Here is a 461,373-nt window from a genome sequence, read left to right on the forward strand (position 1 = left end):
CATTGCCCAAAAACAGCCAATCCTCTTTCCCTAAAATGGCTTGCCCTGGTTTGATGCTAGCTCCCAACTGATATACGACATGACTCCAGAATTTACTCAACGAAGTCATGAACAAAGTATGATCAACGAACCAATTCTCAATACCCTTAAAATCAGTACGACCTATTTTTTTTATATTAATGGGTGGGAGTTGATGAGGCTCTCTATTTAACAGGGCTCTTACTTCATCCGCTTGTTTTTCAAAAAACATACCAATCCCTGGTACAAAAATGATTACCAAAAAAGCAAAGATGACCAGTCTGTCAGAAAACTTGGAAAAAATACGCATCATCAAAACCTAAAATAAAGGAAAGGGTTATAGGAATTAGTGCTTAATAACAATATTGAAACAAGTAAAAGCAGTATTCCCAAGACCTTACTCGATTGTTTGTATGCCACAATCCAGTTTTTATTTCTGCTTAAGATGAGACTATCCCTTATTCTGCTGTTAAATCCTAACGCAAGCACAATACCCACAATATAAGCAAAAATAAGAATAATATTAATACATGTTGCTATGGAATCGATATTGAACTCAGCAGGAACACACATCGTTTTAAGGAATGCCAGCGCCGACTGAATATTATCTTCCCTGAAAAATACCCATCCGATTGTCACAACAGATAGTACATAACCATGGCGAATGACTGTAGGTAATTTTTTCATCAAATAGCCAAAATGGGTTCTTTCCAGAATAAGGAAAAACCCATGAAATAAACCCCAAACAATAAAGGTATAATTAGCGCCATGCCATAAGCCACACAAGCCAAATACAATGATCAAGTTCATCTGCGTTCGAAATCTGGACTTGTAGCTCCCTCCGAGTGGTATATATAAATAATCTCGGAACCAGCTTGATAATGAGATATGCCATTTCCGCCAAAATTCCTGTATCGATAAGGCATTATAGGGAAAATTAAAATTTTCCTTGTATTTAAACCCAAACATCAAGCCAAGACCTATGGCCATATCTGAATAGCCGGAAAAATCAAAGTAAATTTGCAAAGCATAGGCTATAGCTCCGAGCCAGGCTACCCAAAAAGTCAACTCATTGGCAGGTAAGTAAAATACATAATCAGCAAGCTTTGCCACTTCATTAGCGATAAGCACCTTTTTTGCCAAGCCAAAACAAAAACGCAGAATTCCATTACGTACCCCTGCACGAGTGATATATCTCTGATAAAAAGAATGTCTTATATCGGCATAGCGAACGATTGGTCCTGCCACCAATTGCGGGAAAAAGGATACGTAACATACGAAAGTAACAAAATTACGCTCTGCTGGTACTTTTTTCCAATACACATCAACCACATAACTTAAGGCATGAAAAGTATAAAAACTTATTCCAAGAGGCAACACAATTTTACTGATTCCCATGACATTTAAGTCAAAGACACTGTTCAGTGAATCAAGAAAAAAATTAAAGTACTTAAAATACATGAGCATGGCCAGTGATGCGCTCACTGAGGTGATCAAATAGATTTTTCGTTGTCCAGGTTTTTTGCTGTCCTCAATAAATAGGCCACATAGGTAATTTATCAAAATACACGCCAGCATAATAAAGATATGATCTTTCTCACCCCAATAATAAAAGGACAGGCTAAAGAGCATTAAAACAAAATTTTGCCACTTGATACTTTTAAAACAGACTAGATAAGTCAGGTTGAGGCACGGAAGAAATAAAAAAAGAAATATTAAAGATGAAAAAACCATTCTATCTCCGTGAAGGCATTTGCGGAATTAATTAAATTTGCATTAACTGCACAAGACGTTAGATTCATCGCGTGAAGCGCATTATAGGGAAGTGTTATCCGTTGTGCAAATAGAATACGATAAAAAGAACCATCTGCAAAATCTGAATTAAAGCTACCATTATGACATGCATTAGCTATACTTAACCTAAGCCAGCATTCAATGATGAATTAATAATGCAAGAGTCCTTTTTCTCATTTTTAGCAAGCCCCATCAATTTACTGTTTCTTTTTGTTGCATTTTTTTTACTTTTCGTAACACCATGGCTCTGGAACATGGTGAACTCGACTCATAACATTCACAAGCTCTTTGACCTTATTGGGATTAAGAAAAAAGAAAATTCACTGTTAGTAACAGGGCTGTTATTTCTCCCGCTGTTCCTGATAACAATTTTCATTGAATGGTTTTGGCCTTTGGAAAATATCACTTTGTTTCCCATACTGGCCTCGCCCTATATTAAATTCAATATCATTGCGGTCATTTCAGTAGTCATTCTTTTGATTTTAATACAATTTGATAAAAAAAAGTCAATAGAACTTTGCTTGCTTGCCTATGCAGCTGTACTTTATTTATTGTATCTGATTATCATTATGGCGACTGTAGTAGTAGGGATGAATGCTTTTCCTGCAAGCCATTATATTTTTGCCTCTGAAAGTAATATGACAATCAATAAGACAATCATTTATGGTTTATTAATAACCCATTTAATTTTTGTCTGGTTAACCGTGTCGCTTAAATTCACATGGCGTTTTTTGTTGATGATACTCTATACTCTGGCCCTGTCTTTTGCTTATTTCACTTTTATAGTCTCCTGAATAACCTGTTTCTTTCATTGTATTGCTGCATTGCAAACGTTTCTGCAGTGCAGAAACTCCGCTCATCAAAACGTTTTCACTTTACCCTAACAGAACTTACGATAAACCCCAAGGTCGAGGCAAGTGGTCTACCATTGCTTTCATGAACAAACCAAGGTATACCTAGTTTACTAGATACGGTTATCGACACAGATCAATAAAAAATTTTTACAGGATGTAGCACTCATGAACCGCATGTTACTTTTCATCATTTTTATTATTCATTGTTATTTTTCTCAATCATTCGCCGAACAGGAAAAACCATACAATGAACTGTACGTCAAGCAAGCAAACCTGAAACAATATCCCAGGGAAATCAATAGTTATCCGCCTGGTGTAGAAATCACTATTGGTGATTTGCATGGAAATGCATTGAAATTGCTCTATTTTTTAATTCGCAATGATGTGATTAAAGTGGATAAAGAGGACTATAAGTTATTTGTGACTATCTACCAAAAAAATCCTGATGAACTGACAACAAAAGATTTATCCTTTTTCCAAATCATAATCAATTCCGCTGAAATCAATACGCAACACAAGATACGTTTTCTGGGAGATGATCTATGTGATCGCGGTATGAATGACTATTACACTTTGGTTATTTATAAAAAGCTCGACCAGGCCAATGTCCCTTTTGATGTGATTCTATCCAACCACGGCAACTTTTTCTTAACAGCCTATGAAAGACCTGAACAATCTTTTAACTATAATCCTTATGGTGAAGGTGAAAACGAATCCACAGTCCAATCCATGCTGAATATGGGAAGACTTATTGATCGGGGATTGATTGATAAACAGGATATTTTGGAAATGATTCAATATCATTACTTAAAACATATAGTATTTCCTGGTTATACGCATAATAAAGATAAAAATGAGCTTACTATTTATACTCATGCGCCCATTGATTTGGGAATAATCTCAACATTAGCCAATGATTTGCAAGTTCCTTTCAATGACTCTAACTTGTATGAATTAACCAAAAGTCTTGACGCAATTAACTCCAAAATAAAACAATGGATACTCTCTAATACGTTCACTAAACATTACAAGGAACTTAACGAAGAACATAATCAGACCAACACAGCAAGTCCAATTAAGCAAATATTGTGGAATCGTGATTATTCTATCCTCGAACGCCACGCTAATCCTAATAACAAACGCTATAGCATTAATTACGTTCATGGCCATGACTCTATGCCCAATGTGTTTGATCTGGATAATTTATTTGGAAAAGGAGGGGACTTTTACCAAGGACCTTATGCTGTTCATATTACACATAGCTAGTGTCAATAAACTGAACCCTGTAGCTAAACAGGGTAATAAATTGAAATTATAGCCCTAACCATCGAATAAAGCGGTTTGTTGTTTTTAAATTGAGGGCTGGTTTTGATTCAAAATCTATTCTATAGCTTTTAGCAGGTTCCTGCGTAACACGAGACGTATCAGAATTGGGTTGAACGTCCTTAATCTTACCCATATTGACGATTTGCATTTGGGTTTCATAATACCCATGCTCCATAATAATGACAGGTATTACAAAATGGATTTCTCCCAAACCTTCCCTATTTCCCTGATGAACCAGTTTGTTAAACTCTTCCTTACTCAAAGCAATGTATTCTGCGTTGTTAATTTGACGTCTTAACATGCGGGATAAAGGAGGTTGAGAATGAAAAATACGCTCATAAGCATCTGCTGACATAGTAATGATAGGTTCATTCTCTTCACGACTATTATTTTTATTAAGATCCACAAACAAAATATCTTCCCGTATTTCATCATCAACAGGAGTTTGGGTCTCAGAAAGCCTGTTAAAAATGACTTGATCAGATTTCTGTTTACCGCAATTTAAAAATTTTGACTTATTAAACCACTCATCGCTGGGATAATAAATAACCAGTAAAGAATTATCTTTTATAGTATCAATAACTTGCTTTTTAATTGGCAAAGGTAATGCAGGGCAACCCCAACTACGGCCAGGCCTCCCATATCTCTTGATGAATTGTTCATCCATATACCATCCGCCATGCATAACAATATAACGATTAAAGGCGTTATCATTAAACTTGGTATCCAAACCCACTAATCGTAAAGACAATCCTTCTCGGCCATAATAGGCTTGTTCTGTTTTATAAACACCAATACTGCTGGCTTTACTATCAAATTTATTTGAAAATTTATCAGTAAAAAGAGTCCCTGATTTTATGCCGTGTGATACATAAGTATGAAATAATAATTCTTTCTTACCCAAATCAAACACCCACAACCGTTTTTGATTCGAAGGCATGGAATAATCAATAATAGTCAATATATTATTTCTATCCACTTGATAAGCATTAGCGCATTGAATGGTCGTTATCACTTTATCAATAACAGCAGGTTGAAGAGAAGTTCCCTGTTTTTGTAGCATTGTTTTTATTTCATTCAAAGGCATCTTGATTGACGGTATTTCACTATATAAAAGATTCCTTTGAGGCTCGGCTTTTGACACTGACATCGTAGACGTTGAAAAATTAAATGATGTTACTGCTAATAACCATAGCAGATAAATAATCATAGTTTTTCCTTGTGATTGAATTGATCTTATATTTTTATTCCCTGTACTAATTAATATAGAACACGATAAAACATCATGTCCAATTTTCAATTAAAAGATATTTTTTAAATACAAGTTGTTCGACGAATTTTTGGTGAGATAACACAAGCAATGCCTGCAAAGTACTTTGTACAGCAGGCATAAACTAAGGAGGCAACTAAATTGACTAGAATCCACTTAAAACAATTTTTCCTCTGGAAGTACCACTTTCCAGTAAAGCATGTGCTCTTCTTAAGTTTTCAGCATTGATTGACCCCAGGCACTCAGCAATTGTTGTCTTGATTTTACCGGCATCCACCAATCTGGCCACTTCTGTTAAAATATCATGTTGCTTGATCATATCCGGGGTTTTAAACATAGATCGGGTATACATCATTTCCCAGTGAATAGAAATACTCTTTAATTTAAATAGCTTAATATCCAAATCCTGAGGATCATCTATCAAAGCAAATTTCCCTTGAGGTTTCAGGATCTCAACCAAAGATTTGGCATGTTGATCGGTATGGGTCAAACTGATCACATAATCCACTTCAGAATAATGTAAATTCTGCAATTGAGCTTTCATGTCTTTAGTGTGATCAATGACATGGTGGGCCCCGTTATCCATGATCCACTGAATTGATTCAGGACGGGCCGCTGTGCCTATGATAGTTAACTGGGTAAGTTGCCTTGCCAGTTGCACCAAAATAGAACCCACGCCCCCCGCCGCTCCTGTAATTAATAGAACCCCTTTATCTTCTGCTGATAATTGCAATCTATCAAATAAAAGCTCCCAAGCAGTTAAACTGGTTAATGGGAGTGCTGCAGCCTCTCGAAAGCCTAATGATTTCGGTTTTTTGGCCGCAATACGTTCGTCAACCAAATGAAACTCACAATTAGACCCTGGTCTGGTTAAGTCACCGGCATACCATACTTCGTCACCTGGTTTAAACATAGTCACTTCCGATCCGATTTCAGTGACTACCCCAGAAGCATCCCAACCTAATATTTTGGGTTGCTGAGACTCCGGCTGAACATTACGGCGCACCTTGGTATCTACCGGATTCACTGCAACGGCTTTGATTTCAACTAAAATATCGTGGCCAGTTGCTTTGGGAACAGAAACATCCAGGTCCATTAATGCGTTATTATCTGTAATGGGTAAAGACTGGTAGTAACCTATTGCTTTCATAGAAATTATTCCTTTAAAAATACTGGGAATTCATTATAGGGTCAGAAAATTTTCTAAACAACAGCACAAGACATTTCTCATATAAACAGGACTTATGAAAAACCCAAGGTCGAGGCAAAAAATATTTTTAATGAGGGAGTCTAGATAAACTAAATGACCGAATTAAAAACTTTTTTTAACAAAGAGATTGGGGGTTTTCGTAAGTCCTGATGAAAAAGAAATCACAAGTGTATCAATCGTAATCTATAATTTAAAGGGGTTTATGAAAAACCGGGGCTCTCAATAATCTTATTGCGAAGTCAATAATAGAAACAGGGAACATGATGGTCATATTAAAAAATCTCATCTTGACATTATTCTGCTCTGCATTACTTGTTACACCGTGTTTTCCTGCAGGATTAACATTGGAAAGCCCGGCATTTGCATCGAATGCTGTCATTCCTCAAAAATTCACATGCAGCGGCTTAAATTATTCTCCCCCATTAATATGGCATGATCCCAATCTGGGAACCCAATCCTATGTGTTAATAGTACATGATCCTGATGCCCCTGCAGGTGATTGGATACATTGGGTATTATTTAATATACCTGCTCAAGTGAAACAGCTCGCTGAAGGAACAGCAACTCCTGCTGGAGCAACCAGTGGGTTAAACAGCTGGAATACGACAGGTTACAGTGGTCCCTGCCCGCCCGCAGGTACACACCGTTACTATTTTACACTCTACGCTTTGGACACTTACCTTAGTTTTGGCCCAGAAGCCACTGCCCAAGATGTGGTGAATGCCATGAAAGGCGATATCATAGATACGGCTGAATTAGTAGGACATTATAGTAAGAATGCATCTCAATAACATCGCAACAATGATTTTCTCACGCGATCCAGCAACAAATACAAGAAATAACATAAAGAATATTACCTGGGTGGTTATAGTCACCTGTCAAAATCAGCTTTTATTAATTTAGAGGCCTCATATGGGATTCATTATAAAGAGCTTATTAGCGATTGAGTTTATTTTGCCTGATTAATCATTGACAATAATTTCTTATCTTCTTCATTGAGCATGCTGTCTGAATAATCAGGATTTGGCACATACCACCATTTCTTGCTAAAGTATTCCTGTAAATCGGGTGATTGAAATGGACGCCCATATTGCGCATAAATAGTATTTCGTAAGAATCGTAATTCTTTATTACTTAATCTGGCTAATTTGCTTAATGCGTCATCTGAATTCAACCAAGGGTAAATCACCTTATAACGAACATAGCTAATCCCCGTAAATAAACAAAGTGACAAATCTGCTTGGGGTTGAAAATGCCGTAAATCCCATATGTATTTTCTATTCGCTCGTGAGCCTGAAATTTTCATTCCTGGCGGGGTAGGATTGAGGTAGTCTGCCTTTGGCTCTATCTCAGAGCATAAACGTGTTGGTGTATTGGGTATCACTTCAAGCCTTGTATGTCCAATGCTGCCATCCTGCCAAAGCGCACCTGTTTTTAAAACGTAACGAACCCAATGATACCCCATCACATCATAAGTAGCTCCTGTCGAATAATCATGATGAATATTCACTGTTCCTAACGGCGGAAATGTGGTTTTCCAGAAATAGGCATCCTCATAATACAAACCTTTATTCTGATCTGGAGCGATATTACCGCGTTGTGCTGGAACTTGCCTGTCATTGACTGTAATTTGAAAATCATAAACCAATGCTTGACCAACATTGGTCTGTTGTCCTGCTGGTAAGGCAATTTCTGAATTGCCGTCGTTTATAGGAAATGGAAAAGCCATTGAAATAGTCACTTCTTTATTTAAGGTATTTTTAAAAGTGAAATTACAATTATAATGCCAGGAACCATTCATCTGAGGTTCATTTAAATTCTTTCCACTGATCCTGATGAACTCACTGACCATTTTTATGTGCGGCTGAGAAACAGGAATTGGTAAAGATCCTTCCCCACCCACTGCAGTATCATTAGCCAACAAAACCTGATTTGGTAAAAATAAACAAGAGGCCACAGCGAACATCTTTTTCTTAGACAAGTAATGATCAGTCATCATGAGGCTGCCCTGGTTCCAAAATAATATAAAGTATAGTTAAAAACAGAAGGATTTTCTTACTTATGAGAGACAGGAAAATACAGGAGATAGCTCACATTGATTCAATCACGAGTATGGCTCAATCTTAGAATCCTAAATCAATTGACTGGCAACAATTGTTCTTGCTCCTGCCTGCTTTCTGAATTCCATTAAATAAATACCTTGCCAAACACCTAATAGCAACTTGTTTTCCTGAAATGGAATGGTTAAAGAAGAGCCACACAAAATAGATTTAATATGAGCAGGCATATCATCTGGTCCCTCTATGTCATGGTGATAATGCTGATGTTCAGGAACAAGTTGAGTAAAGAAATGGTTGAGGTCAATCAGTACATCAGGGGAAGCGTTTTCATTTAAAGCAAGTGCCGCGGAGGTATGCTGAATAAACAAATGTAATAATCCAGTACCTCTCAGAGTAATTTTTTGCATCACTTCATTAGTGATTAGATGAGCGCCATAAGGTTTTGGAGGCAGTTGGATTATGTCATGTTGTACCATAGACCCTCGACTTAATTGGATAATGGAGAAATTGTATGAGTCAGGACTAAATGACACCCTACCCTGATCTCTACTTACATTATAAAGTAGTACCTTCTGTCTTGATAGTCACCAACTTAACAAATCTCTGGATTAAAATCTCCCACTCGCCTATTCTAAAAATAATAAATGAACCCAGTTATTTAGGAATGGATATGGCCAAGGATAAAGGATTTTTTAAGAAAGCAAAAATGGAGAAAAACAAGAGTCCTGTCACTCCATACAGTGAAGAATGTGCTATCCAAATTCCCTCTGAAATAGACAATGAGCAAATGCACCGAATGCCGGCGGGAGGCGAAGAAGATCAATACTTACGTATAAAACATATGTCAGCGCTTATAAAAAAATATGGGGGCTTACCTGTTATTACAACTCAGGAAACCAGGTTACCAGACTACTGGCTAGACTTATTTGCAGCGATAGATGAAGGGGATACACCAAAAGCCCACGCACTTTTTCATCTGCTGCCACAAGACGATATTATTTTACGCGCATTACGAGCCGTTCATTCCGAAGATTATTTATATCAACTCATTAAATATTGTATTCAGGCGAAACATTTTGGCTTTAAACAACTAAATGCGGATCTGGTTGTTACTCCCAAAACCTTTGAAATTTTAATCAGGGATTGCGCAACAACTCTATTCAATCCGGCAAAAGCTCATTTCTCTTTTGGTTTGCCAAGCCATCATGCCTACACCCAAATGGGGAGCGGTTTTTGTCTTATCAATAAAACAGTCATGCTGATGAAACAGGCTGAGTTGAGTTCAGCTCAACCACCCAAATTTGTCATTATAGGAACTGACGTTAATCGCGACAATGGTTTATGTGACATTTTAAGACACTCATTTTCCCATCTATCAATTTGCCACATCGATGTGTTTGATTCCAGAGTATACCCGCAACAAGATTTTGCCTACATTAATAATGAATTCAACTCTGAAGGCGTAGATGTAGGGAAGAATATCCACGTCTGGCATCACAATAATTTAAACTATTATGCCGTGGATCTCAGCTTAACATCCAGAAAATCAGTAGGCGTACATCCTGCGCTTCTTTTTGCTTTAGAACAACTAAAAGAATCGATCAGGGAGGCGAAAGCAAAAGGGCAAAAAATTGCATTATATCTCCCTACCGGGTGGGACTCTCATGAAGATGAAACAGCGTATTGTGGTAAATTTGTTAATGGCCGGATGATGGGAAAAACTGCTGCCCATCAATTCCGCTTTAATGACGGTGATCTAAGCTACTTCTATGAATCCATATTCACTTTGTATAATGAGAATAAAGATTGCATTGACACCATCTATTGGGGCTTGGAAGGTGGATATAACAGAACCATGTATGAAAGAGAACTAAAACTCCTCTTGCAAGCCATTGGGAAACAATTGCTGCCTAAAGATTCTAATTCGCACAGCATGTCCTATTAATTGTTATTATTTTGAATTCTCACTCCATTTAATTCATACAAAGATTGAGAAAAAGGAATTTTTTCATTTAAAAATTGCATAAAAACACCCCTGAGAATAAGGTCAGTTTGTTTTCCGTTTACCCTCCAATCGCAAATTACAACATTATTGTAAATCTTCTAGGCAAATGATACTCTTTGCGCGGAATTAAAAACAACTCAGGAGTAAACAACATGATGTTTCAATCTAAATTAGCGACTTTTTTTGGCGCTTTAATTCTCGCCGGTTCTGCTTTTGCTTCTCAACAAGGTGCTTGCCCGGATATCAATGTAATCAAGGCGGAAGGTTTGCCTATGGTTGAAGAAATTGGCATGAATTACTATCTGGCTTATAATATCAGTGATTACAGCACCTCTTCTGTTTGGGGTTTTTTCATTGCTCCAATTGAAGCAGATTCCGAGGAAGGCGCTTTGGAAGCATCGAATGAAGTGTTAAGCATGATGAATGCTCCTGGTGTTCCTCATCAACAAGACGAAGACATCATTTGCAGTTATGACACAGGCACTCCTAATTTAATTGCCGCTGCTATCAAAGATGGCTCTCAAATTTCTCCAATGAAGTTAAAACAATACTTTAAAAGCGCTCGTTAATTAATACGCTATAAATACCCTGTAAGTTACTGAATACCTGGCAGGGTATTTAAATACCCCTCAGAAACATACAATCTATTAGAAAATGCTGATGCTATGCACCAGAATACTGATGCTTTAATGCCTTTTCAATGCTAGGCCATTTAAACTCAAAACCAGCTTCCAAAAGTCGTTTGGGTTTTACCTTTTGTCCATGATTGATTAAACAATCACCCATTTCACCAAATAAAAGATGAATTACGAAAGCAGGGGTCCACAATAGCAGTGGTCTATGCAGAGATTTGGCAAAAGCTTTAGCAAATTCTCGTTGCATGCAGGGATTGGGTGAGGTCACATTCACAGGCCCGGTAATTTCAGGATGATTTAACAAAAACTGATAGGCATTGACCAAATCCTCACTGTCTATCCAGGAAAGATACTGGCGACCATCTGCAATAGTACTTCCTAATCCGCAAATAAAACTGGGGTAGAGCTTCCCCAAAAAACCCTTTCCTTTTTTTAGAACAACCCCAAAACGCGTAGAAGTCACAGCGAGACCCGCTTCCTCTGCCTTTTTTAAAGTTTGTTGCCAACGAATTCCCACTTCACTCAAGTAATCCTTTGGGTGTTCCCAATTAATTTCTGTGTCTTCGGTCAAATCAGTCGCATCACCATTGTCCTGTAAGCCATAAATGCCAACCGCATTGGCACAATAAAAGTGAGGTTTGGCATTTTGCTGCAAAATCCAATGAAGCAATGTTTCTGTTGTTTGAACTCTTGAACTGATTATTTCTTCTTTTATTTTTGGCGTCCATCGTGAAATGGCAATATTGACACCACATAAATTGATTACAACGTCAAAGCGACTGGCGTCCTGGTTATTTAATTCACCCCAGGACAAAGAGGATGCTTTTGTTGTAAAAATCTTTTGTATTACGCCCTTATCACGCCCCAGTACGGTAAAATGGTGCTTCTCTCCCATTCCACGAACTAACTCTTGCCCTATTAATCCAGAGCCTCCTGCTAATAAGATATTCACAATGAACCAAGCTCCTTTCAGGCCATCTTATTTCATTAATATAAACTTATGAGTACTGTTTGTCATTAGTACTGTGTCTCAATAAAGTTTGGGAGTTTGTAATTTTTCAACCGCATCCGTCACTTTTGGGAGGGCAAAAAATGATTTTTTTACTCCATTCTCTTCCGATCGATGGCAATGTATTCCGCAATCATTCAACAAAATTTCTTTAAGAAAATCAGTGAATTTACAAAGAAAAATACCTAGTATCAGTCTTAAACCGACAAGACGGTGTTCTTTTTGCTCAAAAGCAGCCTTTGACATACCTGAAAATGGAACCCCGTAATTCTGTAACTGACGCAAAATATGCAGATTTGTTTTCTCAACAGCAGAGACACTCATATAGATTGTTTTTAAATGTTCCGGTGGAATATCTTTAATAAAATAAGCAACCATGTAGGATTGATTTTGCTTTATTGACTCCAGCAAATACTCCATCTTTTTTTTATCATCTAAAGATTTCTTACTTTCATTTAATTGGTTAACCAGTAATTTGACACATTGAACACTTCCACTGGCAATCGCAGAAGGAATAGCATCCTCAAGATTAGAAAATCCGGTATGATTTCTTTTAAAATAATTCATTACCTTCGCTAATAGAACAGAATTACCCCCTTTTGCTGCAGCTCGAATGGCTTGAATAGACGAATTAAATGGCAAAGCACCTTTCATTGAAAATAAGGTATCGTATGCCTCGTCTCTCCCGTTCTCCAAAGCCGCATGAAATAGCCTTTGAAAGAGTTCTGTCTCTCTATTTTTTCCCAGTAGAGTTTTTAATGCTTCCATATTGTTATACATAACAGCATTTCCAGAAGCCTGATGATCATTATCCTTTGCTCCTTTCTCAAGCAAATTTTTTATTACCTCAGCATGACTAACCATTGCAGCATGCTCTAAAGTATTAAATGTTCCACCATGAAATGAAACAGCAACGTCATTAATATTATTTTCGGTTAAATAACGATCATAAAACTGAGTCATTTGAGGAAAAGCCCTTGGCTTCTTATTTTCGGGATGGCGAATGACATTAATCATCATCCCCAAAAGACCACCCTTAATATAAAATCCATTATGATAGCCGAACACATTGTAATGCAACTCGGAAATCAACTCGTGTTCATTCGAAAATTCTTTAGTACCAGAAGAGTAATTAGGATCGTATACAATGTATTTATTATTTTTTCTCCTGACGGCTACAGCATGCACGGTACCACAAACACGGAGAATCTCATCCTCTTGCAGAGCAAGATTTTTAAAGATTTCCTCCCAATTTTTATCTTGAGTTGCAATTGCAAAATCAAAAGAAGAAACCAAGGGTTTATTGTTTATTGTCAAGGCACACATGGAATTAGCCTGACTTAGTTTTTTATTAAATTGATGTGGGAATAAAGTGAGAACGACATCATAGACGAATTGATTGACTTCCGACTCTATTGCTGAGTCTGGCTCCATTCTGACTATCTGATCAAGCAATTCAAAAAAGCGCTTTTCTTTACCTTCGAGTACGTATTTTGCATACACGGTAACCAAGCCATTGCAAATTCCTTCTTCATTCAGGCTAACTGGCATGTTATGCCATTTGAGATACCGATTTAATCGATCAATGACTTGACTTTGATCAACGGCTTGGCTCATATCATTATTCTAATCCCTGATTAATTAAACGGTCTGAATGTTACCCCAGATGAGAGCTCTTCATGTTCAGGCAACAGGTTTATAAATAATTTCTGCAGAGTTTCCTTGCTGAGACTTTTCTGTGGTTTCTGCTCCACCCCACCTGCTTTTTTTGTTTCTTCAAACTGATTTTTTAAAAAAATTTTCATTTCTGAGGACAATGAATCATTATCTTCAATTTTTGCTTTTTCACTTTCAATCTCCGTTTGATACTGTCTTTCAAATTCTCCCAGTTTTTGTTGCGCTTTTCTAGCCTTATCAATCATCCGAGCTGTATCTGACTTAAATATTTCGTGGATATTCTCCGCAAGCCAGTTGGATAATTTTACTATCCAGGTGTCGTTTTTCTTAATAAAATCAGATAATTGTCTTCTAGTCATCTGATTTCCTTTAAGCTTTTCTACATTATCCCTAAGCTTAAGCTCAATTTGCTCATATCCATCAATCACTTTGCTTGTTTCCTTTGTTGCTGTTGCAATTTGTTCCAGATTGTCTGAAGTGGCATTCATTATCAGCTTTTCCAATTCGGGACTATCACCGGATATTTGCCTATATCCCTGAACCAATTCATCACCTTTCATACCCAGTTGTTTTTTTAACTCCATTAACTGCTGTCTCGCCAATTCCTTCACAAGAGTTTTTGCTTCACTATCCAGGGTTGCAGGAGCATAAGCTGTAACAGTATCCTGAACCGCTTGAGGAGTTACCTGGCGATAAATGACTGTTCCCAGAGAAGTGGCCCAGCTTGCTCCCCATAAAAGGGTCGAAGAAACGGTTTGATACAAATCCGGGTTCTTGAGCTGTTCTATTTTCCCTGCCAACTGTTTTTTTAATTCCCCACCGTCAGTACTCATGAGAGCATTAAAGTGATCTTTATGGCCGCCTAGCAAATCTAAAAAATATTGTCTTCCTGTTACTTTTCTATCGTTTTCTTCTACTGCTTTCAGTAAGGCTTCAATTTTTTTAATTTTTTCACTAATTTCTACCTTTTCTTTCCTTAAGACCACAATATTTGATAGTCCTGCAGTCACCTCTTTGAGGCTAACCTTTAACTTATCCAGTTTTGTTATTTGCTCTTCATCTTTACTTAAAATTTCCGTGAATCGCTCATTAAAATATTCCTGTATTGTTTTGTCTTCTTTATGAGCATCTGATGATTCACTTGGTTTCTCTGACAGGATTGTATCCAGGCTTTCGACTTTTGCTTCTGTCTTTTCTAATAATTCATCCAGTTTTTGATTGATTTCATCAACATTGATGAACCAGCTCGCAAGTATCGCATTTTTATTCAGTGATCTCTTTGCAATACATAACAGAGCATACAGATCGGCGCATAATTCTTTAGCCAATTGTGGATCAGAATGATTTTCCATATCCAATAAGTGTTCTGTCGTTTCTATTAAAACTTTCACTCTGTTTTTGGCATCCGACTTGGGATTATCGTACACTTTACTTACAGTATTATTTAATTCAACTAATAAATCCTTTTCCTGACTATCAGTATCTGGAATTTTTTCCAGGACTTCATCCAATTTTAATTTGGCGTAGAGTAAAACGCCCAGAGTACGCCTTTTATGTGCGTCCATTTTTTTAATTTTTTCAGAATCAGGATTAGCCACATCATGTCTAAGCTGAGCTAAAGTATCAAATGATTTAATGTATTCCTCCACCAATGGAACAGTTTTAATGTATGCCTGCTCTGCTTTCGCCTTTTCTTGGCGCCATTCATTAAATCGTTCTTCTTTACTCTTCATAATTAACCCTAATTGCCAGTTCGCACTCTTCCAAACAATAAATGGAGCAATATTCGCTAAATCTTAACTACATTATATTCATCTATTATTATCTAAATATTAAGTAAGGAATATCATAGAATTTATCATAGTGAAAATTATATCGCCTAATTCATTCATATACGGTTTGTATTGACAAAAAAACCACATGGATAATTCATCCAATCTATTTTTTTCTTTGTTTATTTCAATTTATAAAAGTTATTTGATTATTTTATGAATTAAAAATAGGGGGAACTCATATAGTTTCACTTATTTATCTATAATTATAAAGAATATCCAACAAAATGTATCTTGAGGTTTATAAACATGGCAATCAAAAATCTAACAAACAACGGAGGCATTGGTGAAATTTTAGCAAATATCCCCCAAGGTGATGTAGTAGTATTGAATATTAATGACATTCTAGTGCGTAACCCAGTGCTGGAGCATGGTGACACTCCACCAGCATTAACTGACAATAATCTTCCGGCAGTACTCAGGTATTTAAAAGAAACTAAACATCCAGTGATACTGCTTACCTCATACGATGAAAAATACAACGAGAGAACCATTGCGCAGTTAAAACATTTGGACTTAAGTTATGATGTTTTAATTCACTCCAAAGACAAAGCAGGGACTCTGATCGAGCACCTAAAGAAAACATCACGATCTAAAAAGTTACATGTTTTTGAGAATGACAAAAGTCAACTTGAGGCAATTGATAAAGCAATTACTGATGCTCAGTTAAATATAAAAACTACTTATTATCATTACAAACCGTGTACACAATTATTAACAGACTCAGACAAACCAGAAGGCTTTCCTGAGAATTTGTCATCTATTGAGCTTGGCGCATCACTTGGCGGTGGAACCTCAAGTACGTATAAAGTTAGAGATACTAGTAACCAAAAAGCTTATGTTCTAAAGTTTGGCTCTAGTGAGGTGCAAATAAAAGTTGAAGTGTTGATGAATGTACTTTATCAGCGTTTGAGAGTACCAGTTGCCCACGTGCAAGCGTATCGTTCTGTAAACCAGGTTTTAGCTAAATCATTAAATTTTGAACATGTTGAAAGAACGGTTCAACTTGCCGAACTGCTTAAACCACATCAAATCCAGGATGAGAAAGCTATTATTGCCCAAGCACGCAGGAATTTTATAGTTCATGCATTCATGGGGAATATTGATGTTGCCAAGTTGGATAACTTTATTCAAACAGAAGGTGGTGAAGCAAGATTAATCGACTCAGGTGCCTGTTTTATATTTAGAGCCCTTGGTGATTTGCGCGAAGAGATGTCAGCAGAAGTTAGTGAAATAGACTCGATGCGTAATCATGAAATCAATCTTTCTGGGGCTCTATGGTTTGGCGATTTAAGTCCCGAAGAAATTAAAAGACAGGTTCATGACTTGATAAATCAGCGTTCTACAATTGAGAAAACTATATGGGAGGTAAGCCAACAGCTTGAAATTCCCTCTTTTGTTCAACGTCAATTACTTTCTGGTTTTTCCAATCGCCTTGATAACTTGGCTCAACGCTATGGATTTGCAACACAGCGTTTTGCCAAACGTGACAAAGCGGCTATAGCAGGAAAAACTGCAGCAGGAGTCATGCATATCCAAAAAGATGAAAATGGTGAATTATTTGTTCTGTTATCAAAACGTGCACGTCATAATTGGTGTGATAATTTTGGTGGCAAGAGTGATATCGAGGATGTATCCCTTGCAAGAACTGCACAAAGAGAGGCAAAGGAAGAGTCCAATGGGGTGCTAGATTATAGCGATAGAGAGCTAGCTGAAGCCCCATTTCACGACATTATCACTCAAACCACAAATGGTGAACAATACTTGTATCGAATGTATTTTATTGAAGGCATTAATCCGGTTGATACTACACAGCTACTTGATAAAGAACACGAGTCATTTCATTGGGTTCCCTTAATAAATTTACAGAATGCATTAAAAGAAAACAGCGCTGTTGTTGAAGAAGAACAGATAACCATTCAAGTTAAAGACATAAACAATCAGGATGTGATTATTTTTCCGCCTCTTTATGCTATGCTGCGTCAGGGGCCGGTCAGTGCCTTGATCGATGACCTATTATTAAATAGTAATTTTCGTACACAGAGCACGCAAGGCTTGGCTGAGGAACCAGATAGTTCTGAGCAAAGCAAGAAAAATACTTATCGACCAATTGCATCTCCTGAACAAGTTGAGACAGAGATAATAGCAACCTCTATCAAAAAAGCAAAAGTGCTCGATGAGATCAAAAAGAAAGGGCATGTTTCTTCAAAAAAACCTAAAACACTCATCAAAAAAGACTATCAACCAGCAAATACTGGCGAACGTATTCTTTCTCAAAGCGAATTACATCTTAAAGTAGTTATGGGAGATGATTTTCGTGTTCAAGAATCAACTGCAGAGAATATAAAAAAGTTTTTAGATAAACATAACAAGGGATTATCAGAAGAAGAAAAGCAGCGGCTAATTAATCAAACTGCCGAGATGATTCAGTATGAAAAAGACCATCCCGAGAGAGTATTCTTCTATCATGGCACGAATAGCGATATTGCTTACGCTTACGCTGTCTACACAGCAATTTATCAAATTCTTGCTGCAAACAGCGGTATCGGTGCTTTACGTATGGATAATCCTCTTTTTCATAAATGCCTTACTATTGAAGAATTCATCAGTCACTTTAAAGACATTTCTGAAAGTGGAAAGGTTAGTAATTATGATAGTGGTTATATGGAATCTGCAATATCCGCTAATCTTTTTTTATTTGGAAGTCATAATGTGGAGGGCTCCAACACAATTGAATATTACACTAACAATGAATCGGCTACCAAAACTAATTTACAGAACATGCTGTCTGCAAGTATTCAATCAATGGGAGTGGGTGTGGGCATAATAAATCAACTAATAGCCTTGGCAAAAGAATTTCCATACCAAGGCCAAGGAGCTTTATATCAAGTGAGCTTACCTTTAGAGTTAGTAGATAAGTACGCCTATTTAGCAGCTCCAGGAGGACGTTTAAATCCTCTATTAACAGAAAGAGGTGAAACAACTAACATTTCGCAATTATTGAATGAAATGACCAGAGGTCGAGTTGATAAACAATATATAGAAACTCTTCAGGCACGTTTGATGACACCACCTGATGCGCCTATTACCATGCGGGATTATCATTGGGGTAAACCCGGCAATCAGGAAATGCAAGATCACTTTAATCATAAAATTCACAAACTGGCTGAAAATATTGTATTTGACATTATGAAGCATCAAAACCAATTGAATAAATTAAACTCAAAATTGCCTTTGATGCGTAATCTGCGTGATGTTTACGGACAAGCAAGATTAAATATTGGCAGCAACAAGATAACAGACGAACTTGTTATTCAATTGCTTGAATCCGGGGATTTAGAAAGTATTATAAGGATTACCGAAACTCACCCTGAATTTAAAGATAAGTTACTAAAATCAAATAAAATTTCTTATAGTGAGAAAACTTCCCATAAAAATGAAAACAAAACACTACTAGAAAGATTGTTGAAAATTCCTAATTGCCAGGAGACAGTGCGAGCTATCTATGGCGAACAATTTTACGAGGGAAGATTAGACAAACTACCCTTTATTTCAGTTTTTTTTGTGATAGAAAAAGATAAGAGAATGCAATTTGCCATTGACCATCAAGATAAAATCAAAGATGCTCAAACATTGGCTCATGTCTTAAAGGAACTGCCTGAAGAAAAAAAACTGGATTTTGCAGGAAAATGTAAAGATTTAATCGGTGACAGCAAAAGCCTTAACGCTGTGTTGGAGAATTTACCTCTTGATCAAAGGTTAGATTTTGCAAACCAGTGTAAAAAGAAAATTAGAGATGCACTTGATCTTGCTAATGTATTAACTAAGCTACCTGAAAACAAAAAGCTTAAGTTTGCAACCACTTGTGAATATAAAATTGGAGACGCTACCGGACTTGCATCGGTTTTATTTCGTTTACCTGAAGGTGAAAGGTTTCAATTTGCAATCGATTGTGAAGATAGAGTAAGAGATGCTTCTGAACTTTATGAAGTATCACTTAATTTACCTGATGAGCAACGGCTCGAATTTATAATGAGATCAGAAGATAAAATCAACGATGCCAACGACATTAGGTCTGCTCTATTGGTGTTACCTTATTATCAAAGACTGAAGTTTGCAAGCAGACATGAGAATAAAATTAAAAATGGCTACGACTTAGGATCTTTTTTATATGGTTTGCTTCAGGATGACAAAATAGATTTTGTACTTAAACATGAAAATAAAATTAAGGATGCTCAAGGGCTTGCTAACATTTTGAATAATTTGCCCCAAGAAAATAAAATAAATTTTGCACACAGACACGAAGATAAAATTAAGGATGTCGCAGGGCTTGTCTCTGTTTTGATTGAACTACCGCAAGATGAAAAAATAAGTTTTGCAATTAAGCATGAAGATAAAATTAACAATGCGGCAGAGCTCGCTTCCGTTGTATATGAATTACCGTTGACTAATAGGCTCGATTTTGCAATCAAACATGAGAATAAAATTAAAAACGCCCAGGAGATAGCAATGGTTAAAGATGTGCTGCCTAAAGACAAAAAACTATACTTTACAGCTAGAAATGAAGATAGAATTAAAGCTAATGAAAAACAATTGTCTTTATCCAATAACGCAAAAATCCATATGAGTATTGTCAAGATACCTGCCGATGAAAGGAAAGAAAACATTTTGGCAGTCTACAGGGTATTAAAAAATGATGATTTTTTGAGAAATCAAGATGGCACAGTATCAACTATTATTAAACAGATAAAAGAGATTGTGAGAGAGATTGACTCGTCAGAAGAAGTAAATATAACCAATGCCATTATGGAAATCAAAAAAATGATAGTTAATAACAGAGATAATAATCACAGCGACAATGCTAATTGCATCATCAACGCATTTGCCAAACCAAGTTGTTGCGATTTTCGAAAAATCCGCGAAGTTTTGTCAACAAACCGTGCAATTTATGAAATAATGAATAGGAAAGAGTTTGTTGCGAAAAATGAATAGACTAATTCAGTCAGACCAAAATGCCGCTTCACCAAATCCAGACAAACCTAGTAGATATAGCACTACCTTTGCAAAATCAAATTCACTATAAAGATTGAGCATATCCATTGACACTTCTCTAAAATTAAGAGCTAAACACAAACCCTTTAATATTTAAACCTCAAACTTCTGCGTTTAACATAGTAATTTAAAATCAAGTTTTTATTTTTTCTTATTGAAAAGAGGTAAGAAATTCTTAATTAATTCCATTACTGAAAATACTTCACAAATTCATAATCATGACTCTGCAAATTATTACCGCTGCATATGGGACTTGCCCATTGGTCAGCACAAGGTTTATCCCGATTGAAAGACCACATAGATAATCCTCCCAACGAGTTTTTCTGTGCAAACTGTTTTAATTGGGCTGCATTAGATAAGGTAAATTGCTCTGTATTCACATCATTCACACCGATCATTGGCGTTACTTCAATCATCTGCCATAAAGCCTCCGGTTTTTTATCCGGATAAATTTCCCGCAAAAACTGATGGAGATTCGTTGCGGCGGATATGGCATAATCCCCCATATCTCCACTATAAGCCGGTCCATAATCCATAGCCATTATGTTTACATTAAAATGAAGGCCTAGAGCAGCTGCTGAAGTGATTATCTCTTTTCCAACAGAAGTTAAACCCTCCGGCATCACAGGAAGAGTGAAACTTAACAAGATATCCGGATTCTCCTGTTGGAATAATTTCAAAGACTGTAACAAGTTAGAAATATTGGCTGTTCCATTTTCTATATCAAAATCGAGGACATTCGCATGATATTGATTAATCACTTGATTAAACGTATTGATTAATTGATTTTTATCACAATGATAGGAAATATCAGTACCACTCGCCCCACCGAATGAAACGGTGAGTTTCACACCCTCTCTTGATAAAGTATCGAACTGTTTCTTACCCCATCCCTTTGCCACACTATAATTTTGCTGGGCTCCCCAAGCAGGTTGGCATTGACCACTGTCTGTAATAAAGGCCAAATGATAGGCTTTGATCCCCAATTTTTTTGCTGGGAAAATCAAATCCATTGGCTCCATATCCTGTGATTGCGAATCCCAATAAGTATTAATCGTTAAATCAACATAAGGACTAAATATAGGGGCAGAGGGTGAACCCGCTGCAACATTACTGGATAATAACATGCCATTTAATAAACATAAAAACCGGCTATATCGCATTCAATAGTTCCTTAAAACCTAAATTGTGTTTATTTTTACATCATCAGGATAATTAATCAATCACTTTGTTAATAAATAAACAAGTTGACAGGGTATAAAGGTTTGCACTACCTTTTATCAGACCTTAACCATCGCTTCATCCAAAGAAATGGTTAAAATTTTTATTCTCTTTTTGCAGGTTTTTCTCTTTACAGTAAGGAAATGTTCATGAAGAATCTCTATATAGATCCTGATATTACAAAAGCATCGACAATCTCTTCTGAATTTTATACATCAACGGAATGGTTCGAAATTACAAAAGAAAAGATATTTAGTAAAACCTGGCAATTTTGTATCAGTACCGAAGAACTAAAAACCCATAGACAATTAACCCCTTTTACCTTGCTGCCTGGATTTCTTGAAGAACCCTTACTGTTTGCAAAAGATGAACTGGGTACTATTCGTTGTTTGAGTAATGTATGTACCCATCGAGGTAAAATTCTGATCGAAGAACCTTGCGTGGCGCATAAAATAAAATGCTCTTATCATGGCCGTCGGTTTAATTTTTGTGGGGAATTACTTCATATGCCTGAATTTGAACTCACAAAAGACTTCCCATCAAGCAATGATAACCTAAGTCAAATTTCAACGGGTATTCTTGAGCCTTTCCTTTTTGCTTCGCTCTCACCAGTTGTCCCATTTCATGAAGTTTTTGCAGAAATTAAAGAAAGGTTATTTTGGCTCCCTATGGAAAAAATGCGCCTGGATAAAGAAAGATGCAAAGATTATGTGGTCAAATCGCATTGGGCTCTATACTGTGAAAATTACCTGGAAGCGTTACATATCCCTTTTGTACACCCCTCACTAAGAAAAGTAATCGATTGCAACACCTATACCACTGAACTTTTCCGCTACTGTAATCTGCAATTGGCTTTGGCAAACCCTGAAGAAATCAGTTTTGATTTACCCAAAGGAGCACAAGATTATGGCAAACAGGTTGCTGCCTATTACTTTTGGATATTCCCCAATACGATGCTTAATTTTTATCCCTGGGGTTGTTCTGTGAATGTGGTCAAACCGCTCAGCCCTGAGTTAACTCGGGTTTCCTTTTTATCTTTTGTTCTTGATGAATCCAAACTTGGAAAAGGCGCTGGCGGGGAACTTGATCAGGTTGAACTAGAGGATGAAAGAGTAGTTGAGTCTGTGCAAAGAGGGATAAAATCTCGCTATTATGATATGGGGCGTTTCTCTCCAACAAAAGAACAGGGCACTCATCATTTTCAAAGACTACTTTGTGAGTTTCTTAATGATTGAGATTAGATCTGACATAAGCCCAGATTCAAAGCAAAAAAAATATTTTTAATAAACGATTTAGATCAATTAAGTAACTGAGTTAGAATTATTTTTGGATAAAGATTAGGGCATTCTACTAAACCCTGAATCATGAATATAACCCCTAGTGGAGAAAGACAGGATGGTTGCTCAAAGACACCTTTATATTTTTACCCTGATTGGATTACTTCTAGGGGTAACAGTGGACATACTGACACGCAATCACAACACGACCGCATTTATATATAGTGTTGTCACCATCTTTGGTATTTTATTTGCCCTTACCTATAACAACGTCAATTTGTCTCGTCTGATTGGCACCAGCTTTCTACTCGCTTTCTTTTTATCGATACCCTTGTTTCCATTGAAAATGGACTACTCTATGAGAGATTATTTCCATTTCTTTACCTTTTTTGTTGGCTTCCCATTTTTTATCTACGTCGCTCATTGCTTCCATTACGCATTCCATCACGACAACACCTGGCGGGTAAGTTACAGCAGTTTATTTGCTGGGGTATGGAATACCATTCCCCTTTTGTTTATTGCCTTCGTGTTTTCCTCATTGGCCAATTTGCTGATTGTACTGGGATCTTTTGTATTTAAAACTGTTGGAAATAATTATTTGTGGGATTTGTATTTTTATAATCATCATTTCAAATTAATCAGCAATACAACCTTATTTTTTATGGGTTTAGGTGTTGGACAACAAAATCTCAACATCATTCATAACATGCGTTTTTTACTACTTAGAATCATGTATTATCTGTTTCCCCTCTTGGCAGCAATAAGCATCCTTTATTTTATATTATACGCATTTCATTCTTTTTCGAGCGGTCAGGAACACATCAATCCCTTAATAGTACTCATTCCACTGACTACAGCTGGTATCATATTCTTCAATGCCTATTTTCAGGATGGAACTATTAAATCAGACTATCCCTCCTGGTTAAAATTATCTTTAAGAGTCTATCGAGTCATTCTGTTCCTCCTGGCTTTAATGATGGCCTATAAAATCCTTTCCGATTTCTCGCTGGATACTAATACGTTCATTTACTTACTAGTTGCCATACTATTCAGTTTGACTTACGCCATCACCGCATTCTTGAATGAAAACCAGGAAAAACAATGGATTTATATGGGAAATATAGGCACTGGAATATTTTTCATTATCACCCTGTTTCTCTGTAACCTACCCTATATTCCGGTTGAATTCACAATTGGTGGAGGAAAAGCTATCAATTTCATCGTTTCAAATCCTTCATAGAAACTAATTCTCTGTACATGAAAAAAACACCAGTCATGTACGGAGAAAATAATACCAGAACTTTTGTCTACTGCTGACTTTCAGGAAAAATCACTCGAAACCCTGGTTCTAAAATTTGGCCTAAAGGATTTTGTGATAGTTCACTAGTAAAGACAGCTTTTCGTAGCTCGATCAAATGTTGAAAATGTTTCCTTAATCCTGATCGGGTTGATATAGACTGGTTAAGAAAATATTCATAAATTTTTATTTTTTTCATTAACTCTTTTGAATCCAATTGCCCATTACTCATATAATCAGCTAATTCACGTGCCCCTCTAAATTGATCCTCATTGTTTCTTAAGTTGACGAAAAATTGTTCCGTCCATTCTTTGCCATTAGTTTGGCTGGATTCCGGTATTAATTTTAATAATTCGCATCGTTTTGATGAAAACAAAGGATTGGTAAAATCGATCATCAGCACAGATTGTGCGAACTTCTTGCTAATTATCTTGTGTTGGATAAGTTGCTTAATCGCGTTGAGATCAGCCTCCCCCTTGACTGGTGTAAGCCAGGTATGATCGGCATCTTGTAAAGAGATTTCTGGGAAACGAATGTTAAACTCTTTCAATAATTGATTATAATCTTCAATTGAAATAGTTAAATCAATATCGCCTAATAATGGATTCAGCCAAAAAGCTGATGGAATGGATACCACTGTTTCTGATGAGTCAGTACTGGACTGGAGATTGATTTCGGTAGTACAAAATAAAGGCCGTAACTGCTCCTGCAATGACAGTTTTCCTTGAAATGCCTGCATTTTTTTACTATTAAGCAAATGCTGCATTCCTGTTGTCACATCATTTGCAAATAAACTGGCATCACTGACTTGTTCCAATAATTGGCTGACATCTCCATCGGGCTTATTGGGAAGCAAAAGAAGCGGGCGGTAGTTAGTCCACCAATCATTATGAGGAAGGGTCTGTTCCTTAAGGATCGGCCCCCCGGAGTTGTGGCAAGCTGAACATCGCATACGACTGCCAAAATGATTTTCACCCGCTGGATTTATTCTATATAACCAGGTGTTATCTTTATAAGCATCCTTCGAGTTTCCTCGATAAAACCAACGCACCCCTCCATTTTCTATCCCTCGCAATTCATAAAAATTATAAAGCGCCTTTCTAGTATCCCAGCTGATTGCTTCAATCAATAATTTACCTTTCCTGGGTTTTTGATCCAAAATGATTAGGCCCTCTTTTAACCGAGTAAAATACCCCAGAAATAACTCCCCCTTTGCAATCAATTGGTCAGTAGCTAATGCACCATACACGGATTCAAAAAAACTGAAACTACCTTCAGTTGGATTATTTCTTCCTCGATTAGCGACCATTCCTATGACTTCTTTTAATCCTCTCACTCTCATAGAATTTCTTAATTCCTGTATGGATTGAGGGCAAATTTCAGCATTGGATAACAGAGAATACAAAGGATCGGATAACTTTTTATTAACAGGTTGTTCGTTAAAATAGATCACACAATTAGCATGAGCGAGTGAAGAAATAAGCAGCAAGACGTAAACGATTTTTTTCATTCTGGAACATCCGTTTAATCAAAGAAATAATCAGCTGGGTTATAAGCCTGATTGCAACAATCTGGATTCATTAAGTGATAACCAGGAAAACAATACACTAAATGCTGATTTTTATTAGTCCAAGCTTGAGATAAAACATCTCATTCTATTCAGGAATAGGCCTAACATTGCCAATTTTTGCATTTTCCTCAATAATCTGGTTAACAAAAGCATTCCCATAACCTATCCAGGCCCCCTTTTTAATTGTTGTTCCTGGGCCAATTTTAGTCGTCATTCCAACAAAAACATTATCTTCTATCACCACAGGCGATAAAAAAAGATAATTTCCTACATCAGAATGACAACTGATAGAAACTTGACTGGCCAGAGTGACATCCTTACCAATTGAAATGAGAGGGCAATCCACAAAATCGATATCAAATGAGTTCATAACGTAAAATGACACCTTAATTCCCAAAGCACGCCAATACAAATATTTAATAACATTAAAGGATTGTAATAAATGAATAAGACCAACGATTTTCGCTGCACGAGAAAGTGCAAAATGACAAAACCAGGCGATCATGGTCTTATTTAATTCCCGTTTATATCGACCTGGCTTAAGTTTTGGGAGGCTTATCCTGATAAGCGCCATGATAAGAATAAAAGAAAAAATTAATACAAACGGTGAACAAATTAAAACAAGCCAGGTTTTTGAAAACCCATAATACAAAAACAAACCGGTTAAGCTAAATGCGGCCACACCTGGCATTAAACTGAGCAAGATAGAAATCAAATCAATAAAAATCAATAAAGAAACAGTCAGCTGACTTTTTTTGACAGGTGCTTTTTTATTCTTGACTGTCGTTTTCTTGTGCTCTGTCATCCCGTGATTTCCTTAAAAATAATAGACAATTCTTTTGCCAATTTTTGAGTCTGTTTTATTTAAACCAGGAGGTATACTAGCAAAAATAAACAAAAGATTGGAAGATAGAATCTTAAATTCAAAGAGGTCTCTCCATTCTGATGAAATTAATTTCATACTTTTCTATTTTTGAGGTTATCGAAGCCAGATGTATGCAAGAGTTCTTTCGCATACACCCGGATAGCTCACAAAAATTTCAGTATCACAAGCTCTTGAAAAACAGGTAACAGTATTTATTTTTTGGCCTTGTAATTATCCGTATATTGTTGTCCCAAAGTTCTAGCCTTACTCAGATCCTCCGGATTCATAGATTTCTCAAGATCACTGGCATTGGCCGCTGCTTTTTCAAAACCATTATTCTTGGCCGCTGTAAACCAGGCATAAGCTTTTACAGGATCAGCTGCAACCCCAATACCATCTCTGTAATAGACACCTAATTGATTTTGAGCCTTCCCATACCCTTGCTCAGCCGCTTTTTGCATCCAGTATACGGATTGCTCAAGGCTTTTTCCGACTCCATCACCATAGAAATACATATCAGCCAAATTAAATTGCGCATTAGCATTTCCCAGGTCTGCGCTTTTTTGATACCAAAACGCCGCCTTTTGCAGATCGGACTTACCTAATTTTCCAGAGTCATATAAATAACCTAACTCCAATTGTGATTTGGCATGACCTTGATTTGCTGCTTTCTCGAAATACTCAGCAGCCTTCTGAAAATCTTTAGGAACACCATCCCCTTGTTCATACATCAAACCAAGATTATATTGTGCGCTGGCATTACCTAAGTCAGCGGCTTTTGCATACCAGTTGAGAGCCTGAGTCTTATCCTTTTTCACCCCTGTACCGGTATCATAATTATACCCAATGGCCAAAGCCGCATTAGAGTTGCCTTGTTCTGCTGCTTTTTTATACCATATCATAGCCGTATCGGAATTCTGAGGTACACCAGTTCCAGTATCATACATATAACCCAAACCATATTGGCCATCTGCATTATTTTGATCAGCTGCTTTCTGGTACCATTCAAAAGCTTTTTTATAGCCCTCAGGTGTATTAAGGTACCAGTAGAACCCTGCTAATAATACCTGGGCGTCAACATTGCCTTGATTGGCTGAAGCAAGTAATAATTGCTCTGTTTTTTCTGGACTATAGGTTACACCTTGGGCATTATAATACATTTTACCCAGCAAATATTGAGCCTTGGCATCCCCTTTATCTGCTTCAGGAGACAGCAAAATAAATGCTTTTTCGTAATACCCTTTGTTATAGGCCTCTTCACCTTCCTGAGTTGTAGCGATAGCTGAAGAGTTAATCACTGTCAGTAGAGAAAGAGATAAAATATATTTTTTCATGTCCATGATATATACCTTATTTTAAGAGCTATCGCTTTAAAGTATATGACATAAATTCAACAATGTATAAAATGCTTTCTCATTTTGTTTTTTTATATCTTTTATCAAAATATTAGGTGTAAACCACATCACATATATCGCCTGTATAAAACTGCAACACAACCTTTTTATTCTTGACATAACCGACATTAAACTTCAAATTATACTGATTCTCCATGCGAGACATAAAAAAAGACGTATTTTTATGAATATTCAGGAAGCGTTAATGTCCCTTGCCCTTCAAAAGCATGGGATGTTGGAATTCAAGCTCTTTATCTGAAGGCACTTTATAACAATAATTCTTTTAGTACGGTGAATATTGGTAGCAGTAGTGGTGTAAGAATTTTCGACGAACTTGATAATGATTTTGAGTGGGGATTTAGACTCGAAGGCTCATACCATTTTAGTACAGGGAATGATCTAAATGTTAACTGGATACACTGGCGTGATGATAATAAATTACGACTGGCTCCTACCCCAGGCAGATTGGCAATACAGCCGAATGCCAGTTTGACTCAAAGATATCATGGTAGCGCTGAATTTGATGCGGTGAATCTTGAATTTGGACAACATGTCGATTTTGGTCAGTACAAAAATATTCGATTCCATGCGGGTGTTCAATACGCGGATATCAATAATGAAACACGCGTGGATGAAACTATAGCAAACGCCATCAATGAGCTTGCATTCCTAAATGGCACTACGTCGTTAACTTCAACGCATTCATTCTCTGGAGCAGGACCGCGTATCGATGCTGATATGTCCTATGACATCGGTAAAGGTTTTGCTATCTATGGCAATGGAGCTGCTGCACTATTAGTTGGTGATAGCAAATATGCTAACAATGCTCCTTTTAACGATGTAACACGCCCTGTCCGCTCTGTTTATACAACGCTTGTGCCAGAATTAGAAGCAAAATTAGGTGGTAAATATACCTATCCTATGACACAAGGTAATTTGACGTTTGATGTGGGTTATATGGTAGTCAATTATTTTGATGCACTTCATCGAAGCGACGTGAATTTAGCCCCTGTGGTTGAATATAGGGACAATATCAATTTCGGATTACATGGCCCTTACGCTGGTGTAAAATGGATTGGTTATATGTAAGTAATGCAGGATGATCAATTAGCCAAATTGAATTACCATAATTTGGCTAATCATCCATGTTTCAATTGAGGTAACAGACTATTCATTGACAAATCATCCGAATAGCCAGGCATTTTTTCCTTATTAGTTCTGACTGAATTTGTAGTTTGAAAAAAATCTGGTTTAAAAGGGCTTAAAGCCTCTATCCCCATGCCTAATAAAGAACCAATGAACCCCATATTGGCAAATCGCTTGATGGTAGCACCTTGTTGGTTTGTTCCAATAAGTATCTTATTGACGTAACTAAAACAATCATTATCACCTGGTTTCATTTTGGTTAATATGAAAGACGCCGTCGGAGCATTGGTTTCCTGAAGTTTTTTATGATAGGCCAGCATTTCCACAATCTTCTTACCACTTACTGTTCTCGTTTCGCTTTGAGCTGGAATTTCTTTGGTATCGGTTGGCTGAGGGGTAAACTCTATTAAATACTCACGATTTTTAATCTTAATTTTTATATACGCATGGTGCCCCACACACCCATGAAGCAAAGATTCGCCAATAAAACTGGCTAGAAAGGAGTTAATTTCATAATCAACCTTATGATTTAGAAATTCCTCATACTCGCTATCATCATTGAAAAGTTGCTTAATTTCACTTTCTACTTCGCCAAGATAAAATGAAAATGGTTCCATTTTATTTCGACTAAACATGCGCAAGGAATATTCCTGATTGACATTGCCCAAACTCGCACTTAAACCATCAAGGCCAAATTTTATTTGTCGTTGTACCTCATTTTTAAATAGCTTTTTAGGTGCCCTGAAACCAAAAAGTCCACCAAGAACTGTACCGGTAAATGTTCCAACAAGAAAACCAATAACCGGTTTGTATTCACATAAACCGTTAATAAAACCCAGTATTCCTCCTAACAATCCACCGACCACGCCTAAAGCTAAAGCCGAAATAATACCGCCAATATGCAGTAAAATAATCATCACTTGAGCAGTGAAATGATGAGTCTTAGCCACTCGTTGCAATTCAGAGAAATGAAGAACCAATTCTTTCAGCAATTGGCTTGATGGGCATTGATTATCTAAAAAATTGGTTTTTTTTAATTCTTTTAGCTTATGCAAGGTATCCAACAATTTTAGCAGTACTGCTAAAAATTCGTGTCTGGACGGGACATTTTGGGATTTTATCGACTCTAACAGAATGTACAGATAATATTTAAATTCTCCTGTAGGTAAATCGATAACACGCTGTCTGGCAAAATCTATCTCCAGGAAATAATTTTTCTCATCTATCATGACATAACAAACCAACAGGGAATCATACTGGAAAACATATGGCTCAAAATAATACTGTGATTATACTATTTGATCAACAATGGGGCAATGACTCTGGAAAGAATGTTCACTACCAATATTGGTAGCGACCCACCACAACCAAATGAAATGCACTTAAATGATTATAGACTAATGCAACCAGCAAGAAGTGAATTTGTCAGCAAGCGCTTCATCTCTCGGCAATAACCTCCTGAGAGATAAATTTCGGTTTGGTTTGCCCATGCATGCCGGCTAATAAATTTTCCTTGGACAATTGCAGCAGGGTCACAGGTAAAACTTCTTCAGTTTCCACACTATGAGCATAAGTAGGACTAATATGAATTAATTGTTCATGCAATTTTTTCAGTGATAGCTCTGAAATCTCTGCCTCATCATCAGTCACCAAAACAATACGATTCCCCACACTATTGCGCGCAAAATACCAATAAGGCTCTATATTGAGCGAAGTTGCCAGCACCGCACTTTGCAATTCACTGCCTGTAATTGAGCAGGTTTCCAATTTCAAGAGTTGAGTTTTATAACAAAACTCAAGCTTTGGTGAACTATTCAAATATCCGGTACATTTCACAATATCTTTGAGTCTGTAGCGAATAAATCCCATAGCTGTTGTCAAAAACACTTCGTATTTTTTCCCTACTTCTAACTCCCAACATTGTAAAAGATTCTCTTTTTCAATTGCCGCCCCCTCTGGAATAAACTCCACAATATGGGCACCTGGATGTAAAATTCCACCCATGCTATTAGTCTCTACAGGAACAGTTAACCACCCCTCGGTTGCCGAATAAGTGCCGTCTACCAGTTTAATCTCAGAACCCAGCAATTTTTGTAATTGCTGAGCGGGATATTCACAAAGACCAGAGGTCCAGCATCCAGCCATTTCCAGAGATGGCCACAGTTGTTTGAATGAGAGATGGTCAACCTTGTTGGCTAAAGCTTGCAAATGTCTTCGTCGTTTCCGGGTCATGTTGAGAGGTGGAAGATGCGATGGCAGAGGTTTATTCCCCAATAGATAAGGAAGATATTCTTTAAAACCCTCAATACAGCGTTGATAAAAAGCATCAATTACCATCGGCGTCACCGCAAATATCGCACTTAAATCAGAAGCCAAACCGTAGATGGGACCCCATTGATTGTAAGCCTCATGGCTAGCAAAAACCTCATCAGGCATGGCATAAAATTTTTTAATAAAGGAAGGCAAATGACGATAATTAAAATTACTAATCCATCCCGTAGGAATACCGGCAGGAGTCGTTTTATGAGTATCTACCGCGACAAGATACAACATTTTTTCCTTAAAAAAGCCGGGGAATCGCTGAGTTAGACTGTAAATATACGGGGCCATTGTACGCTGAAATTGTTTCTTGAATGAATCTGTTATAGGGAAAAACTTTCTAACTCCTGATGTTCCTGAAGTTTCTGACCAAAAAATCAATTCCTCACCATTAAAAGGTTGGATAGTAGAATGCTGGGCTGCCAACAGTCCTTCCTGATAATCTTCATATTCTGTAATTCCAAAATCATTAAGAACTACAGGAGATTGATCTTTTAATAGTTTCTGCCAATAAGATGATTTTTCCAGCAATGGAGCAATTTCTGAATTCCATAATCGTTCTCTCGCCTCTTTAGGATGCTTGGTATCATTCAGAAAAACCTGGTATTTTTTCTTTGTCATGGCAGCAATTAAAAATCTCTTCCAATTCATCCCTCATTACCCCGCAATATGTATTGGCATAATAGAAAACAGCTGTTTTTCCTGATAAAAAGAATACAAACGCTCACTCATAGCTTCTTGTAACAAGCTATCAATCATCGAACCTGAATTCAATCGCTTAAGAATTAACTGCATCGCTAAATCCAGCCAATCTGTATTTTGCAAATCATCAGAAAGTATCTCCTGATTATAGTGCCAGAACTGCAAACAACAACTGGCGGCAAAAATCCAGCAATATTTTTCTGCCAAACGAAAAACGGCTAAACTGCGTGGGTCAAATAATTTCTCATCATGTAAACGGATGATTTCTTGATCCAATTTTTCAATTTCATGACGTATTGTAGTGATCAATGGATTGATTGGAATTGAGTTTAACGACAGGATACCAGCCAATACATCATCTTCTTCATGAGTAAACAAACCGAGTCTATCCTCCTTAAAAGGAGGACAAGACAAACGAACATTAAAAATTTTCTCAATTTTTTCGGAATGCTCTCCCTGATTTTTACCCCGCATGCCTGCCTGGGGCAACAAATTACCAGCAATAAGGGATAAATTAACTTGAGTACTTCCATCAAACAAGCCAACCACTTGAATGTCGCGTCTTATTTTCTGAAAAATAGCCCATTGCGTGGTTCTCAGATAAGCTCTGGCGCCTAGAATAATGGCACACTGTTCTGCTATATCTTCTCCAATATGCGGAATAAGGAATTTAATAATCGCTGACCAAAGACTCATTTTTTCCGGTATTACCGTACAGGCGCGAACCATAACCTGAGCAGTGCAATCCGCGATTAATAAAAGAGTAAACAATTCGCCAAGCCGCTGTTTTACTGCGGGTATTTCAAACACTGATTTGCCATACAGTTGTCTTTGTAAGCTGTAAGACAACGCCAGTCTCAAAGCAGTATCAGCGCCCCCTATCGCCAAACAGGCACATAAGGTTCGCGAAATCTGGAATACCTTATAAGTTATTTCCAAACCACGTTGTTCCTTCCCTATTAATGCATCCTTTGACACTTTCACTTTATCAAAAGAAAAACCACTGATGTCTAACCCTCTGACCCCATGAGTTGGCAGCTTGGGCGTTGGAGAAATGCCCTTTTCAGCTGATTTTTTATCGATATAAAACAAAGAAAAACCTAATAGCCCTCCCTTCTCATTAGTACGACACAACACCACAGCATATTCGCTCAAGGTTGCAAAATTAACACACCATTTTCGTCCCGAAATTTCCCAGCCATCTTCAGTTGGTTTGGCATTCATCTTATTGGAAGTCAAATCGGTTCCATGCTCTTCTTCTGTCAAAGCCAAAGCTCCTATTTTTCCCTGGCGAAGACTTTCACTTAAATATTTCTTTTGCCTGGAACTTCCAGCTATCCATATTGGCAATGCAGCAAAGAAAGCCAATCCAAACATAATAGCCATAGTGATATCACGCCTGGCCAACAACCTGGTTAAAGTATATAACTCATCAAGGGAGTTCAACTTACCCCCTAAATATTGGGGTATAGCATAGTCCAAATAACCCCATTGTTTAATGAATTCTATTGGTGACGAAGCCAATATTTCCTGCTCATCAGCGAGCAAAATTTGTTGAAAATTAACAGGAGAATTGTCATCCAAAGGATTACCCAGGCATGACTCAAAAAATTCAGACAGTTGTATCAAATGTTCATAAGAAGTCATTATTTTCCTTATACAATAGAGTGCTTTGCCAAAGGCATGATTTCCATTCTTCTATATAAAAACTCCAAATGAGACGCAAGGCGACTGCGAATTTGCGCTGGTTGGATAATTTCATCAATCAAGCCCAAAGAATAAGCCTCCATGAGAGAGTCGTCAATTTGAGATTTTTCTGTCAATTGGGGCTGTGATGATTCCTGTGCTGGTTGACCATCCATAGCTTGCACCTTGCTGGTCGTTTCCTTACCCATAACGCCCAGATTTGCTGTTTCCAGAGCCAAAACCAAATCTCCATTCTGTGATTTGGTTTGCATCATGAGAAAAGCAGCCGCTCCATAACATTTACGCACGATGACACTTAGCCTTGGCACTCTGGTTTGCATCGCCACACAAAATCTTGCGCCATGTTGCAATAACCCTTTTTGCTCTTCTCTTTTACCAGGCATAAAACCTGGAACATCGATGAAAGTCAAAATCGGTATAGAATAAGCATCACATATTCTTATAAATTTGGCTGCTTTTTGAGCCGCATCGGAATCGATAGCTCCACTGTAACGAATGCTTTGATTAGCGACAACCCCTACTGCAAAACCGTGCAGGTGTACAAAAGCACAAATCATTGCCTGTCCATAAGTCCTTTTATACTGGATAACGTTTGAATTATCCACGACAGCCTGAATTAAATTGAGCATATTAAATGGTATTCTGGGATTTGCAGGAATATCAGGAATGGAATGATTAGGCTCCATGATAGGATGTACAGGCGGACGTTCATTGGTATGTAGAGGAAAAAAACCAAGCATCGTTTTCACATGGTTTATTTGTGCGGTTACACTATCATCCACGAAATCAGCAATACCCGTTGTCGTTGCATGCAGTGTTGCGCTCCCCAGTTCGCTCATAGTCACTTTTTCACCAATAGCCTGTTGTACTACCGTAGGACTAGTCACCATAAGATAGCTTCTATGCTTGTTAAAAAATAATAAATCCATTAACACAGCGGAATACGCCGGCGCTCCAAGAGTGGGTGCAAGTATCACCGCAAATTGTGGAATAATTCCTGACAGTCTAATATTTCGAGCAATAATTTGCGTGTATTCGTCACCACTTAATAAATTTTCTTCGAGAGAAACTCCAGGAGACGCTAAAAAGGCAACGATGGGAATGCGTAATTTTTCCGCTTTATCCATTAAATGAATAATTTTTCTAGCACCTTGTCGGGTAACATAACCCCTGTTGACTGAAGAATCATGGGCATAAATTGCTATTGGCCTTTGATGCACCTTAGCTAATCCGGTAATCACCTCAGCGCCAGGAAGGGAATGAGTTTTATTATCCGGAATATATTCAGAACCTATTGGTAAAAAGCTTTGTTCATCAATTAAATTATCTATCCATTTAATTAACGTCTTATCGGTATGTTGGGAAGACATGTCTCTTTCCTCTTACAATATTCAAATCTTGAACCTCAGACTATCTAATTTGGAAATTAGTTCAATAGTCATAATAAAGCCTAGCGTTGTGGAACTTGCGCTCTGACGCAAAAAATTTAAAAAAGCCTACCAGGCTATCCTATCAAGTTTAAATTATAGAAAATTCGCGAGTGTTTAACTAACCCATCTTTATTTTTGAAACACATCCGTTGCCTTTAATTTAAACATCAAAGCGAAGGTTTAACTCAACCGCATGGGTTAACAATCCCTTGATGTCATGCTGCCCTGCATAAAATTGTGTTTGCCCAGTCATACCTGGATTGGTGATAATAGTGCTCTGACTTGCTTGAAAATCTGTGGTTTTAAATAAACGGTACTGCAAAATTGTTGTTGCTTTCTCGCTCACCGCGTAATTAATACCTGCTTTAAACTGCCAAGCAAAGGCTGTTCCATATAGAGATGGACTATTTTGCATAGCCGGCGCTGTTTCAACTAGAGGGGTATTGGGATCATTAATATTAATGGAATTATTGGTTTGCGTACTACTTGATCTTAACCAGGCCAGTCCTAAACCAGCACCTAAAAAGGGTTGTAGTTTTCCCACATTAATTAAATCATAGCTTGCATTAGTCATAAAAGAATAAATGTTAGCTCTTGTTGTTATCTTACTAATGGGGTTATTAGCCTGCTGGGCGTAGATTGCTCCAGTTGTACTGTTTTGTTCAAGCCAACTATAAGTACCATAAGTATCTCTTTGTATGTTTTGATACAAAAATTCTAAGTCTCCATGCCAATTGGGACTAAAATATTTCCCGACTGCCAGATTAATTCCATAACCATTTTTAAACTTATTTTGCCAATTGATATCAGGCAGAGTAAATAAACTGGTGCCTATTGCAGTTGGCCCATACAACACCGAGTTGGAATTTGAAATATGACTAGTAGTAGTATTGGAAAAAACGGCTCCTAAACCAGCATTAACATAAAAAGCCATGGATGGTGCTATGCCTAAAGTCCCTGCCGTAGCATTGTATGCTAAACTTAAAAATGCAGATGAAACTAGCGCATATTGATAAAATTTCACGAATAAATCCTTTTAATTCTTACAGCTAACTATGAGCTCACTTTGTATCATGAATCAGTAAAAACATAAACATTTTCGGCTAAAGAAAATAAGTCTAGTGATATGGAGCTTTTTGTAAAAGCTATAATTCCAAGAGTTTATTTAAATTTTAAGAGTACGTTTTATCAGCAGGAATATAAGCAATGATGCGCTGGCAATAAGCATGATCCGGTATTTCATAAGGAACCTATCTCGCATCAACGATGTATCCATTAACACCAGTCATCCAGACAAAAGAGTTATCCTTTATTCTACTGGGTAATGTCCACTTGGGCTTCAACTGCCTGATTTTAAACAGAGCGCTTATGAACTTACTTTTTGTGTTGATAGTACTTTCAGACAGACCAAACTAAGAAAACAAATCCCGTAATAATTTGATCGCTGGTATTTTTTAACTACGATTGCAAAAATTGAGGTTTGTAAAGAGGTCTATATAATCTTTTCATGTCCCTCCTGCATGATCCCATTTTTTAAACAATGCTAGCATTTTCAAAGATCATGGGTATATAACGATGTTATAGGCGAGGTTCCAATCTGATATTTTAAATTTTTGCATCAGGGCGCAAATTCTAGAGCAATTGGTCAATACTTAATTACCAAAATAGGCTACTCTTAATTGTATAAGTTTAGAGCTCTTTATACGAAAAAGATAAAAATTCTTGATCTGGTAGAATAGAAAGAGTGTAATTTCAATGACCATCTCTTTACATGCTCCAGACAAGATAAGGACGCTTTATGAATATTTTACAACCTGGTATACAATTTGAAATTACTGGGGCATCAAGAGTTTTACCTGAATCAGGCCCTATCACAAACCTGGAAATTTTAAAGAATTTTCCAAGAACTGCGGATAAAGCTCAAGGCTTTCTCGAAAAATTCGCAGAAAAAATAGGCGAAGAATTCGGTTTTCATACACGATACTGGTGCCACAAACCATGGGAATCACTTGATAACTCAAGAGAACTGTCTTCTGAATCATTAGCCATTCAAGCAGTAAAAAAGCTTATTGAGCACTATAGGCCAGAAGAGATTGAAGCATTTCTCTTGGGTTCCACAACCAATAAACGCTTTACAGGCTCCCAAGCGGCTGCCGTGCTTGGAAATCTGGGATTAAATGCGCCTGCTTACGATTTAAAAACAGGTTGCTCCACCTCTTTATCAACTTTGCATTTTGCCTATGCATTGATGGCTTTAGGTTATCAAAAAATTTTGGTTTGTTGCTCTGAAACGCTTTCCAAAGTGATTGACCCTGAAAACGAAAAAACCTGGATAGGTTTGGCTGATGGAGCAGCCTCATTACTTTTGGAAAAAAGTAATGAGGGGTCTTTTACCATTGAAAAGAGTTTTTTTTCTACTGATGGTCAATACGTCGACGCATTTACGACTCAAGGGGTATTTCCGCCAACTCATGAGCAAATTGATTCAGTCGGTTATCATCTTGTGGGTGATGAAACCTTAATGAAAGAATTAGCCTATTCCAGATACATGCAAATGCTTGATAACTTATTGGCAACAGAAAAGGAAAAAAATGAGATCACATGGATAATTCCACATCAGGTCAATCGAAAATTAATAGACCAAGTGCTTCATGAAAATCATTTAAACAATAAAATAATAATTTGGGATGCCGATACTATAGGCAATATAGGTGGCGCATCTATTCTCTATACATTAGCAAAGGCAGTGGAGGAAAAATTGTTTGACAGATCAGGAAAAATTCTCCTGATGAGTGTAGGTGGTGGCCTGTCCTATGCGGGGCAAGTGCTAAACTATCAAAAAACCTCATTTAGCAATTAAGGTATTTTATAGTGAAAAAAGAATATTTGCAGTGCCAGTCTCTGGTTGACGTTGTAAGGTTAAGAGCTTTACATAGCCCTAGCAAGAAAAGCTGTACTTTTCTGAACAAAGAGTTAGAAGAGATAATGACTTATGAGCAACTGGATCAACACGCCAAAGCCATTGCCGCAACTTTACAAGAAGAAGGAGCACAACCTGGTGATAGGGTCTTGTTATTGTTTGCACCTGGATTGCCCCTTATCCAGGCCTTTTTAGGCTGTCTTTACGCGGGCTGTATTGCTGTACCAATTTACCCACCCGCTCAAGAAAAATTATTGGATAAAGCACAACGCATTGTTGCCAACTCAAAACCGGTAATAGTACTGATGATTGCGGATCATATCAAAAAATTCACTGCAGACGAATTAAAAACAAATCCCAGATTCCTGAAAATTCCTGCTATTGCGCTTGAGAGCATTGAGTTAAACAAAAGCAGTAGTTGGCAACCAACTTCTATTAAGAGCAATGACATTGCGTTTCTACAATACACTTCAGGCTCAACTATGCATCCTAAGGGAGTGATGGTAAGCCACCATAATTTGCTGGATAATCTGGGTAAAATTTTTACTTCTTTTCATATGAATGATGAAACCATTATTTTCAGCTGGCTGCCCCCCCATCATGATATGGGTTTGATTGGCTGCATTCTGACACCCATCTATGGTGGAATTCAGGCAATCATGATGTCTCCCTTTTCATTTTTACAAAACCCGTTTTCCTGGTTAAAGAATATTACCAAATACAAAGCAACTATAAGTGGCAGCCCCAATTTCGCTTACGATTATTGTGTCAAACGAATCCGGGAAGAAAAAAAAGAAGGGCTGGATTTAAGTTCATGGATAACCGCGTTCAACGGCGCTGAGCCAGTGAGAGCAGAAACCATGGAGCATTTTTATCAGGCATTTAAAGAGTTTGGATTTCGTAAAGAGGCCTTCTATCCATGCTATGGCCTGGCCGAGGCCACTTTGTTAGTGACCGGAGGAACACCAGGAAATCCATACAAAACGCTAACTTTGGCCAAAGAGCAATTTCAGGATCATCGCGTGCATTTTGCAGACGATAACAGTCCGGGCAGTTACAAATTAGTCAGCAGTGGTAATCCTATTCAAACAGTTAAAATTATAGATCCTGACACCTTGACCCCATGTGATTTTGACCAGGTTGGTGAAATTTGGGTACAAAGCAACAGTGTCGCCCATGGCTATTGGAACCAACCCGAAGAAACAAAGCATGCATTCCAAGGGAAAATTAAAGAAAATGAGAATAGCCCAATCTATTTAAGAACTGGGGACTTGGGCTTTCTCCATGACAATGAGTTATACGTTACTGGGCGGATTAAGGATTTAATTATTATTTATGGTAAAAATCATTATCCCCAGGACATAGAGTACAGTCTGATGCATTCTCATCTCCATCACGTATTGGGGAAATGTGCTGCTTTTGTGATTCAGGAGGAACATGAATACAAACTGACTGTGATGTGTGAAGTAAAAAATCGCTTCATGGATGACGCGGCCCAAGACAATTTATTCAATGAGATTTTTGAACTGGTTTACGAAAACCACCAATTGGAAGTGCACACTATAGTCCTGATTCCACTCAAGGCAATGCCACATACTACCAGTGGAAAAATTCGCAGGAATTTTTGTCGAAAACATCTTTTGGATAAAACTCTGCCAATAGTTGCTACCTGGCAACTCAATAAAATTGAGGAATAAAATCATGCATTTTTTGGCGCCAGATGTTCCGAATAAAGTAGCAATTACTCAGGATAATCGAGCAATAACCTTTGATGAATTAACTCATGAAGTTTTAGACTGTTCAAAGCAAATCCTGAAACTTCCAAAAACCGTCATTATCCTTCATGCAACACCCGGGATTGAATTTATTATTCAACTATTAGCCTGTTTGGAAACAAATCGACCCATCGCCCTTTTCCCCAATTCCATTTCAGAGGAAGAAAAACAAATACGACTGTCTCTTTTGGGTAATGCCATAATGATAAATGAAAAAGGGGAATTACTGGAAACATATGAAAATAAAACGATCCAGACTCATCCTCAGATGGCACTTATTCTCTTCACCTCAGGAAGTACAGGAAAAGCTAAAGCAGTTCAACTATCAAGCATCAATATCAAAGCCAACTGCCATGCTGTTATTAAAGCGCTGGAATTTAAAAAAGTTCAAGATCAATTGTTGTTTTTACCTTTATCCTATTCCTTTGGCCTTCTGGGTCAATTGTTACCTGGTTTAATGTTTGGCCTGAGCACCCGACTAATCACTCATTTTACTGACATTAAAATGCTAATGGAACAAGGTACTATCCCTCAAATGTGGAGTGGCGTACCCTCTCACTGGGTAGCAATTAATGCCATAGCAAAACGATACCCTGACAGCGCAGCCAAAATTAACGCGATTGTTTCTGCTGGTGCTCCTTTATCCACGGCTCTCAGGGCGGATTTGAAACAAATATTTCCTAACGCTATCATTTATAACAATTACGGATTAACCGAAGCATCTCCGAGAGTACTGACTTATTCCAGTGATGATCCTTTATTTACAGAAAATTATGCGGGCTACCCTGTTGGCGATTGGAAGGTCAAACTGTCTGCTGAACATGAATTATTAATTAACGGCACTCAGATGATGCTGGGTTATCTTGGTGAAAAAGACAGCACTAAAATACAAAATGGTTGGTTATCTACAGGAGATATTGCAGAAATATTACCCAATGGCTTAGTAGCAATTAAAGGCCGACGAGACAGCCTTGTTAATATTGGGGGAGAAAAAGTTAACCTCTCTGAAATCGAGCAAAAAATTTGCCAAATTGATGTGATAAAAGAGGCCATTGTTATCCCGCGGGAAGATAAGATATATGGAACACGATTAATTATCTGTATCGAAAAAAAATCGCTGCCCTCTCCGATTTCTGAGCAATATTTAATAGAAAAAATACAAACACATTTGCTACCCAGGAAATTGCCCATTCAAGTGCATCTCATGCCATCCCTGCCCAGAAATCAACATGGGAAACTGGACAGGAACGCACTGGTTTTGGATATTGACGACCTTGATAAGAAGGAAAAAAATAATGCTGAGTAATCGAATAGAACAAGTACTGGAACGAATTGGGCTTACCAGTCTTCCTGAAAACAAACAGGCGAAACTTGAGCAAGGTGGTTTGGATAGTTTAATGCTGGCCTTGTTAATCATTGAGTTGGAACGGGAATTTGAAATTAAAATCCCTGTCATTCCACTGGAAAAAGAGCGTTACGAATCGATCAATACTATTGAACAATATCTCATTGAGTTGGGGGCAAAATGAATATCCTGATTACTGGCGGCTCCTCTGATATTGCCCAAGCCATAGCAAAACGACGCAGTGAATCAGGCGATAAAATCATCATTACCTGTTCTAATGACACCAGTCTTAATAAAACTCTTGCAATATACCGCCAACAAAACATTGAAGTAACGGGTTTCATTTATAACTTTTCAGACCCTCAAGCTTGTGAAAACGATTTGGAATTGATTTTAAAAGAACCACTCGATGGGATCATATTAAATGCGTTTACTCGGGTCACCCAGCTGCGTAAACTACACGCATTACCCTATCACGCGGTGCGTGCTTACCTGGATAACAATCTCAATGGCAACATTTGGCTTATTCATCGTTTATTACCTGCCTTACTAAAAAATAAATTCGGGCGACTAGTCCTCATTTCAAGTCTTTCAGCGACAGCTGGCACCAGTCGATACCCCGTTTATTGTGCGGCAAAGGCTGCTCTGGAAGGATTATTCTTAAATTTGGCTGTTGATTATAGTGCTAACAATATCTTGTCTAATATAGTACGCGTAGGCTTAATTAAAACCTCCAGAACAGAGCAATTTTGGAAAAATCCAGCCTATCAGGAAAAAGTAATACAAATTATTCCACAGGGCACTATGGGTGAACCAACTCAAGTCGCGGAAGCCATTGATCCACTTTTGTCAAAAACCTCGTTTATGACGGGATCAGTTGTAACAGTCAGTGGTGGTCTGCCTTTAATGCGTTCAGAAGGATTGTTGTCATGAATTTTTTCCGTTGTGAAAAACCCATCTATATAAAAGGCCCTTTTGTTGCGCTTCCCGAGAGAGTCATGAGCAACCAAGATGTTCTCAATTGGATGAACAGTACCCAAAATCCAGCCGTGATTGGGTTTTCGACTGGAATTAAAAACCGGCATTGGGTGAATGAGGATCAAGCTTGTAGCGATCTGGCTGTACAGGCAGCTGAACGATTGTTTATAGAAAAACCCAAGGAAAAACAAAAAGTGATTCAAGTGATCCTGGCCACTATCTCCGGGGATTATCCCTCCCCGCCAAGCAGCCCTCTCGTACAATACAGACTTGGTCTGCAAAACGCCGGGGCTTTTGATATAGGGGCTGCCTGTGCCGGATTTGTTGTCGGTTTGCATACCAGTGCTGCTTTAGCACAGACCAATGGTGGTTCGGTATTGCTCATAGCCAGCGAAATTCGCTCCAAATTCTTAAATAAAAACAATTTTGCAACCAGTGTTTTATTCGGTGATGGAGCAGCAGCATGTTGTGTTTCTCAAGATAAAGAAGAAGCTGATTTTCGCTTTATAGCGTCTGCGTTGTTTGCCGACGGTGAAGTATACGATGCCGTCTCAACCCCGGCAGGAGGTTCCCGTTTGCCCGCCGCGGTTTGCAATGATCATGAGCAATTTTACATTACCATAAAGGAAAGTACCGCTTTATTTGTAAAAGCGGTACATGGTATGGCAGACAGCGCCAAGGATTTTTTAAAAGAATTAAATCTGACAATCTCTGATATCCAATGGCTTGTCCCTCATCAGGGAAATAAAAATCTGGTTTTGTCGGTAGCAAAACAATTAGGTTTTCCTGAAGAAAAAACGATAAAAACTGTTGAGGAAACAGGAAATACCTCAGGCTCCAGTGTAGGCATCGCTTTGGATCGACTGAGATCGGATGGCAAAATACAATCCGGAGAAAAGGTACTTTTGGTGGCAGCAGGTGGAGGAGGAATTGCAGCCTGTTCTTTATTGGAAGTTGTCTGATTTGGCTTCGTTGTTTGTTGAGGCATTTTACCCATAGCTGTCAAGCTAAAACTATTTACTCTTATAGAGCTACTATCCGTTCAGGCTGAGGAAGCGCTTGAGCGCTGTCTCGAAGCCTTGTTGGTTTTTTGGGTAAAGGCTTCGAGACAGCGTAAACGCCTCCTCAACCCAAACGGATAATTAATCTATAAGAATAAGCAATTTTAGATTGGCGGCCATGGAGCAAAATGCCCAAGCTCACTACAAAAAATGGAATAAACGATAACAATCAGGCTTGCGTAAAATCATACAAATCTTTATAAGTATGAAAATTCATCGCGTCTTCTTCACTGACCTCTAATTGATATTCTTCACTGAGGATAGCCAAAAGCTCAACTATTTTTAAAGAATCCAAATGTAAATCCTCTATTAGTGCTGTATCATCATGAATATCATCGGCTTTGGAGCCGGATAATTTACTAATAATTTTTTTCAACTCTTCATCGGTAATTTTCATTAATACCCCTTAATTTGAAATAGCGTCATCTTGCAATCCAAGATAATACCATGCGACTAAAGAACTTAAACCTAAAATCAGTAATATCATAGCTAAAGAATATTGACCATACCCTTTAATTCCTGCAATAAACCCGCTGGCCAGTGCTGCACTTAAATCCTGCATGCTGGCATATAAAGCTCCAACTGTTCCAGCCATTTGCGGAAAAGGATGAAAAGCCCCGGCAAAAGCATTAATAAATGTAAATCCGGCACCAGCACTGAATAATGTAATTGGAATCATAATAAAATAGATTTGCGACCAACCCAGCATCGTAATAAGTAACAGGCTTAAACCACCGGCAATCATAAAAAAAACACCGGTACAAACCATAAAGGATATTCCTTTACGCATGACCAGCTGACTGTTGACAATCCCGCTAAAACAGATGGCACCCGCAATAAAAAAGGTTAAACGCCCAAATTCCAAAGGACTCAATCCCAAGGTATTTTGAAATAAAAATGGCGCAATCGTAAGATAAGAAACCATTCCAGCAAAAGCGAAGCAAGCACACAGTGTATATCCCAAAAAGACCTTGCTACATAATAAAGCGAAATAATTCTTCGCCATCACTTTGATTTTTGTAGCTTCAGGATTTAAGTGTTTATTCGTTTCAGGAAGAATACTAAATGCCAAAAGCCAAACAAGGATTCCAAAAACAAATAAGAACAAAAAATTGGCTTTCCACCCAGCCCTCTCTTGAATAAATCCACCTAAAGTAGGTGAGGCTGCCATAATAAAAATACTGACAACACCGACATAAGAACCAATTTTAGCCAGCAATCGATCGGTGAACAAATCTCTGACCAAAGATCGCCCCACTGAATTGCAACACCCAATTCCAAATCCCTGCAGAAATCGACCCAAAATTAACACACTGACGCTGGGCGCAAAAAAACAAAATAAACTACCCAATATACTTAGTCCAACACCGAACATTAATGGAGGTTTGCGCCCTATTTTGTCTGATAAGGGGCCATAAAAGATATGAGATATGCTTAAACCCAACATAAATATAGAAATGGTTAACTGAATCGACGCTTCTGTGCTGTTCAATGCTGTGGTAATCGCCGGAAGAGAAGGAATATATTGATCGGTTGTAGTTTGCATCAAAGCCATCAACATTAATATGACAAAAACTAACCAAGGATCTATTTTAGGGGTATCGGTTGGACCTGGATGTTCCTGATGCATCAAATATCCTTTAGAATGATTTCTAACTAGGCTGATAACAATATCATTATTTACAAGCAAAACAAAAGTATTAGAAAATAAGGCATAGGCCACAACGTCTGCAAAATAGAAAATACCCATTGCGAAACGTCTATCACTGTTCAAAGGATATTTATGGATATAAATTTAATGGTTTTTGCCTCACCTCTTTTCCTGATCTTCATAGGAATTGAAACTTGGGTAGCCTATTATAAAAAATCCGGCGTCTATCAACTAAATGATTCGGTCAATAATTTCAGCAGCGGCATTCTTGAAGAAATTGGCGCACTCCCCATCAAGGGTCTGATTATTTATGGCTACTATTATTTATATGAGCATTACGCTATTTTTAACGTTAATCCTCAATCGATTTTTTCCTGGTTGCTTTTATGGATCGGAGTTGATTTTTTCTATTACTGGTACCACAGAGCAAGCCATAGAAACAGTTTCTTCTGGATAGGTCACTCAGTTCATCACCAAAGTGAGCACTTTAACTTATCTGTTGCTTTAAGACAGGGTTATTTCCAAACATTAACTTCCTGGGTGTTTTATTTGCCCTTGGCCCTGATTGGTTTTCCAACCTGGATGTTCGTCATTGTCGCTTCTATCAATACCATCTATCAATTCTGGATTCATACTGAATCCATCCGGAAAATGGGTTGGTTTGAAAAAATATTTAATGCCCCCTCTCATCACAGAGTTCATCATGGCAAAAACCCTCAATACATAGATAAAAATTATGCGGGAAGCCTGATTATTTGGGATAAACTGTTTGGCACTTTTGAACCTGAAGAGGAGCCGGCTGATTATGGAGTCACCGAACCCCTGGATTCATGGAATCCTTTTTATGCCAATGTCAAAGTGGTCAAAGATATTCTGCATTACGGTAAAGGGCTAAAAAGCAAGTGGGATCTATTACGTGCGTTCTTTATGCCTCCAGAATGGATCATTCATCGCTTGCAACAAGAATGCTACCCTGTTTCAAAAAAAATAACAGTTAAAAAAAATGCGCAGTCACCCGCAGTTTATATGCTAACCAATACTGCATTTGCAGTTTTCTTATACACTTATCTATCTCTTGTTTTTGATCCTGCTATTGTCACATCCTGGCTGATTGGAGCATTAATTTTACTGACACTTTATACTCTTGGCCGAGTTGCAGATGGCAATACCAGTATTTTTTATTTAGAAATATTACGCGCAACATTGGTGCTTTTAATACTATTGCTATTAAAAAACACTTTGTTATTGTCACTCGGTTTCAGTGTTTTGTTTTATGTCATCAATTATGCCTTATGCACTACTTTTCCTTATAAAAGAACCGCATCTTCTTTCTGAGAAGCGGGCATTGTTCGATGATGATTAACCCTTAGTATATGGTAGAGGTATAGTTTTCTCAGAATCAGTCTCGCAGGTAATATGAATTGTTTCTTGTAAAGATCCTCTTTATAATCAATGCCTGAGTTGAAACATCCCGCTAAGGATAGCCTGATGCATAATATTGCAAATGAAACACCTGCTCAAATAAATCAGCCATTTGATCCGGTAACCAATGTTTTAAAATGGGTTTTACTAGTTACCGCCATTCTTTGTTTTCTAATCCTCATCTGGGGAACTGTTAAAACCTATCAACTAGTACCTCCTTTACCAGACCGTTTTGTAGCCTCCACAGGCGAAACTGTAATGACATCACAGGACATTGTGGAAGGAAAAGCAGGTTTTCAACGTGCTGACTTAATGGACTATGGCAGCTTATATGGTATGGGCTCCTATTTTGGCGAAGACTATACAGCAAAATATCTAGTGCGTTTAGGAGAATTGATCCAGGAAGAACTGGCAAAAATTCGTTTTAATAAAGCCTATTCCGAATTAACAGAGAGTGAACAATACGTTATTAATAAAGAAATGCAGAATTCACTGCAACACCTTGATCTTAATACAAAAACAAGCATTCTGACACCAGCACTCACCACCTCAATACGACAATTGCAGGCTGAAATCAGCCGATCGTTACTGAATCATAATTTTATAGCGGGTTATACCCAAGCTTATAGTTTAAATCCTGATACTGCGCTTAAAACTGCAAACTTTCTTATTTATTCCTCTTTAACAACGATAGCTCGCCGCCCAAATCAAAACATATCTTACACTAATAATTGGCCATACGAGCCAAGCGTTGGCAATACCCCTTCATCAGGAACATTTTATTGGACCTGGATTTCATTTTGCTTTGTGTTTATGGGATTTGGTGCGGTTCTCTACATTTATCATCGTTATTTAAGTGATGTTGATCATGGCCCCATGGAACCTATTTTTTCAGGTTTCAAACCCCTAACTCAAAGCCAGCGTAAAGTAGGTCAATATTTCCTTGTAGCCGCTTTGTTTCTTTTGCTGCAAATCGCGGTAGGAGCCATCATGGCCCATTATTATGCTGAACGTGAAAGTTTCTATGGTATTAATGTCAATACGTGGCTGCCTTTTAATTTCCTTCGAGACGTCCATATCCAAACTCCCATTATCTGGATCGGGCTTTCATGGATAAGTGCAGGCATATTTATGGCACCCATCATTAGTGGTAAGGAAGCCAAAGGACAAGGATTTTTAGTTGACTTCCTGTTTTATGTCACTTTGCTTGTAGTGGGTGGTGCCATCCTTGGCAATTACCTGGGGATTATGGGTTATATTGATAAAGCCTGGTTTTGGCTAGGTAATCAAGGCTTGTCTTACATACAATTAGGAAGACTATGGCAAATCGGGTTTTGCATTGGGTTGTTTCTTTGGAGCTTTATTGTTTTCCGTGGTATGTGGCCTACATGGAAAGGATTAAAAAAAGCCACCATTGAGTTCTGGACTGGTCGAATCAAGCTTGAAAACCTATTTTGGGCCAGCACTATCAATGTTGCTGTTTTATATTGCTTTGGGATGATCCCCTTAACAGGTATTGAAAAATCGTTCACCATAACGGATTTCTGGCGTTGGTGGGTTGTTCATCTATGGGTTGAACAATCCTTTGAGTTTTTTGCTGCCTGCGCTACAGCTTACTTGCTCATGGGAACTGGTTTGGTTTCCAGAAAAGCAGCAGAGAGAACAGTATATTTTGAATCCATTTTAATTTTCCTGGGTGGAGTAATTGGCACTGGTCATCATTGGTACTGGACTGGGACTCCCGAAATTTGGATTCCGCTAGGATCTATGTTTTCCTTTATCGAAGTCTTGCCACTGGTTCTTCTTATTATTGATGCGATTCAGCATCGACAACTGATTAAAAAGCAGAGAGCGTTTACCTACAATCTCGCTTATCTTTACATATTGGGAGCTGCATTCTGGAATTTTGTTGGTGCCGGTGTATTCGGAGGAGGTACACTTAATGCGCCACTGATTAATTATTATGAACATGGAACATTCTTGACTTTAAATCATGCCCATACTGCCTTATTTGGCGCATTTGGGCTTCTTGCTCTCGGGTTAATCTATTTTTGCCTAAGATATGCTGCCGGTGAAAACAAGACATGGAGTGACCGCTTGGGTGTTTGTGCCTTCTGGCTATATAACGCGGGGCTCTTTTTATGGATTGTCTTGAATTTTTTCCCGATTGGCTGGTCCCAGTTAATGGCAGTATACGAACATGGACTATCCTATGCCAGAAGTCTTGAGTTCTATAACACCACATTATTATGGCAATGGCTTCGTTTTCCGGGAGATGTCGTATTTGCCTTGGGCGCTCTTCTTATGGCTTATGACTTTATTGTTAAAATTGGGCCTTTTTTCCCGAAATTTGCCCGTAATCGCCGTTTTATAACGGGATCGCCAAAAGCAACAGGCTCTGGCACATGAGCAATGACCTAAAAGGCAGAGCCAGTGTATTTTATTTTAATGATTATTTTGATAAACCGAGTTCAGAAATGAATGTCGACATTCAGTTGATTGTATGTCGCGTTGCCATGGAATTCCAGTTAAGAGATCAGTCCCTACCTGGATCGGCCGTATTTGGTTCATCTTGAACGAAAATCGCTGCTTTTAGTTAAATTACACTTGTGCCAAATAAGGTCGATCAAATTCTTTAGATAACTCAGCCTCGTCTTCTTGTTCCACAGGCAAGAAGCCTGAGGTTTGCGCATCCCACATGGATTTGTATAATCCATTGTTTTCTATCAACTCTTGATGTGTGCCGTCTTCTACTATTGTTCCTTTGTCAAAAACCAGGATTCTATCCATATTAAGAAGGGTTGAAAGACGATGCGCCACAACTATGGTTGTTTTTCCCTCACATAACGGCTGCAAGGATTCTTGAATGCATTCTTCAGTCAAGGAATCCAGTTGTGAAGTGGCTTCATCTAAAATCAATATGGGAGTATGATGCAAAAACGCTCTTGCTATAGCGATTCTTTGCCTTTGACCGCCTGATAGCTTGGTCCCTCTCTCCCCTACTATAGTATTAAAACCCTGAGGCAAATTCTGAATAAAATCCATGCAATTTGCTAAAGAAGCTGCTGTGACTACTTCATCCTTGCCTGCATCCTCTTTACCATATTGAATATTTTCTAATAAAGTGCGATGGAATAAATTGGTATCCTGAGGAATCATACTGATTGATTTTCTTAAAGAATATTGCGTGATCTCGCTAATGTCTTGATTATCAATCAATATCCTTCCACTATCTACATCAAAATAACGGAGAATTAAATTAATGAATGTTGTTTTACCGCCCCCGGAATAGCCTACAAGACCAACTTTCTGTTTAGCCGGGATGACCAACGATTTATTGGTAAATAATTCCTGACCATCTCTATGACGAAATGTCACATTTTCAAACCTGATTTCACCGTGCGTGACTTTCAACTCTTTTGCATTGGCTATATCCTGAACTTCTATAGGTTGGGATAATATGGCAAGTGCCTGCTTTACTATCCCTATTTCGACAAACAAATCACAAAGCGAATTACTGAGACTCCACATTTGATTCATAATGGCAAATGAAGTCGCAAATATAAAAACCACGTCACCAGTGCTGATTAAATTCCTCTGCCAGAAGTTGATGACTGAATAAATCATGGCGATTAACATGATACTGACAGGAACATCGACTAAAAGACGAAAAAAATTGATGAAAAGAACCAATTGCTTATTACTTTGAACCTCTTTATTTTGTGTTTTCCAAACGTATTTTTTTTCATACTCATTTTGGACAAATAATTTTACGGTATTAATATTATTCAAAGAATCAACAATCTTCCCTTTTAAAATGCTTTTATCTTCCGCATTCACCCTCGCCAGCTTATTGATCTCTTTGGCTGAATAAAAACTGATAAATAATTGGATTATGATCCAGCTTAGCAAAATGAATGCAAACCAGGGATTAATGGTTAACATTAAAATGATTGAAACTACAATTGCCGCAAAAGTAGTGTTTACATTACACGATACAATTTTACGGATGGCTTCCAGTGATCTAGGTATATCACTTATCTTATTAGCCAAGTTTCCCGCTAATTGATTAGAAAAAAAATGATGGGAATGCTGGATTAAATAACCGAAAAGGGTCATACGGATATTGGCTTGAAATTGAGGAACGAGGTAGGCTTGCCACCAATTATGTAAACGCAACACCAGAATGACGCCAAACCAGGCAACTCCACCCAAATACAAAGCCGGTGCGATGTCTTGAAATATGCTTTCTTTTCCCCCTTTATGGTTTGTTATCCCATCAATAATCATTTTTAAAGCGTAAGGAATCACATTCGTTTCAAGCACCATCACCACTGGTGCTATGAAAAACAAAGCATAAAGCCAGGGACTTTTTTTAATAAAATGCCAGGAAAATCTCAAGATAGTCTTGGGCAATTGTTGTAAGTCAGACATATTCACATCCTTGTAAAAAATCTGGAACTTCTTCTTTAAGATAACAAAGCCGAAGGTAAAGAGTAAGAGGTTGCAAGCAATTAGATGATAAATTGATGAATTTTTACATATTAAATCATCACTTAATGAATATTTTGAACAAACATGTGCCTTACCAAACTTAAGGAATACTAAGCCATAAAATAGAGAGACAGCATATTACACCAATAAACCATACAGTAGAGCGTAGGGAAGACCAGTTCAGCAAGTAGAATAAATGGTAAAAAAAACGAGAAATAATATAGGCAATAGCTAGATATTGTGTCGGTAAAGACACGGAATTAGTTGCCAAAGCAGTTAAAGAAGCTGTTGCAAATATCAGTAAAGATTCAAAAGCATTTTGATGGGCTGCCAGAGCTCTTGCGCCAAATCCTTGCAAGCGAGCTTGCTGCTCTCTGGGATAACGATTATCATAGCCACCCGCCTTATGCATGGCATAAGCTACAGGAACTTTTGCCAGATAAGGTAGCAATATAGCGATAAACAAGCAAACAATTATAGTATACATGGTTATAGAGTATCTCAGGCATATATTAAAAATAACTAAATGACATATTAACCAAGATGTTCTCTCAACTCAATCGGGCAAATTTAATTGTAGTCGACTTTAGTTAGCAGGAAAACTCCTTAAATAGCTTTTAAATTAGTTTATAGTCATTTTTTGGCTAATAATTAATAAAATTGCTACAATTTTATTCTATAGTATCTTTTTGGTATGATAAAATGAACGAGTATATTGAGCTTTATGAGCGCCACAAATATGAGGGAAATAATACAATAGATTCCTTGATTCTGACTTTGAATAGTTTAAAACAGAGCAGGGAAAGCTGGGGACAGGATAACAAGCTTGCCAAGTATTTAGGCTTTGGATTGCGTAATGCTAAACACCCTTTTTTTCAACCCAAAGTGACGCAAAAAAATTTACAAGTAATAGAAACTGTTATCGAAAAATTAAATGCTTTAAAAGAGAGTCCGGATTACCAACAAGAAGGAGAGACATCAACAACTCGCCTGGATATTTTAGGGATATTAGGAGAGCGATTTAACGAATTATCCAAGAATGGTAAAACTCGTGGATTATTTAATTACGTCATGTTTGATGAGGGTTCAATTGATTTCTCAATGAGAGAGAGCACTCTTGTAGAACCATCACCTTTAGAAATTCTTACTGGAAATGAGGAGCCTTACGAAGATGAACAAACGTGGGAACCTCCCTATATTCATCAACTACTCGATTCAAAAGGAATACCACATACAATTTTTGACTCTTTAGAAAACAATGATTTAAATCTTGAAAATGATCTGGGCGATCATGTGAAGTGGGCTTATGACAATATTTATCGTCATTCCTATCCTGACTCACACCAAGAGTCGACTATAGCAAGATTTCATCACGGCATACAACATGTTACCCGAGCTGCAAACTATGCACCTGTATTTGCCAATTTATACAGGAGACATGGTAACGAGGAAGCCCAAAATTTAACAGCAACAGACATCAAACTCATCCAAATCGCTTTGTTATTCCATGATTCGGCCCGAGAAGGAGATGATGAAGATTTATGGGATCATGAAAGTGCTATCTTTTTATACTATTATCTGACACGCGTTTTACATATTGATGCAGAAACAGCAAGATTTGTAGCTGAGGCAACTGCGAACAAAGATCCGAGTCCCGAGAATGGCTATTTTCAGCTCATTGAGGACGAATATGGTCAATTATTCTGGCAGTTTGCTAAGTATGAAGAAGGACATTTTCCTGCAAAAAATATCTATCAAAAAATAATTCATGATTGCGATTGTCTTGATATCATCAGGGCAAGAAATCAATACGATGCCACCTATCTTGATTTTTATAAGGAGATAGCCAGCAAAAACAATCTTGCTTTAGAGGAGATGGCCGAACTTGTCGTAGAAGCCAGAGGCCTTATCTATAGCCAGGGTGATTCCTACATTACTAAAAAAGAAGAAATCAAAACAGGTTATGAAAATGAGGAAGCTCATGCCCGCATAATCAGGGATATGCAGTCAGAAGCTTATCCTATACTCAGCACATTGTATGGCAAACTGTTATCTGTAGAAGAATTGCAGGCTATGACCTTGGTTAATCTTACTCCTTTCGATGAAACAGCAGGAATGGCTGGAGAAAATCTGGCTGCGGCATTGAGAGAGGGGAGAATTCTGGCTCGTGGTATTACTACACCAAGTGCCATGCCTACACTTAGGCCCAATAAACCGACTCTAACAGATGAAACATTGGCCGAAAGAGAAATGCGAAAATCCATGCGATCTGACAATATTAACATCAAAAGCAGAAAAGAAGCACCCAATCTCAAATACAAAAACCCGCTGCGCTCAACCTCCATACTCGGTTATGGAAGTGGAGTCTATCCAGCTGCAGGCATGTTGATCTTCAATCCGGATATAGGCCAAATTAAGAGAATTTCAGCTGAGGATTTTGATAGCGGCCGAGGTCAAAAAAACCATCTGGCCCATTTACAAGAAAAAGAATACAAAGAGTCTCGTGAAATTCTGGAAAGGGAACTTGATGATCTTCATCATAAAATGAAATTGGGCTTATTTGGCAAGAAAACGCAACTTGGCTCAAATTACGTTGAACTTTTATATGACATTAACAAATACGATGCCATTTTCTTTACTAATGACCCAACCATAGGAAATGAAATTGCCTATAATGATTTCAATCCAGCCCATCCCCTGTCCCCTCTCTTGCAAGCCATTTATTTACAGAAGCAGTATGCAAGACAATATGAAGAAACTCGTAAAGCTTATTATGAACGCTATGGACAAGAGAGGGGTGAAACACTATTCCTCGAACGCTTTGGCCCTAACCAATTTTTACCAATTTACGAATATTCCGGCTTAAGGAATAAGTTAACGCCTTGTGATACAGAAAAATTAACAGATGAGAATATTGTTAATATGTGGGTGGAGATGTGTTCTGATTTCATGAGAAATGCGCTGTCCCATATGGGTAGAGATAATAGCTATGATTTTTACGATGAACTTCTTTATAACATGAGTATTGAAGACATAAAAGTTTTAAGCATGTACAAAACAAAAGGAAATATATTGGCAAAAGTGAATCAACCAGCTGATTTAAGCTACAATGTTGAATTAAGGGAGAAAATTACTGATGCCATTGCCAAAGCTAAAGAAAAAATAATAGCAGAATATGAAGAGGCTGTTTTCAAAAGACTTCAAGACAATCAATTATCTCCATTTTCAAAAGAAGCATTTTTAGCACTAGAATATAGCCCTCGTTTGAGAGATTTGTGCTCTGATAAAATAAAGGATGATCTATTACGCTTTATATACTCCCCAGATGGAGTCATTTCTTACAAATTATCAGATATTGCCTCAACCTCATTAAGAGAAAAAACAACGACGCTTGATATTCAACATTGCAGCACTAAGGAAAGGAATTTCTTGTGTAAAAATCAATTTTTACAAGCCTTTATTCTATGTCAGCAATTAGGTTTAGAGGGAGAAATACAATTCTTGCGCAACAAAGTGAATGAATTGGCAATACAAGTTATTAATGATCAAAGTGCTTTCATCACAGGGAGAAACTATGAATTGCAATCAGGCTTACATCAGATGATTAACCTAAACAATATAATGACTTTAATAGATAAGGACAATCACCTAAGGGATAACATTGAATCAATCTTATTGGAAATAGTTTCTAAACTGATAGACACCTACACAAATGAAAGGCTGAATTTATACGACAGCTACATGCTACTTAAGACACTCCAAGATGCAGGCATTCCAGATGTCAAATTAAAACATTACTTTAGGCCTGTATTAAACAAAGCGAATGAGACCCTCCATGAGAGGAAACCCCATGAGTGGAATCATTATTGCGCCATTGCCAAGTTGGTAGGAGATGAAGCGAAACCTTATATTTATAGCTGGTTGAATGATTACAACAAGCCATTCTATTCCGAGATTAATTCCATGCTTGATACATTTAAGAGTGCCGGGATTGTTTTTGATGATGAAAATTTGGATGTATTCAAATCATTATTGGAAAAAATTCATTACAATGATGCGGCCTTCAACTACGTTCGCTTATCATATTGGCTTAGGGTGATGAATAACCTGCAATCCTTAGCTCCTGAAAGCCATTATTCAGAATCCCAACTGGAAATATTAAAAAACCAATTTGATAGAGTCATTGAAAAGCTTATCAAGACTACAAAATCAGAGTATGAACATGCTTCCTACTACTCACAAGAACAAAAATGTTACCGTCAATTAACATCGTTTGCTGAAGAAATTAACACCATTTTGGCCTCTGATTTCTGTTTACCAGTCCCTGACTCGCTGATTACGGAATTCAATCTGACTCTGATTGCCTTTAGTGAAATGGACTTAAGCCAAACTAAAGTGGATAAATCAAAGTTTCATCTTTTAAAACAACTTCATAATAAATTGCCAAATCCGGAAAAAAGAGAGCATGCGATGGAAAAGCTCACTGAATGTATGGATTCAAAAAAACAAGTTGAAAAAGATCAAAAGCAAAACATTTCAGCAGCGGGCCTCTAGCCTGATAATATCAGACTGTGTCGATTCTGATTTGTACTCTTTGCGTATTTAAAAAAGCATATCAATTCATAGTGCGATGTTAACATCTTTTGGTTTGTAAAATTTATACCATATTTTATGCATTATCATGATTTAAGGATTTTTTATTTAAGATTGATGTTCTTGGCATGTACCGTTACTATTAAGCTCATAACACTCTGTAAAAACGGAAATAACGGAGAAGTAAAATGAGTGATATCAGTCGTGGCGATATTCGGGTTAAGGGTTTTACTGATTCAGAAATGGATTTTCAATTAATCCGGCAACTGGGCTCCAGCAGCTATAGTGCTGCATCAGTCGGCGAATGCTTAAATATTGCAAACGCCATGAAAAATGAAGACCCTGAAGAATGGGTCAGGCAGTTTGAACGGTTAGCCGAATGGCAAAAAAAAGACGGTTTGGAGCGCATGGTAAAAAACCACATCATAAGCGGTCGAGAACAATTATTCAAAGCCTCCAATTCTTTTCGTGCCGCTGAATATTACTCCCCTCCTTCTACAGAGCATCACAGAAAATTGGGATTGAATTCAGCAGATTGCTTTTGCACAGCCATCTCAAGCATGGATATCCATTTTGAAAATCATTCCATTCCTTATAAAAACATTAATCTCCCCTGCTATTTTATCTCCCCTGCCAATGATGGAGAAAAACGAGATACCGTCATGATAGTCAGCGGCTTTGATGGGACACTAGAAGAAGAATTCCTCATGCGTGGCTTGGCTGCGGTAGAACGTGGCTACAATGTGATTCATTTCGCTGGCCCTGGCCAAATGGATGTCTTTCGAAAATATCCGGACACTTATTTTGAGCCTGATTTTGAGCAAGTGGTCAAGAGAATCATTAATTATTTTGAGTTCAGGCAAGAAATCAACATGGCCAAATTGACATTGATGGGCATTAGTTTTGGCGGCTATTTCGCAACTCGTGCCGCAAGTCATGAACCAAGAATTAAGGTTTTAATTGCCAACTCCCCTATTCTGGATTTACATGCTTATATGTGTTCCTTTGTAAAAATGGACCCTTGTGAAATGCCTGATTCAGAAGATTTTAGTATCGATGACTTACCCTCTATACCCAATGAAGTGATGTCTGCCCAACTCAAAGCCCAAACAGAACATTTAATCAGAAGATTTGGACAACCTACTTTTAAGGCAACATTCAATTATTTAAGAGCATTTACTGTAGGTGACTCATTAAATCATATTAAAATTCCTTGTCTTGCATTATTAGGCAGTGGTGAAGGAGGAGAGCCTGGAAAACAATTTGAACAGTTTTGCAAAATAACCAATTCTGAACACTATGAATTTAGTGATTTTGAGGGCGCTGGAAGTCATTGTCAGGTAGGCAACGTTTCTTATTCGAATGCTGTAGTTTATGATTGGTTAGATAATTTATAAATAATAGTGTGCCTCTGCTTATAAAGAGATAAGAAATAAAGCAACTGATTTATTCAAGCACTGTTGAACCAAAAGGAATTAAGTATCATGTCACCAGATGATTCAAAGAAAAAATCAAAAGGACACATTGTCTTGTCTTCTCACCCGGCACGTCATACGCAAGCCCCATTAAAAATCAAATGGGGTGAAAAAAATCCTAAAGACAGAGGGCCTGTTATTGCCTCTCTCACCAACATCAAAAATCGAAATGCCGTTGGAACTCACTCAGGGTCTTATTCTGTTTACAGGGCCTTGGCAGTAGCCGCTGGTCTGCTTGATCCCGAACACGTTCCTGACCTGACCGACACCATGCCCCCTGTTGATATAGGGCCTCATAAACAATGGAGTGAAGCAGGTAAAATTGTCTCTCTCGATCCCTGGGGACATCTTGTGGCTTCTGTTTTTTCCGAGGAAATAAAAGCAGGATATGACATCAGACCAACAATTGCAGTCACAAGAGCACATATTAATATTCCGGAATTGCATATTGCCATGCAAAAAGGCAGATTAAAACCTGATGGGAAAATTTTAAGTGAAACTGGGGATGTTGTGGTAACAAAGGCCGCGATTGAACCAGTGTGGTACTTGCCTGGAATTGCAGAGCGCTTCCAGGTTTCAGAAGCATTGCTAAGACGTACTCTTTTTGAACAAACAGCAGGAATGTTCCCTGAATTGGTAACCCGCAGTGATTTGGATGTTTTTTTACCACCGATTGGCGGCTTAACTGCTTATTTCTTTGGTGATGTGACCACAATTCATAATCCGGAAATCGAATTAACTTGCCGTATTCATGATGAATGTAATGGCTCTGATGTCTTTGGCTCCGACATATGCACCTGCAGACCTTATTTGGTTCATGGAATTGAGTTATCCATTGAATCGGCACAAAAAGGAGGAGCCGGTCTTATCGTTTATAATCGCAAAGAAGGAAGAGCGCTGGGGGAAGTCACTAAATTTCTCGTTTATAATGCCAGAAAAAGACAGAAAGGTGGGGACACTGCCGCCAAGTACTTTGAAAGAACCGAATGCGTTGCCGGTGTTCAGGATATGCGTTTCCAGGAATTAATGTCCGATATTCTTCATTGGCTGGGGATCACTAAAATTCATCGCTTCGTTTCAATGTCCAATATGAAATACGATGCCTTGCTCAAATCCGGAATTAATGTCATTGAACGGGTAAAAATACCAGATGAACTGATTCCCCCAGATGCCCGGGTAGAAATAGATGCCAAGCGTGCAGCAGGATATTACTCACCAGAAGGAATTATTGATATCAACGAATTGGCCAAATCCAAAGGACGAGCCCTTCATGAATAATCAAGAGCAACAAATACAAAATGTTCTGAATATGCTTCGTGATCCTCACACCATCCGTGCACAGTCACATCGTATTTTAAATTTGGCGAAACAGAATCAATTAAAACATTTTTCCCTGAATCCAGAAAAAATGACAACGACAGCATCGTATATCGTAGACATTATTACCAGCCGTTACCCTGAACTCGATATTCCATATCACAGCCGCTGGCGTCATTTTGAAATGGATGGTCTTGCTCGAGTTAATAAGCTGCGCAAACAACTTGAGCCAATCTCCCCCTCAACATGGGGAAAAATACTCTATGAACTGGTCATCATCAGTGTTTTTCTGGATGCAGGGGCAGGACCGCTTTGGCGCTATAAAGAAGCCATCACAGAAAAGGAACACAGTCGCTCTGAGGGATTAGCACTGGCCAGTTTATATCTTTATGAAAGCGGAGCATTTAGTGCTGACCCCAACAACCCTTTCCGCGTGGACGCCGAGCGTCTGCTTGACTTTAAAGAAACAGATCTCATAAAAGGTTTTCAGGTCACCCCAACCAATTTGCTTGAAGGAATACCCGGACGAGTATCCTTGCTTAATCGTCTTGGAGAAATTATTCATCGTAAGAGACACTATTTTAATCACCAGGGGCGCCTTGGTGAGTTTTATACTTATGTTGGATCCTTGCAAAACAACAACATACTGTCTGCTACCCAATTATTTCAGGCCGTCTTAGAAGCTTTCAATGATATATGGCCTGTTCGATTGATATATCATGGTGTATCTCTAGGTGATGTTTGGATCCATAACGCATTAAAAACTGAAGAACCAGGCTCTGAATACATACCTTTTCACAAATTATCGCAATGGCTCACTTATTCTTTAGTAGAACCACTGGAACAAACCGGTATTCATGTCACTGATTTGAATGCGCTGACCGGCTTGCCTGAGTATCGAAATGGTGGTTTACTAATTGACACCGAACTATTAAAAGTAAGAAATCATGAAATTCTGGAGCAACCTCAAGACCCCGGCTCAGAACCCATAATTGAATGGCGTGCTTTAACCGTGGCCTTGCTCGATGAGTTAGCTTTATTAATCAGGCAACAGCTCAACATGAACGCGGAATCTCTTCCTTTAGCGAAAATACTGCAAGGAGGCACTTGGGAAGCAGGGCGACAGATTGCTCAAAGAAAAAGAATTAATGGTACACCCCCAATACAAATTATCAGTGATGGCACGGTATTTTAATAAGGAATAATAATGGACTTCAATCAAGTAATGGTTATAAATCATCCCCTCATTCAGCACAAACTCACCATAATGCGGAAAAAAGAAACCAGCACTGTAAAATTTCGAACACTGATGCACGAAGTAAGCATGCTATTAGCTTATGAAGTCACTCGGGATTTGGAAATAGAATATGAAGAAATAGAAACTCCCCTGGCTACTATGCAATCACCTGTTTTGAAAGGAAAAAAACTTGTTTTTGTCTCGATATTACGTGCGGGTAATGGTTTACTGGATGGCATGTTACAACTAGTTCCTACTGCCCGAATTGGTCATATAGGTCTCTACCGAGATCCTAAAACGCTCGAAGCAGTCGAATATTACTTCAAACTACCTGAACATACAGAAGACAGAGATGTGATTGTTGTTGACCCCATGCTGGCAACAGGAAATTCAGCCATTGCCGCGGTTAAAGAGGTCAAAGCCTTACATCCCAAATCAATTAAATTTCTTTGTTTACTGGCCGCTCCTGAAGGCATTTCCAATTTTCATGGAGAACATCCTGATGTCCCAATATTCACAGCAGCCATAGATGAGCAACTGAATGATCATGGATACATTGTTCCTGGTTTAGGAGATGCAGGCGACAGACTATACGGCACAAAATTAGCCCATTAATGTTGAATTATCCTTATTTCAGGGATACCAAATCAGCCATTAGTGAGCTGAAATAGTAATTAAGGTTGTCTTGCCCTTTCAGTAATGACTGCTTTCACCTTTTGACAAGGGCATGCTGAAAAATTACCACTAACTGTTCTGTGGACCCCTCTGAGTGTTTATGTGGGACAACAGATGTGATGTATCAAGATTCTGAAGAATTTTGGCAGGGAAATGCTAAGAAACAAACGCCAGCAAATATAATCTCTTGGCATAGCCCTTATTGCATAAAGTCATATCTACAGGACTTACGATAAACCCCAATTTCTTTGTTAAACAATGTTTTTAATACGGTCATTTAGTGTATCTAAACTCCCTCATTAAAAACATTTTTTGCCTCGACCTTGGAGTTTTTCGTAAGTCCTGATCTAATCACTCTACGAGGGAGCGAAGAATGTTAGAACTGAACGACAAAGAAAACGCAGTCATTAAGGCTATACATCATAATCATAAGAAACGACTTGAAAGCCAAATGATAACGCGTTTTGGGGTATATTTTGAGCAATCGAACCATCCTGAAAAATTATATTCCTGGATAGAAAAAATTGAAGACACACGTCTGCTAGCTAATCACTATCTGGATACTATCGCTCTAAGTCGAGCTCCAAGCACCATATCGTCATTGGAAAAGGAAACGGCTGGCTCTTCCTATTACATTGAAAAGGCAAAACTGCTTATTCCGGAATCTATAAGAAATTTTCTTTCTGAAATCAATTCTTCCAATGACAACACCTTATTCAATTTTGTAGCTGCCGAGGTCTTCTCTCTCGCTTTGGGCAAATCGATTACCGACCTGTTATTTGATTACTTCAATAATGAATTTTTAGGAGCACCAGAGAACGTTCAAAAAGAGTTTAATGAAAATCTGGAAAAACAAACTGAATTATCCAATTTGATAAAGAAAGAATGTGAGCGCATCTCCATAGAAATTATCAAATTATTTCATTTCAGAGAAATGCTGCTACTTGGAAAAATAAGCAAATCACCAATTGAGCCCAATTCCAGAGAGGAATTTATTGCCAAAGCAAAGATTACAAACCAATCTGGTGAATCCATTCATTTGGCTATCGAAATCTATTTTGCACGCGAATTAAGTCGTATTTTTAACTCGGGTTTTAAAGCACTTTATCAAGTCCATGATGTGGAAATTCAAAGCGAACATCAATCACCTCTGGTCAAATGGATCAATCAAATGTCAGAGTCTGAAAAGGTTCGATTGGCCTTTACTCAGGAAATCCAGTTGAAATTCATGCTCCTGGCAAAAGATTTTTTACTTGAAAAAATGAATCAGAAAGGAATACTCGCAAGATACCCTATTATTTTTTCACTCTTTGCGGGAGTCATTATTGCTCCAATAGTCGGTGTGACTATGAGTATTATTAGTGGCGGCACTTTTATATGGGCTATAGCAGCTCTGGCAGTGCTGGTTTTTGCTCTCTCTTGTATAGCAACTCACCTCCTAATCAATAAACTCAGCGTATTAACCTATCAACGCTCTTCGGATAACAGAGCTCATATTCAGCAATCTATCGACATGATCAATGGAGAATTTTTACGTTTGAAAAAAGAAAGTTTATTAAAAAAGGAAACAACCAGTGAAGTTATTGAAAATACAAGAGATTTTGAAAAGATCAACCGGAACTTTCATTTAGTCACGATTGGTAAAAAGGTAGCCAGAGGCTCAGTATCCGGATGGTTAAGAGAATATGCTTCTCGATACAGGCATAGTAAAGCCATCGAAATCGATTTGGGAGATGAATACAAAGAATTAATTACGCAAAGCAGGATACAAACTCAAGAACTCATTCATTCGATTAACAAGAAGAAACCCAAATTATTGATTAAATGGATTCACGATACCATGACTTATTTGCGGGATGAAAAAAATCAATCTGTGATTGAAGAATTTGAATTAATCCCCAAAATCAAAGAGCAAGTCCTTGAGATTGTCTGTCAACTCAACTACATCCCTCCTATGTTATTGCAATTCTATTCTAACTCCAGAGAGAAAGGCGGTCTTGGAGGCAATGAATCCGATTTTTCTCATATAAAACGTTTGAACCCCATCGATGCGCCAGATAAACCCAAGCATAACCCCTATCATTATCTCTGCGATACCGCTCTGAATCTGTTTAAAAAATATGAGCCTTTATATACTTCGACTTGTATTTTTTTAGGAGACCCTGAATACCGACAAATGTTAGGTATTGCCAGAAGAGATGCAGAGGAACCTGTAACAGCGGAAAACATCAATCGTTATCTTGATAACTCCTACACCTTTTTACTATCGCTTTGCCATAAAATCAAACCTGGATTAGGACTGGATCCCTTGCAACAATCAGCGCGCGTCACGGATGAATTCGTTCTCTACAGAATGCTGTTGCTAAAACAGCTTGCGGCAATTTCCGAATCTGACAGCAAAGAAATAAGCAATGAAATCAAATTCAAGATTAGGCTTTTTATTCAAAAATACTTTAATCAGGATACCAAAATTATTTTTGATGATCTTGAAAACCAAATGTTTTTGTTAAATAAGGAAGCTCCAAATTCCCATATCTATAAAAACAGCGATCATTTTGAGGTAATCGATACGGAGTTGGATAACATTTTTCAAGCCATCACGCTTGATATGGCTTATAACTCCAATAATTTCAGATTCATTGATATTCTTGATTATTTCATTAATAAATTTATTAAAGAACAGGACTCTCAGTCCGCAACAGTATTTGCATATGGAAAAGCCGAACAGGAAATCAATCCTCAAGGTACAAAATATTATCTTAAAACTCTTGCTCAATACTGTAACAATACGGCTGAATTTTTAAAAAGCGCTCAAACCAATAAAACACTGACGGCCACAAATCTTCTTGATTGTTATCGATACAATATCAGCTTGCAAGTTTGTAGAACACAAATTCGGATTATCTGTAGCATAAAGGAAATCAATAAGCTAAGAGTGACGAATGAGACTACTGAACAAATAGCCACTCTACTCAAGTCCTTTCAACAACTTACAGAATTTGCAAAAATCCATTGTTACTCATTAAAACCCGATTCCTCCTGTTATCGATTATTTAAACTGATTGAAAACAAAGCCATCGAATCCAATTTATCCAGAGACTGGATAAAACGACTTGATGCAAAGGACGCTCTCATTTACATGATGGATGATCTGCCTAATCAGTTAAGACTTTCTAGAGATTACAACGTTTCGAATTTATTTTTTAGTTCGACAAGGCAAAATAAAAGAGAAAAAATGGAACCCTCGGAAGAACTTATAGTGAGACCAACCTAAATTAATTCAGAGGTATTATTGGTAAATAAAAACTCGGTACCTTGGAACCTGGATGGCCAACACAAGGACATCCAGGTTTTTCTATGGCACTGTTAACAAAGTAGATTAAGTACTTTAAGGCATCTTAAGGCAAAAAAGAAAAGAACGTTGTATCACGTTTATCAAATCGTAATGTGAGGCGCTTATTTTCTTTAATTTTTCCAAAAAAGCGCTCAATAGCCGAACGGGTTTTATAACGTTCTTTATCTCGAACCCCAGGGCAAATAGCCCCTTTCTTGCGAGGAATAACTGCCGTTTTTCCAGTACTATTAATTTGACTTCTCACCTTGCCACAATCATAACCTTTATCAGCAATAATATATTGAATTCCTCGCCAGTCACTTTATTGCCAAAGAGAGTTAAATTCATTCATATCCACCTGATTACTTGCAGATAAGCACGCTCCATGTATTTTTCAGGAGAAAGGGCCACATGAATTTTAGTACCTACATCTTTACGACCACGACCTATAGATTGAGGTCTTTTTTTAGAAGCTCCAGAACCATGGCGATGAATGCCAATGTTAGTACTATCAACCCAGCTTTAGGGTACATTTAATTTATTGCAAAAAGTTTCCTTTTTATCACAATATCTACTTTGTTAACAGTGCCATAGGTGAACCAATCTTTGCGCAATATTGCCATTGTAATAAGTGTCGAGAACTTGCTTTATTGTCTGAAAATCATCAGGATAAAATAGATTATTCCTTTACCGCAGCTTATTTGACTCATAATTTCAGCATTGTATCTGGCGAAAATAATCTTGAGAGTCTCATTAGAGAAAATGCAAAATTATTGCTTTGTGCAACCTGCAAAAGCCTTATTTATGGGATTTTCCTTGATCCCACAAAGCAAGGCGGCATTGGTGTCAATGTTAACAATTTTAACTTCAACAAAAACACACCAGACTCATTTAAATCAGTAAGGCATATTTGATACGCCAATCGTATTATTTCAACGATACTCTGCCTAAATTTAAAGATGCTCCTAAAGACCAATTTGGTTCTGGAGAACTATTTGAGTGAGATCCCTTAAGAATTCACAAGTTCTTTCAACTCTTCAGGAACATTCTTATTATTAATTTCCATACGCTGCTCTTTGAAGAAACGACCACATTGATGTAACAAAGAAGGCACCTCCGTTTTTAGCCCAAGCTCTCTAATGTAATTACTCAATTCCATGGACTCTGAGATGTCTACTTCTTTGTTATTATCATCCACTAATATGATTTTTTGGATATTGGGAAATGCTGCCCTTAACATTTGACGTTGCTCTTTTGACATGTTCCTGATTTCACTAACATCCAGGCATATGGTTTGAATATGAGATAAAGAATTCTTGAACAAAGCCAAATCAGCAAGAGATAAACGATATAAGCAGGTTGAGCGTAAATCAAGGGATGTCACACCAGCAGGGATAGCAGCAAAAAGTTGTGCTAATTCAGCACCATTTCTGATGATACCGAAACCATTACTAGTTAAATTAAGACAAACAATGGTATTAGGAATGGCAGCAAATGCTTGAGTTAATACAGCACTTGAGATACCTAAGACATTCCCAGTCAAATTCAGTGAAGTCACACCTGGAGGAATAGCAGCAAAGACTCGTGCTAATTCAGCACCACTCATGATGTCACCTAAGTTATTCTGGCTTAAATTAAGGCCGGTAACACCTTTCGGAATAGCAGCTAAAGCTTGCGCTAATTCAGCGCCACTCATGAGGCCTAAGTGATTCCGGCTTAAATCAAGGTCAGTAACGCCTTTCGGAATAGCAGCTAAAGCTTGTGCTAATTCAGCCCCACTCATGCCATCAAAATTGTTCCAACTCAAATCAAGAGAAGTGATGTTTTTATGGATTGCAGCAAAAACTTGGGCCAAATCGATACCACTTTTGAGTCCTAGACAACTCCAGCTCAGATCGAGCGAGGTTACATCAGTAGGAATAGCTTCAACAGCTTGAACCAAACTACTATTTATGATTAAGTTTAACTTGTAATGCATATTAAAATCTCCACTTTATGGCTAACAATTAACCTGAATGGACATAATAATACCCAATTAACTGCAACAAAAATTGATTGTTTGTATGTTGTGTATACAAATTTCTTATAGGTTAGTATTAAACATACCCCCAGCTATTGATAAGAGATCACCAGTGTATTTATTTCTGCTAGGTTGACCATAGGGCCGAGCCATTAGTATTCGAAAAATGAACGTTACATATTTGAGCTCAACCTAAAAAGCAAGGTTAAGTGTTAGTTAAAATCAATTTGCCGACTGCAATAGAATTTTTCAAGATGCCTAAATGTCAATTTATAAAAAATTTGTATACACAACATACAAACAATCAATTTTTATTCCCGATAATTAGAAATTATTATACCACATTGTTTTAAATTAAATCACACCATGAGGTTTAAGATGTATTACCGATTAAAATTAACTGAATACAACAATAATTTAACACAAGCTCTTGCTGCAATTCCTAATGATATCACATCGCTTTATTTGAGCGAGATTGACTTGGGTAAGATGAGTGAGGAGCAATTAATAGAAATGTTTGCGACTATCCCCACCAGTGTGACATCGCTTACTTTGGGGAGAAATAGTTTATGCCACATAAGCAGTACCAGATTAGCACAAATCCTTGCCAAAATTCCCTGTAGCATCACCTCGCTTCATTTAGAAAATAATAATCTGGATAATCTGAGTGGCGCTGAATTAGCACAAGCCTTTGCTGCTATCCCTGCCAGCGTGACTTCACTGAATTTGGCTGGTAATAGATTAGGTAACAGAGGTGCTGAACTTGCACAAGCCTTCGCCGCTATCCCTAACAGCATCACTGCACTGAATTTGCAATATAATTATTTAGGCGATTTGAGCGGTGACGAATTGGCTCAAGTCTTTGCAGCTATCCCTAATAGCATTTCCTCTCTTGATTTGAGTTCGAATGACTTTGACGACCTAAGTGATGATGAGTTAGCGCAAGCCTTTGCTGCTATCCCTAAAAGCGTGACTGATCTTAATTTGAGTAATAATGTTCCTCTAGTCAAGAAACTACCTCAAGCTCTTGAGGCCATCCAAAGCGACATTACTTATCTTGATTTGAGCTCGAACCATTTGGAAGTCAGAAGCGGTGCCGAATTAAAACAAATCTTCACATCTATCCCTCATGGCGTGACTTTTCTTAATTTAAGTGGAAATGGGTTAGGGTCATTCAGTAAAAAAAGTAGAAGAAATAGTACTGAACTAAAGCAAGCTTTTGAAGCTATTCCTGAAAACGTAACTTCTCTTGATTTGCGTTTCAATGTTCTAGAGCAATTAACCCGTAAAGATTTATCTCTGCTTAAAGATTCTTTACCACATGTGCGAACCGTTTATCTGGAGGCCAGCACAGTAGCCCGTATGTCAAAAGAACAACGTCGAGCATTAAGAGAGGTATTCCCCAACATTCAAAAAATCAGGTTAAAAGGTCCTGGTGATAAAAAAGACTCCACACCAATACAAATGGGTAATTATATCAGAGAACTTGGGGGAGAATCAGAGGTACCCTCTTTAGTGCACCAGTGCTTCCATTTCTTTAGACAACAGCACATGAGCATCAGTAACATGAATGTCTCCAGAGATATAAAAGAACTTAATGACAGCTACAGGCAATCCATGTGATCAGAATATGGGTTATAGCGAAGTTTTATATGGCACTGCTAACAAAGTAGATTAAGTACTTTAAGGCATCCTAAGGCAAAAAATGTTTTTAATAAGGGAGTTTAGATAAACTAAATGACCGAATTAAAAACATTTTTTAACGATGAGATTGGTTTTTTTCGTGAGTCCTGTAGAAATCTTACATCTCACTGGCATAAACACTTTTGGTTTCTGCTTGTCCTTTTTCTTGCAATTCAAATCGAGTTTTCTGGTAATCCAAAGATTGTTGCCACCTGGAAATAATAATCGTGGCGATTGCATTAGCCATCATATTAATAATTGACCTGGCTTCATTCATGAATTTATCGATACCCAAAACAAGAACGACACCTGCAGCAGGAATGTGTCCTATCGTTGCTAATGAGCTCGCCAACACAATAAATCCGCTTCCGGACACCCCAGCGGCACCCTTGGAACTAATGATCATAACTCCCAGAAGCGATAACTCCTGCCAAACTGTTAGATCAGTATTGGTAGCCTGTGCAATAAACATGGCAGCCATTGTTAAATAGATTGCAGTTCCTGCCAAATTAAAAGAATATCCTAATGGCAGGATCAAACCGACTACAGATTGCTCACATCCCAATCGTTCCAACTTCTGCATCAAACTTGGCAGTACGGTTTCGGAGGAAGCGGTGCTCCACACGATTAAAAGCTCATCCTTTAAATACCGTAACAAATGCCAAATATTAATTTTGCAATACCATTGCAAAAGACTTCCCAAGATAATCAAGATAAAGAAAATGGAAGTTAGATAATAACAAGCCAATAATCCAATTAAATTAAACAAAGGACCAACTCCAAATTTCCCGACACTGAATGCCATGGCGGCAAAGGCAGCTACAGGCGCCATATACATTACAAAATGAATGATTTTAAAAAAGACATTAGACAGGGTCTGCATTCCAGTAACCAATGATTTACCTGCATTGCCTGTAAGAATCAGGCCGATCGCAAACAATATTGAAATAAAAATAACTTGCAGCAGTTCACCATCTACAAAAGCGCTAATAAAAGTTCTCGGGATAATATTAATTAGCAAATCAGTCACATTGGTTACCTTATGTGCCCCCTCAAGGTAAGAACTCGCTTCCTTGGCATCCAGAGAATTGGGATTCACATTTAAACCAACACCAGGCTTAAAATAATCTGTCGCCAGAAGACCTATCAGCAATGCCAGAGTTGTGATGAACGTAAAAAAAAGCAATGCCCCACCTGCCAAGCGCCCAACTTGCCTCATATCATTCATTGCTGCGATTCCGGAGACCAGGGTGAGAAATATAATAGGAGAAATTAGCATCTTAATGATTTTGATAAAAACATCGGCTATAGCTTTTAATTGAACCCCTACATCAGGCAAAAAATATCCAAGCAAAATACCAATGAAAACACCCAGAAGAACTTGTACATATAATTTTTTAAGAAAATTCATTTTTATTCTCCAGGTCGTTTACTATAAACAACTATTCAAAAGCAAAGCATGAAGCACTAAAAATTCTTTCCCTAGACAAATCATTATTACATGAATAGTTTAAATTATTCTAGATATGATCAATATTGATATATTTTTTCAATTTTAACTATTATTACAACAATTTGAAGATATTTTGAAAAATAAAATTGCAGAATTGATTGCTTAAGAATCGTTTGATACATGTTTACTAAGATAAATCTTAAGAAGACTAGGTGAATATGAACAATCATTAAGAAGCTAGCAAAATGAAAGGGTTAAATTTTATACCTTCAGGCCTTAAGGACCATTGTATAAAAACAAACCATTTTCATCATTGCCATTACTGATATCACAAAGCCAATCGATAATTAACACACTTGTACCTAAAGCCGGATTATAGAAATTAACATGCAAAGTAGCGGTATTATCTTCGAAAACATTCAAACGCCCGGAAACAGATAAAAAGACACCCGGCGAATATTCAAATATCTTGCTTGAGACAGTAGTTACCGTATCTCGTAATTGATCATTAATTCTGGTTCGAAAATGCAAATACTCTGTAAAATTGAATCTTGTTGAAGCACCATCCAAATTCTGTACTAATTGAGTTTGCAGTGCGGGATCTGTAATTTGGCATCGATCCAATCGTATAATAGCCCTGACATCATCACCTTGTTCAACTGCTTTAACTAATTGCGCAAAATTAGTCAACAAGGAAGTGTTAGTTGACAAAGAAGTAATTGCATGGGCATGGCCTATAAATAAAGACAAATAAATTAACAAAAGAAAGCTATTCCATTTCTTCATAACGTCCCCTCTTATTGATTCATTATTTGCTTAATCTATAAGAACAAATATTACATAAAGTGTATAATCAATAATCTGTATTTGCCAGAAAATTTCATTTTCTTTTAAGAAAATTGGGGATTTTATGTAAGTCGTGTAGAATTTAGTAAGCTTTTTTAAAAGGTAATAAAAACAATAATGTTTTGAGCTGATGAGAAAGTAAGCATTAACGGGTATAAATTTCGAGGTCAAGTTAAAAAGATCAAAATTTTTTATAAACTCTATATTTTCAAAATGGGTATCCTTTTGTTTCTCTAGAGTAACGTGAGTGATGAATAAAGATTATATAAGAACCAATCGATACCCAGGGAGCCGTTCAGGCTGAGGAGATGCATAAGCATCGTCTTGAAGCCTTGGTATAAAATATTAAATCTCGTACAAGGCTTCGAGACGGCATATAAATGCCCTCTCAGCCGAGCGGTTTGAGATAACAACTGATTTTATCCATAACTCAAGTTAGTATAGACACATGGAATTACGTCATACATTTAATCCAAAGAGACACTATGCAAAACATACAGCACCTGATTGACTACATTCTTCATATCGATGTTTATTTAAATGCCTTTGTATCAACATATGGGTTTTGGACTTATCTTGCGTTATTTACTGTTATCTTTTGTGAGACAGGCCTTATCGTCACTCCTTTCTTACCAGGAGACTCCCTGTTATTTGCTGCAGGAAGTATAGCAGCTCAACCAGGAAACCCTATGAATATCATGCTGTTGTTTGTTTTGCTTTTCATGGCTTCGATATTAGGGAATCAAGTGAATTTCCTTGTTGGACGCGCAATAGGCCCTCGTGTCTTTAGCGCCAAACGCTCCTGGTTACTGAATCCCAAGCATCTGCATGATACCCATGCTTTTTATGAGAAGCATGGCGGCAAAACAATAATACTGGCGCGTTTTATTCCCATAATACGCACCTTTGCTCCATTTATTGCAGGTATTGGCAGGATGCGATCATTGCATTTCACGCTTTTCAATCTGATCAGCGCCATACTTTGGATTGGAAGTCTTCTTAGCCTGGGATATTATTTAGGCTCAATCCCATTAATAAAAGAGAATTTCTCATTAGTTATCTATGGGATCATAGCGATTTCAATTTTACCGCCCATCATCGCTTTAATTAGTAAAAAATCGACGTCATCAATTAAAAAATAATAAACTATCAGGACTTACGAAAAATCCCAAGGCAACAATGTTTTTAATGAGGGAGTTTAGATAAGCTAAGTGACTGAATTAAAAAATTTTTTAATGAAGAGATTGGGAGAACTTTATGAGGATGTAAAAGGTTAAGCACGCCTTTTACATCCCGCTCTTACTAGGGAACGTATCTGTTGGCAAACAATTGCACTTCTAAAACAGAAGCTAATTTATTTAAAGAAGAAGTAAAATGCCTGGACAAATATTGCAAATCCCTTTTATTGTCATGATTCCCTTGTAATTCATGCAGTAGCATTGTTCTATAGGAATGTGGATGGGTATTTCCATTCCTGCTGTCATTTAAATAATGAACCAATGCTTCTTTGGCTTGATTGTAATCTGTTATTTTAATAAATGTTTTACAGAAATTATTAGCCCGATCCCGGCCTGTTTGACCATGGTAATGAAAGAAGCAAAACCAGATGCTTTCACTGTAAGTTGTGTAAGCAAGGGTCGCATTGGCAACGATTCTTTTTAATTGTTCCAATTTTCTCTGATCGTCACTAACTACCGTTCTATCATGGAAAATCCCTTTACTGATTGGTTTATTGGTTTCATTTACTTTCCTGCGGTGAGGATTAGTTAGTGTATCAAAAGGGGGCACTATAAAATCTTGAACGGATTCTTTTCCAAAAGGCCCCTTGTTAACTGGTAATTGCTCCCCAGTTTTTTTAGCTCCATCCAGATGGTAGTTTCGTGCCAGAAGCATTCCTGTAGTGGCTCTCGCCGTCGTAATTTGGGTAGTCCAATGTGTATTATTACTATTAGTTAAGGTAAGAGTATGTCGCTCTCGAATATCGACAAATTCTTGAATTGGACTATCATTCCTTAGCACATGAAGATTCACCTCAAACGCCTCGGCTAAATAATTTAAATCCAAATGGGTGCCCCAGAAAAAATCCTGAGTGATGTTATTCATGGCTGTAATGATAGGTGAATCACTCTTTGGTTCTGTTTCCAGGGTGATATCAACTGGACTCGTAGTTTCACCATACAATAAATTTAAAAAGAGAGGAACCAACACATCGTTTTCCTGTCCTGGATGAACACCATCTCGATCAATGTTTGCCATTTTAATCAGTATAGGAACTGAATCCGCAAAAGGATTGAAACGAGAATCCGTATCCAGAGGATCGCCATAATATAAGGCAGCAAAATTAACAAAATTGCTGTTTCCAGTTAATCGATTATAATTTCCATTCCTGAATGCACAGACATTTCTTAATTCTCGTATTTGATATTGATAGGTCACTATTCTTAAGGAGCTTTGCAACCTGTCCAGTAATTCTTTATCGGGATCTTCAAAATTGAGTTGCAAAATCTCGTCGTATAGCCCTGAAATTGATCTATCGAGACCTACCCATCGATGAAACATGGTTCTTCTATTATATTTTGCCTCTTCCTGAATTATATTCACCAAACCTATCGCAAAAGCATAAAAAGCACAATTGCCAAGACCAGGATTATCAATGATTCTTTCTCTTAAGAACAGGCCAGGTTCTTCAATCAAATCCAATTGCTCAGATGTTGGTGCACTAACTGGTTTATTACCTCGATAAGCCTCCAAGGAAGTCATTTTCAAACGTGGCGGCGTTGAATCCAGAAAGCGTTCGCTATCTTCTTCATTACACAGTACATTCCAATGCTCTTCCTTGTTCTCTAATCTGATTTTGACTCGGCTGTCCGTAATGTCCTCTTCTCTATTCTCAACCAGACTGATCGATAAGGCATCTGTCATACCCTTTAATTCATCGCAGCTATAACCCCTTTGAAACGCATGAGGATCCGAACTGATTTTTTTCTTTAAAGCAGAGAGTAATTCTTTAGCCTGTTCGGTCAGAAATTGTTTTACATTTTCACGGGTCAGATCAAGTTTGTAGTTTTTAAGAATTTCTCGTAATTTATCCAATAAGGGAGTTCTGTCTTTTTTCAAATCCAGATTTTCCAGTTTGGGAAAAAGAGCCTCGCCTAAATCCCCTGTGTTCTGCAATCGAAACCAGGCTTGTCCATTTTCAATATTGGCCTTATTTTTCCATACAAGATTGGTTAGTTCATTAAGAATTTCTTCATCCAGATGATGTTGATATTGCTGATTCAAATTAAATAAAACAGGTGCCAAAATCAGCTCTATGTCTCTACTATCGTTGTAATAGGCTAGCCACTCTTTTAAAGTTTTCCAATTTTTGGGATTAAATTGCGGGTGATGCTTAGCAAATTCATCCAGTAAGGCCTGATAACCGGGTGTAGCCAGCTGCGAATCCAGTCTTCCGCTCAAGATCTCGATACTCAGCCCAATTGCCACTGCATTAAATAGACAAGCACCATCTCCAGTAGCCTTAATTGTCTTCGCCATACATACTCCCGATAGTTCTGGTCAGTGAATAAAATTAATGTTCATATATTGTACTCTAAGGGGGTATAATAATCAATTAAAAACAGCTCATCAGGCTTTTAAAAAATTAATTATCCACTGGGCAATAATCGTGTCATCCTCATGTAATTCAAGGGATTTCATCCCTTTTGCAAATTCAATTTCATTGACCGAATCCTCACGAGAGATCATCAAATCACGAGAATAAGATTTAGTAAACTCAGGGTGCCCCTGCACGCTAAAGAAAGAGCCAATTTGCATCATATAATTTGGACAAAAATCGCTTCCTGCCAATATCTCGGCACCAGTTGGTAACTCAATCACTTGATCTTGATGGCTAACTAACAAATTGAAGCAATTTAGAGATGGTTTCATCCATTCTTTAAATTGATAAATTTGATTTTGTGACATACCTACCCCCCAACCCTTGGGAGATTTAATCACTTTTCCACCTAAAGCTTTCGCTATTAATTGATGCCCAAAGCAAATACCGATTAATTTTTTTTGGGAAGCATGCAAAATACGAACAAACTCCTCAAGCTTTCTTATCCAGGGATAATCATCATTCACTCCATGTCGACTTCCTGATATCAGATAAGCGTCTACGGCATGGACATCTGTTGGCAGCTCCCCATGCTCTGCATCAAATACAGTAAATTTAAGAGTAGAATCTGCCGGGCGTAATAGATTCGCAAACATCTCAGGGTATTGACCATGATCTGCGACAAATACTTCACTTACCTTATCACAAAGCAAAATACCAAGATTCATTTAATTCACCTAATTAATTATCTCAAAATTCTGATCACCTGGGTTAGGATTAATTCAATCGAGAATTGTCTATCAGGACTGACGAAAACTCCCCATTTCTTTGTTAAAAAATGTTTTTGCCTTGGGATTTTTCGTAAGCCCTTCGCATCTGACTAAACTGCCCGTTTATGCACTTTTTCCTTTACAACGATTACTCACCAATGGCTTTGCTCAATAAATCTTTGTATTGTTCGAATGCAAAAAGAACAGGATTGGAAGCTGCCGCTGCATCCTCAGTGGCCATTTTTGCTAATCTGTCTATCTGCGAATGATCAATACCTAACTGACTTAATGTGTTTTCGATTCCTAATTCCAATCTCATCTGCTCTATCCAATCCAAAAAACCATCAAATCCATTGGATATTGACAAATAATTTGCCAAACGTTCTATCTTGTTTTCAATTTCACAACGATTAGCTAATAAAACATAAGGCATCAAAATCGCATTAAGCCTCCCGTGATGGACATCATAGATTGCGCCTAATGGATGAGCCAAGGCATGCATTGCTCCAAGACCACGCTGAAAGGCGGTAGCTCCCATTGCTGAAGCAACTAGCATATGGGTTCTTGCCTCCAGGTTACTTCCATCTTTGTAAGCTTGAATTAAATTCTCCTTGATTAATCTTATTCCTTCCAACGCGATACTTTCTGCCATAGGATGATAATAATGTGCACAATATGCTTCAAGACAATGGGAAAGAGCATCCATACCTGTAGCTGCAGTAAGTGATTTCGGAAGCCCAACTGTTAACTCCGGATCCAGAATAACCATGGAGGGCAACATTTTAGGATGAAAAATAATTTTTTTAACCTGCTTTTCAGTATCCGTAATTACAGCAGCACGTCCAACCTCTGAACCAGTTCCTGCTGTTGTTGGAATGGCAAGAACTGGGGCCATGGCTGAAACATTCACTCGAGTCCAGTTATCACCTATGTCTTCAAAATCCCACAAAGATCGACCCTGGCCAACCATTAAAGCAATGGCTTTGGCGGCATCCAAAGCCGAACCACCACCGAAAGCAATCACACCATCATGCTGGCCTGCTTTAAAAGCATAAACCCCATTCATCACATTGTCACCGGTGGGATTTGTTTTAATTTGGCAAAATAATCCTGTTCGCAAACCAGATGCCTGGGCCTGTTCTATGACTTCACTCACCATCGATGACGAAGCCAATCCTGGGTCTGTGACTAACAGAGGAGCATGCATACCCAACTCACGACATGCTCTAGCTAATTCATTGATTCGTCCAGCCCCGACCAGGATTCGTGTCGGGTAATTCCAATTGACAATGAATGATTGGTTTTTCATGTATGATCTTCCTCTGATTCGAAAAGACCATTCTAACTCATAGCGACTATTTTACCGCATGAAAGATTAGGTCTTTTTTATAATTTCATTTTGAGCTTTAAGACACAAGTAATCGCACTTATCAGGCTTTAAGTCTCTATTTTAGTTCTGATATGGAATGATTTGGGGCGCGTTAAATACTCATAGCCTATGGTAGATAAAGTACAACCCCTGCCTGATTTTTTTACCCCAGTCCAAGCCAAACCTGGATCAAGATAGTCGCAACGATTGATAAAAAAAGTACCTGTTTGTAATCGCTCACCAATCCCTGTTCCTTGATGAATATCCTGAGTAAAGACAACGGCTGTCAAACCATAGTCACTATCGTTCATCCTTTCGATTGCCTCTTCATCGCTATCAACTGACATGATCCCTACGACTGGACCAAAAGTTTCTTCTGTCATAATCCGCATGCGATGATTAACATTGGTTAATATTTGCGGTGCAAGATAAGGTGTACCAGGTCTATCCATTGCAAAATCCTGGGTATTTATATGGGCTAATGCCCCTTGGGCTATCGCTTCTTTGATTTGCTCTCTGACAAAATCAGCTGATGCAGCGCGTACCAGAGGGCCTAGAGTGGTTTCAGGATCATCGGGTCGTCCCAATTTATATTGTTTAACCAGATTAACTGCTTTATTAACAAATTTTTCGTATATCTCTTTATGAACATAAATCCTTTCTATACCACAACAGGATTGACCTGAATTAAAAAAAGCACCATCTATGACTGTTTCTACTGCATGGTCCAAATCAGCATCTGCCCTGATATAAGCGGGGTCTTTTCCACCTAACTCCAAATTCACTGGAATAAAACGTCCTGCCACTGTCTGTTCAACTCTTTCACCGCCGGCAACTGAACCTGTGAACGCCACAGAATTAACTACGGGTGATCGCATCAGTTGTTCCGTATCTTCATGCGTCAAATGCAAATATTGAAAAACCCCCATGGGTAAACCTGCTTTTTTGAATGCTTGATCGAAACGTTCAGCCACTAATGGAGTTTGCGCAGAGTGCTTCAAAATAACAACATTACCTGCCATAAGTGCTGGAATAATGGTATTGACCGCTGTGAGGTAGGGGTAGTTCCACGGCGCTATAACCAGGATAACTCCCAGCGGCTCTCGTTTGATGTACCTTATAAATCCTTCTTTTTCAGGTAATTCCACAGAAGCCAGTGATGATTCAGCCTGTGCAATCATATGTCTAGCTCTCTCTTCAAATCCATTGATTTCAGCAGCTGCGTAGCGAATTGGCCTTCCCATTTGCCAACAAATTTCTTCTGCAATTTCTACTTTGCCAGCGACTATTTCATTGACAGCAGCCAAACAATATTCCTGGCGTTCGGCTAGAGAAGACAAAGACCACAGTTTTTTTGCTACTTGTGCTTTGCTTAAAACAATTTTTATCTCTTCTCGATTTGCATATTCTCTTTCAACATAAAGAGAGTTATCGACAGGAGAATAGGTTTTTAAGGTAGCAATCATTATTAATCCATAAGTTATATAAAATCTGTCAGGTTCCTGGACAATTAATATCTAAGTTCCAAAATCTGGGGCATCGATTAAATAATTTCAAAATATCTGTCCAGCTCCCAATCGGTGATGTGTTTTCTAAACTCTCTTTCCTCCCATTCCCTTGAAGCAGAAAAATGCTCAACAAATTCTTTACCAAATAATTCATAAGCAGCAGAAGAGTTTTTTAAACTTTGTGCCGATTCCCATAATGTGCGAGGCAATGCCAATTCTGGACTATGATTTTGTTCGTAGGAATTTCCTTTTACCTCGGCCTCAGGCTCCAACTCATTCTCAATGCCATATAACCCCGATCCTATGGCAGCAGCCAAAGCCAGATAAGGATTGGCATCTGCAGAACCCAAGCGATATTCAATACGCTGTGACTTGTCACTGCCGGGAATTACTCGTAAAGCGGTGGTACGATTCTCGACACCCCAGGTTGCCTCTGTTGGAGCCCAATAGCCAGGAATTAGTCTGGAATAGCTATTCACAGTCGGCGATAACATGGCTAAAAATTCAGGCATCAACTTTTGCTGCCCGGCTAAAAAATGGCGTTGAGTTTTGCTCATATTATATTCTCTGCCTGATTCATAAAAAGCAGATTTGCCACCATCTCTATCTCGCAAAGACAGATGAATGTGACCGCTTTGCCCCGGATAATCACCTGACCATTTAGCCATAAAAGTTGCCATTTTATTATTGCGTTGCGCGAGAATTTTCATAAATGTTTTAAACAAAGCCGCTTTATCTCCTGCGACCTCAGCCTCATCAACAGCTATTGCTGCCTCAAGAACTCCTGGGCCTGTTTCGGTATGTAGACCCTCAATGGGAAAATCCATTTTTTCCGCCATGGTGAGAATTTGATGATAAAATTCAGCATGGACTGTATTACGAATGATCGAGTAACCAAAATTATCAGGAGTAATAGGCTTCAGGTTACGAAATCCTTTCGCACGCACGCTGTCAGGCGTTTCATCAAATACAAAAAATTCATATTCTAATGCGGCATAAACATCATACCCCATGCCCGCAGCTTTATTGATTACACGACGCAAGATCCCGCGAGGACAAATGACTTCTGCTGCTTGTGAAAATTCAGCCATAAACAGCAGCTGATTTTCTTCAAATATTATTTCACGACAAGTTGAAGGAACAATTCTCACTGAGGCATCAGGGTAACCCGTATGCCAACCAGTATATTTCACATTATCATAAAGCTTGTCTTTAGAATCCCATCCCAAAATGACATCACAAAAAGCAAAACCATGTTCCAAAGCTGAAAAAAACTTGTTACGGCTCATGTACTTGCCCAGCATCACTCCATCGATATCAAAAAGACCAACCTTAACATGAGTCAATTGTCTTTCTTCCACGATGCGTTTTGCATCTTCTATGGTTCGGATCTCTCTTGGGTTTAGCATGGCATATCCTTATGTCGTTCTGTCAATATAAGCTTTTTTTACCTCCCAATGTCTAATTACGCGGAATACGACATTGAGACAATAACCCATTTTGAATCCAGTTTTTTAAATAAGACGCTGCTTTCATTCCAACCTCTTCAGCAGGAGTCCACTGGCATAATCCCTCACAAAGTGCCCCAAAAGAGGCTCCCTGAATCAGGGCGTCTAAAGCCCAGGCTTCCTCTTCTGACAAACTGTAATATTGAATGATATAATTTTGACCTCGCCATAACACCCAGCCAGTAGCAGCAGGGCTATCTTCCAAGTCTGGAATCTCAAGGTTATTGACTAGAGCCTGCCACAATGAAAAAACATTCCAACAAAAATTAAGTCTATGGACTGTCGAATGAAGCACAAACCCCATCTCAGCCCAGGATTCAGGCGGCACTGCTGCCATCTCTTCTACACGAAGCACCGCATCATCTGCTGCATCAAAGGCTAAGGTCATTTTCCATTCCAGTTCAGCCAATTCATACAAATAATAGCAAGACTTCGCATAGTACTTTTTAATCAATTCGGGCAATCTATCACCATACCATCGGATTGAACGGTAAGAAGATGGGTAAGAATCAATATAACGAGTACTTAATTTTTCAAATTCCTCGGTACCTAAATACGCATATAAAGCGGGGTAATTTGCCGCCAAACATTCAATCAACCTCAATCGATAACCGTCTTTATAAATATTCAATCGAGTTTCTGTTGAAACCAACTTTGTTGGCACTATGGATTCTTTAATTGAGTCTTGCCCGGAATAAATGAATTCTTGAAATTGGGTTTGTAAGGTCAAGAGGGAATTCATACTGCTACCTTTTCTTTTGCGGCTTGTATGGCAAGGCGTTTTGCATGATTAATTTCACATAAAAGCTCGCTAAAATCTGGCATGTTATCATCGCGCTCAATCATAGTAGATACAGGACCAAGTCTATGTATGGTTGCCTCATAAAGATCCCAGACTGGCTCAATTACAGGAGCATTGTGGGTGTCTATAATGTAATCAACGTGATTGGTGTGCCCCGCCAAATGGATTTGAGCCACTCTTCCAAGCGGCATGGAGTTAATATAATCCATGGGATCGAAATTATGATTGAATGAACTGACATAAACATTGTTAACATCCAGCAATAAATAACAACCCGATTGTTTTACTATTTCCAGAATAAAATCCCATTCTGACATTTCTGACTGTTTGTAGGTAAGATAGCTTGATACATTTTCAATCAAAAAAGGACGTTTTAAGAAATCTTGTATTACTTGAATACGGGATACTATGTGCTGAATAGCTTCACTTGTATAGGGAACCGGTAATAAATCATGCGTATTTAATCCATGAACGCCAGTCCAACATAAATGATCTGAAATCCAGGCTGGTTCAATGCGAGAAGCTAATTCTTGTACCTGCTTTAAATAATCGAAATCCAAAGGATCGCTACTTCCCAGAGAAAGAGAGACACCATGCATGACAATAGGATAGTGTTCGCGAATTTTGTCCAGATAATAGAGAGGCTTGCCTCCAGGAATTAAATAATTTTCAGTTAATATTTCAAACCAATCCAAATCAGGCTTGCTCGTCAGGATTTCTTCATAATAGTTTGGCCGTAATCCTAGACCAAAACCTAAATAGGGTAATTTTTGAGCCAATTTATTGGGGAATACTTCCATATTAAACCATAAAAAAAAATGGGGACCAGGCATGTTTGTTCTACATACCTGGCAAGATGCGACTGAAATAATTGCTATTAATTACTCAGCAACGGTACCACCTTGTTTTTCGCAATCTTCTTTAGACATTTCAAGAATACCTTTGCCTTTGCAAGAGTTTTGACCTTTGCAAGCGTTATCAGCAGTTTTACAGCTGCCTTGACCTTTACAAGCATTAACACCTTTACAGTGAATAGTGGTAGCTGTAGCATCAACAGCAAATGCAGGAGCCAAAGCAAACATAGAAGCAGCACCAACTGCTAAAGCAGCGCCTGTTAATTGTAATTTATTCATAGCAATTCCCTTTTTAATTAAATGAAAATGATTATAAATCCGGCAAAGATCTCTCGTTTTGCCAATAGCATTTTAAGAATCAATAATCAAAAAAGTCAAGATTATCCAAAGCGATAAATAATTATTTTTTCAAATAGTTAAGTAAAGATATTTGAACGGCTGTGAGTCTTGGAAAATACTTTATATCACCAAAACCCAGTCATTAAACCAAACAGGCTCAGCGTCTATGAGCGTCCGGTGGTATCAATTTGAGATTTTGTAGATTCTGGGTCATCAGATTCAATTCATGCCCAACTGTTTCAACTAAAGCTGATTTTTAGAGTACTAACCACTTTTGCTCAGAATATTAAATTAAGTACTATTCTTAGGATTTATCAATCCAAATTTACCTTTTGAAGATAGTCAGGTATCTTACAATTCCACCCCAATTCCGTTTCAATATGTCCCTTTAATCCCAATGCCGCTTGAGGCTCACCATGGGTAATAAAGACTTCCTTTGGAGCCTTCTCAAAATGCCTTAGCCAAATTAGTATTTCCTCATAATCTGCATGAGCAGAGGCATTGGTTAACGTAGCTACCTGGGCCCTGACGGGGTAATCATCACCATGGATTTTAACAGTCGGCTCGTGATTTAGCATTTTTGCACCTCTCGTCCCCGCAGCCTGGAACCCTGTCAAAAGGATAGTGCTTGCAGGATCAGAAGCATATACCTTCAAATGATGCAAAACCCGACCTCCTGTCATCATGCCACTTGCAGAAATAATAATTTTAGATTCATGTCCCCGATCGACTGCCATTGATTCATCAGGAGTATGGACATAAGTTGCTATTTGGCAGACAGCTCGGCACTCCTCAGCACTTAAGCGATGCTCGTTATGATGCTTTAATAATAATTCAGTGGCATCAATAGCCATAGGGCTATCCAGATAGACAGGAACATCAGGAATTAATTTTTTTTGTTTTAAAATATATAAATAATACAACATAGTTTGTGCTCTGCCGACTGCAAAAGCGGGAATTAGCACCGTACCCCCTCTTTTACAAGTCGTATTGACTATGTTGGCTATAAACGCTAAAGGATCGGTTTTATCATGCAAGCGATTCCCATAAGTTGATTCAATCACCAAATAATCGGTAGATTTCATTAACTCGGAAGGCTTCATAACAGGATCATTGAGTCTTCCAATATCACCACTAAATAATAACTTGATTTGTTTTGTTTGAAACTGAATAAATGCAGACCCTAATATATGTCCAGCTCTATGCCAGCTAATTTCGTAATCATCCATTAAAGGATAGGGGGCGTCATATTCGACTGATTCAAAATATTTTAAAGTATTATTTGCATCTTCCTGAGTATATAAAGGTAAAGCTGGATGATGTTTACTATATCCGTATTTATTTGCTCTTCTGGCGTCTTCTTCATGCAAAAAACCACTATCGGGCAGTAAGATAGAACATAAATCGGTTGTTGCAGCAGTTGCATAGATGCGCCCCTTAAATCCTTGTTTGACCAATAATGGCAAATAACCGCTATGATCAATATGTGCGTGGGTCAAAACAACAGCATCTATTGATTTGGGAGACACAGGAAGGGGTGACCAGTTTCTTAGTCTCAATTCTTTTAAACCCTGGAAAAGTCCACAATCCACCAAAATCTTTTTATTATTTGATTCCACCAGGTACTTAGAGCCGGTAACCGTACCAGTCGCACCTAAAAAAGACAATTTCATAATAATACCTTGTTGTATGTCATTCGCAGTACTGTAATGAATAATACGACCTATTGCCAATTTATTTTAAAGTCATTTGAAGTTTCAAATGGTAAATCTTTATCTCGTCCATTCTTTTGCACTTACGGTGTGGATACTTTTATAAAACTGTTTTTTAAGTTTTTTATCCACTTGTCTCTATTTTCTTTAGTCATATCTGATTTTTTAATTGCATAATGAAGTACATAAATTCCATCCTTGCCTTTGGTAATTTTCAAGATTTCGTCTTGTTGCAGATTAGCAGGCTCTTGAACTTTAAATTCAAAAATGAGTAGTTCCGGCTTTTCCTCAATGACATTGACAATATATTTTACCCCTGATTTATTCAGGTTATATAAAAATTCATTGCCAAACCGGGTTGGTGTCATGTGAGTGAAACCTGGCATAAATTGTGTGGTAATCAACTCTTTCCAGTCATTAATGTCATCTCCAACAGGAATATACTCAACGGTAACTACCTGATCCGTTTTCTTTCCCCAAACGATCTTCCATGGTCGGTCATCAAAACGGACTATTTGCTTCTCATAATTGATAACTTGTGAATCAGTTGAAGAATCTGTCAAAGGAACAACGCTGCAATAGAGTTCTCCTTGATAGGTTACAAATTCCACACATTTGGGATTATTGTCTTTATTGACTTTGATTAAGCCTTCTGGAAGAGAAGGGCTATAAGGTTTTGCATAGCAAATAACCGAGCCTAGCAACCCAAGACATAAGCCAATGAAATAGTTCATGCTCCTAATCCAAAAAGTGGATACTATTTAATTGTAGACGTTGGAATCCATAACCTACAATTTTCATTAGATATACTGGTATATAATTACATATAAGAGAGCTAATAAGGAGATTGCCATGAATGGTTGCAAAATCAGCCCTGTTGGTCTAGGTCTTTCATTAGGAATTCTGTGGGGATTATCGTTATTAGCCATGGGATTAATCGCCTATTTTTATACTTATGGCAGGCCCTTTGTTGAAGCAGTTGCCACCTTATACCTTGGCTATGAACCTTCTGTCCTGGGAAGCTTCATTGGAGGTGTCATTGGCTTTATTGATGGGTTCGTCACAGGATTCCTTATCGCCTGGCTTTACAATTGTTTTAGTTGTTGTTCTTGTTGCCGAGGCAAAGAAAATAAAAAAGAATAAGCCTGCTAATAATGAGAAATGATGACGTCAATGACGTTAAAAACAACGCCATTGACAAAAGAAATTAATTTATTTAAAAGTTAAAATCGTTTAGGGGCGGACAATAATGTGGTTCTCTACTGACTGAACCCCTTGGACTTGTCTGGCAATTTGTTCTGCGATATCACTCTGACGAATTTTTTTCACATAACCACTTAATATGACCACATTTTGATTGGATTCAACATGAATTTGATTGATCACAGGATCATTGCTTTCCATTAGCGAATCTTTTACCGACTGAGCCAAAGTCATGCCTGATGGATTAGATGGAATAAACATGTTACTCACAGTATTGGTCTGACAACCTGCTGTAAACAAAATCAAAAACACAATGATTACACTGGATAAACATTTTAGCATCACAATCTCCAAGATAGAGTGGATTTATCTACACTAAATTATAAATAACCGAATAATAGCACAACTCCCCTTATTTCTATAGTCAAGCCACTGCCTATAAATCATCGTTTAGCAAGAAAAACTTAAGTCTTTTCAAACAATAACTCAGATTAAATTGTCATTTATGGAATGCTGCTATACTATTTTTTATAAATCAAACACCTACAGGACGCAAGGTATGAAAAAAACAAACGAAAAACCTATCAATAAAACAAATGAAATGCCTGCATCCTCAAAAAAAGAAATCCTAAGTCCACTAGAACAAACACCTGCGCCTGAACAATCAGACCCCATTTTCAGATTCATTGATAAGCTATATCAAGCTAATCTGGGAAAGTTAACTGCTGGTATAAGCCCTGCCGCATTAGGTACAGCCTATTACTCCTGGTTTGCTCAACTGCTGCAATCACCTGGTTCAATGCTACGACTGGCTTATTATCCGCTGTTGCATGCTAACGATTATCTTTCCAACCTTTTCAAGTATGACAAGCCCAGAGATGGCAAAGACGTACGTTTTCATACAGATAACTGGAGTTACTATCCATGGCGGCTTTGGGCTGAACAATTTCTCCAATTCGAAGATTGGTGTTTACAAGCCTCGAGCAAAGTTCCAGGTATACCACTTCATGTCAAAAGAACAGTAACTTTTTCCACCAGACAGATTCTTGACGCCTTGTCGCCATCCAATTTTGTTTTGACTAATCCTGATTTGCTTCAGGAAACAATTCGCTCGAACGGGCAAAATTTAATTCGTGGGACAGAACTCGCCTTCCAGGATTTTGTAGAAAAAATAACAGGTTCTCCTCCTGCGGGAGTTGAGAATTTTATCCCGGGGAAACAAGTTGCTGTAACAAAGGGGAAAGTTGTTTATAGTAATCATCTAATTGAATTAATTCAGTATACACCCCAAACAGAAAAAGTATATAAAGAACCAATCTTGATTTTACCTGCCTGGATCATGAAATATTATATCCTGGATTTGCTGCCGGAAAATTCTTTAGTGAACTGGCTAGTTAGACAGGGACATACTGTATTTATTGTATCCTGGCGCAATCCAACTAAAGAAGATAGAAATCTTGGACTGGATGATTATTATAAATTGGGTGCTATGGGTGCCATAGATGCAGTGAGCAATGCCATTCCGCATACCAAGATCCATTTAATGGGTTATTGTCTTGGGGGCACGCTGGCTCTGTTAACTGCAGCCGCGATGGCTCATGATCGCGATAACCGTCTAAAAACATTATCCCTGCTCGCTGCTCAAGGCGATTTTATTGATGCCGGAGAACTACTGCTCTTTATAACCAAAAGTGAAGTATCCTTTTTAAAAAGTATGATGTGGGAGCAGGGCTATCTGGACACAAAACAAATGTCTGGGACTTTTCAAATGCTACGTTCGTACGATTTGATTTGGTCAAAAATGGTTCAGGATTACATGCACGGGACTCAAAGAGGGATGATCCCTCTACTGGCATGGAACGCTGACGCAACTCGTATGCCATACAAAATGCACAGTGAATACCTGGAAAAATTATTCCTTAATAATGATTTTGCCGAAGGCCGGTTTATTCTGGACGAGAAACCCGTCGTAGGCGAAAATATTCGGATACCTGCTTTTGTCGTAAGCACAGAAAAAGATCACGTGGCTCCCTGGAAATCAGTATATAAAACCCATTTGTTAATCAATTCTGATATTACCTTTGTCTTGACTAATGGAGGTCATAACGCTGGAATAGTCAGTGAACCCGGGCATGAAGGACGTTATTACCGTATTCGGGAAAGAAAAATGGATTCAACCTATCTTGACCCAACTACCTGGTTAAAAAAAGCTGAATTAAGAGAAGGATCCTGGTGGATTGCCTGGCACGATTGGTTAGTTAATCACTCATCCCAAAAACTGGTGTCTGCACCTAAACTGGACAAAAACTTGCCGAATGCTCCTGGAAAATATGTATTACAAAAATAAAGGAATGAGTCATGAATAATGAATTTCTTGAAAATGTCACCTATGAAGAGCTGACTTTAGGACGCCAGGCCAGCTTAAATCGTACATTAACTCAGGATGATATTAATTTATTTGCCGCTATGTCTGGAGACATCAATCCTTCTCATGTCGATCCTCAATTTGCTAAAAGCGATGTATTTCATGGCGTAGTCGGACATGGCATGTGGTCTGGAGCTCTTATTTCTACCCTGCTGGGCACTGTCCTTCCTGGGCCTGGAACTATCTATCTTGAACAAGATATTCAATTTATAACTCCTGTTCGCATTGGAGATAATCTTACAATTACCATTGTTGTTCGTGACAAACATCCAGGTAAATCGATTGTTCATTTCGACTGCATAGGTGTGAATCAAAAAGGAGAAACAGTAATTAAAGGTCTTGCCAAAGTCATTGCCCCGACTAAAAAAATGAAGGTACCCCGAACTGTTTTGCCTCTGGTGCAAATCCATCACAATGACCACTTTAATAAAATAATTGAAGCCTGTAGCAACTTGCCTCCAATCAAAACGGCAGTCGTTCACCCCGTCAGCACGAATGTTCTGGAAGCAGTTTATGATTCAGTCAAAGCTGGTTTAATCACCCCTGTATTAATAGGCCCTATGGCAAAAATTAAATGTGCTGCAGGTGAGGCTAAAATTGATTTATCCAATTGGGAAATGATTGACACAGAACACAGTGATGCTGCTGCTTTTAAAGCAGTTGAATTAGCCGCCTCAGGGAAAGTGGATTCTATCATGAAAGGTGCCTTGCATACTGATGAGTTGATGTCTGCAGTAGTACCTGCCACTTCTGGACTCAGAACCAAATACCGCATCAGCCATGCTTATGTTATGGATATTCCAACTTACCATAAACCTTTAATCATTACCGACGCAGCCATTAATATAGCTCCAAATGCGGCGGATAAAGCAGACATATGTCAAAATGCAATCAATCTCTGGCGTATTTTATTTGGAGAAGAAACAAAACCCAAGGTCGCTATCCTTGCAGCTGTTGAGATGGTGAATCCCAAAATGCAGGCAACTGTTGATGCCGCTGTCCTATGTAAAATGGCTGACCGAGCTCAGATAATTGATGGCATACTGGATGGCCCCCTCGCTTTTGATAATGCCATCAATAAGCAAGCCAGTAAGGAAAAAAACATTATCTCTCCTGTAGCCGGTGATGCCGACATTTTGCTGGTACCAGACATTGAATCGGGAAATATGCTAGCCAAACAACTCACCTTTCTCGGGCATGCTGATGCAGCAGGAATAGTTCTCGGCGCAAGAGTCCCTATCATTCTGGCCAGCAGAGCTGATTCATTACGAACACGTTTGTTGTCATGTGCCGTAGCAACCAAGATAGCAGCGGCTCGTAAAGCAGGCAAAATAAAATGAGGCATTCCGCACTCTTAATTATCAATTCAGGTTCCTCCAGCGTTAAATTTCAAGTGTTCTCCAATACAGAGAAACTTCATCTTCTCGCCAAAGGCAAGATTATTAATATTGGAGGAAAACCATCTTTTACCGCGGTTAACGAAACGTCGGAGCACCAGAGAACCCCCATCACTTTAGAAAAGGACATGACGCATGAGCAGGCCATTCATATCATGCTTGATTGGATTAGCCAACAGCAGCAAAACTGGGAAATTCATGCTGTCGCCCATCGGGTCGTTCATGGCGGAGAATACTTCACTCAGAGTGTCCTGGTTACCCCGCAAATCATCAGCCAATTGGAAACACTGAATTCTCTCGCACCCCTACATCAACCTCATAATTTGGCTGCCATAAAAATAATTAACCGGATGAAGCCGGAATTACCACAGATTGCATGCTTTGATACCGCTTTTCATGCTCAGCATACTCCATTATTTACTACCTGTGCTTTGCCAGAATATTTAAGACAACAAGGGATAAGGCGATATGGATTTCATGGTCTTTCCTTTGAATGGATTTCTCTCGTTCTCAAAAAAGACTACCCTGATTTGGCTAACAATCGAATTATTATTGCCCATTTAGGCAACGGCGCCAGCTTGTGCGCTATGAATAGGGGAATCAGTATAGACACAACCATGAGTTTGACAGCTCTTGATGGTTTACCGATGGGAACTCGTTGTGGCAGTTTGGATCCGGGAGCTGTTATTTACATGATGAGAAAATTGAATCTTTCACCATGTAAGGTAGAAGAAATACTCTATAACGAATCTGGCTTGCTTGGTTTATCAGGGACAAGCAATGATGTGCAGGAATTACAATCCTGTCCTGATAAAAACGCTCAATTTGCTTTGGAGTACTTTTGCCTGAAAACAGCCCAATTTATTGGAATGATGGCCATTTCGCTTGGTGGAGTAGATGGTATTGTATTCACAGGAGGAATAGGGGAAAATTCAGAACTGATTAGAGCAAATATCCTCAAGAGGATAGAATGCCTGCACCCTTTTTCTGTTATTGTTATTCCCGCGAATGAAGAAAAAATGATGGCTATGCATACCTTGACAGCCCTCAGGACGTAAAAGCGTATTTTTACTGGCATAGGTAATGAGTATAAAAAATGGATAAAGACTACTATAAAATCATGGGAGTCAGTCAGGATGCTTCTGAAAAAGACATCAAAATGGCTTACCGAAAATTAGCACGCAAATATCACCCTGATATTAGCAAAGAACCGAATGCTGAAGAACGATTTAAAGAAATGGCAGAAGCCTATGAAGTACTGAAAGACCCTAAAAAAAGATCCGAATATGATCAATATCGGAAATACAAAGAATTTAATCCCCAAAACCATGAATTTACTGAACGAAGAACTCAAGAACAACCATATCAGGAATTTCATTTTGATAGCGACTTTTTCGAAACCTTGTTTGGACACTCCCGCTATCAACAGCAACCAATGACTGGTCAAAATTATCATGGCAAAATCACTATCAGTCTAGAGGAAGCTTATCATGGGGCTGTTAAAAACTTACAAGTTCCTGTTGAGCAGGGCCCAGAAACTAAAATACAGACCCTGAAAGTTAAAATCCCTGCAGGGGTTAAATCAGGACAACAAATTCGCTTAACAGGACAAGGAGGCAGTGGAAGCGGCGGGGGACCTCGAGGCGACCTTTATTTAACAGTCGAAGTGATGAAGCACCCTGTATTTGATGTCATGGAAAATGATATTTACCTCACTCTACCTATCACGCCGTGGGAAGCTGCTTTAGGAGCTACGGTTGTCGTACCTACCCTGGCAGGAAAAATTGATTTAAAAATCCCTCCTGGCTCACAAGGCGGACAAAAACTCAGAATTAAAAATCGCGGATTACCGGGACCAACGCCTGGTAATCAATATGTTCTATTAAAAATTATTACCCCCCCTGCTCAAACTGAAGAAGCAAAAGCTCTATATAAAAAAATGGCGGAGGTAATGCCTTACAACCCTCGTAAAACTATGGGAGTATAAGAGTGAGCAAAGACAATCTTTTAATAGGCATGCTTATCGAAGAAACAACAACGATTTCTTTTATTGAAGTATGCCAGAAATATCATATTCCTGAAGAATTATTCATTGAAATGATCGAACAAGGCTTGTTTCCAGATCAACCATCCGATCCCCAAAAAATTGCACTGGGCCAAAAAGAATTGCGTCGCCTTGAATCCGCTTTTCGATTACATAGAGATTTGGGCATTAATCTGCCTGGAGTAGCTTTAGCTCTTGACTTGCTGGAAAAAATCGATCACATGCATCATGAGCTTGAAATTTTACGCAAACATTTTTAGGCATCAGAATCTTTAGGATTATAATCAGGTATCTCTTTAGGGCGATAGCCTTTAATTGTTCTAAAAAACTCGATAATGTACTGAAAATCCTTTTTAATATCTCCCGTGGCCCAAAAAGGTTCATGGATCCTGATTTCTTTAGTGGAATAATCAGGGCCCACCATCACTATAGGAATACCTGCTTGCCGGGCAATATGATAAAACCCTTCCTTCCATCTGGTCACCGGACTTCGGGTACCTTCAGGAGCCAGACCCAGTTTTAATTCATCGCGTTGGCGAAACAACTCCACAACTTTCTCAACCTTATTTCCCTTTTTAGAACGATCAACCGGAGTACCTCCAACAACACGCAAAAAATAGCTCAAAGGGAAAAAAAATAACTGATGTTTCGCTAAAAAATTAATTTTAACGCCGACAACAAAACGGGCACACAAGCAAATAACAAAGTCCCAATTGCTGGTATGCGGAGCTACAATCACAATATATTTTTTTTCATTCGGCAATTTACCAACTATCTTCCAACCTATCAGTTTAAAAATAAAACGACATATTTTTTGCATGACAAAAATCCATTTTTGTTTTAACCCAAGTATACTTGATTTTGATATCCATATAGAAGAAATTGTTATTTCACATGATCAAGGTACAATATCCTTTTTTTGAAGCGACTTGCCTTATGCTATATCATGATCCGTTGATTTCAGAACACACGATGAAATGGGTGCGAACTTTCATTATCAATTACACGATTTGCCCTTTTGCAAAAGGGCCTGTCAATAAAGGCACTTTAAGAATAATTACTTCAGATACCCTAAAAAAGCATCAGGCGCTTAAGGATGTAATCACTGAAATTCAGTTCCTGGAAGAAAACCCTGCTGTTGAAACGACTCTGCTCATTTTTGCTCGAGCATTTAAAGACTTTTTTTCTTATCTGGATTTCATAAGCCTTGCTGAACAATTAATTCAAAACTTAAATTATGAAGGGATTTACCAACTTGCTACTTTCCACCCGGATTATTATTTTGCTGATACACCTCCAGATGATGTCTCCAACTATACTAATCGTTCTCCTTATCCCATGATCCATTTATTAAGAGAAGATAGCCTGGACAAAGCAATCGCTGCCTATGGGGATACCCACACCATACCAGAAAACAATATAGTGACAATGAATGAACTTGGCTTAGAAAAAATTAAACTGTTATTGGCTTCCATTTCTATGTCCTAGTACGGAACAGGACTTACGAAAAACGCCAAGGTCAAGGCAAAAAATGTTTTTAATGAGCGAGGAGATAGCTGTTGCAGGTAAGTCCTGTGGACATTAAGCTATTGTAATGCCATCGTACTTTATAATTCATTCTTATAAATGACACCATCTTTCATAATCAATTTAAGGTTTTCATCTGGGTGGAGCAGAACATTTAAATTGACGAAGGGATTACCGTCTACTACTAACAGATCAGCATAAGCTCCTTCGCTTACGACACCAAGTTTTCCCTTTTGCATTAACAATTCAGCATTGACTATAGTAGCTGAGCGAATGATATTGGCCGCTGAATCAAGTGCATTGCGCATTTCAAATTCTCTTAATTGTTCTCTCTGTGCCTCAGGACCCCATAAATCCGTACCAAAAGCAATAGGAAGTTTATATTTTAAGGCATATTCATAAACCTTTTTGCCTTTTTCAATAGTATTTTTCAAATTGGCTACAATAACATCAGACAGCCGGTTTTGTTCAGCACTTTCAATTCTTTGCGCCAATGAAATAAATGTAGGATCGTAAATCACTCCATTTTCCGACATTAACTCTACAGTTGGTTCACTTACAAAATTAGCATGCTCAATGGAACGCACACCTGATTTAATGCACTTTCTTACTGATTCATCAGTATAAGCATGAGCCATGACATAAGTATTTCTTGCATGTGCTTCTTCAACAATTGTCGATAATTCTTCCTCAGAATATTCATACAGTGTTGGATTACTAAGGGAAGGAAAAACAACCCCGCCTGAAGCGAATACTTTTAATTGTGATGCTCCCTTCCTTAACTCTTCTCGGGCAGCCCTTCTCACTTCATCCACCCCATCTGCAATAACGGACATCGTCGAGAAAGAACTAATGTGCCCGCAAGGATCACTCTGTTCATTCGGCTTTCTAAAATCAGCGCCTCCGCCTGTTTGCGTTAATGCCTTCCCGGAATAAAATAATCGAGGCCCAGGAATTCTATTATTATCCAGTAATTGCGCTATTCTATAATCAGCGCCCCCAGCTTCTCGTAAAGTCGTAAAGCCATAGGACAAGCTATTTTTCAGATAATTAGCGGCAGCCAAAAATATCTCTGCTTCGGAGTAGAGGATATTTTTTGGGCTTAAGGTCAATCCGGTAATATGAGCATGAGCATCGATTAAACCAGGCATTAATGTCTTCCCTTTGACATCGATAATGCGCGTTCCTTCGAAAGGTTGAAGCGGTATTTGCGACACTTGAGAGATCAAATTATTCTGAACCAGAACATCAAAATTTTTTTGAATCTTTGTAGATTCTACCAAAATAACGTTAGCATTTTTAAAAAGAATAGAGTTCATTTTAATCTCGAAGTCATTAATCTAACTTACTCTATTTATAGTCTATTTTGATAAATCCAGTCGATATACAGGATTCATTTGGGCTGAGGAGATGCATAAGCATCGTCTTGAAGACTTGGCACGAAACATTAAATCACATACAAGTCTTCTAGATAACGACCGCTGTTGTCCATAACTATAGAGAATTAATAATACCCAAGTCCACATTATTGAAATAATGTACTAAAATTTATCATATAGGACTCATTATCAGGTGCATCATGAACACACAAGATCCGGCACTTTCGATCTCAAATCCACGATTATTATCAGCAATCTATTTTGGCTTGTTATCAGTCGTTGGCACGATACTGATCAATGCATTTCTCACTTCGATTGGAATTGAAGAAATTATCCCGGTCTATCAGTCGGTCATTCTGGGAATGGTTGTAGCTTCCTGCACCGGGGCCATTTTTGGGGAAGCCATCGTTCACTGTAAAAAACCTTATAAAAGAAAAACCTTTTGGTTAGGATTCAGTATGGTCATAGCCTCACTACCTGTCTTTGATCTCGGCCTTGTCTTCTTGATGTCAGAAGATCATGCCAAGCTTTTTGAAGTAACCACTCTAACCAGCATGGTTTTGTTCTATCTCATTGTTCTGGCCTATAGCTATGTGCTTTTTGGTATTTTGCTGGCTGTTGCCTCCGGGCTTGCTGCTATGTATTTAAGAGGGCAATTAGTATACGATATCCTGCATACCCAAACTCGACGTCAACAAAAACATAAGCATGCATTGGCAAAAAGTAAATCAGAAGGACATGCCCATAAAGTTCACCGATGAGCTTAAGTCAGATGAGCTTTATAAACTATTGTCTCAGGGAGCAGTTGTTATTACTCCTAATAATAGATTAAGTGGAGCAATTCTTCAGAATTACTTCACTTATTGTTCCAGAAAAACAATCAAAAAGCCAATGTGCTTGCCTTTCAATACATTCCTGGTTAAATCTTTTGAACAACTCAAATTCCAAAAACCAGACCTGGAACACCCAATACTTTTAAACTCGTCACAATGCCAACATTTATGGCGAAAACTGGTTAAATCCCACCCTTCTATCATTTATACAGAAGGCTTGCTTAAAACAATAATGCAAGCATGGGAATACTGTGAGCAATGGCAACTTACACCTGAAGAGCCTGCTTTTCACTACACGCCACAAACACAACAGTTTCAAGAATGGTGGCAATCTTTTAATAAAACACTTAAAGAAATTTCTGCCATCCATCAGCATCAATTAATTCCTTACTTGCTTGATTCCAATTATCAAGGACTCGTAAAAGCTGTTATATGGATGTGCTTTGATGACTTTAATCCACAGCAATTATCCCTGCAGCATTATTTGAACGCACAGGGAGTAATTCAATATCGTTATGATTTAAAAGAAAATCAGGAAACTGCAGCAGTGTTCTCAGCTAAAGATAAAAAAACAGAATACCAGGAGTTGATGGCTTGGCTAGAGAAGAAAATTCAACAAGGAAAAAAGCAAATCGGAGTTGTTGTGCCTGACCTTGAACAAGAGTCATCGGTTTTACAACGAATTTTACGCAACTGCTTTGAACCCAATTTATTTAATATTTCTTTAGGCAAACCATTAAGCGCATTTCACTTGATCTCTCATGCTCTCATTTGGCTGAGTCTTGATCACAATCTCTTAAATAATCATCAAGCGGCTTTGCTACTCCAGTCACCCTACCTTGGCAAGGCAAAAGATGAGTTTCTTCAAAGATCAGAGTACTTACAGGAAAGCAAGTTGTTGCAAGACCACTCTTTCCCCACAAAATTATTTATTGAAGATATTGCCTACCGCACGCCCAAACTGGCTGAATTGTTAAAAAATATGAATTCTTATCCTGAAAAAACAACCATAGATGAGTGGATTGATTTATTTCAGGAGCGGTTAAATAACATTGGTTTTCCTGGAGATTATGTTTTGGACTCCGACAATTATCAATGCTTTAATCGCTTTACAATGATTTTTGACGAATTCAGACAATTAAGTCTGATAAGCAGCTATTTGACTAAAACAGAAGCATTTGTGGCGTTAAAACAACTCATAGACAACACTATTTTTCAACCACAAAAAAGCAATTCACCAATTCAAATTTTGGGATTGTTAGAGGCATCGGGTTGCGAGTTTGACAGCCTTTGGGTCATGGGATTGACTGATCGATGTTTACCTCAACAAACACGTTTATCGCCCTTTATCCCATTTGAATTACAGCGTGAACTAGGCATGCCTCACAGTATCCCGGCAAGAGAGCTCCAATATGCCAAGCAAATTTTGCAAAGACTGCAACGAGGCAGCCTGGAAACCGTTTTTAGTTATCCACAATTTGACGATGACACGCCTAATTTACCCTGCTCATTGATTACTCATTATCCTGCTTACATCAGCCAACCTGCTGACAATAAAACAAATGTTCAAAGTTGTTTGGTTCATCTTGAAGAAAACTATGAAGTACCTGTAAAACCTGATGAATCCATTTCTGGCGGAACGAGCTTACTAAGCAATCAGGCCAAGTGCCCTTTTAAGGCATTGGCACAACACCGACTTAAGGCAAACCCTGTTCTAAAAACTACAGATAGAATGGATGACAAGGAAAAAGGTCAATTAATCCATAAAATACTGGAGTTACTCTGGCAAAGATTAGAAAATCAGGAGCAATTAATTAAATTAAAACCCGATGAACTTGAAGGATTCATTGATCAAGCACTTCAAGGCGCTTTGCATCCGATTAGGCAACAACACACCCAAGCTTTTCCTGACTTGGTTGCCAATGTTGAATACATAAGATTAAAAAGAATTATCCTGTCTTATCTGGAGTGGGAAAAACAACGCCCTCCTTTTAAAATCAAAGGCCTGGAAGAAAATCATTCAATTAATTTGGCTGGACTCGATTTTAAAGTAAGATTGGACAGACTGGATGAAGTAGGTAATAAGCAATGGGTCATCGATTACAAAAGCACTCTACCCGGTGGCAAGCCATGGAATGAAGAAAGGCCAATGGAGCCTCAATTGCTGCTTTATGCGTTGCTTAACGAACAAATTAATACTTTGTTATTAATTCAATTAAAAACCGGAAAAATCAAGCTCAGCGGTTTTAGCGAGGAAAAATGGGAAACCAAAGAGATTCATACTTTAAAAGAGGACGAAAATTGGGAAGACTATCGACAACGTTGGCTAAAACAATTAACTCATTTAGCTGAAGAAATTAAGTCAGGCTATTGTCCGCCACGCCCTCAAAATCTGACCATTTGCCAGCGCTGTGATTTTCAGAACTTATGTCGTTTTCAGGTTAAACAATAAAGCAATTTTAATTTATCGGAACTACTTATGCATCATTTAATTCTTGGTTATGGCTATTGTGGTTATTACCTGGCTCAAGAGCTTCTAGGGCATCATCAACAGGTCACCGTAGTATCACGACAATTAAAAAAGGAATTCGAACTTTCAAAACTACATCATATAACCCATGATCTCGAATACCCATTTGATTGGAACGAACCCGATTCCATTATCTACTATCTAATTCCACCTCCTTCTCAAGGCACCAGAGATACTTTCTTACAACAGTTTTTAAATCAAAGTTCATTAAATGCAAAGAAAATTATTTACTTTGGTTCAAGTGGGATCTACGGAAACCATCAAGGAGCCTGGGTTGACGAATTATCAACTTGTATTATTGACTCTCCACGTCAACAAAGACGATTGGACGCAGAACAACAATGGTTGGCCTATTGTCAGCAACACAATAGAGAACTTTCCTTATTACGTATTGCAGGCATCTACGGACCCAATAGAATTCCAGCAGATGCATCCAAATCAAAAACTCCGATAATAAAAACGACCGAAGCTCCTTTTACCAATCATATTTTTGTCAAGGATTTGGCTTTAATTGCTTATTTACTTGGCCAAAAACAAACACCATCAACTGTATACAACGTTGCCGATGGCAACCCAACACCCATGGGCGAACTTCAACAAACAGTAGCAAGCGTATTAGGAATTGAATCTGCTCCCTATGAGTCCTTTGAACAGGCTTGGGGAAAAGCAAGTCCTATGAAAAGAGAGTTCATGCGTGCTTCTAAACGGCTGAAGATTGACTTGTTAAAAACTATATTGGGTAAAGGTATCCGTTTTACCAGCTTGTATGATGCAATAAAACAAAGCTTATGATTTTCTGTTTTTGTAAAAAACTATTCTTGATAAGTTAAACTTTAATTTTCTTTAAAATATGGTATTATGCTGCCACATTGGTTATATATAATCCAATAATTCGTTATAAATCAATAGGATTTTAAATTTATAATTTAAATTGAGGTAAACTATGCCTTCTTACAACAATGCCCAGCTCTTGGAAAAACGCTTGCAGAATTGTGATACACAATTAAATCAACTTTTTAATGGCCAGCAATTATCAAGAAAATTTCTCCAGCAGTTAAATCAAATCAAGTATTTTTATAATTCAGCTTTCAATAAGACTGATAATGAAGACGATGGTATCGAAGCCATAGAAGAATATGAAAATTTCATCTCGTTGGTCTCACAAGTAAAGTCTGGTCAAATCAACGCTGATAAAGCAGTTGAAACAATAAAAGATACGACAGAATCCAAGCAGGCTGATGTTATTATCGCCAATTTCTTTAAAGTCTGTGAACTGATGTTCTGGGCTACTGCAGCATTCTTCAGTTATTTGGCTTGTGTATCAGTGGGTATCCCCTTAACTTTTTGTGAACCTCTCCTAGGTATTGCGGTCTCCTTGTCTACCTTTTTGATGACAGTCAGTACAGCAAGCAAATTTTTAGACTGTTTTGATGAATTCGAGTCTTTAGATAAGATTAACGAACATGATCAAAATCAAAAGGATACAGTACGGTTTTTCAGTAACACTTCAAATTCCACTTCATCAGTACGCAATAAAGAAGTTGAAGCAGAAGAAAGCTCACAGAGATTATATCCGAATTTACAAACCATCTAAATCCATAAACAATGACACATCAGACCAAAAATTATTTTGGTCTGATGTTTTGATTATTCTCTTCCAACCAAATCAATATTAATCTCTGATGTTTACTTATTCATCCTTAATCACTAAATAAATCATCACAGCTAAAATAGTAATGAAGATATGAAAAGCTGTGGTAAGAGCTGAATTCAGCATGGGAGACATCCACATACCAAACCATTCTCCGCCTATGGACATAAAAAGAACTTGCCAGGTTACAAAGCCCAAAGTCAGGCCTCCGATAGCCCAATTCTTGGCATGATTAAAAACAGGAGCACTTTCATTTCTTGCCTTAAATAATTTCCACGCACCAATTCCGCAAAATATGGAGGTTAATAACTCCAGGATAACAATGATAATAAATGCAATATAATGCAGGGCTGAGCTAGTAATTGCTCGATAAGTGATTGTGGAATTAGGAAACACATCGCTCATGGTTAATACTTTTACTACAGCAGGAAAATTGGCAGAGTAATCAGTAATGTTTCCAAATGCAGTCAGTAAACAAAAAAAAGAAACCGCAACAACAAGCAACACCTTTGAGAATCTAATAATCATCATTTCATCCTTTGAAACAAGTTAAAAAAATATGTATCACCTAATTGATAAGAACCTTCATGGAAGAGATACTCATGCTCTTTTCTCCCCGAATCAATTAATCAAAAATCTTAACCTAAACCCTTGCCGGCTTTATCATCAACTAACCTTTCTCCCTGAGTATTTCTGGCAAAACGTAACAATAAATGATTGGCTCTGATTATTGCCTCATTCAGTGCCTCCTCAGGACTCATCAGATCTGCAAACATTGCCTCTAACACTTCATCATTAATTCCGCGAATTTGATTTTGTGGTCCCATGTGTTTATAAGGTTTCTCAGGCAAATTATCTTCAAGATCTGTTCTGGCTAATAATAAAGTGGGATGTTGACTTGATTGCACAATATTGGCGTAAATTCCTTTTAACCCTAATGGCAAATAACCCGTGTGCTCATGCCAGCGCTTTTGCACTTCAGGTTTTGCAATGAATGCAAAAAATCTCGCAATTCCTCGATATTGCTCTTCTGTCTGTCCTCCTACAGCCCATAGAGCAGCCCCCCCTGCCACATTAGCATGTCTTATCGAACTGGCTTCAGTATCCAAAGGCATTGTTGCAACACCCAAATGAAAAGGAACAAGAGCAGATAAACTATTATAAGCACCCGATGATTGACTAAATAACGGGCAGACACTGCTAGTAAATAAAATGGTAGCATCATCGACACGGCCTCCATAACGAAAATAATGCAAATCATGCCAGCGCTTTAGTCTTTGAAAATGAGCTGTCAATTTGGGGGTATGAAAAGCGGCACGAGCAGGGTTACCTTGGGTTATAGGCAATCCATGGATAGCCAGAAAAGACTCAAATAAAACCCACCCAGGATAAGCCGTGGTGTATGTACAATCATAACCCGCCTTTTTAATTTTTTCTGCCATTATTTCCATTGCTGACCAGGTCTGGGGGAAGTTATGCTTGCCATATCCTACCTTGGCCAAAATATCAGCGTTATAGTACAGAACTGGTGCCGAGAGATTAAATGGCATTGCCATTAATTGTCCATCCCTGCTGTAAAACTCACGCACTGATTGAATAAAATCATTCTTAGGCAAACTGATACCCTGCTCACTCATTAACAAATCAACGGGTTTGATCACGCCTGAAGGAGTCAGCATGATTGAAGTGCCTACTTCAAAAATTTGAACTATTGATGGCGCCTGACGAGCTCTGAATGCAGCAGCAAAATTGGTAAGAGTTTCCGTATAGTTTCCTTTGTAAATCGGTTTGACTTGGTATTCATTTTGACTTTTATTAAAATCATCAGCGAGCAAGCGGACTTCATCACCCAAATGCCCTGCCATCGCATGCCAAAAAACCAGTTCAACCGGTTTGGCCTGGGCAGACATGACACTTAGAGAGATTAACAAAAACAAAAAGAGTATTTTCATTTTAACAGGTCTGGATAATCACTAAAGAGGGCATCAACGCCCCAATCAAATAATTTTTTGGCCAAACGTTTACGGTTTACAGTATAGGCGCATACAACATACCCTTGATCTTTCACAGCTTTCACTCGATCAGCCGTTAGTATCTTTCTATTGAAATGTATTGAATAGCATTCCAATTGTTTTGCCTTCTGTAACCAGTCTTTATCCCACTCATGCAGCAAGAGCCCTAAAGGCATTTCTGGAGCAATACTGCGACATAAGACCAAAGCATCCCATTCAAAACAGGAAATGAGAGGTAATTCCTTATTTTGGGGCCAATGCCGATGGATATGACTTAGCACAGCTACAGTAGTTTGCTCAACAGTTCCGGGATAAGGCTTTATTTCTATGTTCGCCTGGACACCAGAAAAAGACAACCACTTTAGCACATCAGTAAAGTGTGGAATTTTTTCTCCCTTATACTGCTTCGAATACCAAGAGCCAGCATCGAGACTGCGAAGATAATTTGCCTCCATCAGTCCCACATCCCCTTTTCCATTGGTGGTCCGTTTCAAATTGTCATCATGAATGACAAAAGGTTCACCATCAAGGCTACACATCACATCAAACTCAATGAAACGGCAACCTAAAGACAATGCTTTATTAAAAGAAGCCATCGTATTTTCCGGAGCATAGCCTGATGCTCCCCGGTGACCAATAATTTTTTCAACAACCAACAAATTAATCTCCCTGCTTACGATTGGATGCAGCTTCCACCATAGCGGTCAATATCAACTCATTACTCACTGTCAATGGTGCCGGAGCAGCAGCCATAGCTAAAGCATTCATTTCTTTCGCTTGATACGCTCTCGGTTGCTGAGGAATAGTATCACCTTCGAAAAACACCAGGTTACTGACAGAGTAATTTTGCTTGGGATAGGCTTTATTCATACGATCAATTTCTTCATTCACTTGCTGATAAAGCTGTTCACGAATTTTGGCACGTACGACTTGAGTCTCTTCTAAACTTGGTTTGAACTCAACGCCACTGATTTCATATTGAGCTCCTGGCTTACTGACTGATTTGGCATTTTGATAAATATTGGTCAGAACAGATTGATCGACTCTTGCCTGAGCTTGTACATAAAGTTTCTCAAGGCCAGAACTATCCTGAGAGCGATCAAATTGCACAAGATGCCATTCCCCTTTAGCAATTTTGTTTAAGCTATCCATTATGTCTGCCCGTGCTTTCACTAAATCAGCATTACTTAGTGTGGCATTGATACTGACATTTAGTAACGCTGTTTGGGTAGTAACCCATTTTTTGGCAGAAACTTGAAAAAAAATCTTATCAAGTACCAAATCCGGTGTCTCGTTATCAGCCCAAGCAAAAGAAGTTAAAACCATTAACCCCAGCATCCAGGCAATTTTTCTCATAATAGGCTCCATTCAGAATGTTTCTATTGGAATTAGTGTATACCAGCAAACCAGAAGACACCACAGCAGTTTGAACCAGAATTACTTAAATGAATAAACAAACTATCACTCTAATACAAATCCTTTGCAGAATTACTATCAAATAGTCAGATTTGAACGCAGATTGGGAAAATAAACAGGATAAAAAAGCGCAGTGTACATTGAAGTACATGAGCATTTTTTAGAATGTTTTTTTCTCAAGATGCGCCAAATAAGGCCGTTTGCTAAGAATTACATTGATTTAATTGACGAATAGATCTATAACTTCTCCCAAAATTATTGCAAGAGGAGCTTAAAAATGATGTCTGTTGACAATATTAAAAATGATAACCAGGTTTTGGCTGAAGAAGATTTCCTCGAATACGCATTGTCTCATGGATTTGGTGATTTACACTTTAAGGTGGATCCGCAAACGGGTATGAAGGCTATGATTGCGATTCATAGCACCAAGTTGGGACCTGCTTTGGGTGGTTGTCGATTTATTGAATATCCTAGCACTGCTGCTGCTTTGAAGGATGCTATGCGTCTTGCGAGAGGCATGAGCTTTAAGGCTGCTTCAGTCAATTTACCTTTGGGTGGTGGAAAATCGGTTATTATTAAACCTAAGGGTTTTTTTAATCGAACAGAGTACATGCATCGGTTTGGTGAGTTTGTCAATGAATTAAATGGCAGGTACATCACTGCTTTGGATAGCGGTACTGAATTAAGTGACATGGATATTATTGCTGAGCATACTGACTATGTTGCCAGCTTATCCAGATACAATGGAGATCCTTCTCCTTCTACTTCCAAAGGTGTGTTAAGAGGAATTCAGGCTGCTGTTGCCTTTAAATTAGGTAAAGACTCTCTCAAAGGTTTGCATATTGCTATTCAGGGTCTAGGCCACGTCGGTTATGCTCTGGCAAAACAATTACACGAATTAGGAGCAACATTAACCGTTGCTGATATTTCACCTGCTGCTGTGAACATGGCAGTTCAAGAATTGGGAGCCAAAGCGGTCAGCACTGACATTATCCACAAAGTACCATGTGATGTATTTGCTCCTTGTGCTTTAGGTGCGATTATCAATGATCTCACTATTCCCCAGTTACAAACCAGTATTATTGCTGGTGCTGCCAATAATCAGCTTGCACACACTTACCATGGCAAGATTTTACACGAAAAAGGTATTTTGTTTGCTGTTGATTATGTTATTAATGCAGGTGGTTTAATATTCGCCGCCTCTAAATATTTGCAAACGCCTGAAGACAAGGTTAGCGAGCAAATTGATAGCATTTATACTTCCCTGACTGAAATTTTCACTCGTTCTGCTAAAGATAATTTACCCACTAGCGAGATTGCTGATACTCTGGCTAAGGAAAAATTGGCTTAATTGGACGCCCTTTATGAAACATTTATCTCTTACTCCAGAGTTGTATGAATACATGCTTGATGTTTCCTTGCGGGAACATCCTGTTCTTGCGGCATTACGCAAAGAAACATCCACTATGGAACTCGCCAATATGCAGGTAGCTCCTGAGCAAGCTCAATTTATGCAGATGCTGATACGCTTGATTGGTGCAAAGAAGGTATTGGAACTTGGAACATTCACAGGTTATAGTGCCTTGGCTATGTCCCTTGCTTTGCCTGATGATGGGCAAGTTATCACCTGTGATATTAATGAGGGATGGACAAAGCATGCTCATGCTTATTGGCGTGAGGCCAAACAGGAACATAAAATTAAATTACGTCTTGGACCTGCTCTTGACACTTTGCATTCATTACTTAATGAAGGTGGAGAACATCAATTTGATTTCATTTTTATTGATGCTGACAAAACCAATTATCTGAATTACTATGAACTGGCTTTAAAATTGGTTACACCTAAAGGATTAATTGCCATAGATAACATTTTTTGGGATGGAAAAGTAATTGATCCGAATGATACGAGTGGACAAACCAGAGAAATTAAAAAATTAAATCAAGTGATTAAAAACGATTCAAGAGTCTTTGTCAGCTTGTTAGCTATAGCTGATGGGATGTTTCTGGTGCAACCCATTTAGTCTTTAAAATCCCTGGCAAGCAATACACTGCATTGCTATGTAAATAAGTACAAGGAGAATCTGATAATGCAAAATAACAACCCCTGCGGATTAGATGGCTTTGCCTTTTTAGAATTTTCAGGCCCTGATAGAAGTAAACTACATCAACAATTTTCTGAAATGGGGTTTCAGGCCGTTGCCCACCATAAAAATCAGGACATTACTCTTTTCAAACAAGGGGAAATACAATTTATAGTGAATGCAGCCTCCAATTGCCAGGCAGAAGCTCATGCCTCAACCCATGGCCCAGGCGCTTGTGCAATGGGCTTTAAAGTAAAAAATGCCAAAGCCGCTTTTCAATACGCTATTGCGCATGGCGGAACCGCATTTCAGGATGCTCCTCATGCCAATCACGGTTTACCAGCTATCCAGGCTATTGGTGGCAGTGTTATTTATTTTGTGGATGAGGAACACCAACCTTTCTCTAATGAATGGAATATTACCTCATCAGAACCCGTTGCTGGAAATGGCCTGACCGCAATCGACCATCTCACCCATAACGTTTATCGCGGTAATATGGATAAATGGGCCAGTTTTTATGCTTCCATTTTTAACTTCCAGGAAATTCGTTTTTTCAATATCAAAGGAAAAATGACTGGTTTGGTCAGTCGAGCATTAGGTAGCCCTTGTGGCAAAATCAAAATTCCTTTAAACGAATCCAAAGATGATTTATCACAAATTGAAGAGTTTCTTCATGAGTATCATGGAGAAGGCATTCAACACATTGCTCTCAATACCAATGATATTTATAAAACAGTCAATGGCTTAAGAAAACAAGGGGTAAAATTCCTCGATGTGCCAGATACTTACTATGAGATGATTAATGACCGCCTCCCATGGCACAAGGAGCCACTGAATCAACTCCATGCCGAGAAAATTTTAATTGATGGAGAGGTAGACCCCAAAGATGGTTTGTTACTACAAATATTTACTGAAAACATATTTGGACCAGTCTTTTTTGAAATTATTCAACGCAAAGGCAATCAAGGATTTGGTGAAGGAAATTTCCAGGCTTTATTCGAAGCCATTGAAAGAGATCAAGTTCGACGTGGTACTTTAAAAGAATTGACCTAAAAAAACCGTTGAAATGTAATGATGCTATTTTTCAGGCATAAGCCAGGAGATCCAAATGAAACTCGCCAGTTTGAAATCAACTCGTTCTCGCGATGGAGAACTTTGCATTGTTAACAGATTACTGACTACTGCAGTCCGCGTTCCTCATATCGCATCAACACTTCAATATGCTCTGGATCATTGGGATGTTGTTGAACCCAAGTTACAACTGATTTATCAACAGTTAAATGATAATCAAATTGAAGATGCTTTTGCGTTTGATCCCAAGCTATGTGCCTCACCATTACCCCGAGCTTATCAATGGGCCGATGGCAGTGCCTATGTAAACCATGTCGAATTGGTTCGTAAAGCCAGAGGAGCAGAAATGCCCGCTGATTTTTGGACCAATCCACTCATGTATCAAGGTGGATCTGATGCTTTTCTAGGACCTCGTGATCCAATTTTGGTCAGCTCAGAAGCCTATGGGATTGATTTTGAATCCGAGGTAGCCGTTATCACTGATGATGTTCCCATGGGGATTGATCATAGAAACGCTGCCCATCATATCAAACTTTTGATGCTGGTTAATGATGTCTCTCTACGTAATCTTATACCCGATGAACTGGCAAAAGGGTTTGGATTCTTCCAATCAAAACCTGCCAGCAGCTTCTCCCCGGTAGCAATAACCCCAGATGAGTTAGGTTCCTGCTGGGATGGTCAACGCGTGAATTTGCCATTAATTAGCCATTTGAATGAACAGTTATTTGGTCAACCCAACGCTGGCATTGATATGACCTTTTCTTTTCCAGAACTGATACAGCATGCGGCAAAAACAAGGTTTTTAACCGCAGGTACTATTATAGGTTCTGGAACAGTATCCAACCTCGACCGCAGCAAAGGATCTTCTTGTATCGCTGAAAAGCGAATGCTGGAAATGATCGAATTCGGACAGGCAAAAACACCGTTTATGCGATTTGGAGACCGAATTCGCATAGAAATGCTCGATAGTCAAGGAGACTCCCTATTTGGCTCCATTGACCAAATAGTAACGAAATACGATAAGGATTCCTTATGATATTGTATGACTATTTCCGCTCTACCGCATGCTATCGAGTAAGAATCGCTCTTAATTTAAAAAAAATTGCTTACGAAAAAATTGAAGTGCATCTGGTTAATAATGGAGGCGAACAGCATAGCCTGAAGTATCACCAAGTTAACCCTCAAGAACTTGTTCCCAGCCTGGACATTAATGGACACGTGTTGAGCCAATCAATGGCAATCATTGATTATTTGGAAGAAATCTATCCAGAAATGCCATTGCTTCCTAAAGATCCTTTTATGAAAGCCACTCTAAAATCAATGGCTTTAATTGTTGCTTGTGATATGCATCCTCTTAATAATTTAAGAGTGCTGAATCGTTTAAAAGAACAATTTAAAGCGAATGAAGAACAGGTACTGGAATGGTATCATCATTGGCTAAAAACAGGATTTGATGCTTTTGAGGAAAAACTTGGAGCTATGAAGCGCGACAAGCCAGTCTGCTTTGGAAGTGAAGTTAGTCTGGCTGATGTCTGTTTGATCCCCCAGGTTTATAATGCCCATCGATTTCATTTTGATATGGCAAGTTACCCAATAATCAATGAAATCAATGAGTATTGTCTAACTCTACCGGCATTCCATGATGCGGCACCAGACATCAAGTCATCCTAAAACCATGCTCTTCTCAACTCCACCGTGATCACCCCTTTAGGGGTTTTCTCCAACATACTCCAGGCTGTTTTACATCGCTGCAGGTAACCAATTAAAACATTTTGATTGTTGCAACGGTACCTTACAGGCATTGAATCATATTGTTCGTTAGAGTTTATAGCCAAACAATACTCGCCATTAACCAATTCAATAGCCCAGGGAAAAGTGCGAGACATATCTAAGGTCTTATGATGCTCGTTATTCAAAGGTATCTCTACGTTAATTTGTACACTATCACCAACCCATGGAGATTGAGGGCATATAGCCCCCATTTTTTTACTACCTGCTTTTACAAAACATGGATCAAATAATTGACCTTCAGCCTGACAACGCCAAGCATCTTCGCGTATAATTATGTGGGATTGTTCATAACATTGACCAGACATTATTTTTTTAACAACAGGTGGTGCTTGTTCAAAAACTTCACCAAAAGGCCTGTATAATTTTAGGACAGTATCGCTGGCACTGGCTAAAAAAGAAAAAAAACATAGCAATACCAGTAAAACTCTTTGCAGCATGGTGTTCCCCCACGGATTTTATTTAGTGTATCATCACATTTTAATTCAGGGCTTAGGAAATACTGCAAACGGGAGAAAAATCAGTCCCTCGAAGGATTGGAATATTTCCTAAGCCCTGAATCAATCGTTTTCGATTTTGGAGTATATAATGACAGAAGTCTTTACTATAAAACAATGTCTCGACGGCGAAATCAGTATTGATGAAACCGTTACGGTAAGAGGATGGGTGAAAACCCGAAGAGATTCAAAAGCTGGCTTGTCCTTCATCAGCCTTCATGATGGCTCTTGCTTTTCTCCCATACAAATCGTCGCTACCGATCAGTTATCCAACTACAACAAAGAAGTTATAAAATTAACTGCTGGCTGCTCAATGATAGCGACTGGAAAATTGGTAGCATCACAAGGAAAAGGGCAATTTTTTGAAATCCAGGCCGAATCTATTGAAGTGGTGGGATGGGTTGAAAATCCAGACACTTATCCTATTCAAGCCAAACGCCATACTCTTGAGTTTTTAAGAGAGGTAGCTCATTTACGCCCCAGAACCAATACTATAAGCGCAGTCACCAGAGTACGTCACTCATTGGCACAAGCCATTCACCATTTTTATCATGAACAAGGATTTTTTTGGGTTCATACACCTATCATTACTGCCAGCGACTGTGAGGGAGCAGGAGAAATGTTCAGGGTATCTACTCTGGATTTATTAAACATACCTAAAAATGATAAAGGACAAATTGATTTCAGTAAGGATTTTTTTGGCAGAGAAACATTCTTAACTGTTTCTGGTCAATTAAATGTAGAAGCCTATTGTATGGCCATGTCCAAGGTATACACATTTGGACCAACATTTCGAGCTGAAAACTCCAATACAAGCCGACATTTGGCTGAATTCTGGATGATCGAACCAGAAATCGCTTTTGCAAATCTGGAAGACATTTGTAAACTCAGCCAAAATATGCTGCGTTATCTCTGTAAAACTGTTCTTGAAGAGCGTTCAGACGATATGGACTTTTTCAATCAATTTGTCGCTCCAGGGTGTATAGAACGCATGGAACATATTGCGGATTCTGAATTTGAAATTATGACCTATACCGATGCAATCAAAGCACTTGAGGCGAGTGAGCAAAAGTTTGAGTTTCCAGTGAGCTGGGGGCTAGATCTGCAATCAGAGCATGAACGTTACCTGGCTGAAGTGCTTTGCAAAAAGCCTGTTATTGTGACAAATTACCCGCAAGAAATTAAAGGCTTTTACATGCGCCTTAATGACGATGGAAAAACGGTAGCTGCCATGGACGTTTTAGCCCCAGGTATTGGGGAAATTATCGGTGGCAGCCAACGCGAAGAGCGATTGGAAATACTGGATAGACGTATGGACGAGTGCAACCTGAATAAAGAACATTACCAATGGTATAGAGACTTGCGTCGTTATGGTACTGTACCTCATGCCGGATTTGGCTTGGGTTTTGAGCGCTTGATCAGCTATGTTACAGGGGTATCGAATGTGCGAGATGTAATACCATTCCCTCGCACACCAGGCCATGCGGATTATTAAATCGATAATGCGCTTAAAGAATCTTCCTCAACTTCAGCTGTTTGTTGTTGAGGTTGGTTCCCCTCAGACAGCAATCGCCGTCTATTTCTTGGCGAAAATATTTTTTCTAATATCTCATCCTCAGGAGTACTCGCAAGCGGTCGTCCTGCATCCACTGTATCATACTGTTCCCTATTGAAATTAGGACCAGGTAGAAATCCTTTATTACTTGCCTGTTCTGAAGAAGGTACTTTTAAATTTTCGGTTGAGTGAGGATAAAAAATAGAAAACCCTCTTCTATGTGACTTAACAGGGAAACTAGACTCTGATTTTGTTAGTGGTTTGGCTTTTTCTTTGTCCTCAATAGTACTTGTAATTTCTTTCATATGAACTGTTTTATCTTTTTTTTCATCCATTGTTAATACTCCTTATTTTATTTTTATTCTCTCGCATACAAAGTACCTTCATGCAAAACGAGAACTCTTTCCATACGTTCTGCAATCCGCTGATCATGGGTCACTATAACCAGGGCGGTATTCATTTTTTTATTAAGATCCAACATCAAATCAAACACCTTCCGGGCTGTTGCCTCATCCAAATTCCCAGTCGGCTCATCAGCCAGAACACAATGTGGCTGATGCACCAAGGCTCTCGCTATGGCAACCCGTTGCCTTTCTCCTCCAGACAACTGGGCAGGCTTATGCGCTAATCGTGGTTTAAGCCCTACCTGTTCCAGCATATTAATGGCTTTTTCTTCCGCATCTTTCACAGCCATACCCGCCAGCAATAACGGCATCATCACATTTTCAAGTGCCGTAAACTCAGGCAATAAGTGGTGGAATTGATAAACAAATCCTAATTGTTGATTGCGCAATTGACAACGTTGTTTTTCATTTATTTTTTGCCAATTGACATCTCCAAGAGTAATTGCACCACGGGTTGGTTTATCCAGCCCCCCCAACAAGTGCAAAAGAGTGCTTTTCCCAGAACCTGAGGGACCGATAATAGCGATTCGGTCCCCTTTTGTTATGGCCAAGTCCACTCCTTTTAACACCTCAACTGTAGAAGTACCATCATGGTATGACTTATATAGCTTTTGACTGGTTAAAATGATGTCATTCATAATGCAAAGCCTCCGCGATGACTGTCTTTGATGCTCGCCAGGCAGGATAAATGGTTGCAGCAAAACTCATTAATAATGCCATAGCGCAAACTTGCCACAGATCACGAAACATAATTTTAGAAGGCAAGTAATCAACAAAATAAATACTTGAAGACAACACCTTCACCTGGAAAAAGGACTGCAATGCATTAACTATCTCCGTTGCATTATTGGCCAACACTAAACCTCCTAACAACCCGAGAATTGTACCAACCAGACCAACCATCATTCCCTGTACAATAAAAACCCATAAAATGGTAGAAGGAGTAGCGCCAATAGTTCTTAAAATGGCAATTTCAGCTTGTTTGTCATTGACTACCATTACCAGAGAGGACACCAAATTAAAAGCTGCTACAGCAATAATAAGCAATAAAATCATAAACATCATCGTTTTTTCCATTTTAACTGCTTCAAAAAACGCTCCAAATTGCTGGGTCCAATTGCCCACTTGATATCCTTCTCCCAAACGATCAGATAATTCATAAGACAATTCAGGTGCTTTATATACATTATTGATTTTCATCTTTATGCCTGAGACATCATTTTTGTCGAATTGCATTAATTTTTGGGCATCTTCGATATTAATAAATGCTAATTTTGTATCGAAATTAAATCCTGTACCAGCAGAAAAAACACCTACAACGGTAAAGCGCTTGAATCGAGGGATCATACCGGCAGGAGTTACTGTTGCTTGCGGGATCATTATCGTAACCTTATCCCCAATCATCACCCCAAGGCTGTCCGCAAGACCTTTTCCAAGAATAATCCCAAAATGTTTCAGATTATCCATATTACCTGCCAGTAGTTTCTTATTGAGATGAGTTACAGATTGTTCTTTTTCTGGCAGAATACCGGTCAGGACGATAGGCAAAACCTGGCCTTCATGAGTTAATAATCCTTGACTTCCAACATAAGGCGCAATTGCCTTTATTCCAGGAATTGTTTCAACCTTTTTAACCACTTCAGGCCAATCACTTAATCGCTCATCAGGACCTGTTATGGTGATTTCAGGCGCCATCCCAAAAAAACGACGATGAATTTCCTGATCAAAACCATTCATCACTGATAAAACAGTGATTAAAACCATCACTCCCATGCCTATACCCAACATGGAACTTAGGGAAATAAAGGAAACAAAGTGATTTTTCTTACGTGAACGCGTATAACGTAATCCGATAAAAAGAGCCAATGGTTTATACATAATCGTATTCAGCTGGATTAAAGTTAGTATTGTACAGTACTTATAGAAAAGGCCAAGATTGAAGCCTAAAGATTTTAAAGAACTTATTAATAATTCATCATCAGACAACCCACATAGATATCCACAGAATCTGTGGATATCTAATAGCTGGGGTTTCATAATCATGGGATTTTGGGACATCCGTGTTAAATAGTCATCTACTAGACTTTGTTTTCTCAGCAAACGTAGGTCGGGCCAAGGCCCATAGCCGTCAGGCCAAAGAAATAAATAATGATCTAACCTATTGAAATATTTTGAAAAAAAGCTAGAGTCCACTTTAAATTTTTTCCTAGGCGGGACAAAAGAAAAAGGGACTCTATGCAGTTGGCTACCATATCAAATATTCCCCAAAAAATCTTTAAGTTTTTTTACTTTTGAGGCAGAACGCTTGGGCAAAGAAACCCAGTTCAAGCAACGACGTTCAAAGCTTACCCCAGTTCCTATATCGGGGCATTGCTTGCGACCTGTTTGACTGGACACTTTGATTTAGAACTGCTGGGTAGCGTTCTTAAAAAAACAAGGAATTCTTATTACGAAGCAGTCTCTACACGAACGATTCAATGAGCGTACGGTGCTGTTTCTTAAAGCGTTATCCACCACCTTTCCAAGCTATTTTCAATCAGAAAAGTTGCCTCACCTCCCTGGGTTAGAAGCGTTTACTGCTCTTAATATTATTGATAGCAGCAGCGTATCATTGCATAGCACCTTAAGTAAGCTTTTCAAAGGAAGTGGAGGAGCAGCATCCAGCGCAGCTTTAAAAATACAATTAATGTTTGATTACCTAATGGGCCAAATCAAAGAGTTAACACTCACCCCTGGCTGTGATAACGACCAAAGCTTCGACTATTATTTTAACTCCATACAAAAAGGAGCTCTTTATTTAATTGATTTAGGTTATTTCAAACTGGATTCATTTAAGAAAATAACCGATGGGCAGGCTTTTTTTGTCAGCCGCTTACTCACCGGAACCAAACTATTTACAGAAGAGAAACAGTCCTTTGATTTATTAACGGCAATATCCAATGCAGCGCCTTTGTTTTCACAACAACTGTTAATGGGAGCACAGCATCACATTCAAATACGCCTCGTTGCTCAATGGCTTCCCGAGGAACTTGCAAACAGGAGGAGGCAAAAGCTTTTGGAAGCTCATAAACGGCGTAGAACAACACCATCCAAAGAGTCTCTCACCTTACAAAGTTGGTCTATTTACATTACCAACACCACTGAAGCACAAATAAGTAATCAACACATTCATCAAAGTTATGCACTACGTTGGCAGGTGGGGCTTGTTTTTAAATTGAGTAAATCTTTAATGCAAGTAGACTCTATCAAATCTATGAAATCAGCTCGCGTTATCGTGGAAACCTACGGAAAATTTATCAGTATGATGCTCTTATTCTGCTTATGTGAACCCGCACGTTATCAACACGATACAGAGCTCTCATGGTATAAAGCCTGTAAGTTATTAATTATCCAGAGTGCTGAATTGTCACGTGCCTTTATTTCAACTTACCGTTTGAAATTATTTATAAAATCTTTCTTTGAAACACTGATTCTCTTTGCTGGAAAAGATATAAAAAAGAAACATACCTTCGAGACCGCTCTCTCCACCAGAGAGAGCTTTTAATCCTTAGCCTGACGGCTATGGGCCACAGGCCAGACCTACGCTTGCTTTTGCAAGATCAATATCCAGTAAATGATATTTACCCTCTCAGGAAAGTTGGGATATAGACCTTCTGTAATTGACTGCATCTAGTCAAAACTTTGAATTAACATGGCATTTTTTGATCCCTTTAATATCATAATTTATAATGATTAATCCCATAATGCTTCTGGTGGTTTAAGCTGACATGAATTTTTTTGAATTAATAACAAATTTTTTGCAAGAAAACAAAAATCCCTGAAATCTGGAAGAGTCATTAGATTTTAAAATTAAGAGTAGCATGCTGGTTGGATGATGAAGTGCCCCGGGACTTGGGGAAGAGCCGAGTTAAAAACATCAAATTTTGGTGCCCAGGGCCGGAATCGAACCGGCATGGTGTTACCACCGAGGGATTTTAAGTCCCTTGCGTCTACCTGTTTCGCCACCTGGGCATTCACTATTTTTTAATGGAGGCTGAGGCCGGAATCGAACCGGCGTACACGGCTTTGCAGGCCGCTGCATGACCACTCTGCCACACAGCCTCAAATCTATATACTTCGCTATTGCTCTAAAAAAAAAGCGACTTTGATGTCGCTTAAATTTGGAGCGGGAAACGAGACTCGAACTCGCGACCCTAACCTTGGCAAGGTTATGCTCTACCAACTGAGCTATTCCCGCGTCTCTACGGGATGAGATTCTACCGAAAATAAATACCCTGTCAACAGCAAAATTAACTTTTTTTCATTAACTCTGGCCAGGCAATAGCCAAATAAATAACCATAGACCAAATCGTCAAAATAGCAGACACATAAAGAAGAACAAACCCTAAGCTCCCCCACCAGGAAACAAGGGGATTAAATGCCAGCAATAATACCAAAGCGATCATTTGCAAAGAGGTTTTCACTTTTCCTATATATCCAACTGCAACGCTAGCGCGACTTCCAACTTCAGCCATCCACTCGCGCAAGGCTGAAATCACAATTTCTCGTCCAACAATTACGATAGCAGGTATAGTGATGTAATTAATATCCTTTGCTCCAACTAATAATAACAAGCTTGTCGATACCAATAACTTATCAGCGACGGGGTCAAGAAAAGCACCAAAATGAGACATCATTTCAAGTTTACGCGCCAAATAACCATCTAACCAATCGGTAATGCTTGCAATAGCAAAAAGAACAGCGGCAGTAGGATGAGCCCATTTGCAAGGAAAATAAAATACCATAATGAATACAGGAATAATTGAAATCCGCATTAAGGTTAGTATATTAGGCAAACTGGTTAACGTACTCACTGCTAAATATCCCCCTTTTTTATGCTTCCGGCAACATCAGATAAGCTGACAATAGCTTATAATCATCAAATACGGCCAAAGCGCCTGCCGCTTTAAGCGCATCCTCTTGCTGATGGTAAAAATCCATGCCGATAGCATTAACATTGATTCTTTTTGCCATTTCCATATCCGTTGTAGAATCACCTATCATCAAAGTTGATGAAGGATCTCTCCCGAACTCCTCCATGATTTCCTCAAGCATTTGCGGACAAGGTTTTGCCGGTACTTGTCCAGCAGAACGTGTCACTTTAAATAATTGATCAAGCTCAGTTGCCTGAAGAGCACGGATTAGAGAATTGTGGCCTTTATTTGTAGCAATGGCCAAATCAACCTTTGCTTGATGAAGTTGCTTGATAAATTCTAATACTCCAGGGATCAAACGCACTTCTGTTGGCCGTGAAATCATTGCAGACTGAACTGCTTGTAACAGATCTTCCTGTTGCCCGGCAGTTAGATTGGGCAATGTCTTTTTTACAGCTTGAACCAATCCCAAGTCTACATATTTTCTTGCTTGATATGGGTCGATATCACCAAAGCCCAACGTTTTGGCTTCCGTTGCAACAGTATGTAAAATAACTCCCAATGTATCAGCAATCGTGCCTTCCCAATCAAAAATTACTAATTGATATGCACTACTCATAGCTCAATAGGCTCCTTGCACGTAGTTGCTTTAAAGTATTTCCAAATCCATCGTCTACATCAGCTTGAAATACCTGCATTACTCCATTCAGATTGAATTGAATAGACCTTGCATGCAGATAAAGACGATTCTGTTGATAGTCTATACCTTCCACCTCACCCACCTTAGCGCCGTATTTCTCATCACCAACAATGACATGACCAAAGTAAGCGCTATGAACGCGAATTTGATGTGTCCGTCCTGTTTTAGGAGAGGCTTCTACCCAACAGGCCTGATGATAATTTTCCAACAATTTAAAATCTGTTTCTGATGCCTTGCCATCTTTCTGAACGGAAACAACTCTTTCCCCTGATTTCAATGTGTTCTTCTCAAGAGGAGCTGTAATTGTGATTTTCTTTTTACCGTCCCAACGATGCGTTAATAAAGCCCAATAAGTTTTCTGCACTTCTCGGGCTTCCAATAGCGATTGAATGGCTCGTAACGTACTTCTTTTTTTAGCTAATAAAAGACAACCTGAAGTCTCTCTATCTAACCGATGTACTAATTCCAAATAGGATAAGTCGTGCCTTGTCTTTCTTAAGGCTTCAATAACCCCCAGGCTTAAACCACTACCACCATGTACTGCAATACCTGCTGGTTTATTAATTACCAACAAGGAAGAATCTTCAAAAATGATACTATCCTTCAAACGTTTTGCCAAATTATCACTTACAAAAATTTCTTTAGAATCAGTCATTCGAATTGGTGGTATTCTTATGCTGTCCCCGGTTTGTAAACGACTGTTAGCTTGTGCTCGTTTTTTATTAATCCGAACCTCTCCACCACGAATAATCCTATAGATATGGCTTTTAGGAACTCCTTTTAAAATTCGAATCAGATAATTATCCAAACGCTGCCCATTCTCTTCGGAACTAATTTCTTTATAACTTACTTCACTCATTGTCAATAAACCTGTTTTCTGAGCGTGATTTTTTTGATATGATTAGATATCGTACGGGAAAATCCCTTACGACCGAATTATAACGTATAAATAGAAAAATAGTTTAATAATCGATTCATAATCGATAAAAGATTTGTAATTAACTAGTTAAAATACTTGCATTCACAGTTAATTTTTCATCATCAATGAAGAATGAAAAATTAACAGAATAGCATAAATTTAACTAATTTGATAGCAAATCGAACTAAAGAAGCAACTGCTCAAGCGAATATAAAACAGGCTGGAGTCAATAACAACTTGAACCACAAGTTGAAGAATTGCCTCTGTTTTTTCATCTTGATAAGCATGAGCAGATGCCTGGAAGAAAAAACAAAATGCGCTTCCATTTAAGTCGAAGATATAAGGAAGCGACCCAATACCAGAGTAAAATTGATAATTATTTCGACAGATACCTACGCATGCCAGACATGCTTTATACCAATTACGAATTATTGCCGGGCTTTTGCACGCCTGATGAAAGGCCTTTTTTTTCCAACCCACTTAATCTGTAAACGGTACATCATACAGTGTGCACCTTTAACTATTGAGGTAACATGCGTACGGTCTGTCCACAAGGTCATGGGTCAGCTTAAAGTCCCTCACCCTGCCTGCTTAATAAAATTGTTTTTCAAAAACAAAATTGAGCAATTAGGGAATAGGCTGTTATCATTTCACCAGAAATATAGAAACCAGGACATTAATTTTCTGACTCCCTCTCTCAGCACATTTAAGATGCATGCAAGATATGGGGCCAGAAAAATTAACTTCGTGGCAAGCAAACTGTAGAAATGAACATACGGCTATACTGAGCCTTACACTATCTCGATGTAAATGCATGCGCCCTAAATATGGGGTTATACATGGAAAAAATGCTAATCAATGCAATGCAAACAGAAGAAATTCGTGTTGCATTAATAAAAAACAATCAATTATTTGATCTGGATATTGAATGCCCAGGAGAAATAAAGAAAAAAGGTAATATTTATAAAGCCATTGTAACAAGAAGAGAGCCCAGTCTTGATGCTGTTTTCGTTGAATATGGTTCCAAACGCCAAGGTTTTTTACCCCTAAAAGAAATAGCGCCGGAATATTTAAGCAAGAACCCGGAAGAATTTGGAGATGAGAAACCTCCAATTACCAGCCTTATCCGTGAAGGTCAAGAATTACTTATCCAAGTAGATAAAGAAGAAAGAGGGAATAAAGGAGCAGCTCTGACAACTTTTATTACCCTGGCGGGTTGTTACCTGGTTTTAATGCCCAATAACCCTCATTCTGGCGGAATATCAAGACGCATTGAAGGTGATGAGCGTGATGAACTACGCGAAACATTAAATGCTTTAACCCTTCCTGAAGACATGGGTCTTATTATTCGCACTGCAGGTGTTGGGAAAAGCCTGGAAGAGCTGCAGGATGACTTAAACATGCTTTGCAATCAGTGGCAATCCATCAAAGAAGCTTATAATTCAGAACTGGCGCCTTGTCTGATTCATCAAGAGGGTGATGTAATTATTCGTTCCATTCGCGACAATTTGCGAAAATCCATCAGTGAAATTATTATTGATGATCAAATATCCTATATCAAAGCAAAACAATACATTGAACGCGTAAAACCAGAGTTTTTACCTAATCTAAAACTATATAACAGCAGCATCCCTCTTTTTAATTTCTATCAGATTGAAAGCCAAATTGAAACAGCTTACCAGCGCCAAGTCATGCTTCCTTCTGGAGGTGCCTTGGTCATAGATAGAACTGAAGCCTTGGTATCAATTGATATTAACTCTGCCAAAGCTACTGGCGGTGCTGATATTGAAGCGACTGCATTAAATACTAACCTTGAAGCAGCTGATGAAATTGCTCGTCAACTTCGCCTGCGTGATTTAGGTGGCTTGGTAGTTATTGATTTTATTGACATGAGTTCAAGTAAAAATCAAAGAGAAGTAGAAAATCGACTCAAAGAAGCGCTGCAGGCCGATAGGGCCAGAATTCAAGTAGGACGAATTTCGCGCTTTGGCCTTCTTGAAATGTCACGACAACGCCTGCGGTTATCCTTAGGGGAAACTGCACAGGAAATTTGCCCACGTTGCGAAGGTAGAGGAACTGTACGTAGTATACAGTCTCATGGCTTATCAATTACCCGCCTTATCGAAGAAGAAGCGCTCAAGGAAAAAACAGCTGAGATTCAAGTGCAATTGCCACCAGAAATGGCCACGTTCATTATGAATGAAAAACGCAATTTTATCAGAGATATTGAAAAAAGACATAGTGTCAGTGTCGTTGTTATTGCAAATCCTTATTTGCACCCTCCACAATATACGATTACTCGTCTGAAAGAAGACAACGTAGGAAAATCTAAAAAACCAAGCTACTCTTTGATTCAGCAACCTGAAGTACATGTTCCCAGCAGTGATAAAGAGCCGGTATCACATGATGAACCTGCTGTGAAATCATTTGCCGAACACAGAGTCATCAAACACCCTCAAACCAGTTTCATTAAACGATTATGGACCAGTTTATTTGGTGGTCATTCAGCTGCCAATACCGCAACAACTCAAGAACCCGGTAAAAAACATCATCATCGTGCTCAAAGTCAAGGAAAGCACACATCTTCCAAAAGCTCGGGAGGAGACAAACGTCAACAAGGTAGCAACGCAAATCGTAGACGTCGTTCAGGCGGAGGACAGCAACGTTCCTCATCAGGAAATACAAATGCTGGTGTCAGCGCAAACCAACAACGGAAAAAATCAAACGCGAATCAGCAAAGTCATGGTGGCCAACAGGGCAATCGCTCAATCCCTGCAAAAAATGAAGGTAACAAAAAAAGGGAAGCCATACTGGCTAAAGAGCAAGAAGAGAAATAGGGCATATTAATTAATTATTTACCTATTTACTTTTTCAATGAAAATTTATCCGCAAAATCCAGGAACCTCTGGATTTTCGGATAAAACAAAGCTGCATTTTATTGTCAGGATACCGATTTTAAAATTGTAACTATTCAGGGTATACACGTTTTTCTGTTTATGTGCCTATTTATTTGAGTTGTCTTTACTGTATAGGCGGGAATCTATCCATAAAGCTAGCATATAGGTTAATTTTTAGATGGATTCCCGCCTTCGCGGTAAATACAGAGGATTTAATATTCTTTGATTAAATACCCCTTGAACGGTTACTTAAAATTATAACCTTTAAAACAAGCCTGATTCTTGTTCCTTAAATCCTTTTCTTAATTAACTAAAGCAATAGTCTTATTATCCTCTACTATCTCTACTTTAGGTTGGAGGACTTTACCTTTGGGTGGACTATAGATTCCATGGGAAAGCAAACCTGTATGAACGGGGTCATTGCTGGGTTTAACATTTTCTTTATCTACTATCCTTTCCAATTTATGTAAACCCAATTTTTCCAAACGTTCAACCTGTTGTTCCTGACGCTTTAATAATTCACTATAGCGCTCATTACTTTTTCTTAACTCTTCTTTGACTGTTTTCAGTTCTTCTTCTGCCTTGCAAATTCGCTCCGCAACTTGATCAAAGCTGACTTGTTTTTCATTAAGGAATCCATCCAGTTTCTTTTGAAATGTGACACGTTGCTCTTCATCAGCAATAACCGTTCCTGACAAGGTCTGTACTGTTCCTTCCAATGTCCTCGCCACTGTTTTAGCCTTTTCAACTTCGAGGCCCAACGACAGCCTGACCTCATGTAATTCAGCTATTTTTTCAGCGAGCTGCAATTGGCTTTTTTCGTATTCTTTTCTGATTTTTGATAGCTCTTTTTGATTCTTTTCCAATAGCTCAGTTTGTTTTGTTGTAGATTCTTGAAGTTTTTTGACGGTTTGCTCCATTTCGTTTGTATCTTTACGGAGCATTTTCTCAATTTCAATATATAACTCGACCTGAGCACTCAGTGATTCTACTTCATTACCCAGCCTATCGATGTTATCAGTTAATCTGAGATTTTCATTCTTAAATTTTTCAATTTCCTCAGCAAACTTTTTGCGAATTGCATCCAATGCCTCAATTGTAATTTGCAACAGATCTGCCAAACCAAACAGTCCTTCTTTTAATCGTTTGGCAATATTTACATTGCAAGTATGGTGGTCGTCCAAAACAATCGCGCCTGCTGTATAGGTTAGTCCTGTTACTCCCCCTATTACTAATAAAACACCGATATGGGCAAATAATCCTACTGCCAAAGTAGGCGCTGTCAGGACAATACCGCCTGTAACTTTCTGCCACATAGGTAGTTCACCCCAAGCTGACGCAGCTCGAGTAATCAAACTGGGATTTTCCGCTATACTGTCTACTATTGATTCCAGGCTTTCTTTAACTTGGCTCAGTTGTTTTTGAGTATCGATGATTTGGGCAAGACTACCGCTTTCAATTTCAGGAGTGTCAGTACTTGCCTTAGGATCCTTTTCAGTACTGTCCAAGCTAGAAGTAGTGATTGTTGATTTGCTATCATGTTGGATCAATACTTGAAGCTCTGTTTCATTAGTAGCCATATTTACTCCTTACGATTAAAAATCTTCCTTAGATGTCCATTTTTAATCATAAATTATCAATAAGACAAGTAATTCTTGCATTTTTTGCAATTAAATTTTATTTTAATAAACCTACTACAAAAAAGATCTGAAAATTCAAATACTAAGCCAAAATGAAACATGATCCTCTTTTGACTTTTTAATGCGCCTTATGAATTAATATTTTTCATGCAATATTAGATGACAAAATATCTTTTCTTTTATTTAAAAATTCAAATCTGTCTTCTCATGCAAATAAATCAATCAATTTGTCACTAAAATTATTTCTGTAACTTGTATCAAAAATTGATACAATCACGCATTAAAACATACAGTTCATTTTCGATTTTTAATATTGAGGAAGTTTCTCTAAATGACATTTCGCATTGGTCAACGCTGGATAAGTAATACCGAATCGCAACTGGGTTTAGGCATTATTACTGAAGTAGATGGCAGACAAGTTTCTATCAGTTTCCCGGCTGCTGGAGAGGATAGAATTTACGCTATAGATAATGCGCCACTAAGCCGCATAATCTATAAAACAGATGAAGAAATCCTTACCAATGATCAGCAAAGAATAAAAGTCACTTCCATCCAGGAACAAGATGGTGTTTTACTGTATACAGGAAACGATGACTTTGGAAATGTGACTCAAATTAGTGAGCTGGCACTTAATTGTTTTATCAAACTTAACTCCCCTCAACAAAGGCTCTTCAGCGGATTATTAGACAAACTAAATGCTTTTAAGCTTAGAATTAAAACCTTAGAGCATTTAAGCCGATTGCAACAGTCTAAAGCAAGAGGCCTTTTAGGTTCACGAACTAGCCATCTTATCCATCAAATATATATCGCTTATGAAGTTGCTCAAAGATTTGCTCCCAGAGTGATGCTTGCCGATGAGGTTGGGTTGGGAAAAACCATTGAAGCGGGAATGATTTTGCATTATCAACTGCATACTGGCCGTGCTTCACGAGTGCTTATCGTTGTTCCAGATTCATTGATTCACCAGTGGTTTGTCGAAATGTTAAGGAGGTTCAATCTGCATTTCTCTATCATTGGTCAAAATCAATATGATGCCGTACCAACCACGCTTGACGAGTTCGATGATAACAACAATCCAACTGAATCAGAATCGGAGGATAGCAATCTATTTGAAGGGGAACAACTGATATTAAGCAGCCTGGATTTCCTAATGGACAATGAAACAGCACGTCAGCAGGCATTAGCTGTACACTGGGATCTTCTGGTAATAGATGAGGCTCATCATCTCTATTGGTCAGAGGACTCACAAAGTCCTGAATATACGTTCATTGAAGAATTATCCGCTCGAAGCACAGGCCTACTTCTTCTTACTGCCACTCCTGAACAAGTTGGCATGAAGAGTCATTTCGCTCGTCTTCGCCTACTTGATCCAGCACGTTTTTATGATTTTTCAGCTTTTGTAAATGAAGAAAAGCAATACCACGAAATCAATAAAATAGTTCAAGATTTCATGGATTATAAGGAAAAAAATGGCGTAGATAAGTTAAATTCTCAACTCCATTCAGATTTAAAACAACTCTTGGGTAAAAACGCTCCGACTGACATTAATGCAGCGATCAAAGAGTTACTTGACAGATTCGGAACAGGACGAGTACTTTTTCGCAATACTCGCGCAGCCGTTAAAGGATTTCCCGAAAGAAGAGTACACCCTGTCGCATTAACTTGCCCAACGCTTTATTCCGAGATAATTAGGGAATCCAACTTAATCCATCTTTACCCTGAAACTTTGCTTAACAATGACTCCTGGGTAGAGCATGACCCCCGAGTGAAATGGCTTGTTAATAAAATTAATGAATTACGCCCGGAAAAAATTCTGGTAATCTGTGCAAAAGCAAAAACGGCCATTAGTCTGGAACACTATTTAAAATTAAAAACAGGTATTCGCAGTACTTTATTTCATGAAGGACTTACCATTATAGAGCGTGACAGAGCTGCCGCTTATTTTGCAGAACAGGAAAATGGTGCCCAGGTTCTAGTTTGTTCCGAGATAGGAAGTGAGGGAAGAAATTTCCAATTTTCTCATCATTTGGTTTTATTTGATTTGCCATTAAACCCTGATCTGTTGGAACAGCGTATCGGACGTTTGGATCGTATTGGTCAAAATCACCCCATTGAAATTCATGTACCCTATTTAACAGATACAGCGCAGGAAAAACTGTTTCTCTGGTATCACGAAGGAATCAATATTTTCCAACAAAGCTGCTCTGTTGGTTTTTCAATTTTTGAAACTTTTGAAAATCGACTAACACCTGTTTTGTCCAATCCAATGCATGAAACGAGCAAGCACACATTAGAGAAGCTTATTGCAGATACCCAATTACATACCCACCATATCAAAGAAGCCCTTAATACAGGCAGAGATAGATTATTAGAGTTAAACTCTTGTAACTACGCTATAGGAAAAGAACTAATTGAAGCAATAGAAGCAGAAGAAAATTGCCTTGAACTTGAAAATTACATGTCGCAAGTGTATCAGGAATATGGAATTGATCAGGAATATCATTCTGAGAACACTGAGATATTACGTCCTGGTAACCACATGAAGACCGCTCATTTTCCTGGGCTAAAAGAAGACGGTATGACAGTCACTTATTCTCGCTCTAAAGCCCTTGTTCGTGAAGACATGGAGTTTCTGAGTTGGGAACATCCCATGGTTTATGACACCATGGAAATGATTCTGGAGTCAGAGCTGGGCAATGTCACAATGACCACCATTTCAATCAAAAATATAAAACCAGGAGCTCTCTTCTTGGAAACTTTTTATACCATTAACTCCTCGGCCCCTAAATATTTACAACTTGACCGATTTGTTCCTTCATTGCCAATTCGAATTTTAATGGATACTACCGGTAAAAATTTATCAAGCATTTTAAGTTATGAACAGCTTAATAATTTATGTCAACCACTTAAACGTCATCTGGGTTACCCTGTTATTAAACAAGTTCGTGAAGAGATTGAGTCGATTCTGCAACAAACCAACACAATCGCAGAAGCTCAGATGAAATTATTTATCGAAGAAGCAAAATCGATGATGGAGCTAACAACTTCTCAAGAAATTAATCGACTGGAATCCTTGCAAAAAATTAACCCTGCTATTCGTCATGAAGAAATTGAGTTCTTTAAAAAGAAAATTTTAGAGAGTAATTACTTCATGAATAGCTCTACTTTAAAACTTCAAGCTATTCGAGTTGTAATCAATGTCAGTTAGTTAATAATCCCTTGTCAAATTGACAGGGGAATAAGAAAAATTGATTACCTTACAAGTTTGAAGCTGATCTCACCAAATCACCAGCCATTAGATTTTAAAGGAAATTTCTGTTTATAGACCTGTTGCAACAGGATTAACGCCAATATTAGGATTAATTCCACAATCATCCAGAATTTTCAATAAATTATTTCCTTTACGGGTTAATCGTTTAATGCAGTACTCTTCCAGATAACTACTCAAAACATAATAATATTCATCTAATATCAAAATATTAAGAATTTTCTCTGCTCTTTCCAGATGATGTTTCTTGCCATGATCACAAGCCTGAAACAAAATACCTCCCAATATTGCCGCAATACTTGCCTTACGTTCAGGGCTGGCTAAATAAAAGCGTTGTATGCATTCATCAAGAGCCCTGTCTTTATCCCACTCGACCCAGTCATCATACAATGATAAAGCCACGTCAGGATTAAAATTTTCTACGCTGATCAACTCTTGCATAGAATATGCGACTGGGACAACCGCTTGCACATTAGCCCAGGAACAATTTCCACTAATTTGAGAGCTGATTGGCATTTGAGCAAAAGGAAGCAGCCCCAATTGTTGGTTTATCACTTGATGATAAAATCTTCTATTTTGTTTTTTATATAAAAAATCATGGATAAAATTGACTGTCAGTGCTTCTGGCCTGGTTATTCGGTAAATGTTAACGCTTCCTTCTTGCAAGCTGTTTTCACCCCTGTCAATTTTTGCCCACCACTGGTGATAGCGGACAAAACATAAGGCATGACCACGACTTGCCGCAGGAAGAATCAGCATGGGAGCTTTTAACAAAGCGGCGATACGTTTGAAATGTTGTTCTCCAAGTCTGGGATGATGTTGATACTGCAACAATTCTGCTGCGTCAGTAAAAGCATCCATAATATTATGAATATATGGAAAATAATCCCTTAAATGCCGAGTCGAATAACTACTGATAAACCTCCTCAAGGAGTCTTTTACAACAGCGACAGTGAATTCCAAAATAAACCCTTCATAATCGAGCTCGATGAATTCACCTTTCGCATTGACAATATCCACATCGCCTTGCAATTCAAATCGATGACCAATCAATTTTGCATTAATAAAATCGAGGGCAAAATCAAGTTTCGCACCATGATGGTACAACAACTGCTTTATTGAATCTTGACCACGCAAAACCGGGTAAACCAACACACAAAGACCATTACGAGTGTAAGCATTAGGATCAGCACCATAGGTTAATAAGAGTTTGGTCATATCCAAGTCATTATTGTCCACTGCCCAATGTAATGGAGTACGTCCTGTGACATCTGGCTTGTTAATATCAACTTTGCGAGCAATTAACTGCTCGGCAATTTTAACTTGTCGTGTAATAGCACACTCTATGAGGGGAGTAAAACCATATTCATCGATATCATCCAAAGACTCCCCTGCGCGCAGATAAGCATCAAAATCAGGCATTCTATGACTGATAATATCGTTTGCAATACTCATTTAGGGCCCCCGTGGGGTAGGTGCTGTAGTAAATTTTGGCATGTTGCCTAAACGTAATTGTTTTTCTTTATCCTGCTCTCTTTTCTCATTATCAAACTCCCTCCTGGCTTCCGTATTGAGCGGCGGTTCGGGGTTTAAATTAGGATCTATTCCATCGAAACGCTGACTGTTCAATTCAGGGTGTTGCAATATATTGTTTTGTAACTCCCCCTCCGGAGCAACCTTGATTTCTTCTTCCGAATGTTCACGTGCTTTAACAGAAGCAAATCTCCTCTCACCTTGCTGCTCAGCCAAACGCCTCCGTCTTTCCATTGCTTTTGTTTCTGCCACTAAGAAAGTACTTTCACTTCGATTGGAAGGCAGTCGTGTGGGTAACTCGATATTAAATACTGAGCCCAGCAAGACATAAACAGCCGCAGAACCACCATCCTTAGGCTTGGCACTATGAAATGCCAATACTTCATTGATCTGAGGTAACCACCGATTAACCAGATTTTTCATTAAGGGCGGTTTGTCCTGATAATTGTCCGCACCATGAATAATTAGAATGCATTGTTTGTTATTTTTTATTTCAGTTTGGATAAATTGATATAAACTCTTACGCGCAGACTCAACGTTTAAACCGTTTAAATCCAGTTCCGCTTCCCAAGGAATTTTCCCATTTTTTAAATCATTGAAGCGTTTTGATGATAAATTGGATCGAGAGTAAGACAATACAGTACTCGCGAGTACTATCTCTTCGATCTCATCAGATAAATAATATTCTTTCGCCATCTTTTTCAAAATTTAACAGTCATAATAGAAGTATAACTTAGGATATAAAAAGTATGGCATTTTTTCTAACATAACCTGCATGAGCGATGGAGGACATACAGGTTTTTTATCAAGATACTGAATCTCTGTTATTGTGGCAACGGAAGCTTCACAGAAACTCTCTTTGCAGTATTTCAGCGATCTGTACCGCGTTAGTTGCCGCACCTTTTCGGATATTATCAGCGACTATCCATAAATTGAGTCCACAAGGATGAGAAATATCCTGTCTTATACGCCCTACAAAAACATCATCATGTCCGACTGCATCCTGAATTGCAGTGGGATAACTTGCTTTAGCAGGATTATCCACTACAGTAACACCAGGCGCTTTTGCCAAAAGTGCACGAGCATCGTCAGCCGTCAAAGGTTTTTTTAATTCCAGATGAACTGCTTCAGAATGCCCATAAATAACAGGAACCCTGACGGCTGTAGGGTTAACCATAATGCTGTCATCTTCCATAATCTTGCGAGTTTCCCAGACCATCTTCATCTCTTCTCGGGTATAGCCATTGTCTTCAAATTGATCAATATGCGGAAGCGCATTAAAAGCAATTTGCTGAGGATAAACTTGAACATTAGCTGGTCTCCCATTTAAAAGATCGCCTACCTGAGCAACCAGCTCGCTGATGGCTTTTTTGCCAGTCCCGGAAACAGACTGATAAGTTGCTACATTGATACGACTAATGCCAACAGCGTCATAGATTGGCTTTAGAGCAACTACCATCTGAATGGTGGAGCAATTAGGGTTAGCAATAATACCTCTTTTAATATAATCAGCGATTCGATGAGGATTGACTTCAGGGACAACAAGAGGAATATCATCCTCATAACGAAAACAGGATGTATTATCAACCACCACACACCCTGCAGCCACAGCTTTTGGCGCATACTCTTTTGAAACAGCGCCACCGGCAGAGAATAAAGCGAGATCCACTTGGCTAAAATCAAATTCTGCCAAATCCAAAATATCCAATTCCTGATCTCGGAAAGTTACTGTCTTGCCTACTGAGCGAGAACTCGCTAATGGATAAAGGGATTCAATTGGAAAATTTCTTTCTTCCAAAACGGTTAAAAAGGTTTCTCCAACAGCGCCTGTTGCCCCTACAATAGCTACATTCAAATGTCTGCTCATTATCACCTCATCTTACCATCAGTTAACAATGCCTTAGCCAAGTATATCCCCTATCTGCGAAGCGAAGTACTGACTACGACACGGATAAATTTTTAAACATTCTAATTTATTATTTACACTGTGCTTTATGTCGTAAATAATGATCCATTAACACCAAAGCCATCATTGCCTCTGCAATTGGTAGGGCTCTTATTCCCACACAAGGATCGTGACGTCCCTTGGTTACTACAGTAACTTCTTCACCTTCAGTATTAATGGTTTGTCCTGGAGTTGTGATACTTGAAGTTGGTTTTAAGGCTATACTTACTTCGATAGGTTGTCCAGTCGCTATGCCCCCTAAAATACCACCGGCATGATTACTCAAAAATCCCTTGGACGTCATTTGATCTCTATGATTACTTCCTAGCTGCTCCACAGCATTAAAACCAGCTCCTATTTCAACACCTTTAACAGCATTAATCGACATCATGGCATAAGCGAGAGTGGCATCCAGTTTATCAAATACCGGATCTCCCAACCCTGTTGGCACTCCCCGCGCCAATATCTTAACTCGAGCACCAACGGAATCGCCCTGGCGTCTCAAGCGATCTATATAATCAGCCAAGTCCTGAACTTGCTTATTATTAGGGCAAAAAAAAGGATTTTTATCGATTTCATTTTCATTTTCAAATCGCAACTTCAAATCGCCCATTTGTTGCAAGTAACCAATAATATCCAGGTTTAAATAACGCTTTAAATACAATCTGGCAATAGCACCGGCAGCAACTCGTGCCGCTGTTTCACGAGCGGAAGACCGACCCCCGCCCCTATAGTCTCTGTGCCCATATTTATGATGGTAGGTAAAATCAGCATGCCCTGGTCGGAACAAGTTTTTAATGTCTTCATAATCACGGGAACGCTGATCAGTATTCTGTATCAGTAATGCTATGGGAGCGCCCGTCGTTTTCTCTTCAAATACACCAGAAAGAATTTGTACCGTATCGTCCTCTCGCCTCTGGGTGGTGTATTTGGATTGGCCCGGTTTGCGTTTGTCTAAAAAAGGTTGGATGTCTGCTTCATTTAAAGGCATTCCGGGAGGGCAACCATCAACCACACATCCAATAGCGGGACCATGGCTCTCACCAAAGGTTGTTACAGTAAATAACGTTCCAAAGGTATTCCCTGACATGGCTTACTCACTTATTAAAATATTCTTCTAATTGCTGTTTTGTTAATAAAAACACCCCTTGCCCGCCGTTGCTCATTTCCAGCCAGGTAAACGGAACAAAAGGATAAGTTTCGCATAAAGCCTGTTCACTATTACCTACTTCCACGACCAAAATTCCATCTTCACTTAAATAAGCATGGGCATTCTTTAAAATTTTTTCAATAATAGCTAAACCATTATTTCCTGTTTCCAATGCCAAAACCGGTTCATGGCGATATTCGTCCGGCAGGGTCTGCATCTCTTCCTTACCCACGTAAGGAGGATTGCTCACGATCAAATCATATTGTTTCCCTGTCAGTGCTGTAAAACAATCCGATTCAATCAGTGCCAATTGATAGCCGACATCATGACGTTCACAATTCATAGCAGCCACAGCCAATGCTTCATTTGAAATATCCACAGCGTCAACCTGAGCCTCAGGGAATGCATAACAACAGGCAATCGCTATACAACCACTCCCCGTACACAAATCCAAAACATGATGTACTCGTTCCGCATCTATCCACGGGGAAAATTGATTATTGATTAACTCTCCTATTGGTGACCTGGGAATCAGCACTCGTTCGTCAACATAAAAAGGCAAATCACAAAAATAGGCTTCCTTAATTAAATAAGGTACGGGAACCCTTTGATTAATTCGTTTATCCAGTTGATTACAAAGATGTTTACGTTCACTGGTTGTTAGACGTGCATTTAATAAAAAAGGATCAACATCGTATGGTAAAGACAAGCTTCTCAAGATCAGGGATCTCATGTCATCCCAAGCATTGTCCGTTCCGTGACCATAAAATAATTGTGCGTTTTCAGCACAGGACAAACTAAATCGTAAAAAATCCAGAATAGTAACGAGTTCTTCTGTTTCCTTGATAAAATAACTGCTCACGAGCTTATCAACCATAACCATAGAAAAAGTACAAATTGTACACTAAATTAAAACATATGTCGTGCATTCTTTAATGCAAGGGATATGATCAAAAGAGCTCTTTTGCATGGTTCGATTCTCACCTAAAGAATTACTCCAAATTAAGTTATAATTAAATATATTCTTTTGATTCCTGTTAAAAAATGACTGATGATTTCCTGTCTGATGAGGATAAAGCCCTGTTTCGTCATCATATGCGCTCTGTAAAACCATTACACGAAAAAACAAAGCGAGAGAAAACCTCGACTTCGCCTACCTATGAAAAAAAAACCACGGCATGCAAAAGTCACTCAGTACCCAAAGAAGAATATTTTTTATCCGATTTTATTCGCGACACTGTGGAGTCTGATACTGTTTTGTCTTTTTCAAATTCCAGTATACCCAGTCAGAGATTTCGCTCTCTAAGAAATGGAGAAATTCCTTGGGAAGCCAAACTGGATTTACACGGATTAAAAACTGAAACAGCTCGTCAAGCTCTTTATGATTTTATCCAGAATCAATCACGTAATAATAAACGCTGCTTACTCATTATTCATGGCAAAGGAGGTCATCAAGGCGCTCCTCCGGTAATAAAAAATCTAATCAATCGCTGGCTGCCGCAATTTAGTCAAGTCCTGGCATTCCATAGCGCTCTTCCAAAAGATGGAGGCTTGGGAGCTGTGTACGTCTTATTAAAAAGAAATAGAGAAAAGGATGAACAAGGCAATTACTAGTAACACTTTACTTGCGTTAAAGCAGTAATCTTAGGATAATTCACCAAATTAAAAAATCTCTTGAGTACAGCTATGGAAAAATTAGGTCAGTTCATCATGAATCATTGGCAACTCTGGCTTGCCTTTGTTGTGGTTATATTTTTAATTTTCATTAATGAAATACTCTCTCAAAGAAAGAAAGCCAAAGAAGTTTCACCGCAATCTTTAGTTGATTTAATTAACAATGAAAATGCCATCATAATCGACATACGCGATAAAGAATCATTCAAAAATGGCCATATTATTAATTCAATAAACGTAAACCCTGATGATTTTGATCAACAAAAAATGAGCAAGTACAAAGATAAACCCATTATTCTGGTCTGTGCTAAAGGCTTACAATCTCCAACCCTTGCAATGAAAATACGCAACCAAGGCTATCAACCTCTGGTTCTGAGTGGAGGAATTCAAGCCTGGCAAAACGCTGATCTTCCTTTAGTCAAGAGTAAATGAACAGATGAATGAAGTCATACTTTACACTACGGGTTATTGTCCTTATTGTATCAAAGCGAAAGAATTATTAGATAAAAAGAAGATTATCTATACCGAAATCCGCGTCGATTTACAACCTGAATTACGTGAAGAAATGATACAAAAAAGTGGTCGACGTACAGTGCCTCAAATATTCATTAATGGCCAGGCAATTGGTGGCTGCGATGATTTATATGCCCTGGAAGCCCAGGGAACATTAAATGAACTTTTAAAAAAATAGGAATAAAACATGACTGAACAACTGAATACCAATCAGCAAAATGATGAAGCTCAATTCATGATTCAACGAATCTATATCAAAGATTTATCCTATGAAACACCAAATACCCCCGCTGTTTTTCAACAACAATGGGAACCAGAACTTAAACTGGATCTCAATACAACGACTACTCAACTGGATAAAAACGTTTATGAAGTGGTTTTAACTGTGACAACCACTGTGATGAATCAAAAAACCACAGCTTTTTTGGTTGAAGTAAAACAAGCGGGTATCTTTACGATCCAGGGCGCTGCAGCAAGTCAGTTGGATCACTTGCTTCATAGCTTCTGCCCTAGCATCCTGTTCCCCTATGCGCGTGAAGCAATTACTTCTCAAGTTATTCGTGGCAGCTTCCCACAATTAGTACTCGCACCGATTAATTTTGATGCTTTGTATATGCAGCAGCTGGAAGAAAAACAAAAAGCAACCGGAGCTAAAGACGAAACCGTTTCTCACTAAGATGAATAAAAAAACTATTGCCATGTTAGGTGCCGGCTCCTGGGGCACCGCTGTCGCAATTCATTTAGCTAAAATAGGGCATAAAACTCTGTTGTGGAGCCATAATCCACAGCATGTTGCCCTCATGGCTACACAGCATTCAAACCCAGCTTACCTTCCTGATATACCTTTTCCAGAGAATTTGATCCCGTCTGATAATTTAATTGAATGCGTTCAATCAGCAGATTACGTCATCATAGCGGTTCCATCTCATGCCTTTGCGGAATTAATTAATAAAATCCCTAAACCAACCCTAGGATTAGCATGGCTTACGAAGGGTGTTGATCCAGGAAGTCATCAATTACTAAGCCAACTGGTTGCGAGTCGATTTGGGTTTGATTTTCCCATAGCAGTTATTTCAGGCCCATCCTTTGCCAAAGAAGTAGCCCGTTTCCTGCCAACAGCGCTCACTTTGGCCAGCAACAATATGAGCTATCAAAAAAAAATGCATGAACTATTTCATCACGACAACATTCGTGTCTATTTAAGTGACGATTTAATAGGTGTGCAATTATGTGGCGCAGTTAAAAATATCCTGGCGATAGCCTGTGGAATCAGCGATGGCTTAGGGTATGGCGCCAATGCTAAAGCAGCGCTTATTACACGCGGACTTGCTGAAATGACTCGTTTGGGATTAAGCATGGGAGCACGACAAGATACTTTTCTAGGCTTGGCAGGCGTAGGAGACCTGGTATTGACTTGTACTGATGATCAATCACGCAATCGCCGCTTTGGATTACTCTTGGGTCGTGAGGTGCCTATTCCTGAAGCTGAACAACAGATTGGTCAAGTAGTTGAAGGGAAACATAATGCTGCGCAAATTTGCGCTATAGCCAATAAAAATCAGGTGGAAATGCCAATTTGTGAGCAAATTAATGCGCTTTTACATGGTATGGTTCATGCCCAACAGGCCGTTAACAACCTGATGAGTCGTCCTGCCAAGGAAGAATAACCTTTGCCCTTGCAAAGAATCCTATTAAATTAGGCTTATTGCACCTAGACACTAAGGCACGCAGGTGGTAGAGATGAATTGTCGACATTAACCCATGGCATCAATCAATTCAATATCACTCAAACGCAATTGCTCGCCTAAAAATATCTCGCCTACCTTCTGGAACCTATTAATAGAATCGGTTACCAAATAGTTGATTTTAGGAGCCACAACGAAATTGTCATTGTGTAGATTTTGATTTTGCAATAATTCATAAAGAGAAATTGCAGTCGCCTGAGCAGAATCGACAATTGCTACACCTTCGGGTAATAAGCTGGATAACAAGGGTTTAAATACTGGAAAATGAGTACATCCCAGCAACACCGCATCTTCATCTGAAAAATCGTCGAGATAATGTTTCAATGCTTCACGAGCAACGGAATTAGCCACCATACCTTCTTCTGCCAGGGCGACCAAAACACTACAAGCCCGACTGCTGACAACTGCCTCAGGCAAATTCTTTATGATCAAATCATGATAGGCTCTGGAAGCAATGGTTGTTTCTGTAGCCAGAACAGCAATACGATGATTTCTTGTAGCGGACACAGCGGCAGCTGCACCGGGTGCCACCACCCCCAGAACAGGAATATCAGTTAACATGCTCTGCAAATGAGGCAAGGCAGCCGTCGTTGCAGTATTACAGGCAATGACTAAAGCTTTTATGCGGCGTTCAACCAGAATTTTTGCCATTTGCATAGCATATTGTTTGACTGTGTCAGGGCTTTTAGTACCATAAGGTAAACGGGCCGTATCTCCCAAATAAACAAAGGACTCGTGGGGTAATTTATCACGCAGAGCCCTTAAAACCGTAAGCCCCCCCATGCCTGAATCAAATACACCAATGGCCAATTCCTTATTAGAGTTCAATTGATTACTCCTTCTTGTCATTTATTTCTTGGCCCTGTCATTTGGCAAAATAGCTTCGTTCTACCAAAAATGAGAACCAGAGTCATTATTATTTACTTACGCATCCCTGTGCTTGGACTTTCAGGTGCTGGTCCTTCCTGTTCAATGGTTTTTTCGGTTGTTTTATGTACCGGATTCAATTCCTTCTTCATCTTGCTTTGTTTATCAGTGATCTCTTGTACTTTGGAGTCCACTTTTTCTCTTTCTTTTTGAGGACTAAATTTCTCATCAGTCATTTGTTGCATATGTTTTATTTTAGACTGTATTATGTTCTGGGTCTCAGTTAATCCTGTGTTAGTAAATACTTGACTATATAATGAATTGCTACTAAATCCCCACAACCGTCCTTTCACATTATCTGGATGGAATACCGCAGAATTCACCTCAATCGCGTCACGGCTAAACTTGAATTTTGGATTTTTTTCACCAAGTATCACCAGGGCAGTGTACAAATATTCCAGTTCTTCGGGATTAGATCCGCGTAATCGTATCGGTTTATCCTTGGTTGGCGGACTATCCAGACTCGCTAAAATATCAGCCGCCATTGCCATGGAGAAATTAACTTTAGCGTCTACCAGAGGATCTCCACTTGGAGGGTTTGGAGGTGGAACTTGGGTTGGGAATTGTAAAATCTCAAATTTACTTCCGGGAACCTTGCTTATTTCTCCTTTTTTGCTCGTTACTTGATCAGGAACGTTGTTATCCTGAGTATACCGTCCTATCGTTTCCACAGGAGAACCGGATTTCGGTGCCGTTTTATGAGACACATCAACGACAACAATCTGCCCTTCCGGTATTTTTTCACCAACAAGAAATTCTTGTATCTTTCCCGTAGAGCCCGTTGTAACAGTTGTACTCGATCTCAAGGAAGGGTTAGGAACATTAGGTAATGGCGGGATCTGATCTCGTGAAACAGGTGGATGGCGTTTGACACCCTCAGAGTGATAGTAGTAATGCATCTTTCCTTTGGCTGCGACATCCACTTCTTTTACAATAGCCTCTAATTTTCCCTGTATTTTTTTATAAAAATCCAAATCCTCGCGCACCGCATTCAATTCCGCTTCCAAATCAGTACGCAACTTTTTGATTTCCGCTTTTTGTTCCAGGGTCAAGCCAGCAGCCTTAAATTCACCTTCTTTAGGCAAGCTTTTCAAATGGCCTTCGAGAGCGATCACCTGACGTCGTAATTGATCAACAACCAATCCACAATCCCTAGACAAACCTTCGTATCTTTCTTTCATTTGGGCAGCTTTCGCTCTGGCGGTACCCTGAAAGGTTGGATTGTATAAATGAACCGGATCAATATCATTGATAAATTTTAACTTATCCGCATTGGTTCTTATTGGTTCTGTAATTTTTTTAATGGCCTCGAATTCGGTATTCAGATCCTTGATTGCTGTCATCACATTAGCAGGGTTGGTATCTAACAGCTCCTGCCTCCTGATACCATTTTTTATCTCGTTAAATAAAGTTGGAGTGAGTTCTCGCAGCAAATCGTCTTTAAATTTTTTATTTGCCGGATTGGTTGGATTTTTGTCAAATAATCTATCAGCATACTCTTGTGGAGTTTCGCTATCCTTCAGCGGACGTAAAAACCGATTGACTATATCTTTAGAAAAGGTTACGGGTTTCTCTATACTCAATAAGACATCTAATAATTTTTTATTACCTAAGTTTGAGGTACTATTGTATTCAGCATATATATGTTGGTTATGTTGTTGCTGCTTAGCCATCTCATCTTTTCGAGGGGTTGAACTCGAGAAAGCAGTGCCATCATCATTCAAATTAAAAGCATTATAAAAATCTTTTTCATTTACCGGGCCAGATTGAGTTTTAATCGCATCAATCAAGATTTTATAGTCGGCAACCTGAGTATAGGTATTGGGGTTAGAATTGGCGGTGTTTAATGCCCGATTAATAGCAGCGACTTGCTTATCATTTAAAGTGATTTCAGGTTTAAAATTAGCCAAAACTCTGGCTACCTCGGCATTGTGAATGGCTCTAAATCCCTCCAGTCTTTTATTTTCTGTCAAGAGCTCGGTTATCCCAGGTGCATTTTTTCCGAGGTAATGCTCTGCTACATGAGGCTCATAAGCATTCATTAAATGGCGTAATTGCTGGGGCTTAGCCAGAATTTCTCTTTGTTTTTCAACTGGAAGCTGGGTCAATGCGCTCATTAATTTTGAATGAGCCCCGCTGCCTAATGAGGACACCCTGTTTATTTCCAACTCAAACTGACGCGCTCTCGCCCATTGTTTCATATCCTTCAAGTCGCTGTCTTTCACCCAGTCCGCTGGAGTAATACCTAACTTACCCAGTACCTCTTTAAATTTATCCAGATTTTTAGCCCCGTCCAATGCTTTTAAAGCATCCATGGCCTTTAAATTCGTTTCATCCTTGATATTATTGATAAAGCTTCTCATCATGCTTTTTTTGAGCGAACCTAAATTCTCTTCTGTCACTGCTTTATCAATGTAGTCATGGGGTCCCAAAAGGGCAGGTTTTTTTAATTCAGCGATTAGTGCACCGGCATCTTTGGCGTTGAGAGCATCCTTCAGATTTTGAGTTCCTGATGATAAAACCGCTTGAAGATAACGGGCTCCCAATACTCCTTTGGCTCTCCCCCATTCCGATTCCGGTAAGTACGTTTTGTAAGGTTCATCCAAACTGTCTCTAAAGTTTGAAAATTTTATGCCTTCTAATCCGGTTTTTTTGGCTAAAAGCGCATCGTGTGTTAATGATTGGACATAATTATCGAATCCTGCCTTGGCAGCTTCCTGTTCTAACTTTTCAACTCTTTCCTCAAGAACATCCATCACATCACTACTCAAAAACAATATCCCATTTCCTTCAGTAGGAAAACCCAGGGCATTTGCAGCGCGCTCAGCCTCAGGTTTATTCTTAGCATCACGCAAATCTTTCAATAATTGAGTATTTTCAGAACCGTTAATCAATTTAATTAATAACAATTCCCCAGCTTCTTTTTTAATTCTATTAATCGCCTCATCAGGCAAAACATCAGTCGATTTATTAATTGTCACCGGAGGAATCGTAGGAGTATATTCATCCTTTTTCCAGCCGTGAACATTTTCTTCGGTAAAATTACCCAAAGAAGGTTTTTTGGATGCAATATACGCCCTACATTCATCAGGATTATTTTTCAAAATGGCAACTAAAGTATCTACATCGGATTTCATTAAATCAAATTTAACTCGTTGCTCAGCAGCCAATTGATGCAATTTTTGAAAACTGTTTGTTATGTCATTAGAGTCGAGGAAATCGTCTGATTCTAAATATTCTTCTGTGCTGGGCCCAAAAAATAATCCTTCATTAAACTCCATCAAGCTGGGATCATAATCATCCCAAAACTCCTGGTTATCGGCTATTACCTTTCTAAAAGCTTCAGGATCAGAGGGATCGGTTTTCAATATATCATCTAAAACTTTTGTAAGCTCATTCCGAAGAGTTTCATCACTTCTTGCTGATTTTGCAATCTGTTTCAGTGCATCAAAAAATTCTTTATTTTTGGCCATACGGATGTACTCCTCGAGAATCATTATGTGTTCATTTTAAGCCAAAAATCTTAAGTTATCCTTAAATTTTGCCGATATTAATACCACAGTGATTTAATAGATTGAAACTTAAGCCAGCTTTATAAATAGAAGTATAGCAAGGATAAGGTGAATAGAATGAGAATAAAAATAATTCTTTGTGGATTAATTCTAACAAACCTAACGTATGCCCAAGGCTGTATTGTTGGCGGTCAGGCTTCTCAACCCAGGTATGTCTGTTTTGATGGGCGAACTTTGGATCTGACTGAAACAGGCCTTGTATGGAATGCCAAGCGAGGATGTTTTATCAGCTCAGTACCCTGCTGCAACTACAATGCCACGCATTACGCCTATTACCCAAACCCAACCAAAATAGGTGCAGCCTATGCCCGTTGCAGACACGATTATCCGTTTACTCTTGGTCAAATGCAAACGCATTGACGTTTAAACCAACAAAAATCGAAAGTTTTTTTGAATTTCATTTAAGTCAAACTGGTTCAAATACAGAGAGAAACTCATCCACGCACTTAAAGCAGCCAAATCCTGGAAAGGAGGAGGAAGATACACTGGATCCGTTAAAATCTCGCGTTCTTTTAATTCACCTAACAAAGGTAAATCATCCAAAACCAGCTTGCCGGTAAACAATAAGGGTATTGTGTCGACTCTTTTTTGACCTATTGCAAAGCGTATGTAATTGTAAATTAATACAAATCCCTTGGCATAGGATAAGTCCTTGGTAAATGGGCCACCTGTTGGTGTGCTGCCTCTAAAGATGCGTACTGATTGATTATAGCTGTCTTCCTCTGATAATCCGCATTCGAGGAAGTAGCGATAAATATCAATAAAATCAGCTCCCTGAGTCACTTTATCCAGGGCAATTACGCGGTTGGTAATTTTCAGCATCCGACCAGGATAAGAAGAGAATGTCACGACTTCAGTAATGACTGCCAAGCCCTCCTGAATCACGCTGCTGGAAGGAGAGCCTTTAGACAGGAAAAAGCAATTCGGTTGCAAGGCTCCATTGAGAGTCGTTCCCACATGAACCCAGCCCTCATGAACTTCCAAATAGCGCAAATCCCTATCGCTAAACATAGCATTCTGACTTAATTTGATGCTATCAGCACCAGCAGAAGCGTCAGCAATCATATCATCGCTGACCATAACACTGACTCGACCAGGATGCTTGTCAAAAAACTTCCCTAATCGTTCCTGCAAAATTTCCTGAGCCTGTATCGGAGTGTAACGCTTGACATCAGCCTGAGATTGCAATTGAACCTGGAGACTCTTTAATACATCAAACAGCAGGGAACCCATTTCACACATACGCGGTCCACCCACATAAAACACATCGTCCGGGCTACCATACAATTCCATGGCCATTTCACTAAATGAGGGAGTACCTCGCAAGGATAACATCTGGGCAGCTCGACTATACTCTTCACATTGACGCCTGATTAAGCGGGTTACGGTGGAATATTGCCCTAATTGATTTTGCGCATCACGCAAAATGATACGAAATTCTTCCTGCTTGTCTTTTACTTTAAAAGGCAGTGGTTTACCGTCATAATAAGCCTTATCAATAGAAGGAAGTTTTTTTCCCTTAAACTTAAAAAATTCCTGCTTTACTGATTCATCCCATTTGATGCTATCAAGAATCCTGATTTGACGCTGCGCCTCCACGATACGCTGAGACAACTCCTGTATTATTGACAACTCTCCTGATTCTGATGGCGACATAATGAATCCTTATGAAGTTGTGGTATCTTCCACCGGAGGCGCTATGCTCACCCGCGCATCCTGAGTTTGTTGAGGTAAATCATAAAAATTACTAATATTGGTACTAGTCAATGGAGGCGGCACTACCAAAGCTTCACCATTACGGCTCTGTAAATATAAGTTTTCTCCATTACTGGCATAGCGAGAATTACATGCTGTTAGTGCCAGTGCTGCCAAGACTATAAAACTCAATTTTTTCACAACAAAATCCTCAGTTATATCAACTCTAAATTCTTCAACACCTTTTCCAAAGCCTGATGATGCTTTTCAGACAACTCGGTCATAGGTAATCTTAACTCTCCTCCAATCAATCCCATTTTTTTCATGGCCCACTTCACTGGGATTGGATTCGACTCCACGAACAAAAGCTCATGTAAAGGCATTAATTGCTCCTGAATGCGCAAACATCCTGCTTGATCATCATCCATTGCCAAATCACACATTTTTGCCATCAATTTAGCAGCAACATTAGCCGTCACCGAAATAACGCCTTTAGCCCCGGCCAACAACCATTGAGCAGCTGTCAAATCATCACCACTATAAACATCAATACTTCCTTCACACAACCGCAAAATTTGCTGTAAACGAGTCATCTGTCCGGTTGCTTCCTTTATTCCTATTATATTCGAAATTTTAGCCAGTCTTGCTACCGTTTCAGGCAACATATCGCATGCTGTTCTCCCTGGAACATTATATAAAATAATCGGAATAGCTACAGATTGGGCAATATGGCTGTAATGCAAATACAATCCCTCTTGAGTAGGCTTGATATAGGCTGGCGTCATGATTAAAGCAGCATGCGCCCCATATTCCATGGCTTGTTGGGTCAGTTCAATACAATCCTTGGTCGCATTCATAGCAGTACCTGCAATAACAGGCACTCTTTCTTTTGCTTGTTCAACGACTGTTTTGATGACCAGAAGTTTTTCACTATGTGATAAGGTGCCAGCCTCACCAGTTGTACCAGCTGCAACCAAGGCATGAGTTCCCTTGGCTATGTGAAACTCAACCAGTTCTCGCAAATGATGAACATCGACACTATCATTTCGCATGGGGGTTACCAAGGCTACTATACTTCCACTGAACATGTTGCCCTCAAAAATTAATGGTCCATAATCGTATATTACTGGAAAACAGACATCCGAGTAAATTTTTAAATAATACTTTAGTCAACTGGAACGCTCTACCAGCAGACATTATCTCTAACCCCACAGATATATTTGTGTAATTTCTTTACATATTTACCTTATTTTGTACTATTCTTGATATGAAGGCAACAACTTACAAAAGGAAGTTTACTATGAAAAAGATTATACCAACGTTGTTTTTCATAGGGATATCAACCACTATGATGGTAGGTTGCACGAATACTCAAGTTGGAACAGCAGTTGGAGCAGCTGCGGGCGCTGGTATTGGCTATGGAGTTTCTGGAGGATCAGCGTTAGGAACTGCAATTGGCGCAGGAGCTGGTGCATTAGTAGGAGGGTCCATAGGTCAAGAGCAAGACAGACGTGAGTATTATTACTACAGTGGCTACCCCTATTATTACTACTAATCCTGACTAGTCGACTAAATATGTTTCTTAATCATTTCAGCACTCTTAAAAACCTGGCCTTTTCCAGAGAGAAAGGGCCAGAGTAGTTTTTGATTTGGGTAAAATCAAAACTCTTTATGAAATGATATAGAAAAGAAGCGATTGCACATCTTGAAGACAAATCACTAACAATTGAAACAATTCATCAAAAATTTTTGTTAGCAAATAATAAGGCATTATTAAAAATCCATTGCTATAATCAATTCATGGAAAACAATGACAAGGATAGTAAAGATGAAACTGAAGAATAAAGTCGCTATTGTCACAGGAGCTGCAAGTGGAATTGGTAAAGAAATTGCGCTTGTTTATGCTAGAGAAGGGGCAAAGGTAGCAATCGCTGATCTGAATCTTGATCAGGCAAGTCATGTAGCAGAGGAAATCAAATCATCAGGCGGACAAGCAATGGCCGTTGCCATGAATGTAACCGATGAAGCACAAGTCAATCAAGGCGTGGATAAAGTAGCCGACCACTTTGGAGGAGTTGATGTTTTAGTCAGCAATGCCGGTATTCAAATCATCGAGTCAGTAGATAAACTAGCCTTTTCAGACTGGAAAAGAATGCTCGCCATTCATTTGGATGGTGCCTTTTTAACCACTAAAGCTTGCTTAAAATACATGTATGCCTCAGGCAATGGCGGCAGTATCATTTATATGGGCTCTGTCCATTCCAAAGAAGCCTCTGTACTCAAAGCACCTTATGTGACTGCCAAACATGGTCTGTTGGGCTTATGCAAAGTAGTTGCCAAAGAAGGAGGCTCTCACAAAGTAAGAGCCAATGTCATTTGCCCTGGATTTGTACGCACCCCTCTCGTTGACAAACAAATTCCAGAGCAAGCAAAAGAATTAGGCATCAGTGAAGAAGACGTTATCAAGAAAGTGATGCTAAAAGAAACAGTTGACGGGGAATTCACCACCACAGACGATGTAGCACAAACTGCTTTATTTTTTGCATCTTTCGAATCGAATGCGCTTACAGGACAATCATTGGTGGTCAGTCATGGTTGGTTCATGGAGTAAAAAACCATGACTAGAACTAAAAAGTCTGCAAAACAGGTTGCGTATCCCCATATTGCATGCAGCTTTCAGGGAGGAGGCGCTTTGGGCGCTTATCAAGCTGGAGTATTGCATGCTTTAAATGAAGCAGGATACCACCCGCATTGGTACGTGGGAACCTCAATCGGAGCAATTAACGCTGCCATTGCTGCAGGTAACCCTGATAACGAGCGGATAGAAAAAATGGTTCAATTTTGGGAATCGATCGCTACCTCGTCCGCAGTCAATGAATCAGCCCTCCTCGATGATCAGATAAGTCGGAAAATTCAACACTTAATTGCTGCTCATTCGGCTTTACTCTTGGGGCAGCCCGGTTTTTTTGTACCTCGTTTCCCTTCTCCTGACTTTGGTTGGCATAACAGCCCTGATTTATTAAGTTATTATGATACTTCTCCTTTACATAACAGTTTGGAAAAATTTATCGATTTTGATCGGCTGAATAACAATAAGTTAACCCGAATCAGTGTAGGCGCCGTTGAAGTAAGCAGCGGCATGATGACTTATTTTGATTCTTATAAACAAAAAATTGGACCTGAACACATTATGGCAAGCGGCGCGCTTCCTCCAGGCTTCCCGGCAGTTAAAGTCGATGGTAAATATTATTGGGATGGTGGCATATCAAGTAATTCACCAGTCAATTATATCCTAAACCATAACAATCAAAAACAGCTGCTTTGTTTTATGATTCATTTGTTTGATTCTTTTGGTATGGTTCCCACCTCAATGGATGAAGTACTAAAACGCAAAAAGGACATTGAGTTTTCCAGTCGGTTTATAAAATTAATCAACCTGCACAAGGAAATTCATGATTTAAGAAACACAATTCACATTTTATCAAACCATATTCCTCCTGAGGAAAAGTCAAAACCTGAAATAAGGGAGTGTATTAAAAAGGGACACCCTTCCTCTATTTCACTGGTTCGATTTTTATATGAACACGATGAAACGGAATTGTCTTCAAAAGATTACGAATTCTCCAAAAAATCTATTCATGAACGCATTCAAAAAGGTTATGATGATGGTAAAAAAGCGATCAAAAAATCGCCTTGGAATCAATCAGTCCCAATGACTGAGGGTATAGCACTGTATGACATGTCTGCCAAAGACACTATGAAAAAATATCAGGACTAATCGGACACCAGGCACTATAGGATAAGGATATGTTAATTATAGTAGGTTATATTGTAATACTACTCTGTGTATTTGGTGGATTCAGCCTGACAGGCGGACATCTCGCTGCTATCTTTCAACCCGTTGAATTATTGATCATTGGAGGAGCTGCTATAGGTTCCTTTATCGTTGGTAATAATATTACTGTTTTAAAATCTGTTCTAAAAGCCCTGCCTGCTACATTTCGTGGCCAAAAATCGGCAAAACAAGCATCCAGTGATTTGTTAAGTCTTCTATACCATTTACTCAGTAAAGCACGGCAACAAGGGTTAATGTCACTGGAAAATGACATTGACGAGCCGGATAAAAGCCCAATTTTTACCAGTTATCCCAATTTAATGAGTAAACACCATTTAATAGAATTTATTTGTGATTACCTGAGATTGATTATTACTTCCAACATGCAGCCTTTTCAATTGGAAAGCTTGATGGATATGGAAATTGAATCTCACCATGAAGAAGAAATGATCCCGGCCAATGCCATTACCAAGCTGGCTGATGCCATGCCTGCTTTTGGTATCGTTGCAGCAGTATTAGGTGTTGTCCATACCATGGAATCCATCAGTTTACCTCCCTCTGAATTGGGTGTTTTAATCGCCCACGCCTTAGTGGGAACCTTTTTAGGTATTTTAATTGGTTATGGTTTTGTTGGGCCTATCGCTACCGCCATGGAACAAAATGCCAATCAAAATCAATTGATGCTGCAATGTATAAAAGTTACTATCCTGGCAAGTTTGCACAATAATCCGCCTATTATTGCTACTGAATTTGGGCGTAAAGTATTATTTACGTCGCAAAGGCCTTCATTTAATCAGTTAAATGATGAAATAAAAAATGCCAAAACCGCTCAGACAACAACTCAGAGCTCCGAAACAACAGAAGCTACGTCCAGTTAGGTTACAGCCATGAGCGAAATAAACGATATCAGCGAGCCGATCAACGACGATATAGAAAAAAAAGACAAGCGGGAAAAAAAAGACAAAACCACTCACTATGCCCCTATCATCCGAAAAATAAAAAAAAATGATCATAAGCATCATGGTGGTTCATGGAAAATTGCCTTTGCTGACTTTGTAACAGCCATGATGGCCTTCTTTCTGCTCATGTGGTTGGTTGCTTCATTAAACAAAGCCCAAAAAGCGGGCATTGCTGAATATTTTAAACAACCAATGAAAGTGGCATTATTTGGCGGAGAAAGTATGGGGAATAGAAAAGCAACGATCAAAGGAGGAGGCCCGAACATTGAAGACACAGATGGTCAGGTTTCTGCCACCAATAAACCTTTAATCAATGAGAGCATAGCTAAAGATAAAGAAATTGTTGAATCTCAAGCTAATGAAATAAAAAAACTTGAAGAGTTGAAATCAGAGATCAATTTAAGTATGGAAAAAGATCCATCGCTTGCTGGTCTAAAAAAACAACTCCTGATGGATGTTGTTTCCGATGGCTTGCGTATTCAACTGATAGACAATCAGAAAAAACCGATGTTTGATGTGGGTTCCGATAAAATAAATCCTGAAATTGAACCCATACTGGCTAATATCGCAAAACTACTCAATTCCGTGCCTAATAAAATCACCATTCAAGGTCATACCGATGCCAATCCTTATCATAATCCTGAAGAATTGGAATACACCAATTGGGAGTTATCTGCGCAAAGAGCGAATGCAGCAAGACGTGCGTTGATAAAAGCTGGAATGGATGAAAATAAAGTCATGACGGTTACAGGTTATTCTTCCACTGTTCTTCTCGATAAAACAAACCCCTACAATCCTGAAAATCGGCGTATTAGCATCATTGTCATGAAAAAAGGGGCAGAAAACAAAATCAAGGTCAATAAATAAAAATCATTTGGCATCCGACCATGATTAACCTTGTTTTTGGAAGCTTTTCATTAAGATTAATACTATTTTCTTTGCAAATTAACATTCACAACATCAGAACTCATAATGCATTCGCCATCTTGATTAATCATCAGATAAATCCTGCTATCGCCATTTTTATACAAATGAAAAATAATTCGATAAATAGTTACCTCACCCCCTTCAATCTGAACCGTTTTAGGCTGCATATCCGACATAAATGCATAATAATTACTTAAACCGAGCGGATACAGTGTTTCGCTCCACTTGGTTGATTGCAACTGCCTTAAATGAGCTAAGCCCATATTTCGCTCAAAATTATAGTCATAATCAACAATAACCTTTGCATTATTCAGCAAAGCTGGGCATGAATGACTACTCTCTGTATTAGCAAGAGTAAAGAGAATGCTTGCATGAGATGGAAGTGAGTGCGAAGAATAGGCTGAATTCAATAAACACCATGCGAACATTAGCAAAATGATTCGTTTCATAACTACTCCATTAATTAAACCTGGTTCGAGAAATATTCTTATTACAAGACGAATTCATTTACAACAATTTATAAAGAATAAGATCGGAATGAGTCTCATGAATTGTTCAAGATAGCAAATCCATTTTCCTGCTTCCTTACCTTAAATTAATCTCTTGCTTTGTTCATTTCAGTTGGATATGATTTAGGCCGCAACTGTTGAAATATTGTCTTTGTAGTGTTAATATTGTTCAACTTGCAGGGCGCTATTTTACTAGTATTAAAACGAGGATGTTTTTCATGTCATCAAATGAATCTGCAGCTATAGTATCTCCGATAGTCAACGAAAAGCTATCGCAATGGAAAAAACAGGATACAATTTGGATGTTAAGCCTCTATGGCACAGCAATCGGTGCCGGAACCCTTTTTCTTCCTATAGATGCTGGCCTTAATGGCATTTTACCTTTAATCATTATGGCAATTCTCGCCTTCCCCATGACTTATTATTCTCATAGAGCATTATGCCGTTTTGTCCTTTCAGGCTCATCCTCACACAATGACATCACCGATGTTGTAGAAGAGCATTTCGGCTCATTTGCGGGTAAGATGCTGACTATTCTGTACTTTTTTGCGATTTATCCAATTTTGTTAATGTACAGTGTCGCAATAACCAATACCACGGAAAGTTTCCTCATTAATCAAATGGGAATTTCCCCTCCTCCACGAGCTCTTTTGGCGATCATATTAATCCTTGCATTAATGGGTATCGTGCGTTTAGGACAAGAAATTATTGTCAAATCGATGTCAGTGTTGGTATATCCATTTGCCACTATTCTATTTCTGCTTTCCCTTTATTTAATTCCTAATTGGAATAATGCTATTTTTATTCAAAGCAATTCTTTACATGCCAATGGAGGCCATGGATTATTAATGACTTTATGGTTAATTATTCCAGTAATGGTATTCTCCTTTAACCATTCCCCTATTATTTCTTCTTTTGCTGTGAATCAAAAGCAGCAATATGGCAAGCAAGCTGACGAGAAAAGTTCATTAATTATGAAATACAGTCACTTGATGATGGTTTTCTCTGTGATGTTTTTTGTATTTAGCTGTGTGTTGAGCCTGTCACCTCAAGACCTTTTACAAGCAAAGCAGCAAAATATTTCCATTTTGTCTTATCTGGCGAATCATTTTAATACTCCTATTATGGCCTATATCGCGCCTGTTATTGCATTCATAGCAATTTCGAAATCTTTTCTGGGACATTATTTAGGTGCCAAAGAAGGTTTAAGTGGAATTATTGTTAAATCATTAAAATCAACAACAGGAAAAACAATTAATAAAAACTCCCTGCATAGGATCATTGAAATCTTTATGATTCTGACTTGCTGGGCTGTCGCTACAATTAATCCTAATATTTTAAAAATGATTGAAACATTAGGAGGTCCCATCATAGCTGTCTTGTTATTTATCATGCCAATGTATGCTATTGCTAAAGTACCAGCCATGAAAAAATACAGCAATCAAATCAGTAACGTATTTGTTACGGTTATGGGGATTATTTCTATCTCAGCCATCATTTATGGTTTAATTTAACAATCAACCCAGTATCCATATATTTATTAAGGCGTATAATACGCCTTAATAATATCGCTATAAATTGTTATTTTGCCTCAATAGAATGAATTTAGATTTTATTTTTTGATAGTGATATATCCAAAAATACATTATCCAAAGTACTGCTGTCCCTGGAGTCAAATAATGAATGCCTTTTTATATCTTTAGTATCCAAACGCGCCAGCTCCTTATCAATCATATAATCAATCTCGCCTTGTGTTGTAGACCAACCATAAAGTCCTCTGATTTGACGTACAATCCATAGCCGACTTCTCAATTGACGTATATATATTAAAGCCGCATTTTCTGATTTTGTACCCTTACCATCCACTTCCTTTTTTAATTTTATAAGTATACCTCTTAAACTGAGATTATTTTGATTGGCTTTTATAAATTCAGAAATGCATTCAACTGCCAACATTTTTTTGAATTTCAAACAATACTGATGATCTTCACCAATATCCCTCAGTACTTCTTTCAGTTCATTATAAGTTTTAGCCTTAATGGCTTTGTTTAGATAAGGGGTATGAAATTGATAGGATCGGATATTTTCAATTTTTTCGAATTCTTCAAACTGTTTTGTTTGATTAGCTCCATTGGTCAATAAATGTTTCATGATAAAACGATAATCTTTACGCACATCAGCAGGGTGAACTTTAGACTGTCCTGCCATCTGTAAAGCGATATCCAGAGGAGTTCTTCCTGAGTTATTTTTAGTGTTGATGAATTGTCCATACATGCCAATCGTTTCGTCATAACGATAATCACCTAGCTTGATTGCTATATGCAGTGGTGTATCCCCATCCTCAAAAATATCAGAACAACAAAGCTTATGGCTATAATCTAGCGATTGCCTAATTTCATTTTGCAAAGCCCCTCTCACTTTTTCTGGCAAGTTATTCAGGATTTCATGGCATAATAAATCTTTCTCTTTTTCATTTTGGGAAAGAATAAAATCGCGAAAATCTTTTAGAGAAAATAACATCGCCTTTAAACGCGCCTGTCTGGCCAGCATCGCTTGAATTACCAGAGAAATATGCGCTCTGTCTGAAGAATTATTCTCATCAAAGCAGGCCTTTAAGGTAGCCTCCATTTGAGATTGAGAGATTAAAATATGCTTGTAAAAAGACCGCCATTTGGCCTTGTTAAACTCATCCACATAGGCTAAATCTGCAAAAGCTTGAATTTCAGCATAGGTACGATAATCTTTATTATCCCATGGTTTATAAAAAAAACTGGTTTTGGTTGGCCAATAACCATTAGCGGAATATTTTAAATTAGGAAATTTCATCAAGTCTTCTTCTGTGATATCAAAAGCATCACATCCATCAAACAAATGGCAGAATCTTCTTGTTGTAAATGACATGATGCTGTCAACAAACATTAAATCATGATCAATTTTGAAAAAGACAACTCGCGGTTTTCCTTTTTTCTTTACTAAATAAAAACCAAAATTCCCTTTATGCAAATCATCTTCTTCCAAAGTGTACGAAGTAGCCAGTATACTTGCCAAAGAAGCATAATCTATGCTCAATTTATTATTTTTTTCTGCTTCCAGTAATTGATTAAAAAAACCTTGAGGCAACTTATCCAGGAAATAGAAAGGTATCTCATTCGAGCTAGTCACTCGCTTTTCAGTATAATCGCATCCATTCTTTGGAGCATTCAAAGTATAAAACGGCTGCTTCAATCCTTCTTTATTTTCAATCACATAATTTAAATGTTCTACTATCAATCCCTGTACTTTATTAGTATCATTTACCACCATTTTTTGAAAGGAAGTTAATCCATTATCTAAAAATAATCGGGCTAACTGACTAAATGCCACTTCCATGCGAGATAAGTTAGCATTACCAAATTTATTTTTCTTATAAATAACTCTAAAATTTTTTTCAGACGGATCAGAAGGATAATAAACCGCATCAAGATAAACTTCATGCCCTGAAAAAGAAGGGGCACCCAGATAAATATCTTTAAGATTATAAACTCTAGGCATGGATTGGAAGAAAAATTAACAAATTAGGCTATAATTTTATCACAATGTTCCAATCAAAACAATGTACAAATACAGCGCATAATGTGTCAAATTTTATCCAAATCATCGGATTGTATTCGAAGGTTCTCATCTTGAACATTAAAGTTTTTTTCTTCACCCAAGCGAATTTGTAAACCCACATTATTTTTTGAATCGGCATACTTAATCGCATTCTCTTTGGTAATTTTTCCTTCTTTATATAAATTAAACAAAGCCTGATCGAAAGTCTGCATGCCTTGTTCTGTACTTCTTGCCATGACTTCTTTAATATCGTCTATCTTACCTTTTTCAATCAAATCAGAAATATAAGGAGAGTTAATCAAGATCTCAACCGCTGCGACACGCTGATTATCCACTCCAGGTATCAAACGTAATGAAATGATCGCTTTTAAATTAAGAGATAAATCTAATAATATCTGTTGTCTTGCCTCATCGGGAAAAAAATTAATCACTCTATCCAGAGCCTGATTGGCGTTATTGGCATGCAAAGTAGAAATACACAAGTGTCCTGTTTCGGCATAGGCTATTGCATGTTTCATTGAATTAAGATCACGAATTTCACCAATTAATATCACATCAGGCGCCTCTCTCATTGCATTTTTCAATGCATTGTCATAACTCAGAGTGTCAATACCGATCTCTCTTTGATCAACTATTGATTTTTTATGCTGATGTATATATTCAATAGGATCCTCTATTGTTAAAATATGCCCCCTGTGATTTTCATTGCGATGGTTGATCATCGCGGCCAGGGTCGTTGATTTACCTGATCCCGTTGACCCAACAACTAACACTAAACCTCGCAACTCCAAAACCAGAGACTTTAAAATTTGAGGAAGGTTTAAATCTTCTATAGAGGGTATTTCGCCCTTGATGTAACGCACCACCATAGCCACTTCGCCACGTTGCCTGAATAAATTGATTCGAAAACGCCCTACCCCAGCTAATGAAAAAGCCATATTGAGCTCCATTTTGGACTCAAATTCTTTTTGTTGTGCGTCATTCATAATAGATAAAACAATTTCTGCCATTTGATTCGATTTGATAGGAACCTGGCCAACAGGTGATGTGATTCCCTCGATTTTAATATTAGGCGGCGCCCCGACACTGAAAAACAAATCTGAGGCACCTTTATCCACCATGAGCTTAAAAAAAGGAGTAATATCCATAAGTTAACTCAAAATATTATTATATTTTTAAGTTTAGTAGAGACTCCTGAATTTGCTAGGCTCTGTTTTTTGATTATTTTCCTGATTGTTTAACTCAATAGAGGTACAGGAGTCTCCAGTCGACTGTTCCTGTGCTCCAATTCCCCCTTACAAGCCTCTAAAAAACCTTTTTTTGCAGCAAGAGCTTCTTCTGAAGACATGCCCATCCTAGATACCTCGGCATATAATTTACTTAAAAACTCAGCACATTCGAAATCAGAGTGCTCTTCATGCAGCCGCTCTACAAGTTGCTCGTTTTTATTTTTATCAATTAATTGATTGCTTAGTACACTTGGAGATAACATGCCTTGCAAATAAGGGGTATAAAAAGGAGACATGCTCAGACGCTCAGTACCATCGTCCTTTCCAGGAGTGCAATAGAATCTCTCCAGTGCCTGCTTATACTTTGCCACCCTCTCCGCACCCAAAAACTGATCATAATGAACTACGCCTGCGGGGAAATTTTTTCCTAAATGATTTCTGGGAGTAATATTCATCTCTTTTAAAAAGGACATAAATCCCTTTTCAAAATTTGTAATTCCCGGTGCTTCAGGGTGAGTGACTACGTCTATTGCTAAAATACGCTCATCATCTGATGAAGTAAAACTGGTTGATAATCCCCCATTCGTCCCCTTAAGGTAACGAACATAAATCGCATAAGTGACAGGAAACTCCCCTTTACTACCTGCTTCGTTTAACATAGCTTCCATTTTTTGTAAAATAAGTTCCAATTTTTGACCTGCTTCGTCATCTTTAACTGGAATCAAATAACTCACATCCCTCATCTCTTTTGGAAAAGCCACCTGGGGATGGGTAATATGGTTTTCATAATCTACTTTTGGTGCCTTACCACGAGTACCTGTGACTACTGCTGCTGACAGCAACATAAAGGAAGGTAATAAATGCTTTAATCCTGAATCCAGTAAAAAGTCCATCACTGAGGCACCAATACGAACTTGTAACTCTTGAGCAAAAGAGCGAATATCTGGATCATAGGGTGCCTTTTCCTTTTTGCTTGGTTTGTCTGTCGTATAATTCCATTGACGAATTTGCCATTTGGAAACCAGTTTATCCGATTCAGGACATCCATAACTTGGCATTCCCATAATACTGATGTATTGATTATTCTTTAATATATTACTTAACCTGCCTGCCATGTCTTTGGTATTTGGGAATAATTCTATTGTTTCGCATAAATTGAATGCCTTAACAGCCCATAATTTCATGCTAACCACAATACCCAATAACCCGCTATGGCCACCTATCAAATCTTTGAAATCAGGATGATCGGAATTAATTTCACGCAAATTGCCATCCATGTCACAAACTGTAACCGATTCAATTAAGCCACTGAATGCCGGTTCATCACGCCCCGTACCATGTCCAGCTGTTCCAGCCAAACCAACAGGGGTCACCCAGGAAATCATGCTAACAGTTGATAAGGATAATTGATGATTTCGCAAAAAATCAGCAAAATCAGCCACTTGCATCCCTGCACTCACTTCCACCAAAGTCACAGGAAGTCTATGGATGGGATTGTCTGGATTAAAAACAGGAGAATTCTTTAATGAGCCAATCACTTTTGCGTGATGAAATTTTTTTGCAAAACGGATAATTACATCGGTACCTGCCGTATCAGGAGATGCTTTACCACCTACGACTTGAGAAAAAGAAAATCCTTCATTGTACTGACTCTCCTGAGCTTCACTCCAAGGAAAAAAACAACAGCTTTTACCCGGTTTATCAGTCCATCCGGCAGTAGCTCTTACAGTCACCTTATCTTCGGGTTCCCTGTCAGAATTCAATTCCTTAATTGTTTTAATAACTGTCTGAACCTCTTTTTCGTTTTTAACTTCCACAACAACAGCAGATGGATTATTAACACTCTCCATGTAGTTAGACCAACCAACAGAATGAGAGATCTTGTTTTGATTCAGAATTTGAATGAACTTGCTTTTTAACTCCGTAGGTAACGCCATAATTACTCCTTGTAATATTAATCCTCAAACGGTTAAACACGGAAATAAAGGATGATCCATACTTGCTCCTGCTGGTATTTCGTCCGTCAAACCAGGAAAATCAGGCGAAGTAGGCCAGGCCCTGGGGGCATGTGTAATATCATCACCTAAAAAACGTACAGAAAATACTCTTCTTCTATGTCCTCCATCAACTCCCCTTGCCATGTGTAAAGTCAGCATATGAAAACAAACCACATCACCAGGCTCAATTTCCCATCCAATAATCGGATACTTCGCACGCGCTTCTTCTATAGGAGGCAATTCCTGCAAACTTCCTTCAGGAAACCATTTTGCCTGATTGTCTAAAAAGGTTCTTGGCATTAACCAGGGGCCCAGATGAGAGCCGGCTACAAACTCCAGAGTTGAAGAACGGCTGACAGGATCAACCGGGATCCAGAAACTGCAGTTTTGTTTCCCCTCAATATTATAATAGGGCTGATCCTGGTGCCAAGGTGTGACCTGACGTGTCCCTGGCTCCTTTACCAACAAATGATCATGATACAACCTGACTGTTTGGCTTTGCATCATTTGAGCGGCAACAGCTCCTAAATTCGTATCAAATATAATTCGTTGATAAAAAGGATTTTTTTGCCAGGTACAAAAATCCTCAACAAAATAGCCAGGATCATCTGGTCTGCTGGCTATTTTGGCACGGGAACTCAAGGAAGATAAATTAAATTCTATTCCTTCTTTTAGAATTGCAATGTCATCCGCATTTAAAAATTGGCGAAGACACACGGCACCATCACGATTAAAATCGCGGAGAATATCTTCATTCACTTTGTATTCAGGCATGATTACTTTTTGATAACTCACATTTTCTCCAATACATCTCGCAAATGTTTAACCGGCTCTATCACCATAGAATCCAGTTGCTGCTTGGGGGCATTGGCAAAAGGAACTATAGCACGCTTGAATCCATGTTTTATAGCTTCCTTAATGCGTTCCTGACCACTTTGCACAGGTCTGATTTCTCCCGCTAATCCTACTTCACCGAATATGATGGTTTCACTGTCAAATATACGATTACGCAAACTGGAAATCACTGCGGCCAACAATGCCAAATCACTCGCTGTTTCCGTTACCTTAACCCCCCCTACTACATTGATAAAAACATCCTGATCGTAAGTGGCAATGCCTCCATGGCGGTGCAAGACAGCTAACAAAATCGCCAGGCGATTATGCTCAAGCCCGGCAGTAACTCGTTTCGCTTGCTGGCCGTGGGCTTCGTCAACCAATGCCTGTACTTCTACCAGCATAGGTCTTGATCCCTCCCAAGTTACCATCACTGCGCTGCCTGGCGTAGGATCAGGCTGGCGAGATAAAAAAATAGCTGATGGATTAGCTACTTCCTTCAGACCTTTGTCAGTCATGGCAAATACACCTAATTCATTGACAGCGCCAAAACGATTTTTAATCGCGCGAATGACTCTGAAACGACTATCGTTTTGCCCTTCAAAATAGAGAACACTATCCACCATATGTTCTAACACTCGAGGCCCAGCTAATGTTCCTTCCTTGGTGACATGACCTACCAGGAAGACCGCCGTATTGCTCATCTTGGCATAACGCACCAATTGCGCTGCTGATTCCCTGACCTGACTAACTCCTCCCGGAGCAGAACTTATGGCTTCAGTGAATATGGTTTGTACCGAATCGACGACAATAATTCGCGGCTTTTCCTTTTGGGCTTGAGAAATGATGGATTCAACCTGAGTTTCTGCCAATAGCCGCAATCCGGCCAAAGGTAACCCCAATCTTTGAGCACGCATAGCAACTTGTTGTAATGACTCTTCCCCCGTCACATACAATACTGTTTCCTGCATGGACAAATTCGCGAGAGTTTGCAGCAGCAAAGTAGATTTGCCAATTCCTGGATCCCCTCCAATCAGAACGACTGAGCCATAAACCAGACCTCCTCCTAAAACCCTATTGAGCTCGGATATACCACAGTCCATACGCACTATTTTATCCATGACGACGTCTTCAACGGCAGTAATGACGGAGCGCTGATTGGCCCATTGCCCACTTCGTACAGCCCTGTTTTCTGGCACAATCCCTTCTTCAACAATGGAATTCCAGGCGCCACATTGAGTGCATTGTCCTGCCCACTGTTTAAAAACAGCCGCGCATTGATTACAAACAAATTGGGTTTTCACTTTCATAATTTCTGCCTTGATTAAAGCATTTGATTTAATACCATCCATGATAACTCGCGTTGAAAATATTTACCTTAAATAATTTTTTAAACGAACCAAGACTTATCCCATCCTGTATAACTCCTTTTTTTATTGCACTCAATTTACGAAATATTTATTAAAACTTTACTTTTCAAAAACACTATCTTGCTTTATTATTTGCCGAAGTGATTTTTTTATAAAAACCGAGGATAAAATTATGGCAAAATTCACCGTAGGTCAGGACCCAGTTAAAGGTTTAACTGAACTTAAAGCATACATGGAAGAGCAAACATTAAAAATTAAAAAAGCGACTTCAGAACAGGAAATCGATCAACTACTCGTAGAAGTTTTGAATGAATACGATGATAAAATGGGTTCATTATCAAAAATTTACAAAGGTGGAAATGAGCAAGTTGAACAACTGAAAACTGACGTAAGAAAACTATATGAACCTTTACGTGATCAATTTAGTTATAACCACCCAAAAACACTGGTTGGTGAATTTCAAATAAAAATAGAAGAACAACACAAACGGGCTGAAGAAGAAAAGCGTAAGCTGGAAAAACAGCGCGAAGAACAATTGAAACTGGAAAAGCAGCTTGAAGAAGAAAAGCAACTTGAAGAAGAAAAACAAAAACTTGCAAAGCAATCTGATGAAGAAAAGCGTAAACGTGAAAATCAACAGGAAGAAACTATAAATCAAGCGCTTCAGAAAGTTGATGGAATTCTTCAAGAACTCACACTTAAAATAGACAGAGTCGATCAACACCAGTATAAAAAAGCACACGACACAGCAAATACACTACTCAAAAGCCTTATAGCTGCTCGTGATGAGTATGAACGAGACTTAAGAGCCAATGAATTTTCTCAGGAACTTGCCGGAAGAAAGTTTAAATTAGCTTTTCAAGATGCCGTAAAAATAGCTAAACCGGTTTTAGAAAAAGATTTAGGCTGGGGTGACTACCTGAAAAATCTTTTAAAGTGCTTGGCCAATGCTGTGATTACCGTCTTTACATTTGGTTGCCAACAAGGTTTCTTCACTTATGCACGTCCAGATTCAGCTAAAGCGGTAGAAAAAGCCGAAGAAGATTTGGGGCTTCGCCAAACTGCTTCATCACCCAAATAATTAAACGCCAAACAAAAGCCTGACATTCGCTTGGCTTCGCAATATTTAAATGCGAATGTCAGGCTTTTTTATACAATCCAATCTGCTTCTCGACCAGCAAATGCCAGAAAGATCTTGCTCTCCAATTGCGTCTGATTCCCACAGACTTATCTGACAAACAATATGACTTCATTTTAAATTGATTAATTCTATACCAGGCACTATGCATTAATACTTATCTAATGAAAAAGAATCTGAAAATATTTGCTTTTCAATTGGTTATTTTTGATTTAACTTACTTAAAGGATTATTTTAAAATCGGAGGTCAAAATCATGCCTGCTTTCAAAAAAGGACAAAATCCAGTAACAGAACTTACTAGATTAAAGGAGTATATGGAAGACCAAATAGCGAAAGCAAAAGAGTCCTCCTCTTTAACAGCACAACTAAAATTCCTGGAAAACGCCCACACAGAACACTTTGTCAAAATGGGCTCTCTAACTACAATTTACACAGGCGGCAGTGAAGTGGTTGATCGCTTGAAAATTGAAATCCGTGCTTTGTATGAAGAAATGATTGCGTTAAAAGATCAATGCCGTGACCAGATTCAACAACACGATAAATCTATGAAACATAACCCCACCTTCTTCACTATGAAGAATAACCATACAAAGACTGAAGAACTTGATATAGATTTTGACAAGGCATTCGGACTTTAAACGCTGTTCGCTACTCAATGTTGGTCTTTGATATTAAGTAAGCAAAGCCCAACATTAAGCATTGGATTTCCTTTATCAAACCAGAAGCTGCCAGCAAGCTTTCCTCGTTGATTTTCCATTTACTTCCATTCAGAAGTTGAATCCTCATATTAACTCAGTATAATCACAGCTTTTATCGCCTTGGAAAACAGATATGAGCAAAGGCATACATTTCGAACAATCAATCACTGAACTCGAAGAAATTGTCCGGCAACTGGAAAAGGGAGAGCTTACCCTTGAAGAATCGCTGAAGCAATTTGAAAAAGGAATTAGCCTTGCAAGACGTTGTCAAAATGCTTTGAATCAGGCAGAGCAAAAAATTGAAACGTTAACTGGTACTGATTCCAACTTTGAACTCGACTCAGATGAACAAACAAGTGATTGATAAGTATACCCAAAGACATGAGCTATATCTCGAGCAATTGCTCAATGAAACAATAATACCAGCTCCTAAAATTCGCTCCGCACTGCATTACGCTTTATTTTCAGGCGGCAAAAGAATAAGACCCATTTTGGTTTATTTAGCTGGCAATTTAATTGATGTGAACCAGGACGTTCTGGATGTCATTGCAGCAGCGCTTGAGTTAACACATTGCTATTCGCTGATTCATGATGATCTTCCAGCGATGGACAACGACGATATACGCCGAGGTAAGCCAAGTTGTCATAAAGCATTTGATGAGGCAACTGCTATTTTAGTCGGCGATGGCATGCAAGCTTTAGCGATTGAGGTGATATTGACGAGATTATCGCCCCTTCTCCCCGCAGCACAAATCGTAGCCATTACTCAATTATTGGTGAATGCGAGTGGAGTCAGTGGAATGGTTAGTGGCCAAAGTCTTGATTTATCAGAATTAGCCAAGTCGTCAGTAACTGAGGAACAATTAAGAGAAATTCATCTTTTGAAAACTGGGAAATTGATCCTGGCCTGTTTTGAAATGGTTTTAGCAGCACAACATGCTGTATCAGACCAAATCAAATCCGCACTAAGAATTTATGGCAAACACATAGGGCTTGTATTTCAAATGCAAGATGATTACCTGGATCTTTACGCTCCAACGCAAATATTAGGAAAAGGTCGCTCCTCGGATCAGGCAAACCAAAAAACCACTTTTGCTACCTTATTTAACAGACAACAATTGGAAGAAGCAATTGCTGTTCATTATCAAATTGCAATGGATTCTCTGAGGTTATTTGGTAGTAAGGCGGCTGCATTAATTGAATTAACCAAACAATTACAAAACCGCAGCAATTTGTCTTGACAGCATGGATGCACCGGGCAATCCGATTGATATCCGTTTTAAGCTAGGATTTTTTAACAACACGTGAAACAGGAATCCAGGTTTCTATACCTTGCTCCATTTTACGTTGCTCACCCTTCCAGGCTTGCCCATAAACCACTTCATAAGTTAAGGGATATTTCCCGTCAGCAGTTCGCATTGTAGCGTATTGTGCTTCAAACTGTTTCCATGCACTTTTACCTGTGAGTCCATGATTTCGTTTAGGATTAATATTTCTGACCCCTTGAGTTTTTAGAGCCAATAGTAACTGGGGGAGAGTATCGTAATGTATAGAGAGTAATTCCATGTCCATAACCGGATCCATGAAATGCTCTGCCACCAGACAATCTCCAATATCATGCATATCAATAAATTCATTAACATGAGCATATTGATTAGCGGCAGACCAGGCTATTTGCAGCTCTTTGAAGGTATCAGGGCCCAAAGTAGTAAACATTAAGCATCCGTTAACATTCATTACACGATTAAGTTCCCTAAAAGCGGAGCCTAATGAGCTACTCCAGTGAATGACCTGGTTAGCAAAAACCAAATCAAATGCACCTGTTGCAAAGGGCATTTTCTGCATATCAGCACTAACTAAAGGCCATTTACGACGCCAACCCTGCCTTTTCCTGGCTTGTTCTAACATGGCAAACGACAAATCCATTCCAACAATCTGCGCTTTTGGGTATAACAAAGTCAATTCTTTTGAAAAAAAACCCGGCCCACACCCCAAATCAAGAATTCGTCGAGGAGTAATTTTCAAATATTGTAACCGTTCAAACAAACGACTGCCGATTTCTTTTTGTACTTTGGCAACACGCTCATAATCATCGGCATGTTTGCTAAATGCCTTGCTTATTTCATTGTTGACCGTCATTATAAATACCAAGGAAAAGTTAAATGCTGGAAATCCAACTATCGTGCTCCAAAAATTTTTAAGTATAACACAGAACTTACGTTTGCCTTCAATATGCACTCTTTGCAACCAGTTCCAAAAAAGCCAACTTGCAATTTGCGCTTATTGCATGGAGTATATGAAACAACTTGGATCTTGCTGCCAATATTGTGCCTACCCCCTTTCTGATGATACCTATCTGGTTTGTGGCCAATGCGTTAGAAAAAGGCCTTTCTTTGATAGTGCCTATATAGCGTATCGTTTTGAAGAACCTCTACGCGGTTTAATACACCAGTTTAAATATCATAATGGTCTTTATCTGGCCTCGTTTCTAAAACAATTACTTCTTGATGCTTTACCACAAAGCGCATTTAAACCAGACTGTCTAATTCCCGTTCCCATGCATCCCAAACGATTAAAACGTCGGGGATTTAACCAGGCTGCTATATTAACCAAGTTATTAGCTCGTCAATTAAACATCCCTTATGATTTATATTATTGCCAAAAAATAATCAATACCGCCTCACAAGCCAACCTCGATGGAGAGCAACGACGGAAAAATTTACGTCATGCTTTTTATGTATCACCTGTAACTTATGAACACGTCATGATTGTTGATGACTTATTAACCACAGGCAGCACAGCCAATGAAATGGCATATACATTAAAAAATGCCGGGGTTAAGAGAGTAGATATATGTTGTTGTGCGCGGACTGTAACTAAAAATTAAAATATAGCCCCGTACCTATGAATCAACTGTCAATGGTGTAAATATCGATTCAAATCATTCATTAACAAATGCACTAGCAACACACAAAATAGAATAACCATTAAACGATGCAACAAGACTTCCATAGCAACTGAAATGGGTTTCCCGCGAATTTTCTCTATAACCGAGTATAAAATACTTCCTCCATCAAGGCCGGGTATAGGAAATAAATTGACTAAGGCTACTGCCAGACTCAAAGTAGCTATGAACAAGAGAAAAACGATAACACCTTGAGTTAAAGAGGCCACAGAAACAGAAAAAATAGCCAAGGGCCCAAGTAAAATAGAAAAAGGAATAACTCCGAGAAACAATTGTTTCAATATCATGATAAAAAAGTACATTGTATGGATTATCTCATCAAACGCCTCTTGTATTGAAGCCAGTAGAGATGGATAACGCTTCAGACTAGAAACTGCTGACAAATCAGGCTTGATTCCCATACTCTCCAGCAAAGAACCATCTTTTGAAGTAAATTCGATCTGACTTAAATCAAGACTCAATTTTTTTAATTGCTGATTCGCCTGTCTTAAAACAATTTGCACATTCTTTTGCCCCCAATGAATCACCAACTGCATACCTACTCCTTGCCAGGAATCAGTAGGGTAACTCTCTACAGCAACCCATTGGTCGCCTGCTTGAATACCTGTCTTTGCAGCAAGGCTATCCAGTTTTACCGATTGAATTTGGGGTAATTTATAGCTAATGCCAATATAAAAAACCAAGACCAAAGCTATCCATGCAGTAACAAGATTTGCAATCGCTCCCGACAATAAAATCACCACACGAATCCAAACTGGTTTCTTATCAAAACAATAAGCATTTTCTTGCGGCTTTACTGGGCTAATCCGTGAATTCAGTAGTTGAACATATCCTCCCAAAGGCCACATTGCCCAGATCCAGTTACATCCACTTCGGGTTTGCCACTGAATTAATGGTTTTCCAAATCCTATAGAGATTTTACTAATTTTGACCTGAAACAAACGGGCTGCCAATGCATGTCCCAATTCATGTATACCAATCACCAAAATTAACGTGAGTATTATGGCTAGCAATGCCATAATCATAATGGACTCCTTATCCAGAATATGAGGCTTATTTAAAAAGCACCAGAAAGAATAATCTATTTGTGCGTATTATCAACTACCAACTGCAACATTGGAATCCCTTTTCTTCCAGCCAATTCATATCCTTTACGATAAACCTCAAAAATTCGATAAGGTTGATTCGTCTCACTATCAACCAACTCCACCTCATCACCCTGTTCATCAACTAAAGTCACAGTCAAATGTATCTCACGAAATCCATCAACCTGGTAACGCTCTTTAAATAATTTCAGAACCCTCTCCAGGCTCTCAACGGTTTCAATAGCATTATGTTGACCTTGAAGGATAATGTCCATTTAAAGCTCCTATTGAAATGACACATGTTGTGCAATGTGTGGCTATCTATGTTGGCGGCAAAACTCAACAGGACTTTAGAAAGCCACTGTTCTGTAAATTGGATATGAGCCCATGTGATGATAGAGGAAGTGAGTTGAACTCCTTGCCACCGGATTTTTGCAGCAGCACAATCTTGAAGAAGTTGGGTAAAAAATATACTGTAAAATGATTGCAAGAAATAGAAATACAAGGAACCTTACCTTTTTCTCTACAAATTTTACAATGAATCGTTTACAATTCGTTAATTCTCTTAAACAAATAAATCAAGATTCTATGGTATTTGTAGCTTGCGGGCTTAATCATAAAACTGCTCCAATTCATGTGCGTGAAAAAGTCGCACTGCAGCCAGCCATGCAAGATTCTCTACTAAATAGTCTGCTTGATTTGCCTGAAGTCAATGAAGCAGCTATTTTATCTACATGCAACCGTACTGAAATCTACTGCGATACCAATACCCCTGAGGTTCTTGGAAATTGGTTAGCTCATGAACACCAATTATCAGAGGAATTATTATCTCAATTTTTATATATCCATCGGGGTAAAGAAGGAATCAAACATACCTTGCGTGTTGCCAGCGGCCTGGATTCCATGATGATAGGTGAGCCACAAATCCTTGGTCAAATGAAACAGGCCTATCAACATGCTTGTCGCCTTGGTACCGTAAAAACACAATTACGACCTGTATTTGAATATATTTTCAGAGCGTCCAAACGCATCAGAACTCGTAGCGGAATTGGAGCCAATCCTGTATCGATTGCCTATGCTGCTGTGCAACTGATAGGGCAATTTTTTAAAAACTATCATTCCTTAAATGTCTTTTTAATTGGTTCTGGAGAAACAGCCTCCCTGGTTGCCAAATACCTGCATCAGCAAGGTGTCCATCGTTTTTTGATAGCGAGCCGCACTCTGGAAAATGCTCAAAAATTAGCTGAAATTTTTGGTGGAAAAACACTTTCCATTGGTGATATTCCTCAATATTTACCTCTGGCCGATGTTGTTATTTCTGCCACAGCATGCCCGCTTCCTTTCATCAATAAAAGCCTGGTTGAGCATTCCTTAGAGCAAAGAAACCATGCTCCTATGTTTTTATTGGATTTAGCTGTTCCCCGTGATATCGAAGAAAATGTCAATGAATTGGAACAAGTTCATCTCTATAACGTAGATGATTTGCAATCCATGATAGAAAAAGGGATGGATGAAAGGCGAAATGCAGCATTACAAGCAGAACAATTGATCGAAAGTGAACTGGATAACTACATTAGATGGCACCGCTCTCTTAGAGCCAAAGACGTCATTTGCGATTACCGCAATCAAATGCATGCTTTGGCTCAACAGGAATTACAACGTGCTTTGAAAAAAATATCCGCTGGTCAAAATCAACAAGACGTTTTAAATGAATTCAGTATGCGCCTGGTCAATAAGCTAACTCATAATCCCACCATAGGTTTAAGACAAATGGCATGGGATAACAGAGAAGACTTACTTGCCCTCGCACGATATCTCTTTGATACAACAGCCAATCAATCATTATATGAAGAAATCTCTTGAGTTAAAACTACAACAAATGTTGGAACGATATGAGGAAGTAGGCCGCCTACTATCCGAAGCATCCATTATTGCCGATCAAAACCAATTTAAGTCTTTATCAAAAGAATATGCCCAACTTGAGCCAGTTTCGCAATGTTATGAGTCGTATCTAGAGGCAAAAAATAATTTAGATTCTTTAAACGAATTATTGGAAGGTGACGATAAAGACTTAGCGACCATGGCTGAAGAAGAGATAGAAACCGTCAGGAAACAAATTGAGGATCTGGATGAACAATTACAATGGCATCTCATTCCTAAAGATCCTGATGATGAACGCAATATTTATCTTGAAGTCAGAGCTGGCACAGGTGGAGACGAAGCGGCCATATTTGCCGGGGATCTCTTTCGAATGTACAGCCGTTATGCAGAAAGTCAGGGTTGGCAAATTGAATTAATTAGTGCCAGCCATGGTGAACATGGAGGTTACAAGGAAATAATTGCCAAAATCAGTGGGCAAGCGGTTTATTCACAGCTCAAATTTGAATCAGGAGCTCACAGAGTCCAGAGAGTGCCTGAAACTGAATCGCAAGGTCGTGTCCATACTTCCGCATGTACGGTTGCTATCATGCCTGAAGTGGATGAAATTAATGACATTCAGATAAATCCTGATGACTTACGCATCGATACTTACAGATCTTCCGGAGCTGGTGGACAGCATGTTAACAAAACAGATTCAGCCATTCGCATCACACACATCCCTACTGGGGTGGTTGTAGAATGCCAGGATGAACGTTCTCAACACAAAAACCGTGCCAAAGCCATGTCTTTGTTAAAAACAAGATTATTAGACGCTGAAGTAAGTAAACAAAAACAAGAACAAGCTCAAACACGCAAGTCACTGGTTGGCACTGGTGATCGTTCCGAACGCATTCGAACTTATAATTTTCCTCAAGGTCGACTCACTGATCACCGTATCAATCTAACCATCTACCAGCTCAGTGATATCATGGAAGGGAATTTATCACTGGTCATTGACCCGTTAAAACGTGAATACCATGCTGAACTGCTAGCCGATTTAGGTCGACATGATTGATATTCGTTTATTACTGGAACAAGCTCTGCAACAATTAAAAGTTAAAAACCAGGAAACAAAAATAGAGGCAGAACTTTTACTCTGCCACGTGTTAAACAAGAACCGGGCTTATCTTTTTGCCCATCCGGATGCCTTGGTTAGCCCTGAACAGATTGAAACCTACTTGCAGATGATTAAACAACGTGCTGAAGGTGTACCAATCGCCTACATTACTGGACAGCGCGAATTTTGGTCTCTTTCGTTAAAAGTAACACCGAATGTTCTCATTCCAAGACATGAAACTGAGCGTCTGGTGGAACTTACACTGGAGTTAATACCAGGCAAGGAGAATATTTCTGTCCTTGATCTGGGAACAGGAAGTGGTGCTATCGCACTCGCCCTTGCGAAAGAAAGGCCCCAATGGCATATTGACGCGTGTGATTTCAGCAAAGAAGCATTGGAGTTAGCCCGCTATAACGCTAAAACGCTCGGGTTAAACAATATTAATTTCTGTCATTCCTACTGGTTTAATAGTCTCCCCCCAAAACAATACCATGCTATTGTATCTAATCCCCCCTACATTGCCGAAAATGACCCTCATTTAAAACAAGGCGATGTCCGCTTTGAACCCGTAAGTGCATTAGTCAGTAGTCAAGATGGATTAGCTGATCTACAATATATTATCCAGCACAGTTATGAATATCTTTTGCCTGATGGATTGCTCTTGGTTGAACATGGTTTTGAACAAAAAAATGAGATAAGCGCTATACTTAATCAATTAGGATATAAAAACATACACTGTTGGCAAGATCTTCAAGGACATGATAGGGTAAGTGGAGGACAACGTCCAAGTAATCGGAATTACAAACCTTTGTAGAGGTTATTTATTTGTTGATGACGCTGATGTTTTTTGGTATACGTAGCCATTTTGTATAAAACTCAGTTTCAGAAACAGAATGAAATATAGGGTCTGGCATGACAGGACAATTAATTGATAAAACCAAAGAGAGATTATACAACGTGAAAAACGATGCAATAGGAAATATGGGAATAGCGCCCTACCAGGAGACTGAGGGCGAGGAATATATGAATGAAAAACAGCTGGCACATATTGAAAAAATATTGCTTGCGTGGCGCCAGTCTTTAATGGAAGAAGTAGATCGTACAGTCTCGCACATGAAAGATGAAGCAGCCAACTTCCCAGATCCTTCCGACAGAGCAAGCCAAGAAGAAGAGTTTAGCATTGAGCTGAGAACTCGTGACAGAGAACGAAAACTCATTAAAAAAATCGAAGATGCTCTGGAGCGATTAAGAAATGAAGATTTTGGATATTGTGAAGCCTGCGGAATTGAAATTGGTCTGAAACGCCTTGAAGCAAGACCTACCGCGACTTTATGCATAGATTGTAAAACTTTATCTGAAATCAAAGAACGTCAAAATCAGGGGGCTTGATTCTTTATTGCCTCTGAGCATTAAACAATAAATTCCCGCCAGGCGGGAATTTATTGCTACAAACGATCGATGTATTTTATGTATTTTACCAATTACGGCTACAGATTAAATCAAATTAAAAAAGGTTCAGGTAAAGACTGGCTTTTTCTGCCAGGTGGACCCGGGCTTGGTTCTGAATATTTAGCCGGTTTTTGCAGCAACTTGACTTTGCAAGGTACTGTAAGCCTTGTTGACTTTCCAAAAGATGGAAACAATGGTGAAGGCCAACTTGATTTTTTATCTTGGCAGCAGGGCCTTATTTCATTACTGAAGTCTTTGAACAAGCCAATCCTTGTTACGCATAGTTTTTCAGGAATGTTCACGCTGAATTTACCCGAAGTCGAGAATCATTTAAGTGGGCTTGTTTTAATGAATACAACAACAACCAACAGTTTCTTTCAGCATGTTAACGAAATGCGTCAAAAACATAATTTACCGGATTTAGTCCCTGCTGCGAGCCAATATCATTTATATCCATCCAACGAAACCTATAAAAAATTTTGGGACACTTATAAACATTATTGTTTTACTCAAGAAGAACTACCTATTGGAGAGCAAATGATGGAATTATTTGCCTACAACAATGAATCCTATCATTATGCGATCGAGCATTTTTATAATGATTTTCACTATAAGTGGCATCCTCAAATCATTCCAACTATGACCATTGCCAGTGAACTTGATTACATTTGCCCACCTGCAATATTTATTCAGGATAAAAGTTTCCAATGCCAAAATGTGATTAATAAGATAATTGATAAGGCAGGTCATTGTCCCTGGATACTGCACCTTGAGCAAGTTCAAAAATGCTTTGATGAATTTGCTGCTATGATACAAGCAATAAACACTGAGAGAACTTTATAACAAGCTAATATCCCAAAACTGCCTCAATTTTCTGTAAATACCTCACTACAGAACCCCTATTACTTTCAAGAACTGAACTGGCGTTTGTAACCATAGTGTTTTGAGATTCTTTATCCTGATATAACTTGATAATGGCATCAACTAACTCATTGACATGATTCACTAGCAAAATTGCCTGAGCTTCTTTAAGCTCTCTGCAAATTGTTTTAAAGTTATGTACTTGATTCCCACTTAAAACAGGCACATTCATTGCGATTGGCTCCAATACATTATGACCACCAACCGGGACAAGGCTGCCGCCAACAAAAGCAAAATCACTAATTTGATAAAATCCCAAAAGCTCACCCAAACTGTCCAGTATAACTACTTCATTCTCTCTGGAAATCGTATTCAAATTGCTACGACATCCAGTATTAAATCCTGTTTGAACACTCAACTGATAGACCGTTTGAAACCGTTCTGGATGGCGCGGAGCAATTAATAACACTACTCCTGGAATAGCCCCCTGCAACCGAGGTAGCTGAAATAAAATCTGAGACTCCTCATCGTCATGAGTGCTTGCTGCAATGATGGTAAGTCTATCCTCTCCCCAATGACTTTTTAACTCCCTGTATTTACTACTATCAACAGAATTAATTTGCAAATCAAACTTCATATTCCCTAATACATGGACTAAATCGGCATTTGCACCCAAGGCAATGAATCTTTCAGCATCTTCATTGCTTTGAGTCAAAATCCCTGAAAATTGATTCAAAACCGGTTTAAATAAAAATTTGAGCTTTAGGTATCCTTGCAAGGAGCGATCAGATAAGCGTCCATTCGCCAGAAATAATGCCACTCCTGAAGCATGAGCCTGATTAATTAAATTAGGCCACAATTCCGTCTCCATAATAACCCCGACACGAGGTCTCGTCCTTTTAAAAAACCGTTTAAGAACACAAGGTAAATCATAGGGTAAATATTGATGCATTACCTTATGACCAAATCGCGATTTTACTCGTTCTGAGCCTGTAGGAGTCATTGTGGTGACTAGTACTGACCAACGTTTATCGAGCATTGCATCGATCAAAGGCGTTGCCGCAATCACTTCTCCCAGAGAAACAGCATGAACCCATACATCAACTGGTGCATTTTCTTGTAATCCCAGGCAAAAACGCTCTCCTATTCTCTGTCGGTAAGCTGGCAATTTTCTACCTTTCCACCACAGGCGAAAAAGCAAATAAGGAGTCAGTAAGTACATTAAAAAGGAATACACAAAACGCATAAACAAGTACCAAACACAAAAAGGTAAAGTATATACCTAAAACAGTTCCTTGTGCGATATGTTACAATTCAATTAGGGACTATGTTGTCTTCTATCTATATTAAAACTTGAAGTTAAATTTAACACATATCTTTATAGGTAACTTCTGATAATGAACTTACGCGATTTCTTTGTAATAACAACCTGGTGGGGAAAAATTCTTGGTGCCTTCTTTGGCTATTTAACTGCTGGACCAGTAGGCGCTTTGTTTGGCATTCTTGTTGGAAACTTTTTTGATAGGGGCCTTGTCAGTTATTACTCTAATCCCCATTGGCTGTATCATGCAGAAAAACAAAAAATTGTTCAAAAAGCTTTTTTTGAGGCTACCTTTTCGATAATGGGACATGTTGCGAAATCTGATGGTCGTGTTTCTGAACAAGAGATTAAAATGGCTAAATCGCTCATGAATGAAATGAAATTGAGTAAGGGACAAAAAGATTTGGCAAAACGATTATTTAATGAAGGGAAACAACCTGATTTCAATGTTAGTCTTGCTCTTATCCAATTACAACGAATCTGCAAGGATAACCGTGATTTGTTAAAGCTTTTTGTAGATATTCAGTATAGGGCAGCTCAAGTAGATGGGCTAAATAGCCAAAAAATTCATGCTCTTGATAACATTTTTACCCATCTGGGATTTGCACCCTTACATAAACAATATCGTTTTTATGAGGATTTTGGTTCTTATTTCCAGCAAGAACGATCCAAACAACACTATCATAATCAACAGGGGTACAACCATACATCCTCTTCTCAAGGACAACAGGGTTACAAGCCTCAATCACCCCCCAATACTTTAGCACATGCTTTTGCTTTACTTGAGGTAAGTCCGAATGCAAACAAACAGGAAGTTAGAAGAGCCTACAGACGTCTACTGAGCCGTAACCATCCAGATAAATTAATTGCTCAAGGTTTACCCGAAGAAATGATTAAATTGGCTAATGATAAAACTCATCAAATTATGAAAGCCTATGAATTGATCTGTGAAAACAAGGGTTGGTAATCCAATGTATCGGTAGATACGATCAAACTTGCTGAAGAATAAACCGGTTCTAGATAAGAAACCAATATCGGAGGTGGTTGTGGCTCAAATTCTGGAAGCTTTGCCATCCAACCATGGACAAACGCTAATAATAATTGTTGGCTGTATTGATAATCATGAGAGGCACCAGGTATGTCAATGGCTAAATAACTATTCTCTTTAAACTTCTCCTCCCTGCTCTTTCGTTGCTGCCTTACCATGTCATAATCAAACTGCCCCACAATATCAAACAGTGGAAATCGTAACCGAGGTACTTTTTGCAGATTTTTATTTAAATCATAGGCTGACAGCATCACTAACCCATTGATCATCTTGGATTGGGGCTTGCTAAAATATTCTAATGTTAGATTAAGTTGATCGCCATAATGGACTAAAACGATTCTTTTATTATCATTCTGCCTTAAAGTACTGATGACTTCTGGTAATTGGTTAATCCAGGGTATCGAGTTATTTTTAGTACAATTCAACAATACGACTGACCAGCCATTTCGAGATAATCCCTTGGCAAACTGTTCCAATAATAAAGACCATTGCGCAGTCTCTCCACCGCTAACAATGATGACCGCTCCATACGAAACAGGTCTTGATAGCCAATAAGGTAAAACGTCCTTTTGTTGATCAACGGTTATGTCAAGCTTCTCTGCAAAAACATTGGAAACAATAAAACAAAATAGTAGTGCTATCCATTTAATTTGATTCATATTTCCCTATAAAATTGCCTATGATGGACAGAATGTGCAAATTAGTACTAGTTAGAATGAGAGAATACTTACGAATATCAAATAAACCACTCTCTCATTGGGCTCCTCAGTCTAAAAATCCCCTCTCTTAGCATTGCGGCTTAACTTGAATGACGATGCAAGTTGTATTTGCTATCGCCATAAAAATCACTCTTAATTCTCGGCGAATTCCACACCAGCCTCATCCAGCATCAAACGTGCTTTTTCTGCCATTATTTTATGTGCCAACGCTGTGGGATGAACCAAATCAAAAAACAAATAACCATCACATGCGTTTTCCGTCAATTCTGGTTTCACAGATGCAACCATTTTCAAAACAGAGTTTTTAGTAATCTCATCTATTATCGAATAGGAACAGGTACCCGTTATATTCGTAAACCCATACTCCGAAGCATGTTCTATCACATGGTCAAAGTGACTACCTGTATCAAAAAATAACCACTCAACCTCAGGATAAGTTTTTTTAAAATAATCCACTGTATTGGATAATGCATTATTATGCTGTGTTGAGAAATAGGTCATCTCTTCAACAGAGCCAAATTCCAGGGCTGCAGGGGTTCTACCCAAATCAGGTAAATTCAGAACTAAAATATGCTTCGCACCCTTGTCTACCAGACGTTGTATGCTATCCGTAATCCCGCGGTTAACATTTTTAAGTGTTTCTTCCACTTCAACAGGCATACCAAGGTAATTATTTGCCCCTATCCAAATTACAAAAAGGCTGTCAGGGCTTGCTTTATCCTGATGTGCTAACAAATAAGAATTCACTTCTCTTCTTAAGGTAAAAAATACCTCATCATCTTCTTCATCGACAGAGACTCCTGCCCCACCAAAAGCATAATCCAGTAATCGAGAATTGGGATCATTAGGGAAATACGAAGCGGCCAGACGCTCTATCCACACTGGACCATTGGAGAAACGACCTTCAAAATAAGGGGGAGATTGAGGAAGTTGGTGTTTCATGTATTCATATAAGTTACCGTTATCCGACAAGCTATCACCAAATACAACTATGTTATTAAGTGGTGTCGCACTAACAACTCCCGACAATAAAAAAGCACACAAAGATGCTAATAGTTTCATGAAACCCCTTAAATAATAGATTGATTTTATATCATTAGGTTCATTCAATTATATAATGATTTATCAATTTTTCCACGGCATTTAACACATTACTGTATATAAATTTTCTGTTGATCTAAAACTGAAACCTAATTATAGTAAATCCTGTAAACACTTTCCTGACTCGATTTATAATGCGTTGTTTTTTAGTAACAGGATACAGCAACTCAGCATCTTACAATCGATTCAGCAGAAATATCATCAGCCCTATTTCTTTATGAGAACCATAATAATGACTAAATTTGAAAGGAATTTCCTGATTAATAGCTTGATGTTTTTTGAAACCATACTCTCTGTGGACAAGAAACTGGATGATGCAATTCACCATTTTACTCAAGGCCAATGTGAAAACCCCCGCTATCAAATTAATTCACGTATAACAGATGCTGATGACTGGTCAAAGGAAGATAAGCTAAAACTCACTTCTGCAATTGCAGAAGCCATCGCCCTCGTTTCGGAGAAATATGAAAATCCAACCAGTGAGATAACAGAGCAAATACAAAGTGCCCGAAACATACTATTAGATGATTATGTTCCATTACTTACAGCGAACACCAGTCCCGAGAATAGATTAAAATCCGTGAGAGAGAATAGTATCCAGATAAGAAAAGAGTTAATTACCAAACTCAAAGAAGAAGTACCTTACAAAAGCCAGTTTGAAAACCCCTATGTTCTTTTCCCATTTGTTGCTGCCACTGTAGCCGTAGCAGCTACTGCTGTATCGGTGCTGTTTAACAACAAACCATAAAAATAGTATTTAATACTAATGAAGCCTCATGGTGAGGCTTCATTAAACATATAGACAAAAATAATAGCTACCTAAATCGATAGGCAGATTCATTATGAATATAGTCTAATGCTTCTCTGACTTCTTCCTTTATTCGCTGTTCAAACTGGCCTCTTGTTTTTTGACTGAAACCTCGTGACTTGTCAGCTCTCCGAATTGAGCAATCGGGCTCATATCTATTGCTTTCAATCCCTTTAGTATGGATTATTTCTCGATCAAAAAAACCAGATTCATACTTCTTTTTCATAACTCAGCCCCTCCATGTTAAATTTCAGAACGCCAATCCATATTAGGGATATTAAATTAGAAAAACAAGCCAAGAAAGGCAGGCCTTAAAGGCAAAATCATATTTTGATTAAATAATACAGTGTTTGAGTCATTTATTGTGCTTAATAGCATGATCTTGCACCAAATAGACCTTTAACCGTTTTACAAAACGATTAAAGGCCAAATGGTAGTGTTAATAAGCTTTACTGCCGAGTTACTCAGGCACTACCAATTAATGTTAAATTCAGTTGGCGGCCGCAAACCCAAGCCTTGGTTAAGTCTTTCATCACTTCTTTAGGCATCCCTTTTGGCAAACGAACGGTAGAGTGATCTTCATGAATTTTAAGACCAGTAATATATCGGCTTTGCAAGCCAGCCTCATTAGCAATAGCCCCAACTATGTTGCCAGGTTTGACTCCATGAATTTTGCCTACATCAATGCGGAATAAATCCTGAGCTACTGGTTCTTGATTAACAGCCTTTCTGCCATCATTAAATTTTTTTCTTTCATTAGCAAAATCTTTAGCAAAATCTTTCTTGCTTCCTCGCGCCCCTTTCCGATCACCAGAAGAACTTTTTCTATCTTCTTTAAATCGACCACGTAAATCCAATCCTTTTTCTCCGGCCCGAGCTCTCTCTTCTTTGAATGCAGAAGCAGCTTTTGGTAAATTCAATTCTTTTCTCCAAGGCATATCTTTATGCAGCAATAAAGCAAGAGCAGCTGCAACATCCACTGCTGATACTTCATTTTCTTTAATGTATTCTTCTACAATCCTTTTATAGGAATACACATGCTCATGGTTCAGCCGAGTAGTAATGTTAGACATGAATCTTTGTTGACGAGCCATCTGTATCATATGGTCATTAGGAACTTGAACTTTCTCAATTCGTTGCCGGGTATGGCGTTCAATGCTGGAAATTAAACGAGATTCCTTGGGCGTTACAAATAAAACCGTAACACCAGAACGGCCTGCCCTCCCTGTTCTGCCAATTCTATGAACATAGGTTTCATTGTCATGGGGCATATCATAATTAATCACATGGGTAACTCGTTCAACATCCAAACCGCGTGCAGCGACATCCGTCGCCACAAGGATATCAATCGCTCCTTGTTTAAACTGTGCAATAATCCGCTCGCGCAAAGACTGAGTAATATCACCATGAATTGCCATTGCTCTTAATCCATGCTGCTGCAATAGTTCTGCTACTTCCTCAGTACTGCTTTTAGTGCGTACAAAAACGATAACCCCTTGATAATCCTCTACTTCCAGGACCCGGATTAACGCATCCGGTTTTTGATGTACAGAGGCAAATAAAAACCGTTGTTCTATAGATTTGACCGTAGCAGTTTCCATACGGATTTCAATTGAAGCTGGGTCATTCAAATAAGTATTAGCTATTTGACGAATTCGATAAGGCATAGTTGCTGAAAACAATGCCATTTGCTTTTTTTCAGGTAGTTTTTCCAAAATGGTTTCTACATCTTCAATGAAGCCCATACGCAACATTTCATCTGCTTCATCGAGAATAAAGGTCTGTAAATTATTTAAGAGCAAAGTGCCTTTGTCGATATGATCGAGAATACGTCCTGGAGTTCCAACAACCACTTGCGCGCCACTACGCAATTGTTTTAATTGACGACCATACTCTTGTCCACCACAAAGAACGGCGATAGTCACATTACGTTGATACTTACTTAATAATTCAAACTGTTCCGCAACCTGGATTGCCAGTTCACGTGTAGGGGCCAAAATCAAAGCCTGGGTGGTCGGTATGTCAAGAGACAGATTTTGCAAAATTGGTAATGCAAAAGCCGCGGTTTTACCTGTACCGGTCTGTGCAAGAGCAATCGCGTCGCGACCTTGTAACATCAAAGGAATGGTTTGGGCCTGGATAGGCGATGGCGTGATAAACTTCATATCGTCTAACGCTTTATTTAAAGCACTAGAAAAATTAAAAGTAGAGAAGTTTGATATTTCTTGATTCATACTGTTCCTGAATATAATAAAGCGTCTTTCTTAAAAGGCTAACTAATATAAAAAATGTGCATTATAATAACAAAATTAACAAGATGATGCACTATATTTATTAATTTTATCAAGACAACAACCTATCTTGATAAAAAATAATTTTATCAAATCAGCCTTATTTCGACCTTTATTTTTTATTTTTAAACAATAAGAGGAAGAGCTTCCTTAATTAACTCAAACTGCGCTGGTAACCAACCAATGCTTTCACCATCCGCCTCAATTTCTATTTTACTTTCTTCTAATGGCTCTATTTTAATTTTTTTAGCCTGGATATAATGAACATTATTATCCAACAAATGGCTCCCTGAATAAATTTTATATAACTTTAAAAGTGCGTTTAGTTTTGAAAAATCATTAAAAGAAACCACATCAAACAAACCGTCATTCACTTTTGCCATGGGTGCTACATGCATACCTCCTCCGAAATACTGGCCACTACAAACAGCCATTAATAGCATCGAGCTTTCAAAAGGTATGGCATCATCTATCTGAATCCTTACTTTGGTTTCACGATAGGTCATCAGCCCGGTTAAAGAATGTAACAAATAATTCAGAGTGCCGCCCAGCTTTTTTAACCATTTGCTTTTAGATGCGCGCAAAACCACACGTCCTGACAAACCGCAGCTGGCAATGTTAATAAAATACCTCGGAACTTGATTGGAAAGAGTAATTTTCCCAATATCACAATTGATGAATTGGTTATGGCTTAATCTATCCAGGAATTCGGTCATTTTCTGTTTGGGGAATTGTCTTGTAAAATCACCACCACAACCTGCGTTAAAAAAGGCGATTTTTGTTTGCGGATTTTTTAATTTATCTTTCTCAATTAACCCATTTAAAACATGATTTAAAGTACCGTCTCCGCCGATTATTAACAGACTGTCAGGGTTTTCAGCAAGAAGTCCGGCTGTGATTGCTTCGAGATCATTAACCCTGTTAGATATTCTGTAAACAGTTTGTTCGAATAGGGCGTGTAACCCAGGTTTTAGAGCTTTCCAAACTTTTTTCCCGAGACCGCCCCCTGCTATAGGATTTATCACTACAGCAATTTTATTCATACCAACGCAGCCAACCGACAAGCCTGATCAATAGCATGTCGTGCATCAAGCTCTAAAGCTTTATAAGCACCGCCTATTAAATGCACCAATTTACCTGCCATTTTTAGGGGCTCATACAAATTCTTTAGTTCTATTTGACCTGCACAAATCACTATAGAATCAACTTCCAAAACTTGAGGTTTGTCGTCAATAGTCAAGTGCAATCCCTGATCATCAATGCGCTCATAATTTACACCTGAAAGCATTTTGACTTGTTTATGTTTTAAACTGGAACGATGAATCCATCCGGTAGTTTTTCCCAATCGTTTACCCATTTTTTCTTTTTTGCGTTGCAATAAATACACTTCACGAGGGCTCGGTGCAATTTGAGGTGGTTTTAATCCACCTCTATGTTGTCCGCTAATATCAATCCCCCATTCATTATAAAATTCCTCAGACGTCAATTGATGGTCATGGGTTAAAAATTCAGCGACATCAAAACCAATTCCTCCTGCGCCAATAACGGCAACTCGTGAACCAACAGGCTTACTCTGAGTAATCACATCAATATAGCTTACTACCTTTTCATGATCTATGCCTTTAATCTCGGGAACTCTGGGTATAATTCCACTAGCCAACACCACTTCATCATAGTCTTTAAGTAATTCCACAGTGGCTTCAGTATTCAAACGTACATCCACTTTATACTTTTGGAGCTGGTAAGCAAAATAATTCAAGGTATGCTGAAACTCTTCTTTTCCAGGAATTTTTTTCGCTAAATTAAACTGTCCGCCAATCTGATTCGCTTTTTCAAACAGAGTAATTTTATGCCCTCGTTCGGCGGCTGTTACAGCAAAAGCAAGACCAGCCGGTCCGGAACCAACTACAGCAATAGACTTCGGTTGATTTGTTGTTTCATAAATCAAGGTTGTCTCGTTGCATGCACGAGGATTAACCAGACAAGATGCTGTTTTGTTCACAAAAACTTGATCAAGACAGGCTTGATTACAGGCGATACATACATTAACCGCTTTGCTTTCACCTAATTTTGCTTTTTCTGCAAAGCAAGGATCCGCTAGAAATGGTCTAGCCATAGAGATCATGTCTGCGACCCCATCTTCCAATAGTTGATTAGCCAGCTCTGGTGTATTAATCCGGTTAGATGTAATCACTGGTATTTTAACTTCTGGCTTTAAATGCCGAGTCACTTGAGTGAAAGCAGCAAATGGAACCATCGTTCCTATCGTTGGAATTCTTGCTTCATGCCAACCTATACCCGTATTGATTAAACTGGCACCAGCTTGCTCAATGGCTTTAGCGAGGGTAACCACTTCCTGCCAATTACTCCCCTCCGCCACCAAATCAAGCATGGACAGGCGATAAATGATAATAAAGTGCTCCCCTACTGCCTCACGAACACTGCGAACGATTTCAATAGGAAAGCGAATACGATTGGAGAAACTTCCTCCCCATTCATCCCTGCGGTGATTGGTATGAGTTACTATAAACTGGTTTATCAAATACCCTTCGCTTCCCATGATCTCAACTCCATCATAGCCAGCCAATTGGGCCAGTCTGGCGCATCGGGCAAAATGTTTGATGGTTTTGATAATTCGTCTTTTACTCATTTCCCAAGGTTTAAAAGGGCTAATGGGGGATTTAATACCGCTTGGCGCTACAATAAAAGGGTGATAGCCATAACGCCCGGCATGCAAGATTTGCAAAGCAATTTTTCCACCTGCTTCATGAACCGCTTGAGTAATGACTTCATGTCGATGCTGCTCTTTACTATTAGTCAACTTGGCAGCAAAGGGAGCCAGACGACCAGCTCGGTTAGGAGCAAAACCACCCGTTACGATTAATCCAACTCCACCTTGAGCCCTTTCTCTATAAAAACTTGCCAGGCGATTTAAGTTTTCTTTATCTTCCTCAAGTCCAGTATGCATTGAACCCATTAATAAACGATTCTTAATTTGGGTAAAACCCAGATCCAAAGGCTGAAAGATGGCTTTAAAAGGGGTGTTATCAATTCTCAATTCCATGAGGGCTCTCTGTTTAATTGAAGCTTAAAACATAAAGTATAAACCTTGCTTATTATACAGCAATCATTTTTTACTGATTCAATTCATTTAAAATCCTCTCTCTAAACACTGAAACAGAATTTACAAAAATCTCATGGTCGACACAATGACGTTTTACACATGGAAATTCTGATATACTAAATGGCTGAATTAAAAATATTTTTAACCAAAAAAATTGAAGTTTTTTGTAAATCCTGTGGAATAAATGCTTTTCTTGGATAATACTAAAAATATTAACAGGTTTTGAAAAATACCAGGAAATGACATGAATAAATCAGGAATAATATTAGTTGGTACTCTTTTATTCTCAAGCATGGCTATTGCGGATGATCTTACAGCGCCAATTTACACGACTGGACCCAAACCGGTTGCAATAGGCAAGGTAACCTTTACACAAACCCCATATGGTGTTTTGATTACACCTGATTTAACTAACCTTCCTGAAGGTCCGCATGGTTTCCATTTACATAAAAATGCTGACTGTGGTAACCACGGAATGCACGCAGAAGGGCATTATGATCCTCAAAATACCAATAGCCACCAAGGTCCTTATGGTAATGGGCATTTGGGGGATTTGCCTGTTTTATATGTCACAAGCGATGGAAAAGCGATGATACCTACTTTAGCCCCTCGTTTGAAATTAAGTGATATGCATAATTTAGCTGTCATGATTCATGCCGATGGAGATACTTATAGTGATAATCCTCCACAAGGGGGCGGTGGAGACCGTATAGCCTGTGGCGTCATTAAATAATTTTGGACATTTGAAGCAGGTTAACTGCTTCAAATCCATTATTTTATTCAATTCGCACACTGACATGAACCGCATGAATAACCGCAACAATACGCCCAACTCGTGCAAGGCTTATATCGGATAAGCCGTGCTCTTTCAATTGACGTGCGTGAGAGCTAACACAAGCCCCACAACCATTGAGGGCAGAAACAGCAAGGGACAATATCTCAAAAGTTACCCTGTCTACTCCGGGATTCATCATTCCTTGCATTCGCAATCCTGCAGGAATGTGCTCAATTTCCTTAATTTCAGTTAAATGAACAAAACGATAGTAAATATTAGTCATCGCCATAAGACTTGCCGCAAGTTGTGCTGCACGCACAATCTGTTCGTTATGCACCAATTCTTTAAGTTCCTTAATTAAAGCCTCATTACCTAAAGAATAACTCACTGCCAATGCAGAACCTAAAATCTGCTGCTCACTCAATCCATCACTTTGCTCCAGATTAAGAACCTTAATCAAATTCAAGCGTATATCTTTAGCCACTTCCGGTATGCTTTCTTTAACATTCTCTAACATGATTGATGCCTCTTATTTCAATTTATTTAATATGAATTGTTTCTTCACCTTTTTTCCAGTTACAAGGACAAAGTTCATCAGTCTGTAAAGCATCCAGAACACGTAATACTTCAGCTGGATTGCGCCCCACATTTAAATCCGTAACCATTACAAAACGAGTAATTCCCTGAGGGTCTACAATAAATGTCGCGCGTTGAGCAACCCCCTCCTCGTCATCCAATATACCCAAATTTGCTGTCAATTCTCGTTTAACATCAGCAAGCATGGGAAATGGCAGATTTTTCAAGTCTGGATGTTGATTTCTCCAAGCCAAGTGTACAAATTCACTGTCCGTGCTTCCACCCAGAATTTGAGCATCCCGATCGGCAAACTCTGAATTTAGCCTTCCAAACTCCGCGATTTCAGTAGGGCAGACAAAGGTAAAATCTTTAGGCCAAAAAAATACGACTAACCATTTACCCTGATACGTTTCATCAGAAATAACTTGAAATGCATTGTTGACCTCATTAGCCACTGTTGCTTTAAGTTGAAATTTTGGAAATTTGTTGCCTACCGTAATCATAAGTTTTCTCCTCATTAAATTAACACAATTGTCATTATTAAATTTAGGTGAAATCATTTAATAAATAAAATCAATTGTTTTTATTAAAACAATAAATATTATCAATTAAAATAAAAATTATTAATCCATTTTGCAAAATATTTGGCTTTTGTGTTTTTATAAACTACTTTTAAAGAAGGGCCGGTGGAGGAATATTGGTATGGAAGACCCTTTTTCTGTATTGCTAAAATCACTACAATCAGTATTTCATTTAGAAGCAATGAGAAATGGCAAATATACTTTTCCCGCAGTGCAACATCTTAAGGAAGCTACCGAGAACTACGATCCAAAAGCCAGAAATACTTTTATTGAACTGCTTAGAGCAATTAGAGAAGCCCTGCCCTATATTGAAAAATGGCGGATTAATTTTAATATAATCAGAAAATCCATGGATGCACTGGCCAAATTGCACCACATGCCAACCATTGACTGGAATCAAGTCTTATCTCATCCAAAGGTATCTCCACGATTTCAATTCAGTGCACTGAATCATTCTCCTCATGAACATGATTTAATAACCTGGCTTGCAAAAAAGACAGGCAAACCCTTCTCTCAATTGGAGCATACTGAATTAACTCAAACACTGGTTGACAACAGGGATAGGCCTGGATTTAGCCAAAGATTAAGCAATCACTTAAAAAAAGACCCTGATTTTTTATACAATATCATTGTCAAATCGGAAAGAAATTTCATCAAAATCGCTCAAACCCGCTTAATTCTCTATTTAACAGACGAACAACTCGCCAGAGCGATAATTAAGCATACTCCCCTTTTGATTCATAAACGAAAAGAGCCCTTCGAGCAAATAGAACAATTGATTCATACCCTCAACGAAATATTATCCAATGGTCGTTCAGTATCAACTCTTTTACGAAATACAGATGCTAAATCCATCCTGGAGAGTTCACCGTTATTTCAAATGTATTTGAGTGAAGCATATAAAAACAGAAATCAACATCCCAATAAAAGCCCTGATTTACAAACAAAGGAATCATTGAAACCTGGTTTATAAAACAAGGCGTGACAACACCCTGCCCTGAGCAATTCACAAAGCAGGATAACCAGCAAAAACAACAAGATCAAATCTATCAATAATTGACCCGGTCTGATTAATCCAATAAGCCCAAAGACTTGACCGTGTCGCGCTCACTTCGTAACTCGTTTAAAGTGGTATTGAATCTCTCGCGTCCAAAATCGTTGAACTCCAGGTTCTCAACCACTTTTAATTCGCCACGCTCTCTGCGGCATGGGAAAGAGAAGATCAAACCCTCATCCACTCCATACTCTCCCTTTGAGCGACGGCACATTGAAAAGGACTCTCCAGCTGGAGTATCAGTCACTAAATGATTAACCCCAGTAATAATTGCATTGGCGGCAGAAGCAGCAGAAGACGAGCCTCGTGCTTTGATTACTGCAGCTCCCCGTTGTTGGACGGTTGATACAAAGGTTTCTTTTAACCAGGTTTCATCATTTATGACTTGAGCAGCAGAAATCCCATTGATTTTTGCATTATAAAAATCGGGATATTGGGTAGAGGAATGGTTACCCCAAATTGTCATTTGAGTCACTGCAGTAATATCAACACCTGCTTTTTTGGCCAATTGAGTACGAGCTCTTAACTCATCCAGTGTAGTCATTGCATAAAAGCGATCGGAGGGCACGTCTTTTGCATGATTCATGGCAATCAGGCAATTGGTATTACAAGGATTTCCTACAACAAATACGCGTACATCATCACTTGCATAATCATTAATCGCCTGGCCTTGTTTGGTGAATATGCCACCATTGATTTGCAATAAATCAGAACGCTCCATACCTTGTTTTCTCGGAACCGAACCTACTAATAATGCCCAGTTCACTCCATCCATTGCCTTATTCAAATCGGCAGTACAAACAATACGTTTTAATAAGGGAAATGCGCAATCATCAAGCTCCATAGCGACTCCTTCCAGAGAGGGAAGTGCCGGCTCAAGTTCAAGTAAACTCAATTCCACTTCAGTATTTGGCCCAAACATTTGACCGGAAGCAATACGAAACACCAAGGCGTAACCTATTTGCCCAGCGGCACCTGTGACAGCAACTCTTACTCGATTATTTGTCATATTATTTCCTCTTATTCAACCACTCTTTAACTAAAAATAGCGCAGCAATACTGCGCGCCTCGGTAAAATCAGGTTTCTCCAATAGCTCATAAGCAGCGTGTAAAGGCCACTCTACTGTTTCAGGAGGTTCGGGCTCATCACCTGGCAACGGCGAGAGGTACAAGCCCTCCGCAACAATAAGCTCAATGCGTGCTCCAAAATAACCAGGAGCCAATGACATAGAACGAATCCAGTGCAGTTCCCTTGCTGCAAACCCTGTCTCTTCACGTAACTCTCTGTTCGCTGCCTCGATAGGAGTTTCATTTCTGTCTATAACTCCCTTGGGAAAGGATAATTCATAAGAATCAGTACCTGCGGCGTATTCCCGAACTAATAATAATGATTCCCCAGGAGTCAATGCAACTATTAACACCGCCCCATGACCATGACTTTTAATCCGCTCATAGACTCGCTGAGCCCCATTGGAAAATTCCAGATACATTTCTTCAACTGTAAACAACCGGGATTTGGCTATCACGGTTCTTTGCTTACATTTTGGTTTATTCCGCATCAATGGTCATCACTTAATTTTGTAGCAAAATTGCTACCATGATACTATTGCATTCCCCAACAAGCCAGTTTAAAAATTGTAATGCTTCCGTTATCCTTGTATATTCATATTCCCTGGTGCATCAGAAAATGCCCATACTGCGATTTTAACTCACACAAAAGCCCTGATGTTTTACCCGAACACCAGTATATTCAGGCTTTGATTGAAGACCTTAAAACCGATATTTCCTCATACAAAACTCGCGAAATTAACTCCATTTTTATTGGTGGCGGCACACCCAGTTTATTTTCAGCCAAAGCTTATAACAACTTATTTAACGAATTAAAGCGCATACTCCCCTTTGCAAAAAATATTGAAATCACAATGGAGGCTAATCCCGGTACTGTAGAGCAACATCGATTTACTGATTATAGACAATCAGGAATAAATCGTCTTTCTTTGGGAATTCAAAGCTTTAATCCCAATCATTTAAAAATTCTCGGCCGTATTCATGACGAGAAACAAGCTCATTCAGCCATAGATACTGCTCGTAAAGCCGGCTTTGATAACCTGAATCTTGATATCATGCACGGTTTACCCAATCAAAGTGTGGAGCAAGGATTACAAGATCTTAAGACGGCTTTATCCTATCAACCCGAGCATTTATCTTGGTATCAATTAACCATAGAACCGAATACTGTATTTTACAAGCATACTCCTACCCTGCCTTCCGAAGAAGAAGATTGCTTACTGGAGGAGCAAGGATTTGCCCTGTTACATGATTCTGGATATCAGCGCTATGAAATTTCTGCCTTTTCCAAGCCCGAAAAACAAGCCAGACATAATCTCAATTATTGGTTATTTGGTGATTATTTAGGTATAGGTGCCGGAGCTCATGGAAAAATGTCAACCCCAAACGAAGTAATACGAACCCGTAAGCATCGGCAACCCAAAGATTATCTGGATAATGAAAAACCATTTCTGGCTGCCCGGGAATGCATTAAAGGAAAAGAATTGTTATTTGAGTTTATGCTGAATACAACCCGGCTCGAACAACCTATACCTTTTGAATTATTCACAACTGCGACAGGATTGGAGCTTAATCAGCTTTTACCCTTACTTGAATTGGCCAGGAAGAAACAATTAATAAGTTTAACAGAGACTCATTGGCAAGTAACACCATTAGGCAGGCAATATACCAATGATTTGCAATCCTTGTTTCTGCCCTAGCTCACTGTTTGAAAAATTATTAACTCTTGCTTCATTGCAGAGAGAGGATAAGAGAAGGCGGTATATATCCCCCCATTAATTGCTCAACACGTTCTGCAACAGCCAGTGCAGTAGTATCTTTCCAGCGATTAGCAGCTATTAATACATTAATGGGTAACCCATCAGCTGAAGTTCCGCACCTTATGCTGATCGTTGGAAATCCGCTTAAGTTGTGTGCCATCGCATAGGAAAAATCGCGGATTTCTTTAATCCCAATCCCATGAGGTTTTGCCACCTTTGGAAACACTGGACTGATCAATACATCATAATCTTGCATAAATGAGGCTAATTCCAGACGAAACAAATCGATTTCACGCATACGTTGATGCAATTGAGTTACTGAGAATTGAGATTGTTCTGCTTGACGCAAGAATTCTTGTAATTCCCATGACAGATTGTTAATCCCTAACTCCGATAACATGTTTTTAAATCCTACTCCTCGATCACCCCCGAGAAAAAGCTCCCAGTGCAAATCAAAAGCCTTACTGATACAATCAGGTCGTAACTCCCTCACAATGGCCACATCATCCTGCAAAGCCAAGGCAGCCGATTTAATAACTTCTTGTATCTCCGCCTCAACCGGCGTAAAACCATTTTCTGTAAAATAGGCTATGCGCAATTTTTTAAGTGGCGCAGCAGGTATAACTGAAACAGGATTTGTATAAGGATCATATTGATCAGGACCAGCAAGCACAGAAAGTCCCAAGCAGACATCACTGACAGAACGAGCCATGGGCCCGAAAGAAATTAGGCTGCCTATAAGACCATAGGAATCTCCACCCACAGAGCCTGTATGAGGAAGATGGCCATGTGTTGGTTTCAATGCAACAATGCCGCAACAATGAGCAGGCTGCATCAAACTACCTCCACCATCGGAACCCAAAGCAAAAGGAACCCCTCCTGCTGCAATCAAAGCAGCAGAACCACCACTACTCCCTCCACTGGTTCTAGCTAGATCATAAGGATTATTGGTCCGTCCATAGATTAAATTATCCGAATCACCACCGCGACACAATTCAGGAACATTGGTTAAGCCAAGAACAATTGCGCCTTCCTTTTTTAGTCGAGAAACCAATGTCGCATCATGCATCGCTTTTTCTCCCTTATAAAATCCTGAGCAAGCCGAAGAACAAATTAACCCTTTCACATACAAAGCGTCTTTTATGGCAACTGGTAACCCCATTAACCTGTTCAAACTTTTTTTCGAAGCGATACTCTTATCAATTTCTTTTGCCTGCTTTAGGCATTCCTCAGGGGGAACACGTTCCGTGAGCGCGTTGATTACTGGATTGATCTTATCAATATGGTTTAAATGCGCCACCATGACCTCTACAGCCGAGAGTTCTTTCATTTTAATGCGGCGAATGATTTCTGTTGCTGAAAGGAGATGAATGGCATCCATAGCTTTAGTAAAATTCCCTTAAATAATGAAACAGATTGTTAATGAAACATCGAATAAGCCTAAAAAGCAACTTTCAGTATCCGTCTCAAACTATTGCAAATAGTGCAAATTTTATGGAACATCCACTTTTTTAGCAATATGGACTATCCTGTTGGTTCAAATTATACCAACCATGCCTTCAGTTTGCATAAATAAGTCAATTCCCACACTCATTCCGGCATTAATCATGGAATTAAATTGAAATAACATGAAATGAATTCTATTATCTAGTCTTGATAAATTTTCTATCTTGACAATTGCTTGCCAATAGAGATTGTTTGATAATAAAAATTATTCCCGAGTAAGGAGAGATCGGTGGCGCTTTTTATATTTCTAATACTAGTTGGTTATTTAATGGGCTCCATTAATTCAGCTATCATCGTGTGCCGTACGTTTGGGCTTCCCGACCCAAGAGAAGAGGGCTCAAAAAACCCGGGGGCTACTAATGTACTTCGTCTTGGAGGGAAACAGTACGGTATCCTGGTCATGGTATGCGATGCTTTAAAAGGTATACTTCCTGTAATCATCGCCAAATATTTAAGCGGCGAACCTGTAACCATTGCCTTTACTGCCTTAGCAGCTGTTGTTGGTCATATGTACCCTGTTTTCTTTCATTTTAGAGGCGGAAAAGGTGTTGCCACAACAATAGGAGCCTTGTTAGCGTTTCATTTTGTAATTGGTATCATGGTTGCAGCAACCTGGTTACTGGTAGTGAATTTCTGGCGCTATTCCTCTTTAGCATCAATAATTTCTATCACTTTAGCTCCTTTTTACTCATTAATATTGGTGGGTAATCTCAATATATTCCCCCCTTTATTCATGATCACTATTCTGGTTCTCTACAAACACCGAGATAATTTTAATCGTTTAATAGATGGAAAAGAACCTAAAATCAAATTTAAACACAGTGTGATAGAAGAAATAATGGAAGCTTCTCCAGCTACGTCTATAGAACAAGAGTTTCCTGGCAAAGAAGTCATTGATACGAATATTGAAAAAGCAGAAAAGACAGAACAAGCTGAGACTGTAAAAAAGCCAAAAGCCAAAAAAACTACGACAAAAACAAAAAAGACAACCAGCACAGAAGAAACAACTAAAAAACCGAAGTCAACCAAACCCAGAACAAAAACTGTCAAAGAAAAGGAATAAGACACAAATACTCTGCTTAATGCATAAGCCTAGTTAATGATGATAATAAGCATCTGGCAATATGCGCCGAAGACACCCCGTCCTTGAACGCCCGTATTCGAGTGCAGGTTGCCAGATCGTTGCGACTAAAAAAGCGGAGTGTACAGATTGGTACATGAGCATTTTTTAGAGTAATGATCTGGCAAGATGCGCCGAAGACAGGCGTTCAAGCGAGAGGCCAACGAGGTTTGACCACAATACCCCACCCCTCATCACTCTCCCCTCGCAGCATTCGCAAACATCCCGCGTAAGCGACCATTGCGCCATTGTCTGTACAATATTCCAGGGCGGGGAAGTAAACTTCCCCTTGAATGTCTTTAATCCATTTTTGCAAAGCGCTACGTAACGCTTTATTGGCCCCTACCCCCCCTGCTACCACCAGGCGCTTCGATTGAGATTCTTTAATGGCCCTTTTGCATTTGATGATTAATGTTTCGACTACTGCTTGTTGGAATGCTTTTGCAATTTCTGAACGGTCGTTTTCTTTTTTTGTGCTTTGATTCCAGGTATTTAAGGCATGGGTTTTTAGCCCACTGAAACTAAAATCCAAACCTGGCCTGTCAGTCATGGGACGGGGGAATTGGTAGGGTGTTGATGAACATTCATCAGCTAAATTTGCCAACACGGCTCCTCCGGGATAGGGAATCCCCATCAGTTTGGCTGTCTTGTCAAAAGCTTCTCCTACTGCATCGTCGAGAGTGTCTCCTAATAATTGATAGTCACCAATATTGTTAACTTCTATCAGCTGGCAATGACCACCGGAAACCAACAGAGCAATAAAGGGAAAATCCAGAGATGGGGTTTCCATTTTTGCTGCTAACAGATGGGCTTCTAAATGGTGAATTGCCAATGCCGGGATATTTAAGGCATAGGCGAGACTTTTAGCAAAGCAGGAACCAACTAACAAAGCACCAATTAATCCAGGCCCTGCGGTGTAGGCTATTCCGTCCAATTGGTTTTTACGAATTTGCGCTTTGGTTAATACCTCATCGACCAAAGGAATCAAATAATTTACATGATCTCTTGAAGCCAGTTCTGGAACAACACCGCCATGAACACGATGAGTAGCAATTTGTGAATGCAAGGCGTGAGACAATAATCCTGATTCTGAATCATAGACAGCAACACCTGTTTCATCACAGGAAGACTCTATACCCAATACAAGCATGAACTACCTCAATAATCGGAATCAATTTTCCAGCTCTTAATCGTTTTTCAATTATATCACAGACAAAAGATACCATTAAATTAAAGAACAATGTCTTGATAATTTGCTAAAATAGCAAGAAACGTATAGATTAATCTTGACGAGGGGAAAATCTAGCACTAGAATTGCCCACCTATTAAGATTAAATAACCAGAGGACTAGTTAATGCCTACCGTTCGTGTAAAAGAAGGCGAAAACCCAGAATATGCACTACGACGTTTCAAACGCTCTTGTGAAAAAGCCGGTATTTTAACCGAATTACGTCGCCGTGAGTTTTATGAAAAACCAACCGCAGAGCGTAAGCGCAAGCAAGCTGCTGCAGTAAAACGTCATCTTAAAAAAATATCTCGTGATGTTAGCTCAAAACGAGGTGTTGGCCACCGACGTAAAAAAAGCACTACCTGATCTGATTTTTTCAAGATTAACTGCACTAAAAAGCAAGTTTGCATGAGGCACTTAAACAGTGCCCTGTTTTAGAAATCTGCTATTTTTAATTGTTTTTATTTGAAATTGGCCTTCGTGGCAGTTTCGGTAGTAAATCGCAGCTCGTCCTATATTACACCAAGGTCACATTGTATGTGGCCTTTTGTTTTTTAAGGAATTAAAATGACTATAAAAGAACAAATCAATAATGACATTAAAGACGCTATGCGCGCAAAGGACAAAAACTTGCTCAATGCTTTACGCTTAATCAGTGCTGCTGTAAAACAAATTGAAGTCGATGAGCGTATTGAGGTGGATGATGAACGCATGTTAGTCATCCTGGATAAAATGTCCAAGCAACGCAAAGAATCTATTGCTCAATTTGAAAAAGCAAACCGTGACGATCTGGTTGCCCAGGAACAGTTTGAGTTGAATGTCCTTGCAAAATACCTGCCTGAACCTTTAACTAACGATGAAATTGAAGAATTAATCAGCGATGCGATCAAGTCTACTGGTGCTGAAAAAATATCTGATATGGGCAAAGTCATGGCGATCCTTAAGCCAAAATTACAAGGACGTGCGGACATGGCTCAAGTCAGTGCCCGGATAAAGGCAAAATTAAACTGAGCTCCAATATGTCTGGCTTAATCCCACAGCCATTCATTGATGATCTATTACACCGAACAGATTTGGTGGAGTTAATAGATGCATACATTCCTTTGAAAAAAAGAGGCAACAGTCATATTGCGTGTTGCCCTTTTCATAATGAGAAAACACCATCATTCAATGTCGTTGCAAAAAAACAATTTTATCATTGTTTTGGTTGTGGTGCTTCAGGTAATGCCATAAGTTTTATCATGAATTATCTGAATCAAAGCTTTACGGATGCTGTTGAAACCCTTGCGACACGCTTGGGCTTAAGTGTTCCGCGAGATGGTACAGGAGAAAAACATAAATCGTCTCTCAATCTATATAACCTCATGTCAGAAGTCAGCCAATATTATCAAAAAAAATTAAAATACAATGGACTAGTGGCAATTGATTATCTTCGCAGCAGAGGTCTTAGTGGGGAGATAGCCAAACGATATCATTTAGGTTATGCGCCTGAAGGATGGCATAACCTTGAAAAAGCTTTTCCTAACAATCAGCGTGAACTATTGAGCACGGGTATGCTAATCAAAAGCGATGACGGTAAAATTTATGATCGATATCGTAACCGAATTATGTTCCCCATACACGACAGGAATGGGCGTGTGATCGGTTTTGGTGGCCGGGTACTCGATAAAGATCAAAAACCCAAATACCTTAACTCACCGGAAACAGTACTCTTTCAAAAAAGTCGTGAGTTATATGGCTTGCATCAAGTTCTGTCCCAGCAGAAAAATCCCGACAGCATTATTGTTGTTGAAGGTTATTTGGATGTCATTGCCTTGGCACAGCATGGCATTTTTAATGTGGTCGCAACCCTGGGTACTGCTACCAGCACATTCCACATACAATTGTTGGCAAAACATACCAAACATCTCATTTTTTGCTTTGATGGTGATGCTGCAGGTAAACAAGCAGCCTGGCGGGCAATGGAGAGCAGTTTACCGCATTTGAATGCCGGATTAGATGCTGGATTTATTTTCTTGCCTGATGAACATGACCCAGATAGCCTGGTAAGAAATGAAGGAGAAAACGGTTTCCTGGAACTCTTACAGCAAGCGACTCCACTCCACCGCTTTTTCTTTGATACTTTAGCTAAAGATATTAATTTATTAAATCCTGCAGGAAAAACACAGCTGATCAACGCCGTGAAACCCTATTTGCAAAAAATGGTTGAGGGATCATACAAACAGTTGCTTATTGATGACTTGGCACGTTTGACTCATATTGAAAGCCATCGCTTAAATAACTTGATTACTGAAAAAGCTGAAAGCAAACTAGAAGTACAAGCCACTATTTCTCGTTCACCGCTACGTATTGCTATTGCGCTCCTCTTACAAAACCCCGAAATTTATTCTGTAGCAATACAACAAATCAATCCCAAACTGCTCAATGAACAGGAACATCATATTTTATTGAAATTATTTCAACAATTGAAAGACAACCCCAATGCCAATACTGCCACCCTCATTGAATTCTGGCGCAATAGCAGTTATTTTGAATTGATAGTTAAATTAGCGGCCTGGGATCATCAAGTACCTGACCAGGAGCTTACTAAAGAATTTATTGATGTCTTATTATTTTTACAAAAGCAAAATCGTGAGATATTGATACGACAGTACATAGAAAAATCCAGAAAAACTGGCTTAACAGAAGCTGAACGGCTCAGTTTACAAAATTTATTAAAGGAAAGACATGGGCAAGCTGAAATTGAAAAATAAAAATACTGAAATACTGGTATGTTGCAGCTACCCAGTTTATAATTTAAAACTTTTTGTAATTTCCCATTGTTCCAACAGAAGTGCCTATGACCATGAATGACCAAGATCAGCAAAGCTCACAAATTACGAAAGTCATTAGCCTGGGTAAAGAGCAAGGTTATTTGACTTACAGTCAAATTAATGACTTATTACCTAACATTGTGGATACAGAGCATTTTGATGTAATCATTAGCATGCTGGAAGGCATGAACATCAAAGTTTTTGAGCTTCCACCCAGTGAAGATGAACTTGCGCTCTTATTAAATACTGAAGAAGTACCAGATATTGAAGAAGCAGCCATGGTCCTCGCCTCTGTGGATAAAGAAACAGGCAGAACAACTGACCCGGTTCGTATGTATATGCGCGAAATGGGCACAGTAGAACTTCTGACTCGTGAAGGTGAAATCCGTATTGCCAAACGCATTGAAGAAGGAATATACCAGGTTTTAAAATCCCTGGCGCATTATCCGGAAACCGTGCAGCTGGTTCTTGAAGACTATGATCGTTTCCTTGCTGAAGAAATTCGCCTTAATGAAATCATTAGTGGTTTTGCTGATGTTGATGAAGAAATAGCACCTGCCACCAACATTGGTTCTATGCTTGATGAAGAGCAACAGGAAGATATACTTCTTGATGTGGATGAGGAAGATGAAGACGGCGAAGGCGGCATATCTGATGTGGATGATGGCCCCAATCCTGAGCAAGCAAAAGTTTATTTTGATGAATTGCGCGAAACATTCGACAAGGCAATGAAAGCCCTCAAAGAACATGGTCGTACGCATAAAAAAACGGTCGAATTGCTTGACGCCATGTCTGAATCCTTCTTGAAACTCAAATTGACTTCCAGACAAGTGGATAAATTAACTCGTCATTTTCGCCAATTGCGTAATCATATCCGTGAATTTGAGAGAAGCATTATGCGTCTTTGTATCGAAAAAGCACGCATCCCCAGAAAATTGTTTATAGATACCTTCCCAGGACAGGAAACTGATCTGAACTGGTTAGAAACCATTATCAGTAAACATGCCAAAAAACTTGATCTTCAGCGTATAGAAGAAAATCGGGATGAAATATTACGCTTACAATCCAAGCTGGCCTCTTTTGAAATAGAATATGGATTAACCATCAGTGAAATCAAAGACATTAACCGCAAGATGTCTATAGGCGAAGCCAAAGCAAGGCGTGCTAAAAAGGAAATGGTCGAAGCCAACTTACGGCTTGTGATTTCTATCGCAAAAAAATACACCAACCGTGGCTTGCAATTTCTTGATTTGATCCAGGAAGGCAACATTGGCTTGATGAAAGCAGTCGATAAATTTGAATACCGACGTGGCTATAAGTTTTCTACCTATGCGACCTGGTGGATTAGACAAGCGATTACACGATCCATTGCCGATCAGGCACGTACTATTCGTATTCCGGTTCATATGATTGAAACCATCAATAAACTCAATCGCATTTCTCGCCAAATTTTGCAAGAAACTGGCCGGGAAGCGACTCCGGAAGAGTTGGCAGAAAAAATGGAGTTAAGTGAAGATAAAATTCGCAAGGTTCTGAAGATAGCCAAAGAACCTATTTCCATGGAAACCCCTGTCGGTGATGATGACGACTCTCATCTGGGTGATTTTATTGAAGACAACAACATTGAATCGCCCATCGACATGGCTACAGCAGAAGGTTTAAGAGAAGCCACTTTAGAAATACTGGAAACTCTAACCCCACGCGAAGCCAAGGTTCTGCGTATGCGTTTTGGTATCGAAATGAATACAGACCATACCTTGGAAGAAGTCGGTAAACAATTTGACGTAACCCGCGAACGTATTCGCCAAATCGAAGCGAAAGCACTACGCAAATTACGCCATCCTTCACGTTCAGAAAAGCTAAGAAGCTTCCTTGAAGGAGATGAAGGTTAATTTAATGACTGTTTTTATAAACAGTCATTAAAAAAATATAAAAAATAGTAGAACATTAAAGAAATTAAGTTTAAAATGACCCCCTCTTCGGGCCCATAGCTCAGTTGGTCAGAGCAGCGGACTCATAATCCGTTGGTCCTAGGTTCAAGTCCTAGTGGGCCCACCAATAAAATCAAGTAGTTACGTTAGTTTTCAGAAAATCGCAAAAAGTCATGTAGACGCAATGTAGAGGCTCTTCCCCAAATCCGGGGGCAATAATCAAGAACACAAAACTTTAACCCTTAACCTGTAATTTTCAAAATTTCTAAACCCATAAGCACGCCGTTGAATCAGTTTCATCTTACGATGAAACCCCTCAGTAATGCCGTTGTTTTTAGTAAACCGCCACATTCTAACCACTTCTTCCCGCCATTGATATAATGTTTTACCTAACGTTTTGAGTGATTCAAAAGGGCTTTCCTTCAGACTGGCAACCAGTTTAAGAAAGAGAGGTATTAAACGCGTACACTGCTTTGCGGTGCGATGTTTTCGCATGAGAAGCCGATGTAATCGCTGTTTAAAGTAATATATTGCAGCAATGACAGGCTGCTGTTGCAAATAACGTTCTCGTCTATTGAGTCGCTTTACCGTGAGATTATTAGGATTAGTTCTCAATGCGGCCAAGAGGCCTCGCTGATACTTCATTTCGGGATCAATCTGCTGATAAGTCTGCAAACAGAATTGATTCAATAAACGAATCACATGAAAGCGATCGGCAACAATCATGGCATTGGGAAAGTAACGCCTGATCAACTTGCGGTAACTCGAGCTTAAGTCAATACAGACTACCTGTACTTTCTCTTTTCCTTCCAAGGTATTAAGATAGCTCTCTAAGTCCTTTTCTGAGCGCCCCTCAACTACATCAAATATTTTATGTTTGGCCAAGTCACAAAAGGTTGTGGCATAACCCACTTTCCTATTAAAGGAATGCTCATCCAGGCCTAGTATTCTAGGACAAGAACGTGTAGCTATCTTCTTGGAACGAAGCTCATAACCGTAATGATACCAGCGCTCTACCGTCGATTTACCCAGCTTTAAGTCGCGCGCCAAATCTTTTTGACTGACTCCTTTGCTATGATAGTGAAACACCTGTTTACGCAAACTCTCGCTGGCTCTTTGATATTTACCTATCCCAGGAAAACGTTGATTAAAATAGCGACCACAAGCAGAACAATAATACTTATGAGCCTTAATACACAAGTAACTGCGACGCAATCCAATCGACTCATGGCGTATTCGCCTTATGAAACTGTCTTTTTTACGTAACTTCTTATTTCCACAATGAACACAGCGAACAACACAACGATAAGTGACTTCGATAAAAACCGGGTTCTCCCCACTCACCTTTTTAATAGAATATCCCGGTAAATTTAGGATACAATCTTTCTTGGGCATTTTAATCTTCCTTTTGACCGTCAAATCAAAGAGTTAGTCTATACTAACTTGATTAAAATGCCCCCTTTGTTGGGGTAGAGCCAATGTAGACAATTAACAGGCTCTTTACCAATTACGGGGGCACTCCCCAATTAACAACACAGGGCTCTTCCCCAAATCCGGGGGCAATAATCAAGAACACAAAACTTTAACCCTTAACCTGTAATTTTCAAAATTTCTAAACCCATAAGCACGCCGTTGAATCAGTTTCATCTTACGATGAAACCCCTCAGTAATGCCGTTGTTTTTAGTAAACCGCCACATTCTAACCACTTCTTCCCGCCATTGATATAATGTTTTACCTAACGTTTTGAGTGATTCAAAAGGGCTTTCCTTCAGACTGGCAACCAGTTTAAGAAAGAGAGGTATTAAACGCGTACACTGCTTTGCGGTGCGATGTTTTCGCATGAGAAGCCGATGTAATCGCTGTTTAAAGTAATATATTGCAGCAATGACAGGCTGCTGTTGCAAATAACGTTCTCGTCTATTGAGTCGCTTTACCGTGAGATTATTAGGATTAGTTCTCAATGCGGCCAAGAGGCCTCGCTGATACTTCATTTCGGGATCAATCTGCTGATAAGTCTGCAAACAGAATTGATTCAATAAACGAATCACATGAAAGCGATCGGCAACAATCATGGCATTGGGAAAGTAACGCCTGATCAACTTGCGGTAACTCGAGCTTAAGTCAATACAGACTACCTGTACTTTCTCTTTTCCTTCCAAGGTATTAAGATAGCTCTCTAAGTCCTTTTCTGAGCGCCCCTCAACTACATCAAATATTTTATGTTTGGCCAAGTCACAAAAGGTTGTGGCATAACCCACTTTCCTATTAAAGGAATGCTCATCCAGGCCTAGTATTCTAGGACAAGAACGTGTAGCTATCTTCTTGGAACGAAGCTCATAACCGTAATGATACCAGCGCTCTACCGTCGATTTACCCAGCTTTAAGTCGCGCGCCAAATCTTTTTGACTGACTCCTTTGCTATGATAGTGAAACACCTGTTTACGCAAACTCTCGCTGGCTCTTTGATATTTACCTATCCCAGGAAAACGTTGATTAAAATAGCGACCACAAGCAGAACAATAATACTTATGAGCCTTAATACACAAGTAACTGCGACGCAATCCAATCGACTCATGGCGTATTCGCCTTATGAAACTGTCTTTTTTACGTAACTTCTTATTTCCACAATGAACACAGCGAACAACACAACGATAAGTGACTTCGATAAAAACCGGGTTCTCCCCACTCACCTTTTTAATAGAATATCCCGGTAAATTTAGGATACAATCTTTCTTGGGCATTTTAATCTTCCTTTTGACCGTCAAATCAAAGAGTTAGTCTATACTAACTTGATTAAAATGCCCCCTTTGTTGGGGTAGAGCCAATGTCCTTTATATTGGGTGGAGCCTCTTAATTTCCTGATTTAGTTCTATTACATTGCTTGCATAACAACTGGCAATTTTCAGCAATCGTTTTGCCTCCTTCATGCCATGGCTTTATGTGATCTGCTTCCATATCTTTTAGCTCAAATTTTTTACTACATTTGGAACAAATACCTTTTTGTTTTTCGTAAGCCTCTCGTTTCATTTTGTCGGTGAATGATCGTATATTTAAATATTTCTCCTGTCTTGATAAAACATAGTGATAAATACCCGATTTTTTAGTTACATCCTCATCTTGCATCAAAGCACTAATTTCTTCTTCCAACTTATCGGCATTTAATTTTTTATCTTTGAATTCATTGTATAGCTCGCCCCATTGTACATATCTCATCTCCTTACGATAATTGAAAAAGATCTCTCGTACCCAAGCAATTACATTTTGAAAATAGAGCCATAAATCATCTGCGTTGGGGTCATGCTGATGTTGAGCCATATAATCCTCAATTTTACCCCCACTTATCCATGAGAGGGTAGTTTCCAAATATTCTTGTCTAATTGGTGAGCCTTTAATTAGTTGCCCACCATCATTAGACAAAAGATATGCTACACATTGAGTTTTGCTAAATTTCAACTTCGCATTGCTTAACCAAGGTCCAGTATAAACTGCATTGCGTATTTCTTGGTTAGTCAGTTTTTCACCCGCAATGTTAATAACTTTAAACCATTCTAATCTTTCTTTATCTTTGCCTTCACAAAAATAAATCATTAATTCATAATCTAAAATTTCATTCTGTTCATCAATTGTTAGGTTGTGAAAATAGCGATTATCAATTGAAAAATCTCCGTTTACATATTGTCCGATACTAATCGTTCGTTGTTGTCCATCTAACATTTCATAATTACCATTCTCTTTCACCATCCAATACATCACATTGAGCGGAAAATTTTTCTTGATAGTCTCAAGGACCTCATCACGCTGTTTACCACTATAAACAAACTCACGTTGATATTTTGGGCGTATATCAAGCTTGCCTTCATAGGCAACCACTCCTTCTTCAGCATTATCTTTATAACCAACCATCACTTGGCGGATCGGAATTTTATGTAGTTCAATTTTCATGATGTTTAGTTAATTTCCTTTTTTTAATAATAACTCTTGCATAAGGAACTTTAACTACTCCATTGTTAATCATATATAAATCACCATTAACAGCTCCTCTTTTTTGAACTTCTTTTCTATATTTCCTGTGTTCTTCCTTGTATGGCTGAACACCAATTTCAATTCCAGAACTAGATATACCTAAGCCAATGATTTCAAACTGATCCGGATTATGTTTATCGAGGAAGGTAATTGGAACACCCATTAAACCATCATAATCAAAAGGTATATCTTTGTATTTATTTACATTAATAGCATCATAGTTTTCATATTTAGGATATTCTTCACGGTTATATTTTTTGTAGAGAGTTAATTCTTCTCTATGCTTTGATACTTCCAAATTAGTAAACCAGCAAGAAGTTGATACGCGGGCAACCTTGTTTCCTTCTTTATCAATATGATGGAATTTTTCCCAATTATCGGGCACTACAAAATACATGCCCACATTAAAATTGGTGTAACCTGTTCTGATCTTATTTTCCTTAAATAATTTAAAAACTTCCTTATAAGTCATTGAGTTCGTATTACCTATTATTAAAAATTTCTTATTGTATTCAGTTAACTGAGCAAGATATTCACGCAACAACGAAAAAGGAGGGTTTGTCACGACAATTTCAGCTTCTTTAAGTAACTCAATACACTCATCACTACGAAAATCTCCATTACCCTCAAGGGGCTCGGCTACATTAGAATCATGTTTAAGTAGCAACTCAACATCTGATAAACCTATTGCTCCGTCCGAATCAAGATCTTTTACCTCGTTAATTTGAATTTTAAAGGGTTCTTTTCCTTCGGGTTTCAATCCCTCAATTTCAAGCAATGATAACTGTCTACCCGTAATCGGTGACGGAAAAAAACTAGTTGTGATAAGTTTTTTTAGACCTAGGGCATTGAAATTGGTGGCAAAATATTTAAAAAAATTGCTTTCATAGGGATCATCACAATTGCAATATACTGTTTTGCCATAAAACTGGTCCTTATAGTGTTTTAATTCTTTTTCAATATCAGCAAGTTGAGTATAGAACTCATCATTTTTTGCTTTAGCGGCTTTATGCAGGCCTTTATTTAAAAAGTTATTGTTCATAAGTCCATTTATTAGTTGATTTAAATTTATGCCCAAACCATTCCTAATCTCCATAATTTCCATTATTGAAGGTTTTTTTATATCACCTAGCTCCATTGAGACTATAGCCAAATAATGAATATCATCCTTCTTAACTAATGCTGCTTTATTCAATTTTAATCTTCTCGATAAATTATTTTTTGTTCATTTTTGTCAGAAATTAAATAAATAGTTATATTTTTAGAATAGTAAATTATTTATTTTTTTCAATTTTTTAGCTTAGGGTGCATAGGCTCTATGCTAAGGGGGATAACAGAAGAAAATTTTTAAGAAAGCTAAGAGAAAATGACTTTTTTTATCACCTACAATTCACTGATGCATAAAGGGGTCAGATCCTGATGAATCCCGTCAAATTTTCGAAAAAAAGATATATAAAAGAATAGGTTGTAAAATAGGAAGAATAGACATGTATGGTAGTTCGTGATCTAATTCATTTTGCGAAAAACAATTAAGATAGGAAAGACCATGCATGCAGTGAGATTATTGCAAACGAATATAGAAAAGTCATGTCCAAATATTCATAAAAAGCGAACTGGTTGTTTATTTGAAGTGGTCGGTTCGTTAATTGATTGTGGAAAGTTATGGATAAGTGCTTTAGGCAGGGGCCTGAAGAATCACACGACTGCAAAACATAATATAAAGAAAGTAGATACCTTGGTTGGCAATAGAAAATTGCATGACGAATGAGACTGTTTTTATAACTATGTGGCTACTACTTTGATAGGCACTAAAACACAACCAGTAATAATTGTTGATTGGTCTCCAGTATCAGCTGATTGTAAGCATTACTTTCTACGAGCATCAGTTACCGGAATAGGTCGTTCAATGACTATCTATGAGGGGGTTCATCTTCAGAAGCATTATGCAAATAATACTATTCATACCCATTTTTTAAGAAAATTACGCTCCATTCTACCCGAGAACTGTCATCCTATTGTTGTTACAGATGCAGGTTTTAGAAACACATGGTTTAGGCTTATTACTAAATTAGGATGGGATTTTATTGGGAGAGTAAGGTTTCAGACGTTGATAAAAATAGGTGATGAAGATTGGGTCTATGTGAAACGCTTATATCCGAAAGCGACAACGACACCTAAATACCTAAGTCGAGCGACCATTGCCAGAGCAAATCCACTGAATGCAGACCTTTATATCTATAAGGAACGTAGTAAAGGTCGTATAAAAAAGACGATTCAAGGAGTAAAGTGTCAATCAGGCAATAGTAAGAAATATGCTAAAGGAGCTAATGAGCCATGGCTAATTATTACGTCTCTTTCAAAAGGCTTAAATACCGCTAAAAAATAATCAAAATATATAAATTACGCATGCAAATCGAAGGCGCTTTTAAAGATATAAAAAATAAACGTTATGGATTTCGTCTCCCTGAATCTGGTACAAAAAGTATCGAGCGCTTAGAAAATTTAATCCTCATCGCTCTTCTTGCTACAGTAGTTGCGTGGTTAGCTGGTCAAGTTGCAATATCCAATAAATAGCACTATCAAATTCAGGCCAATACCGTTCGTTCTATTCCTGTATTAAGTATCATGTTCATTGGGCTTCATATTCTAAGGCATTTAACTTTTTATAAAATAAGTAAAAAACAACTGATACAAGCTTTTTCTTATATCAGTAATCATGTGTTAGATTGGGGAAATTATGATTGTGTAAAATTATGACGGGATCGTTCAGGATCTGACCCTAGTCCCGTTTATTTATAGATCTGCAAATGCAATATTCAATTACTGAATTTAATTTCATTTAAATAAATCTCCAATTCCATTGTGAGCGATTTATAATCCATATTGACCGAAGATAAAATCCATTTTAGATGATAGTTAGGATGGTCTATTAGGTAGAAAAACATAAATTTCCAATACAAATTAAAAATCGAATGAATACACCACTCAATTATTCAACCTCTTTCATTATTTATTTCATGATTTACACGGCCGCTTTAGGGTCTCAATCGACATTCCCGATCGGTAACATTTTTATTTAATATCTAAAAAACATGATATTATTACCGATCGGGAACATTTTGTGGAATTTTCTTCAAATAGGGTATAAAATTACCGTACGGGAACATTAGAAGAAAAATGATGATTCAATCTCCAGAAAATATAGGACGTTATATTCGCAAAGTTCGTAAAGAACTTAATGTTACCCAAAAAGATTTGGCTTTAACTGCTGGAACTGGATTGCGTTTTATTATTGATTTGGAAAATGGAAAGCCCACTTGCCAAATTGGAAAAATGCTGCAAGTACTACAAGTACTTGGGATTCAACTCAACTTATCTCATACTGATTTCGAAAATGAAAAATCATAAACTTGATGTCTATCTTAACCAAACACTAGCAGGCCAATTAAGTATCGATACGCATGGCGATATGTCTTTTGTGTATGATGAAGGTTACCTGGAAAACAATAAAAATCTCCCGTTGTCACACTCCCTTCCCCTTCAACAAGCCCCTTACTCAACGAAGCAATGCCGTCCGTTTTTTAGCGGACTATTGCCTGAAGCCCATATGCGTACTGCTATTGCCCGTCAATTGGGTATCAGTGAAAAAAATGATTTTGCCTTATTAGCAGCTATTGGTGGTGAGTGTGCCGGAGCTGTGATGATATTACCTCAAAATACATCCATAACTCAGCTAAAGCCAGACTATAAAATTATCAAAAAACAAGATGTATTAGAAATCCTGCAAACCATGCATCAAAGACCCATGATAGTCGGTGAGGATGGAATTCGTTTATCCCTTGCTGGAGCTCAGGATAAACTTCCAGTTGCCATTATTGAAGGAAATCTCGCAATACCAATGAACGGTGCACCGAGTACTCATATTTTAAAACCAATTAATCGAGACTTTCCCTCCTTAATTGAAAATGAATCTTTCTGCCTTAATCTGGCACAAAAAATTGGATTAAATGCTGTGGACGCATCAATCCATTATGCTGATGGTACCCCTTATCTGTTGGTTAAACGTTATGATCGGGTTGAGACAGAGCAAGGAATCCAACGTCTTCATCAAGAAGATTTTTGTCAGGCAATGGGCATTAGCCCTGAAATGAAATATCAGCGAGAAGGCGGCCCCCAAATTAGTGAGTGCTTTGGTTTTATAAGAGAGATATCAAGCCTCCCTGTGCTTGACATAAAAGAATTATTACAAGGGATTCTGTTTAATGTCATTATTGGCAACAATGATGCACATAGCAAAAACTTCTCTTTGCTCTATCATGGTTCAAAAGTTCGTTTAGCACCTTTCTACGATCTGATTTCAACCGTATATTATCCTAATCTTGCCAGTAAAATGGCGATGAAAGTTGGAAGTAAATATGATTTTGATGGCCTATTTCCACGCCACTTTATACAAATGGCAGAGGAGGCTCGTTTATCGGGTGCCTTAGTGCGTAAAGAAGTCTTGAATCTAATTAGCAAAATTCAAAAGAACATAACCCCTAGCCCCTTTACCAGCATCATTTTACAACGTGCTGACAAATTATTTCAAAAGTTCCAGAAGGCTTCAACAGGATAATATTTGTAATAATAGTAAGGCAGAAAAGCAATACCATGATGAAGGCATGACATTTTATGCAAAAAGGGATATAGTATCTATGGATAACGCCTTTGCAAATCGTGATGAGTTCCTGGTTTTGAATGTATTCTACACCAAAGAAAATGCCAAGGAGCTAGAAATTCAAACAAATCCGCATCTGCAAGCACAAATATTTGAGTAATGGAATTTTATCAAAGAGAACATTAAATAATGTCATTATTCAGTCAAATTTATAAAACAACTAATATTTGTAGTGAATTCCTGAGATAAAAATTACAATATAATCAATAGCTTATTTTGTAATTGAGGGCTCATAATCCGTTGCATAGAGTTCAAATCTCAAAAGTAGCATAGCTGCTTTTGATAATAATTCAAATCTATCAAGCAAGCCCCCTTGCTTTTTAGCAGAAGGAACATGAATTTTTTTCATTGTTTTAATATCAGTCCAAACTATCTCATTATTGAATAGTCATGCATTAAATACCTCTATGTTTAATACATAACAGTCATTTAGAAATAAATATTCCCCTAAACAACATGAGGTCAGAAGTATGTAGATAATTTTTTTCTTCACTTCGCATCATCAAACAATTTTCCATAATTCCGCCCTTGATTCCTGGATACAACAATATCAGATCTTTTAATTTGCTTGATGGCTAATTCTAAACCATGCTTAATCGGCAGTGCAGAAAGCTCTTTGAGATATTCCCCTAGCTTGCCTCTTAATTTTTTAAATTTAGGAGTTTTTAACTTGCCTGCAGAGTCATTCATCAATAAATATCTTTTTTGGAGATTACCTGAAAACATAAATCAATTTTTAAATACTACCAGCTTTCTCTATGACAAGTATTCTTGCAGCCCCTTTTGGATAAGCTACATGCTCACATCCTTCTTTCAAATAACATATGTCCCCACTATTTAATTCTTTTTGATTTTCTACACCACCCTCACGGTAGTGCATAATCACTTTTCCAGACAGCACAACAAAAACCTCATCTCCATCATTCTTATGCCAAATATATGGTTGATCTGCCCAATGAAGTCTAATGCTCGCATTAGATATTTGAGCAATATCTAATGCTTGCCATGCAAAATTGCCAGTAAATAATGATGATTTAATTATTTGCATATTACCTTACGCTTATTAAATTTTAGTGGTTTTAGACTCCTGGCTAGCAGCCAGAACGAATAATCCTTTTTGCTCCAATTTCCTAACTAAATTATAATCACTTTCAACTTGTTCTTTCGATTCATGGCTTAGAATTAATAGGCCAGGCATGGAAAAAAGATCGACTGTTTTCTTAAGATACTTACCAGGTCGAACGTTAAGTTTAAGAGTTACAAAACTAATTAATTTTTAATATACTCTAGATTTTGATGTTCATCTAAAATGGGTCTATTCCGAAGACATTGGTTACAAATTATACCGGAGACATAGGTAACACTTTAGGCCCTAAAGGATTACATAAACTTCCAAGAAGCAGTGGACTAAAAAACGCCACTTCCCCATATAAGTTGATCATCTACATCAGCGTTCATCCTCCAGAATTTTAATACTCATTATTAAAATTTCATTAAGAATTTTAAGAATACGCTAATTATTCATCGATAAAATGACACGCATCAACTCAATAAGATTAAAAATTATTCATATTGAGGCGATGAGTTTATTAAATAATTGCAAATTAGGAGTTGTCCAATGCTTAGCAAAAAAGAAACATTACTCAGTAAACGTTCAGTTATCAATCATGATCATTTAATAACTGATGAAACTCGCATGATAGGAATTTATAGAGAAAGTGGTGACTTATCAATTTATGCTGAATCACCTGAAGGAATTGAACATTTCTCTATAAATCGGGGAAACAATCTTGATATGGTGATATTACCACATACTTTAGTTGGAACCTGGAGACATCATCAATTACTTCGTACGGTGGAACAAGCAGCACAAATTCGGGCATTAAGAATAAGATCTCATGATTACATCGAACAATCAGTCACCCGAACGGAACTCGAGCAATTCAAAGAGGTATTTATGCTCGCATGCAAAGAGGAAATAAGCAATCAACCTGAAATTGAAGATTATCTCCAAACCGCTTTGGGTAAGTTACATGGAGAACCAGAGATGACTTACAAACCAAAGTTCACAGAGCAATGCAGCATTCTCTAATTTTTATTAGAATAATCAGAGAAAAAGCTCGAGACTCAAAATCTTCGAGCTTTTTAATATCCTTCATCAGTTCGATTAGTACCAAGCTTATTTGCAAACTGTATCGTTCTCAACTAACCTCAAACAAAAAGCCATTAAAAATAGAGTAATCCTAAGCCTATTAAGGTCGCTATATATGGATGATGTTTTATGGATAAACTTAATCTCAATTTATTACGCGCTCTGTATGCGCTATTAACCTGTCGTCATCTAACTCTTGCTAGCAAAAAAATGGGCATAAGCCAATCCTCAATGAGTATTTATTTGAAGCAACTTCGTGAGCATTTCCATGATGATCTGCTTGTTCGCGGTCAAGGTAATATCATGCAACTGACTCCTTTGGCTAACTCGTTGATAGGAAAAACCCGACAAGCACTCTCACTGATTGAAACACTATTTACTATTTCTGACACCTTTAATCCTTTAACTTCAGAAAGAAGTTTCTCAATTGGTATGACTGATTTGGTGTCGATTTTATTGACTCCAAGCCTGATTCTCCGATTGGAACAAGAGGCTCCGGGGATAAAATTGAATATTAAGCATCCTAGCTATTTAAATTCGGCGGAAGTGTTTGAGTCCGGTGATATTGATTTAATGATTGGTATGTTTGAGAGAGTTCCAGAAAGCTTAAAGCAACAAAAATTGTTTCAAGATGAAGCCGTCATCGTTGGGGGCAGTAACCACCCAGGAATCCAAGAAGGGAAAATTTGCATTCAAGAACTATTAAAGTACCCATTAATTCAATTCTCATTAAGAGAAACCCCTTTTTACAATTATTTCGATCGTTATTTACGTCAACTAGGACATGACAAACGGGTTTCTATTAGCGTAGGACAGGGGATCATGCCTTTACTTGCCCTGACTGATTCTCATTATCTTACATTAAGCATTCGCCAAGTAGCTGAAAAGTTATCTCATTTGATACCATTAAGTATTGCTTCAGTTCCCTTTGAGGTTGACCCTTTTCATTGCTATCAATATTGGCATCAAAAAGATGATGTTGATCCTGGGCATCGTTGGTTCCGGGAAATGGTTCGCAGTATAGCCAAGAAATGTTATTTGAAATAATCCATTTAAACCCGTTTGCCCCTATCTTCATATAAAATAACAGCTATCGAAAGAGTTTCGTTCCTGGCGGTACGTTTTTCTTTACCCTCACATTATATAATAGAAAATCAACCATATTGGTTGATAATATTCATCTCCTGAAATCCTTCTTTCGTACCGACAAAAACAAACACCCTTTGTCCATCAAAGCTTATGTTATTTTACCCGACCACCTTCATATGATATGGCAATTGCCAATCGGTGACACCGATTACTCCTTGCGATGGAAACTAATAAAAGCGCTGTTCTCAAAATCTATCAATAAAACGGGCTTTCAATTATCTAAAACCAAATACAACGAGTATCGTCTGTGGCAGCGGAGATTCTGGGAACATACCATTACAAGCTCGGACGATTATGAAAATTATGTGAATTATATTCACTTCAACCCAATCAAACATGACTTGGTACAAAAGCTATCCGCCTGGCCTCATTCCTCATGTCATCACTATATGCAACAAGGTGTATTCAGGAAAATTGGGTAATCCAGATTGTTCATGTAACACTAACAGGACTTACGATACCCCCCAATCTCTTTGTTAAAAAATGTTTTTTATTCGGTCATTAAAAACATTTTTTGCCTCGACCTTGGGGTTTATCGTAAGTCCTGACTAAATAAACCTTTGGCGAATAATCCTTGATTACGCTGCGCTGCATCAAGGCTACACTTGCTACTGATCTGATAATTAGACAGTGCTTTCATTTCTAAAAATTAATTTAGTTTTGTTTCCTATAATAGTATTTAGATTCTCTTGATAAATTTTCTTCTTTCTTAATTTTTATCTTTAGGAATAACGGAAAAATAAGCAAATGAAAGTAAACTATGACTTAAATGACTTATCAACTTATGACCAGAACCAACTTTTAAAGGAGCTGAATAGTTCATTGGAAGGACTAAGCAATATCCAAGCGCAAAAACTGTTAACTGAATATGGTACAAATGAAATTCTAAGAAAACCTTATCATGTCATTATATTTGAAGCCATTTCGCACTCTATTAATCCTTTAGTTGCCATTTTATTTTTTGCGGCTTTAATTTCAGCATTTACAGGAAATGAAATTAATGCCGCAATAATAATTAGCATCATTATCATTAGCATTGGTCTGGATTATTTTCAAAGTCATCGTGCACTTATTGCAATTAAAATGTTACAAAAGAAAATAGCAACTACAGTAACAGTCTTACGTGAAAATCAATGGTTAGATATACCTGCAAAAGAATTAGTTTCTGGTGATTTATTTCGATTATCTGCTGGTGATATGGTACCTGCAGACTCCATACTTTTAAAATCAAAAGACCTTCATATTCACCAAGCTGCACTAACTGGGGAATCAATGCCAGTTGAAAAGGAAGCTATCCCCCTAAAGATCAAACCCCAAAATCCTCTTGACGCACACAATGTTATATTTTCAGGCTCATCTGTAATCGGGGGTAGCGCAACAGCACTGGCAATTAATACGGGAAGTGATACTTTATTCGGACACATCGCAGAAAGCTTAAAGAAGAAACCACCACATACAGAATTTGAACAAGGCATGATGCGGTTCAGCGCTTTTATCATGAAAATGGTATTTCTGTTGGTAATCTTTGTATTTTCAATCAACATATACATGCACAGACCATTACTTGATTCCTTACTGTTTGCTGTTGCGCTTGCCGTAGGCCTTACACCCGAATTACTTCCAATGATCACTACAGTGACTTTAGCGGCTGGTGCCGTTCGCATGTCAAAAAAAAAGGTAATTATCAAAAATTTATCAGCAATCCAAAACTTCGGAAGCATTGATATTTTATGTAGTGATAAAACAGGCACTCTAACAAGCGGAGAGATGGAGTTAACACAATACCTGGATTTTTCAGGTGAACAATCTGAATTTGTAATGTTATTAGCCTACTTAAACAGCTTATATATAACAGAAATCAAGAGTCCCTTTAATATTGCCGTATTAGAAAAAGCAAAATTAAATCCATTAGATTTAGCGATCCTAAAGCATGATCATCCTGATATTCAACCGTACCATAAGGTAGATGAAATTCCCTTTGATTTTGAGCGCCGGCGTTCAAGTGTCATTGTTAGCAAAAATGAAAATCACCTGTTTATTTGTAAAGGTGCTCCTGAAAACATTATGAGTGTGTGCTCATATTATGATTTTTCAGGTGAAAAACAAATTTTTACCGAAAAAGAACAACAACAATGTGAATTGCTTTTCCAATCCTTAAGCACACAAGGATATCGAGTCTTAGCTATTGCCTATAAACTAATGAATCAACAACTTAAATATACTCGCAGAGATGAAAAAGAAATGATCTTCGCAGGTTTTTTAGCCTTTACTGATCCTCTTCTTGAAGATATTCCAGCAGTAGTTAAAGATTTGCGCCATGAAGGAATAAATATAAAAATCTTATCTGGTGATAATTTAATTGTTACTCAACACATCTGTAAAAAAGTTGGTATGGATACAAACCGTATTTTGACAGGAGAAGAAATTTCAAAAATTACCGACGATGCGCTTACCTCACTAGCAGAACAAATCGATATTTATGCTCGTATAAACCCTATGCAGAAACAGAGGATAATCTCTGCTCTACAAAAAAGAGGTCATGTCGTCGGTTATCTTGGAGATGGGATAAATGATGTACCATCTTTACATCATGCTGATGTGGGAATTTCGGTTGCCTCTGCTGTTGACATTGCTCGTGAAGCAGCAGATATAGTTTTGCTGGAACACCATCTAAAAGTTTTATTAAACGGACTCATGGAAGGTCGTAAGTCGTTTAGAAACGTCATGAAATATCTCATGATGGGTACAAGCTCAAATTTTGGCAATATGATTAGTATGGCAATTGCAGTCCTGTTTTTACCTTTTTTACCGATGCTCCCCAGACAAATATTATTGAATAATTTACTTTATGATATCTCTCAAATAACGATACCCACTGATCGTGTAGATCCCGGATCAATACATAGATATAGGAAATTAGATATTAATATAATTCGTCAATTTATGCTCTATGTTGGGCCTATTAGTTCTATATTTGATTTTTTAACATTTTTTGTCATGTTAAAAATATTTTCTGCCAATGAGTCGCTGTTCCAAACTGGTTGGTTTGTCGAATCTTTAGCAACTCAAACTTTAGTTATTTTTATTATCCGCACGTCTAAAAAACCTTGGCAAAGTATACCAAGCATCCCTTTAACAGCGACGGTTCTGTTAATAGTTATGGTGGGAATATGGTTACCATTCAGCCCACTTTCTGGATTATTTGGATTTGTACCCTTGCCACCATTGTATTTTCTTTTTTTGATTACAGCGACGTTTGCTTACTTATTTCTGGTTGAAGTAATTAAAAAAAAGATCATGTGGAAATTATATTAACCAAACAATATTATCATTCATTTGCAGGATCAAAATGATTAAATAGTAAGTGTAGCCTTAATGCAGCGAAGCGTAATCAAGGCTACACTTGCTGGTATATAGAATTTTGATTCTAAATTGACTATACGTGGATCTAAAATACTGTCCTCTTAAAATGAGCCCTAAACTTCAACAAAGTATTCATTTTTTAAGAGCAAGCTCAGTGTTCTTAAAAATAAATCCATCCTCTATTCCGGTATACAGTTTACCTACTTCAGCAACAGACAACTTCAGGCAATTCCAAGCCTGATGCCTCAATGAAAGGTGTTACCAAAGGATAAAAAAGTACAAGGTCGCAAAGAGCAATTAAAATATTCACCAGGCAGACTCCCAACGGCATGTATAGAATCTGGCAATACGACAATAGCTTCCATGTTGAAAGGATATTTTTCTTTTACATGGCGAAAAGTGTCACTCAACAAATTAATATGGCAGGTAAATAATCTGAATTTCCGATTTCTCAACGCAAGAGTAAAAAACAAGTCCCGCCGGGGGTAGCATCTCGACGATAGTGAACCATTATAATTTATGAGGTTGGTGTTTCCTGGCAGTATTTTATATCAGTTCTTGACTTCGGAAGACATAATGAAACCCCGGGATACGGCCTGTGTCCTCCTCCCAGGCTGCTTACAAATCATAAGATGCAAAATTTTTCTTCTTTTGGAGCTGCCTCTACAGTCAATACTCCAGGATTACATCAAGAAACAACTTGACCTTACTTCAGGGATAAGAGCTTCTACCCTTTTTGTCGTATTTTCTACTTTAACATCAGTCTTTTCTATATACTCATTTAGTCCATCAATTAATTTATTTTGACTGGTCAATTCTTTGTGTATCGCTTCGGCGATCTCATGAGTTCGATTTACAGTTTTTAATAAAATGTTCAACTGTTGATCTTGCTCTTTCATCATCAGCTCTTGTTTTTCCTGTAATTCCGTATTGCTTAAAGAAGATAATATTTTTTTAGTACTGCTATTTTTCTTCATGATTAAAACCTTGTTTTATTTAATTATTGTATTTTACTATCTTTTGATCTAGTTACATAAATGTTTATTATTTAAACAAATAAGCATGATTATACGCTTCCCGATTCGAAATCAACAACAATAAACAGATCTGTCGTAACTCCATGAATGCGCCACTTTTATGGAGTTAGGATATAGCAGGCCTGCACAATAATTGATTCGATATTTTTTATACTATAATTTATTTAAACTTAAACGGAGAATGTCATGCCCTTTCAACTTCCTTTTGAAAAAAAGAAAAACCCATTAAATCCTGTGGGGCTCTGTTCTTCAGATATTTGTTTCGTGAACTTGTCAGTATTTTCTGCTTCGGAATTATTCGCAGGGGCAGACCCGGAAAAGGTCATACAAGAATTAACTATGGTAAGCAAATCATATGGCTCAGCAATAAGCTACCATAGATTGCCCGCTGGCTCTACAAAAGATCTGTCAGAGCATTCAAAATATTACCTTAATCTTATCGATAAGGCTATTGAAGATGTCAATTTAAGTCTGGATGACAATAGCAAGGCAACGTATTCTCTCAGATTTGCTCTATTACAACCATTACTTGTGAACCTGGTAGCGGCTGCGGAAGTATTGAAAAACGAAAAAACTCAAGAACAGGAACAAAAATCAAGTCATTCTGTAAGATTCATGTAATTCCTACTTTTCCATTCAGAGTTGGGGAATCCATAGAAAATTATTGGGAATTTTTCATTGGACGACTAAAATTTTCTTGCGCAATTTGATTAGCTTCTTCTTCATTACATAAATAGGAGTCTCGAGTTAAGCCAGCAATTATTATGCGTAATTCTCTAGGCATGGCCTCGCTAAAAAAGAATTGTCCACTATGAGTGCGTTCCGCTTGAGCAAATAAACGCGCGTTTTTTCTAATTTCCGCACGAGGAGCATTTGCCAAATACAATTGGCGGTTTTTTTCATTTTCATCAATAGGTACATTGTGGGCAAGTATTTTTTCGTACTTGGATTGGACAGCAAGCAATAATATGGACTCATCTGGCATTTAAAAAAAGTATCCAGGCTTCCTTTTGGAATGGTTAGTGATGCATATAGAAATAGACATGATTGAATGATGAAGCTTATCCGAATGAATCTCATAGTCGACATTAAATTGATCTAATTCTGAAGTGATAAATGTTTTTGGTGCACGTAATACAATTTTATTGAAATGATCAAGCACATAACTGAGTAATTTACTTCCATTCGGATTAAAATGCTGCAAACGAAATTCTTCTATCTTTCTGTAACGAGGCCATCCCCATGGCGGGTCGATAAGGACAGCATCAGCTTTTATCTCAGCAGCAACATCGAAAAAATCTCCATGAACAAACGTGATATGATGTTCAACACCATAAACACGAGCATTATTTTTAGCCATTGCTAAACGGACGGAATCCATTTCGATAGCAATGACTTTTTTACCTGTTCTTGCCAGAGCAATAGCCGACCCGCCAATACCACAAAAACCATCTACTACAATCTTCGCATTATTGAATAATTTGGCTTGAGTGAGCGCAGCCTCTTCAGGCATAACGGTATGCAAACCTTCAGAGTCTGTCTGAACCCCCTCATCAAAGCGATGAAAATAATCGTATCGCTTATCCCAATATTGTTGCAATTTAGGGCCAAATGGGCAAATTTCAGATGACTTCATTTTTTACCTGTATCAAAGTGCACCCCATATAGCAAGCCTGCCTGCATAATCGAGGATTGAAAATTTTAGAGTTTCCTTGTTTGTATGGAATAGAGTTGTTTGATTGACGTTCTGCATAGAGGATACCTCAATATTGTTATATTTAAGTATCCCTCGACACATAGCCACTTATTACATCAGCATTAGAATATTGCTCATAGATAACACTACTTTTTTCATTATTATCAACAGCAGTAAAAAAAGGTATTTTACTCGTATTTTTTTGATTAGATTGTTCTAATGACTTTGCCAGTTTAGGGATTGGGTTTTGATCAAAGGGATTTGCCCACGAGTCACACCAGGATTCCACTGCATCAGCATTGTCTAGTGCTTTTTCGAACTCTTCTCGTGTTTGCCCGAGATCTTCTCTGGAATAATAGTTATCGCTAAGAAATGCTGGTCTTAATGTATCACGTACCCAATAGTAAAGATCTTGTGATTTAGACGCACGGCGTAATCTGAAAAGTTGATGCAGTTCCTCTTCGCTAAGCCAATCTTTATAAATTGCATCTTGTCTTCTATTTTCCAGATAAAATTCTTCCTTGTCAGAATAACACCACACCACTCTCAACATCGGATATTTTTTACATTGTTTCTCAAAAATGGCTTTGAATTCTGCCTGGTTTTTGAATGGGATGATATGCGACTGATTAATTTTCACTAATTGTCGTAATTTTTCCAAACCATTTAAACTAACCATCATATTAGTCAGGTTGTGTGAGTTGAAATTAAGAGGAGTTTTTAATAAGTCCAATCCTCCGCAAACCAAAGCTAACATCATTCGGCTTCCAATATTTGATAGACGATTATCAGAAGTGAAACTGACCAGACTCACAATTCTTGCCAGATCGCGATCAGTGAAACCTACTTCTTTAAATTGTTCATAATAGTCCGCCAACATTTCTATATTTTTAGTCAACTCTATAGAAGTGACAGCTCTTTCTTTAAGACGCGTTCAGGTATTCCGGGTTAAAACCAAGCTCTTCTAATTCAGACCAGGGGTCTTGGAGTGGAGAAAACATTTAATTCACCTTAAATTGGTTAAAAGGACAAAAAATATATCGCGTGGTTATTTATTTTACTATTTCCAATTTCGAAACCGTTATTTTCCAAATAAATACATTCTCTAAAAATATCAAACTGATTAAAATAAGCACACTTAGATTTAATTTAGGAATATAATATGGAAAATAAGACAAAGGCATTAAATTTTCTTAGCCGTATTGGGCGATGTATTGTACCCCAATCAAATCCTCAAATAATGAAGCAATTATTATCAGCGCTTGGGCTGGATAATATAAACACTGGTAATGAAGAATATAAATTTTTTATCCAAACAATTAAAAGAAAAGCCATTGATCTGAAGCCGTTAATTGACAAGATCAAATCAGATATTTTAAAAAATGAACCTTTATGTACTTTGCTTGCCTATATTGAAGAAAACGAATTAATTGATGACGCTGAAATTGAAAATGCGTCTTCTACGATACAGCTCCAGATTAATTTATTATGCCTTTTAGAAGCAATAACCATCACTATGGCCAATAGTAATGATTTTGCTCATGATATTTATAACCATATGATGAAGCAAAGAGGAAAAGGCGCCACAGGTAATCCTTTTTACAATTTTTTATTTGGAATACCTTCTCGTGCCACCTTATTTGAAAGATTAAAACTGATTTCCATAGATCCTGGTTTGACAAGCATTATATTCCACCGACTGATGGGAGCAAATCCCGAAACTCAAGCTGATCTCGATGATTTTGTAAGTCAAAATCGTTTATCTGGATGGAATGCTGATATAGAACTGGCTAATTTTGATGTTGCATCAACAAGTACTTTACCCGCTATGGGAGTTAATATTTTAGAAGCGGTGTGGGAAGACGCAACAGGCCACAATAAAAATACCGGTGGTATTTTAAATGCACAAGCTGGCTTGGGATTAATTGGTATCATGGAAGAACAAGAATACACCACTTCTTTTAAATTGGCTGAAACTACTTTACCACAAGGCACTGCACTTCATTCAGATTTAGGTTATTCATTGATACCTGAGCTAAAAGTTGATAACTCACCAAAAAAAGTATCTCAGTTTCATATCGATAAGCGATGGATGAATTTATACAATAGCTGGAATTTATGTTTTGTGATTGCAAATATAGACCCTGTATTCGTACCACTTAAATTGTTAATACCCAGTGTGTTTTCAGCGGAACCATCCAATTATAAAGAAACGAGAGTGCTCACCTTATTTCTTGTTGCCAATCTCTTCTTAAACCAAAAAACTCTTAATCACCCTCTATTTTCCAATAATTTTTCCTTTCGAAATGGAGCTACTATTATGAAAAAATGGGGGGAAATCAATAAAAATCATGCCAGTGAATTATTACAACAATGTTGTCTGAAAGAATACAAAGAACCTGATGCTTTATATAATAGTATACTTGGTGAGCATCCTCACTTAAACTTTGTGTTAAAACTTGTCTCTTATTTTCAGGACTCACATCAGTTTAGACTCACTAAAACAGCAAAACAAAGTACATTGAGCGATTATTCATTTTTCTCAGGTAATGCCGCATCTGTGGATAATTCAGAGCAACTGCATTTAGCCTCTCAACCTTCTTTGAATAAGGTATAAAAATTTTGTGCTTTTATCTCATTGAATAAGTACTTGGAACCGGAGACTTGTTATAGCTAGTCTCCGTTAAAAAATTTCCTTTTGGAATCGCTCATGAGGTAATGTGACTAGAACAGGACTTACGAAAAACTCCAAGGTCAAGGCAAAAAATGTTTTTAATGAGGGAGTTTAGATAAACTAAATGACCGAATTAAAAACATTTTTTAACGATGAGATTGGAGTTTTTCGTAAGTCCTGCAGAATTTTAAGCTGCTGTTTTAAAGATAATATCAGCTTTCTCTGTCAGGAAATCATTGTTGTTGATTTACAAAACCGTCATCCAGGTCTATACCATTTAAAAAGAGTTCAATTAAGAAAATTTCAAGATGAATATTTTATCCTGTTTGAAAGGCTTTATTGCAACTGTTGATTGCAAAAGTTTTTCAAAGGCAGCACAAAAATTATACATATCCCCCTCTAAATTAAGCAAACAAATAACCTGGCTGGAGGAGGAATTAAAAGTTACCTTGTTGATACGCTCTACAACACGATTAATTGTTACTGAATCAGGTCATAGGTTGTATGAAAAGGCATTAGATCTTTTCGAGCAATTAGAGCTAGTCAAGGTCATTGCAACACCCGATCAGTTCGAATTAAACGGCGTAATCAGGCTCTATCTTACTGTTACTCCGGCAATTCCCTACTTAACCTCATTAAGTATTCAATTTATGCGTAAATATCCCGGGATTGAAATAGATTTTATTGTAGGTTCGGATACAAAAGAGCTCTATTCCTCTACCTTTGATCTGGCTATTTCATTTGATGATGTCAAACATGCAAAACTGGTTTGCAAAAGATTATTTTCAATCAAGAGAAATGTTTTTGCTTCGCCTGGTTATATTACTCAATATGGGCTTCCTAAGACAATCGACGAGTTACCAAAGCATAACTGTTTGATTAACACTCTCTATGGCCTGCAAAATAAATGGGTTTTTAACAAAAAAATCATTCATGTCTCAGGAAATTTTAAAAGCAATAATGCGGGAGTTTTAAAACAAGCTGCGCTTGCAGGCCTGGGACTTTTATGGGTCCCTTATTTTTCAGTTTATGAAGAAATAAAAAATGAAGCATTAATTCAGGTACTACCCCATGAATCTTCACCAGATATTAATCTTTATGCAATTTACCCAAAATCTATAATAGATGAACAAAAAATTAATTTACTATTGAACTTTTTTTGTGAAAAAGCCTTGTCAGAAAACATTGCGACATACTTTATTGATGAAAATAATTAAAAAGGGGGCAGTAATTTAATCTATTTTCTATTGCAAATTCAAAGAATTAGATTAATTTATCTAAAATTAAAGTGTCACTTATTGGGAGATAACCTCTCCTTTTGGATAAAGCCAAACTTAACGAGAGAGCCAACTCCATGCCCTCAACAAAAAAGATTGAAAAACATAACGACTCCAATCCTGCATTGCGAGCACTGAGTCTATCAGCCTTAGGCATCGTTTACGGAGATATCGGAACAAGCCCTCTTTATACTTTTAAAACGGTGATATTGCTGACTGGAGGGAGAACTCCAGACGTAAACACCATTATGGGTTCGGTATCATTGATTATATGGACTCTGATAATCATTGCTTCGTTTAAATACATCTGCTTTGCTTTACGGATTGACAACGACGGGGAGGGGGGGGTTCTTGCGCTAATGTCTCTTTTAAGTTTAAAACTAAAGCAAAGGCCTTTCATTATCGCAGTGGGACTTATGGGAGCTGCTCTAATCTATGGAGATGGCACAATTACCCCGGCTATATCCGTGCTCTCCGCTGTAGAGGGACTGAAGATCCTTTCCCCATCACTTAAGTATTATGTTTTGCCTATTGCAATAACGATTCTGATAATTCTTTTTGCGATTCAATCTAAAGGTACCACCACCATTGGAAAGGCATTTGGCCCAGTGATGGCCTTTTGGTTTTTAATCATTGGTATTTTAGGGGCAAGAGGAGTTATCCAACACCCTTCTATATTAGCGGCGATTAATCCCATCTATGGCCTAAGTTTTTTATTTTCAAATGGCGCAACAGGATTTTTTATTTTATGTGGGGTCTTTCTTTGTGTCACTGGTGCAGAAGCCTTATATGCCGACCTGGGACATTTTGGTACCGCTCCAATTCGCTGCGCCTGGTTTGGCTTCGTTTTTCCAAGCCTTATCTTTAACTATCTGGGACAAGCCGCTTTGGTTTTGGAAGGAGCATCCACAGAACATAATATTTTTTACATGCTGTGCCCAAGTGATTTTTTATTACCGTTAATAATTCTGTCCACCGTTGCAACAATTATTGCCAGCCAAGCCATTATTACCGGAGCATTTTCCATGACAAGACAAGCAATGCAACTGGGCTGGCTACCTAGGTTACGAGTCACACAAACGTCTTCAGAGGGTTATGGGCAAATTTATATAGGAGTTGTTAATTGGCTTTTAATGCTGGCTACCCTTGGGCTTACTATTGGATTTGGTAGTTCTGAAAAATTAGCTGCTGCCTACGGTATTGCTGTTTCAGCCACTATGCTTTGCACTACAATTCTTTTGTTTATTGCCCTGCATAAACTATGGAAATGGAGTATCATCAAATCAGGGCTTGTTGCTGGATTATTCCTGGTTGTCGACGCTTCTTTTTTTGCGGCTAACCTCACCAAGTTTGCCAATGGCGGATATATACCAATCACATTAGCAGTCATAATCTATTCCATAATGTATATTTGGCATAAAGGCTATAAAACCGTTGCAATCAAACAAAAAGAAAAAAATATAACTATCGATTCCTTTCTGGAAAGTATTCAAACAGAAGGGATAGTGCGTGTGGCTAAAACAGCCGTTTTTCTTACCTCCAAAGACCAAGACATTCCTCCTATCCTGGTTTGGCATGTAAAGAAAAATCGTGTGTTGCAAGATAAGGTGATTATTTTAAAAGTTAACAATTTGTCCATTCCATGGTGTAAATCCGATGATCAATTACAAATTATGGAAGTAGCAACTGGCATTTGGCGTGCTGTAGCCAATTATGGCTTTATGGAACATCCAAACATTCCCAAATTGTTAAAAAAATTACAAACTCAAGGCTTTGACATCAATGTCAAAGACATTACCTATTATATCGGACACGAGACAATTGTCATCCGAAATAATAGTAATACTCTGTTAAAATACATTAAAACCCTATTCGTTTTTATGCATCGCAATGCGCTTCCCATGAGTAACTATTTTCATCTTCCCCCAGAATCGGTATTTGAAATTGGGCGACAGATAGAAATTTAGTGAAAATAATTGACCCCACACCTCAGAAATCTCAGAGAAACAGTGCAAGTTTATGGCCTTATACTGCACACTTAATGATTGGTACATGTTAACAAAACATGATTAAACATTGGCGCTACTTTGCTTTTGCAGACTATACCCGGGAGCCTGGAAAAGCTCAAAAAGATATAAAAAAATGATCTATAATAGTAAAACAAATACTTTGGATGATAAAATGGTTCAATTTGCCAAACCATCTAATGGCCCTCAAAATGATTGTGGGCGCATTAATCTATTGATTGATTACGAGCTAGGACCATACCAAAATATCATCAAAAAATGGATTGCCAAACTTGAAGAAAATGGTAAAAAAAATCCATCTAATATCTCTCAATTTAAATTTGGAAAAATTTTAGGATATCTTTTACTTCAATGCATAAAAAAAGCCAATTTATCTCCAAAAGATTTCAAGTCTTTTGCTGAAAATCCTTGGGAAGAACCTCATTATCAATCTGCACGAATCGCTGGAAAATATGTAGTAACTCAAGATACGTACCGAATTTACTTTTCTATACCAGGGATTGATCGTTCAGACCAGGAAAAAATAAATGCCAATAAAGAGCAGGCACAAATACATCATTTCACAACTATGACCAATGATGGCCTTATGGTTTTTTCCTTTGAAGATAAAATAGAAAATATCAACTCCCGCTTATTTGTAGAACTGGCAAAAAACATAGAAGTAGACTCAGAAGCATGGAACCAATTAATACAATTTACAGAAAAAAAGCTTCTATTTCCACAAGATGATATTTCATCAAAGTTGCCGCAAGTATTTGGCTTCCTCTTATACGCGAGCATCTTTCCGGAACAAAGGGACGAGGTTTTTAATGACCTTTGTTCATTGCTCTTAAAATCAAAGAACTTTGAATCAGAGCACCTTCCTGAATTTCGTTCAATAACTACAAGACTACTTAAAGACATTATTCCTGATTATGAAACCAAAGTGATGGCATTCCTGCATAAAAACAACAATCCAATGCGTTATAAGGAAAACGACATCAGAGAACAAGGAGCCCTTTTAGGTCTTTCAAGGGAAAAAGTTGACTTAGTGCAAAACGAAATGAGAGAACGCAAATCCCTGGAAGAACAAAACAACAATCGATCACAAACCATTGAACTTAGAAAAACTCTCATTGGCGCAGCGGATGAATACCTTAGATGGCGCAATAATGAAAGCAAAGAAACCGATTATCAAAAAAGCTCAGGCACGCTCACCTGGTTACGTCATTATACTGATTTCGGCAAAAATCGGGCCAATGATTTAAAAAATGAGCTTAATAAAGCACAAGATTTAAAGACCATGCTTGATGTTATTCAAAAACATTTCGCAAACAATTCCCGGTTACATAATCATTCTCTTGATAGCTATCTGTTAAGAGCTGTCAATAAAGATTTTAATAAATTCAAGTCAATATTTAATTTTGAACATCTTGCAATAAAAAATGATACCCACGCTACCCGTGAATGTCTAAGAGAAGAAATGTTGCGAATGGCAACAAAAACAAACATGAATGTTACATTGGAAAATCCGACAGGTAGTATACAAGAAAGCCCCTCTCTGCCTAATAAAACAAAAGTCCATATCAGTATCATAAAGATTCCTGCTAATGAACGAGAGGAAAATATTTTGGCAGTCCACACAGCATTAAGAAATGATGAATTGCTGAAAAATCAAGATGGCTCCGTTCCAACTATCATAAAGGAAATACGAGACATTGTAGGGAAAATCGATCCGTCAGAAGAAGACAATATAGCCACTGCCATTATTGAAATCAAAAGAAAAATAGCTGACAGCAGTGACAATAATTACAACGAGAATGTTCATGACATCATCAAAGCATTTGAGAGTCCTAGTTGTTGTGATTTTAGAAAAATCCGTGCTGCCTTAACAACCAACCCCGCAATGGACAAAATAATGAATCCTGTCAGGGTAGGAATGCAGCCAAACTAATTCAAATTATTTTGTCATAGATTATTTTTTTACCTCGCAGCTATCCTACTACCAAGACGGGATTATTCGTATTTACCAAAAGACTGGTTAATACTGAAACAGCCTTGATTCAAAAAATGTGCAAATAAATTTTAAATACTATACTTTCAGCAACACCAGTTGAGGGTTGGACCGCCGGCAAAAAGAAAAGGGAAAGGGACAATGAAGGAACAACAGAATATTTCAGCTCCCTGTTGGCATGAGCAATCAGTAGAAAAAACATTTGCTACCCTAAACACCACAGAGCGAGGGATAGGTGAGCAGGAATCTAAAAAACGATTAGAGTATTATGGTTTCAATCGCTTAGCTGAACCCGAAAGAAGAAGTGCTTTTACAAGCTTCTTGCTCCAGTTTCATAACATACTCATCTATGTACTATTAGGTGCGGCTGTGGTGACCTCTCTCCTGCAACACTGGGTAGATACCGCTGTTATAGTAGCTGTTGTTATCATCAATGCCCTGATAGGTTTTATCCAGGAAGGAAAAGCGGAAAAAGCTCTGGATTCGATTCGAAAAATGCTGTCTCCTGCTGCCACAGTGTTACGCGATGGGGAGAGACGGCATATTAGCGGTGAACAGATTGTGCCAGGCGATATTATTTTTCTGGAGGCAGGGGATAAAGTTCCTGCTGACGTACGCTTAGTAAGATCTCATGGTTTGAGGGTTCAGGAAGCTATATTAACAGGCGAATCCATTCCTGTTGAAAAACAAATTCATCCTGTCGCAAAAGATACAGAATTAGGCGACAGAACTTGTATGGCCTTTAGTGGAACATTGGTAACCAATGGCCAAGGAAAAGGGATTGTTGTAGCAACAGGATCATCCACCCAAATAGGACATATTAGTGGCTTATTATCCAAAGTAGAATCATTAACCACACCATTAATCCTACAAATTGGGCTGTTTGCAAAATGGCTCACTTTATTCATTCTGCTGATTGCAGCACTACTTCTTGTTTATGGTTATTTTGTCCAACATCATCCGTTTACCGAATTATTTATGGTAGTGGTCAGTTTATCAGTTGCTGCTATCCCTGAGGGTCTTCCCGCCGTACTTTCAATTACTCTGGCTATTGGGGTACAGACGATGGCACGACGACATACCATTGTGCGCCGATTACCTGCTATTGAAACCCTGGGCTCCGTATCAGTCATTTGTACTGATAAAACGGGTACCCTGACTCTTAACGAGATGACCGTCGCTTCTGTCTTAACCAGTAATCATCTGTTTATTTTGGATGGTATCGGTTATCAGCCTCAAGGGAAAATTACTTTAAACAAACAAGTCATTGCTAACAATGAACATCCTTTGCTCAAGAAACTCGCGCGTGCCGCGATGCTTTGTAACGATGCCGCACTTCACAACCAGGAAGGCAACTGGACTGTAGAAGGCGATCCCATGGAGGGCGCCTTACTTGCATTTGCCGGTAAAACAGGACTGGCTATGCAAGAAGAAAACGTCTTGTGGGTACGTACCGATATGATTCCTTTCGATGCCAGACATCGGTTCATGGCGACTTTAAACCATGATCATTTGAAGCACGCGATGATTTTTGTCAAAGGTGCTCCTGAGCAAATTTTGAAGATGTGTCAAAATCAACAAACCGATTCGGGAGAAGTACAGCCTCTAAATGAGTCTTATTGGAAGGAACAAATGGAGCAGGTTGCCGCAAGAGGACAGAGATTACTGGCCTTTGCAGTTAAAAAAACAAAACCAGAACATACCGTTTTGGAGTTTGCCGATATTGAGGCTAGTTTGACATTACTTGGGATGGTTGGGTTAATTGATCCTCCAAGACCCGAGGCCATTGAAGCCGTGGCACAATGCCATACAGCGGGCATTCAGGTCAAAATGATTACAGGAGATCATGCAATCACAGCACTGGCTATTGGCCGCCAAATTGGACTTAAAAACCTTGATAAAGTATTAACTGGTATTGATTTGGATAACATGGATGATGCCATACTCAAAAATATTGTGTTGGAGACCGACATTTTTGCCCGAACCAGTCCAGAGCATAAACTAAGGTTGGTTATGGCATTGCAATCACATGGGATGACTGTCGCCATGACTGGTGATGGTGTGAATGACGCCCCTGCATTAAAACGAGCAGACGCAGGAATTGCCATGGGGAGAAAAGGCAGCGAAGTAGCTAAAGAAGCTGCGGAATTTGTACTGGTGGATGATAATTTCGCCTCTATTGTCGCAGCCGTTCGTGAAGGTCGTACTGTTTATGACAACCTTAAAAAGGTCATCAGTTGGACTTTACCTACTAATGCGGGTGAGGCAATGACTATTATTTTAGCTTTACTTTTGGGGCTCAGTTTGCCAGTGACGCCGATTCAGATTTTATGGATTAATTTAATAACCGCGGTTACTTTAGGGATCGTGCTGGCTTTTGAACCAACGGAAGAAGGTACCATGCATCGTCCACCGCGTCCTCGCAGCGAACCTCTGTTAACTGGCAGTTTGGTATGGCACATTATTCTGGTTTCCATTCTATTCATTTGTGGGGTTTTTGGACTCTATTTCTACGCACTCGATCGTGGCCACTCGATTGAACTGGCTCGCACAATCGCTTTGAATACATTAGTTGTACTTGAAATTTTTCATCTGTTTTATATTCGCAACATTTACAGCACCTCACTCACATGGAAAGCAGTTCAAGGAACAAAAGTGGTTTGGATGGCGGTCATCGTGGTTACTGTGGCACAATTTGCAATCACCTACTTCCCTCTGTTGCAAACAATATTTGTTACCGAAAATGTTCCATTCTGGGATGGGGTATTAATCGTTCTAACTGGATCTGTATTTTTCGCTGTGCTTGAAATTGAAAAGCAACTTCGTTTGAGAATAAATGTTATAAGCCATCTCAGCACACAAAAAAATACGCATCACACCGATAAACTCCTGTGATGGATTGGTTATAAATCCATCGTCTAATTCTGACTCCCAAGTCCTCGATGGTTAGGCAATGACGAAGGAAGTACACATTTCCATGATTTTAAGGTATGGTTATTCACTTACCTGATATGAAAAACATACATTACAAGGGCTATGATCAATGACCATCTATTTTTTGTTTGGCAAAACTGGCTCGGGCAAAAGTTACATTGGAGATCTGCTCAGACAGCTAAACATCGTCCATATCGATGGTGATAACCACATCACCCAAAAAATGCGTGACTGCCTAATTGAAGATGAACAAATGACCCCAGAGATGATTGATGAATTTGTTGATGTCTTGATTGATGTTATCAAGACACAAAAAACAAAAACACCGAACGAGAGTTTTGTTATTTCACAAGCCATGTATCTCGACAAGCACCGTCTCAAGTTATTAAACGCCATACCCGAGCTCAAATTTGTAATGATTGATGTCACTCCCGTACTGAGGGCAAGCCGCATCACCAATCGATTTCGCAACCAGGAAAGCAAAGTAAGCCTGCGCTATGCCAACAAAATGGATACATTTTTTGAGTATCCTTCACATGAAACAATACGGCTTGAAAACAATCAAGGCTCAGATGAAACACTTATAGAGCAAATCCGTGAAAAAATGCCAGCACTTTTTAACATGGATTCAAAAGAAGAATTAAACCCAAGCATAAAGCTTCAGTTTGCATAATATTCAGATCCATATCAAGATATGGTTGAAATAACGAACGCATGCAGCAACTGTCTTGAAGTTAGAACTTAAGACAGTTGCTACTTGCCAGTTGGGATTAGAGGCTTTGACCTTTTAAAAAAGATATTGTAACCCAAGAGCAACGGTATAGTGTTTATTGGATAAACCCGCTGAGTCACCGAAATAACTGCGCTCGCCCGTGTCATTGTCAATGATTTCAGTATCCGCTCTCCCATTAGAATAATGATTGTAAGATGCCTCGACAAAAATTTTCGTGTTAGGCTTCAAAAAATAGCCAGAATGAACCGTTGCCGCATAATATCTGGAGCTATTTCCTCGCTCATTGAATGTTAAGTTGCGGGCATAATGCTCATCATGATCTCGAGCTGAAACCCAGTCGCTAAATTTTAAAAGAGCGCCAAACTCAAAATTATTAACAAAATACTTCCCTGCCAAACCAACGTAAGGAGTTCTAAATTTTTGTTGGTATCCAATTCCAGGTTGATCACTGGGAAAGCAACCGGTATAGAGCCCTCCGTTATATTGATAACAGCCTCCAGTAGCTTTCCAGTCAAAGGAGTTCCATTGATAGCCAGTGGCCAGACCTAACTTGTAATTTTGTTTTTGCATCAACCAGGCCCTTAAGCTCATATCTAACTCATTCGCATAATTGAGATGGGTATCCTCGTGATGAGACCAGTGAGTCCAGGTTTCTTGATAAGGATTGAACCAATCATAATCATCCATAGCAGCCTTATTTTTTACCAAGGTTGTCCAACCTCGACCATTCATGCTAAGCCAATCTAGGACATCGTAATTTAATTCCCCTTTTATTATCGGAGCATTTTTTATGCGCCAATCCAGCTGGCTTAACTTCGTATCTGTCTCTGGATGGTAAACATATTCATGAGCGTCACCTGACAGCATGCCTAGAGAAGCACTTAATGACAAATCATTAAAACGGTAATCCGCAGCATAAATATGGAATGAGAAAAAAAAGGATAAAAAGATTGGAGCCAACAAAACTATTTTATTTTTCATATTTTTTCCTAGTTAAGGCTGGCATTCCTTGCAGCAAAGTGACTTTTAAAAACCAATCGCATTATTGTGATCCATAATGATCTTGTCAAGATCAATATTAAAAAATATTAATCATTAAGGATTCTAATCAAGCAATATCATATCGCTCAGTTGAGAAAGCAGGTACGGCTAGATCGGAGTGAGTATTTTGGGTAACCATTTTTTGAGTGTGGACACTGGGCTTTCTGGACAACAAAGCAAAACCAAATACAAGCAAGCTGAATAATAATAAATACACCAAATCCCAATACTGGGGGAGTATATGCTTACCACCATAATTACCTAGAAATGAGAAAATACCAAGGCCGAAAAGATAGAATATAAACCATAATGCTTGTTTGCTATCAATTTCCCGATGTGTGTTTTTTATAAAGCAATAAAGAAAAGAGCACACTACTCCCAGAATAGTGGCCACCAATAACTTTCGCACACTCTGGAAACCTGTCCAATAAACGCCAACTGTACAAACATAAAATCCGATAAAGCCAATAAGGTTACTCCCTTGCAAACAAAATGGCCGCTTATAGTGGGGTAACTGGTGGCGTAAACAAACAAGCGCTACAGGTCCTATGGAATAGCTAATCATTAATATTGCTACAAGAAAAGCCGACATTTCCTGCCATCCGTGTAACACGAGCGACATGGTGGCAGCGAGTAAGAAATTTACACCTAAACTAACCCAAGGCACTTGATACCTGTTTTGTTTGGTAAGAATTTCAGGTGTAGGAACAACTGAGCCCATACTGCTTAGCATATGAGCTGCTGTGGTTGAATAAACAAGACCAGTGGAATAAGGTGATATAAACGCATCGGCATACAATAAAATACTCAACCAAAGCATCCCAGCCAGTGCAGCCAGAGCGGCAAATGGTCCTGCATCACCGGTAAAAGACAAATTCACCCACCCTTTTTCCAACGCTTGTTCGCTAATACTCCCAATAAAGGACCATTGCAAACCAGTGTAAAGCAGTGTCACGAACACTAATGAACCACCCAAAATCAGCGGTATGTATTGTCCTGGTTTTTCCAGTTCACCCATCATGATAACCACTTGTCTAAACCCTAATAAGGAAAAAAGTACCCCTCCACTTGACATGGCAGCCATAACTCCCTGCCAGCCATAAGGCATGAAACCACCGTGCTGAAAAAAATTACCCGGGTGATAACTCATGGTTACCAAGCTTGCAATAGTGAGCACAGGGATTATTATCTTCCAAACAGTAAATGCGGCATTAATGCGGGCAAACAAACCAATACCGAAATAATTAAACAAAACAAAACTCATTAATACAACCAGCGACAGCATATAACCTATTGGAGTATTTCGATAGTGCAAAGCGTCATGGGTTACCAGACCTGGAAGGTAATTACTGGCGTATTGAATGACACCTTGCGTTTCAATCACTAGCAAAATAGCCAGGGAAAACCAGGTCATGACATTCATGATAATGCCAGTCAAACGTCCATGGGTATATAAAGGCAAGCAAGCCAGGCTGTCGGACTTTGGAAACATCGTACCTAATTCAGCGTAAGATAAAGCAACAAACAGAAGTAAAAAACCTGCCAGTGGCCAAGCGATAATGGCAGCGGGACCAGCAAAATGAGCAGAATATAAAGAACCAAATAACCAGCCTGAGCCCACCATGCTGGTAATTGCAATCCAAAGTAAACTCAAAGCACTTAAATTTTTATTCATCTGACTTTTCACATGTCCTTATGATTTTAATGCGGGCAAACAATTCGTCAATCAACAGAGTGAAAACATTATTTTTGCATTGTAAACAGGAATATCATGACTACCAACTCTATAAGAGTCAAGTTTAACCGGGTATGGTAAGAAGACCTTCCTGTATTAGGAAAAAAGGAAAAACTTGAGCATGCACCAGTGACTTCCTTTGATATGGAACAGGCATTTTTTAGCCCGAAATCTCTCACTTGACAGTGTCTTTGCTTCGTTTGCTTAGCCACCCCCCATTAAGCTATAGTTAGCAATTTAATCGATTATGATCTGATACTGGGAGTGTCTATGGATGGAAAAATCAGGGGTACAACAACCGGGTGTCCGGTGATACATGGCGGTATGACGTCTACAGGACCATCCAACACGGCATGGTGGCCCAATGCCTTGAACCTGGATATATTGCATCAGCATGACACCAAGACAAATCCAATGGGAAAAGATTTCAACTACCGTGAAGAAGTCAAAAAACTAGATTTTGAAGCACTCAAAAAAGATTTGCATGCTTTGATGACTGACAGTCAGGCGTGGTGGCCTGCTGATTGGGGACACTATGGTGGTTTAATGATTCGTATGTCCTGGCATGCCGCTGGTTCCTATCGTGTGGCTGATGGACGTGGCGGTGCTGGTACAGGCAATCAGCGTTTTGCGCCATTGAATTCCTGGCCTGACAATGTGAATCTGGATAAAGCGCGTCGCTTGTTATGGCCGATCAAGAAAAAATATGGCAACAAAATCAGTTGGGCAGACTTAATTGTCTTGGCCGGTACCATCGCTTATGAGTCAATGGGACTTAAAACATTCGGCTTTGGTTTTGGCCGTGAAGACATTTGGCATCCTGAAAAAGACGTTTACTGGGGTTCAGAACAAGAATGGTTGGGTGCCAAGCGTTACGATGGCAAAAGCCGTGAATCTCTGGAAAACCCGCTGGCGGCAGTACAAATGGGATTAATTTATGTGAATCCCGAAGGAGTGAATGGTCAACCTGATCCGCTTCGCACTGCGCAGGATATTCGTGTAACCTTCGGACGCATGGCTATGAACGACGAGGAAACCGTTGCCCTGACTGCCGGAGGACATACTGTTGGCAAATGTCACGGTAATGGTAATGCAAAATTTTTGGGACCGGAGCCTGAGGCAGCTGATATTGAGGACCAAGGGCTTGGCTGGATTAACAAAACCACCAGAGGCATAGGCCGTAATACTGTTTCAAGTGGTATTGAAGGTGCATGGACGACACACCCTACCCAGTGGGACAATGGCTACTTCTATTTATTGCTGAATTACGATTGGGAACTGAAAAAAAGCCCCGCTGGTGCCTGGCAATGGGAACCCCTCCATATTAAGGAAGAAGATAAACCAGTAGATGTTGAAGACCCTACCATCCGGCACAACCCGATCATGACTGATGCTGACATGGCAATGAAAATGGACCCCGTTTATCGTAAAATTGCTGGGCGCTTTTACCAAGACCCCGACTATTTTGCAGAAGTTTTCGCTCGAGCCTGGTTTAAACTGACCCATCGTGATATGGGACCGAAGGCGCGCTACATTGGTCCGGATGTTCCTAAAGAAGACTTGATTTGGCAAGATCCGGTGCCAGCAGGTAACAAAAGTTATGATGTTTCTGCCGTCAAAGCAAAAATTGCGGCCAGCAATCTGACCATCGGTGAAATGGTTTCTACAGCATGGGACAGCGCACGAACTTTCCGCGGATCAGATAAGCGCGGTGGCGCGAATGGAGCACGCATACGATTAAGCCCACAAAAAGACTGGGAAGGCAATGAGCCACAACGCCTGGCTAAAGTCTTACGAGTACTTGAAAACATCGCTGCCGATACAAACGCCAGCGTAGCTGATGTGATTGTGCTTGCCGGAAATATTGGCATTGAGAAAGCTGCCAAGGCAGCTGGTTTTGACATTATCATTCCCTTTGCTCCCGGTCGTGGCGATGCGACCGATGACATGACGGATGCAGAGTCCTTTGATGTGCTGGAACCTCTTCATGATGGTTATCGTAACTGGCTTAAGAAAGAATATGATGTCCGTCCGGAAGAGCTCATGCTGGATCGCACCCAGCTCATGGGATTGACAGCTCATGAGATGACAGTCCTTGTTGGAGGCCTGCGCGTGTTAGGTACTAATCACAATAATAACCAACATGGCGTATTCACCGATCGCATCGGAGCCCTGACCAATGACTTCTTTGTCAATTTAACCGATATGGCCAACGTATGGACACCAACCAAGAATAATTTGTACGAAATTCGTGACCGTAAAACAGGTGATATCAAGTGGACAGCGACTCGAGTAGATCTGGTTTTTGGCTCTAATTCGGTTCTGCGCTCCTATGCTGAAGTCTATGCTCAGGATGATAACAAGGAAAAATTTGTAAAGGACTTTGTTGCTGCATGGACAAAGGTTATGAATGCCGATCGTTTTGATTTGACATAATCTTTTGCAAGTTGTCATGCCACAGATAATCGCAGAAGAAAATGTTCCGCATATGTTTATGCTTTGATTACCTTTTACCGCATCAAAGCTAAACATACAGCATCATCACAAAATGTTATTTTCAAAAGCGAACGTTTAAGATGGTTTGTATTAAACCTTACTTGCCTAAACTGTCTCTTTCGTTTTATTGCTGCGTTGCAAACATTTCTGCAGTATTCATTTACTGCGTGTAAACTCTACTCCTCAAAACGTTTGCACCTTACCCTAAAACAAAATGATCAGATCAAGCAAGAGGTCTAATTACATTATGTCTCAGCACAAACAACCTGCTTCAGCATTTACATCAATAGGAGATGCTTCTTCATTGTCTTTGTTTTGTGCCAAAGTCGAATGCATTTCAGTTGATATTTGAGGTTGTGCCGATTGAAAAAAGCCAAATGCTTCTTTAGCCTTTACATTTAAACTGCGTGAATCACTTAAAATTTCACTGCAAACCAGGCTCTTTTTTTCTACCATCTTTGCATCAAGAGCTCTCACTGCAATAATGGATGCGCGCACTTGTATTTTAAATGCAAGCTCTACTCGCATTAAAGCATCCTCTTCAATACTCACATTACTTGATAAACGCCTTATTTCTGCACGACTCGGAACCTCTTTTCTCTGTGTACTGGAATGACAAATAACCTGAGGATAATTTTCTTCCAGTATTTTTTGCATATTAAGACCCATTGCAATACCACAACCTTCTTGGCTAAATTGTTTCGCTTGACAAAAATTGACTTTATCAATTGCTGGATAGTGACATTTAGCCAATAACTCATTGACCTGTGGAAGGATATGCATTTTATAATCTTCCATGTAATACATATAAGTGTAGTAATCAAATGAAACTAATAAGTTTTCTGATTCAATATAATAAAGTGAAGGAATATTATTTTCATCAATAGATAACAAACACAAATTCCAGTGATGAGCACCACCTTTTGTAGCCACTGGGATTAGTAGTTCCCTAACCATACAACTATTGTTTAATGAACACATTTCCTGAACATATGGCAGAAGAATTTTACTAATATCTCCATTGTTTTTTGATTAAACTCATAATCTTTATCTCCACCAGTTCCAGGCAGATGAATAAAGGGAGTTATTGTTTGCAAATGGGTTGAGTTACTCTTGGAATGAAAATTGTTAAGAACCATATGTATTAATAAATTGACATCACGGATATTAAAAGTTTCATCCATATCCAGAATACTGTTATCTTGAAAAACTACGAGCTTTCCATCAACCTTTACTTTAATAGTTCGGTGTCTGTTTTCACCTTCTTCAACTGTAGGTATTTCTATTTCGATTCTTTTGCAAACTGGATTATTATCCAGATCAACATCGTCTTTATAGTAGGTGATAATTTTTGATTGTTTTTCATAATAATCGAGTGGCCTTTCTAAAGAAGAATCCCAAGGAATAGGATAGTAAGATAGAGTAGTTATTTCTGTATCAATACCAGCTACCTCTTTTTTTCCACATAAATATATTGGCTGGATTGTTGATCTGCATCCTGATTATTTGTTTTATTATTTCTCTTCATTTGTTTCTCTTTGAAAATAGTTATATTTATTAATTCAATACATTAGCTCTCAACCACTCCTTGATAATTGGCAAAAAATTTCGGAATACGTTCATCCCTGTAATGAATTGCCGACGAGAAAGCACTGAAGTACAGTTAGCCTCTTATATCTGGGGGATTTGAAATTTTTAAAAAATGAGTGTTTTTACTATGCTGAAAAACTGTATTTTGTTATGTATTAAATTGAGAATCCTTTTCAGGTTTTGCATGTCTTCCGGATAAATAAAAACTGGCGCAGTATCTGGCAAATTAAATAACTTGCGAATCCACTATTTTGGAAACTATTTTTTTCATAAATAGAAATTTTTGATATGGGTAAGCTTTAAAAAGTGTGACGTAAAACAGTCGGTAAAGAAAAGAAAGTTATAGATTTTAGCTCATAGGGTGGAGGCAACTCTCAGCTGTCTAAAATTGAGATACATTTTAAGCAACCAAGCTGATCACATTTTTGTGTTGGAGCACTGTTTTTCGTATCATAAATTAATTAGTACTCTTTCCTTGAATCAACCACAGGGCAGGAAAAGTCAATAAAGCCATTACCATCAAATAAATAGAAAATGCAAAATGTTTGAACACATAACTTAATAGCAAAATAATGAGTGGTGCTGTGCCTCCAAATAGAGAATTGCCTAAGTTAAAAAATAAAGTAAAGCCGCTGGCTCGCTCTTCTTGTGGTAATTGTTCAAGACTGGCGGTAAACGCGCTTCCAATATAAAAAGAGATAATGATGGCCAACGCACTACAGGCGACGGTAACCTGCAATAATGTGCCAGTATTAATTAAATAATTTATTGCTAAAATACTGCATAGAGTTGCAATTAAACTCACCGCCAAGGGGAAGCGTCTGCCTAAAACATCCGAGGTGAAACCTGATAACAATAGACCCATGCTATAACAAATCATCCCTATGATAATGACGTCCGTCGCTGCAGTTAATGATAATTCCTGCTGTTGCAGATAGGAAGGCATATAAACAAAGAAGGTATAGAAGCTACTGTTACAATAAATTGCCAAAAGAAAAATAGCAGCAATTGCTTTTTTCCGATAGCGCCAGGCATTTAGTATTGGATGAACCTGCTTTTTGGCTACTCTTTTTGCAAAATCGGTTAATTCCCTGGTTTGACTCCGTAAATAAAGTCCGACAAAACCGACAAATATTCCTATTAAAAATGGGAAACGCCAGTAAAAATCGAGATACTGCCTGGAGAAAAATATCAGGGCTATTTTGCTTACTATTATTGCAAGCAAGAGCCCACCAATAGACCCCAAAGTGACAAAGCTGACTGCTAAACCTTTATGGCGCATGCTCACATTTTCATAGATGTAAATACTGGCTAAAGTCATTTCCCCCGCTACAGAAATCCCTTGAGCTAGTCGACAGAGCGTGAGTAATACTGGGGCGAAAATGCCAACCTCTTGATAAGTAGGTAATAAACCAATAAAGCTTGACGAAAAAGTCATGATCATAAGAGTTATAGTCAATGTTTTTCTGCGACCAATTTGGTCACCCAGATTTCCTAACCAATAAGCGGAGAATGGCCGAACAAGGAAACCTGCGGCGAAAACACCAAATGTTGCGATGAGAGCAATGTGTTTATCGGCGGCGGGGAAAAAAAGAGGCGCCAAAATAGGTGCCATAAATCCATAAATGGCATAGTCGTACATTTCAAACAAGGTACCAAAAGAGGCTGCCGCAATAATCCTTTTATCCATATCCAATCTGTTGTTTTTGTTTTACGGGTAAGTGATACTGCCTACTTTAACTCAATTGATTTCTGCTCTTGCTTCTCTGTCTCCACCTCCTCTATGACAGGTGTAGTACGACTAAAGAAACCAGCTATAGTAGGTCTTGATGGTAACACAGACACAATCAATTGTCTTAATGAAACTGTTTCAGACTCAAGAGGTCTGGGTAATTGGTCAAGAGACAGTTTTTGCGGGTGACTTGCAATATAGTCATTACTGTCTTCGAGGTATTTACAAATAAATGATTCATATACCCCCAGACCCGTATCATATTTTAGCAAATATAAATCGGCCAGATGCGTGTCCAATTGACCCTCACTGTTTCTGCCATATTTTGTCTCAAGAAATGTTATTCCTTGTTCACTTAATGAAGCCCAATGCCACTGCTTATAGGTGTCTCTTTTAATACGATAATCTTCAGGACAGGGATCAACGAAATGTTCAAGTTGAGAATTGGATTCAACACTTTCTGCAAGGGTTGCATGCCCTGCCCCCAGGGTAAGATCACCTGTATGATTGATATGAATTTGGTAGGGAGTGTCCTGACCATAGCCCTCTCCTGGGCGAATATCCCAACCGGTATAGCGAAGCAAAGGACGAACTGTATAACGCAAAGTGGAGAACGACCCCAGGTTTCCCTCGACAGCGGCTTGAAAGCTGGAAAAGGTGTTATTCATAATGCATCTTACTGTTACATTGGATTGCTGTTTGAATTGATCACTGACTTTTTTTGCTATCGCTGCACCAAAGGAGTCGCCTTGAAAAAGGATATCATCAATTGATATGCCTTTTTCAAGCAAGGTATTGGCCAATGCTATTCCAGTGTTAACCATATCATTGGCTTCCAATACTTCACCTCCCAGTTTTCTCATGCCCGGGTATTCAAAAGCGTAATAATGTGCTCCCGTTATTTGCACGGCTTTTGCTATATCAAGCAGGCAATCCTGATATTGCGTTCCTATTCCAGTGAAGTAAATCACATGTTTTCCCTTTCCAACCGCTTTGAACTTCTCATTAGGTGTGGAGCTTGATTGATTGGAATTACTCTGAAAACCTATCACCTCTGTCATACATGTTGTTTGGTTGGCCAAGGTTACTTCTACTTCAAAGCGCTCAAATTCAATACCGGATAATTGTTCATGGTAGGGAGAGTCTGTTTGGCGTATTGCTTCTACAAAACAGGCAAAACGTTCTTCTAATGACATCTCTGAGTTACCAAACCCATTTTTGACATACCAGTCTTCTCTATTGGGAGGAAAAGTTCTTGCAGCAATTTGTCTTTGCAACCAGATTTGCACTCTTGAATTCGGCATAGTGAACACCCCTGTTTTTTTGAACAACAATTGTGCATATGATTTCTTAATTAGTCAATAACTTTTTGTCTACTTTCGGAAGTAACTTCTATTTTTTGCACAACAGAGATTTAAATCCGACTTCACCATATCAAACTCGCTTTAATACAGCTTCCATAAGAAATTTGTATATACAACATACAAACAATTGATTTTAATTATATTCAATATATATATATTATACTCATTATGACTAAATAATAATCTATTGATTGGGAGATTTTCATAATGATTTACGAATTAATATTAACCAGAAGCAGCGACCTCATACAAGAGTTTCTCTCTATACCTTATGGCGTCACTTCGCTTGATTTAGGTTTGAATGAATTAGGCAGTATAAACAATGCTGAATTAATACGGGCTTTTGCCAATATACCTCACAGCGTTACTGCGCTGGATTTGGCTAACAATCACTTATGCGATAAAAACGGTACTGAGTTGGCACAACTCCTGGCCGTCATCCCTGCCAATATCACTTCTCTTGATTTAAGCTGTAATCATCTCGACAGAAGAAGTGGTGCTGAGTTAGCAGAAGCCTTTGCTGCTATCCCAAGCAGTGTAACCTCGCTTTATTTGTCTTGTAATAGCATGGGCAATATGCATGGTGCCGAGCTGGCACAGGCCTTTGCAGCTATCCCTGCCAGTGTGACTTCACTGGATTTAAGAATGAATTATTTCGACCTGGAAAGCAGCAATGACTTATCACAAATTTTTACCAGTATTCCTCCTCAGGTGGTGTCACTTAATTTGAGCTTTAACTCCTTGAATGAAGTACCCTTTAAAAAGTTAGTACTCCTTAAGGATTCTTTAAAGCATGTGCAAACTGTTTACTTGAGCTTTTATAGTGTCAAAGAAATGTCCAAAGAACAACGAAAAGCACTGGGTTCTGCATTTCCCAATGTGCAAAAAATCATTTTGCTGGATGATTATGGCGATGAAATTCAATCGTCTATAACAATCGCTAACCTCATTAGGGAAGTTTCTGGAAAGGCAGATGCTCCATCCTTGTTAAATCAATGTGTTCTTTTTGCCCGAAGACATCAAACAGGCTATATGGAAAAGAATATCCCTGAGGAATTAAAAGAAAACATTCGAAATTTCAACTCTCGCTGATTGATAGTCTTGAGCAGCCATTATTCGCTCTTGTCAATAAATAAAAAACACCAAAAACCTGTTTGACTCTTCAGAGTCCAACAAAAAATGGAGTAATCGACAAGGAGAGACAAATCTTGTTAATCTTTGAAAGTTGCGGGGGAATTAAGCATTTTGGATATTTCGCCAAGATGCATTTCTTCTTCTTGAATCATTTGTCTTGCAAATTCTTCAACTAACACCGATTTATTTTCTGCATATTGTAATAATTGATAATACAAATCCAGGCTTTGCCTTTCATGCTCAAGCGACTCTTCTAAAATGTTACTAATATTATGCTCATGGGTCTCTAATAATTTACCAATTTTAAGTGTAGGATGATAAGAAAAATGGGTAATAAGTTCACCGATTAGATGAGCATGGTTCAAACTCTCTTGCGCCTGATCACGCATCCATTTACAGATAGGGATACGATTAAATCCAAACACCATAAAGGAATAATGGGTATAGCGCACTACCCCTGCCAACTCGATCTCTAATAATTTGTTTAGAGTTTTTATGATGGCATCATCAATGTCTTGAGTTTCAGATCGTTTATGTTTCATATGCTAACCTGTTATTTTACTTATGTAAGTATAGAATAATTCCAGGAAAATCTCGAAGCGTTATCAATTATTAAGAATTGTCTCTTATATTCAAGCCGGATACGAAGACTACCTTTGAGGAACTAATGTTCTTTTTATCAACTATTGAAAGATTAATAGAAAATATGGCGCATAACCTGATCTTAATGATCTATATTAGCGATAAAAACATAAAATTTATAAATATTGAAAAAAACATTTGCATTTAACTCAAGATTTGCATTAATCTGAATGGGACTCACAAGGAAAAGGAGATCACCATGAGTAACAAAGCGAAAAACACTCACCTCAAAGATGGAGATAATCAAACCAAGCAAACTTATTCCAATCCGGGATCACCACTTTTTTTTAGTCAAAAGCAAATAAGCCCCTCATCAGGAACACTGGAAACAAAAAAAACACAGGAAGGAAAACAACCCACGCAAGAAATCAGCCTGGAAACAACTACAGACATTTTATTAGCCGCTATTTTGCAAGAGTTAAAAACGCAAAATATGATTGAACTCATGAAACTCAAAGCTCAACAGGAACAGGAGCAAGAGGAGTTAGAAACCATTGAAAAAATGAAAGAGAAAGATGATGCCCGGTTTAATGAAATCCGGCAAACGATGTATGCCTGATTAACAGGACATCCTTCTTAACCAATTAACAGCGAACTGTTAATTGGTTTATCCTCTGACAAGAGTACATGTTACCTCAAAAGAAAAACCCCTAACATCATTAGACTTCTTGTATGATCTGCTTATTTTATTTACGCATCACATAGTAGGTATTCATGATGTCATGTTCCAGATAATGCTTTTCAATTTTTCCAAAGCCCGCTTCAACCAGCATTTTTTCGGCAAGCTCCTCTCCCCAGGCCGCACCAAGACCTAAGCCATTTTGAGACAAAGACACCGTCATGCAATGCATACAGGATATGGTGTAAATAAATGCTCCCAGAGGATGATAGACATTGCCCGCAACGTTACTGGAAGTTTTGATATCCTGCATCAGGAAAATACCCTGAGGCTTCAAGGCTTTGAACACATTACCCAGTACTTGCGTGGGCCTGGCCTGATCGTGAATCACATCAAAGCTGGTAATAAGATCATATTTCTCCTGCTCATTCCAGACCGACAAATCCATTTTTTCAAAATGGATATTGTGCATATTATTTTCCTTGGCTGAGTGTAAAGCATGAGCAATGGTTTCATCACAGAGATCATAGCCGGTAAATTGGCTTTGAGGATACGTTTTAGCCATTAATATCAAGGCACGCCCATAGCCACAACCAATATCAAGCACCTGAATTCCCTGGTTCAGTTTATCAACCAGACCGTCAACCATAGGCAAAATTTTGTCGGTCAAGGATGATAAAATCGTTTGCCCACTCTCTTCTGCCATGACTTCATGAAAACGATGGTAAGCCTCATAAGGAACACCGCCGCCGTGTTTGAAAGCGTCTACTATGCCATTTTCCACATAGGCCAGAACAGGAATAAATTGAGCTATCACTGCCATGTTCTGTGGTGAAGAATTTCTGGTCAGAAAAGAAGCATGTTCTGCTGATAATTGATAAGTCTTTGCGTGCGCATCATAATCTACAATGCCTCCGACCACGAGAGCATTGAGCCATTCCCTGACATAACGCTCATTGCAGCCAGCCGTCTGCGCTATGACTTCACTGCTTGCAAAATCAAGCCCGTCCATGACATCAAACAGACCGGTTCGATGGCCAATGGATATCATCAATGTCAATGCGGCATCATTGAGAACGGATAAAAGACGCTCGGCAAATGCATCTGATCTGGCTTGATCAAAACGTCCTGTTTTCATCTTGCGCTCCCCAAATAGGTAATCTTTAGAACTCCATAGAGACAATAAAGTACCTCATGTGAGTTATGGATTAGGATAGGTCATTATCTTGTATCGTTCGGGCTGAGGAGGCATTTATGCCGTCTCGAAGCCTTATGGAATTAAATGTTTCGTGCCAAGGCTTCGAGACGATGCTGACGCATCGCCTCAGCCCAAACGGACACTGGATATCGACTTCTTCTTAATATAATCCTTATCCATAACTCACGTTACCTAATATTATAGACTATGGGGCATTCCTTTTTTATCGTTTGATATTCGATTATTTTTCTGCAAAATTCATCAAAGCATTTTCATGAACCAGCTCATGATGATGTTCTGTTAATCTCCCCTCATAGACAATAGGGGATTCCCACTCATCGCCGGCAAATCGATATTCTTCTGTAGAAAAATGTTCAAATGCATAGGGTATCCCTTGGCCAATTAAAGGAGATGGTTTATCAATCACATGAAAATGCAAATGCGGTGCGTCGGAATTACCCGAATTACCTAATTTTGCAATCAATTGATTCTTACGAACGAACTCTCCCTTGGTGACCTTAATACTATGAGGAATTAAGTGGGCATATAGAGCATATTGGTGTTTTGCAATTTCAATAATCACATAATTACCAGCCATATTACTCAGTGTAATAGGATAATCACGTCCAGGTGGAGTATTATCAGGAACACCATCGTAAACATCGACCACTTTACCATCTGTAACGGAGTAAATATTCGCGCCATAACTGTAATAATTGTCATTTTTATAAGGGTTTTCTTTATAAATATGACCATCAGACCCGAACTGCATAAAATCGATTGCATACCGTTCGGGGTAATAAACAATCCCATGGGCTGCAACTCTTGCACGGCGATGTAAAGAATGATTTGATGGGCCGTTAATTGCCATCCAATGCTTTCCGTCCAAAGGATTGGCAATCACCAAAGGCTGAGTAGTTTTTACATGAGTGGGAGCAGCCAGGAAAGAATACCTGACTTCTTCTTCGGATAGTTGGGTTTTCGATGAGTAAAGATGAAAACGATGCGTTAATTTTTTAGGTATTTCACCAAGACTATCGAATTTCACCATAAAAAATAACAAACCACGCTCGCCCGGTCTTAAAGTCAGGTCTGATTTTAAATGCTTGGAATGACCACCAAAAGAATAAATCATCTTTCGCAGCTGTTCTTGATTATAGGAAAAAAGTACTTTACGAGGTTTTCTGCCATTTAGTACCTCAACGTTTTCCAAAGAAAAGGGATAGTCACCCACATTGGTAAGAAAAACTTCATACGTGAGATAAGGATTTCCCTCAATAGTCACGGGCTTTGGAGAATAAAATGTTTCGGCCTCCAACTGAAAATAAGCCAGTTTATCCTGATGGGACTCCGATGGAATGGGAAAAGCTCGCAAGTCCCCTGCGAAAATCAAACAACTTACAAGAAATAAAAAAATTGTGAAACGAAATGATTTGATCATTTAAAACCCTTAGTAAATTTCCGGAACAACGATCTATTTTCAATAGGCTCATAATTAATTCCCTTCAGTCAATGACAAGGGTTTTATCATGATAAGATGATTTGGATCCCGGCTGAAACCTGTTCTCTGAAAGCCCGCTTTTTCATAACAACGAATGGCTTGTTGGTTATTAATATCTGGGTCAATAACAATGGCTTTGAAACGAGTCAGAAATTTATTAATAAAGCAATTAATGAGTTCCATTCCTAACCCTTTGCCTCGCCCCTGGCTTTCGGCGATAAACAAATCGATTCCAGCTAAATCCCTGGGATTGTAGTGTTGAAAAAGAAGACTCTCATAACCATCAATACCATCGGGTAAAGAGTCTGTGAGTATGTAAAACTGGACGAACCCGAAAAGCAAGTTGTCTTTATATACAATGAAACTTGGAACATGCTCCGTACCTACAATTCTTGGTTCATATTTTTCTTTGATGTCATTGATTGACCAGTTTTTATCTCGCGCATACCAGTGATTAATAATTGGCTCCTGAAACCATTGATGGAGCTGGTTTAAATCATTGATGCCCAGAGGTTGAAACTTAAAATCACTCATGACCTGGCTCTTTGAATTGTTTATTAATGCCATGAGGAGTCACACCCAATCTATACCCGATTAGCTTCCCGTGTTCAGGTTTTCCAATAATCATGATTCACTATGCAGTGGGCAAAAATTTGAGTGCTTATTCTACCACAGTTTTCATCGCCTGGATTTTCTTGTGATTGAGATAGATTATCATCGCATCAGTGCAGGTTGGGCTGATTGCCCAACCGCAAATCTAATTCAATAACGCTGGATCAAATGGCTGCCCATTCACTGTAAATTTGGTGTTTTCAAGAGTAAAAGAAGCGTGATAATAATCCCCTTCAACCTTTAAAACACCTTGACTCACCAATTTTTGCAAGAGTGCTTCTGTTTGCTTATGGGCATCTGCATCGACATCAACCGGCTGGGTGGAATCAAGCTGTGTGGCCTGAGATTGAGACACATCAGCTGGTGGTGTAGTTGTTTTTGATTTGATTGATTCCAATAATAACTGCTTGACCAGTTTGATAGGCGCTTTAAACTGACCATTGCCTTTCAGATTTTGCCAGAGGTCTTCAGGGTTGCTGAATGAATTCCTGGTTAAAGCCATGTTCAACGAACTGGACAAATGCCCATGTGGTGTATCCAGCTCCTGATTCAGACTGAGTGTCGCACCTTTGGAAAGCAGGTTAAAAATTTCAGCCAGGATCGCGATTTGATTGGAAGGATAGTCATAGTTCAATCGGTTGAGTTTGGCCATTGCCTGGGGATCCAGATTTTTAAGCTCGATTTTTAATTGGCCAGGACCATAGCCGTTATTGTTCATTAGAAATTTATTCAGGGATAATTGCAAATTAAAATCCAGTAAATTGTTGTTGACTCCAGCCCAGGCATCCATACTCAGATCTTGCAAATCAAACACTGGCAGTGAATTGGTGATGGTAGAAACAGAAGACAGCAGGATAGATGAATCACCAAGCCATAAATTATCCATGTAGCGATTCAATGCAAAACTGACTTTGACTTTACCAATCCTGACATCGGTTTCTTGCACTTTCGCACTCATACCGTACATAGTCACATGACCAGAGGCCTTGTTAACCCTGGGATTGACTTTGAGCTTTGCACTTAAGCCTTGCCAGACAAAAACAAAGTTGCCTTGATCGCCGTTGTTTGTGCCTTGCATGTTAATTGCAGGCAAACTATAGCTCACAACGGTTTGATTTAAATAGTTGATCAAAGCTCCATAATGGGTTTCCGGACTTGTTGTGACCCAGGCCAGCCCAAAACGCAAGCCATTATCGGTCATAATGAAAGGGCCATGGTGTATGACCATTGGGAAATCCAGACTCAAATGAAGCGCTGGCTGCACTTTAATATTACCCTGTGCGTCTTTATTTTCCTGCGCTGGCAAATTAACAAGTAAATTCAAAACGGCAGTGGAGCAGAACCATCCACGGTGATTATCTTTTAATTGCCAAGTCAGGAAGGGATTCCTGGGAATATTATCGACGTTTTTTTTTGCCGTGCTTAAGGCCATCATGCCAATAATGGGGTAGGAGCATAAAACAATGGCTACTAACAGCAACACACTGATAATCCATTTTTTCATGGCTGTCCAGTATTAATCCTTGGTAATTAATATTTAGACTAGAAAAAGCTGATTGTAAAATAGACCACTGGCATAACCTGATTTTTCAATAAGGCAACTTACTTTGCCAAAAGGCATCAAACAAACATTGAGGACTTGAATATTCCTGATGAGTTAAAGGAAAGCATTCAAACCTGCAAACCTCTCTGATTGATGGTCTTGAAGCTTCCTTCTATTGCTTTTGTGAATAAGTTAAAAAAGCGATGAAGCAAGGGTTAATTAATCGTCTGCATTATGTTGTAGCAATGCAGAAAAAACCGGGGCATTAACGGGTTTTTACGATATTTTTGCGAAAAAAAAATTTTTGAGTAAATCGAACACGTTAATACCCAAAGTATAATTTATAGCCAAATTATTTTTTTGAGTGAATTTATGTCTTACATGAAAATAGAAGAGCTTCTTCTAAAAGATACTATGAGAAGAGCCCAGATCCCTGGGGTATCCATTGCTTGTATCAATCATCAAGGAGTTATTTCCACACAAGAAATAGGACTTACAGATGGATGTGGCCTTGTCAAAATGTCAAAGGATCCCACCCAGTGCCCATTTCAGGAGTTGGTTCTTGGATCTAAAAATGAATTAGGTATCGGAACCAAAAACACGGTCATTGCATTTAACAAGGATCTTTATTATGTTGACCAGGCAGCAAAAATGGTTCAGAAAATTGCGTTAACAGAAGCAAATAAAATAGCCTATGAAATGTTGCATGCAAAATGCACCGAAACCTATCGATTAGCTGATGGCAAGGAACATGAATTCATTACAACTCTAACAGGTCGCATGCCACCAACCGAAGTAAAGCCTGAAACCGTTTTTGGCGCAGCGTCCCTAAGCAAACCGGTCTTTGCTTATTTAGTACAAAAATTGATACAAACCAATGCAAGTAATACATCTCAAACAGGCTTTGATCAATTTATTCTGCCTGACACTTTAAAGAGCTTTGATTTGGATACTCCCCTTTTCCATATTATCCCCCTGGAAGAATTCAATATTGACGGAATGACATTTGACCTGTCTGATGAATCTGTCATTGCTCATTCTAAAGCACTAACCGCCAGGATGGTGTTATCGCATACGAGCGGACTGGCTCATGGGGAAATGAAATTTCAGTTCCTGCCTAACTCTCAAGAAAAAGAACATGGGTATTCGAATGTTGGAATTATTTATTTACAACAAGTAATTGAAAAACTGACTGGTTCAGATCTTGAAACACTGGCCCAAAAACATGTGTTTCAACCTTGCGGTATGATGTATAGCACTTATGAACCTAAACCATGCGCAGCCAATTCTCTATGGTCTACAGCAGGAGATTATGCCAATTTCGTCAAACACCTAATCCATGACAGTACGATTGAGAATCCCTTTGTTCCCCACACTGACATGACAAAAGATAAGGGGTTGGCAGGAGCAATCGGAATAGCCAAAGGAAACATACCCGATACTATTTTGCAACGTGTTGCATGGGGCTTAGGCTGGGGGCTACAAACGAATGATGAAGGAAAAGCTATCACAGCCTATCATTCAGGAGATATGAATGATTACAGAGCCTGGGTCATAATCGACTTGCAGGATAAGGATAAGAAAAATGCCGTGGTATTTTTCGCTAACTCGCATAATGGGCACATTCTCGCTGAACAAATCATTCCTAAGATCATGCGGATGGAGCAGGCTGCCAACTACTTTTTTGCAAAATGGGGTTTTGCCAGAAACTTTGCTGAATTAGGAGGAAAAACTACTCGACTGGGTATTAAATCATCCTCATGCAGCTCTGATAGCTCTTCTGATACATCCATTCAGGACAAACCGATTGAGGTAAAGAAAGAGACAGAAAAATCAGACACCTCCTCAATCGAGATCTATACTTCAGGAAGGACTTTTAATGCATGAACTTACCAGTTTGGCTAACCAGGCGACACCCTCATCATACTGACTCTTACTATGGGTCACAAGGTAAATGGGTGTTGGCTCCAGATCGAAGGGTAAAGGTTGCATTCCCAGATTAAATTGGCCGGCAAATATATTAATTAAAAAACTTGGGGCCGTGGAAATCACCGCATCGGAATTGGCTACGGCAAAAATAGCGGGCAAGATATTTTTTACAAAGAGCATGTCATTACGTACCAGCTTTCTTTTATACAAATATTCAGCGGAGTGACTGTAGCGTTCTTGATTAAAACTAAATGCAATATGTTTATTGCTTATATAATCTTCCAAAGACAGAGGCTTGTTTATGAGTGGATTATTCTTGCTCGCAAAACAAATAATTTCCTCTTCATACAATTTTTTAACTTTGAGTTGTGCTGATAGAGAGTTTTCATTAATAGCTCCTATGGCCAAGTCTACATTCTCATCGATAAACAGATGTGGATCATCAGCCATTGACTGAATTGTTGTTTCAATCACAATATGAGGCAGTTTTTCAAGAGCCGACATCAGGGAAGGTAACAAAATTAATTCAACGTAATCCGGTAAAGCGATTTTAAATGATCTTTTGGTTTGAAGGGGATCAAATCTTTCACTAGGCTGCAGGATATTTCTTATAAAAAACATCACTTGCTCTAATTGTGGCTGCAACTCTTTAGCTTTTGGAGAGAGAAAATATTCCCCTTTACCAGGAATTAATAGCGGGTCTTTAAATAACTCTCTCAGTTGTTTTAAAGAAGAACTCATTGCCGGTTGACTGACAAACACTTTCTCTGCAGCAGCACTGACGCTTCTCTCACTTAGTAAAGCATCCAGATGTAGTATGAGATTTAAATTAATACGTTTAAAAGGAATCGCCATTCGATCCTCTCGGCAATTGTTCTCTTCTTATATTAGTATAAGAAATTTAAAAATATCCAATATGGATAATTCATTCTCAAGACAGAGCATATTTTGAGAGGGGTTACAATGCCACTTACCAGACCAGGTAACTCTGTCAAATAGACCTCATTACCTGGTATCAATCTGTTGTTCTTTCCCATGTTATTGCATTAGTGCAAAAGATTTATCTCTGGAAGTAATGTGTAATGTTGAATCATCCTCATCTTTTTTAACCAATTGAAGTTGGTAGTCTGAAACAAACTTGGCAATCGTTACTTTAAATAAAGACTCGGTCACTGCAAATGCAGGGCAGTTGCGCAGGCCTACTGAAAAGGGAATAAAGGGGAACAGACCTACGGCATGATTTTTATTGTTACTGTTCATCCCCCCTTCTTCAGCAAATTGTTCTATGTCCTTTTGTAAGAAACGGGTAGGGTCAAACTCTTCAGGATTAGTCCAGTATTGTTCACCTTTAGCTAAAGCATGCAAATCAAATATCATCATTGTATTCGGTGGTATGGTCATTGAATCCGATGAATAGCCATTTTGAGTATATCTTGGCACCGCTACAGGCGCGTCAAACCGCACTGATTCCTTATAAAAGGCATCTAATAGCGGTAAAGATTTAAGAGCTCTTATATCTATTCCTTCTTCTATTACCAAATGCGATCGGTCCATTTCATCACGAAGCATAGCAAATTTATCCGGATCTGATGCGATTTGCTCCAGACACAAAACAATGGCGTCGGTGAGGTTGTCTGCTGCTTTTAATATCATCGGAAGTGATTGAACTATAGGATTTTCAAAATGTTTTCTAATGTCTTCAATGGATAAAGACCTTAGGGCAGAGAGCAGTTCTTCATTGGAAAGAGTGGGGTTTTCATCTTTAAATAAACTAACGACAGAAGCCACAATTAAATTACTGTTTCCAGGATTAGGATCACTATGAAGTATTTCAACCAGTTTTTCAAATTCTTGCTCCAGAATACTTTTTGAAAAAGCTCGATACACATCACGTTTTTGTCTCAAACTCGGCATAAAATTGAGTAATTCAGGAAAAGGAAATGCCCCCCATCTCTTTACATCATTTCTATAAGATGCCATCACATCGTAGGTATTGTCTGGTAATTGCTTGATGCCCAGCATATTTTCCACCATCACCGCACGAACAATTCCACAGATTGTATGTCGAAGTTGGATATCTGTATCACAATCAACACGTTTTTCTACTTCTGTAATAGTGGGATTAACCAGTCTGGAGGGTACAAGAAAACGAGACAGGTTCTTTCGAGAAGAAAGGGCTGCGTGTCCAGTATCTGAAATAATAAAAAAATCATTACCAGAAAAAAATTTAAAAGATGCATGCCCTCTTCGACCAGATTTTTCCTGGTCAAATTGATTCAATAATTCAACCAGTTGAGATTGAGATTTTGGTGTAATGACTGCATAGTTCCCCCCCAAATATCCCAAACTGACAACACTATATCCTGCTTCACTGCTGCGTGCTTTGGAAGTTAATGACTGGATCATCAATTTAGGATCACGAATAAATTCCCTGGTATAGCCAATACCAAATCGTTCTATTTGCCCCAAAAGACCTGTTACAGCCTGATAAGCCTGATCTGAGTAATAACGAATACCTAACACGATTGAACTTGCAAATAACTCACCAAACATAAACCATCCAAAACAAAAGACCAAAAAAAACTGGGTTATAGTAATACATATAGAAAATATTAGATACACTAAGGCGTTTTTTATTTCGCATAGATTGATTATGTGATACTTATCATTCACACCTATAAACAACCAGGAAATGATTCAGATATCGTTACTTGTAAAGAATAAATAGTAGCGATAAAATGTCCTTGCCTATAAAGTTATGGTCTTCAGCAAGTCTCGATTCCTCCGGTGCTGGATACAAAGACATAATTTTGGTCGAGGGATACTTTCGTTTTTAATACGAGGTATCCTATGGCGACGACACGAACTCAAACATCATTTTATACCAAAAATCTGACACTCAACCTTGATGACTACCCGGGAGGGGTTGCAATTTGGGGCGCATTACCCGCTCTTTTTGACACGTCAAACCAAGGGTTTGATCGAGGCGTCCATGTTCATGCACGACTCGCTGATTCATCTAAAAAAGTGATAGACGCAACCTATGACCGGGTCACTGTTATCGCCGCAAATCGTACTTTCACAATCACAGAGGAAGCTGCCGTTCATTTCAGCATGTCTGCCATCTTTGATATCAATATCATCTCATTAGTATGCCAGCGCTGCTCTCAATCCATTACTTCGATTGGCTATGCTGCTGTATGCCCATCACGCCAACATCAATGTAATCATTGTGGTGAAATAACCACGACAACTACAGACTGCATCAGCAATCCAATTATGCTACTTAAAGAATTGATAGGAGATAAGCAGGTCAAAAGACCTGCTGTTATACCCAACCGCACGATTGCAATTGATCCCAAACGCTACAATGGCGGCATTCAAATTTGGGGTTCTAATCCATCGATTATTTGGACTGCTAAAAGACTGGAAGAAAGTGCTATCCATGTTCATGCTTACAATGACAATGGCAAAAGAGTTATAGATAATACTTATGGCAGTGTTTCTTTGGCTGGTTACAAACTGGATATCGAAATGATTCGAGTTCTGCAAATCCAACTGGCATTGCCCAATTTGGCATTACACCTGGCAACCGTGTATTGTCCTCATTGCGGTAAGGAACAGTTTGATCAGGGGATTTGGGCTGTTTGCGCCCATAGGCACAGGGCTTGCTTACTATGTAAACAAACTTTTATATCTCAAGACGTGATCAGCAATCCCGTTTTTGACGTACTAACCCATGTTTCTGGAGTGATCTCTCAATGCGCACATTAAACACAATATTGAAAATCGGTGCACTTATTTTTAATGAAAAAAATCAGTTACTTGCTGTACATAAAAAAGGAAAACCACCCATGGAACTCATTGTTCCAGGTGGCGTTATGGAGGAAAATGAAACCGATGAAGAGACTCTGCGTCGAGAAATCAAAGAAGAACTTGACTCTGATATCATGTCATTTCAGTTTTATAAACAATTTGAAGACAAGGCAATCTATGAGGAAAAATGGTTAGTGATGCGCACTTATATTGTCACTCTGAACAATGAACCTAAACCTGCGAATGAAATTGATCAACTGGTATGGCTTGGGCATGATTATCATGAAAGTGGCTATCGTTTTGGATCCATTTTAGGCAAACAAATTATTCCTGATTTCTTTAAATAAACCATTGCGAGACATTCAGAGGAACTTTTGGTTCGAACCAGGATATGAAGGCCGAACCTTTATAAGATGAGATAAAGCGATGCTATTTGGTTAAACAAGGCACTAATTCGAATTTTTGATCATGAATGTCCTGATCAGCATCTGAAGAATGATGAACCTCAGTAGGTGCCTTTGGAGAAGATTCTTTAAAGAACCCCAACCTTTTTCCAGAAAGACCTTCATAACGGGCTTTATCAGCCATCATTTTACGATTTATCTGATTGGCTAATCTAACTTCCTCAAATAAAAAAACCGCAAAAGCTTTGGTAGGAATTTGAGCTACTCTTTGTATGTCACGCTGAGGGGTATCTTGCTTCAAAAGAACAGAGTCAGCCAATTCCGTTTCAGTTAATGCAATCGCATAAGGCCCCACAAAGAAAGAGTCTCCATGGATTACATTACTGGCAATTTTCATGGTATAGCCAAATGGTATTTCAAAAGCGGCGAAATCAAATGCCCCATCTTTGCGCTCAACTCCCAGAATCAATGCGCCGCGGCACTCAGGAGATAAGGGTGTAAAAACATGAGGAAATGGGTGTGTTTCTACAAACAATCCACCACCACCTCTTACATTCATTACGTAGTCTTGAATATAATCAGCATCCCATTGATACTCAACCAGATACAGGTTTTCTAGCGACGATTTATCAACAGCATCCAGGGTAAATGGTTGCTCCAGAGGGATTAGTTCGGCACCATATTTAGCTAAAAATGATGTAGGTACAGCCAATGCATTCATTTTAGGGATATTCATTACTGTCATATCAGGTGAGATAATCAGTACCCCCAAGCCACCAAAAACACTGGCATCGCTCCCGCTGCCACCTCTTTCCTGATTTTTATTTTTCCAGGTTGCCTTCAGAGTTAATTCTTCCGGGGAAGTTAAGGGAATAGCGCCTTTTGCAGAAGGTAAATCATCCTCACTTATTCCAGTGGCAGTTAACATATCGATTTCTGTGCCCGCTTTAAGAATGGCATGAGCCTTTGCCGCTTTCATTAGTGGTTTACTATCAGGCAGATCAGGATTTCGTCGGTCAACCATCGTGGATTGCAAGCCATGTAAATGCTCTGCTACCACCTCAGATGGTAATTTGCTTTTCATGCATATGGAAGAGGTACATATTTCATTATTTTTGCTGGAAGAAGTTATTCCGGATCCCGAGTTGTTTCGGGCAGTTTTATCGAAGAGTACTTTCATAATTATAACCACACATCTTATAGATTAAAAAAAGTCATTACTGATTTTTTTAAATAAAAATTGTTCTAATTATAATCTAAAAAGATTAAGTGATTATTAAATAAAGAACTATATGTTTAAAAATTATAAATATTTTCAATCGAAAGATGTTTAAAAAGAGAACCGCTGGTGAAATAAATTCAACTACATAGATTTATAAATAAGCAAAAATTAAATTATGGCTGGCAAAATTTAAGAATACTCTACTACCTTTTAGAATCAGGCTGGCTATACTTAAATAATGAATTATAGTTTTTCGGGTATTATGAAAAAGAAAGACGAGCAAACTAACCTTACCAAAGGTAAGGAGAATGAACACAATACAATCAGCACCAATACCAATTTGTTATTTGCAAAACCACCTGGTATCGATGCTGAACCTTCAAATCATATGGCTTCATCTATTGACCGCTTAAAAGATTTTGACAGTTCAAAACAAAGTCTTTGGTTAAAATACAGTGAAGACATCATCAATGAATTCTGTGCTTTATTACCAGAGTTTCCCAAGATAAAACCTAAAGTGCGTGAAGATATTCGCTGCCCGGAAGAGGCGTTATTAACGCAAGTCGGTTGTGCTTATGCTTTTTTAGCCAGTAAAAGACGCGAGGTAGCCAAGCTTTTAAAACATGGTCCTCTAAGACATCAATTTGGTTTATTTAATAAACCGGGGTTTGCCTCAATTGATGATTTCAATCTCAGTAAAGATATCCCTTCTCAAAAGGATAAAATTTATGAGCACCTTTCCTTGCTAATTAGTCAATCTAATCCTTTTGTTGAAGTTAAGAAAAACCATAGAGAAGCTGAAGGTTTTTCTATTTACACCATAACATTCAAGATGAAAGCTGATGAAATAGAACGAGTACACATAAAAAATCTGGATTCAAACAAGCCATTTATTGAAAATGACACGGTGCTGACGATAACTTTCCATGATTATGGAAAAAATGACAACAGAACATCAGTTGTTATTGATCATTGCCCTACCCCTTTTGCTGAAAACTATACAAGCCAATCCAGTTATTTTAAAGTGCAATTTGAATTGATTGAGCCTTATTTTCAAGCATGCCTCGCTTGGGAGCCTTCTGAAGGGATCCATCAATTTTTAGAAAATGCCGGGAAGATTGCTTATATCCTGGCTCGTATGCAACCTGTCGGGCGTGGTAATTCTGCAATTGTTGAATGGATGATTAGAGGTCTTGCCCAAACTAAAAACATCGAATTAGGACCATTTAACCCTGATGAAAAAATTGGGTGGGATTTTAAAGCGTTTCTGATGCCTGAAATGCAGGATTATGCCCATTGGTTTTCTAAGAAAGCCTTTGCGCACAGCCAATTAAAAAATGTTTCTTCCTTGGGATATTAACAGGACTTACGAAAAACTCCAAGGTCAAGGCAAAAAATGTTTTTAGTGAGGAGTTTAGATAAACTAAATGACCAAATTAAAAACTTTTTTTAACAAAGAGATTGGGGAGGGGGTCGTAAGTCTTGAAAAAGAGAAAGCCGGGGTTCAAGTCTTACTTTTGACTATTAGACGTAAGAAAAGTGAAAGACTTGCCCCAGGATAAATGTGTTATTGTTTTAAGTTTGATTTAGACACTTCTTCCTCAAGTATTTGAGCATCCAATAACCTTTGTGTATTGTTAGTGATTGCTCGACCTGTAATCATTGATTGAAATCGGTCAACCATATATACACCACCCCAACCAAAAGTGCTGCTGTTTTTATATTCGAATTCTGAAGCTACCTTGATAGAATTAGCCAGTTGCTCATCAGAAGCGCCTGGTGCTTTATATTTTTTACGAATTTCTTTACTTTTTTCACTGCTTGGTTTCATGTGCTAAACACCTTGATTGTTAAAATTGGTAGCATTATACATGGATAACATTAAGACAACATTAAGCAATAAAAAAACAATTTGTTCTTTATTTTACACAGATCTTTCTTTAGTAAAACACCCGCATTAATAATGATTGAGTGTTAAAAACAATAGATAGATTAAGCTTTAATCTAATATGTTGAATTATGTTTATCTATTGAATAATAACTGTGCGAACAAAAAATCTGACTATTTCTAAGCAGCAAAAAACTCTCCATTACATGACCTTCGCAATTGCTTGATTTTCCCAAAAATAAAATCTCACAATGAAAAAACAAACCCAATGGATCAAAATATTAACATATTGTGTTTTATTTGATATAATAATAATTCTGTTTTACACTCTGAGATTTATTCAATGCTCACAGAAAATCTGAATGAAGCCCTGAACGCGATAAAATATGTAAAATCCAAACTAATTTATGGTTCCAATACCGAGAAAGATTCAAAGAAGACAACCTGGGAACCAGAAAGAATTATTCACTTAAGAAAAGAGGTTCATCAGCAAGCAGTCGCCTATGCTCGTTCACATAATGGTAAAGCAGGATTTGACATCATCTCTAAGCTAACTCATGCGGCACTCTTGAAATACGGATTTGGTAATTGCGGGGAACAAGCACAAACAGCATTCTGTTATCTTCAATCTAGAGGAGTTGCGCCGCTTGATTATTGTCAAACATCAATAGGAGAACACTGCTTGATAGTGATTGGACGTGTTAGTGGCTCTGATCCCAATGATATTTCGACCTGGGGAGAAGAAGCCGTGATTTGTGATCCTTGGGCAGAGAAAGCCTATCCCCTTTCTGAATTTAGAGAAATGCAAAATCCTGATAATGATATTCGATACCCTGAGATGTGCTACACTAATGGTAAAAAACCCAAACCTTATTTAGCAGGAGATTTAATCAGTTTCCACAGGATAGAGCCTGTGTTGAAAAGCACCTCGCTGTCTTTCTTTAAAAAAGCAAATACTGATTATTCGCAATCGAGTTATACGACACTTAAATCACTTGCCTAAAGTACTTAAATAAAAAGACCCTTTTCTACAGAATACTCCAATTTCCAGCCTTTCAGGTAGCCATTCATTGAATGGTCTACAGTATTTTATTCATCTAACTAGCAGACCAAGACCTACAATGCTTCCCTTGAAAAAAATCACCCAGTAAAAAAAATAAAACCATTTATTGTTAACTATTAATATTCTCTTAATAAAAAGAAAGCATTATAGTCATCTTGAAGTCATATTTGCGCATTAAAAAACATGATAGGAAACACAAAACCACAATCAGGAGGTAAAAAATGACAAACAGTACCCATTTAAAGAATCTTGTTAGCAAATCATTAAATGACCTTTGTCAAGATGAGCTGACTGTAATTGGCTCCTACCTTGGTGCCTGGAATGATTTATGGAGCTTGACATTTACATCATCAGAAATGAAAAAACACCTCATTGATGAACAAAATGATAAGTTATGGCAGTTTCTTTTCAAGGAATATTTCCCCTATATTCCTCTGCCAACACAAGATTTTTATAAGAATTTCATGGAAAGCTATAAAAGCTGGTATCAAACATTGTGTCGGGTAAAACATGACCCCTTTTTTCTCATGTATCTGGATAAACTCAAGAAAGATCCTGCGCATCTATTCAGGAACGATAAAGAAATTATTATGGCAGCCATCGAAATACAACCCGTTTTGTATAAAAATTTTTCCAGAGATTATAAAGAGGATGAAGAGGTGATTCTGTGTGCCCTTAAAAGAAATCGATTTATAATCCATGATGTACCAAGATCAGTAAGAGATGTATTTGAAAGAATAGCTGATATTAAAGACGATAAAGCAAGAATTGATGCTTGTGACAAGCTTATTGCTGAACTTTCATCACAACGTGTTTCTAAAATCGAAAGCCTGGATTTGTTTAAAAGCCAATTACAGTTTCTAGCGCAGGATGCAAGGAAATCGACTGGTGAACAAGTTAATAGCCGTCAAATTCAAAGGTCAACGGTGTCGATAATAACACCTGCAGGGATCACTTCTCTTGTTAATTTAAGCCTTTTTAAAGACACACAAACCCAGGATAAGGAAAAAGATGCATCCCCGCACAACCAATATCGAAAATAAGGTACATAAAGTTTGAGGTTACTATAGCGAAAATCATTACAGAAATACCCAGGCATCGCCTTAATAGATTGATTAATGCATGAAAACATGTCAGCTAATTTGTATTGATTACGACAAAATGCCTTAATTTTTATGATGCAACACCGTTTTATTGCGCCCTGAATTTTTAGCTTCATACAGCGCATTATCGGCAGCGGTAATGAGATCTTGCATGTTGTTGCCATGCATGGGGTACATAGCTAATCCTATGGATATTGTGATTTGGGTTAAAGCATTTCCTCCATAACGTAAATGAATACGACTGACCGCATCATGAATTGATTGAGCCCTTTGCAATGCTGTTTCAAGCTCAATCTCTGGTATAATCAGGATAAATTCTTCTCCTCCATAGCGGCAGGCTATGTCCTCTTTTCTGCTAATTTGACGCAAAACATTAGCGAAAGCCTGTATCACCATGTCTCCCGCTTCATGTCCGAATTTATCATTAAATTGTTTAAAATGATCAATATCCAACATTAATACGGCAAGTGATAATGATTTTCTTGCACAACGATTTAATTCACGGTCCAATGCTTCATTCAAATAACGTCGATTATAAAGCCCTGTGAGAGCATCTCGTAAAGATTGGTTACGCAGGGTTTCACGAAGCATAATATTGGAAATACCAAGCGCTATTTGCTCGGCCATCATACTTGCGAGAATTTCCTGATTATTTTCTTTATTTATTTCTTCCTCTGCTTCCTTTTTAAAAGAGTTCCATTCCATACAAACCAAACCAAGAATATCGCTTTGAGCAAATAAAGGAATACAGGTATAAGGCCGTAAACTACTATTGATTTGATGATGGGGGCATATTAAATCTTTTTGAGGATCTTCTACTGTATACATCGAGCCACGTCGTAAACCCAAACAATCATCTGGTTTAATGATCCTTTCTTCTATCACAGAGTCGCCCCATGAGCTCATGGCTTCAAGATAATTACGTGAGGGATGCATGACATAGAATATTCCCGATGTTTCAGGTAATAATTTAGTAGCATACAGAGCAATTAAATGATAGGCCTCCTTAATATATAAACAGGTTTGCAATGTTGAACTTAACTCCTTCAACCATTGCATTTCTTTATTGCGGTGATTTAATTCATATAAGGCACATTCAAGATTTTTATTGACTTCCATTAATTTTCTAGTCATTTCTATTTGAGCAGTTGTTTCTTTCTGCCCTTTCTCCAATTCTGATTGCAGCATCACATTTTCCATTGCAACGGATGTGCTGTCAGCAAGTACCTGCAGCCAATTTAATTGTTCCTCTGTAGGAAGGTAATATTCTGCCCAATAAATTCCAATGGCACCCAAAGGGGCAGCTGTTCTAATAGGGACCATTGCCAGGCTCTTTACAAAAGTCGGTCGATAAGCATCAACTGGAATTCTCGGATCGGAGTAAATATCTTCAATAACGACGGATTGTCGATGTTCCATAACCCAACCACTGATACAAGCCCTCATAGAGAATCGTTTACCTTTCCAAAGAGGAGCAATCGTGTCTTCCTCTGCGTAATAGCATTGATTGCCATCACGCAATACAAATGTCGAACCGTCAGATCCAGTCAATGTACGTGCGGCCTTACGTACAATGAACATGATTGTTTCCAGATCTTTTGCAAGAGAAAGCTTTTGTATGACATCCAATAAAAAATCAACCTGAAAATTGGAGTCATCAGCTCCACAAGATTTTGAGGGCTTGAGATGTGATTTGATTGGGAATTCTTTATTTGTTCCCATATGTATTCTATTCATGTCCGTTTGGCTCGTTGCTATCATCCTTGTCTCTTTGTAATTATAACACTGTGTGAATATTTTTTGAACAAACTTTCCTTTAGTTCACTCCTCTTTATAATTTTTCTATCAACTCAAATTTTCATTTTCAATAATTGTTGAAACAAGTTGACGTCTGCTCAAAGACCATTTATGTTAATTATTGATCCATAAGATCTTAACCTATTCAATTTGACTTAAAATACCCAATGACTAAACATCAAAAATTTAAAAAAGGAGATGACTCTCAAGACAAAAACTTTATGACGGAAGCGTTTTAAATACCCGATTGATTGTGATGGCTGTAGCAAAAGAATCGTAAAAAATAACTTAGAATTTGTTTTATATAAGGGATTATCGGTATGAAAACAAAGCAAGAAGTTTCTCAGCAGGATAAATTAAAAGATTCAAAATCGTCTACACCACTACAGACAAAAGAACCATGGTTCATCTCTGATACCTTAAATATTACTTTTGACTCCTATGATTTTAGTATCTCTGTCACTGAACAAGCCCCCATACCGTATCGTATTGTTTTCAGTGGCGGGGGTTCAAGAATACTGGCACATATAGGCGCCCTGGATGAACTAAACAGGCATGGATTACAGTTTACTGAATTTTCTGGAAGCTCTGCTGGTGCAATGGTCGCTGCGTTTGCTTATCTGGGTTATAATTGTTCTGAAATAAAACAAATTATTTCCTGGTTTAATGAAGATAAGCTCCTTGATAGCCCGCTCATTTTTAATTTCAATAACATAAAACAAATATTTAATAAAGGGGGGCTTAGCTCGGCAAAACTAATGCGTCAAGCAGCAAATTACGTTATTTTAAAAAAAGTAATGGATATTATATCCGATGAAAAATTCAAAGCGCGATTTACAAAACTTCAAAACTTTTTAGAAGAAAATATATACAGCTGCCCCGAGAATATAACATTTCAAACCTTAGCCAGAATAAAAAAAATATGTCCTGAATGTGAATTAGGAGAAAAACTATTTATTACTGGAACAAATTTGAGTACCCAAAAACATGAAGTGTTTTCCATTGATTCAACACCCTCTATGGCACTCGCGGATGCCATTATTATTTCCGCAAATTTACCTATTGCCTTTGAACGCATCTGCTATAAAGGAAATGTATACAGCGATGGAGGAATCAGTAATAATTTACCTGCCCATTGTTTTTCAGAAAAAGAACATAAAACAACTTTTTTGAAACACAAGGATGATGTTGACTTCAGTGTACTTGCTCTACAGTTTGATAATGGGCTTGAGGAGAACGCTCTTTATAGTCAAAACCCAATACCTAAATGGTCATGGCTAAGCAACACATTCTACTCCTTAATTACAGGGCATCCCAATGTTACTGAAAACTGGTATGAAGATCTTCAAATACTGAGGAGGCATGCGCATCAAAGTATTTTAATCAAAACTCCATCCATTGCTTTGACTAATCTAACGCTTAGTCAAGATACAAAAGAAGCCCTGATCGAGTCAGGACGAACAGCGGCCAGAACCTATTTGGACCACCATGAGTTTTATACAGGTACTTATGGAAATATCAGACGTAATGAATGCTTATATGAAAAATTTCAAAAACCCGAAGAGTTATTGGATTACTGTATCCAAGAAGGGCACGTTGAACTTTTAAAAAAAATAAAACAAGCTATTTCCAGTTCTCAATATTTAGAAAAAGGGTACAAACATTATTTATGCGAGTTATGTGAAAACTTCCTCCCACCTCAATTGAAATGCTCCAAAGAAGATCCAGGTATAGAACAACCTGAAAACAAATTAGAAAAAGAAACCATCATTTGCAAAAGGGATAATAATAAAGGGCTGAGGTGCTCAATGGCATTTTTTGGGGCTCAGCCTTCCTTAGTCAAAACATTACATCAGGATAGCCCTGAATTAAAAATTAAATTATTTACAGGTCTATATCCCATATTAATTCAAAACTGGCAAAATTTATGCCCTATTTCCGGCATTAGCGGCGTATTAAATTCTATCCGTATATCATTACTTGAAATCAGTTCCACAGATACCTGTATCAAAGCATTAATCAATAAACTCAACGAAATTGAAATTGGACATTTTTTGATATTTGTTTTTAAAGCAGCTCTAAAAAATTACGATAAAAATGACTTCATATTACTATTGAAAAACCTGAAGCACCTTCACCATTCTATCGAGTTAATTAGAAATAAGCCGTTTCATTCTGATGACCGATTTTATGGGCAGTGGAATTTTGAAGGCCATGATCCTAAAAGAATTCTCGAATTCCTTAAAAGCGATGATATTTCAGGATTAATGACTATTTTAGAAGATAAAAAAGCACTTCCCAATAATAAACCTAATTAACAGGCTTAAATTCAAAGCGTCACTGATTAACAAAATCAATTTGAATTGATGTTTTTACTACTAATCAAGTGACCTTTCTGTCTTGCTTTGGAAAATAAAGAATTAAGTATAAGATGGCCCCTTATTCATTGCTCTTTCATTAAATTCCTCTATCAATAAATCTATTTTTTGCCCCAGTTGACCTTTACCCATTAATTTACCGGAAGCATTATAAAGTGTTTGTGTAAAATAAGAGTACATAGAATTTGCACTACTGTCCTGATTTCTGCGCTTTTGTAAATTATTTTCTTCAGAACGCATGCTAAGTAACAGGATATTCACCATCTCATGACAATCAGAGAACTCTCCTTTTTCATAGCGAGGATAAAGATCGGCCGCCTTCTGGATATATTTAAGAACCAATTGTTTTTTTGCATCAAAAATATCTCTGCTGGCTTTAGTGGTTATAAACTCATATTCCTTATCAAGGATATAATCATAGAATACAAAAGAAAACTGATACACCCAAGGTACATTTCTATTATTACAAAACAATGATTCATCCATGATATGAGTAATAATAGAAGGACTTTTTTGAAACAGGTCAGCTACCACTTCAATAAAATTGACTAAACTGTATGTAAAAAAATTTTCATACAAATCTGTTGTGAAATCAGTATTCTTTTCTTCATTATATTCTTTGACAGCATTTTTGGCTGCTTGTAATGCCGAGTTAATTTCATCAGAGATCCGTTTAAAATAGTTAGCATAATCCTCTTGGGTTTTAACTTCCATTAATGAAATGGTTTTAATCAAACATCTGGCAAGCTCGTTTCGTTGAATTAATAATTCCGCTTCTTTGCCTTTGTATGTTTTTTCATCTGCCTGCAATTGGTAGCTATCCAAAATTTTCTTAAAATAGCGGTCGGTAATATCTTTAAAAATCCACATTATCTACCTCTTTAATTAGTGAGCCAGAAAGTATTTGTAAAAGTTGTTGCTGATTATCGAAAACAATAAAGTCTTCCTTTTCTATTATGGGCGATACTCAATATTGTAATGACAACAAACACTGGATTTTCTTGTCCGAAGTGTTTGTAATCCATTGATAACCGCTAAGAATTAAAAATAAATGTTCAAAAGCAGTAGGAATAGCCATGGTGTCTAATAGTAACTCATTGTAAGTTATAGGAAAAGTATCTGTATTCGGTTTTTTGGAAATAGTTGAAGACAAAAAACACTAGAGAGAAATATACTTACAAGGCTTAAAAACAGTATTGATTTACAAAGCAATTATTTGGCTCTTTTCTAAAAAAGAACGATAATTAATCAAGAGTGGTAAGGTTACCAATTTGCAGAACTCAAATACGGTTTTTGCTCTGGAGCTCTTACATAGCCAGGATAGAATCGCTGCAACATGACCTGATGATGCAAAATAAAGAAAAGATAATTATTATATTTTTCCAAAAAGACATTAATCATGAAATCAAAATACATTAGCTTATGCTTTTTTTCACTCATTTTATGGTTTGGTAGTCCAATTCTTTTGGCACAACCATCCAGGCTGGATAATCTAATTAATCAACTGGTTCAACCATTTATTTATGCACATCAGACTCCCGGGTTAGCCATTGCCATTTATTATAATGGAAAGGATTATTATTATAATTTTGGATTTGCTGACCGGAAAAGTAAGAAACCAGTGACTAAAAATACTATTTTTGAATTGGCATCGATTACCAAAATATTCATTAGCACTCTTATAGCACTGGAAGTTCAGAAAGGAAAATTGAATGTAACAGATTATGCCGTTCAATATACACCTGAACTTTCAAAAACCAATGGACTACCAATTGACAGGGTTCAAATTGTGCATCTGGCGACTCACACAGCAAGCTTTCCTAAACAAATGGAGCAATTTGGTGTTAATAAAGGCAATATACAGGCTTTCTTTGCCCGTCTTAAAACATGGCGTCCTCCAGTAAAAACAGGAACTCATTATAAATATTCCAATATTGGTTTTGGGTATTTGGGATACGTATTGGAAAACGCCTCAAACGAGACTTTACCTAATCTGTTAAAATCGAATATTACCAAGCCATTGGGAATGTCCCATACTTTTTTTAATGTACCAGAAAGCCTCGCTAACTATGAAGCTCAAGGTTATCGACCTAAAAATAAGCCAGCACCTTATTATAGACCTGCCAATTTTCTAGGCGGAGGTGCTTTGCGATCTTCTGCAGCTGACATGCTGGTATTTTTAAAAGCAAATTTAGGAATTCAACCTGGCACCGCATCACCAGAATTGCTTTCTGCGATGCAGTATGCCCAACAACCATTTTTTGAAGTCAACCCAAATTTTGTTATGGGATTAGGTTGGCAAAGAGTGAAAAGAGGGAGGCAGATTGTGATCACTAAAAATGGAGCAAATCAGGGATTTAGCACCTTTATTGGTTTTTCACCTGCAAAAAAACTGGGAGTCGTCGTATTAATCAATCAGGCAAGGGGCAAGGCAACCTTGCTGGGAAACCAAATTCTTAATAGTCTGCTTAGATTATAGCTTAAAGGACTATTTTTAAGCATAGACTCATGGGCATTGACAATCAAAATGTCGTGCAACATGATTATCCTTGACCCTATTCTCTGTACGTCTTGACTTACAATATGGATAGTATGATTTTAATCTAAACTAATGACGAACAGAGCCTCAGGTCAAACCAACAACTTATCAAATAACTGAAAAAGGAAGTTTCAATGAAAAAATCCAGTCCTGTATACTCGTTGTTATTGCTTTCTGCTATTACCTTTTCGCCTGTTATCAAGGCAAGTCCTATCGGTATGATGGTGGATATCTATTGCCCTATTACCCAGGGAGGGCCAAATGTCATCACTAATTTTGGAGATTACATTGGTGGTTATGGCATGGAAAATATTTTGTCTCAAAATAATCCTATTTATTTTAAATCCATTTCGCTAGCCCATGATGTTCCAGCCCAACTTGGAAATTATTACAATGAAACGACCAGCTACAACAGCACAACAGGTCAAGTCACCTGCAGTTACATAAGCAATAACCCAACAGAACCTCGCTTTGCTGTAGCATACACCTTGACCAATGGCCGGGGCGGCGCTGTCCAATGGCAATCAGGGAATTCAATCAATATCATTTTTCCTGTTGGTTTAAAAGGTTAGTCAAAGCTTACTGGATTAAAATGCCTGACTGTCTTCTTCGCCTCCCAGCAACTCTTTCTGGAATTGATTTGCTGGGGAATTTGATAAAAATCTTGCAATCAAAGCAAAAGACGAAACTAAAAAGTAAACAGACCCGATAATTGGCATATTCTGACTGAAACACATGTTTTATTTGATTTCAACTCCGACCACCTTAACTGAGATAGACTACTACCGCTTTACTTTGATGGTTGCGAGACGTTGTCTAGTTGCATACTGACATGCTTGGTAATATCATCGAGCATTTGTTGGCATGATTCAGGTTGCTCTGGAAACTGTTTATAAATAACATTAGTCAAAAATGCAGACAAAGCCTGACAAACTAGCCTGCGATTACGAAACGGTGGCGGTAACTTTTCCACAGATTGGTTTAATGATGACAATAAATTTTGACCTATAAAATTCATTGCCCTGGAATAATCTTCAGCAGTTACAGCTTCGCCTGGTTGAGCGTTTTCACTATTCACATTCATTTTTTATCCTGTCAGTGTGTGAGCAAGCCAGATTATAGAGTCTATCTCAAGCTACTTCAACGACTGTTTCAATTCTTTCCGTAAAAGCAGCTTGATTATCAATTAAAACAACAAAATACATCATTAACAGGACTTATATAGGATGTAGCTATGGCTTTACAATGACAACAGGCTCTGGTGTACCACCCAAAAGACTAAAGACCAAGAGTACAATAAATATTACTATAAAGAGGAAGAACAGAACTTTAGCTATCCCTGTTGCGGCTGATGCTACGCCTCTAAATCCAAATAAACCTGCCACAATTGCAACAATAAGAAAAATTAAGGCCCAATATAACATGATAAACTCCCTGTCTTTCAGAATAATAAGTTCTTCCCGAATTGTTTTTACCAGAGCAAAATCAGCTCCTTCTGTTTGTGCTCGTCTCACTTATAAGAACGAAAGAAATTGAAATACTTATTTATAGTCATCCTACTAAAATTGTAGACTATTTATCCAAAACAAAGAAAAACAAATAACTTTTATGATATTTCATATTGTCCTCTTTTAACCGTAGATTGTCCTTTTTCGACCATTAAGCTTAATTATGATCAATTTATAATTATTTAGTTTGTTTTTTTATCTGTTTGGTTCTATGACTAATCTAACAATTCATAATATAGAAAACCATGAGAACAATCCGCAGATACGATTAATACCATGGGCTCTATGGGAAAATTTATTTCAGCATTTTATCAGTGTGTATGAATTATCTCTTATGACTTTATCTTATAAAGAAGCAATCCATATCTTTTTACCGAGAACAAAGAATATGGAACAGGTGAGGCAATTGTTGTGTCTATATTATGCTCATTTTGACAGGAACTCCAAACAATTCTGGAATGATGTTCACAGTAAAGGAATAAAAAGCGAGGTTATTTGTTTTGTTGCTGCAATAACCGGTTGTTTAACTGCCTTGGATACAATATCTCTTTCTTTAATACCTGATGAGATTGTGAAGATGATTCAGGCAGAAAATTACCATGCTTTTGGCCTGGCTGCAGAAAATGGACATCTGCATGTGCTAAATCGTTTATGTGAATTGGCGCCAACTGAAGTTATAGCGATGATTCAGGCAGAAAATTACCAAGCCTTTCGTCTGGCGGCAGAAAATGGACACCTCCATGTGATAAAACATTTATGTGAATTGGCGCCAACTGAAGTTACAGCAATGATTCAAGCTGAAAATTATTATGCTTTTCGCTGGGCAGCAGTTGGAATAGGTCATCGTGATGTCATTAATTTTTTGCTCAACTCTCCGGTTATGCTCGCGTACGCAGAAATACACGAATTTGAATATGGAGAGAAGTACGTCAATCCGTTTATTACCAGCCATGTGAACAGGTTAAAAGAAATGCGCGATGCCTTTAAGCAAAGTAACCCGGATGGTGTCTTTGATTTAGTCACAAAGTCGGGATGCCTGGAAGGCTTTTATATGTTACGTAATTTAATCCGTCGTAATGATGAAGCATTACTTGATGATATTCGTTTTTTGCTAAGCATCCCCGGTATAAAAGCCTTGGCTCCTGCTGGAACCATTCCAGGAAATGAGAATGAGTTACTTCGCCTGGCTCTAAGGCTAGGTAATCAAGGCGCTTGTGAGTTACTCTTATCTATTCCAGACGTACTGGCATTGACTAAGGCAAACAATTATTACATTGATGAAACAGGGGGACGACTCGACTTGCGTGCAGTAGCTTAAGTCCGTTAAGAACAATCAAAGGAGTTGATGCTTGCGACAATAAAATTGTCATATCACTCAACCGCCATGGCTATGTTTATAAACGTTTACCTATGGATTACTCATCGGATATAGCTGTAAAACTACTGAAAGTGAGTTCAACTTAATACGAGTCCAAAACCATTTTGTTCAAATTTTTATGCTATATTACATTAAAAGATGTTCTTGGAAAAAAATAATGTTGAGCACATCCAATCTCTTGCTTCACGCTGCTATTCTGAATCTTGATGTTGAAAACTGTAAAGCTCTTTTAAAAGACAACAAAATTAGCGATATAAACGAATTTGCAGAATTAATTAGGGATATTCTGATTGCTCCTAAAATTAATGAACATCGTAGTTCCTTCGATAAGGCAGTTCAGATTTTAGATGTTTTTTTGGACCAAGGTTTATTTCTTGATGTTTACAAATTACCTGAGGATATTTTTCATCGTTTGTTGATGGAATATCCTGATACAACTTATAAGGTCATTGATGATTTTCAAAAACAAATCAACGACGACTCACTCCCTAACTATGTTAAGTTTTTGAAAAAAAATCTTCATGCGATGCTATACAGTTATTCTGTAATAGGTTTCCGTGATGAAAATGGCCCCGCTTTTAAAAAATGCTTAGAACTTATTTTCAAGTTTTTAGGACAAAATCAAGTCGATTATACAACAGCACCTGGATTTGAATTTATGGAAGGGTATGATAGCTCTTCTTTTTGGCGTTTAATGCAAACTCTAGTGCAAAATGATTGCGTGATATCTTTTCAATCACTCCGAGAATGGCCTTTTGTCTCTCAATCAATAGAATTGTTGGAAATAGAAGCTTCAGATGAGGACAGTCCTGCAATATTTAGTAAAATTTGGTTAGCAAATGCGAAAAATATGAGTTTGGATGAAACTTTCTCTAAAATTGGTTCACTTTATAATAAACAAGCCCACAAATGTATTGCAGTCATTATGGAAAACTTAGATCTCAATGACGAGGTAATAAAGCGTATTAGGAATGTAAGAACAGTTACTTCAAACGATAAATTTAATGCTTATATCAGTGGAGATCTCAGGAAATTAAAAAATAGAGATAATGGCAAACTGATACTTGCTCTATTTAAAAACCATTATCGTCTTGCAGCAATTGAGGTGTTTGATCCAGATCGATTCAACTCAGCTGATGAAAAAGAGGTAAAGGAAGAAATTAGGTATTTATTTTTAAATTTATTTGCATCCACTCCTTTCGACAAAATTAATAAACTAGTTACTGCTCTTCCCAAAGATCATCCTCATCTACAAACTATTAAAGAAGTTTATTCGAAAGTTAAAACTGAATATTGTGACGCTGCACCTTGTTTTTCACGCTATGTAAAACCGCAACATATAGATAAACTTAAAGAGTTTTATGGAAACAAAGCTGGGAAAATCAATGATGATATACAATTTGGTGCTAAACGAATGGAATTAGTTCATGAGCTCAATAAGTTATTATCTAATTCAACATATCATGTTACCCCAAGCAAACTACCTTTTAACTCCCTTTTACCCTCAAGCAGTAAGACGTATTTAGCTGCTTTCGTTCTTGAAAAAGTATCCGAATTTCTTCTGCAGACTGGACGAAGTGATGCAGTAGGTCGATTACGAAAGTCTGAAGATTATAACACACCTGTTAGAGCTCAGTATGCATTTGCATTACCTCTTATTAGAAATGTGTTTTATTTTTCCGATGACGTAAGACTAAACAAAAAAGGCTACTCTGTGAGTTATGGCCTATTTTATAATGACCTTCAAGTCAATAGTATTGAGGAAACCAGATACACTTGGAGTGGGCCTGTTGACGAGACTAATGTTGCACCTAACTTAATGTGGCAACATGGCCTGGCACCATTAAATGCCACCTGGCCTAATATTGAAAATTTATTTGCAGAAATCTGGTCTATGGATTTATCCTTTGCGGAAAAATATTCTGACTATCGAGACAAGCTTACGGTCTTTTATGAGAAACTAGCTGAGTTATCGTGGTTAATTGGAAATACTCAACCCTTAGAGCGTGGCACAGGGAGCTTTGCTGAAACTGTAGTAGCCTTGATGCATGTTCATCATGGTTTAAATCCGCCCATTCTCAAAAGTGATTTTCCACAACTGGATGTACTAAATATTACATTTCCTCTAGAGACTTATAAAAATATTTTCCCCTATTTTTTTGAACCATCAACTGTTCCCAAACACTTAAGGTCATTTACTAATATCCCTGAGATGGAAAATCTCCCTATCTCGCAACAAATACAACATTTATTCACTCAATTCCAACGACAACAACCAAATAATCCTGGCTATGAACTCGATGAGATCTCAGTTGCTAACATACTAAAAAACCATGCAACAAAAAATAAACCACCCACATTTAGCTTTTTGAATCCAGAAAAAGCCCTCTTAGCCAAAACATCAAACTATTATTTTTCTCTCTTTAATAAAGCGGACAACCCTGAACAAAAAATTCTGCTTCTTTTGACTATATTACAATTTTCTAAAAATAAAAATTTACAATTAGATATAGCAAAACAAATTTGTAGGGATAATTTCATTAGTTGCACTAAAACTATGGATAGGGAACAAATTATTAATAACGCGTTACACTTCATCAAGACTACTGCACTTGAAAATGCCGAGAAGATTGACGAAAAAACGATTACTACTTGGGAGCAAACTGCAAAACAAATTGCTGAAGCGGAACAAGAGAACCCAGAAAAAATAGTACTACCTAAGTTTGAAAATATTTTAATTAAAGAAGATACAGATACCAGACAAGAAATACCTACTTTACCCGATAAAACAAAATTACATATTAGTATCATGAAGATACCTGTCAATGAAAGAGAGGAAAATATTTTGGCAGTCTACACGGTATCAAATAATGATGAATTACTTACAAATCAAGATGGTTCAGTTCCAACCATTATCAAAGAAATACGAGACATGGTAGGGAAAATTGACCCTTCAAAAGAAGAGAATATAGCCAATACCATTATTGAAATCAAAAGAAAAATAGCTGAAAACAAAGACAATAATTACAATGAGAATGCTCATGACTTCATCAATGCATTTGCCAAACCAAGCTGTTGCGATTTCCAAAAAATCCGCGCTGCTTTAAGTGCCAACCCTGCAATTGAGGAAATAATGAATGCTGCCAGAGTAGAAAAGCAGCTAAAAACCTAAAACTTCGAGGGCTTACAAAAACCCCCGGTCTCATCGTTAAAAAATGTTTTTAATTCGGTCATTTGGTTTATCTAAACTCCCTTATTAAAACATTTTTTGCCTTGACATTGGAGTTTTTCGTAAGTCCTAACTTCGTAAGGTCGCGAGGGATTAGCAAAAAGGAAAGACTTGTAACTGGAAAAAAGGCTGTTATGAAAGCTCAGCCCCTTTCAGTTTTATTGCAAAAGTAGTAGTCAGCCTCACCACATTACTTTAGCATTTTAGAAGGTGGTGGGAAATTGTTATCTAAATTCTGTTCTCTCAATTCAAGTGAACTGGCTTTGCATTCAATACATTTTTGACACATACATTTTGTTGCTCGCGATACGATCAAAGGGATTGGGGTTGTTGATATTCCACCTATAAGTGCAGATAAACCCCAATTTACAGGAAAACAGCAAGCGAATAATGAACCACCAACAGTTCCTAATACACAACACACAACCGTAAACGTTTTTTCTTCTTTGGAAATACAACTGCTTCTGTTTGCTGGATTGTCTTCCAGGTCTTTTCTTTGTTGATTTATTGACTCTCTAACTTCTTTGATTGATTGTAATTCCTTTTGACGTTTTTGAGAGGCCACTAGGAATTTTGAGTATTTTTGATGTAAATGACTATAAGTTCCCTCGCAGCCTATATCAACTAAAGTTACATTAAACGCTTTACTTAACTGATGTACTTGATAATTAATATCCTTATTAGTTCTTGCAAAACGACTTAGTGATTGAAGATCAAGGAAATACATAACATGCAAGAGTATTTCATTAGGAACTCTTGTAAAACTGCCAAGATTGATGCTAGAGGGATTACTTACTATATTTGAGTTATTTTTTTTAAAAATGAACATAAATCAACCTTAACTCCAGTGATAGATTTTATTGAGCAAAAAATATTTTTTCCAAATAAATTTTTTTTGGTATGTACATAAACAACGAAAGAACACTAACATATGTTAGCATCCAAATAAAAGATAATATGATATCGAATTAGGGCATAATCAATTGACTTAAGGATCTGAACAAAATAACGATCATCTCAACTTGATTTATTGTGCTTAGTATTGATTAATATCTTATAGGTTTTTCCCTTTTTTAGCATTGTTAAAGTAATATGAAAAATAATACAACGATTTTCAGGAGCATTATCTTCACTCATTTTTGTCATTTTGGTTAAAATAAATTGGGTAGTGGTTTTGAGTATAGTATAATTTTTGATAGATATTTTAGTTTGAGGCAAGCTGATTAACAGGAGCTGCGCTCTGCTCTTATGATAACTTTGCCAAAACAGAACAGTGCTTAATTTAATTTAACCTGACTAACTTCCTCATGGACCAAGTCTTTGGTGACTTTGCGTGCCACAAGGAGTTCTTCCATTGATTTATTGATAATCTTATCCAATTCTCCCATTTCCAGCTTTGAAGTTTTCTTATAATGTTCAATTAAATCTTCGCGAGCTTTACCAAGCTCTCTGGTGATTGCATTCACATCATTACCCATGCCCTTTTCCTTGAGATCAACAAGTCTTTCTTTGAGCTTGTCAGCAATTTGCTCTTTAACCTCCGAATGCAATTTGGGAAGAGGAATATTGAAAAAATTCAAAACTTCCTTGACTGAATTCCAAAACCAATTTCGATTTTTATACCCATCCAATCGCTGAGTAATTTTGTCCGTCATATTGGTTTCACCATAATGAGCTTTCGATAGTTGATTCAATGTTTGGGATAGAGATTCTAAATTCAGGTTTTTTTGTGGATCCCCTGATAGTTCAAAATAGGCTTTTTGGAAATGACTTCTTGTTAATTGATTATCATCTTCCGGTGTGGTAGCTTTGGCATTTAACTCAATCACTTCTCTTCTTATTTCCCTATATTTCTGTTGACTGTCTTTGCTACCATCGTTGACTATACTATCCATTCTATCCATAGCCTTACGAACTTCCTCTTTTTGAGTATCTGATAGTACCTGATTGTGCTCAAGGTGTTCCCGGAGTGCTGCTTTCACTTGTTCACAATATTGTCGAGCATTGGGGGAAATATGATTAATCTGTTGCCAGAGGAAACCTTTTTCATTTTTGGATTCGAGTGTCTGTCTTACCTCGTCCATGGTCTGTTCCAAATGTTTGATTGCTTCGCTATCCGGTTTTGACCTTGACTCTTTGACACGTTCTAACAGCAAATTTTTAACTGACTCATTCGTTGAATTCTTCTCATCACAATGATAGTGATAATAATTCGCAATGGAGGTCAGGGAATGTTGTAAATAAGAAAGTCTGTCCCTGACTGGAGGTTGTCTGAAGCTACTTTTTTCATCCCTGTCAACACCCGAAGGTTCTGGCAAGGTTCCTGCAATATTATTCTCACTAATTTGAAAGTGTTTCGCTAATGATGAAAAAAAATGCTCATACCTTGGATCTTCGGATAGCGATTTTAATTCGGCGATGACTTCTTCTTTTTGGGTTTGACCGCCATGATTTTTTTCAAAAAACCAGTTAAATGACTTGGGATACAATTGTTTAAACAATTCCCGGTGCTCTTGATTGACAAACAATCTGGAGTCTTGTACGTAATCTTCACGCTTGGACACAATACTGCGTTCATGATATTTTTTGGTCAGTTTGGCATATCCCCATTCATTTTCCTTCATACCACATAACAACTCAAAGCGTTTTTCTGGGGATAGTCCTGAAGACGTTCGAACTTCCTCTTTTTTATCTCCTACTCTGGCAATAATTGGTGGGGAAATCCCAACAGAAGGGAGTGAGCCAGTTTCCCTGCAAAAACGATTCATATCATCATGTAATAAAATGGCAGTGTGATTCGTGTTAGGATCTTCGGTAACGCGATTACCAGTATTGTGTTCCCCATAGTAAGGTTTAACAACCACTTTTGTTTTTTCAGGATCTGCAATCACATACCTTCCTGAATGTTGCGGATCAAATCCAGGCCTGTATTCATGTAACATCAGGGTCGACTCAAAATGTGCTACATTAGGAGGGACAGTATAAGAATGTGGATCATCGCGTTTCCCAGGCCCAGGTACCTGATCGATTAAAAATAAATTAACTTTGATGTCTGGATATAATTGATAAAGGAGATTCGCCATTCGCATACAGGTATCCGCTCCTCGGCTAAACCCATGCAAATTAACTGTTTCAGGCAGTTGACCTCCATTTTTTTCAATAATGTCATTAAGGTAAAGTACCGCCTCAAATAATAAATGCTCTATACCTTCTCCTGCCAGATTTCCTGTCAGTTTTTGTATGGCATTGGTAATCGTTTGGGAGATTACAGGGCTAATTAATACCTTGGAATTATCTATTGGGTTATAAATATAAGTCCCAGGAATCGGATCCTTGCTATCGCCTGATTTTGGTTCCGAACCAGGACCATCAAACATCCTCATTGCCACTGTAGGATTGTCTTTATTTACTTCCGAGATTGTATTATGAAAACTGGTGAGAATATGATGAACTTTTTCACGATGTTGTCCTGTACCCAGAAAACTTAATGTGACTGTTTTTACTTTTTGTTCACGAACGTCTTTTTCGGATGTGCTCATAATATGAATATCAACTAATAGGGTTCCCTTGATATAATTTTAATCCATGCGCACAACAAATGCACACACGTCAGTCAAAATGATTACTTTTATTGAAATTTGCATTATTTACAATCAAAATTAAGCTGAAATGGCGATTAAGTCTCGAAGGATAATCAAAACACAAGCCATAACAGTGCTGGGTGCTGACTATGTTTTGCCAATATCTAATTAGCCTTAGTCTTTAAACCTAACGTTTCAATTATCATTAGCAGTTCAATACAAGAGTTGCTATCCTTGAGACATCAATGAGAATAATTACAACAATGATTCATGGAATGAAGATGAAAATAATTCCCAGCATTTTAATTGCTCTGCACGCCACTTCTGCTTATGCAGGCCAGCAAGTTTTGGTACTGTCAGGAGGAGATAACCCAGGCCTTAACCACTACACCCAATACCTGCAAACAAAAACTCTTTATGAGCATTTAATCACCCGATTTAATCCTGAAACAGTGAGTATCTATTTTGGAGGAGGTAACACATCAACCGCACAACCTTCTCCCTTTGATGTGCACAAACTCATTAATACAAAAGATAATCAGCAAAGCAAAGAAGATGTCATGTTTACGGGTATTATCGCAAACAATCAACAAGCCAATAAATACAATGTGGATGCCTTTTTTTTATCTTCCAAAATTCAGCAAATCAATCCTGATGATAATTTGCTTCTTTTTGTCAGTGATCACGGCATGCCTCATGGGTTTTTAGAGGATAAAAATACCAATCCCTACAGTAACAACTGCATTGATCTCTGGCATTACCAAAAACCATTTATTAACAACTTCACTAACGCCAAAAATTTTAGCAAAGCTTGTTTATCCAAAAATGAATTATCGTCACTACTCGCCTTAATACCAAACCAACACGTTATTTTTGCCATGTCTCAGTGTTACTCAGGCGGGTTTCATCAATTATCTGTTACAACACAAGATGGATATCCTATAGCTAATCCTAAAATTTGTGGTTTCACTTCCTCAACGGATGATCACTATGCCAGTGGCTGCACTGCTGATGCCAACGGCGCTACCTATCAAGGATATGAACGTTCTTTTACCGAATGGTACACAGGGCATGGCGTCATTGATGGAAAAAAAATCAGAGAACCGGCTAAAAATATGTTGGTTGCCCATCAAAACGCGATCATCGAAGACATGACAGTAGACATTCCTTTAAGTACTTCGGACTATTATTTACTCCAATGGGCCAAATTATTCGCATCAAAACAGTTTAAGTCCCGCATGAAAAATTACGACAATAATACGATTCGATCCGTTTACCTGAATTATAAAGAAAGATTTCAATCCAACGACAATGATGCTCTTTCCCAATTTATCCGTGTGGCCCGTGCTTCTCAAGATAAAATTATCCAGTTAATGCCTGAAGCCAGTGAATTTGCCTCTTTATCCTTAACCCAACAAAAACAAAAAATCAGTTCGCTGGAAAAGCGATTAGAACAACAAGGCAAGGAATTAGAAGCCGTTTGGGAGGGAATGATGAATCTGACACTGAACGTCATCACGCCAACCTGGGAAAAAACAGTGAATGAATCAAAAAATCAGCCTCTCAATGAGAAGCAACAAACTTTTGAAAAAGAATTTTACCAAACTATTATTAAACTTAATTTATACCAACATCCCTATCAATTTGAAATGTATTATTTGCAATATCTGTCAGAAAAACACAATGATCCTGATTTAGTGAACTATCAAAAAAATCGCAACACCATGATTTACGAATGGGCAAAAACCAATAATAATGAGCCTCTGGCGAATGCCATAAAAAATTGGGAAAAACTGAACCAAAAACAACTTGCCTTATCTGAACACATTGCTGAAGAAGAAAAGAAAAAGCAGTGGTTAAAGCGGATTTTTACCTACAATCAGATCATCGCCGCCTGGGTCACGCTCTTAGCTATCCACGATGAAAAAGCCCTGATTGATCTCGAAGGTTTGTTAAAATGCCAAAATGCCAGTTGAATAAAATCTCACCGGGTAATACAACAAGATATGATGCTAAAGCAACAACATAAAAGGCATCTTATGCCTCTTATGTCGAATTTGACTTTAACCTAAAAACAAAGATGGGCTTTGCTCATCAGTTTTTTGTTCCTCAATTTGCGTCTTGAAGAGATGATGACGATGATGATGTTTTAATTTGGGTTGATTTATTTCAGCACATATATCTTGCAATTCGAACAGCTGTTGTGTTGTTAAACCAACCGCAACATCAATAATAAATTGAGATGATTTGATAGTATTCTCAATACTGTTTATGTATATAGGTCTTGATTCATCTTTCATCTCAACCATCTCATTTCTGAAATCAAAGCTGATTTGTTTTGATGTTTTATCTTGAATTTTTTTGAGAATGCTCATTGCACTCTTATAATCACTGGTAGCTTCCTGATGATAGCTTTGGGTTCTAATATGTAAGTAGGGACGCGACATACTTTTTCCTTCTCTGCCATCAAATACAACCAAATCCTGGATCACTTTATTATGCGGAAATGATTGTTTTAAAATTCCGATAACATTGGAGAGCATTTCTGCGTTTGCATTAGTATTCTTTTCTTTTTTAAGTGAAAACTTATGAAGTTCCTGAGGATTTACCTCCTTGATAATGCATACTTTCTGGCCATCTTCAAGTTCTTTGGTTTCTGTTTTTAGACAATCAAGCAAAACAAGGCTATCTAACGATCTTAGTATTTGCTGAACGCCTGTCTCCTTGGAATCTAAATTTCCTGTGCGCAAATCAATGGGGAATTCTTCACTAGATGAATGAAAATAAACTTCAAACTTCACCCCCAAAAGAGATTTTAAATCGTTCTGTATTTGAATGAGGTTAAGTTCTGACTCACTGTTTAATAAATCCAATAACTCAAGAACAGAAAACCATTGTTGTGTCGGTGTTGTTAGTTCGTTTTCTTTAAACGAACCAAGGTAATTCTCCCCATCGAGTTTTGCAGAATTGAATGAAATCCCTCGTACATACCCCCTGTTCCCTGCAATTGACATACGAATAAACGTCGTAGCAGGAATAGTATTTTGCATTTCTTCTTGATTCAGTGGGATAAATCCTTCCAGTTTCTCAACATCACATGCCGTGATAATAAATTCCACCCCATTATCCTTTAAATTGTGCCCTTCCTCATATTTGACTGCCTTGGCAGCAGACAACATGACGAGTACAGATCTTAATTCCTCTATTCTTTCTTTTGATTTTATAGGGCCTATCCTTAAATCGGTTGTAGCCCCCTCCTCCCAGGATCGACTTGTCGATTGCTCAATTCGCATTACCTCGTTTTCTTTTTCATCCAGATTTAAAATCTCGCACAACTTGGTTTTAACACGATGAATATAAGGGTTTTGCAATTCATCCAAGGTAGCTAACAACTCGATAATTTCTTTCATCTTTTAAATTCCAGGTCAAGTTAAAGGACTAATCCAAAATAGCTGTTTCTATCTAACTTCTTGATTTTATTAATCAAGATATTGAACAATAACATAAAATATAATATATAAAAAGCACAACATTTATAATTTAAAATCAATATGTATCCTACTTAATAAGGAACTCCATGCAGCCATAACCGAGCCTAAAAGTTGTTAAAATAACTGGCGATGTATTAAATGAACCAAATTATCTACAGAAAAAAAGGAAACCGGATCAAAGAGATTTTTTGATATACCTATATCGACTACTGAAACAGGCGGGAGTATCCCCACAATTTATTTATTAAGGATATTAAGGCAGGTTTTTGGTAGTACATTCACAACCGCATTTAATTTGAGCATTTGCCGCGATTTCTGCATCGCAAAGACAATAAATCCCTCCTTCAGCACTAGTGCAAAGATTGGAATCAATCATTCATCAAAAAACGCAAGAAAACCGATTAAAAAATATGGAGTCCTGTGCAGGACTCCTGATAATCACACAGGAGCAACAAGAGATTGTTTTTCTTGACACTCTTCCTTACCTGTCAGTTGACTCAATTGATTTTTGATATGCAACCAACTGTTAAGATCATATTGAGATCCCAAACTGAGTATAAAAGGTTTAAGAGCATACTGAACCAATAATTTATTGAGCTCATCCATTACATAAGGAGCCAATGAATGATTGTTGTATCTGGTGGTGGAATCCGCAAAGAAATGATGAAGCAAGGTCAACAAAGACTCAACCGTACTGGTTCCCCGTGCTTCACTGGCGAGCTCGCCTGCTTTTTCTTCTCCTGCCTTGCCATGACGCAACCAGCTAAACCAACCATAAGCTTCACTGGGAGTAGTTCCTTCTATTCTTTTATGACTATAGTTGTCAACTGCTCTTGATAGAGCAGCAACCAGTTCCGTCCAAATTGATGTAGAAGATTTATCGACTACTTTTTTTTTATCGTTGGAAACAGATAAAGAAAGCTCTTCTTCCTCTAACTTTTCCTCTTTGGCAGAAGTAAACAAAGTACTGTCGGAACTGGTATAACTAAATGAAGAAGGAGGTCTGTGGTTGATTTTTGGACGTTCGCTCGTTGGATGAGTCAATCGGGGTTTGAGTAACTCAGAATTGTCCTCTTTTGCGTGACTCTCTGATTCTCTAATTAAAGATTCCTGTGATTTTAGAGCTTCTTCTAATTTTGCCAAGAGCAATTCTGCTTTTCTTTTTGCAACCAATCCCTTAGGTATATCAGAAGGTTTATTGATAATAGGTTCTGATCGACCGGTATATTTTTCTCTCATATCCACTTCCCTATGTAATGATTTATGAATTAAACAGTCCACTAATGTTAATGCAATATATTGTTTTCTTTCAAGGAATTAATCACTTCGGTTCAATAAGAAAATAGAAATACACTGAAACAAAATATTTTGTATTTTTCAGTAACGGAAAAATATCATAGGCCAACTTACTTTGCACAACCCGCAAGAAAAAAGCAGAAGATAAATGGATTTAATATTTAAGGAGGATAAAATCAATTACTTGCGCCAATATTTACTATACTATTAACATTTCATATCACTATAGTTCTCATCTGGTTACTAAAACAACTATGGACTGGAATAAAAACCTCAAGGATTATGAGAGCAGGCTCATTAACATTAAGCCTTTTTTTAAAAAAGGCAAAATCATTTCTGAGAAAAATATAGTTGCCCTTCTTGAAACAGCAATAAAGCCTCATGACAAAGTTTGCCTGGAAGGAGACAATCAGAAGCAAGCTGATTTTCTGGCACGTAGCCTATGTTCTGTAAATCCCCAAAAAATATACGGCTTACATATGCTGCAATCGGCTGTTACCTTATCGGAACATCTTGACTTATTTGAACGAGGAATTGCTGAAAAAATTGATTTTGCGTTTGCTGGCCCTCAATCAACACGTTTGGCGATCATGATCCAGCGTAATCAGGTTAAGATAGGCAATATTCATACCTACAATGAGCTGTATGCACGTTATGTGATGGATTTGCCCCCCAATGACGAGTTTACACCATTCTTGCCTCGGTTTTCTTAATATTCACATAATATTTCTTTGATAAAATGACAAAATTAAATACTTTTTGTATTATTGGACACTCATATGACGCCTTTGTTTCCAGAAAAAAATACTCCCCTGACTATAAAACAAGGCCCAGTCGATGATTGTTACCTGCTAGTGGCATTGGATTGTATTTTTAACTCTGGAGACGAAGCTCGTCAATTGTTAGCATCAAAGTTTACGCAAACTCCACTTGGGCTAACCGTCCGCATTAAACGAAATAATCAGAGTACCCGACTGGATTCTCAGAAAATGCGTGGCAAATATATCCACGTTTATGATCGAAATACAGATGAAGATATTTTTTTTATAGGCCAGCAAAAGCTGAAAGAAATTGATAATTCAAAAAAAGGGGTACAAACCAATTCACTTGCAATTAAAGTTTTAGAACGAATCAGTTCCTATTATTACACCGGAGATTGGGATCATGCCGGTGAATCTGGAAGTCTAACAGCTCATAGCATAAGACAAAGACACATGGAATCCTCCACCCGTTTTGTCGGTAAGTTATTAGGTATTCATGCTGAAGATACTGAAGAAATGGATGAAATCATCAAGCTCAAATTAATGAATCCAAGGGAAGCCATTTATATTAGCTTCGCCTATGGTGAGCCAGATGCCAATGGAAAAATTCATGAGCGTCATGCATTAAGAATAGATAAAGTGGTCTCTAAAACAAATGGTGGTTATGATTTTATTTTAGTCAATCCATGGGATAATCAAAAGCAGGAAACATTCAGTTTAGGAGAACTTGAAAAACGAGATTGCCGTTTTTGTACTTTCAGTCTCAATCAACAGAGATATGAAGTCACACGTATTTTATTAAAAAATCCGGTAGAGCAAGGGCAGTATATTTTTGCAAATCCGGAATTGTTTACCCTGCTCTTGCAAATGCAAAAGCTAAGTCTGTTATCCGATGCTAAAAACATTCAAGCGTGCATTAATCTTCACAAACAAATGCCTTACTTAATTGCCTTATACAATTCATTAACATCCGATGAACAAAAAAAACTGATTCAAGGACTGGTAGACACAAAAGGTAATAAAGAAAAATTTACAAAACACCTGATATTAAACGTTCCTCGACTGGATTTGGTTAAAACAATTTTTCAAAATGAGCCTCTGAAAGACAAAACCGAGAACACTATAGTTGACCTCGCACTTGAAGTAAAAAAGAAAGATTCACCGGCACGCATTGTTTTTGAAGATCTCGAATTTTTTACTTTAATCATGAATCGAGCAATTCATCATAAAGCAAACATTCGGGGATGCAGTCAGGAACAAGCAAAAAAACTGATTGAATCCAAAATGGTTCATTATTATTTTGATAACTTGAAAACAGATAGTCTGACTAGAAATGCAGGGCTATGTGAATTATTTGCCGCAAAGATTTTCACAAAAACATCCATTGAAGCATGGTTTGCCAACAGACTTTCTTTAGCTCATGCTGATTTGTCTCAGGCATTAAAAACTCTGGGATTTTCTGATCAACGTTCTGAAGTAATGAGCGCACCGGTTCTAAAAAAGCAAACAGGTTTGACGGCTGGCCAGGTTGGATTTTTTCCAATTCATAAATCCTCACCGGCACTGGTAACAAATAAAACTCCTGCTCCAATCCAGGAACTGACTGCAAAAAAATCATCTGTTCCTACCCTACCATCTATAGTAAAAAAACCCTCTACACCAATTCCAGAACCTATTGCAAAAAAATTATCTACACCAACTCCACCACTTCAAGGGAACGGATTATCTATTTATAACCCAACGAAGCAAACATCTGTAAAAACACTCCCTCCGTTAAAAGGCGTGCGCATTACACCACTCCCCTAGAGTTTATGATATACCTATTATGCTCTCAGTATTTTCTGTTCAAGATAAGTCAGGTTTTGGCTTCTCCAAACTCAGTAACAACTTGACAATGTGGAACTCCAGAAAGAAGAGATTCAAGATCACTTACTTTATGCTAATATTGATTCAATATTGCAATAATAAAACTCCAATCGACGATCATGATGAACAGAGATAGCCATCCATTGCTTGCTATAGCAGCAGAAGAAGTCCCCCCCCGTAACAAACCCTCTATTTATCCTGAGCCATTCGCATCCATGATGGCTGGTCGTCAAAAACATCCGTTAGGGGATTTTTTTGGAATAAAAAATTTTGGCGTCAACTTAACAAGATTAGCTCCTGGCGCACAATCCGCTTTGCTGCATAAACATAAACTACAGGAAGAATTCATTTTTATCCTGAAAGGGCAACCAACATTGATAACTGAAACTGCACACATTCAATTAGATCCCGGAATGTGTGCAGGATTTACTCCAAATGGCACAGCACATCAACTGGTCAATCGGACAGCTGATGAAGTGGTTTATCTTGAAATAGGAGATCGAACCCAAGGAGATGAGGTAAATTATCCTGCTGATGATCTTGCGGCAGTGTTTGGTGATGATGGACAATGGCATTTTATGCATAAAAATGGAATGCCGTATTAATAACAAATAATTAGAAAGAAAAAATTATGATAACTAACAACATCAGATTCAATTCGATTATCTTCAGCCTGTTATTTGGTTTATTAAATTTACTCAATATCAACGTACTTCATGCGGATGACACTGGAGAGCAAAATCATCTTAATTTAGAGAATTATTCTCCTCAAACAAAGAAATTATGCCAATCAGTAGCCCCTTTATCAGTACCAAGCCAAAACCAGCTTGATGAGGCCAGCAAGGCCTCTCTAAAAAACTGTGATGCGCTTGATCTTTATTATGGTTTTAATGCAGCCCCCGATTATGACAAAGCCTTTCAATGCGCATTAATGAATAAAGATTATAATATCTTGGTCATGGCTTATGCCAATGGTAGAGGAGTACCATTTAATCCTGATCTTGCCATGCATTTTGCCTGCATGATGGAGGATGCGGCTCCGGCGGAAATGGATGGTCGTATCGCCCATCTTGCACAGATAAAAGAGGGTAATAAGAAAACTTCCTTTGATATTTGTGATGACATTACCAGCGGGTATATGATGGGTTGGTGCTCTTCTATTGATCAGCGTTTGCAAGATGCAAAACGCAATAAAAAAATTAATGCTCTAATCAGCCAATGGACTACTCAAGAACAACTATTATACCAGCAGGTTAGAAAAACTGCAGAGGTGTATATCCATGATCATTCGATGAATGAAATTGATTTATCAGGAACGGCCAGAGGCGCATTTGCCATCAATGCACAATTAGGTCTGAATCAAAGCCTGTTTGAACTGTTACAAAAGGTAGCTCGATGTGAGGCTCCTCTTGTGACAACAAAGCAATATGAGGAACTGGATAGGCAATTGAATAGTATCTATAAAAAGTTGATGGCAGATACTACCTCCTTTCAATACACTACTATTACCAAAGAAGGTATTAAAAAAACCGAGATAGCTTGGATTAAATATAGAGATGCCTGGATTCAACTTGCTCACACGAAATGTCCCAGGATCAGCACAGAAAGCTGGCAAGTGCAATTGATTCAAGACCGCATTAAATTACTCAATGAAATTCTTGAGTTAACTGAATAAATTAAGGATTGCTTAATATTCTAAAACTGAATTTGGTGATTCTAGCCAATCCCAATGCAGTGAAACAAAGTACTGGGATAGCCAAACTCAATGGCCTGGGCATCCACTGCGCTGTCAGAATACCAATTAGGCCCGCAAGGCCAAACTGGCAAGCGCCCAATAGAGCGGTAGCGACACCGGCTTGCTGTTCAAAATCCTTTAAGGCAAGTGCTGTTGCTGTACCCATACTAATACCAATGCCTACAGTCAAGCAAAGCATAGGAAGCATAAAACTTAAAATACTGGATTGATGAAGATTAAGAGAAATCATAAAAAAGCATGACAGAATCATTAACACCAAGCCCCAACGAACTATCCTTTCCAAGGAGTGAGAATAAGTAAGACGTGCAGCCATCATATTGGCGATAAACACTGTCATTGCATTCAAACCAAACCAGAAACCATATTCAGTTGCACTCAAGTGTAGTTGTGTGATCAAAATACCTGGTGATAGAGCACAAAACAAATACAATCCCAGCAAACTGGCTGACGCAATTAATGTGTATTGGCGAAAGTCAGAGTTATCTATTATTTGCCTCATCACTTGGTGTACCCTCAATTGAGGTAGCTCTGTTTTGGGATAATCATAATCAGGGATATAAAGAAAGGCTATGCCACTCATTAACACCCCAAGCAAAGTTAAAAAATAGAATCCACTATGCCAGTCCTGTGTCATATCCAACAATAATCCCCCGATTACTGGGGCAGAACTGGCAACCATCGAATTGGTCCCAGACAGTATACTAAACAGGCGAGCACAGGTGTTCGTTGAAAAATTATCTCGAACTATAATAAAGCAAAGTAAATAGGTACCACAGGCCCCAGCTGCCTGGATTATACGTGCAAAAATCAATGCCGGGACTGACGGGGCCAAGGCGGAGATCAACGATCCTGCAAAAAAAAGAAGTGACATACTCAAGGCCATCTTTCGGCGGCCAAAACGATCGGCCAAAGGGCCAACCAATAACTGTCCCAAGGCTACAGTGAGCATAAACAAGTAAAGAGTAGCCTGCATCGTTGTACTGTCGGTTTTGAAAAAACGACTCATTTCTGGAATTGCAGGTACAAAAACATCCATAGCAAAAGAGATGCTGATAATGAGGGGAAATAATCGGAAAAGACTTTGTCTTTCTGTCCAACCAATAGAATTCAATTAATGCCGTTCCTGTTAAAATATTGCTTATGAAAAAATACAAATAGCGCTGAATTGTAACAGATTTACACTCAATGTTATAAAACTACTGATTTGATGGATATTATTCTATTGATTGATAATGATTAAATGTCCAAGTAATGTACTACCTTAAAAACCTGTAATAGCATGAATTGAATAAGTACAGCACTTTAACCACAATGGACAATATGGAATATAGAAAAATGTGCGCACATTGTTTTGAAGAATCAGTCAGCATTTTTATGTGGATTTATGTTTTTCAATTTCCCTGGCAAAACGATCCAGAAATCCTTGCAGAAAATTTCGGGTAGCCTCTATGGTAATAGAAAAATTGTCATCGATTAACCCATCTTTATAAACCAGGTAGATTTCCGGTTGTCCAAAATATATTCCATCAACTGCAACCATTATGCTTCGCAAATGCGATTGAGCAACCGCAGTGCCAATAGCCCCCGGACTCGCTCCAATAGCTGCCATTAGTTTTCCTGCCCATACGTTTTTCCCGTATGGCCTGGTTCCCCAATCTATAATATTCTTTAATACACCGGGGATCGATCGGTTATATTCCGGGGTCACGAATAAAACAGCATCTGCTTTCGTAATTTCTTTTTTTAACCGCATGACTGATTCAGGTAAATTATTATCAAGATCCTGGTTATAAAGAGGAATATCATCTATTTTAATATGAGATAGCTGAAATGTAGGATGCTGAAGCTTCTCCAGGGCAAGCGCTAATTTACGATTAAAAGACTCTTTACGAAGGCTTCCGACAATCACAGCGACTTTGAACATAAATTTTTCCTTAAATTTATTGATACAAAAGGAATTAATCGATTTATCAATGATTATGCATTAAAAAGCAGTTATTAAACAAGACGTATTCTTGCTATGCCAGTATCTCATTGCATGCAAGAAAAAATATGGATAATCCATTAATACATAAGGAATTTATAATGGGTATATTGATTAATGGTATTTGGCATGATGAAAATAATATAAACACGGACAAAGAAGGTCGTTTTCTTCGAGCTGAATCCGGTTTCCGCCAGCACATTACTGAAAATGGAGAAAGCGGGTTTAAAGCAGAACCTGATCGATATCATTTATACCTATCCTATGCTTGTCCCTGGGCTTGCCGAACATTGATCATGAGAAAACTGAAAGGATTGGAAAAAATTATTTCTGTTTCCTTTTCAGATCCAGTGATGGGGAAAAATGGCTGGAGTTACGGTGAATCAGGTAATGAAACAAAAGATGAAATCAATCATATCCATTATCTCAAGGAATTGTATTTGGCTGCCAGAAAAGATTATACCGGTAGAGTAACAGTTCCCGTTTTATGGGACAAAGAAAAAAAAACCATAGTCAATAATGAATCATCAGAAATCATGCGCATGTTGAATAGCGAATTTAATGCCTTTAGTTCGACAAATTATGACTATTATCCAAAACAATGGCGCCAAAAAATTGATGAGATTAATCAGCTTGTCTATGAAAATATTAACAACGGGGTTTACAAGTGCGGCTTCGCTAAATCTCAAAAAGCTTATGAAGAAGCATTTGACGCTTTATTTAAGACATTAAATCAAATAGAAAACCTATTGGCAACACAACGATATTTGACAGGAGAGCAACTCACAGAAGCCGACTGGCGTTTGTTTACAACCTTAATTCGATTCGATGCGGTGTATCATGGTCACTTCAAATGCAACTTGCAAAGGATTATCGACTATCCACATTTATCCAATTATTTGCGAGAACTCTATCAATTTCCTGGCATAAAGGAAACCGTAAATTTTGATCATATCAAACAACATTATTATCGTAGCCATTTAAGCATTAATCCAACAGGAATTGTTCCCAAGGGTCCAAAATTAAATTTGGATGAACCACATAACCGCTATTAGTTCTGATAAATTTTTCAATAGCTACAAGTAAGGATAAAAACCATGCAAAAAATCATTCCTTGTCTCTGGTTCAATGATAACGCTGAAGAAGCAGTGAAATGTTATATCTCGATTTTCAAAAATGGGAGTATTGAAAAAATTTCTTATTATGGCAAAGAAGGATTTGAAATTCATAAAAAGCCCTCGGGCAGTGTGATGACAATCCTCTTCAATTTGAATGGACAACAATATGTAGCGCTTAATGGCGGCCCTGAATTCCAATTTAACGAATCCATCTCGCTGATGGTCAATTGCGATACGCAAGAAGAATTGGATTACTTCTGGAAAGAGCTATCAGCGGGTGGAGAAGAAGGCCCCTGTGGCTGGCTCAAAGACAAATTTGGATTATCCTGGCAGATAGTCCCCAGTATCATGGCTGAATTACTCAGTGACCGCCAAAAATCAGGAAAAGTAATGAAAATGCTTCTGCAAATGAAAAAACTGGATATCGCAAAGCTCAAAGCTGCAGCAGATTAATATAAGACTTACAAAAAACGCCAAGACCGAGGCAAAAAATGACTTTTAACTAGGAAATCGGGGGCTGAATAAGTCCCTGCAATAATTAATCTATCAAGGAGAACAGATGAAACCGCTAATACCTTACCTGCTTTTCAACGCTACCTGTCGGGAAGCAATGACATTTTATCAGGATTGTTTTGGAGGAGAATTGGAATTAATGACCTATGGTGATTCACCTGAAGGGGCTTGTGATAAAAAGGCCGATAAAAATGAAATCATGCATGCCTGTTTAAGAAAAGACAGTTTCATTTTGATGGCATCTGATTGGCCAAGTGGTGAGGCAAAACAAGGCAACAATGTGCATCTCAACATTGATTGCAGCACGAAATCAGAAATTGAAACCCTGTTTAAAAAACTCAGTGAGGACGGGACAATAGTACAACCACTTGCCGATACCTTTTGGGGTGCGCACTTCGGTATGCTGATTGATAAATATAATATACACTGGATGTTAAATTATTCTTTGAAACAATAGGATTAAAAAAAGTTAGATCGACAACTTTTGCTCAATTGATGCTGTTTCGCTACATTGTAAATCCCCAATGACAAGCAAAACGCTCATCATACAGGGATTTACTCCATGTCATTATTTACGGTCATAAATACATGAGATGGTTTCTTGTTTAATATCATCTAACGTATTTCCTGTTTGAAAATGCTGCCCTTGGACTACCAGTTGCCCTTGCTTCAATGCTATGGAAACCTTACTAAAAAACACATTCAAACTACCGGTTTCATTGATAAACAAATGATTATTAATAAAAATTAATGCTGTGCTATCTTTATCCCATCTCACTGAGGTATTGCCGCTTTCGGATAAAGATAAGCGAGAGGACGACTCTGCTCGGACTTCACCCAGAATATATTTTTCTTCCATGAATCCATATGAAAGAGAAATCTGATCTCGAGTATGCTTGATTGTTAGATCCACAGCAGGATTGCTATCACATTGCCCGCTCCATCTGCCAGAAAAATCTATTTGATTTTTTTTGATTTCATCATGAGCCCTATATCTCAGTTTGGTATTGTTTCTGAAATCATTTTCATGCCCAAACCAGGGAAGAGCTGAAACCTGATTCATAAAACCAACGTAAAAGAATAAAACTATAAAAAAATATCTTATCATTTCTCTGAATTCCTTATCAGTAGGCAGGTTTGTACAGAATACTACTTCTTCTGTCTAACCGAAATCGAATTCATAATATCATTGACTTCGACCTTTTTAAGGAGTATTCAGGGAAAGGGTGCCAAAGGCCCATGGTTTTTGGCTCCACTCTTATAAAATGGCATGGTCTTGTTTTGTTCTTCGAGTAGTCGATTGGCAATGGATATTATTACCCCAAAACTGAATATTTTCGCTTTCACAGACTATTGGTATGGCTTTTATCGGACAATTTGCTGGCAACATAAGTAATAGCTAAAGCAGCGCTTCCAAATAACCCCCACTTTAGTACTTTCGATGCATAAGAACTATTGCTCTTTTCTATCCTGGGATCACTTTCTTTTTTTAAATAACCATGATCCATTTGCTGTGACATATTTTCTATGACTTCTATTAAATAATGGATAATATCTTCAGGTTTGGCAGGATCTTCCGTATTACCCATCTGGATAAAGTTTTTTTGTCTATGAAAATAGGCATCTGGATTCATTGGAGAAAGGGTATTGCCCAGAAAATCTTCTAATAAAATACCTACCGTATCATCACCATTAATTTGTTTGTTCACCAACTCTTCATCCAAACACTCGATAGGTAGTTTTAATAAATAAAATTGCAGATATTGCAATACCATGACATGTTCATTAGGTGTTAAATCACTTTCCTTACGCTCAGTAGGAATTCCAAAAAACAGATTATAGTTGGATTCGAAGTAAGATTTTATGGCCGTTTTTTGCTGAGCTGATAACCCCATACTGAACCTCCTCCAATAGCTGTAAAGTCTAAATAATGCAAAACAAAGATTAACAGAAGACAGTCTGATCTTAAATATTTCATGATGATCTTACAATGAATTTTGTGTCCAAATTATAAATAATCAAATAAAAGCAACATTAAGATTTTGCTGTCATTGTTTGGGGGGATTTGTTAAGTTAATCTTTTCTTTGAGTTTCACGAATCAATATGAATCGCTTCATTCATTCTTTATTGTTTCTCTTGATAACCTGCTCTTCAGGCTCTTTCAATCTTCATGCAGCCAATAAAAATAATGATTTTGTTTTATTTGAAAAAATATTTACTGACTGGACTTTAGCATTTAATCAAAAAAACTGGCACCAACCTGTGCTTTATTTTCAAAATCATTGGCTGCCGATTATCAGGGTGCCCCGCAAAAGAATTACACGTCTCTTTGTGATGGCTTTAAGAAAATATTTCAGCAAACAGGGAAAAATTACCAATATCATTTTAAATTAAAACGGGTCTATCGCTCAGGCCATCTTGCTGTTGCAAGAATTACCTGGTACTTGCAAATATTTGGGCAAGGAAAACTCATTTCCGAGACGCAAGATGAAGGATTAGATGTCTTTCTTAAAGATGCACAAAATCAATGGAAAATTATCAATTTCATAGGATACCCTGCCCCTGACAATCTAAATGAAAAACACCAAAACAAGGTGTAATAATAAATTGTAATATGATCTTGGATTGATCTTGTTGTATTTTATCAATATAATTACGCCCCTATTTATTTGATGAGTATTAGAATGATCACTGAAATTGAAACATTACTAAAAAGGGCCGGGTTTACTTATGTAGGAAATGGCAGAGGCTTGGGGGAATTTGAAAAATATGAAAACCATCTCTACCATAAAACTGTTTATGGCTCAATACAGCAGATCCAACTGGCTATGGACAGAGAGAATGACACGGTCAGACCTGTGTTTTCAAAAAATGTTCCAGTAGAGCTACGTGACAGTATTTATGACATCATGAAAAGCTCATCTGAAAAAAATTCGTTACAATTTAATTGACATTAGATTCTGTTGATAATCCATTTTATAATATAATTTAACAACACCTGCATGCCACGGCTAGTCCGGGGCATCCATAAGCTCTCTGCCTGCTGTGGACTAGCCGCAATATATAGCAGCTATAGGGCCATTGTTAACAGACACTGGATTTTGAGCAATAATTTCATTAAATGGCCATCTACAGATTATTAGGTTTTATCGGATAAATTTTAAAAAATTAAAGCTTAAGGCCTAACCTGCTTTTTTTCAGCATGATATAATTAATGTGTAAATAACTTGTCGAATCCATACAATAAAATTTTGATTGTTTTGCGAAAAAATAATGAAACCCATAACACATATCGCAGATAAAAAAATACTATCTATCCCTATCAAAGAATGCGGCGAAGAACTCATTGATCTTAAAAACCAAAATATTATTGTTTATGGACCACCTCCGGAAACACCCTTAACCGCAAATGACTACACCAAAATACGTAAAACTGTATATCAAAAATTATGTTTGGCACAAAATGACCTGCCCAACGGTTGGCGTTTTAGATTATATGAAGGATTACGCAGTCTGTCTGTTCAGGAAATTCTGTTTAACCAACAATGTGATAACCTGCGTCAAAGCAAACAGTACGATTCCTACGAGGATTTATTTGATTCAACGTGCCGCCTGGTTTCTCCAGTAATTCATTTAGATGGGACAACCAATGTACCGCCACATAGCACTGGGGCTGCAGTCGATCTTGAGCTCATTGATAGTTATGGTAATCTGGTTAATCTTGGAATGGCCGCAAAGGATTGGTTGATCGTCGACCCTGATTTATGCGAAACCGATTCAAAACTCATTTCTGAAGAAGCTATGCAAAATCGTATTCTAATGCTGAAAATACTGACTAAGCATGGTTTTGTTAATTACCCCAGAGAATGGTGGCATTTTTCCTATGGGGATCGCCTATGGGCCTATATGACAGAACATTCTACCGCGATCTACGGTGCAATCATAAATAATTAGCTCAATGGGATAGCGTCTGTTATTCTTGAACTAATCTAATTAGTTGATTATTCTATTAATATTACCTTAAAGAATATCTCTTATGACTCCATCCATTTCGCTCATTACCCTCTATTCTTTATTACCTGCCGTGTTGATGTTAATCGGTGGGGGGATCGCGAGCATTTACCGTCCCGGTAGTGCTATAACCAGCGCCACTCAACATTTTGCCGCGGGTGTTGTTTTTGCTGCTGTAGCAAAAGAACTGCTACCCAAAATCGGAGCATACCATGATCCTGTTGCTCTTATTATTGGTTTTTCAGTAGGCATTCTGGCCATGTTATTTCTAAAATGGTTGACTAACAGGCTCGAAGATCTTGAACAAGAAAAAACAGGTCTATCCTGGGGATTATTAACCGCAGTTGGAATTGATTTATTGATAGACGGTATCTTAATTGGGGTTGCTTTTTTGGCTGGCGAACGAGGAGGAATTCTTATCGCTATTGCTCTTGCCATTGAAATTTTCTTTTTGGGGTTATCAACAACCGCCACTTTAGGGGCAAGACAAGTGAACGTGCCAATTCGTCTGTTAACCAGTGTCATTTTGGCCATATTGATCCCTGTGGGAGCTGCTCTGGGCGCCAGTTTATTAATTCATTTACCACTATCGATTACCAATGGAATTTTATCATTTGGTGTTGCGGCATTACTTTATCTGGTCACTGAGGAATTGTTGCTTGAAGCCCATGAAGTGCGTGAAACCCCTTACATTACTTTATGTTTTTTCATTGGATTTTTGCTGATTTTATTGTTAGAAGGGCTAGCAACATAAATACAAGCAGGTATTGTAATGAAAATATAAGTTATGATGGGCCAAACCTGCCTGGAAAAACAAAGACAAACCACTTTTCTATAATCTAAAAATTAAATTTTCTTCCATTCTTTTTAACTCTGCTTGATCAAGGGGAAAGTCCACAGTCCAAGGTTTTATCGGCTTGGCAAGGTTTGTTGCAGTACAGTAAATTTTCAACTCTTGCGCTGAAATATGATCGATATCAAACTCCTTAACCAGTGTTTGCACTCCCTCCTCAAAACTGGTTAAAGTTTTTTGAATGACTTCATCACCATCATGTTTTGAAAATTTCAATTGATTCGATTGAGCGTCCCAAACCAACGATTTACGTCCATATTCCGTAATAGATCCAACAATCGTTTTATTGTCTCGAATAGAAATTGTATCCGGATAACGTTCCAATTTGAGCAAGTTCATTTCTACCGTTTTAAGATCTATTGGGAGCAAATCAGTCTGCATCAAGCGAAACCACCCTTGGCTGGTTTTTCTCTCCAAAACATGCACACCATCCTGCTTATAAAATTTAAATTCTTCTTTACCTTGTAAAATGGGCTCTTCTTTTTCTGTAATCCATATCGGAAGCCTTGGAGCAGAAGCGCCCAATCCCGGATCCAGAAGAAATTTTTTGTCCCCCAGAGTCACTACTAAAACAAGATGAGTAGCAGGTAACGCAAGTACCTTAGGGGAATTCACTGGTTCTCCAATAAGAACATGTGCCGCACAATATTCCGTCTTAAATCCCAATTGCACTAATGCATCAAACAACAGACCAGCACTTTGATAACAATACCCTCCGTGTTCTGAAGAAAGCAGCTTTTTATAATTAAAAAAAGACAAGGATTGTCTTTGGACAGGATGCTGATTAGCAATTCTGCGTAATTCAAAATTGGAATAAGGAAAAGCTTTGACATGTGCCAAATAGATACTGTTTAGATATTTAATTTGTTCTTCTGGAGGTAAATCAGATAATAATTGAAAACCTAATTTTAATTTTTGGAGATATTCCTTTAAGTCGATGGATTTCATATAAAACTAAATCATATTACTTCTTTGCATCATATCTGGTTTAAGTTTGAAAATAAAGTGTTTAATTAGAACAAAAATCAAGGGTTCCATAGAACCCTTTGTCCACAGCCCAAACAGAATAGAAAGAAACACTTGGTTTCAGCGGTTAAACTATCCAGCTAAGCCAGTTTATTGGATATTTCTGTTTTTAGGGTTTCCAGGTTATTCGCAAATTCACCCATTTTTTCAGAAGAGTCTGTTTTTATATTTTCTTTGCCAGAAAAGAAAACTCCTACATATCCCTTTGCTGATGAAAAGTGTACAACCAATGCAGGAATAACTGCCAAGGTTGCAATAACTCCTATAAATCTTCTGACAAAATCAGGATAGTCATGCCAACCGCGATGAGTGGATAAAACAGGTCTGGCCTCATCAAGAACATTCTTACACTTCCTTGCAAATATCTGAAATGATTGAGGGGTGATTTCACTCATAAAAAAATCATTTCTTACTGTGGATAAATCATTAATTAGTCCTTGCATGACATTGGTTGCTGCATGAAGAGAACCATATTTTTTACTCAGTAATTCTGCTTTTCTTTGTAATTCGTCTAATAATTTATTAAATGAATTCTGATACGGCATAATTTGAGAACGCAACATCTGTTGATTATATTGTTGTTTTGCACGTATTTGATCTTCTTGAGTGAAAATCTTTTCGAGGTGTGGGCAATACTTTAAAAACAATGCGATTAATTTTAAATCCCCATTATTTATCGCCTGGGTTAAATGAGCCTTGTTGAATTGGTCCTTATAAGCCGTATTTGCCTTAAAATTCTCTTCCATGCGCTGATAATAAGTATCAAATAAAGCAATCATCTTTGATGCCTTTACAGGATCATTTTTATCGTAACATCGTGCCCAATCAAGTGCGGTTCTTCCCCCTGTTGGGGCTTCTCCTATTTTATAGCGATGATTCTGTGACACTATTGTTCTGACATGGATATCAGCACCTGCATCCATCAAATATTCCACGATATCCACATGACCATTGGCACAAGCCCAAAGCAAAGGAGTTTGTTGGAAAGAGTCTTTGGATTCCAATAAATCCGGTCTATGTTTTATAATGATTTTAACCAGTTCGAAATCTCCTTTTTTTGCTGCCTGAATTAAATCATTCCCGTCAATATTCACTGCATGACGAGAGTCTGCGTTGAGAAACGCTCGAATCAAATCAATATGAACCGGTCTACTCTTTATCACTGAAATAAACACGGATGGGAAAACAAGATTGGCATAGTTTTCAATTAAAAGTTTTGCATGTTCGTATTTCTTTTTTTGAATCACTTCGCTTAAGATTTGTGACTTTTGATATTTCGTCAGGTAGCGAACTTTTGACGCCACAGCTTCAGCTATCCCTTCGTCATTCACTTCTTTATCTAGCAGAACTTTTATCTGTTGAAACTCTCTTGATTTATCAATATAAGATTGTCTTTGATTATAAAAAATTTCAAAATTTTCAGATGAAATTTTCTTTTGCTGCTCCAAGCTTCGTATATTTCCCTCTTCATTAATAGAACTGGTGCTCCAACAAAGACGCCCTCCCATCACGATATAATTGGAATCCTGGAGCAATTGAGCACTGCATGCTATTCTTAGTTCATCAAAATGTTCAGCATCAATATGAGCCAAGACGATGCCATAAGTTGATTCAGCAATAGACGCGTATTCTGCAGAAGTCAGCTCAAATTCATCGGCCATCATTCTCATAAACGCTTTTTCATCGTTACATAATTGTAATACCAAATTATTCAACGTCCCCCTGTCTTCAAACAAACCCAGGAATTTTTTTGCCTTTTCTTTGTTTTTTAAACGCAACTGCAAAGAACACAAATAGAGAAACGTTTGTAAAATAAACAGCTGATAAGTGTTCCTGCGTTTACATCCTGATTCAGAATCATCATTAGTGCTTTCGTTATATTTATCAAAAGCCTGATTGTAGACATCTGCAAATGTTTTTTGCTTGGTTCCTGATTGTTCACTCAGCAAATTTGCTTGTTTAAATATTGATTTAATGGCATCGACTATCTCTTCCTTTTGCCAGGTACTAAAGTCTTCGTTGTCTCCAAAGGCAGCGACCAAATTGCCTTCCATGACTTCGAAAACAGCCGATTGTTGATTTTCTAAAGAGGTATCCCGTTTTTGCAGAATTTCATAAACCGCTTTAAATAAAGTTTTGGGATCTTTATTATCTTTTTTGCATAAGTAATCGATGGGGTCTGCATCCAGTTTTCCCAGCGCATCAGCAATCAGGTCCAAGTTACCCTCTGCAGCAGGCTTTTGCACAAGAGACAATGCTTCTAGGCATTGATTAATGTCGGACTGGGCAAGTAATTGCTTGTAGCGGGATTCACCGGGGTTTATAAGACTCATTACGTTTGGCAAATCAAATTGCCGCACTCTGTCTGGATACACCGTTACAACAAACTCGCTCTTTGATACCATGATTTCATCGCTGTGACTAAAATCATTTTTCATGTCTTCAAAGCCTGGATTTCCTTTTCTGAAAGCGAGAGCTTGCTCTTTCAACTCATTGAGATTTGCTATGATTGTTTCAAGAAATAGTTGCTCATCCACACGGATTTCAGTAGACGATTTGAGACCATTTAATTCATGAATCAGATTTGAGAACAATTCGGTAAAGGGTTTTACTGAGTGACGACCTCCGGATTTCTGCTTACCATAAAAAAAAGTGCTTCTTTCCAGATCTGATTTGCACGTATTATCGCCAAATAAATAAAGAAAAATTGGCTTGGTTTCATCGGCAGTAAAATTGTCGGAAATACTGGCCGCGCCTGTTAAAGGCACAATTATTGATAGCTCACCTGATTTATCTAAATGAACAAAGGGGTATTTTTCGAATATTTTGGCTAATTGGTCTTTCAATTTCGTTATACTCTTTCATTTTAAGCTTTTTTGGCACCATTATAATATAGTTTGCTTAAGACAAAATTAATAACACTGTGGGCATAAATAAGCCCAGCAAAAACCTCTTGTTGTCTCTGCCAACAAGAAAATCCCAAGATTTGAAAAATGAATAACTTGCCTATTATTTACAAATACTGCCACTTTTTTTAATATCCGCTGATTCAATAACAAGGAGTTTCCAGTGGCTTTTCAAAAATCATTTTTTTCCCACGTCGAAGACGATTGGCGTTATTATCAAAACATTCGTGCCAAATACTCTGATGCGATACCCATACCACAAAGAAAATATTTCGAACCCATTCATTCCATAGATTCATTAGCCACATTAGCAGTTCGGCCTATTGAAAAACCACTTTGGCTTGGTGTTCACACGGCAGGCTTTTTGCTGAAAGCGATACTCCACTTAGTGGGGGCATTAGTTCTATCACCATTTGCTTTGATCTTTGCGATATGTGTTCCGAGATCCGAGTTGAGAGAACAAACCGTCTCCTCATTTAAAGCCACTGCTGCCGGCTCTATTGTCGCTACAGGCATGGCTTGTGTTGCCTTACTTTCGACCCTAATGTCCCTTATTTTTAATCCGTTGTATGTGTTAAGTCGAAGTGCCGCCACAGGAGTCGATCATCTTAATTCGGTAACTGAATCCTGTTGCGGCCTGACTATTGCAAAATGCTGATTAAGGGATTTAATCGCAACACTTATTTAATTCAAATCTGGCAAAAACTAGAGAACAGATGGCCTCATCTGTTCTGCTGCCTCACTTTTGCCCCTCATAGTTGATATTGCCCCCCCAATTAAATCAATCAAATTAACAATGGGGCTAACAATCACGCCAATTGCTGTAATAAGAGAAACAGCAAAATGCACCACGCTATCAATGATATGAATCTTTGCGGCTTTTTTATCAGAAAAAACCAGGCTGTTGAGAGACTTTAAGCTCAAATAGAGAGACGACGAAACAAGTTCTAAAGTAATAATAGAAAAACTAATCGGTGCTGCTACCACATGACCTGCTCTGTATAAAAAATTAGAGGCAGATGAATAGGGTGAGAAAAAAACTGATTTCAGGGGTTTGTCTTTCCCTTTTAAATAATGGTCAGCAACCAGGTAAGTGGTACCGCCTTGTTCTAATAAAAATTCATTGAATGTTTTTAAGAAATTATTAAACGACATAGATACTCCCTGTTAAAAAAATCTTCACCATAATATCTGAATTTGTACTAATTACTAAAGATAATTTCGATAATGATTTTTACTGGAATTCATTGCCTGTAAATATTGCCAGAGGTAATCAGAAATTTTGAAAAACACCAAAGCCGAAGCAAAAATGTTTTTAATGAGAAAGTTTAGATAAACTAAATGACCAAATTAAAAACATGTTTTAACAAAGAGATTGAAGTTTTTATCCTGATCATTACTCCTCTTGATTTCAGAGTCATAACTTCAGCATAATGCATCGAAGATTTTCGCCGGATTGGGAGTTTTTCATGCTTCATTTTAAATGGTATGAGTTTTCAGAATTAACAAGCAAACAACTCTATGACATTCTGGCATTACGAGCGAGTGTTTTTGTAGTAGAGCAGCACTGCCCCTACCTGGATCCAGATGGCAAAGATTTTTTTTCCATGCATTTATTGGGTCTGGAAGAAAATTCTCTCGTGGCTTATTTGCGCCTGTTTCTTCCAATTGAGATTGAAAACCATCTCATATTTGGCCGTGTTGTTACAGCCAAATCAGTGCGGTCTAAAGGATATGGAAGAAAACTGATACGCGAGTTATTGTCTTATTGTGATATGCATTATCCCAGTATTCGTATCCAATGCTCTGCGCAAAATTACTTGAAAAAATTCTATGAAGAATTTGGCTTTAAAGGTTATGGAGAGATTTATGAAGAGGATGGCATTCCACATCTTGCCATGCAAAGAACTTTATAAAATCGTAATGGCGAATCTGGATTTACGGTAAAAAATCCATGACCATCATCAAATTTTTAAATTGACATCGGTGTCACAATAAAGCACACTTTTTCCCATGTTTGCTCACTAATAATGTTGTTTATAGTAATATTCTTTGGAGATGTTATGACGAAAATTGTTTATCTACAAAACGACCCGGATAAGATGCTCTATTATAAAGACAGCGTCCCCAAAGATTTAAAAGTGGTTGAGCCAGATGCCAAAATGATGTTAGAAATTTTAGAGCAAAAATTAAAACTACTTGAAGTATTAGATTTGGATTGGTTTTATTGTGCAATTTGTATGGAACTTCCTAAAGAGCCCGTGTTTTATCCAACCTCAGAGGGTATTAGCAATCTTTACGAAAAAAGTGAATTAGTAAAATGGTTTTCAAAAGCCACCGGGAATAAATCCGACCCCGTTGGACTTGGTTCAAATGTTACTATATCTCAATATAAAACCCCTACTCCAAAAGAATTGCTTGATTTTGTCATTAAATCAACAGGATTTGCTGAAGAGGTGTTTATTGAGCATTACAGAAAACCCCCGATAAAAAAAATTCCTCCGGAAGAAGAGCTTTTGCTTGAGAAACCCGATTATACTAGACGAAATGAAATAGATAGCCCATCTCATTCACAGCAAAGATCCTGCTTGAGTCTCTTTTTGTACAGTATTTTTGGTTGTAAAGGAAAGAGATACGGAACACAGGAAAAACCTGAATCTCTCACATCAAATTACCTACCGTCTAATCATTAACAAAGACAAATCAGGTTTTTTAGACATTTTTTTATTATGTATAGGACTTACCCAAGGTTAAAGCAAAAATGTTTTTAATGAGTGGTTTATATAAACTAAATGACCAAGTTAAAGACATTTTTTAACGAAGAAATTGGGGATTTTTATAAGTCCTGATGTATAATAATGACATAGTTCAACTAATCAATCAGGGTATTCTATGTTGACTCCTCCACCTGACTCAAAAATTTCAACCACAGATAAAAGTTTGGATAAATTAAGTGTTCCAATAGGTATGCTTAAACAAATGAATGAGTCAACAATGGAACAAACCAAACTCGATGAACTACGAAAAAAAATGTCCCTGCAAGCCGAAATACTCAATAAAGCGAAAGCAGATAATGACATGTTTTTTCGTTTACTCATCGAATTAATGTCATTAAAACTCCAAGGTGAATTATTTAAAGAACAATTAAGCAAGATTTCTAAAGAAAGTGGTTATGAGAGCGTACAAAGCGCATTAATTCAAGCCACAAACTCAGAAGGGCAAAGCCCTTTACAATACGCCCTACAAAAACAAGATTTCACTACGGCAAAATATTTTCTGGATAATGGAGCGAAAGCAGGTCCGATAGAAAAAGCCGTCTTTGAAATTGCCCTTGACAGTAAGGCGGCTAAAGAGTTTGGGTTTCCTCCACTCTCACCTGAAAAAGAAAAATTGCACCCTGTCAAAAATTTTGGTCTGGTTTTAGGTATCAAAACAACCAGTGTAGATGGTACTCCCTCTCAATTCGGCCATATAGCGCCAACTTATCAATTGATGACAGATTCAGTCAGTCATTTTGCTAAATCCAATCCTGACAACAAGAATTTTCAGGAAATAGCCAATGCCTTTCATTTTTCAAATGAGGCATCGGCATTCAAATTCAGCACACCGCAAAGAAACCCGGAAGCAGGTAACGATCTTGCAAGACGCATTCAAGGAGGCGAACTCACCACAATTCCTGTCAGCTGTAAAGGCCATGCCATGGGATTATCGTATGTACCCGACGGCCCTGATTCCAAATCGGGCTACCTGGTATATACCAATCGCGGTCTGGGATCAAAGAGCAATGAACATGGCACTCATATTTTCCGAATCGAGGATTCCAGTAAAATTACTCCCGAATTCATCAATAATATGACAAGTGGACATTCGAATGGTGCTTCTCATGATGAAATTATGTCTCAAATTAAAGCGGTTGCTGGAAACAAGGAACCTATTCATCATATCAAACAAAAGGGACAGAAAAATGACAATTGCACCATAGCCAATTCTCGCTCCAATATAGAGGGGATACTGTTATGTCAAAAAGCCAGAGAAGTGGGAGGATTCGATAAATTAACTGAAAGCGACAAAGAATCTGTTAAAAAAGAGTACAAGGAATTTACCAAACATATGAGAGTTGAAAAAGTCAATGAATTAGCCAAAGCCCTTAAAGAAAATCCTCATGATCCTGATTTAAACAATTTAACCAAAGAGTATTTGAAGCAACATCCAAACGCCGACCCTAAACTAAAACAAACCTTAGAAACTGCATTAAAACAGGCTTCTGAAAGCAGTATGACATTAAGCCAACCAGGAAAGACCATTTAACACTACAGAGCCTACATGGATTGTAATATCCAAAATAGTTTAATGGCTTCGCCATAATCGAGTGGTTTAATCAAATGGCCTCGAATATTTAAAGGCTCAAACGCCAGCTTATCTTTGCTAGTATAGGCTGCTGTAAGTACAAATACCTCAATATCAGTAAATTGAGGATCGGCTCGTAATTCTTTTAAGAACTCAATACCATTCATCTTAGGTATATTAATATCGAGAAGAATCAACTTGGGATGAATTTTATTTTCTTTATTTCTACCATAAAGCCTATCTAATGCCTGATTTCCACTTTTAGCTATTTCAATCTTGATTAATGAGCTTATTTTATGGAATACACGCTCAACGGACTGAATATCGACCTCATCATCTTCCAAATACAAAATATCTATTTTATCAGCTGCGAGGTCCATCACTATTCTCCGTGAGACAATATTTTATTTTTTATTTCTAAATTAATTATAGACCTAAACCTTTATTGATGAGGTATTTTAGGCCATGTAAAGGAAAACTTTGCTCCTTTACCCAACTCAGATTCCACCTCAATTTTCCCATTTTGAGACTCTACAATTTTCTTTACTATAGTTAATCCTATGCCAGTAGTTTCTGCCTCATCTTTGGATTTTAAAGTTTGAAATATTCTGAATATTTTCTCAAAATACACCGGCTCAATACCTGGACCATCATCTGCCACATAAAACTCATAAAACGAACCTCTATCCAAAACACCAATTTCGATAGTTCCCGTTTTACAGTGATGGTGTTTCATGCTGTTTGCAATCAGATTAGAAAAAACCTGGCTTAGAAGTAATTTGGCAGTTGTCAGTTGGGGCATGGATTCATGAACTATGATAGTAAATTGTTCATCGTGGTTAAGAATATCCATTATTTCTTGAATTAACTCTTTAGTATCTACCCATTCTATCTCCATATTGACCTGTCCTGCCCGCGCATATTGTAACAAGCCATCTACCATGCCGCTCATGCGATGGGTACGTTCTCTAAGCAATTGAAGATTTTTTCTGGAAAGAGGATCCAGCTTATTTCCGCAATCCTCTTCAATCCATGTTGCCAATTGAATAATTGCCCTTAGCGGCGCTTTTAGGTCATGAGAAATAATGTATGAAAATTCTTCAAGATCCTGATTACTTTTAATCAGCTTTTCTTCAAATTTTTTAATTTCGGTAATATCTTTTGAAATAATGACATACCCTACTTTTTTTCCTTGTGAATCATGGCGTATGGTCATAGTAACGGAAGCAGTGAACTGGGATCCGTCTTTTCTGACCCGTTGAAATACTTCTTCTGCCTTGCCTTCCCGACGTACCGTTTGAAAAAATTTTCTTACTTTACCTGACTGGATATCTTCCACTGTATGCAAAATATCGATGCTCTTTTTGTTTATTAATTCATGAGCTTCGTAGCCGTAATTTCGTCTCGCCCCTTCATTCCAAACCAGTATGACTCCTTTCAAATTAATTGCAATGATTGAATATTCAATTGCGCTTTCCAATATGGTTTGTAAAGTACTTTTGGCATGGCGTTCTTCTTCTGTTTTAGCGATTTGCTGCTTTAATGCCTTGGTCTTCTCTTTTAATTTTTTACTTATTTCTTTTTGATCTTTTAAACTCTCTTCCAGACGCTGGGCAAAACGGTATAACTCGGATATTTTTTTTTCACTTATTTCTTCAGCTTCTTTCCTTGCGCGTATCTCTCTGTCAAGATGGCGTAACAATACTTCGTAATCACTCATAAGGATCGCCTTTCGTTAATATAAATCTTACCTTAAAGCCCGTTTTTGCAGGCAGATTTTCACGTACAACACTAATATTTTCCCTATGATAATTAATACAACCTCTTATTAAACCTTCCGCAAAATCGGCTAAAGAACGTGAAGAAATATAAATCATTTCCAACTGATTTTGACTGAGATATTGGCATTCAAAATGGGGTAATTCAGTATGGTCATACAATTTTTTTACTTCGAAATGAATATGTGTTTCAAGCTCTTCCATAAATTGAAACACCGTTTTTTTTTCCTTGAAGAATTGTGGATATTTTTTTGCAAAAACTTCAAACAAATACTCTCCATATTCTTGTAAAATCACTGATGTTGGTTTGCCATTTTTCATGCCTAGCGCTTTAACTAATTGAAATAATTCTTTGGGAGAGTATGTACCGATGGATGTGTAAGCACCATGGGACTTCAAATGACTATCCATAATAATTTGATCTACAAGGGCGTAGGATTCACTTTTTTCTACAAAATTGAGAAATTCGTTGAATATGATTCCTTTCATAGACAAGGTGTTTTATATGAATTAATTAATACCTTAAGTATAGTCGTAAATTTGTTATCAATAATATAAGCCTGGCACACCCAGGAAGGCTTTACGTTTTTTGCTCGCACCTGTACGGTGCTACACCATGTAAAGCAGGGAAATCTTAACTAAATAGCTCTCTGATATTCCCCTGTTCGTAAGAGACGATAATCACCTAGGTTAGCTGATTTGAAAAGGCCGGTAACTTGGACCAATCGGGATAAGTTAATTCCCATAATCGATAAATTTTTTCATCTTTATATTGAGCAATCAATATGACTTCAATTCTCTTGGCAGGCTCATCAGGTCGAGTGGTGGTAATAAATACCCGCCCGGCTATTTTTTCACCTTGCTCAAGAAAAGTCTCTTCATCATACTCAACTTGATATTGAATTTCAGTCGCATAATATTGTTGATGTGAGCTTAGAAATTCATCATAGTCTGTCACTATGTCATTGGTATAGAGTAAAAACTCCCTATGATAATATTCTGGAATAAGATTAGCATTTTTCTTAATTACCATTTGAGCAAACATTTCTTTTAATTTTTGTATATACATTTTCTACTCTGAAATTAATTTTTCAAAATTATACAACAACTATTTAGCAATAAAACTGATCATTTTGAAAAATTACCCTCAGTATTGTTCATTAATTGAAGAAAGGTTACTATGAAATTGCATGGAAGTAATCATTAATACTGGATAATAGGAGAAAAGGAATGTCTCAATTCAATTTTTTTGAAAAAAACCAGGCTTTTGATGAAAACAATTTCGAGCAAAAATTGCAGGATGCAATCAACCTGATAAAACAAAATCAATCTTTTGTCGCAAGATTAGTGCTTGATGCCATAAATTCCAATCAAGTCACAGTAAGTACTTTCTTTCAACTTACCCCAGATCATTACCAGAGAATGAAAACCATTATGAAAAAAGATTATCATACTACTCTTCCAAAAACTTTCCCGCCTACAATGTCGGCGGTACGTAAAATTGAGAAAGAATTAGATGGTATTATTTATGATCACCAGCATATTTATATCAACTCGACAAAAAGCGTTGAAGAAATTGCCAAAACATTAATTCATGAAGTCTGTCATTTTTTAAATTCAGATCTTTATGATAAGGAACTGGAAACAGAAGAGTCAAAACAAGTCAGCTATAAAGATGAAATAAGAGCATTTACAGCAGAAAAAATGTTTGAAAAAAATAATGGCTACCTGCTCAGAAGCGATATAAACCAAATACATGAAACGGTTACCGAATTGTATCCTGAATTCACCGATCCGGAAAACCCAATATCAGGGTATGTTTACAGCACTTTTGATAAGCCTTCTTAGAGTCTGTTAATATTTCGCCAGCTTGAGTCAAAGGTGATGAAGTTAGTTAGAAAACCTACGAATTTTAAAGAATATTAAGTATAATTGTTGTGAGTTTGAATTATAAAATAAATCCATTTTCTTATTTTAAACTCACGGCAATTAAAACTTAAAAGATTATCCAGAGAGCCCGCATGTCAAAACAAGAACATATCATTTCTCATAACACAGATTCATTTCATTTGTGTACTGTAATACAACAAATGAAGGAAAGAATAATAAAAGAGGGTGATAAACCGCATGTCACGGTAGAAACTCAGCTTAACATTCTTCAAGAATTAAGTCAGTTTGGGTTTGGTCAATTTCTAATACAAAATCAGGGCATCAATGGTTATTGGACTCATTATATGTTGACTCATCCATGGTTCGGAAGAAAAACCGGGTTAAACAATAGTGGCGAGCCATTATCGGACATGGAACGTTTTTTGTTGGACAAAGCACCAACAATATTAGCAACCCAACAACGTTTTGGGTTATTTTTGCAGGAAAATCAAAAAGCTCTGGTTAATGGTGCAACCCTTGCGTCTATCCCCTGTGGGATGTTAGGGGAATTACTTTATCTTGATTTCAATGGCATCAACAACATCCGACTGATTGGTATAGATTATGACCCGTCAGCATTAGATGATGCCAAGGTCTTGGCAAAACAACAAAAGCTGGACAAATTCACAACGTTTATTTGTCGTAATGCCTGGGAGCTTAATATTCAAGAGGAATTCGATCTCATTTCCAGCAACGGGTTAAATATTTATGAACCAGACGATAACAAAGTCCTTGATTTATATCAGCAATTCCATACAGCTCTAAAAAAAGGCGGGAAGTTAGTAACCAGTTTTTTAACCTATCCTCCTAACCTGAGTTCACAATGCGAATGGATTTTGAATAAAATTAGTCCAGAAGATTTATTACTGCAGAGAATTATTTTTTCTGATATTTTAAATGCAAAATTTCAGTGTTATCGCTCATCCCAACAAACCCAAAAGCAACTCGAATTGGCAGGTTTCAGGAATATTCATTTCCTATATGACGAAGCCCATCTCTTTCCAACCGTAGTAGCTGAAAAATAATATGGAAAAGGAAATTCTTATCAGTATTTTTTAAGCCACGGCGATAACAGTATTTAACCTTAAGTGAAGAATGTGGCACCATGTTAAAAAACACATATCGGACGTTACCAACTCTCGATAAATTGACTATCGTTTTTTACAGGGAAAAATGAGCATCAACAGGAAGAAAAAAAATGGAATGACTCCAATACCTTCAGGCATCGTTGCTCTTGGCTTTGTCAGTATGCTAACGGATCTTTCCTCAGAACTTATTTTTAGCTTATTACCTGTTTTTTTGGTTTCAGTATTTGGCACTAACGCATTAGTCATTGGGTTAATCGAGGGTTTTGCAGAATCGATTGCACTCATAATCAGAGTATTCTCGGGAATGTACAGTGATTATCTTGGCAAAAGAAAAATATTAGCCATATATGGTTATAGTTTCAGCGCACTCAGTAAACCACTATTTGCTTTGGCAACCAACATAGGAATGATTTTCCTTGCCCGTTTTCTGGATAGAATAGGAAAAGGAATGCGAGGTTCTCCTAGAGATGCACTCATTGCAGATATTGCACCAGACACCCGCTATGGCGCTGCTTATGGTTTACGGCAATCACTTGATACTGTGGGTGCTATTATAGGGCCTCTTTTGGCTCTGGTATTAATGATAATCTGGAATAATAACTTTCAGGCTGTGTTTTGGGTAGCAGTTATACCAGGAATATTATCTGTGCTGATTCTTGTTTTTTTTGTGCAGGAACCTGTAAAACCTGTTGACACAAAAGCAATTAATCCAATTCAGCCGAAAGAAATAAAAAGGCTAAGTCATGCTTATTGGTATGTAGTTATAATTGGTGCCATTTTCACTCTGGCACGTTTTAGCGAGGCTTTTCTTCTTTTACGAGGACATCAGGTCGGTTCACCTATTACCTGGGTACCCTTAATCCTGGTAGTCATGTACCTGATGTACTCGGTGAGCGCATACCCCTTTGGAAAATTAACTGATACCATGAACCATTACAAGCTCTTGGTCATAGGACTGTTTATTTTAATTGCTGCTGATTTGATATTGGCATTTAGTCATTCATTGCTGTTTGTTTATATCGGATCATGCCTATGGGGTTTACATATGGGTGTAACCCAAGGACTTTTAGCGGCCATGGTTGCAAACACTGCCCCTGATGATCTGCGTGGTACAGCTTTTGGCTTTTTTAATTTAATCTGTGGGATTGCTATGCTTGTTGCAAGCCTGCTTGCCGGATTGCTCTGGGATAGTTTAGGCTCCGTATTTACATTCTCAATTGGGGCATTATTTTGTGTTGTATGTTTATTTGGAATAAGCTTAATGCCAAGAACAATTTCCAAAACATGAAAGGATACCTCAGCATAAAAACGAGCATTTTTTAAACTTCCATTTCTTCACACTTCATTTTAAAATAGCTAATTTTCCCAAGGATAGTCGAACATTCGGCTCCAAATTATTATCACAAATAAAATAAAGGAATAAGCAATGGTAGACTATCATTATTTCAAGAGTAAATTGAATCACTTTTATGGGCGCTATGTAGGATATAATCAACGCCCAGTTTTTTTTGATATTGCTCAAACTGCCCCAGAATTAAATCACATAACACATCATTTTCCCGATATCAAAAGGGAATTTGAAAATGTACAAGCGAATGTGAAAGAATTTCCACGCTACCACGACATAGATCCTGGAGAAACTGCCATATCAAACTCCACAGAAAAAAACTGGAATGTCTTCATGCTGTATCTTCTTGGTTATCAACTCAAGGAAGCCCGTTTATTATGCCCGACACTTTGTAATTTATTGGAAGGAATACCACATCTTATACAAGCTTTTTTCTCGATTTTAGAACCTGGAAAATCAATTCCCCTACATGAAGGCCCCTATATTGGCTATCTAAGATATCATTTAGGAATTCATGTCCCTAAAAACAATCCACCACAAATTTTTGTTAATAACCAGCCTTACACTTGGAAAGAAGGAGAAGCAGTACTTTTTGATGACTCCTGGCCACATGAAGTAAGAAATACAAGTGATGATTTTCGTGCTGTTTTAATCATTGATGTCTTGCGACCTATGCCCTTCTTGCCACAACTGGTCAATCAATTTGTAACCCACGTCATTGCTCGATACTTTTATGGACGCAAGGTAATGAAACGCGCGATGCAGTATGGTGGAGAAGTAAAGCCTTTGGCACTTTAAGTAAACAACGATTATTATCTTTCGAAAATCGTTTAAAATGTTTATCAATCAAGAAGAAAGAAAAGGTCAACTTTAGGTTCAACCCTTATTGAATTAGCTCTGATCAGTCTTTCTCTATACTAAAAAGAGCGATATAAGCATATCTTCATAATTGAAATGCGCTGGTTATTTTATCTTAATGGTTTGTCTTTCTTGAGACTTAATACTTTCTCTTGTTTCCTCAACCATTTTCTCAAATGCGGACACTGAACTTGTCTTTAACCCTAAAAGTTGAGTTGTCAACCCTTGCCCCTTAGCCAAAATTTTATATTCATCTTTATCTTTCAATTCAGCGACAATTTGCTTAAGGCTCTTTTCATCGGTAGCTTCAGCCAGTTTATCCTTGAAATCAGCCAAGATTTCTGTTTTTAAAGCATCGCCTCGCATTTGCTGATATTTTTCTTTAACATTTTTAAAATTTTCCGTGCTTGCCGTATAGCGGTGCTCTCTTCCTTCATCTTTTGTTGCGTATTTATAAGAAAGATATTCAGATAAATTTTCACCTTTAGAGCTCAGCACACTCTCTAATGTTTCATCATTAACATTATTGTTTTTTTCCAGTTTTTGAATAGCAGCAATTTTATGATTCATCAAAGCTTTTGTATTATGCATCCATATTTTCGAATTTGGGTCTGCTACATCTTTTATGAATTGCATTATGCCTACTAAAATTTTAGATTTCCCTATCTTAAAATCTGGATCAGGGGTTGCTCGCTCGTTTGGACTTAATTTACAATCCATAAAGAATGCTGACATTTTGTTAACAGCTGATACTAAACCAGGTTCTACTGTAGACTCTGTGAGAGTTGCAGCTGCTCTACTATAATCTGAAGCTGCTCCCCATAAAGATTGCAAAATAGCATATCCTTTTGGAGATATTGTTTTATCACTTAACTCTGGCCTTAAATCATCTTCCTTTAGATTTTTTTCCTTCATAAATTTATGAAGTTCATTCGCTGCCTTAAGATATCCGCTGATATTACCCTTATCAAGCATGCTATTCGCGTTGTCCCACAGCTTCTTGGCATTTTCCAGATTTTCAATCCTTGTGACTCGTTGAACACCCAGTTCTCTTATTTTGGCTACCTCATCAAGCATTTCTTTAGCATCAGAATAAGGCATCTCATCGTGTTCTTTTTTATGCTCAGCATGCAACTCAAATCTCTTGCTCATCGCTTGATTGTATACTGACTCGATTCGAGCGATTTGCTCTTCGGGCAATAAATTTTTTTCACGTAATAAACGTATAGTTCCTGGTGCCGAAAGATGGGCTCCATCCTCGCTGTATAAATTAAATTCCTCACGCAATCCCATCAGCATAAAATCGATGGGACGCATAATATGAGTTTTGACACTCACTACTTCTGCACCCTCTTTAGGTGCGGTAAAGTCTTTAATAGCTTTATTATAAAACTTCTTGGCTGAAACCATATTGCTGAAAGAGGGTTCTTGTTTGATTTTATCTCGTAACTCTTCCCCTAATTCATAGCGAGGTAAAACAGGTTTTGATGTTAAAATTGACATTGCAGTTGCTTCAACATCAGCCACCATACCGTCTTTTAACATACCAAACAAATCATCAGGCGTACCAATAAGACGGCTTGGATTGATTCCAATAGGATCAGGATATATCTGATTGCTTGCAGTAAAAATACGTTGACATAAATTATTTAATGCATCAAAGACCGGTTTTACTTTTTTAATATCCTCGTCATTTTTAACAATAACAAAGGCATCCAAATCGCTATACTCAGTGGCTTGTGCCTTAGCAAGCGAACCTGCAAAATGGACTTCCATATCTTTTGGCATCTCGACACCAAGCGCGTCAAAGGCATCATAAATCATTTCTTTGTAAATTTGACGTAATCCATTCTCCCACTCCTGCCATGGAGATACTTCATTGCCCTCATTTTCTCGAATTATTTTACTTAGATTCGCCAATTTCTCTTGATATGCTTCAAATTTTTTCTGGGCGGTTGGGGATAGTAATGGTTTGTCTCGTTCATCACTATATAAACTACCAAATTGCTCTTCATTAACACTCATTTTATTTCTCCCCATTATGCCCATGTACTCGAGGATTCATAAGTCTTCAGGTAAGATAAATAATATCTCTCAACTTGTAATTAAGTATATCATTTGGTATATTATGAGATCATTAAGGGTATTGTCTTTACATATAATTTACAATTTACACATCTAATACACAATGACAGGATATCTGAAGTAAGTTTAGGAGGAGTAACGATGCGTTCGGTTATTACACAAATCTGTAATGGTGTTCTTCATGGACAAACCTATCAGTCTGGTTCCAATGATTTAGATAAGGGTAATAGTGAAATCTTTGCATCCAGCCTGTTTGTACATTTGAATGAACAGGGCAAAGAAATTATAAAGCACAAGGATTCTGACGATAAAATAGTCATTGGATATACCAAAGATGGAATGGCTTTTCAAATTGTGGTGGATGGCTTTTATGGATGCGAACGTCAGGCTGTTTTTTCATTTATTGATAACCATGTTCTCCCTTTAATTGATAACTTCTCCTTAGATCTCGCCAGATACCCAGATTCAAAAAAAGTTACCGAATCACTCATTCATACTATTTACTCTTTGCGCAGCAAACATGCTCCATTGGCAGAGTTCACTATGTCTTTATGCGTAACTTATCAAAAGGATGAACAACTGTTTTGTGCTGGATTCGGCATTGGTGACACAGGAATAGCTATCAAAAGAAATGAAGGGCCAATTGAACAATTAGTTTGCCATACAGAAGTTGATGGGTTCAAAGATGCATTTGACAACTACTCATCTTCCAATATCGATTCGGTCATTCAAAGAAATTCTGTCTTTAATACTAAAGTAACGCCCGGTGATGAACTAGTAGGATACACTTATGTTCAACCGGCATTAGAAATGACTGAAAAAGAGTTTGAAGTAGAAACTGTTGATGGCAAAAAAATAAACAAAAAAATAGTAAGACATCTAAATCTCGACCCTGGAAATTTTGATGACAAATACCCATTGTTTTCTCAGTTGCTAAAAGTTGTAAAATCCAAACAAAAACAGCTGGTTGAGCAAGCAAAAGAAACTGGACAAATTCAACGTTTTGGTGATGATTTTACAGTAGGAAGATTAGTCATTCCTGATCAGTTACTAATAAATCAATTAAGAATTCATGCCTTATCAATCGCAGTAAGTGATGGATTACTTTCATATATCAAGAATGAAAATGAAAACAAAGGTTTTCTTGGGTTATATGGTTTCTTCACTGGAGCTGATAAAAATATAGAAAAAGCAACTCTTTATAAAAATCTCATCGTGAAATATCAAAATAATCATTTTATCTCGCTAATTATTCTTTCTGCCCTACTCTCTGATAGTAAAACACAAGTAATGACTCAGTACTTAGTTGACTATCTGGATTTCCCCTCGAAAACATTATTTGCTAATAAAGTTAAAGAATTGCTTTTAAAAGAATTAGAAAATCCACATATGAGAGAAATACTAGGTTCCAGATTAGCAACTGATGTTAAAGAAGAATTAGAAACTAAAATTATTCGTTATATTCATAACCCAATAGGCTCAGATATTGATTCAACGTTAAACCTTTGGATTGTAGATAAAATTAAAACTGCAACTGACTCGAGCCTTACTATTTAGCTATTGCAAATTGATTATGAAAAGAAACTCATACGATATGCTTTAACATATCCTTGAGTTCCTTTTTTACTTGGATAACAACGGCCTTCATTGCTTTTTCAACTGATTTGGACAGCGTCGCATTAAAAGCGACGCTATCAATTTCAATCCCGTATAAAATGATATCCTCAGGCAAATCATTAAGGCTTTGACCTATTTGAAGTGCTTCTGCCACCCCTATTTCATGCGTCGATAACCTGTTTTGAAATGCAAAAATCTCGTTATTTTTTAAGCGATGAATTGTACCTGGGGCACATCCTGATTTTACAGCATCAATTAAAAAAACGACTTTTGCAGGATTCATCAATTCAATCAAACGAAGGCCAGGTCGATCGTGAGATTCTATGATCAGCGTTTTACTAATATAGTGCTCTTTTGACAGTTCTGTCTTAAGACAATTGGCAACCAGCCATCCCGCTTGATCCTCACCAAAAGGTGAACCTATGCCTAAGACTTTTATAAGATTCATATTCTATCGATTTTTAAATTCAAAAAATGAGTAGAGCATGAAATACACGGATCATAATTACGAATGATCATCTCACTAAAATATCTTATCGCTTCCTCCTCCTGATTAAGGCCAAATTGTATTAACGAATGTCTTAAATCTTCTTCAATACGCGCTTGATTTTGGCTAGTGGGAGGAACAATCCGGGCTTGTAAAACCTGGCCACTTTCATCAAAACGATAATGCTGCCACAACAGGCCTCTGGGAGCCTCGGTACAACCTACTCCTTCCCCTGCCTGAGGTCTGATTTCAGGATGAGATTGCTCTGGCAAGTCATATTGTTCCAAAATACGGATAGCTTCCAAAACACAGTAGTACATTTCCACTGCTCGAGCAATAATGCTATGGCACATATTCCGCGAAGGGAATTGAATATTCAGGCTTTGTAAAAGAAGATGAATGGGTACTGGCAAATGCCCAAAGCAATTATTAATACGGGCCAGAGGGCCTACTAAATAGGGTTTATTTTGCAATAAACAGTGCAATGCATTGGAGTAATCCACATGATGCTCTTTGAAATAGCTATCAAATTCTTCTTTGCTTATGTTTAATCCACGATCTGAAACAATTCTTCCTTCATTCATAGGATATTCAGTAGGGTGATAAAGCGAAACACTGGTAAAATCATGAGAATTATCGGGTAAAGATAGGCTGGCAAACCAAGCAATTAACGCTTCGCAATCCGAAACCCGATCTTTTGCCTTGTCTAATATTAATTTGATTTGTGAATGAGAAGGCGCTTTATAAAAACCTCCAACGCAAGCTCCCACTGGATGAACGGATCGCCCCCCTAACAATTTAATCAAATCATTACCAAAAGCCTGAATCCGCAACCCGCATTTCACTTCCTGTGGATATTTCCTTGCCATTTCAGGTGCTGATTGAAATCCTAAAAAATCCGGTAAAGCCAAAAAATAGACGTGCAAGCTATGACTTTCCAACCATTCGCCGCAATAAAACAGGCGACGCATATCGCGAACCCAAGGAGTAGGGCTCAGGTTAAAACATTGTTCTATAGCCTGTGTTGCACTCATTTGGTAAGCAACGGGACATATGCCACAAATGCGGGCTACAAAATCCAACACTTCGTTATAACTTCGACCTTCCAGAAATTTTTCAAATAATCTTGGTGGTTCATATATTCTTAATTTTAATGTGTCAATTTCTCTATCCCGAATGCAAAGCTCAAGAGCCCCCTCGCCTTCCACCCGCGCCAAAATTGGAACATTAATTGAAATGTCTTTACCCATTGCTGATTTTAATTCCCTTAAAGTAATTTCCGGCTTGATTAAATGCAGGTGCCTGATTATTAATATGTAAAAACTGCCTGGCAATCGCTTCTTTGGTTAATCCCATAGATAAAAACCACTCTCCCAAAGAATTGGGATTGGAGTTTTCTTTTGGTCCATAACAAGCATAACATGCCCTGCCCAACGTGGGGCAAAGCGATCCACAGCCTGTTTGAGTTACTGGCCCCATACAAGGTTGTTTTTTGGTCACCAGCACACACACATTCCCTTTTCGTTTGCATTCCATGCATTCAGAATCTTTTTTTATTTTGGGAGTCGCGTTAGATAATAAAAAACGAATCGCCTCCAATACCTGCCAACTATTTACTGGACATCCCCATAACTCCCAATCCACTTTAACGTGATGCGCAATAGCCGTTGAGGTCGTTAAAGTCTTAATATAATTCGGTGAAGCATAAACACTGGCCAACCATTCCCCGGAATCTGCAAAATTACGCAAAGCTTGTATACCGCCGGCGGTAGCACAAGCACCTATGGTAATAAGGTATTGACTGTTCTCACGAATTTTACGTATCCGATGCTCTTCATCAGGAGTTGAAATGCTGCCTTCCACAAAAGCGATATCCACTTTCACATCCACATCCACTATACCTGCCTCTGCAAAATGCACGATTTCAACCAAGTCAGATAAGGTCAACAACGATTCACCCGCATTTAAAAATGCCAATTGACATCCATCACATGAAGTAAATTTATGTACAGCGATACGCGGTTTCATAGCTTCCCTCAGGCATTTTAAAATCCAGATTCTTTGAATAACTCTTTAATCTGGGAATAAGCAAAGACAGGGCCATCTTTGCATACAAATAAACCACCGTATTGACAATGACCGCAATGACCAATACCGCATTCCATGTTTCTCTCCATACTGAGGTAAATGTCGTTTTCAATAATCCCCCTTTGGGTAAACACTTTAACGGCTGTATTCATCATCATTTCAGGTCCACACATCATCACTACCGACTTATCCGGCTGGATAATGATGTTGTCAATCAGATCAGTCACATAACCAACACCCCAAGGCCATTTGGGACCAGCTTGATCTGCGGCTATATAAACTTCAGTATGAGCTGATTTTTGCCATTTGGCATACTGTTTTCTAAAAATAAAATCGTCACTGTGTTTTACTCCCTGCAAAATACTGAGTTTACCGTAATGACGTCGTCTTCCTAAAATATAATTGATAATGGAAACGGATGGCGCACAACCCAATCCTCCGGTTAGAACAATAATGTCTTTGCCTTTCGTTTTTTGCAGCGGCCAGCCCACTCCAAAAGGACCTCGTATTCCAAGACGATCGCCAACCTGCAGTTTTTGCATGGCTTTGGTTACCCGCCCCACAGCCCGGATGGTGTGACTCAGGAAAGTTTTCTTTTTGGGATCCGAGACAATTGAAATGGCCACTTCACCTACCCCATAAAGGTACAGCATATTGAATTGACCAGGATAAAATTGAAATTGCTTATGGTGTTCTTCATCAGTAAAACGCAAATGCAGGGTAAAAATTGAAGAAGACTCCTGGGTGCGTTGAACAATTTCAACTTCTCTTGGCAAGTAAGGATCATAGTCTGATTTATTCACTTTCTATTTTCCTTACATTAGACTCGCCCGAAATCGCTGCCAACTCTTCAGTTATATCAATTCCCACAGGACACCAGGTCACACAACGTCCACATCCCACACAGCCGCTGGTATCAAATTGATCAAACCAGCTTCCAACCTTGTGAGTTAGCCATTGCCTGTATTGCTTTTTTGTGTCATCACGAATAATTTTCCCATTGAGATAAGTATGGCCTGTTGTAAAACAAGAATCCCATTCTCTATGATGTTCGCTGGTACAACCATCCAAGCCTGGTTTTTCAATTTCACTATGACAAAAACAGGTTGGGCATACCAAAGTACAATTACCACAGGATAAACACCGTTCGGCCACGTCATCCCAACGAGGATGATTTAAATTCGAAAACAGCAAATCTCGCAAATCCTTTTTATTATCCAAAGGAATCCTCTTGGTTTGCAAAGCAGCGGCTTGTTTCACATTGTTTTGGGCATCGACACATTGTACGCTTTTTGCATCACACAGATGAAGTTGATTAATAATCTCTTTGCCTCTATCACTACCTGTTTCCACTACAAACCCATCTTCAATTTCCGTCATAAGAATATCAAACGAATTGTTCACTGCAGGACCGGTTCCGGCAGAAACACAAAAACAATTTGCAGAAGAATAGGTACAATTCACAGCAACAACAAATAATTGCTCGCGTCTTCTTTTATAACGAGGATCAGGATTATTGCTTTCTATAAAAACTTTGTCGTGAATGCTCATCGCCGCTAAATCACAAGCGCGAGAACCGATAATGGCAACAGGCAGTTCATCAGGTTGATGTGGTTTAAAGCACAATTTTCCTTGTTCATCACGCTCAACCCTCCAAACCGTTTCCTGTGGTTTGAACAATAGAGGCTTTATTCCTTGAGGGCCATTGGCAAAAGCAAAGGCTTTGCGTTCGGGAATCTGTTCCAGTCGATACCCGCCTGGTTCTTGATAATCACGCATACCCCAAGGTAATTGTTCAGCTCTGCTCAGGACATCATAAACAATCGCACCATCACGCACCTGAGGCCCCACACAGGAATATCCAGCATTTTGCAAAGAATCAATTAAATGTTGCAATTTATCATGAGGCAAAAAACTGGCCGTCTTGTCATTCATCCTCGTCATCCTTTCTTGTCGACCATTATTACTTAATTAACAGATTCTGGGTAATTGCTCTCCGGCCAGCCAATCCACAATTCGTACCCCGCCCAATTTTGTTTTCAGCTGAACAAAACAGCGATGATCTTCAATCACTTCGCCAATGATTGCAGCATGTAAACCTAATGGGTGTGCTTTCATAGCGCTTAATAGCTTCTCTGCCTTTTCAGAAGGACAAATCGCAATTAATTTTCCTTCATTGGCAACATAAAGAGGATCAAGACCTAATAATTCACACGCACTGGCAACCTCAGTACGAATCGGAATTTTACTTTCATCAATGACAAACCCGACTTTGGATTGCAAGGCCAATTCATTCAGTGTTGTTGCGAGCCCGCCACGCGTAGGGTCACGTAAGCAATGAAGCTCCGGGACTGCTTTCACCATCACATCTACAAGCTCATGTAAGGAAGCTGTATCAGACTGCACTCTGGTCTGAAATTCCAGGTTATTGCGATGTGCCATAATAGCCACCCCATGGTCTCCCATAAAACCACTCACAATGACCTTGTCACCAGGCTTGGCTCCATCACCAGAAATATGAATTCCTGCAGGGACAATACCGACTCCGGTTGTCGTAATAAAAATGCCATCGCCTTTCCCTCGCTCCACAACTTTTGTATCGCCGGCAATGATAGCAACACCTGCTTCCCTGGCTGCATCGGCCATCGAATAAACGATTTTTCGCAAATCATTAAGAGGAAATCCTTCCTCAAGAATAAAGCTGGCTGTCAAATATAAAGGTTTTGCCCCTGACATAGCCACATCATTAACCGTTCCATGCACTGACAAAGAACCAATATCCCCGCCAGGAAAAAAAAGGGGGGAAATCACATGAGAATCGGTTGCCATGACCATTCGTCCTGAAGGAACAATAAAACAAGCCTGATCATTTTTCTGTGCCAGCCACTCATTATCAAACGCTGTTAAAAATAATTGTTCGATTAGTTGAGCCATAGCACGACCACCACTGCCATGGGTCAAATTGATAGTGCCTTCCTTCAAATTCAGTTTTGGTCCAGTTAATTTTTTAGTTATCAGGATTTCACTCATAAAGCATTCACCCGTCCATAAGCATAAACAGCAGCGCAAGCTCCTTCCGATGAAACCATACAGGAGCCTAAAGGATTTTCTGGCAGGCAAGCCTTGGCAAACAATTTACAATCAGTTGGCTTTTTTACTCCTCTTAATACCTCTCCACAAAGACACTGCTTATGTTCTTCCGCAGCGCTATCAGGTAATTCAAAACGCTGCTCAGCATCAAACTCAGAAAATGATCCTTTGATTTTTAATGCGCTGGCGGGAATAAAACCCAAGCCACGCCATTCAAAACGATCACGTATTTCCAGGACTTCAGCCATGATTTGTTGCGACAAAAGATTACCCATACGATTTACCGCACGAGTATATTGAATTTCCACTTCACACCGCCCTTCATTCAATTGTTGAATTAACATGAGAATAGAATGCAACACATCCAGGGGTTCAAACCCTGATATCACTATCGGTTTTTGGTATTTTTTACACACATGCTCATAAGGATAGCTTCCTATCACGATACTGACGTGAGCTGGGCCAACAAACCCATCCAGGGCTACTTCATTGGTCTGTAGCAAACTTTCCATCGCAATGGGGGTTAATACATGATTGCAAAATACACTGAAATTGGTGATGTTTAATTTTTTCGCTTGTTTGATGATAAAAGCAGTAGGAGGGGTTGTTGTTTCAAAGCCTATAGCAAAAAATACAACGTCTTTATCAGGGTTTTCCTGAGCGATTTTTAATGCATCATTCGCAGAATAAATCATCCTGACATCAGCGCCACCTGCTTTGGCAGTTAACAAACTTTTTTGTCCAGCACCCGGAACTCGCAGCATGTCAGCGTAGCTGCACAGTATCACTTGAGGCATTGAGGCCAGCGCAATAGCCTTATCAATTCTCGCAACAGGCAAAACGCAAACCGGGCAACCGGGGCCATGAATCATTTCAACATTATTGGGAAGTAAACTGGGGATCCCATAACGATGAATAGCATGCGTGTGACCACCGCAAAACTCCATAAATTGATAATGCCTTTGCGGATTTGCTGTTGCAATAATTTCATTGATAATGACTTGTGCATAAGCGCCATTACGAAACTCTTCTATGTATTTCACTTCAAGCCATCCTTTAGCATCTGGGCAAACAAACTCAGTGTTTTGTTCGCCTCTCTTTCGTCCAGTTTCGTTAATGCGAATCCCGCATGAATGATAACGTATTCCCCCTTAGAAACCTGATCCAAAAGAATGGTGGAAATTTCCTTGGTGATCCCCCCCAAATTAACAACCGCTTTGTTATCTTCCAAAATTTGATCGACCTGCGCCGGCAACGCTAAGCACATAAACCACCCTTATTCATGTATTCCAACAGTCCATGCCTGACCTAATGCAATCCCCCCATCATTTGGTGGAAGCAATCGGGGTAGCAGGGGTTTAATCCCTGAATTAATTAATGAATTAACTAAACCTTCCGCAAGAATTTGGTTCAAAAAACAACCGCCACTCAATAGTATCATGCGCATCCCTTTTTCTCGACAAATTCCTGTCACCCACTCGCTAAGACCTGTTATTAAAGTACCATGGAACAGGTTGGCCCCCAATTGTTGATCTGTCGTGTTTGCTATAAACTGCAAGGTAGGTCGCATATCAAACACATTATCGTTTATCACCCAGCCTTTGTTTAAGACTTGTGGATGAGTCACCATGCTTTCCAATCTCATGGCCGCATGACCTTCAAACAAGGAGAGCGATTCAACACCTAAAAGAGCACTGACCGCATCAAACAGTCGCCCGCAACTGGTAGTCAGTGGACAATGAATCTTTTTTTCTAATATTGGGAGTAAAAATGGCGCTTGAGATTGCTCTTTAAATCGATGTAAAATTTCATCACCCCTACCCAAAGCATGCAAAATTCCAGCAGCCATACGCCAGGGTTCTCTTGCAGCAATTTCTCCTCCGGGCTGAGGAATAGGAAAAAAATGCCCAACGCGCTTAAATATTCCTTTCTCTAATAATAATAATTCGCCCCCCCAAGCTTCACCATTAGTACCCAATCCATAGCCATCCAGAACTAATCCTAATGCAGGTTCCTGAATTCCATATTCTGCTGCAACAGAAGCCAAATGGGCATGATGATGCTGAACTCCATAACAAGGTAAACCAAACTCCTGTGCCAATCTGCTTGTATAAAAGTCAGGATGCCAATCACAGGCGATTCTTTCTGGTTTGACTGCAAGAAATTTTAACAAATGATTCAACGACTCATGAAAATACTCAATCGTCGCTTTATTATTTAAACTGCCTATATGTTGTGAAACAAAAGCATCTTCGCCACGAGTAATACAAAAGGTATTTTTTAAATGTCCTCCCAAGGCCAAAGTAGAAGGGATTTCATAAGGTAACTTTAGAGGAACAGGCACATACCCGCGTGCCCGACGTACTAATAGAGGAGATTCATTAACCATATGAACTACGGAATCATCCGATCGGGTAATAATTTCCCGATCATAGGAAATAATTTTATCTGCTATCGAAATTAAACCTTGCTCAGCTTTTTTATCATCAATAATGAGAGGTTCACCGCCAATATTCGCACTGGTCACAACTAATACTATGGGATGGTACTCATCCAGCCATTGACAATCATCCGGGTTGCCAATGAACGAATTAAAAAGCAAATAATGTAATGGAGTAGAGGGCAGCATAATGCCCAAGTGATTTAAGCCAGGAGCAATCCCATCTGGTAAGATGGCCCTCTTTTTTCTTAACAAGACAATCGGTCTTTCTCTGCTTTCCAATACTAATCTGACCTTGCAGCTTACCTCGGCAATTTCTTCGGCACTTTTCACGTTAGCCACCATCAAAGCGAATGGCTTAGCCTCACGGTTTTTTCTTAGCCTCAATTTTGAAATAGTCTCTTCATTCCGAGCATCACAAATTAATTGATACCCACCCAATCCTTTTAAAGCAATGATTTCTCCCTCACGAATTCTTTGAGCCATCTCATCGACCGACATTGCAAGTTGTGGGCCACAATGAATACAGGCAGTAGGTTGAGCGTGATAGCGACGATTATCAGGATTTAAATAATCGGATTGACACGATTGACAAAGAGGAAACTGGTTCATTGATGTTTGACAACGATCATAGGGCAGATTTCTGGTAATTGTGAACCTTGGACCACAGTGAGTACAATTTAAGAAAGGATAACGATAGTATCTGCTTTGAGGGTCAAATAATTCACCGAGGCATTCAGAACAAATGCAAACATCCGGAGTAATGACAGTACTTGCTATCCCCCGCTGGCTATCAAGAATTTCAAAAGCTCTTTCGTTGGGAACAATCGGCAGTGAAATGAACTCCACGTTATGAATTGCTGCAAGCGGCGGTAATTGCCCTCTTAATTTCGGGATAAATTGAGATAAATAGTTGCCTTGAATTTCTATCAAAACACCTGATGCATTATTTTGCACAAAGCCAGTTAATTCCATTTGCCTGGCAAGTTTATAAACACACGGTCGAAAACCTACTCCTTGCACTAATCCTTGTATGCTAATTTGTACACGTTCCAATGCCATCGGCTACCACTTTTTTATGAAGAAGTCTCAACTTTGGATTTGAAAGAATTTAACAACCAATCGTACCAATCATTCAATCCGACGCCATTTACTGCTGACAGGGTGATAATGTCTATTGACGGATTCGTGCGGCGAACATATTCCTTGCACAAATCCAAATCAAAATTCACATAGGGCAATAGATCTGCTTTGGTTATCAGGAGCAAATCTGCGGAATAAAACATATCAGGGTATTTGAGAGGTTTATTCTCCCCTTCCGTAACAGAAAGAATCACTACTCTGAATTGCTCGCCCAGATGAAATGAAGCTGGACAAACGAGATTGCCCACATTTTCGATAAATAATAAAGACTGTCTTTTTAGGGCGAGATCTTGTATAGCATGGCTAACCATATGGGCATCCAAATGGCATACTTTTCCAGTATTAATTTGCCAGGCATCCCCTCCACTGGATTTTAGCATTTCGGCATCACAATTTGTTTGTTGATCACCTACTATGACAGCAATATCAATTTCCTTACCAAGATCTGAAATGGTTTTGGAAAGCAATGTTGTTTTCCCGGATCCCGGGCTTGACATCAAATTCAAAGCCAAAATTTTATGCCTGAGAAAGTAATCCCGGTTATGAGCAGCAAATTCATTGTTTTGCGCTAAAATATTTTGTTCGATGTCAAATGAATGCTCATGAGGCATAGAATGCTCATGGTGAACTGCATGGTGCCCATTATCCATGGTTTGACCTTTTTCTACTGAACATCCACATATCCCGCACATTATTCCACCACCATTGATTTCACTTTTAATTCTTCACCTTTTGTCAGTGTTAAGGAATGATTGCCGCAAACCAGGCATTCATCATAATACTGTTTTATCGGTACAATTTGTTGACAAGAGTTGCATATTGCTTCACCAGAGATCTCTACAATCGATAATTCTGCATTTTGTGCAATCGTCCCCTGAGCTATCACTTTAAAGCTAAAATTCAATGCGTGCTTATCGACTGCTACTAACTGCCCTATTTCCAGTACAATTTTCTTTACCTTTCGGCATTTCTTGCCAGTAGCTTGTTGCCTGATAATCTCAATAATACGCTTACATAACCATAATTCATGCATCTTTAGCCTGTTTAAAGCAATTTACAGCAATTGATTATAGCAATACCTATACTAAAAAAAGCAATGCCAAACCCTACTAATCTTGAGAAAAATAACGAGGTGCCATCAGCACGCCGAATCAAGCTTGCTACAAAAAACCCATTTAATCCATCCGACATCATCATACCCAGCATAAAAACAAAACCTAATAACCCGGAAAACAGAAAACCTGATAAAGCACTGGCGGAAAGTGAAAACAATACAATTTGACTAATCGTATCAAAAGATAAGGCAAACAACGCACCAATGAGAAGAATGAAGAGAGGATGGGTGTTGCCAGGCAAAATCTTTCGAGATAAATAATTTCTTAAGCTGGTCGGGATGGCGACATGAGAAGAATAATTCACTGTATTCCATAAAGTTAAAAACCCAAACAAGAATAAACAGGTAATCGAGATAATATTACCCATTTCATTTAACCATTCAGGAGTACTCGATGAAACAACTCCTCCACCGATTATTAAACTCACAATAATAACAACCGAACCATGACCTAATGAAAACAAAAATCCAACCATACGTGCTAAAGAAGGCTTATTACGAACGGATCGAGTTATCGCATCAATAGTTGCCAGATGATCCAAATCAAAACCATGACGTATCCCAAGCAAAAGAGCAGCTGAAATCAAAAACCAACCTGAATCGTTCATTAGTATGAAGCCATTATTGTTAAAGACCGCAGACAATATACCAGCACTTCACTGTTTTTATAACCTTCAATAGACTCAGCTTCGCAGAGTAGGTTATCATATGTAGCTATCTATCTTTTGTTTAATGCCTTAAAACTCATTATGCCTAAAACTGCAAAACATAAAAAACTCATCTCTTGTATTGTTCCTGTTTTTAATGAAGAGGCTCTTATTGCTGAATTCATAGTCGCATTGGATAAAACCCTTAAAAATATCGCTTATCCTTATGAAATTCTATTGATAGATGATGGCAGTCAAGATAATACCTACGCAATCATTCAAAAATTAAGAAAAGATTATTTTCTTCGTTGCATTCGTTTCAGTAGAAATTTCGGCAAGGAAAAAGCGATCAGCGCAGGGTTGGATCATGCACGCGGAGATGCTGTGATCTTAATGGATAGTGATTTCCAACATCCGCTTGAATTATTAAGTGAATTTATCGCCAAATGGGAAGACGGTTATGATATGGTTTATGCCGTGAGACAAAATCGTTCTGACGAATCGTGGCTGAAACGAGTTTGTGCCAAAACATTTTATCATCTCACGTCCAAAATAAACCGCATTAACATCCCGGCAAATGCAGGTGATTTTAGATTGCTTGATAGAAAAATTGTCGATGCACTACAAACCCTTCCCGAACGTAATCGCTTCATGAAAGGCTTATACAGCTGGGTCGGTTTTAAACAAATAGCCGTGCCATTTAATGTTCGCCCTCGTAAATCGGGTAGTTCACAATGGAGTTTTTATTCTTTACTGGATTTGGCAATTACTGGTATAACATCGTTTACTGCTTTTCCTCTAAGAATGATTTCCATGGGAGGAATGGGCGTAGCCGCCATAGCCCTTATTTATGCCGCCTGGATTGTATTAAGCACGCTAATCTTTGGCATTGAAACCCCTGGCTGGGCAACCATAGTCACTGCAATCAGTTTTTTTGGCGGATTGCAATTATTTGCTATCGGTGTAGTTGGAGAATACATAGGCCGCGTTTTTGATGAAGTGAAACACAGACCCCACTACATTATCGATGAAGAATCCAGTTTTGATGACCACCGAGATTAAATTATCCCCTTGATTAATTTATTTGAGCCTGTCGTTAAATGGACCTGATATTCCTCGCAATCTTGTACAAATCCATCACTCAAAAAATAATTTAGCTCTCTGATTCGTGCCGCTGCAATAAGGTCACTATTCCAATCGCCTTCGCCAGGATGACACATAATTAACGTATTTGTCGGAACGTTGTTTAACCATTGCCTGAATAAGGATCTGTAGTTCGTTCTGGCAGAAAAATCGTAAATTCCTGCAAAAAAAGGATTATGAGGGATATTTGTTTTCTTTAACTGGCTACTTAAAGTTTTGCCGCCAGTTATTCCCAGAATTTTTGATTTTGCTTGATACCCTGCCATGTTAACTGAAGGGTAAGTGGAACGAATAAAAATACTCTTTCCCTTTAATCGCTGTTCATAAATATCAATAATTATTCGTCTAATAATAGGAAACTGGTGGATATGTTGATGACCATCAATAAAATCTGGCAACTTTCCCATGACTTTTATGAAATGCGCCAATTGAGCATTCAATTCATCAGAAATTAATCTTGAGTTCAAGATACCCAAATGTGATCTGATGAGTAATTCTTTTAAACCAAAACAAAGCTTGTCGGGATGAGATAGAAAATAACCTTCTGTGAGATTAAAATGCAAACCGATGCGAACCTCATTTTTCAACGCTAATAGGTCCTTGGCATAAACATCAAAAGAACTGGCATTGACAATACAGCTTACCCCGGATAAGCGTTGTAAACGAGCCACTTTTAAAATACCCTGAGTAATACCATGATTAAAGCCAAAATCATCAGCACACAAGAATATATTTTTCAGATCACTCATTAAAAACTTCTAATTCCCAAAAAAGTTATAATATCAGGACTTACGAAAAACCCTAAGGTCAAGGCAAAAAATGTTGTTAATGAGGGAGTTTAGATACACTAAATGACCGAATTAAAAACATTTTTTAACAAAGAGATTGGGGGTTTTCGTAAGTCCTGAATATATTATTACCCCTATCCTTTTTGTATAATTATCTGGTAAATCAATATTAAGGATATATACAATCAGTTCGGAATAACTAGGCTGTCTCAGGTTGTTGCGTTTTTGCAACAAACAGACGAGTAGTCAATAAATTAATACAAAGCCCACTAATCACCAGCAATCCGGCAACAAGCTTCCAAAGATAAAATGGCTCTCCCAAAATAAAGACAGAACTCAAAATACCTACAACGGGAACCAATAAAGTGAAAGGTACTACCATGCCAACAGGATAACGGCTTATCAACCAATTCCATACCCCATAACCGACCCAGGTTGAAATATAAACAATATAAAGTACAGAAAAAATACCTTTCCAGGTCATATGTTCATAGGTTGTTACAAAGCTTGCGGGTCCTTCAAAAACTAAAGAAAGTATAAACATGGGCAAACAGGCAACAAAACTACTCCAGACAATCACAGCAATCAGATTGACAGAATGAATTTTTTTCGTAATGAGATTTCCAATGCCCCAGGAAGCCGCTGCAGCAAGAATACATAAAAATCCCATTAAAGACACATTGTGGTCGAAATGTAAGGCCACTACACCAATGCCTATGAATGAAATCAAAGCCCCTATTATCTGGCCGACTTGAGGTTGTTCTCCTAAAAATATTATTGCAAAAAACATACTGAAAAAGACTTGCACTTGCATGAGTAAAGAAGCCACTCCTGGAGTCATGCCCACTCGCAAACCAATAAAAAGCAATGCAAATTGCAAGGCAAACATGATTAACCCATAACCAGCAATAATCTTAAAAGGCACAGCAGGGGGTTTGATAAAAAATACAGCAGGGACACTGGCTAAAAGAAATCTTACCGCGCATAGTAGCAGCGGAGAAAATTCTTCAAGACTAATCTTGACGAAAATAAAATTAATTCCCCAAACGAAAACAACCAATAGAGCTAACAAGAGATGTGCAAAAGGCATGAATGCGTCAACTTTTATAAAAGTCCCTTTATTTTAACCCATAAATATGAAATTTGCTAAGAAACATTAACAATTGAACAAATAAAACTCAAACTGTTTTAACAAATCAATTAGGAATTCTAAAAAAAATTATAGTATTATTAATGTTTTTGGTTTTTAGCAAATCCAAATGTACTTTATTAATACTCTCTTAAGTTTTTTCTGCTAAATTTATGCTAGGTTTAAAAATACATTGACTTTTTTTGCTCACAATGGGGAATTAAATGGCCAAGACTATTACAAAAGACAGTTTTTTTCATAGCCGCTTACAGCAATTTGTAGCCAACTCTCTTTTTCCAGCAGGAGCCGGTGATTGGTATAAAAGCAAAGGCTATGGAAAAAAGGGCGAAGTCGATGACGAAGCTCCTTTTAGAGATTTCGTTGAAAAGCAAAAAACTGATAAAAAATCACACTATTATAAAGAGTTTCAAGGCCTGGATTTAAGTCTGAAAAAAGTCAAAACAAAGCTGGTTTCTGGTGAATCATGCCAGTTGGAAGTCATGAAATGTCAACCAGAGTCTTATGAGCCTAAAAAGCCCGGCACCGGAAAACACATTGTCTATTTTCCCGGAGCAAATACTTATTACCAAGCCTGTTTTCGTGATATCAGCACAGCTTGCAAAGAAACTGGAGCAACAGTACATGCTTTTAATTTTCCAGGAACAGGACTTAGTTCAGGAAAGGTGAGAGAGGCAAATGACTTAATCAATGCCGGTATTTCTGTGGTATCTTCGTTGATTAAACAAGGCGTGCACCCCGACGATATTATTTTACAGGGTGATTGCTACGGAGCAAGCATTGCATTAGAGGTAAAAAAGCAATTAGAAGACCAGGCAGACATCAAAGTTCGTGCAATCATGAACAATGTTTTCAAGTCATTTAAAGCAGCCGTTTGCGATATGATTACCCAATCTCCATGGCTACCTAATATATTAAAAAGCATTGTTAAAAGATTGTTAGAATTTACTGGCTGGCATGTTACTCCGGGAAAAAAATATAAACATGCCGATCCTTACCAATGTCATATTCAACATTTGGGAGATCAAACGCTAGAATCGTCAACATTATCAGGTAAAGTCAGCAAATATCATCATGAAATACAAACTGGGCAAACCAAATCTCAAAAAAGGGCTCCCATTACCGATACTTGTCCAGAAGAGTATCGAAAGGATCGCGATGAATTGGATAGGAAACATTATGTTCGAGTCAAAGAAAGCGCTAAAGAACGCCTGGCTTCCAAATTTGGAGTAGATAAATTTGGAAGGGTCAACGCTCACTTTGCCGATTTGTGCGAACTGGAAATGTTGGATGGGCAATCGGTGTATCAAGGCTTTGTCAATGACTATATTGCCAGATCGAATGCTTATATCGAAAAACACCCTCAAAAAGGTATTAAAGAAGTTCAGGATGATTTACGTAAATTACATTACCTGCAACCAGCTGATTCCATAGAGATTACTGAAGATGAGGCTCAGGATTTTAATACGGTAGTGGATCTGATTACGGAAGAACAACAACTAAAGCATGATCGATTCAACGATAATACAATAGTAAAAGCATCTCTATGTAATTGAAAGTACTGACTGGCAGGACTATTCAGCTTTTGCCAGTCAGTTGCCTCGAACAAAATCCTTGTGCTTCAACGCCAAGGGCACTATTAAATTTACTGGACATATTCTGAAATGCAATCAGTGCTGTCAATTCAATGATTTCCTGTTCAGAATAATACAATTTCAATTGATTGAAACACTCATCATCAGGACGTTGATCAGAATAAGTTACTTTTTCAGCATAATCCAATGCCGCTTTTTCTTCTGGTGAAAATAATGAGGAACTCCTCCATTTCGCCAGTTGTTTATACTGTGCTTCACTTCCAGCCCTTTTAATTAAAGTTGCTGAATTAATATCAACACAAAACGCACACCAGTTAATTTGAGAAACCCTGACAGTGATGAGAGAACGTAATATTGGGGAAAGTGGTGATTTTTTTCTGTCTATCACGCCATACATAGCAGCAACTGCCAAAAATAACCTGGGAATTCTTGCCCAAATCAAAGCAGGTTCGAGTATTTGGCCGTATTTTCTTTTTTGATTCCAGAAGAATGGTTTTAAATACCAGGGAGTCTTCTTGATATTTTTTTCCAAAATTCTCATGCATAATTATCCTTTTTATGAATACTGAATTAATAGCATGGAATAAGAATGAAAGAAATTATTTTGGCAACCAGTAACCCTGGAAAAATAAAAGAATTAGAACAATTACTAGCCCCCACCATATGCATTCCCCAAGCCGACTTGGGTATATCTGATGCGGAAGAAACAGGATTAAGTTTTATAGAAAATGCCATTCTTAAAGCCCGTCATGCCAGTTCCTTAGCCAATAAGCCAGCTTTAGCCGATGACTCGGGGCTTGTAGTTCCTTCTTTAAATGGGGAGCCAGGCATCTATTCAGCACGCTATGCTGGAATAATGGCAAATGACGAGGGCAATATTCAACAATTATTAAGGAAAATGGCCAATTTATCTCAAGAACAAAGGCAAGCCTATTTTTATTGTACGATAGCGCTAATGCAACATGCCAAAGATCCAACACCGCTAATTGCCACAGGAGTATTTCATGGTGTCATTAGCATGGAACCTTCTGGAACAAATGGCTTTGGGTATGACCCGGTATTTTATCTCAACGAATATCAATGCACAGCCGCTGAATTACCTGCTAAAATTAAAAATAGGATTAGTCATCGCGCAAAAGCTTTAAACCAATTACGCGCCCTTCTTCCAGATTGATATGAACACTGAAGTAGATGCTCTTTTTGCACAAGCCTATAAGCTTCAATATGAAGGACAATTACCTCAAGCCATTAGCTTGTATGAACAAATACTTGCCCAATCACCAAAGCACACGGAAACTCTGCATTTCCTGGGGTTAACCTATGCTCAATTGGGTGATATGGAAAATGCCATTCTATATTTTTTACAAGCCAGAAAAATTAACCCCAATGACGTGGGTATACTCAATAATCTCGCTAACGCTTATAAAAAGGCAGGTCAATTAGACGAAGCAATTAAATACTACCAGCAAGCCATTGAGATTAAGCCAGAGTATGCCCAGGCTCATAATAATCTGGCAGCCACCTACGCACTACTCAACAATTACCAGAAAGCGTTGCATCATTACGTGATTGCAGTGAATACAGAACCTGATTTTAGCGCAGCTCACTTTAATTTAGGTTTGTTACTTCTCAAAAATCAACAATTGTCTGCTGCCAAAAAACAATTTAATAATGTGATAGCTCTAAATCCCCAGCACAGAGAAGCTCAATTTTATTTAGGTATTTTGCATTTGGAAGACAATTCACTCGCAGAAGCAGAACAGGCATTTTATAAAGTGTTAGAGCAAGATCATGAACATGTCCAATCCCTAATTAACCTGGGTGTGATCGCTTTGAAAAGAGAACAAAACCAATCAGCTGTTGATTATTTTACCAAAGCATTGGCTTTGGATAATGAAGACATTGATGCACGTAATAATTTAGCAGCTACCTTCATGCATCACGATCGATTTGAAAATGCGCTCATGCATTATGATGTTTTACTGAAAAAAGAACCAAATAATCTGGAGTATTTATACAATTCCGGAGTTGCTCAAATGGCATTGGGGCATCTCAATGAAGCCACCCTTTTGTTTGATCAGATTTTAACATTACAAAGTGATCACACCCCATCTTTGAATAATCTGGCTGCTATTTATTTAAAAATGGACATGCGAGAGACTGCGCGCGAATATCTTGAGCGCGCTCTGGTGATCAACCCTAATGATGTGGTCAGCAAGCATATGCTGAATGCCATTACAGGCACAACGAACGTTAATACTACAGAAAAATATGCCCAAAATTTATTTAATAATTACGCCTTGTATTATGACCAACACATGCAAGGTGAATTACACTATAGAATTCCTCATCACATTGGCCGCCTCATCCACCAACTTCAAATTTTGCAAATCAGCCACTCTTTGGACTTAGGCTGTGGTACTGGATTGACAGGTATTGTGCTCCGTGAAATAAGCAAACACTTAACTGGAGTGGATATAGCAGAAAAAATGATAGCTCGAGCAAAAGAAAAAAACATCTATGATCTTTTGGTATGCTCAGAATTAATCAATTTTTTAAGAAAAGATAGAAACGATTACGATTTAGCGGTCGCTGCAGATGTCCTACCCTATTTTGGTAATCTGGATGATATTTTTAATTACATCAGTCAACATCTGAAGCAAGAAGGGTATTTTATTTTCACGACTGAAATCAGCACAACAACTCCATGGAAACTGGAAAGCAGTGCCCGATTTAGCCATCAACCCGAATACATAGAAAGCTTAATCAATAAATACCAATTTCATCTTATAAAACAAGAGAAAATACCAGGCCGCACCCAAAACAAACAAGTGCTGGAAGTCATGCTGTATTGCATTAAGAAATCAACATCTTGTTTTGTTTCCAACTGAACTTACGAAAACCCCTAATTTCTTTGTTAAAAAGTAACCGCTAACAGGATATGTAATTAGGGAATACCAAGTGCTCTGTCATTCCCAATGAACATTTGCATTAAAAAATAAATTTTTATCTGGGCTTTTTCGTAAGTTCTGTCCAAATCTGACAAGCGCTGAAAAGAATAACACTATATTGGATTTTCATATTCTTAAACACTAAAATGGCAAATCCAACTCGGAATCCAATCGCTGGATTTGTTTCTTAAACAAACCTTGAATTTGCTCCAGATGATCTTTATCTGTTGCCTCAAAGCGTGCAACCAAGCAGGGAGTCGTGTTTGATGCGCGTAACAAACCCCATCCATTCGGAAATTCAACACGTAAACCATCAATATTCAAAATCCTGCCCTCAGGAAAATCAGCCTGCTCACTAAAACGCTGAATAAAACGAAATTTTTCTTCGTCAGTAATCGCTATTTTTATTTCAGGAGTATTGACACTATTAGGGATCAGTTCAAATTGCTCACTGACAGTCAAATGGGAAGAGCTGATAATCTCCAATAACCTGCAAGCACTGTATAGAGCATCATCAAATCCATACCAGCGATCTTTAAAGAACAGATGCCCGCTCATCTCACCAGCCAAGATGGCTTGTTCTTTTTTCATCACAGCTTTCACAATCGAATGGCCAGTTGGACACATTCTGGCGACACCTCCCGCAGCCTTGATTTCTTTCTCCAAATGACTGGAACACTTCACATCAAAAACAACAGTAGCTCCCTGATTACGACTTAAAATCTCTCTTGAGTAAAACATCATTAAACGATCAGGCCAAATCACTTCACCTTTATCAGTCACCAAGCCTAGTCTGTCGGCATCTCCATCAAAGCCCAAACCAATATCAGCTTGATGATTTGCCACAGCTGCTTTTAAATCAACCAAATTGGCCTCTATGGAAGGGTCAGGGTGGTGATTGGGAAATCGACCATCGACTTCACAATACAGTGGAATGACTTCACAACCTAATTTCGCAATAACTTTGGGAATAATTGGGCCCGCCACACCATTTCCGCAATCAACAACTACTTTCAAGGGGCGTTTCAATTGAATATCGCTCACGATACGCTGAATATAATGTTCTATCACATCAAAAGTCGTTTCTTTGCCACAAACAGCTGCCTGTTTAACTTCACCAAGCAAAGAATAAAGTGTATCTATTTCATCTTGAATTAGTGTTTTTCCAGCTAATACTAACTTGATACCATTATAATCAGCAGGATTATGACTTCCGGTAACCATCAATCCAGAATCAGTCCCTTGAGTATGGGTAGCATAATACATGACGGGCGTAGCCACAGCGCCAAGATCAAGGACATCTATTCCTCCATCTAATAAACCATTCTTTAGTGCCATAGCCAATGCGTAACTGGTCAGACGTCCATCACGAGCTACAAATATTTGTCGACGATTTAATTTCTGTAAATAACACGCAATGGCCAAGCCAATGCTATAAAAAGAATCCTCATCCAATTCTTTACCGATAATCCCCCTGATGTCATAGGCGCGGAAGACCGAACGAGGGATTTGCTTTTGTTGATGGCTCATTTAATATCTCCCAGAACTGCCGAAACCACCTTCCCCTCTGGAGCTTTCTGTAAATTGATTGACTACTTCAAAAGAAGCCTGCACAACTGGAATAAAAACTAATTGAGCAATTCGATCACCGGGATTAACAGTAAAATGTTCCTGGCCCCTGTTCCAACAAGAAATTTTTAATTCTCCCTGATAATCCGAGTCAATCAGTCCTACAAGGTTTCCTAAAACAATACCATTTTTATGGCCTAAACCAGATCTTGGCAAAATCACTGCTGCCAACTTTGGATCGGCAATGTAAATAGAAATGCCGGTAGGCAGCAATACTGTTTGCTGAGGCGCTACTTGCATAGGCTCTGAGATACAAACCCTTAAATCCAGACCAGCAGACCCATCAGTGGCATAGGCGGGCAATGGAATGGTATCACCTATCCTTGAATCCAGAATTTTTAACTGAATAACTTGATGCATAATAATTCTCAATCGTTTTATTGCGCCTAATTTTGCAGACTTGCAGCAAGGATTGCAATAATTTGGCCCGCCAGGCGTGTTTTATGGGTTAATGGCAGCTCTATTTGTTTCTTTTTTGTAATCACGGTTACTTGATTTACATCACTATCGAACCCCATTCCCTTACCTACCTGATTGGCGACGATCATATCCAGTTTTTTATTTTTCATTTTTTCTTTTGCATAGGAAACGACATCCGTTGTTTCAGCTGCAAACCCAACAACAAAGGAAGCTTTACCACTTTTAGCCACTTCAGAAAGAATATCGATATTTCTAACAAGCTTAAGTGTTAATTCAGAATTTTCATTTTTTTTCATTTTTTCCGAGGCAGGATTCAACACTCTATAATCTGATACCGCTGCTGTTCCAATAAATAAATCTCCTTGTTGTAAATGCCTGTTCACCTCTTCTAACATAGATTGCGCAGATTCAACTCTTATTAGCTCGATATCCGAAAACGTTTGTAAACTACAGGGGCCACTAATTAATGTCACTTGTGCCCCTGCCATAACAGCGGCTTCTGCCATTGCAAACCCCATCTTTCCCGAGCTGTAATTGCTTAAATAACGAACTGGATCAATCGACTCACGGGTAGGGCCTGCAGTAATCACAATTCTTTTGCCATGCAATAATTGATTCACATCCAGTAAGCGCAAGGTACTCACAATTTGATCTGCCTCACTGACTCTTCCCAATCCATGTTCTCCACAAGCCTGAGAGCCTTCTTCAGGCCCGACAAAAAATACACCGCGTTCTTTTAGCAATTCGCAATTTGCCTTGGTTGCTGGATGTGCCCACATGCTTCTGTTCATAGCAGGACAAACAATAACTGGCGTCTCAGCAACAAGATATAATGTTGAAAGCAAATCATCAGCAATACCTTGAGCCATTTTAGCAAGACAATTTGCGGAGGCAGGAGCGATTAGCAAATAATCCGCCCATCTGGCCAATTCAATATGCCCCATAGCTCGCTCAGCTTGAGTATCGAATAAATCGCCCCTCACCTCATTGCCTGATAATGCCTGCATCAATAAAGGGTTAATGAACCGTTGTGCTGAATGAGTCATGACAACCCTCACATCGGCTCCTAAACGAGTCAATTCTCTAACCAGATAAGCAGATTTATAAGCAGCAATGCCGCCACAAACACCAAGTAGAATTTTTTTATTGATAAAATCTTGCATGGCTCGCCATTTTTGATAAGAATAATCCTGATCAAAGCACAAACTTCGCAATAAAGGAATATAAAAGGAATACAAAATGATGTTTGCCCAAACAGCGCAACAACTTGACTTGCGCGAAAAATTACTTACTAATGGAGTGCAAAGCCTCTCTGATATCGAACTGTTAGCTGTTTTTATCAGTTCCGGTAACAGTAAAAAATCTTGTTTGCAATTAGCCTATGAGCTCACTAAACACTTAGGAAATTTACGTAATATTCTCAATACTGATCTGCAAAGTTTTAAATCAATCCAGGGATTAGGAGAAGTTCGCTATGCGCAACTTCAGGCTGCGAAAGAAATATGTCATCGTAGTGATTTTATTCATCTGAAAAAAGAAATCCGGTTAACTAACACGCAACAAACTTATGCTTTTTTAAAAAAACGATTGCGAGACTATAAAAATGAAACCTTTGCCGCACTCTTTCTGGATAATCAACACCGAATCATTGCTTATGAAGAATTATTTTCAGGGACCATCAACACAGCAACAGTCCATCCCAGACCTATTGTAGAACGTGTACTGCAATTAAATGCTGCTGCTTTAATTCTGGCACATAATCATCCCTCGGGCTTGTCTGATGCAAGCCAGCAAGATTTAGCCATTACCGAACGCATTCGGGATGCTCTGGACCTAGTAGATGCCCGATTACTGGATCACATTGTCATTGGGGATAATGAAGTGTATTCCATTTTTGCTGAGAACAAATGGGTATGTAACTAGCTCCATCTCCTATCGCCTGATTTAATGGATTAAAAATGCTCCAACCTTTTATTACAGATTTTATAAAAAATCGTTCGTTGCAATTTATTTTTGCAATGGGATTAATTTCTGATATCACCGCAGCCGGGACGATAAAACACATAGTAGTTCTCTTTGGATTCCCCTATTTAAGCTCTGTTGTTCTTTATTGTCTAATGAACCGTAAAAAAGCAACTGTTAAAGCAAGAATCAGTGAGCAATACCGGCCAAAGCAGAAAAAAATTAGCAAATGAATTCTTAAGGTTTTCTTAAGGTTTAGTTAATGATTGGTGGTTATAATTGCACAAAGTGTTGTTTTAGGTCAGGGTGATCATGTTAATTTATCAAGGTAAAGAAATAGTTCGATTTAAAGAAAAAACGGGGGGTAAAAATAAAAGCGACGTCGATGGTTTTTACAAAGACAATGATGGCGGGAAATTTTTTATAAAAAAACCAAGCGACCCTCGTGAGCTATTCACGGAATTATTTGCCGGCTTGTTATTAAAAGAATTCATGAAGCGAGGATTGATTGATGAAAGCTATTTTCCATCATTGATTTGCGCGGATGTCATTCAATTTGAAGACAAGTCCTATGGCCTGATCCAACCACTAGTTTCATTTGATGAATTACATAAAGTCATTGGAACGAGCTCTGGTGATGGCAAAGATCGTAATACAATAAAGGAAACCTTCTTTGGGCCAGGTTATTACGCTGGTATTACGAAACAAAATAAATATTTTGGCCTTTCTATGGCCCTTATGTTTTCTTTATTGTTGGGAGCCCATAGTGTACATAGTGGCAACATCGTTGTACTCAACGGAGAGGAAAAAGAAAAAAGCAAACAATTTGGCCGAATAGATTGGGGAGACGCATTCCGTTATTTCGCTCATCCTAACAATAATGACAATCTCCTTTATGCTTATGAAAACAGAGGCTGGTTTAATTATAAATCGCTAACCAAAGATTATTTCCTCAACTATAAGAAGATCAATGGACTCTTCCCTGCGATGGCTGAAAAAGCCCGACAATTGCAATCCAAACTCAATCCTAAATTGCTTATTGAAATAATAACCAGCGCACTCAAAAATATTCCAGCTGATCTGATAGAAGAAAAAACCAAAATCCAACTTGCCGCATACATGTGTATGGATTCATTTAAAGAGGCGACATTTGGCCCAGAGGGTAATTGCAAAGATTTTGCCATTGCCATGGCCACATTATTAGAAAATCGTTTAGGAAAAATTGCTGTTCTTAAAGATATGTCCCCGTTGAGCAATCCTGAAGCGCTGTATCAGAGTATTATGGAATTAAAACCCTTGACGCTTCTTATGACCTCTACAACCTCTTTTTCAGAAACCATAAATCAATGGACAGACATCTTAAAAACTTCAGACATTGAAAAATTTTCGTTTGATAGTACTCCAATTAACTTACTGGAATTAGTCAAACAATTTAATCTTTACGTTGATGAACTAGCCCTCACGTGTGAAGCCAATAATGTCTGGGCAAGAGAAAGAATAGACAGCACCCATAATCTATTTACCCCCTACGATAATAGTGGTGGTGAAGCGATCCACGGACATGCCTTTGTTCCTTACTACAAGGAAAGTGTTGTATTGCGCCGCCTATTTTTAGTCGAACCTAATACTTTAAACTTATCTCGTTTTGCTGCTTTTGAAGGACCATGTCAACTCTATTGCAAGGAACATAAAGACTCTGCCTGGGTTAAAATCCAAACCTTACTGACTTTAGGTAACGGAATTATTAATACGCTAAAAATAATCAAACAGGCTCAAGCATTCGGAGTAGATGAGGCAGTTACAGAGAATTTAAAAGCATTGAAAGAACAATTCATTGCTTTTCAACTTGCGGAAGCTGATGTAAAGGAATCATTAAAAGCAACTTCTTTTGTAGAGCCCTTGCCTAATAAGGAAAGTGAGTTTTTTTATCCCATTGATGAAAAAGCATTAGCTAAAATGAACGGATTTCAACTTGCAACGATTTGTCTGGAGGAGTTGAATGGCTCCCATCCGTCGCCTTTAATTGAAAGAATTCTCAGTAATAAAAAGTTTTGGAAACGTATTAACTCTGCTTTTGAAAGTGGCGTATTTAAAGGCCGCACCGACGATCCCGCCGGTAAAATCGCTAAAATCCGTGAATGGCGTCAATTATTACAGATTTCTGCTAAAAAAACTGCTGGGCAAATTGATGAGCTGCAAAAGATAGTCATTTCTCTTCAATCAAGAACTAAAAAACAAACGATTGAATTTGAGAAATTAGAAACGACTTTAATTAAAACAAAAGAAAAATATCTGATACTGGAGAAAATGGCTGAGCAAAGCGAACATGAGAAATCTTCCGCCCAATCCATTATTCGCTCTTTGAATTCAGAACTTAGTCAGCTTAAATTACAACTGCAAGAGCAAGAAAAATTACAGTCCCAGTTAAAAGAGCTCAAAGAAAAAATACAAGAACAAACGACTCTCGCCAAGCGATTAGGAGAGGAGTTACAACTGCAAAAGAAAAACAACTTACACCAGGAAGAAACAATTCAAAGAATTACCAAAGAAAAATCATTGGCTGATTCTTCCCTTGAATCGCTGCGAAAAGAACTGTATGAATTGACAAAAAAAGAAAATTCTCTTCATAAAACGCTCGAAGAAAAACAATTACAAATACAACTGTTAGAAGAGCAATTATCAGAGAAAGAAAAGGAAAATCTCTCTCTGAAAAAAACCATCAAACAAAGTCAGCATGAAAAATCTCTGGATAAATCTACTATTGAGTCTCTGACCTCAGAGCTTAATCAGCTTAAATTAGAACTGCAAAAACAAGAAACATTACAATTACAGTTAAAATCTTTAAGAGAACAAATTCAAGAACAAACATTACTTGTAGATGGATTGAAAGAAGAGTTACAAAAACAAAAGAAAAGCAACACACACCAGGAAGAAACCATTGAAAAAATCACTAAAGAAAAATCATTGGCTGCTTCTGCTCTTGAATTGCTTCGAAAAGAAATGCATGAATTAACTCGAAAAACCGAGGAAAATCAACTTAACTTGACAAAACAAGTCCATTCTCTTAGCGAGCAACTTGAAGGGAAACAATTACAAATCAGAGAATTTGAGCGGCAATTACACGAAAAAGAAAAAAGAATTGAGCAAAGTGAGAAAGAGAAAGCTTCTGCCAAACGAACTGTAGCTTCTCTTAGGGAGCAAGTAAATAATTTAAAATTGCAATTACAACAACTGGAAGAAGTCTTTCAGGAGAAAGAAAAAGGCTCCTCTTTGATAAGCCAGCAATCCAAACAAATTATGGTACTTCAAGAGCACATAGAGGAACAAAAAAGACAATTAGAAGAATTGAAAGTTAAAATTCAAGAACTTCTATCTGAAAATCAAGAAATTGGAAAGCAAAAATATAGTTTGGGCAAGGAGAATTTGCATAACAAAAATACAGTCGAAGATCTGAAGAAAAAATTGACTGAATTAAATATTCAATTGGAACAATTGCATCAATCTTCAAGTGAAAAAGAACAAACCATTAGAAAATTGAGAGAAGAGGTCATTAAAAAAGATTCTTCGCTTAAACAGAATGAGGAAATGCAATTAGCTCAAAAAAATCTGCAAGAGGAAATTGATCGTTTACAAAAAGAAATTAAACAACAACAATTAAATGTCAATCAATTACAGTCGGTCATTGCCCAGAGTAAGGAGGCTGAAAAGCGCTATCAGGAAGCTTTACAACAGAAAAAAGGAATTTACTTGGCACGAATGGAAAGAATGTCTCCTGTCTATTGGCAAATACAACAAATTGAAAAAAAGGCCAATGAATTAAAAGAAAGAAAGGAAACAGAAGCATCTACAGCGGCTAAGACACTCGCAACAAAACTTCGTTTAGAGATAAAAAATTATCTCGACAATAGTGAGTCTGATGAAAAAAGTGCCTTAAGCTCATTGAAAATAAATGCCAAACGGCATATTGAAAACTCGAAGGAAACGCTAAATCAACATCGCGAAGAATGGAAGTACCTGTTAGCCAATGTTACTTTAGGGGTATTCTTGCTTGGAATCGGTTATCTCGCCGCTATTTTGATTAACAAAGCAACTACTGGCAATTATACCTTTTTCAGCCAAACTAACAGTGGGAAAAAATTGGACGCTTTGGAAAAAGCGATTTCTTCCACTCACTCCGAAACATTAGTTTATGGATAATCTTCTCTTTTTGGCATAGGTTGGCTTAAATTCATCCTATGCCAAATAATAAAGACACTTGAGCATAATAAATTGGGCGCAGAGGCAAAGAATCGTTCCAATTGACAAACCAGCCATTCTCTTTTAACGGGTTAAATCAAATTGTGCCAAGGGAAAATAATTACTTCCTTCTTTATCAGGCTTGCTTTCAATTAAATAAAATTTATTAATGGGAACTGGTGTAATGAGAGGAAATTTCATTTGCAACAATTGTTGAAATTTTGGGCTGAAATTCACGACTCTACCTAAAGTCAAATGCCCTCTGAAAGGACGCTTTTCTACAGGATAATTTAAAGCACCTATCGCCTGACCAATCATTCGAGACAAATCCCTTAGTCTATCTTGTGGACCTACAGACAATGAAATAAGTCTTGGATTTTTGGAAGAAGGGAACCACTCTAAAACACCCAATTCTAAATCAAATTGCTTTATATGATTAAGTTCATTACTTACTCTTTCAATCAAGACCTGAATATGTTCTGTTTCCAGTCTCTGCAAAAATTGCAAGGTGATATGCAAATGGATTGGCTTTGTCCACCTTATGGAGTGACCTGGTGCCATTTGCCTCAATGGCTCCAGATTACTTGAGATATTGTCCTGTACCGATGGTGGTATTGAAATAGCAAAAAAAGCACGTATAGCATTCATAATATTCGTCGTCTATTGGAAAAATATTGCAATTCACAAAGTAAATTCGGAAAAAGAAGCGTTTTTTCAAAATTAATCATCAAGATCGCTGTTGTATTTCAACTTTTTGCTGCCTGTTAACAACACCCACTACTTTGTGCAGCATCTCTGCCAATAATTCCGTTATATCATCTATAGTAATAATACCAACAAGCACATGCTCATTATCGACAACAGGTAATCGACGAACTCCCTTTTCTTTCATAAGTTCTAATGAATCAATGAGGTTATCCTCTTCTCTTGCTACCAAAACGGAACGGGTAACTATGTCTTGAACTGCTAATTCTTCAGGATTAACATCCAAAGCCATGACTTCTACAACCAGATCTCTATCTGTAACAATTCCAATCGGAACCCGATGTCCTTTAAGCTCTTCGACTAAAACGATATCGCCAACATGATGAGTACGCATCAGTTCAGCAGCTTGTTTTACAGACTCATCACCATTCATCATTACCACATCCCTGTTACAGAACTCTCCAATTCGCATAATGGCCTCCAGGCAAGCTATTGAATCAATATCATCAAGTCAAATATTGTTACTTTTTGAATACATTAAGTAAGTATAACCCACCCTACTATAATTGTAAGATAGAGGATAAAAACAGGATCAATACCCATGTATGCCATGATTATGGAAAAGCCGGGATGTGCGTTGCAATATCAGGAAGTCAATAAACCAAATCCAAATGAAAATGAGCTTTTAATTAAAGTATCAGCTTGTGGGATATGTAGAACTGACTTGCATGTGGTCGATGGTGAATTGAAAAATCCCAAGATTCCTCTTATTCCAGGCCACCAAATTGTAGGAACTGTTGAACAGGTTGGAGCCGCTGCGAAGCAATTTGCGATTGGACAACGAGTTGGAGTCCCCTGGTTAGGTGGAAGTTGCGGGATCTGTAATTTTTGCACTTCTGGCCGGGAAAATTTATGTGATCAAGCCTGCTTTACCGGATATCAAATAGATGGAGGTTTCGCTGAGTTCTGTGTGGCAAATTACCATTTTTGCTTTCCTATTCCCGATGGGTACCCGGATCATCAGGCAGCACCATTATTTTGTGCCGGTTTAATCGGATATCGTGCCTTGCTAAAAGCTGGTAATGCCGCTCATTTAGGTCTATATGGATTTGGATCAGCAGCACATATACTGATTCAAGTAGCTTGCCAAAAAGGAATAAAAGTTTATGCGTTTACAAGTCCTGGTGATCAGAAATCTCAAAAATTTGCATACCGATTAGGTGCTGCATGGGCGGGGGATTCCACGCAATCACCACCTCATCCTCTCGATGCAGCAATCATTTTTGCACCCGTTGGCGCATTAGTACCTCAGGCTCTTCGCAATACCGTAAAAGGAGGCACTGTTGTTTGTGGTGGTATCCATATGTCAGATATTCCCAGCTTCCCTTATGAAATACTGTGGGGTGAACGCACTGTTTGTTCAATTGCCAACCTGACTCGCAAAGATGGGGAAGAGTTTCTATCCCTCGCCCCAAAAATTCCAGTTAAGACAAAAGTTCAAACCTATCCACTTACTGAAGTTAATCAAGCTCTGGATGATTTAAGGCATGGCAGGTATAGAGGAGCTGGGGTTATTGTTATGAAATAGAGCTATAATTATCCAAAGCTATTACAACAAACTAAAATCATTGGGGGAATGCTTGATTGTAAGGAATATTTAAACCATGAACACTCTAATGACCAATCTCGAACACCCTGTCCAAATTCCAAGTGGCCATTATTTTCTTAATGGATTGCTCTATATTCCTGATAACGCTCAAGGAATAGTATTGTTTGTTCATGGCAGTGGAAGCAGTCGATTTAGTGTCCGCAACCAATTTGTTGCGCAATCTTTGAATCAAGCCTGTCTGGCTACCTTACTGTTTGATTTATTAAGCCCAGATGAAGAAAACATCGATAATTACACTCGTGAATATCGCTTTAATATCCCCCTGCTTGCATCGCGTCTCGTAGAAACAACTCACTGGTGTCTTAATGAGCTTCAATCCTTCCGCTTGCCAATTGGTTATTTTGGCGCAAGCACAGGAGGAGGGGCTGCTTTGGTTGCAGCAGCTCAAATACCAGATAAAGTCAAAGCAATCGTATCCAGAGGCGGGCGTCCTGATTTGGCAAGAACGTATTTATCATCTGTTGTTGCTCCTACCCTGTTGATTGTAGGCGGATATGATGAGGTAGTGATTGAATTAAACCGACAAGCACTGACAAAACTTAACTGCGATAAACGGTTAGAAATAGTCCCTGGTGCAACTCATTTATTTGAAGAGCCTGGCGCTTTGAATGAAGTAGCTCGCCTCGCTCAAAATTGGTTTAAGCAATATTTACACATATCAAACAAAGACAAAATAAACCAAATTAAATCACTATGAAATTATTTTACAATAATTGAAAATTATTTACTCAGATACTATATTTACATTGATAAGCTGGTGAATATTACTTTAGGGGGTTAACAACTAACTGATACATCAATTTATGGAATAAGGAGGTGACATCATGGGCAGCTTAAGAAAACATCAACCAGGTAAAACAACTGATCTTCTGATGAGTCCATTTTTAAGACTTCAGCAAGAGGTCAATCATGCTATGAGTGACTTTTATAATTTATTTGACCCTCAAAGAAGTGCCAATCTTGAGCAATTCGAGCATATTTCTCTTAGTCCGTCTTTGGATATCGTTGAAGATAAAGATAATTTCAAAATAGAAGTAGAAATGCCTGGTCTGGGTGAAGAAGACATTAAAGTATCTTTTTGTGAAAACAGATTAACCATTGAAGGAGAAAAAACAACTTCTAAAAAAGATGAAAATAAAAATTATATCAGTCGTGAAATCAGCTACGGGCGATATGAACGCACCATTTCCTTACCTCTATCTGCGGATGTGGATAAAGCAACAGCCTCTTTTAAAAAAGGTATGTTATGGATCACAATACCTAAAAAAACTGAAGCTAAGGAAAATGTAAAAACAATTAAAATTGAAAAAGCAAAATAATTAATTCAGTCAGGGTCAGGCTCCAAAGCGATGGAGTCAGCCCCGTTCTTATTTTTTAGCCTTATTTTCCCAAATGGTAGTTAATAACATAAGAAGTATACCTATGAGAGCGCCTATTGCTGACCCAATACCCGGTGATTTTAAACTCCCTATGACAGCACCTAAAATAATTCCAATGGATATTTCAATACTAATCCATAATACGCCCATTAATACCTCGTGTATGTTATCGCGAGAAACTGTTTTAGGTAAATGAGGCTTTCTGTAAACATGAAAAGTGGTAATCAAACCAGTAATCGCCCCACCCAAAGCGGCCCCTATAACCACTCCAATAATTGCGCCCGCTACCATATTGAGATCAAAAATACCTATATTAAAACCAAATAACTGATTAGGACATTCCATACATATTTTGAACGAGCGACCAATGAATCCACCGGAAAATAGCCCGGCAGCACCACCACTTACCCCTCCAAATAGTGCCCCAATAACCACAGCAATGTAGGCATTAGGGTTATATATGATGCTCTTTATGGTCTTAATGATACTCATATTCAAACGACATTCTTGAGTTAGTTAATTAATCGAGTAGCATATCTCATCTTTCTTTTATGCCACAAGCTGTATCAAATGCTGAACATTGAATCAAAGCTCTAATATTGTAAAATTTGAATAAAATTGTTCATTATTAGCTTAAATGATCATGATTATAATAAAAAGATGAACTTACACACCTTTGCAAAACTCAAATTAAAAAATTAGTTTCATTGATCCTCATTCTTTTTATGATAATTTAATTGAAACAATCTCTCGAACTCTCAAATTACTATGAAATTTCCTTTTCAAATAATCGAATTAATGCATCCTGTTTCACCTGCTTCACCTGGCTGGAATTTGGGTTGTGGATTTACTCACAATAATTTTATTGATTATGAGGAATGTACAACGGAAATCAAATTCAGAGTTCAACAAATACACTCACCCTTAGGGATTGGAACCCATATGGATGCTCCGGCTCATTGTATTCCAGGAGCCGCCTCTATTACTGATCTCGATCTATACCGTAATTATCTGTTCACACGAAGTGTGCTGATTGATGTCAGCCATCAAGCGGATGAACATTATCAGATTAGCACACAGGATATTCTGGATTTCGAAGCAAGATACGGGGGGTTAAAAAAAAATATGTTTGTGCTTTTTTATACTGGATGGGACAAATATTGGACCAATCCTGACAAATATCGCAATAAGTTGATTTTTCCGAGTATTAGTGTTGAGGCAGCCCAACTATTGCTTGAAAGGAATATTGCCGGCATTGGGATAGACACACTTTCTCCCGATACTGCAGACTCAGGTTATCCTGTGCATCAACTGTTATTACAAGCAGGTAAATACATTATTGAAAACGTTGCCAATGCGAATTCCCTGCCACCTATTGGCGCCTGGACTCTTGCTTTACCATGGAAAATAATCAATGCAACTGAATCACCAGTCCAGTTGATTGGACTGGTATGATAATTTATAGTTCATTGATTAATACTAATTATCACAGTATGTTATCTGCTTTTAATTAACCCTTATATTGAAAAATTGCCAGGAGTCAGATAAGTCCACTTCTTCGGGATAGAGTTCCCCTCTATTTTTTAAGGGGGTCCAATCCGTGTAATAACCACCGACTTTTCCAAGATACGGTTTGGCAATATCAATAATATATTGGTGATCAACTTCCTCTGGTTCTACAATACCCTCATCAGGATGCTCTATTGCCCAGATTATCCCTGAAATCATACTGGCAACAACTTGTAAACTGGTTGCATTATTATAGGGAGCAATTTGCCTTGCTTCCTGGATAGAAAGGGTTGAACCATACCAATATGCCCCTTTTTTATTACCCATCAACAACACACCCAACTCATCACATCCATCAATGATCTCGTTTAAAATCAAGCGGTTCTTGTTTTGTGGTTTCCATTCATTGCTTTTTAATTCGAAAATGGAGAGTCTGGCATCTGGACAAGGATTATAGGCATAGTGCACTGTTGGCCTATACAATAATTCAGATCCATTTTTTAATGTTAAAAAATTGGTAAGTGAAATAGTTTCTGCATGAGTAATCAAAAACCCGTGGAAGGCACCTAATGTTGGCGTCCATGAACGAACCATGACACTGGCACTAGGACGAGACAGATAGATCGCGCATTGAGGTCCATTACTATGAGAATAAGCATCATGAGGCCAATGAGCCTCATGAGTACCCCACCCGATTTCAGCGGGTTGCAGCCCCTCCAAAATCAGGCCGTTAGCAGACCAGGTATTAACAAATTCACCTGGTAATTTTGGAGGATAGGTCACTTGAGAGTCTTGTTCTGCAACGTGAATTACTTTAATTCCCAAAATCATGGCTAGATTAGCCCATTCTGCTGCTTTTTGAGGCCTGTTAATGATAAGACCATTATCCTTTGCAATATTCAACAAGGCCTCTTTAATAAAATGGGAAACGAGCCCTGGATTGGCTCCGTGAGTAATTAAAGCTGTTTTTCGAGTGTTACCCTTTAAGCGAAGTACTTCTTCTCGCAAAGAATAATTGGTTCGGCGATTAAGGGCCAGCTTCTCCATGACAAATTCTTCTTTCCATGGCTCAGTTGCTGCATTGATATACAATGCCCCTTTTTGATTACATAGTGTGATCAAAGCAAGACTTGATATGCCGATTGACACATCAATTAAAAAATCGTTTTCTCCCAAAATATTACCAATCACTTCAAGATAATTTTGGGGAGTAATCTGTTGTAACTTGAATGAAACCCCGTATTTTTGAGCAACCTCGACTCTTACCCCTTCATCGGCAATGATTGTCACTTGTGATGGTTTGAGATCAAACTTCTCAAAGATTAAAGGCATTAATGCCTGACCAACGCATCCAAACCCTAATAAAACAAAACGATTTTTAAACAAGATTTTTTTTGTATTATGATTCTTATCCATGATGAATCCTTAACTTCCCGGCCCAGTTTAATTTGAATTTTCAATAATCAACAACTATTTAACAATGATCATACCCAACAGACAGCAAAAATTTTCATCTGGCATACTAATATTGTAGTAGCTATGTTGGATTCAGACAGCCTGTTGAGTAAAAAATTAGAAATATCAATTCCCTACTTGATTTTTAAAGTATGTACTAAAATTGCATCCTGCCACTCTATTCCTGGCTTTGAATAAATCAATTAAAATGGAAGCCAGAATTCTACTGGAAAATCACATGATCCATATTGCACTTTATCAACCAGAAATTCCACCGAACACAGGCAATATTATTCGACTCTGCGCCAATAGTGGAGCTCAATTACATTTGATCCATCCATTAGGCTTTACTTTGGAAAATAAACAAATGCGACGGGCCGGTCTTGATTATCATCAATGGGCTTCCATATTGCATTATGAGAATTGGCAAACCTTCCTGCAGTCTCATTCTCAACGACGATTATTTTGCTGTAGCGCAAAAGGAAAAGTGAAGTATAGTGACATCGAGTATAAAGCTGATGACATGTTATTATTTGGCCCCGAATCTTGTGGTTTACCTGAACAAATACTGAACCAATATTCAACAATACAGATTCCCATGAGAGAAAATAATCGTAGCCTCAACTTATCAAATGCTGTAGCAATCATACTGTACGAAGCATGGAGACAAATGGATTTCAGCATATAAGCATAAACGTGGTAATACGCCTGAGAGCGATTGCGGCGATGAAAGAGACTGCTTATGCAAGGTAAACGGAACTTTCCAAAAAACCAAGTTGGAGGTAAAAATGTTTTTAATAAGGGCGCTAATATAAACTAAATGACTGAATTAAAAATATTTTTTAACAAAGAGATTGGGAGGATTCGTAAATCCTTATAAAGGTGAAACTCCAGCATCCTCAATGACTTCTTCATAAATTAAAACCAGCGCAGCACCTTGATGGACTTCCAGGCTAATTTCAGATGTTTGAGTTCGATTGAAACAGGAATTTTTTCCGGGAAAAGAAAGAGGCGAGCGCTTTAACTCCCATTTCAGACCATCAGAAGAAAGAACCGCTTCCGGAATCCCTATCAAGGAGATTTTAGTCTGGACAGGTAATATGAAATTAATCTTTAAATTTTCATTAACGACAAAACCTTTGATAGGAGGCGAGTACAAAAGACAGTTTGTTTCCATAAAAATGTTGATGTTATTCAGAATATGATCCAGGTATCCTCCATTTATCCCCACAACGATAGCCGGCAATAGATCATGAGTTTTTAAATAGTGCATGGCCTTTTGATAATCCGTACTCCCTTGATCTGGTATATGAAGAAAAGAATGGTTTTCCAACAAAGCAGGCTGAATAGAGTCCAAATCTCCAGTAATTAAATCAGGAAAGACACCAAGATTACATAACTCATTAGCGGCACCATCAGCAGCAATGACCGGCAGCTTTTTATTATGAAAAAAGTGGGGATCTGGCAAATCACCATTAAGACATAAAATAGAACGATAGTTTTTAAAATTAATAACATCGAGCATCATAACGTCTTTTTAATAAAATCAGTAGAAGGCTCACTATCAAACCCACTATATTGGAACTCGTTACAAAAAATGAGTTTGTGTTGCTTCCATAAATAATCCAGGCCAGAGAACAAATGAGATAATTCACTAACATCATCATGGAAAGGTCTTGTGTTGATTTGGTTTTTAAGGATTTAACGATTTGCGGTAAAAGTCCAATAAACGAGGTAATAAAAGCAACTATTCCAGAAAAAATAACAATTGACACATTTTCCTCCGCTCAGACTAATGAGATCAGGTTCAAAGGGTTGGGCGATCCTCTCAGCCAACTGATCAATTGGCACCCCTAATGTTGAACTTTTATTTTATCACGAAATAGACAGACCGCAATTTAATCGCTACAAAATATCTCTTTATGATTGAGATGATAGTGAAAATTACAAAGCAATCCTTTCTTTTTTCATCTGTTTATGATTAATTAATAATCCCTTAGTTCAAAAAAAAATAAACCCAACCCTGTGCAACTCTCAAATCGGTATTTTGGTAATATTTCATACAGCAGCTGGAGGCATTACTATGACAATAGAACTTATTCGCAATGGAGAAACAGATACCAATAATTATGAAGAACATCTGGATTCTTTGGGATATGAAGGATTAGAAAAATCCTTGAAAGAAGATGCCAAGTCGATATGCCAATTCTTTTGCAGTGAAGAGCTGGTTTTACAAGGTTTAAAAAAACTGGTAACGCAATATTATCAATTTAACCAACCTGAGAAAAAAACATTAATGCAATTTTTTGATGACTGGGGAAGTAAAAATCATTTTAACCAGGGAACCAAATCAAATGAACAGATACCTTTTGAAACCAGTCGCAATTTTCATTACCCTAATCACACTCCAGTTTTATGCGGTGAATTAACCGCTGATTTATTCAATAATGTCCTTCTAAAACAGGGTTATTTATCTGCCGATATTGGAGCAGGGCCAAAGCATGGCAAATGGGCACACTCCATTCAATTTTTTCTTTTGGAAGAAGCAAGAAAAGCTGGACAATTAAAACTTCATGCCAATAACGTCTGCGAATTTATTAAAAAAATCTCACAAATTCATGGTCAATACGAATAATTGAGTTTATGGAGCATCCTTTTTGATTCATTTGATGAAACCTTTACCTGTCCTAATATAATTACTCAAACTTTGATATCACCATGGGATAATTCGAAAGAAGCTCAATTTCTAGCAGACAAGTTAAACCATTTCCAAAAAAAATTTGAAAAGGCCGCATCTACCGAAAATAATTACAATGCCTATGCGAATAAAAAGTATCTGAGCAAAATTGATAAAGCAAACTACGTTAAATACAAGGACAAATGCGCATTACTGTGGTTTTCACCTCACGATAAAAAAAACATTCCAAAGCCTTCCTGCCAAGAAGAATTGAAGCTTAATGAATTAAGCATATTATAAGAGGATATCACTTTTTATCGGTCAATTTAGAATGTATTATCTAAGTCATCCCTGGATTGAATAGCAACTTTATTAAAAGTAATTCAGTTTATATAAACTCCCTCATTAAAAACATTTTTTGCCTTGACCTTGGAGTTTTGCGCAAGTCCTATTATATTTAAAGTATAATATTTAATCTATTTTGGATTAAATAAACCAGGGAAAACGAGATCATGAGCAAATTCCTCGTGTTTATTGGATCAATATTATTTTTTTCTTCCGTTTTAGCAGGAGATATCCCAGAAGTAGACATACAAGATCAACAATCTGATCAGGAACTATGCGCCCAAAAATTTTATAATCAATGCATCAATAAGTGCGAAAAAACAAATTATGGTGATTGCACTCAAGCCTGTGAAGAAAATGCTAAAAATCAATGTCTTTATGCAGGTGAATAACAATGGCTTGCATTGAGGCAATTAAATTAAATCCTATAAATTTTGATAGTGAAAACATTAACTCATTAAAAATAAACTATATTTCGTCATTTCATGTTATAAATAAAACATTGCGTCTGGAATTTTAAAATGCTCCATAATAACAAAATTAACAAACTCGCTGTCTTTTGTGGATCTAACACAGGTTATTCTGAAGTCTATAAGCAATCGGCTGAAAACTTGGCCGATGTTCTAAGCAGTAGTGGTATTACCCTGGTTTATGGTGGCTCAAAAAGCGGTTTGATGGGAATAATAGCGAATCGCATGTTAAAAAATGGATCTAATGTCATCGGTGTTATACCAAAATCTCTGGTTGACACAGAAAAAGCGCATGATGGCTTAACAGAATTACATATTGTTAATTCAATGTATGAAAGAAAAGTATTGATGTGTAAATTGTCTGATGGGTTCATTCTGCTGCCAGGCGGGTCGGGTTCTCTGGATGAGTTTTTTGAAATGTTTACCCTGGCACAATTGGGATACCATAAAAAACCCTGCTGCGTACTAAATGTATCTGGTTACTACGATTACCTTTTGCAATTTTTAGACTACGCTGTTAATCAAGGGTTTTTACACTCAAAGGATCGAAACACGCTCATTGTCGATCAATATCCACATACACTCATTGAGAATTTATTTGAGATAATCAATAACCGCAAATAAAAATTTAGGACAATTAATAAAATAACAAGGAGTTAACCAATGCCAAATAAACTGTTTATAGCTGCTTTCTTATGCAATATCCTTTGGAGCCCAAGCCATCTAGCCTATGCCTCATCAACAGAAATCCCCATACTTGGGAAAACCATGACCCAGGCTAAACAACAACAAATGACTCCCAAGCAGGCATTGCAACGTTTAAAAGATGGCAATCAACGCTTCTTGAGCAATAAACCTTTAGCACGAGATTATCTACAACAAGCCAAGCAATCAGCTTATGGTCAATATCCTTTTGCGGTCATCTTGAATTGTATGGACTCGCGCAGTGTTCCTGAATTCTTTTTTGATCAAGGCTTGGCAGACTTATTTACCTTACGCGTTGCGGGTAATGTTCTCAACGATGACATTTTAGGAAGTATGGAATTTGCTACAAAAGTAGTGGGAGCTCGTTTGGTAGTTGTCCTGGCACACACCTCCTGTGGTGCTGTTGCAGGGGCATGCAAAGATGTCAAATTGGGACACTTGACTGATGTTATCAATAAAATTCAGCCTGTCGTGAAACCCAGCATGGAAAACACAGGCATTGATAATTGCTCAGATCCCAAACTAATTGACGACATGGCTAAAGCGAATGCCCTGCATGTTGTAAAAAATATACTAGAGCAAAGCCCTATTTTAAATGAATTGGTTAAGAATAAACAAATTGGGATTGTAGCAGGCATTCATGATATTAAAACTGGTAAGGTGACTTTTTTTGAAGAAAAGCGATCTGTTCCAGAGTAAAGTAAGTTGGCAGTTGCCAACTTACTTTAATATTTCCTTTCAAATGCAAGCTGAATTTGGTTACAATCATATAATTTTTTGTGAATGATTCTTATATGCCAAAATCACATAATTCCATTATATTCCTTGGTTTGCTTTCTGCGTTTTCTTTACTTACATTTGATCTTTATCAACCATCACTACCTTTCATAACCAATTATTTTAATATCACCCCAAGTATGGGGCAATTAACCCTAAGTATTTATTTGTTAGTCTATGGCTTGACTCATCTTCTATGGGGGCCACTTATAGACCATTTTGGACGCCGACGACTACTCCCTGGAAATCTTTTATTAGCCTTAATTGGCAGTTTAATGTGTGCATTCGCACCGAATGTCACCATGCTTATTTGCGGCCGTGCCATACAAGGATTCGCCTTGTGCTGTGCAAATCTCATTGCCTATTCCGCAGCACGTGATTTTGAAGACACAATTGTTCGCGCCAAAGTGCTGTCCTATATTTCTATGACTGTTTCAGTTTCACCGATTATTGCCCCAGTAATTGGTGCTCTTATCTTTCATCATTTTGGCTGGCAAGCTAATTTTATAGTCATGGCAGTTGTTGCCTGCATTCTATTGATTCAAACCAAACTCTCCTTATTGGAATCCCCTTTCTGGACACCTCCCCAAGAGCAATTCTCGGTAAAAAAAATACTCCAGGAGTATAAATCCATACTCAATATACCCTCTCTATGGTGCGCATCATTTATTTTAATGTTTGGTATTTCTGCTGTCATGCTCACGGTAATTAATTCCTCCTACCTCATTATTGAGGTACTGAATTACTCTCCTCTTGCCTATGGACTTATTTTTATCCTGAATGGTTTAAATATTATTTTTGGAAACTATCTGGGTATTTGGCTTCGTGACCGATTACCTATCATGACCACCATCTATTTGGGGAACTGGTTCATTATCCTTGGTGGTACAGCGATGTTGATTACTTCCAAATTGTTTGGATTTAGTCTGTTGGCATTGTCCTTTTCATTAATTGCTAACTTGGGAATTAGTGTCAGTGCCGCTCCAACGATATCCATCGCTCTGACGGACTTTAAACAAAATGCAGGAATAGTTATGGCTTTTATGAATACCATACGTTTAATTGGCCCCTCTCTTTTAACTATTCTAACCGGCTATTTGTTGGTAAAGAATCTTGACGCTCTTCCACTGGGACTAATAGGTTCGGGAATTGGAGCTCTCTTTTTCTCATGGCATTTCAGCCGATTGACCACTGAATCGAGAAACTCGGATATGGATAGCAAAGAGGCGGTGACCTAATTGTCTGTTAATGCATCCATATTGGATATAAAATTTTTTACATAATTCTCCTGAAACAGAGTGCTGCACATTGGTTCTGTGAAGGTAAAACAAAGCATGAGTTGATCATTAAGAGTAAGAACATTGAGTAAAACAGGTATGTCTGCATTTTGTCGGGATGTACAAAAATAGCTTTTTTCCCATTTCAAATGACCATATTGAGTATTAAAGGGTAACAAACCAATATTGGTTACGGTCACCCCCATTGAAAAGCGATCCCTATGACCTTCCCATGATGACAAGGCATCCAGAATATCTCGCCTACTGTGATGAACTGGAAATATAGCATCACCAGGCAATCGCTCTTGTTTTAACTGATGATCATAATCCCTGGCAAGCTCTACAATACCTGATTCTATACTGACTTGTTTATGATACGTAGTTACCACAGACACATAACAACCAAAATAATCTTCTGGAATCACAGGTTCACACCACTTCCTTAAATTAACTGGGGTGTGCAATGTTGTATCTAAAGGTTGATCAAGCACTTTTGTTAACGCCATTAAGGACAGTGCATTAATTAGTGCATTCAGAGAAAAGCTGTGATTTTTACTGAAAGCCAGAAGCGCTCTGGTTTGTTGCACTGTAACAGGGTGATAATGATTTTTTGTTATTCGTTCGCCAGGAGGGACATAATTTTGGTAATAAATTGGAGTAGCTAAAAATGCACGAGGAGCAGAAGATTTCTGCCCTTTTTTGTGTTGCACCAGCGCCTCAACGGGGGGATAGAGAGGGAATGATGGCTTTGAATCACTTTTCTGGTAAATTCTAAAGAGAGTATCGAAAAAATAGGCTACTGAGACGCCATCTCCAATATTATGCCCTGCAATTAACAAGATTTCATGAGAATTACCGTGTTGGTTATAAATAAGAACTGTTCGCCATTGATAATCTTGATTGCGAGGAGGTCGATTTAATTCCAATTCAATCACCTCTTTCCATACAGAGTTTGAAGTCCTTTTTATGATTTGAAATGGTAAGTAGACAACATCACCTTCCTCTATATTAAATTGACACTGTTTATGACCTTTCATCACTTTAGCTCTAAGCAATGGCTGCTGGATTTGTAATAACCTGAGCGCGCTGGTTAAACGCTCCAAATCCAAATCAGAAACAGTGATTTTTGCAACAGCAGCGATTAAACCATTCCCATAATCTTGATCATTTCCCCATTGACATAATTCTTCCCAATAACCCAGTTTTCTCGAGCCTGGTTTCATAGACTTTCTCCCAAAGCCCTAGCCACGATGCTAGAAAGTTTTTTTACAGAAAGTAATTTCCATATTATAGGACATACACCTAATTAATTATTTTTGATGGATATAACCTCGTATTAATGCTCTAAATTGTAAACAATTGCTTTTTTTAAGTTTTATTTATGCAATTTAGCCCAAAAAATTCATACTTTTATCAATGTATTATCATTTTTTTATTCCTGATTATATTCTGTGATCCCATCTCTTAATGTTCATTTAATACTCTTAATGTAGAATATTCGTCATGACAAAAGTTTTACTATGGTAATTTATGACTAAAATATACTTATTAACAGCACCTTTTGATGAAGAGGCAAAAACTGGTGATGGGCAATACGCGGCCTCTTTGGAATTGGGTTTTGCTGAAAATTACGAAGATATACCCTGTCAATGGTTAAAAAAAGATAAAGGTGATTACTCTATCCCATTTCCAACAGGAACCACTTCCATTCCGGAAGATACTATACCAAGCGCGATAATATTACAGCCAGTTGCTAACGAAAATACAATCATAAGCGGTTATAAATTAAACGATGCTGTTTCATCTCCAGAAAAAGCACAGGAAGTAAATAACAAAACGGTTAGTCCTAGAACACCAAAAATTATTGTAAAGCATGATAACAGCCTGCAATCACTTACAATAATGGATATTTACTCTCAAAAACCTATCCAATTTGATGAGTCAAAAGTTGATGAAATAATTAACTTTTTGGACACAAAAAAAGCCAATCTTGGAAAAGCTATAAAAGATAATAGTGCTGATCTGAGTAAAATTAAGAAACAAAAATCCAAATTAGCTTATCTGGTTAGATTATATAAGGAAAACAAAGAGAATATTCAAGATTTTTGTACTTTAAATGAATATATTGAGGCTCATTTATTTAATCCTAGTTTTTTAAGCAGACATGAAAAAGCGCTCAATAATTTTAAGGCACTTAAAAGCCAATTTACAGGCCCTGCAAATTTAAAAGAGCTGGAAAAATTAACAGATAAACTGACTGGAATTAAAGAGTACAGCTATGACTTCCACAGTAGCAGTTTACCCTATGATTTAGAGCATGATAAAAGTTTCAGAAGTTTTTATGATTTTGCTGGATTAAAAGAATCTGTTGAAAATATTATCAAGGAGTTAGAGGTACTCAACAGCATCTGTCTGGCTGTAGCAGACAAGTATCCCCATTGCTTTAAAGCGCTAAATGAAACAAAAGACCATCATGATAAATTAAAATTTATCAATATTATTTTCAACGATGGATTTAGCACCACTTATGACCAACAAACCTTTATCAAGGCATTATCAATTCAGAATGTTGAAAAGGCAATTGACGCTTATACAAATGTTAAAAACCAACTGAAAAACACCCAGGATATTATCGCCAATAAAGAGGGATGCAGAAACAAATTAATTTCAGAATTACAAACTTTGATTGCAAAGCACCAAGAGCCTTACCTGTCTGCAAATGAAAAGCTTGGCGGTTTTTATAGTAAAAGAAAGCTCTCTGCAAGTGAAGGGTTTCATTTAGCCTATCAGGCAAACCGACGTGATCCGATAAAACCCGAAGTGATTGCAAACATTATTGCCAAAATGAAACCTATTGATGAGAATACTCATCTTGATATTCATATTCGTCCACCAGATTGTGGAGTATTTATTACTCCCGAAGACATCAAAAAATTTCAAGAGGCGGGTATTAAAGTCAATATCACAATTCATGAGTACAAACAAAACTATACTCGACGTTATTTACAACAATATACTCATGATTTAATGCGCCAGGCAAACAGCGTGCAATTCTTTAATGCCGCAGATAGAGAAAATGCGGTCATTGCGGCTACCTATGGTGATTGTGATAAGCGCAATACCACTGAACCGACTGGTGTTGCAAAAAAAATAAGAGAAGTTGGGGAGGATTTTGACTTAGATAAATATCCGGTTGATAAATATGATTTAAAAGGAAAATCTGGATTAACCGTAGCATCACAAAAATTAAGTACTGAACCGGATCATCCTTTGGATGTGGTAGCTAAAGCTCCTAATATCTTATCCTTTGGTACGATTCGTCCTGGCAAAGGATTTGAAGAAGCGTTAAAGCTGGCTCAACTGATCAAAGATGACTCAATTTCTATTCGTGAAAAAATAAAACGAGTGCCTGTTGTAAAACTGGCAGGTGACCCACAAGATAAAGGTTTAATGAAGCAAATAGTTGTTGAAAGATTTGGAAAAACAGCTGTCAAAACATATCAGAAAATACATCCCTATGATAGTAAATTTACTAATAGCCAGCGCAGAGATTATTGGAAAAATTTAGTTAAGGAATTAAATGCAAAAGTTAAGGAAGAAGTCGCTGTTCTTAACAATCCTTACATTGAAATATATCCCTGGTGTGAGCCGCATGAATTGCTGGATTTAAAGCAAAACTGTAAATATGTTTGTCGAATGGACGACATGGGCATGAGAAACAATGGCTCGGCAATTATCAGCGTATTAGACGTTGGTATTGTTTATACTAAATTTGGCTCTGTTACAGACGATATTTTTATTAAGGGCGGCAAATATGGCAATGCCGTTGATATTGGAGAATATCGTTATGGTAAATACAGTCTGTTAAAGAAGGAAAAGGAATTTAAAGAAGAGCATGCGGAAGAACCACTACCTAAGTGGCTAATCAAAAATCCAGACTCTGCTTATAAGCGACAATCAGAATCCAGAGATCCAAAGGATATTTTAGACTCCATTGTTGCAAGAGAAAAAAATCAATTAACATGTGATAATATAGAAAACTCCGATAATTATCGAACAGTGGTAGAAGCGCAAAAGTTGTTAAAAGAACGCTTTACACTCAAAAATGCTGTAGATCATTTATTAGAGAATATAGGACTCGGTCATTTAATTGCTAAAGAAGAGGTTGATGAGTTATTTGAGACAATTGATCCATTACAGGCTCAAATAGATAATTTAGATGGACTTACTGATATCAAGACCCCGCGCCTAAGTTTGTCACGCTCTTGCCCTGAGTTAGGCTTTTTTGGCTCACGTCGTGGTGACTTGGAGACTAAACAAGAAAATAATAAACTTAAAGAATCAATACTGGTAATTTGATATGCCAAAAGGAAAACCAATGCCTAATACTCTGAAAGAATTGGAAAAATTAATCTGCGATGAAGGCATCACAGATAATGTGATTGCGACTCTATCCAGGCTAAAACCGTTTGATTTAGCCATGCTCAAAGCCACTAGTGACGTCAAAGTTAAAACGCTACTAGATAGCGATCCATTAAAGCCATTCTGGGTCAATAAATTTAATAAATTACGATTAGAGAAAGATCATACTTTTCAATTTAGAAACCCGGATGCGCGATCAAGAGCCGATTTCTATTGTGGCTATGTTTTATATTTAGCGGCATTAAAGGAAAAACAAAAAGAAGACACCAGGAATTATTATGATTATCTTAAACTGTCCTTCTCGACATTTAATTGCTTTTATGCTGCACAGGAAATTTTGACGTTTTTAATTAGCGGTTGTAAAAATGATTCCAAAAGAGAAAATATCGACCTTTTATACAATTGCGTAACTAGCCAAAGTACTCCAATACAAGAACACAAAACACCAGGGTGTTTGTTACTTGCTAATGCGTATTTTTATCTTGCCGGCTTTTATCAACGCCTGAATCTTAAGGCAGAAAGCATTGAATGTTATAGAGAATGCTGGGAACAACTTCATTTGGCGCAATTATTAGAGACAGATTCTGAACGAGAAATTTACAATGCCTACTTTAATAAGGGATTAGCGACCAGTAATGCATTTGGTTTGCATTCCATATCAGAAATTAAAGCTCGATGCCTTGATTTAGCCTCAGAAGCATTACCCTATCCGGTGCGAAATGCCAAGGAAGCAAGTGCGGTAAAGATCTTTGAAAATAGATTTAAAGACAGCATGATGATAGCTGATAAGGGCGATGAGGACAACATAATTCGACCAACTATCTTATAACAGAGTCCGAGAAAAATCAGCTGATATTCTCTTTATGGCATTGTGCTATAACGCTAAAACTGACCAATATTATCTTTCAGACTTCTGTATTTTGGATAGAAAAATTCATATTAAATTAAAGCTCAATAATATGAGTTTTTACTTATGGAAAAGCAATATTAGTATTAAAAAACAGAGATTATGGTATCCTTGGTATTTGTTTTAATTGGGAGCAATATACATTAACTTATGTCCAGGAAATCGTAGAAATCATAACTCTAATTGGTAGTATCATTCAGGGTTCATCATTGAAATACTCATGATTTACAAGCATTTCTAATCCTATACTTACTGTTCAAGGTTCAGGACTAATAAGATTAATACCCAAACAATACCAAAATTTTTTACTCAGATAATTAAGGAATCATGCAAAGGTTAAAAAATATATTTACTGCAATTTACCAATACTTATTAAAAGAAACTGAAGACGCAAGTCATCAAATCACTTTATTTGGCATCGTCATGATGATTAATTACCCTCTTTTCGGAGTTTTCTGGAAACTGGAACATTTTCAACTGACAGAAGAGTTTATTTTACGTATCACCGCGGCTCTCCTCTGCGCCTGTTTGGCATTTAATCAATTTTGGCCAAGACCATTATTAAAATTTCTACCTGTTTTTTGGTATATAGTTCTGCTCTTTTGTTTGCCTTATTTTTTTGCTTATTTGACCCTCATAAATAATGGTTCGACCCTTTGGCTAATGAATTGCGTATCAGCTATCTTTTTTCTTTTATTAGTTTCCAGTGTATTGGGAGCTCTTATATTACTTGTATCAGGTGTTGGGCTTGCTTTTTTTCATTTTTATATTTTATCAAATAATCTGTTTGTCTATATCCCGGGAACTATATCTCTTTTTAGTTTAATTGTTACGTTTATTGCAGCAATCATCATTGGAGCATTGTTTGCCCGCGATAGAGAAATCACCTATGCAGGACGTTTATCAGGTATGCGTATGCTGGCTGGAAGTATCGCTCATGATTTAAGAACGCCACTTGCCAGTATTTATTTACAGGCTGAATTACAGGAATTGATTGTCGAAAGATTAAATAATCCAGAAGTTCAAAAGGATCTGAAGGAAAATTTAAGCAAAATTACTCGTGGAATAGAAATGAGTAATCAATTAATTCGCATGCAATTAAATAATATTCAACGAGATAAATTAGATACGAGCACATTTTCTATTTACTCCATCAAAAAATTGCTCAAAGCGTCTTTAGAGGAATACCCTTTCAAAGAAAATCAAAAATCATTGATTCATTTAAATGATAAAAATGATTTTTCCATATGGATTGATGAAGTGGGTTTTAAAAATATGATGTGGAATTTGCTAAAAAATAGTCTGGAATATATTGAGGAAACCAATAAAGGCGAAATCACTATTTGGCTAGAACAAGGATGGGAGAAAGAAAACTTTAATTACCTCCATATAAAAGATACAGCGAAAGGCTTAAATCATAAAGAATATGAAAAAATTTTTGATTTCTTCTATTCTGGCAGAAAAGAAGGAACCGGTTTAGGCTTGGCCTATTGCAAGCTTCTGATGCAAGCAGCAGGTGGTGATATTTCCTGTAAAGGGAAAAAAAATGAATTTGCTCATTTCACTTTAAAATTTCCCAAAATTGATTAATTCCTATTTAACATAAGAAATTCTGGGATTTCTTATGTTAAATAATATCAATTAAATAATACATTGGAAAACTGTTCCCACATCCTTAACTGATGAGTTTGAATAAAATGAAATGCTTCTATCAACCGCTGAGGAGATTCTTCCCATATGGGCACAATCAATTGTAATGTAGTATCAAAATGATCGACGTGGGTATGAACATTAAAGAAGGTCATGCCATGTTGAGATATTTCCATCGATTTGGCAAGTTCAACAAGAAAAGGATAATCAAGATTATCCAAACGCTCATAAGCTGCAAAAGCACACAAATGATCGTGAGGATCATGTTGTGCCAACCAGGATAAATGAGCTTTATTAAATTCTTTGGCAAAAGGCATGTAGTTGGTTTCATTCACTATTTCATCATGAATATCAACGCCGCATTCTTTTGCAAAACGTTCATAAAGCTTTTCATGGGAAAAACGATTACCAATTCCAATTTCTTCATAAATATTTTGAATAATAATTTGTTTTGAAGCTTCGTTATCAGCAAAGTTGGCTACATACCACAAAAAATTTATAAAATGTCCTCTCAAATGATAAAAAATTGATGCAAACATTTTTCTAAGATTGTCATCCCAGAAAATAGTTCGCTTAACATCAAACAAAGGAATCGAACTCAATGAATTCTTATAATCCAAATCGGATTGAATAAGAAAATGGCTGAGTGATTTTGGTAAATTTACGCTTATCTCTTCAGGCATGATTCACACTTCATATGAAATAAGTTAAGTCCAGCAAGTTAATTAAACATTATACCATTTGATCATTATTTAATCAACAAGATATTATTGACTGTTTTCTAAAAACAGATTTGCTTATAAAAGCAAAAGTATCGTTTTTTGTCTTGTTTTTGTCAATTCAAAGCGTAATCATATCTGATATTGAGTTTAAACTTCCACTATAATTTCCTGGATAAATGATAAAATCTTGCTTTAATTAATAAATAGTAAGGAATTGTATCGAAAGCCAGGTGCTAGCGGAAATAGGAAAATTCTCATTATAACTTTTAGGTACATTCTATCTATTTTTCAGAATTGAAAGTAACAGATCAGTGCCCTTATGTCTAAGTATCCTCTAGCGGTCGGATTTGAGTTCAGATTAAATGAAAATAATCCTGAAAAGGCACAGCATAGAATAGCTATGTGAGCTGATTTGAAGGATTATTTTCGTTCAAGACGAACCAAATACGGCTGTTCCAGGTAGGGGACTGTTCTCTTACAATTGAAACAGCTTTTTCATAAAGGCGACTGAGATGAACTAGTGTTCCTGGCAAAATCAAAACCTTTTTCAATCGATTGGTTTTCTTTTTTATGTTCTCGCCAAAAACGCTGGATTTTTATAATTGCCTCTTCTTTTGCGACAAGTTCAAATCTCACATCTGAGGGATTTTGATAGGGATATATTCGTTTGATTGTTTCATAGTAAGAAAAAGCTAATCTTCGTTGCATTTGACAACCAGGCCGCGCAAGGTCAAGGAGCTTTGCAACAGATTGATAACATTTATCAGCTCCAGCAGCACTCAAAATCATTTTCTCGACTTCATCCAACTGTTGAAAAAATTGCTTATCCAGTTGCTGGGTCCCCTCTATCAAGGTCACTGTAGCATATAATAATTTCTCTAGCTCCCTTAAAGGGCTTGCCTGGTTATAATCACCTAAATCCTGATTGATGCCATCAAGACTCAAGCCCAGTCCCGGAACTAAATCACTGTTTATTTCATAATCTGATTCACCTGGATACATATTGGATTGTTGAGACTGAATACTCAGACTATCCATATTTGAATAATCCGGAGTCATCCAAAACGACGTTTGTTGAATATGTTTTCTCACATTCGCTCTTTGCTTTATAAAAGCAAGTGCTCTTGATTTGGGCATACCAGCTATCAAATTAACTACCTCAGCACAAGTGGAAAACATGAATTCCCCCAAATGCTCCCAAACCTTTGCTTTGCTTTTAGTATCCATTTTGCGGGTCACTTTATCGCCATAGCTGCCAATTGCCAATTGAATAACCAATAGATACTCAGCGATGATATTCAGATACAAATAATTACCGAATACTTTGCGCCGGCTGTTGAACAAGGATCGAACCGAGCCACTCGATTTATCGAGAAATAGAAAAGATGGATGGTAAGCACCCGTTAGCAATTCCTCATGATAATGTTTTGTCCAATCAGAAACTGTCAAAAAGCTGGTCAATGGAAGGCTGTCACCCAAATCAGCAATACCGCTGACTCGTAAGTTAACAAACTCAACTGCCTTTTGCCATTTATCAAGGCGACCCATTTGTGATTGCAAGGCACTTAAAAGCTCAACCAAGGCCTGATATCGGCCCTTGTCGTTCCTTTTACCCTTATCAATATGAGTATGAAACATATCAGCCAGATAAGGAAATACTATACCTTCTCTTAGGAGTACGAAAAGATCATGTACATTTTTCTGCACTGAAGAAGTGAATTGCCTAAGACTTTGCTGCTTATCATGCAGATAAGTAAAATAAGAAGGTGTTGCTTTATAAACATAAATTTCAAGGTTTTTTGCATCACTTATCAAATTCTCGAATTTCTCAAAACCAGGTGATTTCCGGCATTTTTCGAGAATCTCCGCTCGATTAATTGAATACTGGCTGAGAGGGATAGGTAATTGGCTTTGCAAATTCAAACGGCGTTGATGTTTTAACAAATAATCTGCCATTTGAAACTCACTACTTAAAGCAGATTGCGGCTCCCCCTTTTTTTGCACCTTTACGGCAATAATTTCATTGCCTTTATTCGTGCTAAAAAGTAATGTTCTTCCCTGTATGTGCAGTAATTTCCCGTCATTGATATTGAAACGAAACGTATTCTTGACGGAGTCTTTTCCTTTTTGGAAAAAATGTTGAGAGCCAAAATTGACCTGTTTTGGACGTGTTCTTAGCAAGAGATTATCAGTAATGTTCGCATGATAATAATGCGTTGACCTGCTCTCACGGTACATAGGATTCAAAATAGAATCTGGTTCATAGGATTGGGTAAGCCAAGCAAGGTAAACCTGATTAGGAAAGAAAAAAGCAGTGGAATCTCTAAACTGCTGCATAAATGCACGTTGATTATGTGTCAATGGTTTCTTATTGTTATCCAGTATAAAGGCTCTTATAAAATTGAAATGAAGTTGGTGATTTTTTATCCAGGAAACAATGGGATACTCACTGGTTTTAGTGCATTCAACAGCCATACTCCATATTTTAGATTCATTTTCTTCAAGATAATCAGCCACTTTTTGAGATAAATTAAGATACAGATCTTTACGACCTTTATTTCTCTCACTGGCAGCTATGGTTTTTAGAAAAAGATAATGCGATATAAGATACTGCGCAGGGATGCTCTTCAGTTTTTCATCTAAAACATATTGTTTTAACAATGCAATATAAAGCTCAATCAACTCAAGTCTGGTATCTTCAAAAGGAATTTCCTCCAAGGGAACTGATTGATTATGTCGCTTGCTAACCACTGGCAGTAAGCCTAGATCCTGGGTTTCACTTTCCCCAATTTTTACAAAATATTCTTGTTTCAAAGGAACAGTAGTTAGAGTAGGTGGCGTTGAGGTGCTTAACTGACTAGTATCTGGCTTTTGGTAACCAAATATTCCATCTAATAATTTATCCAGATAACTAAACATAGTTACAACACCTCATTGTATTTTAATTCCCTAAGTGAATCCGTTTCTCTACCTACTTTAAATAAAACAGGCTAAGGTTTACTAGTCTTCTCCATTGTTGGCTGAGTCGTTTGTACCTCTGGCTTTTTCCAAATCATAAATGGCTTCAGATATTTTTCGACAAAAGAGTCGGTCTTTTCTGTTTTTAATGTCGTTATTGCCTGTGGAGGAGCAATTAGCTCATCTTCCTTTTCTATCTCCTTGTCATCAACTTCCTTAAGATCGATTATTTCATCATCGATTTCCTTCAAATCTTTCATATACCAAGAGGGGGTGAGCACGCTGGTTAACGCGGAATAACAACCGTCCACTGAAAAACCGGCTTGCGCTGTTTTTTTAGCATCGGCCTCTTGCCCAGGGACATTGATATCACCAACGACAGTGAGCGCGCGTTGAACCCGACCTGGATCAACTCCCAAATGAAGCCATTCAGATGAATCAATATAGGGGACTGCTTCACCTGTAGCCGCAAACAAGCCTCGCGCGTAATGCATAATATCCAAGCCGTCTTGTTTGCCAAACAAATGAATCAGTGTAGGTACAATGCCAGAAACACCTTTTGAGTGCCCCAAAAAAACTTCAACCGGGCTCTTGCAGCGCATCAAATCGATCATGTGCGATAAGTGAATTAAATAACCTTCAGGGGTGCCATCAAAACTATCACCTACTCTGTCTTCTATACATCGAGAGTACAATTCGATTTCTTTCTCTGAAAAAAGATGGGTCAAATGCTTGCGAGCATATTCTTCGAACTGTTTAGCCCCATACAGATGATAACGATGATAAGCATCGCCGTAAGAGGCTTCGCTTTCACGCCCGGCTACAAAAAATAACTGGGCAATGTTTATTTTTTTAAGATCCAGTTCACTGAGATCGGAGATTGTTCGCCCGTCTTGACATACGTGTGGAGAAAGTTGTTTTTTCGAGGAGCAATACATCAATTGGCTGTACATCAATGTGCGCATAGTATGGGCTAAGCCATGAATGGGGCGATGAAGCTGCTTGCCATCAATTGTAATATACCTTTGCAAGTTATGACCATCTCCTTTTGCAAAGGTCGCTGTTGGATTCTTGTAATTATACTCCCATTCAGAACCCACCTCAGTGTAAGGCTGAGATAAGCGTGTTTTATATACATATTCCGCTACTTCCAACACATCAGAATCTAAAACAATAGGCACAATCGTCTCCTTCCATAAACAAAATGAGGCTTTATTATATAACAAGTGCAATTATTTATCAATTGCATTGATGTAACCACAAAGGGAAAAAAATTACAAGTCTATGATTACATAGTTTCTTACTAGATTGCCTAGGATAATACAAATTATGTCTTTGGCTGCTTCAGTCAATAGACACTTATGATTTATACGAAAAGAAAAATTAAGAATCTTATCGATTTATTTGCAATCCAAATGATTTTCTGAAATTCACAATGGACTTATAATATACTTATAGTTAGAACACCAGCCTAGGGTGATGAACATGGTTGACAAAATAAAATTCAAAGAGCCGGAACAATGCGAGTATTTACATATTGATAAGGATAACAAAGTACATATTCTTTTACCCATTGTAGGTGGAGATGAAATAGGACTGGATAATACCTGTGAAACAACAGGCGAATTATTAGCCTTTTTCTATGGAAAAACGCATGGTGGGACAAAGTATTCTGCTGAATATCACCTAAATGAATATAAAAAGAATCTGGAAGATGATATAAAAGCAATCAATGTCCAAAGAAAAATTTCACCAAATGCCTATGCTGATCTATTAAAGGAGAAAAAAGAACGCCTGGAACAAATCGAAAAATATATTGATTTAATTAAAGTACTCAAAGAGAAGTTTGATGAACAAAGAGAAATAGATAAATTACGCACAGAAGGAATCCCGCAATTACCTTCTGGGGTAAAAGAAATCATTAAATCATCTGAAAATGCCTTTGCTTTTAGACTTTCCCCAGATAGACCAGACTCATTTACCCGCTTTGATACTCCTCTGTTTAGTCTAAAAAGAAACAGATCTCAATATGAAGCTGGGGGATACCAACGGGCAACTGATGGATTAGGGGCTCGTTTGCGTTCGGAGCTTCTGCCGCCAGATAAAGACACCCCTATTGTTTTTAATAAAAAATCACTTAAGGACAAAATCGTAGATTCTGTTTTAGCACAACTTGACAAAGACTTTAATACAAAAGATGGCGATCGTAATCAAAAATTTGAGGATATAAAAAAACTCATTTTAGAAGAGTACAAAAAAATTGATTCTAAACTGCAAGTAGATGAAGATACCTATCACCAGCCACTTACTTTGGATTATTTGGAAAACATAGCATGTACAATAGATGAAAAATCCACCGCGAAGGATTGGATTTATGGAATTATTGGCGCTACAACAGAAGCTGATTATTGGCCAAAAAAGGAAAGTGAAGTTGGTGAAGAAAAAGTTAGTGTTTTCTATGAAGGAACAAAAGAAATAAAATTTGAATCAGATACAAATACAATGTCAATTAAAGTCCAATATTTATTGGCCGAGATTAATTTTTATTGTAAAACCAACAAATTATCAGATGCTAACTTCGGTGAATTTTTTGATAAAGAACCCCATGCTACTGAAATTGCTAAAAGCGTGAAAGAAGGACTTGTTCAAGGAGCAGAAATTGAGCCTATTATCTATAATTACATTAACAGTCACTATGCCGAACCAGGATTAACATCTCCGTTAACTAGCAAGCAACAAGAGGAAATTACTGAAAAATTTACTCAACGTTATCACATTATTGAAAATTCTCCTCACTTTGATGAATTTTTTGTGGCTGATCCAGATAAAAAAGGGAATATCTTCTCCCATCAAGGCAGAATGAGTTGTCATTTCCTGGATTTCTTTACTCGACAAACCAAAGGCAAATATCCCCTTGGAGATCTGGCGGGTCATCAGGAAGCACTCCTGGAAGGAACTTCCAATCGATTGCATCACAAGAATGAGTTAGTGGCTCAGGGGTATGAGAAACTTGATCAATTCAAGAAAGACGTTGTAAAACTGCTGGCTGAGAATAAATCAAAGGAACTATTGGATTATTTGGTGGCAACTGCACCCACAGGTGTCCCGAATTATTCCATGCTTTCAAAGGAAACTCAAAATTATATTGCTTATAATCGTAACTGGCCAGCCATTCAGAAAGAACTGGAAAAAGCTACAAACATACCAGAGAATCAAAAACAGGATCTGCTAAGATTGCTTTCTCGCAATAATCTGCAATACGATAATCTAAGCGCAATTACCTGGTCAAAATACTCCTCCAAACCATTATTGGATGTGGAGTTAAATAAAATCGCTGAAGGTTTAGATCTTACTGCTAAAATTTATAATGAAAAAAGAGAGCGCGAATGGTTTAAAGGCTCAAAAAATAAAGTAAGGGAAACCCAATGCGCTGAATTAAAAAAAGTGGCTGAAGAAATTAATACCCTCTTGAACAACCCATCTTTATCAAAAGGTGAAGTACTTAATACACTATTAAAATCGATTGAAACGCTGGATAAAATTGATGATGAAATATCCTCCGAATTCAATTTGTTTCAAAGTACTTTACAAAAAGAAGTCCGATTATTCCGAGAGCAATTGAAGGACATCTGTCAGTTAGACAACTATGCCTTTAAATCAAAAAAACTTGATGAAATTATCTCTCTGGAAATGGAAGAACAATTTCAAAAGATACAAGATCCGACGGTTCAGCAAATTGTCAGGGACTTGCCTTCCCATTGCCATAACGATGAGGCAATTGAATTCTTTAAGACATTGAATCCTGAAGAAGCATCTAAAGTAGCTAGCTATTTAAGCCTGGAATACCGAGAAATTAATAAATCAACGGATAAGAAAACTCTCCTGGAACAGGATATTCCTAAATTATTTAAAGAAGTGAATATGCAACTGTTATCTCAATTGAAACAAGATAGTGCTGTTAAAGAAGACGTCTATGAAAAACTCAGTCAATTGGCTGATAAAATTCCTCCTGAGTTTTTTACAAGAAACAACATTAGAAAATGGTCTGCCAGTCCTGAAAAGCTCGAGGAGTCCAATCTTAATGAGCTAATCAAATCAGTCCAAGGGCCCTCTCCACAAATAGCAAAACAATTTAGAGAAGCCATGGCTGAAATCACAGGAAGAAATGAACCACCCATAGAAACTGTTAGGCATACGATGTAGCTTAAAGCGATTGAGAATATAAAAATACGGTTGTGTTGTGGCGTATGTGTAATCAAACAAAAAGTTTAATTACAAATCTTCTTGTTATTTTACAAGCAAACTGTTTTTATAATATACTATAAACAAGACACTAGAAAATGGTGATAAACATGGTTGACATAATCAAATTCAAAGAGCCGGAACGTTGTGATTATCTATATGTTGATGAAAACAACAAAGTTCATATCCTTTTACCGATTGTAGGAGGAGATGAAATAGGTTTGGATAATACCTGTCAAACAGCAGTTGAGTTGATCACATTTTTCTATGGTAGTGGGCACGGTGGTGAAACTAAATATTCTGCTGAACACCAACTCAGTGAATACAAAAGGCAATTGGAAGAAGACATCAAAGCCATCAATAGTCAAAAGAAAATTTCACCTCACGCTTATGACGATTTATTAAAAGAGAAAAAGGAACGCTTACAACAAATTGAAAAATACATTGAATTAATTCAAGTACTAAAAAAACAATATGATGAACAAAATGATATCAGGCAACTTCGTACAGGAGGGATTCCACAATTACCCTCTGGGGTAAAGGAAATCATTAAATCCTCTGAAAATGCTTTCGCTGTGAGACTTTCTCCATATGACAACGATAAATTCACTCGCTTTGATGACCCTTTATTCAATGTCAAAAGAAACATCTCAAAATATGACACGCCCTCAAGACAAGCTCCTATCCCAATATACGAGGGATTAGGTTATCGCCTGCGTTCAACACTGTTCCCGGAAGATAAAACACCAACTCCAATTAATAAAAAATCACTTAGGGATAAAGTTAAAAGCACTGTTCTTAGTCATTATAAAGATGAAGATAGAATTGATGGAGAAAAAAAAGATGAAAAATTAAACGAACTAATTACTAATCTTCAAAACGAACTTATAAAAGAGTTAGTAAAAAGTGATCCTCAATATTCGAAACTATCTTTATCTAAAGATCCAAGAGGAAAAGAAATAAATTACGATTATTTAGTAAATAGTTTGATGCTTGTAGATAACGACTCTGAAATTGGTGATTGGATTGATACTATTCTCGACGCTACAGTAGATTCCACCGTCTGGGTAGCTCAAGCATCCAGCCCTTTCTATGATGGTGCTAAAGAAATATCATCAGACCGCGATGCGGACAAGATATCCATCAGAGTTCAGTACCTGTTGGCCGAAGCCAATATTTACTGTAAAACAAACAAATTATCGGATGCTAACTTTGGAGAATTTTTCGACAAAGAGCCTCATGCTACTGAAATTGCGAAAAGAGTAAAGGAAGGATTTACGCAAGGTGCAGATATAGAACCAATTATATACGACTATATTAACAGCAACCATGCCGAGCTGGGATTAAAATCTCCGTTAACCGGCAAACAACAACAAGAAATCACTGATAAATTTACAAAACATTATAATACGATTAAAGAATCTCCACATTTTGATGAGTTTTTTGTCGCTGATCCGGATAAAAAAGGGAATATCTTTTCTCATCAAGGCAGAATCAGTTGTCATTTTCTGGATTTCTTTACTCGACAAACCAAAGGCAAACATCCCCTTGGAGATCTTGCGGGTCATCAGGAAGCACTGCAGGAAGAAACATCCAATCGCTTACATCACAAAAATGAGGTGGTGGCTCAGGGATATGAGAAGCTTGATCAATTCAAGAAAAACGTTGTAAAACTGTTAGCTGAGAATAAACCTAAGGAATTATTGGATTATTTGGTTGCTACCTCACCCACAGGTGTTCCAAATTATTCCATGCTTTCAAAAGAAACTCAAAATTATATTGCTTACAATCGTAACTGGCCAGCCATTCAGAAAGAACTGGAAAAAGCTACAAACATACCAGAGAATCAAAAACAGGATCTGCTAAGATTGCTTTCTCGCAATAACTTACAACACGATAATCTAAGCGCAATTACCTGGTCAAAATATTCTTCCAAACCATTATTGGATGTGGAATTAAATAAAATCGCCGAAGGATTAGAACTCACTGCTAAAATTTATAATGAAAAAAGAGGGCGCGAATGGTGGTTTAAAGGTTCAAGAAATCAGTCCCGTAAGACCCAATGTGAAGAATTGCAAAGAGTATCCAAAGAAATTAATACTCTTCTACAAAGTGAATCTTTAACAAAAAGCCAAGTTCTTGAAAAAGTTTTAAACTCTATAGAAACTTTGGATAAAATTGACAGAGAAATTTCCTCTGAATACAATTTGTTTCAAAGTACTTTACAAAAAGAAGTCCGATTATTCCGAGAGCAATTGAAGGACATCTGTCAGTTAGACAACTATGCCTTTAAATCAAAAAAACTTGATGAAATTATCTCTCTGGAAATGGAAGAACAATTTCAAAAGATACAAGATCCGACGGTTCAGCAAATTGTCAGGGACTTGCCTTCCCATTGCCATAACGATGAGGCAATTGAATTCTTTAAGACATTGAATCCTGAAGAAGCATCTAAAGTAGCTAGCTATTTAAGCCTGGAATACCGAGAAATTAATAAATCAACGGATAAGAAAACTCTCCTGGAACAGGATATTCCTAAATTATTTAAAGAAGTGAATATGCAACTGTTATCTCAATTGAAACAAGATAGTGCTGTTAAAGAAGACGTCTATGAAAAACTCAGTCAATTGGCTGATAAAATTCCTCCTGAGTTTTTTACAAGAAACAACATTAGAAAATGGTCTGCCAGTCCTGAAAAGCTCGAGGAGTCCAATCTTAATGAGCTAATCAAATCAGTTCAGAGCACTTCTCCACAAACAGTAATAGAATATAGAAAAGCTATGGGTGAAATCAGAGGAAATAATGAACCACCTAGAGATACTCTTGGGCATACAATATAGCCTGATGATATTAAGTCGATTAACTCATCAGTTAAAGAGATACATTATTTAGCTGCGGGAGATTAGCAAGAACATTTTTCAGTAACTCTCACAGCTTTCTCTATCGCTGTAAATTAACGCAAGTTATGGATAAAATCAGTTGTTATCTCGAAGCCGTTTATCAACTCTAATGTTTCATGCCAAGGCTTCGAGACGATGCTTATGGAAATCCTCAGCCCAAACGAACCCTGGATATCGACTCCTTCCTATATAATCCTTACCGATAACTCTCGTTAAATTAATTAATGTTTTGCTTTCCTCTTGTCCTGCCAAGTTTGCAACAATACATAAAAAACAGGCACAAAAACAACTGCGAGACAAGTTGAGGCAAGCATACCACTGCTCACAGCTATGCCAATTGAGCGTCGAGAATTGGCACCTGCACCTGTTGCAAAAACCAAGGGCATAACCCCCATGATAAACGCAAAAGACGTCATCAGGATAGGTCTAAATCGTGTTTTAGCGCCAATCACTGCCGCCTCAATAACTGATTTATTATGAATTTCACGTTGTTCACGTGCGACTTCAACAATCAAAATAGCATTTTTTGTAGCCAATGCAATGAGAAGCAACAAGCCAATTTGAGTATACATATTATTATCCATGCCCAAACTGCCAAGAGCTAATACTGTTCCGACCAAAGTCAAAGGGACACTCAGGATAATCGCAGATGGAATAAGCCAGTTTTCATATTGACCAGATAAAATTAAATAAACCAAAACCAAAGACAAGGCAAAAATAAAATAACTGAGGTTACCAGCGACTTTTTCCTGATAAGCTGTACTGGTCCATTCATAAGATATTCCCGGGGGCAATTGTTCCTTTGCCAATTCCTCCATAACCTGGATTCCCTGACCTGAGCTATATCCTCTAGCAGCAACCCCATTTATGTTACTTGAAGGATAAAGGTTATATAAAGAAATGATTGAGGGACCCACTGCAGGACCTACGTCCGTCAAAGTACCTAAAGGCACCATGGAACCGGATTGATTTCTTACATAGTAATTTCTTAAATCTTCGCTGCTAATCCGTGAGGACGCATCAGCCTGAACATAGACTGGAAATACCTGACCAAATTTTGTAAACAGATTGACATAAGAAGAGCCTAAATAAGTTTGCAAAGTATCAAAGGCATCTGCGATACGCACGCCTAAGGATTCGGCTTTGGTTCTGTTAATCGGTGCTGAAACTTGAGGTACACTCGCGCGAAATGTCGTCATAAGGTTTTGCAACTGCGGGTATTGATGTCCGGTATTAATCATTTGATCAGTGGCTTGTTGTAATTTCCTGTAATCAAAAGTACCGTCTTGTAATTCGACCTGCATTTGAAATCCCCCAGACATCCCCAAGCCTTGAATAGGAGGAGGCACAACCACCAACACTTTTGCATCGAGAGTTTCTTTGGCCATTGCATTGAATTTGGTATAAAGAGCTCGTAAATTCTCTGATTTTCCTCTGACACTCCAATCTTTGAATATAACATAGATAACACCAGCGTTAGGGAGCAGAGAATTGTTATCCAATAATGAAATGCCATCAATAGCAATCACATTATCTACCCCCCCAACTTCAGATGCTTTTTTAGCTAATCTACTCACGACTTCATCGGTACGTCCTAAACTGGCACCATCAGGCAGCTGAACACTTAACATCAAATAGCCTTGATCTTCCATGGGAATGAAGCCGGTTGGAATACGTGTCAGACCATAAATGGCACAAGCCACTAAAATGATTCCAATCAAACAAACTTTGCCACTACGGTGCACAAGCCGATCAATAAACTTTACGTAAGCCGATTCAATGGGATTATAGATTCGATCAAATGCCTGAAAAAATATATTCTTCGGTTTACTCGTATCAGGAGCTTTTAACCATAAAGCACATTGAGTCGGCTTTAACGTCATGGCATTAATTGCGCTTATAAAGGCAGTTGCAGCAATAACCAAGGCAAACTGCGCATACATTGACCCTGTTAAACCCGGCATAAAACCAGCAGGGACAAAAACAGCCATTAATACCAAGGTAATACCAATAATAGGTCCAAATAATTCTTTCATTGCAAGTATGGCAGATTCTTTCGGTGATAGGCCTTTTTCAATATGTTGGGTAACCCCCTCAACAATAACAATGGCATCATCAACCACAATTCCAATTGCAAGCACTAAAGCAAACAAAGTGAGCAAATTAATACTATAGCCAAGCAATAACATGGCAAAAAATGTTCCAATGATAGTCACAGGAACCGTTGTCGCAGGTACTAATGAAGCGCGAAAATTTTGTAGAAATACAACAATCACTATCAAAACCAAAATTCCTGCTTCAAAGAGTGTTTTGTATACTTCTTCAATAGATGCCTTGACGAAAACAGTGGTATCAAATGGAATAGAATATTCAAGCCCCGGAGGGAACTGTTTCGCCATTTTCGCCACTGCTTTACGAACCTCTTTTGCAACATCCAGCGCATTGGCGCCAGGAAGCTGAAAAATACCTATCGCTGCTGTAGGTTTGCCATTAAGATTAGCAAGCTGATTATAGCTCTCGGATCCCAACTCAACTCGCCCTACATCACGAATGCGTACTACCTGAGCAGAGCTATTGGCTGATGAATTTTCATCGGGTGATGTATCAATCGTTTTAATAATAATGTTTTCAAACTCTTTTGGATCAGAGAGTTGTCCAGGTACATTCACAGTAAATTGATAGGCTTGTTTACCGACGGTTGGAGGAGCACCCAGTTGCCCCGCTGAAACTTCTTTGTTCTGGTAACTGATGGCATTTAAAACATCACTTGGATTCAAAGAAAAAGCAAGCATCTTTTTAGGATCGAGCCAGACACGCATCGCATAACTTCCTGAACCAAAAACCACAACATTACCTACTCCAGGTAAACGGGATAATTCATCTTGCATATTGATGGTCGCATAGCTGTCAAGGAATACGCCGTCGTATTCATTATTTTTTGAAGTCAAAGTAATAAATTGAAGAATAGCAGTCGATTTCTGCTGAACGACAACACCTTGCTTTTGCACTGATTCGGGGAGTTGAGCCATCGCTGCTTGTACTCGATTTTGCACCAGAACCTGCGCATAGTTCAGATCAGTGCCTATAGCAAACGTGACAATTAAAGTATAGGTGCCTCCACTAGTACTTGTCGATTGCATGTACAGCATGTCCTCAACCCCATTGACTTGTTGCTCAATTGGCAAAGCGACGGTATTAATCAACGTTTTTGCATCTGCACCAGGATAGCTGGTGGTCACCTGGATAGTAGGAGGAACAATGGCAGGGTATTGGGACACAGGCAAAACAGCAATCGCTATTATTCCTATAAATACAATAAACAAGGCGATGACATTGGCCAGAACGGGTCTTTCAATAAAAAATTTGGAAATCATTTCAGTTGTTTCGCTCCCTGAATAAAGGGTCTTAAATTCTTACATTTCTTTGGCCATACTTACTCAGGTTGCTCCGTTTTAGGCGTAACCTGATGATTGGGAGTCGCATTTTGCAACCCGGAAACAATCACTCTATCTTGAGCATCGAGGCCTTTGGTAATAGCCCTTAACCCATTTTCTAGCCCGCCAAGTGTCACACGTTTGGTAAGCACATAATTATCTTTATCAACCACAAGGACATAGGGGCCAATTTGATCGTATTGAACAGAGGTGTCAGGTATTGTTAATTTTGGAGAAGGTTCGGATATCGGTACCCTGACTTGCACAAATAAACCAGGCACCAAGGGATATCCCTTGTTAGGCAACAAGGCACGAAATTCCATGGTTCCAGTTGAAGCGTTTAAACCAGTATTTACAAAATCCAATGTCCCCTTATGAGGAAATCCTTTTTCATCTTGCAAAGCTACTTCAACAGGGATTTTGACCAGTTCCATTGGTTTATATCCTCTCTTGCGCGCTGCATTTCTAATTCTGATTAAATCCAGTTCATTTAAATTAAAATAAACGTAAATAGGGTCGATTTGTTCTATGGTAGCCAAATCCGTTGCGGCACCGTGTCCAACCAAATTACCCACATCGACTAAATGTCTTCCCATTCGCCCATCGAAAGGGGCTGAAACGTGGGTATAGCCATATGTAATTGCGGCGTTCGTGGCATCAGCTTCCGATTTGTCCACTTCTGCCTGTGCTTCTTCAACTTTGGCTTTCCATTTTTCAACACTGTTAAGCGAAGTGGCATTTTGTTTATACATGCGTTGCTGTCTGGCATACTCTGATTTGGCATACGCATAATTCGCTTTTTGAGCCGCCACCTTGGCTTCAGCAGCACGCAATTGCTCAAGATAGGGCTCGGGTTCAATAATGAATAATTCCTGATTTTTTTTGACAAAAGCGCCGTCAGTAAATTTTATGGCGTCCAAATAACCTTCAATACGCGCCACCAAATCCACAGATTGAAATGCTACTGTATTGCCTGTCTGGGTAACATACTGTCCCATACTCACTAATTTGGGCTTTTGAACGATCACAACTGGCGGTACCGGTGTTGGTACCTGGGTTCTTGAAAAATGGTCATATACTAAATAAACAAAGGCAATACCAAAAAATACAATAGCTACGGTTTTAACTAAATTTTGTTTATTTTGAGAGTTCATTCTCATCACCAAGTTGGTAAATATAGTTGTTTCATTCGTTGCCCGTTGGAGTCTGGAGGCAAATGATTTTCTTGCTTCAATAAACTGCCCCAGTTAGTACGAGCAGCCATTTCACTTTTTATTTGATTTGAAACAATATCATTCTTGCCTCGTATTTGCCAACCGCCTCCAAGAGAGCGGTATAAGCCAACCAGAGCCAGAGACAACTCGCCTGTGGCATTGACCAGCGAAGTTTGTACTCGCAATTGTTGCTGTTCTGCATTCAATACAGTGGTATAATTTGCCTCTCCTTCTTTATATCTTACTAAAGCCAGTCTTGTCGATTCTATGGCAGCAGCATTGGCTGTTTTAAGTGAAGAAACTGTTTTTTGCCCCTCAACATAGCGAGTAATGTTATCTTGAACTTCCTGCTGCACTTTGAGCACCAAATTAAGATAGTTGAGCAAGGCTTGTTGGAAAGCAGCATCCTGAGCCCGCACCGCATTCGTGATTTGGCCATAGTTTAATAAAGGCCATGTCAGTGACGGACCTGCGACTATATTGCGATTAGACCAGTTAAATATATCACTAATGGTAGAATTGCCGATATTATTTGAAGCAAAAACAAAAGTCCCGACTAATGAAAGTGAAGGATAAAGATTAGCCTTCACGGCGCCAATTGCGGCTGATTGGGCTATAGCCTCCATTCTGGCTTGATAGACATCCGGCCTTCGCGCTATCACCTCTTTGGGAATTCCAACTTCCACTACCGCCGAAGCTTTTGGTATCCCTTTATTTTTTTTGAGCAAGCCATCCACTTTATCGGGAGTGGTGCCAAGCAATACAGCCAAAATATCTTTTTGATGTTGGAGGTCACTGACGTATTGAGGCAGTTTTGATTGGGTTTCCGCAAGTTCTGTTGCTGCTTGTTCCACATCCAGTAAACTGGTTTGACCACCATAATAACGGTCCTTTGCGATTTTAAGACTCATGGCCTGCACCTGGATATTCGCTTTTGTTACCTTGATTAATTCTTCGCTGGTGCGGATTTTAATAAAAGTACTGGCAATATCTGACGTGAGAGTAACCAATGCGGAATCATAAGCGGCTAGAGAAGCAAGGAAAAGGGCATCATTAGATTGAATGGCTCTTCGGTATTTTCCCCAAAAATCAAGTTCCCAGCTTGCGGAAAATCCAAGACTGGCCGTTAAAAAATCGGGGGGAAGAAGCCCCTGTAATTGATTGCCCCCGATTCGATTATAATTATAATCTCCTACCATAGCTTGCTGCTGGGGATAAAGCTCCCCAACCGATTGAGCAAGCTGTGCCCTTGCTTGCAAAACGCGAACTCCTGCGATTTGCAAGGAGAGATTGTTATGATAACCATTATTGATTAATGTGGTTAAAGTGGGATCATTAAAGACTTTCCACCAATTTGCATTTTGAAAGGCGGATTGTTTTATTGTAGGGCTTGAAGTAAGCCAATAATTGGCAGCGTCTTTTTTAGGCTCTTTAAAATTTGGCCCGACCAGACAAGAGCTTAGAATCAAACAACTTAAGAGAACAAGGATTTTCAACATGTATACCAGTATTTCCCTATCTGTTCAAAAGCAGCTTATGTAGATTGAAGATGGATTTGAACTATTGGTTCATCAATCATTAGATATTATCCATGAATACTCAATTGAACAAGTATCCTGAAAAAACAAATTCTTACTAATTGATCAACCATCTGGTGATTCAACCTGCCTAAATTTCCCTGTCTGATATTTAGAATTCCGTCTCAATACGTACCACTTGATAAGAAGGGCTTTCATAGGGATGAGCTTTTTTTAAAGCAGCAACAACCTCTTTGATTTTCTCTCCGGCGCAAATCGTTTCTACCTTGTATTCGGGCACTTTTTCCAATTGATTAATTTCTCCAATAAATGCCTGACTACCTGGTAAAGGCATAAACTGACCTTCACCTAAAGTTTGCCAGGCACAATGAATATAATTATCAACATGCCCTGCTCCTGCCGCAAAAACCGCATTTTTTACTACGTCAAGATGAGTTTCTGGAACATGAAAATACAACATATACATGATAACTATGTCTCCCTTGATATTTATTACCACACTAGATAGAAATACCAGTAATTATCGTAATTCAGGAGAGGCAAAGGAAGCATCCGGGGTAAAATTTTTCTCTTGATAGGCCAAAAACAAAAAGCCCATCACGCCAACAGCCAATGTCACAGGAATCACCCCAACTCCATAAACAAAAGCGCGAGCTGCATGTGTTCCCCCATACATATTGACGACATAACCAATCACAGAATGAAAACCATACCCAAAAATCATAATAATCATATTGGCAATTGCAGTAGTAAGCCCCGCAAGATTATCGGGAACATAAGTGGATACTTTATAAATCGCCAAAATTTGATAAGAGCAACAAATGCCAACCAGGATAAAACTTATTGTTATACTGGGAACAGTCAGAACACCTCCGACAAGCAGAGCAAATACCAAAAACATAACCACGCCTGATGCGATGATAGTTCCAAGGTAATACCCTGTTTTTTCTGCGATCAGACTTAATACAGGAGCACCAAAACACATGCCAATATAGATCATTGAAGGAAGATAATTTGCCGTGTTTGTGTTCAAACTGTATGCCATTTTTAAAAAGCCAGAGCCCCATACATCAGAAAAACCTTCAAGTGGCCCCAGCATCAATCCTGCAAAACAACACAACAGAATCACTTTACTATTACCAAAAACCATTCTGATATTAGAAATCACGCTATCCTGACGAGAAGGCTGTACATCGGGAATGATCAGATAGGTAATACCAGCCAGCACTAGTCCTATGCCTACAAATATTTCCACCACCATTTTATAGCCCATAAGTTGACACATATAACTTACAGGACCTCCACCATATACCGCGCCAATAAGTCCTATCATGACTGAAAAACTCAACATCCTTGGAAAATGTTTCTCCTTAAATGTCATGCGTATTATTTTAAATGTTCCTAAAATGGCAGCCGATGAACCTATACCTATCAGGGCTCTTCCTATCACTGGATAAACCCAATTTTCAGCAAACAAAATAGGAAGTAAACCAATCACGGTCAACATGATGCATCCCGTCATCACTTTTCTTGGGCCAAAACGATCGAGCATAATCCCAATAGGCAAATGCATCAAAGAATAACCAATGTAATAAATACCGGAAAATTGCCCAAAAATTGTAGCATCAATGTGAAATTGCTGGGTAATATCATCCAACATAATATTGGGCATAACTCTTAGAACATATTGATATGCGTAAAATATAGACACTATGATCCACACAAACCACGCAGCAACTCGTGAAACAGACATAATCACCCTCAGAAAAGCAGATAAAAGATCATTAAGACCAAATAATTGTCATAAAGTATTTTATCTTACTTCCATTGAAATTGGATTGCAAAAAACAAAATAAATTCCTATATTTTGAACTATAATTCTAATTTAATAGATTTTTTTGGAATATAATTCTATCCTAATAAGTATCAATCCCATTTTCATTGCATTAAATATGATACTCGATCGTACTGATAAAAAAATACTTGAAATACTCCAATCAAATTGCGAAATCAATAACCAGGAATTGGCCGACCTTGTGGCGTTATCTCCTTCTTCCTGCCTGCGTCGAGTCAAATTATTAACAGATAATGGTTATATTAAGAAACAGGTTGCCCTGCTTGAGCCAGAAAAAGTAGGATTAAAATTGACCGTCATTGTTTTAGTAGGGTTAAATAACCATCAGCCAGAGATTATGAATCAATTTGAAAAAACCATTCAACTTTTCCCGGAAGTCATTCAATGTTACCTGATTACAGGTCAATCTGCTGATTATTTATTGAAGATAATTGTGCCTGATTTAAACGCTTATCAAGCGTTTTTATTAGGAAAATTAACACGCATCAATGGCGTTGCAAGTGTTCATTCCAGCTTTATATTACGCAATGTTTGTGACACGACCGCCCTACCCCTTGATCATTTGGATTAGGGCACTGTTCTTCGAATATTAAATTATTCAATAAATACTAACTCGAAAGTACCTGACTCTACCTATAAAATCAAAAATTCTATAAAAAAATAGATAAAAATAGAACAAATTTATTAATTTAATGCTTATTTTTATAGGTTTTAATCTGAATTTAAATTATAATTGCTGGCCTAATTTAAGTTAAATTGGAGTAAAAAATGTCAATGACTCTCTCGTTAGGTCAAAAATACGGCTCATTCTTTTGGGGATGTACTAAATTTGCTGTTTCCCCCTATACCAATACTTTTCTATCCATCGTGAAATCAAAAGAGGTTGAAGAAGCAGATTGTTTATCCAAGGCTCTTGCTGCCAGCATTGTCTGCGGAGTTCTCACTTTTGTTGTTCCGGTATTACCAGTTCTATGCGCTTTTACGTTTACCCTGTCTTCAATAGCCATGTTGCTTGCGGTAGCCAGCATGTTCGTGACTTATCCGATTGCAATACTTGGTGATGCACTGTGCGGACCAGAATTGTCTGACGATTACCATTATTCTTTCTAATCAGTTTTAAGATAATTTCATTTGAAATCATCATAAGTATCAACAATCAGGAAGAGTATTTTTAAACTCGTAAAAAATACTCTTCCTGATTGATATTGATCAAAAATAAACCCCACCATCAACAAAAGCCCTTAATTTACTCACTGTGAATTATACATGTTTGATATGATCAAAAAGCATATGCTAAGATATGCTGATTTTGATTCAAAAAGGTAAAAACATGTCTAAATTCCCGCACAAGACCCCTGAGACACTTCGTCAATATTTCCGAGAAAAAAACCTGGAACAATTAATAGAAATTAATCGTTCCTATGGACCTCATTTTGAAAATCTGGAAAACGCGATTGATAGACTGACTCAAGCAATATCCACTCAAGAAGTAAAACTATCCCGACTTTTAAAAGAACAGGAAGAGATTTCCCAAAATTACGGAAAAATCGTTATTGAACAAGAACAATATGAAAACAATCGTTCATCAATTATGAGCGATTCTTGTACTGGAGCAGAACGCTATTTAGCACTCAATGCTCTTGGGAAGTCACCATTAGATTGCTACTATAGCAATAGCAGCCGTTTACAAAATGAAATCGATGCGACATACAAAAAATTAAGTGAATTAAATTCCCATCTTGCTTTGTGGAAAAATCAAAGATCGAAAGCGGTTTCTGAATTAAAAATATTAAACCCTATTATCGATGAAAAAAGAAGAGAACTCGAAGTCGCTCCTCAGTTTACATTGAGTTCAAACTAAAAATTGATAAACCTAACCCGGGTTAATCTTAATTATAATCCGGGCGAGCGTCCTAATCATTCAATACCAGTCCTATTTCACCTTGCCCTGTCTTACTCATCATCCATATGCAAGGAGTTTATTTTCAGCTTGTTACACGCATCCAGAATTTCTCTTATACAATCCCCATGATCATCGAGGTAATGAAAATCATAATTCATAAAAACATCATGATGTTCCGTATTCAGCGTACATTGGGTATGGGTACTTGACGCAATTTTTTCCTTATCAAAAATCTCGATCTTATAAACGACACTTCCTTCTTTATATATGCGACATTCTGTATCCTTGTCATCCAAAAAGGCTACATGCAAAAAACCCATGTTAAAACAGGGACAGGCAAATAGCTCGCTTGAACTAGTGAAGAAAAAAAGAAATAAGGCAAAGAATATCTTGCTATAGTGAGCTTTAGTGATTTGCATATTCTTCCCTGATTAATTGTCTTTTGTCTAATTGTAGACCATTATTAGTCTATCAAGACTTACGATACCCCCCCAGATCGAGGCAAAAAATGTTTTTGACGAGGGAATTTAGATAAACTAAATGACCGAATTAAAAACATTTTTTAACAAAGAGATTGGGGTTTATCCCAAGTCCTGCCTATAGTTTAATAAAAAGGATAATCTTGACAGGAATCTATTATGTTAAGTTGGGCACCTATCTTTTTTATCATTGCAATTATTGCAGCCGCGTTTGGATTTGGCGGCATTGCAGTGGCTGCCGCTGGAATTGCAAAAATATTATTCTTTCTATTTTTGGTGATGTTTGTCATATTTCTTATTATGGGATTACTCGGGCGTCGTGGCCCTCCTCCTGTTTAGCAAAAGCAAGGTTGCCTAGAATAGATTATTGTGATTTTCCACGCATGTCGATATCCCAAATATCGACAACAACATTATTTTCTGTGATATAAAACTTATCATACAAGTTTATTGTCGGATCACAATGAGGAACGATAAGCTCTAAAACATCTCCATTTTGCAGGAAATGACTTCCGCCTTCACAAGAAAATACCTTGCCATGCTCATCTCCAAACCCACCCCAATCATAAAGCAGTCCGGGATGACTAATAATATGTGGTTTATGATGAGGATCGACATAAATTGATTTCGTTCCTGCATCAACAGTAACGTGCTCTTTACGATTACTGCTTATCACGCTCGTTAAAAGAGTCATCGAGTTTTTAAATAGTTGAAAGCTTGATGGGTTATTTTTTGAACCAATTGAACCATACTCAACATCCATTACAGCATATGAGCCAGGTTGGATTTCCGTTATTTCGCTCGCCTCAACATCAATATCGAAAGTACCAGTTCCGGTGCCGGTTAATATTTCACAAGGGAGATCAGCTTCTCTAAAATTCTGAACAATCTTGCTGGCCATTTCCATAATGCTTAGAGAGAATGCTCTTCTTTCGTCATAGTTTTGGATGTGTTGCAAATGGCCTGCATAACATTGAATTCCTTTTAGCTTGAGCCAATTCATCCCATTGATGAAATGACCGTATTCCAATGCTGTCTGGGGATGAATGCCGGTTCGGCCAATACCTGAATCGATATCAAGCAAGACTTGAACTGGTTGGTTTAGCGACTTACCGAGTTCATTAAGCGCGCGAATATTATCCTTGTTATCCACAACCAGCATTAAATCAGGTGCTGATTTAAGACAATTAAATAATCTTGAATACTTGGCCTCGGATACAATGGGTGAAGTAATCAAAACATTTGTAATTTGTTTAGATATCAAGACTTCAGCTTCTGATAGCTTGGCAGCAGAAATCCCTATTGCCCCATATTCAAGTTGTAAACGTGCGATTTGAGAACATTTATGAGTTTTACAATGTGGCCTTATTCCTATATCCCAGTTGAAGCCATGTTGCTGCATCATTTTTAAGTTGTATTTCAGCTTTTCATAATCAATTACAAGACATGGTGTATTTAACTCTATCTTATGAAGCCCGATGTATTTTTCTTTCATGAGATTATTCACCACAATAACCAATAAATGCGTTTTATGACATAAATTACTTAGGTTTGCCATAATTTAAGCTTTTATTAAACTATTTTTTAAAAGATGAGCATCCTAATGCTCAAAGATCAATATAAAATTTCATAACTGACTGCAATTAGCTGGCTCCTTGATTTCAATGATTTTATAATTGATGTGTTATTTGCTTCTTACATCAACCACCATTTTTCTCTGATTCAAATCATTCTATTTTGTTATTAATAAATAATTTCAGGATATTTACCTCTCCCAAACAAAACTCCATTCCTTTGGTAACAAAAAAAATTTAGTGCTTATTTTTATCAAACTTCAAAATTTGAACTAATCGGTTAGAAAATAAATGCCCTGAAAATTTAAATACACAAATGTCGCTTATGCGACATGTCACCTCATTTTTCGATAACCACAAAAGGTTAATATTTAATCATAAAGATTAATTATATATCTTTAAGATTAAATTTTAACGAGGTGCATCATGAAAACTAAACTAAACAAATCAATCCTTTTTAAACAAGGAAATGCTGGTGAGCTTTTTGAATCTTTTATTCAAAAAGTTGATGAAAACGCCAAGCCTAATCAACTTGAGGAAATTATCGCTGTTGCAAAACCCCAAGTCATAGCCCCTGTAACAAAAAATACACATACCAAACAATTTGAAATTATAGTATCCACTTTACTAACCAATAAATCCAATATTGTCTTTACAGAAAAGAATGGCAAATATTTTGTAAATATAAAAGGCACAGAAACAAATCTGGATGACATTCTGGCTAACATGCAACGCTCTCAAATAAATCTGTCTACTGAACAACTAAATCAGTATGCTAATTACGTTGATACAGAAGCAGGAATTAAAGTTACAATTCCAGATGCTGCAAAAAAACCAATACATATGAGTTGTCAAGAATTGAAAGGTAAAGCAACCAAATTACAACATCTTCATGAAGGTGAAATTGCTGGATTAAATATATATACCCAACAATATTATGAATTTATGAATGGCTTATTAAGAGGCCAGCATCCATACAAAGGAAGCGATGCGAACTTTCAGGAAAATATGCGTCAGGTAATACTCCATAGCGCAGCAGCACTCTCAGGAATTAGTAAAGGTCAAAAGCATAACCTTCCATTGACCTTCCGATACGACGGAGACACCCTTCCCAAGCCTATTATTGAAAAAAGAATTCAATGCGCCCAGTCAAAAGGTATAGGACTAGAAGTTTATGAAGACACCGCTTTTGTCAGTAGTGCTTTTGAAAAACCTGTATCCACTTTTAATGGACCCATTCGAACCGTATTTTATGGTATGCAAGGGTTGGATATAGGAGAAATCTCACGTTATCCTGCTGAGCGTGAATTTTTAATCGCTCCTGGTAAAGTGAAATACCTGCACCATCGAGAAGAAAATAAAAAACACTATTTCCTGGCATGTTCCGTCACTCCTCCTGCAAGCATAAAACAAATATCAAATTTGCCAAACGGGGGTACTTATAAACAAGCGGAAAACATAGCAGTCGAAGCAGAGAGGGATATGGTAAAAAAATTCGCACAATTTGCTATCGATGTGACAAATCAATATCTTGAAGGCAAAGCTGAAAAAGACAAAAGCAAATGGTCAATTTTAGCAAATATTGATAATACCTATGGAAAAGGCTCTTATAAAATTCAATTTGCAGAAGAACTAAAAACATCATTGAATGGATTGCTGCATAATTTACGAAATGGGTATGTTGAACATAAAGCCGCTCACAACAGAATTATTGAAATACTTCATCAGGCCATTGAAAAAGCCCAAACTATAGATAATATTTCTTTATCCTACGCAAAAGGGCAAGACAGTTCTGGAGTCCTTTCTAAAACCTTACAATACATCTGTTTTCGGGTTGAGGATGAAATGAAGGGATTAGAAACATTCAAAAGTTCAATCACTGAATATTTTGCCGAACATCAAAGCTTTTTTGAAAGTCCAAGGAATATCGAAGTCATTGATAAGTTGCATAAAGACTATCTATCAAAACCATACGACCAATCAGAAAAAAACATAGACCCCAATAAGGGCGATTGGACTTTAAATTGCGGTAATAATAAAATTCTTCATAGGCCAAATCATGGGCTGTCTCATACTTTAAGAGGTGCTGCTCTAGTTCCAGAAGTACTTTATTCCTACGCAACGCATTCCACCGATAAGAAGACCAGAGAAATGGTTCAAAATTTAAGCAAGGACGACATCAAACGAATGCAAGTCGCCATGCTATTTTCTGTTGTCGGCAGAAAAAGCGAACTGGGTTTTAATGATAACAAAGTGGTATATGGAGGATATAGACAAGACAGCGCAAAACTTTTTGAACAGTATGCAAAAACACATTATAAAGACCTATTTACCTCACCAGAGCAAATTGCCTACTGGAAGTACTTGGTACTTGACTATGGGAACCCTACTTTTCAACCCCATGTCAATAAACCTGAGCAAGCAATCATAGCGAAAATAATGAGACAATGTCATTGTCTGGATCTATTAAGATGCTATCCTAAAGAGGAGTTCGCGAAAAAGGTAACCAAACCACTTCAGGATGACTTGGGAGTTGATGCGGCTAATAATCTGATAAACTACTCCAAAACCCTTCTTGAAAAAACAGGAGATAGATTAATATCAATGGATACGAAGGGCTACAATTTACAAGAACATTGGCTTAACAACACTGACGTATCACATTGCATCAATACTCTGAACTCAGCTTCACAACACGCACCACACCAACAATATGTTGTTAAGCATGAGGAAGAGGAATCCTTAGATTCAGATATGTGGGTTAAACTATAATCCGCCTCAAATAGCGAGAACCTCTGATTCCGAGTTAGTTTAAACTTTACTCGAAACCAGAGGTTCTCCCACTTTATTCGATTACATTGTTTATACCTTGAATCCACAAAAATAAAAACCAATCATTACACAACCCCGGATGGTCAATTTTTAATCTATACTTTAATTAGGTGATGTGCGGATTAAAACAACATAATGAATGCCCAATCCAAAATGAAAGCTTATACAAGCTTCCTGTATAGATGTTACAATGATATTTTCGAAAAAACTCCTATTGATTTCTGGGGTTATTTATATTTTGATTTTCAAGGGCGATACTTACAACTCATTTCAGAAAAATCCATCATTGACGAAATTCTTAATAAAGAATTATTCATTGAACAGAATCTTTGCAAAAAAAATTATCAACATGATAATTTTTATGTTTGCAATGTTGATAATGATCATGTGATAGCGCCTGGGATAAAGAATTGTTTATTAGATCGCGACTTCACATATTTTGTTGATATCATTCGTCAGGACTCCAATCGAGTTGAAATGGTTACCTTCGCCTCATCACATCAACCAGACAGCACCAATAATTTTATATTTAATAATCTTGATTACCTGAATATGATTGCTGAAAACCTGTCTTCAAGAGCCCGGAGATTGCATACAAAAGATAATTTTTTAACCTTACCCAGAGAATGCATACTTCAGATGAATGAATTAATCGGCTCAGGGAATACAAACGAGCAGGATAATCTTAAAGAAATTATTCTGAGATCCTCACAGCAAAAAATGGCTGAACTCATTAAAGATAATGTATTTGATTATAATCAACTTCCTTTTAGTTTTTTAGCTGCCAAAGATCTTACTCATCGAGAAAAGGAAATGATCTATTTATACTTTAATGATTTTAATTTATCGCGTATTGCTTCTATTTTTGAAATTTCGAAACGCACAGTCGAAAGACACTTTGAGAGTATTAAAAAGAAACTTAACTGCGAAAATATAGGCCAAATAATCCCTGCTTTGATTAAATATGATTGTTCTTTAAAGAAAGGCATCAAGACATAATCATACCTCCTGACAACCAAAACAATTAAGTCCAGTAAGTCATCTGTTGTTTCAAACTCAAATCAAGATATGTTTTTATCATAAGAGTTTAGATAAACCAAATGAGCAGATTAAAAAATATTTCTTAACGAAAAGATTAGGAGAGAGTTGGTAAGTCCTGCAAATAGTAGCAGGGCCCAACCTCAAAAGTCAGACCCATTGTTACTCTATAAGAATTTGTCAAAATTATTACTGAGGACCCGATTTTTTAGATTCTTCCTCTTTAACAGTTGGAGAAGGCTCTGTCGTAGTACTATGGGAAAAAAGGCTGAACATGCCACGAACGAGCTCACTAATTGTGGTCGTAGTATCAACTTTTGCTTTGGGACGACTTGCAATATTTTCCAAGGTATCCAATTTACCGCTTTTATCCAGAGCTAAAACAGGGCCATTAAATACAATGCCATTTTCTCTGACATAATCCCCCCAGTCACTCATACCTTTACGGTCTTTAGTAAATGATTCTGGAGGCATATATCGACCCCATTTTTTATCATAGACACCAGTTGCGCCTGTGACTTGCTTCATGGTATCCGTGCTAGCCGCTTTAACACCATCATCTGTTTGACGAGCGCCACCCCAATAATCATTTCCAGGCCAGGAAAAATGATCCCAGGCAACAATTGAAACGAGTATGTGCGTGTCTGGATTACTGCCTAAGGGATAGGCAAGCTGCCCTGTTGTACCACGAACCACGCCAGAAGGACTCACGCGAAAAGACATATGGCCAATCTTCTTTTCAGCAGGTTCATCTCCCATATAGGGATCATAATGAATGATATCGATGTAAGGTAACGAATCTTTATGTTTCTCAAAAATATGGATTAATGCATTTCTGACATAGGGTTTAATCACATCGTAATAAGCGCCTGAAAAACACCCTGTTCCTATCCCGGGAATAGTAATTGCAGCTTGCTTTTCATTTTGCCGCGCCAAATCATTAAAATGGATCAGTTGAGGTAACAAACGTCGCTCATACAAAGCGTTTAATTTGTCTTGATTTAGTTTGCCGCTATCAAGCACTTCATTCATATCTGAAGTCGGTCCACTGCCCGAAGCCAAGAGGGCACCTGGCACATACGCCAAATAACCGGAAATTGGCCCTGGGTGATTCTTGAAAGAGGAGCCATGTCCGCCATCATTGTACATAGTGACTGGCATATTGACGCTAATATCTCCAAGAATACTCTCTTCTTCCAGTGTCCAATCAGACCCATCATGATAAACTTGGCTTTCAGCAAAAACCTGTGGTTTTTTAGACTGGATTAATAATTGAGTAAATGTGGTGATATCCATTTCAGAAATACTTTTTTCTTGTTTACTTATTTCTTCAAGAAAAAATTTACCAGGCTTGGCGAGCCCTTTTTCAATATTCTGTTTGTATTGTAAAATTTTATTCAGGGTTTCTTTACTGAGCAATAATTGATAGGCCATTATATTCTCACTTAATCCAAAAATTGTATTAATGTTTCTTACCACGAAGTCCTTACAATAAGCATGCTTACTGGAAATCTTCCCCTAGGGATGCGTTGATTACACTGAAACAATCGCAACTCTATTTCCTCAATTAAAGGAATTTAATTAATCAATATGCGCATAATAATAACACATAATGACTGCTATTCCAATCAGTGAAAACCTGATATGCCATTTTCAAAACTGGAATGTGGCTTGATAAATATATATCTGCCTAGTTTTATTGCAAATACTTTTTTAGTCATTTAAAAATTTTTTAATTAGATGCATAATCCAAATTCATTAGCCTTCTTGCCTAAGCCGATTATTTTAGGACAAGGCACAAACATTTCGAGGAGTGTAGTTTACATACAAGCACCTCAGAAACATTTGCAGGCGGGTTATGCAAGAGATCTATTGTAAACGAGCGCTTTTGTCATCTTGTCTTTGAACTTCATCCAATTGCTCAGAATCTAATGTCTCTTTTGCTTCACTGTCTTGCTTTTTACTAGGCTTGTCAGTATTGACAGCTGATTTGCGAACGTCTGCTGTCTCATCAGATGATGAAGTATATTTAGGACCAGGGTGTGTTACCTTTTTTAAAGAGAGGCTGTTTTTATGTAAATGATCTATTTGCTCAAATCTATCTTTTAACTCAGTGACTAGCATTGTGGCCGGACTAGACGATTTTTGATAGTCTTCTTTCAAAAAACGAAAGGTAATCAAGTATAAAAGATAATTTCCCAGGTTCTTCAGCATGGAGCCAAGACCACGATTACTTTTTTGCTCTTCCGATTCAATATCATGAATCAATTGATTAGACTCACTTTTAAAAGCATCATAGCTTTTTTTGCCTGCAGACCAATCCTGAAATACCTCATTTAATTTCTGAAGTGTCTCTCGGTAGCGACCTGTATTTTCAACATTCTGGTTGAGTTTATTTAAGACAGTCTCAAAATTCTTTGCTTCCTCTTGAAGTTTTTCTTTATTCTTAAATCGATCCAGTAGTTCATGATGCATTGCTGATCGGATTGTCATACCAAAAACATAATCCTGAGCTTTACGAAATTCTGCGTGCGTTTCATCCAGTACACCATAATTTAATTTAATGTTTGCTTCATCAAAAGTGGATTGAATAAACGGTTCTGTCAAAACATCAACAACTTCACTATAGCTGTGATAACCTTCCTTAATATAACTGGAAATCCATAAATTAATGATCTGGTTTACTTTCTTTTCAATGTCTTTGTCTGTTTTATGCTTTTCAATATAGTCTTTTAACACCACCATGAGTGAATAAGTTGTACCAGACAGCGACGCAACAAAAGGAGTAGTAGGCTTTGTTTTTGAATATCCACCCACTACTTTCTCATTAATAGCTATTTTGGGCACATCTCTGGCAGGCACCAGATTATCAGAAAAATTGGGGGAGTTAGGTTTCATAATTCCCGGATTCGCAGAGGGAGTATTCCCCAATTCTTCTCTGGATCTGTCCTTTTTGGGGTATCGCTCTGATTGCGCTTTTAAGGGCAGCTCAACATTATCATTCAGCATGACAAAGGATAAAATGAATTGCTTGGCCTCATCCAACGTTTTGATTTCGGTCTCATGAGTTACTGCATACTCAGGTTTTACCGCATTATAACTGTCTCTCAACTCATTAAATACAGAAAGATCACTCTCTTGCTTAATGACCGATTCAAGGTGATCTGCATACAAGGTTTCATAAAGCCTTCTGCTTTCATTGTCTTTAGGATTGCTTTTTAATCTAGGAGCGACCTCTACCAGCCTCTGGACAACTTTTTGACTTAATAAGGATTCATTTTTTTTACAGAAATCTAAAATTTTTTCAATTGCTTCCTTGTAATTCTGATTAAAATATAGTCTTTCTATGTCTTCAAAAAAACCAGCAAATTCTTTCTTTTTACCCAGTGATTTTTCAAGATACTTAGTTGAGAGCAATATAAAATCAGACTCATCTAACTTTGGAGAGTCTAATGATAATGAAATACTGAGTTCTATTTTTTGGTATGACATGGGATTTCTGCCAAATTGACTAATTTTTAAATTACATAGTACAAAATATAACAAAGTGTTTAATAAAAGTAAATATGTTATCCAAAAAGAGCAAACAACAGACTTTGGTTAATTTTCTAAATGAGCATGGGAAATAAATGAAAAATAACTACACAATAAGCTCTATTTTTGCTCTTATACTATACTTCATAGACATAGAAACAGAAATTGAGAAGTCAGCATGTTTCCACGCATTTGTTGCTATAACCAATACCCTGGGTTGTATCAAGATTTTGATGCGATGCGGGAAGATTTGCAGCGAATTCAGAAGATGGGTTTTAAGCAGGTTTGGGTCAACCCATTTTATACACCTTGTCAATATAATCCTATCCCTAACATGGCTAATCGTATTCATAGTCCTTATGCCATGAAGGATGAATCAATTTATCCACGCTATGCCAAGAATGAAAAAAGCGTACAGCAATACACTGCAAAAGCAAATGAGCTTGGTTTAATGCCTGTATTTGATTTGGTTGCAAGACACTTGGCAGTAGATCATCGTTTTGTGAATGGCGATAAATTTTTTCTTGAAAAATACAATATCGATACGAAAAAATGGTTTAAACGTCACCAAAATGGAAATTTGGTGATGCATAACATGGATGAAAATTACAATCCTTTGACCAATAATCCTTGGAGTGATGTGGCAACGTTCAACTATGATGATCCCGTCATTTGCGAACAAATCATCGAATACTATTGGAAACCATTTATCGAACATACTATTGAACATCTTGGTTTTCAGGGAGTACGTATTGATGCGCCCGCCATGGTGAATAACAAAGTATTGTCTCGTTTAACTGAAATTGCACAAGAAGCCTGCCAACGCAAATTTCAACGTGACCCGCTTGTTATTGCAGAAACGATAGGCAGGGGTTATATGGAAGAAAATCTTGATTTGAAAGGTATTGTAACCCACACGATGAATAGTGTGTTCTGGATGCCCGGCCCCGAAGGTGGGTATGGCTATTCATTTGACTTGTGGCAACAGGATGACAATTGGTTTACTCAAAATAAAGGATTATTACAGCAGGTTGGTCCTACAATTGGTTTTCCTGGCTCTCATGATGAACCACGCTATACTCAGCAACTGATGGAAAAAGGTATCCAGGATGATGAATTGCTTGCAAAACGCATGCGCGAAAAATTGGCTGTCAGCGCATTTTGTTCTGATGGCGGCTGGATTTTACAATACGGCGATGAATATGGCGCTACCAAACCAGTGAATGTTTTTGATCCAACCCCTGTTGAATATCATCAACAAAAGCATCTGAGACGATTTGATTTGTCAGACTATATCTGTGAAATTAATAAAACTCTGGCTCAGCTACCCAATCCTCACTTCCCTGAATGGACCCAACGGGTCTTTCTCCCGAATCATCCGGATTTGGTAACCTTTATTGTTCACCAAGGTTGGGGTTATACAGGTACCTCATTCGTTGTTGTGACAAACACCGATCCGTCTCAGGAAATCGTATTAACAGAAAAGGATCTTGGCGAGATAATGCTGGCAAATGGACGAAATAATACAATGGAAAAACAGCTGAAACCTAAAGCTCTTTATTTATGTGGCGCGCTTCGTGCATCACCTGAATTGAAAAAAGAGCTCCAAATTGTTGCATCAAGGCTAACTGCAAATGAAAAATCCCCTCATTTTTTCCAAAGTCATCCTGAAGAAAAGAAAACGGGCGAAAAGTTACATTCAGACAATACACCGCCTCAATTTAAATAATAGTTACCAGGCTTAGCCCTAAAATCATGCTTACTGGTGAGTCGATTGTTACCATTTTGCTTCCTCACCAATTAGGACATCATTTTGATAAGAAAGCAAAATCAATCTGACAATTTTGTTTTTCCCTATACTTCAGGGAAAAACAAAATCCTTACATTGCAGAAAGCTTAAAAGAATTTTCACTAATCGTTTCTTTTTGCTTAATGATTTTATCCATTTCTTGCACAAAAAGGATGACATCATCAAGAGTGAAATTGCGTTTATGAGATTTTGAATACTCTATATATCTCTGAGCAATATCTTTGCACTTTTCTGGTGTATATCTTTCATCACCTTCAAGTCCTTTTTGATACATCTGCGTGAGCGCCCTTGCGACTCGTGGGCCAGACTGCTTGTTTTTTCGAACATAAGGGTTTAGTTCTGTAGGGTATGGTTTGGGAGCTATATCCACAGATACTTTATGCAGGGTATGTTTTGAAAATTGACTTAATACACCCTTTTGAGATTGATCAGAATTAACTTTCTCCTCAGATGGTTTAGTCAAGGACAACTCTTCTTTTTTCTGAGGTATTACAGGACTTCGTTCAGGGCTATACAATCCAAATTTAGCTAAACCTGTGCTGATTTTATTTTCAACCATAAGGGCTGGAATGCATTCGAGAAAATTGGAAAAAAGTGTACCAAGAGACATCCTCAAGGCAGGTTCTGATGTTAATTTAGGTGTTGCTTTGCCCAGAAGCTGAAAAAATGATTCGATTTCTTTTTGTTTTGTAACAGCAGTTGGGCTGGTTTTAATAACCTCTACCTGCTTCATCAAATCGTGAAGCCAATCACTTATCAAAGAATATTTCTCTACTCCAAGTTCTTTACTGCCATGCTCTGACTGCATCCTTTCCAATAGTTCGAGTAATTTTTCTTCTTTGTCAGTTAGTTTTGATGTAAATATCGAATCAGGAATGATAGAAGTCCAATGAGTATTGCTTTCATTATTTAATATCATTTCCGGACTACCCGCCTGATAGGACGGACTTGTTCCATTTCTATGAACATGCAAAATAATTTCATGATCATAGACAAGATCAATTCTTCCCTCATGGTTACGCACCATGCGTTCACCTTGTATGGCACGATGTAAAACCATCAGTGTTTCTTCACTGCCCCATACATATTCTCTTCGGAGATGATCTTTGTATTCATCAAGATGTTTTTCATTATCAGCTAATAAAAAATCTATCGTTTCTTTCCTTAGAATATTATCTAAAATAGTCGCCTGATGAACTTGGATCTCTTTTTCAGTTAAGCTTTGCTCTTTGAGTTCCTGTTTTTTACTTTCCCATTGACGATTAAATTCTTCTATGACAGAAGGTGTTTTTGTTAAAATATATTCTTGAAGAGCATCCAACAAACCACTTACCTTATATATCTCCGCCTCAGTATAATCAGGATTCGAGAAATCATTGTCTATTAACAAGGTCAACTCTGATTCATTGATTTGTAGTGAGCGTTTAAAACCAAATTCCACCGCATAATGAAGAGATGAAAATAAAGGCGTATCATGAGGTGAAGATTTGAATTCGACTTTAGTATATTCTGCTGCCAAATCTCTGGTTGCCCTGCCAAGAATTGGTTCTATAACTGTCTTGATTTCTTCGCGGGTAAATGCCCTATTGATGTCCTTGGATAATAGTTTTTGTAAACGAGCCCTATCTTCTTCCTTTAATCCTAATTTGTTAAAAATATCTTCAGTAATCCTGACATTATTTTTTGCCCGCAAATAATACATTAATGAAATACTGTAAGCATAATACAGGCAATTGCCTTTACCACTATTATCCACATTAAACATATTGACTCCTTTTTGTAAATTCAAAACCCTTACCACGTTAATAGTCTTTTATTGCTTTTCCTCCTTGGTCTGATTTCATTATTTGAAAGATTCATGAGTTCTTTTCTGGTAATGGACTGATACTCAGTGATATAAGTGAGTAAATCGATAAATACTTTATTTGATACGAAAAGAATTTTTTCAAGGATGGATTCGGAGTCATTCATTTGAACCCGGTGACCAGGGTAATTGGCTTGCTGCGGGGTAATATTATTTATGATTAAATCCCAACATATTGACACAACATTAATCCCTTAGTTTTTATTTGATATAAAATGCAATGTATACGATCAAAATGATTCACGCAATACTTTCATCTCATTTTCCAATCAGTGAGCACGATTAATACCAAAGTGATTTTTATATGTAAATCATTGGGTTAATTCACAGGGAAAAATTGGCTATAAAATTAACTGTGGTTAACAGGTGTTGACAGTATTACCATAGTCCTGTATACATAATATACAAGTTAAATTTTTGTGATTATTCATGCCCTACATTACTACACCAAATCAGTTAAATAAAAAAGCAAGCCTTGTACAGGCTTTTGCTTGCTTTTTTTATTTTAGCTTTTTCAGCCCTGAGCTGGGTGGTAGGTAGGCAATACTAACACTCCAACCCCCAGCTGAGTCTGGGGGTTTTTGATATCCAGGATCCCCAGCCCAATACGGGAGTTGGATACAAAAGAGGAGTGTGAACGATGAACCATCCATCTCATATTCATCATCCATCCAAAGCCCCTTCTGGCTTGGGGAGGGTACGATGAGTTATTCAATCTTAAAAAAACTGCCACCAATAGAAAAAATCATCCAGGAATTGCCATTACCCTATCCAGCCTGTCAGCAAATTGCTCAAGACCGGCAAGAAATCAAAGCGATTTTGGAAGGGCGAGATAAACGTCTTTTGATGATAGTTGGTCCTTGTTCAGCATGGCCTAAGAAAGCTGTATTGGAATACGCTGAGCGTTTGGTACAACTCAACAACAAAGTAAAACACGATTTAAAATTAATCATGCGGGTTTACATTCAAAAGCCCAGAACAACAAAAGGCTGGACTGGCCCTGTTAATCAACCCGATTTGTTTTCAACCCCTGATATAGAAGCGGGTATAAAATATACTCGGGATATGATGATAAAAGTCATTCAAATGGGGCTCCCTATCGCTGATGAGGCTCTTTTCACCCATAATGCCAAGGGATTTCTTGAACTTCTGTCCTGGGTTGCAATAGGCGCCCGTAGTTCAGAAGATCAAGAGCATCGAATTTTTGCCTCTGGCCTTGACTGTGCGGTAGGATTAAAAAACCCCACACATGGTTCACTTGCTGTAGGAGTAAACAGCCTAGTTGCCTCACAACATCCTCATGTCGCTGTCTTTGATGGATATGAAGTGCAAACCCATGGTAATCATCATGCTCATCTCGTTCTGCGTGGCTCAAACCAAGCCCCCAATTACTCCGTTTCTCACCTGGAGGAGGTCATGTACTATATGGGCATGCATCAGATAGTTAACCCTTCTGTCATTATTGATGTGAGCCATGACAACTGTCTGGTGAATGGGAAAAAAAATCATCAACTGCAACCATCAATTGCTTTTAGCATTCTTGAAAGCATCAAAAATAGACCCGATTTAAAACAACTGGTCAAAGGTTTCATGGTAGAAAGTTTCATCAAAGAAGGTAATCAAAAATTAGACTCTATCAATCCGGCAAACATTGATTTAAACGGGTTATCCGTTACAGATCCTTGCCTCAGTTGGGAAAAGACAGAATCGTTCCTGTTGGAACTGGCAGAGAGGAAAGCGTTATGAAGAATCTCATTGAAGAAAAAGAAGCGATTCGCTTCGGTGTTTCTGGAGATATCGGATCATTTTCTGAGGAAGCAGCGCTGCTTTATGCTAAAGAGAAAGATATTAATGTCCATCTCATTCATTTGCTGGATATGGAAGGCGTTTTAAATGCTATTGAGAATGAAACTATAGATTTGGGCATCTTACCCGTTGTGAACCTTTTAGGAGGATTGGTAAAACCAGCATTTCAGGCTATGGGCAAATATTCATTTACTCCCATCGATGAGATTTGGCATGACATTAACCAATGCCTGCTGGTTAAATCGAATACTCAACATCATAAAATTACCCATATTGTTTCGCATCCTCAAGGTCTTGCCCAGTGCAAAAAATTCCTAAGCAACCAATTTAAGGATGCGAAAAAAATAGAATGGATCGATACAGCAAAAGCAGCAAAGGATTTGGCAGAAGGAATATTGCCACCCCATGCTGCTGTCATTGCGTCGGCACGTTGTGCATCACTTTATGGTTTGAAAATAAGAGCGAGAAATATTGAGGACAGCAATCAGAATAAAACAGCTTTTATATTAGTTAAAAAATAGAGTGATAAGGTCCCTATCTGCTAAGGAGTTCATCATGAGTACAATCGAAGAACTAAGAAAACAAATTGAGCAAACTGATGCAGACATCATTGAAAAGTTGGCTCAACGCCAAGATTTGGCCAAGCAAATCGGTGCTTTAAAATCTAAAGAAGGAAAAAAAATAATAGATCGTCTGCGCGAAAAAAAATTGTTTGAATATTATGACTGTTTGTCCAAGCAATATCACTTGCAACAGGATTTCGTGAATCAATTATTCAAGATAATTATCTCAAACTCAAAAAAGGTCCAAAAATAATGAACCATTGTGAAAAAAAAAGCTTGCCCAAAGATTCCGCAACAGTTGCCATTAATTCTCTGGCTCAACAAAAAATAAACGTGGGAATCAAAATTCATAATCTCAGTGCTGGAGAACCCAAACTGCCACCCCATCCCTCCATAATAAATGCCGTTACACAAGCTATGGAACAAGGGCATACCCTTTATCCTCCCATAATGGGGATTCCTGAACTACGTCATCTGGGCTGTGAATGGATGAATAGATCCTATGATTGTTCATTCCAAAAGGAGCAATGCCTGGTTGTGAATGGTGGAAAACTTGGCATTTATTTACTCATTCAATTATTATTGCGGCCAACCGATGAAGTCATTATTCCTTCTCCCTACTGGGTATCCTATCCAGCCATGGTTAGCCTGTTTGGTGGTACTCCCGTGATAGTTGAAACGACAGAAGTTGAAGAATGGAAACTAACGCCACAGGCTCTGAAAAAGGCTTGTTCTGCAAAAAGTAAAATACTCATTCTGAATAATGCCAGCAATCCAACTGGAGCCTTGTATACCCAATCCGAACTGACTCACTTATTGCAAATTGCCGAGGAGCAAGATCTTTTAGTGATCTCTGATGAAGTTTACAGCGAACTGACCTATGATGGGCATCATTACGTATCCTGTGGTTCTTTCCCCCAGTTTCGGGAGCGTGTCATCATCATTCAAAGCTGTTCAAAAAACTTTTCCATGACGGGTTGGCGAGTAGGATTCGTTTTCGCCCCAGAAATATTCATCAACCCTTTAACTTCTCTAGTCAGTCAAAGCACCAGTGGAGTAACCACCCTTAGCCAATGGGCTGCTGTGGCGGCACTGCAAGAGGTAAATCAAGTCAATATCTGGGTTCAACAAAACATGGAAAAAAGAAGAAATTGCCTCCTCCGCACCTTGCATGACTATCTGGGATTGACTATAACACCTCCAGTTTCCTCACTTTATGTTTTTCTTTCCCTAAAGGATATTGGCTGCAAAAATCAAAATTCCGAAGAGTTTTGTAAACAAGCTTTGGATAAGGCCAATGTTGCGATGGTACCAGGAATCGCCTTTGGTAAAGAGGGTTACGTCCGTTTGTCTTTTGGAGGCAATGAAGAAGATTTAAAATCAGGTGTCTATGCTCTGGCACAATGGCTACATCATTGATTAAGTCAATTGATTACTCTGCAAAACGCATGACCAGACCTCTTGCATAACCAGTCTCTTTTATTTTACTGCTGCGTTGCAAACGTTTCTGTGGTGCCTCATTTAACGGCTCTATAACAGGACTTACGAAAAACCCCAAGGTCGAGTTAAAAATGTTTTTAAAGAGATTGGGGTTTTTCGTAAGTTCTGTATAAAATTGATGCATTCGACAATAGGCTAAAAAACCATTATGTTATTTATCGAAATATCAGGATAAAAAAATCATGCCAATAAAATACGATAATTTAATCTGTTACAAACAGATATCCATTGATGACCATGGAAAACTTAAATTTTTTCTTGAAAAGCACAGTACAAAAGAAGGGACATGGGGTAAACTTTGCTTAAACGAAGGTGAAATTGATTTTATTTTCCTGGATGGCTCGGGCCAGGAACTGTCGCGCATCCGACTGGATAAAAACAATCAGGAATTGTCTATTCCTCCTGCTTCCTGGCATAAAATTATTCCAATCAGCGCCACCTTCAATTCTCGGCTTGAATTTTATTGCAAACCTCATCGCTACTTTAACAAAAAATACGGTTTAACTGAGGTGCACCGTGACTTACTGTACGTGTATCATACTTACTTATCGCATTCAGGCCCACTAACTATCCTGGATGTCGGTTGTGGTTCAGGTAGAAATCTTTTGTACTTGGCCCAACTTGGTCATGCAGTGACTGGGATTGATATCAATCAATCGGCACTGGAAAATATTCAGGTAATTGCTCAAAAAGAAAATCTGAGTTCAATTAACACTTTGGCACAGGATTTAAATCAACCTCAATCCCTTACCAGAAATCATTATGATTTTATTTGCTCTACCGTGACCCTCCAATTTTTAAATGCCTTTTGTATTCCAGCCTTATTGACTGAATTGCAGAAGGCAACGAAGAAAAATGGCTATCATTTTCTGGTTTTTCCCGTCCAATCCAATCTTTATTCGCTTCCAGCTTCATTTACGTTTTTGCCAAAGCAGGAAGAACTGTATCATTTTTACCAGGACAGGGGCTGGTCTATCCTCGAATACAAAGAAACAGTAGGACATCTTCATAAACAGGACGAATTGGGAAGACCGATGCAAGGATTATTTGCTCTTTTGCTTGCCCAGAAAGTTTTATAAAATTCGCATTCATAAAATCAGGACTTACGAAAAATCCCAGGGTCAAGGCAAAAAATGTTTTTAATGAGAGAGCTGAGATAAACTGAATGACCGAATTAAAAACATTGTTTAACAAAGAGATTGGTTTTTTTCGTCAGTCCTGAAAATGTTATTTTGGATTGCTAACTGATCCTTAATAAAGTAGACAACTCACTTGGGTTATGTAAAACATCTGCCAGAGTGTACTGCTCTAAAATCTGCAGGAAAGCACGTTGTGCCTCATACAAAACGCTCTTGAGTTTACATGCTGGAGCAATGCAGCAGTTTGCCTTTTCTTTATTAAAACAGGGAACCAAATCGAAATTGGGCTCAAGCTCCATAATCAATTGACCTAAATTAATGGTTTCAGGTGAGGCTGCCATCAAAATACCGCCATGTTTCCCTCGTATTGTTTTAATTAAACCCATCTTTGATAAATTATGAATGATTTTGATGAGGTGATTGTTTGATATCGAATAGGCGTCTGTAATGTCCTTAATGGTACATGAACCTTTCTTTAGGGCAATGTAGATCAAGGCGCGTAAGGAATAATCAGTAAATTGAGTCAATTGCATAAAAAAATCCTTCTGGTTTGTTGACGTCTATTATTTCTTTTTATAAGATGTATTTCAAATACATCTTTAAGGAGTATATCATGACTGAATCATTGTTTGAGCGATTAGGCGGCCAAAATGCTGTCAATACGGCTGTGGATATTTTCTACCGCAAAATGCTCATGGATGACAGGGTGAATTATTTTTTTGATGACGTGGATATGGAGCAACAAATCCTTAAGCAAAAAGGATTTTTAACCATGGTGTTTGGCGGACCAAATCACTATACAGGAAAAAGTATGCGGGGAGGACATCAGCATCTACTTGCTATGGGCTTAAATGACTCACATGTCGATATTGTCATCGAGCATTTAGGGGAAACCCTTAAGGAATTGGGCGCCAATGAAGAAGACATTCAAAAAGTAGCGGCAATCGCCAATAGCGTTCGTGACGATGTATTGGGGCGATCATCATGAGTACCGTACGATTTAATAATCAATCTTTTGCATTAACTCCGGATGAAAGTCTCTTGCAATGTTTTTTGCGTAACGGGGTAGAATATCCTAACTCCTGTCAGGCAGGCATTTGCCAGTCATGCCTGATTAAAGCCAAAGATGGGGAAATTAATCCAGGCTGGCAAGAAGGATTACCGGAAACACTCAAATCTCAAGGGTATTTCCTGGCTTGTCTTGCCAAACCAACCACTTCACTTGATGTCACATCTCCTGATAATGCAGAATGCGAGACACAAGCTCAAATAATGAGCCTGCAACGATTAAATCACAATGTCATTCAAGTCAAACTGCAGGTAGAACACCCTACTCCCTGGCTACCCGGGCAATACTTGTCGCTCATTAATCCTGAAGGAACGATGCGCAATTATTCCATAGCCAATATCCCTGCTGATGATGGCTACATTGAACTGCACATTAAAATTTATCCGCAAGGTGACATGGGACAATGGCTTTTGCAACGCGCAACCACTAATACATTCATCACAATCCGAGGCCCTTTTGGTCAATGTTATTACCATAATCCAGATAAACTGGCTTTTAATATATTGCTGGCAGGAACAGGGACTGGCCTTGCCCCGCTGATAGGTATCATTAGAAGCGCATTAACACAAAAACATAAAGGAACGATTACCCTGGTGCATGGCGGTGTTACTGATGAGGATATCTATTACAGGGAAGAACTGGAAATGTTGTCTTTATTGTTCAGCAACTTCCGCTATGATCCCTGCGTACTTCAAAGTCAAGGGCTTTATCCCGAAGGCTCAATTGAAAAACGAGTGTTAATTCACCTGAATGCTCCCAACGCTACGAAAGTCTATGTGTGTGGTCCAAAAGAAACAACCAATAAATTGAAAACACGAATTTTTCTTGGCGGCGTGCCTTCAGCAAATATTTATAGTGATGTTTTTTTATAATATTCAAATAGTCACAGTAATTTATAATCTGGTGCAAACCGGATTATATTTCTCGCTCATCAAAATGACCTTTTTTCTCCACTGGCAGCATTTCTTTTCATTAAGAAGTTGTAAGGCAACTGGCCATTAGCACTGAAATAACCAAGTGGCGATATCTAATCTGCCGGCTATACTTAAACATACAATTTTCAATCGCTTTTCTCACGTCTAAAAGGATTATGTCCATGATCGTCGATTTTGAAACGCACTTCATCACTGAAGCTTGTATTGATTATCTGACTCAACGCCAGGAAGCTCCCAAATTGGTTCCAGAGCTCAATGGAGCTTATACAATGTGTTTTACACCTGATGTTTCCTTATTTCACACAAGTGCATTAAGGGAGGAATTATTAAGTTTAAACGAGCAACGACTGGCAATTATGGACCAAGCAGGAGTGACAATCCAAGTATTAAGTTTGACTACTATCAATGGGATTGACTCCTGCCCTGGAGATGAAAACAAAAGCACCGCTTTAGCAAGAGAAGTCAATGATAAGCTTTACTCTGCTATTCAAAAACATCCTGAACGATTTAAAGGTTTTGCTTCTATATCGCCTTATGACGTCAAAGAGGGTATAAAAGAATTGGAAAGAGCAATATCTCAATTAGGTTTTGTAGGTTGGCTTACACACTCCAATTTTGGCCAGGATAATTACCTGGACGATAAAACCTATTGGCCATTGTTGGAAGCCGCGGAAGGTTTAAACATTCCTATCTACCTGCATCCGAATGTACCCATTATGCGCGAATTCGGTAAATATGGTTTTGCCTTGGGGGGAAGTGCCTTAGGGTTTGAATTTGACACGGCTTTATGTCTGATGCGAATGATTCTTGGAGGTGTATTCGATGCATTTCCCAAATTAAAAATTATGCTGGGGCACTTGGGTGAAACCATGCCTTTTTTAATGGAGCGTCTCGATCATTTATACCGTATACCAGACTTGAAACCTTATCGACCTTCTATTCAGCGTATTCCCTCAGAGGTATTACGTCAAAATATTTACATAACCACCAGCGGACGTTTCTTCGTTCCCGCCTTACGTTATGTTCTAGAGGTCATGGGAGAGGACAGGGTATTGTTTGCCTCCGATTATCCGATGGAATCCTTAGCTGACGCGACTCGATTTATTCAAGATTCCGATTTATCAAACCAAACGAAGCAAAAAATTTTCTCTATAAATGCCGGGAATTTAAACCTTATATGAGTCAATCTTTTGCATCAAATCAGTAAAGCACTTATTTTCTTGCAGACATTAATTGAGACAAACTCAATTAATGTCATGCTTTCTGGAAAGAAAATACGAATGGTTTCATTCTACAATATTTTTTTAACGAAGAATTAACCTATCAGCATCCGCTTCATTGTTTATGGATTGTTCACTTGCAATATGGCTCATCCGATGGGTGGAATAAAGCAAATACTTATTTACCCCTTGATGCATCACATCGCGTTTGGCAACCATTTCCTTATAGGCTTCCTGCCATTTTTCCTGAAAGCCAGGTAATATATCCCAAATTTTTTGATTTTCCTCCAGAACATCAGCATCTTCTTTTTCAAGTGCAATCTTAAAAGATTGGATGAGAATTTTTTCGATAGTATGAAACATATACTTTTTAGTGCCTTTTCTGACTAAACCAGCGTGACCATCATTTTCATGAGATACAATGGCTTTAAACGCTTCATTATATAAACTTACTTGAGAATATCGTAATACTTGTGGTGATGGGAGAAAAAAATACTCCTTCTCGCCTTTCTCATTATAATAAGTAAAACTCAGCGTAAACTCTTTCAGCCCTCTCGCCTCCTCTTTTAGTAACTCCTTGGCATACATCATGGTCAAAGTACCACATGAAGTCCTGTCAGCTTGAGGGATTAGCTGTTGCAAGTCCATTGCAGAATATAATTTTAGCAAATCAGGTGTAAAAAAATTCCCTTCAACAAACGGAACATTCAAATGAAACATTCCTTCAAGATCATGATATCTGATAAGCGCTGTATTATAAAATATCGGTCTTATGGTCTTACCAGGTAAACAGATATAGAGATCGAAATGACATCTCCCACTGGTACGTTGACCAGTAAAAAAATAACCCAAAACCTCCCCTTCTTGCAGTTCATCACAGATGTCTTTTATTTCACTTGCGCTTTCCCTGGCAGTTAACCCCATATAATCAGAATTTCGCTCTATAAATTCATTAATTTTTGCATCAAGTATTCCTTTGCATGACAGCTCCTGGCAGGCCTCATTGAGTTGTATTAACCCTTCCAGGGATAACCCCGAAATGATTTTTCCTTTTGCATCCAGAAATGGAAGAACTTTATTGTGTATTTCTTCGTAAAAACCTATAAATGCTCCCATATGTTTATTGATAGAAAAAGGAGAATTTGCGCCATTCAGATTAGGCGGCTGAAAAAATATTTGTAAAAATTTGGCGTATTTGAGCTCCAGAAATTGCTGTTTTTGTTGTTCAAAATTAACCTGGCGCTCTTTTATCAAAGCCTGATACTTGGGTGTAGTGCCATTAATAATCAAGCAAATACCATATTTTTCCTGATAATGCTTAACTATTTTTTCGAGATCCAGAACGCTGACTTGATACCCTGGATAAGAACTATCTTGTTCTTTAGCCAAAAACTCAGTTTTACCTTGACTCATTTCATATTTTGTTTTCATAAAAACCCCGGCAGTAGCTTGTATCATTACTAATTCATGAATTTTTCTCATCACCGATGACTGGAATCAATTCATTGTCCACCGGGATGATTTTCATTGATTTTATAATGACAACTCCTTGCTCTATCTCAATGAAACAACTGATTATTAAAATCATTATTTTTCATTATGAATTCCTTATAAATTAAAAACCCTCTGCCCAATAAAGACTGACAGAGACAATGGATATTTCAATTTAGAGACAAAAAGATGGGAAGCGATGGTTTGGTGAGTCACACTTCGCTGAATTAAAGTTAATAAACTACTCTCAATCTATAACCAAATCCGAGAGTAAATCGTTCATCTTCTTTGCCTCAGCGACGAACCCGTTTACTTAATTAAAGCTAAGTGTTACCACCAGTCCTCCAAATATCCTTGTGGAGAAGATAGGTCGCGGCAAAAAGATCATTTTTTATGATCTTTTAAGTGGGCAAAATTTTAACAAAAAAAACTTAAGGATTTATTAATTCAACCACACCTTTCATTGAGGCAATAGGGCACTCTAGGACATACACCGGTTAACTGATTGGATGTACTTTATATTTTTTATTGCATGACATAATCAATGAATTATAAAACGAACACTCGGTATGTTATACACGACTCTTTATTCTTGTTACATATGAGGATTCATACTATCACTGCTTGCAACAGACATAAGATCTTTTTCAATTTCAGGTTTACTTGCTTTCTTATTAGCTTGCCAAAGAAGGATTCTACTTGCCTCAACATCAGCTAAAAGACACTGCTTCTCGGTGAACTCCTCCCAGGTCAAATGACATGGATCTTCAAGTCGATAATCAGCTAAATTGGTCCCCGGAAGTAATTTATTTATAAATTGATCTCCATACAATAGGCATTGGTATACGGAAATAAATTTTTGATACTCGTTAAAAGACAAAGGTTCATACCTTTTACTGCGACGAGTATAAAGAATTAAAAACAGCTCATTCACTGTCGTTGTTGATTCAACATCCAGCGCTATCGACTCCGCTCTATTTTTTTTATTAATTATAAGTTTCATTTGCGATCATTACTGTAAAATACGTCTTGTCTTCTAGTATATTTTAAATGACAGTAAATCAATATATAGATTTGAGAAATTTAAGTTATTTATTGTCAGATCAGAACTCTATAAAAATCTCACCCAAGTAAAGCCTAGCCTGTTTAGCAAACCATTTTGAATAGGGTATCTGACTGCAAATAAATAGAGATTTATTTTTGCCAGCCAATTTCAGATTTTACTACTATTTCTTGCAAGCAGATCACGTATTTCAGTAAGTAATTGAATTTCCGGAGTGACTGGTTCTGGTTCATTTGCTTTTTTTCTCTGCAGCAGATTGATTAACTTGATGAGTACAAAAATAGCAAAAGCAACGATAATAAAATCAATGACATTTTGTAAAAAATTTCCCCACTTGATTTGAGCGTCCCCTACAGTAAAACTCAATCCTGCAATATTGATGCCTCCCAATAACAAACCAACGCAAGGCATGATAATTCCATCGACCAAAGCAGTGACAATTTTATTAAAAGCAACACCCATTACAACAGCAACTGCCAAATCCATCACGTTGCCTCGCATGGCAAATTCTTTGAATTCCTTTAGTAAACTCATCAGACATCCCTATCATGATTAAGTTGAGCGATTAAATGTATATTCGCAAAATTTTTCCAATCTTTCAATTACAGACTGTCCTGACGCCAGTTAGCTTGTAGAAGGGAACTTAAACTTACATTATTGTGCAACGTCGTTTTTTAGTATCTTTGTAATCATTATCATCTTTTCTTTCTCTCTGTTGTTCAGCCCATAGAGTCAAATCCGGTTGATACATCATTTTCTTGGGGACCATGCAACATTCTATAGAGTCATAACTTCCAAAAGTATCAGATTCTAACTGATAAGTTTTTTGTTCCGAATAAATCTTGTTTTTAGGAAAGTGCGTAATAAAACAGGCAGAAGCAATGTCTTGGCCTAAGCGCTGCAGCATTCCCTCTTCAATAACTACTCCATCTTTTCGCACTGCAGGGATATGTTTAGCCCCTACTCTGGCAATAACGATGGTATCTTCATCCATCTTATGTAAAATTTGATTACAAAAACCTTCATTACCCCGTTGTACTCTGACCAAAGATTTTCCATAGAGATGGCAAGCCCAGTACAAACAATGATCAAAATCATTAAATATTCGATTCCCTATTTGCAAACCCAAATCTTTTATACGTACCGTCACTTTTTTAATGGATTTAAGATTTATAAATGGATTGCTGACGTTATCTTCCAACCCATAAACCTCAACATTATTTTTAATTAGCGCAATTAAAGAAGGCTCAACTTTATTTAATTTGCTTAAAGATTCAATAGTGTAAGGTTCCAAATTATCTAACACAGATAAATTTTCATCAAAAAATACAATTTTCTTGTTTATTTTACCTTGCTTTTGCAATTTTAAAATGCAATCGAGACAGTCCTCGCTTGCATAGGAATAATGGTTTTCCCCTATCAGGATGCATTTTTTCCCATTGCTTATTTGTTCCAGAAACCAATCTTCGAATTCCATTAGCACATCTCATTAAAAATAAAATAGAACCACAAATTAATGAAGTTGATTATTATACAGTTTAATCAAAAAAAGTCAGCGTGACTTATATATGCTCATTTTAGATTATATGTCTTTCCCGCTTTATCCTGGACTAGATAGCATGGAATTAAAATGGCGCGCCCCTTTCATGACATGATATCCTGTACAAAAAATACTGTGGTCATGGTTTGAAATATTGATTTCTCATGTGATTTGAACCAGGCTGCCTGATAAAATGACGAGCCCTGGTTACCACTTGTTGCACTGTCGCTCAGCGAACAGCGTTTGCATTTTTTTATTTACAGCAGATGCAATCCGATTATTTTCGGTTTTTTCTAACCTGTCCAAATTCTGCTTCAATTGATTCATCCATTCCTGATCAAAACCTTTTTGACAGAATAATTGATTTTGACGTACATATTCCTCCAGAAGCTTGGATTGTTTTTTACCAAGATGCATATCCTGGCTTGAGGCAATTAAGATTCCATCCAAAATAGCATAAATGCCAGTTTCTAATGCTGGAAAAGAGCGATTTTTTTCATACAAATTGGAAAAATTAACCTCATGGTACTCTTCATGCGTGGTAATTGGTGAAATCTTATTATGATTTTCTGCCAAAGGGATACACCCGAACTGAAATATAACAAGCACGGTAATAATAAAATGTCTTCTCATAATACGCTGCCTATAAATTGAGTAAAAAAACAATCCATTATGAAATTAACATATCAAATAGAACCCGATATTAAGGAAATATTTTAATTTTGACCTAAATATGAAGTTCATTTCATTTTATCCAGCTTATGCTTGTACCTAAGCACTCACTGCTGCTACTGAGCCAACTGTTTTAGGAGAGTCTGAAAGTTTGGTAATTTGAGAAGAAATATCATCTGTAAAGAATACGAAGTGTTTTTTTTGCTTCTCAACCACCGGATAGCCTTCGCTCTGGCCAATGATAATACCATGACCATGCCATGTTTTATCGGATGTGTCCTGATTTAATTGCAGTGAAGTTGAAAGCATTAATGCACAACCTTCCTTATCTATATTAAATACTGCTGAATCACCCCCTGTTCCTACCATGGAACAAGCAATTTTTTTTTGCTTTACCCATTCCAGAATAAAGGAAATCAAATGTTTTTCTTGAATCCTGGAAGGTGAAATAATTAATTTCACATCGGATAATGAATTGTTTTTTAAAACATATTCCAACATCTCATTTAATATCTTTTCTTTTCTTTTATCATCCTTTTCCGCGGCTTCACTGGACATATGAGTAAATGCAGTAGAACAACCGCTATCACTGCCGCATATAGCAACAGCAGCACAGGTAGCCAATCCATCGGTAATAAACGTTTTATTCTTACCTTTACTATAGATAACCTCATCCATGCCAACATTAACCGCGTTTTTTATAAAGGCAAAACATTGCTCTTTAGCCATCAATTTGAATTTTTTAATTCTTAATATTAAAGTCATTTATCCGCCAAAATGGTGTTATTTTTTCCATTTTAAATGGAAAATGAGTAATATCAACAAACCCTTCTGTTTTCAATAAGTGCCAGGTAAACAACTTCACTGTTTGCTCCTGAAAATTAACTTACCTAGCTAATTCAACATTAATTTAATAAAGTTCTTTGTCCAGAATTTTCCGATTGTGGAACTGAATTTAAGTCGCTTGCCTTTGCTGGTGTAAAGAAGCTTAAACGTGAATTGTTTGAGCTGAGCACAGAGTCAGAATACTCTATTTTTAGCCCCTCCGCTGTAATCTGAATAATTCCCGTCAACTCTCTTTTTCTGGTTTCAATTTTTGATTCTCTATCACCTGTTTTTGTTTCAAAAACAACCAAATCATTCGGATTAATTCCTATACTTGTACTGAATGTTATAGCTCCATTGACAATCGCTTCTTTACCAAAGCGTACTGTAGTCCCTTTGGAAGCAAAAATATTTGTATCAACCCCAATTTCAGCAAAGGCATTTGCTAGTTTGGATGCAAAACTAGGGATCCCAAGATGATCTTCTTCTTGCGCACCATGACACACACATAAAACAATCGTCATATTATACCCAGCTTTCAGTCCCATCTTGACTAAAAATCGCACTATATCTTCGGGGCTTCGCTGCACCTTTATCATCGCTTCTTTTTTGGCACTAAAGTAGTCACCACTCAGAAAACCCAAACCAACTCCACAATGTCCTGTTATGAATATCAAGCTGTTATTGTCTATTTTCCCAGCCGTCGTCAGCATCTGGTCTTGATTGTCTTCTGAACGCAATACGACAAATGGACTATTTAAAGTACTTGCAATTGCTAAACCACTGTGCCCATTTCCAACTTGATTTAAATTGGCATGATTCATTTCAAGCTTTTCTGAATCCGGATTTTCTAACGTTACGTTTTCTTCATCAAGGCTTTGTATGCTGATCACAAGCCGGCTTATGGATTTGCCGTTATTTTCTCCTGTTTCAGGAATCGAGTTTTGAATCAATGGATTTGAAAGGTGCTTCGAAACCTGATTATATTGCCAATGGGTTAAACCAAATCCATACTTATTCTTGTTTATGTTCCCGGAGCTGATAAATGCTGCGTCCACTAAATGTCCAAGCTGCATCCTGAGTTGATTCAATACAGTATAAGCTTCTTTTTTTGTATTAAACTCAAACCAATGCATCTTTTTGCCTGAGCGTACCAAATGTAAATTTAGTTCAACCAATGAAATAGCCATTTTTTCTCCAATAATTTAGTTTATTTAAGTTTAAAAATTGTGTTGCTTGGCTCGATTTTTTATGGAGCCCGGTTTATTACCGGAGATAAAGTCTGGAATGATTTTATGGGAAGGGAAACGCCCTGATACGTAATTATTCAGATTGCTACTTGGTAGTTTAGTTAAATACATACGTTTTAATCAAGGTTAAAATTTAGACTATTGTATTACAATGGATGTAAAAAAAAAGTCTTTTTGTTTATTTTATCGCCTTTATTAATTGACTGCTCAATTAAATTGAAGCCAAATCAAATCTTAATCAAAATCAATCAAAACCTGGTATATCCCATCCGCCCCGTATGTCACTATGTTGCATCAGAGTTACTACTGTTTATGATTCTTCACTTTTCTGAACAGTAAAGTTTCAACTTTAAAAAAGCTTTTCTATAATAAATTCAAAGAGCTAATTCTCAAGGATAGAATATGACATGCTCGCGCTGCGATTCTTTATTACGATATAAGCTTAAAGGACAATATTCTGTTTTGATCTATACTCCACTGGCGCACTCCTTAAGCAAATTAAAGCATCATCTAAGAGAGCATCATGTTCCGTTTGAGCTTAAAAAAAATCTTGTGGTTCTCATAAATTTTGATCACAGTAATGCCGAGCAATTAGGGCGAATTCTTCAAAATTGTTTCAGTCAGGTTGAACTTGAGGACGCGCAAGCAACTTTAATTCCAGCAAACAGCGAAGGACATGATATTACTGATTATCTTGCAAATACCTATTCACTCAAGAAAATTGTTGGAATGTGTTTATCTCAATGGTTGGTTTCAATTATTGATAATAAGTACCTTACGACATTTTGCCAGCCCATTGTTGATAGCAAGACATTAATACCTTACGGTTATGAATGTTTATTAAGAGCCCAATATGAGGGACATCTTGTTTCTCCTTCAACTCTTTTCGAAACTGCTCAATTGAGCGATATGCTTTTTTTGCTGGATAAACAAGCAAGAATTTGTCATATTGAAAATATGAGCAAAATCAGCATAACTGATAAAAAGATTTTTATTAATTTTAATCCAACAGCAATATATGATCCGCTATTCTGCCTCAGAACAACGAATACAGCATTAAAAAAATCTCAAATAAACCCTTCTCAGATTGTGTTTGAAGTGATTGAAAGTCACGCGGTTAAAGATAAAAAACATTTATTGAATATTATCGATTACTATCGTCGACAAGATTATGGCGTCGCACTCGATGATTTGGGTTCGGGGTATAGTTCTTTAAATTTATTAGTTGAGTTGAATCCAGATTACATCAAGATTGATCAAAATTTGGTTGAATCCATACATGAGAACCAAATGAAACAGATTTTGTTGGAAAAAATTTGTGAAATGGCCTTAAAGCTTGATATCAAAGTGATTTGTGAAGGTTTATCTCAACAAGAAGAGCTTGACATCGTTAAACAATACCCTATTCATTATTATCAGGGTTTCTTGTTTGGCAAGCCAGTTTCCTTCGAATCAATTGCCTAAAACGCCCTAGCTTGAAAAGATCTATCTAAAAAACAGATACTTTAATCGCCGATAAAAGGATTCGACACTATTTCTATGTGATGATATGTTTAGTATAGGGCGCAGAATTTACCTGAATTCATCTCTTTGATGAGCTGGCCGATAGCCTATATAATTCTTGTTACCAATTGAAATCAATGGATGGGCGAAGGCTCAACCATAGCTAAGCTAAAGGATACCAATGTTTCAATCCATTCTAATAATTGCACTAATGACTTTTAGCTTCATCACTCAAGCAGCCCTCCCTGCTGATCCAATCCAGCGCTGCCTGGATATCAGAAGGCTCGTGGATATCACCTCAAGGCAGAAAATGGCGGCCAAAGAACCCGGTGTGTTACGCTTTAAATTTCATAAAATTTCAGCGTCAGAGCTGCCTTTAGATAATCCAGTGGGTAATATGGACGAAGTTATCCAGGCATTAAATAATCAAATTGCAAACTGCAATAATAGCAATGGTGAATTTCAGACAGTGACTATTGCTGGACGTCCATTCAAGCGCCAGGAATGGTGCTTGAATACCAACAAAAAAATGCTCACTCTTGCAAAAGCGGCCCACGGTGATTTTAAAAAATTTTTATCGAGCATCAAAACCGAGTTTGACTGGTACAAAAGCGATGGCTGGCCCGAAAACCATGCCGGATTTAAAAAGGGTGAATTCCAGTTTACCGCCTATTACGCCCCTGCCGCTGTTGAGGCTCGTACCAAACGAGGTGGAGCATTTTTGTATCCTCTCTATAGTAACCCGGGGGTTGTCAGCGTTATTTTGGAAAGCAAAAAATATAATTTGAAAACTCCTCTTTGCGGAGTAGACCCTCTTAGCAAAGTGATGCGTGGATTTTGTCTGAAAAATGGGGATGGCACCTACTCTGTAGCCCCAGACCGAGAAGAAATTGAGCATGGGGCTTTAAGTCCCAAATATATAATTGGCTATCTTAAAGACCCCAATGACTCTGCTTTTTTAATGCTACAAGGCTCCGGTTCCTTACTTCTTGATGGCAAATTATTTCATATCAATTATGATGGTGCCAACGGCAGGCCACGCACCATGCTTGGCCGTATAGTCCAATGTGCACAAGATCCGACCTGTGGTGGCAATCTTGACACCATGGAGCGTTGCGCTAAAGATCCAAAATGCCATGATGAAGCCAAGTTACGCTGTAACGTATCTAAAAAAATCAGACAAAGCGCTGCATCAGAAAAGCTCATTCGGCAATATCTAAACAAACTCTCTCCCGATAAAGCCGATAACTTGCGAAATCGAGATCAAAGCTATGTATTTTTTGCTACAGAAGATGGGGGTCCTTATGGCTCAGAAAATATTTCTTTAACCCCTCATGTATCATGTGCAACCGATCACAGGGTTATTCCTGTTGGAATGAATTTTATCTATCATTGCAAAAAAGCCACTTCATGGTGTGTGGCACAGGATGCAGGCGGCGCTATTATAGGAGCTCATGTTGACGTCTATAAGGGTGAGGGGAATCAAGCAGGTGTGGAAGCAAACCAGTTAAATCATACTGGAACGTTATTTGTGGCACTACCTAAACGGAAATAGAAAACAGGTAACTAATACTTATTTCGAGTAATTACTTTTATTACTATCGCATATCGTCATTTATTGTGTTTTTAATCCACAACTGATGCAATAAGAATGTTTTTTAATTTGGATTACTTTGCGCCACTTATCTTATATAGGCAATGGAAAATAAAAAGATATTACCAATAGTATCTATCACATATGATTATAATTAATTGTTCATTTTTTGGTTTTCGTGATTAAATATAATTAATTAGTTCACTTTTGGAGAATATCATGTCCATTATATCTAATCATGACATAGCTTTTAGTTCCACCCAAAAGGATTTAATCAGAAAACAACAAAAAAATGACACTAAAGATCAACAGCCTGAAGATCTAAAAACTACAAAAAGGATAAATAAAGAATCGAAAATATCTGAAAAATTAATTATTTATGGTGCCAAAATAACTGCTCTTGCGGCAGGCAGTGTCGCTCTATTATTTCCTCTAACAGCACCAATCATTGTACCCATAGCACAAGCCAGTGGTGCAGTGGCGCTAGTAATTATTACTCGTAAGTTTACCAAAAGCACCTAACACCACACTTAGATACCAGTATAAAATACGATATAAGATTCAGCTAGTGAGGCAACTCTGTTAAGCTAAATTCTTATTTCAATCTACCCAAATCAGGGAATACTACCTCCGGGATATCTTGCAAAAAATTGAGTAATAGGGTCAGGCCGAATGATTGAGAGCATAAGTATTGATAAATTCTTTTAACTTTATTAGTTTTTTCCATTAACAAAAGTATTTTATACAGAACTAACTGGACCCTTAGCTCCCTTAAAAATAGGCTTGATATATCCACACAATTCAACAGCCAGATTGTAGTAGAATTACAAATCGATAGTTCAAATTTATGATGTGTAAATATCCCTGATAGGGATCAGTGCATTTTTTTACCATTAGGAACATGAGGCTCAACGGAAGCAAGGCATATAGCACCCTTTTCATCAGAAAAACCAACCAACAGAAATTGAGAGAGGAATCCGGCAATATTTTTCTCACCTAAATTCACGCATCCAATTACCATCCGGCCTATCAATGTTTCGGGCGTATAATGCACTGTTATTTGCGCAGAGGTTTGGAGAATGCCAATATCGTCACCAAAATCTACCCAAACTTTATAAGCAGGTTTCCTGGCTCGCTGGAATGGCTCTGCTTTCACAACTGTACCAGAACGCAAATCCACTTTTTCAAATTCTTCATAAGATATCGTCATTTTTACACCTCAACGTTTTGTATAGATTGTATCGTTACCATCAAATGAATTCGTAGTTTATCAATTTAAAACCAGAGTTATTTATCTATTTCACGCATTTTCTTTGTTGTTAACGCTTTGGCTCTCCATTGAGATGGGGACTCACCGAACACTTTACTAAAACGGCGACTGAATGCAGGTAAGTTTTCATAACCTACTTCAAATGCGATTGCTTCAATAGAACAATTTTTCTGAGATAGTAATCTTTTAGCATGGAGTAATTTTTTCATTCGCCAATATTCGGCAATACCACAGCCTAACGTCTGTTTAAAACGGCGCTGTAATTGACTAATGCTTAAATAGCAATGATTCGCTACTCTACTCACGTCCACAGAGTCTGCAAAATAAAGATCAATCCAGTGTTTTGCTTTTCTAACAACCGGATCCGGTTCAGGTGAAAAAGAATTTGCCGCAAAATGAAACAATAGTTGGTTGATTAAAGAGTCTGTAAAAAAATCTCTTTCATTGTGTGCTAAATAATAGTGGGTGAACTGGATGAGCTTTTTAGTACTCGTCGTTAAATTGAAAATATTAGACTCAAAAGCTTCATCACGAAGATGGTTTTGAGTGGTCACATCAATCACTAAAAACAGATTTTTTTGACTTCCGGCAAAACAATGTTGTTCATTAGGTGCAATGTATACTCCGATATCATCATTAACAACAGCAGAGTAATGACCTACCTCCAGCTCTATAGAACCTGAAACGGGCAGTACTAATTGGGCATAATCATGTGCGTGACTGCAACTCTCAGTATGATAAGAACGAAGATCAATACGATTAGTAAGCAACATAATGCTCCCAAGCGGGCATTTAGCTGTAAAAGAAATAGATTATATCATACTTAATTTGAGACCCATTGAGAGAGGTAATCAGGAAATTTTGGAGCATTATAAATTTTAATTCACTATATCTCTAGTTTGCTTGTGATGATTTAGTAGAACAAGCCTTGGGTAATTTCTTTGGTTTCGAACGCATTTCTTGCATTAATGCATTACGAAGAATGATGCTATTAGCCTGGGTTGCGCCAGACCAAAAACCGGTAGCGCAGGTATCGGTATTACAATCACCTCCAAAAGTAAAAAAAGCCTGTGATCTCTCTATCTTACAGACACACAAAGCACGTTCTGAATTTTGTGGATCGACTGTACAAGGCATATCAACGCAATTCGTCCAGGACAATCCTTCTGGGCAGTTCATCGGTCTTTTAAATGCAAATTGCTCAAATGAAAAAGTTGAAACAAGTGATATCACTTTGTATCTGTCTCTAACAGGCTTTCTCTCTTTACATGTTTTATAACCGGCACTTTTACCTTTTTCTACTACGCAATCACAAATTGCGTTGGCCGGATTTCCAGGTGTAGGAATACAGCGTGCGGAAGTACAAAGCGCATACTCCTGATCACATATAATTGGCGTTGCAGAGGCCTGTACAAACCCAGTATTGAGAAATAAAAAAGCAGCTATTAATCCAATCCATTTTCCAAGCATCAAGTTCATTTTACAGATCTCTTTATTTTTTATTTATAGCAGCATATTTATACTATTATCGAATCGTATGAACTTTAAATAGAGTACTAGACATTGTAGACTAACCCTGGTCCTACTATGATTAATGATTGAGCACATGACAATAACTACAACTACTATAACTTCCCCTCAAGAAACGAGGTATATTGATCTATCTTCTGGTTATTTTTACTATTCTTCTCGTATTCTTGCTTTCGTTACATGGCTTAGTTGTGGCTTATTCGGAATTTACATACTTTTTTTTTACGCAAACTCTCTAATATCCGGCTCTGCCTCTCGTTGGAACAATGTATTACCTAATCTTTATATCAAATCGCACTCCGCTTCAACTTTAGGCATTGCCATTCACTTTACTGCGGGCGGTATTATTCTTGCAATGGGATTTTTACAGTTACTCAGCATCATTCGCCATCACGCCCCCGGGATACACCGCTGGTTAGGACGCATCTATGTCATTGCTGCCGTTCTTGCAGGAATAGGTGGATTGACGTTCATCGCCTCAACCGGAACTATTGGTGGCCTTGTGATGAATATCGGCTTTGGTCTTTATGGTTCATTAATGATTTTGTGTGCCTTACAGGCTTACCGTTATGCTAGACAATTAAAATTCGATAACCATCAGGCTTGGGCCATTCGTTTGTTTGCACTTGCGATCGGCTCATGGCTCTACAGGATGGAATACGGTTTCTGGTTTCTCATGACAAATAAACTATGGCATACCCAAACATTTCACGGCCCTTTTGATTTTGTGATGGCATTCTTCTTCTATCTGCCCAATTTGTTGGTTGCTGAAGCCTATTTGCGAGGCCGCTCGACACAGGTCGATCAAGTTTCCAGATTCATTGCTGGAACCGTTATGAACTTGGCTAGCGTTTTATTAACAGTAGCCACCTATTTTTTCGCTACACAATATTGGTTACCAGCAATTTGGGGACATGGCATTAGATAGCAATGCTTGGCCTGGTTGATTCAAAAGCCTAATCGTTTATGGTGAAAAAGTAGAGCTGCAATTGGGCTTATGAGTGCACTCTTCGCTGAATCTCACATCAAAAAATCTTAGCCCAGCTTGCCTGATATTTGAATCATCAGGTTTGGGTGATTTTTCTGATGTTGGTAATAGAGTATTATTTTGAAGTGCATCTGAAGTATGGCTGTGACTCATTTTTTCTATCAATGGCTTGCCCATCTCTGAAGGACATGGAGTCGATTTTTTTCTATCAAAAACGGTAGGCCAGGTAAAAGCTATCGATACGAAGACTAAAATGACTGGAGACAATATTGCCATGGTAATGGTTAATGCAAATTTTGCCCCTATTGTTTCTCCCAGCGTTTCACCAATATGAATCCCGCTTCGGATTCCACCGGCAACAGAATAAGCAAGAGAATCACCTATCAATGCAAACAATTTGAGCATGTTGATAGCTCCGTGCTTTATCTTTTGCGCTCTTGTTAGGTTTTCTTCCGGTGGTTGGTATATTGACTCAAATTTTTCTTTTAGATCGACATACGTTTTCGGGTTAAAGACTTTATATACTTGTGAAAAAGTATTGACAACCATCGTTGTTGAAGTACATATCATGGCAATAAAGTGTGCTAAAAGAGTATCAGGAGTCCCGCCTAAAGCATTGAAAAGTTTATTAACCCCTGAGACCGTTGTAAACCAAGTTAGCGTCGCATAAACAGCCAAAAAAACCGTACTTACCATTCCTAGTAAAACACATCGCAAAAGACCATAGGGTTTTTGGTAATCTTCAATAAAAAGATTTTTAAATTTTGTATAATTTTCACGTATGCCGATAGCTTGAAACGAATAAAAAGAGACCGCTGCAACCACAGATAACCCAATGGTAAGTATCAAAACCAGAGGGTTAGAGATTAGCATGCCTGCCCCCAAAAACGTGAGAAGTCCTACGAGGCCAGCATATCCAGACATGCCTGCAGAAATGCACGCCAACAAGGTCACGACACCAAAAAATAATTTCTGGCCTCTATCGAATATCGTTTTTTCTTTTATATTTTCTTCAAGGGTCTTAAACGTTTTTTGTTTTTGAGGCTGAAAGCCGGCACTATCAAGCATGGCTTTCCCGCGGCTTAATAAGCAAACTATTCCATTACATAAGGAAAGTACTATCGCCAAGCCAAGGCTAAGGCCAAAAGGCGCGCCTAAAGTACTTAATAATCCCAGGCAAAATACCATACACAGCGCCATGGAGGTAACGACTTTGCCAATGACCAATGGCACTCCTTTTATCAGCCTGTTTCTATTTTGAGTTGGTGTTCTCGCAAATTCCTGGCCATTGCTAGAGCAGCTAGCAATCTGTATGACTTCCTGCTTAGACAATCTTTTTCCACCCGAAAGTATCTCTCCCCACTTAAAGGTAAGAAAACTCCAAAAATAGTGAGAAAAAGGACGATTAAGAAGATCTGTTATTCGAAGATCCCCGTTTAGAATGGCTTGTTGAACTTTTTGCGATTCTTCTTTAGTAAATTGATATTGGTTGAAAGAGGTAATAATCCAATCTTTTTGAGTACGAAATTTTCTTCTTAAAACCATTAACACTTCGGGACGTTTATGATTAGCAAAGTCGATTTGATCTTCTTCTAATAAACTAACTATTTCTTTCATTACAATAAATCCTTTTTTAATACAAACTGCGTAGCTTATTTATAAATTCACAAGAATTCCATTAAATTTTTATTTCAATCATCAATAGGTATGATCCTGTCAAATTTTCATTAGAAAGATTTGACATAGTTTGCGAGTTACATTCTAATCATGTTTTTTTCATGATCATGGACAATCATGGCATTTTTGAGTTTTCTAAAACCTGCTCCTTATCTTGATGAAATTCAGGATAAAACCGTTGTTAAACGGCAATATCGTTATTGGCGTATTCGCACCTTTTATGCAATGTATATAGGGTATGCGTTGTTTTATTTTACGCGAAAAAGTTTTACCTTCGTGATGCCTGCATTACAAAGCACCTTGGGGATGACTAAAACTGAACTGGGAATGATCGCCAGCATTTTGAGTTTAAGTTATGGCATCAGCAAATTTTTGAGTGGAATTCTTGGTGATAAATCTAATCCTCGTTATTTAATGGCGATCGGGCTGATTTTGACAGGTGTTTTTAATATTTTGTTTGGATTGTCTTCCACCTGGTGGTTATTTGCTATTTTTTGGGGATTGAATGGTTGGTTTCAAGGGTGGGGCTGGCCAGGATGTACTAAATTATTAACACATTGGTATTCTCAATCCGAACGTGGTCGTTGGTGGAGTCTTTGGAATACATCGCATAACGTTGGTGGTGCATTAATTCCATTGATTGTTGCTGTATGTGCGCAATATTTCGGCTGGCGTTCCGCCATGTTTGTGCCTGGGATCATCTGCATTTTAGGAGGTGTTTTTTTAATCAATCGTTTAAGAGATACTCCACAATCCCTTGGTTTACCTGCGATAGAGCAATATCATGAAGACTTTTCTGGTTCCGCAAATCACCACAAAGAAAAAACAGAACTCTCAGTCAAAGAAATTCTTTGGAATTATGTGTTATGCAACCAATATATTTGGATACTGTCCATTTCTTATTTGTTTATTTACATTGTTCGAACGGCCATTAATGATTGGAGCATGTTGTATTTAACGGAAGTGAAAGAGTATTCCTTAATCACTGCAGGCAGTTGTGTCATATGGTTTGAAGTTGGTGGCTTTTTTGGAAATCTGGTTGCCGGCTGGTCTTCTGATAAAATATTTCAAGGTAAACGCAATCCAATCAATGTTCTCTTTACTGCAGGCGTATTTGCTACTTTGTTGCTGTTTACGTTAACCAGGGCATATACACCGTTCCTCGATGCTTTGTTTCTTTTTTTCTTTGGTTTTTTTATCTTTGGGCCACAAATGATGATTGGTATGGCCTGTGCGGAATTAGCACACAAAAAAGCAGCGGCGACTGCAACTGGCTTTGCCGGATTTTTTGCTTATTGTTTAGGTGCTGTTCTGGCTGGTGCTCCTTTGGGCGCAATTATCAAAAATTACGGCTGGGATAATTTCTTCATTACATTATTTGTTTGCTGCTTGATTCCATTATTTTTGATGCTGCCACTCTGGCATGTGAAAGTTAATCCAAAGTATCGTCAATCAGAATTTTCAGGCAAATCTGAGTTTGCTTAGTAATTGGCTTCGACTCTACCCCAAATAAGGGGTATTTTAATCAAGTTAGCAAGTGTTTCCGGAATGAGCGATAAAGTGCGGCAGGAATCGTTGCTCATTTCGCTCCGGAAATACACGGCTAACCCAATTATAAAGCCCTTATTGCATGGGATTATGTCTTGCAAGTCTGTTTTGAGGCCTATTGTCATATTCCTGTCGTTTGGCAGGATCAATTAAAATATTATAGGCTACCCCAAGTTTCTTAAAACGTTCCGTTCGTGCTTCTATATTTTCACCTGCTTGTATTCTATCAGGATGCCAAGCCATTGCTAACTTTTTATAGGCTTTTTTTATCTCTCCCAAGCTTGCATCTTCGTTAACGCCTAATACTTTATAGGGATTAAATTTTATTTCATCTCTATTCGCGAATCTGAAATATTCCTCAGTCTCGTTAACTTGGGGTTGTTGTGCAAAAAATCGATTTTTTCTCTGATTTCGATTATGAAAATATTGATCATAAATTTCTTTAATCCTGGGATCATTCAAGTTTTGAGAAGTAAAAAGTGAAGCATGACGTGGCCGCGTTTGATGATAGAAACGATCATTATCTTTATGTGCAAGCATAATTTTAGCCGCTGTGAAAGGTGTAAATAAATTTATCAATCTCGAATTTATAAATTGAATAGCTATGCCAGGATCGTTTTCTAGGGCGTTAATAAGCATAGGATTATCTAAAGCAATAAGTTGAGGATTACGAGGGGTAAATGGAGGTACGTTTTGTAGCTTTAGATGTGCTCTATGATTTAAAAGTAAGTCTGTCGCTTGCTTGACAGAAAATAATGACATGCTTTCATAAGAATTCATAAATGCTATTGCTGCATTTGCATTTTCAGTAGCCATTAAGAAATTAAATAATAGCTCAACATGAATAGGATGTTTAATCAAATATTTTTTGTAAACTCTTGCGTTCACTGGATCAGTGGCTTTAATTAATAATTGCTGATAGATCTCTTTAACTTGAGGATCTTTTAAGCTTTCTTCACTAAAAGCATACTCGTGACGAGCTAAAGTATGACTGAAAAAGCTGATATTATCTCGGTGAGTTAGTAAGATTTTAGCAAATTCTAAAGGGCTTAATAAAGCACCAAGTCTAGAGTTTATAAATCTTGCAGCTTCAGCAGAATCACCTTTTAACGCTGCAATAATAGTGGGGTTGTCCATAGAAATAAAGCGTGGGTTATCTGCATCGAACAGAGAAAATTGTTGGCCTATATTTGCCCTGTGTTTGAAAAGCACAGCTATAGCTTGCTCAGGAGATAATAAAGACATTACTTGACTGGAACTCATGAATACTTTAGCGACATCATAGTTTTGCATTGCTGCTTCAAAAATATAGGGCTTATCTTTAAAAAAATTAAAAACCTCATTATTTTCTATATTATCTTTAATGAATTGCGCATGGGTTTCATTAATTTGAGTTTCTAAACGCTCAATTTCAGACAGTGCTTTTTTAATGCTCGCCTCTTCTCTATTTGCTTCTCCATCTTTTTCTGCAGTTTGGAGGCTTTTAAACGGAGTTGTAGTAAACAATGATGCTATTGAGAATTCAATATTATTAAAAGTTAAACAACTTAAATCCACCTCTTTTCCTGTGTTTAATGCATGCTCCAGGGCGGATTTATCAGGATACTCCACTTTAAATAGCACCCAACCTTTTTTATCTGAATCATAAGAAGCAATAGCGTACCTAAACTCATTCATCTTATGCTCAGAATCAAATATCCTACCTTTTTTAATGTTTTGAATTTGAGGATTGTCGATATCAGTGAGTTGATTTGAAAAAATATAAAATATGCTCATTAGTGGGTCATGGTGATAAAATGGAGGTCAATTTTATTAAAGTTAGCAATAATAGTCAATCAACAGTCAAATTTATCTCGGGAAATAACATCGTTTGCAAAACATTCGTCGGTCGGGCCCTTGATGTTATTCTCCAAATTGATTCATTGTGTGTAATGTGTCAAAGCAAGCCCAATCACTGCTTATAATTCCTTTTTGAATAGATCTATGAATACTGGAGTATTTCCAATCAGATGCTTTTTGGACATAGCCATGCTTCATGGGGTTAAAATGAATATAACAAGGCTTACCTGAGGTATAGAGATATCCTTGATGTGATACGATAAGAGGTTATACCGCAAAATTTGTTGGTACATATTCATCCAAAAATATATAATCCATAAAATCCATGATGAAGGCAAATGGTAAAAATGTGTTACCCATTGACGATTTTCTTTGCAAGAAATATCTTTGTTTCTCATGACCTATTAATTACATATATTTAAAATTAAGTTATTTATAAAGGTCATCTCGGTAACATTTAAAACTTATATTTAAAATATCTGTAGCGGAAGAAGATAACTTTATGAATTATTATTCGATTTTATTGACCATTAAACGGCTCATTACCGGTTTACTCCCGATACTACTGGTTGCTTGTGCGCACCAGCAATCTAATGGCCCGGATCACTATGTGATCAAGGGGAAAACATATCATATAATGAAATCTGCCAAAAATTACAAAGCAAAAGGAATTGCTTCCTGGTATGGGTCACACGCTCGACATAAAAAAACATCGACAGGAGAGCGCTACAACATGTATGCAATGACAGCAGCTCATCCAACACTCCCCATTGCTACACGAGTACGGGTAAAAAACCTGAATAATGGACGATCGATTGTAGTTCGGATTAATGATCGAGGTCCTTTTTTATCGAACAGGATTATTGATTTATCCTATGCTGCCGCTAAAAAACTGGGTATAAAAGGCATTGCTCCTGTTGAAATTGAAGTCGTTTGAAATGGCTAAGAAATATGGCTTACTCAAGATTCAGTACTGAACAAATCTTGCCTTTTGCCTATTGAAGCAGTTTGAGGCCATTTTAGAGAAAGCAAAAAGCAAGATCTCACCCTGAACGCTCCTTGGCTACGTTTATAAATCAATTATTACTTCAATTCAAGAAATTGTCGGGCCAAGGCCCGACCTACGCTTGCTTCATAATTGATGAGAAATTATGGATGTTTCTATTTCATTGCATTAAATATCGTGTGAAGCAGTCATTAGAGGAAACTTTAAATCCTTCCTTATTACAATTATTAATTGTAGTAATACTGCTGTTGTGTAACATTATATTCCTCTTCTTCATCGCTGTAATACGGTTGCATTTCTGTAGGCTGATGATGTCTATCCTTTTCTTTGTAATAAGCTCTTTCCAGCAAACGAAGTTGCTCACGTTCAACTTCTAATCTTGTTTGATCGCTCTGAGACTGTCCATCGCGTTCATTATTTTTGTCATTATTTGTAGAAACGTATAAAGTCATCTGACCCAACATATTTCGGGTGCTATCTGGGCAAGTCCCTGCTTCTTGTTGCAATTCAAATTTGGCTTTTAGAAATAACTCTTTCCATGCTACTAGAGCTTCTTTCATAAGAGGCATGCGATCGATAGCATCTAATTTTGATAGGCTACTAATAATTGCAGTGGCTTTTAGATGTGACATAGAGCCTAACTTCCAAATTCCAGCACGCAAAGCTGTGTCATGGCTTAAGGCTAAAAGATATAAAAGATCAACCCCATTATACTTGTTTAACGAAGTTAACTTATGATGCGCTATGAAATCTATAAAATCTTGTCCTAAGAGTATGTCTTCTCTCGTAGTTAAAAGAGATAACTTGTATTGCGAAGAAAAAATAATATTAGCAACAGCCTGATAATGAGCACTTTTTTCCAGTGATTTTACATCAATGGGAAATGAATGAGAAATCAATTCATCAATAGAATTTGTCAAATGAATCTGGGCATTTTTTTCATAGAAATAACGCATTTATTTTCCTTTTTAAAAAGTTAGGGTGAAATTTAATAGAAACACTTAATTTGCCCAATAATTATAATTTATTAACATATAGATTTAAAATAAAACATTTGTATGTATGTTATATAATATTTTTATATTCTTAAAGTATGATATATGATTAAGCACATGCCGATTTTTCAAAAAAGGTTTCAATACGGAGCTAAGGGGTGAGATCTTGCTTTTTGCTTTCTCTAAAATTCCCCAAAACTACTTTGATAGGCAAAAGGCAAGATATGACCCTGAACGTGTAAATTATACCTATTTTAAAATTAAATTATTTTTGGATTGCTGGAATAGCAACTCTCTTTCGATACTATCCTGTATTTACTGTAACGACTCAATAAGTTGTGGAGGCGTTCTGCGGCTTGTCCGCAGAATCCAGGAATCTCCACCTGTACCTAGCTCTCTGGATCCTGCGGACAATCCGTAGGAAGGAGAATTTGCCAAAACCTATTAAGAAGTTATTATTTACTTATATATCCTATTGATTATTAAATAAAAAATTGATCTTTATTTTTGATCACTAATAACCTCTAATAAATAGGAACTTCTGTCAATGCTCAAAATTAAAAATTAAAATCAAACAAAACCTCTCCACTCATAAATAAGTGATTAGAATTTGTCTGATTACAAATTAAATTCAGCAAGCCAACTGTTTCCATTTTGGAAATAGTTCATCTCGAAACTATTTCATTTAAGATTCATTTAAGTTATCATTAATTTCTCTAATGACTAATTGAATATGATCAGGTAATTGTAATTTTTCAGCGGCTTCATCTAGTGTATTTATATGTCTTTTCCAAAAAGACTGAAGCACTTCAATTTCAGACTTATCAAATAAAATAGGTAGAATTAATTCGGTTCCACGATGTTTGAACGTTTCTGTAATCACTTCTTGCAAATTTTGGAAATCATTCAATTCATAATTTCTGAGAATGATTAATAAATCATGATAATATTTCATTCGACTGTTAGTAGCACCTCTTGATACAAGAGTTTCTAACTTTTCAGCAAAAATAAACTCAATTGGATAGGTTAATAAAGTAATTTCTGATTCAAATAAAGCCTAATTTTTTACTTCTGTTAAAAGTAACGAACGCTCAACCAGCTTCACTAAATCACCTACCCTAATATCCAATTGAATTGCATCTGTCATTGAATAAAATTTTACTCTTAGGGAGAGCCTAAATCCTAGGTAATGCATATGAGCGTGTTCTAAATCGCTCACTTTCATAATTTCAAAAATGAAACCATCTGCAAGTTCAATAGTACAGATAGTCTCAACCAACGGAACGATACTTTCTTGTGCCGCTTGAATATTTCTTGCAAGAAAATCCAAATCAGTCGTTTCTCGACCAATTTCGACTAACTGCGCTAAAAGAAATCCTCCTTTAAAGACCAATTTATCATCCAAATTGGACTTGGCTAATCGTGCGAGAAAACGTTCTAATGCCAGTGTTTTCCAAAGCTCCTGAAATGTCTTTTCCTTTATTGATGCTAATTGTTTCAGTTTTGCTTTAAGTGATTGCTCATTCATTCATATCGTCATTGCCAACAAATAAGGAGTAATGTTAACGCGCAGCTTCTTTGCATAATTTTGCAATTTTCGGGAATCAACATGTTTTTCTCTCAATCCATTCTGCAGTGCCTTAAGAGCAATTTCTTTTGAAAGAAATCGAAAGGCATCGATGATATTACGCTCCATGTCAAAAATGGGTACTGATTCGCCATCAATATCCCAAGTTGTTAGACCAGTGCTTACATCCCTCATTCTTTTTATAATGGTATTTGGTCTCATTGGTTTCGTTGTACTATGAGGTACTGCTATCCAATGCTTACGAGGCATTTCATCTGTAAGCTCATAGATTGCTAGCGCGCTAACGAGGCAAATAACACCTTGGGAAATTGATTTCACTGTAAATATCAAATCTTCCCACTTAAAATCAAATTCCTTCTTCACTGAAACAGCTTGATAAAGGCCTTTATTGACTCGATGAATAAGATCTTTTTGCATGTAGTAACAAAGCAAACTAGGAGACACGCCAAGTTCGTTAGCCTCTTTACTTGTAAAAACAGGCTTTTCCAGAAGAGATTCAATATTAGCAAGCTTAGTATGTATTTTCATATTTATATTTTAACAAATAAACCCAATAAAATCTAATGGGTTTATTTGTTAAATTGTTAGTTACTGTGTATCAACCAAAAAAATTATCGTGAATCAGTCTGGCTCTACCCCAACAAAGGGGGCATTTTAATCAAGTTAGTATAGACTAACTCTTTGATTTGACGGTCAAAAGGAAGATTAAAATGCCCAAGAAAGATTGTATCCTAAATTTACCGGGATATTCTATTAAAAAGGTGAGTGGGGAGAACCCGGTTTTTATCGAAGTCACTTATCGTTGTGTTGTTCGCTGTGTTCATTGTGGAAATAAGAAGTTACGTAAAAAAGACAGTTTCATAAGGCGAATACGCCATGAGTCGATTGGATTGCGTCGCAGTTACTTGTGTATTAAGGCTCATAAGTATTATTGTTCTGCTTGTGGTCGCTATTTTAATCAACGTTTTCCTGGGATAGGTAAATATCAAAGAGCCAGCGAGAGTTTGCGTAAACAGGTGTTTCACTATCATAGCAAAGGAGTCAGTCAAAAAGATTTGGCGCGCGACTTAAAGCTGGGTAAATCAACGGTAGAGCGCTGGTATCATTACGGTTATGAGCTTCGCTATAAGAAGATAGCGACTCGTTCCTGCCCCCGGATTTGGGGAAGAGCCTGATTTTACTGGTCGGGACGGAAGGATTTGAACCTTCGACCACTAGCACCCCATGCTAGTGCGCTACCAGGCTGCGCTACGCCCCGATTGGTTAGGCATGATATCTAAATAAGGCTAAAATAACAAGGGTTATGGTTTACTATCATGAGTGAAGTATAAGTTCCTGGCTTGTCTGAGTTTTATTTTCCTGCGATAGGCTCTACTTGATTTCTGGTGTTTTTGGCCACGACTTTAGAACTTTTTGAAGTACCAGCGCATGATTATGTTGAAGATCCTTTGCTGCATAAAATAAGGTGATTGGTGAGGTGTTTGCTAACGCCAAAACGTGTTCGATCAATTCGGGTTTTTCTTTTAACTCCTGAGCGTACCGCTTTGCAAACTCAGGCCAATGCTCACGGTCTTGATGAAACCATTTTCTCAGAGACGGGCTTGGGGCTATGTCTTTCAGCCACATATCCAAAGGAATACTGTCTTTTTTTATTCCCCGAGGCCATAATCGGTCTACAAGTATCCACAATCCTTCTTTATGTTCCGGTGGAGAATAGACTCTGGATAAGGCAATTTGGAGCGTCGTCATACTATGTCACTCCTGGCGTTGGAAAAATTTCAGGGGAATTTTGATCTCTTTGATTAACGTGAGTTATGGATAAGATAGGGCGTTATCTCCAATCGTTCGGGCTGAGGAAGCATTAATGCTGTCTCGAAGCCTTGTATGGAATTTAATGTTTCCTGCCAAGGCTTCGAGACGCTGCTTATGCATCCCTCAGCCTGAACGGCTCCTGGATATCGACTGCTTCTTATATAATCCTTATCCATAACTCTCGTTAATTAAGAATAGCATGGAAGGAGGAGTTTTACCGCCCATCCTTACCTGAGAAGAATTATACCCAATCAGGTAATTTAGGGCCTCGGCTAATATCGAATGGATTTGGCAGGGATGATTTATATTCTTCCCTTGACGAATCTTTTTCCATTACCACTCCCAATTTTTCCGGATGTTTTACTGATTGGTTTTGATGTTGCAAAACTGGTGCGTTGCCGGGTAACAAATTTTTATCCATCAATTGTTGCACAAACAAATCATAATATTTAGGGCTGGGTATCTTTATCGTCAAACTATTACCCTCTCTGGCGAGAGTCATTGTTTCCAGTGGAAATTGTGGGTCTTTTATTGAATTTTTAAAAAGATTAAATTCCTGTTTAATCGTATCAAACAACTCATCCAGAGCCTTCTGTTCTTCATTGCTTAGCTCGCGCTTGCCTTGCAACACCAGGAAACCAAGCTCCATGTTCAGAGTCATATTGACTAAAGCAAGAGGGTCTTTAAATTCAAAAACAAAATCAGCATCCTCTGGTAAATACCATAGGCCACTATGCAATAGTAGTTGATCTATGCTTGGAACATTGGCAGGCTCCTTTGGTGTGAGCAACTGATGTTCATTATCATCCACTTTGTCGTCAGAAGCGCTGTCTGATCCACCACCCCCTGAACCGCCGCCATGACCACGACAAAAAGGTAATCCTAATGAACGACAAATACTACAGGGATTATTTTCAACTGCACGAGCACGTTCATCTTTTTTCGTTTCTTCTCTTTTCTTTGCCAAAACCATTATTTTAAACCTTGGAATTACTAACAGACAGATAATAATTTAAAATGAATGTTTTTCTTTGCGCCTTGGTGAATTTTGCAAAAAATTTACAATAAACTACGTCACGAACATCTTTACGCAGATCAAGGCACATTTTTGGGATTAGGGTTCAAGGTAGGAATATAGCGAGCTTCTCTTTGCTCTTCAATTTCATCATCTGTACCGTCTTGTCCTGTTGTTTCATATCCAGGTACACCATCACCGACCAGATCCACTTCATCACCATGAGTGAATTGATTATGATCCATATCGTTGTCTGATCCTTCCAACTTCATTTCCTCGGTTAAGATGTCTTTGGGGTCCAGGACAGTGTCTGGTTCTGGTTCTAACTCAATCATATGGCTGCCCTTAAATATAATCTTCTCTATATTTAAGTGTAGCAGGGATAGAAAGATAAGAGCGGGACTTTGGCAAGGAGCGGTTTACAAGGTACAAAAATCAATCCGGTGATATAGAATTTTAAGGCAGACTAAATTGGGGCGTAAAGTCTCATTGCTCCTAAAGCAAAGAGACTGCTTTTGAAAAAATATAATTATTTTCTACAATAGGCTTTTTATTCTTTGTGCTTCCAATTTGGAATGAGATATCTGTATATAGCGATTACAACTATTCAATTCAGCGTATTGCAAAGAATAAATGGCATTATCCAGTTCTTGCTTTGCAGCAGAATGAACATCCTCCACAATCCAGTCCGCCGCTGTATCAATGTGTATTGAAGCAATCACCAGTTTTTCCGCACAGGTTTTTTTTGCCTGGCTGGAAACTAAAGAAGCTACTGTTGAGGCTAAATCATGGCACTGTTGTAAAATGGCCTCTTTATTTTCTAATGAATTCGCATAACTGCTTAAAGTTAGAACGGACAAACAGACTATCAAAGTTGCTTTTAACTTCATGTTAATCATATTAAACTCCTGTAATTGTTTGTATAAAACCGTTTTACATCGAATATCCATAAAATAATCAATGGCAGGGACATACCTTTCCAATTCAGCACCATAATCTGGCGAGCAATCGCTCAACTCTGAAATCAAAAAGGCTTAAGCAGTTCCTCTTTCCATAAGAAAAAGGAACTGTAACCGTAATCATTACAGATTAAGAATAGTTATCTTGTGGTATTCAGAACTAACTCGATAAAAGCAGAAAAATCCTTAACCAAAAGCATTAATTCCCGTTATATGTCTTCCCAACACCAAAGTATGCACATTATCGGTACCTTCATAAGTGAAGACCGACTCCAGATTAAGCATATGCCGAATGACATGATACTCAAGACTAATTCCATTCCCGCCCATTAGATTCCTACATTTTCTCGCAATTTTCAATGCTTCACGGCAAGCATTCCCCTTAGCCAGAGAAATCATAGTGGGTGTCTCACGGTGCTGATCTTTTAAGCGCCCAATCTGTAAATTAAGGCATTGTGCTTTAATAATTTCTGTATACATATCAGCCAAATCCTTTTGAATCAACTGAAACGAAGCCAAAGGTTTGGCAAATTGCTTGCGTTCCAGCAAATAATCCCGCGCGATATCAAAGCAAGCCATGGCAGCACCCATTGCGCCCCAGGCGATACCATAACGCGCCTGACTCAAACAGCTTAGCGCGGCCCCAAGCCCTTTTTCACTTTTCGGCAATAAATTCTCGTCTGGAACAAAAACATTATCAAAAACCAGCTCCCCGGTAATGGACGCTCGCAAAGACATTTTTAACTTAATTTCAGGGCAACTCATACCTTCAGATTTTGTATCGACAATAAAACCACGAATTCCTGCTTCTGTTTTTGCCCACACTATTGCTATGTCTGCGATAGGGGCATTGGTGATCCACATTTTAGCACCATTCAAAACCCAGCCACCCTCAACTTTTTTAGCATGAGTGCGCATACTGGCTGGGTCAGATCCTGAGTCTGGCTCAGTTAATCCAAAACAACCGATAATATTCCCTGCGGCCATCTCTGGCAGGTAGCGTTTTTTTTGCTCTTCACTGCCAAATTTAAAAATAGGATACATACACAAAGAACTTTGCACAGAAACAAAGCTGCGCAAACCGCTATCACCTCGCTCCAATTCCTGGCAGACTAAACCATAAGCAACATAAGAAGCTTCCGCACCACCGTATTCGGCAGGTAAAGTTAACCCCAACAAACCCAGATCAGCAGATTTTTTTATCAACTCTTTTGGAAAATGAGCATGCTCATAAGATTCAGCCATCAAAGGTATTACGTCATTGCTAACAAAACGAGATACACTATCTCGTATCATGCGCTCGTCATCATGTAATTGTTCATCAAGAAACAACAAGTCGTCCACTTTCCTTCTCCCTTTTATCTGACTGTAATGCGATTACCGCGTCTATAATACTTTCCTGACTTGGCAATAGATACTGCCAGGCCGTTCCTAATGGAATGAAGCAATCTTTGCCCGTAATCCGCTTGATTTTTAAACGTGGCGAAGCCTCTTCCATCAATAATGTCATCAATCCTTCACTAATTGAGCCGCTTTGTCTACCCTCATCAACAATTAAAATACGTTTTGCTTTGGCAATTTCTTTTAAAATGGCGTCTTTTGGCAAGGGGCTAAGCCAGCGCAAATCAATGATCTTGACAAAAATATTATGTACTTCTCGCAAAACCTTTTCCGCCTGCCGAGATAAATAATAGCCATTGGCATACGTTAAAATAACGGTATCACCCTCCCCGTATACGCCAACCTCTCCTTGAGGAATCATTTCATCAGGTGACGGGTATTCAAACAACCACCCATTATCCCCCGGGCTATACAAATCCTTGGTCATGTAGAGGGCGATTGGCTCTAAAAACACGACAACCCGTCCTTCTTCATAGGCAAGGCGCATACAAGTTCTCAACATTTTTGCTGCGTCCGGTCCATTAGAGGGGCAAGCCACTATAACCCCAGGTAAATCGCGTAAAACAGCTATCGAATTATCATTATGAAAATGGCCACCAAATCCCTTCTGATAAGCAAGAGAGGCGATTCGAAGTACCATAGGGTTTTGATATTGACCACTTGAAAAAAAAGATAAAGTGGATGCTTCTCCACGTAATTGATCTTCAGCATTATGCAGATAAGCTAAAAACTGAATTTCCGGAACAGGAATAAAACCATTATGTGCCAAACCAATAGCGGTGCCTATAATGGTCGTTTCATCGAGAAGAGTATCAAAAACCCTGCGTTGCCCAAAACGAGCCTGTAAATCAGCTGTAACTCGATAAACTCCACCTTTCTTTCCTACGTCCTCTCCAAAAATCAACATATTAGGATACTGCATCATCAGATCAGTCAAAGCGAAATTGATCTGCTGGCATAAATTACGTTTTAAGGCAAGTTGATTATAAGCTCCAGCAAATACTTGCTCTCGTCTATCATTATCCGGCAATGGGTGTTTTTGCTTTTTCTCAATGCGTGGAACAATGGAAGCCATTATTTCTTCAGCACAACTCATTCTCGGTTCTCTTATTGCCTCGAGCGCCTTGGCTTCAATTAAAGCTCGGTTGTCCTGATAAAGCTCGACCATTGCCTGTAAACTCATCCAACCCTCTCTGTACAAAATACCTGCAGTATGCAATAAGGGGTCGTTTGCTTCTCGTTGCTCAATTTCTTCCTGAGTATTGTATTGCGATTCAATATCGGAACCAGCATGGCCCAACAAACGGACACAACGCATGTGTAAGAACACGGGTTGTTTTTTTGTTCTTGCCAGATATTCTGCTTCCTGTGCTTTGGCAAAAACATCGGCAATGTTTAATCCATCACATTCAATGTAATGTATTCCTGGACGTGAGGAAACGGATGATTTAATCCAACTGGATGGAGTGGGTACTGAAATGCCAATCCCATTATCTTCGCAAATAAACACAATGGGTAGTGGATAATTTTGTTGGGTTATCCAGGAGCAAGTATTCAATGTGGCTTGACTGGTTGCATGGTTGGTTGAGGCATCACCAAAAGAACAAAGTATCACAGAGTCCGGCGCCAATTTACTTGGCAATCCTAACTCTCTCGCTCTGGTAATTGATAAAGCAGCACCTAAAGCTTTTGGTAAATGAGACGCGATAGTCGAAGTTTGAGGTGGGATATTTAAAGGGACACTGCCAAATACTTTATGCCTGCCTCCTGAGATAGGATCACTTGCCGCAGCCACTAATGACAATAAGATATCCTTTACTCCATCGATTCCAGGCAGTTGCTTTGCTCGTTGCAAGAAAAAAGCACCGCTGCGATAGTGCAAAAACGCCATATCACTCGCTCTAAAAACCTGGCCAAGTACCGCATTGCCTTCATGGCCGCTACTTCCTATCGTATAAAAAGACAGTCCTTTTTCCTTTAATTGTCTCGCAATAATATCAAGAAGCCGAGATTTAATTTGTGAGTCAAAAAATTCTATAGCGGTTTTCTTGTCTAATTCTGCTGTATCTGGACTCATGTTGCTTCTTAATTTAGGGAAATCCCCGTGCAACACTCTTTTCAGAAATTGTTCATCCACTACACTTGCTCTATCTAACATCACCACACCCTGTTTAAATTGCGCAATGACCAGATGAATAAGGCTATTTCAATTACATTTTGTGTAATGATTACTCTTATATCCATGCCTGGTATCCTTTCCCAACGAACTATAAAGAAACTCATAATTCTGCCGATAATTAAGACGATGAGTATATACTTATTAGGCAACTTACGAAACAGTCCAGCGGAGGACGACGATAAGAAAAAGCAGTCTAACTGATGATAAGGATGGTGTATGTCGGTCGAGATGAGCAAAACCCCCAATGCCAGATTCCCTCCTGGACAAGAAATCAAACTAACAAAACCGGCGACTGAACTTTATGTTGGACAAATTTTGAAAACGGTTATTGTCACAACACTGTCTAATGATCAAGTTCTTATCAATATTAATGGGCAGAATCTTAACGCAAAGGCATCTCATCATTTTACACCGGGAGAGCTATTTGAAGTAAAAGTCATAGCGAATCACCCTGAAACCATACTTGAAGTTCAACAAAAAACACCGGCTCCATCTCTATTGCAAAATGCGATACTTCACTATTTACCAAAACAAGCGCCGGCTACCAATCTTTTACAGACACTGACTCAATTGATGGCAGAAAATAATTTATCGGCGCCCATCAATCAGGTTATGAAAACCATTTTAGGCAATATCCCTGTTTTGACTCAATTACCTAATCAACTTATGCAAGCGATTAGTCAAAGTGGTGTGTTTTTAGAATCCAAATTATTAAAAAACAAAACCCCGCAAGAAATACAATCGGATTTTAAGGGGTTGTGTTTTAAATTATTACACAGTTTAGGCACAGACATTAAACTACCAATCCATCTGCCAAACGAGTTAGAATCTGGTTTTCCTCAACAAGCGCCCCTTCCTTTACCAGGAGCCATCCCTCAACCACTGGCTAAAAATACCTTATTGAATCTTATTGGATTGTCAACAGACGCAGTAAAACATATTTTACGTGAGCAAGTCACACAGGCATTAGCACGAATCACGACTAATCAAATTAATTATTTATCGCAGGAGAATCAAGAAACCTATCTAATCATGCTTGATTTTCCTTTAAAAACCCCTGATGGGATTGATGTAATCCCTATTATGATCAAACAACACAAGGCAGAACCTATGCACCTGTCTAAATGGTCAGTATCATTCGCTTTGAATTTATCCCATCTAGGAAGCATACAAGCTACGGTTTCAATTTACGCTAAAAATATTGATGTCAAGGTTAATAGTCAGCAAGCTTCAACACTGCGACTACTCAATGATTACCATAAGGATTTGGAAGAAACACTCTTTGAATCGGGTCTTCACTTAAGAGAATGGAAGCTACAAGTTGGGTTGGAAGAGAATCATATCGATGCGACAAACCTTCGTTTATTGGATATAAAAATATGAAAAGAAAGAAACCCATAGCTATTGCATTGCGTTATGATGGCAAATCTCCTCCCAAAGTAACCGCTAAAGGAGAAGGTTTAGTGGCTCAACAAATTATCAATACAGCCAAAGAATATGGCATTCCTCTCGAACAAAATGCCGAATTAACAGCGCTCTTATCTCAAGTTCGCCTCAATGAAGAAATACCCAAAGCACTTTATCTTGCTGTAGCCCAAATTTTGGCATTCCTTTATTACATCGATGGAAAGAAATCCAAAGAATAAATCCATCTGGAGTTACGAAAAAAACCAAGCTCTTTGTTAAAAAATGTTTTTAATTCGGTCATTTAGTTTATCTAAACTCCCTCATTAACAACATTTTTTGCCTTGACCTCGGAGTTTTTGGTAAGTTCTGTCCATATCAAGTGGATTTGAACTTATTCTAGAAAAAAGACTTAAAGACGCCCATAAAACATTGGCATTATTTGACCAAATAATCTACAATTTGGTTAAGTTATGGCGAGAGGTTTCACTATGAAATGGATAATGCTGATCGTAATTACTTTAACAACTGCAGGTTGCTGTTGTACCACAGCAGAAGTAGTTGAATACCAGCAAGTTACAGTTGCCGCTCCAGTGGTTGAGCCCGTGATTTTAGATGTCGATGATCCGGAACCTTTGGATGTGACTACCACCACTATTGAGTTTTACTAGGAAATTATCAAGCTTCACTATTTTTTGAGAATAGTACTAAATTCTATTTTTCAGTCCAGTTTTTAAGTGAAGCCACCACACAATCATTCAATTCGGGCTAAATTTGTGTCAGAAAAAACCTATTAATCTTACGTTAATGTTTGCCAGCTATAATAAAATAAACGTTATGATATGGAATAAACCATGCCACGAATCACTAAAAATATAAAAACATATGTCACCCATTTATTAAGTGATCTGGAACCAGTTGCCTCTCAAAATCAGCATCTTGCTTATGGTTATCCCGGCGAAAGACAGGTATTCAAAGACCCGATGCTGGATGGGAAGCAAGTCGTGGTAGTAAACAGTCAATACGATGAAAAGGGTAACGTTGTTACTGGACAACCTGATGTGATTCAAGAGGCGAATAATTATATAGATAATCTTGTAGCCGCTGCCAAATCTCTGATAGACAAAGATAAGAATGGTGAGAAAAATTTGAGAAAGAATGCCATTGATGAGATTGCAAAAACTTTCAAAAAATCCATTTCAGAAACCATTCCTTCCGACAAAGCAAAAGCGGATTTGTTTTCAAGTAAAAAAAGTTCTGCCAATAAAGACTTTCTGGAACAGTTGGCCAAAGTCGAATACAGTTTACAGCAATTCACACAAGCCGTGGCAAAAGCCTCAGGACACAAATTAAAAGCACTGGATAAGGAAGGGCATAATATTCGCAGTCATAATCGCGATACCTTAATTCATCGCTTTAAAGCGCCTAATTCCAAAGAAGGCGAAGAACAATTTATTATGTACATACCTTGTGGAAGGTACACTAAACGCCAACAAAGACTAATGGGCAAGGATGAATCTGAAGTCAATAGGGATCATGACACTACAAGCCATAAACGCTCTGATCTGGTCCTGGGCAACAGCAGTATGGCGCGTATGATTGCAGGGACAAGGCATTCTGATGGCACCGTTACTATTCACCATGACAGCTTTTCTGGTCCTGGCGCACGCATGCCCTATTCTGATTTTAAGGGAGCTGATGACTATAAAAAGCTGGCTATCAAAGCGGTCACTTTAATCAACCAGGAAGAAGTCATCCAAACCCTGGCACAGCGTCAAATTGATCGTATGACCAATGAAGACCTTTGGAATAAAATCCCCGAAGAGTATCGCCCTGATGTGCTTCCTCCTAATGAGGAGAAAGCAAGGGCACAACTGATAAAGCTGTATGTAGAGCATAATCCGTTATCTGTCACGGAATGCTATACACAAGTGGTAACGGCTGGGCAAAGGGTAGCGGCTGAAAATCAAAAAGAGCAATTCGAATACGTACGGCAAATGATGGATGCTTTTGATGGATCCAAAGCAAAAATCACCATTCAAACCAGTGCCAATACCGAAGTGGAAACAGAGGTTGGTTATCAAGCACGCATGAGTTCCTGGGGGGTGAATTGGTTTAGACAGGTTGGAGCGCTTAATCCTCTCTCAGACAATAGCGTCACAAAAAATCAAAATGCTCGTTTTGTAAATCAAATGACTGATGACGTCACCACCAATTTAGACAAAGTGGCTCAAAGCCTGACTGATTACGACAAAGCAGGTGCATTACAAGCGTTATTAAAAGGCCCGGATGTCAGCAGTCTGAATCAACAAATTACAGAGAAAGAAAATGCCTTAAAAGAGGTGAAAGGAGCCTATCGAGAAGCATTATTCAGCTACTTTGAAGAATATCAGAAAGGCCAAGGAAAATGGGATCAAGTCAAACTGGAACAATTGAAAAATCAGGTTGAAGGTTACGAAAAAAGCATTAAAACACAAGAATCGGCCATTTATGAGCTGCATAATCAAATCGATGCCTTAAGAAAGACTTATTACACAGAACACAAAGGACAAATCAATAAGGCTTTACAAGAACTTAAAGAACAAATAAGCCCAGTAATCCAGAATAAAGAAACAGGTCCTGAGACCAAATCCAGACTGCAGCACTTTTACAATTCATGCGCTTACCTTATTCAGGCTCAAGAGCTCTATTATGAGAACACTTGGCATCATGGCAAAAATAATTTCAAGCTGCAAACGTTAATGGCTTCTCTAGCCGGCGAACTGGATTATGCGAATACGAAAGGGTGTAAGAGCAATAATGACCGTGGCCAAAGATTGGCGCAAAAAATAGTTGGTAATGCCTTATGGACAGCAATGAGTGAGGATGGGTTATACACTGGTGAATTTCTGGATCATCGAAGGACACATGATAAAAAGGTCAGTAAAGTAGAACAACTTGATCGGGAGCTTACTACTATCCAGGCCCTTCATCATACTGCCAATACGGGTGTTTCCGGAGGAAAGTTTGAAATTCAGGATAAAGCCAATTTCGCTGATAATGGCCTTTTCGGCAAGATCGCTAATTTTGCCAAAGTAAAAGAAATGGGACCTGAAAACGCTTTTACAAAAAATCTGGGTACAAAAATTAAAGCGGGTCTCGGGCTTGGATTGCTAGCGGCCGGCGGATTAGTCGCTCTTACTTTGTTATTCCCCCCGGCAGGCTTGGCTGTGGCGGCATTGGGAATTGGTGTGGCCACAGGTGCTGCCATTGTTGCTGGCGTTACCTTTGCGGCCACTTATCTATTTGGTACTGCCATTGATGCCATTAATAACAAGATAGAAGAAGGAAAGATTAAGTCGATTGTCCGTGAGGGTATGAAGACAGCATCAGAAAATTCACAAGAGCACAAAACCGAACAACAGGATAATTTAACAGTGAATGCCAAACTCCATCAAAAATTAGGAGTGACGCGAGAATCCGTATTGGAAAGAAAATCTACTCCTGAACACAAGCTTGAAAAACCAAAAGTTATGACCCCAAAAGTTGACTTAACACCAGAGGTGGTGGATGATAAGCGAAGCGAAAGCACCGTCACACCAGTAAACTTCTAAGGGTTATAATTTTAACATTCTAATAATGAAAAAAATCAGCTCTCTTATTCTTCTTTTTCTCATAAGCACGGCCAGTTTTTCTCTTCCCAAAGGCTTTGTTTATTTACACGATATAGCGCCTGATATCATTGAAGACATGAGATACGCTACCAATAACAATTTCATAGGAAATCCTATCCCAGGTTACAAACGCGGGGTATGTATAGTCACCAAACAAACTGCGCAACAATTAAAAAAAGCGGAAGAATACATCAAAACCAAAGGGTATACGCTTAAAGTATATGATTGCTACAGACCACAAAAAGCTGTTGATTATTTTTATAAGTGGAGCCGCAATGCCAAAGACAAGCGCATGAAACCTGAATTTTATCCTCGTGAAATGAAACAAGATTTGTTTAACCGAGGTTATATTGCTCTAACCTCTGGCCACACACGAGGAAGTACCCTTGATTTAACGCTTGTGAAACGAACGACCTCTCGAGAAAAAAAATCTGATCATCATTTAACACGTTGCTACGATAAAACACCAAACTATCTGGATGATGATTCGATCGATACAGGAACTCGTTTTGATTGTCTGGATGTGTCAGCAAATATTGATTATTCCAAGTTGAGTAAAAATCAGAAAGCCAATCGAGAATTACTACAAAAACTCATGAGACGCTTTGGTTTCAGGTCTTATTACTATGAATGGTGGCATTTCACTCTGAGACATGAACCTTATCCAAACACCTATTTCAATTTTCCAGTCAAATAAATTATTAATATCAGAATTAACTCTAATACGCCTATTCATGTACAGGATGAGACAGCTAAGTCCGGTCCTTGTGCGACAATTAAAACCCAGCATGGGCTTATTTTCTCTTTAATGATCATATTAAATATATATTGAATATTATTTATTCATAAGTTATTCTTGCCAGCCATTTCAATTCCATATTACTAACGGAGAATGATAGATGCGTGTTGCAAAATTACTTTTATTGACTTTGGCATTGAGCGGGAATTTATTTGCTCAAGATATCAAAGTAGTAGGAACATTAAACCAGACATTAAAAGCCCCGCAAAATAAAACACTCAATACAAAACCCGCCATACAACAAATCAAACTGCTTAAAATGCAATTGTCAAATTCTGCTATCAAGGCACTTGCGAGAAAAACAGACATTACACTCAAAAAACCAAATACCATAGCCACATCAACGGCTCTCCCCCCAAAAATAGAATTAGGTATGAATAATGTACCCGTTCTGAACCAGGGAAGCTTTGGAACTTGCGTCACCTTTGCAACTACCGCAGCCGTAGATGCCGCTTTAAACAAAGGTGACTACATCAGTCAATTGTGCCAATTACAACTGGGTATGTATCTGGAGAAAAACGGTCATTCACCAAGTGGATGGGATGGCTCATTAGGGCGTATCGTCTTAAGTCAAATGGAAAATTTTGGGGTAGTCAGCAAAGAAAAACAAAAAACCCTGGGATGTGGTGGACTAACTGAATACCCAGACAGCGAGCAACCAACTCCTGATCATGCCATGTCGCTTGAGCAATTCCATGAAATGAGTGAAGATCCTGAGACTAATCCTGTTATTTATACGCCTATCCTGGATGTTTATCAGGCTGTATTAGACAGAACAGACACCAACAAAACCATTAATGATATAAAAACCGCCTTGAATCAAAAAGATCGGGTTACTTTTGCCGTATTATTGCTGGATTTTGATTTGGGTGTTATGGGTGCTGTGGGAACGAATAAAACACAATTCGATACCTGGGTGCTGACTCCTGAAATTGCTCGTGATATTTATCTGCGTCCTTTTTTTGGTGGTCATGAAATGATTATCACTGGATACGATGACAATGCCATCGCTATTGATGACAATGGCCGGGAACACAAAGGATTGTTTACTTTACGTAACTCATGGGGTGAGCAATTTGGAGACAAGGGTAATTTCTACATGTCCTATGATTACTTCAAGGTTTTAACCATTGAAGCACAACGTATCCGTGCTCTTGCTGATAATGAATCAGAAGAAGACTCGATGACTGCCTGAACAAATCACCATCATAAAATAAATATGATCGGTTAAACTAAACTCCCCTCAGCATAGTTCACTTTGCAAGTGGACTAGATGAGAGGATTCCTAACAGCCAAACCTGATTCACCTAGAGGTCTTACGAAAAAGCCCAATCTTTTTGTTAAAAAATGTTTTTAATTCGGTCATTTAGTTTATCTAAACTCCCTCATTAACAACATTTTTTGCCTCGACCTTGGGGTTTATCGTAAGTCCTGATCTATTTTAAGTCATCTGGAATAAGAAATTTCCCCATAAGAACAGCACAAACTATATCATTTAAAAATCATTTTGTGTATAATATATTCACATTATTTTTCTTGCAAACATCATGACCCAAAAACCAACTAAAATCACACACCTTGTAGTATTAGGAGATAGTTTATCCGATAGAGGAACACTTAATAAACGGGAACTGCTGGGCTTTATCCCCATGAGTTATTTAAGTGGATTAAGAAGCAAATCTCCAAAAGGTCGATTCACTAATGGTTTTCTTTGGGGAGACTACGTCGGCGCGACTACAGCGGAACAATTCGAGATTGAACATATCCGAAGAAAATTAAGATTGCATAATAATGCAAGAGACAATGCAGATATAGGCGATGAATTACTCACCAACGATAAGGAGAGAAGAGAAAATGAAAACTCTTTTAGCTTAAATGAAGACAATCATATTCTCTTTAAAGGGGCAAGATTTGCCCGCTTCTATTGCGAAGGGGGATTAACTTCTCATGACTATTCCTGTAGCTTTACCTTTAACCTGGTTCTGTTTTTTACAAGGCTGATTCTGGCCACTTTGGGAGGAAAACGAGCACAATTATTGGCTGATGATAAAAAATACAATATTTCCAATCTCGAAAAATCTGAAACATTAGTTGTGGAGTGGTCAGGCGCGAATGACTTGATCACTGCCAATGACAGGCCTTCTCGTGCGGCTGCAGATAAAGCCGTTAACGACCGAATGCAAAATATTGAAGCGCTTATTCATAATGGGTACAGGAATTTTGTTTTATTCAATTTGCCCAATCTCTCATTAACTCCAAGATTTCAAAGAAAAAATGCAGAAGAACAACGTAATGCATCAGATTGCTCTGAATATTTTAATCAGCAACTGCAGGCGAAATCTCTTGAGTTAATCAACAAATACAAAGAATTGGGAATTCCTGTCAATCTCTCCGTCTTTGATGTTGATGGGCAATTTAAGGAAGTTTACAGTAATCCCGAAAAATATGGCTTTGATAGAGACAAGTTAAAATCACCCTACGTTGAATCGGATCTTTTTAAAGAAAATCAGAAAAACCCTATTGATCAAAAAGAACATATTTCACCAGGCAGAGGATATATGTTCTGGGATGATGTTCATCCGACTACAAAAATGCATGACTGGTTAGCAGAACGTTTCAAAGAAAAATACTACGATAAAATGTTTCGATTTGAGCCACCTCTTCAAGCAAAGCATAGGCACAAAGAAACTTCTGATGCTCTGGTAAAAACGACGGACTCCATGGCTAAAATCGACAAGCCGGTAAAGAAGCTTCCGGAAAATATTGTATCGCTGTTGAATACTATCCATTCAAGAGCACAATTAATGTGTCAATCCACTGATTCTAAACGGCGTGAAAAAGGTGAATTATTAAAACATTTTATTTTTGAGATAAAATGCCAACATGGAAATCTTGAAAACATCTATGGGTTTATCTCTGCATTTACCTTAAACCCCAATCATGCAAAAATAATAAAAACTCACCAAAATCCAATAATTGACTTCTTTAGAAATAAGGTAACGACAAGAAGCGAGGATGATATTGCTGCCTTACAAAAAGCAGTCGCAGCGTATTTACAACCTAAAGACAGCAAGGAACATCTCGTTAAGCTTACTCAGTAAAGGAAATCCCAATTTAATTGATCTGGTAAGTTTTAATGCATCCCTGATAGGGAACACGGTTGCTTTTCACTCCATAAAATAGTCCTGCTTCCAGATTATTACATACTTGATCTGGACTTAAGGTATCCAGGCACTGGGGTATCGTTTTATTTTGGCAATTTGGAAAAATGGCTTCAGGAGTATTCATGGCTTGATAATATTCATTACCCCAGTCATACAAATCGGACGAATAATAAGTAGTAAAATTGCTGACTCTCATTTGCTTGTCTAAATCAAAAATTTTCATTCCGGGATTGTTGTGATGTGCCCGGCTAATTCCGGGAGTAGAAAGCGCATAAATAGTTGACCCATCGGATAATTTTATTCTCCTGAATTCCTCCATATGGGAGTGTGAGAACAGTATGGTGATTTGATCATAGGAACGATGATATTTCTCCAATAACTGCAAAAATCTATCCAGATAAATTTCATGCCAGAACCGATTTCCATTATAGGCTGTTCCAGGAGGAACATGCATAGCCAGCAACAATTGCTTGGCACGGTGGTTTTTCAATTGTTGCTCAAGCCAAAATAATTGTACAAAGGCATCCCTTTGTTGGTTAGGATACTTTGGTAAAAAAACAGGAGTTTTGGTCCATTGAACTGAATTAAGTGCTATTAAAATAATATCTTTATTATCAGGGATGACATAACTGGAGTAATACCCATCCTTGTGCATATGAGTATCGTCTATAATTAACCCATCACAATGAGCGCAAGCACCAGCCCAATCCGAAGCTAAATTGAGCGGTGATTTATTGTCTGAAGAAAATGGCTGATAATTACCAAGCAAGGAATCATTATTCCCTGTAATATAAAACATTGGCTTTTGATCTGGATTGGCTTCATACAAACCATGAAATACAACTTGTTCGTATTCTTCTTTTTTAGATGTAGAAAATAACGAGTGGGTAGGCAAATCGCCCAAATGCAAAATAAAGTCTACCTTTTGAGACAACTCCTCAAATCGTTTGAACGTGACATCCAAAAACTCCTTTCCAGTATCCTGCCCATCCTTTGCTATATTTTCTGCACCATAATGAATATCAGAGATCGTTAGAAACTTTGGCGCAGAAAAGGCTAAAGAAACCAAGCCTGTCAACAAGAGAACAACCCGAATAATAAAATCCAATTAACACTCCAAATCAATTTATACTGATATTCATCAGTCCTCAATTATAGCTCTTTTACAGTCACTTTGAATACGGCACAGCCCGAATGCAGAAAAAATATTCTATTTAACGAGTTATATCGATAAGGATTACATAAGAACCAGTCGAGATCCAGGATACATTCGGGCTGATGAGAGGCATAAGCATCGTCTCGAAACCCTAGCACGAAATATGAAATCTCATGCAAGGCTTCGCGACGGCATAAATGAGCTCCGCTAAAATGTTTGCAACGCAGCAATAAATAGGTAAGGATTATATGAGAACAAGTCGATATACAACGTCCGCTCAGGCTGAGGAGATGCATAAGCGTCGTCTCGAAGCCTTGGCACGAAATATGAAATCTCATATCAAGGCTTCGCTACAGTATAAATGCCTCCTCAGCCCAAACGGTTCGAGATAACGTTGGAAGAGCCCCGCATGACTTTTTGTAATACGAGGCCAGTCTTTCTTTTAATTATCAAACTCAGATTATACCGCTTCCCGAATTATCCAGGTCCTTTCCGCCTTATTTTCAGACCAAGGCGTTTGCACCCAAAGAAGCAAAGGTTTTCCTGATGGTGTAACAGGCATCACTTTGGAAGACAAAGCTACAGCGAACGAATATTTCTTGCCAATTGATTGTAAAGCTTTCCAAACGCTATTCGCATTAGACTGATTGTCTGTCACGATTAATTCATTGCCCCGATAAACCACATTCACATCCTGCCCTCTTAACACCTGTCTTACTGCCGTTTCCAAACGCCTCCATTTGGCTTGATGAACTCTCTGTAACTCAATTTGTGTAGGATTAAATTGGAACTTAATGCGGCTATGAGGAGACAATACCCGTGCCAGTCGACTGCTTGTTGGACTTTGCTGCAAGAAATAAGTGCACAATGCGTCTAATAATGGACGCCCTGGCCCAGCCGGTTTCCCGGGTAATCTATTGATATACATAGCAAAAGCCAAGGTATGGCCATTAGCAGTATACAAGTAACCGGATAAGCTATTCATACCTGTCATCGTCCCGGTTTTAGCCCGCACAAATCCTTGTTGATTTGGAGTTTTAAACCGTTTTTGCAAAGTACCATCCCGACCGGAGATAGGTAAGGCAGCGATGTATTCATAAGATAATGGGAAGCGTTGATACAAGAATTTTAAAAGCGCCATGGTTTGCTCAGGGGTTACCAAATTATAACGTGATAACCCTGAACCATCTGTAAAAATCGAGTCTTTTAAATCAATTCCTGTTTGTTGCTGCAAAAAGTTTTTAATTACTGGCTGTGCCTGCTTCCAATCTACAGGACTTCCCTTAATTTTAGCAGCAGCATGCAAATATAAACTATCAGCATATAAATTATCAGAAGGCTTTAAAGTATCTGCCATCAGTTGGGAAATTGGCTTTGAATAGCGAGTGGCGATCAATAAAGTACCAAAAGGCGCTCTTCCAAGCAAAACCTGCCCATTTAATTTAATATTAGACTTGGCAAGCTCACTCACAATCATTCCCTGGGCATACACAAAAGGATTCTTTATAGCGATACGTTGCTGAACAGCCCATTGCCCCAAGCCAACACAACCTCTTACCGTTAAATTATTCTCCGGATCCAAATAAAACCCCACACCACATCCTTTCTCACTAGCCTTCGTGGTCGCTTGATTATTCAAGTTAATGGTGCCCCCGCCATCATCTACTTCAACAATAGCAGGATCACCTGCTTTAGCTCCCGGGTTCACCGTGATTGTTAATCGGTTAGAATCAACCATCAAAGGTGCTATTGGCGCACCATAACTATACGATAAATCAGAAGTTAGCCAGCCTGGGGGATAGGCTGGAATGGACATCAGGCTACTGTCAATGATCACGTTACCTTGAATGGTTGTGACATTCCAATCCTTGAGTGAAGAAAGCAAAGTTTTTAAATCTTCTCTGCTAAACGAAGGATCGCCACTGAGATGCAAATACAAATTTCCGTGCAAAACACCTTGTTGTAATTGATTGGCACTTGTACTGAGTTGATTTTTAAATTGGTAGTCTGGCCCTAGAGCCATTAGTGCAGCGGCCTCAGAAAAAAGTTTCATATTGCTGGCAGGAATAAACAAACGATTGGCATTGCGTTTATACAGAGTCTCGCCAGAGGTTAGATCAGTCACTACTATCCCCAGGTTTACATGGGGATTTAACCGATTAATTAATTTATCCACCTCGAACTGCATACTTGCCGCATGAGATGACAGTGACCATACTGCCCACATGAATGCCCCAGTCAACGTCCTTTTCATTTAAATAGCTTCCTTAACATTGAATTTCACAATATAAATCAGGTTGAATTGTTTGATACATAGTGACAATTTCTGAGTTAGTTCCGATAAGCTAATCATATCTCAAGCCCAAACGCTCCAAAAGCCCTGCAAGGGTATCATTATCAAAAAATTTTACTTTTAACCAACCTCCATCTTCGCCATCGTTTATAATTTGTACAGGAGCCCCCACTTGTTCAGCCAGGATAGTTTGTAACCGCTCAATGTCTCTGTCTTTTCTGGGGTTTTTGGGGCTGTTCATATCTTTATTTTTATAAGATTTAATTTCTTGCTCTAATTGCCTGACAGACCATTCTTCTCCAATAACCTGCTGAGCAAACATTTCTTGCCGATCGGGATTTAAGCCAACCAATACGCGAGCATGCCCAAAAGATAACGCTTTATCTCGCACTAACTGTTTAACCTTATCTGTTAAGGTAAGGAGACGAAGAATATTTGCGACATGGCTACGAGATTTACCCACCAGCGCTGCGATCTCGTCCTGATGATAATGGAATTCTTCAAGTAAACGCTTATAACCAGTAGCCTCCTCAATTAAATTCAAATCCTGGCGTTGAATATTCTCGATCAAAGTCAGGGCACAAGCTTGTTTATCACTATACTCTCCAATTAGACAAGGGATTTCATTAAATCCTGCCAATTTGGCCGCACGCCATCTTCTTTCCCCTGCAATAATCTCATATCGCTCTTTTGCTATGGGCCTTACAACCAAAGGTTCAATTAAACCTTGAGAAGAAATTGACTGAGCCAATTCCTGTAGCTCCGTTGTATTAAAATCTTGTCTGGGTTGATACTGACCTGCCTGCAGGCTTGTAATAGGTAAATAAGTAAATCGGGGTTGCATAGGAAAAAATAAAAAACATAAGGATATGAAATTGTTTCACAATAGTGCCTGGAATGGAATTGTATTCGGTTTATCTACCAACAAAGAAAAACCCTGAAATGAAAAAAACTTATTCTAAACAGTAGGTCTGTTTATTATTTTTTCCTCATTTTCCTTGCTACTTTCAGATTGAACTCCAAAAAAACGAATAGTCGAGTGATAAGGTACTTCTTTGGATTTGGATTTTAACTCTTCAGCGAAGTCGGGATATTTTTCTAACAGTTTCTTGCCCAGCCCAATAATATACGAATCCTTGGAATTTTGAATGAGGCGCATGTAATGTGCAGCAGTAATCAAGTCATTTGTAGCTCCGGATTTCAATAAGATCTCACATGCCGATAACATAGCATTCGTGCAACCTTGGGCAGCTGATTGCAAAATCATCTGCTTATGCTGTGATGATGAGGGAGAATAAATTTGTGCCAGACGAAATAAAGCCAAAGGATTTGTTTTAGCTAATACCTGCATTTCAGGCATACGCTTCACTACGGCTTGTTTTAATCCCGGATTATCAGGTTCTCGTTGTAATTGTTTCACCAAAGCAACAAATTCGCTACTTGGATCTAATTGCGCGGCCATACCTCAACCTTTGATTATTATCTTCATTAAAGACAGAATAAATGCTCAAAATTAAGACAAAATTAAGGGTTGGCATTTTTACAGTTTTTTTACATTTAACTGCTTTTTTAACCGAATTTTAAAGATATACATGCTAAAAAATTTTCTATTGCGAGCAAAACAGGGAATGAAAATTAAGATAATTTCTCATACCTGTCCCAACCCAAATGAAACAGCATGTGCGCTAAAATTGCTGAGGTTAGTCCATATTGCCAAAATAAAAAACCAAAGAGTATGGACTGCGAAAGACTCAATAATACAAAAGAGTAAAGAAATCGTCTGGATGGTGTGCAACCTGCTGCAATATAGGCTGGAAGTTGGCCTACAGCAAAAATAAATGCACTCAAAAATATTGAAATAATTATAATTTCCGAATTAATTTGACTTGTAAACAATAAAGCAAAAAAGCACACTACATTCATTAATCCCCATCTGGCAATTACCTCTTCTACAACCCCTCCATAAAGGACACAACCATCAAGTCCTATTTTGGACCGTAATTCCGACATAATCTTGAAACTTTTTTCATCAAGTATGGAACCAAGCAACCCATAATACATTATACAAAAAATAACCAACCCTAAAAGGGCATATAAAAAAGTAGGTAATAAAATCACTTGAAAGGAATCCAGGCTGGCTTTGCCTTGCAAAAGACCTTCCAGAAGAGGATCGCCTAGCCCGGTACGTGAAGACAGGATGGAGCCAGCAAAACTCATGACAAATGTCATAAATAAGGTTTGCAGCACAACAAAACGACTAAATCTTTTTTTTAATCTCTCGGTATTATCGGCTAGCAGAAAATATACCAGGCGATGCATCACGATTAAAACACCAGGAATGGATAAACAAAACAAGACAATAATTACAGGCCAATCAATTATCATTTTTTATCCTTTCGCAATACACTGTAAAAAAAACCGTCCATACCGTGCTCCCCGGGTAATATCTGTTGACCATGCCCAGTCCACCTTCCCCAGGACCATTTGTCATCAATCACTTGACAATCTGGATGCCCTGCAACAAATCGAGCGATTTGCAACTCATTTTCATCACTCATAATAGAACATGTGGCATAAACCATTAAACCACCCGGCGCAAGCAGTGGCCATAATGAATTCAACATGTTGGATTGTAACTGAGAAACTGCCAAAACCTCTTCATTCGTTCGTAATAATTTGATATCAGAGTGGCGTCTAACCACTCCTGTAGCAGAACAGGGGGCATCCAATAAAATGCGATCAAAGGGATGACCATCCCACCAGCTTTTGGGTTCCGATACATCGCCATGCACTATCGTTGCTTTCAAATCCAATCGATTTAAGTTATCTCTTACCCGTTGTAACCGCTGAGGGTCTAAATCCAATGCAACACATGAAACCAAATTAGGTTCCCTCTCCAAAATATGGCATGTTTTTCCACCAGGAGCACAACAAGCATCCAGCACTCGCTGCCCGGATTTTAAAGACAATAAATATGCGGCTAATTGAGGCGCCGCATCCTGAACTGACACAGAACCTTGTGCAAAACCAGGAAGTGTCATCACATCACATGGGATTGCCAAAGTAATTCCATCAGGTACAACAGAGTGTTTAAAAGCCTCTATCCCAGATTTTTTTAGCAAATCAAGATACTCATCAACTGAGTTTTTCAACACATTGACTCGCAAAGTCATGGGTGGGTGCCTATCATTCGCCTCAGCGATGCATTGCCAATCGTTTGGCCAATCCTTTTGCAGGCGCTGAAGTAACCAGCTCGGCTGTCCATAGGTAAAAACCGGGTCTGCTGCCAGCTTTTCCAGAATATGGCCTTGTTGACGGCAAAAATTTCTTAGCACGGCATTCACCAATCCTTTTGCCCAATTTTTTTTAACCTGCCCAAGTAAAGACACTGTCTCCTTCACCACAGCATAATCCGGCTTATTCATATACTGCAATTGATAAATACCAATCAACAAGACTATCCATACCTCACTATCTTTAGGTCGCTTATTGATTAAAGTATCGGCTATGGATTGTAATCGAAAATAATGACGACAAAATCCATAGCAAATTTCTTTTGTCATGGGAGAGAGCTCTTGCAGAGACATCAAATGGGACAGGTTTTTCCTGCTTTCTATCAGGGCCGTTAAAATTTTCAAGGCCTGGAATCTATCATTTGCTTTCATTGCAAGATTAAACCAGTATGCAATTGTGTTTTACCAGAATTTAGCCAATCCTTAACTGAAATGACCTTTGCTCCGGGAAATTGAATCTTTTCCACTAACAATGCTTTATCACTGGTCGAGACCAACATCCCATTTTTATCAATATTTAACACCATGCCGTGCTTCTCGGTACTCATGATCTCAGTTAATTTTGCCTGATGAATTCTGAGCATTAATTCCCCAGCCAGCGTATAGGCAATGGGCCATGGATTAAATGCACGAATTTTTCTATCTATTTCCACTGCAGACTGATGCCAATTAATTCGTGCCTCTTCTTTATTAATTTTACCAGCATAGGTAGCTAATTCATTGTTTTGCAATTCAAATTGCGCTGAATTAGATGCTAAAGCCTCCAAAGTATCTAATAAAGGCTTTACTGAAATTTTTGCTAATTTATCATGCAAACTTCCAGCGGTATCCGAGGAAGTGACAGGACAGCTAGCTTTACATAACATAGGGCCTGTATCCAGTCCAACATCCATTTGCATAATGGTCACTCCGGATTCAGTATCACCATATAAAATGGCATGTTGGATTGGAGATGCCCCACGCCAGCGCGGTAACAATGAAGCATGGACATTAATGCAGCCCAAACGAGGAATTTCCAACACTGCTTTCGGCAATATTAATCCATAGGCTATCACTACCATTACATCAGGCTTTAATGCAGAAAGTTCATCGATAGCGTCTTGATTTTTAAAATTAAGTGGTTGATAAACTGATATCTGGTGGTCTATTGCCCATTCTTTTACAGGAGACTCCTGTAATTTACGGCCTCGCCCAGCTGGCCTGTCAGGCTGAGTATAAACAGCCTTGAGATGATGCCTTGATTGAATTAAAGCATCCAGACAGGGTAACCCAAATTCTGGAGTTCCAGCAAAAACTATAGTTAAATCATTCATGGTTTACGAGCTTGTAAACGCTTGAACTTATCTAATTTCCGACGAGCCATCATTCTCTTCAATGGAGACAACATATCGACAAACAATTTGCCATTCATATGGTCAATTTCATGTTGTAAGCACTCGGCAAGCAGCCCTTCACCCGTTATTTCAAACGGTTTGCCGAACCGGTCCAAGGCCTTCACTGTCACTTTTTCAGCTCTGACTACGGTATCATAAGCCCCTGGGACAGACAAACAACCTTCTTCAAATTCTTTTTCGCCATGAGAAGAAACTATTTCAGGATTAACAATAACGATCTGCTCTTTTTTATCTCCCACTATATCAATGACAGATAAACGCAAACTCACCCCTATTTGCGGCGCGGCAAGCCCGACTCCTCGCGCATCATACATTGTATCAAACATATCATTGATTAGTGTCTGTAAACTCTCATCAAAAGTATCAACCGGTTTAGCTATTTTTCTTAACCGTTCATCAGGTAAATAAAGAATCTTACGAATTGCCATTGCTTATCTGGTTCTCTGCACATTAATCGTGATATTATCCCCGATATACAGTAATGCTGCAAGATGCTAAGGCTCAACTAAAGGGATTGATACATGAAATATTGTCTCCTCATTTTCTGTTTCATCATATCATCCATTGCTCATGCCTTAAGTCTAAGACCAGATTCTCCTTCTCGTTATGTTGTACAACCTGGAGACACTCTATGGAGTATTTCCAGCCGTTATTTGAATAATCCCTGGGAATGGAAAGCATTATGGCGCGCAAACCCCCAGATTCAAAATCCTGATCGACTGTACCCTGGCGCAGTGCTCGCTTTAGAGTATTATCAAAACACCCCCTATCTCAGAGTTCTGTCTAATGGAACAGTCAAGCTTTCCCCCAATATAAGACTGACGCCTCAGGAAGACGCTGTTCCACCAATCCCATTGGGTGATATTAAACCTTTTTTGGACGAATCGTTAATCCTGGATGTTAATGTCCTGAGCAGAGCACCGTATGTGGTGGCGCTTATGAGTGAACGCATGCTTGGCGGGCAAGGAGATGAAATTTATGTCAGAGGTTTACATCCCTCCAAAGAGATGCCTCAAGGAGGCACCATAGGATATTCTATCTTCAGGGGAGGGAGAAATTATTTTGATCCGATAACCCATGAATTATTAGGCTATAAAGCGGTCCTGGTCGGTTATGGAGAGTTGATTGCCGGCGGCGAGCCAGCTACAGTTTTATTGACCAGTATCAATCAAGGCATCAAAATCAATGATAAGGTATTGATTAATAACCACCCTGAATTTGAATTATATTTCGAACCCGAAACTCCTGCCAGACAAGTCAGAGGATACATTATTGAAATGCCTGACAATATGCCTGTTGGAAATACACAAGAGGCTGTAGGAGGGGTAATCATCATTAATCTTGGAGAAACATCCGGATTGAAACCGGGAGATGTTTTGGCAATCTATGGCAAGGAGCGTATTGTCAATGATCCCCAAAATCATCTTAGACCTATTACCTTACCGCAAGAGCGTCTTGGTGAAGCCATGGTGTTTCGTGTATTCACAAAAGCGAGTTACGCCCTGATAGTAAGATCCACGCGTGCTATTCATTTATTAGATACAGTAACGAACCCATGAATAATCTGCAACCTCTCCTCGCCTTAAACAGGATGAAAAAAATTGGCCCCCGAACCGTATTAAAACTTCAAAAAAGATGGCCTGATTTAAACCTTATGTTCCAACTGTCCAGTATTGAACTGGAAGAAATGGGCTTGCCGCCTTGGCTGGCACAAACCATAAAAACTTTTGACCTGAACTTTATAAAAGCTGATTTGGATTGGTTGAATTCCTCAGAAAGTCATCATATTTTAACTTGGGATTCCCCCTATTATCCCGCATTGCTCAAAGAAATAGCCGATCCTCCCTTTATTTTATACGCCAAAGGTGAACTGTCCGCTTTGACACAACCTAACCTGGCAATTGTTGGAAGTCGCAATGCTTCTGTAACAGGAAACGAGAATGCTCGAGCATTCTCCAAAGAGATTTCCAGGCATGGGGTAACCATAGTGAGTGGTTTGGCCTTAGGAATTGATGCTCATGCTCATTTAGGTTGTCTGGAAGGAGGCGGCAAAACGATAGCGGTCTTAGGTACCGGAATTGATTGCATCTATCCGCGTCGACATTTAAAATTAGCCGAGCAAATTACAGACAATGGTTTATTATTAAGCGAATTTCCTTTAAAAAGTCCGCCAATCGCTGGACATTTTCCACTCAGAAATCGTATAATAAGCGGTCTATCATTATGCATTTTGGTTATCGAGGCAGCAATTAAAAGCGGTTCTTTAATTACAGCAAGAATGGCTCTGGAACAAAACAGAGATGTATTGGCTATTCCCGGATCGATTCATAACCCGTTAGCCAGGGGCTGCCACCACTTATTGCAGCAGGGTGCAAAATTAGTAACCTCAGTGGCTGATGTTTTCGATGAGCTAAAAATTGAGCACCATCAGTTCGCTTCTAATAAACCAATTTTTTCCCTTGCCAGCGGTGAGGAAAACCTAGTAAAGTTCATTGGTTTTGAAACTACGACTATAGATCAAATCATTGTTCGTAGTGGATATAGCATGGAACAAGTCGCGAGTGGACTGGCTGAACTAGAATTGAAAGGGGCTGTTATGGCAGTTCCCGGTGGCTATATAAGGTGTGAATATGAAAGATAATTTATTTGAAATGTTATTGAATTTGTTTGAAAAAAGTCTTACTCAACTCCAAAAAAGCCATAAATCCAATGATCAGGACTCCCAAAATCAATTGCTTGAAGAAGATCTTTTAAGTACTGAAGAGCAATCAGTATTTATCAAATCCGCTCAACAGAAATCAACTCGTATTTTTACTTACGATGAGCAAATGAAACTGACAAAAGCCAGTTATCAATTTCTAATGCGCATGAAATTATGGAATATCCTCGATATCGATCAATTTGAATCAATAATTAATCAACTACAATTCTCTGAATCTCGTATTGTAACCTTGCAAGAAACAAAATGGACTATAAGAAATGCTCTGGCATCCACCTTGAATGAAGAGCAATTAACTTTTCTTGATCTTGTGCTATACCAAACAGAAGATGAATTGACAATTCACTAATTAATGAGTGTACTGATATCAACCCATTCATGAACTGTTAGTGAGCCACACAACCCATAAAGGATAAGGTTTATTTGATATGAGTAAACACTTGGTGATCGTTGAATCGCCCGCTAAAGCTAAAACAATACAGAAATATTTAGGAAATGACTATGACGTGTTAGCGTCTTATGGTCATGTACGTGATCTGCCTGCTCGTAAAGGGTCAGTAAACCCTGAAAAACATTTTGCCATGACTTATGTTCCTATTGAAAAAAATGCGAGACATATTGATACCATAGCAAAAACTCTTAAAAAATCAGACTCCCTACTGCTGGCAACAGACCCTGATAGAGAAGGAGAGGCTATCTCGTGGCATATTTTTGAATTAATGAAGGAACGAAACCTTTTAAAAGACAAATCGGTTCATCGAATCTTTTTTAATGAAATTACAAAAGCAGCAATCCAGGATGCAATTAATCATCCACGCTCCATTTCCATGGATTTGGTTAATGCCCAACAAGCCAGACGCGCTCTTGATTATCTGGTTGGCTTTAACTTGTCCCCTTTGCTGTGGAAAAAGATTCGACGAGGATTATCTGCCGGACGAGTTCAAAGTCCTGCGCTTAGGTTAATTGTTGAGCGCGAAGAAGAAATTGAACGCTTCATTGCTCAGGAATACTGGAAAATAATCGCAAAGTGCGCCCATGCCAGCACGGAATTTGAAGCACGACTGACTCATTATAACGAAGAGAAACTTCAACAGTTTTCAGTCACTCAACAAGAACAAGCCCATGAAATAAAAAAGCAGTTGATAACACAAGCACAAGGCTTTTTAACCGTTGCCCAAATTGATAAAAAACAGCGTAAACGAAAACCATCTCCTCCCTTTATTACCTCTACCTTACAACAGGAAGCCGCCAGAAAATTAGGTTTCACAGCACGTAAAACCATGATGGTCGCTCAGCAATTATATGAAGGTATTGATATAGGTACAGGAACAGTGGGTTTAATCACTTATATGCGTACTGATTCAGTCAACCTGGCAAAGGAAGCAATTGACGAAATACGTGACTATATTACACAGCGTTATAAAGCGGATAATTGCCCGAATTCTCCTAGAATTTACAAGACTAAATCTAAAAACGCTCAGGAAGCACACGAAGCCATTAGGCCAACTTCTATCAAACGAACACCAGAAATGGTGCAAGGCTCTCTGACAAGCGATCAATTTAAACTCTATAGCTTAATCTGGAAACGCACAGTAGCCTCCCAGATGGCTGATGCCATCCTGGATACAGTGAGCGTCGATTTTAGTTGTGGTAAAGGGAATACCTTCAGAGCCAATGGCTCAACAATAGCCTTTCCTGGCTTCCTTTCTGTCTATGAGGAAGGACGAGATGATTCTAAAGACGAAGACAATGAAGATAAAATTTTGCCCGCTTTCAATGTAGGTGAAAAAATAAAAGTATTGGATATTGAAACCAATCAACACTTTACTGAGCCACCGCCGAGATATTCTGAGGCAACCTTGGTTAAAGCTCTTGAAGAGTATGATATAGGTAGACCTTCTACTTATGCCTCTATCATTCATACTTTGCAACAACGTGAATACGTAGTAGTTGAAAAAAAACGTTTTTTGCCCACTGACGTGGGTAGAATCGTCAATCGATTTCTAACAAACTATTTTACTCGCTATGTCGACTATCAGTTTACTGCCAGCCTTGAAGATACACTGGATGCCATCGCGCGTGGAGAAAAGGATTGGATCCCTGTTTTGGAAGAGTTCTGGCAACCTTTCGTCCAACAAATTCAGAATATAGATGAACAAGTGCAAAGAAAGGATGTTACTACGGAATTATTAGATGAAAAATGTCCTAAATGTCAAAAACCATTATCAATCAGGCTTGGCAAAAGAGGGCGATTTATTGGCTGCACAGGATATCCGGATTGTGATTACACTCAAGATATAAGTAATCCAGAAGGGGAAAAATCAGAACCTGAAGTCGTGGAAGGTAGAAGTTGCCCCTTATGTCATGGAGCCTTGCATATTAAAACCGGTCGCTATGGAAAATTTATTGGTTGCAGCAATTATCCTGAATGCAAACATATGGAACCTTTAGAAAAACCCTCCGATACTGGTGTCACATGTCCTAAATGCAGTCAGGCAAAAATTCTGCAGCGAAAATCAAGAAAAGGCAAAATCTTTTATTCTTGTGGAAATTACCCAAAATGCGATTATGCTCTGTGGAATGAACCTGTTGATTTGCCTTGCCCTAAATGTGCCTGGCCAATCTTAACCCTAAAAGAAAGTAAAAAATTTGGCCGTCAAATTCTTTGTCCTCGTGAGGGTTGTGATTACTCTGCCAAGGAGGACTAAGGTAATTTGTTACTACAGAATTTTTCGTAAGTCCTGACCTATGGCAGCTAATAAAATGATCCCACAATAAGGGAGCTATTGGATCGCGAATGAGCTGCCTGTGTTATATTCGCAATCCATCAAATTATCTCAACTCACTAAGGGATTGTTATTTGTCTGTAAGTATAATTTGGCCAAATGATAGGAAGCGTAATCAGTAATATGTCCTGAATCGCGAAACACAGGAATACCATTGATATCTACCTTGCACACCCCGGACGGACACTGAGCCAGTCGTGGGTCAATAATGACCAGTGTCTTGTATTTTCTTTGCATTTTTACAAACAAATTATCGAGCCAAATCTGTTCACTGACATCGAGGTTAAAATCACAACGCTTGGGATTGTATTTTTTATGCAGCTTGATATGTTCAAAAAAACAATTGTAAGGATTTCCCTTGGACAGTGCTATGGATTTGATTAATACAGGTTTCGCTCCTGAAGTGACAATAAGCTCCAGAGCTTTATCCAAGGCTTTTTCAATGCGCTTTAAAGAAAGCTCTTGAGATCGATTATCATTCAATTGATTAATAACTCTATCACCCAAATAACCGTTCCAGTTTTGCCCTAAAATAACATAATCATAATGATTGCTTTTAATCATATTAAAATAATGATCCGTTTGATCATGACATTCCTGGTAAATCTTATTTTTAATATTCCAATCAAATTGATATATACCTGGTAAAGCAAGACACGCAACCGTTGCATGAGCCAAAATGGATACATTGGCCTCCTTTGCCAACGTATCCATAAATCCCCAATGCTGATTGGAATAAGAATCACCTATCATAAAGCCGGTTCGACTATCCGAGTTTTTTGCTCCCAGAACGCACTGAGGGTTGACTTCGGTATTTTTGCGTTCCAGACATAAAGGTCTCTGTGGATTTTTGTACTTGTTTAATTCCGCATAAACCCGTGTTGCTTCATTGAAACGATGAGGATAACCCGCATTCTTTTTAATCAGATAATCACTCAAGTGAGTGACAAAAACCGGCATAATCAATAAACAAACCACAGTATAGCTGAACCGGATACGATGCAATTTCCTTGCTGGTTTTTCAATAAATCGCCAGGAAAGATAAGCGATAATCAATATCAATCCAAAAGTAACCAACAGGACCAAGTTGGATTCTTTAATATTTAAATAGCGTATTAAAGCCAATACAGGCCAATGCCAAATGTATAAGGAATAGGAAATTAATCCTATGAACACCAGAGGTCTTAATGAAAGAGCATAAGTTACGATGGGTTGCGGTTCTTGTTCTCCTGCGGCAATCAGTATGGCCGTTGCAAGGCATAAAATTAAAGTATACCAATTGGGGAAACCTATATTAATGTCATGATGCATTGCAATATAAAATAGCGTCAGAACAGCCAAAATTGTTATGAAATTTAATACATATTTATTGACTAAAAAACGTTTACTACCTGAAGCTGAAGCAACGCAGGAACCAATTAAAAACTCAAAGATACGACTGGAAAATTGATAATACGTTTTTGCAGGATTACTCCAAGAGTAATACATGGATAATGCGAAAAAAACGATGGTTAATAAATAGATTATCTTGATTCGATATTGCGGGCTGGCCAATCGATAAAGCAAATAGAGTCCAAGCGGCAAAATAAAATAACATTGCCATTCTACGGATAAAGACCACATATGCAAAAGAGGCAATTGATTACTATCCGGAGAAAAATAATCGCTCGTTACATTTTTAAAAAACACATTCGACGTAAAAATAGACGTTTTACGAGCGCTTTTACTAAAGAGCATTAAGTCATCAGGCAGGTAATAAAACAGGGTAACCAAGCTAGTGACAACAATCAAACAAATAAAAACAGGCTGTAATCTCCATAATCGCCTGCTGTAAAAGTCCATAAAAGAAAAACAATTATTTTGCAAAGATTTTTCAATGATACTTGTAATGAGAAATCCTGAAATAACAAAGAAAACATCAACCCCAATAAAACCCGACGGGAAAAGGCTTAAGCCCCCATGAAAAAATAAAACAAATAAAATAGCAATTGCTCTTAAGCCATCAATATCTGAGCGATAGTTCACACTACAATTTCCATAAAATGATAATTGATTAATACTAATTACATGTACACCCAAGCACTTTATTGGTGCGCAAAGGCTTACAAATTGGGAAACTCAGAGTTATATCACAATAATCTTCTTTTAGTGAGCACTATTTTACTGTGGTTCATTCATCAATTGTTCAATGTAGCGTCTGCAAGTTAACGGTTTATATAAATAATTAATTAAATAGCGAGTTCCGCCAGTTCCTGTGATTATCAAAGTGCCATAACTTAAAATACTGCCTAAAATGGATTGACGTATATCAATCGTTTCAATTTTATTCAGGGGGATATCCACTGTTTGCCTTACTATGATACCGGTACGTAAAATAACTTGCTTCCTTTTTATGGTAATAGAAGAAAAATGATAGGTTACCCAGGTAATCAATATCCAAACCAGTGCAAAAAATCCTAGAAAAAGACAAACTTCACGCAACTGGATGATATAAATATAAATTGCCATCACTAAACCCAATCCGACGAAAGGACCAAAAAATATGATCCAATGTAATCTGGTAAAATAAATGACATTACTTTCTGTAGTATTTTCAGCCATTGATCACCTTTATAGACCTCAAAAAAATATGATATTGCACTTAACGTTAATTTGCTATTCTATACATAAATCAACTTACTTTTCGATAGTCTAACTCTTTAATAGATACCTAACAATTAAGACAACAGTTATGAAATCAATCAGTCAATGCCTAAATAAGCAACTCAGCACAATTTGCCAGCATTCTATGCAGCTGGAAGAATTATCTCTTAAAATTTCTGAGTTTCTTCCTTCCCATTTAACTTCTAAATGTCAAGTAGGCAGTTTTAATAAAGGGAGTTTGGTTTTAACCACAACCAATGCTGCTTTTGCTTCCGAAATACGCTATTTACTTCCTGAATTGCGGGATAAATTGAGAAAAGAAGCTGGGCTTTATCAGCTGTCTTCAATTAAAATTACCATTATTGCTCCCTCCTCTCCAATGGAAAACCCTACACCAAAGAAATCTCTTACTCTGTCTGAAAAAGCCAAGGCTACCATTATTAGTGAAAGTCAACACTGTACTTATGAGCCACTGAAAAAAGCATTACTGCATTTAGCTCAAAGTGAATAACTCATCAACCATCTCATTTGTATTCTGAATTTTTTTTCACTATAATGCTCAAATATTAAACCATTCTGTTAGAGCTTACTATGCCTAAAATAAATAACATTGTTAATGGAAAAGACATAACTGCCCACTATCTGACTGAACCCAACAAAGAATTTAAAATCTATCGTTATAATAATGAAGTTTATGCTGTTCGTTTTGAGAATGATGAACCAGTAGATTATGTTTCAATGTGGAAAAGTCACAAGAATGAGCATACACAGAACAGTAAAATTATGGAGAGTACTGAAAGGGACTATAAGGAGCTTGGAAAAGGAGAACAAGGAACGGTATATGAGAAAACAGAAGATAAGGCTATGAAAGTATCTCGAGGCAGACATCCAAGAGAGTTTTATGAAGAAATTAACCTCCATATTTTAGAACAGCAATTTTTCCTTAAATATCATGGCATTCAAGAGCACTTCGTTCTAGGACTATGGAATATCAAGAATGAAGAAAACATGTATTTCTATATGCCTAAAATCAATGCCATCCCTATTAACAAAAAAATCGACCAGCCCAAAATCGAGGAATTTATTCTTGCGCTTAAAGAACTTAATGATGCAGGGTACTGGCATCCTGATTTGGCGAATAATCCTTACCATATTAGCCCACAAAATCTGATTGCAACAAAAGAAACGGTGAAAACCATTGATCTTGATAGTGGTTTTCGATATGACAACGGCAGAGTTGATGATCTAAGCAGGAAGTTTCTTGTTTATGGTAAAGATCAATGGCTATATGTCTATAATTTCATCTATCCACCCACCGATGAGGAGGATAACAGAATTGATTGGAGAGTCCCTATAGAGAAATGGTATGAAAATAACAAAAGCCAATCATTATCGGATAATCCTGATGCTTTGCTTAGATTTTATCATGAGGGACTTGTATCATTACCCAAAAAACTTGTCCATGATCTGCATGAAACAATATTAGAAGTGTTATCTCAGGATAAAAAGTTTAAAAAACATTCGCATGAAGTCGATGTGAATCGATTTTTTAGCCCGAAAAGACAAGAAATATATGAGGGTCTAAAGGGGGATGGACTGAAGAGAGTGATTCTCAAAGAACTTAGAGACTCTTTAGCAGACATAAGAACCATGGAACAATTGGAGGAAAAAAAATTAGAATTTTTGGCTTCCCCAGAAATGCAAATTCTTGCTGAAGGTCAGGATAAGACCACAAAAAAACTGAACTTAAAAACCAGTTCTCGCAAAAAGGTGATGGTAATATTTAAAGAGGCAGAAGAGCGAATATTGAACAGTCCTGACCTAAGTATTTAGAGTGGGGTATTTAAATTGTGTGAATAACTTATTTGCAGATTTATCACTTTTGGACAAATTTTTTCAAGCAAAGCGCCCTTGAGAACCTCCCCATAAAAATTGTCTCTTATTATTTTCTTCTTCGGTAATATTTCTTTTGAGGGTACGCTCATCATCGATATTGGCTTTCAATCGATAAAAATGCATTATAATCAAATTAATACAATATATTTTAAATCCTGCTTAACATGATCATGCTGAAACAAATTGTACTAACCGGGCTTATTATTATAGGTATTGTCATTACGCTAATGTACTTATTTCAGCGTCATCTCATTTATTTCCCTAACAGGCATACCCCAAAGTTGGAAGATTACAATGCATCAGATATGAAAATAGTTTCCTTGCATACAAAAGATAATTTACATTTAAAATCCTGGTACAAACCTGCGAGCAAGAATCGCCCTACAATACTCTATTTGCACGGGAATGCTGGCCATATTGGTTACAGAATGCCTTTGGTGCGTGAATTTATTGCTGCTGGTTTAGGAGTATTTTTATTAGAATACCGTGGCTATGGAGGTAATCCAGGCAAACCTAGCGAGAAAGGTCTTTATGAAGATGGAGAGAGAGCCATCGAATTTTTAATTCAACATGGAGTGCCATCAAAGAGCGTAATTTTATATGGAGAATCCATAGGTACCGGAGTAGCAACTCATCTTGCCACAAAATACCCGGTTTGTGGGGTTATACTTCAATCACCCTTTACATCATTAACAAGGCTTGCCCAGTATCACTACCCATTGAACTTCCTTAAACCCTGGGATCAATATAATTCACTTGCTCGTATGAAAAAAATTCATGTCCCTCTTCTGGTTTTGCATGGAAAATTGGATCAGATAGTGCCGTATCAAGAAGGCTTAAACGTTTTTAATGAAGCCAATGAACCTAAAAAAATGCTTTCTTTTGACAACAAAGAACATAATGATTTGTGGAGCGCCAATAATTTTTCGAGGGAAATTATTCAATTTGCTTTAAACCAGTGTTTCTAACCTCTCCTTAAAGCATTTTATTGTTAAAGCAATGACTAATTTGTTACATTTATTACTGATCAATGTCAGAAAAAGCCATTGAAAACCTCCTTTCAACCCATTCCTTATTGAGGTATTGAAAGCAATCTTGCAGATAATCGGTCAATTCATCTTCATCCAGGACATGCTCAAAACCAACAGGTTCAACGTCATGATGAAAATATTCACCGAAGTACTTCATGGAAAAATCAACGTAATCCCGAGTATGCAAAATAAAAGAATGCCACATCTCATCGAGGCTCAATAATGGTCCAAAAAGATAGGTTTTTTTACCCCGCAACCTTCTTTGCTTATTAAGCCACATCCAGGCTAATAAATCCGCAAAGAGGATTAGCCCTTCTCGCATGGAATACTCTGGATGAGAATGGCAAAAATGAGTAACTATTTTTTCATTTTTATAGTGAAGTAATTCTGAAAGAGTAAAATTCATTAGCGCCCGCAGCAAGTTTTTTTATTACTTGGTTTCTGAGTAATGAATCTAATTATTCTACAAATCATTTCTTCTTTAGCCATAAGTGTCTCTTATTGTTAAAATCAATCAAGTTTAACCCAATGTTTGTAAAGGGCGCAACTGAATGTTTTTATTTTCATCAATCAGTATCATATGTTGTGGTGGCACATCTTCCCATCCTTCATCCAAATCATTTAGCCTTTCAGATGAAACAACAACGTAAGCTGGATTACCTTCTTCTTTTATCCATAAACCTTGAGTAGATAATACATACCCAATCAGATAATGCAGCGTCAAAGGTTTTTTCTTCTCATGGCTGCAATAGCGGGTAGCGATAATCTTTTTACCATTTGTAAGGCAAATATTAAAATAGGAAGGTCCACTACGACCAAATTGTCCTATTACTTCCAATATCTTGTTAATAGTTTCTTGCAACACATCAGCAGCCACCGATAATTGATTAATATCTCTTCCTTTTGCTAATTGCAAAAACAAACCAAACAAATGTTCCGAGTCTGTTTGGCCTTTAACCCAATGGTAAATATCATCATCTAATAAATGCCTTATATGCCTTTTCACATCAATAAAATCATTAATTTCCCCATTATGCATTAACATCCAGTCACCATAAATAAAGGGATGGCAGTTGTAATTGGTTACTCCTCCCGCACTGGCAGATCGAACATGGGCAAAAAAGCAAGGAGACTGAATTTTTGCTGTTAAATGCAAAAGATTTCTATCGTTCCAGGCTGGATAAACGGAGGTAAACAAAGCAGGATCAGAGCTAACTTCCGGTGAATACCATCCCAAACCAAAACCATCTCCATTGGTTCGATATTTGGTTTCGCGTGCATGCAGACTCTGCATGATGATTGAATTCTTAGGTCTTACCAACACATTTTCCAATAGCGTAGGGCGTCCCAAATAAGCAACGAATCGACACATAACAGCCTCCCTCATTGAGTGATTCGAATAGCAACCTCTAATTAATTAACTAACTTCCAACTTTCTATTACTCATATCCCTAAATCTGTAATCCATTCGGCTGTCATTGCACGTTTTTATAAGGTACCCGGAATCGCTGCAAATCAACTCACTTTACCATATGATGCAACGATTCTTACTTATCATAGGGCTACCATTTGGAATATTAAATGCCTCTTGAAATTGAGGGATATTGGCCAAGCTACCATTGACTCTGTATACAGCAGGCGGATGTGGATCTGTTGTCACTTGATTACGAAGTTGCTCCGGCCTGACATTCATCGCCCAAACATGAGCTGCTCCCAAGAAAAATTGTTGATCAGGGGTAATTCCCTCTATGGTTTTGGCATTCTTGTACTCATTTGACCGCTGAAACGCTTTATAAGCCAAGATCATTCCGCCTAAATCTGCGGTTGCTTCACCGACAACCAATTGTCCTTGTACATGCAGATCACCATCTACGACATATTTTGAGAACTGCTCAGCAATGCATTGCGTCGCTTTCTTGAATTTTGATAAATCATTAGGAGCCCACCAATTCTTCAAATTTCCGTAACCATCAAATTGAGCACCTTGATCATCAAATCCATGAGTCATTTCATGACCTATAACATACCCTATTGCTCCATAATTTATGGCAGCCGGCGCCTTTGGATCAAAAAAAGGAGATTGCAATATACCCGCCGGTATATTGAGGTTATTCATTGATGGATCATAATAGGCGTTGATAGTTTGAGGTGTCATCGCCCATTCACTTCTATCTACGGGCTTACCAATTTTATCGAGATCGCGATTGATCAGGAATTCGTTTGCTCGGATAACATTCAATACGTAGGGGCCACGATCTATTTTCAAGCTGGAATAATCCCACCATTTGGATGGATAACCAACTCGGTCTTCCATTAAATCCAGTTTTTTCAATGCGGCATCACGTGTCTTGGGCGACATCCAGCTTAAAGTTTTTATATCTTCTTGTAGTACAGTTCTGATATTTTTTAATATATCCAAGACCTTTTGTTTGGATTCTGGAGAAAAATACTTCTCTACATACAATTCTCCAATTGCAAATCCCAATGCAGCATTTTCAGTGTTCACGACTCGTTTCCACCTTGGCAATAGTTTTTGTGTGCCAGTTAATGCAGAAACCATCTTAAAATTCTGATCAACAAAGGGTTTGGACAAGTAGGGAGCGAATGCATCTATCAAATGCCAGCGTAGATAAATTTTCCATTCATCCAAGCTAACGGACTGCAATAACTCATTCATCGTTTTGAAAAAACCAGGCATAGCAAAATTGATCTTTTTAATTTCGCCCTGCCCCCTGGCAATCAAGTATTGAGACCAAGAAAAGTTAGGAGTCATTTTATCCAATTCAGCAATGGTCATCATATGATAAATGGCGTGTGGATCACGTTGCTCGACTTGTGACATGGATGCTTTAGCCAATTGAGTTTCAATATCCATTACAGTTTTAGCTTCTTTTGCCGCCATTTCAGAACTATCGCCCAATAGCTCAAACATTTTAGTAAGATGGTTAACGTAAGCCTCTCTTACCTGTTTAAATTTAGCTTCTTTTTTAAGATAATAATCTCTGTCTGGAAGCCCCAATCCTCCTTGCATAACAGCACCTATCATGGAGGTACTGTCCTTAAAATCTTGCATGCTGCCAAAATTAAACAAGGCCCCTACACCTATTTTGTGCAGGCGAACAATTTCAGCCTGTAAATCGTTCTGATTCTTCATTGCCTCTATTTTAGTGAATTCTGGTTGCAAAGGCGTGATGCCTGATTTATTAATACTATCAACATCCATTCCACTAAAATAAAAATCCCCTACTTTCTGCTCAATACTTCCGGCTTTGGCGTGAATATTCTTCGATGCGTTGATTAACATCTGATGAATAATATTTTGTACTTTCTCATTAACGACATGAAAGCTTCCCCAGGAAGCATAGTCAGCTGGTATTGGGTTATCTTTTTTCCAATTGCCATTAGCATAGGTATAAAAATCCACAGCAGGTGATACAGTGGTATCACGCCAGTCAAGATGAAGAAGATCGTTTGTATTATTATTTGAGAGGTTGGAATGCGAAGAAAATAGCGTAAAACTGGATAACATCGTAAAAATACATGTTGCAATTTTTAATTTCATCCTGATATTCCTCTTGATTTAATCCGTATATAAATTTCTAAAGAAAGAAACTGCTTAGACTATTATACTTAGTATAGATAATGCCTTTAAAATGATAATAGTGAAAACGGATATTCTCACTACATGGATGTGATGTATTCCTGTCAGGCTTCAACAGGATAAAATTCAGGGTGAACCGCAGGCAGATAATTTTCTGTATCAAAGTAGGTGTATTCCCAAGCATCCTGCCTAACCATTAATTCACGCAACAATCTGTTATTCAATTCGTGACCAGATTTATACCCTTCAAATGCGCCAATTAAGCTGGAACCCAATAAATAAAGATCACCAATAGCGTCTAATACTTTGTGAGTGACAAATTCTGATTCAAAGCGGAGACCATCTTCATTAAGAACACGATAATCATCTACAACAATAGCATTATCTAAGCTACCACCTTTTGCCAGATCACATTCTCTCAATTTTTCATAATCTGAAAGAAAACCAAAAGTTCTCGCTCTACAAACTTCTTTGACATACGATGTTCCAGAAAAATCAAAGCTCACTGTTTGTGGTCTATCATTAAAAACCGGATGCTCAAAACCTATGGTAAATGTTATTTTATATCCTTTATGAGGGAGGAACTGAACATACTTTCCATTGTCTTCGACTCGTATAGGCTTAAGAATTCGGATATATCTTTTTGCTGCATTCTGCTCTCGGATACCCGCTGATTGAATTAAAAATACAAATGGTGCGGCGCTTCCATCCATAATTGGAATCTCTGGAGCATTAACATCTATATATGCGTTATCAATACCTAACCCAGCCAGGGCAGATAATAAATGCTCCACTGTTGCAATTTTCACCTTGCCATGATGAAGAGTAGTACAAAGCATAGTATCCCCAACGTATTCGTAGGAGGCAGGTATTTCGACAACAGGTGACAAATCGACGCGTCTAAAAACGATACCCGTGTTTACAGGGGCTGGTCTTAAGGTTAAAAGCACTTTCTCACCGGAATGTAATCCAACACCAGTAGCCTGGATTACCTTTTTAGGAGTTCTTTGTTTTATCATTCAGTGCTCACCTTTCTCTCTTATATTTATTTTGCACGCAAAAACCTTAAGATCTTAGCAACAATTTATTGATTAGTCTAATTTTTTTAATTTCACTTAATGCGATTTTGGAAACCAAACACAAAAATTGCAAAAAATAACGATACGAATCAATTCGTGAGATATTCAAGAAAGAATGTTTGCATCCATCAAATACATCCATGTTTTCAAAACACATCCTCTCTCAAGATATCCCATTTAAAATGCTTCTATGCTTCTTCTTGTCTACGTAAAAATGCCGGTATATCCAGGTAATCCACATCAGGAACATTCTCACTACCATTATTGGTTTGCTTTGTCGCTGTTGTTGCAGTACCAGTCTGAGCTTGCTTACGAATCACCGCAGGTCGCTCCAGTTGTTGGTAATCAAGAGAACCATCGCTTCTTGTAGTTTCAACCAAACGTGCTCTGAGAGGTTGTTGTGGCTGTTGCTGACGCTGTCTATTATCACCTAAACCAGTCACAATCACGGTTACTCTCATCTCATCTGTCATTTCAGGATCAATAACAGTTCCTACAACTACAGTGGCATCATCAGAAATAAATTCTTTAACCACGTCACCTACTTCTTCAAACTCACCAATAGACATATCAAGGCCAGCGGTGATATTCACTAATATTCCGCGAGCACCAGAGAAATTCACATCCTCCAATAAAGGAGACGCAATCGCTGCTTCTGCCGCTTGACGTGCTCTTTGCTCGCCAACTGCGCTTCCTGTTCCCATCATGGCCATTCCCATCTCGGACATCACAGTGCGAACATCTGCAAAATCAACATTAATCAAGCCAGGGCGAGTAATTAAATCAGAGATACCTTTCACAGCACCAAGCAACACATTGTTTGCAGCTTTAAATGCATTGAGCAAACTGATATTTTTTCCTAAAACACTTAATAATTTATTATTAGGAATAGTAATTAATGAATCCACGTGCTCAGCCAAACGTCGAATACCTTCCTCAGCAGCAAGCGCTCTTTGTTTTCCTTCAAAAGAAAATGGTTTAGTTACCACAGCGACCGTTAAAATACCTAGTTCCTTAGCAATTTCAGCAAAAACAGGAGCAGCTCCAGTCCCTGTTCCTCCACCCATTCCGGCTGTAATAAAGACCATATCCGCACCACTAAGAATCTCTTTAATGTGCTCTCTGTCTTCTTCTGCTGCTTCTCTTCCAATTTGTGGATTCGCACCTGCCCCTAAGCCCTTGGTCAGTGCATCACCCAATTGAATGTGGATTTTGGCACTAGATCCTCTCAAAGCTTGTGCATCGGTATTCGCACAAATAAACTCTACACCATCAATATTTTCAGCGACCATATGTTCGACAGCGTTACCACCGCCACCACCAACACCTACAACCTTGATGACAGCATTATTTTCTTGCTGGCTGCTTTCCATTAATTCAAACATAACCCTGTCTCCCCTAATGTGCTGCTTTTTTCTTATTAAATAAATTAAACAGTTTTGAACTTATCGCATTTTACACTTTACAAGACAAAAATCTGAATTTGTAGTCATGCAAAATATCATGCAACCCCATATCTCAATTTCTATCCATACCAAGAACATTTTAAGCATCATATCAGTGTTTTTACATGAAAAGCTAAAAATTTCCTTGAAACCATTCTTTCATGCGTGACCAAATGCTTTTACCACTATCATTCATTGCTGGCACATTATAGCCACTTTCATATTGCTGTTGAAAGCCATGAAGCAATAAACCGACCCCAGTTGCAAACGAAGGATTTTCTGTCGCTTCAGTCAAACCGGAGACATAATGCGCACATCCTTTTCTGACTGGCATTTCAAAACAAAGTTCAGCTAATTCAATTGCTCCTCTTACATTAGAAGCTCCACCAGTAAGAACAATACCAGCGGCCAAACGATCTTCAAATCCACTGCGACGTAATTCATTGCGTACCAAAGAAAATAATTCCTCGTATCGAGCTGAAACGACATCTGACAAAGCTTTAGCCGAGATTTTTCGCCCGGGCCTATCATTGACGCTGGTAACTTCTAACATTTGGTTTGGATTGGCTAATTCTGGTAATGCACAAGCATGATTGACCTTAATTGCTTCTGCTGCCTTGGTTGGCGTACGCAAGGCCATTGCAATATCATTTGTCACTTGATCACCTGCAATCGGTATAACTGAGGTATGCTGGATAGCGCCCTCACAAAATATCGCAATATCAGTAGTCCCGCCACCTATGTCAATTAAACAAACCCCAAGCTCTTTTTCATCCTCAGTAAGAACAGCATGGCTTGAAGCCAATTGTTCCAGAATGATATCAATTACTTCCAGACCACAGCGCCTGACACACTTCACAATATTTTGGGCAGCACTGACAGAACCAGTAACAATATGAACCCGAGATTCCAGTCTTACACCAGCCATACCTATTGGCTCACGAATACTGCCTTGATGATCAATGATAAATTCTTGTGGTAATATATGAAGTATCTTTTGATCAGCAGGGATTGCCACTGCCTTTGCTGCATCAATAACCCTTTCCACATCGGCTTGAGATACTTCCTGATCACGGATCGCCACAATACCATGGGAATTGAGGCTACGTATATGGCTCCCAGCAATACCTGCGTAAACCGTCCTCACCTCGCAGCCTGCCATTAATTCAGCTTCTTGTACAGCACGCTGGATTGAATTGACTGTGGTTTCTATATCAACTACAACTCCTCGCTTTAATCCGCGAGAGGGATGACGGCCAATACCTATAATTTCTATCGTTCCATCTGATGTTACTTCACCAATCAACGCAATAATTTTTGAAGTTCCAATATCCAACCCTGTGATAATATTTTTTTCTATTTTTTTAGCCATTATCGTCCCATTTGTTGTTTCCACTGCACTGCCATGCCACGTGGATAACGCAGGTCCACGCCAGCCAACTGATCTGCTTTTTCAGCAAAAACAGCAGGGTATGCTTTACAAAAACGCAGCAACCGCTCTTCTAACTCTTTCTTTCCTAAGTATATTTTTACACCATGATTAAGCAGCAACACCCAGGATTGATTATCTCTTAAATACAATCCTGCAGCATTTAAACCGTATGATGATAATATCTTACTCAATTTTTCATAAACTTGTAAGACTTCTAATTGCTGAGATTGCGGACCTTTTAATTTGGGAATATCCAAATCTGACGGAACAGAACCTTGATTGAATAATTTTCCATCCCTTGTCATTAGGGCATCACCCCAAATGGCCACAGGTTTTTTTTCAGTGAGTTTAATTTTCAACGTATCTGGCCAAACTCGTTCTACATAGGCCGTATCAATCCAACTCATGGAATTCAGTTCACTTTGCAATCCTTTTACTGATAATAAAAAGAAACTGGCATCCAGATATTTAGCTAACACATTCTCCAATTCTTTATGTGTTATATGTTCATACGTCGCTGCGACTTTGATAGTTGTAATTGGAAAACGCTCCGCATCGGCAAGATATAAATAGCCTAACCGACCCGCTAGCAGCAAAGCACTAAGAATTAACAAACCCATTATCGTTAAATAACGCAAGCCGACAGAGTTCACTTCCATAATTTAGTGTTCCCTTCACAAGTAATTTGTCACCAAATGTTGACGACAGTTGTGATGAATCATTGCTAAATTAATCAATTCATCAAGTAAATCAGGATAAGCTACACCAGTTGCCTGCCACAATTTGGGGTACATACTTATGGAGGTAAATCCAGGTAATGTATTTATTTCATTAAAGTAAATTTCTTCTGTCTTATCATTTACAAAAAAATCTACCCTAGCCATGCCTTTGCATTTAAGATAAGTAAAAATATTCGCAGCAGCCTGTTTTAGTTGCTCTTCCAGACTATTATTTAATTGAGCTGGAATAATCAAATCCGTTTGACTACTTTCCAAATATTTCGCAGTATATGAATAATAACCGTCAGGGTGGTTTACTTTTATCTCACCCACCATACTTACTCTTGGTTTCCCGCAGGGAATACTGTTCTCCAACACTGCCAGTTCAATTTCTCTTCCGGCAATAAACTCTTCAACCAGAATTTCTTCATCATAGCGTAATGCATCAGCAACTGCTGCATTTAGCTCATCCATATTATTTGCTTTGTGAATTCCCACACTGGAACCTAATGAACATGGTTTAACGAACAGAGGCCAACCAAACTCCGAGGCAACTTCATGACAAAATTGTTGCCTTTCAGACGCATTGGCATGCCATGATAATAATTTATATCGTGCTGATTTGAGCCCATTAATACATGCGAGTCGCCTTGCCATATCTTTGTCCATTCCGATAGCAGAGGACAATACATCACATCCTACATAGGCAACACCGGCTAACTCAAGTAAACCTTGTAAACATCCGTCCTCATACAAAGGACCATGAACTACTGGAAAAACAATTTCAGCATCAACTGCCAGACGCCCATTAATTAACAAGCTTTCCAATGAGGTTGATTTTTCAGTAACAACAGGTAATTTATCAGAACAGGCGAGCAAATCATTATAATCATGTCGATGAAATCGACCATTTTTATCCATTGCAATGGGTATAATATGATATTTCTCGGAATCCAGGTGTTTTAAAACCGATGCGGCTGAAACCAATGACACTTCATGCTCGCCTGATTTTCCACCATAAAGTAAAACCAAATTAACGGGTTTGGACATTAGCGTCTCCAATGATATGTACTTCGCGCATCAACTCGATAGATGTTTGCTCTCGAACTTTAGTTTGCACCAAATGAATCAAGGCTTCAATATTAGCTGCCGTGGCAGTGCCTTGATGATTGATAATAAAATTGGCATGTTTCTCAGAAACAACTGCCCCACCAATGTTTACCCCCTTGAGGCCACAAGACTCAATGAGCCGCGCTGCAAAATCTCCAGGAGGATTTCTAAATACCGACCCGCAATTATACTCATTAGTTGGTTGGGTATTGGCTCTATGGGCCAATAAATCCTTAATTAATTGCAAGGATGTCTCTTTATTGCCTGGTGATAACTGAAGCTTAGCAGAGATAAACCATTCATCACCTAAGCCAGCAACATGTCGATAAGCTACTTCGAATTCTTCCGGTTTACGGGTTCTAATTTCACCTCGACGATTTATCGTTTGTACTTCAATAACCGATTGCCAGGTTTCACCTCCATGACAACCAGCATTCATTCGCAAAGCACCACCCATAGTACCAGGGATACCCGCCCAAAACTCTCCTCCTGACAGATTATTGCGCGCAGAAAAACGAGCCATACTTGCACAGGATACTCCTGCCTCAACCCGAATACAGTTATCACTCAACAAAGTCATTTCTTTTAAACAACCCTGAGTGAGAATTACGGTACCAGAAAAACCGCCATCACGAATTAGGGAATTAGAGCCTAAACCTAGCCATAATAATGGCTCATCAGAGGGCAGTCGACTTAAAAACAAGGCCAAATCAGCTGTATTTGCTGGTTTATAGAGCCTTGCTGCAGGGCCACCAACTCGCCAGGTAGTATACTCGGCCAAAGGCTCATTGAAAAGCAAAGTGCCCTGGCACTCTGTTACAAGACTGCTGTCCATTCCCGTTATGCTCATATTCATTCTCACGTGTTTTTCATCAGGTTCACTGCCATTTGGCCGATACTTCCAGCTCCCTGCATCAAAATAACGTCACCATCTTTAATAAATTCATCTAATGTGGCTTTCAACGATTGCTCGCTCACTATAGTCACTCGTTTATCCCTGGAACGTATTTCATTGGCCAGATTTTCACTAGTAACGCCTGGAATAGCTGTTTCTCCCGCCGCATAGATATCCATCAATAACAACTCATCAGATAAACTTAAAACATCGACAAATTGTCTATGCAAGGACTGTGTTCTGGTATAGCGATGGGGTTGAAACACATGAACCAACCGCCTCTCGGGCCAAACACGTCTAAAAGCATCAATTGTGGATAAAATTTCCTGAGGATGATGTCCATAATCATCCACAATAATCGCAGCACCTTTTTCGAACTGTTTTTCACCAAGCATTTGAAAACGTCGGCCCACCCCTTGAAACTTTTGTAACCCACGAACAATGGAATCGTCATCAACCCCTAACTCGGTGGCAATTGCTATAGAAGCTAATGCATTTAACACATTGTGACGGCCTGGATATTGGAATTGTATAGTCAGTTGTTTATGTGGAGCAGGTCGAACTACTACAAACTCACTCAGCATACCCTTTTGAGTCCAATTAATTGCCCGATAATGAGCTTCTTCTTTAAAACCATAAGTTAAGGTTGGTCTTTGAATAGCCGGCAGGATGCGACAGATTTCTTCATCTTCCAAACAAACCACTGCCAATCCATAAAAAGGCAAATGATGTAAAAACTCCAAAAATGTTGTTCTCAGTTTTTCAAAATCACCTTCATAAGTATCCATGTGATCAGCATCAATATTAGTCACTACAGCCATCATAGGCTTCAAAAACAAAAAGGAAGCATCACTCTCATCAGCCTCTACAACAAAATAAGCTGACTTTCCAAGCTGAGCATTGGCATCACAACTATTCAGTTTTCCACCAATGACAAAACTGGGATCCAAACCACCTTCAGCTAGCAAACTACTGACCAAACTTGTTGTTGTCGTTTTCCCATGAGTGCCGGCAATTGCTATACCATGCCTAAATCGCATTAGCTCAGCAAGCATAGCTGCCCTTGGAATCACTGGAATCATTAACTCGCGAGCAGCCAAAATCTCAGGATTATTAAAATCAACAGCCGAAGATCTTACTACAACATCAGCGCCTTTGATGTTTTCCAGTCTGTGACCAATATAGACTTGAATGCCTAATGACCTTAAACGTTGTACCGTGCCACTTTCACCGAGATCAGAACCAGTAATACGGTAGCCCTGATTATGCAATACTTCGGCAATACCACACATGCCAGCACCACCAATGCCAACAAAATGAATTTGCTCTACACGCCCCATTCTCGGAGATAAAAATTGCTCTGAGTTATTCAATATTCCCCCTTAAGCCGTTAGCGGTCTCAACCCAAGAGACTGCCAACGATTTTCATGATCTATGCGCAATAACAGTGCAATAACGATACAATTAATTACCATACTGGCTCCACCATAACTGAGTAAAGGCAGAGTTAATCCTTTGGTTGGTAACAGTCCGGCATTAACACCCATATTAATAGAAGCCTGTAAAGCTAACCAAATAGTCAAACCATAAGCTGTATAGGATGCAAAATGCCTTTCTTGAGTATAGGCGGTATATCCTATGTTTAATCCTCTAACAACCAGTATACTATACAATGTGATTACAACTAAAATTCCAAATAACCCTAGCTCTTCAGCAATCACGGCAAATAAAAAATCAGTATGTGCCTCAGGTAAGTAGAGTAATTTCTGTATGCTTTCACCTAATCCGGTACCAAACCAGCCACCTCGTCCAAAGGCAATCAAGGACTGAGTCAATTGATAGCCACTGTTGTATTGATCTGCCCATGGATCCAAAAAAGCTGTTAAGCGAGCAACCCTATAAGGGGAAGATACTGCCAATAGAGCAAGTGCTGTCACTACAACCAGCATTAAACCAAAATAGTATCTTAATTTGACTCCAGCTAAAAACAGCATAGCCATTACTGTGCCAGAAATGACAACTGTCGCTCCAAAATCTGGCTCGAGCAATAATAAAACTGAAACAACAGCCAGTATTGCCATGGGTTTAATGAACCCAAAAATGCTTTCACAAACCGCCTCTTGCTGACGAACCAAATACCCGGAAAGATAGAATATCATTGCGAGCTTCGTTAACTCTGATACTTGCACACCAATCGGGCCTATTGCTAACCAACGCCGACTGCCATTCACTGATTTGCCAATACCCGGGATTAAAACAATGAGCAATAAGAACACGCAAGCAATCATCATGGGCATGCTTATTTTTTCCCAGAAACTGCTGTCTGTCCGCACCACAATTAAGGCCAGCAAGAGTCCCACAAATAAATAACAAGCTTGGCGAATAAGAAAATGAAAAGGCTGATGAAAATACTTTGTAGAAATCATAACCGAACTTGATGCCACCATCATTAAACCAATGATCAGCAAACCAAAAACAGCCCCTATCAGCCACTTATCATAAAGCGATATCGGTCTACTGACGGGTTTGCCTCTTTGATTTAAATGTCTCGGTCGCATCGTGTTCACAATCCGCGCACTGAAGATGTAAACACATCGCCCCTATGATTAAAATCACGGAACATATCCAAACTGGCACAAGCTGGAGATAACAAGACGACATCCCCAGGTTTTGCACATGTTTTGGCAATAGTCACAGCGCCCTCCAGAGAAGAAGCGCGCACGACAGGAACTACTTTGGCTAAAGCCGACTCAATCTTGTCAGCATCTTCACCGATCAAAACAATGGAACGAACAAATTCTGAAACTGGCTGGGCTAACTCTTGAAAATCCGCGCCTTTTCCCTGTCCACCCGCAATAAGAACAATTTTCCCTTGCATAGAACCTCCTATTCCATTAATAGCTGAGATTGTAGCACCAATATTTGTTCCTTTCGAATCATTAATCCAGCCTACTCCATCCACTTCTCTTACCCACTGGCATCGATGTGGCAGTCCAGGAAAGGTTTTTAAAACATTAAGAATGTGCTGCATAGAGATTCCTGCTGCTTCGGCTAAAGCACAAGCAGCAAGAGCATTCATCCAATTATGCACCCCTTTTATTAAAATCGATTCCACAGGCAAAAGTCGCTCCATTCCTTTCGCCAAATAAGTAGTATTCTCTTGTTCAACCAGCCCCCAATTTCCCATTAAAGGCGCATCCTTGCCAAAAGAGATGCATTTTATATCAGCTTGACAGGATTGTTGAGGAATAGTGCAGACGTCTTCGCGATTAAATAAAGCAGTCTTAGCGCCATGATATATCCTTTGTTTTGCTTGCGTATAGGCTTCCATAGTATGATGCCTGTCCAAATGATCAGGGGTTACATTAAGAATCGTTGCAACCACGGGTGACAAAGAATAAGTTAAATCCAATTGAAAACTGGACAACTCCAATACCCACAAGTCATATTGATGTTCATCATCCAACATATCTAAAACAGGAGTGCCGATATTTCCAGCCACAGCTACGCGAAACCCTGCTGCCTTTGCCATTTCCCCCACCAAAGTCGTTACGGTGGATTTGCCATTAGTTCCTGTTATTGCAATGACAGGGGCACTAATCTCTCTAGCCAGACATTCTATATCTCCATAAATTGATGCGCCGGCTTGACGAGCTCTCTCTAAAACAGGCGTGTCAAGTGCCAGGCCAGGGCTAGTGATGACATCCGTCACCTGATTGATTATTTCATCTGGAGTCTGTTGTAAGTAAATTGACACATCAGGAAATTCATTTTGAAACTCGGCTAATCCTGGTGCCTCTTTACGTGTATCAAAAACAACAAAAGATTTATTATTTCTCTTCAGGTACCTTGCTATAGAGAGTCCCGTCTTACCCAACCCTGCTACCAAATATAAGGAATGATTCATGAATGCACCTTGCCTATCGAAGTTTTAAAGTAGCCAATCCGCATAACACAAATACAACCGTAATAATCCAAAACCTTACTATCACTTTGGGCTCTGACCACCCCTTTAATTCAAAATGGTGATGTAATGGGGCCATCCTGAATAATCTTTTTCCGCCTGAGTATTTAAAATAACTCACTTGTAATATGACAGAAAGCGTCTCAATTACAAATAGTCCACCCATGATGAGCAGAACAAGTTC

The 461,373-nt window shown here is 38.1% G+C and carries 400 protein-coding genes, 5 tRNA genes, 7 pseudogenes and 1 riboswitch (2 of these 413 running past the window's edge); of the genes and pseudogenes, 191 read left to right on the forward strand and 221 right to left on the reverse strand.

The window, feature by feature from the left end; translation table 11 throughout:
- Both OQJ02_RS10970 and OQJ02_RS10975 read right to left on the reverse strand, forming a co-directional pair.
- Positions 1-328 carry the 5' end (the start) of an alginate O-acetyltransferase AlgX-related protein gene (locus OQJ02_RS10970; RefSeq protein WP_265719076.1) on the reverse strand. Its footprint begins 1,226 nt before the window's first position, so the window shows 328 of its 1,554 coding nt (coding positions 1-328); it begins with the start codon at positions 326-328; the stop codon falls past the left edge of the window.
- A gap of 2 nt (positions 329-330) precedes the next feature.
- Complete coding sequence (locus tag OQJ02_RS10975) at positions 331-1,581, reverse strand: MBOAT family O-acyltransferase (RefSeq protein WP_265719077.1); 1,251 nt, start codon at positions 1,579-1,581, stop codon at positions 331-333.
- A gap of 485 nt (positions 1,582-2,066) precedes the next feature.
- On the opposite strand from OQJ02_RS10975, the gene OQJ02_RS10980 reads away from it, so the two are divergent.
- Both OQJ02_RS10980 and wip read left to right on the forward strand, forming a co-directional pair.
- Positions 2,067-2,606, forward strand: a complete 540-nt coding sequence (locus OQJ02_RS10980; protein ID WP_265719078.1) for a hypothetical protein — start codon at positions 2,067-2,069, stop codon at positions 2,604-2,606.
- Between the two features lie 225 nt (positions 2,607-2,831).
- Complete coding sequence (gene wip / locus OQJ02_RS10985) at positions 2,832-3,932, forward strand: Dot/Icm T4SS effector Wip (RefSeq protein WP_265719079.1); 1,101 nt, start codon at positions 2,832-2,834, stop codon at positions 3,930-3,932.
- A gap of 46 nt (positions 3,933-3,978) precedes the next feature.
- On the opposite strand, the gene OQJ02_RS10990 is transcribed toward wip, so the two are convergent.
- Both OQJ02_RS10990 and OQJ02_RS10995 read right to left on the reverse strand, forming a co-directional pair.
- Entirely contained in the window at positions 3,979-5,202 is a 1,224-nt protein-coding gene (locus OQJ02_RS10990) for a murein L,D-transpeptidase catalytic domain family protein (protein ID WP_265719080.1), read from the reverse strand.
- A 205-nt stretch (positions 5,203-5,407) separates the two neighbouring features.
- On the reverse strand, positions 5,408-6,412 hold the full coding sequence (locus OQJ02_RS10995; RefSeq protein WP_265719081.1) for a zinc-binding alcohol dehydrogenase family protein: 1,005 nt from the start codon (positions 6,410-6,412) through the stop codon (positions 5,408-5,410).
- Positions 6,413-6,735: 323 nt separating this feature from the next.
- Here OQJ02_RS10995 and OQJ02_RS11000 point away from each other — a divergent pair, with 323 nt between their 5' ends.
- Positions 6,736-7,263, forward strand: coding sequence for a YbhB/YbcL family Raf kinase inhibitor-like protein (locus OQJ02_RS11000; RefSeq protein WP_265719082.1), 528 nt, complete (start codon positions 6,736-6,738; stop codon positions 7,261-7,263).
- Between the two features lie 158 nt (positions 7,264-7,421).
- On the opposite strand, the gene OQJ02_RS11005 is transcribed toward OQJ02_RS11000, so the two are convergent.
- Together OQJ02_RS11005 and OQJ02_RS11010 are read right to left on the reverse strand one after the other, a co-directional pair.
- Positions 7,422-8,471: a YARHG domain-containing protein gene (locus tag OQJ02_RS11005; RefSeq protein ID WP_265719083.1), complete on the reverse strand. Its 1,050-nt coding sequence runs from the start codon at positions 8,469-8,471 to the stop codon at positions 7,422-7,424.
- A 132-nt stretch (positions 8,472-8,603) separates the two neighbouring features.
- Positions 8,604-9,008, reverse strand: coding sequence for a secondary thiamine-phosphate synthase enzyme YjbQ (locus OQJ02_RS11010; protein WP_106194934.1), 405 nt, complete (start codon positions 9,006-9,008; stop codon positions 8,604-8,606).
- Between the two features lie 194 nt (positions 9,009-9,202).
- Between OQJ02_RS11010 and OQJ02_RS11015 the strand changes: the two genes are divergently transcribed.
- Positions 9,203-10,477, forward strand: a complete 1,275-nt coding sequence (locus tag OQJ02_RS11015) for an acetylpolyamine aminohydrolase (protein WP_265719084.1) — start codon at positions 9,203-9,205, stop codon at positions 10,475-10,477.
- A gap of 212 nt (positions 10,478-10,689) precedes the next feature.
- Entirely contained in the window at positions 10,690-11,106 is a 417-nt protein-coding gene (locus OQJ02_RS11020) for a DUF4949 domain-containing protein (protein WP_027222315.1), read from the forward strand.
- Between the two features lie 94 nt (positions 11,107-11,200).
- On the opposite strand, the gene OQJ02_RS11025 is transcribed toward OQJ02_RS11020, so the two are convergent.
- The 3 genes from OQJ02_RS11025 to OQJ02_RS11035 all read right to left on the reverse strand — a co-directional run bounded on the left by OQJ02_RS11025 (position 11,201) and on the right by OQJ02_RS11035 (position 15,591).
- Positions 11,201-12,124: a TIGR01777 family oxidoreductase gene (locus tag OQJ02_RS11025; protein ID WP_265719085.1), complete on the reverse strand. Its 924-nt coding sequence runs from the start codon at positions 12,122-12,124 to the stop codon at positions 11,201-11,203.
- A gap of 78 nt (positions 12,125-12,202) precedes the next feature.
- Positions 12,203-13,798: an ankyrin repeat domain-containing protein gene (locus OQJ02_RS11030; RefSeq protein ID WP_265719086.1), complete on the reverse strand. Its 1,596-nt coding sequence runs from the start codon at positions 13,796-13,798 to the stop codon at positions 12,203-12,205.
- Between the two features lie 20 nt (positions 13,799-13,818).
- The gene (locus OQJ02_RS11035; protein WP_265719087.1) at positions 13,819-15,591 is read right to left on the reverse strand and encodes a purine NTPase; all 1,773 of its coding nucleotides are present in this window, start codon (positions 15,589-15,591) and stop codon (positions 13,819-13,821) included.
- Positions 15,592-15,939: 348 nt separating this feature from the next.
- Between OQJ02_RS11035 and OQJ02_RS11040 the strand changes: the two genes are divergently transcribed.
- Positions 15,940-20,682, forward strand: a complete 4,743-nt coding sequence (locus tag OQJ02_RS11040) for an NUDIX hydrolase (protein ID WP_265719088.1) — start codon at positions 15,940-15,942, stop codon at positions 20,680-20,682.
- Positions 20,683-20,930: 248 nt separating this feature from the next.
- On the opposite strand, the gene OQJ02_RS11045 is transcribed toward OQJ02_RS11040, so the two are convergent.
- A complete protein-coding gene (locus tag OQJ02_RS11045) occupies positions 20,931-21,905 on the reverse strand; it encodes a chitinase (RefSeq protein WP_265719089.1) in 975 nt (324 codons plus the stop codon).
- A gap of 207 nt (positions 21,906-22,112) precedes the next feature.
- On the opposite strand from OQJ02_RS11045, the gene OQJ02_RS11050 reads away from it, so the two are divergent.
- Complete coding sequence (locus OQJ02_RS11050; protein ID WP_265719090.1) at positions 22,113-23,198, forward strand: SRPBCC family protein; 1,086 nt, start codon at positions 22,113-22,115, stop codon at positions 23,196-23,198.
- A gap of 160 nt (positions 23,199-23,358) precedes the next feature.
- Positions 23,359-24,480: a hypothetical protein gene (locus OQJ02_RS11055; protein WP_265719091.1), complete on the forward strand. Its 1,122-nt coding sequence runs from the start codon at positions 23,359-23,361 to the stop codon at positions 24,478-24,480.
- Positions 24,481-24,547: 67 nt separating this feature from the next.
- Here OQJ02_RS11055 and OQJ02_RS11060 read toward each other — a convergent pair whose 3' ends face one another.
- From OQJ02_RS11060 to lpnE, 3 genes are all read right to left on the reverse strand, one after another.
- The gene (locus tag OQJ02_RS11060) at positions 24,548-26,047 is read right to left on the reverse strand and encodes a hypothetical protein (RefSeq protein ID WP_265719092.1); all 1,500 of its coding nucleotides are present in this window, start codon (positions 26,045-26,047) and stop codon (positions 24,548-24,550) included.
- Positions 26,048-26,192: 145 nt separating this feature from the next.
- Entirely contained in the window at positions 26,193-26,912 is a 720-nt protein-coding gene (locus OQJ02_RS11065) for a hypothetical protein (RefSeq protein ID WP_265719093.1), read from the reverse strand.
- 272 nt (positions 26,913-27,184) lie between these two features.
- Positions 27,185-28,312: a Dot/Icm type IV secretion system effector LpnE gene (gene lpnE, locus OQJ02_RS11070; protein ID WP_265719094.1), complete on the reverse strand. Its 1,128-nt coding sequence runs from the start codon at positions 28,310-28,312 to the stop codon at positions 27,185-27,187.
- Positions 28,313-28,582: 270 nt separating this feature from the next.
- Here lpnE and OQJ02_RS11075 point away from each other — a divergent pair.
- Positions 28,583-29,455 (forward strand): annotated as a pseudogene (locus tag OQJ02_RS11075) (Lpg1974 family pore-forming outer membrane protein); the annotation flags it as partial.
- 50 nt (positions 29,456-29,505) lie between these two features.
- Here the strand turns inward: OQJ02_RS11075 and OQJ02_RS11080 are convergent.
- The 5 genes from OQJ02_RS11080 to OQJ02_RS11100 form a co-directional block, all read right to left on the reverse strand.
- Complete coding sequence (locus OQJ02_RS11080) at positions 29,506-30,741, reverse strand: hypothetical protein (RefSeq protein ID WP_265719095.1); 1,236 nt, start codon at positions 30,739-30,741, stop codon at positions 29,506-29,508.
- Between the two features lie 208 nt (positions 30,742-30,949).
- Positions 30,950-32,482, reverse strand: a complete 1,533-nt coding sequence (locus OQJ02_RS11085; RefSeq protein WP_265719096.1) for a GH3 family domain-containing protein — start codon at positions 32,480-32,482, stop codon at positions 30,950-30,952.
- A 6-nt stretch (positions 32,483-32,488) separates the two neighbouring features.
- Positions 32,489-34,180: an acyl-CoA dehydrogenase gene (locus OQJ02_RS11090; protein ID WP_265719097.1), complete on the reverse strand. Its 1,692-nt coding sequence runs from the start codon at positions 34,178-34,180 to the stop codon at positions 32,489-32,491.
- Between the two features lie 8 nt (positions 34,181-34,188).
- Positions 34,189-35,610: an acyl-CoA carboxylase subunit beta gene (locus OQJ02_RS11095; protein ID WP_265719098.1), complete on the reverse strand. Its 1,422-nt coding sequence runs from the start codon at positions 35,608-35,610 to the stop codon at positions 34,189-34,191.
- Positions 35,611-35,830: 220 nt separating this feature from the next.
- Positions 35,831-36,694 (reverse strand): outer membrane protein, encoded by an 864-nt coding sequence (locus OQJ02_RS11100; protein WP_265719099.1) that lies wholly within the window; start codon positions 36,692-36,694, stop codon positions 35,831-35,833.
- Between the two features lie 774 nt (positions 36,695-37,468).
- On the opposite strand from OQJ02_RS11100, the gene OQJ02_RS11105 reads away from it, so the two are divergent.
- From OQJ02_RS11105 to OQJ02_RS11130, 6 genes are read left to right on the forward strand one after another with little or no spacing between them, the layout of a single operon-like run.
- Positions 37,469-38,530, forward strand: coding sequence for a 3-oxoacyl-ACP synthase III family protein (locus tag OQJ02_RS11105; RefSeq protein ID WP_265719100.1), 1,062 nt, complete (start codon positions 37,469-37,471; stop codon positions 38,528-38,530).
- A gap of 11 nt (positions 38,531-38,541) precedes the next feature.
- A complete protein-coding gene (locus OQJ02_RS11110; protein ID WP_265719101.1) occupies positions 38,542-40,287 on the forward strand; it encodes a fatty acyl-AMP ligase in 1,746 nt (581 codons plus the stop codon).
- Positions 40,288-40,291: 4 nt separating this feature from the next.
- Positions 40,292-41,671 (forward strand): class I adenylate-forming enzyme family protein, encoded by a 1,380-nt coding sequence (locus OQJ02_RS11115; protein ID WP_265719102.1) that lies wholly within the window; start codon positions 40,292-40,294, stop codon positions 41,669-41,671.
- Positions 41,661-41,894: an acyl carrier protein gene (locus OQJ02_RS11120; protein WP_027222332.1), complete on the forward strand. Its 234-nt coding sequence runs from the start codon at positions 41,661-41,663 to the stop codon at positions 41,892-41,894. The genes OQJ02_RS11115 and OQJ02_RS11120 overlap by 11 nt, the downstream gene beginning before the upstream one ends.
- Positions 41,891-42,643, forward strand: a complete 753-nt coding sequence (locus OQJ02_RS11125; RefSeq protein WP_265719103.1) for an SDR family NAD(P)-dependent oxidoreductase — start codon at positions 41,891-41,893, stop codon at positions 42,641-42,643. The genes OQJ02_RS11120 and OQJ02_RS11125 overlap by 4 nt, the downstream gene beginning before the upstream one ends.
- Positions 42,640-43,650, forward strand: a complete 1,011-nt coding sequence (locus tag OQJ02_RS11130) for a 3-oxoacyl-ACP synthase III family protein (protein WP_265719104.1) — start codon at positions 42,640-42,642, stop codon at positions 43,648-43,650. Before OQJ02_RS11125 ends, OQJ02_RS11130 begins: the two co-directional genes overlap by 4 nt.
- 268 nt (positions 43,651-43,918) lie before the next feature.
- Here OQJ02_RS11130 and OQJ02_RS11135 read toward each other — a convergent pair whose 3' ends face one another.
- Both OQJ02_RS11135 and OQJ02_RS11140 read right to left on the reverse strand, forming a co-directional pair.
- Entirely contained in the window at positions 43,919-44,146 is a 228-nt protein-coding gene (locus OQJ02_RS11135) for an acyl carrier protein (protein ID WP_027227276.1), read from the reverse strand.
- A gap of 9 nt (positions 44,147-44,155) precedes the next feature.
- The gene (locus tag OQJ02_RS11140; protein WP_265719105.1) at positions 44,156-45,379 is read right to left on the reverse strand and encodes a multidrug effflux MFS transporter; all 1,224 of its coding nucleotides are present in this window, start codon (positions 45,377-45,379) and stop codon (positions 44,156-44,158) included.
- 153 nt (positions 45,380-45,532) lie between these two features.
- Here OQJ02_RS11140 and OQJ02_RS11145 point away from each other — a divergent pair, with 153 nt between their 5' ends.
- The 3 genes from OQJ02_RS11145 to OQJ02_RS11155 all read left to right on the forward strand — a co-directional run bounded on the left by OQJ02_RS11145 (position 45,533) and on the right by OQJ02_RS11155 (position 49,398).
- Entirely contained in the window at positions 45,533-46,735 is a 1,203-nt protein-coding gene (locus OQJ02_RS11145; protein ID WP_265719106.1) for a sterol desaturase family protein, read from the forward strand.
- 153 nt (positions 46,736-46,888) lie between these two features.
- Positions 46,889-49,231 (forward strand): nitric-oxide reductase large subunit, encoded by a 2,343-nt coding sequence (locus OQJ02_RS11150; protein WP_265719107.1) that lies wholly within the window; start codon positions 46,889-46,891, stop codon positions 49,229-49,231.
- Positions 49,228-49,398, forward strand: a complete 171-nt coding sequence (locus OQJ02_RS11155) for a hypothetical protein (RefSeq protein ID WP_265719108.1) — start codon at positions 49,228-49,230, stop codon at positions 49,396-49,398. The genes OQJ02_RS11150 and OQJ02_RS11155 overlap by 4 nt, the downstream gene beginning before the upstream one ends.
- Positions 49,399-49,423: 25 nt before the next feature.
- Here OQJ02_RS11155 and OQJ02_RS11160 read toward each other — a convergent pair whose 3' ends face one another.
- On the reverse strand, positions 49,424-51,256 hold the full coding sequence (locus OQJ02_RS11160) for an ABC transporter ATP-binding protein (RefSeq protein WP_265719109.1): 1,833 nt from the start codon (positions 51,254-51,256) through the stop codon (positions 49,424-49,426).
- A 160-nt stretch (positions 51,257-51,416) separates the two neighbouring features.
- Positions 51,417-51,803, reverse strand: coding sequence for an MAPEG family protein (locus OQJ02_RS11165; RefSeq protein WP_265719110.1), 387 nt, complete (start codon positions 51,801-51,803; stop codon positions 51,417-51,419).
- A gap of 215 nt (positions 51,804-52,018) precedes the next feature.
- On the opposite strand from OQJ02_RS11165, the gene OQJ02_RS11170 reads away from it, so the two are divergent.
- From OQJ02_RS11170 to OQJ02_RS11195, 6 genes are all read left to right on the forward strand, one after another.
- Positions 52,019-55,870: a lpg2239 family Dot/Icm T4SS effector gene (locus tag OQJ02_RS11170; RefSeq protein WP_265719111.1), complete on the forward strand. Its 3,852-nt coding sequence runs from the start codon at positions 52,019-52,021 to the stop codon at positions 55,868-55,870.
- 227 nt (positions 55,871-56,097) lie between these two features.
- Positions 56,098-57,306: an alpha/beta hydrolase family protein gene (locus tag OQJ02_RS11175; RefSeq protein ID WP_265719112.1), complete on the forward strand. Its 1,209-nt coding sequence runs from the start codon at positions 56,098-56,100 to the stop codon at positions 57,304-57,306.
- Positions 57,307-57,393: 87 nt separating this feature from the next.
- Positions 57,394-58,662: a GTP cyclohydrolase II gene (locus OQJ02_RS11180; protein ID WP_061512720.1), complete on the forward strand. Its 1,269-nt coding sequence runs from the start codon at positions 57,394-57,396 to the stop codon at positions 58,660-58,662.
- Positions 58,655-59,896 (forward strand): URC4/urg3 family protein, encoded by a 1,242-nt coding sequence (locus OQJ02_RS11185; protein WP_265719113.1) that lies wholly within the window; start codon positions 58,655-58,657, stop codon positions 59,894-59,896. The genes OQJ02_RS11180 and OQJ02_RS11185 overlap by 8 nt, the downstream gene beginning before the upstream one ends.
- Positions 59,897-59,908: 12 nt before the next feature.
- Positions 59,909-60,553, forward strand: a complete 645-nt coding sequence (upp, locus tag OQJ02_RS11190) for a uracil phosphoribosyltransferase (protein WP_027222345.1) — start codon at positions 59,909-59,911, stop codon at positions 60,551-60,553.
- A gap of 433 nt (positions 60,554-60,986) precedes the next feature.
- Positions 60,987-63,887, forward strand: a complete 2,901-nt coding sequence (locus tag OQJ02_RS11195; RefSeq protein ID WP_265719114.1) for a hypothetical protein — start codon at positions 60,987-60,989, stop codon at positions 63,885-63,887.
- Between the two features lie 124 nt (positions 63,888-64,011).
- Here OQJ02_RS11195 and OQJ02_RS11200 read toward each other — a convergent pair whose 3' ends face one another.
- On the reverse strand, positions 64,012-64,212 hold the full coding sequence (locus tag OQJ02_RS11200) for a hypothetical protein (protein WP_416209889.1): 201 nt from the start codon (positions 64,210-64,212) through the stop codon (positions 64,012-64,014).
- A 385-nt stretch (positions 64,213-64,597) separates the two neighbouring features.
- On the opposite strand from OQJ02_RS11200, the gene OQJ02_RS11205 reads away from it, so the two are divergent.
- The gene (locus OQJ02_RS11205; protein ID WP_265719115.1) at positions 64,598-64,861 is read left to right on the forward strand and encodes a hypothetical protein; all 264 of its coding nucleotides are present in this window, start codon (positions 64,598-64,600) and stop codon (positions 64,859-64,861) included.
- A 95-nt stretch (positions 64,862-64,956) separates the two neighbouring features.
- Here OQJ02_RS11205 and OQJ02_RS11210 read toward each other — a convergent pair whose 3' ends face one another.
- Positions 64,957-65,925, reverse strand: coding sequence for a hypothetical protein (locus tag OQJ02_RS11210; RefSeq protein ID WP_265719116.1), 969 nt, complete (start codon positions 65,923-65,925; stop codon positions 64,957-64,959).
- Between the two features lie 420 nt (positions 65,926-66,345).
- Between OQJ02_RS11210 and OQJ02_RS11215 the strand changes: the two genes are divergently transcribed.
- Positions 66,346-67,590 (forward strand): hypothetical protein, encoded by a 1,245-nt coding sequence (locus OQJ02_RS11215; protein WP_265719117.1) that lies wholly within the window; start codon positions 66,346-66,348, stop codon positions 67,588-67,590.
- Positions 67,591-67,768: 178 nt separating this feature from the next.
- Here the strand turns inward: OQJ02_RS11215 and dctA are convergent, their stop codons facing one another.
- Both dctA and OQJ02_RS11225 read right to left on the reverse strand, forming a co-directional pair.
- Positions 67,769-69,061, reverse strand: a complete 1,293-nt coding sequence (gene dctA / locus OQJ02_RS11220; RefSeq protein ID WP_027265627.1) for a C4-dicarboxylate transporter DctA — start codon at positions 69,059-69,061, stop codon at positions 67,769-67,771.
- Between the two features lie 318 nt (positions 69,062-69,379).
- On the reverse strand, positions 69,380-69,889 hold the full coding sequence (locus OQJ02_RS11225) for a hypothetical protein (RefSeq protein ID WP_027265628.1): 510 nt from the start codon (positions 69,887-69,889) through the stop codon (positions 69,380-69,382).
- A 545-nt stretch (positions 69,890-70,434) separates the two neighbouring features.
- On the opposite strand from OQJ02_RS11225, the gene OQJ02_RS11230 reads away from it, so the two are divergent.
- Positions 70,435-71,091, forward strand: coding sequence for a DedA family protein (locus OQJ02_RS11230; protein WP_027265629.1), 657 nt, complete (start codon positions 70,435-70,437; stop codon positions 71,089-71,091).
- Positions 71,092-71,251: 160 nt separating this feature from the next.
- Here the strand turns inward: OQJ02_RS11230 and OQJ02_RS11235 are convergent, their stop codons facing one another.
- From OQJ02_RS11235 to OQJ02_RS11280, 10 genes are all read right to left on the reverse strand, one after another.
- The gene (locus OQJ02_RS11235; RefSeq protein ID WP_265719118.1) at positions 71,252-73,486 is read right to left on the reverse strand and encodes a hypothetical protein; all 2,235 of its coding nucleotides are present in this window, start codon (positions 73,484-73,486) and stop codon (positions 71,252-71,254) included.
- Between the two features lie 90 nt (positions 73,487-73,576).
- Complete coding sequence (locus OQJ02_RS11240) at positions 73,577-74,275, reverse strand: glutamine amidotransferase-related protein (RefSeq protein WP_265719119.1); 699 nt, start codon at positions 74,273-74,275, stop codon at positions 73,577-73,579.
- A gap of 190 nt (positions 74,276-74,465) precedes the next feature.
- Positions 74,466-75,626: an iron-containing alcohol dehydrogenase gene (locus OQJ02_RS11245; RefSeq protein WP_265719120.1), complete on the reverse strand. Its 1,161-nt coding sequence runs from the start codon at positions 75,624-75,626 to the stop codon at positions 74,466-74,468.
- Positions 75,627-75,754: 128 nt separating this feature from the next.
- Complete coding sequence (locus tag OQJ02_RS11250) at positions 75,755-77,152, reverse strand: aldehyde dehydrogenase family protein (protein ID WP_265719121.1); 1,398 nt, start codon at positions 77,150-77,152, stop codon at positions 75,755-75,757.
- A gap of 77 nt (positions 77,153-77,229) precedes the next feature.
- Positions 77,230-78,603, reverse strand: a complete 1,374-nt coding sequence (locus tag OQJ02_RS11255) for a glutamine synthetase family protein (RefSeq protein WP_265719122.1) — start codon at positions 78,601-78,603, stop codon at positions 77,230-77,232.
- Positions 78,604-78,655: 52 nt separating this feature from the next.
- Positions 78,656-79,444: a DNA-binding domain-containing protein gene (locus OQJ02_RS11260; protein WP_265719123.1), complete on the reverse strand. Its 789-nt coding sequence runs from the start codon at positions 79,442-79,444 to the stop codon at positions 78,656-78,658.
- The gene (locus OQJ02_RS11265) at positions 79,441-80,304 is read right to left on the reverse strand and encodes a DUF692 domain-containing protein (RefSeq protein ID WP_265719826.1); all 864 of its coding nucleotides are present in this window, start codon (positions 80,302-80,304) and stop codon (positions 79,441-79,443) included. Before OQJ02_RS11265 ends, OQJ02_RS11260 begins: the two co-directional genes overlap by 4 nt.
- An 81-nt stretch (positions 80,305-80,385) precedes the next feature.
- Entirely contained in the window at positions 80,386-80,637 is a 252-nt protein-coding gene (locus OQJ02_RS11270; protein WP_010947964.1) for a hypothetical protein, read from the reverse strand.
- Between the two features lie 374 nt (positions 80,638-81,011).
- Entirely contained in the window at positions 81,012-82,370 is a 1,359-nt protein-coding gene (locus OQJ02_RS11275) for an MBL fold metallo-hydrolase RNA specificity domain-containing protein (RefSeq protein WP_265719124.1), read from the reverse strand.
- Between the two features lie 122 nt (positions 82,371-82,492).
- Positions 82,493-83,143, reverse strand: coding sequence for a hypothetical protein (locus OQJ02_RS11280; protein WP_265719125.1), 651 nt, complete (start codon positions 83,141-83,143; stop codon positions 82,493-82,495).
- Between the two features lie 118 nt (positions 83,144-83,261).
- Here OQJ02_RS11280 and OQJ02_RS11285 point away from each other — a divergent pair, with 118 nt between their 5' ends.
- Positions 83,262-83,552: a bacteriophage holin gene (locus tag OQJ02_RS11285; protein ID WP_027227298.1), complete on the forward strand. Its 291-nt coding sequence runs from the start codon at positions 83,262-83,264 to the stop codon at positions 83,550-83,552.
- 90 nt (positions 83,553-83,642) lie between these two features.
- On the opposite strand, the gene OQJ02_RS11290 is transcribed toward OQJ02_RS11285, so the two are convergent.
- Complete coding sequence (locus OQJ02_RS11290; RefSeq protein WP_265719126.1) at positions 83,643-83,954, reverse strand: BON domain-containing protein; 312 nt, start codon at positions 83,952-83,954, stop codon at positions 83,643-83,645.
- 217 nt (positions 83,955-84,171) lie between these two features.
- Between OQJ02_RS11290 and OQJ02_RS11295 the strand changes: the two genes are divergently transcribed.
- Genes OQJ02_RS11295 through OQJ02_RS11315 form a run of 5 tightly spaced genes read left to right on the forward strand, consistent with a single transcriptional unit; the run spans position 84,172 to position 89,738 of the window.
- Positions 84,172-85,959, forward strand: coding sequence for a PHA/PHB synthase family protein (locus OQJ02_RS11295; RefSeq protein ID WP_265719127.1), 1,788 nt, complete (start codon positions 84,172-84,174; stop codon positions 85,957-85,959).
- Positions 85,960-85,970: 11 nt separating this feature from the next.
- Positions 85,971-87,377: a bifunctional enoyl-CoA hydratase/phosphate acetyltransferase gene (locus OQJ02_RS11300; protein WP_265719128.1), complete on the forward strand. Its 1,407-nt coding sequence runs from the start codon at positions 85,971-85,973 to the stop codon at positions 87,375-87,377.
- Positions 87,374-88,492, forward strand: coding sequence for an acetate/propionate family kinase (locus OQJ02_RS11305; RefSeq protein ID WP_265719129.1), 1,119 nt, complete (start codon positions 87,374-87,376; stop codon positions 88,490-88,492). The genes OQJ02_RS11300 and OQJ02_RS11305 overlap by 4 nt, the downstream gene beginning before the upstream one ends.
- Before the next feature lie 38 nt (positions 88,493-88,530).
- Positions 88,531-89,421 carry a DnaJ C-terminal domain-containing protein gene (locus OQJ02_RS11310; RefSeq protein WP_265719130.1) on the forward strand — a complete coding sequence of 297 codons (891 nt, stop codon included), beginning with the start codon at positions 88,531-88,533 and terminating at the stop codon, positions 89,419-89,421.
- A gap of 2 nt (positions 89,422-89,423) precedes the next feature.
- Positions 89,424-89,738, forward strand: coding sequence for a chaperone modulator CbpM (locus tag OQJ02_RS11315; RefSeq protein WP_265719131.1), 315 nt, complete (start codon positions 89,424-89,426; stop codon positions 89,736-89,738).
- Here OQJ02_RS11315 and OQJ02_RS11320 read toward each other — a convergent pair.
- The gene (locus tag OQJ02_RS11320; RefSeq protein WP_265719132.1) at positions 89,735-90,298 is read right to left on the reverse strand and encodes a lysophospholipid acyltransferase family protein; all 564 of its coding nucleotides are present in this window, start codon (positions 90,296-90,298) and stop codon (positions 89,735-89,737) included. The genes OQJ02_RS11315 and OQJ02_RS11320 overlap by 4 nt on opposite strands.
- Positions 90,299-90,414: 116 nt before the next feature.
- Between OQJ02_RS11320 and OQJ02_RS11325 the strand changes: the two genes are divergently transcribed.
- Entirely contained in the window at positions 90,415-90,966 is a 552-nt protein-coding gene (locus OQJ02_RS11325) for a DUF1415 domain-containing protein (protein ID WP_322783412.1), read from the forward strand.
- 119 nt (positions 90,967-91,085) lie between these two features.
- Here OQJ02_RS11325 and OQJ02_RS11330 read toward each other — a convergent pair whose 3' ends face one another.
- Positions 91,086-92,324: a metal-dependent hydrolase family protein gene (locus OQJ02_RS11330; protein ID WP_265719134.1), complete on the reverse strand. Its 1,239-nt coding sequence runs from the start codon at positions 92,322-92,324 to the stop codon at positions 91,086-91,088.
- 260 nt (positions 92,325-92,584) lie between these two features.
- On the opposite strand from OQJ02_RS11330, the gene OQJ02_RS11335 reads away from it, so the two are divergent.
- The 4 genes from OQJ02_RS11335 (at position 92,585) to OQJ02_RS11350 (ending at position 97,341) form a co-directional block, all read left to right on the forward strand.
- Positions 92,585-93,145: a hypothetical protein gene (locus OQJ02_RS11335; protein WP_265719135.1), complete on the forward strand. Its 561-nt coding sequence runs from the start codon at positions 92,585-92,587 to the stop codon at positions 93,143-93,145.
- Positions 93,093-95,669, forward strand: a complete 2,577-nt coding sequence (locus OQJ02_RS11340; protein ID WP_416209890.1) for a PD-(D/E)XK nuclease family protein — start codon at positions 93,093-93,095, stop codon at positions 95,667-95,669. Before OQJ02_RS11335 ends, OQJ02_RS11340 begins: the two co-directional genes overlap by 53 nt.
- 27 nt (positions 95,670-95,696) lie before the next feature.
- Entirely contained in the window at positions 95,697-96,539 is an 843-nt protein-coding gene (locus OQJ02_RS11345) for an SDR family oxidoreductase (RefSeq protein WP_265719137.1), read from the forward strand.
- A gap of 151 nt (positions 96,540-96,690) precedes the next feature.
- Positions 96,691-97,341: a DUF5638 domain-containing protein gene (locus OQJ02_RS11350; RefSeq protein ID WP_265719138.1), complete on the forward strand. Its 651-nt coding sequence runs from the start codon at positions 96,691-96,693 to the stop codon at positions 97,339-97,341.
- Positions 97,342-97,437: 96 nt separating this feature from the next.
- On the opposite strand, the gene OQJ02_RS11355 is transcribed toward OQJ02_RS11350, so the two are convergent.
- The 4 genes from OQJ02_RS11355 to OQJ02_RS11370 form a co-directional block, all read right to left on the reverse strand.
- Complete coding sequence (locus OQJ02_RS11355; RefSeq protein WP_265719139.1) at positions 97,438-97,926, reverse strand: DUF2165 family protein; 489 nt, start codon at positions 97,924-97,926, stop codon at positions 97,438-97,440.
- A gap of 110 nt (positions 97,927-98,036) precedes the next feature.
- Positions 98,037-99,350 (reverse strand): extracellular solute-binding protein, encoded by a 1,314-nt coding sequence (locus OQJ02_RS11360; protein ID WP_265719140.1) that lies wholly within the window; start codon positions 99,348-99,350, stop codon positions 98,037-98,039.
- A complete protein-coding gene (gene ugpQ / locus OQJ02_RS11365) occupies positions 99,347-100,066 on the reverse strand; it encodes a glycerophosphodiester phosphodiesterase (protein ID WP_265719827.1) in 720 nt (239 codons plus the stop codon). Before ugpQ ends, OQJ02_RS11360 begins: the two co-directional genes overlap by 4 nt.
- A 4-nt stretch (positions 100,067-100,070) precedes the next feature.
- Positions 100,071-100,766: a hypothetical protein gene (locus OQJ02_RS11370; protein ID WP_265719141.1), complete on the reverse strand. Its 696-nt coding sequence runs from the start codon at positions 100,764-100,766 to the stop codon at positions 100,071-100,073.
- A 337-nt stretch (positions 100,767-101,103) separates the two neighbouring features.
- Here OQJ02_RS11370 and OQJ02_RS11375 point away from each other — a divergent pair, with 337 nt between their 5' ends.
- From OQJ02_RS11375 to maiA, 5 genes are all read left to right on the forward strand, one after another.
- Positions 101,104-102,177 (forward strand): Leu/Phe/Val dehydrogenase, encoded by a 1,074-nt coding sequence (locus OQJ02_RS11375; RefSeq protein WP_265719142.1) that lies wholly within the window; start codon positions 101,104-101,106, stop codon positions 102,175-102,177.
- A 13-nt stretch (positions 102,178-102,190) separates the two neighbouring features.
- Positions 102,191-102,847, forward strand: a complete 657-nt coding sequence (locus OQJ02_RS11380; RefSeq protein ID WP_265719143.1) for a class I SAM-dependent methyltransferase — start codon at positions 102,191-102,193, stop codon at positions 102,845-102,847.
- Positions 102,848-102,913: 66 nt separating this feature from the next.
- Entirely contained in the window at positions 102,914-103,960 is a 1,047-nt protein-coding gene (gene hppD / locus OQJ02_RS11385) for a 4-hydroxyphenylpyruvate dioxygenase (protein ID WP_265719144.1), read from the forward strand.
- A gap of 55 nt (positions 103,961-104,015) precedes the next feature.
- Positions 104,016-105,014 carry a fumarylacetoacetate hydrolase family protein gene (locus OQJ02_RS11390; protein ID WP_265719145.1) on the forward strand — a complete coding sequence of 333 codons (999 nt, stop codon included), beginning with the start codon at positions 104,016-104,018 and terminating at the stop codon, positions 105,012-105,014.
- The gene (gene maiA / locus OQJ02_RS11395) at positions 105,011-105,649 is read left to right on the forward strand and encodes a maleylacetoacetate isomerase (protein ID WP_265719146.1); all 639 of its coding nucleotides are present in this window, start codon (positions 105,011-105,013) and stop codon (positions 105,647-105,649) included. The genes OQJ02_RS11390 and maiA overlap by 4 nt, the downstream gene beginning before the upstream one ends.
- Here maiA and OQJ02_RS11400 read toward each other — a convergent pair.
- Positions 105,646-106,206 (reverse strand): hypothetical protein, encoded by a 561-nt coding sequence (locus OQJ02_RS11400; RefSeq protein ID WP_265719147.1) that lies wholly within the window; start codon positions 106,204-106,206, stop codon positions 105,646-105,648. The two genes, maiA and OQJ02_RS11400, sit on opposite strands and share 4 nt — an antisense overlap.
- 148 nt (positions 106,207-106,354) lie before the next feature.
- Between OQJ02_RS11400 and asnS the strand changes: the two genes are divergently transcribed.
- Complete coding sequence (gene asnS, locus OQJ02_RS11405; RefSeq protein WP_265719148.1) at positions 106,355-107,758, forward strand: asparagine--tRNA ligase; 1,404 nt, start codon at positions 106,355-106,357, stop codon at positions 107,756-107,758.
- On the opposite strand, the gene OQJ02_RS11410 is transcribed toward asnS, so the two are convergent.
- The 3 genes from OQJ02_RS11410 to OQJ02_RS11420 are packed head-to-tail and all read right to left on the reverse strand — an operon-like array spanning position 107,755 to position 110,100.
- Positions 107,755-108,153 (reverse strand): hypothetical protein, encoded by a 399-nt coding sequence (locus tag OQJ02_RS11410; RefSeq protein ID WP_265719149.1) that lies wholly within the window; start codon positions 108,151-108,153, stop codon positions 107,755-107,757. The genes asnS and OQJ02_RS11410 overlap by 4 nt on opposite strands.
- Before the next feature lie 23 nt (positions 108,154-108,176).
- A complete protein-coding gene (gene lolD / locus OQJ02_RS11415; protein WP_265719150.1) occupies positions 108,177-108,860 on the reverse strand; it encodes a lipoprotein-releasing ABC transporter ATP-binding protein LolD in 684 nt (227 codons plus the stop codon).
- Positions 108,853-110,100, reverse strand: a complete 1,248-nt coding sequence (locus OQJ02_RS11420; RefSeq protein ID WP_265719151.1) for a lipoprotein-releasing ABC transporter permease subunit — start codon at positions 110,098-110,100, stop codon at positions 108,853-108,855. Before OQJ02_RS11420 ends, lolD begins: the two co-directional genes overlap by 8 nt.
- A 568-nt stretch (positions 110,101-110,668) precedes the next feature.
- Between OQJ02_RS11420 and OQJ02_RS11425 the strand changes: the two genes are divergently transcribed.
- Entirely contained in the window at positions 110,669-111,766 is a 1,098-nt protein-coding gene (locus OQJ02_RS11425) for an IS4 family transposase (RefSeq protein ID WP_265719828.1), read from the forward strand.
- 380 nt (positions 111,767-112,146) lie between these two features.
- On the opposite strand, the gene OQJ02_RS11430 is transcribed toward OQJ02_RS11425, so the two are convergent.
- The 7 genes from OQJ02_RS11430 to OQJ02_RS11460 form a co-directional block, all read right to left on the reverse strand.
- Positions 112,147-112,233 (reverse strand) — tRNA-Leu (locus OQJ02_RS11430).
- Positions 112,234-112,249: 16 nt separating this feature from the next.
- Positions 112,250-112,323, reverse strand: a tRNA-Cys gene (locus tag OQJ02_RS11435).
- Positions 112,324-112,383: 60 nt separating this feature from the next.
- A tRNA-Gly gene (locus OQJ02_RS11440) sits at positions 112,384-112,459 on the reverse strand.
- Between the two features lie 52 nt (positions 112,460-112,511).
- Positions 112,512-113,075, reverse strand: a complete 564-nt coding sequence (pgsA, locus tag OQJ02_RS11445; RefSeq protein ID WP_265719152.1) for a CDP-diacylglycerol--glycerol-3-phosphate 3-phosphatidyltransferase — start codon at positions 113,073-113,075, stop codon at positions 112,512-112,514.
- A 19-nt stretch (positions 113,076-113,094) separates the two neighbouring features.
- A complete protein-coding gene (locus OQJ02_RS11450) occupies positions 113,095-113,754 on the reverse strand; it encodes an HAD family hydrolase (RefSeq protein WP_265719153.1) in 660 nt (219 codons plus the stop codon).
- Complete coding sequence (locus OQJ02_RS11455) at positions 113,747-114,694, reverse strand: RluA family pseudouridine synthase (protein ID WP_265719154.1); 948 nt, start codon at positions 114,692-114,694, stop codon at positions 113,747-113,749. Before OQJ02_RS11455 ends, OQJ02_RS11450 begins: the two co-directional genes overlap by 8 nt.
- A gap of 219 nt (positions 114,695-114,913) precedes the next feature.
- Positions 114,914-115,234, reverse strand: a complete 321-nt coding sequence (locus OQJ02_RS11460) for a hypothetical protein (RefSeq protein ID WP_265719155.1) — start codon at positions 115,232-115,234, stop codon at positions 114,914-114,916.
- A 359-nt stretch (positions 115,235-115,593) separates the two neighbouring features.
- On the opposite strand from OQJ02_RS11460, the gene OQJ02_RS11465 reads away from it, so the two are divergent.
- Positions 115,594-117,591, forward strand: coding sequence for an Rne/Rng family ribonuclease (locus OQJ02_RS11465; RefSeq protein WP_265719156.1), 1,998 nt, complete (start codon positions 115,594-115,596; stop codon positions 117,589-117,591).
- Between the two features lie 362 nt (positions 117,592-117,953).
- Here the strand turns inward: OQJ02_RS11465 and legC7 are convergent, their stop codons facing one another.
- The gene (gene legC7 / locus OQJ02_RS11470; protein ID WP_265719157.1) at positions 117,954-119,231 is read right to left on the reverse strand and encodes a Dot/Icm T4SS effector LegC7/YlfA; all 1,278 of its coding nucleotides are present in this window, start codon (positions 119,229-119,231) and stop codon (positions 117,954-117,956) included.
- Positions 119,232-119,622: 391 nt separating this feature from the next.
- Here legC7 and rapA point away from each other — a divergent pair, with 391 nt between their 5' ends.
- Positions 119,623-122,499, forward strand: coding sequence for an RNA polymerase-associated protein RapA (rapA, locus tag OQJ02_RS11475; RefSeq protein WP_265719158.1), 2,877 nt, complete (start codon positions 119,623-119,625; stop codon positions 122,497-122,499).
- Positions 122,500-122,610: 111 nt separating this feature from the next.
- On the opposite strand, the gene ankH is transcribed toward rapA, so the two are convergent.
- From ankH to prmB, 5 genes are all read right to left on the reverse strand, one after another.
- Complete coding sequence (ankH, locus tag OQJ02_RS11480) at positions 122,611-124,014, reverse strand: Dot/Icm T4SS effector AnkH/LegA3 (protein WP_265719159.1); 1,404 nt, start codon at positions 124,012-124,014, stop codon at positions 122,611-122,613.
- Positions 124,015-124,788, reverse strand: a complete 774-nt coding sequence (locus OQJ02_RS11485) for a Smr/MutS family protein (RefSeq protein WP_265719160.1) — start codon at positions 124,786-124,788, stop codon at positions 124,015-124,017.
- 148 nt (positions 124,789-124,936) lie between these two features.
- Complete coding sequence (locus OQJ02_RS11490; RefSeq protein ID WP_265719161.1) at positions 124,937-125,959, reverse strand: aspartate-semialdehyde dehydrogenase; 1,023 nt, start codon at positions 125,957-125,959, stop codon at positions 124,937-124,939.
- A 109-nt stretch (positions 125,960-126,068) separates the two neighbouring features.
- Entirely contained in the window at positions 126,069-127,127 is a 1,059-nt protein-coding gene (gene aroC / locus OQJ02_RS11495; protein WP_265719162.1) for a chorismate synthase, read from the reverse strand.
- A gap of 7 nt (positions 127,128-127,134) precedes the next feature.
- Positions 127,135-128,070, reverse strand: a complete 936-nt coding sequence (gene prmB / locus OQJ02_RS11500) for a 50S ribosomal protein L3 N(5)-glutamine methyltransferase (protein ID WP_265719163.1) — start codon at positions 128,068-128,070, stop codon at positions 127,135-127,137.
- 161 nt (positions 128,071-128,231) lie between these two features.
- On the opposite strand from prmB, the gene OQJ02_RS11505 reads away from it, so the two are divergent.
- From OQJ02_RS11505 to OQJ02_RS11525, 5 genes are all read left to right on the forward strand, one after another.
- The gene (locus tag OQJ02_RS11505) at positions 128,232-128,801 is read left to right on the forward strand and encodes a Smr/MutS family protein (RefSeq protein ID WP_265719164.1); all 570 of its coding nucleotides are present in this window, start codon (positions 128,232-128,234) and stop codon (positions 128,799-128,801) included.
- Between the two features lie 72 nt (positions 128,802-128,873).
- Positions 128,874-129,293 carry a rhodanese-like domain-containing protein gene (locus tag OQJ02_RS11510; protein ID WP_265719165.1) on the forward strand — a complete coding sequence of 140 codons (420 nt, stop codon included), beginning with the start codon at positions 128,874-128,876 and terminating at the stop codon, positions 129,291-129,293.
- Between the two features lie 4 nt (positions 129,294-129,297).
- Positions 129,298-129,552 (forward strand): glutaredoxin 3, encoded by a 255-nt coding sequence (gene grxC, locus OQJ02_RS11515; protein ID WP_265719166.1) that lies wholly within the window; start codon positions 129,298-129,300, stop codon positions 129,550-129,552.
- 9 nt (positions 129,553-129,561) lie between these two features.
- On the forward strand, positions 129,562-130,050 hold the full coding sequence (gene secB / locus OQJ02_RS11520) for a protein-export chaperone SecB (protein ID WP_011216200.1): 489 nt from the start codon (positions 129,562-129,564) through the stop codon (positions 130,048-130,050).
- 1 nt (position 130,051) lies between these two features.
- Positions 130,052-131,041, forward strand: a complete 990-nt coding sequence (locus tag OQJ02_RS11525; protein WP_265719167.1) for an NAD(P)H-dependent glycerol-3-phosphate dehydrogenase — start codon at positions 130,052-130,054, stop codon at positions 131,039-131,041.
- An 87-nt stretch (positions 131,042-131,128) separates the two neighbouring features.
- On the opposite strand, the gene murI is transcribed toward OQJ02_RS11525, so the two are convergent.
- Complete coding sequence (murI, locus tag OQJ02_RS11530; protein ID WP_265719168.1) at positions 131,129-131,968, reverse strand: glutamate racemase; 840 nt, start codon at positions 131,966-131,968, stop codon at positions 131,129-131,131.
- Positions 131,969-132,039: 71 nt separating this feature from the next.
- Positions 132,040-135,543, reverse strand: coding sequence for an interaptin (locus OQJ02_RS11535; protein WP_265719169.1), 3,504 nt, complete (start codon positions 135,541-135,543; stop codon positions 132,040-132,042).
- 132 nt (positions 135,544-135,675) lie between these two features.
- Here OQJ02_RS11535 and OQJ02_RS11540 point away from each other — a divergent pair, with 132 nt between their 5' ends.
- The gene (locus OQJ02_RS11540) at positions 135,676-135,978 is read left to right on the forward strand and encodes a hypothetical protein (protein WP_265719170.1); all 303 of its coding nucleotides are present in this window, start codon (positions 135,676-135,678) and stop codon (positions 135,976-135,978) included.
- Positions 135,979-135,981: 3 nt separating this feature from the next.
- On the opposite strand, the gene OQJ02_RS11545 is transcribed toward OQJ02_RS11540, so the two are convergent.
- Genes OQJ02_RS11545 through dapA form a run of 3 tightly spaced genes read right to left on the reverse strand, consistent with a single transcriptional unit; the run spans position 135,982 to position 138,401 of the window.
- On the reverse strand, positions 135,982-137,274 hold the full coding sequence (locus OQJ02_RS11545) for a flavohemoglobin expression-modulating QEGLA motif protein (RefSeq protein WP_061485045.1): 1,293 nt from the start codon (positions 137,272-137,274) through the stop codon (positions 135,982-135,984).
- Positions 137,275-137,283: 9 nt separating this feature from the next.
- Positions 137,284-137,514, reverse strand: coding sequence for a hypothetical protein (locus tag OQJ02_RS11550; RefSeq protein ID WP_265719171.1), 231 nt, complete (start codon positions 137,512-137,514; stop codon positions 137,284-137,286).
- Positions 137,515-137,528: 14 nt separating this feature from the next.
- Positions 137,529-138,401, reverse strand: coding sequence for a 4-hydroxy-tetrahydrodipicolinate synthase (gene dapA, locus OQJ02_RS11555; protein WP_265719172.1), 873 nt, complete (start codon positions 138,399-138,401; stop codon positions 137,529-137,531).
- Between the two features lie 212 nt (positions 138,402-138,613).
- Between dapA and OQJ02_RS11560 the strand changes: the two genes are divergently transcribed.
- The 5 genes from OQJ02_RS11560 (at position 138,614) to motB (ending at position 142,974) form a co-directional block, all read left to right on the forward strand.
- A complete protein-coding gene (locus OQJ02_RS11560) occupies positions 138,614-138,868 on the forward strand; it encodes a glycine zipper domain-containing protein (protein WP_014842276.1) in 255 nt (84 codons plus the stop codon).
- A 273-nt stretch (positions 138,869-139,141) separates the two neighbouring features.
- Positions 139,142-139,924 carry a 3-hydroxybutyrate dehydrogenase gene (locus OQJ02_RS11565; RefSeq protein WP_265719173.1) on the forward strand — a complete coding sequence of 261 codons (783 nt, stop codon included), beginning with the start codon at positions 139,142-139,144 and terminating at the stop codon, positions 139,922-139,924.
- Between the two features lie 6 nt (positions 139,925-139,930).
- Positions 139,931-141,091, forward strand: coding sequence for a patatin-like phospholipase family protein (locus tag OQJ02_RS11570; protein WP_265719174.1), 1,161 nt, complete (start codon positions 139,931-139,933; stop codon positions 141,089-141,091).
- Between the two features lie 29 nt (positions 141,092-141,120).
- Positions 141,121-142,026: a flagellar motor stator protein MotA gene (gene motA, locus OQJ02_RS11575; RefSeq protein ID WP_265719175.1), complete on the forward strand. Its 906-nt coding sequence runs from the start codon at positions 141,121-141,123 to the stop codon at positions 142,024-142,026.
- A gap of 9 nt (positions 142,027-142,035) precedes the next feature.
- Complete coding sequence (motB, locus tag OQJ02_RS11580) at positions 142,036-142,974, forward strand: flagellar motor protein MotB (protein WP_265719176.1); 939 nt, start codon at positions 142,036-142,038, stop codon at positions 142,972-142,974.
- A gap of 62 nt (positions 142,975-143,036) precedes the next feature.
- On the opposite strand, the gene OQJ02_RS11585 is transcribed toward motB, so the two are convergent.
- On the reverse strand, positions 143,037-143,483 hold the full coding sequence (locus tag OQJ02_RS11585; RefSeq protein ID WP_265719177.1) for a hypothetical protein: 447 nt from the start codon (positions 143,481-143,483) through the stop codon (positions 143,037-143,039).
- Positions 143,484-143,761: 278 nt separating this feature from the next.
- On the opposite strand from OQJ02_RS11585, the gene OQJ02_RS11590 reads away from it, so the two are divergent.
- Positions 143,762-145,057, forward strand: coding sequence for a serine/threonine transporter (locus tag OQJ02_RS11590; RefSeq protein WP_265719178.1), 1,296 nt, complete (start codon positions 143,762-143,764; stop codon positions 145,055-145,057).
- A gap of 91 nt (positions 145,058-145,148) precedes the next feature.
- On the opposite strand, the gene ankK is transcribed toward OQJ02_RS11590, so the two are convergent.
- The 5 genes from ankK to radA all read right to left on the reverse strand — a co-directional run bounded on the left by ankK (position 145,149) and on the right by radA (position 152,507).
- Positions 145,149-147,074 carry a Dot/Icm T4SS effector AnkK/LegA5 gene (gene ankK / locus OQJ02_RS11595; RefSeq protein ID WP_265719179.1) on the reverse strand — a complete coding sequence of 642 codons (1,926 nt, stop codon included), beginning with the start codon at positions 147,072-147,074 and terminating at the stop codon, positions 145,149-145,151.
- 86 nt (positions 147,075-147,160) lie between these two features.
- Positions 147,161-148,282 (reverse strand): PilT/PilU family type 4a pilus ATPase, encoded by a 1,122-nt coding sequence (locus OQJ02_RS11600; protein WP_265719180.1) that lies wholly within the window; start codon positions 148,280-148,282, stop codon positions 147,161-147,163.
- A gap of 89 nt (positions 148,283-148,371) precedes the next feature.
- Entirely contained in the window at positions 148,372-150,300 is a 1,929-nt protein-coding gene (locus OQJ02_RS11605; protein ID WP_265719181.1) for an L-gulono-gamma-lactone oxidase, read from the reverse strand.
- Positions 150,301-150,324: 24 nt separating this feature from the next.
- A complete protein-coding gene (locus OQJ02_RS11610) occupies positions 150,325-151,155 on the reverse strand; it encodes a phytanoyl-CoA dioxygenase family protein (protein WP_265719182.1) in 831 nt (276 codons plus the stop codon).
- Entirely contained in the window at positions 151,152-152,507 is a 1,356-nt protein-coding gene (gene radA / locus OQJ02_RS11615; RefSeq protein ID WP_416209897.1) for a DNA repair protein RadA, read from the reverse strand. Before radA ends, OQJ02_RS11610 begins: the two co-directional genes overlap by 4 nt.
- A 229-nt stretch (positions 152,508-152,736) precedes the next feature.
- Here radA and OQJ02_RS11620 point away from each other — a divergent pair, with 229 nt between their 5' ends.
- The 4 genes from OQJ02_RS11620 to OQJ02_RS11635 all read left to right on the forward strand — a co-directional run bounded on the left by OQJ02_RS11620 (position 152,737) and on the right by OQJ02_RS11635 (position 155,642).
- On the forward strand, positions 152,737-153,645 hold the full coding sequence (locus OQJ02_RS11620; protein WP_265719183.1) for a lpg2327 family Dot/Icm T4SS effector: 909 nt from the start codon (positions 152,737-152,739) through the stop codon (positions 153,643-153,645).
- Positions 153,646-153,957: 312 nt separating this feature from the next.
- Positions 153,958-154,341, forward strand: coding sequence for a hypothetical protein (locus tag OQJ02_RS11625; protein WP_265719184.1), 384 nt, complete (start codon positions 153,958-153,960; stop codon positions 154,339-154,341).
- A 193-nt stretch (positions 154,342-154,534) separates the two neighbouring features.
- Complete coding sequence (locus tag OQJ02_RS11630) at positions 154,535-154,765, forward strand: exodeoxyribonuclease VII small subunit (RefSeq protein WP_062726883.1); 231 nt, start codon at positions 154,535-154,537, stop codon at positions 154,763-154,765.
- Positions 154,746-155,642 carry a polyprenyl synthetase family protein gene (locus OQJ02_RS11635; protein WP_265719185.1) on the forward strand — a complete coding sequence of 299 codons (897 nt, stop codon included), beginning with the start codon at positions 154,746-154,748 and terminating at the stop codon, positions 155,640-155,642. The genes OQJ02_RS11630 and OQJ02_RS11635 overlap by 20 nt, the downstream gene beginning before the upstream one ends.
- Positions 155,643-155,685: 43 nt before the next feature.
- Here OQJ02_RS11635 and bioC read toward each other — a convergent pair whose 3' ends face one another.
- Positions 155,686-156,540 (reverse strand): malonyl-ACP O-methyltransferase BioC, encoded by an 855-nt coding sequence (gene bioC / locus OQJ02_RS11640; protein ID WP_265719186.1) that lies wholly within the window; start codon positions 156,538-156,540, stop codon positions 155,686-155,688.
- Positions 156,541-156,583: 43 nt separating this feature from the next.
- Between bioC and OQJ02_RS11645 the strand changes: the two genes are divergently transcribed.
- Positions 156,584-157,288, forward strand: a complete 705-nt coding sequence (locus tag OQJ02_RS11645; protein ID WP_416209891.1) for a ComF family protein — start codon at positions 156,584-156,586, stop codon at positions 157,286-157,288.
- A 29-nt stretch (positions 157,289-157,317) separates the two neighbouring features.
- On the opposite strand, the gene OQJ02_RS11650 is transcribed toward OQJ02_RS11645, so the two are convergent.
- Complete coding sequence (locus OQJ02_RS11650) at positions 157,318-158,391, reverse strand: M50 family metallopeptidase (protein ID WP_265719188.1); 1,074 nt, start codon at positions 158,389-158,391, stop codon at positions 157,318-157,320.
- A 56-nt stretch (positions 158,392-158,447) separates the two neighbouring features.
- Positions 158,448-158,726, reverse strand: a complete 279-nt coding sequence (locus OQJ02_RS11655; RefSeq protein ID WP_027222429.1) for a hypothetical protein — start codon at positions 158,724-158,726, stop codon at positions 158,448-158,450.
- Positions 158,727-159,039: 313 nt separating this feature from the next.
- Between OQJ02_RS11655 and hemA the strand changes: the two genes are divergently transcribed.
- The 5 genes from hemA (at position 159,040) to OQJ02_RS11680 (ending at position 163,720) form a co-directional block, all read left to right on the forward strand.
- The gene (gene hemA, locus OQJ02_RS11660) at positions 159,040-160,314 is read left to right on the forward strand and encodes a glutamyl-tRNA reductase (RefSeq protein WP_265719830.1); all 1,275 of its coding nucleotides are present in this window, start codon (positions 159,040-159,042) and stop codon (positions 160,312-160,314) included.
- Positions 160,298-161,386 carry a peptide chain release factor 1 gene (gene prfA, locus OQJ02_RS11665; RefSeq protein WP_265719189.1) on the forward strand — a complete coding sequence of 363 codons (1,089 nt, stop codon included), beginning with the start codon at positions 160,298-160,300 and terminating at the stop codon, positions 161,384-161,386. Before hemA ends, prfA begins: the two co-directional genes overlap by 17 nt.
- On the forward strand, positions 161,379-162,242 hold the full coding sequence (prmC, locus tag OQJ02_RS11670; protein ID WP_265719190.1) for a peptide chain release factor N(5)-glutamine methyltransferase: 864 nt from the start codon (positions 161,379-161,381) through the stop codon (positions 162,240-162,242). Before prfA ends, prmC begins: the two co-directional genes overlap by 8 nt.
- A 98-nt stretch (positions 162,243-162,340) precedes the next feature.
- Positions 162,341-162,817 carry an RNA polymerase-binding protein DksA gene (gene dksA, locus OQJ02_RS11675; protein ID WP_010948044.1) on the forward strand — a complete coding sequence of 159 codons (477 nt, stop codon included), beginning with the start codon at positions 162,341-162,343 and terminating at the stop codon, positions 162,815-162,817.
- Between the two features lie 69 nt (positions 162,818-162,886).
- On the forward strand, positions 162,887-163,720 hold the full coding sequence (locus OQJ02_RS11680) for an alpha/beta hydrolase (protein WP_265719191.1): 834 nt from the start codon (positions 162,887-162,889) through the stop codon (positions 163,718-163,720).
- Between the two features lie 4 nt (positions 163,721-163,724).
- Here the strand turns inward: OQJ02_RS11680 and waaA are convergent, their stop codons facing one another.
- Positions 163,725-164,984: a lipid IV(A) 3-deoxy-D-manno-octulosonic acid transferase gene (gene waaA, locus OQJ02_RS11685; protein ID WP_265719192.1), complete on the reverse strand. Its 1,260-nt coding sequence runs from the start codon at positions 164,982-164,984 to the stop codon at positions 163,725-163,727.
- Between the two features lie 151 nt (positions 164,985-165,135).
- Between waaA and djlA the strand changes: the two genes are divergently transcribed.
- A complete protein-coding gene (gene djlA, locus OQJ02_RS11690) occupies positions 165,136-166,026 on the forward strand; it encodes a co-chaperone DjlA (RefSeq protein WP_265719193.1) in 891 nt (296 codons plus the stop codon).
- On the opposite strand, the gene OQJ02_RS11695 is transcribed toward djlA, so the two are convergent.
- The gene (locus OQJ02_RS11695) at positions 165,993-166,766 is read right to left on the reverse strand and encodes an alpha/beta hydrolase (RefSeq protein ID WP_265719194.1); all 774 of its coding nucleotides are present in this window, start codon (positions 166,764-166,766) and stop codon (positions 165,993-165,995) included. The two genes, djlA and OQJ02_RS11695, sit on opposite strands and share 34 nt — an antisense overlap.
- A 192-nt stretch (positions 166,767-166,958) precedes the next feature.
- Entirely contained in the window at positions 166,959-167,888 is a 930-nt protein-coding gene (gene plaA, locus OQJ02_RS11700; RefSeq protein ID WP_265719195.1) for a GDSL family lysophospholipase PlaA, read from the reverse strand.
- A gap of 271 nt (positions 167,889-168,159) precedes the next feature.
- Between plaA and mavE the strand changes: the two genes are divergently transcribed.
- Complete coding sequence (gene mavE, locus OQJ02_RS11705; protein ID WP_265719196.1) at positions 168,160-168,675, forward strand: Dot/Icm T4SS effector MavE; 516 nt, start codon at positions 168,160-168,162, stop codon at positions 168,673-168,675.
- A 67-nt stretch (positions 168,676-168,742) separates the two neighbouring features.
- Here the strand turns inward: mavE and OQJ02_RS11710 are convergent, their stop codons facing one another.
- The 4 genes from OQJ02_RS11710 to OQJ02_RS11725 form a co-directional block, all read right to left on the reverse strand.
- Positions 168,743-168,961 (reverse strand): hypothetical protein, encoded by a 219-nt coding sequence (locus tag OQJ02_RS11710; RefSeq protein ID WP_265719197.1) that lies wholly within the window; start codon positions 168,959-168,961, stop codon positions 168,743-168,745.
- A gap of 238 nt (positions 168,962-169,199) precedes the next feature.
- Positions 169,200-170,969, reverse strand: coding sequence for a DEAD/DEAH box helicase (locus OQJ02_RS11715; RefSeq protein ID WP_265719198.1), 1,770 nt, complete (start codon positions 170,967-170,969; stop codon positions 169,200-169,202).
- Positions 170,970-171,151: 182 nt separating this feature from the next.
- A complete protein-coding gene (locus OQJ02_RS11720; protein WP_265719199.1) occupies positions 171,152-172,069 on the reverse strand; it encodes a diacylglycerol/lipid kinase family protein in 918 nt (305 codons plus the stop codon).
- The gene (locus OQJ02_RS11725) at positions 172,066-174,090 is read right to left on the reverse strand and encodes an NADPH-dependent 2,4-dienoyl-CoA reductase (RefSeq protein ID WP_265719200.1); all 2,025 of its coding nucleotides are present in this window, start codon (positions 174,088-174,090) and stop codon (positions 172,066-172,068) included. The genes OQJ02_RS11720 and OQJ02_RS11725 overlap by 4 nt, the downstream gene beginning before the upstream one ends.
- A gap of 304 nt (positions 174,091-174,394) precedes the next feature.
- On the opposite strand from OQJ02_RS11725, the gene sodC reads away from it, so the two are divergent.
- The gene (gene sodC, locus OQJ02_RS11730) at positions 174,395-174,883 is read left to right on the forward strand and encodes a superoxide dismutase SodC (RefSeq protein WP_265719201.1); all 489 of its coding nucleotides are present in this window, start codon (positions 174,395-174,397) and stop codon (positions 174,881-174,883) included.
- A 43-nt stretch (positions 174,884-174,926) separates the two neighbouring features.
- On the opposite strand, the gene OQJ02_RS11735 is transcribed toward sodC, so the two are convergent.
- Entirely contained in the window at positions 174,927-175,442 is a 516-nt protein-coding gene (locus tag OQJ02_RS11735; RefSeq protein ID WP_265719202.1) for a carboxymuconolactone decarboxylase family protein, read from the reverse strand.
- A 22-nt stretch (positions 175,443-175,464) separates the two neighbouring features.
- Complete coding sequence (locus tag OQJ02_RS11740) at positions 175,465-176,004, reverse strand: peroxiredoxin (RefSeq protein ID WP_265719203.1); 540 nt, start codon at positions 176,002-176,004, stop codon at positions 175,465-175,467.
- 130 nt (positions 176,005-176,134) lie between these two features.
- On the opposite strand from OQJ02_RS11740, the gene OQJ02_RS11745 reads away from it, so the two are divergent.
- Positions 176,135-177,055: a hypothetical protein gene (locus OQJ02_RS11745; RefSeq protein WP_265719204.1), complete on the forward strand. Its 921-nt coding sequence runs from the start codon at positions 176,135-176,137 to the stop codon at positions 177,053-177,055.
- A 97-nt stretch (positions 177,056-177,152) separates the two neighbouring features.
- On the opposite strand, the gene OQJ02_RS11750 is transcribed toward OQJ02_RS11745, so the two are convergent.
- Positions 177,153-178,145, reverse strand: coding sequence for a malate dehydrogenase (locus OQJ02_RS11750; protein WP_265719205.1), 993 nt, complete (start codon positions 178,143-178,145; stop codon positions 177,153-177,155).
- A 1-nt stretch (position 178,146) separates the two neighbouring features.
- Positions 178,147-178,695 (reverse strand): ADP compounds hydrolase NudE, encoded by a 549-nt coding sequence (nudE, locus tag OQJ02_RS11755; protein WP_265719206.1) that lies wholly within the window; start codon positions 178,693-178,695, stop codon positions 178,147-178,149.
- Between the two features lie 81 nt (positions 178,696-178,776).
- Here nudE and hemW point away from each other — a divergent pair, with 81 nt between their 5' ends.
- Positions 178,777-179,904 carry a radical SAM family heme chaperone HemW gene (hemW, locus tag OQJ02_RS11760; RefSeq protein ID WP_265719207.1) on the forward strand — a complete coding sequence of 376 codons (1,128 nt, stop codon included), beginning with the start codon at positions 178,777-178,779 and terminating at the stop codon, positions 179,902-179,904.
- Between the two features lie 31 nt (positions 179,905-179,935).
- Here the strand turns inward: hemW and OQJ02_RS11765 are convergent, their stop codons facing one another.
- Positions 179,936-181,345 (reverse strand): amidase, encoded by a 1,410-nt coding sequence (locus tag OQJ02_RS11765; RefSeq protein WP_265719208.1) that lies wholly within the window; start codon positions 181,343-181,345, stop codon positions 179,936-179,938.
- A 354-nt stretch (positions 181,346-181,699) separates the two neighbouring features.
- Here OQJ02_RS11765 and plsY point away from each other — a divergent pair, with 354 nt between their 5' ends.
- Positions 181,700-182,533 carry a glycerol-3-phosphate 1-O-acyltransferase PlsY gene (plsY, locus tag OQJ02_RS11770; RefSeq protein WP_265719209.1) on the forward strand — a complete coding sequence of 278 codons (834 nt, stop codon included), beginning with the start codon at positions 181,700-181,702 and terminating at the stop codon, positions 182,531-182,533.
- Between the two features lie 205 nt (positions 182,534-182,738).
- Here the strand turns inward: plsY and tsaD are convergent, their stop codons facing one another.
- Positions 182,739-183,740 (reverse strand): tRNA (adenosine(37)-N6)-threonylcarbamoyltransferase complex transferase subunit TsaD, encoded by a 1,002-nt coding sequence (tsaD, locus tag OQJ02_RS11775; protein WP_265719210.1) that lies wholly within the window; start codon positions 183,738-183,740, stop codon positions 182,739-182,741.
- A 204-nt stretch (positions 183,741-183,944) separates the two neighbouring features.
- On the opposite strand from tsaD, the gene rpsU reads away from it, so the two are divergent.
- The 5 genes from rpsU to OQJ02_RS11800 all read left to right on the forward strand — a co-directional run bounded on the left by rpsU (position 183,945) and on the right by OQJ02_RS11800 (position 188,689).
- Positions 183,945-184,184 carry a 30S ribosomal protein S21 gene (gene rpsU / locus OQJ02_RS11780; RefSeq protein WP_027222453.1) on the forward strand — a complete coding sequence of 80 codons (240 nt, stop codon included), beginning with the start codon at positions 183,945-183,947 and terminating at the stop codon, positions 184,182-184,184.
- Between the two features lie 201 nt (positions 184,185-184,385).
- Positions 184,386-184,829, forward strand: a complete 444-nt coding sequence (locus tag OQJ02_RS11785; protein WP_265719211.1) for a GatB/YqeY domain-containing protein — start codon at positions 184,386-184,388, stop codon at positions 184,827-184,829.
- Between the two features lie 8 nt (positions 184,830-184,837).
- Entirely contained in the window at positions 184,838-186,571 is a 1,734-nt protein-coding gene (gene dnaG / locus OQJ02_RS11790) for a DNA primase (RefSeq protein ID WP_265719212.1), read from the forward strand.
- 86 nt (positions 186,572-186,657) lie between these two features.
- A complete protein-coding gene (rpoD, locus tag OQJ02_RS11795) occupies positions 186,658-188,523 on the forward strand; it encodes an RNA polymerase sigma factor RpoD (protein ID WP_265719213.1) in 1,866 nt (621 codons plus the stop codon).
- Between the two features lie 89 nt (positions 188,524-188,612).
- Positions 188,613-188,689, forward strand: a tRNA-Ile gene (locus tag OQJ02_RS11800).
- A gap of 92 nt (positions 188,690-188,781) precedes the next feature.
- Here the strand turns inward: OQJ02_RS11800 and OQJ02_RS11805 are convergent.
- The 4 genes from OQJ02_RS11805 to OQJ02_RS11820 all read right to left on the reverse strand — a co-directional run bounded on the left by OQJ02_RS11805 (position 188,782) and on the right by OQJ02_RS11820 (position 193,781).
- A complete protein-coding gene (locus OQJ02_RS11805) occupies positions 188,782-189,957 on the reverse strand; it encodes an ISL3 family transposase (protein WP_265718344.1) in 1,176 nt (391 codons plus the stop codon).
- A 171-nt stretch (positions 189,958-190,128) separates the two neighbouring features.
- On the reverse strand, positions 190,129-191,304 hold the full coding sequence (locus OQJ02_RS11810) for an ISL3 family transposase (protein WP_265718344.1): 1,176 nt from the start codon (positions 191,302-191,304) through the stop codon (positions 190,129-190,131).
- Positions 191,305-191,413: 109 nt separating this feature from the next.
- The gene (locus tag OQJ02_RS11815) at positions 191,414-192,505 is read right to left on the reverse strand and encodes an HNH endonuclease family protein (protein ID WP_265719214.1); all 1,092 of its coding nucleotides are present in this window, start codon (positions 192,503-192,505) and stop codon (positions 191,414-191,416) included.
- Positions 192,495-193,781, reverse strand: a complete 1,287-nt coding sequence (locus OQJ02_RS11820; RefSeq protein ID WP_265719215.1) for an adenine-specific methyltransferase EcoRI family protein — start codon at positions 193,779-193,781, stop codon at positions 192,495-192,497. Before OQJ02_RS11820 ends, OQJ02_RS11815 begins: the two co-directional genes overlap by 11 nt.
- A gap of 351 nt (positions 193,782-194,132) precedes the next feature.
- On the opposite strand from OQJ02_RS11820, the gene OQJ02_RS11825 reads away from it, so the two are divergent.
- The 6 genes from OQJ02_RS11825 to OQJ02_RS11850 all read left to right on the forward strand — a co-directional run bounded on the left by OQJ02_RS11825 (position 194,133) and on the right by OQJ02_RS11850 (position 197,403).
- Positions 194,133-194,354, forward strand: a complete 222-nt coding sequence (locus OQJ02_RS11825; protein ID WP_265719216.1) for a hypothetical protein — start codon at positions 194,133-194,135, stop codon at positions 194,352-194,354.
- 18 nt (positions 194,355-194,372) lie between these two features.
- On the forward strand, positions 194,373-194,972 hold the full coding sequence (locus tag OQJ02_RS11830; RefSeq protein WP_265719217.1) for an IS4 family transposase: 600 nt from the start codon (positions 194,373-194,375) through the stop codon (positions 194,970-194,972).
- Positions 194,973-194,992: 20 nt separating this feature from the next.
- A complete protein-coding gene (locus OQJ02_RS11835; protein WP_265719218.1) occupies positions 194,993-195,160 on the forward strand; it encodes a hypothetical protein in 168 nt (55 codons plus the stop codon).
- Positions 195,161-195,763: 603 nt separating this feature from the next.
- Positions 195,764-195,994 carry a helix-turn-helix transcriptional regulator gene (locus tag OQJ02_RS11840; protein ID WP_229309790.1) on the forward strand — a complete coding sequence of 77 codons (231 nt, stop codon included), beginning with the start codon at positions 195,764-195,766 and terminating at the stop codon, positions 195,992-195,994.
- Positions 195,981-197,201 carry a type II toxin-antitoxin system HipA family toxin gene (locus OQJ02_RS11845; RefSeq protein WP_265719219.1) on the forward strand — a complete coding sequence of 407 codons (1,221 nt, stop codon included), beginning with the start codon at positions 195,981-195,983 and terminating at the stop codon, positions 197,199-197,201. The genes OQJ02_RS11840 and OQJ02_RS11845 overlap by 14 nt, the downstream gene beginning before the upstream one ends.
- Positions 197,202-197,280: 79 nt before the next feature.
- Complete coding sequence (locus OQJ02_RS11850) at positions 197,281-197,403, forward strand: hypothetical protein (RefSeq protein WP_265719220.1); 123 nt, start codon at positions 197,281-197,283, stop codon at positions 197,401-197,403.
- A gap of 111 nt (positions 197,404-197,514) precedes the next feature.
- Here OQJ02_RS11850 and OQJ02_RS11855 read toward each other — a convergent pair whose 3' ends face one another.
- From OQJ02_RS11855 to OQJ02_RS11865, 3 genes are all read right to left on the reverse strand, one after another.
- Complete coding sequence (locus OQJ02_RS11855) at positions 197,515-197,652, reverse strand: hypothetical protein (protein WP_265719221.1); 138 nt, start codon at positions 197,650-197,652, stop codon at positions 197,515-197,517.
- Positions 197,653-197,792: 140 nt separating this feature from the next.
- Complete coding sequence (locus tag OQJ02_RS11860; protein ID WP_265719222.1) at positions 197,793-197,993, reverse strand: hypothetical protein; 201 nt, start codon at positions 197,991-197,993, stop codon at positions 197,793-197,795.
- Between the two features lie 46 nt (positions 197,994-198,039).
- The gene (locus OQJ02_RS11865) at positions 198,040-198,351 is read right to left on the reverse strand and encodes a cupin (RefSeq protein WP_265719223.1); all 312 of its coding nucleotides are present in this window, start codon (positions 198,349-198,351) and stop codon (positions 198,040-198,042) included.
- Positions 198,352-198,921: 570 nt separating this feature from the next.
- Between OQJ02_RS11865 and OQJ02_RS11870 the strand changes: the two genes are divergently transcribed.
- The 4 genes and pseudogenes from OQJ02_RS11870 to mgtA all read left to right on the forward strand — a co-directional run bounded on the left by OQJ02_RS11870 (position 198,922) and on the right by mgtA (position 203,919).
- Complete coding sequence (locus OQJ02_RS11870; protein ID WP_265719224.1) at positions 198,922-199,395, forward strand: hypothetical protein; 474 nt, start codon at positions 198,922-198,924, stop codon at positions 199,393-199,395.
- Between the two features lie 189 nt (positions 199,396-199,584).
- Positions 199,585-200,502 (forward strand): LysR family transcriptional regulator, encoded by a 918-nt coding sequence (locus tag OQJ02_RS11875; protein WP_265719225.1) that lies wholly within the window; start codon positions 199,585-199,587, stop codon positions 200,500-200,502.
- Between the two features lie 56 nt (positions 200,503-200,558).
- A pseudogene (locus tag OQJ02_RS11880) lies at positions 200,559-201,026 on the forward strand (REP-associated tyrosine transposase); the annotation flags it as partial.
- 325 nt (positions 201,027-201,351) lie between these two features.
- Positions 201,352-203,919 (forward strand): magnesium-translocating P-type ATPase, encoded by a 2,568-nt coding sequence (mgtA, locus tag OQJ02_RS11885; RefSeq protein WP_265719226.1) that lies wholly within the window; start codon positions 201,352-201,354, stop codon positions 203,917-203,919.
- 731 nt (positions 203,920-204,650) lie between these two features.
- On the opposite strand, the gene OQJ02_RS11890 is transcribed toward mgtA, so the two are convergent.
- Entirely contained in the window at positions 204,651-204,944 is a 294-nt protein-coding gene (locus OQJ02_RS11890) for an SNARE domain-containing protein (protein WP_265719227.1), read from the reverse strand.
- Between the two features lie 246 nt (positions 204,945-205,190).
- Between OQJ02_RS11890 and OQJ02_RS11895 the strand changes: the two genes are divergently transcribed.
- Positions 205,191-205,625, forward strand: coding sequence for a hypothetical protein (locus tag OQJ02_RS11895; RefSeq protein ID WP_265719228.1), 435 nt, complete (start codon positions 205,191-205,193; stop codon positions 205,623-205,625).
- Between the two features lie 40 nt (positions 205,626-205,665).
- On the opposite strand, the gene OQJ02_RS11900 is transcribed toward OQJ02_RS11895, so the two are convergent.
- The 3 genes from OQJ02_RS11900 to OQJ02_RS11910 form a co-directional block, all read right to left on the reverse strand.
- A complete protein-coding gene (locus OQJ02_RS11900) occupies positions 205,666-205,989 on the reverse strand; it encodes a hypothetical protein (RefSeq protein WP_265719229.1) in 324 nt (107 codons plus the stop codon).
- Positions 205,990-206,640, reverse strand: coding sequence for a methyltransferase domain-containing protein (locus OQJ02_RS11905; RefSeq protein ID WP_265719230.1), 651 nt, complete (start codon positions 206,638-206,640; stop codon positions 205,990-205,992).
- Between the two features lie 142 nt (positions 206,641-206,782).
- Positions 206,783-207,580, reverse strand: a complete 798-nt coding sequence (locus tag OQJ02_RS11910) for a hypothetical protein (protein ID WP_265719231.1) — start codon at positions 207,578-207,580, stop codon at positions 206,783-206,785.
- 282 nt (positions 207,581-207,862) lie between these two features.
- Here OQJ02_RS11910 and OQJ02_RS11915 point away from each other — a divergent pair, with 282 nt between their 5' ends.
- The 6 genes from OQJ02_RS11915 to OQJ02_RS11940 all read left to right on the forward strand — a co-directional run bounded on the left by OQJ02_RS11915 (position 207,863) and on the right by OQJ02_RS11940 (position 218,278).
- Entirely contained in the window at positions 207,863-209,317 is a 1,455-nt protein-coding gene (locus OQJ02_RS11915) for a lpg2382 family Dot/Icm T4SS effector (RefSeq protein WP_265719232.1), read from the forward strand.
- 365 nt (positions 209,318-209,682) lie between these two features.
- A complete protein-coding gene (locus OQJ02_RS11920) occupies positions 209,683-210,591 on the forward strand; it encodes a LysR family transcriptional regulator (RefSeq protein WP_265719233.1) in 909 nt (302 codons plus the stop codon).
- A gap of 137 nt (positions 210,592-210,728) precedes the next feature.
- The gene (locus OQJ02_RS11925) at positions 210,729-212,618 is read left to right on the forward strand and encodes a potassium transporter Kup (protein WP_265719234.1); all 1,890 of its coding nucleotides are present in this window, start codon (positions 210,729-210,731) and stop codon (positions 212,616-212,618) included.
- 214 nt (positions 212,619-212,832) lie between these two features.
- Positions 212,833-214,611 (forward strand): hypothetical protein, encoded by a 1,779-nt coding sequence (locus tag OQJ02_RS11930; protein ID WP_265719831.1) that lies wholly within the window; start codon positions 212,833-212,835, stop codon positions 214,609-214,611.
- A 201-nt stretch (positions 214,612-214,812) separates the two neighbouring features.
- Positions 214,813-217,566, forward strand: a complete 2,754-nt coding sequence (locus tag OQJ02_RS11935; protein ID WP_265719235.1) for a cation-transporting P-type ATPase — start codon at positions 214,813-214,815, stop codon at positions 217,564-217,566.
- A 148-nt stretch (positions 217,567-217,714) separates the two neighbouring features.
- The gene (locus OQJ02_RS11940; protein WP_265719236.1) at positions 217,715-218,278 is read left to right on the forward strand and encodes a hypothetical protein; all 564 of its coding nucleotides are present in this window, start codon (positions 217,715-217,717) and stop codon (positions 218,276-218,278) included.
- A 114-nt stretch (positions 218,279-218,392) separates the two neighbouring features.
- On the opposite strand, the gene OQJ02_RS11945 is transcribed toward OQJ02_RS11940, so the two are convergent.
- A complete protein-coding gene (locus OQJ02_RS11945; protein WP_265719237.1) occupies positions 218,393-219,319 on the reverse strand; it encodes an omptin family outer membrane protease in 927 nt (308 codons plus the stop codon).
- 127 nt (positions 219,320-219,446) lie between these two features.
- Entirely contained in the window at positions 219,447-221,054 is a 1,608-nt protein-coding gene (locus OQJ02_RS11950; RefSeq protein ID WP_265719238.1) for an APC family permease, read from the reverse strand.
- 330 nt (positions 221,055-221,384) lie between these two features.
- Between OQJ02_RS11950 and katG the strand changes: the two genes are divergently transcribed.
- Complete coding sequence (katG, locus tag OQJ02_RS11955; protein ID WP_265719239.1) at positions 221,385-223,550, forward strand: catalase/peroxidase HPI; 2,166 nt, start codon at positions 221,385-221,387, stop codon at positions 223,548-223,550.
- A 312-nt stretch (positions 223,551-223,862) separates the two neighbouring features.
- Here the strand turns inward: katG and OQJ02_RS11960 are convergent, their stop codons facing one another.
- The 4 genes from OQJ02_RS11960 to sdbC form a co-directional block, all read right to left on the reverse strand.
- Entirely contained in the window at positions 223,863-224,543 is a 681-nt protein-coding gene (locus tag OQJ02_RS11960) for a hypothetical protein (RefSeq protein WP_265719240.1), read from the reverse strand.
- Between the two features lie 35 nt (positions 224,544-224,578).
- Positions 224,579-224,794, reverse strand: coding sequence for a hypothetical protein (locus tag OQJ02_RS11965; RefSeq protein WP_265719241.1), 216 nt, complete (start codon positions 224,792-224,794; stop codon positions 224,579-224,581).
- An 863-nt stretch (positions 224,795-225,657) separates the two neighbouring features.
- A complete protein-coding gene (locus OQJ02_RS11970; protein WP_265719242.1) occupies positions 225,658-226,890 on the reverse strand; it encodes an MFS transporter in 1,233 nt (410 codons plus the stop codon).
- 41 nt (positions 226,891-226,931) lie between these two features.
- Complete coding sequence (sdbC, locus tag OQJ02_RS11975) at positions 226,932-228,236, reverse strand: Dot/Icm T4SS effector SdbC (RefSeq protein WP_265719243.1); 1,305 nt, start codon at positions 228,234-228,236, stop codon at positions 226,932-226,934.
- Positions 228,237-228,503: 267 nt separating this feature from the next.
- On the opposite strand from sdbC, the gene OQJ02_RS11980 reads away from it, so the two are divergent.
- Positions 228,504-229,388 (forward strand): hypothetical protein, encoded by an 885-nt coding sequence (locus tag OQJ02_RS11980; protein ID WP_265719244.1) that lies wholly within the window; start codon positions 228,504-228,506, stop codon positions 229,386-229,388.
- A gap of 119 nt (positions 229,389-229,507) precedes the next feature.
- Here OQJ02_RS11980 and OQJ02_RS11985 read toward each other — a convergent pair whose 3' ends face one another.
- Positions 229,508-229,972, reverse strand: a complete 465-nt coding sequence (locus OQJ02_RS11985; protein ID WP_027227434.1) for a ferritin-like domain-containing protein — start codon at positions 229,970-229,972, stop codon at positions 229,508-229,510.
- A 299-nt stretch (positions 229,973-230,271) separates the two neighbouring features.
- On the opposite strand from OQJ02_RS11985, the gene OQJ02_RS11990 reads away from it, so the two are divergent.
- Positions 230,272-230,631, forward strand: coding sequence for a hypothetical protein (locus tag OQJ02_RS11990; RefSeq protein ID WP_265719245.1), 360 nt, complete (start codon positions 230,272-230,274; stop codon positions 230,629-230,631).
- 127 nt (positions 230,632-230,758) lie between these two features.
- Here the strand turns inward: OQJ02_RS11990 and OQJ02_RS11995 are convergent, their stop codons facing one another.
- The 4 genes from OQJ02_RS11995 to OQJ02_RS12010 form a co-directional block, all read right to left on the reverse strand.
- A complete protein-coding gene (locus OQJ02_RS11995; RefSeq protein ID WP_265719246.1) occupies positions 230,759-231,829 on the reverse strand; it encodes a class I SAM-dependent methyltransferase in 1,071 nt (356 codons plus the stop codon).
- 301 nt (positions 231,830-232,130) lie between these two features.
- Entirely contained in the window at positions 232,131-233,330 is a 1,200-nt protein-coding gene (locus tag OQJ02_RS12000) for a M23 family metallopeptidase (protein WP_265719247.1), read from the reverse strand.
- 54 nt (positions 233,331-233,384) lie between these two features.
- A complete protein-coding gene (locus OQJ02_RS12005; protein ID WP_322783389.1) occupies positions 233,385-233,957 on the reverse strand; it encodes a GNAT family N-acetyltransferase in 573 nt (190 codons plus the stop codon).
- 190 nt (positions 233,958-234,147) lie between these two features.
- Entirely contained in the window at positions 234,148-235,506 is a 1,359-nt protein-coding gene (locus tag OQJ02_RS12010; protein ID WP_265719249.1) for a YdgA family protein, read from the reverse strand.
- 411 nt (positions 235,507-235,917) lie between these two features.
- Between OQJ02_RS12010 and OQJ02_RS12015 the strand changes: the two genes are divergently transcribed.
- On the forward strand, positions 235,918-237,432 hold the full coding sequence (locus OQJ02_RS12015; RefSeq protein WP_265719250.1) for a serine hydrolase domain-containing protein: 1,515 nt from the start codon (positions 235,918-235,920) through the stop codon (positions 237,430-237,432).
- On the opposite strand, the gene lelA is transcribed toward OQJ02_RS12015, so the two are convergent.
- Both lelA and OQJ02_RS12025 read right to left on the reverse strand, forming a co-directional pair.
- The gene (gene lelA, locus OQJ02_RS12020) at positions 237,409-238,329 is read right to left on the reverse strand and encodes a LysR family transcriptional regulator LelA (protein ID WP_265719251.1); all 921 of its coding nucleotides are present in this window, start codon (positions 238,327-238,329) and stop codon (positions 237,409-237,411) included. The two genes, OQJ02_RS12015 and lelA, sit on opposite strands and share 24 nt — an antisense overlap.
- 183 nt (positions 238,330-238,512) lie before the next feature.
- The gene (locus tag OQJ02_RS12025) at positions 238,513-240,027 is read right to left on the reverse strand and encodes a cytochrome P450 (protein WP_265719252.1); all 1,515 of its coding nucleotides are present in this window, start codon (positions 240,025-240,027) and stop codon (positions 238,513-238,515) included.
- Positions 240,028-240,324: 297 nt separating this feature from the next.
- Between OQJ02_RS12025 and OQJ02_RS12030 the strand changes: the two genes are divergently transcribed.
- Complete coding sequence (locus OQJ02_RS12030) at positions 240,325-241,248, forward strand: hypothetical protein (RefSeq protein ID WP_265719253.1); 924 nt, start codon at positions 240,325-240,327, stop codon at positions 241,246-241,248.
- A complete protein-coding gene (locus OQJ02_RS12035; RefSeq protein ID WP_265719254.1) occupies positions 241,236-241,637 on the forward strand; it encodes an NUDIX domain-containing protein in 402 nt (133 codons plus the stop codon). Before OQJ02_RS12030 ends, OQJ02_RS12035 begins: the two co-directional genes overlap by 13 nt.
- 82 nt (positions 241,638-241,719) lie before the next feature.
- On the opposite strand, the gene OQJ02_RS12040 is transcribed toward OQJ02_RS12035, so the two are convergent.
- Entirely contained in the window at positions 241,720-242,874 is a 1,155-nt protein-coding gene (locus OQJ02_RS12040) for a hypothetical protein (RefSeq protein ID WP_265719255.1), read from the reverse strand.
- Positions 242,875-243,178: 304 nt separating this feature from the next.
- On the opposite strand from OQJ02_RS12040, the gene OQJ02_RS12045 reads away from it, so the two are divergent.
- Positions 243,179-244,276, forward strand: coding sequence for a hypothetical protein (locus OQJ02_RS12045; protein WP_265719256.1), 1,098 nt, complete (start codon positions 243,179-243,181; stop codon positions 244,274-244,276).
- A gap of 67 nt (positions 244,277-244,343) precedes the next feature.
- Positions 244,344-244,478, forward strand: coding sequence for a hypothetical protein (locus OQJ02_RS12050; protein ID WP_265719257.1), 135 nt, complete (start codon positions 244,344-244,346; stop codon positions 244,476-244,478).
- Positions 244,479-244,483: 5 nt separating this feature from the next.
- Here OQJ02_RS12050 and OQJ02_RS12055 read toward each other — a convergent pair whose 3' ends face one another.
- Positions 244,484-244,747, reverse strand: a complete 264-nt coding sequence (locus tag OQJ02_RS12055; protein WP_265719258.1) for a type IV secretion protein Dot — start codon at positions 244,745-244,747, stop codon at positions 244,484-244,486.
- 400 nt (positions 244,748-245,147) lie between these two features.
- Between OQJ02_RS12055 and OQJ02_RS12060 the strand changes: the two genes are divergently transcribed.
- Positions 245,148-245,807 (forward strand): hypothetical protein, encoded by a 660-nt coding sequence (locus OQJ02_RS12060; protein ID WP_265719259.1) that lies wholly within the window; start codon positions 245,148-245,150, stop codon positions 245,805-245,807.
- Between the two features lie 281 nt (positions 245,808-246,088).
- Positions 246,089-246,910, forward strand: coding sequence for a DUF4116 domain-containing protein (locus OQJ02_RS12065; protein ID WP_265719260.1), 822 nt, complete (start codon positions 246,089-246,091; stop codon positions 246,908-246,910).
- A gap of 123 nt (positions 246,911-247,033) precedes the next feature.
- Here OQJ02_RS12065 and OQJ02_RS12070 read toward each other — a convergent pair whose 3' ends face one another.
- A complete protein-coding gene (locus OQJ02_RS12070; protein ID WP_265719261.1) occupies positions 247,034-248,731 on the reverse strand; it encodes a diguanylate cyclase in 1,698 nt (565 codons plus the stop codon).
- 356 nt (positions 248,732-249,087) lie between these two features.
- Between OQJ02_RS12070 and OQJ02_RS12075 the strand changes: the two genes are divergently transcribed.
- Positions 249,088-251,085, forward strand: a complete 1,998-nt coding sequence (locus OQJ02_RS12075) for a patatin-like phospholipase family protein (RefSeq protein ID WP_265719262.1) — start codon at positions 249,088-249,090, stop codon at positions 251,083-251,085.
- A gap of 102 nt (positions 251,086-251,187) precedes the next feature.
- Here the strand turns inward: OQJ02_RS12075 and OQJ02_RS12080 are convergent, their stop codons facing one another.
- Positions 251,188-252,015 carry a hypothetical protein gene (locus OQJ02_RS12080; RefSeq protein ID WP_265719263.1) on the reverse strand — a complete coding sequence of 276 codons (828 nt, stop codon included), beginning with the start codon at positions 252,013-252,015 and terminating at the stop codon, positions 251,188-251,190.
- Between the two features lie 529 nt (positions 252,016-252,544).
- On the opposite strand from OQJ02_RS12080, the gene OQJ02_RS12085 reads away from it, so the two are divergent.
- Both OQJ02_RS12085 and OQJ02_RS12090 read left to right on the forward strand, forming a co-directional pair.
- The gene (locus OQJ02_RS12085) at positions 252,545-253,624 is read left to right on the forward strand and encodes a beta-lactamase (RefSeq protein WP_265719264.1); all 1,080 of its coding nucleotides are present in this window, start codon (positions 252,545-252,547) and stop codon (positions 253,622-253,624) included.
- 194 nt (positions 253,625-253,818) lie between these two features.
- Positions 253,819-254,256, forward strand: coding sequence for a hypothetical protein (locus tag OQJ02_RS12090; protein ID WP_265719265.1), 438 nt, complete (start codon positions 253,819-253,821; stop codon positions 254,254-254,256).
- A gap of 218 nt (positions 254,257-254,474) precedes the next feature.
- On the opposite strand, the gene OQJ02_RS12095 is transcribed toward OQJ02_RS12090, so the two are convergent.
- The gene (locus OQJ02_RS12095; protein ID WP_265719266.1) at positions 254,475-254,768 is read right to left on the reverse strand and encodes a hypothetical protein; all 294 of its coding nucleotides are present in this window, start codon (positions 254,766-254,768) and stop codon (positions 254,475-254,477) included.
- Between the two features lie 148 nt (positions 254,769-254,916).
- Positions 254,917-255,108 carry a DUF1328 domain-containing protein gene (locus tag OQJ02_RS12100; RefSeq protein ID WP_265719832.1) on the reverse strand — a complete coding sequence of 64 codons (192 nt, stop codon included), beginning with the start codon at positions 255,106-255,108 and terminating at the stop codon, positions 254,917-254,919.
- Positions 255,109-255,403: 295 nt separating this feature from the next.
- Between OQJ02_RS12100 and OQJ02_RS12105 the strand changes: the two genes are divergently transcribed.
- Together OQJ02_RS12105 and OQJ02_RS15480 are read left to right on the forward strand one after the other, a co-directional pair.
- Positions 255,404-256,510 (forward strand): hypothetical protein, encoded by a 1,107-nt coding sequence (locus OQJ02_RS12105; RefSeq protein WP_265719267.1) that lies wholly within the window; start codon positions 255,404-255,406, stop codon positions 256,508-256,510.
- A 2,815-nt stretch (positions 256,511-259,325) separates the two neighbouring features.
- Positions 259,326-259,742, forward strand: a pseudogene (locus OQJ02_RS15480) (hypothetical protein); the annotation flags it as partial.
- 247 nt (positions 259,743-259,989) lie between these two features.
- On the opposite strand, the gene OQJ02_RS12115 reads toward OQJ02_RS15480, so the two are convergent.
- Both OQJ02_RS12115 and lem25 read right to left on the reverse strand, forming a co-directional pair.
- Positions 259,990-260,628: a hypothetical protein gene (locus tag OQJ02_RS12115; RefSeq protein WP_265719269.1), complete on the reverse strand. Its 639-nt coding sequence runs from the start codon at positions 260,626-260,628 to the stop codon at positions 259,990-259,992.
- Positions 260,629-261,076: 448 nt separating this feature from the next.
- Positions 261,077-263,338, reverse strand: a complete 2,262-nt coding sequence (lem25, locus tag OQJ02_RS12120; RefSeq protein WP_265719270.1) for a Dot/Icm T4SS effector Lem25 — start codon at positions 263,336-263,338, stop codon at positions 261,077-261,079.
- Positions 263,339-263,661: 323 nt separating this feature from the next.
- On the opposite strand from lem25, the gene OQJ02_RS12125 reads away from it, so the two are divergent.
- Positions 263,662-265,356, forward strand: a complete 1,695-nt coding sequence (locus OQJ02_RS12125; protein WP_265719271.1) for a hypothetical protein — start codon at positions 263,662-263,664, stop codon at positions 265,354-265,356.
- Between the two features lie 87 nt (positions 265,357-265,443).
- On the opposite strand, the gene OQJ02_RS12130 is transcribed toward OQJ02_RS12125, so the two are convergent.
- Both OQJ02_RS12130 and OQJ02_RS12135 read right to left on the reverse strand, forming a co-directional pair.
- Positions 265,444-266,790: a hypothetical protein gene (locus OQJ02_RS12130; protein WP_265719272.1), complete on the reverse strand. Its 1,347-nt coding sequence runs from the start codon at positions 266,788-266,790 to the stop codon at positions 265,444-265,446.
- Positions 266,791-267,309: 519 nt separating this feature from the next.
- Entirely contained in the window at positions 267,310-268,116 is an 807-nt protein-coding gene (locus OQJ02_RS12135; protein ID WP_265719833.1) for a hypothetical protein, read from the reverse strand.
- 305 nt (positions 268,117-268,421) lie between these two features.
- On the opposite strand from OQJ02_RS12135, the gene OQJ02_RS12140 reads away from it, so the two are divergent.
- The 4 genes from OQJ02_RS12140 to OQJ02_RS12155 all read left to right on the forward strand — a co-directional run bounded on the left by OQJ02_RS12140 (position 268,422) and on the right by OQJ02_RS12155 (position 272,469).
- Entirely contained in the window at positions 268,422-268,880 is a 459-nt protein-coding gene (locus OQJ02_RS12140; protein WP_265719273.1) for a malonate decarboxylase subunit alpha, read from the forward strand.
- 54 nt (positions 268,881-268,934) lie between these two features.
- Positions 268,935-270,734: a hypothetical protein gene (locus OQJ02_RS12145; protein ID WP_265719274.1), complete on the forward strand. Its 1,800-nt coding sequence runs from the start codon at positions 268,935-268,937 to the stop codon at positions 270,732-270,734.
- 179 nt (positions 270,735-270,913) lie between these two features.
- On the forward strand, positions 270,914-271,399 hold the full coding sequence (locus OQJ02_RS12150; RefSeq protein ID WP_265719275.1) for a cupin domain-containing protein: 486 nt from the start codon (positions 270,914-270,916) through the stop codon (positions 271,397-271,399).
- Positions 271,400-271,425: 26 nt separating this feature from the next.
- Positions 271,426-272,469: a lysozyme inhibitor LprI family protein gene (locus OQJ02_RS12155; RefSeq protein ID WP_265719276.1), complete on the forward strand. Its 1,044-nt coding sequence runs from the start codon at positions 271,426-271,428 to the stop codon at positions 272,467-272,469.
- Between the two features lies 1 nt (position 272,470).
- Here the strand turns inward: OQJ02_RS12155 and OQJ02_RS12160 are convergent, their stop codons facing one another.
- The gene (locus tag OQJ02_RS12160; protein ID WP_265719277.1) at positions 272,471-273,661 is read right to left on the reverse strand and encodes a multidrug effflux MFS transporter; all 1,191 of its coding nucleotides are present in this window, start codon (positions 273,659-273,661) and stop codon (positions 272,471-272,473) included.
- Positions 273,662-273,922: 261 nt separating this feature from the next.
- Complete coding sequence (locus OQJ02_RS12165; protein WP_265719278.1) at positions 273,923-274,474, reverse strand: NADPH-dependent FMN reductase; 552 nt, start codon at positions 274,472-274,474, stop codon at positions 273,923-273,925.
- Between the two features lie 161 nt (positions 274,475-274,635).
- Between OQJ02_RS12165 and OQJ02_RS12170 the strand changes: the two genes are divergently transcribed.
- The 3 genes from OQJ02_RS12170 to OQJ02_RS12180 all read left to right on the forward strand — a co-directional run bounded on the left by OQJ02_RS12170 (position 274,636) and on the right by OQJ02_RS12180 (position 276,622).
- Positions 274,636-275,589, forward strand: coding sequence for a glutathione S-transferase family protein (locus OQJ02_RS12170; protein ID WP_265719279.1), 954 nt, complete (start codon positions 274,636-274,638; stop codon positions 275,587-275,589).
- Between the two features lie 42 nt (positions 275,590-275,631).
- Positions 275,632-276,105 carry a VOC family protein gene (locus OQJ02_RS12175; RefSeq protein ID WP_265719280.1) on the forward strand — a complete coding sequence of 158 codons (474 nt, stop codon included), beginning with the start codon at positions 275,632-275,634 and terminating at the stop codon, positions 276,103-276,105.
- Between the two features lie 106 nt (positions 276,106-276,211).
- Complete coding sequence (locus OQJ02_RS12180) at positions 276,212-276,622, forward strand: VOC family protein (protein ID WP_265719281.1); 411 nt, start codon at positions 276,212-276,214, stop codon at positions 276,620-276,622.
- 111 nt (positions 276,623-276,733) lie between these two features.
- On the opposite strand, the gene OQJ02_RS12185 is transcribed toward OQJ02_RS12180, so the two are convergent.
- Positions 276,734-277,273 carry a hypothetical protein gene (locus OQJ02_RS12185; protein WP_265719282.1) on the reverse strand — a complete coding sequence of 180 codons (540 nt, stop codon included), beginning with the start codon at positions 277,271-277,273 and terminating at the stop codon, positions 276,734-276,736.
- 235 nt (positions 277,274-277,508) lie between these two features.
- Entirely contained in the window at positions 277,509-278,123 is a 615-nt protein-coding gene (locus OQJ02_RS12190; RefSeq protein ID WP_265719834.1) for a hypothetical protein, read from the reverse strand.
- Positions 278,124-278,448: 325 nt separating this feature from the next.
- Here OQJ02_RS12190 and OQJ02_RS12195 point away from each other — a divergent pair, with 325 nt between their 5' ends.
- The 4 genes from OQJ02_RS12195 (at position 278,449) to OQJ02_RS12210 (ending at position 280,931) form a co-directional block, all read left to right on the forward strand.
- Entirely contained in the window at positions 278,449-278,766 is a 318-nt protein-coding gene (locus OQJ02_RS12195; RefSeq protein ID WP_265719283.1) for a hypothetical protein, read from the forward strand.
- 84 nt (positions 278,767-278,850) lie between these two features.
- On the forward strand, positions 278,851-279,117 hold the full coding sequence (locus OQJ02_RS12200; RefSeq protein WP_230306039.1) for a hypothetical protein: 267 nt from the start codon (positions 278,851-278,853) through the stop codon (positions 279,115-279,117).
- A gap of 322 nt (positions 279,118-279,439) precedes the next feature.
- A complete protein-coding gene (locus OQJ02_RS12205; protein WP_265719284.1) occupies positions 279,440-280,120 on the forward strand; it encodes a M15 family metallopeptidase in 681 nt (226 codons plus the stop codon).
- Between the two features lie 82 nt (positions 280,121-280,202).
- Positions 280,203-280,931 carry a ZIP family metal transporter gene (locus OQJ02_RS12210; RefSeq protein ID WP_265719285.1) on the forward strand — a complete coding sequence of 243 codons (729 nt, stop codon included), beginning with the start codon at positions 280,203-280,205 and terminating at the stop codon, positions 280,929-280,931.
- A 78-nt stretch (positions 280,932-281,009) separates the two neighbouring features.
- Here the strand turns inward: OQJ02_RS12210 and OQJ02_RS12215 are convergent, their stop codons facing one another.
- Both OQJ02_RS12215 and ankF read right to left on the reverse strand, forming a co-directional pair.
- The gene (locus OQJ02_RS12215; RefSeq protein ID WP_265719286.1) at positions 281,010-281,978 is read right to left on the reverse strand and encodes an arylamine N-acetyltransferase family protein; all 969 of its coding nucleotides are present in this window, start codon (positions 281,976-281,978) and stop codon (positions 281,010-281,012) included.
- A gap of 158 nt (positions 281,979-282,136) precedes the next feature.
- Positions 282,137-284,902, reverse strand: a complete 2,766-nt coding sequence (gene ankF / locus OQJ02_RS12220; protein WP_265719287.1) for a Dot/Icm T4SS effector AnkF/LegA14/Ceg31 — start codon at positions 284,900-284,902, stop codon at positions 282,137-282,139.
- A 223-nt stretch (positions 284,903-285,125) separates the two neighbouring features.
- Here ankF and OQJ02_RS12225 point away from each other — a divergent pair, with 223 nt between their 5' ends.
- Positions 285,126-285,620 (forward strand): hypothetical protein, encoded by a 495-nt coding sequence (locus OQJ02_RS12225; RefSeq protein WP_265719288.1) that lies wholly within the window; start codon positions 285,126-285,128, stop codon positions 285,618-285,620.
- Between the two features lie 47 nt (positions 285,621-285,667).
- Here OQJ02_RS12225 and OQJ02_RS12230 read toward each other — a convergent pair whose 3' ends face one another.
- Complete coding sequence (locus tag OQJ02_RS12230; RefSeq protein WP_265719289.1) at positions 285,668-286,117, reverse strand: hypothetical protein; 450 nt, start codon at positions 286,115-286,117, stop codon at positions 285,668-285,670.
- A gap of 314 nt (positions 286,118-286,431) precedes the next feature.
- On the opposite strand from OQJ02_RS12230, the gene OQJ02_RS12235 reads away from it, so the two are divergent.
- The 3 genes from OQJ02_RS12235 (at position 286,432) to ankD (ending at position 289,270) form a co-directional block, all read left to right on the forward strand.
- Complete coding sequence (locus tag OQJ02_RS12235; protein ID WP_265719290.1) at positions 286,432-286,878, forward strand: GNAT family N-acetyltransferase; 447 nt, start codon at positions 286,432-286,434, stop codon at positions 286,876-286,878.
- A 147-nt stretch (positions 286,879-287,025) separates the two neighbouring features.
- Complete coding sequence (locus OQJ02_RS12240) at positions 287,026-287,655, forward strand: hypothetical protein (protein ID WP_265719291.1); 630 nt, start codon at positions 287,026-287,028, stop codon at positions 287,653-287,655.
- Between the two features lie 199 nt (positions 287,656-287,854).
- On the forward strand, positions 287,855-289,270 hold the full coding sequence (gene ankD, locus OQJ02_RS12245; RefSeq protein WP_265719292.1) for a Dot/Icm T4SS effector AnkD/LegA15: 1,416 nt from the start codon (positions 287,855-287,857) through the stop codon (positions 289,268-289,270).
- Positions 289,271-289,281: 11 nt separating this feature from the next.
- Here ankD and OQJ02_RS12250 read toward each other — a convergent pair whose 3' ends face one another.
- From OQJ02_RS12250 to OQJ02_RS12265, 4 genes are all read right to left on the reverse strand, one after another.
- On the reverse strand, positions 289,282-289,689 hold the full coding sequence (locus OQJ02_RS12250; protein ID WP_265719293.1) for a response regulator: 408 nt from the start codon (positions 289,687-289,689) through the stop codon (positions 289,282-289,284).
- Positions 289,690-289,751: 62 nt separating this feature from the next.
- Positions 289,752-291,029, reverse strand: a complete 1,278-nt coding sequence (locus OQJ02_RS12255; protein ID WP_265719294.1) for a sensor histidine kinase — start codon at positions 291,027-291,029, stop codon at positions 289,752-289,754.
- Positions 291,022-291,576 (reverse strand): heme NO-binding domain-containing protein, encoded by a 555-nt coding sequence (locus OQJ02_RS12260; RefSeq protein WP_265719295.1) that lies wholly within the window; start codon positions 291,574-291,576, stop codon positions 291,022-291,024. Before OQJ02_RS12260 ends, OQJ02_RS12255 begins: the two co-directional genes overlap by 8 nt.
- 196 nt (positions 291,577-291,772) lie before the next feature.
- A complete protein-coding gene (locus OQJ02_RS12265) occupies positions 291,773-292,156 on the reverse strand; it encodes a nuclear transport factor 2 family protein (protein ID WP_265719296.1) in 384 nt (127 codons plus the stop codon).
- 140 nt (positions 292,157-292,296) lie between these two features.
- Here OQJ02_RS12265 and OQJ02_RS12270 point away from each other — a divergent pair, with 140 nt between their 5' ends.
- The 4 genes from OQJ02_RS12270 (at position 292,297) to OQJ02_RS12285 (ending at position 296,250) form a co-directional block, all read left to right on the forward strand.
- Complete coding sequence (locus tag OQJ02_RS12270; RefSeq protein WP_265719835.1) at positions 292,297-292,935, forward strand: hypothetical protein; 639 nt, start codon at positions 292,297-292,299, stop codon at positions 292,933-292,935.
- Between the two features lie 173 nt (positions 292,936-293,108).
- Positions 293,109-294,041, forward strand: a complete 933-nt coding sequence (locus tag OQJ02_RS12275; RefSeq protein ID WP_265719297.1) for an SAM-dependent methyltransferase — start codon at positions 293,109-293,111, stop codon at positions 294,039-294,041.
- Positions 294,042-294,189: 148 nt separating this feature from the next.
- Positions 294,190-295,392 (forward strand): MFS transporter, encoded by a 1,203-nt coding sequence (locus tag OQJ02_RS12280; RefSeq protein ID WP_265719298.1) that lies wholly within the window; start codon positions 294,190-294,192, stop codon positions 295,390-295,392.
- Positions 295,393-295,530: 138 nt separating this feature from the next.
- Positions 295,531-296,250: an aspartyl/asparaginyl beta-hydroxylase domain-containing protein gene (locus tag OQJ02_RS12285; RefSeq protein ID WP_265719299.1), complete on the forward strand. Its 720-nt coding sequence runs from the start codon at positions 295,531-295,533 to the stop codon at positions 296,248-296,250.
- A gap of 165 nt (positions 296,251-296,415) precedes the next feature.
- Here OQJ02_RS12285 and sidM read toward each other — a convergent pair whose 3' ends face one another.
- Positions 296,416-298,359: a Dot/Icm T4SS effector guanine nucleotide-exchange factor DrrA/SidM gene (gene sidM / locus OQJ02_RS12290; RefSeq protein ID WP_265719300.1), complete on the reverse strand. Its 1,944-nt coding sequence runs from the start codon at positions 298,357-298,359 to the stop codon at positions 296,416-296,418.
- A 69-nt stretch (positions 298,360-298,428) separates the two neighbouring features.
- On the opposite strand from sidM, the gene sidD reads away from it, so the two are divergent.
- A complete protein-coding gene (sidD, locus tag OQJ02_RS12295; RefSeq protein ID WP_265719301.1) occupies positions 298,429-299,952 on the forward strand; it encodes a T4SS effector deAMPylase SidD in 1,524 nt (507 codons plus the stop codon).
- Positions 299,953-299,980: 28 nt separating this feature from the next.
- Here sidD and OQJ02_RS12300 read toward each other — a convergent pair whose 3' ends face one another.
- Genes OQJ02_RS12300 through OQJ02_RS12355 form a run of 12 tightly spaced genes read right to left on the reverse strand, consistent with a single transcriptional unit; the run spans position 299,981 to position 310,982 of the window.
- The gene (locus OQJ02_RS12300; protein WP_265719302.1) at positions 299,981-300,460 is read right to left on the reverse strand and encodes a hydrogenase maturation protease; all 480 of its coding nucleotides are present in this window, start codon (positions 300,458-300,460) and stop codon (positions 299,981-299,983) included.
- On the reverse strand, positions 300,457-301,749 hold the full coding sequence (locus OQJ02_RS12305) for a Ni/Fe hydrogenase subunit alpha (protein ID WP_265719303.1): 1,293 nt from the start codon (positions 301,747-301,749) through the stop codon (positions 300,457-300,459). The genes OQJ02_RS12300 and OQJ02_RS12305 overlap by 4 nt, the downstream gene beginning before the upstream one ends.
- The gene (locus OQJ02_RS12310; protein WP_265719304.1) at positions 301,742-302,527 is read right to left on the reverse strand and encodes a sulfhydrogenase subunit delta; all 786 of its coding nucleotides are present in this window, start codon (positions 302,525-302,527) and stop codon (positions 301,742-301,744) included. The genes OQJ02_RS12305 and OQJ02_RS12310 overlap by 8 nt, the downstream gene beginning before the upstream one ends.
- Positions 302,528-302,544: 17 nt before the next feature.
- Positions 302,545-303,390, reverse strand: a complete 846-nt coding sequence (locus tag OQJ02_RS12315) for an FAD/NAD(P)-binding protein (protein WP_265719305.1) — start codon at positions 303,388-303,390, stop codon at positions 302,545-302,547.
- Complete coding sequence (locus OQJ02_RS12320) at positions 303,383-304,522, reverse strand: 4Fe-4S dicluster domain-containing protein (RefSeq protein ID WP_265719306.1); 1,140 nt, start codon at positions 304,520-304,522, stop codon at positions 303,383-303,385. The genes OQJ02_RS12315 and OQJ02_RS12320 overlap by 8 nt, the downstream gene beginning before the upstream one ends.
- Positions 304,523-304,558: 36 nt before the next feature.
- Positions 304,559-305,617, reverse strand: coding sequence for a hydrogenase expression/formation protein HypE (gene hypE, locus OQJ02_RS12325; protein ID WP_265719307.1), 1,059 nt, complete (start codon positions 305,615-305,617; stop codon positions 304,559-304,561).
- Entirely contained in the window at positions 305,614-306,720 is a 1,107-nt protein-coding gene (gene hypD / locus OQJ02_RS12330; protein ID WP_265719308.1) for a hydrogenase formation protein HypD, read from the reverse strand. The genes hypE and hypD overlap by 4 nt, the downstream gene beginning before the upstream one ends.
- Positions 306,717-306,944: a HypC/HybG/HupF family hydrogenase formation chaperone gene (locus OQJ02_RS12335; protein WP_265719309.1), complete on the reverse strand. Its 228-nt coding sequence runs from the start codon at positions 306,942-306,944 to the stop codon at positions 306,717-306,719. Before OQJ02_RS12335 ends, hypD begins: the two co-directional genes overlap by 4 nt.
- Positions 306,945-306,953: 9 nt before the next feature.
- Positions 306,954-309,179 (reverse strand): carbamoyltransferase HypF, encoded by a 2,226-nt coding sequence (hypF, locus tag OQJ02_RS12340; RefSeq protein WP_265719310.1) that lies wholly within the window; start codon positions 309,177-309,179, stop codon positions 306,954-306,956.
- Positions 309,180-309,193: 14 nt separating this feature from the next.
- Positions 309,194-309,952 (reverse strand): hydrogenase nickel incorporation protein HypB, encoded by a 759-nt coding sequence (gene hypB / locus OQJ02_RS12345; protein WP_265719311.1) that lies wholly within the window; start codon positions 309,950-309,952, stop codon positions 309,194-309,196.
- A complete protein-coding gene (hypA, locus tag OQJ02_RS12350) occupies positions 309,952-310,293 on the reverse strand; it encodes a hydrogenase maturation nickel metallochaperone HypA (protein WP_265719312.1) in 342 nt (113 codons plus the stop codon). The genes hypB and hypA overlap by 1 nt, the downstream gene beginning before the upstream one ends.
- Positions 310,294-310,304: 11 nt before the next feature.
- Positions 310,305-310,982, reverse strand: a complete 678-nt coding sequence (locus OQJ02_RS12355; RefSeq protein WP_265719313.1) for a DNA repair protein — start codon at positions 310,980-310,982, stop codon at positions 310,305-310,307.
- A gap of 141 nt (positions 310,983-311,123) precedes the next feature.
- On the opposite strand from OQJ02_RS12355, the gene OQJ02_RS12360 reads away from it, so the two are divergent.
- Positions 311,124-312,083: a glycosyltransferase family 2 protein gene (locus tag OQJ02_RS12360; protein WP_265719314.1), complete on the forward strand. Its 960-nt coding sequence runs from the start codon at positions 311,124-311,126 to the stop codon at positions 312,081-312,083.
- Here OQJ02_RS12360 and OQJ02_RS12365 read toward each other — a convergent pair.
- Positions 312,080-312,913 carry a ChbG/HpnK family deacetylase gene (locus OQJ02_RS12365; RefSeq protein ID WP_265719315.1) on the reverse strand — a complete coding sequence of 278 codons (834 nt, stop codon included), beginning with the start codon at positions 312,911-312,913 and terminating at the stop codon, positions 312,080-312,082. The genes OQJ02_RS12360 and OQJ02_RS12365 overlap by 4 nt on opposite strands.
- Positions 312,914-313,151: 238 nt before the next feature.
- On the reverse strand, positions 313,152-314,042 hold the full coding sequence (locus OQJ02_RS12370) for an EamA family transporter (protein ID WP_265719316.1): 891 nt from the start codon (positions 314,040-314,042) through the stop codon (positions 313,152-313,154).
- Between the two features lie 263 nt (positions 314,043-314,305).
- On the opposite strand from OQJ02_RS12370, the pseudogene sdbB reads away from it, so the two are divergent.
- Positions 314,306-315,651, forward strand: a pseudogene (sdbB, locus tag OQJ02_RS12375) (Dot/Icm T4SS effector SdbB).
- Positions 315,652-315,677: 26 nt separating this feature from the next.
- On the opposite strand, the gene OQJ02_RS12380 reads toward sdbB, so the two are convergent.
- Complete coding sequence (locus tag OQJ02_RS12380) at positions 315,678-316,235, reverse strand: carboxymuconolactone decarboxylase family protein (protein WP_011216364.1); 558 nt, start codon at positions 316,233-316,235, stop codon at positions 315,678-315,680.
- A 48-nt stretch (positions 316,236-316,283) separates the two neighbouring features.
- Here OQJ02_RS12380 and rdgB point away from each other — a divergent pair, with 48 nt between their 5' ends.
- Positions 316,284-316,868, forward strand: coding sequence for an RdgB/HAM1 family non-canonical purine NTP pyrophosphatase (gene rdgB, locus OQJ02_RS12385; RefSeq protein ID WP_265719318.1), 585 nt, complete (start codon positions 316,284-316,286; stop codon positions 316,866-316,868).
- Position 316,869: 1 nt separating this feature from the next.
- Positions 316,870-318,585, forward strand: coding sequence for a tetratricopeptide repeat protein (locus OQJ02_RS12390; RefSeq protein WP_265719319.1), 1,716 nt, complete (start codon positions 316,870-316,872; stop codon positions 318,583-318,585).
- 201 nt (positions 318,586-318,786) lie between these two features.
- On the opposite strand, the gene OQJ02_RS12395 is transcribed toward OQJ02_RS12390, so the two are convergent.
- From OQJ02_RS12395 to coaBC, 3 genes are read right to left on the reverse strand one after another with little or no spacing between them, the layout of a single operon-like run.
- The gene (locus tag OQJ02_RS12395) at positions 318,787-320,175 is read right to left on the reverse strand and encodes a phosphomannomutase/phosphoglucomutase (protein WP_265719320.1); all 1,389 of its coding nucleotides are present in this window, start codon (positions 320,173-320,175) and stop codon (positions 318,787-318,789) included.
- Positions 320,176-320,634, reverse strand: coding sequence for a dUTP diphosphatase (gene dut / locus OQJ02_RS12400; protein WP_265719321.1), 459 nt, complete (start codon positions 320,632-320,634; stop codon positions 320,176-320,178). It abuts the gene before it with no gap.
- Positions 320,635-320,660: 26 nt separating this feature from the next.
- On the reverse strand, positions 320,661-321,857 hold the full coding sequence (gene coaBC, locus OQJ02_RS12405) for a bifunctional phosphopantothenoylcysteine decarboxylase/phosphopantothenate--cysteine ligase CoaBC (protein ID WP_265719322.1): 1,197 nt from the start codon (positions 321,855-321,857) through the stop codon (positions 320,661-320,663).
- 76 nt (positions 321,858-321,933) lie between these two features.
- Between coaBC and radC the strand changes: the two genes are divergently transcribed.
- The 3 genes from radC (at position 321,934) to OQJ02_RS12420 (ending at position 326,853) form a co-directional block, all read left to right on the forward strand.
- Entirely contained in the window at positions 321,934-322,617 is a 684-nt protein-coding gene (gene radC, locus OQJ02_RS12410; RefSeq protein WP_265719323.1) for a RadC family protein, read from the forward strand.
- Between the two features lie 35 nt (positions 322,618-322,652).
- Complete coding sequence (locus OQJ02_RS12415) at positions 322,653-322,889, forward strand: hypothetical protein (protein WP_265719324.1); 237 nt, start codon at positions 322,653-322,655, stop codon at positions 322,887-322,889.
- Between the two features lie 79 nt (positions 322,890-322,968).
- A complete protein-coding gene (locus OQJ02_RS12420; protein WP_265719325.1) occupies positions 322,969-326,853 on the forward strand; it encodes a LepB GTPase-activating domain-containing protein in 3,885 nt (1,294 codons plus the stop codon).
- Between the two features lie 123 nt (positions 326,854-326,976).
- On the opposite strand, the gene thpR is transcribed toward OQJ02_RS12420, so the two are convergent.
- Positions 326,977-327,540, reverse strand: a complete 564-nt coding sequence (thpR, locus tag OQJ02_RS12425) for an RNA 2',3'-cyclic phosphodiesterase (protein ID WP_265719326.1) — start codon at positions 327,538-327,540, stop codon at positions 326,977-326,979.
- 79 nt (positions 327,541-327,619) lie between these two features.
- Entirely contained in the window at positions 327,620-328,069 is a 450-nt protein-coding gene (locus OQJ02_RS12430; RefSeq protein ID WP_265719327.1) for a CBS domain-containing protein, read from the reverse strand.
- A 129-nt stretch (positions 328,070-328,198) separates the two neighbouring features.
- Here OQJ02_RS12430 and OQJ02_RS12435 point away from each other — a divergent pair, with 129 nt between their 5' ends.
- The 3 genes from OQJ02_RS12435 to OQJ02_RS12445 all read left to right on the forward strand — a co-directional run bounded on the left by OQJ02_RS12435 (position 328,199) and on the right by OQJ02_RS12445 (position 330,585).
- A complete protein-coding gene (locus OQJ02_RS12435; RefSeq protein WP_265719328.1) occupies positions 328,199-329,185 on the forward strand; it encodes a zinc-dependent alcohol dehydrogenase family protein in 987 nt (328 codons plus the stop codon).
- 76 nt (positions 329,186-329,261) lie between these two features.
- Positions 329,262-329,963 carry a dienelactone hydrolase family protein gene (locus tag OQJ02_RS12440; protein ID WP_265719329.1) on the forward strand — a complete coding sequence of 234 codons (702 nt, stop codon included), beginning with the start codon at positions 329,262-329,264 and terminating at the stop codon, positions 329,961-329,963.
- A 127-nt stretch (positions 329,964-330,090) separates the two neighbouring features.
- A complete protein-coding gene (locus OQJ02_RS12445; protein WP_265719330.1) occupies positions 330,091-330,585 on the forward strand; it encodes an Hsp20/alpha crystallin family protein in 495 nt (164 codons plus the stop codon).
- 48 nt (positions 330,586-330,633) lie between these two features.
- Here the strand turns inward: OQJ02_RS12445 and OQJ02_RS12450 are convergent, their stop codons facing one another.
- Complete coding sequence (locus OQJ02_RS12450) at positions 330,634-331,137, reverse strand: hypothetical protein (RefSeq protein ID WP_265719331.1); 504 nt, start codon at positions 331,135-331,137, stop codon at positions 330,634-330,636.
- A gap of 276 nt (positions 331,138-331,413) precedes the next feature.
- On the opposite strand from OQJ02_RS12450, the gene OQJ02_RS12455 reads away from it, so the two are divergent.
- Positions 331,414-332,100: a cyclase family protein gene (locus OQJ02_RS12455; RefSeq protein WP_265719332.1), complete on the forward strand. Its 687-nt coding sequence runs from the start codon at positions 331,414-331,416 to the stop codon at positions 332,098-332,100.
- A gap of 51 nt (positions 332,101-332,151) precedes the next feature.
- Here OQJ02_RS12455 and OQJ02_RS12460 read toward each other — a convergent pair whose 3' ends face one another.
- Positions 332,152-333,570, reverse strand: coding sequence for a homospermidine synthase (locus OQJ02_RS12460; protein ID WP_265719333.1), 1,419 nt, complete (start codon positions 333,568-333,570; stop codon positions 332,152-332,154).
- A gap of 277 nt (positions 333,571-333,847) precedes the next feature.
- Here OQJ02_RS12460 and OQJ02_RS12465 point away from each other — a divergent pair, with 277 nt between their 5' ends.
- Positions 333,848-334,297: a tRNA (cytidine(34)-2'-O)-methyltransferase gene (locus tag OQJ02_RS12465; protein WP_265719334.1), complete on the forward strand. Its 450-nt coding sequence runs from the start codon at positions 333,848-333,850 to the stop codon at positions 334,295-334,297.
- A 186-nt stretch (positions 334,298-334,483) separates the two neighbouring features.
- On the opposite strand, the gene OQJ02_RS12470 is transcribed toward OQJ02_RS12465, so the two are convergent.
- Together OQJ02_RS12470 and OQJ02_RS12475 are read right to left on the reverse strand one after the other, a co-directional pair.
- Positions 334,484-335,134, reverse strand: a complete 651-nt coding sequence (locus OQJ02_RS12470; RefSeq protein WP_265719836.1) for a thiamine diphosphokinase — start codon at positions 335,132-335,134, stop codon at positions 334,484-334,486.
- On the reverse strand, positions 335,118-335,384 hold the full coding sequence (locus tag OQJ02_RS12475) for a SemiSWEET family sugar transporter (protein WP_265719335.1): 267 nt from the start codon (positions 335,382-335,384) through the stop codon (positions 335,118-335,120). Before OQJ02_RS12475 ends, OQJ02_RS12470 begins: the two co-directional genes overlap by 17 nt.
- Positions 335,371-335,474, reverse strand: a riboswitch (TPP riboswitch). Its footprint overlaps the gene before it by 14 nt.
- A 182-nt stretch (positions 335,475-335,656) precedes the next feature.
- Between OQJ02_RS12475 and OQJ02_RS12480 the strand changes: the two are divergent.
- The 5 genes and pseudogenes from OQJ02_RS12480 to OQJ02_RS12500 all read left to right on the forward strand — a co-directional run bounded on the left by OQJ02_RS12480 (position 335,657) and on the right by OQJ02_RS12500 (position 339,821).
- Positions 335,657-336,586: pseudogene (locus OQJ02_RS12480) on the forward strand (LirA/MavJ family T4SS effector).
- A gap of 212 nt (positions 336,587-336,798) precedes the next feature.
- Complete coding sequence (locus OQJ02_RS12485; protein WP_011947421.1) at positions 336,799-337,023, forward strand: hypothetical protein; 225 nt, start codon at positions 336,799-336,801, stop codon at positions 337,021-337,023.
- Positions 337,024-337,152: 129 nt separating this feature from the next.
- A complete protein-coding gene (locus tag OQJ02_RS12490) occupies positions 337,153-337,725 on the forward strand; it encodes a TIGR00730 family Rossman fold protein (RefSeq protein ID WP_265719336.1) in 573 nt (190 codons plus the stop codon).
- Between the two features lie 39 nt (positions 337,726-337,764).
- Complete coding sequence (locus OQJ02_RS12495; protein ID WP_265719337.1) at positions 337,765-338,505, forward strand: carbonic anhydrase; 741 nt, start codon at positions 337,765-337,767, stop codon at positions 338,503-338,505.
- Positions 338,506-338,600: 95 nt separating this feature from the next.
- Positions 338,601-339,821, forward strand: a complete 1,221-nt coding sequence (locus tag OQJ02_RS12500) for a multidrug effflux MFS transporter (protein ID WP_265719338.1) — start codon at positions 338,601-338,603, stop codon at positions 339,819-339,821.
- Here OQJ02_RS12500 and OQJ02_RS12505 read toward each other — a convergent pair.
- Positions 339,818-341,083 (reverse strand): phthiocerol/phthiodiolone dimycocerosyl transferase family protein, encoded by a 1,266-nt coding sequence (locus OQJ02_RS12505; protein WP_265719339.1) that lies wholly within the window; start codon positions 341,081-341,083, stop codon positions 339,818-339,820. The genes OQJ02_RS12500 and OQJ02_RS12505 overlap by 4 nt on opposite strands.
- A 307-nt stretch (positions 341,084-341,390) precedes the next feature.
- Between OQJ02_RS12505 and ceg32 the strand changes: the two genes are divergently transcribed.
- The 3 genes from ceg32 (at position 341,391) to OQJ02_RS12520 (ending at position 346,779) form a co-directional block, all read left to right on the forward strand.
- Positions 341,391-344,219: a Dot/Icm T4SS effector Ceg32/SidI gene (ceg32, locus tag OQJ02_RS12510; RefSeq protein WP_265719340.1), complete on the forward strand. Its 2,829-nt coding sequence runs from the start codon at positions 341,391-341,393 to the stop codon at positions 344,217-344,219.
- Between the two features lies 1 nt (position 344,220).
- Positions 344,221-345,111: a Dot/Icm T4SS effector metaeffector MesI gene (gene mesI, locus OQJ02_RS12515; protein WP_265719341.1), complete on the forward strand. Its 891-nt coding sequence runs from the start codon at positions 344,221-344,223 to the stop codon at positions 345,109-345,111.
- 405 nt (positions 345,112-345,516) lie between these two features.
- Positions 345,517-346,779: a sensor histidine kinase gene (locus OQJ02_RS12520; RefSeq protein ID WP_265719342.1), complete on the forward strand. Its 1,263-nt coding sequence runs from the start codon at positions 345,517-345,519 to the stop codon at positions 346,777-346,779.
- Between the two features lie 47 nt (positions 346,780-346,826).
- Here the strand turns inward: OQJ02_RS12520 and OQJ02_RS12525 are convergent, their stop codons facing one another.
- The 3 genes from OQJ02_RS12525 to OQJ02_RS12535 form a co-directional block, all read right to left on the reverse strand.
- Positions 346,827-347,522 (reverse strand): iron-containing redox enzyme family protein, encoded by a 696-nt coding sequence (locus OQJ02_RS12525; RefSeq protein ID WP_265719343.1) that lies wholly within the window; start codon positions 347,520-347,522, stop codon positions 346,827-346,829.
- Between the two features lie 534 nt (positions 347,523-348,056).
- Complete coding sequence (locus OQJ02_RS12530; RefSeq protein ID WP_265719344.1) at positions 348,057-350,480, reverse strand: SidJ family T4SS effector polyglutamylation protein; 2,424 nt, start codon at positions 350,478-350,480, stop codon at positions 348,057-348,059.
- A gap of 71 nt (positions 350,481-350,551) precedes the next feature.
- A complete protein-coding gene (locus OQJ02_RS12535) occupies positions 350,552-351,745 on the reverse strand; it encodes a SidE phosphodiesterase domain-containing protein (RefSeq protein ID WP_265719837.1) in 1,194 nt (397 codons plus the stop codon).
- 250 nt (positions 351,746-351,995) lie between these two features.
- Between OQJ02_RS12535 and OQJ02_RS12540 the strand changes: the two genes are divergently transcribed.
- Both OQJ02_RS12540 and sidC read left to right on the forward strand, forming a co-directional pair.
- Entirely contained in the window at positions 351,996-354,722 is a 2,727-nt protein-coding gene (locus OQJ02_RS12540; RefSeq protein ID WP_265719345.1) for a protein SdcA, read from the forward strand.
- A 137-nt stretch (positions 354,723-354,859) separates the two neighbouring features.
- Entirely contained in the window at positions 354,860-357,601 is a 2,742-nt protein-coding gene (gene sidC, locus OQJ02_RS12545; RefSeq protein WP_265719346.1) for a Dot/Icm T4SS effector SidC, read from the forward strand.
- 281 nt (positions 357,602-357,882) lie between these two features.
- Here the strand turns inward: sidC and OQJ02_RS12550 are convergent, their stop codons facing one another.
- The 5 genes from OQJ02_RS12550 to OQJ02_RS12570 all read right to left on the reverse strand — a co-directional run bounded on the left by OQJ02_RS12550 (position 357,883) and on the right by OQJ02_RS12570 (position 365,600).
- On the reverse strand, positions 357,883-361,035 hold the full coding sequence (locus OQJ02_RS12550) for an efflux RND transporter permease subunit (protein WP_265719347.1): 3,153 nt from the start codon (positions 361,033-361,035) through the stop codon (positions 357,883-357,885).
- A 59-nt stretch (positions 361,036-361,094) separates the two neighbouring features.
- A complete protein-coding gene (locus tag OQJ02_RS12555) occupies positions 361,095-362,249 on the reverse strand; it encodes an efflux RND transporter periplasmic adaptor subunit (protein ID WP_265719348.1) in 1,155 nt (384 codons plus the stop codon).
- Positions 362,250-362,254: 5 nt separating this feature from the next.
- Positions 362,255-363,808 (reverse strand): efflux transporter outer membrane subunit, encoded by a 1,554-nt coding sequence (locus OQJ02_RS12560; RefSeq protein WP_265719349.1) that lies wholly within the window; start codon positions 363,806-363,808, stop codon positions 362,255-362,257.
- A gap of 190 nt (positions 363,809-363,998) precedes the next feature.
- Positions 363,999-364,313 (reverse strand): hypothetical protein, encoded by a 315-nt coding sequence (locus OQJ02_RS12565; protein ID WP_011216397.1) that lies wholly within the window; start codon positions 364,311-364,313, stop codon positions 363,999-364,001.
- 54 nt (positions 364,314-364,367) lie between these two features.
- Positions 364,368-365,600, reverse strand: coding sequence for an MFS transporter (locus OQJ02_RS12570; protein WP_265719350.1), 1,233 nt, complete (start codon positions 365,598-365,600; stop codon positions 364,368-364,370).
- A 199-nt stretch (positions 365,601-365,799) separates the two neighbouring features.
- Here OQJ02_RS12570 and OQJ02_RS12575 point away from each other — a divergent pair, with 199 nt between their 5' ends.
- The 3 genes from OQJ02_RS12575 (at position 365,800) to OQJ02_RS12585 (ending at position 367,563) form a co-directional block, all read left to right on the forward strand.
- Entirely contained in the window at positions 365,800-366,273 is a 474-nt protein-coding gene (locus OQJ02_RS12575) for an Lrp/AsnC family transcriptional regulator (protein WP_265719351.1), read from the forward strand.
- Between the two features lie 197 nt (positions 366,274-366,470).
- Entirely contained in the window at positions 366,471-366,812 is a 342-nt protein-coding gene (locus OQJ02_RS12580; RefSeq protein ID WP_010948220.1) for a hypothetical protein, read from the forward strand.
- 220 nt (positions 366,813-367,032) lie between these two features.
- On the forward strand, positions 367,033-367,563 hold the full coding sequence (locus OQJ02_RS12585) for a hypothetical protein (RefSeq protein WP_265719352.1): 531 nt from the start codon (positions 367,033-367,035) through the stop codon (positions 367,561-367,563).
- A gap of 92 nt (positions 367,564-367,655) precedes the next feature.
- Here OQJ02_RS12585 and OQJ02_RS12590 read toward each other — a convergent pair whose 3' ends face one another.
- Positions 367,656-368,024, reverse strand: coding sequence for a hypothetical protein (locus OQJ02_RS12590; protein ID WP_265719353.1), 369 nt, complete (start codon positions 368,022-368,024; stop codon positions 367,656-367,658).
- 219 nt (positions 368,025-368,243) lie between these two features.
- On the opposite strand from OQJ02_RS12590, the gene OQJ02_RS12595 reads away from it, so the two are divergent.
- The gene (locus OQJ02_RS12595) at positions 368,244-368,423 is read left to right on the forward strand and encodes a DUF1328 family protein (RefSeq protein WP_265719354.1); all 180 of its coding nucleotides are present in this window, start codon (positions 368,244-368,246) and stop codon (positions 368,421-368,423) included.
- 25 nt (positions 368,424-368,448) lie between these two features.
- On the opposite strand, the gene OQJ02_RS12600 is transcribed toward OQJ02_RS12595, so the two are convergent.
- A complete protein-coding gene (locus OQJ02_RS12600) occupies positions 368,449-369,579 on the reverse strand; it encodes a DSD1 family PLP-dependent enzyme (protein ID WP_265719838.1) in 1,131 nt (376 codons plus the stop codon).
- A gap of 505 nt (positions 369,580-370,084) precedes the next feature.
- Between OQJ02_RS12600 and OQJ02_RS12605 the strand changes: the two genes are divergently transcribed.
- On the forward strand, positions 370,085-372,430 hold the full coding sequence (locus OQJ02_RS12605; protein ID WP_265719355.1) for a SidE phosphodiesterase domain-containing protein: 2,346 nt from the start codon (positions 370,085-370,087) through the stop codon (positions 372,428-372,430).
- 195 nt (positions 372,431-372,625) lie between these two features.
- Positions 372,626-373,489, forward strand: a complete 864-nt coding sequence (locus OQJ02_RS12610; RefSeq protein WP_265719356.1) for a helix-turn-helix transcriptional regulator — start codon at positions 372,626-372,628, stop codon at positions 373,487-373,489.
- 228 nt (positions 373,490-373,717) lie between these two features.
- Here the strand turns inward: OQJ02_RS12610 and mavL are convergent, their stop codons facing one another.
- Together mavL and OQJ02_RS12620 are read right to left on the reverse strand one after the other, a co-directional pair.
- Positions 373,718-374,962 carry a Dot/Icm T4SS effector MavL gene (gene mavL / locus OQJ02_RS12615; protein ID WP_322783392.1) on the reverse strand — a complete coding sequence of 415 codons (1,245 nt, stop codon included), beginning with the start codon at positions 374,960-374,962 and terminating at the stop codon, positions 373,718-373,720.
- A gap of 435 nt (positions 374,963-375,397) precedes the next feature.
- A complete protein-coding gene (locus OQJ02_RS12620) occupies positions 375,398-377,074 on the reverse strand; it encodes a type IV secretion protein Dot (RefSeq protein ID WP_265719357.1) in 1,677 nt (558 codons plus the stop codon).
- Between the two features lie 166 nt (positions 377,075-377,240).
- On the opposite strand from OQJ02_RS12620, the gene OQJ02_RS12625 reads away from it, so the two are divergent.
- Positions 377,241-378,791: an alpha-amylase family glycosyl hydrolase gene (locus OQJ02_RS12625; protein WP_265719358.1), complete on the forward strand. Its 1,551-nt coding sequence runs from the start codon at positions 377,241-377,243 to the stop codon at positions 378,789-378,791.
- 151 nt (positions 378,792-378,942) lie between these two features.
- On the opposite strand, the gene OQJ02_RS12630 is transcribed toward OQJ02_RS12625, so the two are convergent.
- Together OQJ02_RS12630 and OQJ02_RS12635 are read right to left on the reverse strand one after the other, a co-directional pair.
- Positions 378,943-380,673: a hypothetical protein gene (locus tag OQJ02_RS12630; protein WP_265719359.1), complete on the reverse strand. Its 1,731-nt coding sequence runs from the start codon at positions 380,671-380,673 to the stop codon at positions 378,943-378,945.
- A complete protein-coding gene (locus OQJ02_RS12635) occupies positions 380,667-380,918 on the reverse strand; it encodes a hypothetical protein (protein ID WP_265719360.1) in 252 nt (83 codons plus the stop codon). Before OQJ02_RS12635 ends, OQJ02_RS12630 begins: the two co-directional genes overlap by 7 nt.
- Positions 380,919-381,438: 520 nt before the next feature.
- On the opposite strand from OQJ02_RS12635, the gene OQJ02_RS12640 reads away from it, so the two are divergent.
- From OQJ02_RS12640 to tehB, 5 genes are all read left to right on the forward strand, one after another.
- A complete protein-coding gene (locus OQJ02_RS12640; protein WP_265719361.1) occupies positions 381,439-382,482 on the forward strand; it encodes a 3-deoxy-7-phosphoheptulonate synthase in 1,044 nt (347 codons plus the stop codon).
- A complete protein-coding gene (locus tag OQJ02_RS12645; protein ID WP_265719362.1) occupies positions 382,479-383,063 on the forward strand; it encodes a prephenate dehydratase domain-containing protein in 585 nt (194 codons plus the stop codon). Before OQJ02_RS12640 ends, OQJ02_RS12645 begins: the two co-directional genes overlap by 4 nt.
- A gap of 34 nt (positions 383,064-383,097) precedes the next feature.
- On the forward strand, positions 383,098-383,358 hold the full coding sequence (locus OQJ02_RS12650) for a chorismate mutase (RefSeq protein ID WP_265719363.1): 261 nt from the start codon (positions 383,098-383,100) through the stop codon (positions 383,356-383,358).
- The gene (locus OQJ02_RS12655; protein WP_265719364.1) at positions 383,358-384,524 is read left to right on the forward strand and encodes a pyridoxal phosphate-dependent aminotransferase; all 1,167 of its coding nucleotides are present in this window, start codon (positions 383,358-383,360) and stop codon (positions 384,522-384,524) included. The genes OQJ02_RS12650 and OQJ02_RS12655 overlap by 1 nt, the downstream gene beginning before the upstream one ends.
- Before the next feature lie 263 nt (positions 384,525-384,787).
- A complete protein-coding gene (gene tehB, locus OQJ02_RS12660) occupies positions 384,788-385,684 on the forward strand; it encodes an SAM-dependent methyltransferase TehB (protein WP_265719365.1) in 897 nt (298 codons plus the stop codon).
- A 161-nt stretch (positions 385,685-385,845) separates the two neighbouring features.
- Here the strand turns inward: tehB and OQJ02_RS12665 are convergent, their stop codons facing one another.
- Positions 385,846-386,277: an Rrf2 family transcriptional regulator gene (locus tag OQJ02_RS12665; RefSeq protein ID WP_265719366.1), complete on the reverse strand. Its 432-nt coding sequence runs from the start codon at positions 386,275-386,277 to the stop codon at positions 385,846-385,848.
- 80 nt (positions 386,278-386,357) lie between these two features.
- Between OQJ02_RS12665 and OQJ02_RS12670 the strand changes: the two genes are divergently transcribed.
- From OQJ02_RS12670 to OQJ02_RS12680, 3 genes are all read left to right on the forward strand, one after another.
- Positions 386,358-386,732, forward strand: a complete 375-nt coding sequence (locus tag OQJ02_RS12670; RefSeq protein ID WP_265719367.1) for a group I truncated hemoglobin — start codon at positions 386,358-386,360, stop codon at positions 386,730-386,732.
- The gene (locus OQJ02_RS12675) at positions 386,729-387,685 is read left to right on the forward strand and encodes an FAD-binding oxidoreductase (RefSeq protein ID WP_265719368.1); all 957 of its coding nucleotides are present in this window, start codon (positions 386,729-386,731) and stop codon (positions 387,683-387,685) included. The genes OQJ02_RS12670 and OQJ02_RS12675 overlap by 4 nt, the downstream gene beginning before the upstream one ends.
- Positions 387,686-387,909: 224 nt before the next feature.
- Positions 387,910-388,929, forward strand: a complete 1,020-nt coding sequence (locus OQJ02_RS12680) for an amidohydrolase family protein (protein WP_265719369.1) — start codon at positions 387,910-387,912, stop codon at positions 388,927-388,929.
- 123 nt (positions 388,930-389,052) lie between these two features.
- Here OQJ02_RS12680 and OQJ02_RS12685 read toward each other — a convergent pair whose 3' ends face one another.
- The 8 genes from OQJ02_RS12685 to OQJ02_RS12720 form a co-directional block, all read right to left on the reverse strand.
- Positions 389,053-390,399 carry a lpg2538 family Dot/Icm T4SS effector gene (locus tag OQJ02_RS12685; protein WP_265719370.1) on the reverse strand — a complete coding sequence of 449 codons (1,347 nt, stop codon included), beginning with the start codon at positions 390,397-390,399 and terminating at the stop codon, positions 389,053-389,055.
- Between the two features lie 34 nt (positions 390,400-390,433).
- Entirely contained in the window at positions 390,434-390,556 is a 123-nt protein-coding gene (locus OQJ02_RS12690; RefSeq protein ID WP_265719371.1) for a hypothetical protein, read from the reverse strand.
- A 498-nt stretch (positions 390,557-391,054) separates the two neighbouring features.
- Positions 391,055-391,462 carry a hypothetical protein gene (locus OQJ02_RS12695; RefSeq protein ID WP_265719372.1) on the reverse strand — a complete coding sequence of 136 codons (408 nt, stop codon included), beginning with the start codon at positions 391,460-391,462 and terminating at the stop codon, positions 391,055-391,057.
- Between the two features lie 210 nt (positions 391,463-391,672).
- Positions 391,673-392,056 carry a large-conductance mechanosensitive channel protein MscL gene (gene mscL / locus OQJ02_RS12700; RefSeq protein ID WP_061484481.1) on the reverse strand — a complete coding sequence of 128 codons (384 nt, stop codon included), beginning with the start codon at positions 392,054-392,056 and terminating at the stop codon, positions 391,673-391,675.
- Between the two features lie 115 nt (positions 392,057-392,171).
- Positions 392,172-393,005, reverse strand: a complete 834-nt coding sequence (locus OQJ02_RS12705) for a hypothetical protein (RefSeq protein ID WP_265719373.1) — start codon at positions 393,003-393,005, stop codon at positions 392,172-392,174.
- 264 nt (positions 393,006-393,269) lie between these two features.
- On the reverse strand, positions 393,270-393,695 hold the full coding sequence (locus OQJ02_RS12710; protein ID WP_265719374.1) for a hypothetical protein: 426 nt from the start codon (positions 393,693-393,695) through the stop codon (positions 393,270-393,272).
- A 138-nt stretch (positions 393,696-393,833) separates the two neighbouring features.
- The gene (locus OQJ02_RS12715; protein ID WP_265719375.1) at positions 393,834-394,499 is read right to left on the reverse strand and encodes a hypothetical protein; all 666 of its coding nucleotides are present in this window, start codon (positions 394,497-394,499) and stop codon (positions 393,834-393,836) included.
- A gap of 140 nt (positions 394,500-394,639) precedes the next feature.
- Entirely contained in the window at positions 394,640-395,749 is a 1,110-nt protein-coding gene (locus OQJ02_RS12720; protein ID WP_265719376.1) for a hypothetical protein, read from the reverse strand.
- Between the two features lie 462 nt (positions 395,750-396,211).
- On the opposite strand from OQJ02_RS12720, the gene OQJ02_RS12725 reads away from it, so the two are divergent.
- From OQJ02_RS12725 to OQJ02_RS12735, 3 genes are all read left to right on the forward strand, one after another.
- On the forward strand, positions 396,212-397,273 hold the full coding sequence (locus OQJ02_RS12725; RefSeq protein WP_265719377.1) for an EAL domain-containing protein: 1,062 nt from the start codon (positions 396,212-396,214) through the stop codon (positions 397,271-397,273).
- 220 nt (positions 397,274-397,493) lie between these two features.
- Positions 397,494-398,867: an MltA domain-containing protein gene (locus tag OQJ02_RS12730; protein WP_265719378.1), complete on the forward strand. Its 1,374-nt coding sequence runs from the start codon at positions 397,494-397,496 to the stop codon at positions 398,865-398,867.
- A gap of 258 nt (positions 398,868-399,125) precedes the next feature.
- The gene (locus tag OQJ02_RS12735; protein ID WP_265719379.1) at positions 399,126-399,428 is read left to right on the forward strand and encodes a hypothetical protein; all 303 of its coding nucleotides are present in this window, start codon (positions 399,126-399,128) and stop codon (positions 399,426-399,428) included.
- Between the two features lie 352 nt (positions 399,429-399,780).
- On the opposite strand, the gene OQJ02_RS12740 is transcribed toward OQJ02_RS12735, so the two are convergent.
- The 3 genes from OQJ02_RS12740 to OQJ02_RS12750 form a co-directional block, all read right to left on the reverse strand.
- The gene (locus OQJ02_RS12740; RefSeq protein WP_265719380.1) at positions 399,781-400,116 is read right to left on the reverse strand and encodes a tRNA-binding protein; all 336 of its coding nucleotides are present in this window, start codon (positions 400,114-400,116) and stop codon (positions 399,781-399,783) included.
- Positions 400,117-400,193: 77 nt separating this feature from the next.
- Complete coding sequence (locus tag OQJ02_RS12745) at positions 400,194-400,949, reverse strand: helix-turn-helix domain-containing protein (RefSeq protein WP_265719381.1); 756 nt, start codon at positions 400,947-400,949, stop codon at positions 400,194-400,196.
- Positions 400,950-401,070: 121 nt separating this feature from the next.
- Entirely contained in the window at positions 401,071-401,655 is a 585-nt protein-coding gene (locus tag OQJ02_RS12750; RefSeq protein ID WP_265719382.1) for a hypothetical protein, read from the reverse strand.
- A 127-nt stretch (positions 401,656-401,782) separates the two neighbouring features.
- On the opposite strand from OQJ02_RS12750, the gene OQJ02_RS12755 reads away from it, so the two are divergent.
- Positions 401,783-402,634, forward strand: coding sequence for a DUF2306 domain-containing protein (locus tag OQJ02_RS12755; RefSeq protein ID WP_265719383.1), 852 nt, complete (start codon positions 401,783-401,785; stop codon positions 402,632-402,634).
- Between the two features lie 36 nt (positions 402,635-402,670).
- On the opposite strand, the gene OQJ02_RS12760 is transcribed toward OQJ02_RS12755, so the two are convergent.
- The gene (locus tag OQJ02_RS12760) at positions 402,671-404,311 is read right to left on the reverse strand and encodes a lpg2552 family Dot/Icm T4SS effector (protein ID WP_265719384.1); all 1,641 of its coding nucleotides are present in this window, start codon (positions 404,309-404,311) and stop codon (positions 402,671-402,673) included.
- Positions 404,312-404,488: 177 nt separating this feature from the next.
- Here OQJ02_RS12760 and pgtP point away from each other — a divergent pair, with 177 nt between their 5' ends.
- Positions 404,489-405,856 (forward strand): MFS transporter, encoded by a 1,368-nt coding sequence (pgtP, locus tag OQJ02_RS12765; RefSeq protein WP_265719385.1) that lies wholly within the window; start codon positions 404,489-404,491, stop codon positions 405,854-405,856.
- Positions 405,857-405,994: 138 nt separating this feature from the next.
- On the opposite strand, the gene OQJ02_RS12770 is transcribed toward pgtP, so the two are convergent.
- Positions 405,995-407,596 carry a J domain-containing protein gene (locus OQJ02_RS12770; RefSeq protein ID WP_265719386.1) on the reverse strand — a complete coding sequence of 534 codons (1,602 nt, stop codon included), beginning with the start codon at positions 407,594-407,596 and terminating at the stop codon, positions 405,995-405,997.
- Positions 407,597-408,260: 664 nt separating this feature from the next.
- Here OQJ02_RS12770 and OQJ02_RS12775 point away from each other — a divergent pair.
- On the forward strand, positions 408,261-408,695 hold the full coding sequence (locus OQJ02_RS12775; RefSeq protein ID WP_028378675.1) for a septal ring lytic transglycosylase RlpA family protein: 435 nt from the start codon (positions 408,261-408,263) through the stop codon (positions 408,693-408,695).
- Between the two features lie 296 nt (positions 408,696-408,991).
- Here OQJ02_RS12775 and OQJ02_RS12780 read toward each other — a convergent pair whose 3' ends face one another.
- The 3 genes and pseudogenes from OQJ02_RS12780 to OQJ02_RS12790 all read right to left on the reverse strand — a co-directional run bounded on the left by OQJ02_RS12780 (position 408,992) and on the right by OQJ02_RS12790 (position 411,875).
- Positions 408,992-409,720 (reverse strand): hypothetical protein, encoded by a 729-nt coding sequence (locus OQJ02_RS12780; protein WP_265719387.1) that lies wholly within the window; start codon positions 409,718-409,720, stop codon positions 408,992-408,994.
- Positions 409,721-410,444: 724 nt separating this feature from the next.
- Positions 410,445-411,287: pseudogene (locus tag OQJ02_RS12785) on the reverse strand (nucleotidyl transferase AbiEii/AbiGii toxin family protein).
- Complete coding sequence (locus tag OQJ02_RS12790; RefSeq protein WP_265719388.1) at positions 411,288-411,875, reverse strand: type IV toxin-antitoxin system AbiEi family antitoxin domain-containing protein; 588 nt, start codon at positions 411,873-411,875, stop codon at positions 411,288-411,290. It abuts the pseudogene before it with no gap.
- Between the two features lie 182 nt (positions 411,876-412,057).
- Here OQJ02_RS12790 and OQJ02_RS12795 point away from each other — a divergent pair.
- Positions 412,058-412,513 (forward strand): annotated as a pseudogene (locus OQJ02_RS12795) (helix-turn-helix domain-containing protein); the annotation flags it as partial.
- A 15-nt stretch (positions 412,514-412,528) separates the two neighbouring features.
- On the opposite strand, the gene OQJ02_RS12800 reads toward OQJ02_RS12795, so the two are convergent.
- From OQJ02_RS12800 to OQJ02_RS12835, 8 genes are all read right to left on the reverse strand, one after another.
- Positions 412,529-412,605: transfer RNA gene (locus OQJ02_RS12800), tRNA-Pro, on the reverse strand.
- A gap of 113 nt (positions 412,606-412,718) precedes the next feature.
- On the reverse strand, positions 412,719-413,096 hold the full coding sequence (locus OQJ02_RS12805; RefSeq protein WP_265719389.1) for a DUF488 domain-containing protein: 378 nt from the start codon (positions 413,094-413,096) through the stop codon (positions 412,719-412,721).
- Between the two features lie 53 nt (positions 413,097-413,149).
- Entirely contained in the window at positions 413,150-413,335 is a 186-nt protein-coding gene (locus OQJ02_RS12810) for a hypothetical protein (protein WP_265719390.1), read from the reverse strand.
- A 65-nt stretch (positions 413,336-413,400) separates the two neighbouring features.
- Positions 413,401-414,159 carry a hypothetical protein gene (locus OQJ02_RS12815; RefSeq protein WP_265719839.1) on the reverse strand — a complete coding sequence of 253 codons (759 nt, stop codon included), beginning with the start codon at positions 414,157-414,159 and terminating at the stop codon, positions 413,401-413,403.
- A gap of 95 nt (positions 414,160-414,254) precedes the next feature.
- Complete coding sequence (locus tag OQJ02_RS12820; RefSeq protein ID WP_265719391.1) at positions 414,255-414,509, reverse strand: hypothetical protein; 255 nt, start codon at positions 414,507-414,509, stop codon at positions 414,255-414,257.
- 201 nt (positions 414,510-414,710) lie between these two features.
- Positions 414,711-415,124 (reverse strand): hypothetical protein, encoded by a 414-nt coding sequence (locus tag OQJ02_RS12825; protein WP_322783413.1) that lies wholly within the window; start codon positions 415,122-415,124, stop codon positions 414,711-414,713.
- Between the two features lie 195 nt (positions 415,125-415,319).
- Entirely contained in the window at positions 415,320-416,429 is a 1,110-nt protein-coding gene (locus OQJ02_RS12830; protein WP_230963942.1) for an acyl-CoA dehydrogenase family protein, read from the reverse strand.
- Positions 416,430-416,454: 25 nt separating this feature from the next.
- Entirely contained in the window at positions 416,455-418,692 is a 2,238-nt protein-coding gene (locus OQJ02_RS12835) for a dehydrogenase E1 component subunit alpha/beta (protein WP_265719393.1), read from the reverse strand.
- 237 nt (positions 418,693-418,929) lie between these two features.
- Here OQJ02_RS12835 and OQJ02_RS12840 point away from each other — a divergent pair, with 237 nt between their 5' ends.
- The 7 genes from OQJ02_RS12840 to OQJ02_RS12870 all read left to right on the forward strand — a co-directional run bounded on the left by OQJ02_RS12840 (position 418,930) and on the right by OQJ02_RS12870 (position 427,670).
- Positions 418,930-420,096 (forward strand): flagellar hook-length control protein FliK, encoded by a 1,167-nt coding sequence (locus OQJ02_RS12840; RefSeq protein WP_265719394.1) that lies wholly within the window; start codon positions 418,930-418,932, stop codon positions 420,094-420,096.
- Positions 420,093-420,359 carry an EscU/YscU/HrcU family type III secretion system export apparatus switch protein gene (locus tag OQJ02_RS12845; RefSeq protein ID WP_265719395.1) on the forward strand — a complete coding sequence of 89 codons (267 nt, stop codon included), beginning with the start codon at positions 420,093-420,095 and terminating at the stop codon, positions 420,357-420,359. Before OQJ02_RS12840 ends, OQJ02_RS12845 begins: the two co-directional genes overlap by 4 nt.
- Positions 420,360-420,608: 249 nt before the next feature.
- Positions 420,609-420,788 carry a hypothetical protein gene (locus OQJ02_RS12850; RefSeq protein WP_027229131.1) on the forward strand — a complete coding sequence of 60 codons (180 nt, stop codon included), beginning with the start codon at positions 420,609-420,611 and terminating at the stop codon, positions 420,786-420,788.
- Between the two features lie 183 nt (positions 420,789-420,971).
- Positions 420,972-423,710 (forward strand): Dot/Icm T4SS effector PI phosphatase SidF, encoded by a 2,739-nt coding sequence (gene sidF / locus OQJ02_RS12855; RefSeq protein ID WP_265719396.1) that lies wholly within the window; start codon positions 420,972-420,974, stop codon positions 423,708-423,710.
- 25 nt (positions 423,711-423,735) lie between these two features.
- The gene (locus OQJ02_RS12860) at positions 423,736-424,467 is read left to right on the forward strand and encodes a M15 family metallopeptidase (protein WP_265719397.1); all 732 of its coding nucleotides are present in this window, start codon (positions 423,736-423,738) and stop codon (positions 424,465-424,467) included.
- A gap of 202 nt (positions 424,468-424,669) precedes the next feature.
- The gene (locus OQJ02_RS12865; RefSeq protein WP_265719398.1) at positions 424,670-425,764 is read left to right on the forward strand and encodes a C1 family peptidase; all 1,095 of its coding nucleotides are present in this window, start codon (positions 424,670-424,672) and stop codon (positions 425,762-425,764) included.
- Positions 425,765-426,116: 352 nt separating this feature from the next.
- Complete coding sequence (locus tag OQJ02_RS12870; RefSeq protein ID WP_265719399.1) at positions 426,117-427,670, forward strand: SGNH/GDSL hydrolase family protein; 1,554 nt, start codon at positions 426,117-426,119, stop codon at positions 427,668-427,670.
- A 13-nt stretch (positions 427,671-427,683) separates the two neighbouring features.
- On the opposite strand, the gene OQJ02_RS12875 is transcribed toward OQJ02_RS12870, so the two are convergent.
- From OQJ02_RS12875 to def, 8 genes are all read right to left on the reverse strand, one after another.
- Positions 427,684-428,841, reverse strand: a complete 1,158-nt coding sequence (locus OQJ02_RS12875; RefSeq protein ID WP_265719400.1) for a metallophosphoesterase — start codon at positions 428,839-428,841, stop codon at positions 427,684-427,686.
- Positions 428,842-429,349: 508 nt separating this feature from the next.
- Positions 429,350-431,143, reverse strand: a complete 1,794-nt coding sequence (gene dacB, locus OQJ02_RS12880; protein ID WP_265719401.1) for a D-alanyl-D-alanine carboxypeptidase/D-alanyl-D-alanine-endopeptidase — start codon at positions 431,141-431,143, stop codon at positions 429,350-429,352.
- A 91-nt stretch (positions 431,144-431,234) separates the two neighbouring features.
- The gene (locus OQJ02_RS12885; RefSeq protein WP_265719402.1) at positions 431,235-432,026 is read right to left on the reverse strand and encodes a ParB/RepB/Spo0J family partition protein; all 792 of its coding nucleotides are present in this window, start codon (positions 432,024-432,026) and stop codon (positions 431,235-431,237) included.
- A gap of 114 nt (positions 432,027-432,140) precedes the next feature.
- Positions 432,141-432,644, reverse strand: coding sequence for a type IV secretion protein Dot (locus tag OQJ02_RS12890; RefSeq protein ID WP_265719403.1), 504 nt, complete (start codon positions 432,642-432,644; stop codon positions 432,141-432,143).
- Between the two features lie 173 nt (positions 432,645-432,817).
- Positions 432,818-433,567, reverse strand: a complete 750-nt coding sequence (locus tag OQJ02_RS12895) for a type II CAAX prenyl endopeptidase Rce1 family protein (RefSeq protein ID WP_265719404.1) — start codon at positions 433,565-433,567, stop codon at positions 432,818-432,820.
- Entirely contained in the window at positions 433,564-434,847 is a 1,284-nt protein-coding gene (rsmB, locus tag OQJ02_RS12900; protein ID WP_265719405.1) for a 16S rRNA (cytosine(967)-C(5))-methyltransferase RsmB, read from the reverse strand. The genes OQJ02_RS12895 and rsmB overlap by 4 nt, the downstream gene beginning before the upstream one ends.
- Positions 434,844-435,788, reverse strand: coding sequence for a methionyl-tRNA formyltransferase (gene fmt, locus OQJ02_RS12905; protein WP_265719406.1), 945 nt, complete (start codon positions 435,786-435,788; stop codon positions 434,844-434,846). The genes rsmB and fmt overlap by 4 nt, the downstream gene beginning before the upstream one ends.
- Positions 435,785-436,297: a peptide deformylase gene (gene def, locus OQJ02_RS12910; protein WP_265719407.1), complete on the reverse strand. Its 513-nt coding sequence runs from the start codon at positions 436,295-436,297 to the stop codon at positions 435,785-435,787. Before def ends, fmt begins: the two co-directional genes overlap by 4 nt.
- Before the next feature lie 93 nt (positions 436,298-436,390).
- On the opposite strand from def, the gene OQJ02_RS12915 reads away from it, so the two are divergent.
- The 4 genes from OQJ02_RS12915 to topA all read left to right on the forward strand — a co-directional run bounded on the left by OQJ02_RS12915 (position 436,391) and on the right by topA (position 441,296).
- Positions 436,391-437,428: a LysM peptidoglycan-binding domain-containing protein gene (locus tag OQJ02_RS12915; protein ID WP_265719408.1), complete on the forward strand. Its 1,038-nt coding sequence runs from the start codon at positions 436,391-436,393 to the stop codon at positions 437,426-437,428.
- The gene (dprA, locus tag OQJ02_RS12920; protein ID WP_265719409.1) at positions 437,425-438,510 is read left to right on the forward strand and encodes a DNA-processing protein DprA; all 1,086 of its coding nucleotides are present in this window, start codon (positions 437,425-437,427) and stop codon (positions 438,508-438,510) included. The genes OQJ02_RS12915 and dprA overlap by 4 nt, the downstream gene beginning before the upstream one ends.
- Positions 438,500-438,937 carry a DUF494 family protein gene (locus OQJ02_RS12925; RefSeq protein ID WP_265719410.1) on the forward strand — a complete coding sequence of 146 codons (438 nt, stop codon included), beginning with the start codon at positions 438,500-438,502 and terminating at the stop codon, positions 438,935-438,937. The genes dprA and OQJ02_RS12925 overlap by 11 nt, the downstream gene beginning before the upstream one ends.
- A gap of 79 nt (positions 438,938-439,016) precedes the next feature.
- On the forward strand, positions 439,017-441,296 hold the full coding sequence (gene topA / locus OQJ02_RS12930) for a type I DNA topoisomerase (RefSeq protein WP_265719411.1): 2,280 nt from the start codon (positions 439,017-439,019) through the stop codon (positions 441,294-441,296).
- 129 nt (positions 441,297-441,425) lie between these two features.
- On the opposite strand, the gene OQJ02_RS12935 is transcribed toward topA, so the two are convergent.
- Positions 441,426-443,399 carry an acyltransferase family protein gene (locus tag OQJ02_RS12935; protein ID WP_265719412.1) on the reverse strand — a complete coding sequence of 658 codons (1,974 nt, stop codon included), beginning with the start codon at positions 443,397-443,399 and terminating at the stop codon, positions 441,426-441,428.
- A 135-nt stretch (positions 443,400-443,534) separates the two neighbouring features.
- Complete coding sequence (locus OQJ02_RS12940) at positions 443,535-443,975, reverse strand: PH domain-containing protein (RefSeq protein WP_265719413.1); 441 nt, start codon at positions 443,973-443,975, stop codon at positions 443,535-443,537.
- A gap of 130 nt (positions 443,976-444,105) precedes the next feature.
- Between OQJ02_RS12940 and OQJ02_RS12945 the strand changes: the two genes are divergently transcribed.
- On the forward strand, positions 444,106-444,528 hold the full coding sequence (locus OQJ02_RS12945; protein ID WP_265719414.1) for a DUF721 domain-containing protein: 423 nt from the start codon (positions 444,106-444,108) through the stop codon (positions 444,526-444,528).
- An 80-nt stretch (positions 444,529-444,608) separates the two neighbouring features.
- Entirely contained in the window at positions 444,609-445,850 is a 1,242-nt protein-coding gene (locus OQJ02_RS12950) for a Dot/Icm T4SS effector (RefSeq protein ID WP_265719415.1), read from the forward strand.
- 63 nt (positions 445,851-445,913) lie between these two features.
- Here OQJ02_RS12950 and OQJ02_RS12955 read toward each other — a convergent pair whose 3' ends face one another.
- Positions 445,914-446,036, reverse strand: coding sequence for a hypothetical protein (locus tag OQJ02_RS12955; RefSeq protein WP_265719416.1), 123 nt, complete (start codon positions 446,034-446,036; stop codon positions 445,914-445,916).
- A 47-nt stretch (positions 446,037-446,083) separates the two neighbouring features.
- Between OQJ02_RS12955 and OQJ02_RS12960 the strand changes: the two genes are divergently transcribed.
- Positions 446,084-446,881, forward strand: coding sequence for an alpha/beta hydrolase (locus OQJ02_RS12960; protein ID WP_265719417.1), 798 nt, complete (start codon positions 446,084-446,086; stop codon positions 446,879-446,881).
- Positions 446,882-446,933: 52 nt separating this feature from the next.
- On the opposite strand, the gene OQJ02_RS12965 is transcribed toward OQJ02_RS12960, so the two are convergent.
- The 13 genes from OQJ02_RS12965 to mraY form a co-directional block, all read right to left on the reverse strand.
- Positions 446,934-447,350: a hypothetical protein gene (locus OQJ02_RS12965; protein ID WP_265719418.1), complete on the reverse strand. Its 417-nt coding sequence runs from the start codon at positions 447,348-447,350 to the stop codon at positions 446,934-446,936.
- Positions 447,351-447,464: 114 nt separating this feature from the next.
- Positions 447,465-448,316, reverse strand: coding sequence for a class II glutamine amidotransferase (locus OQJ02_RS12970; RefSeq protein ID WP_265719419.1), 852 nt, complete (start codon positions 448,314-448,316; stop codon positions 447,465-447,467).
- Between the two features lie 153 nt (positions 448,317-448,469).
- A complete protein-coding gene (locus tag OQJ02_RS12975; RefSeq protein ID WP_265719420.1) occupies positions 448,470-450,506 on the reverse strand; it encodes a M13 family metallopeptidase in 2,037 nt (678 codons plus the stop codon).
- Positions 450,507-450,649: 143 nt separating this feature from the next.
- Positions 450,650-451,564, reverse strand: coding sequence for a UDP-3-O-acyl-N-acetylglucosamine deacetylase (lpxC, locus tag OQJ02_RS12980; protein ID WP_265719421.1), 915 nt, complete (start codon positions 451,562-451,564; stop codon positions 450,650-450,652).
- A 248-nt stretch (positions 451,565-451,812) separates the two neighbouring features.
- On the reverse strand, positions 451,813-453,009 hold the full coding sequence (gene ftsZ / locus OQJ02_RS12985) for a cell division protein FtsZ (RefSeq protein ID WP_265719422.1): 1,197 nt from the start codon (positions 453,007-453,009) through the stop codon (positions 451,813-451,815).
- A gap of 193 nt (positions 453,010-453,202) precedes the next feature.
- Complete coding sequence (ftsA, locus tag OQJ02_RS12990; RefSeq protein WP_265719423.1) at positions 453,203-454,441, reverse strand: cell division protein FtsA; 1,239 nt, start codon at positions 454,439-454,441, stop codon at positions 453,203-453,205.
- A complete protein-coding gene (locus OQJ02_RS12995; protein ID WP_265719424.1) occupies positions 454,441-455,160 on the reverse strand; it encodes a cell division protein FtsQ/DivIB in 720 nt (239 codons plus the stop codon). The genes ftsA and OQJ02_RS12995 overlap by 1 nt, the downstream gene beginning before the upstream one ends.
- A 15-nt stretch (positions 455,161-455,175) precedes the next feature.
- Positions 455,176-456,270 (reverse strand): D-alanine--D-alanine ligase family protein, encoded by a 1,095-nt coding sequence (locus OQJ02_RS13000; RefSeq protein ID WP_265719425.1) that lies wholly within the window; start codon positions 456,268-456,270, stop codon positions 455,176-455,178.
- Complete coding sequence (murB, locus tag OQJ02_RS13005; RefSeq protein WP_265719426.1) at positions 456,254-457,180, reverse strand: UDP-N-acetylmuramate dehydrogenase; 927 nt, start codon at positions 457,178-457,180, stop codon at positions 456,254-456,256. The genes OQJ02_RS13000 and murB overlap by 17 nt, the downstream gene beginning before the upstream one ends.
- A gap of 8 nt (positions 457,181-457,188) precedes the next feature.
- Entirely contained in the window at positions 457,189-458,598 is a 1,410-nt protein-coding gene (gene murC / locus OQJ02_RS13010; protein WP_265719427.1) for a UDP-N-acetylmuramate--L-alanine ligase, read from the reverse strand.
- A gap of 9 nt (positions 458,599-458,607) precedes the next feature.
- Positions 458,608-459,783, reverse strand: coding sequence for a putative lipid II flippase FtsW (gene ftsW / locus OQJ02_RS13015; RefSeq protein ID WP_265719428.1), 1,176 nt, complete (start codon positions 459,781-459,783; stop codon positions 458,608-458,610).
- Between the two features lie 5 nt (positions 459,784-459,788).
- Positions 459,789-461,132, reverse strand: coding sequence for a UDP-N-acetylmuramoyl-L-alanine--D-glutamate ligase (gene murD, locus OQJ02_RS13020; protein ID WP_265719429.1), 1,344 nt, complete (start codon positions 461,130-461,132; stop codon positions 459,789-459,791).
- 13 nt (positions 461,133-461,145) lie between these two features.
- On the reverse strand, positions 461,146-461,373 hold the 3' portion of the coding sequence (gene mraY / locus OQJ02_RS13025) for a phospho-N-acetylmuramoyl-pentapeptide-transferase (protein WP_265719430.1). 858 nt of this gene lie beyond the right edge of the window; the window shows 228 of its 1,086 coding nt (coding positions 859-1,086); its start codon lies beyond the right edge, outside the window; it ends in the stop codon at positions 461,146-461,148.

Origin of the sequence: Legionella sp. PATHC032 (assembly GCF_026191185.1) — a bacterium.
In the GTDB taxonomy this organism is placed as follows: domain Bacteria; phylum Pseudomonadota; class Gammaproteobacteria; order Legionellales; family Legionellaceae; genus Legionella.

Excerpts from the sequence above, each read along its gene's own strand:
- OQJ02_RS11260 (WP_265719123.1), bottom strand. The coding sequence starts at position 79,444 with ATGAATTCCCTCTTGACCTTACAAACCCAATTTCAAGAATTCATTTAT.
- OQJ02_RS11320 (WP_265719132.1), bottom strand. The coding sequence starts at position 90,298 with ATGCAAAAAATATGTCGTTTTATTTTTAAACTGATAGGTTGGAAGATA.
- OQJ02_RS12995 (WP_265719424.1), bottom strand. The coding sequence starts at position 455,160 with ATGGAAGTGAACTCTGTCGGCTTGCGTTATTTAACGATAATGGGTTTG.
- OQJ02_RS12885 (WP_265719402.1), bottom strand. The coding sequence starts at position 432,026 with ATGCAACCCCGATTTACTTATTTACCTATTACAAGCCTGCAGGCAGGT.
- OQJ02_RS11890 (WP_265719227.1), bottom strand. The coding sequence starts at position 204,944 with ATGAAGAAAAATAGCAGTACTAAAAAAATATTATCTTCTTTAAGCAAT.
- OQJ02_RS12890 (WP_265719403.1), bottom strand. The coding sequence starts at position 432,644 with ATGGCCGCGCAATTAGATCCAAGTAGCGAATTTGTTGCTTTGGTGAAA.
- OQJ02_RS12150 (WP_265719275.1), top strand. The coding sequence starts at position 270,914 with ATGATGAACAGAGATAGCCATCCATTGCTTGCTATAGCAGCAGAAGAA.
- OQJ02_RS12055 (WP_265719258.1), bottom strand. The coding sequence starts at position 244,747 with ATGAAACCAAGCAGTGAAAAAAGTAAAGAAATTCGTAAAAAATATAAA.
- lolD (WP_265719150.1), bottom strand. The coding sequence starts at position 108,860 with ATGAATGACATCATTTTAACCAGTCAAAAGCTATATAAGTCATACCAT.
- ftsZ (WP_265719422.1), bottom strand. The coding sequence starts at position 453,009 with ATGTTTGAATTAATGGAAAGCAGCCAGCAAGAAAATAATGCTGTCATC.
- OQJ02_RS11680 (WP_265719191.1), top strand. The coding sequence starts at position 162,887 with ATGTATTTTATGTATTTTACCAATTACGGCTACAGATTAAATCAAATT.
- OQJ02_RS11715 (WP_265719198.1), bottom strand. The coding sequence starts at position 170,969 with ATGAATCAAGAAATATCAAACTTCTCTACTTTTAATTTTTCTAGTGCT.
- OQJ02_RS12235 (WP_265719290.1), top strand. The coding sequence starts at position 286,432 with ATGCTTCATTTTAAATGGTATGAGTTTTCAGAATTAACAAGCAAACAA.
- OQJ02_RS11740 (WP_265719203.1), bottom strand. The coding sequence starts at position 176,004 with ATGATTACGGTAGGCAACAAATTTCCAAAATTTCAACTTAAAGCAACA.
- OQJ02_RS12955 (WP_265719416.1), bottom strand. The coding sequence starts at position 446,036 with ATGCATTTTTATCGATTGAAAGCCAATATCGATGATGAGCGTACCCTC.
- OQJ02_RS11060 (WP_265719092.1), bottom strand. The coding sequence starts at position 26,047 with ATGAAAAAAATCGTTTACGTCTTGCTGCTTATTTCTTCACTCGCTCAT.
- OQJ02_RS12625 (WP_265719358.1), top strand. The coding sequence starts at position 377,241 with ATGTTTCCACGCATTTGTTGCTATAACCAATACCCTGGGTTGTATCAA.
- OQJ02_RS12560 (WP_265719349.1), bottom strand. The coding sequence starts at position 363,808 with ATGTTGAAAATCCTTGTTCTCTTAAGTTGTTTGATTCTAAGCTCTTGT.
- lpxC (WP_265719421.1), bottom strand. The coding sequence starts at position 451,564 with ATGATAAAACAAAGAACTCCTAAAAAGGTAATCCAGGCTACTGGTGTT.
- OQJ02_RS12740 (WP_265719380.1), bottom strand. The coding sequence starts at position 400,116 with ATGACGATATCTTATGAAGAATTTGAAAAAGTGGATTTGCGTTCTGGT.
- OQJ02_RS12685 (WP_265719370.1), bottom strand. The coding sequence starts at position 390,399 with ATGAAAACAAAATATGAAATGAGTCAAGGTAAAACTGAGTTTTTGGCT.
- ankH (WP_265719159.1), bottom strand. The coding sequence starts at position 124,014 with ATGAGTATTGCAAACGATATTATCAGTCATAGAATGCCTGATTTTGAT.
- lelA (WP_265719251.1), bottom strand. The coding sequence starts at position 238,329 with ATGGCGATTCCTTTTAAACGTATTAATTTAAATCTCATACTACATCTG.
- OQJ02_RS11970 (WP_265719242.1), bottom strand. The coding sequence starts at position 226,890 with ATGGATAAAAGGATTATTGCGGCAGCCTCTTTTGGTACCTTGTTTGAA.
- OQJ02_RS12130 (WP_265719272.1), bottom strand. The coding sequence starts at position 266,790 with ATGAAAGAAATTATCGAGTTGTTAGCTACCTTGGATGAATTGCAAAAC.
- OQJ02_RS11085 (WP_265719096.1), bottom strand. The coding sequence starts at position 32,482 with ATGAATTGGAAGAGATTTTTAATTGCTGCCATGACAAAGAAAAAATAC.
- OQJ02_RS12570 (WP_265719350.1), bottom strand. The coding sequence starts at position 365,600 with ATGTCTGTTTCACGAGTTGCTGCGTGGTTTGTGTGGATCATAGTGTCT.
- OQJ02_RS12555 (WP_265719348.1), bottom strand. The coding sequence starts at position 362,249 with ATGAACTCTCAAAATAAACAAAATTTAGTTAAAACCGTAGCTATTGTA.
- OQJ02_RS12695 (WP_265719372.1), bottom strand. The coding sequence starts at position 391,462 with ATGAAACTTATAATTAATAAAAAAAATAGAGCGGAGTCGATAGCGCTG.
- OQJ02_RS12680 (WP_265719369.1), top strand. The coding sequence starts at position 387,910 with ATGATCGTCGATTTTGAAACGCACTTCATCACTGAAGCTTGTATTGAT.
- ceg32 (WP_265719340.1), top strand. The coding sequence starts at position 341,391 with ATGACTAAAATATACTTATTAACAGCACCTTTTGATGAAGAGGCAAAA.
- OQJ02_RS11950 (WP_265719238.1), bottom strand. The coding sequence starts at position 221,054 with ATGAATAAAAATTTAAGTGCTTTGAGTTTACTTTGGATTGCAATTACC.
- OQJ02_RS12830 (WP_230963942.1), bottom strand. The coding sequence starts at position 416,429 with ATGATACGAGATAGTGTATCTCGTTTTGTTAGCAATGACGTAATACCT.
- rsmB (WP_265719405.1), bottom strand. The coding sequence starts at position 434,847 with ATGAAAGCAAATGATAGATTCCAGGCCTTGAAAATTTTAACGGCCCTG.
- OQJ02_RS11630 (WP_062726883.1), top strand. The coding sequence starts at position 154,535 with ATGAGCAAAGGCATACATTTCGAACAATCAATCACTGAACTCGAAGAA.
- OQJ02_RS11020 (WP_027222315.1), top strand. The coding sequence starts at position 10,690 with ATGATGTTTCAATCTAAATTAGCGACTTTTTTTGGCGCTTTAATTCTC.
- OQJ02_RS12035 (WP_265719254.1), top strand. The coding sequence starts at position 241,236 with ATGCGCACATTAAACACAATATTGAAAATCGGTGCACTTATTTTTAAT.
- OQJ02_RS12645 (WP_265719362.1), top strand. The coding sequence starts at position 382,479 with ATGAAGAATCTCATTGAAGAAAAAGAAGCGATTCGCTTCGGTGTTTCT.
- OQJ02_RS10980 (WP_265719078.1), top strand. The coding sequence starts at position 2,067 with ATGGTGAACTCGACTCATAACATTCACAAGCTCTTTGACCTTATTGGG.
- OQJ02_RS11545 (WP_061485045.1), bottom strand. The coding sequence starts at position 137,274 with ATGTCGCCATCAGAATCAGGAGAGTTGTCAATAATACAGGAGTTGTCT.
- OQJ02_RS11565 (WP_265719173.1), top strand. The coding sequence starts at position 139,142 with ATGAAACTGAAGAATAAAGTCGCTATTGTCACAGGAGCTGCAAGTGGA.
- OQJ02_RS12365 (WP_265719315.1), bottom strand. The coding sequence starts at position 312,913 with ATGAGTGATCTGAAAAATATATTCTTGTGTGCTGATGATTTTGGCTTT.
- OQJ02_RS12000 (WP_265719247.1), bottom strand. The coding sequence starts at position 233,330 with ATGATCAAATCATTTCGTTTCACAATTTTTTTATTTCTTGTAAGTTGT.
- asnS (WP_265719148.1), top strand. The coding sequence starts at position 106,355 with ATGACAGAAGTCTTTACTATAAAACAATGTCTCGACGGCGAAATCAGT.
- OQJ02_RS12835 (WP_265719393.1), bottom strand. The coding sequence starts at position 418,692 with ATGTTAGATAGAGCAAGTGTAGTGGATGAACAATTTCTGAAAAGAGTG.
- OQJ02_RS12470 (WP_265719836.1), bottom strand. The coding sequence starts at position 335,134 with ATGCTCGATGTTATTAATTTTAAAAACTATCGTTCTATTTTATGTCTT.
- OQJ02_RS12710 (WP_265719374.1), bottom strand. The coding sequence starts at position 393,695 with ATGAGAAGACATTTTATTATTACCGTGCTTGTTATATTTCAGTTCGGG.
- OQJ02_RS12015 (WP_265719250.1), top strand. The coding sequence starts at position 235,918 with ATGTCTTACATGAAAATAGAAGAGCTTCTTCTAAAAGATACTATGAGA.
- OQJ02_RS11230 (WP_027265629.1), top strand. The coding sequence starts at position 70,435 with ATGCAAAACATACAGCACCTGATTGACTACATTCTTCATATCGATGTT.
- OQJ02_RS12050 (WP_265719257.1), top strand. The coding sequence starts at position 244,344 with ATGACCAAATTAAAAACTTTTTTTAACAAAGAGATTGGGGAGGGGGTC.
- OQJ02_RS11030 (WP_265719086.1), bottom strand. The coding sequence starts at position 13,798 with ATGAGCCAAGCCGTTGATCAAAGTCAAGTCATTGATCGATTAAATCGG.
- OQJ02_RS12975 (WP_265719420.1), bottom strand. The coding sequence starts at position 450,506 with ATGAAATTAAAAATTGCAACATGTATTTTTACGATGTTATCCAGTTTT.
- OQJ02_RS11900 (WP_265719229.1), bottom strand. The coding sequence starts at position 205,989 with ATGCCAGATGAGTCCATATTATTGCTTGCTGTCCAATCCAAGTACGAA.
- OQJ02_RS11875 (WP_265719225.1), top strand. The coding sequence starts at position 199,585 with ATGGATAAACTTAATCTCAATTTATTACGCGCTCTGTATGCGCTATTA.
- OQJ02_RS12970 (WP_265719419.1), bottom strand. The coding sequence starts at position 448,316 with ATGTGTCGATTCGTTGCTTATTTGGGACGCCCTACGCTATTGGAAAAT.
- OQJ02_RS11845 (WP_265719219.1), top strand. The coding sequence starts at position 195,981 with ATGAAAAATCATAAACTTGATGTCTATCTTAACCAAACACTAGCAGGC.
- OQJ02_RS12530 (WP_265719344.1), bottom strand. The coding sequence starts at position 350,480 with ATGTTTAGTTATCTGGATAAATTATTAGATGGAATATTTGGTTACCAA.
- fmt (WP_265719406.1), bottom strand. The coding sequence starts at position 435,788 with ATGAATGATTTAACTATAGTTTTTGCTGGAACTCCAGAATTTGGGTTA.
- OQJ02_RS12915 (WP_265719408.1), top strand. The coding sequence starts at position 436,391 with ATGAAATATTGTCTCCTCATTTTCTGTTTCATCATATCATCCATTGCT.
- OQJ02_RS11505 (WP_265719164.1), top strand. The coding sequence starts at position 128,232 with ATGACTGATGATTTCCTGTCTGATGAGGATAAAGCCCTGTTTCGTCAT.
- OQJ02_RS12180 (WP_265719281.1), top strand. The coding sequence starts at position 276,212 with ATGAAACCGCTAATACCTTACCTGCTTTTCAACGCTACCTGTCGGGAA.
- OQJ02_RS11785 (WP_265719211.1), top strand. The coding sequence starts at position 184,386 with ATGACTATAAAAGAACAAATCAATAATGACATTAAAGACGCTATGCGC.
- OQJ02_RS12285 (WP_265719299.1), top strand. The coding sequence starts at position 295,531 with ATGGTAGACTATCATTATTTCAAGAGTAAATTGAATCACTTTTATGGG.
- OQJ02_RS12595 (WP_265719354.1), top strand. The coding sequence starts at position 368,244 with ATGTTAAGTTGGGCACCTATCTTTTTTATCATTGCAATTATTGCAGCC.
- OQJ02_RS12155 (WP_265719276.1), top strand. The coding sequence starts at position 271,426 with ATGATAACTAACAACATCAGATTCAATTCGATTATCTTCAGCCTGTTA.
- OQJ02_RS11330 (WP_265719134.1), bottom strand. The coding sequence starts at position 92,324 with ATGAACTCTATTCTTTTTAAAAATGCTAACGTTATTTTGGTAGAATCT.
- OQJ02_RS12085 (WP_265719264.1), top strand. The coding sequence starts at position 252,545 with ATGAAATCAAAATACATTAGCTTATGCTTTTTTTCACTCATTTTATGG.
- OQJ02_RS12080 (WP_265719263.1), bottom strand. The coding sequence starts at position 252,015 with ATGTGGATTTTTAAAGATATTACCGACCGCTATTTTAAGAAAATTTTG.
- OQJ02_RS12105 (WP_265719267.1), top strand. The coding sequence starts at position 255,404 with ATGACTAATCTAACAATTCATAATATAGAAAACCATGAGAACAATCCG.
- motB (WP_265719176.1), top strand. The coding sequence starts at position 142,036 with ATGAGCGAAATAAACGATATCAGCGAGCCGATCAACGACGATATAGAA.
- OQJ02_RS11360 (WP_265719140.1), bottom strand. The coding sequence starts at position 99,350 with ATGAAAATACTCTTTTTGTTTTTGTTAATCTCTCTAAGTGTCATGTCT.
- OQJ02_RS11150 (WP_265719107.1), top strand. The coding sequence starts at position 46,889 with ATGCATAATATTGCAAATGAAACACCTGCTCAAATAAATCAGCCATTT.
- OQJ02_RS11185 (WP_265719113.1), top strand. The coding sequence starts at position 58,655 with ATGAATAATCAAGAGCAACAAATACAAAATGTTCTGAATATGCTTCGT.
- OQJ02_RS12950 (WP_265719415.1), top strand. The coding sequence starts at position 444,609 with ATGCCTAAAATAAATAACATTGTTAATGGAAAAGACATAACTGCCCAC.
- OQJ02_RS11810 (WP_265718344.1), bottom strand. The coding sequence starts at position 191,304 with ATGCCCAAGAAAGATTGTATCCTAAATTTACCGGGATATTCTATTAAA.
- OQJ02_RS11635 (WP_265719185.1), top strand. The coding sequence starts at position 154,746 with ATGAACAAACAAGTGATTGATAAGTATACCCAAAGACATGAGCTATAT.
- OQJ02_RS12665 (WP_265719366.1), bottom strand. The coding sequence starts at position 386,277 with ATGCAATTGACTCAATTTACTGATTATTCCTTACGCGCCTTGATCTAC.
- wip (WP_265719079.1), top strand. The coding sequence starts at position 2,832 with ATGAACCGCATGTTACTTTTCATCATTTTTATTATTCATTGTTATTTT.
- OQJ02_RS12870 (WP_265719399.1), top strand. The coding sequence starts at position 426,117 with ATGACCCAAAAACCAACTAAAATCACACACCTTGTAGTATTAGGAGAT.
- OQJ02_RS12775 (WP_028378675.1), top strand. The coding sequence starts at position 408,261 with ATGAATTATTATTCGATTTTATTGACCATTAAACGGCTCATTACCGGT.
- OQJ02_RS11695 (WP_265719194.1), bottom strand. The coding sequence starts at position 166,766 with ATGAATCAAATTAAATGGATAGCACTACTATTTTGTTTTATTGTTTCC.
- OQJ02_RS12395 (WP_265719320.1), bottom strand. The coding sequence starts at position 320,175 with ATGAGCCATCAACAAAAGCAAATCCCTCGTTCGGTCTTCCGCGCCTAT.
- sidF (WP_265719396.1), top strand. The coding sequence starts at position 420,972 with ATGCCACGAATCACTAAAAATATAAAAACATATGTCACCCATTTATTA.
- aroC (WP_265719162.1), bottom strand. The coding sequence starts at position 127,127 with ATGTCAGGGAATACCTTTGGAACGTTATTTACTGTAACAACCTTTGGT.
- OQJ02_RS12030 (WP_265719253.1), top strand. The coding sequence starts at position 240,325 with ATGGCGACGACACGAACTCAAACATCATTTTATACCAAAAATCTGACA.
- OQJ02_RS12760 (WP_265719384.1), bottom strand. The coding sequence starts at position 404,311 with ATGAAAGAAATAGTTAGTTTATTAGAAGAAGATCAAATCGACTTTGCT.
- OQJ02_RS12600 (WP_265719838.1), bottom strand. The coding sequence starts at position 369,579 with ATGAAAGAAAAATACATCGGGCTTCATAAGATAGAGTTAAATACACCA.
- maiA (WP_265719146.1), top strand. The coding sequence starts at position 105,011 with ATGATATTGTATGACTATTTCCGCTCTACCGCATGCTATCGAGTAAGA.
- OQJ02_RS11340 (WP_416209890.1), top strand. The coding sequence starts at position 93,093 with ATGCATTGGCAAAAAGTAAATCAGAAGGACATGCCCATAAAGTTCACC.
- OQJ02_RS11155 (WP_265719108.1), top strand. The coding sequence starts at position 49,228 with ATGAGCAATGACCTAAAAGGCAGAGCCAGTGTATTTTATTTTAATGAT.
- OQJ02_RS12640 (WP_265719361.1), top strand. The coding sequence starts at position 381,439 with ATGAGTTATTCAATCTTAAAAAAACTGCCACCAATAGAAAAAATCATC.
- OQJ02_RS11560 (WP_014842276.1), top strand. The coding sequence starts at position 138,614 with ATGAAAAAGATTATACCAACGTTGTTTTTCATAGGGATATCAACCACT.
- hypB (WP_265719311.1), bottom strand. The coding sequence starts at position 309,952 with ATGTGCGGGATATGTGGATGTTCAGTAGAAAAAGGTCAAACCATGGAT.
- OQJ02_RS11040 (WP_265719088.1), top strand. The coding sequence starts at position 15,940 with ATGGCAATCAAAAATCTAACAAACAACGGAGGCATTGGTGAAATTTTA.
- OQJ02_RS11295 (WP_265719127.1), top strand. The coding sequence starts at position 84,172 with ATGAAAAAAACAAACGAAAAACCTATCAATAAAACAAATGAAATGCCT.
- OQJ02_RS11840 (WP_229309790.1), top strand. The coding sequence starts at position 195,764 with ATGATGATTCAATCTCCAGAAAATATAGGACGTTATATTCGCAAAGTT.
- dctA (WP_027265627.1), bottom strand. The coding sequence starts at position 69,061 with ATGAATTTTCTTAAAAAATTATATGTACAAGTTCTTCTGGGTGTTTTC.
- sidM (WP_265719300.1), bottom strand. The coding sequence starts at position 298,359 with ATGGGCATAATGGGGAGAAATAAAATGAGTGTTAATGAAGAGCAATTT.
- OQJ02_RS11010 (WP_106194934.1), bottom strand. The coding sequence starts at position 9,008 with ATGGTACAACATGACATAATCCAACTGCCTCCAAAACCTTATGGCGCT.
- legC7 (WP_265719157.1), bottom strand. The coding sequence starts at position 119,231 with ATGGCTACTAATGAAACAGAGCTTCAAGTATTGATCCAACATGATAGC.
- ftsW (WP_265719428.1), bottom strand. The coding sequence starts at position 459,783 with ATGCGACCGAGACATTTAAATCAAAGAGGCAAACCCGTCAGTAGACCG.
- OQJ02_RS12125 (WP_265719271.1), top strand. The coding sequence starts at position 263,662 with ATGAAAATAATTCCCAGCATTTTAATTGCTCTGCACGCCACTTCTGCT.
- OQJ02_RS12450 (WP_265719331.1), bottom strand. The coding sequence starts at position 331,137 with ATGAGTATCATTAAGACCATAAAGAGCATCATATATAACCCTAATGCC.
- OQJ02_RS11985 (WP_027227434.1), bottom strand. The coding sequence starts at position 229,972 with ATGAAACATAAACGATCTGAAACTCAAGACATTGATGATGCCATCATA.
- dnaG (WP_265719212.1), top strand. The coding sequence starts at position 184,838 with ATGTCTGGCTTAATCCCACAGCCATTCATTGATGATCTATTACACCGA.
- tehB (WP_265719365.1), top strand. The coding sequence starts at position 384,788 with ATGCCAATAAAATACGATAATTTAATCTGTTACAAACAGATATCCATT.
- sdbC (WP_265719243.1), bottom strand. The coding sequence starts at position 228,236 with ATGCCGAATTCAAGAGTGCAAATCTGGTTGCAAAGACAAATTGCTGCA.
- OQJ02_RS12420 (WP_265719325.1), top strand. The coding sequence starts at position 322,969 with ATGTTAATTTATCAAGGTAAAGAAATAGTTCGATTTAAAGAAAAAACG.
- OQJ02_RS12170 (WP_265719279.1), top strand. The coding sequence starts at position 274,636 with ATGGGTATATTGATTAATGGTATTTGGCATGATGAAAATAATATAAAC.
- OQJ02_RS12675 (WP_265719368.1), top strand. The coding sequence starts at position 386,729 with ATGAGTACCGTACGATTTAATAATCAATCTTTTGCATTAACTCCGGAT.
- OQJ02_RS12370 (WP_265719316.1), bottom strand. The coding sequence starts at position 314,042 with ATGCCTTTTGCACATCTCTTGTTAGCTCTATTGGTTGTTTTCGTTTGG.
- OQJ02_RS11850 (WP_265719220.1), top strand. The coding sequence starts at position 197,281 with ATGGATAACGCCTTTGCAAATCGTGATGAGTTCCTGGTTTTGAATGTA.
- OQJ02_RS11175 (WP_265719112.1), top strand. The coding sequence starts at position 56,098 with ATGAGTGATATCAGTCGTGGCGATATTCGGGTTAAGGGTTTTACTGAT.
- OQJ02_RS11165 (WP_265719110.1), bottom strand. The coding sequence starts at position 51,803 with ATGTATACTATAATTGTTTGCTTGTTTATCGCTATATTGCTACCTTAT.
- OQJ02_RS11255 (WP_265719122.1), bottom strand. The coding sequence starts at position 78,603 with ATGCTAAACCCAAGAGAGATCCGAACCATAGAAGATGCAAAACGCATC.
- OQJ02_RS12025 (WP_265719252.1), bottom strand. The coding sequence starts at position 240,027 with ATGTTTGGTGAGTTATTTGCAAGTTCAATCGTGTTAGGTATTCGTTAT.
- prfA (WP_265719189.1), top strand. The coding sequence starts at position 160,298 with ATGAAGAAATCTCTTGAGTTAAAACTACAACAAATGTTGGAACGATAT.
- OQJ02_RS12250 (WP_265719293.1), bottom strand. The coding sequence starts at position 289,689 with ATGGACCTCGCAGCTGATAAAATAGATATTTTGTATTTGGAAGATGAT.
- OQJ02_RS12390 (WP_265719319.1), top strand. The coding sequence starts at position 316,870 with ATGAACACTGAAGTAGATGCTCTTTTTGCACAAGCCTATAAGCTTCAA.
- OQJ02_RS11735 (WP_265719202.1), bottom strand. The coding sequence starts at position 175,442 with ATGTTAGAGAATGTTAAAGAAAGCATACCGGAAGTGGCTAAAGATATA.
- OQJ02_RS12730 (WP_265719378.1), top strand. The coding sequence starts at position 397,494 with ATGTTTCAATCCATTCTAATAATTGCACTAATGACTTTTAGCTTCATC.
- dacB (WP_265719401.1), bottom strand. The coding sequence starts at position 431,143 with ATGAAAAGGACGTTGACTGGGGCATTCATGTGGGCAGTATGGTCACTG.
- dksA (WP_010948044.1), top strand. The coding sequence starts at position 162,341 with ATGACAGGACAATTAATTGATAAAACCAAAGAGAGATTATACAACGTG.
- OQJ02_RS12790 (WP_265719388.1), bottom strand. The coding sequence starts at position 411,875 with ATGAAAATACATACTAAGCTTGCTAATATTGAATCTCTTCTGGAAAAG.
- OQJ02_RS12820 (WP_265719391.1), bottom strand. The coding sequence starts at position 414,509 with ATGATTGAGTTAGAACCAGAACCAGACACTGTCCTGGACCCCAAAGAC.
- OQJ02_RS12580 (WP_010948220.1), top strand. The coding sequence starts at position 366,471 with ATGTCAATGACTCTCTCGTTAGGTCAAAAATACGGCTCATTCTTTTGG.
- OQJ02_RS11920 (WP_265719233.1), top strand. The coding sequence starts at position 209,683 with ATGAATATTTTATCCTGTTTGAAAGGCTTTATTGCAACTGTTGATTGC.
- OQJ02_RS11815 (WP_265719214.1), bottom strand. The coding sequence starts at position 192,505 with ATGAAAATTGAACTACATAAAATTCCGATCCGCCAAGTGATGGTTGGT.
- rapA (WP_265719158.1), top strand. The coding sequence starts at position 119,623 with ATGACATTTCGCATTGGTCAACGCTGGATAAGTAATACCGAATCGCAA.
- OQJ02_RS12175 (WP_265719280.1), top strand. The coding sequence starts at position 275,632 with ATGCAAAAAATCATTCCTTGTCTCTGGTTCAATGATAACGCTGAAGAA.
- OQJ02_RS11210 (WP_265719116.1), bottom strand. The coding sequence starts at position 65,925 with ATGCATTACAAGTTAAACTTAATCATAAATAGTAGTTTGGTTCAAGCT.
- OQJ02_RS11015 (WP_265719084.1), top strand. The coding sequence starts at position 9,203 with ATGGCCAAGGATAAAGGATTTTTTAAGAAAGCAAAAATGGAGAAAAAC.
- OQJ02_RS12590 (WP_265719353.1), bottom strand. The coding sequence starts at position 368,024 with ATGCAAATCACTAAAGCTCACTATAGCAAGATATTCTTTGCCTTATTT.
- radC (WP_265719323.1), top strand. The coding sequence starts at position 321,934 with ATGATGTTTGCCCAAACAGCGCAACAACTTGACTTGCGCGAAAAATTA.
- OQJ02_RS11280 (WP_265719125.1), bottom strand. The coding sequence starts at position 83,143 with ATGAACTATTTCATTGGCTTATGTCTTGGGTTGCTAGGCTCGGTTATT.
- murD (WP_265719429.1), bottom strand. The coding sequence starts at position 461,132 with ATGAATCATTCCTTATATTTGGTAGCAGGGTTGGGTAAGACGGGACTC.
- ankK (WP_265719179.1), bottom strand. The coding sequence starts at position 147,074 with ATGCCTAGAGTTTATAATCTTAAAGATATTTATCTGGGTGCCCCTTCT.
- OQJ02_RS12430 (WP_265719327.1), bottom strand. The coding sequence starts at position 328,069 with ATGCGAATTGGAGAGTTCTGTAACAGGGATGTGGTAATGATGAATGGT.
- topA (WP_265719411.1), top strand. The coding sequence starts at position 439,017 with ATGAGTAAACACTTGGTGATCGTTGAATCGCCCGCTAAAGCTAAAACA.
- OQJ02_RS11620 (WP_265719183.1), top strand. The coding sequence starts at position 152,737 with ATGGCAAAATTCACCGTAGGTCAGGACCCAGTTAAAGGTTTAACTGAA.
- rpoD (WP_265719213.1), top strand. The coding sequence starts at position 186,658 with ATGACCATGAATGACCAAGATCAGCAAAGCTCACAAATTACGAAAGTC.
- dut (WP_265719321.1), bottom strand. The coding sequence starts at position 320,634 with ATGCATCAAGTTATTCAGTTAAAAATTCTGGATTCAAGGATAGGTGAT.
- OQJ02_RS11865 (WP_265719223.1), bottom strand. The coding sequence starts at position 198,351 with ATGCAAATAATTAAATCATCATTATTTACTGGCAATTTTGCATGGCAA.
- OQJ02_RS12240 (WP_265719291.1), top strand. The coding sequence starts at position 287,026 with ATGACGAAAATTGTTTATCTACAAAACGACCCGGATAAGATGCTCTAT.
- OQJ02_RS11115 (WP_265719102.1), top strand. The coding sequence starts at position 40,292 with ATGCATTTTTTGGCGCCAGATGTTCCGAATAAAGTAGCAATTACTCAG.
- OQJ02_RS12255 (WP_265719294.1), bottom strand. The coding sequence starts at position 291,029 with ATGAGTGATTACGAAGTATTGTTACGCCATCTTGACAGAGAGATACGC.
- OQJ02_RS12380 (WP_011216364.1), bottom strand. The coding sequence starts at position 316,235 with ATGAGAATTTTGGAAAAAAATATCAAGAAGACTCCCTGGTATTTAAAA.
- OQJ02_RS11180 (WP_061512720.1), top strand. The coding sequence starts at position 57,394 with ATGTCACCAGATGATTCAAAGAAAAAATCAAAAGGACACATTGTCTTG.
- OQJ02_RS12500 (WP_265719338.1), top strand. The coding sequence starts at position 338,601 with ATGCCAAAATCACATAATTCCATTATATTCCTTGGTTTGCTTTCTGCG.
- OQJ02_RS12745 (WP_265719381.1), bottom strand. The coding sequence starts at position 400,949 with ATGTTGCTTACTAATCGTATTGATCTTCGTTCTTATCATACTGAGAGT.
- OQJ02_RS12505 (WP_265719339.1), bottom strand. The coding sequence starts at position 341,083 with ATGAAACCAGGCTCGAGAAAACTGGGTTATTGGGAAGAATTATGTCAA.
- OQJ02_RS12090 (WP_265719265.1), top strand. The coding sequence starts at position 253,819 with ATGAAAAAATCCAGTCCTGTATACTCGTTGTTATTGCTTTCTGCTATT.
- OQJ02_RS11305 (WP_265719129.1), top strand. The coding sequence starts at position 87,374 with ATGAGGCATTCCGCACTCTTAATTATCAATTCAGGTTCCTCCAGCGTT.
- OQJ02_RS12075 (WP_265719262.1), top strand. The coding sequence starts at position 249,088 with ATGAAAACAAAGCAAGAAGTTTCTCAGCAGGATAAATTAAAAGATTCA.
- OQJ02_RS12215 (WP_265719286.1), bottom strand. The coding sequence starts at position 281,978 with ATGAAATCCATCGACTTAAAGGAATATCTCCAAAAATTAAAATTAGGT.
- OQJ02_RS11525 (WP_265719167.1), top strand. The coding sequence starts at position 130,052 with ATGAATAAAAAAACTATTGCCATGTTAGGTGCCGGCTCCTGGGGCACC.
- OQJ02_RS12850 (WP_027229131.1), top strand. The coding sequence starts at position 420,609 with ATGAAATGGATAATGCTGATCGTAATTACTTTAACAACTGCAGGTTGC.
- dprA (WP_265719409.1), top strand. The coding sequence starts at position 437,425 with ATGAATAATCTGCAACCTCTCCTCGCCTTAAACAGGATGAAAAAAATT.
- OQJ02_RS11160 (WP_265719109.1), bottom strand. The coding sequence starts at position 51,256 with ATGTCTGACTTACAACAATTGCCCAAGACTATCTTGAGATTTTCCTGG.
- coaBC (WP_265719322.1), bottom strand. The coding sequence starts at position 321,857 with ATGCAAGATTTTATCAATAAAAAAATTCTACTTGGTGTTTGTGGCGGC.
- OQJ02_RS12575 (WP_265719351.1), top strand. The coding sequence starts at position 365,800 with ATGATACTCGATCGTACTGATAAAAAAATACTTGAAATACTCCAATCA.
- OQJ02_RS11910 (WP_265719231.1), bottom strand. The coding sequence starts at position 207,580 with ATGTTGGCGGACTATTATGAACAATTTAAAGAAGTAGGTTTCACTGAT.
- OQJ02_RS11235 (WP_265719118.1), bottom strand. The coding sequence starts at position 73,486 with ATGGCGAAGACAATTAAGGCTACTGGAGATGGTGCTTGTCTATTTAAT.
- OQJ02_RS12185 (WP_265719282.1), bottom strand. The coding sequence starts at position 277,273 with ATGATAAGATATTTTTTTATAGTTTTATTCTTTTACGTTGGTTTTATG.
- OQJ02_RS11605 (WP_265719181.1), bottom strand. The coding sequence starts at position 150,300 with ATGGCGTTACCTACGGAGTTAAAAAGCAAGTTCATTCAAATTCTGAAT.
- OQJ02_RS11145 (WP_265719106.1), top strand. The coding sequence starts at position 45,533 with ATGGATATAAATTTAATGGTTTTTGCCTCACCTCTTTTCCTGATCTTC.
- rdgB (WP_265719318.1), top strand. The coding sequence starts at position 316,284 with ATGAAAGAAATTATTTTGGCAACCAGTAACCCTGGAAAAATAAAAGAA.
- rpsU (WP_027222453.1), top strand. The coding sequence starts at position 183,945 with ATGCCTACCGTTCGTGTAAAAGAAGGCGAAAACCCAGAATATGCACTA.
- waaA (WP_265719192.1), bottom strand. The coding sequence starts at position 164,984 with ATGCGTTTTGTGTATTCCTTTTTAATGTACTTACTGACTCCTTATTTG.
- OQJ02_RS11275 (WP_265719124.1), bottom strand. The coding sequence starts at position 82,370 with ATGAAATTGTCTTTTTTAGGTGCGACTGGTACGGTTACCGGCTCTAAG.
- OQJ02_RS12360 (WP_265719314.1), top strand. The coding sequence starts at position 311,124 with ATGCCTAAAACTGCAAAACATAAAAAACTCATCTCTTGTATTGTTCCT.
- OQJ02_RS12260 (WP_265719295.1), bottom strand. The coding sequence starts at position 291,576 with ATGAAAGGAATCATATTCAACGAATTTCTCAATTTTGTAGAAAAAAGT.
- secB (WP_011216200.1), top strand. The coding sequence starts at position 129,562 with ATGACTGAACAACTGAATACCAATCAGCAAAATGATGAAGCTCAATTC.
- OQJ02_RS11135 (WP_027227276.1), bottom strand. The coding sequence starts at position 44,146 with ATGAAAATTACCGATGAAGAGTTGAAAAAAATTATTAGTAAATTATCC.
- OQJ02_RS11710 (WP_265719197.1), bottom strand. The coding sequence starts at position 168,961 with ATGAAAAAGAAGTATGAATCTGGTTTTTTTGATCGAGAAATAATCCAT.
- OQJ02_RS11540 (WP_265719170.1), top strand. The coding sequence starts at position 135,676 with ATGAGAATAAAAATAATTCTTTGTGGATTAATTCTAACAAACCTAACG.
- OQJ02_RS12865 (WP_265719398.1), top strand. The coding sequence starts at position 424,670 with ATGCGTGTTGCAAAATTACTTTTATTGACTTTGGCATTGAGCGGGAAT.
- OQJ02_RS11170 (WP_265719111.1), top strand. The coding sequence starts at position 52,019 with ATGAACGAGTATATTGAGCTTTATGAGCGCCACAAATATGAGGGAAAT.
- OQJ02_RS11945 (WP_265719237.1), bottom strand. The coding sequence starts at position 219,319 with ATGAAAAATAAAATAGTTTTGTTGGCTCCAATCTTTTTATCCTTTTTT.
- OQJ02_RS11090 (WP_265719097.1), bottom strand. The coding sequence starts at position 34,180 with ATGACTTCTTATGAACATTTGATACAACTGTCTGAATTTTTTGAGTCA.
- OQJ02_RS11510 (WP_265719165.1), top strand. The coding sequence starts at position 128,874 with ATGGAAAAATTAGGTCAGTTCATCATGAATCATTGGCAACTCTGGCTT.
- OQJ02_RS11310 (WP_265719130.1), top strand. The coding sequence starts at position 88,531 with ATGGATAAAGACTACTATAAAATCATGGGAGTCAGTCAGGATGCTTCT.
- OQJ02_RS12810 (WP_265719390.1), bottom strand. The coding sequence starts at position 413,335 with ATGGATAAGGATTATATAAGAAGCAGTCGATATCCAGGAGCCGTTCAG.
- OQJ02_RS11325 (WP_322783412.1), top strand. The coding sequence starts at position 90,415 with ATGCTATATCATGATCCGTTGATTTCAGAACACACGATGAAATGGGTG.
- mavL (WP_322783392.1), bottom strand. The coding sequence starts at position 374,962 with ATGGCCTATCAATTATTGCTCAGTAAAGAAACCCTGAATAAAATTTTA.
- OQJ02_RS11215 (WP_265719117.1), top strand. The coding sequence starts at position 66,346 with ATGTATTACCGATTAAAATTAACTGAATACAACAATAATTTAACACAA.
- hypE (WP_265719307.1), bottom strand. The coding sequence starts at position 305,617 with ATGAGTGAAATCCTGATAACTAAAAAATTAACTGGACCAAAACTGAAT.
- OQJ02_RS12945 (WP_265719414.1), top strand. The coding sequence starts at position 444,106 with ATGAAATCAATCAGTCAATGCCTAAATAAGCAACTCAGCACAATTTGC.
- OQJ02_RS12720 (WP_265719376.1), bottom strand. The coding sequence starts at position 395,749 with ATGGCTATTTCATTGGTTGAACTAAATTTACATTTGGTACGCTCAGGC.
- OQJ02_RS12805 (WP_265719389.1), bottom strand. The coding sequence starts at position 413,096 with ATGACGACGCTCCAAATTGCCTTATCCAGAGTCTATTCTCCACCGGAA.
- OQJ02_RS11420 (WP_265719151.1), bottom strand. The coding sequence starts at position 110,100 with ATGTATAAACCATTGGCTCTTTTTATCGGATTACGTTATACGCGTTCA.
- OQJ02_RS12485 (WP_011947421.1), top strand. The coding sequence starts at position 336,799 with ATGAGCAAATTCCTCGTGTTTATTGGATCAATATTATTTTTTTCTTCC.
- OQJ02_RS11535 (WP_265719169.1), bottom strand. The coding sequence starts at position 135,543 with ATGATTCTCGAGGAGTACATCCGTATGGCCAAAAATAAAGAATTTTTT.
- OQJ02_RS12115 (WP_265719269.1), bottom strand. The coding sequence starts at position 260,628 with ATGTTCATTTTTAAAAAAAATAACTCAAATATAGTAAGTAATCCCTCT.
- OQJ02_RS11380 (WP_265719143.1), top strand. The coding sequence starts at position 102,191 with ATGAAACATTTATCTCTTACTCCAGAGTTGTATGAATACATGCTTGAT.
- OQJ02_RS12305 (WP_265719303.1), bottom strand. The coding sequence starts at position 301,749 with ATGGGTAAAGACATTTCAATTAATGTTCCAATTTTGGCGCGGGTGGAA.
- OQJ02_RS11925 (WP_265719234.1), top strand. The coding sequence starts at position 210,729 with ATGCCCTCAACAAAAAAGATTGAAAAACATAACGACTCCAATCCTGCA.
- OQJ02_RS12230 (WP_265719289.1), bottom strand. The coding sequence starts at position 286,117 with ATGTCGTTTAATAATTTCTTAAAAACATTCAATGAATTTTTATTAGAA.
- OQJ02_RS11750 (WP_265719205.1), bottom strand. The coding sequence starts at position 178,145 with ATGACAAATAATCGAGTAAGAGTTGCTGTCACAGGTGCCGCTGGGCAA.
- OQJ02_RS12435 (WP_265719328.1), top strand. The coding sequence starts at position 328,199 with ATGTATGCCATGATTATGGAAAAGCCGGGATGTGCGTTGCAATATCAG.
- OQJ02_RS12845 (WP_265719395.1), top strand. The coding sequence starts at position 420,093 with ATGAAAAGAAAGAAACCCATAGCTATTGCATTGCGTTATGATGGCAAA.
- OQJ02_RS11095 (WP_265719098.1), bottom strand. The coding sequence starts at position 35,610 with ATGTCTTCCCAACATACCGATAAGACGTTAATTAAATGGATAGATAAT.
- OQJ02_RS12415 (WP_265719324.1), top strand. The coding sequence starts at position 322,653 with ATGCTCCAACCTTTTATTACAGATTTTATAAAAAATCGTTCGTTGCAA.
- pgtP (WP_265719385.1), top strand. The coding sequence starts at position 404,489 with ATGGCATTTTTGAGTTTTCTAAAACCTGCTCCTTATCTTGATGAAATT.
- OQJ02_RS11270 (WP_010947964.1), bottom strand. The coding sequence starts at position 80,637 with ATGAATAAATTACAATTAACAGGCGCTGCTTTAGCAGTTGGTGCTGCT.
- OQJ02_RS12335 (WP_265719309.1), bottom strand. The coding sequence starts at position 306,944 with ATGTGCTTAGCGTTGCCGGCGCAGGTCGATCAAATTTTGGAAGATAAC.
- OQJ02_RS11995 (WP_265719246.1), bottom strand. The coding sequence starts at position 231,829 with ATGAAAACAGGACGTTTTGATCAAGCCAGATCAGATGCATTTGCCGAG.
- OQJ02_RS11915 (WP_265719232.1), top strand. The coding sequence starts at position 207,863 with ATGGAAAATAAGACAAAGGCATTAAATTTTCTTAGCCGTATTGGGCGA.
- OQJ02_RS11590 (WP_265719178.1), top strand. The coding sequence starts at position 143,762 with ATGTCATCAAATGAATCTGCAGCTATAGTATCTCCGATAGTCAACGAA.
- mscL (WP_061484481.1), bottom strand. The coding sequence starts at position 392,056 with ATGAGTTTACTAAAGGAATTCAAAGAATTTGCCATGCGAGGCAACGTG.
- OQJ02_RS12840 (WP_265719394.1), top strand. The coding sequence starts at position 418,930 with ATGTCGGTCGAGATGAGCAAAACCCCCAATGCCAGATTCCCTCCTGGA.
- OQJ02_RS12265 (WP_265719296.1), bottom strand. The coding sequence starts at position 292,156 with ATGTATATACAAAAATTAAAAGAAATGTTTGCTCAAATGGTAATTAAG.
- OQJ02_RS11035 (WP_265719087.1), bottom strand. The coding sequence starts at position 15,591 with ATGAAGAGTAAAGAAGAACGATTTAATGAATGGCGCCAAGAAAAGGCG.
- OQJ02_RS11105 (WP_265719100.1), top strand. The coding sequence starts at position 37,469 with ATGAATATTTTACAACCTGGTATACAATTTGAAATTACTGGGGCATCA.
- OQJ02_RS11990 (WP_265719245.1), top strand. The coding sequence starts at position 230,272 with ATGAGTAACAAAGCGAAAAACACTCACCTCAAAGATGGAGATAATCAA.
- OQJ02_RS11410 (WP_265719149.1), bottom strand. The coding sequence starts at position 108,153 with ATGGATGAAAAAAAAGATAAAACAGTTCATATGAAAGAAATTACAAGT.
- OQJ02_RS12445 (WP_265719330.1), top strand. The coding sequence starts at position 330,091 with ATGGGCAGCTTAAGAAAACATCAACCAGGTAAAACAACTGATCTTCTG.
- OQJ02_RS12070 (WP_265719261.1), bottom strand. The coding sequence starts at position 248,731 with ATGATAGCAACGAGCCAAACGGACATGAATAGAATACATATGGGAACA.
- OQJ02_RS11965 (WP_265719241.1), bottom strand. The coding sequence starts at position 224,794 with ATGGATGAAACTTTTAATATCCGTGATGTCAATTTATTAATACATATG.
- OQJ02_RS11895 (WP_265719228.1), top strand. The coding sequence starts at position 205,191 with ATGCCCTTTCAACTTCCTTTTGAAAAAAAGAAAAACCCATTAAATCCT.
- OQJ02_RS12565 (WP_011216397.1), bottom strand. The coding sequence starts at position 364,313 with ATGTATATGTTGTATTTTCATGTTCCAGAAACTCATCTTGACGTAGTA.
- OQJ02_RS11805 (WP_265718344.1), bottom strand. The coding sequence starts at position 189,957 with ATGCCCAAGAAAGATTGTATCCTAAATTTACCGGGATATTCTATTAAA.
- OQJ02_RS11400 (WP_265719147.1), bottom strand. The coding sequence starts at position 106,206 with ATGCTGCAAAGAGTTTTACTGGTATTGCTATGTTTTTTTTCTTTTTTA.
- ftsA (WP_265719423.1), bottom strand. The coding sequence starts at position 454,441 with ATGGCTAAAAAAATAGAAAAAAATATTATCACAGGGTTGGATATTGGA.
- OQJ02_RS11050 (WP_265719090.1), top strand. The coding sequence starts at position 22,113 with ATGAAGAATCTCTATATAGATCCTGATATTACAAAAGCATCGACAATC.
- OQJ02_RS12525 (WP_265719343.1), bottom strand. The coding sequence starts at position 347,522 with ATGCCTGAAGAGATAAGCGTAAATTTACCAAAATCACTCAGCCATTTT.
- lem25 (WP_265719270.1), bottom strand. The coding sequence starts at position 263,338 with ATGAGCACATCCGAAAAAGACGTTCGTGAACAAAAAGTAAAAACAGTC.
- OQJ02_RS12010 (WP_265719249.1), bottom strand. The coding sequence starts at position 235,506 with ATGAAAAAATGGATTATCAGTGTGTTGCTGTTAGTAGCCATTGTTTTA.
- OQJ02_RS11835 (WP_265719218.1), top strand. The coding sequence starts at position 194,993 with ATGCAAATCGAAGGCGCTTTTAAAGATATAAAAAATAAACGTTATGGA.
- OQJ02_RS12205 (WP_265719284.1), top strand. The coding sequence starts at position 279,440 with ATGAAACCCATAACACATATCGCAGATAAAAAAATACTATCTATCCCT.
- OQJ02_RS11005 (WP_265719083.1), bottom strand. The coding sequence starts at position 8,471 with ATGATGACTGATCATTACTTGTCTAAGAAAAAGATGTTCGCTGTGGCC.
- OQJ02_RS11765 (WP_265719208.1), bottom strand. The coding sequence starts at position 181,345 with ATGGATGCCATTCATCTCCTTTCAGCAACAGAAATCATTCGCCGCATT.
- katG (WP_265719239.1), top strand. The coding sequence starts at position 221,385 with ATGGATGGAAAAATCAGGGGTACAACAACCGGGTGTCCGGTGATACAT.
- motA (WP_265719175.1), top strand. The coding sequence starts at position 141,121 with ATGTTAATTATAGTAGGTTATATTGTAATACTACTCTGTGTATTTGGT.
- mgtA (WP_265719226.1), top strand. The coding sequence starts at position 201,352 with ATGAAAGTAAACTATGACTTAAATGACTTATCAACTTATGACCAGAAC.
- OQJ02_RS12040 (WP_265719255.1), bottom strand. The coding sequence starts at position 242,874 with ATGAAAGTACTCTTCGATAAAACTGCCCGAAACAACTCGGGATCCGGA.
- OQJ02_RS12200 (WP_230306039.1), top strand. The coding sequence starts at position 278,851 with ATGATCACTGAAATTGAAACATTACTAAAAAGGGCCGGGTTTACTTAT.
- OQJ02_RS11940 (WP_265719236.1), top strand. The coding sequence starts at position 217,715 with ATGACCATCTATTTTTTGTTTGGCAAAACTGGCTCGGGCAAAAGTTAC.
- OQJ02_RS11000 (WP_265719082.1), top strand. The coding sequence starts at position 6,736 with ATGGTCATATTAAAAAATCTCATCTTGACATTATTCTGCTCTGCATTA.
- OQJ02_RS12860 (WP_265719397.1), top strand. The coding sequence starts at position 423,736 with ATGAAAAAAATCAGCTCTCTTATTCTTCTTTTTCTCATAAGCACGGCC.
- OQJ02_RS10990 (WP_265719080.1), bottom strand. The coding sequence starts at position 5,202 with ATGATTATTTATCTGCTATGGTTATTAGCAGTAACATCATTTAATTTT.
- hypA (WP_265719312.1), bottom strand. The coding sequence starts at position 310,293 with ATGCATGAATTATGGTTATGTAAGCGTATTATTGAGATTATCAGGCAA.
- OQJ02_RS11825 (WP_265719216.1), top strand. The coding sequence starts at position 194,133 with ATGCATGCAGTGAGATTATTGCAAACGAATATAGAAAAGTCATGTCCA.
- OQJ02_RS12650 (WP_265719363.1), top strand. The coding sequence starts at position 383,098 with ATGAGTACAATCGAAGAACTAAGAAAACAAATTGAGCAAACTGATGCA.
- OQJ02_RS11465 (WP_265719156.1), top strand. The coding sequence starts at position 115,594 with ATGGAAAAAATGCTAATCAATGCAATGCAAACAGAAGAAATTCGTGTT.
- OQJ02_RS12610 (WP_265719356.1), top strand. The coding sequence starts at position 372,626 with ATGAATGCCCAATCCAAAATGAAAGCTTATACAAGCTTCCTGTATAGA.
- OQJ02_RS12060 (WP_265719259.1), top strand. The coding sequence starts at position 245,148 with ATGCTCACAGAAAATCTGAATGAAGCCCTGAACGCGATAAAATATGTA.
- OQJ02_RS12140 (WP_265719273.1), top strand. The coding sequence starts at position 268,422 with ATGGACTGGAATAAAAACCTCAAGGATTATGAGAGCAGGCTCATTAAC.
- OQJ02_RS12725 (WP_265719377.1), top strand. The coding sequence starts at position 396,212 with ATGACATGCTCGCGCTGCGATTCTTTATTACGATATAAGCTTAAAGGA.
- OQJ02_RS11585 (WP_265719177.1), bottom strand. The coding sequence starts at position 143,483 with ATGAAACGAATCATTTTGCTAATGTTCGCATGGTGTTTATTGAATTCA.
- OQJ02_RS11870 (WP_265719224.1), top strand. The coding sequence starts at position 198,922 with ATGCTTAGCAAAAAAGAAACATTACTCAGTAAACGTTCAGTTATCAAT.
- OQJ02_RS11855 (WP_265719221.1), bottom strand. The coding sequence starts at position 197,652 with ATGAAAAAAATTCATGTTCCTTCTGCTAAAAAGCAAGGGGGCTTGCTT.
- nudE (WP_265719206.1), bottom strand. The coding sequence starts at position 178,695 with ATGCGGAATAAACCAAAATGTAAGCAAAGAACCGTGATAGCCAAATCC.
- OQJ02_RS12100 (WP_265719832.1), bottom strand. The coding sequence starts at position 255,108 with ATGTTATATTGGGCCTTAATTTTTCTTATTGTTGCAATTGTGGCAGGT.
- OQJ02_RS11245 (WP_265719120.1), bottom strand. The coding sequence starts at position 75,626 with ATGAAAAACCAATCATTCATTGTCAATTGGAATTACCCGACACGAATC.
- OQJ02_RS11335 (WP_265719135.1), top strand. The coding sequence starts at position 92,585 with ATGAACACACAAGATCCGGCACTTTCGATCTCAAATCCACGATTATTA.
- grxC (WP_265719166.1), top strand. The coding sequence starts at position 129,298 with ATGAATGAAGTCATACTTTACACTACGGGTTATTGTCCTTATTGTATC.
- OQJ02_RS12300 (WP_265719302.1), bottom strand. The coding sequence starts at position 300,460 with ATGAATCTTATAAAAGTCTTAGGCATAGGTTCACCTTTTGGTGAGGAT.
- OQJ02_RS11045 (WP_265719089.1), bottom strand. The coding sequence starts at position 21,905 with ATGCGATATAGCCGGTTTTTATGTTTATTAAATGGCATGTTATTATCC.
- OQJ02_RS11390 (WP_265719145.1), top strand. The coding sequence starts at position 104,016 with ATGAAACTCGCCAGTTTGAAATCAACTCGTTCTCGCGATGGAGAACTT.
- OQJ02_RS11065 (WP_265719093.1), bottom strand. The coding sequence starts at position 26,912 with ATGACAGAGCACAAGAAAACGACAGTCAAGAATAAAAAAGCACCTGTC.
- OQJ02_RS11490 (WP_265719161.1), bottom strand. The coding sequence starts at position 125,959 with ATGAGCAGACATTTGAATGTAGCTATTGTAGGGGCAACAGGCGCTGTT.
- OQJ02_RS11140 (WP_265719105.1), bottom strand. The coding sequence starts at position 45,379 with ATGCATCAGGAACATCCAGGTCCAACCGATACCCCTAAAATAGATCCT.
- OQJ02_RS11650 (WP_265719188.1), bottom strand. The coding sequence starts at position 158,391 with ATGATTATGGCATTGCTAGCCATAATACTCACGTTAATTTTGGTGATT.
- OQJ02_RS12280 (WP_265719298.1), top strand. The coding sequence starts at position 294,190 with ATGAGCATCAACAGGAAGAAAAAAAATGGAATGACTCCAATACCTTCA.
- OQJ02_RS11345 (WP_265719137.1), top strand. The coding sequence starts at position 95,697 with ATGCATCATTTAATTCTTGGTTATGGCTATTGTGGTTATTACCTGGCT.
- OQJ02_RS11355 (WP_265719139.1), bottom strand. The coding sequence starts at position 97,926 with ATGATTATTAGATTCTCAAAGGTGTTGCTTGTTGTTGCGGTTTCTTTT.
- OQJ02_RS11980 (WP_265719244.1), top strand. The coding sequence starts at position 228,504 with ATGATTTACGAATTAATATTAACCAGAAGCAGCGACCTCATACAAGAG.
- OQJ02_RS11455 (WP_265719154.1), bottom strand. The coding sequence starts at position 114,694 with ATGAGTGAAGTAAGTTATAAAGAAATTAGTTCCGAAGAGAATGGGCAG.
- OQJ02_RS12355 (WP_265719313.1), bottom strand. The coding sequence starts at position 310,982 with ATGAACGATTCAGGTTGGTTTTTGATTTCAGCTGCTCTTTTGCTTGGG.
- OQJ02_RS11450 (WP_265719153.1), bottom strand. The coding sequence starts at position 113,754 with ATGAGTAGTGCATATCAATTAGTAATTTTTGATTGGGAAGGCACGATT.
- OQJ02_RS10995 (WP_265719081.1), bottom strand. The coding sequence starts at position 6,412 with ATGAAAGCAATAGGTTACTACCAGTCTTTACCCATTACAGATAATAAC.
- OQJ02_RS12690 (WP_265719371.1), bottom strand. The coding sequence starts at position 390,556 with ATGATTTTAATAATCAGTTGTTTCATTGAGATAGAGCAAGGAGTTGTC.
- OQJ02_RS12440 (WP_265719329.1), top strand. The coding sequence starts at position 329,262 with ATGAACACTCTAATGACCAATCTCGAACACCCTGTCCAAATTCCAAGT.
- OQJ02_RS11290 (WP_265719126.1), bottom strand. The coding sequence starts at position 83,954 with ATGCTAAAATGTTTATCCAGTGTAATCATTGTGTTTTTGATTTTGTTT.
- OQJ02_RS11350 (WP_265719138.1), top strand. The coding sequence starts at position 96,691 with ATGCCTTCTTACAACAATGCCCAGCTCTTGGAAAAACGCTTGCAGAAT.
- OQJ02_RS11905 (WP_265719230.1), bottom strand. The coding sequence starts at position 206,640 with ATGAAGTCATCTGAAATTTGCCCATTTGGCCCTAAATTGCAACAATAT.
- OQJ02_RS12320 (WP_265719306.1), bottom strand. The coding sequence starts at position 304,522 with ATGAATGACAAGACGGCCAGTTTTTTGCCTCATGATAAATTGCAACAT.
- OQJ02_RS11725 (WP_265719200.1), bottom strand. The coding sequence starts at position 174,090 with ATGGAATTGAGAATTGATAACACCCCTTTTAAAGCCATCTTTCAGCCT.
- murI (WP_265719168.1), bottom strand. The coding sequence starts at position 131,968 with ATGACAAGAAGGAGTAATCAATTGAACTCTAATAAGGAATTGGCCATT.
- OQJ02_RS12825 (WP_322783413.1), bottom strand. The coding sequence starts at position 415,124 with ATGGATATTCGATGTAAAACGGTTTTATACAAACAATTACAGGAGTTT.
- mavE (WP_265719196.1), top strand. The coding sequence starts at position 168,160 with ATGACTAAATTTGAAAGGAATTTCCTGATTAATAGCTTGATGTTTTTT.
- OQJ02_RS12770 (WP_265719386.1), bottom strand. The coding sequence starts at position 407,596 with ATGAATGAGTTTAGGTACGCTATTGCTTCTTATGATTCAGATAAAAAA.
- hppD (WP_265719144.1), top strand. The coding sequence starts at position 102,914 with ATGCAAAATAACAACCCCTGCGGATTAGATGGCTTTGCCTTTTTAGAA.
- OQJ02_RS11370 (WP_265719141.1), bottom strand. The coding sequence starts at position 100,766 with ATGAGAAAAATTGCCTGGATGCTGGGGTTAATGGTTTTAACTTCTTTT.
- OQJ02_RS11655 (WP_027222429.1), bottom strand. The coding sequence starts at position 158,726 with ATGGACATTATCCTTCAAGGTCAACATAATGCTATTGAAACCGTTGAG.
- OQJ02_RS12460 (WP_265719333.1), bottom strand. The coding sequence starts at position 333,570 with ATGGATAAGAATCATAATACAAAAAAAATCTTGTTTAAAAATCGTTTT.
- thpR (WP_265719326.1), bottom strand. The coding sequence starts at position 327,540 with ATGAATGCTATACGTGCTTTTTTTGCTATTTCAATACCACCATCGGTA.
- OQJ02_RS12960 (WP_265719417.1), top strand. The coding sequence starts at position 446,084 with ATGCTGAAACAAATTGTACTAACCGGGCTTATTATTATAGGTATTGTC.
- OQJ02_RS12455 (WP_265719332.1), top strand. The coding sequence starts at position 331,414 with ATGAAATTTCCTTTTCAAATAATCGAATTAATGCATCCTGTTTCACCT.
- prmB (WP_265719163.1), bottom strand. The coding sequence starts at position 128,070 with ATGGTTATGGTTGATAAGCTCGTGAGCAGTTATTTTATCAAGGAAACA.
- OQJ02_RS12925 (WP_265719410.1), top strand. The coding sequence starts at position 438,500 with ATGAAAGATAATTTATTTGAAATGTTATTGAATTTGTTTGAAAAAAGT.
- OQJ02_RS11120 (WP_027222332.1), top strand. The coding sequence starts at position 41,661 with ATGCTGAGTAATCGAATAGAACAAGTACTGGAACGAATTGGGCTTACC.
- OQJ02_RS11570 (WP_265719174.1), top strand. The coding sequence starts at position 139,931 with ATGACTAGAACTAAAAAGTCTGCAAAACAGGTTGCGTATCCCCATATT.
- bioC (WP_265719186.1), bottom strand. The coding sequence starts at position 156,540 with ATGACGGTCAACAATGAAATAAGCAAGGCATTTAGCAAACATGCCGAT.
- def (WP_265719407.1), bottom strand. The coding sequence starts at position 436,297 with ATGGCAATTCGTAAGATTCTTTATTTACCTGATGAACGGTTAAGAAAA.
- OQJ02_RS11860 (WP_265719222.1), bottom strand. The coding sequence starts at position 197,993 with ATGAATGACTCTGCAGGCAAGTTAAAAACTCCTAAATTTAAAAAATTA.
- tsaD (WP_265719210.1), bottom strand. The coding sequence starts at position 183,740 with ATGCTTGTATTGGGTATAGAGTCTTCCTGTGATGAAACAGGTGTTGCT.
- OQJ02_RS12045 (WP_265719256.1), top strand. The coding sequence starts at position 243,179 with ATGAAAAAGAAAGACGAGCAAACTAACCTTACCAAAGGTAAGGAGAAT.
- sidC (WP_265719346.1), top strand. The coding sequence starts at position 354,860 with ATGGTGATAAACATGGTTGACATAATCAAATTCAAAGAGCCGGAACGT.
- hemA (WP_265719830.1), top strand. The coding sequence starts at position 159,040 with ATGGTATTTGTAGCTTGCGGGCTTAATCATAAAACTGCTCCAATTCAT.
- OQJ02_RS12165 (WP_265719278.1), bottom strand. The coding sequence starts at position 274,474 with ATGTTCAAAGTCGCTGTGATTGTCGGAAGCCTTCGTAAAGAGTCTTTT.
- OQJ02_RS12750 (WP_265719382.1), bottom strand. The coding sequence starts at position 401,655 with ATGAACTTGATGCTTGGAAAATGGATTGGATTAATAGCTGCTTTTTTA.
- OQJ02_RS12275 (WP_265719297.1), top strand. The coding sequence starts at position 293,109 with ATGTCAAAACAAGAACATATCATTTCTCATAACACAGATTCATTTCAT.
- OQJ02_RS11720 (WP_265719199.1), bottom strand. The coding sequence starts at position 172,069 with ATGAATAAAATTGCTGTAGTGATAAATCCTATAGCAGGGGGCGGTCTC.
- OQJ02_RS12490 (WP_265719336.1), top strand. The coding sequence starts at position 337,153 with ATGCTCCATAATAACAAAATTAACAAACTCGCTGTCTTTTGTGGATCT.
- OQJ02_RS11600 (WP_265719180.1), bottom strand. The coding sequence starts at position 148,282 with ATGGATATTACTCCTTTTTTTAAGCTCATGGTGGATAAAGGTGCCTCA.
- OQJ02_RS12585 (WP_265719352.1), top strand. The coding sequence starts at position 367,033 with ATGTCTAAATTCCCGCACAAGACCCCTGAGACACTTCGTCAATATTTC.
- OQJ02_RS12780 (WP_265719387.1), bottom strand. The coding sequence starts at position 409,720 with ATGCGTTATTTCTATGAAAAAAATGCCCAGATTCATTTGACAAATTCT.
- OQJ02_RS11265 (WP_265719826.1), bottom strand. The coding sequence starts at position 80,304 with ATGGAAGTATTCCCCAATAAATTGGCTCAAAAATTACCCTATTTAGGT.
- OQJ02_RS11935 (WP_265719235.1), top strand. The coding sequence starts at position 214,813 with ATGAAGGAACAACAGAATATTTCAGCTCCCTGTTGGCATGAGCAATCA.
- plaA (WP_265719195.1), bottom strand. The coding sequence starts at position 167,888 with ATGAAACTATTAGCATCTTTGTGTGCTTTTTTATTGTCGGGAGTTGTT.
- OQJ02_RS12550 (WP_265719347.1), bottom strand. The coding sequence starts at position 361,035 with ATGATTTCCAAATTTTTTATTGAAAGACCCGTTCTGGCCAATGTCATC.
- OQJ02_RS12755 (WP_265719383.1), top strand. The coding sequence starts at position 401,783 with ATGACAATAACTACAACTACTATAACTTCCCCTCAAGAAACGAGGTAT.
- OQJ02_RS11250 (WP_265719121.1), bottom strand. The coding sequence starts at position 77,152 with ATGATTGCTACCTTAAAAACCTATTCTCCTGTCGATAACTCTCTTTAT.
- prmC (WP_265719190.1), top strand. The coding sequence starts at position 161,379 with ATGATTGATATTCGTTTATTACTGGAACAAGCTCTGCAACAATTAAAA.
- OQJ02_RS11225 (WP_027265628.1), bottom strand. The coding sequence starts at position 69,889 with ATGAAGAAATGGAATAGCTTTCTTTTGTTAATTTATTTGTCTTTATTT.
- OQJ02_RS12895 (WP_265719404.1), bottom strand. The coding sequence starts at position 433,567 with ATGATAATTGATTGGCCTGTAATTATTGTCTTGTTTTGTTTATCCATT.
- OQJ02_RS11055 (WP_265719091.1), top strand. The coding sequence starts at position 23,359 with ATGGTTGCTCAAAGACACCTTTATATTTTTACCCTGATTGGATTACTT.
- OQJ02_RS12095 (WP_265719266.1), bottom strand. The coding sequence starts at position 254,768 with ATGAATGTGAATAGTGAAAACGCTCAACCAGGCGAAGCTGTAACTGCT.
- OQJ02_RS12310 (WP_265719304.1), bottom strand. The coding sequence starts at position 302,527 with ATGAAACCGCGTATCGCTGTACATAAATTTACTTCATGTGATGGATGT.
- OQJ02_RS12005 (WP_322783389.1), bottom strand. The coding sequence starts at position 233,957 with ATGGCATTAATAAACAATTCAAAGAGCCAGGTCATGAGTGATTTTAAG.
- sodC (WP_265719201.1), top strand. The coding sequence starts at position 174,395 with ATGAATAAATCAGGAATAATATTAGTTGGTACTCTTTTATTCTCAAGC.
- OQJ02_RS11130 (WP_265719104.1), top strand. The coding sequence starts at position 42,640 with ATGAATTTTTTCCGTTGTGAAAAACCCATCTATATAAAAGGCCCTTTT.
- OQJ02_RS11080 (WP_265719095.1), bottom strand. The coding sequence starts at position 30,741 with ATGATAGATGAGAAAAATTATTTCCTGGAGATAGATTTTGCCAGACAG.
- OQJ02_RS11930 (WP_265719831.1), top strand. The coding sequence starts at position 212,833 with ATGGTTCAATTTGCCAAACCATCTAATGGCCCTCAAAATGATTGTGGG.
- OQJ02_RS12655 (WP_265719364.1), top strand. The coding sequence starts at position 383,358 with ATGAACCATTGTGAAAAAAAAAGCTTGCCCAAAGATTCCGCAACAGTT.
- OQJ02_RS12940 (WP_265719413.1), bottom strand. The coding sequence starts at position 443,975 with ATGGCTGAAAATACTACAGAAAGTAATGTCATTTATTTTACCAGATTA.
- OQJ02_RS11300 (WP_265719128.1), top strand. The coding sequence starts at position 85,971 with ATGAATAATGAATTTCTTGAAAATGTCACCTATGAAGAGCTGACTTTA.
- upp (WP_027222345.1), top strand. The coding sequence starts at position 59,909 with ATGGACTTCAATCAAGTAATGGTTATAAATCATCCCCTCATTCAGCAC.
- OQJ02_RS12495 (WP_265719337.1), top strand. The coding sequence starts at position 337,765 with ATGCCAAATAAACTGTTTATAGCTGCTTTCTTATGCAATATCCTTTGG.
- hypF (WP_265719310.1), bottom strand. The coding sequence starts at position 309,179 with ATGGCATTGGAACGTGTACAAATTAGCATACAAGGATTAGTGCAAGGA.
- djlA (WP_265719193.1), top strand. The coding sequence starts at position 165,136 with ATGAACTTACGCGATTTCTTTGTAATAACAACCTGGTGGGGAAAAATT.
- OQJ02_RS12520 (WP_265719342.1), top strand. The coding sequence starts at position 345,517 with ATGCAAAGGTTAAAAAATATATTTACTGCAATTTACCAATACTTATTA.
- OQJ02_RS12670 (WP_265719367.1), top strand. The coding sequence starts at position 386,358 with ATGACTGAATCATTGTTTGAGCGATTAGGCGGCCAAAATGCTGTCAAT.
- OQJ02_RS12965 (WP_265719418.1), bottom strand. The coding sequence starts at position 447,350 with ATGAATTTTACTCTTTCAGAATTACTTCACTATAAAAATGAAAAAATA.
- OQJ02_RS12065 (WP_265719260.1), top strand. The coding sequence starts at position 246,089 with ATGACAAACAGTACCCATTTAAAGAATCTTGTTAGCAAATCATTAAAT.
- OQJ02_RS12605 (WP_265719355.1), top strand. The coding sequence starts at position 370,085 with ATGAAAACTAAACTAAACAAATCAATCCTTTTTAAACAAGGAAATGCT.
- lpnE (WP_265719094.1), bottom strand. The coding sequence starts at position 28,312 with ATGGACATGAAAAAATATATTTTATCTCTTTCTCTACTGACAGTGATT.
- mesI (WP_265719341.1), top strand. The coding sequence starts at position 344,221 with ATGCCAAAAGGAAAACCAATGCCTAATACTCTGAAAGAATTGGAAAAA.
- OQJ02_RS11485 (WP_265719160.1), bottom strand. The coding sequence starts at position 124,788 with ATGGCGAAAGAATATTATTTATCTGATGAGATCGAAGAGATAGTACTC.
- OQJ02_RS11625 (WP_265719184.1), top strand. The coding sequence starts at position 153,958 with ATGCCTGCTTTCAAAAAAGGACAAAATCCAGTAACAGAACTTACTAGA.
- murB (WP_265719426.1), bottom strand. The coding sequence starts at position 457,180 with ATGAGCATAACGGGAATGGACAGCAGTCTTGTAACAGAGTGCCAGGGC.
- ankD (WP_265719292.1), top strand. The coding sequence starts at position 287,855 with ATGTTGACTCCTCCACCTGACTCAAAAATTTCAACCACAGATAAAAGT.
- OQJ02_RS11240 (WP_265719119.1), bottom strand. The coding sequence starts at position 74,275 with ATGAATCTTGGTATTTTGCTTTGTGATAAGGTAAGTGAAGTATTTGTC.
- OQJ02_RS11375 (WP_265719142.1), top strand. The coding sequence starts at position 101,104 with ATGATGTCTGTTGACAATATTAAAAATGATAACCAGGTTTTGGCTGAA.
- OQJ02_RS13000 (WP_265719425.1), bottom strand. The coding sequence starts at position 456,270 with ATGTCCAAACCCGTTAATTTGGTTTTACTTTATGGTGGAAAATCAGGC.
- dapA (WP_265719172.1), bottom strand. The coding sequence starts at position 138,401 with ATGTTCAGTGGAAGTATAGTAGCCTTGGTAACCCCCATGCGAAATGAT.
- hemW (WP_265719207.1), top strand. The coding sequence starts at position 178,777 with ATGCTTCCGTTATCCTTGTATATTCATATTCCCTGGTGCATCAGAAAA.
- OQJ02_RS11125 (WP_265719103.1), top strand. The coding sequence starts at position 41,891 with ATGAATATCCTGATTACTGGCGGCTCCTCTGATATTGCCCAAGCCATA.
- OQJ02_RS12735 (WP_265719379.1), top strand. The coding sequence starts at position 399,126 with ATGTCCATTATATCTAATCATGACATAGCTTTTAGTTCCACCCAAAAG.
- OQJ02_RS12465 (WP_265719334.1), top strand. The coding sequence starts at position 333,848 with ATGATCCATATTGCACTTTATCAACCAGAAATTCCACCGAACACAGGC.
- OQJ02_RS11285 (WP_027227298.1), top strand. The coding sequence starts at position 83,262 with ATGAATGGTTGCAAAATCAGCCCTGTTGGTCTAGGTCTTTCATTAGGA.
- OQJ02_RS12715 (WP_265719375.1), bottom strand. The coding sequence starts at position 394,499 with ATGACTTTAATATTAAGAATTAAAAAATTCAAATTGATGGCTAAAGAG.
- OQJ02_RS11195 (WP_265719114.1), top strand. The coding sequence starts at position 60,987 with ATGTTAGAACTGAACGACAAAGAAAACGCAGTCATTAAGGCTATACAT.
- OQJ02_RS12210 (WP_265719285.1), top strand. The coding sequence starts at position 280,203 with ATGACTCCATCCATTTCGCTCATTACCCTCTATTCTTTATTACCTGCC.